This window comes from Streptomyces sp. NBC_00568 (assembly GCF_026341855.1).
Lineage (GTDB): Bacteria > Actinomycetota > Actinomycetes > Streptomycetales > Streptomycetaceae > Streptomyces.
On sequence record NZ_JAPENW010000001.1, the window covers coordinates 746,257 to 1,207,629 of the forward strand.

The 461,373-nt window shown below is 70.9% G+C and carries 350 protein-coding genes, 1 tRNA gene, 3 rRNA genes, 4 pseudogenes and 1 riboswitch; of the genes and pseudogenes, 132 read left to right on the top strand and 226 right to left on the bottom strand.

All coding sequences use genetic code 11. The features are described 5' to 3' along the window. Positions 1-34 precede the first annotated feature (34 nt). Entirely contained in the window at positions 35-1,351 is a 1,317-nt protein-coding gene (locus tag OOK38_RS03195) for a copper amine oxidase (protein ID WP_266763600.1), read from the bottom strand. Positions 1,352-1,407: 56 nt separating this feature from the next. Further along, positions 1,408-2,223, bottom strand: coding sequence for a Tat pathway signal sequence domain protein (locus OOK38_RS03200; RefSeq protein WP_266763599.1), 816 nt, complete (start codon positions 2,221-2,223; stop codon positions 1,408-1,410). Positions 2,224-2,402: 179 nt separating this feature from the next. Between OOK38_RS03200 and glgX the strand changes: the two genes are divergently transcribed. Continuing rightward, a complete protein-coding gene (glgX, locus tag OOK38_RS03205) occupies positions 2,403-4,511 on the top strand; it encodes a glycogen debranching protein GlgX (protein ID WP_266763598.1) in 2,109 nt (702 codons plus the stop codon). 289 nt (positions 4,512-4,800) lie between these two features. Next, positions 4,801-7,296, top strand: a complete 2,496-nt coding sequence (gene treY, locus OOK38_RS03210; protein WP_266763597.1) for a malto-oligosyltrehalose synthase — start codon at positions 4,801-4,803, stop codon at positions 7,294-7,296. Here treY and OOK38_RS03215 read toward each other — a convergent pair. Beyond that, complete coding sequence (locus OOK38_RS03215) at positions 7,256-8,392, bottom strand: cytochrome P450 (protein WP_266763596.1); 1,137 nt, start codon at positions 8,390-8,392, stop codon at positions 7,256-7,258. The genes treY and OOK38_RS03215 overlap by 41 nt on opposite strands. Positions 8,393-8,998: 606 nt before the next feature. On the opposite strand from OOK38_RS03215, the gene OOK38_RS03220 reads away from it, so the two are divergent. Further along, on the top strand, positions 8,999-10,249 hold the full coding sequence (locus OOK38_RS03220) for a M14 family zinc carboxypeptidase (protein WP_266763595.1): 1,251 nt from the start codon (positions 8,999-9,001) through the stop codon (positions 10,247-10,249). 1 nt (position 10,250) lies between these two features. Here OOK38_RS03220 and OOK38_RS03225 read toward each other — a convergent pair whose 3' ends face one another. The 3 genes from OOK38_RS03225 to OOK38_RS03235 form a co-directional block, all read right to left on the bottom strand. Beyond that, positions 10,251-10,685, bottom strand: a complete 435-nt coding sequence (locus OOK38_RS03225; RefSeq protein WP_266763594.1) for an SSI family serine proteinase inhibitor — start codon at positions 10,683-10,685, stop codon at positions 10,251-10,253. After that, positions 10,682-12,007: a M14 family zinc carboxypeptidase gene (locus OOK38_RS03230; protein WP_266763593.1), complete on the bottom strand. Its 1,326-nt coding sequence runs from the start codon at positions 12,005-12,007 to the stop codon at positions 10,682-10,684. The genes OOK38_RS03225 and OOK38_RS03230 overlap by 4 nt, the downstream gene beginning before the upstream one ends. 305 nt (positions 12,008-12,312) lie before the next feature. Next, the gene (locus OOK38_RS03235) at positions 12,313-12,879 is read right to left on the bottom strand and encodes an FHA domain-containing protein (RefSeq protein ID WP_266763592.1); all 567 of its coding nucleotides are present in this window, start codon (positions 12,877-12,879) and stop codon (positions 12,313-12,315) included. 194 nt (positions 12,880-13,073) lie between these two features. On the opposite strand from OOK38_RS03235, the gene treZ reads away from it, so the two are divergent. After that, positions 13,074-14,819 (top strand): malto-oligosyltrehalose trehalohydrolase, encoded by a 1,746-nt coding sequence (treZ, locus tag OOK38_RS03240; RefSeq protein WP_266763591.1) that lies wholly within the window; start codon positions 13,074-13,076, stop codon positions 14,817-14,819. Between the two features lie 194 nt (positions 14,820-15,013). Here the strand turns inward: treZ and OOK38_RS03245 are convergent, their stop codons facing one another. The 5 genes from OOK38_RS03245 to OOK38_RS03265 form a co-directional block, all read right to left on the bottom strand. Continuing rightward, entirely contained in the window at positions 15,014-15,952 is a 939-nt protein-coding gene (locus OOK38_RS03245; RefSeq protein ID WP_266763590.1) for an aminoglycoside phosphotransferase family protein, read from the bottom strand. Positions 15,953-16,015: 63 nt separating this feature from the next. Further along, positions 16,016-17,140 (bottom strand): aminopeptidase P family protein, encoded by a 1,125-nt coding sequence (locus OOK38_RS03250; protein WP_266763589.1) that lies wholly within the window; start codon positions 17,138-17,140, stop codon positions 16,016-16,018. 94 nt (positions 17,141-17,234) lie between these two features. Next, positions 17,235-17,855, bottom strand: a complete 621-nt coding sequence (locus tag OOK38_RS03255) for a LysE family translocator (RefSeq protein ID WP_266763588.1) — start codon at positions 17,853-17,855, stop codon at positions 17,235-17,237. Between the two features lie 265 nt (positions 17,856-18,120). After that, entirely contained in the window at positions 18,121-18,807 is a 687-nt protein-coding gene (locus tag OOK38_RS03260) for a PDZ domain-containing protein (RefSeq protein WP_266763587.1), read from the bottom strand. Between the two features lie 104 nt (positions 18,808-18,911). Then, positions 18,912-19,778: a LysR family transcriptional regulator gene (locus OOK38_RS03265; protein WP_266763586.1), complete on the bottom strand. Its 867-nt coding sequence runs from the start codon at positions 19,776-19,778 to the stop codon at positions 18,912-18,914. A 94-nt stretch (positions 19,779-19,872) separates the two neighbouring features. On the opposite strand from OOK38_RS03265, the gene OOK38_RS03270 reads away from it, so the two are divergent. Further along, complete coding sequence (locus OOK38_RS03270) at positions 19,873-20,610, top strand: hypothetical protein (protein WP_266763585.1); 738 nt, start codon at positions 19,873-19,875, stop codon at positions 20,608-20,610. A gap of 97 nt (positions 20,611-20,707) precedes the next feature. On the opposite strand, the gene cyc2 is transcribed toward OOK38_RS03270, so the two are convergent. Beyond that, complete coding sequence (cyc2, locus tag OOK38_RS03275; protein ID WP_266763584.1) at positions 20,708-22,885, bottom strand: germacradienol/geosmin synthase Cyc2; 2,178 nt, start codon at positions 22,883-22,885, stop codon at positions 20,708-20,710. 595 nt (positions 22,886-23,480) lie between these two features. Here cyc2 and OOK38_RS03280 point away from each other — a divergent pair. Next, positions 23,481-24,710, top strand: a complete 1,230-nt coding sequence (locus tag OOK38_RS03280; RefSeq protein WP_266848087.1) for a cytochrome P450 — start codon at positions 23,481-23,483, stop codon at positions 24,708-24,710. Positions 24,711-24,776: 66 nt separating this feature from the next. On the opposite strand, the gene OOK38_RS03285 is transcribed toward OOK38_RS03280, so the two are convergent. Both OOK38_RS03285 and OOK38_RS03290 read right to left on the bottom strand, forming a co-directional pair. Further along, the gene (locus OOK38_RS03285) at positions 24,777-25,673 is read right to left on the bottom strand and encodes a hypothetical protein (protein ID WP_266763583.1); all 897 of its coding nucleotides are present in this window, start codon (positions 25,671-25,673) and stop codon (positions 24,777-24,779) included. 482 nt (positions 25,674-26,155) lie between these two features. Further along, positions 26,156-27,352 carry a damage-control phosphatase ARMT1 family protein gene (locus OOK38_RS03290; RefSeq protein ID WP_266763582.1) on the bottom strand — a complete coding sequence of 399 codons (1,197 nt, stop codon included), beginning with the start codon at positions 27,350-27,352 and terminating at the stop codon, positions 26,156-26,158. Between the two features lie 408 nt (positions 27,353-27,760). On the opposite strand from OOK38_RS03290, the gene OOK38_RS03295 reads away from it, so the two are divergent. After that, complete coding sequence (locus tag OOK38_RS03295; protein ID WP_266763581.1) at positions 27,761-28,720, top strand: lytic polysaccharide monooxygenase; 960 nt, start codon at positions 27,761-27,763, stop codon at positions 28,718-28,720. 18 nt (positions 28,721-28,738) lie between these two features. Here OOK38_RS03295 and OOK38_RS03300 read toward each other — a convergent pair whose 3' ends face one another. Beyond that, positions 28,739-29,404 (bottom strand): Tat pathway signal sequence domain protein, encoded by a 666-nt coding sequence (locus OOK38_RS03300; RefSeq protein ID WP_266763580.1) that lies wholly within the window; start codon positions 29,402-29,404, stop codon positions 28,739-28,741. Positions 29,405-30,117: 713 nt separating this feature from the next. Between OOK38_RS03300 and OOK38_RS03305 the strand changes: the two genes are divergently transcribed. From OOK38_RS03305 to OOK38_RS03315, 3 genes are all read left to right on the top strand, one after another. Next, the gene (locus OOK38_RS03305; protein ID WP_266763579.1) at positions 30,118-30,792 is read left to right on the top strand and encodes a DUF6230 family protein; all 675 of its coding nucleotides are present in this window, start codon (positions 30,118-30,120) and stop codon (positions 30,790-30,792) included. Next, positions 30,792-31,205 (top strand): DUF6114 domain-containing protein, encoded by a 414-nt coding sequence (locus OOK38_RS03310; protein ID WP_266763578.1) that lies wholly within the window; start codon positions 30,792-30,794, stop codon positions 31,203-31,205. Before OOK38_RS03305 ends, OOK38_RS03310 begins: the two co-directional genes overlap by 1 nt. A gap of 166 nt (positions 31,206-31,371) precedes the next feature. Beyond that, positions 31,372-32,616 carry a cytochrome P450 gene (locus OOK38_RS03315; protein ID WP_266763577.1) on the top strand — a complete coding sequence of 415 codons (1,245 nt, stop codon included), beginning with the start codon at positions 31,372-31,374 and terminating at the stop codon, positions 32,614-32,616. Between the two features lie 13 nt (positions 32,617-32,629). On the opposite strand, the gene OOK38_RS03320 is transcribed toward OOK38_RS03315, so the two are convergent. From OOK38_RS03320 to OOK38_RS03340, 5 genes are read right to left on the bottom strand one after another with little or no spacing between them, the layout of a single operon-like run. After that, entirely contained in the window at positions 32,630-33,970 is a 1,341-nt protein-coding gene (locus tag OOK38_RS03320) for a cytochrome P450 (RefSeq protein ID WP_266763576.1), read from the bottom strand. Then, positions 33,967-34,569 carry an ATP/GTP-binding protein gene (locus OOK38_RS03325; RefSeq protein WP_266763575.1) on the bottom strand — a complete coding sequence of 201 codons (603 nt, stop codon included), beginning with the start codon at positions 34,567-34,569 and terminating at the stop codon, positions 33,967-33,969. Before OOK38_RS03325 ends, OOK38_RS03320 begins: the two co-directional genes overlap by 4 nt. Beyond that, positions 34,547-34,909, bottom strand: coding sequence for a DUF742 domain-containing protein (locus OOK38_RS03330; RefSeq protein WP_266763574.1), 363 nt, complete (start codon positions 34,907-34,909; stop codon positions 34,547-34,549). The genes OOK38_RS03325 and OOK38_RS03330 overlap by 23 nt, the downstream gene beginning before the upstream one ends. Next, positions 34,906-35,319, bottom strand: coding sequence for a roadblock/LC7 domain-containing protein (locus tag OOK38_RS03335; protein WP_266763573.1), 414 nt, complete (start codon positions 35,317-35,319; stop codon positions 34,906-34,908). The genes OOK38_RS03330 and OOK38_RS03335 overlap by 4 nt, the downstream gene beginning before the upstream one ends. Next, positions 35,316-36,815 (bottom strand): ATP-binding protein, encoded by a 1,500-nt coding sequence (locus tag OOK38_RS03340; protein WP_266763572.1) that lies wholly within the window; start codon positions 36,813-36,815, stop codon positions 35,316-35,318. Before OOK38_RS03340 ends, OOK38_RS03335 begins: the two co-directional genes overlap by 4 nt. A gap of 215 nt (positions 36,816-37,030) precedes the next feature. On the opposite strand from OOK38_RS03340, the gene OOK38_RS03345 reads away from it, so the two are divergent. Both OOK38_RS03345 and OOK38_RS03350 read left to right on the top strand, forming a co-directional pair. After that, the gene (locus OOK38_RS03345) at positions 37,031-37,987 is read left to right on the top strand and encodes a helix-turn-helix domain-containing protein (protein ID WP_266765902.1); all 957 of its coding nucleotides are present in this window, start codon (positions 37,031-37,033) and stop codon (positions 37,985-37,987) included. A gap of 173 nt (positions 37,988-38,160) precedes the next feature. After that, positions 38,161-39,030, top strand: coding sequence for a LysR family transcriptional regulator (locus tag OOK38_RS03350; protein WP_266763571.1), 870 nt, complete (start codon positions 38,161-38,163; stop codon positions 39,028-39,030). A 79-nt stretch (positions 39,031-39,109) separates the two neighbouring features. On the opposite strand, the gene OOK38_RS03355 is transcribed toward OOK38_RS03350, so the two are convergent. Beyond that, positions 39,110-40,516 (bottom strand): YhgE/Pip domain-containing protein, encoded by a 1,407-nt coding sequence (locus tag OOK38_RS03355; RefSeq protein WP_266763570.1) that lies wholly within the window; start codon positions 40,514-40,516, stop codon positions 39,110-39,112. Positions 40,517-40,822: 306 nt separating this feature from the next. On the opposite strand from OOK38_RS03355, the gene OOK38_RS03360 reads away from it, so the two are divergent. Both OOK38_RS03360 and OOK38_RS03365 read left to right on the top strand, forming a co-directional pair. Continuing rightward, positions 40,823-41,269 (top strand): DUF6153 family protein, encoded by a 447-nt coding sequence (locus tag OOK38_RS03360; protein WP_266763569.1) that lies wholly within the window; start codon positions 40,823-40,825, stop codon positions 41,267-41,269. A 96-nt stretch (positions 41,270-41,365) separates the two neighbouring features. Beyond that, positions 41,366-42,064, top strand: a complete 699-nt coding sequence (locus OOK38_RS03365) for a DUF305 domain-containing protein (protein ID WP_266763568.1) — start codon at positions 41,366-41,368, stop codon at positions 42,062-42,064. Positions 42,065-42,299: 235 nt separating this feature from the next. Here the strand turns inward: OOK38_RS03365 and msrB are convergent, their stop codons facing one another. The 4 genes from msrB to OOK38_RS03385 all read right to left on the bottom strand — a co-directional run bounded on the left by msrB (position 42,300) and on the right by OOK38_RS03385 (position 46,050). Then, entirely contained in the window at positions 42,300-42,707 is a 408-nt protein-coding gene (gene msrB, locus OOK38_RS03370; protein ID WP_266763567.1) for a peptide-methionine (R)-S-oxide reductase MsrB, read from the bottom strand. Positions 42,708-42,752: 45 nt separating this feature from the next. Then, positions 42,753-44,141 carry a UDP-N-acetylmuramate--L-alanine ligase gene (gene murC, locus OOK38_RS03375; protein WP_266763566.1) on the bottom strand — a complete coding sequence of 463 codons (1,389 nt, stop codon included), beginning with the start codon at positions 44,139-44,141 and terminating at the stop codon, positions 42,753-42,755. A 509-nt stretch (positions 44,142-44,650) separates the two neighbouring features. After that, positions 44,651-45,124, bottom strand: a complete 474-nt coding sequence (locus OOK38_RS03380; RefSeq protein ID WP_266763565.1) for an indole-3-glycerol phosphate synthase — start codon at positions 45,122-45,124, stop codon at positions 44,651-44,653. A gap of 116 nt (positions 45,125-45,240) precedes the next feature. After that, positions 45,241-46,050, bottom strand: coding sequence for a pyrimidine reductase family protein (locus OOK38_RS03385; protein ID WP_266763564.1), 810 nt, complete (start codon positions 46,048-46,050; stop codon positions 45,241-45,243). Positions 46,051-46,087: 37 nt separating this feature from the next. On the opposite strand from OOK38_RS03385, the gene zapE reads away from it, so the two are divergent. The 6 genes and pseudogenes from zapE to OOK38_RS03415 all read left to right on the top strand — a co-directional run bounded on the left by zapE (position 46,088) and on the right by OOK38_RS03415 (position 51,896). Beyond that, the gene (gene zapE, locus OOK38_RS03390; protein ID WP_266763563.1) at positions 46,088-47,194 is read left to right on the top strand and encodes a cell division protein ZapE; all 1,107 of its coding nucleotides are present in this window, start codon (positions 46,088-46,090) and stop codon (positions 47,192-47,194) included. Positions 47,195-47,335: 141 nt separating this feature from the next. Next, the gene (locus OOK38_RS03395; RefSeq protein ID WP_266763562.1) at positions 47,336-48,421 is read left to right on the top strand and encodes a slipin family protein; all 1,086 of its coding nucleotides are present in this window, start codon (positions 47,336-47,338) and stop codon (positions 48,419-48,421) included. A gap of 174 nt (positions 48,422-48,595) precedes the next feature. Further along, positions 48,596-49,825 (top strand): annotated as a pseudogene (thrS, locus tag OOK38_RS03400) (threonine--tRNA ligase); the annotation flags it as partial. 134 nt (positions 49,826-49,959) lie between these two features. Beyond that, positions 49,960-50,865 carry a polysaccharide deacetylase family protein gene (locus OOK38_RS03405; protein WP_266848089.1) on the top strand — a complete coding sequence of 302 codons (906 nt, stop codon included), beginning with the start codon at positions 49,960-49,962 and terminating at the stop codon, positions 50,863-50,865. Between the two features lie 9 nt (positions 50,866-50,874). Beyond that, positions 50,875-51,081 carry a hypothetical protein gene (locus OOK38_RS03410; protein ID WP_266763560.1) on the top strand — a complete coding sequence of 69 codons (207 nt, stop codon included), beginning with the start codon at positions 50,875-50,877 and terminating at the stop codon, positions 51,079-51,081. A gap of 65 nt (positions 51,082-51,146) precedes the next feature. Continuing rightward, complete coding sequence (locus OOK38_RS03415; RefSeq protein WP_266763559.1) at positions 51,147-51,896, top strand: peptidyl-tRNA hydrolase; 750 nt, start codon at positions 51,147-51,149, stop codon at positions 51,894-51,896. 132 nt (positions 51,897-52,028) lie between these two features. Here the strand turns inward: OOK38_RS03415 and OOK38_RS03420 are convergent, their stop codons facing one another. Then, positions 52,029-52,502, bottom strand: coding sequence for a hypothetical protein (locus tag OOK38_RS03420; protein ID WP_266763558.1), 474 nt, complete (start codon positions 52,500-52,502; stop codon positions 52,029-52,031). 282 nt (positions 52,503-52,784) lie between these two features. On the opposite strand from OOK38_RS03420, the gene OOK38_RS03425 reads away from it, so the two are divergent. After that, positions 52,785-53,015, top strand: coding sequence for a DUF397 domain-containing protein (locus OOK38_RS03425; RefSeq protein WP_266765901.1), 231 nt, complete (start codon positions 52,785-52,787; stop codon positions 53,013-53,015). 128 nt (positions 53,016-53,143) lie between these two features. Continuing rightward, positions 53,144-54,067 (top strand): helix-turn-helix transcriptional regulator, encoded by a 924-nt coding sequence (locus OOK38_RS03430; protein WP_266763557.1) that lies wholly within the window; start codon positions 53,144-53,146, stop codon positions 54,065-54,067. A 27-nt stretch (positions 54,068-54,094) separates the two neighbouring features. Here the strand turns inward: OOK38_RS03430 and OOK38_RS03435 are convergent, their stop codons facing one another. Next, entirely contained in the window at positions 54,095-54,913 is an 819-nt protein-coding gene (locus OOK38_RS03435) for an SAM-dependent methyltransferase (RefSeq protein WP_266763556.1), read from the bottom strand. Between the two features lie 301 nt (positions 54,914-55,214). Here OOK38_RS03435 and OOK38_RS03440 point away from each other — a divergent pair, with 301 nt between their 5' ends. The 7 genes from OOK38_RS03440 to OOK38_RS03470 all read left to right on the top strand — a co-directional run bounded on the left by OOK38_RS03440 (position 55,215) and on the right by OOK38_RS03470 (position 62,905). Then, complete coding sequence (locus OOK38_RS03440; RefSeq protein WP_266763555.1) at positions 55,215-55,859, top strand: TetR/AcrR family transcriptional regulator; 645 nt, start codon at positions 55,215-55,217, stop codon at positions 55,857-55,859. Between the two features lie 155 nt (positions 55,860-56,014). Next, positions 56,015-56,632 carry a TIGR03086 family metal-binding protein gene (locus OOK38_RS03445; RefSeq protein ID WP_266763554.1) on the top strand — a complete coding sequence of 206 codons (618 nt, stop codon included), beginning with the start codon at positions 56,015-56,017 and terminating at the stop codon, positions 56,630-56,632. A gap of 181 nt (positions 56,633-56,813) precedes the next feature. Next, positions 56,814-57,602, top strand: a complete 789-nt coding sequence (locus OOK38_RS03450; protein WP_266763553.1) for a DUF4142 domain-containing protein — start codon at positions 56,814-56,816, stop codon at positions 57,600-57,602. Positions 57,603-57,755: 153 nt separating this feature from the next. Continuing rightward, on the top strand, positions 57,756-59,084 hold the full coding sequence (locus OOK38_RS03455) for a DUF692 domain-containing protein (protein WP_266763552.1): 1,329 nt from the start codon (positions 57,756-57,758) through the stop codon (positions 59,082-59,084). A 302-nt stretch (positions 59,085-59,386) separates the two neighbouring features. Next, entirely contained in the window at positions 59,387-60,154 is a 768-nt protein-coding gene (locus tag OOK38_RS03460; RefSeq protein WP_266763551.1) for a DUF4142 domain-containing protein, read from the top strand. A 126-nt stretch (positions 60,155-60,280) separates the two neighbouring features. Further along, a complete protein-coding gene (locus tag OOK38_RS03465) occupies positions 60,281-61,090 on the top strand; it encodes a TIGR04222 domain-containing membrane protein (protein WP_266763550.1) in 810 nt (269 codons plus the stop codon). A gap of 120 nt (positions 61,091-61,210) precedes the next feature. Further along, positions 61,211-62,905, top strand: a complete 1,695-nt coding sequence (locus tag OOK38_RS03470) for an alpha/beta hydrolase (RefSeq protein ID WP_266763549.1) — start codon at positions 61,211-61,213, stop codon at positions 62,903-62,905. 64 nt (positions 62,906-62,969) lie between these two features. Here the strand turns inward: OOK38_RS03470 and hemQ are convergent, their stop codons facing one another. Beyond that, a complete protein-coding gene (gene hemQ / locus OOK38_RS03475) occupies positions 62,970-63,701 on the bottom strand; it encodes a hydrogen peroxide-dependent heme synthase (protein WP_266763548.1) in 732 nt (243 codons plus the stop codon). Positions 63,702-63,705: 4 nt separating this feature from the next. Further along, positions 63,706-65,196 carry a protoporphyrinogen oxidase gene (gene hemG, locus OOK38_RS03480; RefSeq protein ID WP_266763547.1) on the bottom strand — a complete coding sequence of 497 codons (1,491 nt, stop codon included), beginning with the start codon at positions 65,194-65,196 and terminating at the stop codon, positions 63,706-63,708. A gap of 263 nt (positions 65,197-65,459) precedes the next feature. Between hemG and OOK38_RS03485 the strand changes: the two genes are divergently transcribed. Both OOK38_RS03485 and OOK38_RS03490 read left to right on the top strand, forming a co-directional pair. Continuing rightward, positions 65,460-66,551, top strand: coding sequence for a DUF4349 domain-containing protein (locus OOK38_RS03485; protein ID WP_266765900.1), 1,092 nt, complete (start codon positions 65,460-65,462; stop codon positions 66,549-66,551). Between the two features lie 27 nt (positions 66,552-66,578). After that, complete coding sequence (locus tag OOK38_RS03490; protein WP_266763546.1) at positions 66,579-67,988, top strand: FAD-dependent oxidoreductase; 1,410 nt, start codon at positions 66,579-66,581, stop codon at positions 67,986-67,988. Between the two features lie 77 nt (positions 67,989-68,065). Here the strand turns inward: OOK38_RS03490 and OOK38_RS03495 are convergent, their stop codons facing one another. Further along, entirely contained in the window at positions 68,066-68,398 is a 333-nt protein-coding gene (locus OOK38_RS03495) for a hypothetical protein (RefSeq protein WP_266763545.1), read from the bottom strand. A gap of 200 nt (positions 68,399-68,598) precedes the next feature. Between OOK38_RS03495 and OOK38_RS03500 the strand changes: the two genes are divergently transcribed. Then, on the top strand, positions 68,599-69,417 hold the full coding sequence (locus OOK38_RS03500; RefSeq protein ID WP_266763544.1) for a rhomboid family intramembrane serine protease: 819 nt from the start codon (positions 68,599-68,601) through the stop codon (positions 69,415-69,417). 35 nt (positions 69,418-69,452) lie between these two features. Here the strand turns inward: OOK38_RS03500 and hemE are convergent, their stop codons facing one another. Beyond that, positions 69,453-70,520, bottom strand: coding sequence for a uroporphyrinogen decarboxylase (gene hemE / locus OOK38_RS03505; protein WP_266763543.1), 1,068 nt, complete (start codon positions 70,518-70,520; stop codon positions 69,453-69,455). 186 nt (positions 70,521-70,706) lie between these two features. Between hemE and OOK38_RS03510 the strand changes: the two genes are divergently transcribed. From OOK38_RS03510 to OOK38_RS03530, 5 genes are all read left to right on the top strand, one after another. Then, complete coding sequence (locus OOK38_RS03510) at positions 70,707-71,375, top strand: DUF3000 domain-containing protein (protein WP_266848092.1); 669 nt, start codon at positions 70,707-70,709, stop codon at positions 71,373-71,375. Between the two features lie 284 nt (positions 71,376-71,659). After that, on the top strand, positions 71,660-72,322 hold the full coding sequence (locus OOK38_RS03515) for a response regulator transcription factor (RefSeq protein WP_019073943.1): 663 nt from the start codon (positions 71,660-71,662) through the stop codon (positions 72,320-72,322). A 155-nt stretch (positions 72,323-72,477) separates the two neighbouring features. Then, positions 72,478-73,755, top strand: a complete 1,278-nt coding sequence (locus OOK38_RS03520; protein WP_266763542.1) for a ribonuclease D — start codon at positions 72,478-72,480, stop codon at positions 73,753-73,755. A 577-nt stretch (positions 73,756-74,332) separates the two neighbouring features. After that, positions 74,333-75,559 carry an acetyl-CoA C-acyltransferase gene (locus tag OOK38_RS03525; RefSeq protein ID WP_266763541.1) on the top strand — a complete coding sequence of 409 codons (1,227 nt, stop codon included), beginning with the start codon at positions 74,333-74,335 and terminating at the stop codon, positions 75,557-75,559. Further along, positions 75,556-77,682, top strand: coding sequence for a 3-hydroxyacyl-CoA dehydrogenase NAD-binding domain-containing protein (locus OOK38_RS03530; RefSeq protein WP_266763540.1), 2,127 nt, complete (start codon positions 75,556-75,558; stop codon positions 77,680-77,682). The genes OOK38_RS03525 and OOK38_RS03530 overlap by 4 nt, the downstream gene beginning before the upstream one ends. A 135-nt stretch (positions 77,683-77,817) precedes the next feature. Here the strand turns inward: OOK38_RS03530 and OOK38_RS03535 are convergent, their stop codons facing one another. From OOK38_RS03535 to OOK38_RS03560, 6 genes are all read right to left on the bottom strand, one after another. After that, entirely contained in the window at positions 77,818-78,834 is a 1,017-nt protein-coding gene (locus tag OOK38_RS03535) for a hypothetical protein (RefSeq protein WP_266763539.1), read from the bottom strand. Positions 78,835-78,895: 61 nt separating this feature from the next. After that, positions 78,896-79,954, bottom strand: coding sequence for an NlpC/P60 family protein (locus OOK38_RS03540; protein WP_266763538.1), 1,059 nt, complete (start codon positions 79,952-79,954; stop codon positions 78,896-78,898). Between the two features lie 37 nt (positions 79,955-79,991). Continuing rightward, positions 79,992-80,474: a poly-gamma-glutamate biosynthesis protein PgsC/CapC gene (locus OOK38_RS03545; protein WP_266763537.1), complete on the bottom strand. Its 483-nt coding sequence runs from the start codon at positions 80,472-80,474 to the stop codon at positions 79,992-79,994. Beyond that, the gene (gene pgsB, locus OOK38_RS03550; protein ID WP_266763536.1) at positions 80,471-82,456 is read right to left on the bottom strand and encodes a poly-gamma-glutamate synthase PgsB; all 1,986 of its coding nucleotides are present in this window, start codon (positions 82,454-82,456) and stop codon (positions 80,471-80,473) included. Before pgsB ends, OOK38_RS03545 begins: the two co-directional genes overlap by 4 nt. 6 nt (positions 82,457-82,462) lie before the next feature. Continuing rightward, the gene (locus tag OOK38_RS03555; RefSeq protein WP_266763535.1) at positions 82,463-84,724 is read right to left on the bottom strand and encodes a cache and HAMP domain-containing protein; all 2,262 of its coding nucleotides are present in this window, start codon (positions 84,722-84,724) and stop codon (positions 82,463-82,465) included. A 432-nt stretch (positions 84,725-85,156) separates the two neighbouring features. Then, positions 85,157-86,383, bottom strand: a complete 1,227-nt coding sequence (locus OOK38_RS03560; protein WP_266763534.1) for a CapA family protein — start codon at positions 86,381-86,383, stop codon at positions 85,157-85,159. 65 nt (positions 86,384-86,448) lie between these two features. Between OOK38_RS03560 and OOK38_RS03565 the strand changes: the two genes are divergently transcribed. Further along, positions 86,449-87,381 (top strand): hypothetical protein, encoded by a 933-nt coding sequence (locus OOK38_RS03565; protein ID WP_266763533.1) that lies wholly within the window; start codon positions 86,449-86,451, stop codon positions 87,379-87,381. 4 nt (positions 87,382-87,385) lie between these two features. Next, a complete protein-coding gene (locus OOK38_RS03570) occupies positions 87,386-87,760 on the top strand; it encodes an NTP pyrophosphohydrolase (protein WP_266763532.1) in 375 nt (124 codons plus the stop codon). Positions 87,761-88,166: 406 nt separating this feature from the next. Here the strand turns inward: OOK38_RS03570 and OOK38_RS03575 are convergent, their stop codons facing one another. The 9 genes from OOK38_RS03575 to ngcE form a co-directional block, all read right to left on the bottom strand. Beyond that, positions 88,167-89,690, bottom strand: coding sequence for an amino acid permease (locus OOK38_RS03575; protein WP_266763531.1), 1,524 nt, complete (start codon positions 89,688-89,690; stop codon positions 88,167-88,169). Positions 89,691-89,834: 144 nt separating this feature from the next. Beyond that, complete coding sequence (dxs, locus tag OOK38_RS03580; RefSeq protein WP_266763530.1) at positions 89,835-91,766, bottom strand: 1-deoxy-D-xylulose-5-phosphate synthase; 1,932 nt, start codon at positions 91,764-91,766, stop codon at positions 89,835-89,837. 192 nt (positions 91,767-91,958) lie between these two features. Continuing rightward, positions 91,959-93,248, bottom strand: a complete 1,290-nt coding sequence (locus OOK38_RS03585) for a sugar ABC transporter permease (protein WP_266763529.1) — start codon at positions 93,246-93,248, stop codon at positions 91,959-91,961. Next, positions 93,245-94,033 (bottom strand): ATP-binding cassette domain-containing protein, encoded by a 789-nt coding sequence (locus tag OOK38_RS03590; protein WP_266763528.1) that lies wholly within the window; start codon positions 94,031-94,033, stop codon positions 93,245-93,247. Before OOK38_RS03590 ends, OOK38_RS03585 begins: the two co-directional genes overlap by 4 nt. 182 nt (positions 94,034-94,215) lie before the next feature. Next, the gene (locus OOK38_RS03595) at positions 94,216-95,316 is read right to left on the bottom strand and encodes a substrate-binding domain-containing protein (RefSeq protein WP_266765899.1); all 1,101 of its coding nucleotides are present in this window, start codon (positions 95,314-95,316) and stop codon (positions 94,216-94,218) included. Between the two features lie 132 nt (positions 95,317-95,448). Further along, complete coding sequence (locus OOK38_RS03600) at positions 95,449-96,648, bottom strand: ROK family transcriptional regulator (RefSeq protein ID WP_266763527.1); 1,200 nt, start codon at positions 96,646-96,648, stop codon at positions 95,449-95,451. Positions 96,649-96,891: 243 nt separating this feature from the next. Then, positions 96,892-97,830, bottom strand: a complete 939-nt coding sequence (locus tag OOK38_RS03605) for a carbohydrate ABC transporter permease (protein ID WP_266763526.1) — start codon at positions 97,828-97,830, stop codon at positions 96,892-96,894. A 15-nt stretch (positions 97,831-97,845) separates the two neighbouring features. Continuing rightward, positions 97,846-98,778 carry a carbohydrate ABC transporter permease gene (locus tag OOK38_RS03610; protein WP_266763525.1) on the bottom strand — a complete coding sequence of 311 codons (933 nt, stop codon included), beginning with the start codon at positions 98,776-98,778 and terminating at the stop codon, positions 97,846-97,848. A 58-nt stretch (positions 98,779-98,836) separates the two neighbouring features. Next, positions 98,837-100,288, bottom strand: coding sequence for an N-acetylglucosamine/diacetylchitobiose ABC transporter substrate-binding protein (gene ngcE, locus OOK38_RS03615; RefSeq protein WP_266763524.1), 1,452 nt, complete (start codon positions 100,286-100,288; stop codon positions 98,837-98,839). Between the two features lie 574 nt (positions 100,289-100,862). Here ngcE and OOK38_RS03620 point away from each other — a divergent pair. Continuing rightward, positions 100,863-104,600: a GH92 family glycosyl hydrolase gene (locus OOK38_RS03620; protein WP_266765898.1), complete on the top strand. Its 3,738-nt coding sequence runs from the start codon at positions 100,863-100,865 to the stop codon at positions 104,598-104,600. Between the two features lie 80 nt (positions 104,601-104,680). Here OOK38_RS03620 and OOK38_RS03625 read toward each other — a convergent pair whose 3' ends face one another. The 5 genes from OOK38_RS03625 to acnA all read right to left on the bottom strand — a co-directional run bounded on the left by OOK38_RS03625 (position 104,681) and on the right by acnA (position 114,438). Continuing rightward, entirely contained in the window at positions 104,681-107,959 is a 3,279-nt protein-coding gene (locus OOK38_RS03625; protein ID WP_266763523.1) for a GH92 family glycosyl hydrolase, read from the bottom strand. A gap of 375 nt (positions 107,960-108,334) precedes the next feature. Then, on the bottom strand, positions 108,335-109,405 hold the full coding sequence (locus OOK38_RS03630) for a lytic polysaccharide monooxygenase (RefSeq protein WP_266763522.1): 1,071 nt from the start codon (positions 109,403-109,405) through the stop codon (positions 108,335-108,337). A 234-nt stretch (positions 109,406-109,639) separates the two neighbouring features. Beyond that, positions 109,640-111,106 (bottom strand): HAMP domain-containing sensor histidine kinase, encoded by a 1,467-nt coding sequence (locus tag OOK38_RS03635; protein ID WP_266763521.1) that lies wholly within the window; start codon positions 111,104-111,106, stop codon positions 109,640-109,642. Between the two features lie 185 nt (positions 111,107-111,291). After that, positions 111,292-111,534: a hypothetical protein gene (locus OOK38_RS03640; protein ID WP_266763520.1), complete on the bottom strand. Its 243-nt coding sequence runs from the start codon at positions 111,532-111,534 to the stop codon at positions 111,292-111,294. 189 nt (positions 111,535-111,723) lie between these two features. Continuing rightward, positions 111,724-114,438: an aconitate hydratase AcnA gene (acnA, locus tag OOK38_RS03645; protein WP_323178779.1), complete on the bottom strand. Its 2,715-nt coding sequence runs from the start codon at positions 114,436-114,438 to the stop codon at positions 111,724-111,726. An 861-nt stretch (positions 114,439-115,299) separates the two neighbouring features. On the opposite strand from acnA, the gene OOK38_RS03650 reads away from it, so the two are divergent. The 7 genes from OOK38_RS03650 to fxsT all read left to right on the top strand — a co-directional run bounded on the left by OOK38_RS03650 (position 115,300) and on the right by fxsT (position 126,065). After that, positions 115,300-115,494, top strand: a complete 195-nt coding sequence (locus OOK38_RS03650) for a DUF4236 domain-containing protein (protein WP_266763518.1) — start codon at positions 115,300-115,302, stop codon at positions 115,492-115,494. A 229-nt stretch (positions 115,495-115,723) separates the two neighbouring features. Further along, positions 115,724-117,253 (top strand): UDP-N-acetylglucosamine 1-carboxyvinyltransferase, encoded by a 1,530-nt coding sequence (locus tag OOK38_RS03655; protein ID WP_266763517.1) that lies wholly within the window; start codon positions 115,724-115,726, stop codon positions 117,251-117,253. A gap of 474 nt (positions 117,254-117,727) precedes the next feature. Next, complete coding sequence (locus OOK38_RS03660; RefSeq protein ID WP_266848094.1) at positions 117,728-118,090, top strand: CU044_2847 family protein; 363 nt, start codon at positions 117,728-117,730, stop codon at positions 118,088-118,090. Positions 118,091-118,188: 98 nt separating this feature from the next. Then, a complete protein-coding gene (locus OOK38_RS03665) occupies positions 118,189-119,163 on the top strand; it encodes a trypsin-like peptidase domain-containing protein (RefSeq protein ID WP_266763515.1) in 975 nt (324 codons plus the stop codon). After that, a complete protein-coding gene (locus tag OOK38_RS03670; RefSeq protein WP_266763514.1) occupies positions 119,160-120,665 on the top strand; it encodes a hypothetical protein in 1,506 nt (501 codons plus the stop codon). The genes OOK38_RS03665 and OOK38_RS03670 overlap by 4 nt, the downstream gene beginning before the upstream one ends. Next, complete coding sequence (locus tag OOK38_RS03675) at positions 120,652-121,764, top strand: AAA family ATPase (RefSeq protein ID WP_266763513.1); 1,113 nt, start codon at positions 120,652-120,654, stop codon at positions 121,762-121,764. The genes OOK38_RS03670 and OOK38_RS03675 overlap by 14 nt, the downstream gene beginning before the upstream one ends. Next, positions 121,761-126,065 (top strand): FxSxx-COOH system tetratricopeptide repeat protein, encoded by a 4,305-nt coding sequence (gene fxsT / locus OOK38_RS03680; protein ID WP_266763512.1) that lies wholly within the window; start codon positions 121,761-121,763, stop codon positions 126,063-126,065. Before OOK38_RS03675 ends, fxsT begins: the two co-directional genes overlap by 4 nt. Positions 126,066-126,068: 3 nt before the next feature. On the opposite strand, the gene OOK38_RS03685 is transcribed toward fxsT, so the two are convergent. Both OOK38_RS03685 and OOK38_RS03690 read right to left on the bottom strand, forming a co-directional pair. After that, positions 126,069-127,181: an HEXXH motif-containing putative peptide modification protein gene (locus OOK38_RS03685; RefSeq protein WP_266763511.1), complete on the bottom strand. Its 1,113-nt coding sequence runs from the start codon at positions 127,179-127,181 to the stop codon at positions 126,069-126,071. Positions 127,182-128,502: 1,321 nt separating this feature from the next. Then, positions 128,503-128,928, bottom strand: coding sequence for a DUF6299 family protein (locus OOK38_RS03690; RefSeq protein WP_266763510.1), 426 nt, complete (start codon positions 128,926-128,928; stop codon positions 128,503-128,505). 251 nt (positions 128,929-129,179) lie between these two features. On the opposite strand from OOK38_RS03690, the gene OOK38_RS03695 reads away from it, so the two are divergent. Continuing rightward, positions 129,180-129,374: a DUF5999 family protein gene (locus OOK38_RS03695; protein WP_266763509.1), complete on the top strand. Its 195-nt coding sequence runs from the start codon at positions 129,180-129,182 to the stop codon at positions 129,372-129,374. A gap of 18 nt (positions 129,375-129,392) precedes the next feature. Here OOK38_RS03695 and OOK38_RS03700 read toward each other — a convergent pair whose 3' ends face one another. Beyond that, complete coding sequence (locus OOK38_RS03700; RefSeq protein ID WP_266763508.1) at positions 129,393-129,791, bottom strand: RidA family protein; 399 nt, start codon at positions 129,789-129,791, stop codon at positions 129,393-129,395. Further along, the gene (locus OOK38_RS03705; RefSeq protein ID WP_266763507.1) at positions 129,788-130,936 is read right to left on the bottom strand and encodes an acyl-CoA dehydrogenase family protein; all 1,149 of its coding nucleotides are present in this window, start codon (positions 130,934-130,936) and stop codon (positions 129,788-129,790) included. Before OOK38_RS03705 ends, OOK38_RS03700 begins: the two co-directional genes overlap by 4 nt. Before the next feature lie 139 nt (positions 130,937-131,075). Here OOK38_RS03705 and OOK38_RS03710 point away from each other — a divergent pair, with 139 nt between their 5' ends. Beyond that, positions 131,076-132,770, top strand: coding sequence for an AMP-binding protein (locus OOK38_RS03710; protein WP_323178780.1), 1,695 nt, complete (start codon positions 131,076-131,078; stop codon positions 132,768-132,770). Between the two features lie 15 nt (positions 132,771-132,785). Beyond that, positions 132,786-133,640, top strand: coding sequence for a PaaX family transcriptional regulator C-terminal domain-containing protein (locus OOK38_RS03715; RefSeq protein WP_266763506.1), 855 nt, complete (start codon positions 132,786-132,788; stop codon positions 133,638-133,640). A 132-nt stretch (positions 133,641-133,772) separates the two neighbouring features. Here the strand turns inward: OOK38_RS03715 and OOK38_RS03720 are convergent, their stop codons facing one another. Together OOK38_RS03720 and OOK38_RS03725 are read right to left on the bottom strand one after the other, a co-directional pair. Then, positions 133,773-136,082: a bifunctional salicylyl-CoA 5-hydroxylase/oxidoreductase gene (locus tag OOK38_RS03720; RefSeq protein WP_266763505.1), complete on the bottom strand. Its 2,310-nt coding sequence runs from the start codon at positions 136,080-136,082 to the stop codon at positions 133,773-133,775. Positions 136,083-136,296: 214 nt separating this feature from the next. Further along, positions 136,297-137,124 carry an enoyl-CoA hydratase family protein gene (locus OOK38_RS03725; protein ID WP_266763504.1) on the bottom strand — a complete coding sequence of 276 codons (828 nt, stop codon included), beginning with the start codon at positions 137,122-137,124 and terminating at the stop codon, positions 136,297-136,299. A 426-nt stretch (positions 137,125-137,550) separates the two neighbouring features. Between OOK38_RS03725 and OOK38_RS03730 the strand changes: the two genes are divergently transcribed. Beyond that, entirely contained in the window at positions 137,551-138,006 is a 456-nt protein-coding gene (locus OOK38_RS03730; RefSeq protein WP_266763503.1) for an ATP-binding protein, read from the top strand. On the opposite strand, the gene OOK38_RS03735 is transcribed toward OOK38_RS03730, so the two are convergent. The 3 genes from OOK38_RS03735 to OOK38_RS03745 form a co-directional block, all read right to left on the bottom strand. Further along, positions 137,963-139,432 (bottom strand): amino acid permease, encoded by a 1,470-nt coding sequence (locus OOK38_RS03735; RefSeq protein WP_266763502.1) that lies wholly within the window; start codon positions 139,430-139,432, stop codon positions 137,963-137,965. The two genes, OOK38_RS03730 and OOK38_RS03735, sit on opposite strands and share 44 nt — an antisense overlap. 139 nt (positions 139,433-139,571) lie before the next feature. Further along, positions 139,572-140,579 carry an ornithine carbamoyltransferase gene (argF, locus tag OOK38_RS03740; RefSeq protein ID WP_266763501.1) on the bottom strand — a complete coding sequence of 336 codons (1,008 nt, stop codon included), beginning with the start codon at positions 140,577-140,579 and terminating at the stop codon, positions 139,572-139,574. Positions 140,580-140,805: 226 nt separating this feature from the next. Beyond that, on the bottom strand, positions 140,806-142,029 hold the full coding sequence (locus tag OOK38_RS03745) for an arginine deiminase (protein ID WP_266763500.1): 1,224 nt from the start codon (positions 142,027-142,029) through the stop codon (positions 140,806-140,808). Between the two features lie 159 nt (positions 142,030-142,188). On the opposite strand from OOK38_RS03745, the gene OOK38_RS03750 reads away from it, so the two are divergent. Together OOK38_RS03750 and OOK38_RS03755 are read left to right on the top strand one after the other, a co-directional pair. Then, entirely contained in the window at positions 142,189-143,268 is a 1,080-nt protein-coding gene (locus OOK38_RS03750; protein WP_266763499.1) for an SPFH domain-containing protein, read from the top strand. Further along, positions 143,265-144,158, top strand: coding sequence for a hypothetical protein (locus OOK38_RS03755; protein ID WP_266763498.1), 894 nt, complete (start codon positions 143,265-143,267; stop codon positions 144,156-144,158). The genes OOK38_RS03750 and OOK38_RS03755 overlap by 4 nt, the downstream gene beginning before the upstream one ends. 602 nt (positions 144,159-144,760) lie before the next feature. Here OOK38_RS03755 and OOK38_RS03760 read toward each other — a convergent pair. From OOK38_RS03760 to OOK38_RS03770, 3 genes are all read right to left on the bottom strand, one after another. Beyond that, positions 144,761-147,304 carry a polynucleotide kinase-phosphatase gene (locus OOK38_RS03760; protein WP_266848096.1) on the bottom strand — a complete coding sequence of 848 codons (2,544 nt, stop codon included), beginning with the start codon at positions 147,302-147,304 and terminating at the stop codon, positions 144,761-144,763. Beyond that, positions 147,301-148,779 (bottom strand): 3' terminal RNA ribose 2'-O-methyltransferase Hen1, encoded by a 1,479-nt coding sequence (locus OOK38_RS03765; protein ID WP_266763496.1) that lies wholly within the window; start codon positions 148,777-148,779, stop codon positions 147,301-147,303. The genes OOK38_RS03760 and OOK38_RS03765 overlap by 4 nt, the downstream gene beginning before the upstream one ends. 284 nt (positions 148,780-149,063) lie before the next feature. Further along, on the bottom strand, positions 149,064-149,687 hold the full coding sequence (locus OOK38_RS03770) for a TetR/AcrR family transcriptional regulator (RefSeq protein WP_266763495.1): 624 nt from the start codon (positions 149,685-149,687) through the stop codon (positions 149,064-149,066). An 88-nt stretch (positions 149,688-149,775) separates the two neighbouring features. On the opposite strand from OOK38_RS03770, the gene OOK38_RS03775 reads away from it, so the two are divergent. Both OOK38_RS03775 and OOK38_RS03780 read left to right on the top strand, forming a co-directional pair. Then, positions 149,776-150,489: an SDR family oxidoreductase gene (locus tag OOK38_RS03775; protein ID WP_266763494.1), complete on the top strand. Its 714-nt coding sequence runs from the start codon at positions 149,776-149,778 to the stop codon at positions 150,487-150,489. Positions 150,490-150,621: 132 nt separating this feature from the next. After that, on the top strand, positions 150,622-151,545 hold the full coding sequence (locus OOK38_RS03780; protein ID WP_266848098.1) for an LLM class F420-dependent oxidoreductase: 924 nt from the start codon (positions 150,622-150,624) through the stop codon (positions 151,543-151,545). Between the two features lie 437 nt (positions 151,546-151,982). Here the strand turns inward: OOK38_RS03780 and OOK38_RS03785 are convergent, their stop codons facing one another. The 4 genes from OOK38_RS03785 to OOK38_RS03800 form a co-directional block, all read right to left on the bottom strand. Beyond that, positions 151,983-152,462, bottom strand: coding sequence for a DUF6099 family protein (locus tag OOK38_RS03785; RefSeq protein ID WP_266763492.1), 480 nt, complete (start codon positions 152,460-152,462; stop codon positions 151,983-151,985). Positions 152,463-152,715: 253 nt separating this feature from the next. Then, on the bottom strand, positions 152,716-153,048 hold the full coding sequence (locus tag OOK38_RS03790; RefSeq protein ID WP_266763491.1) for a nucleotide pyrophosphohydrolase: 333 nt from the start codon (positions 153,046-153,048) through the stop codon (positions 152,716-152,718). After that, a complete protein-coding gene (locus OOK38_RS03795; RefSeq protein ID WP_266763490.1) occupies positions 153,045-154,202 on the bottom strand; it encodes an AAA family ATPase in 1,158 nt (385 codons plus the stop codon). The genes OOK38_RS03790 and OOK38_RS03795 overlap by 4 nt, the downstream gene beginning before the upstream one ends. A 297-nt stretch (positions 154,203-154,499) precedes the next feature. After that, the gene (locus tag OOK38_RS03800; RefSeq protein WP_266763489.1) at positions 154,500-154,889 is read right to left on the bottom strand and encodes a cell division protein SepF; all 390 of its coding nucleotides are present in this window, start codon (positions 154,887-154,889) and stop codon (positions 154,500-154,502) included. A 176-nt stretch (positions 154,890-155,065) separates the two neighbouring features. On the opposite strand from OOK38_RS03800, the gene OOK38_RS03805 reads away from it, so the two are divergent. From OOK38_RS03805 to OOK38_RS03815, 3 genes and pseudogenes are all read left to right on the top strand, one after another. Next, positions 155,066-155,485 carry a molybdopterin-binding protein gene (locus OOK38_RS03805; RefSeq protein WP_266763488.1) on the top strand — a complete coding sequence of 140 codons (420 nt, stop codon included), beginning with the start codon at positions 155,066-155,068 and terminating at the stop codon, positions 155,483-155,485. 19 nt (positions 155,486-155,504) lie between these two features. Next, positions 155,505-155,690, top strand: a pseudogene (locus OOK38_RS03810) (acyl-CoA dehydrogenase family protein); the annotation flags it as partial. Further along, a complete protein-coding gene (locus OOK38_RS03815; protein ID WP_266763487.1) occupies positions 155,690-156,499 on the top strand; it encodes an SDR family NAD(P)-dependent oxidoreductase in 810 nt (269 codons plus the stop codon). The pseudogene OOK38_RS03810 and the gene OOK38_RS03815, both read left to right, overlap by 1 nt. 461 nt (positions 156,500-156,960) lie before the next feature. Here OOK38_RS03815 and OOK38_RS03820 read toward each other — a convergent pair whose 3' ends face one another. From OOK38_RS03820 to OOK38_RS03830, 3 genes are all read right to left on the bottom strand, one after another. After that, a complete protein-coding gene (locus OOK38_RS03820; RefSeq protein ID WP_266763486.1) occupies positions 156,961-158,220 on the bottom strand; it encodes a VWA-like domain-containing protein in 1,260 nt (419 codons plus the stop codon). Then, positions 158,217-159,389, bottom strand: coding sequence for a MoxR family ATPase (locus OOK38_RS03825; RefSeq protein WP_266765896.1), 1,173 nt, complete (start codon positions 159,387-159,389; stop codon positions 158,217-158,219). The genes OOK38_RS03820 and OOK38_RS03825 overlap by 4 nt, the downstream gene beginning before the upstream one ends. 369 nt (positions 159,390-159,758) lie before the next feature. Next, on the bottom strand, positions 159,759-161,237 hold the full coding sequence (locus OOK38_RS03830) for a hypothetical protein (RefSeq protein WP_266763485.1): 1,479 nt from the start codon (positions 161,235-161,237) through the stop codon (positions 159,759-159,761). 514 nt (positions 161,238-161,751) lie between these two features. On the opposite strand from OOK38_RS03830, the gene OOK38_RS03835 reads away from it, so the two are divergent. The 3 genes from OOK38_RS03835 to OOK38_RS03845 all read left to right on the top strand — a co-directional run bounded on the left by OOK38_RS03835 (position 161,752) and on the right by OOK38_RS03845 (position 166,497). Continuing rightward, entirely contained in the window at positions 161,752-164,040 is a 2,289-nt protein-coding gene (locus OOK38_RS03835; protein ID WP_266763484.1) for an MMPL family transporter, read from the top strand. 306 nt (positions 164,041-164,346) lie between these two features. After that, positions 164,347-165,528 carry a sensor histidine kinase gene (locus tag OOK38_RS03840; protein WP_266763483.1) on the top strand — a complete coding sequence of 394 codons (1,182 nt, stop codon included), beginning with the start codon at positions 164,347-164,349 and terminating at the stop codon, positions 165,526-165,528. Between the two features lie 273 nt (positions 165,529-165,801). Further along, a complete protein-coding gene (locus OOK38_RS03845) occupies positions 165,802-166,497 on the top strand; it encodes a response regulator transcription factor (RefSeq protein WP_266763482.1) in 696 nt (231 codons plus the stop codon). Positions 166,498-166,529: 32 nt separating this feature from the next. On the opposite strand, the gene OOK38_RS03850 is transcribed toward OOK38_RS03845, so the two are convergent. The 6 genes from OOK38_RS03850 to OOK38_RS03875 form a co-directional block, all read right to left on the bottom strand. Further along, positions 166,530-167,867 carry a hypothetical protein gene (locus OOK38_RS03850; RefSeq protein ID WP_266763481.1) on the bottom strand — a complete coding sequence of 446 codons (1,338 nt, stop codon included), beginning with the start codon at positions 167,865-167,867 and terminating at the stop codon, positions 166,530-166,532. 316 nt (positions 167,868-168,183) lie between these two features. Continuing rightward, positions 168,184-168,717 carry a hypothetical protein gene (locus tag OOK38_RS03855; RefSeq protein WP_266763480.1) on the bottom strand — a complete coding sequence of 178 codons (534 nt, stop codon included), beginning with the start codon at positions 168,715-168,717 and terminating at the stop codon, positions 168,184-168,186. A 332-nt stretch (positions 168,718-169,049) separates the two neighbouring features. Further along, entirely contained in the window at positions 169,050-170,213 is a 1,164-nt protein-coding gene (locus OOK38_RS03860; protein WP_266765895.1) for an LLM class flavin-dependent oxidoreductase, read from the bottom strand. Beyond that, the gene (locus tag OOK38_RS03865) at positions 170,213-170,737 is read right to left on the bottom strand and encodes an SRPBCC family protein (RefSeq protein ID WP_266763479.1); all 525 of its coding nucleotides are present in this window, start codon (positions 170,735-170,737) and stop codon (positions 170,213-170,215) included. The genes OOK38_RS03860 and OOK38_RS03865 overlap by 1 nt, the downstream gene beginning before the upstream one ends. Positions 170,738-171,132: 395 nt before the next feature. Then, positions 171,133-171,630, bottom strand: a complete 498-nt coding sequence (locus OOK38_RS03870) for a helix-turn-helix domain-containing protein (protein ID WP_266763478.1) — start codon at positions 171,628-171,630, stop codon at positions 171,133-171,135. A gap of 171 nt (positions 171,631-171,801) precedes the next feature. After that, entirely contained in the window at positions 171,802-173,268 is a 1,467-nt protein-coding gene (locus OOK38_RS03875) for a WGR domain-containing protein (protein WP_266763477.1), read from the bottom strand. A 344-nt stretch (positions 173,269-173,612) separates the two neighbouring features. On the opposite strand from OOK38_RS03875, the gene OOK38_RS03880 reads away from it, so the two are divergent. Continuing rightward, the gene (locus OOK38_RS03880; RefSeq protein ID WP_266763476.1) at positions 173,613-174,032 is read left to right on the top strand and encodes a contact-dependent growth inhibition system immunity protein; all 420 of its coding nucleotides are present in this window, start codon (positions 173,613-173,615) and stop codon (positions 174,030-174,032) included. A gap of 103 nt (positions 174,033-174,135) precedes the next feature. Here OOK38_RS03880 and OOK38_RS03885 read toward each other — a convergent pair whose 3' ends face one another. Together OOK38_RS03885 and OOK38_RS03890 are read right to left on the bottom strand one after the other, a co-directional pair. Then, entirely contained in the window at positions 174,136-175,464 is a 1,329-nt protein-coding gene (locus tag OOK38_RS03885; protein ID WP_266763475.1) for a class I SAM-dependent RNA methyltransferase, read from the bottom strand. 354 nt (positions 175,465-175,818) lie between these two features. Next, positions 175,819-177,867, bottom strand: coding sequence for an APC family permease (locus OOK38_RS03890; RefSeq protein WP_266763474.1), 2,049 nt, complete (start codon positions 177,865-177,867; stop codon positions 175,819-175,821). Between the two features lie 423 nt (positions 177,868-178,290). Here OOK38_RS03890 and OOK38_RS03895 point away from each other — a divergent pair, with 423 nt between their 5' ends. Then, the gene (locus OOK38_RS03895) at positions 178,291-178,962 is read left to right on the top strand and encodes a TrkA family potassium uptake protein (protein ID WP_266763473.1); all 672 of its coding nucleotides are present in this window, start codon (positions 178,291-178,293) and stop codon (positions 178,960-178,962) included. After that, positions 178,962-179,639, top strand: a complete 678-nt coding sequence (locus tag OOK38_RS03900; protein ID WP_266763472.1) for a TrkA family potassium uptake protein — start codon at positions 178,962-178,964, stop codon at positions 179,637-179,639. The genes OOK38_RS03895 and OOK38_RS03900 overlap by 1 nt, the downstream gene beginning before the upstream one ends. Before the next feature lie 160 nt (positions 179,640-179,799). On the opposite strand, the gene OOK38_RS03905 is transcribed toward OOK38_RS03900, so the two are convergent. The 9 genes from OOK38_RS03905 to OOK38_RS03945 all read right to left on the bottom strand — a co-directional run bounded on the left by OOK38_RS03905 (position 179,800) and on the right by OOK38_RS03945 (position 188,775). Further along, entirely contained in the window at positions 179,800-180,558 is a 759-nt protein-coding gene (locus OOK38_RS03905; RefSeq protein ID WP_266763471.1) for a DUF3159 domain-containing protein, read from the bottom strand. A gap of 3 nt (positions 180,559-180,561) precedes the next feature. Further along, entirely contained in the window at positions 180,562-180,960 is a 399-nt protein-coding gene (locus OOK38_RS03910) for an OB-fold nucleic acid binding domain-containing protein (RefSeq protein ID WP_266763470.1), read from the bottom strand. A gap of 211 nt (positions 180,961-181,171) precedes the next feature. Continuing rightward, positions 181,172-181,855 (bottom strand): response regulator, encoded by a 684-nt coding sequence (locus tag OOK38_RS03915; protein ID WP_266763469.1) that lies wholly within the window; start codon positions 181,853-181,855, stop codon positions 181,172-181,174. Beyond that, positions 181,852-184,395, bottom strand: a complete 2,544-nt coding sequence (locus OOK38_RS03920; protein ID WP_266763468.1) for an ATP-binding protein — start codon at positions 184,393-184,395, stop codon at positions 181,852-181,854. The genes OOK38_RS03915 and OOK38_RS03920 overlap by 4 nt, the downstream gene beginning before the upstream one ends. Before the next feature lie 184 nt (positions 184,396-184,579). Further along, the gene (locus OOK38_RS03925) at positions 184,580-185,278 is read right to left on the bottom strand and encodes an ABC transporter ATP-binding protein (protein ID WP_266848099.1); all 699 of its coding nucleotides are present in this window, start codon (positions 185,276-185,278) and stop codon (positions 184,580-184,582) included. 100 nt (positions 185,279-185,378) lie between these two features. Continuing rightward, on the bottom strand, positions 185,379-186,599 hold the full coding sequence (locus OOK38_RS03930; RefSeq protein WP_266848101.1) for an alginate lyase family protein: 1,221 nt from the start codon (positions 186,597-186,599) through the stop codon (positions 185,379-185,381). Between the two features lie 295 nt (positions 186,600-186,894). Continuing rightward, entirely contained in the window at positions 186,895-187,653 is a 759-nt protein-coding gene (locus OOK38_RS03935) for a DUF3710 domain-containing protein (RefSeq protein WP_266763465.1), read from the bottom strand. Position 187,654: 1 nt separating this feature from the next. Beyond that, a complete protein-coding gene (gene dut / locus OOK38_RS03940; RefSeq protein WP_266763464.1) occupies positions 187,655-188,194 on the bottom strand; it encodes a dUTP diphosphatase in 540 nt (179 codons plus the stop codon). After that, positions 188,191-188,775: a PaaI family thioesterase gene (locus OOK38_RS03945; protein WP_266848103.1), complete on the bottom strand. Its 585-nt coding sequence runs from the start codon at positions 188,773-188,775 to the stop codon at positions 188,191-188,193. Before OOK38_RS03945 ends, dut begins: the two co-directional genes overlap by 4 nt. 58 nt (positions 188,776-188,833) lie before the next feature. On the opposite strand from OOK38_RS03945, the gene OOK38_RS03950 reads away from it, so the two are divergent. After that, positions 188,834-189,310: a DUF3093 domain-containing protein gene (locus OOK38_RS03950; RefSeq protein WP_266848104.1), complete on the top strand. Its 477-nt coding sequence runs from the start codon at positions 188,834-188,836 to the stop codon at positions 189,308-189,310. A gap of 385 nt (positions 189,311-189,695) precedes the next feature. On the opposite strand, the gene OOK38_RS03955 is transcribed toward OOK38_RS03950, so the two are convergent. The 4 genes from OOK38_RS03955 to OOK38_RS03970 all read right to left on the bottom strand — a co-directional run bounded on the left by OOK38_RS03955 (position 189,696) and on the right by OOK38_RS03970 (position 193,202). Then, entirely contained in the window at positions 189,696-190,607 is a 912-nt protein-coding gene (locus OOK38_RS03955) for a hypothetical protein (RefSeq protein WP_266848106.1), read from the bottom strand. 13 nt (positions 190,608-190,620) lie between these two features. Continuing rightward, positions 190,621-190,917: a DUF4193 domain-containing protein gene (locus OOK38_RS03960; RefSeq protein WP_003997302.1), complete on the bottom strand. Its 297-nt coding sequence runs from the start codon at positions 190,915-190,917 to the stop codon at positions 190,621-190,623. 394 nt (positions 190,918-191,311) lie between these two features. After that, positions 191,312-192,541 (bottom strand): HAMP domain-containing sensor histidine kinase, encoded by a 1,230-nt coding sequence (locus tag OOK38_RS03965; RefSeq protein ID WP_266763460.1) that lies wholly within the window; start codon positions 192,539-192,541, stop codon positions 191,312-191,314. Positions 192,542-192,548: 7 nt separating this feature from the next. Next, positions 192,549-193,202 carry a response regulator transcription factor gene (locus OOK38_RS03970; protein ID WP_266763459.1) on the bottom strand — a complete coding sequence of 218 codons (654 nt, stop codon included), beginning with the start codon at positions 193,200-193,202 and terminating at the stop codon, positions 192,549-192,551. Between the two features lie 413 nt (positions 193,203-193,615). On the opposite strand from OOK38_RS03970, the gene OOK38_RS03975 reads away from it, so the two are divergent. Then, positions 193,616-193,789 (top strand): hypothetical protein, encoded by a 174-nt coding sequence (locus OOK38_RS03975; protein ID WP_167459062.1) that lies wholly within the window; start codon positions 193,616-193,618, stop codon positions 193,787-193,789. Between the two features lie 133 nt (positions 193,790-193,922). Here OOK38_RS03975 and OOK38_RS03980 read toward each other — a convergent pair whose 3' ends face one another. Further along, a complete protein-coding gene (locus OOK38_RS03980; RefSeq protein ID WP_266848108.1) occupies positions 193,923-194,738 on the bottom strand; it encodes an inositol monophosphatase family protein in 816 nt (271 codons plus the stop codon). 8 nt (positions 194,739-194,746) lie between these two features. Beyond that, entirely contained in the window at positions 194,747-195,874 is a 1,128-nt protein-coding gene (locus OOK38_RS03985) for a ferrochelatase (RefSeq protein WP_266848110.1), read from the bottom strand. A 268-nt stretch (positions 195,875-196,142) separates the two neighbouring features. Between OOK38_RS03985 and OOK38_RS03990 the strand changes: the two genes are divergently transcribed. Next, on the top strand, positions 196,143-197,381 hold the full coding sequence (locus OOK38_RS03990) for an MFS transporter (RefSeq protein WP_266763456.1): 1,239 nt from the start codon (positions 196,143-196,145) through the stop codon (positions 197,379-197,381). Further along, positions 197,341-198,660 carry a D-arabinono-1,4-lactone oxidase gene (locus OOK38_RS03995; protein ID WP_266848112.1) on the top strand — a complete coding sequence of 440 codons (1,320 nt, stop codon included), beginning with the start codon at positions 197,341-197,343 and terminating at the stop codon, positions 198,658-198,660. The genes OOK38_RS03990 and OOK38_RS03995 overlap by 41 nt, the downstream gene beginning before the upstream one ends. Here OOK38_RS03995 and OOK38_RS04000 read toward each other — a convergent pair. Then, positions 198,584-199,372, bottom strand: coding sequence for a hypothetical protein (locus OOK38_RS04000; protein ID WP_266763454.1), 789 nt, complete (start codon positions 199,370-199,372; stop codon positions 198,584-198,586). The two genes, OOK38_RS03995 and OOK38_RS04000, sit on opposite strands and share 77 nt — an antisense overlap. Positions 199,373-199,811: 439 nt before the next feature. Between OOK38_RS04000 and sepH the strand changes: the two genes are divergently transcribed. Beyond that, positions 199,812-200,894, top strand: a complete 1,083-nt coding sequence (gene sepH, locus OOK38_RS04005) for a septation protein SepH (protein WP_266763453.1) — start codon at positions 199,812-199,814, stop codon at positions 200,892-200,894. Between the two features lie 112 nt (positions 200,895-201,006). Here sepH and OOK38_RS04010 read toward each other — a convergent pair whose 3' ends face one another. Then, a complete protein-coding gene (locus tag OOK38_RS04010; RefSeq protein WP_266848113.1) occupies positions 201,007-201,834 on the bottom strand; it encodes a sulfurtransferase in 828 nt (275 codons plus the stop codon). A 323-nt stretch (positions 201,835-202,157) separates the two neighbouring features. Here OOK38_RS04010 and OOK38_RS04015 point away from each other — a divergent pair, with 323 nt between their 5' ends. Then, entirely contained in the window at positions 202,158-202,961 is an 804-nt protein-coding gene (locus OOK38_RS04015) for a VOC family protein (protein WP_266763451.1), read from the top strand. A gap of 85 nt (positions 202,962-203,046) precedes the next feature. Here OOK38_RS04015 and OOK38_RS04020 read toward each other — a convergent pair whose 3' ends face one another. From OOK38_RS04020 to OOK38_RS04035, 4 genes are all read right to left on the bottom strand, one after another. Further along, positions 203,047-203,691, bottom strand: a complete 645-nt coding sequence (locus OOK38_RS04020) for a thymidine kinase (RefSeq protein WP_266763450.1) — start codon at positions 203,689-203,691, stop codon at positions 203,047-203,049. A 44-nt stretch (positions 203,692-203,735) separates the two neighbouring features. Then, complete coding sequence (locus OOK38_RS04025) at positions 203,736-204,923, bottom strand: alkaline phosphatase family protein (RefSeq protein WP_266848115.1); 1,188 nt, start codon at positions 204,921-204,923, stop codon at positions 203,736-203,738. Continuing rightward, positions 204,923-205,510: a DUF5998 family protein gene (locus OOK38_RS04030; protein ID WP_266763448.1), complete on the bottom strand. Its 588-nt coding sequence runs from the start codon at positions 205,508-205,510 to the stop codon at positions 204,923-204,925. Before OOK38_RS04030 ends, OOK38_RS04025 begins: the two co-directional genes overlap by 1 nt. Positions 205,511-205,888: 378 nt before the next feature. After that, complete coding sequence (locus OOK38_RS04035) at positions 205,889-208,717, bottom strand: bifunctional GNAT family N-acetyltransferase/acetate--CoA ligase family protein (RefSeq protein ID WP_266848116.1); 2,829 nt, start codon at positions 208,715-208,717, stop codon at positions 205,889-205,891. A 174-nt stretch (positions 208,718-208,891) separates the two neighbouring features. Here OOK38_RS04035 and OOK38_RS04040 point away from each other — a divergent pair, with 174 nt between their 5' ends. After that, a complete protein-coding gene (locus OOK38_RS04040; protein ID WP_266763446.1) occupies positions 208,892-209,173 on the top strand; it encodes an HPr family phosphocarrier protein in 282 nt (93 codons plus the stop codon). A 223-nt stretch (positions 209,174-209,396) separates the two neighbouring features. On the opposite strand, the gene OOK38_RS04045 is transcribed toward OOK38_RS04040, so the two are convergent. The 4 genes from OOK38_RS04045 to OOK38_RS04060 form a co-directional block, all read right to left on the bottom strand. Continuing rightward, positions 209,397-210,092: a GntR family transcriptional regulator gene (locus OOK38_RS04045; protein ID WP_266763445.1), complete on the bottom strand. Its 696-nt coding sequence runs from the start codon at positions 210,090-210,092 to the stop codon at positions 209,397-209,399. 197 nt (positions 210,093-210,289) lie between these two features. Further along, complete coding sequence (locus OOK38_RS04050; RefSeq protein WP_266763444.1) at positions 210,290-211,054, bottom strand: M23 family metallopeptidase; 765 nt, start codon at positions 211,052-211,054, stop codon at positions 210,290-210,292. Positions 211,055-211,066: 12 nt separating this feature from the next. Beyond that, positions 211,067-211,227: riboswitch (cyclic di-AMP (ydaO/yuaA leader) on the bottom strand. Positions 211,228-211,442: 215 nt separating this feature from the next. Beyond that, entirely contained in the window at positions 211,443-212,831 is a 1,389-nt protein-coding gene (locus OOK38_RS04055; protein ID WP_266763443.1) for a pitrilysin family protein, read from the bottom strand. Next, positions 212,828-214,174, bottom strand: coding sequence for a pitrilysin family protein (locus OOK38_RS04060; RefSeq protein WP_266765894.1), 1,347 nt, complete (start codon positions 214,172-214,174; stop codon positions 212,828-212,830). The genes OOK38_RS04055 and OOK38_RS04060 overlap by 4 nt, the downstream gene beginning before the upstream one ends. 354 nt (positions 214,175-214,528) lie before the next feature. On the opposite strand from OOK38_RS04060, the gene OOK38_RS04065 reads away from it, so the two are divergent. Next, entirely contained in the window at positions 214,529-216,988 is a 2,460-nt protein-coding gene (locus OOK38_RS04065; protein WP_266763442.1) for a DNA topoisomerase (ATP-hydrolyzing) subunit A, read from the top strand. Positions 216,989-216,995: 7 nt separating this feature from the next. Here OOK38_RS04065 and OOK38_RS04070 read toward each other — a convergent pair whose 3' ends face one another. Then, a complete protein-coding gene (locus OOK38_RS04070) occupies positions 216,996-218,069 on the bottom strand; it encodes a GTP-binding protein (protein WP_266848118.1) in 1,074 nt (357 codons plus the stop codon). A 319-nt stretch (positions 218,070-218,388) separates the two neighbouring features. Here OOK38_RS04070 and OOK38_RS04075 point away from each other — a divergent pair, with 319 nt between their 5' ends. After that, a complete protein-coding gene (locus OOK38_RS04075) occupies positions 218,389-218,889 on the top strand; it encodes a DUF6082 family protein (RefSeq protein WP_266848120.1) in 501 nt (166 codons plus the stop codon). Between the two features lie 361 nt (positions 218,890-219,250). After that, positions 219,251-219,487 (top strand): hypothetical protein, encoded by a 237-nt coding sequence (locus OOK38_RS04080; protein WP_266848122.1) that lies wholly within the window; start codon positions 219,251-219,253, stop codon positions 219,485-219,487. Between the two features lie 258 nt (positions 219,488-219,745). Here the strand turns inward: OOK38_RS04080 and OOK38_RS04085 are convergent, their stop codons facing one another. Beyond that, positions 219,746-220,912, bottom strand: coding sequence for a citrate synthase/methylcitrate synthase (locus tag OOK38_RS04085; protein WP_266849310.1), 1,167 nt, complete (start codon positions 220,910-220,912; stop codon positions 219,746-219,748). A gap of 97 nt (positions 220,913-221,009) precedes the next feature. Here OOK38_RS04085 and OOK38_RS04090 point away from each other — a divergent pair, with 97 nt between their 5' ends. The 4 genes from OOK38_RS04090 (at position 221,010) to OOK38_RS04105 (ending at position 226,107) form a co-directional block, all read left to right on the top strand. Continuing rightward, positions 221,010-222,269, top strand: coding sequence for a citrate synthase (locus OOK38_RS04090; protein ID WP_266848123.1), 1,260 nt, complete (start codon positions 221,010-221,012; stop codon positions 222,267-222,269). Positions 222,270-222,459: 190 nt separating this feature from the next. Then, positions 222,460-223,404, top strand: coding sequence for a sucrase ferredoxin (locus tag OOK38_RS04095; RefSeq protein ID WP_266763437.1), 945 nt, complete (start codon positions 222,460-222,462; stop codon positions 223,402-223,404). 193 nt (positions 223,405-223,597) lie between these two features. Beyond that, on the top strand, positions 223,598-225,430 hold the full coding sequence (locus OOK38_RS04100; protein ID WP_266763436.1) for a sensor histidine kinase: 1,833 nt from the start codon (positions 223,598-223,600) through the stop codon (positions 225,428-225,430). Continuing rightward, positions 225,427-226,107, top strand: coding sequence for a response regulator (locus OOK38_RS04105; RefSeq protein WP_266763435.1), 681 nt, complete (start codon positions 225,427-225,429; stop codon positions 226,105-226,107). The genes OOK38_RS04100 and OOK38_RS04105 overlap by 4 nt, the downstream gene beginning before the upstream one ends. Positions 226,108-226,236: 129 nt before the next feature. On the opposite strand, the gene OOK38_RS04110 is transcribed toward OOK38_RS04105, so the two are convergent. The 3 genes from OOK38_RS04110 to OOK38_RS04120 form a co-directional block, all read right to left on the bottom strand. Next, complete coding sequence (locus tag OOK38_RS04110) at positions 226,237-227,298, bottom strand: ABC transporter substrate-binding protein (RefSeq protein ID WP_266763434.1); 1,062 nt, start codon at positions 227,296-227,298, stop codon at positions 226,237-226,239. A 259-nt stretch (positions 227,299-227,557) separates the two neighbouring features. Then, complete coding sequence (locus OOK38_RS04115) at positions 227,558-228,421, bottom strand: ABC transporter permease (protein ID WP_266763433.1); 864 nt, start codon at positions 228,419-228,421, stop codon at positions 227,558-227,560. Beyond that, positions 228,411-229,226, bottom strand: coding sequence for an ABC transporter ATP-binding protein (locus OOK38_RS04120; RefSeq protein ID WP_266763432.1), 816 nt, complete (start codon positions 229,224-229,226; stop codon positions 228,411-228,413). The genes OOK38_RS04115 and OOK38_RS04120 overlap by 11 nt, the downstream gene beginning before the upstream one ends. Before the next feature lie 162 nt (positions 229,227-229,388). Here OOK38_RS04120 and OOK38_RS04125 point away from each other — a divergent pair, with 162 nt between their 5' ends. Next, positions 229,389-230,081: a response regulator gene (locus tag OOK38_RS04125; protein ID WP_266763431.1), complete on the top strand. Its 693-nt coding sequence runs from the start codon at positions 229,389-229,391 to the stop codon at positions 230,079-230,081. On the opposite strand, the gene OOK38_RS04130 is transcribed toward OOK38_RS04125, so the two are convergent. The 7 genes from OOK38_RS04130 to OOK38_RS04160 all read right to left on the bottom strand — a co-directional run bounded on the left by OOK38_RS04130 (position 230,060) and on the right by OOK38_RS04160 (position 237,440). Continuing rightward, positions 230,060-230,296, bottom strand: coding sequence for a hypothetical protein (locus OOK38_RS04130; RefSeq protein ID WP_266763430.1), 237 nt, complete (start codon positions 230,294-230,296; stop codon positions 230,060-230,062). The two genes, OOK38_RS04125 and OOK38_RS04130, sit on opposite strands and share 22 nt — an antisense overlap. Before the next feature lie 37 nt (positions 230,297-230,333). Then, positions 230,334-231,926, bottom strand: a complete 1,593-nt coding sequence (locus OOK38_RS04135; protein WP_266763429.1) for a cation acetate symporter — start codon at positions 231,924-231,926, stop codon at positions 230,334-230,336. Beyond that, positions 231,923-232,411: a DUF485 domain-containing protein gene (locus OOK38_RS04140; protein WP_266763428.1), complete on the bottom strand. Its 489-nt coding sequence runs from the start codon at positions 232,409-232,411 to the stop codon at positions 231,923-231,925. Before OOK38_RS04140 ends, OOK38_RS04135 begins: the two co-directional genes overlap by 4 nt. Before the next feature lie 105 nt (positions 232,412-232,516). After that, positions 232,517-233,203: a response regulator transcription factor gene (locus OOK38_RS04145; protein ID WP_266763427.1), complete on the bottom strand. Its 687-nt coding sequence runs from the start codon at positions 233,201-233,203 to the stop codon at positions 232,517-232,519. Beyond that, positions 233,200-234,351, bottom strand: a complete 1,152-nt coding sequence (locus OOK38_RS04150; RefSeq protein ID WP_266763426.1) for a sensor histidine kinase — start codon at positions 234,349-234,351, stop codon at positions 233,200-233,202. The genes OOK38_RS04145 and OOK38_RS04150 overlap by 4 nt, the downstream gene beginning before the upstream one ends. After that, positions 234,348-234,878: a DUF1453 domain-containing protein gene (locus tag OOK38_RS04155; protein WP_266763425.1), complete on the bottom strand. Its 531-nt coding sequence runs from the start codon at positions 234,876-234,878 to the stop codon at positions 234,348-234,350. The genes OOK38_RS04150 and OOK38_RS04155 overlap by 4 nt, the downstream gene beginning before the upstream one ends. 438 nt (positions 234,879-235,316) lie before the next feature. After that, positions 235,317-237,440 carry a type IIA DNA topoisomerase subunit B gene (locus OOK38_RS04160; RefSeq protein ID WP_266763424.1) on the bottom strand — a complete coding sequence of 708 codons (2,124 nt, stop codon included), beginning with the start codon at positions 237,438-237,440 and terminating at the stop codon, positions 235,317-235,319. 441 nt (positions 237,441-237,881) lie between these two features. Between OOK38_RS04160 and OOK38_RS04165 the strand changes: the two genes are divergently transcribed. After that, complete coding sequence (locus tag OOK38_RS04165) at positions 237,882-238,112, top strand: hypothetical protein (protein WP_266763423.1); 231 nt, start codon at positions 237,882-237,884, stop codon at positions 238,110-238,112. Positions 238,113-238,220: 108 nt separating this feature from the next. Here the strand turns inward: OOK38_RS04165 and OOK38_RS04170 are convergent, their stop codons facing one another. The 7 genes and pseudogenes from OOK38_RS04170 to OOK38_RS04200 form a co-directional block, all read right to left on the bottom strand. Next, positions 238,221-239,039 (bottom strand): serine protease, encoded by an 819-nt coding sequence (locus OOK38_RS04170; RefSeq protein WP_266763422.1) that lies wholly within the window; start codon positions 239,037-239,039, stop codon positions 238,221-238,223. Positions 239,040-239,171: 132 nt separating this feature from the next. Beyond that, positions 239,172-240,704, bottom strand: coding sequence for an RNA polymerase sigma factor (locus OOK38_RS04175; protein WP_266763421.1), 1,533 nt, complete (start codon positions 240,702-240,704; stop codon positions 239,172-239,174). A gap of 408 nt (positions 240,705-241,112) precedes the next feature. Beyond that, positions 241,113-242,000, bottom strand: a complete 888-nt coding sequence (locus OOK38_RS04180; protein ID WP_266763420.1) for a FadR/GntR family transcriptional regulator — start codon at positions 241,998-242,000, stop codon at positions 241,113-241,115. A 162-nt stretch (positions 242,001-242,162) separates the two neighbouring features. Next, the gene (locus OOK38_RS04185) at positions 242,163-243,920 is read right to left on the bottom strand and encodes an ATP-binding cassette domain-containing protein (protein ID WP_266763419.1); all 1,758 of its coding nucleotides are present in this window, start codon (positions 243,918-243,920) and stop codon (positions 242,163-242,165) included. A 124-nt stretch (positions 243,921-244,044) separates the two neighbouring features. Continuing rightward, a complete protein-coding gene (locus OOK38_RS04190; RefSeq protein WP_266763418.1) occupies positions 244,045-244,803 on the bottom strand; it encodes an NUDIX hydrolase in 759 nt (252 codons plus the stop codon). 128 nt (positions 244,804-244,931) lie between these two features. Continuing rightward, entirely contained in the window at positions 244,932-246,824 is a 1,893-nt protein-coding gene (locus OOK38_RS04195; protein ID WP_266763417.1) for a glycogen debranching N-terminal domain-containing protein, read from the bottom strand. Positions 246,825-247,617: 793 nt separating this feature from the next. Then, a pseudogene (locus tag OOK38_RS04200) lies at positions 247,618-248,970 on the bottom strand (DUF4192 family protein); the annotation flags it as partial. Positions 248,971-249,148: 178 nt separating this feature from the next. Here OOK38_RS04200 and OOK38_RS04205 point away from each other — a divergent pair. Beyond that, on the top strand, positions 249,149-251,347 hold the full coding sequence (locus OOK38_RS04205) for a RecQ family ATP-dependent DNA helicase (RefSeq protein ID WP_266763416.1): 2,199 nt from the start codon (positions 249,149-249,151) through the stop codon (positions 251,345-251,347). Between the two features lie 224 nt (positions 251,348-251,571). Then, positions 251,572-252,204, top strand: a complete 633-nt coding sequence (locus OOK38_RS04210; RefSeq protein WP_266763415.1) for a hypothetical protein — start codon at positions 251,572-251,574, stop codon at positions 252,202-252,204. 511 nt (positions 252,205-252,715) lie between these two features. Here the strand turns inward: OOK38_RS04210 and OOK38_RS04215 are convergent. The 3 genes from OOK38_RS04215 to OOK38_RS04225 all read right to left on the bottom strand — a co-directional run bounded on the left by OOK38_RS04215 (position 252,716) and on the right by OOK38_RS04225 (position 254,817). After that, positions 252,716-253,342: a hypothetical protein gene (locus OOK38_RS04215; protein ID WP_266763414.1), complete on the bottom strand. Its 627-nt coding sequence runs from the start codon at positions 253,340-253,342 to the stop codon at positions 252,716-252,718. 68 nt (positions 253,343-253,410) lie between these two features. Continuing rightward, entirely contained in the window at positions 253,411-254,112 is a 702-nt protein-coding gene (locus tag OOK38_RS04220; protein WP_266763413.1) for a ribonuclease HII, read from the bottom strand. A gap of 81 nt (positions 254,113-254,193) precedes the next feature. Continuing rightward, positions 254,194-254,817, bottom strand: coding sequence for a TetR/AcrR family transcriptional regulator (locus OOK38_RS04225; RefSeq protein WP_266763412.1), 624 nt, complete (start codon positions 254,815-254,817; stop codon positions 254,194-254,196). Between the two features lie 187 nt (positions 254,818-255,004). On the opposite strand from OOK38_RS04225, the gene OOK38_RS04230 reads away from it, so the two are divergent. Beyond that, positions 255,005-256,552 carry an MFS transporter gene (locus tag OOK38_RS04230; protein WP_266763411.1) on the top strand — a complete coding sequence of 516 codons (1,548 nt, stop codon included), beginning with the start codon at positions 255,005-255,007 and terminating at the stop codon, positions 256,550-256,552. A gap of 190 nt (positions 256,553-256,742) precedes the next feature. Here OOK38_RS04230 and OOK38_RS04235 read toward each other — a convergent pair whose 3' ends face one another. The 4 genes from OOK38_RS04235 to OOK38_RS04250 form a co-directional block, all read right to left on the bottom strand. Next, positions 256,743-258,239, bottom strand: a complete 1,497-nt coding sequence (locus tag OOK38_RS04235) for a DUF4153 domain-containing protein (protein ID WP_266765892.1) — start codon at positions 258,237-258,239, stop codon at positions 256,743-256,745. A gap of 804 nt (positions 258,240-259,043) precedes the next feature. Next, complete coding sequence (locus tag OOK38_RS04240; RefSeq protein ID WP_266763410.1) at positions 259,044-259,973, bottom strand: ADP-ribosylglycohydrolase family protein; 930 nt, start codon at positions 259,971-259,973, stop codon at positions 259,044-259,046. A gap of 12 nt (positions 259,974-259,985) precedes the next feature. Continuing rightward, entirely contained in the window at positions 259,986-260,645 is a 660-nt protein-coding gene (locus OOK38_RS04245; protein WP_266763409.1) for a histidine phosphatase family protein, read from the bottom strand. A gap of 108 nt (positions 260,646-260,753) precedes the next feature. Beyond that, a complete protein-coding gene (locus OOK38_RS04250) occupies positions 260,754-261,359 on the bottom strand; it encodes a YdbC family protein (protein ID WP_266763408.1) in 606 nt (201 codons plus the stop codon). Positions 261,360-261,513: 154 nt separating this feature from the next. Between OOK38_RS04250 and OOK38_RS04255 the strand changes: the two genes are divergently transcribed. After that, the gene (locus tag OOK38_RS04255; protein ID WP_266763407.1) at positions 261,514-262,047 is read left to right on the top strand and encodes a TerD family protein; all 534 of its coding nucleotides are present in this window, start codon (positions 261,514-261,516) and stop codon (positions 262,045-262,047) included. A gap of 273 nt (positions 262,048-262,320) precedes the next feature. On the opposite strand, the gene OOK38_RS04260 is transcribed toward OOK38_RS04255, so the two are convergent. The 3 genes from OOK38_RS04260 to nrdR all read right to left on the bottom strand — a co-directional run bounded on the left by OOK38_RS04260 (position 262,321) and on the right by nrdR (position 266,869). Then, positions 262,321-263,007 (bottom strand): DUF6215 domain-containing protein, encoded by a 687-nt coding sequence (locus OOK38_RS04260; protein ID WP_266763406.1) that lies wholly within the window; start codon positions 263,005-263,007, stop codon positions 262,321-262,323. A 250-nt stretch (positions 263,008-263,257) separates the two neighbouring features. After that, on the bottom strand, positions 263,258-266,155 hold the full coding sequence (locus OOK38_RS04265; RefSeq protein WP_266763405.1) for a vitamin B12-dependent ribonucleotide reductase: 2,898 nt from the start codon (positions 266,153-266,155) through the stop codon (positions 263,258-263,260). Positions 266,156-266,317: 162 nt separating this feature from the next. Beyond that, complete coding sequence (gene nrdR / locus OOK38_RS04270; RefSeq protein ID WP_266763404.1) at positions 266,318-266,869, bottom strand: transcriptional regulator NrdR; 552 nt, start codon at positions 266,867-266,869, stop codon at positions 266,318-266,320. 517 nt (positions 266,870-267,386) lie between these two features. On the opposite strand from nrdR, the gene lexA reads away from it, so the two are divergent. Further along, complete coding sequence (gene lexA / locus OOK38_RS04275; protein WP_266763403.1) at positions 267,387-268,163, top strand: transcriptional repressor LexA; 777 nt, start codon at positions 267,387-267,389, stop codon at positions 268,161-268,163. 321 nt (positions 268,164-268,484) lie between these two features. Here the strand turns inward: lexA and OOK38_RS04280 are convergent, their stop codons facing one another. The 5 genes from OOK38_RS04280 to OOK38_RS04300 form a co-directional block, all read right to left on the bottom strand. Next, positions 268,485-270,503: an ATP-dependent DNA helicase gene (locus OOK38_RS04280; protein ID WP_266763402.1), complete on the bottom strand. Its 2,019-nt coding sequence runs from the start codon at positions 270,501-270,503 to the stop codon at positions 268,485-268,487. Between the two features lie 88 nt (positions 270,504-270,591). After that, positions 270,592-272,826 carry an IucA/IucC family siderophore biosynthesis protein gene (locus tag OOK38_RS04285; RefSeq protein WP_266848125.1) on the bottom strand — a complete coding sequence of 745 codons (2,235 nt, stop codon included), beginning with the start codon at positions 272,824-272,826 and terminating at the stop codon, positions 270,592-270,594. Positions 272,827-272,883: 57 nt separating this feature from the next. After that, positions 272,884-273,699: a GNAT family N-acetyltransferase gene (locus OOK38_RS04290; RefSeq protein ID WP_266763400.1), complete on the bottom strand. Its 816-nt coding sequence runs from the start codon at positions 273,697-273,699 to the stop codon at positions 272,884-272,886. A 39-nt stretch (positions 273,700-273,738) separates the two neighbouring features. Next, complete coding sequence (locus OOK38_RS04295) at positions 273,739-275,586, bottom strand: IucA/IucC family siderophore biosynthesis protein (protein WP_266765891.1); 1,848 nt, start codon at positions 275,584-275,586, stop codon at positions 273,739-273,741. A gap of 423 nt (positions 275,587-276,009) precedes the next feature. Continuing rightward, on the bottom strand, positions 276,010-277,356 hold the full coding sequence (locus OOK38_RS04300; RefSeq protein WP_266765890.1) for a diaminobutyrate--2-oxoglutarate transaminase family protein: 1,347 nt from the start codon (positions 277,354-277,356) through the stop codon (positions 276,010-276,012). 595 nt (positions 277,357-277,951) lie between these two features. Between OOK38_RS04300 and OOK38_RS04305 the strand changes: the two genes are divergently transcribed. After that, positions 277,952-279,181, top strand: coding sequence for a serine protease (locus OOK38_RS04305; RefSeq protein ID WP_266763399.1), 1,230 nt, complete (start codon positions 277,952-277,954; stop codon positions 279,179-279,181). Positions 279,182-279,369: 188 nt separating this feature from the next. Next, on the top strand, positions 279,370-280,554 hold the full coding sequence (locus tag OOK38_RS04310; protein ID WP_266763398.1) for a serine protease: 1,185 nt from the start codon (positions 279,370-279,372) through the stop codon (positions 280,552-280,554). A gap of 187 nt (positions 280,555-280,741) precedes the next feature. Here OOK38_RS04310 and hflX read toward each other — a convergent pair whose 3' ends face one another. The 6 genes from hflX to miaA all read right to left on the bottom strand — a co-directional run bounded on the left by hflX (position 280,742) and on the right by miaA (position 289,202). After that, on the bottom strand, positions 280,742-282,238 hold the full coding sequence (hflX, locus tag OOK38_RS04315; RefSeq protein WP_266763397.1) for a GTPase HflX: 1,497 nt from the start codon (positions 282,236-282,238) through the stop codon (positions 280,742-280,744). Positions 282,239-282,506: 268 nt separating this feature from the next. Continuing rightward, on the bottom strand, positions 282,507-284,003 hold the full coding sequence (locus OOK38_RS04320) for a M1 family metallopeptidase (RefSeq protein ID WP_266763396.1): 1,497 nt from the start codon (positions 284,001-284,003) through the stop codon (positions 282,507-282,509). A 129-nt stretch (positions 284,004-284,132) separates the two neighbouring features. Continuing rightward, positions 284,133-286,328 carry a bifunctional (p)ppGpp synthetase/guanosine-3',5'-bis(diphosphate) 3'-pyrophosphohydrolase gene (locus OOK38_RS04325; protein WP_266848127.1) on the bottom strand — a complete coding sequence of 732 codons (2,196 nt, stop codon included), beginning with the start codon at positions 286,326-286,328 and terminating at the stop codon, positions 284,133-284,135. A 291-nt stretch (positions 286,329-286,619) separates the two neighbouring features. Next, complete coding sequence (gene dapF / locus OOK38_RS04330) at positions 286,620-287,489, bottom strand: diaminopimelate epimerase (protein WP_266763394.1); 870 nt, start codon at positions 287,487-287,489, stop codon at positions 286,620-286,622. A gap of 127 nt (positions 287,490-287,616) precedes the next feature. Continuing rightward, positions 287,617-288,156: a hypothetical protein gene (locus OOK38_RS04335; RefSeq protein ID WP_266765889.1), complete on the bottom strand. Its 540-nt coding sequence runs from the start codon at positions 288,154-288,156 to the stop codon at positions 287,617-287,619. A 107-nt stretch (positions 288,157-288,263) separates the two neighbouring features. Continuing rightward, positions 288,264-289,202, bottom strand: a complete 939-nt coding sequence (gene miaA, locus OOK38_RS04340; RefSeq protein ID WP_266763393.1) for a tRNA (adenosine(37)-N6)-dimethylallyltransferase MiaA — start codon at positions 289,200-289,202, stop codon at positions 288,264-288,266. A gap of 245 nt (positions 289,203-289,447) precedes the next feature. Here miaA and OOK38_RS04345 point away from each other — a divergent pair, with 245 nt between their 5' ends. Together OOK38_RS04345 and OOK38_RS04350 are read left to right on the top strand one after the other, a co-directional pair. Then, entirely contained in the window at positions 289,448-289,633 is a 186-nt protein-coding gene (locus OOK38_RS04345) for a gliding motility protein (protein ID WP_323178781.1), read from the top strand. Between the two features lie 24 nt (positions 289,634-289,657). Then, positions 289,658-289,921: an antitoxin gene (locus OOK38_RS04350; RefSeq protein WP_266763391.1), complete on the top strand. Its 264-nt coding sequence runs from the start codon at positions 289,658-289,660 to the stop codon at positions 289,919-289,921. 444 nt (positions 289,922-290,365) lie between these two features. Here the strand turns inward: OOK38_RS04350 and OOK38_RS04355 are convergent, their stop codons facing one another. The 4 genes from OOK38_RS04355 to OOK38_RS04370 all read right to left on the bottom strand — a co-directional run bounded on the left by OOK38_RS04355 (position 290,366) and on the right by OOK38_RS04370 (position 294,633). Beyond that, positions 290,366-291,103 (bottom strand): class III extradiol dioxygenase subunit B-like domain-containing protein, encoded by a 738-nt coding sequence (locus OOK38_RS04355; RefSeq protein WP_266763390.1) that lies wholly within the window; start codon positions 291,101-291,103, stop codon positions 290,366-290,368. 206 nt (positions 291,104-291,309) lie between these two features. Next, positions 291,310-292,836: a tRNA (N6-isopentenyl adenosine(37)-C2)-methylthiotransferase MiaB gene (gene miaB, locus OOK38_RS04360; protein WP_266763389.1), complete on the bottom strand. Its 1,527-nt coding sequence runs from the start codon at positions 292,834-292,836 to the stop codon at positions 291,310-291,312. A gap of 110 nt (positions 292,837-292,946) precedes the next feature. After that, complete coding sequence (locus OOK38_RS04365; RefSeq protein ID WP_266763388.1) at positions 292,947-293,825, bottom strand: alpha/beta hydrolase; 879 nt, start codon at positions 293,823-293,825, stop codon at positions 292,947-292,949. Between the two features lie 364 nt (positions 293,826-294,189). Continuing rightward, on the bottom strand, positions 294,190-294,633 hold the full coding sequence (locus OOK38_RS04370) for a MazG nucleotide pyrophosphohydrolase domain-containing protein (protein WP_266763387.1): 444 nt from the start codon (positions 294,631-294,633) through the stop codon (positions 294,190-294,192). Positions 294,634-294,762: 129 nt separating this feature from the next. Here OOK38_RS04370 and OOK38_RS04375 point away from each other — a divergent pair, with 129 nt between their 5' ends. Continuing rightward, complete coding sequence (locus tag OOK38_RS04375; RefSeq protein ID WP_266763386.1) at positions 294,763-295,761, top strand: TAXI family TRAP transporter solute-binding subunit; 999 nt, start codon at positions 294,763-294,765, stop codon at positions 295,759-295,761. Between the two features lie 99 nt (positions 295,762-295,860). On the opposite strand, the gene OOK38_RS04380 is transcribed toward OOK38_RS04375, so the two are convergent. Then, positions 295,861-297,267, bottom strand: coding sequence for a HAMP domain-containing sensor histidine kinase (locus OOK38_RS04380; RefSeq protein WP_266763385.1), 1,407 nt, complete (start codon positions 297,265-297,267; stop codon positions 295,861-295,863). A 9-nt stretch (positions 297,268-297,276) separates the two neighbouring features. Beyond that, positions 297,277-297,963, bottom strand: a complete 687-nt coding sequence (locus OOK38_RS04385) for a response regulator transcription factor (protein ID WP_266763384.1) — start codon at positions 297,961-297,963, stop codon at positions 297,277-297,279. 285 nt (positions 297,964-298,248) lie between these two features. Here OOK38_RS04385 and OOK38_RS04390 point away from each other — a divergent pair, with 285 nt between their 5' ends. The 8 genes from OOK38_RS04390 to OOK38_RS04420 all read left to right on the top strand — a co-directional run bounded on the left by OOK38_RS04390 (position 298,249) and on the right by OOK38_RS04420 (position 304,792). Next, on the top strand, positions 298,249-299,025 hold the full coding sequence (locus OOK38_RS04390; RefSeq protein WP_266763383.1) for an amino acid ABC transporter ATP-binding protein: 777 nt from the start codon (positions 298,249-298,251) through the stop codon (positions 299,023-299,025). 106 nt (positions 299,026-299,131) lie between these two features. Then, complete coding sequence (locus OOK38_RS04395; RefSeq protein ID WP_266763382.1) at positions 299,132-299,980, top strand: glutamate ABC transporter substrate-binding protein; 849 nt, start codon at positions 299,132-299,134, stop codon at positions 299,978-299,980. Positions 299,981-300,132: 152 nt separating this feature from the next. After that, positions 300,133-300,801: an amino acid ABC transporter permease gene (locus OOK38_RS04400; RefSeq protein ID WP_266763381.1), complete on the top strand. Its 669-nt coding sequence runs from the start codon at positions 300,133-300,135 to the stop codon at positions 300,799-300,801. Then, positions 300,798-301,691, top strand: a complete 894-nt coding sequence (locus tag OOK38_RS04405; protein ID WP_266763380.1) for an amino acid ABC transporter permease — start codon at positions 300,798-300,800, stop codon at positions 301,689-301,691. The genes OOK38_RS04400 and OOK38_RS04405 overlap by 4 nt, the downstream gene beginning before the upstream one ends. 185 nt (positions 301,692-301,876) lie before the next feature. Continuing rightward, complete coding sequence (locus tag OOK38_RS04410; protein ID WP_266763379.1) at positions 301,877-303,559, top strand: FAD-dependent monooxygenase; 1,683 nt, start codon at positions 301,877-301,879, stop codon at positions 303,557-303,559. A gap of 141 nt (positions 303,560-303,700) precedes the next feature. Next, complete coding sequence (locus tag OOK38_RS34490; RefSeq protein ID WP_318658241.1) at positions 303,701-303,772, top strand: putative leader peptide; 72 nt, start codon at positions 303,701-303,703, stop codon at positions 303,770-303,772. 73 nt (positions 303,773-303,845) lie between these two features. Next, positions 303,846-304,385, top strand: a complete 540-nt coding sequence (locus OOK38_RS04415; protein WP_266763378.1) for a cysteine dioxygenase — start codon at positions 303,846-303,848, stop codon at positions 304,383-304,385. After that, positions 304,382-304,792 carry a rhodanese-like domain-containing protein gene (locus tag OOK38_RS04420; protein ID WP_266763377.1) on the top strand — a complete coding sequence of 137 codons (411 nt, stop codon included), beginning with the start codon at positions 304,382-304,384 and terminating at the stop codon, positions 304,790-304,792. The genes OOK38_RS04415 and OOK38_RS04420 overlap by 4 nt, the downstream gene beginning before the upstream one ends. Positions 304,793-304,863: 71 nt before the next feature. Here the strand turns inward: OOK38_RS04420 and OOK38_RS04425 are convergent, their stop codons facing one another. From OOK38_RS04425 to recA, 4 genes are all read right to left on the bottom strand, one after another. Continuing rightward, complete coding sequence (locus OOK38_RS04425; protein ID WP_266763376.1) at positions 304,864-307,398, bottom strand: ABC transporter permease; 2,535 nt, start codon at positions 307,396-307,398, stop codon at positions 304,864-304,866. Further along, positions 307,395-308,087 (bottom strand): helix-turn-helix transcriptional regulator, encoded by a 693-nt coding sequence (locus OOK38_RS04430; protein ID WP_266763375.1) that lies wholly within the window; start codon positions 308,085-308,087, stop codon positions 307,395-307,397. Before OOK38_RS04430 ends, OOK38_RS04425 begins: the two co-directional genes overlap by 4 nt. Positions 308,088-308,371: 284 nt before the next feature. Then, the gene (recX, locus tag OOK38_RS04435; RefSeq protein ID WP_266763374.1) at positions 308,372-309,304 is read right to left on the bottom strand and encodes a recombination regulator RecX; all 933 of its coding nucleotides are present in this window, start codon (positions 309,302-309,304) and stop codon (positions 308,372-308,374) included. 3 nt (positions 309,305-309,307) lie between these two features. Continuing rightward, a complete protein-coding gene (gene recA / locus OOK38_RS04440; RefSeq protein ID WP_266763373.1) occupies positions 309,308-310,435 on the bottom strand; it encodes a recombinase RecA in 1,128 nt (375 codons plus the stop codon). Between the two features lie 427 nt (positions 310,436-310,862). Between recA and OOK38_RS04445 the strand changes: the two genes are divergently transcribed. Further along, a complete protein-coding gene (locus OOK38_RS04445) occupies positions 310,863-311,615 on the top strand; it encodes a hypothetical protein (protein ID WP_266765888.1) in 753 nt (250 codons plus the stop codon). Between the two features lie 3 nt (positions 311,616-311,618). Here OOK38_RS04445 and OOK38_RS04450 read toward each other — a convergent pair whose 3' ends face one another. Together OOK38_RS04450 and OOK38_RS04455 are read right to left on the bottom strand one after the other, a co-directional pair. Next, positions 311,619-312,830, bottom strand: a complete 1,212-nt coding sequence (locus OOK38_RS04450; protein WP_266763372.1) for an AI-2E family transporter — start codon at positions 312,828-312,830, stop codon at positions 311,619-311,621. 60 nt (positions 312,831-312,890) lie between these two features. Continuing rightward, a complete protein-coding gene (locus tag OOK38_RS04455; RefSeq protein ID WP_266763371.1) occupies positions 312,891-313,085 on the bottom strand; it encodes a DUF3046 domain-containing protein in 195 nt (64 codons plus the stop codon). Between the two features lie 81 nt (positions 313,086-313,166). On the opposite strand from OOK38_RS04455, the gene OOK38_RS04460 reads away from it, so the two are divergent. Further along, positions 313,167-314,111, top strand: coding sequence for a hypothetical protein (locus tag OOK38_RS04460; protein WP_266763370.1), 945 nt, complete (start codon positions 313,167-313,169; stop codon positions 314,109-314,111). Between the two features lie 119 nt (positions 314,112-314,230). Here OOK38_RS04460 and OOK38_RS04465 read toward each other — a convergent pair whose 3' ends face one another. The 3 genes from OOK38_RS04465 to OOK38_RS04475 are packed head-to-tail and all read right to left on the bottom strand — an operon-like array spanning position 314,231 to position 316,220. Further along, a complete protein-coding gene (locus OOK38_RS04465) occupies positions 314,231-314,539 on the bottom strand; it encodes an AzlD domain-containing protein (protein ID WP_266763369.1) in 309 nt (102 codons plus the stop codon). After that, on the bottom strand, positions 314,536-315,327 hold the full coding sequence (locus tag OOK38_RS04470; protein WP_266765887.1) for an AzlC family ABC transporter permease: 792 nt from the start codon (positions 315,325-315,327) through the stop codon (positions 314,536-314,538). The genes OOK38_RS04465 and OOK38_RS04470 overlap by 4 nt, the downstream gene beginning before the upstream one ends. Next, a complete protein-coding gene (locus tag OOK38_RS04475; RefSeq protein WP_266763368.1) occupies positions 315,228-316,220 on the bottom strand; it encodes an AraC family transcriptional regulator in 993 nt (330 codons plus the stop codon). Before OOK38_RS04475 ends, OOK38_RS04470 begins: the two co-directional genes overlap by 100 nt. A gap of 147 nt (positions 316,221-316,367) precedes the next feature. On the opposite strand from OOK38_RS04475, the gene OOK38_RS04480 reads away from it, so the two are divergent. The 3 genes from OOK38_RS04480 to OOK38_RS04490 all read left to right on the top strand — a co-directional run bounded on the left by OOK38_RS04480 (position 316,368) and on the right by OOK38_RS04490 (position 323,173). Further along, positions 316,368-321,392 (top strand): ATP-dependent helicase, encoded by a 5,025-nt coding sequence (locus OOK38_RS04480; protein WP_266763367.1) that lies wholly within the window; start codon positions 316,368-316,370, stop codon positions 321,390-321,392. 61 nt (positions 321,393-321,453) lie between these two features. Beyond that, on the top strand, positions 321,454-322,326 hold the full coding sequence (locus OOK38_RS04485) for an Fpg/Nei family DNA glycosylase (protein ID WP_266763366.1): 873 nt from the start codon (positions 321,454-321,456) through the stop codon (positions 322,324-322,326). 85 nt (positions 322,327-322,411) lie between these two features. Next, positions 322,412-323,173: an SDR family NAD(P)-dependent oxidoreductase gene (locus tag OOK38_RS04490; protein ID WP_266763365.1), complete on the top strand. Its 762-nt coding sequence runs from the start codon at positions 322,412-322,414 to the stop codon at positions 323,171-323,173. A gap of 180 nt (positions 323,174-323,353) precedes the next feature. Here OOK38_RS04490 and OOK38_RS04495 read toward each other — a convergent pair whose 3' ends face one another. The 10 genes from OOK38_RS04495 to OOK38_RS04540 form a co-directional block, all read right to left on the bottom strand. Then, complete coding sequence (locus OOK38_RS04495; RefSeq protein WP_266763364.1) at positions 323,354-323,623, bottom strand: hypothetical protein; 270 nt, start codon at positions 323,621-323,623, stop codon at positions 323,354-323,356. A 116-nt stretch (positions 323,624-323,739) separates the two neighbouring features. Further along, entirely contained in the window at positions 323,740-324,210 is a 471-nt protein-coding gene (locus OOK38_RS04500; RefSeq protein WP_266763363.1) for a Dps family protein, read from the bottom strand. Between the two features lie 236 nt (positions 324,211-324,446). Continuing rightward, positions 324,447-324,824, bottom strand: a complete 378-nt coding sequence (locus OOK38_RS04505) for a helix-turn-helix domain-containing protein (RefSeq protein WP_037620346.1) — start codon at positions 324,822-324,824, stop codon at positions 324,447-324,449. 109 nt (positions 324,825-324,933) lie between these two features. Further along, positions 324,934-325,479, bottom strand: coding sequence for a CinA family protein (locus OOK38_RS04510; protein ID WP_266763362.1), 546 nt, complete (start codon positions 325,477-325,479; stop codon positions 324,934-324,936). Continuing rightward, positions 325,476-326,207 carry a CDP-diacylglycerol--glycerol-3-phosphate 3-phosphatidyltransferase gene (pgsA, locus tag OOK38_RS04515; protein WP_266763361.1) on the bottom strand — a complete coding sequence of 244 codons (732 nt, stop codon included), beginning with the start codon at positions 326,205-326,207 and terminating at the stop codon, positions 325,476-325,478. Before pgsA ends, OOK38_RS04510 begins: the two co-directional genes overlap by 4 nt. Then, on the bottom strand, positions 326,204-327,682 hold the full coding sequence (rimO, locus tag OOK38_RS04520) for a 30S ribosomal protein S12 methylthiotransferase RimO (RefSeq protein WP_266763360.1): 1,479 nt from the start codon (positions 327,680-327,682) through the stop codon (positions 326,204-326,206). The genes pgsA and rimO overlap by 4 nt, the downstream gene beginning before the upstream one ends. A 91-nt stretch (positions 327,683-327,773) precedes the next feature. Next, positions 327,774-328,631 (bottom strand): helix-turn-helix domain-containing protein, encoded by an 858-nt coding sequence (locus OOK38_RS04525; protein ID WP_266763359.1) that lies wholly within the window; start codon positions 328,629-328,631, stop codon positions 327,774-327,776. Positions 328,632-328,966: 335 nt separating this feature from the next. Further along, complete coding sequence (locus OOK38_RS04530) at positions 328,967-331,705, bottom strand: DNA translocase FtsK (protein WP_266763358.1); 2,739 nt, start codon at positions 331,703-331,705, stop codon at positions 328,967-328,969. 135 nt (positions 331,706-331,840) lie between these two features. Then, on the bottom strand, positions 331,841-332,524 hold the full coding sequence (locus OOK38_RS04535; RefSeq protein WP_266763357.1) for a two-component system response regulator: 684 nt from the start codon (positions 332,522-332,524) through the stop codon (positions 331,841-331,843). A gap of 318 nt (positions 332,525-332,842) precedes the next feature. Next, entirely contained in the window at positions 332,843-338,338 is a 5,496-nt protein-coding gene (locus OOK38_RS04540; protein ID WP_266763356.1) for a HAMP domain-containing protein, read from the bottom strand. A gap of 388 nt (positions 338,339-338,726) precedes the next feature. On the opposite strand from OOK38_RS04540, the gene OOK38_RS04545 reads away from it, so the two are divergent. Beyond that, positions 338,727-341,474, top strand: a complete 2,748-nt coding sequence (locus OOK38_RS04545) for a SpoIIE family protein phosphatase (RefSeq protein ID WP_266763355.1) — start codon at positions 338,727-338,729, stop codon at positions 341,472-341,474. A 62-nt stretch (positions 341,475-341,536) separates the two neighbouring features. Here OOK38_RS04545 and OOK38_RS04550 read toward each other — a convergent pair. The 8 genes from OOK38_RS04550 to thyX all read right to left on the bottom strand — a co-directional run bounded on the left by OOK38_RS04550 (position 341,537) and on the right by thyX (position 351,924). Further along, positions 341,537-341,612 (bottom strand) — tRNA-Thr (locus OOK38_RS04550). Between the two features lie 98 nt (positions 341,613-341,710). Next, positions 341,711-342,373 carry a DegT/DnrJ/EryC1/StrS family aminotransferase gene (locus OOK38_RS04555; protein WP_266765886.1) on the bottom strand — a complete coding sequence of 221 codons (663 nt, stop codon included), beginning with the start codon at positions 342,371-342,373 and terminating at the stop codon, positions 341,711-341,713. Between the two features lie 113 nt (positions 342,374-342,486). Further along, positions 342,487-342,603 (bottom strand): 5S ribosomal RNA (rrf, locus tag OOK38_RS04560). 86 nt (positions 342,604-342,689) lie between these two features. Further along, positions 342,690-345,812, bottom strand: a 23S ribosomal RNA gene (locus tag OOK38_RS04565). Positions 345,813-346,123: 311 nt separating this feature from the next. Beyond that, positions 346,124-347,649 (bottom strand): 16S ribosomal RNA (locus OOK38_RS04570). The 16S, 23S and 5S rRNA genes sit together here, the layout of an rRNA operon. Before the next feature lie 601 nt (positions 347,650-348,250). Further along, a complete protein-coding gene (locus tag OOK38_RS04575; protein WP_266763354.1) occupies positions 348,251-349,936 on the bottom strand; it encodes a ribonuclease J in 1,686 nt (561 codons plus the stop codon). A gap of 136 nt (positions 349,937-350,072) precedes the next feature. Beyond that, complete coding sequence (gene dapA, locus OOK38_RS04580; RefSeq protein WP_266763353.1) at positions 350,073-350,972, bottom strand: 4-hydroxy-tetrahydrodipicolinate synthase; 900 nt, start codon at positions 350,970-350,972, stop codon at positions 350,073-350,075. A 211-nt stretch (positions 350,973-351,183) separates the two neighbouring features. Next, on the bottom strand, positions 351,184-351,924 hold the full coding sequence (thyX, locus tag OOK38_RS04585) for an FAD-dependent thymidylate synthase (protein ID WP_266763352.1): 741 nt from the start codon (positions 351,922-351,924) through the stop codon (positions 351,184-351,186). A gap of 236 nt (positions 351,925-352,160) precedes the next feature. On the opposite strand from thyX, the gene OOK38_RS04590 reads away from it, so the two are divergent. Beyond that, positions 352,161-352,400 carry a hypothetical protein gene (locus OOK38_RS04590; RefSeq protein WP_266763351.1) on the top strand — a complete coding sequence of 80 codons (240 nt, stop codon included), beginning with the start codon at positions 352,161-352,163 and terminating at the stop codon, positions 352,398-352,400. A 90-nt stretch (positions 352,401-352,490) separates the two neighbouring features. Continuing rightward, positions 352,491-353,048 carry a hypothetical protein gene (locus tag OOK38_RS04595; protein ID WP_266848129.1) on the top strand — a complete coding sequence of 186 codons (558 nt, stop codon included), beginning with the start codon at positions 352,491-352,493 and terminating at the stop codon, positions 353,046-353,048. A 93-nt stretch (positions 353,049-353,141) separates the two neighbouring features. Here the strand turns inward: OOK38_RS04595 and OOK38_RS04600 are convergent, their stop codons facing one another. The 5 genes from OOK38_RS04600 to rpsO all read right to left on the bottom strand — a co-directional run bounded on the left by OOK38_RS04600 (position 353,142) and on the right by rpsO (position 358,650). Then, positions 353,142-353,594, bottom strand: coding sequence for a hypothetical protein (locus OOK38_RS04600; RefSeq protein ID WP_266763349.1), 453 nt, complete (start codon positions 353,592-353,594; stop codon positions 353,142-353,144). 32 nt (positions 353,595-353,626) lie between these two features. Continuing rightward, a complete protein-coding gene (dapB, locus tag OOK38_RS04605; RefSeq protein WP_266763348.1) occupies positions 353,627-354,379 on the bottom strand; it encodes a 4-hydroxy-tetrahydrodipicolinate reductase in 753 nt (250 codons plus the stop codon). Positions 354,380-354,404: 25 nt separating this feature from the next. Beyond that, on the bottom strand, positions 354,405-355,784 hold the full coding sequence (locus OOK38_RS04610) for a pitrilysin family protein (RefSeq protein WP_266763347.1): 1,380 nt from the start codon (positions 355,782-355,784) through the stop codon (positions 354,405-354,407). Beyond that, positions 355,781-357,997, bottom strand: a complete 2,217-nt coding sequence (locus OOK38_RS04615; protein ID WP_266763346.1) for a polyribonucleotide nucleotidyltransferase — start codon at positions 357,995-357,997, stop codon at positions 355,781-355,783. Before OOK38_RS04615 ends, OOK38_RS04610 begins: the two co-directional genes overlap by 4 nt. Before the next feature lie 362 nt (positions 357,998-358,359). After that, positions 358,360-358,650 (bottom strand): 30S ribosomal protein S15, encoded by a 291-nt coding sequence (rpsO, locus tag OOK38_RS04620; protein ID WP_081219736.1) that lies wholly within the window; start codon positions 358,648-358,650, stop codon positions 358,360-358,362. Between the two features lie 264 nt (positions 358,651-358,914). Between rpsO and OOK38_RS04625 the strand changes: the two genes are divergently transcribed. The 7 genes from OOK38_RS04625 to OOK38_RS04655 all read left to right on the top strand — a co-directional run bounded on the left by OOK38_RS04625 (position 358,915) and on the right by OOK38_RS04655 (position 370,061). Further along, complete coding sequence (locus tag OOK38_RS04625) at positions 358,915-359,211, top strand: DUF397 domain-containing protein (protein WP_266763345.1); 297 nt, start codon at positions 358,915-358,917, stop codon at positions 359,209-359,211. A 734-nt stretch (positions 359,212-359,945) separates the two neighbouring features. Continuing rightward, the gene (locus OOK38_RS04630) at positions 359,946-363,755 is read left to right on the top strand and encodes an SCO5717 family growth-regulating ATPase (RefSeq protein ID WP_266848131.1); all 3,810 of its coding nucleotides are present in this window, start codon (positions 359,946-359,948) and stop codon (positions 363,753-363,755) included. Between the two features lie 337 nt (positions 363,756-364,092). Then, entirely contained in the window at positions 364,093-365,937 is a 1,845-nt protein-coding gene (locus tag OOK38_RS04635) for an ABC transporter substrate-binding protein (protein ID WP_266763343.1), read from the top strand. 77 nt (positions 365,938-366,014) lie between these two features. Next, the gene (locus OOK38_RS04640) at positions 366,015-367,082 is read left to right on the top strand and encodes an ABC transporter permease (RefSeq protein WP_266763342.1); all 1,068 of its coding nucleotides are present in this window, start codon (positions 366,015-366,017) and stop codon (positions 367,080-367,082) included. A gap of 23 nt (positions 367,083-367,105) precedes the next feature. Then, a complete protein-coding gene (locus tag OOK38_RS04645; protein WP_266765885.1) occupies positions 367,106-368,029 on the top strand; it encodes an ABC transporter permease in 924 nt (307 codons plus the stop codon). Continuing rightward, complete coding sequence (locus tag OOK38_RS04650; protein ID WP_266763341.1) at positions 368,026-369,060, top strand: ABC transporter ATP-binding protein; 1,035 nt, start codon at positions 368,026-368,028, stop codon at positions 369,058-369,060. Before OOK38_RS04645 ends, OOK38_RS04650 begins: the two co-directional genes overlap by 4 nt. Beyond that, on the top strand, positions 369,057-370,061 hold the full coding sequence (locus tag OOK38_RS04655; protein WP_266763340.1) for an ABC transporter ATP-binding protein: 1,005 nt from the start codon (positions 369,057-369,059) through the stop codon (positions 370,059-370,061). The genes OOK38_RS04650 and OOK38_RS04655 overlap by 4 nt, the downstream gene beginning before the upstream one ends. Positions 370,062-370,196: 135 nt before the next feature. Here OOK38_RS04655 and OOK38_RS04660 read toward each other — a convergent pair whose 3' ends face one another. The 9 genes from OOK38_RS04660 to rimP all read right to left on the bottom strand — a co-directional run bounded on the left by OOK38_RS04660 (position 370,197) and on the right by rimP (position 382,440). Next, positions 370,197-371,150: a bifunctional riboflavin kinase/FAD synthetase gene (locus OOK38_RS04660; protein WP_266763339.1), complete on the bottom strand. Its 954-nt coding sequence runs from the start codon at positions 371,148-371,150 to the stop codon at positions 370,197-370,199. A 141-nt stretch (positions 371,151-371,291) separates the two neighbouring features. Continuing rightward, a complete protein-coding gene (locus OOK38_RS04665) occupies positions 371,292-375,050 on the bottom strand; it encodes a trypsin-like peptidase domain-containing protein (protein ID WP_266763338.1) in 3,759 nt (1,252 codons plus the stop codon). Positions 375,051-375,329: 279 nt separating this feature from the next. Continuing rightward, the gene (truB, locus tag OOK38_RS04670; RefSeq protein ID WP_266763337.1) at positions 375,330-376,235 is read right to left on the bottom strand and encodes a tRNA pseudouridine(55) synthase TruB; all 906 of its coding nucleotides are present in this window, start codon (positions 376,233-376,235) and stop codon (positions 375,330-375,332) included. Beyond that, the gene (gene rbfA / locus OOK38_RS04675) at positions 376,232-376,681 is read right to left on the bottom strand and encodes a 30S ribosome-binding factor RbfA (RefSeq protein WP_266763336.1); all 450 of its coding nucleotides are present in this window, start codon (positions 376,679-376,681) and stop codon (positions 376,232-376,234) included. The genes truB and rbfA overlap by 4 nt, the downstream gene beginning before the upstream one ends. 33 nt (positions 376,682-376,714) lie before the next feature. Further along, entirely contained in the window at positions 376,715-377,008 is a 294-nt protein-coding gene (locus OOK38_RS04680; RefSeq protein ID WP_266763335.1) for a DUF503 domain-containing protein, read from the bottom strand. 257 nt (positions 377,009-377,265) lie between these two features. Continuing rightward, complete coding sequence (gene infB, locus OOK38_RS04685; RefSeq protein ID WP_266763334.1) at positions 377,266-380,412, bottom strand: translation initiation factor IF-2; 3,147 nt, start codon at positions 380,410-380,412, stop codon at positions 377,266-377,268. Between the two features lie 148 nt (positions 380,413-380,560). Continuing rightward, positions 380,561-380,839, bottom strand: a complete 279-nt coding sequence (locus OOK38_RS04690) for a YlxR family protein (RefSeq protein ID WP_266848133.1) — start codon at positions 380,837-380,839, stop codon at positions 380,561-380,563. A gap of 102 nt (positions 380,840-380,941) precedes the next feature. Next, entirely contained in the window at positions 380,942-381,940 is a 999-nt protein-coding gene (gene nusA, locus OOK38_RS04695) for a transcription termination factor NusA (RefSeq protein WP_266763332.1), read from the bottom strand. Positions 381,941-381,942: 2 nt separating this feature from the next. Continuing rightward, a complete protein-coding gene (rimP, locus tag OOK38_RS04700) occupies positions 381,943-382,440 on the bottom strand; it encodes a ribosome maturation factor RimP (protein ID WP_266763331.1) in 498 nt (165 codons plus the stop codon). A gap of 252 nt (positions 382,441-382,692) precedes the next feature. Between rimP and OOK38_RS04705 the strand changes: the two genes are divergently transcribed. From OOK38_RS04705 to OOK38_RS04715, 3 genes are read left to right on the top strand one after another with little or no spacing between them, the layout of a single operon-like run. Next, entirely contained in the window at positions 382,693-383,280 is a 588-nt protein-coding gene (locus OOK38_RS04705) for a hypothetical protein (RefSeq protein ID WP_266763330.1), read from the top strand. After that, positions 383,277-383,750 (top strand): ferritin-like domain-containing protein, encoded by a 474-nt coding sequence (locus OOK38_RS04710; protein ID WP_266763329.1) that lies wholly within the window; start codon positions 383,277-383,279, stop codon positions 383,748-383,750. Before OOK38_RS04705 ends, OOK38_RS04710 begins: the two co-directional genes overlap by 4 nt. A gap of 39 nt (positions 383,751-383,789) precedes the next feature. Then, positions 383,790-384,716 carry an aminoglycoside phosphotransferase family protein gene (locus OOK38_RS04715; protein ID WP_266849312.1) on the top strand — a complete coding sequence of 309 codons (927 nt, stop codon included), beginning with the start codon at positions 383,790-383,792 and terminating at the stop codon, positions 384,714-384,716. A gap of 809 nt (positions 384,717-385,525) precedes the next feature. Here the strand turns inward: OOK38_RS04715 and OOK38_RS04720 are convergent. The 8 genes from OOK38_RS04720 to OOK38_RS04755 all read right to left on the bottom strand — a co-directional run bounded on the left by OOK38_RS04720 (position 385,526) and on the right by OOK38_RS04755 (position 398,471). Next, complete coding sequence (locus OOK38_RS04720; protein ID WP_266763328.1) at positions 385,526-387,217, bottom strand: proline--tRNA ligase; 1,692 nt, start codon at positions 387,215-387,217, stop codon at positions 385,526-385,528. A gap of 71 nt (positions 387,218-387,288) precedes the next feature. Next, entirely contained in the window at positions 387,289-387,858 is a 570-nt protein-coding gene (locus OOK38_RS04725) for a GNAT family N-acetyltransferase (protein WP_266763327.1), read from the bottom strand. Positions 387,859-387,919: 61 nt separating this feature from the next. Then, entirely contained in the window at positions 387,920-388,768 is an 849-nt protein-coding gene (locus OOK38_RS04730) for a GNAT family N-acetyltransferase (RefSeq protein ID WP_266848135.1), read from the bottom strand. 683 nt (positions 388,769-389,451) lie between these two features. Continuing rightward, positions 389,452-390,609: a flavodoxin-dependent (E)-4-hydroxy-3-methylbut-2-enyl-diphosphate synthase gene (gene ispG / locus OOK38_RS04735; protein WP_266763325.1), complete on the bottom strand. Its 1,158-nt coding sequence runs from the start codon at positions 390,607-390,609 to the stop codon at positions 389,452-389,454. A gap of 168 nt (positions 390,610-390,777) precedes the next feature. Beyond that, positions 390,778-392,082 (bottom strand): RIP metalloprotease, encoded by a 1,305-nt coding sequence (locus OOK38_RS04740; RefSeq protein WP_266763324.1) that lies wholly within the window; start codon positions 392,080-392,082, stop codon positions 390,778-390,780. Further along, on the bottom strand, positions 392,079-393,335 hold the full coding sequence (dxr, locus tag OOK38_RS04745; protein ID WP_266848136.1) for a 1-deoxy-D-xylulose-5-phosphate reductoisomerase: 1,257 nt from the start codon (positions 393,333-393,335) through the stop codon (positions 392,079-392,081). Before dxr ends, OOK38_RS04740 begins: the two co-directional genes overlap by 4 nt. 192 nt (positions 393,336-393,527) lie before the next feature. Then, entirely contained in the window at positions 393,528-396,290 is a 2,763-nt protein-coding gene (gene secA, locus OOK38_RS04750) for a preprotein translocase subunit SecA (protein WP_266763322.1), read from the bottom strand. Between the two features lie 249 nt (positions 396,291-396,539). Then, positions 396,540-398,471 (bottom strand): acyl-CoA dehydrogenase family protein, encoded by a 1,932-nt coding sequence (locus OOK38_RS04755; RefSeq protein WP_266763321.1) that lies wholly within the window; start codon positions 398,469-398,471, stop codon positions 396,540-396,542. Between the two features lie 428 nt (positions 398,472-398,899). On the opposite strand from OOK38_RS04755, the gene OOK38_RS04760 reads away from it, so the two are divergent. Together OOK38_RS04760 and OOK38_RS04765 are read left to right on the top strand one after the other, a co-directional pair. Then, the gene (locus OOK38_RS04760) at positions 398,900-399,913 is read left to right on the top strand and encodes a LacI family DNA-binding transcriptional regulator (RefSeq protein ID WP_266763320.1); all 1,014 of its coding nucleotides are present in this window, start codon (positions 398,900-398,902) and stop codon (positions 399,911-399,913) included. Between the two features lie 193 nt (positions 399,914-400,106). Further along, a complete protein-coding gene (locus tag OOK38_RS04765; protein WP_266848137.1) occupies positions 400,107-402,149 on the top strand; it encodes a TIM-barrel domain-containing protein in 2,043 nt (680 codons plus the stop codon). Between the two features lie 49 nt (positions 402,150-402,198). Here the strand turns inward: OOK38_RS04765 and OOK38_RS04770 are convergent, their stop codons facing one another. The 6 genes from OOK38_RS04770 to OOK38_RS04795 all read right to left on the bottom strand — a co-directional run bounded on the left by OOK38_RS04770 (position 402,199) and on the right by OOK38_RS04795 (position 411,129). Further along, positions 402,199-402,915, bottom strand: a complete 717-nt coding sequence (locus OOK38_RS04770; RefSeq protein WP_266763318.1) for a hypothetical protein — start codon at positions 402,913-402,915, stop codon at positions 402,199-402,201. A gap of 36 nt (positions 402,916-402,951) precedes the next feature. Further along, positions 402,952-405,195: a glycoside hydrolase N-terminal domain-containing protein gene (locus OOK38_RS04775; protein WP_266848139.1), complete on the bottom strand. Its 2,244-nt coding sequence runs from the start codon at positions 405,193-405,195 to the stop codon at positions 402,952-402,954. 62 nt (positions 405,196-405,257) lie between these two features. Then, positions 405,258-407,264 (bottom strand): beta-galactosidase, encoded by a 2,007-nt coding sequence (locus tag OOK38_RS04780; RefSeq protein ID WP_266848140.1) that lies wholly within the window; start codon positions 407,262-407,264, stop codon positions 405,258-405,260. 162 nt (positions 407,265-407,426) lie between these two features. Next, positions 407,427-408,362: a carbohydrate ABC transporter permease gene (locus tag OOK38_RS04785; protein WP_266848141.1), complete on the bottom strand. Its 936-nt coding sequence runs from the start codon at positions 408,360-408,362 to the stop codon at positions 407,427-407,429. Beyond that, complete coding sequence (locus OOK38_RS04790) at positions 408,359-409,423, bottom strand: sugar ABC transporter permease (RefSeq protein ID WP_266763314.1); 1,065 nt, start codon at positions 409,421-409,423, stop codon at positions 408,359-408,361. The genes OOK38_RS04785 and OOK38_RS04790 overlap by 4 nt, the downstream gene beginning before the upstream one ends. A gap of 26 nt (positions 409,424-409,449) precedes the next feature. After that, a complete protein-coding gene (locus tag OOK38_RS04795; protein ID WP_266848143.1) occupies positions 409,450-411,129 on the bottom strand; it encodes an extracellular solute-binding protein in 1,680 nt (559 codons plus the stop codon). 363 nt (positions 411,130-411,492) lie between these two features. Here OOK38_RS04795 and OOK38_RS04800 point away from each other — a divergent pair, with 363 nt between their 5' ends. Further along, positions 411,493-414,345 carry a glycoside hydrolase family 3 C-terminal domain-containing protein gene (locus OOK38_RS04800; protein ID WP_266848144.1) on the top strand — a complete coding sequence of 951 codons (2,853 nt, stop codon included), beginning with the start codon at positions 411,493-411,495 and terminating at the stop codon, positions 414,343-414,345. 302 nt (positions 414,346-414,647) lie between these two features. Here the strand turns inward: OOK38_RS04800 and OOK38_RS04805 are convergent, their stop codons facing one another. From OOK38_RS04805 to OOK38_RS04815, 3 genes are all read right to left on the bottom strand, one after another. After that, positions 414,648-416,093, bottom strand: coding sequence for an aldehyde dehydrogenase family protein (locus OOK38_RS04805; protein ID WP_266763311.1), 1,446 nt, complete (start codon positions 416,091-416,093; stop codon positions 414,648-414,650). 252 nt (positions 416,094-416,345) lie between these two features. After that, positions 416,346-418,013: a PucR family transcriptional regulator gene (locus OOK38_RS04810; RefSeq protein ID WP_266848146.1), complete on the bottom strand. Its 1,668-nt coding sequence runs from the start codon at positions 418,011-418,013 to the stop codon at positions 416,346-416,348. A gap of 271 nt (positions 418,014-418,284) precedes the next feature. Beyond that, complete coding sequence (locus OOK38_RS04815; RefSeq protein ID WP_266763309.1) at positions 418,285-420,432, bottom strand: ATP-binding protein; 2,148 nt, start codon at positions 420,430-420,432, stop codon at positions 418,285-418,287. A gap of 301 nt (positions 420,433-420,733) precedes the next feature. Between OOK38_RS04815 and gabT the strand changes: the two genes are divergently transcribed. Further along, on the top strand, positions 420,734-422,068 hold the full coding sequence (gene gabT / locus OOK38_RS04820; protein WP_266763308.1) for a 4-aminobutyrate--2-oxoglutarate transaminase: 1,335 nt from the start codon (positions 420,734-420,736) through the stop codon (positions 422,066-422,068). 495 nt (positions 422,069-422,563) lie between these two features. Next, positions 422,564-423,214 carry a phosphatase PAP2 family protein gene (locus tag OOK38_RS04825; protein ID WP_266763307.1) on the top strand — a complete coding sequence of 217 codons (651 nt, stop codon included), beginning with the start codon at positions 422,564-422,566 and terminating at the stop codon, positions 423,212-423,214. Here the strand turns inward: OOK38_RS04825 and OOK38_RS04830 are convergent. From OOK38_RS04830 to OOK38_RS04865, 8 genes are all read right to left on the bottom strand, one after another. Then, complete coding sequence (locus OOK38_RS04830) at positions 423,153-424,982, bottom strand: chitinase (RefSeq protein ID WP_266763306.1); 1,830 nt, start codon at positions 424,980-424,982, stop codon at positions 423,153-423,155. The two genes, OOK38_RS04825 and OOK38_RS04830, sit on opposite strands and share 62 nt — an antisense overlap. Positions 424,983-425,101: 119 nt before the next feature. Next, positions 425,102-425,560 carry a hypothetical protein gene (locus tag OOK38_RS04835; RefSeq protein ID WP_266763305.1) on the bottom strand — a complete coding sequence of 153 codons (459 nt, stop codon included), beginning with the start codon at positions 425,558-425,560 and terminating at the stop codon, positions 425,102-425,104. 159 nt (positions 425,561-425,719) lie between these two features. Beyond that, positions 425,720-427,147 (bottom strand): FAD-binding oxidoreductase, encoded by a 1,428-nt coding sequence (locus tag OOK38_RS04840; protein WP_266763304.1) that lies wholly within the window; start codon positions 427,145-427,147, stop codon positions 425,720-425,722. A gap of 30 nt (positions 427,148-427,177) precedes the next feature. Beyond that, a complete protein-coding gene (locus OOK38_RS04845; RefSeq protein ID WP_266763303.1) occupies positions 427,178-427,978 on the bottom strand; it encodes an ABC transporter permease in 801 nt (266 codons plus the stop codon). Next, entirely contained in the window at positions 427,979-428,908 is a 930-nt protein-coding gene (locus OOK38_RS04850) for an ABC transporter permease (protein ID WP_266763302.1), read from the bottom strand. Beyond that, positions 428,908-430,068, bottom strand: coding sequence for an ABC transporter ATP-binding protein (locus OOK38_RS04855; protein WP_266763301.1), 1,161 nt, complete (start codon positions 430,066-430,068; stop codon positions 428,908-428,910). Before OOK38_RS04855 ends, OOK38_RS04850 begins: the two co-directional genes overlap by 1 nt. After that, complete coding sequence (locus OOK38_RS04860) at positions 430,065-431,312, bottom strand: spermidine/putrescine ABC transporter substrate-binding protein (RefSeq protein WP_266763300.1); 1,248 nt, start codon at positions 431,310-431,312, stop codon at positions 430,065-430,067. The genes OOK38_RS04855 and OOK38_RS04860 overlap by 4 nt, the downstream gene beginning before the upstream one ends. A 76-nt stretch (positions 431,313-431,388) precedes the next feature. Further along, positions 431,389-432,915, bottom strand: coding sequence for a gamma-aminobutyraldehyde dehydrogenase (locus OOK38_RS04865; protein WP_266763299.1), 1,527 nt, complete (start codon positions 432,913-432,915; stop codon positions 431,389-431,391). 208 nt (positions 432,916-433,123) lie between these two features. Between OOK38_RS04865 and OOK38_RS04870 the strand changes: the two genes are divergently transcribed. Both OOK38_RS04870 and OOK38_RS04875 read left to right on the top strand, forming a co-directional pair. After that, entirely contained in the window at positions 433,124-433,675 is a 552-nt protein-coding gene (locus OOK38_RS04870; RefSeq protein WP_266763298.1) for an NADAR family protein, read from the top strand. A 375-nt stretch (positions 433,676-434,050) separates the two neighbouring features. Beyond that, the gene (locus OOK38_RS04875) at positions 434,051-435,574 is read left to right on the top strand and encodes an MFS transporter (RefSeq protein ID WP_266765883.1); all 1,524 of its coding nucleotides are present in this window, start codon (positions 434,051-434,053) and stop codon (positions 435,572-435,574) included. A 28-nt stretch (positions 435,575-435,602) separates the two neighbouring features. On the opposite strand, the gene OOK38_RS04880 is transcribed toward OOK38_RS04875, so the two are convergent. After that, a complete protein-coding gene (locus OOK38_RS04880; protein WP_266763297.1) occupies positions 435,603-436,838 on the bottom strand; it encodes a DUF4190 domain-containing protein in 1,236 nt (411 codons plus the stop codon). A 107-nt stretch (positions 436,839-436,945) separates the two neighbouring features. Here OOK38_RS04880 and OOK38_RS04885 point away from each other — a divergent pair. Both OOK38_RS04885 and OOK38_RS04890 read left to right on the top strand, forming a co-directional pair. Next, positions 436,946-438,149: pseudogene (locus OOK38_RS04885) on the top strand (adenosine deaminase). Between the two features lie 31 nt (positions 438,150-438,180). Next, a complete protein-coding gene (locus OOK38_RS04890) occupies positions 438,181-438,864 on the top strand; it encodes a glycerophosphodiester phosphodiesterase (protein WP_266763295.1) in 684 nt (227 codons plus the stop codon). Positions 438,865-438,939: 75 nt separating this feature from the next. On the opposite strand, the gene OOK38_RS04895 is transcribed toward OOK38_RS04890, so the two are convergent. Next, the gene (locus OOK38_RS04895; RefSeq protein ID WP_266763294.1) at positions 438,940-439,467 is read right to left on the bottom strand and encodes a hypothetical protein; all 528 of its coding nucleotides are present in this window, start codon (positions 439,465-439,467) and stop codon (positions 438,940-438,942) included. Positions 439,468-439,530: 63 nt separating this feature from the next. Further along, positions 439,531-440,895, bottom strand: coding sequence for an FAD-dependent oxidoreductase (locus OOK38_RS04900; protein ID WP_266763293.1), 1,365 nt, complete (start codon positions 440,893-440,895; stop codon positions 439,531-439,533). A gap of 128 nt (positions 440,896-441,023) precedes the next feature. Here OOK38_RS04900 and OOK38_RS34495 point away from each other — a divergent pair, with 128 nt between their 5' ends. Further along, the gene (locus OOK38_RS34495) at positions 441,024-441,476 is read left to right on the top strand and encodes a hypothetical protein (RefSeq protein WP_323178782.1); all 453 of its coding nucleotides are present in this window, start codon (positions 441,024-441,026) and stop codon (positions 441,474-441,476) included. An 84-nt stretch (positions 441,477-441,560) separates the two neighbouring features. On the opposite strand, the gene OOK38_RS04910 is transcribed toward OOK38_RS34495, so the two are convergent. The 3 genes from OOK38_RS04910 to OOK38_RS04920 form a co-directional block, all read right to left on the bottom strand. Beyond that, the gene (locus OOK38_RS04910; protein WP_266763291.1) at positions 441,561-442,052 is read right to left on the bottom strand and encodes an RNA polymerase sigma factor; all 492 of its coding nucleotides are present in this window, start codon (positions 442,050-442,052) and stop codon (positions 441,561-441,563) included. A gap of 176 nt (positions 442,053-442,228) precedes the next feature. Further along, positions 442,229-442,840, bottom strand: coding sequence for a class F sortase (locus OOK38_RS04915; RefSeq protein WP_266763290.1), 612 nt, complete (start codon positions 442,838-442,840; stop codon positions 442,229-442,231). After that, on the bottom strand, positions 442,837-443,205 hold the full coding sequence (locus OOK38_RS04920; RefSeq protein WP_266763289.1) for a Tat pathway signal sequence domain protein: 369 nt from the start codon (positions 443,203-443,205) through the stop codon (positions 442,837-442,839). The genes OOK38_RS04915 and OOK38_RS04920 overlap by 4 nt, the downstream gene beginning before the upstream one ends. Positions 443,206-443,553: 348 nt before the next feature. On the opposite strand from OOK38_RS04920, the gene OOK38_RS04925 reads away from it, so the two are divergent. The 4 genes from OOK38_RS04925 (at position 443,554) to OOK38_RS34610 (ending at position 452,770) form a co-directional block, all read left to right on the top strand. Then, positions 443,554-446,112, top strand: coding sequence for a S8 family serine peptidase (locus tag OOK38_RS04925; protein WP_266763288.1), 2,559 nt, complete (start codon positions 443,554-443,556; stop codon positions 446,110-446,112). Beyond that, complete coding sequence (locus OOK38_RS04930; RefSeq protein WP_266848148.1) at positions 446,112-449,081, top strand: VCBS repeat-containing protein; 2,970 nt, start codon at positions 446,112-446,114, stop codon at positions 449,079-449,081. The genes OOK38_RS04925 and OOK38_RS04930 overlap by 1 nt, the downstream gene beginning before the upstream one ends. A 148-nt stretch (positions 449,082-449,229) precedes the next feature. Beyond that, a complete protein-coding gene (locus OOK38_RS04935; protein WP_266848150.1) occupies positions 449,230-452,568 on the top strand; it encodes an AAA family ATPase in 3,339 nt (1,112 codons plus the stop codon). A gap of 49 nt (positions 452,569-452,617) precedes the next feature. Then, positions 452,618-452,770 (top strand): AfsA-related hotdog domain-containing protein, encoded by a 153-nt coding sequence (locus OOK38_RS34610; RefSeq protein ID WP_353962504.1) that lies wholly within the window; start codon positions 452,618-452,620, stop codon positions 452,768-452,770. Positions 452,771-452,911: 141 nt separating this feature from the next. Here OOK38_RS34610 and OOK38_RS04940 read toward each other — a convergent pair whose 3' ends face one another. Continuing rightward, a complete protein-coding gene (locus tag OOK38_RS04940) occupies positions 452,912-453,832 on the bottom strand; it encodes a LysR family transcriptional regulator (RefSeq protein WP_266763285.1) in 921 nt (306 codons plus the stop codon). Between the two features lie 194 nt (positions 453,833-454,026). Here OOK38_RS04940 and OOK38_RS04945 point away from each other — a divergent pair, with 194 nt between their 5' ends. Next, on the top strand, positions 454,027-454,950 hold the full coding sequence (locus OOK38_RS04945) for a DMT family transporter (protein ID WP_266765882.1): 924 nt from the start codon (positions 454,027-454,029) through the stop codon (positions 454,948-454,950). Between the two features lie 18 nt (positions 454,951-454,968). On the opposite strand, the gene OOK38_RS04950 is transcribed toward OOK38_RS04945, so the two are convergent. The 3 genes from OOK38_RS04950 to OOK38_RS04960 all read right to left on the bottom strand — a co-directional run bounded on the left by OOK38_RS04950 (position 454,969) and on the right by OOK38_RS04960 (position 458,820). Further along, entirely contained in the window at positions 454,969-456,159 is a 1,191-nt protein-coding gene (locus OOK38_RS04950) for a PotD/PotF family extracellular solute-binding protein (RefSeq protein WP_266763221.1), read from the bottom strand. Between the two features lie 82 nt (positions 456,160-456,241). Then, complete coding sequence (locus OOK38_RS04955) at positions 456,242-457,930, bottom strand: ATP-binding protein (protein WP_266848152.1); 1,689 nt, start codon at positions 457,928-457,930, stop codon at positions 456,242-456,244. A 233-nt stretch (positions 457,931-458,163) separates the two neighbouring features. Continuing rightward, a complete protein-coding gene (locus OOK38_RS04960) occupies positions 458,164-458,820 on the bottom strand; it encodes a response regulator transcription factor (protein WP_266763219.1) in 657 nt (218 codons plus the stop codon). Between the two features lie 427 nt (positions 458,821-459,247). Here OOK38_RS04960 and OOK38_RS04965 point away from each other — a divergent pair, with 427 nt between their 5' ends. Continuing rightward, a complete protein-coding gene (locus OOK38_RS04965) occupies positions 459,248-459,793 on the top strand; it encodes a hypothetical protein (RefSeq protein WP_266763218.1) in 546 nt (181 codons plus the stop codon). A 104-nt stretch (positions 459,794-459,897) separates the two neighbouring features. Here the strand turns inward: OOK38_RS04965 and OOK38_RS04970 are convergent, their stop codons facing one another. Then, a complete protein-coding gene (locus OOK38_RS04970) occupies positions 459,898-461,337 on the bottom strand; it encodes a gamma-aminobutyraldehyde dehydrogenase (protein ID WP_266763217.1) in 1,440 nt (479 codons plus the stop codon). Positions 461,338-461,373 lie beyond the last annotated feature (36 nt).

Consider the following 461,373-nt stretch of genomic DNA (forward strand, 5'->3'; position numbering starts at 1 on the left):
AGCGGTGCAGCCCGATGCACAGGTCGTTTCCCAACTACCTTGGTTCGACATGCCCGTTCTGGTTCGCCAGCTCCGGCGGAGTGAGCGGATTCATAGCGGTGACATCACGCGGGGCGAGGGCGAAGCCCTGCCAGTGGACCGGCATGGGCTGCTGGTCCTCGTCGCGGGCGATGTGGTGGAAGCCCGAGTTGACCCAGACGACGGGGTGCGTGAGCGTCTGCCCGCCGACCCACTTGTCCACGGATTTGCCGTGTCCGGCACCGCAGTTGCGCAGGTTGTCGCTGGCGAACTGCTCGCACTTGTTGTACTCGGTGAAGTAGACGTCGTGCTTGGTGAAGGCACGGCCGAGGTACTTGGTGGTCGCGCCCGGGACGAGCTCGTAACTGCGGGCGTGGTTGTCCTTGTTCTTGCCGGAGTTGCTGACGAGACGCCACCAGCGCGAGTTCTTGGCGTCGCCCGCGAGTTCCTTGGTGATCTTCGTGACCGTGGTCTTCTTGCTCGGGGCCTCGGCGCCGCTGGCGGGCGGGCTGACCGTGGAGTCGTACTGCTCCACCTTGGCCTTGGAGGAGCCGTCCAGGCCGAAGTTGAGCCGCCAGAAGACGTTGTGGCTGTGGCTGGTGGCGTAGTCCTTGGCGCCCTTGCCGAGCGGCCAGCCGCGGCCGTCACCCGCGTCGTAGTCACCGGGCGAGAGGCTGCCGGTGGCGCCGACGTTCATGTTGAGGGTGCCGTCGTCCTGGAAGCGCCACTCGGTGATGTACTCGTACCAGCCGACCCTGTTGACGGTGTAGACGAGAAGGTCCTTGCCCTGCTTCTGGAAGACCTTGTTCCCGGTGTCGGCCTCCATCCGGTAGGCGTGACCGCGCGAACGGGTCGTGGTGCACAGGCCCTTGACGTTCGCGTGCTGCGGGTCCCAGGCGTCCGGGACCTTGACCGTCTTGATGGCGCCGCCGGGACATTCGGCGGGGACCATGTCGACCAGGCCCTGGCCGAAGCCGGCGCCCGTCAGGTCGCTGTACTCGACCGAGCCGTCGTCGTAGGGGACGTCGATCTGGGCGAGCTTGGCGCTGCTGAGGACCTTGATCGGGGCGGCCTCGCCGGGGGGCTGGTACGAGATGTCCTCAAGGACGAGCCCGGCCTCGCTCTCGTAGTGCCAGCACATCCGCCAGGTGGTGCCGGTGGCGAGCTTCTGCTCGATCCGGTAGGCCGCGCTGCAGTCGGCGGCCGGGGCGGGCGCGGCCTTCGGCTGGGCGACGGCCGGTCCTGCGGCCGTCGTCGCGCCGGCGGCCAGGGCGAGCACCGAGAGGCCCGCCGCCGCCCGGCTGCGGGCACGGCTGTTTCTGTTGACGCGCATGAAGAAGTGACTCCTTGCGGAAAGCAGTGAAGGTGGGAAGGAGAGAGGGGCGGCGCTCAGCCGAGCTTGCCGACCTTGCGGGTGCTCAGGTCGATCACCAGGTCACGGCTGTCGATCCAGGGCCCGTTCTTGACCTTCGGGAAGAGCCGTACGCAGCGGTGCTCGCCACAGGCGTCGAGGACGGCGGGCTGGGCGCCGGGCGTCGCGCGGTAGACCATGCTGTTGAGCATCAGCTGGTCGGGCGAGGCGAGTTCCTTGCCGGTGGCGTCCTTGAAGTCGGCCTTGAGGCCGGCGCCGAGCGGGTCGGCGATCAGCAGCTCGGCGGCCTCGGTCATCTCGTCGCGGCTGATCGGCGGCTGCACGTCGTGCTGGGTGCCCGTCCTCTCGACCTTCCCGGTGTCGAGGTTGACGGTCTTGGTGACGAGCGTGTCGTCCTTGTAGTCGTAGAACGTGACGTCGGCGCGGCGCGGCGCGTTCGGGTCGTCCAGTTCGGCCGTCTCCGGTTCGGCGAGGTCGACGCCGATCCGCTGCGGTCCCCGCTCCCCCTCGACGTTCTCGGTGGCGTTGAACAGCTGCCGGTTCACCGCGATCCGCTCGACGCGCTTCATCTCGTCGTCGGTCAGCGGGTCGCGGCCCTTGCCCTTCTCGCCCTGGGCCGGAGCCCGCTCGACGACGCCGGGCTGCACCGCTCCGCCCTGCTCCCGCAGCGCCGCCCGCTCCTGCGCGGTCGTGCCGGCTGCCAGGCCCCCGTCCTGCTCGTCGGCCCCCGCCGACCCCGGAAGGGTGATACCGACCATCACGGCCGTCCCGGCCACCGCGATGGCCGCACCCGCCACCACCTTGCCCAGATGGCGGTGCACTATCTTGCGCACATTTCCCCCTACTCCCCCCACGTGCCTCAGGAGTCGCTCGAGTCCCACTGGTTCGGCATACGAGGTATGCCTGGTCACGGGGTAAGAGGGATGTAAGCCATAGGAGGTTCCATCACTTTCGGGGAGACTCGGCCCGGACTCGCCCCCAGGGGCACGGCACTACTGGAAGAGTCATATCCATGCAGGTCTGGCCTGGAGAGGCATATCCACTCGGTGCCACGTACGACGGCGCCGGTACCAATTTCGCGGTCTTCTCGGAGGCCGCCGACCGTATTGAGCTGTGTCTGCTGCACGACGACGGCTCGGAGACGGCCGTGGAACTGCGCGAGACCGACGCGTTCGTCCGGCACGCCTACCTGCCCGGCATCATGCCCGGGCAGCGGTACGGCTTCCGGGTGCACGGGCGCTACGCACCGGAGCGCGGACGGCGTGCCAACTCCGCGAAGCTGCTCCTCGACCCGTACGCGCGTGCGATCGCCGGTTCCGTGACCTGGGGCGAGGAGGTGTACGGCTATCCGTTCGGGTCACCCGACAAGCGCAACGACCTCGACTCGGCGCCGCACACCATGTCGTCGGTCGTGGTCAACCCGTACTTCGACTGGGGCGACGACCGACGCCCCCGCACGGAGTACCACCACACCGTGCTCTACGAGGCCCACGTCAAGGGTCTGACGATGCTGCACCCGGCGCTCCCCGACGAGCTGCGCGGCACGTACGCGGCTCTCGCCCACCCGGCGATCATCGAACACCTGACGGAACTGGGCGTCACCGCGCTGGAACTGATGCCCGTACACCAGTTCGTGAACGACCACCGTCTGGTCGACATGGGTCTCAACAACTACTGGGGTTACAACACCATCGGCTTCTTCGCCCCGCACAACGCGTACGCCTCCTGGGGCGACCGGGGGCAGCAGGTCCTGGAGTTCAAGTCGGCCGTCCGGGCACTGCACGAGGCCGGCATCGAGGTCATCCTCGACGTGGTCTACAACCACACGGCCGAGGGCAACCACCTGGGTCCGACCCTCTCCTTCAGGGGCCTCGACAACGCCTCGTACTACCGCCTGGCGGACGACCCCCGCTACTACATGGACACCACGGGCACCGGCAACTCGCTCCTGATGCGCTCCCCGCACGTGCTCCAGCTCATCATGGACTCGCTGCGCTACTGGGTCACCGAGATGCACGTGGACGGGTTCCGCTTCGACCTCGCGGCCACCCTGGCGCGGCAGTTCCACGAAGTGGACCGGCTGTCGTCGTTCTTCGACCTCGTCCAGCAGGACCCGGTGGTCTCCCAGGTGAAGCTGATCGCCGAGCCCTGGGACGTCGGCGAGGGCGGCTACCAGGTGGGAAACTTCCCGCCCCTGTGGACCGAGTGGAACGGCAAGTACCGCGACACCGTGCGGGACATGTGGCGCGGGGAGCCGCGCACGCTGGCCGAGTTCGCTTCCCGGCTGACCGGCTCGTCCGACCTGTACCAGGACGACGGTCGCCGCCCGCTCGCCTCCATCAACTTCGTGACCTGTCACGACGGCTTCACCCTGAACGACCTCGTGTCGTACAACAACAAGCGCAACCAGGCCAACGGCGAGGACAACCGGGACGGCGAGAGCCACAACCGCTCCTGGAACTGCGGCGCCGAGGGCGAGACGGACGACCCGGACGTGCTGGCGCTGCGGGGCCGGCAGCGGCGCAACTTCATCGCCACCCTGATGCTCTCCCAGGGCGTGCCGATGCTCAGCCACGGCGACGAGTTCGCGCGCTCCCAGGGCGGCAACAACAACGCGTACTGCCAGGACAGCGAGCTGGCCTGGGTGCCGTGGCCCGAGGAGGACTGCGAGCTGCTCGCCTTCACGCGGGCGATGGTGTGGCTGCGCCGGGACCATCCCGTCTTCCGGCGGCGGCGCTTCTTCCACGGGCGGCCCGTCCAGGGCACCCACGACGAGCTCTCCGACATCGCGTGGTTCACTCCTGAGGGCCAGGAGATGACCCAGCGCGACTGGGGTTCCGCGCAGGCCCGGGCGCTGTCCGTCTTCCTGAACGGCAACGCGATCTCCGAACCGGGCCCCCGCGGGGAGCGCATCGCCGACGACTCCTTCCTGCTGATGTTCAACGCCTCGCCGAAGTCCCTGGACTTCGTCGTGCCGGTCGACCACGGCCGCCAGTGGCAGGTCGTCGTCGACACGTCCCGGCCGGAGGGAGTCGCCCCGGGTACGGGCGCGAAGGTCGAGGCGGGAGAGCGGCTGACCCTGGTCGACCGGAGCATGACGGTGCTGCAGCGGCCCGCCTAGAGCGGCCCCCGTCTCGCGTCACGCGCGCGTGGGCTCCGTCATGGGGCACACGCGCGCGTGGCCTTCCGTCCGCGTGTGGCCTTCCGTCGCAGGGCACGCGCGCGTGACGGGGGCGGAGCGTCCGTTCCCTTCCGCCGTACGTCGTGGGCCGCGCCGTCGGCCGGGCGGCGCGGGGCGGCGGGCCGGCGGGCCGGCAGAAGTCGGTCGTGCCACCGGTCCGGGCCGCCGTGCGTGTCCATATGCGTGCGCCGATGACAGGAAATCCAGCCGGGCGGGTACGTAGGTTCCCATGACACCTGAGCGTCCCGAACCGGCGATCACGGACCCGGTCGTCCCCGGCCCGGTTGTTCCCGTCGTACCGACCGCCACGTACCGGCTCCAGCTCCAGCCGGAGTTCCCCTTCCGGAGTGCCGAGGCGGCCGTGCCGTATCTGGCCTCGCTCGGCGTCTCCCACCTGCACCTGTCCCCCGTCCTGGAGGCCGTGCCCGGCTCCACGCACGGCTACGACGTGGTGGACCACACGCGCGTACGGGCGGAACTGGGCGGTGAGGAGGGGCTGCGCTCCCTGGCGCGCACCGCGCGGGAGCACGGGCTGGGCCTCGTCGTGGACATCGTGCCGAACCACATGGCGATGGCCCCGCGCCACAACCACGCCCTGTGGGAGGTACTGCGCGAGGGCCCCGGGTCGCCGTACGCGCACTGGTTCGACATCGACTGGGACGCCCAGGACGGCCGGATCCTGCTGCCGGTGCTCGGGGACCGTCTCGGCGCAGAGATCGGCCACCTGAAGGTCGACGGCGACATACTGCGCTACTACGACCACGTGTTCCCGCTGCGCGACGGCACCGCGAAGCTGCCGCTGCCCCAGCTCCTCGACGCCCAGTGGTACCGCCCGGCATGGTGGCGGATGGCCCGCACGGACCTCAACTACCGGCGCTTCTTCAGCATCTCGGAGCTCATCGGAGTGCGCGTCGAGGACCCGGAGGTGTTCGCGGCGACCCACGCGAAGATCCTGGAACTCCTCGACGACGGTGTCATCGAGGGACTGCGCGTCGACCACCCGGACGGTCTGGCGGACCCGGACACGTATCTGCGCCGGCTGCACGAGGCGACCGGAGGCCGCTGGACGGTCGTCGAGAAGATCCTCGCGGACGGTGAGCCGCTCCCGCCCGCGTGGCCCGTGGCGGGCACCACCGGCTACGACGCGCTACGGCACGTCGACGGCCTCTTCACCGACGAAGCGGGCGCGAGCGGGCTCCTCGGCCGCTACCGGCGGTTCGCGGTCCCGCAGGCCGACCGGGGCGGCCACTGGGAGAGCACGGTGCGCCGGGCGGCGTACAAGGTGGTCACCCATGAACTGGCCGCCGAGGTGGAGCGCCTCACGCGCGTGGCGAGCGCGCTGTGCGCCGCGTCCCCCGATCCGGCCCTGCGCGACCACGCCCCCTGGGCCCTGGGCGCCGCGCTGCGGGAGCTCCTGGTCCGGCTGGAGGTGTACCGGCCCTATCCGTCCACGGACGCGTCCCTGGTGGTGACCGAGCGGGCCGCCGAGGAGGCCAGGGCGGCGTTCAGGGTGCCCGAGGAGGCGCATGCCGTGGACGTCGTACGGGACCTGGTGCTCGGGCGGGGCGGTGACGGGCCCGAGGCGGCCGAGTTCCGGGCCCGGTTCGCGCAGACCTCGTCGGCGCTGCGGGCCAAGTCCGTGGAGGACACGGCGTTCTACCGCTATGTGCCGCTGCTGTCCGCGAACGAGGTGGGCGGCGCCCCGGGCAGTCCCGCGGTGTCCCCGGAGGACTTCCACGCCTACTGCGCGCGCGTGCAGCGCGACTGGCCCGCCACCGGAACCGTCCTGTCGACCCACGACACGAAGCGCAGCGCCGACGTGCGCGCCGCCGTCTCGGTCCTCACCCAGTGCCCGGAGCGCTGGTCCGACGTCCTCGCCGAGGTGGCCCTCGACGGGGCGGGGATGCCCGACCCGCAGGTGGCGTGGGCCGCCTGGCAGACGGTGTTCGGCCTCGGCCCTGCCGACGGCGGCGGTGGCGGGCACGAGCGGGAAGGCGGAGGTGAGGGCGGGGGCGAAGGCGGCGGTGCGGCGTACGAGGAGCGGGTCCGGGACGCTCTGTTGAAGCACATCAGGGAGGCCGGAACGCACACCTCCTGGACCGAGCGGGATCCCGCGTACGAGGACGCTGTGGCGGCGTTCGTCACCGAGGGGCCGTGCGGGGCCCCCGGCCGGCCCGTGGCCGCTCTCCGGGCCTCCCTGGCACCACACGTACGGGCGAACGTCCTCGGGGCCGCTCTGGTCCATCTGACGATGCCCGGGGTGCCGGACGTGTACCAGGGCACCGAGGACGAGTACCGGGCGCTGGTGGACCCGGACAACCGGGAGGCGTTCGCGCCGCGGGACCTGTCCGCGGAGAAGGTGGCGCTCACGGCCGCCGCACTGCGGCTGCGCGCCCGGCGGCCCGGCGTCTTCGGCGACGCGGCGACGTACGCGCCGCTTCCGGCCCGGGGCCCGGGAGCCGCGCACTGCGCGGCGTTCGTGCGGTCGGGAGAGGTGATCACGGCCGTCACCCGGCTGTCGCTGCGGCTGGCGGAGGCGGGCGGCTGGCGCGACACCCGCCTCGCGCTCCCCGAGGGACGGTGGGCCGACGTTCTCTCCCCCGGCTCGCCCGAGCGGGAGTTCACGGGGCACGCGCGCGTGGCGGACCTCTTCGGGAGGTCGCCCGTCGTGCTGCTGGAGCGCGTCAGCGCAGACGCACCGGCAGGGTCCGGGGAGACCGGCTGATCAGACCCTCGGCGGGAGGCCTGGGCCCCGGCGCCCTGCGGACGTCCGGCAGGACGGTCAGCAGGGCGCGCAGGCCGTGCTCCGCGGTCAGCCGGGCCAGCGGGGCACCCAGGCAGGAGTGCGGTCCCGAGCCGTACGCGAGCTCACCCGGGTCGGCGCGGAAGACGTCGTAGCGGTCCGGGTCCGCGAACCGTGCCGGGTCGCGGCCCGCGGCACCGAGCAGACACGCCACGGTGGCGCCCTCGGGGATCGGGCCGATCGGTTCGAGGGCCCGGCGCGACACGATCTGCAGCGGCGGATCGCGGCGCAGCGACTCGGCCCAGGCGCCGCCCGTCAGCTCGGGGCGGGTCCGGATCAGGTCCAGCTGGCCGGGATGGTCGAGGAGATTGGCGAGGAACGAGGCGAGCGCGCGTGCGGTCGTCTCGCCGGCCGCGCCCAGCACCGCGCCGGCCAGGCCCGTCACGTCCTCCTCCGGAAGGGGACGGCCGTCGGTCCGGGCCGCGCACAGCGCGGACAGCAGATCGTCTCCGGGGTGGGCGCGGCGGCGGGCGACGTGGGGGCGCAGGTAGGCGTCGAGTCCGGGGCGGTGCCCGCCGAGGTGGTCGAGTCCCGTACGGCACCAGGCGTGCACGCGCGCGGTGTCCTCGTAGGGCAGCCCGAGCGCGGCGACGGCGGCCGCGGCGGGCAGCCACTGGCAGAACTCGGCGACGAGATCGGCCTCCCGGCGGGACGCGAGGCGGCGGGCGAGGACGTACGCGGTGCGCTCGACGCCCGATTCCAGGGCCGCCAGCGCGCGGCCCCGGAGCGCCGGGGACAGGAGGGCCCGGTGCCCGCCGGGCGCGCCGTCCGCCCGGCGGGCCACTGCGGGTCCGGGCGAGGGCGCGACGAGCCGCGGGTCCGCGAGTGCGGCGCGCACATCGGCGTACCTGCTGATCAGCCAGGCGCCGAACGGCTCGTCGTACACGAGGGGGAAGTCTCCGCGCAGGGTGCGGTAGAGCGGGTGGGGGTCGCGCTCGGTGCCGGGATCGAGCAGGCTCGGCGGGACGGTCGCCCGCGCGGACGGGACGCGCGGGGGCAGGTACGGCGCCTCGGTCAAGGGGCACGGGGGCGCGAACGGGGGCGCCGGCGAGAGAGACAGGGCCGTGACCGGAGTCGGCGGCGGACCCGTGACGGGCGAGAGCGGCCCGCCCATGAAGCCCGGCGGCGGACCCGCGAGGGACGGGGGAGGCGGGCCCGGCACGGACGGGGGCGGGGGCGGGTTCTTGACCGGTGGGCCCGCGGGTATCGCCGCCGGGCCGCCTTCGCCGGGAAGGCCATGAGGACAGAGCACCGCGGGCCACCACCTCGGGTCTGCGCGCCGGACCCGCGCGCGGTTGTTCCGAGTCGACCACCACCTGCCCGGGACCGCAGTTCCCGTACACCCGTACGGGTGAATCGTGTACGTGACACCGGCTCGCCCGCGCGGGGCGCGCGCGTACGCCGGTCACCCCTCCCGGGAGCCCGCTCCCGGGCCCTTCCCCCGGTTCTCCGCAGGCCGGGGGGTGCGGTCCGCACCGGCCCCGGGCAGCTCGCGCATCCGCGGCGGACCGTTGCCAGGGGAAAATGCCACCCGGTGCCCCGCGGAGCCGCCCTGTCGCGTTCTTGACAGTTCCCCGAGACCGTGGAGTACTGCCAAAAGCGACGCAGGGCGGACAAGTCGGGGGTGAGTCACCTGCCGGAGCTGCGCTATCCCAGTGTGACCGAAATCGTCTCGTCCGCCTGGGCGTTGGCGGCCCACCGACCCGACCTGTGCGTCCTGCGGCAAGTGGGCACCTCCCGCGCAGGCAGGCCGCTCCACCTCCTGTCCGTCGGCCACGCCCGGCGCGCGGTCCTCGTCGTGGCCGGGGCCCACGCGAACGAGCCGACGGGCGGTTCGACGCTGCTGTCGCTGGCCGAACGCGTGCTGCGCCGAAGGGAGTTGCGAAGAGACACCTCCTGGCACTTTCTGCTCTGCGCGGACCCCGACGGGGCGAGCCTGCATGTGACGCCCGCGCCGCGCACCCTGCTCGACTACCACCTGGGCTTCTTCCGTCCCGCCGGACCCGAGCAGCCGGAGTGGTCGCCCTCCGTCCTGCCGCCCGACCGGCTGCCGCCGGAGACCCGTGCGCTGACCGGGGTCATCGACGAACTGCGGCCCTATCTCCAGGTGACGCTGCACGGGACCGATCTGGGCGGCAGCTGGGTGCAGTTGACCAAGGACATCCCGGGGCTCGCGGAGCCGTTCGCCAAGTCCGCGGCGGAGCTGCGCATCCCGGTCGAGACGGCCGCGTCGGACGCCGCGGGCTGGCCCGCCTCCGGGCCCGGTGTCCATGTGATGCCGGCGCCCGGTTCGGACGCGGCGTACCCGAGCATGCCGGACGACGCCCGGCACAGCACCTGGTACCACGCCCACCGGTACGGCGGTCTGACGGCCGTCGTGGAGGTGCCGATGTGGGCCAGCGACCTGGTGGACGATCCGGCGCCCCACCCCGCCCCCGCGGCGGCGCTGCGGCGCCTGGCACACCGGCTGCTGACCGACGCGTTCCAGGTGGAGGCGGTGCTCCGTCGGGCCCTGCCGCGGCTGCCGGGACCCGACGGGCCCCTTCTGCGGGCGGCGAAGTGGGCGCTGGAACTGGTGCCGGGCCTCGCCGCGGACTGGTCGCAGGCGCCCCCTCCGGACACGACGATGGCGTACGTGGGCAGTGTCGACGCGTTCGGCCGGCGGATTCCGCTGCGGGCCGCGTCCATGCTGCTGCGCGTCCTCCAGGAGTTCGACGACCGCGAGGCACCTCATCTCGAACAGCTGGTGGCCGGCTGGAGCGACGCGTTCGCCGAGCGCTTCCGGGCGCGCTGGGTGCCGCTGGAGAACCAGGTCGAGCACCAGGCCCGTACGGTGATGGCGGCCGCCCGTCACGCGCGCGACAGCGCCGCCTGACTCAGCTCGGCAGGTCGAACACCGCACCCGTCCCGGCTGCCATGACGCAGGAGTTCGAGAACGTGTGCGTGTAGTCGACCCGGCGGCCGTCCCACGCGCCGTACGCCGACACGGTCACCGGCGCGTAGATCATCGGGCACACGGCGCCGGACCGGGGCGGGATGCGCTCGATGTCGCCCCCGGCGGCGCGGAGTTGCTCACAGGCCTCGGCCGCGCGGCCGTGTCCCTGGGGCGGGTCGCAGAGCAGCAGGACGCCGCGGGTGTCGCCGGAGCGGGCGTCGCCCCGGGTGACGCCGAGGCGGAGCCAGTTGCCGGACCGTTCCTCGTGCGGTGCGGCCCGGGCTGCCGGGGGCGCGCCCGCAATAAGGAGCAGGAACGGGACGAGCAGGAACGGGACGAGCAGGGCGGCGCGGAGCGCCGGGAGGGTCTTCGTCATTCCTGGTGCATCGGCACCGTGGCCTGAGCACCCCGGCCCGGCTCACCCGAACGGGAACGCCCGCCCGCGCGGCGCCCCGCGAGGTCGAACGCGGCGAGCACCACACGCGCCTGGTATTCGACTTGGCGTGCGACCGGTATCCATCGGGCCCCGCACCCGTCGCGGTAGTCGGCGCACCACGCGTCGATCAGCCGGTCGAGTTCGGGCAGCGCGTCGCACGGGTCGTGCCCGGAGGCGGTGACCAGCTGGTGCAGCAGCCCGGCCGTGCGCAGGGCGACCCGGCGTCCGGCGAGGCGCAGGGCCGTGAGCCGGGCGGTGTCGAGCGGCGGCAGGGCACGCGCTCCGGCGTCCCGCACGTCGGGATCCCAGGAGTCGGCGAGTCCGGGGCCGACCAGTAAATAGTCGTCCACGGGCGCGAGGAGACAGGTCACGTCCGGCGAGGTGCCGAGGCCGGGCCGCACGCGGGCCAGGATGCCTTCCAGGAGCCGCGTGTCGTGCCGCAGCGTGCGGCTGACGGAGCGGAGCACCGCGTCGGGATCGGCGGGGCGTGCCGGGTCCTCGACGGCGCCGACACCCCACATGGGTGCCTCGACGATCGCCGTCACCGTGCCGTGCGGCTGCGGGTGGAACCAGGTGGAGTCGACCGCGGCCTCCGTGATGGCGGCGGCCAGGTCTCCCCTGCGCGGCGGCGGGACGCGGTAGACGGCGGGGCCGAGCGCCGGCCAGTACAGGGTGTCGTACGGGCCGAGTTCACGCGGGATGCCGAGGCGGGCCGCGCTGTGCGCGACGCGCTGGGCGAGACCGGGCAGGTCTCGGGTCAGCTCGACGAACGCGCCGCCGACGTCGACGCCGTGCAGGGAGCACTGGAGGAACGGCCGCAGCTCGTCCTGGAGGGCGAGCAGGGCGCGGGTCTCCGGCAGGACGGTGCCGTCCGCGCCCTCGGGCAGCCATTCGGGCTGTTCCAGGAAGCCGGGCCGGAAGAAGTGCCGGAAGTAGTGGCCGAGGGTGTACGGGCCGCGGAGCCAGGCCTCGTTGCGGCGCGAGCCGTCCGGGTCGAGGCAGAACAGCAGGTTCCAGGTGGCGTCCGCGCCCTCGGTGAGCCGGGGGTCGGCGAGCGCCCGTTCGGCCAGCCGCAGGACCGTGGCACCGCCCACGGGTTCGTTGGCGTGCGGTCCGGCGACGACGAGGGCCTGGCGGCTGCCGTGTCCGACGGACAGGAGCCACAGCGGCGTGCCGGCCCGGGAGGTGCCCACGCGGCGCAGCCGGGCGGCATCGGGGTGCCGGGCGACGAGCGCGGCGGCGCGGACGCCGAGTTCGTCCACGGTCGGGTAGCGCAGGAGTGGCGGCAGGGCACACCTCCACTCGTACGGTGCCGTCGGTTCACCTGATGTGCATGGTGTACACACAGTCAGTCACGGCTCCGGAGGTACGTCAACACCGCGGGAGGCGGGGGATGTTGCGGAGATCCGCGAGTGGTCGCAGGTCCGGAGGACGCGGAGCCGGAACGCGTGGACTCCCCGGCGAACACCGCGCCCGGGGACCGGCGCGCCGCCGGGCGGCGCGCCCGGCCGGACACCGTCGGCCGCGACACCACGACTCGGCGGGGCGCCCTCCGTGACCCCGCGGCTCAGTCCGAGGCGAGGCGGAACAGCATCCGGCCGAAGCCGATCTGGTCGCCGTCCTGCACGACGGACGCGCCGATGACGCGCCGGCCGTTGACGGTCGTGCCGTTGGTCGAGCCGAGGTCGCGCAGCACCCACACGCCGCTCTGCCTGCTCAGTTCGGCGTGCACCCGGGACACCGTCTCGTGGTTCAGCCTCAGCCCGCTGGCCGGGTCGCGGCCGATGCGCAGCGGGTAGGGGCTGCCGGGGTTGGGCAGCTGCAGCTTGGGCAGGCGCTCGGCCTGCCAGGCCCTGCGCAGCCGTACGGTGAAGCCGGAGACGGCCTCCACCGTGCCGAACACCAGTTTCGACCAGCGGCGCTCGGTGGCCACGTCGGCGTTGGGCAGGTCGGCGGTGAGCACGGCGAGTTCGTCGGACCGGCGGGCGGCCAGGGCCAGCTCCATGCGGCGGATGAACGTGTCGTGCGAGAGGCGGCCGAGGGCGGCGCCGTCACGGAGGGACTTGAGCGCCCGGTCGCGCTCCGCGTCGGACAGCCGCGCGGGGTACGTGTGGAACTCGAAGGACGACGTCACGATGGTGATTGTCGGGCAGTAACGACGGGGTGTCCAGAAGAGCCCGAAACGGCGCGAGGAGCCGCGAGGAGCCGTTCGCGCGACCAAAGGGCGACGAACACGCGGCAAAAGGGTGGATCCGAAAGCGAATTGATCTCCGGTGAAGCACCATGGACGGGCCAATGTCACAGCGAGCCGACAAGGGGGAACCGTCTGTGCGATTCGAAGTGTGGGCACCGCAGGCCGACCGGATGACGCTCCATTGCGCGGGTGTCACGAGCACGCTGGACCGCGATCCCGAGCGTGCCGGATGGTGGACGGGCGACGCGGACGCGGAGGAAGGGACCCGGTACGGGTTCGCGGTGGACGACGGCCCGGCGCTGCCCGATCCCCGTTCGCTCCGGCAGCCGGACGGCCCGGACGGACTGAGCGCGGTGGTCGACCAGGGGCGGTACGCGTGGCGCGCCGAGTGGACCGGGCGGGCGCTGCCGGGCGCGGTCCTCTACGAACTGCACGTGGGTACGTACACACCCGAGGGCACGCTGGACGCGGCGGCCGAGCGGCTCGGGCATCTGGCGGAACTGGGCGTCACACACGTCGAGTTGATGCCGCTGTGCCCGTTCCCCGGCCGGCACGGCTGGGGCTACGAGGGTGTCTCCCTGTGGGCCGTGCACGAGCCGTACGGCGGCCCCGAGGCGCTGAAGCGCTTTGTCGACCGGGCGCACGAACTCGGCCTGGGGGTAGTCCTCGACGTCGTGCACAACCACCTCGGCCCCTCCGGCAACCATCTCCCCGCGTTCGGGCCCTACTTCACGGACACCCATCAGACGCCCTGGGGCTCCGCCGTGAACCTGGACGCGCCCGGCTCGGACGAGGTGCGCGCGTACCTCGTCGGCAGCGCGCTGGCCTGGCTGCGCGACTACCGGATCGACGGACTGCGCCTGGACGCGGTGCACGCGCTGCGGGACACCCGTGCGCTGCACTTCCTGGAGGAGCTGTCGACGGCCGTGGACACGCTCGCCGGCGACCTGGGCCGGCCGCTCTTCCTGATCGCGGAATCGGATCTGAACGACCCGCGGCTCATCACCTCCCGCGAGGAGGGTGGTCTCGGGCTGCACGCCCAGTGGAACGACGACTTCCATCACGCGCTGCACACCACGCTCACCGGTGAGGCGCAGGGCTACTACGCGGACTTCGGCCGCGCCCCGCTCGCGGCACTGAGCAAGACGCTGACGTCGGGCTTCTTCCACAACGGCACGTACTCCAGCTTCCGCGGACGGCATCACGGCCGCCCGTTCGACCGTGCGCGCGTCTCGGCGCAGCGGCTGCTCGGCTACGCGCAGACCCACGACCAGATCGGCAACCGCGCCCAGGGGGACCGGCTCTCGGCCTCCCTCTCCCCCGGGCTGCTGGCCTGCGCGGCGGCGCTGACGCTGACCGCGCCGTTCACGCCGATGCTCTTCATGGGTGAGGAGTGGGCCGCGGGCACCCCCTGGCAGTTCTTCACCGACCACACCGACCCCGAGCTCGCGGAGGCCGTACGGCGGGGCAGGCGGCGGGAGTTCGCGGCGCACGGCTGGGCGGAGGAGGACGTCCCGGACCCGCAGGACCCGGCGACCCGGGACCGCTCCTGTCTCGACTGGTCGGAGCCCGAGGCGCCCGCGCACGCGCGCGTGCTGGCCTGGTACCGCGAACTGATCGCCCTGCGGCACGGTCAGGCCGACCTCTCGGACCCCGATCTCGCGGCGGTCAGGGTCGCCCACGATCTGGGCGCCCGCTGGCTCGCCGTCCGGCGCGGGGACGTCAGGATCGCCGTGAACCTGTCCAAGGACCCCGCGGCGATTCCCCTCGGCATCCACCGCGCGCGGATCCTGGCGGCCTGGGACCCGGTCGAAGCACCGGGCGCGGACGGGGTCCTGAACGTGCCGGGCGAGTCGTGCGTGGTGCTGACGCAGGCGTGAGGCGCTCGGTGCGGCGCCGCCGACGCGAACACCCCCGGGTGCAAGGACTCGTGCGGGGCGCACCCGACGCAGCGCCGCCGACGCGGACGCCCCCCGGTGCTAGGGCTCGTGCGGGGCACGCACGGCGGACACACCGACACCGCAACACGCGCACCCCACGGCCCCGCGCTGCGGGATGCCCGCCCGCACGTGCCCTACGGCACGTCGTCCGGTCCGTCCCGCAGATCCGTGACCCGCTCCAGCAGGATCGACTCCCAGGCGCGCCGCAACCGGGCCTCCAGGAGCGGGACGGGAGTGTCGTCGCGGCCGCGGTGGCGGTCGGCGAGCCGGATGACGGTGTCGCAGCGGGAGAGCCACAGGCCGCGCAGGCAGGGTCGGGCGCCGTATCCGGCGAGCGTGGCGGCGCGTACGGCCGCGGGGGCGCCGACGGCGGTGGCGAGCCCGGCGATGTCCTCGGCCGGATCGCCGAGGACCGTGTCGCTCCAGTCGAGGACGCCGCGCACCCGCCCGTCGGGGCTGACCACGAGGTGTTCGCCCACGAGGTGGTGGTGCACGAGGACCGCGGCGCCGGTCTGCGCGCCGAGCTGGACGGCGGCGGGCGCGGCGAGCTGGTCGAACCGCGCGGGGTCGAACTCCTCGGCGGGGAGCCGCTCGGCGGAGCGTAGCGCGGCGGCCCGAAGGGTCTCCAGGGAACGCGGCGGGGTGCGCGGCACACCGAGCGTCTCGGCCTGGCGTACGGGGACCTCGCGAAGCCCGGTCAGCAGCCCCGCCAGGTCGGCCTCGCCGAGGGCAGAGACGTCCTGTTCCTCACCGGAGACGCCGGGCAGCTTGGTGTCGAGGGTGTAGCTCAGTCCGCTCGCCCACTCGCCCTGCGCGACACTCACCGGGACGGCGACCCCGATGAGCGGGCGGATCAGGTCGCGCAGCCGCAGCTCACGGCGTTGACGCAGAGAGGCGTCGCGGTCCTGGGCGAGCCGCAGCACATGGCGTCGGCCCACCCACCAGGTGGAGTGCCCGCCCCCCTCGGCGACGGGCCGCACGTCCGGTCCCGGGCCCGCCGCGGTGTCGTCGGCGAGCAGGGAGAGGACCAGTCGGCGGACTGCTTCCGTGGTCGGTGTCGGTGTCTGGGTCATGGTCGCGCCCTTGTCGTCCGGGTGCGGGGGCGAAGCGGTTGCCGCGCGGTCGGCGGTCGCACGTCAGTCGACGATCACCATCTCGCGGGATGTGGTGTTGAGGCGGCGTCCGCCGTCGTCGGTCACCGTGACGATGTCCTCGATCCGGACCCCGAACCGGCCGGGCAGATAGATGCCCGGCTCCACGGAGAAGCACATGCCGGGGACCAGGGGCTGTTCCTCGCCCTCGACCATGTAGGGCGGTTCGTGGGTGGTGACGCCGATGCCGTGCCCGGTGCGGTGGATGAAGTATTCGCCGTACCCGGCGTCCTCGATGACGGCGCGCGCCGCGCGGTCGATGTCCTGGCAGGCGGCTCCGGGCCGCACGGCACGGAAGCCGGCCTCCTGGGCCTCGCGCACGATGTCGTGCACCTTGCGTTCCTCGTCGTCGGGTTCGCCGACGTGGACCGTGCGGGATGTGTCGGAGCCGTAGCCCTCCTTGAGGCCGCCGAAGTCCAGGACCACCATGTCGCCGTGCTCGATGACACGTTCGTCGGCCTCGTGGTGCGGGTTGGCTCCGTTGGGGCCCGAGGCGACGATGGTGAAGTCGACCTGGGAGTGCCCGAACCGGCGCAGCAGATCGGCGAGGTCGCGGGAGACCTCCGACTCCCTGCGGCCCGCGAAGGAGACCTTCCGGATCTCCTCGAACGCCGCGTCCGCGGCTGCTCCGGCGGCCGCGAGCCGGTCCAGTTCCGCCTGGTCCTTGACGGCCCTGAGCATCGGCAGGGCCTCGGTGAGCGCGGTGTAGCGGCTGTCGGGGAGCCGCTTCTGCAGGCCGAGCAGATGCAGGGCCCAGCCGTTGTCGCTGATCCCGAAGCGTCCGGCGCGCTCCAGGAGGGGCGCGGCCGCCTCGTAGGGGTCCGTGCCGTCGGTCCAGTCGTGGAGGGTCAGCGCGGACGCGCCGGCCGACTTGGCCGCGTCGGGCGCCTCCAGGGTGGGCACGACGAGGGCCGGGTCGTGGCCCGCCCGCAGCACCAGCAGGGTGAGCCGCTCGGTCTCCACCGGGCGGTACCCGGTCAGCCACACCAGGTCGGGCCCCGGCGCGACCAGGACGCCGTCGAGACCGGCGTCGGCCGCGGCGTCGGCGGCGCGCCGCATACGGCTCTCGTAGTCGCCGGCGGTGAACGGCGCGGGTGTGGCGGTGGTCATCCATGCCTCCGTGTGTGCGGAGTTCCCCAGGGGGCTACGGCAGCATCCTGCCCCTCCGGTGGGGTGTGCGCGAGCCGGTTGTGCCTGTCGCCGGTCAGCTCTCCAGGGCGAGGCGGGCTCCCAGGAGCAGCAGGACGCCTCCGGAGACCTGCTCCAGGCGCCGGCGTACGCCCGTCCGGGACAGGACGGCCTTCATCCGGCCGACGAACCACACGTACACGCTGTAGTAACCCACCTCGTACACCGCCCAGAGCGCGGCGAGGCCGAGCATGGCGGGCAGGTGCGGGGCGCCCTCGGGCACGAACTGCGGCAGGAAGGACATCGCGAAGACGGCCGCCTTCGGGTTGGCGAGGTTGAGCAGCAGCCCGCCCCGGTAGGACGCCCAGCCGCTCTTCTCCGGGCCCTCCCAGCCACCGTCGACGGCCCCCTTGGTACGGCGCGCCTGCCACAGCGTCTGGACGCCGAAGCCGACGAGCACGACGGCACCGACGATCCGCATGACGTCGTACGCCACCTCGGAGGCGGCGAGCAGCGCGGTGAGGCCGAGGGCGGCGACGGCGCCCCACACGAAGACACCCGTCTCGTTGCCGAGCACGGTCAGGAAGCCGGACCGCCGGCTGCGCAGCGACTGTTTGATGATCAGCACGGTGCTCGGGCCGGGCGAGGCGGCGATCAGGGTGCAGGCGCCGAGGAAGGCGAGGAGGGTGCTCAGCATGCGGCCATCCTGGCGGCCCGCGGCCCGCGTGGCCAGCCCCTTTTCCCCGAGCGCCGGCCAGGTCCGAGAGCCGCTCCCCGGGCATTCGCCGGCGCTCGGAACCGTTTCCCGGCGTCCTGCCGCGCCGTGGCCCGCCCTCTGCCTCCCGCCGGGGCCGAGAGCCCCGGAGCCCGCGAACGGCGGTCCGACCGGCCGCGGGGACATCCGACATCCGGCGGGCGGCGGGCAGCGGGACACCCGAGCCGTGGCCGTCGGGCCGCCCGTCTCAGGTCACGATGCCCGGGAGCGCGGACAGTTGCGTTCGGTTGCCGTTCGCGTGGCGCACGTCGAGGGTGACCGCCTTGCCCGGCTGGGCGTCCGCCACCGCGCGGGCGAGGTCGGCGGCCGAGGAGACCTCGGTCCCGCCGACGGCGACCAGGACATCGCCGCGCACCAGGCCCGCGGTGTAGCCGGGGCCGGGGATGTGTACCCCGACGACCAGCGCGCCCCCGCCCTCCGGGGCGTCGACGGCCTCGATCCCCAGGGCCGCCCGGCCGGTCTCCCGCTCGGACCGCCCCGACGGGATCGGGCTGCCGCTGCCGGACCGGGTGGTGGTGCCACCGGGCCGCGGCAGCCCGGAGACGCCCGGGGTCTGCCGTGTCTGCCCGGCCTCACCGGCCTGCTTCCGGAGGTCCGCCAGTCTGCTCATGCCGATCACCGTCGCGCCGACCGTGCCGAGCCCCACGCCGGACAGCACCAGCACCGACCCGACGAACAGGCTGAACAGCAGGGTCATCAGCCGCCCGCCGCGGCGCCGCGCCGCGTGCGGGCGCCGGGTCTCGCCGGGCGGACGGCCACCACAACCGCCCCCGCCGTCACTGCCACCACCACCACCACCGCCACCGCCACTGCCACTGCCACCGCCCGGGTCCTGACCGGGCATCGGCTTGGGACGCAACGCGGTCTGTTCCATGGGTCGCCTCCGGCAGATGTTCCGGCGGATGTTCTACGGACCGCCTCCGGCTCTTGCTCTACCCCGGCCTCCGGCGCGCGACGATTCCCGAACGAGTGAGACTGTCATCCCCGTTCGAGAAGTCTGTCCGCCATGGCCGCCGCCGCTCCGCGCGGCGATCCGCCGTGCACCAGCTCCGTACGGTGCACGACCCGGGGCGCGACGAGGGGCACGGCGACTCCTCCGGGCACGCCGGTGGCCACGGTGCGCGGCAGGAGCGCGAGGCCGTGGCCCGCGACGGCCAGGGCGGTGAGGGTACGGAGGTCGGTGCCGTCGTAGCGCAGCGCCGGGCGGAATCCGCCACCGCCGTTCGCGGCGCGCAGCTGGTCCAGTGGCAGGCCGGAGCCGGGGGCGTCCAGCCAGCGGGCGTCGGCCAGGTCGCCGAGACGCAGGCCCGCGCGCCGGGCGAGCGGATGGGACGCGGGCAGCAGCACGCAGACCGGTTCCTCGCTGACGCCGTGCGTGGTCAGCGGTGCCACGTCGGGCAGCCGGAGGGGGTCGCTCGGCGCGGCGAGTCCGTCGACGAGGCCCAGGTCGGCCGTGCCGGTGGCGACCGCCGCGGGAACCTCGTCGCGGGCGAGCACACGCAGGGTCACGCCCGCCGCGGGAAGCGCCGCGACCGTACGCGGTCCGAGGGCGGTCGGTGTCACGGCGAGCGTCAGCCCGTGCTCGGGCGCGGCCGCCATCCGCGCCACATCGGCGCGGGCCGCGTCCAGGCGCAGCAGCAGCGGTCCCGCGTGTTCGAGGAGCCGCTCGCCCGCCGTGGTGGGCGCGACGGGCCGCCGGGTCAGCAGGGGCGCGCCGAGGTCCTGCTCCAGGGCGGCGATCTGCTGGGAGACCGCGGACTGGGTGTAGCCGAGCTCGCGCGCGGCCTCCGAGAAGGACGCGAGCCGCGCCACGGTGACATACGTACGCAGGAGATGCGGGTCCATGCGCTCAGGATTCCGCATCCCATCAGCGATGCTTATCGAGGGTGCAGTAATCATCGTTGGACGTGAACCGGATGCCGCCCACAGGATGAACGGCATGACCACGAACACCGTGCCCACGGCCCGGGTCGCCCTGGTCGGCGACCGCTCCCCCAACGTCGTCTCGCACACCCGTGTCCCGCTCCTGTTCGACGCCCTCGCCCGGCGCGACCGGATCGTGCTGGACGCCTACTGGATTCCGTCCGAGGACGCGCGGGACCCGGAGGCGGTACGCGGCTTCGACGCGGTGTGGGTGCTCCCGGGCAGCCCCTACCGCAGCGAGGCCGGTGTGCTCACGGCGATCCGTACGGCGCGTGAGGGCGGCATCCCCTTCCTCGGCACCTGCGGCGGCTTCCAGCACGCCCTGCTGGAGTACGCCCGTGACGTCTGCGGTCTCACGCGCGCCGCGCACGCCGAGAACGACCCCGACGCCGACGACCTCCTGATCGAACCGCTCGCCTGCTCGCTCGTCGGCCACGAGGCCACCGTCACCGTCGAGCCGGGTTCGCTCGCCCAGGCGGTGATCGGCTCCGAGCGGACGGTCGAGCGCTACTTCTGCGCCTACGGGCCTTCGCGGCACCTCGACACCCTGCGCGCGCACGGACTGCGGTTCAGCGGGCACGACGAGGACGGGCACGTCCGGATCGCCGAACTCCCGGACCATCCCTTCTTCCTCGCCACCCTGTTCCAGCCGGAGCTGGCGGGGGACGGCTCGCGCCCGCACCCGGTCCTGCGCGCGCTGGCACGAGCCGCGGTGGCCCACGCCGGCCTCACACCCGCGGGCGGACCAGCCTGAGCGCCCGCACCATCAGGTCGCCGGGGGGGTGCGAGGGCGGACCCGACCTCGCGGAGGAGGTCCGCGAGGTCACCGAGGCCGCGACCGCCGGAACCCGTCAGAGCGAGGCGGGCTCCGCGCGCCAGGCGAACGGCAACGCGGGCGCCTGGTCCGGCACGAATCCGTGGGCGCGCCGCGCCAGGTCCGCCGCGCCGTAACGGCGGCAGTCCTGGTGCCACTTCAGGATTCCGGCCAGCCAGTTCTGCAGCTCCGCCACATAGCCCTGCATGATTCCGCGCACCTCCTCCGAGAGCTTGAAGTCCTCGTACAGGATGGGCAGTTCATGGGCGGCGACATGCTGGAACTGCTCCATGCGCTGGGTCGTCAGGTCATGGATGACGCCGAGCGCGGTCGGGTAGTCGCAGCCGAAGAAGTTCTGCACGACGAGGATGCCGTTGTGGACCTCCCCCTCGTACTCGATCTCCTTCTGGTACGAGAAGACGTCGTTCAGGAGCATCGCGTAGTCCATGGCCGCGTTCTCCAGCGACCGGACGGGGCCGCTGCGGTAGACCTCCGGCGGGACCTCGGGGCCGTGACCGAGGCGGCACAGGCCCATGGTGAGCTCGGAGCCGAAGGTGGCCCGCCGCATCTCCAGATAGTCGACCGGGTCCGGGATGCGGTTCTGGATCTGGTTGGACAGCTCCCACAGCCAGCTCTCCGTCATCACGTCCACCGCCGCGCGCAGGGTGGCCCGCGCGTCCGGGGTCATCTCCGCGGTGGTGCGGCGCCACAGGTCGATCAGGCCGCGTTCCATGCCGTTGACCGGGACGGGGAGCTCCTCGCCGTGGACGGGCATGCACGCCGAGAGGCGCGCGGTGGTCAGCCTGGCGGCGGCCAGATCGCGGCGGTTGCCGAAGAGCAGCGGGTAGTAGTCGTCGCCGTAGGTGCCCCAGGCCAGCCACTGCGAGCTGAGGTCGAGCGCCTCGGGGGTCGCGTCGGGGTGGATGCCCGCCGCGCAGAGCGGCAGGTCGTAGGCGATGAGTTTGTCCTCGTCCCAGACGCCCTCCTGGAGCATGCCCGTGGCGTGCATCCAGGTGACGAGGCGGTCCCGGGCACCCGCGAGATGCGGGCTGAGGGTGACCTCGAACGGCATGTGGAAGTCGGGGAGCAGGGAGGGTCCGACCTTCTGGAACGGGACGTGGGTGTACGCGCGCAGCCGCTCTGCGCCGGCCGCGGAGAGCAGCGCCCCGATGTCCGCGGCGGACGTCCCGAACCCGCCCATGCCGAGGGGGCGCGCCTCCTCGACGGCGCCCTCGTTCATGTAGCGGCTGGAGCGCAGGTGCCACTCGTGGCCGCCGGACTGCCAGTCCTGGAGTCCCTGCGTGTACGCGGCCACGGCGCCGATCTCCTGAGGGGTGAGCCCCTTCTCCACGGCCAGCGCGGGTACTTCGGTGAGCGCCGTGTGCTCGAACTGGTGGAGCCGTGAGGTGAGGATGTCGTTGACCGTCTCGGCGGCCTGCTGTGTGGTGCAGCCGAAGAACGTCTCCAGGACGAGGATGCCGTTGCTGAGTTCGCCCTCCTCCTCGACTTCCCGCTGGTAGGAGAAGAGGTCGTTGCGCAGGTGGACGCCGTCGGAGAACGTCTCCATCAGGACGCGCAGCGGCCTCGACTCGGCGACGGACGCGGGCACTTCGGCGGTCGCGTACTCGACGAGCCCGGCCGACCAGGGAGCGCCGCCCACCTTGCGGCGCATCTCGATGTACTCGACGGGGTTGGAGATCCGCCCCTCGTTGATGTTGGACAGCTCCCACATCGACTCGTTGAGCAGATGCTCGGTGGAGACGGCGAACCGCCTGCGCCACTCCGTCGACATCGAGGGCACGGTGCGCGCCCACAGGTCGGCGAGTCCGGCCTCGACGGGGTTCTCCGGCTCGGGTACGGGAGTCGACAGGTCGAGCGGCATGAAGAGGGGCAGCCGGTCCAGGTAGGCCTTGCCGCCGGCGCGGTCCTGGGTGCGTTTGAAGGTCTCCAGGAAGTGGTCGTCGAAGAAGAACACCCACACGTACCAGTCGGTGATGAGGGAGAGGGCCGGTCCGTCGCAGTCGGGGTGGGTGTACGCGCACAACAGGCCGTAGTCGTGTGCGTCGAGGTCGGACTGCTCCCAGATGCCCGAGCCTTCCAGCATGCCCATTCCGCGGGCCCACTCGACCGAGTGGGCCCGCGCCTCGTCCAGATGCGGGTTCAGCCGGGCGGTGTACGGCATGTAGAAGTGCGGGAGTTCGAACGGCTGCGTCATGGCCGGGCCCTACCCATGGCTCCGAGCGGACATCCGCAGGCCAGGACATGATCACACCATCGCGTGAACCGGTGCGAAAGCCGCGCATGGCGGCGTCTGCGTCCGGGCGGGATCCGGGGGCAGCACCTCGGCCCGCGCCCGCGGCAGCACCTCGGCCGGCGCCCGCGGCACCGCCACGGCTCCGGCCCCGGGCGGGCACAGGGACCGGCCCCCGCCCCCTTGCCGACGCGGTGTCCGCCCGCCACCGTGGCCGTATGACCTTCCTCGCGCTCCCCCGTGCCGTGCACGGTTCCGCTGTCCGTGCGGTGTCCGCGGGGCGCGGCCCGTCCGCCGCCGGACCGGTGTCCGCACAGGTGTCACCAGATCCGGGTCGCGTCTCCGTCCCGTCCGCGTCGGCAGGTCCACGCTGTCGCGCCGTGCCGGAGGGCCCGGGCGGGCGCTGCGGCGGGGTTCGGGAGAGCACCGGCGGGCGGCGCTCGGGCGAAGTCCCGGGCGGGTGCGGCGCCGAGAGGCGAGAAGGCCCCGGCAGGCGCGGCGGCGGGGACTCGTGGTCGTGAGCGCCGCGTCTCGGTCGCACGTGCCTCCGGTTCCGGACGTGTTCGACCCGCGCCGGTACGCCGACGGGGTGCCCCACGCCGCGTACCGCGTCCTGCGCGATCACCACCCGGTGGCCTGGCAGGAGGAACCCGAGGTGCTGGGCTGGCCGGCCGGTCCCGGGTTCTGGGCGGTGACCCGGCACGCGGACGTGGTCCGGGTGCTCAAGGACTCCTCGACGTACTCCTCGTACCTCGGCGCGACCCAGATCCGGGATCCCGACCCCGCGGATCTGCCGTTCATCCGGCGCATGATGCTCAATCAGGACCCTCCGGAACAGGGCCGGTTGAGACGCCTGGTGAGCCGGGCGTTCACCCCGCGCCGCATCGAGCACTTCGCGTCGGTGGTACGCGAGCGGGCCCGCACGCTGCTGGGGCGGGCGGTGCTGGAGGCCCGGTCGGGCGACGGCACCAGCGACCTCGTCGCCGCGGTCACCGACGACTACGCCCTGCTCAATCTCGCTGATCTGCTCGGCGTGCCCGAGCGCGACCGAAAGCTGCTGCTGCACTGGACGCGGCGGGTGATCGGCTACCAGGACCCCGACGAGGCGGGCCCCGCGGTCCTCGGCCCGACGGGGAAGCCGGTCGATCCGCGCTCCCCGGCGATGCTGCGGGACATGTTCGCCTACGCGCGGGAGCTGGCCGAATTCAAGCGGCGGCATCCCGGCGACGACGTGCTGACCACCCTCGCCACCGATGCCGAACTCGCCCCGGAAGAACTGGAGATGTTCTTCTTCCTGCTCACGATCGCGGGCAACGACACCGTGCGCGGCGCGGCCCCCGGGGGCCTGCTGGCACTGGCGGAGCGTCCGGAGGCGTACGAGGGTCTGCGCTCGGGCCGCCATCGACCCGCCACGGCCGTCGAGGAGCTGCTGCGTGTGCACCCTCCCGTGCTGACCTTCCGCCGGACGGCGGCCGTGGACACGGAACTGGCCGGCCGGCGTCTGCGCGCGGGCGACAAGGTGGTCGTCTTCCACGCCTCGGCCAACCACGACGAACGCGTCTTCGCCGACCCCCACCGGCTCGACCTGTCCCGGGCCCCGAACCCCCATGTCTCCTTCGGTGACGGCCCGCACGTCTGCCTGGGCTCCCACTTCGCACGGCTCCAACTGCGGGTGCTGTACGAGGAGACCGTGCGGGCCATGCCCTCGCTGCACACCGCGGGTCCGCCCGGACGTCTCGTCTCCAACTTCATCAACGGCATCAAGTCCCTCCCTCTCCGGGTGACTTGACCACCGGTGCGGTGCACGGGATCACCGGTCCGGGCACTCCCGTGCGCCGCCCACCTCGTCGTCCGCTCAGTCGGAGCGGAGGTTCTCCAGTGTCGAGCGGGTGTCGGTCTTCACCCAGCGTGAGACATCGCCGACCTCGGGCGGAGTGGTCGTCTCGTAGGACGACGTGTAGACGCTCCAGCTCATCTGGTACGTCATCCAGCCGTCGCGCACCGCGAGGATCACCGCCCGGCTGCCGCTGGTTCCCGAGCCGGAGGTGGTGTCCTCGGTGACGAGATAGGCCTCGTCACCGAAACCGGACACCTTCTCCACCTCGTAGTCGTCGTAACGCTGGTTGTACTCGGACCACACGGCGGTGAACTCGGCGGAGGGATCGGTCTCCTTGTGGAGATCCACCTGCACCGAGAGATACGCGTCGGAGTAGGAGGAACTGGACGATTTCTTCAGGGAGATGCTGCAGTAGCTCTCGTCGATGGCCTTGTGCTTCAGCGCGTTGTGCGTGGGTGCGCTGTCCTGCTCGGTGTACTCGGTCCGCAGGGCGGTGTAGTCGACCGCGGAGCAGAGATTGGCCTTGGCCCGGTATCCCGCCAGATCCGGGTCGTCGCCGAGCGGGCGGAGCAGGAAGACCCCGCCGGCCCACAGCGCGGAGGCGACCACCGCGCCGACCGCCGCCCACAGCACCGCACGTCCCGCGGTGCCCTTGCCGCCGGGCGGCGGGGGAAAGCCCGGCGGTTGCCCGTACGAGTACTGCTGGGCCGGAGGATAGACGGGAGGAAGGCCGTAGCTGTTCGCCGGGGCCGGGCCCGGGTACGGATTGCCCGGCGCGGGTTCGGGTCTTGGCAGCGCCGACGGCTGGTGGTGCGCCTGCGACTGGTTCGCGGGGGCGGGCGGAGCCGTGGAGCCGGGTGGGGGCGACGTCTGCGCCTGGGGCTGCGCCGGGACGTCCTCGGGCCGATCCTGCATCCTGTGCTCCTTCTCCGAAGTCGTCGGGCGTGCGATCAAGGTGGCGGAACGGACGCCGCGCTCGACGCCGACCGGATGGCGGTGTCGGCAGGTGACGCGGTCGCGGTGGAGCCATGGACCGGTGGGGACAGAGAACGATGGGGCGATCGGTCGCCGTGAGCAGACGTCCGGGCCGGACGGTGAAGCCGTGGTGCCACCACCCGTGCATGACTCAACACGTCGATTCTAAAGGGCAGTTCGACAGAAGTGACCTTGCTGCATCGACCGTTGCAGAGTTGTTGATCTCACCGGAAACCGCCCGGTCCGGGGATAGTTCCGGCAAGGAACGGGTGCCCGTGCCCGCCACGCCTCACGGACGGATACGCCTGCCCGTAGGAGATCAGGGTGGCTCGCGGGAAGGCCCCGGTCGTCCCGCGAAGTCTCCGGCCGCGAACCGGGCACGGCGGGACCCCGCGCGAGGTCCGGACCGGAGCCTGCCGCCGCTAGCGCCTCGCCTGGATCAGCGCGTGGGTGCCGCTGGTGCGCCAGCGGTGGCCCTCGGCGGCGTCGAGGGCCGCCTCGACGGAGGAGGTGAGTCCGACGACGACATCGGACTTGAGGGTGCGCAACGCCGCCACGGGGCCGGGGAAAGAGGCGGTGGCGACGGCGAAAGGCGTGGTCGCGGGATAGAGGCGGTCGCCGATGAGACGGCGGTAGTTCAGGTCACCCTTCAGCAGGGTCACATCGGCCGCGGTGAACTCCCGCCGGAGGTCTTCGGGCATGTCCGCGTACGGCAGCGGGGCACAGGCGAAGGGGTGGGCGCGGACGGTGAGACGGCCCTCGGACAGGGCGGCCCAGAGGCGGTTCCCTGCCTCGCCGGCCGCTCCCTTCGCTCCGGTGAGGCGGCGCAGGGCGTCGATCACGTCCGCGGTCGTGGCGTCGGAGACGTAGTACGGGTATGGCTTCACCTGCAGGACGGTCCGCTCGACCCGGCCGTGGTGGAGCAGGTGGTCGATGAGGAGCAGATCGGGGACGAGTTCCCGGCCCGCGTTGTCCGCGACCAGGCAGAGGGTGCCGCCCGCGAAGAGCGATCGCAGCACCTCTCCGTCGTTCGCCACGAGCTGGGAGCCGGCCGCCGTCCCGCCCTCCGCGCCGGCCAGCCGGAACCCGAGATCAGCGCGGTTCCCCCACAGTGAGCCGTGCAGCAGCGCCTCCTCCTGCTCCTCGGCCGGCCGCCGCGCGAGGTCGTCCAGCGCGGCGAGTTCCTCGTCGGCCTCCGGGGTGTCCAGTTCGGCGAGCTTGAACGGGCGGAAGGGGTCGATGCCCTGCCACGGCCCGGGTGTGAAGTAGCCGACGGCTTCGAGGAGTCGGCGGTAGAAGTAGCTCTCGGACCAGAGGAAGGGAAGGTCGAACCAGGACCGGCCGTAGTGCTCCCGGCCGCCCCAGGCATCCCACTGCCCGCGGTCCGCGGCGGACGCCGCGAGCGGTTCCACGACCCCCTCGGCGCAGTTCCTGAGCAGGGCGTCGAGTGCGTGGCGCTGCTCGGGGCCGTACGGGAAGGCGTCCGCCACCTTGCGGATGAGCGCCGGATGCCTCTCGGCCAGCACGCTCCAGGGGAAGGAGCCCCGCACCGCGCTGACGACCACCGGCGCGTCGTCGGGATCGGCGGCGGGGCGGGCGGACGCGGCGGGCTCAGGCATGCCGCTCACCGTACCGGCTGGGCAGAAGGGGCCGTCCGACGCGCGTGCGCGCCGGGCGGCCCCTCCCCCCGTAGAGCCCAGCGGTCGGCCTGGTCGGTCGGCTTCGAGCTGTCGACCGCGCGGTGTGCCGCGCGGCCGTGTCCTGGACACGGGGCTCGCGGCTGCCGTGGGCGGTCGCGCTGAACGATAGACAGGCGGCGGGTGGGAGGGATAGCGGGAAAACCCTCGATCGGGCCGCGAATCGGCTCCCGTCCGCCCCGGTTCGCCGAGATGGTCCCGTTTCGCACGGACCGCGGATCTGAACGCACGGCGCTGTGGCCCCGTATTGCACGGTGCCCCGTGCGAGGAGTGCGTCCCGGCCGCGCGCGGTGGCACGCCGCTTCGCCGACGCACCGAGGAGACCTCCGGATGTCCGCCTACCGCACCGCAACCGCGGCCGCTGTCGCCCTGGCGGCGCCGCTGCTCCTCGCGACGTGGGCCGCTGGGCCCGCATCGGCGCACGGCGCGCCGACGTCTCCGGTCAGCCGGGTGGCCGCGTGCTCGCCGGAGGGCGGCGGTCTGGTCCGGACGGCGGCCTGCCGGGCGGCGATCGCCGCGAACGGCGCGCCGTTCACCGCGTGGGACAACCTGCGGGTGGCCGGCGTCAACGGCCGGGACCGCTTGGTGATCCCGGACGGGAAGCTGTGCAGCGGCGGCCTGCCCGCCTACAAGGGCCTCGACCTGGCCCGTGCCGACTTTCCGTCGACGCGTCTGACGCCCGGCGCGGCCTTCACCCTCAAGTACAGTTCGACGATCCCGCACACGGGGACCTTCAAGCTCTTTCTGACCAAGCCGGGTTACAGCCCGACGCGGCCTCTGAAGTGGTCCGACCTGCCGGAGAAGCCGTTCGCCACGGCCACCGACCCGGCGCTGGTCGACGGCGCCTACCGCATCAACGCGAAGCTGCCGTCCGATCGCACCGGCCGCCAGATGCTGTTCACGATCTGGCAGAACTCCAGCACGTCGGACACCTACTACTCGTGCTCGGACGTGGTGTTCTCCGGCAAGAGCACGGCGTCGAAGCCGGCTCGGAGCACGGCGCCCTCGGGGAGCACCGGAAGCACGTCCGGGGGCAAGGGCGCCAAGGACACCTCCGGGTCGACCAAGCTGGCGACCTCGCCGCCCAGCGCCGCGCCGGCGTCCCCGGACGCCGACTCGCCTTCCCCTGCGGTCAGTTCGGCCGCCGGGGAGACGGACACCGATGATCTGACTCCCGCCGCCGACAGCACATCGGGCGGCGGGCCCGCCCTCCCCCTGGTCGCGGGGGGAGCGGCGACCGCGCTGCTGCTCACCGCCGGCATCGCCGTCACCCTGCGACGCCGACGGTGAACACGCGTCCGGTGGGCGTCAGTTGACGTAGACCACCGGGCTGTCCGGCTGGCTGGTGTCGGTGACGGGGGCGTACTTCGCGGTGAAGTAGCCGCTGCTGAAGCACAGGGAAGAGCCGGAGAACTTGGTGAACTGCTGGTTGGCGAAGGTGATGCTGTTGTCGGCGTTGCTCGCCGTGCCGGACAGGCTCGGCGCCCGGTAGACGCAGTTCAGGGTGCCCAGCAGGGTGCGCAGCTTGACCGTGGTCTGGATGGTGGACCCGGCGGCCGGGGTGACGGTGACGGATCCGTCGGAGCCCACCGCGGTGCTGTACGGCAGGTTGTCGACCGTGATGCCGGTGACGCCGAGAACGCCGACGACGTTGCTGCTGCACGAGCTGCTGTCGAAGGTGTGCCCGGTGAGCGACTCGGTGGCCGTGCCGGGGGCCGCCGGGTTGTCGGTGGCTGTCGCGGTGAACGTCGACGCGGAACAGGAGACACCGCTCGTGCCGGTGCTGCTGGAGTAGAGCGTGGCCGTGGTGCCGCTCGCGAGGGAGGCCTTGAGGACGTCTCCGACGGCGACGGGGGTTCCTCCGGCGCTGCCGGTGGTGAGCACGGGGACGTCGTCCGCGGAGGCGGGGACGATCGCGGAGGCCGACAGGGCAGCGGCGACGCCGACGAGGGCGAGCAGGGATCGAGTACGCATGGGGGGGGTGCCTCTTCTCCGATGGGGGTGTGGGTGCCTGACCGCGCCGGGGCGCGGGGGTGCGGGTCGAGAAGGTGGCGCGGGTGTGCGGGGGTGGAACGGCCGCGCGGGGCCTGCGGGTTCGATGCTCCGGCGCGGGGTGCGGGGGTGGTGCGAGGAAGGACCGCCGCCGGTCCATGACGCCTTCTCCGTGCGCCAGGGACCGGCGGCGACAGCCGGGCGACCGGTACGGCCCGGAGGGGAAGGCGACCGTGCCGGTGCCGCGGGGACGGGGAGTGGCCGGGGGTGCGCGCCGCTTCGGCGTACGCGCCCGGGCCGCTCCGGAACACGCCATGACCGCCCCGTGCAGAACGGGGTCCGGGAGGTGACGGGCGCGTCGGCCGACGGATCCGGCGCCACGGATCCGGGGAAACAAGGGAGAGTTGTAGACCTGATGGATGGTCAACGTCAATACGTGGCAAGGAAGTTGAAGGTCACGGCACCCCTGTCGTCGGCGCGCGTTCACAGGTGGGGCACAACTGGCACGGTTTTCCCACAGGTCCCTTGACCCTGCATGTAACCCCCGGTAACTTCCTCGGCGGCTACTGCTGCGTAACGAGAAAGCCCTTGCAACCGCCGGGAGGCGCGAGGAGGCGTGCGCCGCAGCCGCTGTCCGCGCCAGGACAACGCGCCACTGGAGCCCGACCCGCATCGAATGTGCCCAGGGAGCAGACATGGCCTCGTCCCCGGACGCCACGGCGTCCACCGGTTCCACGCCCGAGACCCCGGAAAGCGGTTCAGCCGCCGACGGGCAGAACAGACGCGGACGGGTCCGTCTGCGCCGCGCCGCCGTGATGGCGCTGCCCGCCACCGCGGTCGCCGCCGGGTTGATGATCCTCACCGCCCAGGGCGCCCTCGGCGTCCAGTTCGCCATCTCCGGCATGCCGTTCACGGTCACCGCCACCGAGCTGAACGGCACCGGCTTCGAGCAGTTCGGCGGCCTCGACAACATGGCGGAGGACAGTCCGAACGCCGGCGACACGGGCGGCCAGGTCCTGATCGTCACCTCGGCGATCAAGAACGCGACCCTCACCAAGCTGTGCCAGAGCGTCGACCTGGGCGGCACGAACCTGCTCATCACGGCGGGCAGCGGGGCGGACAAGGTGCAGGCGAGCCACCTCACCACCGACTCCACGGAACTGTCCGGCGACGCCTCCTTCGACAACATCGAGATCGGCAACGACGCCAGCACCCTCGACAAGGCCGGGGTCCAGGGCCCCAAGGGCGTCTTCAGCCAGCAGGCCGACACCGTCCGGATCGCGAACCTGCGCCAGACCAACTACGCGACCACGGCGGCGGTGTTCAAGCTTCCCGGCCTCAAGCTCCGCTTCAGCGAGCAGGGTTGCTGATGAGCTCCGACGTCCGGACGGACAGCTCCCGGAGCCTGAGGGCCGGTTTCCGGCAGTGGCGTGCGCACCGCCCCTTCTGGGGCGGGCTGCTGCTCGCCCTGGCGGGAGCGGAGATCCTCCTCACCGAGAAGGCGTCGCTGAAGGTCGTCATGCACATCGGGATGCAGGGCCTGGCGGGCTATCTGCTCCCCACCATGATGCTGCTGTGCGGCCTGCTGATCCTCTTCAACCCGGCCCAGCGCCTGTTCTACTCCCTGCTGGGCATCCTCCTGTCCCTGGGCACCTGGCTCACCTCCAACCTCGGAGGCTTCTTCATCGGTCTGCTCCTCGGAGCCGTCGGCAGCTGCCTCACCTTCGGCTGGCTGCCCGACCAGAAGCCGCGCAGGCGGCTGCTGCGTCGCGGACACGCCTGAGCCGGGCGGCCGGAACGGACCCTGACCCTGGGCAACTTGCCTGTACGCGCAGGGAAGTTGACACCGTACGCAGCCGACGCCGAGTGGGTCTCGATGGGACCCCGTGTGCTCGCGTAGCGTGACGCGGCGTATGCCGAATTGGGGTTCGACTGCCGGGAGGCTCCTGATGGGTAATCCAAGTCCCTTAGTGATCGACGCGACCGGACGCGACATCCACGAAGAGGCCGCCCGGATACGCGAGAGCGGACCGCTGGCCCGGGTGGAGCTTCCCGGCGGCGTGCAGGCCTGGGCGGTGAGCGGCCCCGAGCTGCTGAAACGGCTGCTCACCGATCCCCGGGTGTCCAAGGACGCACGGCAGCACTGGCCCCTGCTCGCGAGCGGCGAGATCACCCCGGAGTGGCCCCTGTTCACCTGGGTGGCCGTGCAGAACATGTTCACCGCGTACGGAGGCGAACACAAACGCCTGCGCACGCTGGTCTCCAAGGCGTTCACCGTCCGCCGGACGGCCGCGCTCCAGCCGCGTATCGAGGAGATCACCCGGCGGCTGCTGGACCGCGTGGAGGAGGCGGGGCGCGGCTTCCAGGTCGTCGACCTGCGCGAGGAACTCTGCTATCCGCTGCCGATCCAGGTGATCAGCGATCTGTTCGGGCTGCCAGAGGAGCGGGGCCCCGAGCTGCGTCGCCTGGTCGACCGCATCTTCGACACCTCCGCCGACCCGGGTGAGATGACGGCCGCCTACGAGCGGATGTACGTCGTCCTGGCCGAACTCGTCGCCGCCAAGCGGGAGTCGCCCGGCGACGATCTGACCTCGGGGCTCATCGCGGCCCGCGACGAGGAGGACGGCACCCGGCTCAGCGAGCAGGAACTGCTGGACACACTCGTCCTGATGGTCAGCGCCGGTCACGAGACGACGGTCAACCTCATCGACAACGCCGTGCACGCCCTGCTCACCCGGCCCGAGCAGCTCGAACTCGTCCGGGAGGGCCGCGCGACCTGGGACGACGTGGTCGAGGAGACCCTGCGCGTCGACGCGCCGGTCGCGAACCTGCCGCTGCGGTACGCCGTGGAGGACATCGTCCTCTCCGAGCTCGGCGGCCCCGACGGAACCGTGATCGCCAAGGGCGAGGCGATCCTCGCGGCGTACGCCGCCGCCGGTCGTGATCCGGAGCGCCACGGGAAGGACGCCGACCGGTTCGACGTCACCCGCGCCGACAAGGAGCACCTCGCCTTCGGCCACGGTGTGCACCACTGCCTGGGGGCGCCGCTGGGCCGGCTGGAGGCCCGGATCGCGCTCCCGGCTCTCTTCGACCGGTTCCCGGGCCTGCGACTCGCGGTTCCGGAGGAGGAGCTGCGGCCGGTGGACTCCTTCATCTCCAACGGCCACCGCTCCCTTCCCGTCCGTATTTCCTAGGAGCCGGGCCGGTTCATTCGCCGCGCCACCAGGCCGCCAGCCGCGCCCAGCCGCTCCTCGGGCGGTCGGGCGCGGGGGTCGAAGGCTCAGGGGCGGGCGCCGGGAAGGCCACGGCCGGCGTCCGGAGCTCGCCCTCGGGCCGTCCGGCCGCCGGGGCGGGCGGGAAGCTCACCGGCAGCGCGGCGAGCGCGCGGTGGAAGGGGCCGGGACGCCACTCCAGCTTCTCGGCGGGAACCGCCAGTTCGATGTCGGGGATCCGGTCGAGCAGCTTCTCCACCCCGACGGCGGCGATCAGCCGCGCCGGACCCTGCGCCGGGCAGTTGTGCGGGCCCGCGCTCCACGCCAAGTGGGCCCGGTTGCCCGTGCGCTGACCGCTCGTCAGGGACGGATCCGTGTTGGCCGCGGCGAGACTCACCACCAGCGGATCACCCGCGCGCAACGGTGTGCCCTCGTACACGACGTCGTGCCGCGGGTAGTGCACGGCGTAGTTGGCGATCGGCGGATCGGTCCACAGCACCTCGTCGAGGGCGTCCTCCACCGGCAGCGTGCCGCCGGACAGGTCGCCCGCGAAGCGGTCGTCGGACAGCAGCAGGCGCAGGCCGTTCGCGATCAGGTTCTGCTGCGGTTCGGTGCCCGCGCCCATCAGCACGACGAGGGTGTGGACCATCTCCTCGTCGGTGAGCGCGGCCGGGTGCTCCATCAGCCAGGACGTCATGTCCGCCCCGGGCCGCCGCCGCTTCAGCGCCACGAGGTCGAGCAGGGTGGTGGTGAGCAGTTCGTTCGCCTTCTCGGCGTCCACCCCGTCGAAGATCCCGGACATCCCCTCGACCAGCCGGACGCCGTGGCCCGTGGGACAGCCGAAGAGATGGTTGAAGACGAGCAGCGGCAGGACCTGGGCGTATTCGCCGAGCAGATCCGCCGTGCCGAGCGGCGCGAACCGGTCGATGAGAGTGTCGGCGCTGCGTTCGACATAGCCGCGCAGGGTGCTGGGCTCGACGCGGGCGAGGCTGTCGGTGATGGCACCACGCAGCCGTCGGTGCTCCTCACCGTCGGTGAACAGCGCGTTGGGCCGGTACATCATCATCGGGACGACCGGGCTGTCCATCGGCACGGTGCCGTCGGCCAGATCCCTCCAGCGGCGCGGGTCCTTGGAGAAGGTCTCCGGACTGCGCAGGACGTGCAGGGCGGCGTCGTACCCGATGACGAGGGTGGCCCGGACGCCGGGCGCGAGTTCGACGGGCCCGGTCGGTCCGGTCTCCCGCAGCCGCCGGTAGACCGCGGCGGGATCGGCCGCGAACTCCGGTCCGTACAGGGACTGGTGGGCCGGGCAGCCGGGGGGCGGTACGGCGGTCACGTGTGCTCCAGTTCGCCGGTGCGGTTCAGCAGGTGCTCGACGAGGGTGATCAGTGCCTCGGTGGAGGAGACGGGATCGCGGGCGTCGCAGCGTACGAGCGGGGTGGAGGGCAGCAGGTCGAGCGCCTCGCGCACCTCGTCGAGCCCGTGTGCCGGCCCGTCGCCGAAGTCGTTCAGGGCGACGGCGTACGGGAGCCCCAACTCCTCGAGTACGCCCATGACGTCGAAGGACTGGTCCAGGCGCCGGGTGTCGGCGAGGACGAGCGCGCCGAGCGCGCCGCGCGTCATGTCCTGCCAGAGTTCGGTGAAACGCTGCTGCCCCGGAGTGCCGAACAGATAGAGCACCAGGGTGTCGTTGAGAGTGAGGCGGCCGAAGTCGAGGGCGACCGTGGTGGTGGTCTTGTCCCGCGTTCCGGCCAAGTCGTCGACGAGCGCGCCGGCCTGGCTCATGACCTCCTCGGTGCGCAGGGGCCGTATCTCGGACAGCGCGCCGACGAAGGTGGTCTTGCCGACCGCGAAGTGGCCCACCACCAGCAGCTTGACGGCGGTCCGCACGCCCTCGGGCAGATAGATGGTCTCAGAGGCGGGAGCGGAGCCCATCGAGCACCTCCTGGAGGATGCGGGGGTCGGACGGCCCGGCGGAGGGGATCGGCGCGCGGGTGACGAGGTGACCGCTGTCCATCAGGTCGGCGATCAGCACCTTGCTGACGCTGACCGGCAGCTCCAGATGGCCTGCCACCTCGGCCACCGACAGCGCCCCGGGCCTGCACAGCTCCATCAGCCGCCGCTTCTCGGGGCTCAGCCCGGTGAGCGGCGGGCCTGCCGCGGCGATCAGGAGCGTGACGAGGTCGAGGGTGTTGCGCGACGGGTGCGAGCGGCCGTCGGTGACGACGTACGCCCGCACCAGCCGCTCCCCGGGACGATGCCTGGGGGGCGTCATGCCGGACTGCCGGTGTCCTGCCGGGCCGGGCTGGTCAGCTCCTTGCCGAGCCGGTCGACCAGCTTGTGCATGCGGTAGGTGACGGCCTCCATGTCGACCTCCTCGGTCGTGGACACCGCGAGATGGGCGCCCTCGCCCGCGGCGACGAGGAAGACGTAGCCGTGCGCGAACTCGATCAGGGTCTGCCGCCACGGTGTGTTCGCGCTGCCGCAGAACTCGGCCGTGCTGCGGCTGATCGACTGCACGCCGGACAGACCCGCGGCCAGCCGTTCGGCGTCGTCCCGGCCGATGTCGGCGGAGTGGGCGCGGAGCATGCCGTCGGCGGACAGCAGGATCGCGTGCCGCGCTTCCGGCACCTTCAGGACCTCGTCGAGCATCCACCCCAGCTCGTTGGTCTTGGGCGCGGTCATCCCTGTGTGTTCCCTTCGTTCTCGTGGGGGGTGTCGTACGACGTCACGGGGACGTCCGTCGGCTTCGCGGGGGCGTCCGTCGACACCCCGGGGGCATCCACCGGCGTCGCGGGCGCGTCCGTCGGCGCGAGGGCCTCCGGCTCTCCGGGGATGCCGGGCATCCCGGGAGCGTCGGGCGTTCCGGTGGTGTCCCGCGCCGCGCGGCCGAAGCGCGTGCCGCGCGCGAACGCGCCCATGCGCCGGGCGTTCTCCTCGGCCGACCGTGCGCTGACGTCCTCGGCGGGCACGGCGGCGGGCTGTTCGGCGGGGGCCGCCTGCTGCGGGCCGCGGCGCCGCCGCTTCGGCAGGCCGCCGGCCGTCGTCGTCTCGACGGGCTCGGCCACCCGGGGCGTGGGACGCGCGGGCGCCCCGGGACCCGCGGACCGCCCGGCCGCCGTGGCGGGCTCGGCCTGCGAGGGCCCGGCCCGCGGAGCCTCGGGGGCCGCGGCAACGTGCGTGAGCAGCGCCGACGGAAGGAACACCACGGCGCGGACACCGCCGTACGGGGACCGCGTGTCCACCGAGACGCTGAACCCGTACCGTGCGGCGAGTACGCCGATGACGGCGAATCCGAACTGCGGCGGATCGTCGAGCCGGGTCACGTCCACCGCGTCGCGGCCGGTCAGCAGCGCGGCGGCCTGCTCGGTCGCCCGGCCGTCCATGCCGACGCCGGCGTCGTCGATGACCACGCACGCCCCGTTGTGCACGGACTGGACGGTGACCTCGACCGTGGTGTTGGGCTGCGAGTGGCGTGCCGCGTTGTCCAGGAGCTCGGCGACGGCGAGGACCACCGGTTCGACCGCGCGGCTCTCGACGGCGATGTCGACCTGTCCGTTCACGCGGACCCGGCGGTAGTCGCGGACCCGGGAGGTCGCCCCGCGCACCACCTCGATCAGCGCGGAGGTGCTGCGCTGCCGTCCGGGCCAGGAGCCGCACAGGACGGCGATCGCCTGGGCGCGGCGGCCGAACTGGGCGTTGGTGTGGTCGATCTCGAGCAGGTCGCGCAGGACGTCGGGGTGGTCGTGCCGGTCCTGCATCTCCGCGATGGACACCTGTTGCTCGTTGGCGAGGGCCTGGATCGAGCGCATCGACGCCTTGAGCGCGGCCTTCGCGGACTGGTCGGCCCGCGCCTGCGCGTGGTCCACCGCCTCCGAGAAGCGTTCGAGGACGCTGTCGAGATGCTTCGCGAAGTCCGTGTCCGCCAGCCGGGCGTCGAGCAGGCCCCCGGCGGGGGCACCGGTGGGGGCGTGCTGGTGCGGGGCGGCCTCCAGCGCGGGGAGGCGGACCGCGACCATGCGGCGCAGCTCCTCGTCACGGGCCCGCAGGTCGTCCGCCAGCGCGGCGGTCCGCCGGCGCTGCCGCGTGGTGATCCCGCGCTGGCGCAGCAGCAGCACGGTGACGGCGAGCAGGCCGGCGGCCAGGCACCAGGACGCGGCCTCCGGTATCCGTTCGGTCATGGTCCTCAAGTCCTCGTATGCAGATACGCGTTGCTGGGGCGGAAGCGGGAAAAGTGAGGGGTGGGGCGCGAGTGGGCGCGGCGCACGACGCTAGCCGCGCGACGCCGCCGGCGCTTGCCCCGGCGCGCAAGGAAGTTGCCGTCATGCGCACCGGCTGTGTGCACTAGGCTGACACCGTGTAACTGCCTTCAGTCGCACGGGAGTTGATGGTGTCGTTGCCCGCGGGAAGCTACCTGGTGGAGACCCGGTCGACGGGTGCGGTGGAGCCCCGGGAGCGGGCCGACTTCTGGAGTGAGCACATCGGGTCGTACCAGTCCCGGATGGGCTACCGGTTCGGCCGCCCCGACAACTTCCGCGGCGAGACGGTCCGTCAGCGCACCGAGACCTATCAGCTGGTCAGGTTCCGGTCGGACGAGATCGAGTACAGCAGGACCGCCCGTCAGGTCCGCGAGGACCCCGACGGGGACTACCGGTTACTGCTTCCGCTGACCGGGGAGATCGTCCTGCGCCAGGACGGCCAGGAGGCACGGCTGACGCCGGGGACGGGCACGCTCGTCTCCTTCGGATCGCCCTTCGAGTGCCTCCAGGACGCCTCCACCCAGGCGTTCGTCCTCACGATCCCGGCCCGGGAGGTGGACGGCCCGCTGAACCGCAAGTCGCCGCTGGCCACCGGCCTCGACCTCACGAGGGGTCTCGGCCGCGTCGTCGGGTCGATGCTCGACGGTCTGTACGCCGAGCGCGACGATCTCTCCGACTCCCAGTTCGACGCCGTGTCCGACCGCGTGGTCGAGCTGCTGTGCATGCTCGCCACCGGCGACGACCGCCCCGACGGAGCCCGCCATCTGACCGGTGTGGAGACGGTGGTCCGCCGCCACGTCCGCGAGCACGCCGCCGACCCCGGCCTCACCGGTACCTCCATGGCCCGCGCCCTCGGCTGGTCGCTGCGCCAGGTCCAGCTGGCACTCCAGCACGCGGGCACCACCCCGCGCGACCTGATCCGCGAGGAGCGCCTGCGCCTGGTCCGCGAACGCCTCCGGTGCGGCGACTGCGAACACCTGACCATCACCGATCTGGCCTACGCCTCGGGGTTCTCCTCGGCGAGCGCCCTGAGCACCGCGTTCCGGCAGCGCTTCGGGGTGAGCCCCCGGGAGATGCGCAACAGCACCCGTTGAGTCCCGGTCTCCGGTCCCGGCCCTCCACCGGTCCACGCGCCGGCACCCCGTCGGGACCTCGTCGGGATCTCATCGGGGACCTCGTCGGGACCCGCGCGGACGATCACGGCCTGGGACAATCGGTGAAGGGGCGGGATCTCGGTCGGAGACGGGCTGCGGCCTCGGGAGTGGAGATGGATCTGCGGCAGATGGAGGTCGTGGTCGCGGTGGCCGAGGAGGGCGGTTTCACCGCGGCGGCCCAGCGGCTGCACGTGGTGCAGTCCGCCGTGTCGAGCACGGTCCTCGCACTGGAGAGGGAGCTGGGCACCCCCCTGTTCGACCGCACCACGCACCGGGTGTTCCTGACCCCGGCGGGCGAGGTCTTCGTCCCGGCGGCGCGCGCCGCGCTGCGGGCGGCGGAACGGGCACGGGCGAGCGTAGACCTGGTCCGGGGGCAGCTGCGGGGCACGATCACGATCGGCACGACGCAGGGTGTCTGGGCCGGCCTTCACCGGCCGCTGGCCGCTCTGCGCGCCGAGCACCCGGATGTGATGGTGCGATTGCGGCAGGCGGTCGTGACCGAGATCCGCCAGGCGCTGCGCGAAGGCACCGTCGACCTGGCCGTGGTCGCGCTCGACCGTCTGCCGCAGCGCGGTCTGGTGACCCGGCTGCTGTCCCACGAGCAGATGGTGCTGGTGTCCGCGCCCGGCCGGACGCTCACCGGAACCGGCCCGGACGGCACGATCACGCTCGCAGAGACCGCCCGGCTGCCGCTGGTGGACTTCACACCGGGCTGGGCGATCCGCCTCTGCGTGGACCGGGCGTTCGATGCCGCCTCCGTGGAACGGGAGACGGCCTTCGAGGTCGACGACATCGTCGCCGCGGCCGAACTCGTCCGCGGCGACCTGGGCGTGTGCGTCATGCCCGCCTCGATCGCCGCACAGTTCCCCGACCTCGACACCCACACCTTCGCCCGGCACGCACCCCACTGGAAGATCATGCTGGTCCACCCCCGCGGCGACACCCCGCCGGCGGTGGCCGCCCTGCTGCGGCACATGCCCTGAGGGCCGCCGCGCCGGGCGTTCCCGAGGGCCGGCCGGCCGGCGGTCGGTCCGGTGGCGGTGGATGCCTGCGGGGTGCCGGTCAGGCGGATCGGACGGGATGCGGGGCGGGCTGCGGGGTCAGACGGTGCAGGCCCTTGCGGTCGTAGTAGCGGGTCATCGCGAAGCCGAAGACGAGGGCGAGCACGGTACCGATGCCGATCATGAGCCAGGCGCGGCCCAGGCCGGCGTCGGCCCGCGCGTCGAAGAAGAGGATGGCGCGCACGCCGTCGCTGAGCTGACGCATGGGCTCGAAGACGGACAGGAAGCGGTAGAACCCGGGGACCGCCTGGAGCGGGACGGTGGCGCCCGAGGACGGCAGGCCCAGCACGATGAACACGAACATGGACACGAGCTGTCCGATCCCGCCGAACGCCGCGTTGATCGCCTGGACGCCCAGTCCGACGGCGAGGCTCGCGCAGTAGGAATAGATCCACAGCAGCGGCAGATGGGTGGCGTCCATGCCGAGGATCGCGACGGTGGCCAGCATGACCAGGGAGACCGTGAGCACGGTGATCCCCGCGGTCATGGCCATCTTCAGGAGCAGGGTCTGGGTGCGGTTGATCGGCACGGTGGGACGGCGGGTGTGCCAGGGACCGATCTCGCTGTCGGCATAGCCGAGGGCCGTGTCGACTCCGGTGTTGATGAGGTTGGCGCCGAGGAACCCGGCCAGCACCAGAAGCAGGGTGTAGTAGAACGCGCTCAGTCCGAGACCGCTGTGCAGGCCGATGGGGTGCCCGACCCGGGTGACGACCTGGACGGGGTCGGCGAGGAGCAGCCGGGTGGTGGAGTCCGCCTTCGCGGTCGCGGAGGACGCCGTCAGTTCCTTGCCGATGGTCGTGGAGGCCCGCTGGGCCGCCGCCGTGGTGATCCGGCTCGCGAGGGACGAACCGAGGCTGCCCGTACCGGGGTTGGTCAGCACCGTCATGGTGGGCCGGGCCGTGGCGTTCGCGGTGGTCAGCGCGGCGAGGGAGTCGGTGAAGTCCCGGGAGACGACCAGGGCGCCGTAGATCTTGCCCGAGGAGAGTTCGTCCTGGGCCTGCGCGGGAGTGAGCCTGCGCCAGTCGGCCGTGCCGGAGGTGTCGTCGGCGACGACGGCCGCGGTGACCTGACTGCCCACGTTCTGGCGCTGGCCGGGAAGCGGCTTGCCCGTGTCCGCGTTGACCAGGCCGATCGGCAGGTCGTGCAGATGCTGGTTCGGGTTGACGATGCCGCCCATGTAGAGCAGCGACAGCAGCAGCGCGAGCAGCCCTGTCAGCACGGTGGGCACCAGCCACAGCTTCGGCCGGCGCAGGAGCGCGGCGGCACGCGCCTGGGCGGGGGCACCGGCCTGGTCGCCCCGGCCGGCGTCCGTGTCACCACGGCCGGCGTCGCCCGGACCGGCACCGCCGCCGGCGCCCGTGGCGTGCTCGTCGCCGTCGTCCGCGGGGTGATTGCTGTCGGCGTCCATGGTTCTCCGTAGGTTCCGGGGCGGCACGGGAGCGGCGTGGGCGCGCGGCCTCCGGCCGGGGAGTCCGGGGCCGCGCATCAGGTCAGGATCGGTGGTGCGCGGGTGTCACGGACGGCGACTCGCCGGACCGCCGGCGGCGGCGCACGGCTTCACACCGAGGTTCGGGCCCATGGGCGTACGGCCCTTTCGTGAAGGGCCGTCGACTCCGGTCGCCACGGCCGCACCCCTCCCGCACGCCGGTCGCCGCGTTCGGTACCGTCGGACGGGAACGGGCCGGAGCGATCACGGACGGACGGAGCGGACCTGGTGCGGGTGAGCCGATACGAACGGGCGGCGGGGGCCTTCGGGCACGTGCTGCTGGTCGTGGTGCTCGCGCTGGGCGTGTTCGTGATGCACACCCTGGGGCACCCCGACGGATCGTCGGGGCACGGCACGGGCACGGCGTCGCACGCGGCCCCGGTGACGTCCTCCGTCCACGACCCGATGGGAGCTCCCGCGTCGCGGGAGCTCGGCCACGCCGAGGACTGCGGGCACCCGACGTGCCCCCACGAGCCCGCCATGGCGATGGACATGATGTCGCTCTGCATGGCGGTGCTGCTCGGCGTGTGGGTGCTCGCCGCACTCCTGAGGACGGCACTCTCGCGCCGCCCCGGCCGGTCGGTGGACCTCCTCGCCGACGCCCCGGTCTCCCCGCGGCCCAGCCCCCCGCCACGCGGCCCCGATCCGATCCGGTTGTCGGTCCTGCGGCAGTAGGCCGGACGCCTTCGCGGGCGCGCTCGACGCGCGGTCCCGCGACGACGCGTACGCCGAAACAGCCGTAGAACGACCGACACACGAGGTGAATCGACCATGACCGCTTTCCGGCGGACCGCCCTCACGCATGCCCCGCACCACACTCCCGCCCGCCCGGCACCCACCCGCCGTACGTCCGCCCGCCACCGTGGGACGGCGCTCGGACTCGTGGCCGTGGGCGCCCTGTTGCTCGCCGCCTGCGGCAGCGACGGCGACGACGCGGGCATGAACGGCATGAACCACGCCAGCGGCACGAGCTCGGCGGCGGCCCCCTCCGGGGCAGCCGGGTCCGGTGGCTTCAACGACGCGGACGTCACGTTCGCGCAGACGATGATCCCGCACCACCGGCAGGCCCTGGAGATGGCCGAACTGGCCGACGGCCGCGCTTCCGACGCCGGGATCAAGGACCTGGCCGGCGCGATCGAGAAGGCCCAGGACCCCGAGATCAGCATCATGACGGGCTGGCTGAAGTCCTGGGGCAGGCCCACCACCGCCGACTCCATGGCCGGGATGGACATGGCCGGCGACGGCATGATGTCCGGCAAGGACATGACGGAGCTCAAGGCCATGAAGGGCCGGGAGTTCGACACGATGTTCGCCCGGATGATGATCGACCATCACCACGGCGCGATCGCCATGGCGAGGACCGAGCGGAGCGACGGGGAGAACACCGACACGAAGAAGCTGGCCGGCGACATCGTCACCGGCCAGTCCGCCGAGGTGAAGCGACTGCGGAGCATCCTCGACCGTCTGTGACCCCAGCCCCACCACCCGTACGGGCTCCCCGGCTGCCTCGGGCAGCCATCGCCCCACGCCCGACGGCGGCCGCACCTGACCGGTGGCCGCCGTTGGGCGGCGGCCGTCGCGGCCACGGTGGGCGGGTCCCGGCCCTCCCGGGTCCCGACCCGCACACCAGGCACAGGCCCCGGCCCGCACCCAGGCGCAGGCCCCGGCCCGCACCCAGGTACAGGCCCAGGCCCGGCCCCGGCTCTCAGCCCTCGTCGGGCGTCAGCCGCAGCGAGATGCTGTTGATGCAGTACCGCTGGTCCGTCGGCGTCGCATACCCCTCGCCCTCGAAGACGTGACCGAGGTGCGATCCGCAGCGGGCGCAGCGCACCTCCGTCCGCACCATGCCGTGCGAGCGGTCCTGGATCAGCTCGACGGCGTCGGTGTCCTTCGGGTCGTAGAAGGACGGCCAGCCGCAGTGCGACTCGAACTTCTCCGTGGAGGTGAAGAGTTCGGCGCCGCAGGCGCGACAGGAGTACACGCCCGTCGTCTTGGTGTCGGTGTACTCACCGGTGAAGGCGGGCTCGGTGCCCGCCTTGCGCAGCACCGTGTACTCGGCCGGGGTCAGCTCCGCGCGCCACTGCTCGTCCGGCTTTTCGATGTCGTACGACATGAAGCTCAACCCCTCACGTTCAAGAAGGCTCACAAGGAGCCACGGTTACTCGGACAGCCGGGCGAGGATCTCCGGTCCGAGATCCGTCACGTCGCCCGCGCCCATGGTGAGAACGAGATCACCGGGCTTCGTCATTCCCGCGACGACGGACGGCACCTCGGCCTTGTCGTGGACCGGCGTCACCTCCGCGCCCGCCGCCCGTGCGGCCTTCAGGATCAGCTCGCTGGTGACGCCCGGGATCGGGTCCTCGCGGGCCGGGTAGATGTCCAGGACGACCGAGGCGTCCGCCAGCGACAGCGCCTCGCCCATCTCCTTGCCCAGCTCCTGGGTGCGGGAGAACAGGTGCGGCTGGAAGACCACGAGGATGCGGCCCGAGGCCCCGGCCCGCATGGCCTCCAGGTCGGCCGTCATCTCGGTCGGGTGGTGCGCGTAGGAGTCGATGACCTGGACGCCGGCCGCCTCGCCCTTGAGCTGGAGGCGGCGCTTCACGCCGGTGTAGGAGGCGAGCGCGGGGGCCAGCTCGGCGGCAGGGATGCCAAGGGCCACACCCGCCGCCAGCGCCGCCACCGCGTTGTGCGCGTAGTGGCGGCCGGGCACGGAGACGGCGAAGGTCAGCTCGGCGCCGTCCAGCAGGACCGTCACCTCGCTCTTCAGGCCGTGCGGGACCACGGAGAGGACCCGGACGTCCGCGTCGGCGGCGTCGCCGTACGTCACCACACGCACGTCACGGCCCGTGACCCGGCGCGTCAGCTCGCGGGCGCCCTCGTGGTCCGCCGAGATCACCAGCGTGCCGCCCTCGGTGACGCGGTCCACGAACGTCTCGAAGGACTCGTAGATCTCTTCCATGGACGCGTAGTTGGCGTGATGGTCGAGCTCGACGTTGAGGATGATCGCGACCTCGGGCGCGTACTTGTGGAAGCTGCGGTCCGACTCGTCGGCCTCGGCGACGAAGATCTCGCCCTCGCCGTGCAGGGCGTTCGAACCGGGGGCGTCGAGGTCGCCGCCGATGGCGTACGACGGGGAGAGGCCGAGCGACGACAGGGACACGGCCAGCATCGACGTGGTGGTGGTCTTGCCGTGGGTGCCGGCGACCGCGATCGGGCGCAGGCCGTCCATCAGGCGGGCGAGGGCGTCCGAGCGGTGGACCACCGGGATGCCGAGCTCGGCCGCGCGGGCGAGCTCCGGGTTGTCCGAGCGGATCGCGGAGGAGACCACGACGCAGGTGGCGTCGGTCGCGAGATGGTCGGCCGCGTGCCCGATGTGCACCGTGGCACCCAGGGAGCGCAGGGCCTCGGCGGTGGCGGACTCCTTCGCGTCACTGCCCGCGACCTGGGCTCCGCGCTGCGCGAGGATCTTCGCGATGCCCGACATCCCGGCGCCGCCGATGCCGATGAAGTGCGGTCGGTCCATCGCGGTAGGAAGGCCGGGTGCCATGCGTGTATCTCCCCAAGATCCGGTACGAAGGTGGGCGCGCTCTCCCGAAGAGAACGCGCACCCAGCCTATGGGGTGCGGCGGACGGCACCTCACTAGGGACACCGGCGAACGCGTCCCGCCGCCGGGGACGGGCGCGAAGCCGGGAGCCGTACCCCCGATGGGAAGCGGACCCATCGTTCACGCACTCCCGGGCATCAGGGCCGATCCCAGGCGACCCGCCCCCGCCCCAGGCCTCCCGCCTCCCGCCTCCCGCCTGCGCCACGCGCCCGAAGGCGGAGCTCCCGCAGAGGCGTGCCCCAGGGAATCAGAGCTGCGCGGACTCGCGCGCCCCCGGGACGCGGCCACGCCCTGTGCGCCCGGGACGCGAAGCCCTCCCGGGTGCGGCACCCAGCCCGTCCGGCTGCGCACGCCCGTCCCCGGGCCGGGCGAGCCGCCTCAAGCGTCGCTGTCTCAGGCGTCGCCGCCTCAAGCGTTGCCTCCCAGGCGTCGCCGCCTCAAGCGTTGCCTCTCAGGCGTCGCTGTGCGAGAACAGCTTCAGCACGGGCACGCCGACCTTGTGGCGGGCCCGGGAGGCCCAGTCACGGTGGAAGAACTCCTCCACGTAGTGGGGGTCGGTCAGCACGATGACCTCGTCGGCCTCGACCTCGTCGACCAGGCCCTTCAGCGCGTCGAGCGGGTGCTCCTCGATGAGCCGGCCCTCGGCCGCGCTGCCGGACGCGCGCAGGGCCACCAGCGACACCTGCAGTGCCCGCTCGCCCTGGCTGGCGGCCTCCTCGCCCTCCGGCGTCCCGCCCTCACGGGTCGCCTCGTCGATCTCGCCGAGCGCAACGTCGTCGATGGCCCGCAGCAGCCGGTCCGCCTGGTCGCCCCGGGGCTGGAGCAGCACGTGGAAGGCGACCGCCTCGTCACCGTGCAAGGTGGTGACGAACTCCACGTCGGCGGACGTCAGGGCCTTCTCGATCATCAATACGCTTGTGAACACGACAGGCGCCCTTCTCGTCCGTGGGCCGTCCCGGCCCCCTGCGGAAACCATCCTGCCCCGTGACAGCACGGGTACTGCGCGATTTAGTGTGCCCGGCGAAAGAGAAACGGAACCGACTATTCCGCCGACCGGTCAGGCCGACGGTATCGGCTGTAGAGGAACCCGGCCTCTTCCAGCAAAGAGGCCAGTTCGAACCGGTGCGGGACCGGGATCGGGGGCCCTCCGGCGATCCGCTGGGCGTCTCCCGCGGCGAGCATCGGGGCCAGCGTCAGACACAGCTCGTCCAGCACACCGGCCGCGATCCACTGGCCCAGCAGGCGGGGCCCGCCCTCGGTCAGCAGCCTGGTGTGCCCGAGGTCGCCCAGGGCCCGTACGGCACGGGCGGGATCGACGCCCATGCCGTCTCCGGCGATCACCACCTGGGCGCCCGCGCGCTCGGCCTCCGCGATCCGGTCCGGGGTGGCGGCGGCACCCGTCAGTACCAGCGTGGGCACCAGGGGCGAGGTGAAGAGCGGCAGCGAGAAGTCCAGGTCGAGGCTCGCCGTGACCACCGCGATCGCGGGTGCGGGGCCCTGCCCGGCGGCCTTGCGGAGCGCCGCGAAGGCCTCACGCGCGCGTGCCGGCCGGTACCCCTCCTGCCGTACCGTTTCCGCTCCGACGACGACGACGTCCGCGAGAGCCCTGAGGACACCGAAGATCCGCATGTCGGTGGCGCTGGAGATGGGCTGCGAGCGCCCGTCGTGCTGGGCGGCGCCGTCCAGCGTGGACACCATGTTGGCGCGCAGCCAGGGCTCGCGGACCTCGGGGTAGGCGTACGCCTCCGCCAGTTCCCCGAGCTCCCACTCGCGCTCCGTCGCATCCGTCCCGGAGGCCTCGACGGAGGCCTGGGCTGCTGTTTCGTACGTCACAGGGAACAGGCGTCGCATGACGTGCAGTGTGGCACGGCGCATAGAGTGGGGAACCGTGTCGTCCACCACCACCGCCTCCGGGATCGACCCGATAGCCGAAGCGGCCCCCTCGTCCCTGTGCGCTCGCGAGCCGCACGTCCCCGCCGACCGGCTCGTCGCCGAGATGGTGCCGCCGCCGCGCTTCGACTCGGTCCGCTTCGCCACGTACATCCCGGACCCGAACCAGCCCAGCCAGATCGAGGCCGTGGGCATCCTCGAACGCTTCGCCGGCGGGCTCGGCGGGGCCCACGCCATCGGCGCCCCCAAGCGGAGGCTCTTCGGCTTCGGCAAGGCCCCGAAGGCTCCGGCCGGCCCCCGGGGCGTCTATCTGGACGGCGGCTACGGCGTCGGCAAGACGCACCTCCTCGCCTCCCTGTGGCACGCGACCCCGGCGGAGCCCGCGCTCAAGGCGTTCGGCACCTTCGTGGAGCTGACGAACCTGGTCGGCGCGCTCGGCTTCCAGAAGACCGTGCAGACCCTGTCCGGGCACCGCCTCCTGTGCATCGACGAGTTCGAACTGGACGACCCGGGCGACACCGTCCTCGTCTCCACGCTGCTCGGCAAGCTGGTCGACGCGGGCGTCGCGCTCGCGGCCACCTCGAACACGCTTCCGGGCAAGCTCGGCGAGGGCCGGTTCGCGTCCGCCGACTTCCTGCGGGAGATCCAGGGCCTCTCCGCGCACTTCCGCCCGCTGCGCATCGACGGCGAGGACTACCGCCACCGCGGGCTGCCCGAAGCCCCCTCCCCGTTCTCCGACGAACAGGTCACCAAGGCGGCGTACGCCACGGAGGGCGCGTCCCTGGACGACTTCCCGCACCTGCTCGACCATCTCGCCCGCGTCCACCCCAGCCGGTACGGCGCCCTGACCGACGGGATCAGGGCAGTCTGCCTCACCGACGTCCAGCCCGTCCCGGACCAGTCGACGGCACTGCGACTGGTCGTGCTCGCGGACCGGCTGTACGACCGCGAGGTGCCGGTCCTCGCCTCCGGAATGCCCTTCGACCGGCTGTTCAGCGAGGAAATGCTGAACGGCGGCTACCGCAAGAAGTACTTCCGCGCGATCTCCCGGCTGACCGCCCTCGCCCGCGACGCGAAGGGGCTCGTGGAAGGCCCGGGAGCCTAGAGGCCCGCCTCCCCGCGAGGAGCGGGCCGCGCCAACGGCCCGCCCCCTTCGGGACGCTGTTCCGGGCGCCCCTTTTCGGACGCTTCCCGCGACGTAAAGTGGAGATGTCGCGCAAATCGGGCGGCTCGGAAGGGGGTCGTCATGGTCCAGGAACTCATCGTGGCGATCACGGCGGCCTGTTCCGCCTCGGCGATCTACGTCGCGGCCGGTGCCCGGATCGTCAAGCAGTACGAACGCGGGGTCGTCTTCCGCCTCGGGAGGGTCGCGGGGGAGGTCCGCACCCCCGGCTTCACCATGATCGTTCCCTTCGTGGACCGGCTGCGCAAGGTCAACATGCAGATCGTCACGCTGCCCATCCCGGCCCAGGAGGGCATCACCCGGGACAACGTCACGGTCCGCGTCGACGCGGTCGTCTACTTCCGGGTCGTGGACGCGCCGAACGCGATCATCCAGGTCGAGGACTACCGCTTCGCGGTCTCCCAGATGGCACAGACCTCCCTCCGGTCGATCATCGGCAAGAGCGACCTGGACGACCTGCTGTCCAACCGCGAAAAGCTCAACCAGGGACTGGAGTTGATGATCGACAGCCCGGCGATCGGCTGGGGTGTGCAGATCGACCGGGTCGAGATCAAGGACGTGTCGCTGCCGGAGACGATGAAACGGTCCATGGCCCGGCAGGCCGAGGCCGACCGTGAACGGCGCGCCCGCATCATCAACGCGGACGCGGAGCTGCAGGCGTCCAAGAAGCTGGCCCAGGCCGCCGAGGTGATGTCGGAACAGCCGGCCGCGCTCCAACTGCGGCTGCTCCAGACGGTGGTGGCCGTCGCGGCCGAGAAGAACTCGACACTCGTCCTGCCCTTCCCGGTGGAACTGCTGCGCTTCCTGGAACGGGCTCAGTCGGGACAGCCGCCGGTGGTGGCGGAGTCGCGGCGGGAGCGGCAGCCGAAGGCGCCGCCCGTGGTGGAGCGGCAGCCTGCGGTCGAGCCCGTCGAGCCTCCCGCCGCGCCGGACCGGATCAACGGAGTGCCGGAGGCTCTCGGTCTTCCGGAGGCGTTCGCGGACACGGACGGGTTCAGGATCCCGGATGCGTTCGGAATCCTGCGTGAGCCCGGACTGCCGGGGGATCCCGGGGAACCGGACGAGTCCGGGGGTCCGGAGGATTCCAGGAAACCGGACGGATCCGGGAAAGCGGCGCAGGGCGCGGAGCCGGAGGAGCCCACGGGATAAATCCCGTGCCCGGCCCGGGTGCCGCTGCTAGCGTGAGGGCCATGAAGCGTGCCGCACTGAACACGACGACGCCGGAGAGTGTCCCGGCGCGCTGACCGCTGACGTGAGTCGAAGCCCCGGGGCGAGTGCCCCGGGGCTTCGCCGTGTGGTCACTCGCCCTCCGCACGCGAGGAGACCACCATGAACGACCACCGCCGACTCGGCCGTGAGCTCGACCTGTTCGACACCGACCCCCTGATGGGCGCCGGGCTGCCGTACTGGCTGCCGGACGGCGCCGCCGTGCGGTACGCCCTGGAGGAGTACGTCCGCGACGCCGAGCGGCGGGCGGGCTATCGGCACGTGTACTCGCCGGTGTTGGGCAAGCGGGAGCTGTACGAGATCTCGGGGCACTGGTCGCACTACGCCGACGACATGTTCCCGCCGATGGAACTCGGCGGCGAGCAGATGCTGTTGCGGCCGAGCCTGTGCCCCCACCACGCGCTCATCTACCGCTCCCGCCCGCACAGTTACCGTGAGCTTCCCTTCCGCATGGCCGAGTTGGGCGGCATGCACCGTTCCGAGCTGTCCGGCGTGCTGGGCGGCCTGACCCGCGTCCGCGCCATCCAGCTCAACGACGCGCACATCTTCTGCACCCCGGACCAGGTCGCCGAAGAGGCTTCCGCCGCCCTCGGGTTGATCCGCGGGGCGTACGACGCGATGGGCATCGGCGCGGCCCGCTACCGGCTGTCGCTGCCGGGCCCCGGCGGGAAGTACGTCGCCGATCCCGGCCTGTGGCGCAGATCCGCCGCGCTGCTGCGCGAGGTCCTCGACGGTTCCGGTGTGGCGTACGAGGCCGTCGAGGGTGAGGCCGCGTTCTACGGGCCCAAGATCGACGTCCAGATCACCGACCCGGCGGGCCGCGAGTCCACCCTGTCGACCGTCCAGGTCGACTTCCACCAGCCGGAGCGCTTCGATCTGCACTACATCGGTGCCGACGGCGGGAAGCACCGGCCGGTCATGGTGCACCGCAGCGTGATCGGCAGCCTGGAACGGGCCGTCGCCCATCTCATCGAGGTGCACGGCGGCGCCTTCCCCGCCTGGCTCGCCCCCACCCAGCTGGTGGTCCTGCCCGTCTCCGACGCCGAGACCGACCGGGCCCTCGGGCTGGTACGCCGCTGCCGCGACCGGGGTCTGCGGGCCGAGCTCGCCGCCCCGGACCAGGGCAGTCTGGGCGCCCGGGTGCGCGCCGCCCGTCTGGTCCCGTACCAGGCCGTGATCGGTCCCCGGGAAGCGGCGGCGGACCTGATCGCCCTGCGCCTGCGCGACGGGCGGCGCCTCGACCCCCGGCCGGCCGACGAGGTCCTGCACCTCATCGGGCAGCTGATCGAATCCCGCAGCGCCGACCTGCTCGACCGGGCCGCCTGAGCGCGCATCGGGCACTTGCTCGCGCGGGAGCGCGGCCCCGGACAGAGCCCCAGGTGGGTGACTTCGGGGCCGCGCACGGGCGGCACGCCCCCTCGATGGCCGAATAGTCACATTTATCCGCATATCTTCACGCGATGATCCTCTCTGTACGGAGCATCGCCGTGACCTGTGCCCTCGGGGCACTCGGTGCCGCCCTCACCGCTTGCGGCGGCCCGGCGGCCCAGCCCCCCGCCCGCCGGGCACACCAGGCTCCCGCCGCCTCGGCCGCGCCCACGCGGCCGCCCACGCTCGCGCCCGCCGGACTGACACCCGTCTTCGAGAACGGACCGCGTTCGCGGGACAAGACCGTCGCGCTCACGTTCGACGCGGACATGACCGCGGATCAGGGGGCTCGGGCCGCGGCCGGTGAGCACTTCGACAATCCCCGGCTGATCGCGACGCTCCGGGAGTTCAAGGTGCCCGCGACCGTCTTCATGACGGGCCGGTGGGCCGACGAGTATCCGCGGGAGGCCAGGGACATCGGACAGGACCCGCTGTTCGAGATCGCCAACCACTCGTACAGCCACTACGCCTTCACGAAGGACTGCTACGGGCTGCCGACCGTGCCCGAGGACAGGATGCGCGCGGACGTGGAGCGGGCGTACGCCGCCTTCAGGAAGGCGGGAGTGCGGGACGCGATGCCGTACTTCCGCTTCCCCGGCGGGTGTTACGACCAGCGGTCGCTGCGGACGCTCAGCGCGGCCGGGGTCACCGCCGTGCAGTGGGACGTGGTGAGCGGGGACGCGTTCGCGACGGACGCGGACGCCGTGGCGCGACAGGTCCTCGACGGGGTGCGGTCCGGGTCCGTCGTCGTCATGCACTGCACGCGCAGCGCGGCTCCGGCGACCGAGCGGGCGCTCCGGACGATCGTTCCCGAGCTGCGCCACAGAGGCTTCCGGTTCGTGAAGGTGTCCGAGCTGATCGGCGCCGCGGGCGGACGGCACCGAGCGTCCGTGCCGCTCACGTCCACCTCGCACTCCCCGGCCGGCCGCCGCTCGTAAGCTGGGGCCATGAGCGACGACTACTGCGCGAGCGGCGCGGACCGGCCGGCCGGTGCGTCCCCGCACGCCCTCGACGCGACGGGGGAAGCCGGGCCGCCGTACGCCGAGTGTGTGCTGTGCCGTGAGCCCACCGAGTACCCGGAGTCGCGCAAGGGGATCACGCTGTGCCCCGTCTGCGAGTGGCAGGAGGCCCAGCGCACCGCGTGTTCCGGCTGACCGGGGAGGGCGCCCGCGAGAACCGGCCGTGCTGAACGGATCTTCCGCCTGGCAGACTGGTGGACGTGACCAGCGACCCGACCTCCTCCGACGACAGCCCGTTCCGTTCCGAACCCACCGTGCGCGACAAGGCGGTGCAGTTCGTGCTGCCGCTGGTCGTGCACATCGAGAAGGCCGCTCCCCCGGCGCGCACCGACGCGCTGGAGACCTCGGCCCGGGCCGTGCTGACGATCCTGAGCGACGAGCGGTCGCTCGGGGACGGCGAGTGGGCGCAGGCGATGCGGGACTGGCAGGACGCCCGGATCCGCAAGGTCGTGCGGCGGGCGCGCGGAGCGGAGTGGCGGCGGGCCGAGGCGCTGCCCGGCATCACGGTGACCGGGAGGTCCGCCGAGGTGCGCGTCTTCCCGCCGGTGCCGCTGGACGGCTGGCCCAAGGACCTGGCGCGGCTCCAGGTGTCCGGTACGGATCTCGACGATCCGGAGCCCCCGGCACCGGCCGATCCGACGGCGCCCGTGCTGTGGCTCAACCCGGAGCTGGACATGTCGGCCGGCAAGACGATGGCGCAGACGGGCCATGGCGCCCAACTGGCCTGGTGGGAGCTGTCGGAGAAGGAGCGGACCGCCTGGCGTGAGGCGGGTTTCGCTCTGTCGGTGCGGACCGCCGATCCGGCCCGCTGGCGTGAACTCACCACCTCCGGGCTTCCGTTGGTCCGCGACGCGGGGTTCACGGAGATCGCGCCCGGACTGACGGTCGCCGTCGAGGGACACGACCGCGTCGGCGCCCTGCCCGAACGGGCCCGGCACTCGGCCGGCTGACACCGAGGCGCTGCCCTCGCCCCAGGCATGCGCGGGGTGCGGCGGTGCGGGTGAGGCGATACGGCCGAAACGGTGCGGTGAGGCGGAAGCGGTGCGGGTGCGCACGGCCGCCCGGCCCTCGGGTCCGGAGCGTCAGTCGGCCAGCGTGGAGGCGAGTTCCGTGGTGGCGCGGACGAGTTCGGTGTCGGGCTCGGCGAGCAGGTGCTGGAGCGTGCCGCGGTGGGCGCGTACGGCTTGCCGGGCTTCGCGCTCCCAGCCCACCCAGTTCTCGCGGCGGTTGAGGAGTTTGGGGTAGGCGGCGGCCGTCCGCTCCCACTGCCGGGCGTCCGCGATGTCCTTCAGCAGCTGGATGATCTGCACGCGGCAGGTGACCTGGGGCAGTTCGGCGAGCTCCCACAGGAAGGGGACCGTGGCGGCTGTCGCCTGTTCCACGACGAATCCGAACTGGCAGATTCGTTCCCTCAGATCCTGGAGCGCGGCCCTGGCCGTTGCCGCGTCACCCCGCGCAACGCTGTTGAGCAGGAACGGGATGTCGTGCGCCGATCCCTTGGAGTCCTTGATCTCGTCCCACGACACGTGTTCCAGATTCCTGAGTGGTGTTGCCATTTCCGCTCCCTCCGAAGGCATCGGACAGTGTCAGGTGTGCGGGCGGGCCCGACAGCCCCCGCCCGGACGATCACGCCCCCGAGGGAGCTCCCTGATCTGACGTCAGCACGAGCCGCTGGCAACGATGTTGACGCCGCCGCTAGTATCCACCCCGACAGCGCCTTCGTGCAATTGCACGAGAAATTGCACGAAGACAGGGAGGCATGGACCACGTGATCCGGCCACGGCCCGCAACGGGCGGCCGGAGCTCATGTGGTGGAACGTCAGCAAGGAGATTGCGTGGTGCCATCAGTGCCGAACGGAGTGCGGGCGAGCTCGCTGGGTGCCTGCTGGATCAAGAGCAGGCACAGCAACGCCGAGGGCAACTGCGTCGAAGTGGCCGATCTGGGCGACGCGGGTATCGCGGTCCGCAACTCCCGCGACCCCGACGGTCCGGCCCTCGTCTACACCCCGGCGGAGGTGGCCGCCTTCCTGGCCGGCGCGAAGGAAGGAGAGTTCGACCATCTACTGTGAGACGGTCCTCGGTTCTCCGAACTCCGTTGAAACGGAAGGATAGTTGTCCACTTCTGTCTCCCCATGCGGCAGAGTCCGGCGCAGTGCGATAATTTTGGCTGTCTTCTGCCGGTCGACTGGGAGTCAGGATGTCCGTCGAGTCACCCCGCGTCTCCCGCCTCGAACCGTATCTGAGGCGGGCGGAGCCCGCCCCCACTCTGCTGAAGATGCTGGTAGGCGTTCAGCTGGCCGGTGCCCGCGAGGACGCGGGTCTCTCCCAGGAACAGGCGGCGCGGTCCCTCGGGTTCAGCGCGGCGAAGCTGTCGCGCATCGAGGCGGGCAAGGGGCGTCGGCCACCCACCGAGGGCGATGTCCGCGCACTGCTCGAGCTGTACGGGACCGATGACTACGAGGTGTCGGTCCTGCTGAGACTCCTGAAGCGCGCCGGTGAGCCGGGGTGGTGGCAGCGCTACGACAAGCGGTTGATGCCCGAGTGGTTCGACCGGCTGGTCGGACTCCAGGAGGCCGCCACCACCATCCGTACGTTCGAGATCCAGTACGTTCCGGGTCTGCTCCAGACTCCCGAGTACACCCGGGCGGTCGTGGAGCGCGGGCTGCCGACGGCGCCCGCCGCCGAGGTGCAGCGCCGGGTGGAACTGCGGATGCGCCGACGGGAGCTGCTGAACCGGGCGGACGCCCCTCAGCTGTGGGCCGTCGTCGACGAGTCCGTACTGCTGCGCGTCCTGGGCAGCCGCGAGGTGATGCGCGCGCAGCTGGAGCACCTCATCGAGATGGCTCAGCGTCCCCATGTCGTCGTGCAGTTCGTACCGCTGGACGTCACGAACGCCTCGGCGCCGGCCATCCCCGTCACCTATCTGCGTTTCGGCGGCGTCGAACTGCCCGACATCGTCTACCTGGAGCACATCAGGAGCGCCAACTTCCTGGAGGACCACGACGAGACGGAGGAGTACCGGGTGGTACTGGACCGGCTCGCCGACGAGGCCCTCAGTCCCCGCGCGTCCCTGGCGCTGCTGCGCGACACGGTGGAACAGCGCTACAGCCCGTCGCACTGACGGGCCGCGCCGGCGGATTCCGGCGTACTAGCGGATACGGCCGACGCCGCCGAACTCGATCCATTCCTGGGTGAGTTGACGCGCCACCACTTCGGAGTCCGGCCGCCAGGTGGACACCTCCACGAGTCCGGGCTCGAGGATGTCCATCCCGTCGAAGTACTCCGCCACGTCCTTCTCCTGGCGCACCCGGCCCCAGTGGCCCTGCGTCGCGGTGTCCATGAAGTCGGTGACGAACTTCCGGACCTCGGGGTCCTCGCTGACCAGCTGGCACATCACCATGAAGCTACCGGGAGCCAGCCGTTCGCTGACGCGGCTGATCACGGAGAGCGGCCCGTCGGTCTCGCTGTCCGGGATGCAGTGGAACACCGAGTTGAACAGCACGGCCACCGGCTGCGAGAGGTCGATCAGCCGCTGGGTGTCGGGGTGGGAGAAGATCTCCTCGGTGGCCCGCAGGTCGGCGTGGATGACGGCCGTACGCTCGTTCTGCTCCAGCAGGGCCCGGCCGTGCACCAGCACCATCGGGTCGCTGTCGACGTAGACCACCCGGGACGTCTCGTCGACGCCCTGGGCGACCTGGTGCACGTTGTTCTGGGTGGGCAGACCGGATCCGTGGTCGAGGAACTGCCTGATTCCGTATCCGTCCGCCAGCGTCCTGACCACCCGCTGGAGGAACCGCCGGTTGTTCAACGCCAGCGCACGGGTGCTCGGCACGACCTTGTCCAGCTCTTCGCAGGCCGCCCGGTCGGCGGCGTAGTTGTCCTTGCCGCCCAGGTAGTGGTCGTACATGCGTGCGGCCGTGGGCACGGTGGCATCGATCGACGTGGACACTTGCTGGTCAGGCTGCATCGTTCCCCCAGATCCGTGCCGCGCCAACTGGACTGGCCCGACCGACAATACATATTAGAGAAACGGAAGTTGGGGTTACCAGCCCCCGAACGAAGGACACGGGAAAGACCGTCCCGCCGGCCGCCGTCCAGCGGGCCGGCCTGATGCGGCCGCGGTCGGCCGCCACCGGCTACGGCACCCCGGCCGAGCCGGACGGCGACGCCGCCACGCCGGCCTGCTCTTCGCCGTCCGACGCGGCCCGGCGGGCCCCTCCGCCCGTCGGGCTACGCTTGGCCCACGGACGCGAAGGCGGGAGGTCAGGATGGCCGGGTCCCGGCTGGACGGCAGGGTCGAACGCGGCAACCGCACGCGGCAGTCGGTCCTCCGCCGCACGGTCGACATCGCCTCGGTCGAAGGACTCGAGGCACTGTCCACCGGACGCCTCGCCACCGAGCTCGGACTCAGCAAGAGCGGTGTCTTCGCCCTCTTCGGCTCCAAGCAGGAACTGCAACTGGCCACCGTGCGCGAGGCCTCACGCATCCACATCGAGCGGGTGAACCGGCCCGCCGCCGAGACCCCGGCCGGCATCGCCCGCGTCCGGCGGCTGTGCGAACTCTGGCTGGAGTACTCGCGGGGCCGGGTCTTCCCCGGCGGCTGCTTCTTCTACCAGGTCGTCGCCGAGTTCGACGCCCGGCCCGGCCCCGTCCACGACGCGGTGGCCCGGGCTCAGCGGGCCTGGGTGGACCACATCGAGCACACCGTCACCGAGGCCCGCGACCTCGGCGAACTCCGGTCCGGCACGGATGCCGCCCAACTCGCCTTCGAACTGCTCGCGTTGATGGAGACGGCCAACGCGGTCTCCGTCCTGCACGACGAGACCACCGCGTATCGCAGGGCCCGCGTCGCGATCACCTCACGACTCCGCGCGGCGGCGACCGACACGTCCCAGGTACCCGAACTCCCCTGACTCTCAAGGGAACTGACGTAACGGCACCCTGGCAAAACAAGTAGCACGATCGTTCGCTCAGTTTTATGCTCGGGACGACCGGGACCCGGCCGACGCCCCGCGGCGGGCGCGGCAGCGCGGTACCTCGACAGCGGACAGCCAGGAGGGCGTCACCCATGACCACCACCGAAGCGGACATCGTCGAGCTCGACCGGATCGCCGTACAGGAGTCGCTCAGGCTCGTCGCCTCGGCCCGGCCGCAGGACTGGGACCGGGACACACCCTGTGCCGGGTGGACGCTGCGCCGGCTGGTGGCGCACATGACCGCGCAGCACCAGGGGTTCGCGGCGGCGGCGCGCGGCGCGGGCGCCGAGGCCGCGCACTGGCGGGAACCGGCGGCGCGTCCGAGCGACCCGGGGCGGACGTACCGGGCGGCGGTGACGACGGTGCTGGCGGCGTTCGCCGAACCGGGCGTCACGGAAAGGGAGTTCGATTTGCCGGAACTCGCGGGCTCCTTCCCCGGCCGGATCGCCGTCGGTTTCCACTTCATCGACTACGTGGCGCACGCGTGGGACGTGGCCGCGTCGCTCGGCATCGGCCTCGAACTGCCCGGCCCCGTCCTGGAAGCGGCGTCGGCCGTCGCCCGCCGCGTCCCGGCCGACCCCGCGCTCAGGGGACCGGGCTTCGCCTTCGCGCCCGCGCTGGACGTGCCCTCCGGGTCGGATCCCCTGGTCGAGGCGCTGCGGCTGCTGGGCCGTGACCCGGACGCGTGGCCGTCCGCACACCGGCGATAGCGGCCCGGAGCCCCCGGTCAGGGGCACCAACCGCACGTCCGCACCGCGTTCCGTGGCCGCCGGCAGGTGGCGCGGATTCCTCCGTCGCGAGGTTTGAACAGCACAGCCATCCCGTACGTACCACCAAGCACTGGCCAAATATTGGTTCCAACGACCGGTTGGTTTGCCCCGGGAGGCACCTTTGCGGCGTATCAACGGCAGCGCCCTCGTCATCGCGGCGCTCGTCGCCACCCTCGGAGCGCTCGCGTTCCCCGTGTGGTCGTACGCCGACCGCTCGGGCACGGGCCAGGCCAATCTCGCCGCGGGGACGGTGAACACCCGATGGGGGCCGCTGTCCGCCTCGGACCGCGATCTGATCGTCCGGGTGCGGCTGGCCGGCCTGTGGGAACTGCCCGCCGGACAGCAGGCCATGGAGCGGGCGCCCACCAAGGCGATCAAGGAGGCGGGCGACCACCTGATCGTCGGGCACACGGACCTCGACAAGAGGGTGCGGATCGTCGCGGCCCAGCTCAACGTCGAGCTGCCGAACCAGCCGAACGAACAGCAGCAGGGCTGGCTGCAGGAGCTGAGCGCGGCGACGGGCAAGGAGTACGAGAGAAAGTTCGCGAACCTGCTGCGCGCCGCGCACGGCAAGATCTTCCCGGCCATCGGCGCCGTCCGCAACGCCACGCGCAACTCGCTGGTGCGGCAGCTGGCCAGCGACACCAGCGTGACCGTGCTCGACCACATCACCGTGCTGGAGAAGACGGGAGAGGTCGACTTCGACGCCATCGCCAACGACACGGCCGCGGCGTCGACCGCCAGCCCCACCGGCCCCCCGCCGCCGACCATCGGCTCGCCGGTGGCCTCCGCCCCGCCGGTCCAGCCGGGCAAGGGTGTCGATGTCTCGTCGAGCCCCTCGGCACAGCCGCCCGGCACGGTGAACACCGCCCGGCCGGAGCCGTCGGACCCGGACAAGGTGCTCCAGTAGCCGGCACGGAACCTCAAATGTTGCTCTGAAGGTCCGCTCCGGTGGGTTCGGCGCCGGCTCCCGGGGCCATGACTCCGTCACGCCGGAACTCGGGCCGTCGTGAGGGGACGACACGCAAGCAGGCCCGGTCGAGGTCGTGACGGAGGAGGGGACATGCGGCAGCCGACGCGGCTGGGTACGGGAATCGGGTGGCGGCCGGAGATCGCCGAGGCCGTGGAGCGCATGCCCGGCATCGACTGGGTCGAGGCCGTGGCGGAGAACGTGTGCCTCGGCCATGTCCCCGAGTCGCTGCTGCGGCTGCGCGAGCGGGGCGTCACGGTGGTGCCGCACGGGGTCTCCCTGGGACTCGGCGGCGCCGACCGTCCCGACGAGTCCCGGCTCACGGCGCTCGCCGAACGCGCCGAGGCGCTGGGCTCACCGCTCGTCACGGAGCACATCGCGTTCGTAAGGGCGGGCGGCCCGCTCACCGCCTCACCGCTTCTGGAGGCCGGGCACCTGCTGCCGGTCCCGCGCACCCGGGACGCGCTGGACGTCCTGTGCGAGAACATCCGCGTCGCTCAGGCCGCGCTGCCCGTGCCCCTCGCGGTGGAGAACATCGCCGCGCTGATCTCCTGGCCCGGCGAGGAGATGACCGAGGGACAGTTCCTCTACGACCTGGCGGACCGCACCGGTGTCCGTCTGCTCATCGACGTGGCCAACCTGCACACGAACCATGTCAACCGCGGCGAGGACCCCGCCAAGGCCCTCGACGAACTCCCGGTCGAGGCCATCGCCTACGTCCACGTCGCCGGCGGCTTCGAACGCGACGGCGTCTGGCACGACAGCCACGCCCATCCCGTTCCCCGGCCGGTTCTCGACATCCTCGCCGACCTCGCGTCCCGGGTGACTCCGCCCGGTGTCCTCCTGGAACGGGACGAGAACTTCCCCGAACCGGCCGAACTGGAACGCGAGCTGGCGGCGATCCGGGAGACGCTGGAGAAGGCGGGACCCCCGCCCGGAGGGGCCGGGCGGGCCGCGTCCGTACGGGTGAGCGGTTCGGTCGGCACGGATGCACGCCCCGACGTCGAGGACGCCACCCGTCAGCGGCTGGCGCTGTCGCAGGCCGCGCTGCTGTCCTCGCTCGTGGCGGGAACCCCCGTGCCCGAGGGGTTCGACCGCGTCCGGCTCGGGGTGCAGGCGCGCGCACTCGCCGCCAAGCGGGCGGACGTCGTGGCGAAGGTGGCCCCGGAGCTGCCGGAGATCCTCGCGGACGGCTACCGGCCGGCGTTCCTCGCGTACGCGCAGGGACATCCGATGACCGACGGGTACCGGCGCGACGCCCTGGACTTCGCCGAGCATCTGCTGCTGACGGGGGTCCCGGAGGGCGCGGAGACGCGGCGGCTGCGTGACTGGTGGCTGGAGCGATCGGGTCCGGCCCCGCTGTCGCGGCGGCCCGGGGCCCGGCTGGCCCGCGCCACCCGAAGGGCGCTGCTGCGCCGCTGACCAAGCGTGCCGGCCGGGCCCCGCGCTCGCGCCGGTCACGGCGCGCCGCCTTGACTACACCACCGCGGCGCGCCGCATCCGCCGAGTGTGCCCGGAGTAACACCGCTCTCTGTGAAGGTGCTGTGCGCGTCCGTTTCCTGTGATTTCAGGGCGTTCTGACGTACTCCCGAACTACCGCAACCGGCGCCTTCCGCCCTCCGCTCGATCCAAACCTCCTGTACGGCAGTTGGCGTAGCGACCGCAGTAATATGCCAACCCGCACCCAGGGCGCACTAGCGTGCGGTGCCGCAACAGGAGGCACCATGCGATCCATCAACCGCACCGGATTGGTCAGTGGAACAGGGCTCATCATCACCGCCCTCCTGGCGACCCTGGTCGCGCTGGCCTTTCCGATCTGGTCGTACGCGGACCGCGCCGGCACCGGCCTGGACACCCTGAACGCAGAGACCGTACCGACCCGGTTCGGTCCGCTGTCGGCCCTGGACCGGGAGTTCGTCACCAAGGTCCGGCTGGCCGGGCTCTGGGAGCTGCCCGCGGGCCAGCAGGCCCAGGAGCGCGGCACCACCCAGGCCGTACGGACGGCCGGTGAACACCTCATCGAGGGGCACACGTTCCTGGACTCCCGTGTCCGCAATGTCGCCGCCCGGCTCGGCCTGGAGCTGCCCAACCAGCCCAATCCGCAGCAACGCGAGTGGCTGGCCACGCTGAGCGCGGCGCACGGCACGGAGTACGACCGGGACTTCGCGAACATCCTGCGCAAGGCGCACGGCAAGGTCTTCTCCGTGGTCGCCCAGGTCCGCGCGAACACCCGCAACTCGCTCGTACGCGATCTCGCCGACGACGCGAACACCACCGTGCTCGACCACATCAAGGTCCTGGAAGCGACCGGATACGTGGACTTCGACGCGCTGGCGGAGGACGCGGCGACCGCGAGCCCGCCGCCGCTCACCGCCTCCCCCGCGCCGCCCGGCCCGACGCGGTCCCCGCAATCGCCGGTCCCGGTGACCCCGTCCCCGGGCTATCCGCTCCCACCGGCCGCCGCACGCCCGAACCCGACCTCGACGTCCTGAGGCGTGTCCGCAAGGTCCCGGCCATCCCGTATCGCCCGGAAAACGGAACGTCACATACCCACAACGCTCCGTCCACATGGTGAATAAGGCATGGCGCCCGCCCAGCCCTTCGCATAGAAAAACGCCATGTTCTGGGTCCTTCTCCTGCTCCTGGCCTGGGCCGCGGCCGGCATCTCCTGCACCCGGCTGTGCCTGGCCGCCGTCCGCGCCGCGTCGGTCGACGCCGACGCGGCGCGCGGGCACGACCTCACGCTGTACGAGGCGGCGTTCCTGTCCGGCGGCCCGGCCCGGGTGGCCGATCTGACCCTGGTGTCGATGGCCCGGCAGCGCCGGCTGCTGCTCGCGCACACCGGCTGGGTGACGGTGGTGGACCCGCGCGGGCGCGACGACATGGAGCGCTCGGTCCTCCGAGCCATCGGCCCGGAGGGCCAGTCCCGGATAGCGCCGGTGCGGGCGACCGCGGCCGGCGCGGACTCGGTACGCCGTCTCGCGGACCGCCTGGTCGCGGCGGGCCTGGCCGTGCCCGACGGCGCCCGCACCACCGTCGCGGAGGCGGTCCGTCAGGTCCAGGCCGCCGCGGCCGCGGTCCTCGCGCTGGCCGTCGCAGCCCTGCTGCTGCCGGCCCAGACCACCGGGAACGAGGTCCCGGTGGCGGTCTGGTTCACGCTCCCGCTCCTCCTGACGGTGAGCTGTCTCGCCATCGCCCGGATCGAGGTGCACCCCTACACGCGCTGGGCCTCCCCGGCCGGCCAGCGACTGCTCGGCACACTCGCCCGGCACTCCGACGAATCCGGCGACGACCGTACGTACCTCACGTCCGTCGCCGTACGCGGCGTTCGCGCCATCGGTGAACCGGAGGTGCGGGCGGCACTGACGCACCGGGACCGCGACGCCGGACTCGGCGGCTGGCTCCAGGGGGCTCGCGAAGGGGGCTGACGGGCGCTCAGGGGGGCGCATCGGGGTCATTGGCGCCGACACCGGCGGCCGGTGCTTTACTTCGCCAACCGCCGAACGAAACATCCTTTTTGTCGCTGCCGTGCGCTGAAGGGATTCGCGATGAGAGCTGCCGTCCTCCACGGAACCGCAGGGTCCTTGCTCCTGACCGGTCTCGTCGCCGCTCCGGCGGGTGGCGCGCCGGCCTGGCCCGCCCCGGCCGGCTCCGCCGAGGCGCGCGGTACCGCCGTCGCCGCCCAGCGCGCCGCGGCCGCAGGCGTCCGCTTCGGCAAGTGCGCCAAGGAAGAGCGTCTGCCGGGCAATCTCCAGTGCGGCACGGTGACGGTGCCCCTCGACTACGCCCTCCCCGACGGCAAGCGGATCAAACTGACCGTCAGCCGCGTCAAGGCCACCGGCAAGGACCCGCACAACTCGAAGCACAAGGTGCCGCGCCAGGGCGCCCTCGTGTACAACCCCGGCGGTCCCGGGGCCTCCGGCATGTACTTCCCGCTGATCGGCTTCCTCCCCGAATGGAAGCCGATCGGGGCGGCGTACGACCTCGTCGGCTACGCCCCGCGCGGCGTGGACCGCTCCGCGCCGCTGTCCTGCCGGGACCCGAGGCGCCTGCTGAAGGCACCCCTGCACTCCCCGACGTTCCCCTCGGAGTCGTACAAGAAGGAACGGATCGCGGAGGCGAAGGCGTACGCCCGCGGCTGTGCCCTCCGTTCGGGCCCCGGCCTGCGCCACTACACCTCGCTCAACAACGCGCGCGACCTGGACGTGCTGCGCGCCGCGCTCGGTGAGCGGAAGCTGACCTTCATGGGTGCCTCGTACGGGACGTACTTCGGCTCCCTGTACGCGACGCTCTTCCCCTCGCATGTACGCCGGATGGTCTTCGACTCGGCGGTGAACCCCGACCCCGAGAAGATCTGGTACCGGAACAACCTCGACCAGTCGTCCGCGTTCGAGGTCCGCTGGGCGGACTTCCGCGCGTGGATGGCCCGGCACGACAAGGTGTACGGGCTCGGCCGGACGCCCGAGGAAGTGCTGCGTTCCTACGAGAAGGCGCGGGCGCAGCTCGCCGCCAAGCCCGCGGGCGGCAAGGTGGGGCCGGCGCAGCTGCAGGGCGCGTTCCTGCAGGCCGGGTACTACGACGACTACTGGCCGCAGCGCGCGCTGGCGCTGTCCGCCTATCTGAAGGGTGACCCGAAGCCGCTGGTCCAGGTGGCGGGACCGCATCCGGAGGCGGCGGCCGAGCAGGAGAACGGCAGCGCGGTCTACACCGCGGTGGAGTGCAACGACGCGTCCTGGCCGACCGACTGGCGCATCTGGGACCGCGACAACACGCGTCTCGCGGAGGTCGCGCCGTTCGAGACCTGGGACAACGTATGGCTGAACCTGCCGTGCGCGTACTGGTCCGGGCCGCGGCAGAGGCCGCTCGACGTGCGGACGCTGCCCGGGGAGCTGCCGCCGACGCTGATCCTGGCCGCCGAGCGGGACGCGGCGACACCGTACGAGGGCGCCAAGGAGTTGCAGCGGCGGCTGTGGGGCTCGGTGCTGGTGACCGAGAACGGCGCCGGTACGCACGGCATCGGCGGCGGCCCCAACAAGTGCGTCAACGGCTATCTGAACGCCTACTTGCTGGAGGGCAGGCTGCCCGAGCGGAGCGCGGCGTGCGCGCCGCACGCGGAGCCGAAGCCGCAGGCACCGGACCGTCGTGCGCGGGGCACCGAGGGCGCGAAGGAATCGAAGGGTGCGGCGGCGTCGAAGGCCTCCGCGCGCGTCGCGACGGCGAAGACCGTCCGGCAGGCGCCCTGACAGCGGTCACGAACACCGGAAGGCGGGCGTCCCCCTTGGGGCGCCCGCCTTCTCGTGGTGCGGATCAGGCGAGGCCCGCGACCAGCTCGGCGACGTCCTTGCGGCGGCCGGTGTAGAACGGGACCTCTTCGCGGACGTGCATCCGGGCCTCGGAGGCGCGCAGGTGGCGCATGAGGTCGACGATGCGGTAGAGCTCGTCGGCCTCGAAGGCGAGGATCCACTCGTAGTCGCCGAGCGAGAACGAGGCGACCGTGTTCGCGCGCACGTCGGGGTAGCCGCGGGCCATCTTGCCGTGGTCGGCGAGCATACGGCGGCGGTCCTCGTCGGCCAGCAGGTACCAGTCGTAGGAGCGCACGAACGGGTAGACGCTGACGTAGTCGCGCGGCGTCTCGTCGGCGAGGAACGCCGGGATGTGCGAGCGGTTGAACTCGGCGGGCCGGTGCAGCGCCATGTTCGACCAGACCGGCTCCAGAGCGCGGCCCAGCCGGGTGCGCCGGAAGAGGTTGTACGCCTCCTGGAGCTGGTCGCTGGTCTCGGCGTGCCACCAGATCATGACGTCGGCGTCGGCGCGCAGCCCCGACACGTCGTACGTGCCGCGGACGGTGACATCCTTCGCGGCGAGCTGGTCGAACAGCTCCTGGACCTCGTCGGCGTATCCGGCGCGGTCCTCGGGCAGCACGTCCTTCAGCCGGAAGACGGACCACAGGGTGTAGCGAATGGTCTCGTTGAGGTCCTTGGCCAGCTTGCCCTTGTTCGGGACCCTGCCGGACTCGGTGGTGGGGGCGTCGTCACTCATGCGGCTATTCTCCCGCGCCGCCGTGCAGGCTCTGCACCGGGTCGGTCCGCAGCGCGTCCAGGGCGCCGTCGTCGCCGCCGAGCCGGTCGACGGCCGCGTACGCGGACGCGATGCAGGCGGGGATGCCGACCCCGTCGTACGCCGCGCCGCACACGGCGAGGCCCGGGAGTCTGCCGACGTGCTCGCGGACGCGGGCCACGCGCGCGTGGTGACCGACGGGGTACTGGGGCAGTCCGTCGTCCCAGCGCGTCACCCGGGTCGCCACCGGGTCGGCGTCGATCCCGATCGCCTCCCGCAGGTCGTGCCGGGACACCTGGACGAGGTCGGCGTCCGCCCGGCCGAGCACCTCCGTCTCGCCGTACCGTCCGACGGAGGTGCGCAGCACCAGCAGACCGGGGTCCTGGTCGGCGATCCAGCCCCACTTGCGGGAGGCGAAGGTGGACGCCTTGATGGTGTGCCCGTCGACCGGCGGCACCAGAAAACCGCTTCCCTCGGGGAGGGTGATGTCGCCGCTGCGGTAGGCGAGGGTCACCAGGGCCATCGACGCGTACTCCACGGTGGCCAGCTCGGCCGCGGCGGCGGGGGCCTCGGCCCGCAGCAGCCCGGCGGCGGCCGGGGCGGGCAGCGCCAGGACGACCGCGTCGGCGTGCAGGACACGGCCTCCGGCGACGACGCGCCAGACGGCGCGCGGCCTCTCACCGGTGGCGGACTCGGCCGACACTGTCCTGCGCAGCTCGGTCACCGGCGTCCCGGTGAGGATCTCGCCCCCGCGTGCCGTCACGGACTCGGCGACGGCGAGGGGCAGTTGACCCACTCCGCCGTCGATGCCCATGAACACCGGGCCGGTCTGCCCGGCGGCGGCCGCCTTGGCCTGGATCTCGCGGACGGCCTCGGTGAGGGAGGTGTGCGTACGGGCGGCGGCGTAGAGCTGGGGGACGGCGAGACGCAGGGAGAGGCGGTAGGCGTCGCCCGCGTACACGCCGCCGAGGAGCGGTTCGACGAGACGGTCGACGACCTCGCGGCCGAGGCGTGCCGCCACGTACTCGCCCACGGCGATGTCGTCGCCCACCTCCGTGCGGGGCAGGTCGGCGTCCCGCTCGATGCGGCGCAGGCCCTCTTCGGAGAGGACGCCGGCGACGGCGGAGGCGCTGCCGGGAACGCCCATGACGTGGCCCTTGGGCATGGGGCGCAGGACGCCGCGGTTCCACAGGGAGGCCGTCGCGGTGGCGGGCGGCTGGAGGCGGTCGCCGAGTCCGGCCTCGCGGGCGAGGTCCACGGCCTCCGGGCGGCGCGCCAGCATCGACTCGGCGCCGAGGTCCACGCGGGCGCCCGCGATCTCGCCGGGGAGCAGCTTGCCGCCGACGCGGTCCGACGCCTCCAGGACGGTGACGCGCGCGCCCCGCCCCAGCAGGCGGTGGGCGGCGGCCAGTCCCGCGATCCCCCCGCCGACGACCACGACGTGTCCCGAACCCGTAGAAGTGTCCTCTTCGCGCATGACTCCACCTTCTCAAACCCCGCCGGCACCTCCGGCGGGGAGCCCGGTGTCCCGAGCGAGTCCGGACCGTGACCGCATCGGGACCGGATCCCGCCAACGTCCGGTGCCGGTCCGGCGTCGAAGGACCGTCACTCGTCACCACCCTGGGGGTAGCCCGCATGCTCACACGCAGCTCCGGACGTCCGGCACGGCCCGTGCCACCCGTCTCGTCCGTCTCACCAGCATCAGGACGCACCGCCCGCCCGGCCCGGGTCCTGGCGGGGATGTTCCTCGTCACCGCGCTCGCGCTGACGGGATGCGGCGCAGCCGACGATTCGGCCGGCAGCAGCAGCGACAAGGGGTACGCCCAGGACGCCGGAGACGCGAAGGCCGGCCCCGCGGAGAGGGCGGACTCGGGCGCGGCCGGGAGCGACAGCTCGACCGGACGCAAGGCCGCCCCGCCCAAGGTGACGGTTAACCGCATCATCCGCACCGCCTCCCTGACCGTCGAGGTCAAGGAGGTGGCGAAGGCCCTGGACGACGCCCGGGCGACGGCCGAGAACGCGGGCGGCTATGTCGGCAACGAGACCACCACCCGTGACGGCAGGGGGCACGAGCGCACGCGCGTCGTCCTGCGGGTGCCCACCGAGCGGTATGACCAGGTGCTCGCCGATCTGGAGGGCGCCGGCAAGGTCGTCGAGCGGACGGCCAAGGCGCAGGACGTCACCGATCAGGTCGTGGACGTGGAGAGCCGCGTCAAGTCGCAGCGCGCCAGCGTGGCCCGGGTCCGCGAACTGATGGACCAGGCGACCAAACTGAGTGATGTCGTCGCCCTGGAAGGGGAGTTGAGCAGCCGGCAGGCCGACCTGGAATCGCTGCTCGCCCAGCAGGCGTCGCTGAAGGACCGCACGAGCCTGGCCACGATCACCCTCTCGCTGTCCGAGACCCCGGTGAAGAAGGCCGAGAAGAAGGACGAGGACCCGGGCTTCCTGGACGCGCTCCAGGGCGGCTGGGACGTACTGGTCACCGTGGTGCGCTGGCTGGCCCTGGCGATCGGGGCGCTGCTCCCCTTCGCCGCGGTGCTGGCGCTGATCGTCCTGGTGTGGATGCGTGTCGTGCGTCCCCGGCTGCCCCGCCGCCCGGCCCGGGCAGTGGCTTCGGGTCCGGCCCCGAGTGCCGCCGGGTGGGCGTCGGCGGCCCCGGTTCCGGCTTCCCGCCCGGCTCCCGACCCGACTCAGGCTCCGGCTGCGGCTCCGGCTCCGGCTCCGGCTCCGGCTCCGGCTCCGGCTCCGGCTCCGGCTCCGGCCGGCGAGGCCGCGCCGGAGGCCGCCCCGCCCGCGCGCCGCGGAGCCGCGGAAGGCGGCGAGGAGGACTGAAATGCCGGGCCCCCGTAGCGTGTTCGTATGAGCGTGAACGGTACGAGCGGCAGTGGCGGGGCCCGGGAACGACTGGTCGTGATCGGCGGTGACGCGGCGGGCATGTCCGCCGCGTCACAGGCGCGCCGGCTGCGCGGCCCCGACGAGCTGGAGATCGTGGCGTTCGAGCGGGGCCACTTCACGTCCTACTCGGCGTGCGGCATCCCGTACTGGGTGGGCGGCGACGTCTCCGATCGCGACCGGCTGATCGCGCGGACGCCCGAGGAGCACCGCAGGCGCGCCATCGATCTGCGGATGCGCACGGAGGTCACGGAGATCGACGTCGCGGGCGCCCGGGTGCGCTCCCGGGACCTCGGCAGCGGGGCCGAGGAGTGGACGTCGTACGACAGACTCGTGATCGCGACGGGCGCGCGTCCGGTCCGCCCCGACCTGCCGGGAGCCGACGCGCCGGGCGTGCACGGCGTGCAGACCCTGGACGACGGACAGGCCCTGCTCGACTCGCTGGCGGCGGCCGGGGGCCGCCGCGCCGTGGTCGTCGGCGCGGGATACATCGGCGTGGAGATGGCCGAGGCGCTCATCAATCGCGGGTACGAGGTGACGGTCGTCAACCGCGGCAAGGAGCCCATGTCCACGCTCGACCCGGACATGGGCCGCCTGGTGCACACCGCCATGGAGGGCCTCGGGATCACCATGGTCGACGACGCCGAGGTCACCGCGTTCCGCACCGGCGACGAAGGACGGGTCAGCGCGGTCGTCACGAAGGACGCCACGTACCCGGCGGACGTGGTGGTGCTCGGCATCGGCGTGCGCCCCGAGACGACGCTCGCCCGGGCGGCGGGGCTGCCCCTCGGCGAGCACGGCGGGCTGCTCACCGACCTGGCGATGCGGGTGCGCGGGCACGAGGACATCTGGGCGGGCGGCGACTGCGTCGAGGTGCTCGACCTGGTCTCGGGCCGCGAGCGGCACATCGCGCTGGGCACCCACGCGAACAAGCACGGGCAGGTGATCGGCTCCAACGTGGCCGGCGGATACGCCACCTTCCCCGGGGTGGTCGGCACGGCCGTGAGCAAGGTCTGCGATCTGGAGATCGCCCGCACCGGGCTGCGCGAGAAGGACGCGCACCGCGCGGGCCTGCGGTTCGAGACCGTCACCATCGAGTCGACGAGCCGCGCGGGCTACTACCCGGACGCCGCCCTCATGACGGTGAAGATGCTCGCGGAGCGCCGCACGGGGCGGCTGCTCGGCGTGCAGATCGTCGGCCGGGAGGGCGCGGCGAAGCGCGTGGACATCGCGGCCGTGGCGCTGACCGCGGGCATGACGGTGGAACAGATGACGATGCTGGATCTCGGCTACGCGCCGCCCTTCTCGCCGGTCTGGGACCCCGTCCTGGTGGCGGCCCGCAAAGCAGTGGCGAAGGTGCGGCACGGCGACCGGTGACGGGCGCGCGAAGAAACGCCGGCTTGCCGGGCGGGGACGGCGCCCGGTCTACGGCCCGCGACGGCCCACGCGCCCGGTCACGCGGACTCGTGCCCTGCCGTCCCGTTGATCCGGTCTATCGCCTGCCGGGCCTGCTCCGCGGGCGGCCGGGCCGGCAGCGAGGAGACCGAGGCCGGCGGGGCGACCGCGGGGGGTGTCTGGGCCGGCTTCGCGTGCGCCGCCGACCGGGAGGACCGCAGCCGATGACTGACGGCCTCGTCCAGGGTCACGGGCCGCTGCATCCGCGCCGCGAGGCGTCCCGCCTCCTGGCCGAGCGCGGCGACGTCCTCCCAGGGGAGGTGCAGCACCAGGGCGATTTCCGCCTCACCGTCGGGCAGGGCATGCATCGGAGGAGTAACTCGGTCGCTCATCGCCTGTGTCCTCACGTCTTCACGTCGTCGCGTCGAACCCGCGTCGCGTCTTCGTCGCGGCGCGGGCGGTTGAGGAGACATACGGCTGCGGGGGCACATGTGTTCAGTGGGAGACCGCACCGGCCGCCGGGCCGGCCGGGCACCGCTCCGGGCCCGGTGGAGCACGGATTCGCCCGGCACATCGGGGGCAGTACTTCCTCGTGGTCATACCCGTCCATGACGTGAACCCGGTGCGGCGCACGCCCTATGTGACGTACGCGCTGATCGCCGCCAATGTCCTCGTGTTCCTCTACACCCCCGGTCTCGCCGGATCGGTGGCGGGGGACAGCGCGCTCTCGCAGCTGTGTCATCTGCACGCGTTCCTGGACCACTACGCCGCCGTGCCGCAGGAACTGATCCACCATCACATGCCCCGCCTGGTGCCGACCGGTGACGTCGGTGCCGGTCCGCACGGGTCGGGCTGTGTAGTGGGCCCGCCGGACTACGACAAGTCGCCGCCGCTGTCGGTGGTCACGGCGATGTTCCTGCACGGAAGCTGGCTGCACCTGCTGGGCAACATGCTCTTCCTGCTGATCTTCGGCAACAACATCGAGGACCGGCTCGGACATGTGCGGTTCACGCTGTTCTACGTCGCGTGCGGTTTCGCGGCGGCGTACGGCTTCGCGCTGGTGAACGCCGACTCGGGCGACCCGCTGATCGGCGCCTCGGGGGCGATCGCCGGGGTCCTCGGCGCCTATCTGGTGCTGTATCCCAAGGCCAGGGTCTGGGTTCTCGTCCCGTTCCTGGTGTTCCTGCCGCTCCGGCTGCCCGCGTGGCTCGTGCTGGGCTTCTGGTTCGCGCTCCAGGCGGCGTACTCGTCCGGCGCCGCGGTGCCCGCCGCGGGCACGGTGGCCTACGAGGCGCATGTCGTCGGCTTCCTCGCCGGCATGCTCCTGGCCTGGCCGCTGCGCCCCGGCACCCCGCCACCGCCCGAGCCGCGCCGCCTGCTGTGGGGCAGACGGGCACGGCACGGCTGGTGAACCGGTCCGCTCCGGGGACGGTCCGGGAACGGGCTCTAGCGAGCCGTCTGCGTGTGCACGTACTCCACGAGGTGGGTCAGCGCGTCCGGGTTCATGCTGGGCAGGACGCCGTGGCCGAGGTTGAAGACATGGCCCTCCAGACCGGCGGCGGCGTCGAGCACCTCGCGGGTCTTGGCCTCGACGGCTTCGGTGGGGGCGAACAGGACCGCGGGGTCGAGGTTGCCCTGCAGCGCCTTGTCGGGACCGACGCGGCGGGCGGCCTCGTCGAGCGGGACGCGCCAGTCGACGCCGACCACGTCCGCGCCCGCCTCGCCCATGAGGCCGAGCAGCTCACCGGTGCCGACGCCGAAGTGGATGCGCGGGACGCCGTACGCGGCGACGGCGTCGAAGACCTTGGCGGACGCGGGCATCACCGAGCGGCGGTAGTCGGCGGGAGCCAGGGCGCCGACCCAGGAGTCGAAGAGCTGGACGGCGCTCGCTCCCGCCTCGATCTGCACCTTGAGGAAGGCGGAGGTGATCTCGGCGAGACGGTCGAGCAGGTCGGCCCACAGCTGCGGGTCGCCGTACATGAGCGCCTTGGTGTGCTCGTGGTTCTTGGACGGACCGCCCTCCACGAGGTAACTCGCGAGGGTGAAAGGCGCGCCCGCGAAACCGATGAGGGGGGTCTCGCCGAGCTCGGCCGTCAGGAGCTGGATCGCCTCGGTGACGTACCAGACGTCCTCGGGGGTCAGATCGCGCAGCTGGGCCAGGTCGGCGCGGGTGCGGATCGGGTTCTGGACGACGGGGCCGACGCCCGGCTTGATGTCCAGGTCGACGCCGATGGCCTTCAGCGGGACGACGATGTCGCTGAAGTAGATCGCCGCGTCCACGCCGTGCCGGCGGACCGGCTGGAGCGTGATCTCGGCGACCAGGTCGGGCCGCATGCAGGACTCCAGCATGGGGATGCCCTCGCGCACCTTGAGGTACTCGGGCAGTGAGCGACCGGCCTGCCGCATGAACCACACGGGCGTGTGCGGCACGGGCTCGCGCCTGCACGCCTTGAGGAAGGCGGACTCGTACGTGGCTGTCGGCTGCTGCCCGGCGGGGCTGTGGTTGGCGCTCACGACGGAAAGTCTCCCACGGCTCACGGACGTCACCGTCCCGGGCTCCGGGCCGCCCGGCCGCCACCGCTCCGGCACCCGGGAGCACCCGCCCGGGCGACCGCGTTCACGTGGCGTGATCCGGACAGGGGTCCCACGCACGGGTGTCTCTCCCTGCGCGCGGGCTCCGTTCCCCTTAATCTTCCCCGCATGGCTGCGGCTCAGGGACGACTGTCGGACGGCGCTGGCGGAATGGACGACGCGAAGGAGGAAGACAGGAATGCGGCGGACACGGCCCCGTTGCCCTTCCGGGCGGCCGTCGACGGCCTGAGGGCCGCGCGGCTGCGGCCGGACATCGAGATCGACCCGACGCGGCCACCGCAGCGCCTGGCTCCGTACTCGTACGCGCTGGAGGCCGCGGTCGTCGCCGACGACGAGGATCTGGCCGACGGCCGCCTCGTCCTGCTCCACGACCCGGCGGGGCACGACGCCTGGCAGGGCTCCTTCCGTCTGGTGACGCTCGTCCGCGCGGAACTGGAGCCGGAGATGGCCGCCGACCCGCTGCTCCCCGAGGTCTGCTGGTCGTGGCTGACCGGCGCGCTCCAGGCCCGCGGCCTGTCGTACGGGGAGGCGAGCGGCACCGTCACGCGCGCGAGCTCGCACTATTTCGGCGGGCTAGCGGAGCGTCCGGCCGCCTCGCAGATCGAGATCCGCGCGTCGTGGACACCCCGGGAGGGCCTCGGCGGCGTTCCGGACACGGCCGCGCACCTCGCGGGCTGGTGCGACCTGCTGTGCCAGCTCGCCGGGCTGCCGCCGGTGCCTCCGGGTGACGCCTCGGTGGTCACCCTTCCGCAGCGCCGGGGACCACAGTCCCGCTGACCGCCGAGAGGGCGCGCGCCGACGCGCGCGCCCTTTCCGTTTTCTTACCGGGCCGTTTGTCGATACGACCACTTTCGGCCGCGTATCGACGTGGAACGACATCGTTCGATCTTCGGATGATCGATCGCGTGTCCGAATTGCGCGGATTGTTACTCACCACATCGTGATCATTCTCTAAAGGTCGATGGGTTTGATGCCGAAGACGTCTGTGACCTTGAAAGCACGGTTCGTCCTGGCTCGCCCCCCCCCAGAGCCGGTCCCCGTCCCGCACCCCAGGAGGCCTGGTGTCCGTTCTCCTCGAGCAGCCCGCAAGCCTGGTCGCCTACCGCCCGAACAAGCCGACCGCCATGGTGGTCGTGGCCGACCCCCGGGTCCGCTCCACCGTCACCCGCCATCTGTGGGCGCTCGGAGTGCGCGACGTCATCGAGGCGTCGTCCGTCGCGGAGGCCCGCCCCCGAATCGGCAACCCGCGCGACATCTGTGTCGCCGATGTCCACCTGCCGGATGGTTCCGGCCTCACCCTCCTTTCCGAAACCCGAGCCGCCGGCTGGCCCAACGGCCTCGCCCTCTCCGCCGCCGACGACATCGGCGCCGTACGCAACGCCCTCGCGGGCGGCGTCAAGGGCTACGTCGTCACCGGCACCCGTACGAACGTCGGGCTCCCCACCCGGCCCGGCGCCGCGCCCATCGGCTCGGCCGCCGCCCGTATGCACCGCCGCCCCCCGGGTGCCCCGAGCCACCCGGGCGGCTACCGCGAACTGTCCGGACGTGAGGTCGAGGTCCTGCGCCTGGTCGCGGAGGGCCAGTCGAACAAGGCCATCGGCGTCTCCATGGGCCTGTCCGCGCTGACCGTCAAGAGCCACCTGGCCCGCATCGCCCGCAAGCTCGGCACGGGCGACCGTGCCGGAATGGTCGCGGTGGCCCTGCGGACCGGAATCATCCACTGACCCCTCCCCGACACCGCCCCCTCCTCCCCTGCCCCGGCATCCCCCTCGCGCGTGAACCGGATCTTTCACCTGCCTGACTGGTTTGCGACCCTCAGACGCCCGTCGACGGAACGTTCCGTCGACGGGCGTTGTCCATACACAGATACCCTTGACAGGTGACCGACGCCCAAGAGACCGCAGCAGACAGCTCACTGCGAACCACCGGAGGCGGCCCTCCGGACGACGTCGAATCGGCGCCGATCCCTTTGCTTGAGCCCCGAGAAGGCATTCCGCCGGTGATCACCGACGACGCCTCGCTAGCCGAGATGATCGCCGCCTTCGCCGCCGGATCCGGCCCGGTGGCCGTCGACGCCGAACGCGCGTCCGGGTACCGATACGGCCAGCGCGCCTATCTCGTGCAGCTGCGCCGCGAGGGCGCCGGCAGCGCGCTGATCGACCCCGTCGCCTGTCCCGACCTGTCGGGGCTGGGCGAGGCGATCTCCGGGGCCGAGTGGGTGCTGCACGCCGCCACCCAGGACCTGCCCTGTCTCCGCGAGATAGGCATGATCCCCACCAGCCTCTTCGACACCGAGCTGGCCGGACGCCTGGCCGGGTTCCCCCGGGTGGGCCTCGGCGCGATGGTCGAGAGCGTCCTCGGCTTCGTCCTGGAGAAGGGGCACTCCGCCGTCGACTGGTCGACCCGCCCGCTGCCCGAGCCCTGGCTGCGCTACGCCGCGCTCGACGTGGAACTCCTCGTCGACCTGCGCGACGCCCTGGAGAAGGAACTCGACCGGCAGGGCAAGCTGGAATGGGCCCGGCAGGAGTTCGACGCGATCGCGCAGGCCGAGCCCGCACCGCCGCGCAAGGACCCCTGGCGCCGGACGTCCGGGATGCACAAGGTGCGCCGCCGCCGTCAGATGGCCGTCGTCCGGGAGCTGTGGGAGACCCGGGACCGGGTCGCTCAGCGCCGGGACATCTCACCGGGCAAGGTGCTCGGGGACGCGGCGATCGTCGAGGCTGCCCTGGCCGTGCCCGCCAACCTGCACGCCCTGGCCGCCCTGAACGGCTTCGGGCACCGCATGGGCCGCCGCCAGCTGGAGCAGTGGCAGGCCGCGGTCGAACGGGCCAAGGAGTTGCCGGACGCCGAGCTGCCGCAGCCCGGGCAGCCGGTGACCGGACCTCCCCCGCCGCGGGCCTGGGCCGACAAGGACCCGGCCGCCGCGGCCCGGCTCTCCGCCGCGCGGGCCGCCGTATCGGCGCTGGCCGAGCGGCTGAACATGCCGCAGGAGAACCTGATCACCCCGGACACCGTGCGGCGCGTGTGCTGGGAGCCGCCCGCGGCACCGGACACCGAGTCCGTGGGCGCCGCGCTCACCGGCTACGGGGCCCGGCCCTGGCAGGTCGAGCTGGTCACGCCGGTGCTGGTGACCGCGCTGTCCCTGAAGGCCGCCTAGGAACCGAGGCGGTAGGACGCCCTGGCGCGGGCGCCGGACGGCCCGGCAGGAACAGGGCGACGACGACCGCGCCGATGACCGCGACACCCGCGCCGCGAGGGGCGGGCCGGAACATGCGGACCATCGGTCCGGGGCGCCTCCCGCGGCGCCCGCGCGCCCGCGCACTCCGCGCTTTCCGCCCTCTCCGCGCGCCGCGTGTGCTCCGAACGGGCCCTGGAAGCGGAATCGGGACCTCGACCGGACGTCGAGTTCACGCCAAGATCCTGGGCCGCCCGACCGCGCCACCCGGTTTCCTGGCCTCCCCGCCCTCCGGAACGCCGTCGCGGCAGGTGGAGCCGCTGTAGGCGGACCGTCCGCCGCCCCCGCCCGCAGAGCCGGCCCGGAGCGGCGCGCCGGTGCCGGGCGCCCGCGCATGATGGGCTTGGCCGGGAACACGCAGCCCTTCCGGATGTGACCTTCGCCGCTCCCGGCCTCGGGACTGGGCAGGTTGGTTACTCGTAAGTAGCATGGGTGCTGAGCGCGCGCTCAGGCGTGTGTCCGCGCAGCAGTGCCATCCCGCATCTGGAGGAGAGCCATCGTGCCTCGTACCGTCAGGGACGTCGTCTTCGTAGACGGCGTCCGCACCCCGTTCGGCAAGGCGGGCCCGAAGGGCATCTACCACGAGACCCGTGCCGACGACCTCGTCGTGAAGGCCATCCGGGAGCTGCTGCGCCGCAACCCCGGTCTTGACCCCAAGAAGATCGACGAGGTCGCCATCGCGGCGACCACGCAGATCGGTGACCAGGGTCTGACCCTGGGCCGCACGGCCGGCATCCTCGCCGGGCTCCCCCAGTCGGTCCCCGGCTACTCCATCGACCGCATGTGCGCGGGCGCGCTGACCGCCGTCACCGCCACCGCGGGCTCCATCGCCTTCGGCGCGTACGACGCCGTCATCGCCGGCGGTGTCGAGCACATGGGGCGCCACCCCATGGGCGAGGGCGTGGACCCGAACCCGCGGTTCGTCAGCGAGAAGCTGGTCGACGAGTCCGCCCTGTTCATGGGCATGACCGCCGAGAACCTGCACGACCGCTACCCCACGATCACCAAGCGGCGCGCCGACGAGTACGCCGTGCGCTCGCAGGAGAAGGCCGCCAAGGCGTACGCCAACGGCAAGATCCAGCAGGACCTGGTGCCGATCTCGGTGCGCAACACCAACGCGGAGGTCGGTGAGACGGGCTGGGGCCTGGTCACCGCCGACGAGCCGATGCGTCCGGGCACCACGCTGGAGAACCTGTCCGGCCTGAAGACCCCGTTCCGCGTCCACGGCCGCGTCACCGCCGGTAACGCCGCCGGTCTGAACGACGGTGCGACCGCGTCGATCCTCGCCTCCGAGGACTTCGCCCGCGAGAACGACCTGCCGGTCAAGATGCGCCTGGTCTCGTACGCCTTCGCGGGCGTCGAGCCGGAGGTCATGGGCTACGGCCCGATCCCGGCCACCGAGAAGGCCCTCGCCAAGGCCGGCCTCTCGATCGAGGACATCAACCTCTTCGAGATCAACGAGGCCTTCGCCGTCCAGGTGCTCGCCTTCCTCGAGCACTACGGCATCGCCGACGACGACGCGCGCGTCAACCAGTACGGCGGCGCGATCGCCTACGGCCACCCCCTCGCCTCCTCCGGCGTCCGTCTGATGACGCAGCTGGCCCGCCAGTTCGAGGAGCAGCCGGAGGTCCGTTACGGCCTCACCACCATGTGCGTCGGCTTCGGCATGGGCGCCACGGTGATCTGGGAGAACCCGCACCACAAGGACGCCGGAGGCGACAAGTGACCACCGCTGAACTCCTGAAGGGCGCAGCCGAGCTGTTCCCCGACGAGGTCGTGACGTCCGCGAACGTACGCCACCTCGACCTGCCGTTCGGTGCCGGGCGCTTCGCGCTCATCACCCTGGACAACGGCTTCGACCACACCAAGCCGACCACCTTCGGTCCTCAGTCGCTGGCGAACCTGAACACCGCCATCGACCAGGTCGAGAAGGAGGCCGCGGCCGGCGAGATCGTCGGTATCGGTGTCACCGGCAAGCCGTTCATCTTCGCGGTCGGCGCCGACCTCAAGGGTGTCGAGCTGCTGAAGAAGCACGAGGACGCCCTCGCCATCGGCAAGGGCGGCCACGAGGTCTTCAAGCGTCTGTCGGGCCTCGCGGTCCCGACCTTCGCCTACTACAACGGCGCGGCGATGGGCGGTGGCGTCGAGGTCGGTCTGCACTGCTCGTACCGGACCGTCTCCGCGGCCCTGCCGGCCTTCTCGCTGCCCGAGGTCTTCCTCGGTCTGGTCCCCGGCTGGGGCGGCTGCACGATCCTGCCGAACCTGATCGGTGCGGACAAGGCCGTCTCGGTGATCATCGAGAACTCGCTCAACCAGAACAAGCAGCTCAAGGGCGGCCAGGTCTACGACCTCGGCATCGCCGACGCGCTGTTCGAGGGCGCGGACTTCCTGGAGCAGTCGCTGCTCTGGACGGCCGCCGTCCTCAAGGGCGAGATCGCCGTCGAGCGCCCGGAGATCGACCGCGGCGAGGCCTGGGACCAGGCCGTCGCGCGCGGCCGGTTCATCGCCGACAGCAAGGTGCACGGGGCCGCCCCGGCCGCCTACCGCGCGCTGGACATCATCGCCGCGGCCAAGGACGGCGACCTGCAGAAGGGGTACGACGCCGAGGACGTGGCGCTCGCCGACCTGATCATGGGTGGCGAACTGCGCTCCGGCATCTACGCCTTCAACCTGGTGCAGAAGCGCGGCAAGCGTCCGGCGGGTGCGCCGGACAAGTCGCTGGCGCGTCCGGTCACCAAGGTGGGCGTCGTCGGCGCCGGCCTGATGGCCTCGCAGCTCGCCCTGCTCTTCCTGCGCCGCCTCGAGGTGCCGGTCGTACTGACCGACATCGACCAGGAGCGCGTCGACAAGGGTGTGGGCTACGTCCACGCCGAGATCGACAAGCTGCTGCTCAAGGGCCGCGTCAACCAGGACAAGGCCAACCGCCTGAAGGCCCTGGTCTCCGGTGTGCTGGACAAGGCGGAGGGCTTCTCCGACGCCGACTTCATCATCGAAGCCGTCTTCGAGGAGATCGGCGTCAAGCAGCAGGTGTTCGCGGAGGTCGAGGCGGTCGCCCCGGCGCACGCGATCCTCGCCACCAACACCTCCTCGCTGTCGGTGAGCGAGATGGCGTCGAAGCTGAAGAACCCCGAGCGGGTCGTCGGCTTCCACTTCTTCAACCCGGTCGCGATCCTCCCGCTCCTGGAGATCGTGCGCGGCGAGCAGACGGACGACGCCTCGCTGGCCACGGCGTTCGCCGTCGCCAAGAAGCTGAAGAAGACCGCGGTCCTCACCAAGGACGCCCCGGCGTTCGTCGTGAACCGCATCCTGACCCGCTTCATGGGCGAGATCCAGAACGTCATCGACGAGGGCACGTCCGTCGAGGTCGCCGAGAAGGCCATCGAGCCGCTCGGCCTGCCGATGTCCCCGCTGGTCCTCCTCGAACTGGTCGGTCCCGCGATCGGTCTGCACGTCTCGGAGACCCTCAACCGGGCCTTCCCGGACCGCTTCACGGTCTCCCCGAACCTCGCGGCCGTCGTCAAGGCGGGCAAGCGCGGCTTCTACGTCTACGACTCCGGCAAGCCGGAGCTGGACCCCGAGGTCGCCGCGCTCCTCAAGCAGGGCGACGTCGTCCTGACGGAGGAGCAGGTGCGCGCCCGGGTCCTCGACGCGGTCGCCCAGGAGATCGGGCTCATGCTCGACGAGGGTGTCGTCGCCGAGGCTCAGGACATCGACCTCTGCCTGATCACCGGTGCCGGCTGGCCCTTCCACCTGGGCGGCATCACGCCGTACCTGGACCGTGAGGGTGTCTCCGAGCGTGTGACCGGGAAGCGGTTCCTGGAGCCCGGCGTGGCTTCGGTTCCCGCGTAACGGCCGTACGGCATACGTGAAGAGGGCCTCCGCTTCGGCGGGGGCCCTCTTTCGTCGTTGTCGGGACGGGTGGACGGCGTGGGAGTGCCGAGCGTGCCGTGCCCCGGGCAGGATGACCTGGCCGGGCCTACGGCGTCACACCGCCCGCCATGCCTCCAGGGCGATCCCCGGCTCGTCCTTGCGGCGGGTGACCCGGAGTTCGCCGGTGCCCGGGGAGAGCGTCGCGGCGACCACGCGGCCCTCCTCGTCCTCCGTCAGCGACACCAGGGCGTCGGCGGGGAGTTCCGGCCCCGACTCCGTCCACCACGCGCCCGCCGACTCGTCCTCGGTCGGGTAGGCGGCGAAGGCCACCCGTCCGCTCGACGAGCGTTGGGCGAGCAACGTGCAGTCGTGGCCGTCCAGTTCGCAGCGGACGACGCAGACGGGACCCGGGCCGGCCGAGGCCAGGAGGGCCACGGGCTTGGTGCCGGGGCGCCAGGCGCACACATCGCCCGAGTCGTCGGTGAAGAAGAGCGTCGTCGAGTCAGCGGAGGTCGCGAGCGCGCGCAGGGTGTCCGGGCGGACCGGTGCCTCCAGCGCCTCGTCCAGGGCGGGGACCGAGCCCGCCTCCTCCTGGCGCCAGTGCAGAACGCCGCCCGGAACGGCCGCGTACAGCTCGGCTCGGCCGGACATCCCCGTCACGGCCGCCAGGTCCCCTTGGACGTCATGCCCCTTGAGGTCGCGCCAGGGACCCCAGCCGCCCTTCAGCTTCTGGCCGACCATGCTCACTCCGCCGCTCTTGTTGCGCACGAAGACATGGGCACGCCCCTCCGCGTCGACCGCGACGGCGGGGTTGCCGGTCCGGCCCCCGGTGCGGTCGGGGTGACCGATCGGATTCCAGTCGAGGGCGGAGAGGTCCGGCCGGAAATGGGTCGAGTGGACGAGGCCCGACTCGTCGCGGACGGTCGGACGCCAGGAGACCAGATGGGCGTAGCGGTCGGGTCCCTGGCCCAAGGCCATGACGGGGTGCAGGCGTTGGGCGCCGCCCACGGTGCGCGGAGGGTCCCATGGGCCACCGGGTCCGCGCTCCGCCCGGCAGCGGACGGTGGCCTCCGACAGCAGGTACGCACTGAGCCTGCCGTCGCGGCCACGTATGAGCCAGTCGACGTTCACCGGTTCACCTTAATCGGGGACGGGCCGCTCGCCGAGGCCCGCCCCCGCACCGGTCAGCCGCTCACAGGCGCTTGGCGCTGCGCAGCAGCCCGGCGTAGAAGCCGTTGCCGTCGATCCGGGAGGCACCGCCCTTGTCGCCCATGGTCGGTCCGTTGACCTCCTTGCGGCTGGAGATGAAGACACGGTGGCCGTCGGTGTCCACGCCCAGGTACAGGGCGACGTGGTCCAGGTGGTTGCCGGTGCGGTGGTCCATCTTGAAGAAGAGGAGGTCACCGGGCTGGACCACGTCGATGTTCTTGGGGCGGGTGTACCAGGGGGACGGCCCGGAGAGCTTCAGGATGTCGACGCCGATCTTCGATCGGGCCATGCCGTCGGCGCTGCGCGGCAGTCCGTCGCCGGAGAGATTCGTCGCCATCAGCGGATAGCGGGCCCGGTAGCCCCAGATCATGCGCATGAACCCGGAGCAGTCCAGGGCGCGGTAACGCTCCTTGCGCGCCACCATCGAGGTGCCGTCGCGGAAGGTGTAGTTGATGCCCAGGTAGTCGTAGAAGTCGTTCTGTTCGAGGCGGTCGACGCCGTCCTCCTTGAAGGGGCCGAAGATCGCGTCGCCCTCGTACGGAACGCCCTCGTCGTCCTTCTTCACCGGCGCCCCCTCGACGTACTGGAAGGCGATCGCGAAGATGTCGTCGGCCTCGCTGCCGTAGAACTCCTTGAACCAGTCCTTGAACCACTTCTCCTTCTCGGCACCCTTGCGCCAGGCCTCCGGCATCAGGCGCACCCAGTCCTGTGTCACCACACGGGACTGGGTGTTGGCCGGCTCGGTGAGGGTGCGGGAGGGGCCCCGGAGGGTCGCGGTGCGGGCGCCGTCCGTGAAGGTGGCGAGGATGTCGCCGTTCTCGCCGCGCAGCACGGAGCGGGTCGGGTTGTTCAGGCGCTCCCAGGTCTGCTTGCCGGTGGCCTTGCCCGAGTTCTCCAGGGCCGGCTTGTCGGTGACGGCCTGCACGGCCGGGACCTTCGCCTCCTCGTCCTTGCGGAGTTCGAAGGTGAAGTAGGCGCTGCCCGCGAGCAGCGCGAGGACCGTGGCCGCGTGGAGGACGGGACGGCCTTTGCGCTTCGGCATGGTGACGGCTCCAGAGGTTCCGAAGAAAGAGGCGGGCTCAGGCGGACGGCATGGCGCCGAGAAGGATTCCGGCGGTCAGCACGACGTAGGTGGCGAGCGTGACCGAACCGGTCGACAGCAGCGTGGCCCCCTTGGGCTGGCGCACCAGCTGGTAGCCGACGAGACCGGGGACGATGAAGCCCAGGGTCTGGTTGGCGTACAGCAGCGGGAACTCCATCTGGAGCACGATGATCACGGACGCCTGGATCAGTACGCCGGTCAGCACGACGGCCGCGAACAGCCGCTTGCCGTAGAGGATCACGAAGCGCTGGAGCAGCAGGGTGGTGACGTACGTCAGAACGGTCACGCCGAGGACGAGCGCCGCGCGCTGCAGGTCCTCGATGAGGGTGAGCGCCAGCCAGCCAGGGGTGATCATGCCGCCGGGCGAGAGGTTGGTGGTGAGGTAGCAGATCAGCGAGAACATCAGGCCCAGGCCGATGCCGATCGCGGCGATCTCGGGGGTGAGGACGGAGGGGATCAACGGGGCTCTCCTGGGCTGCGCCACTGCTGGGGGTCGTCGTCGGGGTGTGTGGGAGGTACGCGGGGTTCGAACAGGCCGCGGGACCCGGGCTGTTCACCGGAACCGGGCGGCTGGGGCCGTGTGTCCGCGGCTCCCTGCGACTCGTCCGGCCAGGGCTCACGGGCCTGCTCGGGCCGGTACACCTGCTCCGGCTGGTGGCTCCGGCGCGGGTGCTCCGGCTGCTGGTGCGGGTGCTCCGACCGGTGCGGCTGGTGCGGCTGCTCCAGCTGGTTCTGCTGTGTCTGCTGCGGGTAGTCGGGACGCGCCCGCCGCGAACGGCTCTCCGGCGCGGACGCACCCAGCGGGTCCGTCCGCGGGTGCGCCGCCTGCGGTCGGCCCTGCTGCGGCTGGCCCTGCTGCGGCTGACCCCGCTGGTCGAGCGTCGCCTGCGGGTGACCCTGCTGGTGATGCCCGGCCTGCGGGTGGCCCTGCTGAGGCTGCGGCTGGCCCTGCTGGGGACGGCCCCGGCGCGGACGGCCCTGCTGCTCGGGCGTCGGCTGCGGGTGACCCTGCTGGGGGTACGGCTGGGCCGCGGTGCGCTGTGCGGGGACGTGGGTCTGGGGCGCGTACCGCGTCTCGTACGCCTCCGAGTACCGCTGGTAGGGGTCGATCCGCGGCGCGTACAGCTGCACGGTCTCGACGTGCTCGCGCACCGGCGTCGGCACACGCGGCTCGTCGGCCGTGCCGCCGGGACGGTCGGCACGGCCGGCGTCACCGGCGGCGTTCCCGTCCGCGCCGTCGTCCGCGCCGTCGTCCGCGCTGTCGTCCGCGGGGAGTTCGGCGAGGTGCTCCAGCAGGTGCTCGCCCTGGCCGTGGATGTTGCCGATGGCCACCAGGGAGCTGTCCGCGCCGAGCTCACCGAGCAGCCGGCGCATGAACTCCTCGGGGTCGCGGCGGTCGCCGCCGAGGTCGACCGCGCGGGAGCGGTACTCCGCGGGCATCGCGTCGATGGCGCTCTTGGCCGGGTGGCCGATCACGAAGACCTTCTCGGGGTCCAGCTCGGGGATGATCTCGCCCATCTGACCGTTGCGCTCGACGCGGTCGGGGCGGCAGTTGATCACCACGTTGAGCGGGCGGTGGATGGCGCCGAGATCGAGCAGCTGGTTGATGTTCATCAGCGTCGACTCGGGGTCGTTGGCCGCGAAGACGTTCGCGAAGCGGAGCTTCTTGCCGTCCTCGGTGACGTACCGCTCGACGGAGAGGACACCGGGGTCCGGCGGCGCGTCGTACATGCCCTGGAGGGCCGTCTCCCGCTCCACGCCGAGGAGTTCGGCGACGGTGAGCGCGATCGCCACGTTCTCCTTGAAGGTGAACCAGCTGAACCCGCGCAGCTCCTCGTCCGAGACCGTTTCCGGGTCGGCGTAGATCAGCTTGCAGTCGCGGGAGTCGGCCTCCTCCTGGAGGATCGCGAAGCGCTCCTGCTCGGCGGTGACACAGATGCCGCCCTCCGGCATGGACCGGGAGAGCGAGCGGGCCACGTCGTCGAGGGTGGGGCCCATCTCCGCGAGGTGGTCCTCGCGGACGTTGCACAGGACGCCGATCGTGGAGCGGATCAGCTTGGACTGGTTGATCTCCTGGAGGGCCGGCATGACGGCCATGCACTCGATGACCAGGGCGTCCGGGTTGTACGCCGCCGCGCGCCGGACGATGCCGATCTGCTCGACGACGTTGGCGATGCCGAACTTGCGGTAGACCGGCTCCTCGGTGGCGTCGGGGTGGATGAACCGGGCCGCCGTACCGGTGGTCTTGGCGACCGTGGTCAGCCCGCCGCCGCGCAGCGCGCCCGCGCAGAGCCGGGTGATGGACGACTTGCCGCGGATGCCGTTGACCAGCACCCGGGTGGGAATGTTGTCCAGGTTGGTGAAGTGCCGCCGCTGTTCGACGATGCCCGCCACCAGCAGGATCGCGCAGCACACCACCAGGACGGTGAAGAGGAAGAGCACGGCTGATCAGTTCCTTACGTGCTGCTGGGGCGCGGTGCCGGGTGCGCTCCGGCGCGGGGACGGCTGCTGTCTGCGCTGTTCCTGGAGCTGCTGGCGGACGAGTTCCAGGGAGCGGGTGACCGCGCCGACCTCGTCGTGGTTGCGCGGGAACAGGACGGTCTTGCGGTCGCCGCCGGCCAGCGCCTCGGCCTGGCCGGCCAGGGCGCGCAGCGGCCGGGCCACCACGATGTGCATCCAGCCGAGACAGGCGGCCGCGGCGGCGGCACCCAGCAGTCCGGCGAGCACCGTGCGGTGCTGCACGTCGTACTCGGGGATGGCGAGCCGGTCCGCGGGCTGCCAGCTGACGACGGTCCAGCCGAGCTGCTTGGCCGGGCCGCCTCCCACGAAGGGAGCCGCGGCGGCGATCTGCACGCCGTCCTCGCGGTAGAGCACACCGGCGGCGTGCGCGGACTTGCCGACCTTCTGCCCGGCCGCGAAGACCAGGTCCTTCAGGCGCTGGTTGGGCAGCGACTGGAAGGCGAGGTAGCCGGTGTTGCCCGCGATGACCTTGCCCTGGTCGTCGACGAGGCGTACGACGCCGAGGCCCGGCCTCTTGAGCACCGAGTTGAGGAAGTCGATCCGGAACTCGCCGACCAGCGCGGACCCGTCGCGGCCGGGGATCTCGGCGGTGCCGACCACGAGCGGCTTCTTGCCTCCCTGGCCGAGCAGCTGGATGGGGTCGGCGGTGGCGGGCTTGGGCCGCGCCTCGCGGGGCTTGTCGCCGACCTGGGCGACCACGTCGCCGGAGGCGTCGACGACGTAGAGCGACTGGTAGCGCAGGTGCTGGTTGAGCGTGCGGTCCAGCACCTTGGTCATGTCGTCCGGGGTGGTGCGGTCGCCGATCAGCGTGGCCACGGACTGGAGGTCGGCCTCGCCCTCGTTGAGCGCGCGGCGCACCCGGTCGGTGAGCGTGTCGGTGCGCTCGCGCTGGTCGTTCACGAGCTGCTGCGGTACGACGACGGTGCCGTCGGCCCGGTTCAGGATGAGCAGCAGCGGGGCCGACCAGGCGAGCAGCAGGACGGCGCAGACGGCGAGCAGGCCGCGGGTTCCGATGCGGCGCGGGCCGCGCGGGCGGGGCGCGGCCTCGGTCCGCTCGGCGCCTTCGCCGAGCAGCTGGCCGCGCAGCCCTTCCAGGGCCGTGCCGATCCGGCGGGCCTCGCCGTAGCCGGGGACGCTCACCGGGCGTGCCAGGTCTCCGCGGGTGAGGCGGCGCGACTCCAGGAAGAGCCGGATGAGCGGCCGCTGCACCGTACCGAGCAGCACGGCGACGGCGATGCCGCCGATGATCAGGAGGGCGCCGCCGGCGAGCAGTCCGAAGACGGGGGAGGTGGAGCGGGTGGGGTCCTCGGCGACCTTCACCATGGCGACCACGGTGAGGCCGAGGGCGGTCGCGGTGGTGGTCTCGCCGGGCTGCGGCGCGGAGAGCGTGGCGTAGCCGGCGACGGACCGGTCGCTGAGGAACGTGCCGCCGAGCAGGCTGCCGCTCACGCCCAGGTAGCCGCCGGAGCCGGGCTCCTTGGTGCTGAGCGGGTGCTCCCCGGCCTTGCTCGCCGCCGTCTTGGCGAAGGACTTGAGCTGCTTGTTGGACGCGGCGACCTCTTCGCGCTGGAGGTCGGTGAGGACCTGCTCGGGCTCGGGGATGCCGTCGCTGCTGAGGATCGCCCCGGAGCGGTCCACGACCGCGATGGAGCGGAACTGGCCGAGGCTGATGCCCGGGAACTTGAGGCTGTTGGAGGCGACGAGAAGCAGCTGCGGCTTGCCCGGCCAGGACAGCAGCGCGAAGGACAGCAGCCGGACCTCGCCGTTCTCCAGGCGCACCATGCGGGGCGCGAGCCCGCCCTCGTCGCCGAGCGTGGACCGGTCGAGGGAGGTCAGCGGGACGGTCTCGCCGCGGGTCGCGACGAGCTTGCCCGACCGGATCTCGATGACCGCCGTACCCATCCACTTCTGGTACGTGTTGCCCAGTTTGTCGAGCACGGTGTCGCCGGAGACCGGCGCGCCCGCGCTGAACAGGGCGGCGGAGCGGTCGAGGTCGGTCACCGACTCGTCGATGGAGGCACGCAGGGCGATCGCGCCGTCCTCCGCGAAGTGCTGCTGGGACGTCTGGACGGCCTTGGGCAGGCTGGTGTCACCGGCCGGACCGAGCACGAGCGCCGTGACGGCCGCGAGCGAGAGGAGGAGCGCCGACAGGACCGCTATGGGCGGTCGTATGCCGCCAAGCAGCGACATATCAGCTCTGCGGCGAGCACGGTGCTGCCGCGCCGGGGGCGATGGCGCCAACGGACAGGTCCTCTCAAGCGGTTGTACGGGCAGGCGTGCGCGAAAGCGGCCTGCTTGCGGGTGCGGGTGCGGGCGTGACACAGGGGCACAGTTGGGAAAATTGAGTCCCTGCGCGTGTCAGACCGGCGAAGGAGTCAGGAAGTTGCACGGATTAAAAGTGATCTGGGCAACATCAATGTTTCGAACGGGCATGTTCGGGCAGGACCGATCGATTCCGGTTCGAATGGGGTCCGTCACCGCTCCGGCGGCCCGGGCCGCGAACCCGCGCCCGGCCGGCCGTCGGCGCCGGCACGGGCGGGCCCGAACGCCGGCTCGCGGCCCGCGACAAGGCAAGTGCCCGGCCCGAGGCGGGCCGGGCACGGATCCTCGCGCCGGTCGGCCTCAGCCCGGCAGTTCCGTGAGCGGCTTGAGGCCGTCCTTCGCCGCGCCGCGGTTGAGCATGGTGCCCTCGGTCCGCTCGAAGGCCAGCCGGAGACGGGCCCGCTCCTGGTCGCTCAGGTCGTCGCGCTCGAGCTCCGCCGCGACGTCCACCAGCCGGTAGTTCTTGACGTCACCCTTCGCCGGCTCGGCCGGGGTGCCGTCCTCGGTCGCCTCGGGGTCCGGCGGAATCTCCACGAGGGTCGGCTCGTAGCGGGCCTCGACGTCCCACTTGCCGCCGTGCTCGGTGAAGGTGAACCAGCCGATCACGCCCTCCTCGGTGAGCCCCGTCGGCACGTCGTGGCGCGCGACCTGGTTGCCGAGGCCGTACACGATCCAGGTGCCGTCGACCTTCTCCATCGGCTGCACGACATGCGCGTGGTGCCCGATGACCAGGTCGATGCCGGTCTTCCGGGCCAGCTGCCGGGCGAACTTGAGCTGCGGGGTCGACGGGTTGGGGTGGTGCTCACGGCCCCAGTGGATGGAGAGGATCACGACCTCGGCGCCGGCCGAGCGGGCCCGCTTCTCGGCCGTCCTGATCCGGCCCAGGTCGTTCTGGTTGACCAGCCACGGCTTGTCCTTGGGCAGCTCGTGGGCGTTGAAGCCGAAGGCGAAGGAGATCTGCGCGACCTTCACGCCCTTGACGTCCATGATCAGCGGGGTGAGCGCGTCCTTCTCGGTACGGAAGGAGCCCGTGTGCTTGAGGCCCGCGGAGTCCAGGGTGTCGAGGGTGCGCTTCACACCGGCGTAGCCGTGGTCGATCGAGTGGTTGGAGGCGGTCGAGCAGGTGTCGTAGCCGATGTCCTTGATGGTCCCGGCTATCTGCGGCGGTATGAGGAAGTTGGGGTAGCTCTCGAAGGGGCCCTTCGGCTTGCCCATCACCGGCTCCATGTGGCAGATGCCCAGGTCCGCCTTGCTGATCACCGGCTTGATCCCGGCCATGAGCGGACCGAAGTCCAGACCGTCGACCCCCCGGCCGGTCTCCTTGGCGTCCGCCGTCGCCTGCTCGATGAGCTGAGGATGGATCAGAATGTCGCCGGCCGCGGCTACGGTGAACGAGCGTCCGCCCCCCTTCGACGTGGAGTCGGAGTCCCCGCCTCCTCCGACGAGGCCGCACCCCGACAGTGCGGCGACGAGGGTGAGCGGGGCCAGGAGGGTGGGCAAGGTGCGGCGGTTACGGCGTCTGGTCACCGAGATATCTTGATACAACCATGAGGGCAAACCGCTCCAGAACGATAACGATCGCAACACTTCTCTTGCTCATCACCGCTCTCGCCTGTTGGGGAACGGTGGTCCTGCGCGACACCCGCGACACCCGCGGGGAGTCGCCCTCCGGCCGGCCCGGGGACGGTCCGCCGTCCGTCGACCTGGCCCGCTCCGTCGCGGCGTACACCGACCGGTTCGCACCCGACGGTGCCTTCCGGCCACCCTCCCGCACCGAGCGGCAGACGGTCGCCGACGGGGTGGGACTCCTCCTCGACCACCACCGGGAACAGGCCGAACAGCGGCTCGCCGAGGTCGACTTCGCCGTGCGCACCCTGGTCGACAGCGCCACCGGCCGACAATTCGCAGAGGTGTACGACCGCGTCGACCAGGGGCCCGCGCCGCGCGGCTGGGGCCGCGTCTTCATCGGCCTCGGCCACCCCGTCCGATGGTCGGTACAGGTGCCCCATCCGGTCGCGGACCAGCACACGGAACTGCTGGGCGTACGCATCCTGAGAGGCTCGCCCGGCGGTCTCCTGGTCGTTGCCGGAGCACATCGCAAATCCGGCGAGGGGGATGCCGCGGACGTGGCGCACCGCCGCGACACCGTCTTCCACGCGGTCTGCTCCGAACTCGTCCGGCGAGGTGTCGCCGGCATCCAGCTGCACGGCTTCGCCCAGGAGTCCGCCCCGCGCTACGACGTGATCGCCTCGGCGGGTGCCGGAACGGCCGGCCGCCCCGCGGGCCGCCGGCTCGCCGACGCGCTCGGCGCCAAGGACTTCGCCGTGTGCCGGGCCTGGGCCCGCTCCTGCCCGCTCGCCGGGCGGGACAACGTGCAGGGGCGCTGGGCCGCCGAGAAGGGGATTCCGTTCCTCCATGTGGAGTTCGCCCCGGGGCCGCGCTCGGACGTCCGGAAGGCCGCCCGGGTGGCCGAGGCCGTATCCGTCGTCACGCGCCGCTGGGCCGGGGGCGTTCTGGCAGGGTGAGGGCATGACGACTCTGCTCATCGTGGACGGCGCCAACGTGGTGGGGTCCGTGCCGGACGGCTGGTGGCGCGACCGCCGCGGCGCCGCCGAGCGGCTCAGGGACCGGCTGGCGGACTTCGCCGAGCGGGGCCTGCCCGGCCACCCGGGCCCCCTGGAGATCGTCCTGGTGGTGGAGGGCGCGGCGCGCGGGGTGGCTTCCGTCCCCGGAGTCCGTGTCGACGAGGCGCCGGGCAGCGGCGACGACCGCATGGTGGAGCTGGTGGCCGAGGCCGGGGGCCGCGCCCGCCTGGTCGTCACGGCCGACCGCGAACTGCGCCGCCGGGTCGGCGAACTGGGCGCGGAGGTCACCGGGCCGCGCACGGTACGCCCCCACCCCTGACCGCCGGCCGGCGCGCACCGCACCACTCCGTCCCGCCGCCCCCGGCCGCCGCCCCGCCCTCCGCGTACCCCGCGGCCCGCGCCCGCCACTGACGGGGCGAGTCCCGCACGCACTCCCCCGCCCCGCCGACGGAAGCGGGTGCCGCACGCACTCCCCCACCCCGCCGACAGAAGCGGGTGCCGCACGCACTCCCCCACCCCGCCCACGGGAGCCGGTGCCGCACGCACTCCCCCGCCCCGTCCCTCGCGACGCCGGACCGCGCGCCGCGTCGCCGCCGCTGTCGACGACGGCCGTACGAGGACTTCGTCCGGGCCTGTGCGGACCTCGGCCGGGCCCGGGGACGCCGAAGGGCCCCGCGGTCACCGCCGGAGGGTGACGTACGGGGCCCGAGGGCGGAGCGGGCCGGCTACCGGCCGGGGCCTCCGGGCGGGCCCTGGACCTCGCCCAGAGTCGTCTCCTCGTGCCGGCCGAGGCGGCTGTGGGAGCGCCCGTACAGGAAGTACACGACGACGCCGATCACCATCCAGATCGCGAACCGCAGCCAGGTCTCCGCGGGCAGGTTCAGCATCAGCCACAGCGTCGCGAGGACCGACAGGATCGGCACCCACGGCACCCACGGGGTGCGGAAGGCGCGGGGCAGGTCGGGGCGGGTGTGGCGGAGCACGACGACGCCGACGGCGACCACGATGAAGGCGAAGAGCGTGCCGATGTTGACCAGTTCGGCCAGCTCGCTGAGGCTGGTGAAGCCGGCGAGGATCGCGATGATCACACCGAGCAGGATGGTCGGGCGGTGCGGGGTGCGGAACTTCGGGTGCACGCGGGAGAAGAAGCGCGGCAGCAGTCCGTCGCGGCTCATCGCGAAGAAGACACGGGTCTGGCCGAGCAGCAGGATCATGCAGACCGTGGTCAGTCCGACCGCGGCGCCGAAGCTGATGAAGCCCGCGTACCAGGGGTGCCCCGTGGCCTTGAACGCGTCGGCGAGCGGGGCGTCGATGGACAGCTGGCTGTAGTGCTGCATGCCCGTGACCACGATCGACACGAGGACGTAGAGCGTGGTGCAGATGATCAGCGAGCCGAGGATGCCGCGCGGCATGTCGCGCTGCGGGTTCTTCGTCTCCTCGGCGGCCGTGGCGACCACGTCGAAGCCGATGAAGGCGAAGAACACGACGGAGGCCGCCGTGAAGATGCCCATCACGCCGAAGTTGGTCGGCGCCCAGCCGAACATGAGCTGGATCAGCGGTGACTTGATGCCGCTGCCCGCCTCCACGGCCTGCGCCTTGGGGATGAACGGCTTGTAGTTGTCGCCGTCGATGAAGAAGGCGCCCGCGATGATCACGACCAGGACGACGGTGACCTTGATCGCGACGACCAGTGTGGTGATCCGGGCGGAGAGCTTCACGCCGATGACGAGAATGGCGGTGAGCACCAGCACCAGCGCGGCGGCGAGGATGTCGAAACCGAACCCGTCCGCCCCCTCCCGCCCGCTGAGTGCCTCGGGCATGTGCCAGCCCGCGTTGTCCATCAGCGAGCGCACATAGCCCGACCAGCCGACGGCCACCACCGCCGTGCCGAGCGCGAACTCCAGGACCAGGTCCCAGCCGATGATCCAGGCGGGCAGCTCGCCGAGTGAGGCGTAGGAGAAGGTGTACGCGGACCCGGCGACCGGGACCGTGGAGGCGAACTCCGCGTAGCACAGAGCCGCCAGCGCGCAGGCGACGCCCGCGGCGACGAAGGCCAGCGAGACCCCCGGCCCCGCGTTCTCCTTGGCCACTTTGCCGGTGAGGACGAAGATGCCGGTGCCGATGATGACGCCGACACCGAACACGGTGAGATCCAGAGCGGACAGCGTCTTTTTGAGCGCGTGCTCCGGCTCCTCAGTGTCCAAGATCGATTGTTCGACCTTCTTCGTCCTGAAGAGGGTGTTGCTCACGGACGTACCTCCCACGCTTGTCGTCCTCGACATGATCGAGAGGGCAGGTAGCAGCTATCCCCCGACGCGGCCCGGTTCACGCAAATGGGCCGGTTTCACCACCCGTACAGGGTGCTGAAACCGGCCCTTCGGCCCTGCGGTACGTCAGTCGCGCGCGGGCTCCACCGCGTCCACGGCATGCGCGGTGGTGCGCTCGTAGCGGCCGTCGAGCTTGGCCACGAGTCCGGTGACCTGCCGGGCGATGTCCGGCGCGGTCAGGCCGATCTCCGCCATGACCTCGGCACGGGAGGCGTGGTCGAGGAAACGCGGCGGGATGCCGAAGTCACGCAGCGGGACGTCGACGCCCGCGTCGCGCAGGGCCTGCGCGACCGCGGATCCGACACCGCCGACCCGGGAGTTGTCCTCGACGGTGACGACCACGCGGTGCTGCTCGGCGAGCGGCGCCATGGCCTCGTCGACCGGCTTGACCCAGCGCGGGTCGACGACGGTCGTGGTGATGCCCTGCTGGTCGAGGAGAGCGGCGATCTCCAGGCACATCGGGGCGAGCGCGCCGACGGAGACCAGCAGCACGTCGGGCGCGTCGGTGCCGGGCGCCCGCAGGACGTCCATGCCGCCGATCCGGCCCACGGCGGGGACGGCCGGGCCGACCGCGCCCTTGGAGAAGCGCACCACGGTGGGCGCGTCCTTCACGTCGACGGCCTCGCGCAGCTGGGCGCGGACCTGGTCGGCGTCGCGCGGCGCCGCGAGCCTGAGGCCCGGGACGACCTGGAGGATGGACATGTCCCACATGCCGTTGTGCGAGGCGCCGTCGGTGCCGGTGACGCCCGCGCGGTCCAGGACGAAGGTGACGCCGCACTTGTGCAGGGCCACGTCCATCAGGACCTGGTCGAAGGCGCGGTTGAGGAAGGTCGCGTAGACGGCGAAGACGGGGTGCAGTCCGCCGGTGGCGAGGCCGGCCGCGGAGACAGCGGCGTGCTGCTCGGCGATTCCGACGTCGTACACCCGTTTGGGGAAGGCCTTGGCGAACCGGTCGAGGCCGACCGGCTGGAGCATCGCGGCGGTGATCGCGACGATGTCCTCGCGCTCCTTGCCGAGCTCGACCATCTCCTCGCCGAAGACAGAGGTCCAGTCGGCACCGGACGAGGCGATCGGCAGGCCCGTGTCCGGGTGGATCTTGCCGACGGCGTGGAAACGGTCCGCCTCGTCCTGGAGGGCGGGCTGGTAGCCGCGGCCCTTCTCGGTGAGGCAGTGCACGATGACCGGGCCGCCGAAGCGCTTGGCGCGGGCGAGGGCCGACTCGAGGGCCTCGATGTCGTGGCCGTCGATCGGGCCGACGTACTTCAGGCCGAGGTCCTCGAACATGCCCTGCGGGGCGATGAAGTCCTTCAGGCCCTTCTTCGCGCCGTGCAGGGTCTCGTAGAGAGGCTTGCCCACGACCGGGGTGCGCTCCAGGAGGTCCTTGCCGCGGGCCAGGAAGCGCTCGTAGCCGTCGGTGGTGCGCAGGGTCGCCAGATGGTTCGCGAGGCCGCCGATGGTCGGCGCGTACGAACGCTCGTTGTCGTTGACGACGATGATCAGCGGGCGGTCCTTGGCGTCGGCGATGTTGTTCAGCGCCTCCCAGGCCATGCCGCCGGTGAGCGCGCCGTCACCGATGACGGCGACCACGTGGTCGTTCCTGCCGAGGACCTCGTTCGCCTTGGACAGTCCGTCGGCCCAGCCGAGGACCGTGGAGGCGTGCGAGTTCTCGATGATGTCGTGCTCGGACTCGGCCTGCGAGGGGTAGCCGGACAGGCCGCCCTTCATCTTCAGCCGGGAGAAGTCCTGGCGGCCGGTGAGCAGCTTGTGGACATAGGACTGGTGGCCCGTGTCCCACAGCACCCTGTCCTTGGGCGACTCGAAGACGCGGTGCAGGGCGATGGTCAGTTCCACGACACCGAGGTTGGGGCCGAGGTGGCCGCCGGTCTTGGAGACCGCGTCGACGAGGAAGGTCCTGATCTCGCCGGCCAGCTGGTCCAGCTGCTCCAGGCTGAGCCGGTCCAGATCGCGCGGTCCCCTGATGCGGGTCAGCAGCGGCACCCGTGCCTCCTTGCAGTAGAGCTGTTGCCGGGCTTGGTCGAGTCTAATGTTCCGCCTTTTCGGGCGCGGGCCGGGCCCGGCGATGTACGCCACACGATCGGCCCAACCGGCGGGAACACACGTTCCCGTCCGGACATGACTGTGCCCGGCGCCGCCATTGGCGCCGGGCACAGTGCCTGTGAGGGTGGGACCCTACGCGCGACCCGCGGACTTCTGGGTCTTGCGGGTGACGGCGTCGATGACGACCGTGGCGAGAAGCACACCACCGGTGATCATGTACTGGACCGGCGAGGCGATGCCCTGCAGGGCCAGGCCGTACTGGATCGAGACGATCACCAGAACACCCAGCAGGGCGTTCCAGGTGCGGCCACGGCCACCGAAGAGGCTGGTGCCACCGATGACGGCCGCCGCGATGGCGTTCATCAGGAGGTCACCGGCGCCCGCGCCCTGGTTGGCGGAGGCGATCTTCGAGGCGATGAACAGACCGCCGATGGCGGCGAAGGTGCCGGAGATCGAGAAGACCGAGATGCGGATCAGCTCGACGTTGATACCGGCACGACGGGAGGCCTCGACGCTGCCGCCGAGCGCGAAGATCTTCCGGCCGAACGTGGTACGGCGCAGCACGAAGTCCGTGATCAGCAGGACCGCGAGGAAGATCACCACGGCGAGCGGCAGACCCTTGTACTGGTTGTACATGATCGCCACGCCGAAGCTGAGGATACCCAGCAGCACCGTGCGGGCGATGGTCTCGCTCACCGGGCGGGACGGCACACCGGCCGCCTCGCGGCGCTTGTTGCCGAGGAACGAGCTGAGGAAGAACCCTGCGGTGACGACGACCGCGAGCACGTAGGCGGCGGCGACATCAGTGAAGTAGTAGCTGGTCAGCTTGGCGACGACGCCCTCGCTGTCCAGGTTGATGGTGCCGTTGCTGCCGAGGATCTGGAGCATCAAGCCGTTCCAGAACAGCAGACCCGCCAGGGTGACGGCGAAGGCCGGCACACCGATGCGCGCGAAGACGAAGCCCTGGATCGCGCCGGCGACCGTGCCGGTGAGGATGGCCAGGACGAACGCCAGCCACTCGTTCATGCCGTGCGTGACGCTGAGCACGGCGAACGTGGCGCCGGCCAGACCGGAGAGCGAACCGACCGACAGGTCGATCTCACCGAGCAGCAGCACGAAGACGATGCCGACCGCGATCATGCCCGTGCCGACCATGGCGACGGAGATGTCGGAGAGGTTGCCCGCGGTGAGGAAGTTCTCGTTCAGGCTCGCGAAGATCGCCCAGATGACGATCAGGCCGATGACGACCGGGATGGAACCCAGGTCGCCGGACTTCATCTTGCGCTTGAACTCGCCGACGTAACCGGCGAAGCCCTGCTCACGGACGAGCAGGCGCGGGTCGACGGCGGTGACCGCCTTGGCGGCCGCCTCGGGGTTCGCCACGTCGTGGGAACCGGTCTCAGAAGTCTTGTCGATGCTCACTTCTGAGCCTCCCCGCTGCGCGCCGCACGACGGGTCACGGCGTTCTCCGTGGCGCCCGTGATGGCGGAAATGATCTCTTCCTGGGAGGTCGACTTGACCTCGAAGATGCCGTTGTTGCGACCGAGACGCAGAACGGCGACCTTGTCGGCCACGGCCTTCACGTCAGCCATGTTGTGGCTGATGAGGATCACGGCGTGACCCCGCTCGCGCAGACGCTCGACGAGGTCGAGGACCTGGGCGGTCTGCTCGACGCCGAGGGCCGCGGTGGGCTCGTCGAGGATGACGAGCTTGGGCTCACCGAGCATCGAACGGGCGATCGCCACGGTCTGGCGCTGACCGCCGGAGAGCGAGGCGATCGGGATGCGGACGCTGGGGATGCGGATCGACAGCGTGTCCAGCAGCTCGCGGGAGCGGCGCTCCATCTCGACCTCGTCCAGGACACCGCGCTTCTTCAGCTCGCGGCCCAGGTAGAGGTTCCCGACGACATCGATGTTGTCGCAGAGCGCGAGGTCCTGGTAGACCGTCGCGATGCCCAGGTTCTGGGCGTCGTGCGGACGGCTGATCTGGACGGACTTGCCGTCCCACTCGATGACGCCCTCATCGATGGGGTGCACGCCGGCAATCGTCTTGACCAGCGTGGACTTTCCGGCTCCGTTGTCGCCCACCAGGGCGACCACTTCACCGGCGTGGACCTCAAGCTCTACATCGGTGAGCGCCTGGACGGCACCGAATCGCTTGGAGACCCCGCGCAACGCCAGAACAGGCGTAGCGGACACGTTAACCATCTCCTTCGCCGCCTGACCCGGCGGGAGGTTGTGCAGAAGTATGCGGTGGGGTGTTCCGTCCGGCGCCCCGCTTAGCTTGCGGGGCTATTGGATGCGGGGCGCCGGAGGAGCTTTGGATCACACGAGCCACGTACGGGAATTCAGTATCGAATTCCCGTACGCGTTTGGCTACTCGCGGTTGTTTACTGCAGGCCGGCCTTCTTGCAGGCCGCGGCGTACGCCGGGGTGCAGATGTCGTCGACCGTGTACAGGCCGTCCTTGACGACGGTGTCCTTGATGTTGTCCTTGGTCAGCGAGGTGACGGGGACCAGCAGGGACGGGATCTGCTTGTCGGTCGGGCTGTCGACCTTGTCCTTGGCGACGGTGTCGAGCGACTTGCCCTGGGCGAGCGCGACGGCCAGCTCCGCGGCGGCGTCGGCCTCCGGGGCGTACGGCTTGTAGACGCTCATGAACTGCTCACCCGCGAGGATGCGCTGCACACCGGCGAGCTCGGCGTCCTGGCCCGTGACGGGGACCTTGATGCCGGCGGCCTTCAGCGCGGTGATGATACCGCCGGCCATGCCGTCGTTCGCGGAGTAGACACCGATGATGTTCTTCTTGCCGAGAGCCGAGATCGCCGCCTCCATGTTGGCGTTGGCGTTCTCCGGCTTCCACTCCTTGGTGTCGTACTCCTTGCCGACGTTCACCTTGCCGTCGAGCACCTCGTGGGCGCCGGCCTTGAACTGAGCGGCGTTCGGGTCGGTGACCGAACCGTTCATCATGACGATCTTGCCGTCCTTGGCCTTGGAGCCAAGGGCGGTGAGGAGCGCCTCACCCTGCGTCTTGCCGACAGTCTTGTTGTCGAACGAGGTGTAGGCCGAGATCGGGCCCTGCGCGAGGCGGTCGTAGGCCACGACCGGGATGCCGGCGTCCTTGGCCTTCTGGACCGAGCTCTTGATGGCGGCCGCGTCCACAGCGTCAACGATCAGCACGTCCACCTTGTTGGTGATCATCGTGTCGACCTGCTGGTTCTGCGTGCTCGCGTCCTGCTTGGCGTTGGCGTAGATGACCTCGCCCTTGCCGTTCGTGAGCTCCTTGACCTTCTTCTCGATCAGCGGCTTGTCGAACTTCTCGTAGCGAGCCGTCTGGTTCTCCGGAAGGAGCAGACCGACCTTGATCGCGTCGCCCTTCTTGGAGGCGCTGGCGGAGCTGTCACTGTCGCCACTGGACTCCTTGGCGCTGCCACAAGCGGCGAGAGAAACGGCCATTGCACCAGCGGCAACGGCAACGGCGGCACGACGCATCTGCGTGTTCACTTTGAAACCTCCCTGACGAGGCCGCGTCGTTGCGGCCGAGGTGGTTTGGAGTCAACTCGGCCACCCGTGCGACGTCAAGAAGTAAATACTTAACGAGATGGCAACGGTGCCATGCGTTCTCTAAGTGAAGGCAGGGGTAGCGGCCGAGAGTGAACCGTCCAAAAGGGTCGAATCACCCATCTCGCTGAGCGCGAGAGCGAGCGCTCCGAGCACCTCTGCACGGCCGCCAAGTGCCCCTGGCAACACCGAGAGTTGACGTGCGGCGCTGGGGATCGCATAGCGGCCGACAGACTCCCTGATGGGCCCGAGAACGAGCTCCCCGGCCTCGGCGAGATCGCCGCCGAGGACCACCCGGCTCGGGTTCAGCAAATTGCAGAGATTGGCGACTCCACTGCCGATATGTCGGCCTACGTCGGCGATCACCCGACGGCAGCCCGGATCTCCGTCCCGCGCCAGCCTGACCACGCCTTCCATGGTCAGATCGGTACCGTGACTGGACTGGAGGAGCGGCAGCACATAGCGCGCCGCCGCGAAGGTCTCCAGGCAGCCACGATTGCCGCAACGGCAGACGGGGCCGGATTCATCAAGTGTAATATGCCCGATTTCTCCCGCTGTGCCACCCGGACCGCGGTAGATCTTGCCCTCTATCACCAGGCCCGCGCCGACACCGCTGGCGACCTTGATGTACGCCAGGTCCCTGACCCCGCGCCCACTGCCCCAGACCATCTCGCCGAGCGCGCCGAGATTCGCGTCGTTGTCCACGTAGACAGGCACGCCGAGCCGCCCCCGCAGCTCCTCGGCGGGCCTGGCGCCGGTCCAGCCCGGCAGGATCGAGGTGGACCCCAGAGTCCCCGATTCCACGTCGATGGGCCCCGGCACGCCGAGGCCCACACCCGCGATCTTGGAACGGTCCACACCGGTTGCTGCGATCAGGCGACCGACCAGCTCCTCGGCCCGGTCGAAGCCCTGCGCGGCGGAGGCGTCCACGTCCAGCGGCTCGGACTCCTCCGCCAGCACCTGATGGGCCAGATTTCCGACCGCGACGCGCAAATGCGTGTGCCCGAAGTCGACACCGATGACGATGCCGGCGTCCCCGCTCAAGGACACGCTGCGCGCCCTGCGGCCGCCGGCCGAGGTGGGTGTGACCTCGACCGTCCCGCCGTCCTTGAGTTCACGGACGATATTGGAAACGGTCGCGGCCGACAGGCCCGTCGTCCTCGCGATCTCCGCCTGCGTGAGCGAGCCGGCTAGGCGCACCGCTCGCACGACGCGCTCCAGATTGGCTCGGTGCAGCGAAGACTGCGACCCCGGAGTCTCCATCGACTCATCCACTCCTGCCCTCAGCCGGGCGGCCCCGATGCCGCCCGTGTGATCTGGGTCACGTCAACGGGACCCCGGTCACTTACAAGTTGTGAACTCCAAGCTCCGCTGAACGGGTTACCGCCGTCAAGTCCTTGACGAAAATCGGGTCCGTCCATTCATGTTCGATTTTCGCCATGACCCGGACACACGTACGCCACCCCCGGGGACGGGGGTGGCGTAGGCGACGGAAGGGGCGGAGCGCTACTTGAGGGTCGCCGAGGTGAGACCCGCCTGGACCTGGCGCTGGAAGGACAGATAGACGATCAGCATGGGGATCATCGCGATCGTCACGCCGGCGAACAGGACGGGAAGATCGGTGGCGTACCCCTGCTGCTGCTGGAGCTGGATGAGGCCCTGGGTCAGAACGTAGCGTTCCGGATCCGAACTGTTCTGCGGCTGCATCAGCACCGAGGGCAGGATGTACTGGTTCCACTGGCCCAGCACGTTGAAGATGCCGACGCTGAGCAGTCCGGGCTTGGCCATCGGCAGCATGACCTGGAAGAACGCCCGGGTGTGCGAGGCCCCATCGAGCACCGCCGCCTCGAAGACCGCCGTGGGCAGCGTCCGGAAGAACGCGTGCATGAAGAACACGGTGAACGGCAACGAGTAGGCGACGTACACCAGGATCAGGCCTTGGTACGTGTTCAGCATGTCGAGGCGCTTGACCATGAAGAACAGCGGCACCAGGGCGAGGAAGACGGGGAACATGGCCCCGCCGACGAAGAAGTAGTAGACGACCCGGTTGCCCGGGAACTCGTAGCGGGCCAGTACGTACGCCGCCATGGAGCCGAGGAGCATGGTCAGCGGGACGGAGAACACCAGCACGATCAGGGTGTTGGCGAAGTAGTCGCCGATGCCCTTGTTCCAGGCCCGGCTGAACACGTCGAGCTGCCAGTTCGAGGGCCAGCCGAGGGCCGAACCGCCGATCTGCGCGTCGGTCTTGAAGGAACTCAGGACCAGCCACAGCAGCGGCAGGATGATCAGGACGGCCCACAGGGCCAGGAACCCGTGCGAGAAGACGTTGAGGGCCATGCCCTCGGTGCGCTTGTCGCCCGGCCGCGGCGGGGCCTTCCTGACGGTTCGCTGCGGGGGTACTCCGGCGCCGTCGACCTTCGTCGGCTCCGTGATGGGTGCGCTCATAGTCGTGTCTCCCGCTCAGAACTCGATGCGCTCGCGGCGGGTGGCGCGCAGCGTGACCACGGACAGGATCAGGGTGAGAAGGAGCATGACGACGCCCATGGCACAGGCGTAGCCGCTCTTTCCGAAGTAGAGGAAGTTGCGCATCATGACGTTCGCCATGACCTCGCTGTGGTGGTCGGGCCCGCCGCCGTAGCCGGTGCCCTGGGTCGTGGTCGAGACGAGCACGAACATGTCCATCGCGATGATGCCGAGATAGACCCAGGCGGTCTGCACCGTGTCCCACAGCAGGGGCAGGGTGACCCGGAAGAAGGTGTGGGTGCGGCTCGCGCCGTCCAGCAGCGCGGCCTCGTAGATGTCCCGCGGGATGGACTGCATGGCGGCGGAGAACAGCACCAGATAGAAGCCGACGCCGTGCCAGACGACGACCGCCATCAGGCACCAGAGCACCAGGTTGGGCTCGTTCATCCACTCGACGGGACTGCTCGCGTCGACCAGGCCCAGCTTGATCAGCAGGCCGTTGAGCAGACCGCCGCTGTCGCTGCGGTAGAGGGCCCCGAAGAGCACCGCGACGATCGCGAGCGACAGCACCTGCGGGAAGAAGTACACGATCTTGTAGAAGCGCGAGCCGGCGACGCCCTGTACGCCACCGGCGCCGCCCCGCCCGCCCGCGTTCACCATGAAGGCGAAGAAGAGGGCGAGCAGGATGGTGATCACCGGGATGAACACCAGGAACAGGATGTTGTGCCAGATCGCTTGGAGGAAAACGTCGTCCTGGAACAACGCCTTGTAATTGTCCAGGCCGACGAAACCGAACGTCTGCGACTGGCCGCTCCAGTCGGTGAAGGAGTAGCCGATGGTCTGTATGTAAGGCCAGATCACGAAGATCAGATACAGCGCCAAAGGTGCGAGGAGAAACCCCGCGACGAACCGGTACTGCCCTTTTCGCATGGCATCCTGCCCCTGGTGTTCCGGGTGTGCGTGACCCTGGTGTTCCGGGTTTACGTGATCAGTCGCGGTGGTTCTTCTTGGACTCCGGGTCCTTCGCCGCCTTGTCGACCGCGGCCTGGGCCCGCTTCAGCCATTCCTTCGGCTGAATACGCTTGGACATCAGCTCGTTGGACGCGGTCTCGATGGCCGTACCCATCTCGCTGTACCAGTTGGGGTACAGGTAGTTGAAGGTATTGTCGCCCGCCGCCTTCGACGCGTCGACGGTCGACTGCGTACCGGGACGCAGCTCGACGCCGTCGGACACACCGTCCTTGAGGATGGTGAGCGAGTTGGCCTTCTGCGCGAAGAGCGTCGACCACTCCTTGGAGAGCATGGAGCGCATGAACTCCTTGGCCTCGGGCAGGTTCGCGGCCTTCGCCGGGATGATGAACGGCTCGCCGGAGCCGGCCCGGATCGCCTCGAACGGCAGCTTGCTGTCGGGCAGCAGGGGCATCGGCATGAACTTCATGTCGAAGTCGGCCGGGGTCTGCTTGAGCTGCTCGTTCTCCAGCCAGGAACCACAGGTGATGAAGGCGGCCTTGTACTGGTTCCACCGGGTCTGCGACTCGGTGTGGGTGAGGCCGTTGGTGCCGGGCAGCAAGTAGCCCTTCTCCACGATCTCGTAGATCGCCTCGACGGCCGCCTGGGCGGCGTCGGACCCGACGAACGCCTTGGGGTCGAGGTTGTCGATCGCCTTCATGGCGTCCAGACCGCCCTTCTTGGCGATCAGGTCCATGATGGCGACGTTGATGTAGTACGGGTACTTGCCCTGGTGGGCGAGGCCGCCGATGCCCTGCGACTTGGCGTCCTTACAGATGGCGAGGAAGTCGTCCCAGGTCTTCGGGACCTCCCAACCCTTCTCCTTGAAGAGCTTGCCGGAGTACCACAGGCCCCACACCGTGTAGATGTAGTTGAGGGCCACGACCTTGCCGCCCTGCAGGCCCGGGTCGAGCGTGCCCGGGATCAGGGTGTCACGGACCTTCTTGCTCGGGTCGTCGATGGACGGCGCGTCCAGGACGGCGGCCAGGTCGAGGAGTTGGCCGCTCTTGTAGAGCACGTCCAGCTTGATCTGCTGGGCGCCCGAGTCGTCGACGATGTCCGGCGGGTTGCCGCCGTTGAAGCGCGGCTGGAGCTTGCCGGTGATCTCCTGCGTGCCGGTGTGGGCGCTCTTGGTGCCCCACTTCTTGTCGAAGGAGGCTTCCCACGCCTTGGCGTACTCGTCGCCGTAGCCGCCCTTGAAGACGACGACGTCGAGCTTTCCGCCGCCCTTCTTCACGCCGAAGGGGTTGTCCTTGCTGGTCTTGCCGGTGCCCTTGTCGCCCGACTTGTCATCGTCGCCCCCGCCGCTCGCACACGCGGACAGGAAGCTCATCGTCGGGACGGTGATCAGACCGAGTGCGGCCGACCTCTTGATGAGGTCACGGCGGCCGACACCCTCGGGGCTGCTGTTCTCGGCGGAAGTGGATCCCATGCTCAAGTCCTCGCCTTCTCCAGGACTCAGGCGGTGAACCGGATCCTCCCCGGCACCGCGGTTAGGTCAAGCTGGGGTCGTGCGTGGGGGATTCAGTGGGACGAATCGGCGGTAGGTGTATCGACCACGGTCCGCCGGCCCTCGAAATTCCCCCCTGGGTCCTGCCTGTCCGGAGCCAGTCGATCGACTGGCCGGACGCGACAGGTATAGTCCACTTCCCGCCAAGGGAGCAAGATCGAATGCAGGTTTGCCCGTCGGTCTTTTCCGAGTTGAGACCTCCCGGAAATATGGGGCAGCTCCGGACCACCCCGGCGAAGATCCTTAGAGGGCCAACCTCCCGCAATGAACGCAATGCACGGTTCGTCACACGGTATTCACCCCGGATGCCACACCCAACACCCTTGACATCACTGACAACTTGACGCCCAAATGGTCCTTGCGCATCGAATTTGACAACGTTGTCCAGGTGCAGGGAGGGTGCTCGCGCATGCAGCACAGAGCTCGGTACAGACAGAGTTCCACGAGTCGGACCGGATGGCTTTCCCCGACGGCACTGGGGGTGGCAGCGCTTTCCCTGGTGGTGGCATCGCAGGGCGCGGCGGTCGCCCTGCCCGCCCAAGCGGCGGTCGCCGACCGGGATTTCAGCTCCTCGTTCGAATCGGGCGATCCGGCTCCGGACTGGCTCAACACGGTGGATACGGCTCCTGACGGGACGAAAAGGTCCTCGGGTGTCGACGGCGGCTACAGCACCGGCATCCCCGGCAATGTGACCGACCATGTCACCGACGTGCGGGCCAGCGGCGAGAACACGGGCGCGGGCGAGGTCAAGGAGAACCTCGTCGACGGCGAGTCGAGCAGCAAGTGGCTGACCTTCGAGCCCACCGGCTGGGCGGAGTTCGACCTGGACGCGCCGGTCAAGGTGGTCACGTACGCGCTCACATCCGCAAACGACCACGACGAGCGCGACCCCGCGGACTGGACCCTCCAGGGCTCCACCGACGGCAAGGACTGGAAGACCCTCGACACCCGCTCCGGCCAGTCCTTCGACGAGCGGTTCCAGACGAAGTCGTACGACATCGAGAGCCCCGTCGAGTACCAGCATTTCCGTCTTGAAGTCACCAAGAACAACGGCGGCGACATCCTGCAGCTCGCCGATGTCCAGTTCTCGACGGGTAAGAGCGACGACCCGACGCCCAAGGACATGCTCTCGCTCGTGGACCGGGGGCCGAGCGGCTCGCCGACCGCGAAGGCGGGCGCGGGCTTCACGGGCAAGCGGGCGCTGCGCTACGCCGGCACCCACAAGGGCGACGGCCGGGCGTACTCGTACAACAAGGTCTTCGACGTGAACGTCGCCGTCGGGCGCGACACCGAGCTGTCGTACCGGATCTTCCCCTCGATGGCGGACGGCGACCGGGACTACGACGCGACGAACGTGTCCGTGGACCTGGTCTTCACCGACGGCAGCTCGCTCAGCGGCCTGAACGCCACGGACCAGCACGGATTCGCGCTGACACCCCAGGGCCAGGGCGCCTCCAAGGTGCTGTACGTCAACCAGTGGAACAACGTGTCGTCGCGGATCGGGTCCGTCGCGGCCGGGAAGACCGTCGACCGGATCGTCGTCGCCTACGACTCGCCGAAGGGCCCCGCGAAGTTCCGCGGCTGGCTGGACGACGTCTCGCTGAGGACCGCCGCCCCGCAGAAGCCCAAGGCGCACCTGTCCGACTACGCGCTGACCACCCGGGGCACCAACTCCAGCGGCGGCTTCTCGCGCGGCAACAACTTCCCGGCGACCGCCGTCCCGCACGGCTTCAACTTCTGGACGCCGGTGACCAACGCGGGCTCGCTGAGCTGGCTGTACGACTACGCCCGCGCCAACAACGCGGACAACCTGCCCACCATCGAGGCGTTCAGCGCGAGCCATGAGCCGAGCCCCTGGATGGGTGACCGGCAGACCTTCCAGGTGATGCCCTCGGCGGCCTCCGGCACCCCGGAGACCGGCCGGGCGGCCCGCGAGCTGGCCTTCCGGCACGAGAACGAGACCGCGCGCCCGTACTACTACGGCGTGACCTTCGAGAACGGTCTCAAGGCGGAGATGGCGCCGACCGATCACGCCGCCGCCCTGCGCTTCACCTACCCCGGCGACGACGCGAACGTGATCTTCGACAACGTCACCGAGCAGGCGGGGCTGACGCTGGACACCTCGGCGGGCGTGGTGACCGGCTACTCGGACGTGAAGTCCGGCCTGTCGACCGGCGCCACGCGGCTCTTCGTGTACGGGGTCTTCGACGCCCCGGTGACCGAGGGCGGCTCCAGCGGCGTCAAGGGCTATCTGAAGCTCAAGCCCGGCTCCGACCACTCCGTCACCCTGCGTCTGGCCACCTCGCTCATCAGCCTCGACCAGGCCAAGGACAACCTGCGCCAGGAGATCCCGGACGGCACGTCGTTCGGGGCGGTCAAGGCCGGGGCCCAGAAGCAGTGGGACCGGCTGCTCGGCAAGGTCGAGGTGCAGGGCGCGACGCCGGACCAGCTCACGACGCTGTACTCCAGCATGTACCGGCTGTACCTGTACCCCAACTCCGGCTTCGAGAAGGTGGGTTCGAAGGACCAGTACGCCTCGCCGTTCGTCCCGATGCCGGGTCCGGACACCCCGACCCACACCGGCGCGAAGATCGTCGACGGCAAGGTGTACGTCAACAACGGCTTCTGGGACACCTACCGGACGACCTGGCCGGCGTACTCCTTCCTGACGCCTGGTCAGGCGGGTGAGATGGTCGACGGGTTCGTTCAGCAGTACAAGGACGGCGGCTGGACCTCGCGCTGGTCCTCGCCCGGGTACGCGGACCTGATGACCGGCACCTCGTCGGACGTGGCGTTCGCGGACGCGTACGTCAAGGGCGTCGGCTTCGACGCGGAGTCGGCGTACGACGCGGCGCTGAAGAACGCCACGGTCGTCCCGCCGACCTCCGGTGTCGGCCGCAAGGGCATGGCCACCTCCCCCTTCCTTGGCTACACGAGCACCGCCACCGGCGAGGGCCTGTCGTGGGCCATGGAGGGCTACGTCAACGACTACGGCATCGCCGAGATGGGCCGTGCGCTCTACAAGAAGACGGGCAAGAAGCACTACAAGGAGGAATCGGACTATTTCCTCAACCGCGCCCAGGACTACGTGAACCTGTTCGACTCCAAGGCCGGCTTCTTCCAGGGCCGGGACGCGAAGGGCGACTGGCGGGTCGACTCCGCGAAGTACGACCCGCGCGTGTGGGGCTACGACTACACGGAGACCAACGGCTGGGGGTACGCGTTCACCGCGCCGCAGGACTCGCGGGGTCTGGCGAACCTGTACGGCGGCCGGAGCGGGCTCGCGGAGAAGCTCGACACGTACTTCGCCACGCCCGAGACCGCCTCGCCGGACTTCGTGGGCTCGTACGGCGGGGTCATCCACGAGATGACGGAGGCCCGGGACGTACGGATGGGCATGTACGGGCACTCCAACCAGGTGGCCCACCACGTGAACTACATGTACGACGCGGCCGGACAGCCCTGGAAGACCCAGAAGAACGTCCGCGAGGTCCTCTCCCGGCTCTACACCGGCAGCGAGATCGGGCAGGGCTACCACGGTGACGAGGACAACGGCGAGCAGTCGGCCTGGTACCTCTTCTCCTCGCTCGGCTTCTACCCGCTGGTGATGGGAAGCGGCGAATACGCCATCGGCTCACCGCTGTTCACCAAGGCGACGGTCCACCTGGAGAACGGCCGGGACCTGGTGATCAAGGCCCCGCGGAACAGCGCGAAGAACGTGTACGTGCAGGGTGTGCGGTTCAACGGCAAGCAGTGGAAGTCGACTTCGCTGCCGCACTCGCTGATCTCCCGCGGCGGGGTGCTGGAGTTCGACATGGGCGCCAAGCCGTCCTCGTGGGGCACCGGCAGGAACGCGGCGCCGGTGTCGGTCACCGAGGACGACAAGGTGCCGTCGCCGCGCTCGGACACCCTGAAGGGGGACGGCGCGCTGTTCGACAACACCTCGGCGACGGACACCGCGGTCACCTCGGTGGACCTGCCGGTCGGCGCCGCCACCGAGGGAGTCCAGTACACGCTGACGTCCTCGGACCACGCGAAGGCTCCGGCCGGCTGGACCCTCCAGGGCTCCTCGGACGGAACGACGTGGAAGGACCTCGACAAACGCTCCGGCGAATCCTTCCGCTGGGACAAACAGACCCGGGCGTTCACGGTCGCGGACCCCGGCTCGTACGCCCACTACCGCCTGGTGCTCGACGGCGAGTCGACCCTCGCGGAGGTGGAACTGCTGGCCTGACGCACGGGCGAAGGGAAAGGGGCGGGCCCGGAGGAGACTCCGGGCCCGCCCCGCGTTCATGGACGGATCAGCTCACCGGCTCACCGGCTCACCGCGAGGGTGAAGACGTGCAGGTCCGCGTTGTCCGGGAGTTTGACGCTCTTGACGGTCTTCCCCGCCGGTGCCTGGAAGGGCTGGGTGGCGAAGACGTAGGTGGCCACCGGGTCCTTGTCGGCACCGGCGACATTGCGGTAGGCCGCCTTGGCGATGGTCTTGTTGCCGTACTGGACGGTGCCGCCCCCGCCGCCGACGGTCCAGTCGGTGAAGGACAGATCGACGGAGTCGGTGCCGCCGTCGGTGTACGTGACGGTCGCCCTGGTCTGCTGGTTGCCGTTCACGGCGCTGCCGATGAAGGACAACCGGCTCACGGGGTCGGCCAGTTCGATGGTCTGCGCGGTCGCCGAGGCGTTGTCGGGGCGGCCGGACGGCGAGTTCGGCCAGGTGTAGGTGAGACCGTCCACCGTGCCCTGGGTGCCCGGGGTCAGGCCCACGGCGGCGAGGGCCTGACGGGAGTAGCTCCAGCCGCCGCCGTCGTAGTCGGCCTCGTCGTGGTCACCGCTGTCGTCGGAGACACCGGTGTTGTTGTAGGCCGCCAGGAGGGACCCCGGGGCCGCGACCGTCAGGGCCACCGGCTGGGCGTACGACGTGTCGGCCGAGGTCACCCTGACCTTGACGTCGTAGAACCCCTGCTCGGCGTCGTCGGCGGCGGTCAGGGTGATCCGCTGGGCGCCGTCGGTCACCGTGCCCTCGGCGGGCGTCGCCGTCACGCCGTCGGGCACGTCCACGTGGAAGCGGACCTCGGGCCCGGCGCCACCCCCGAGAGCGAGGGCGCGGATGTCGAGCGCGGTGCTCCCGCCGGGCGCGAGCGTCGCCGCGGTCGGGCCCACACCGATCTGGTACGGCTGCTCACCCTTGCGGAAGGACGGCGGCGCGGCCGTCTCGGCGCTGCCCCAGCTCTTGTCGGGCGTGCCGGACAGCGTGTAGTCGAGCGTGCCGCCGTCGCGGACGAAGGAGGCCGGGAGCCACGGCCGTTCGCTCGTACGGCCGTCGACGCGCAGCGACTGGACGTACGGGGCGTCCGCGGCCGCGCCCCGGGCCCGGATCTCGATGTCGTCGCCGCCCGGACGCTCGATCTCGATTCTCGGGAACAGCGGCGAGGACAGGGTGAGTTCGCCACGGGAGGGCACCTGGGGGTACATGCCGAGCGCGGAGAAGACGTACCAGGACGACATCTCGCCGAGGTCGTCGTTGCCGGGGATGCCGCCCGGCTCCGTCGACCACAGCTTGCCCATCGCCGCACGGACGGTCTCCTGCGCCTTGTAGGGCGCGCCCGCGTAGTCGTACAGGTAGGGCACGTTGACCGACGGCTCGTTGTCCAGCTCGGACTTGTCGCCGCCGCTGCCGGTGAACGCCCAGCTGCCGTCGGCGTTGTGGAAGAAGGTGTCGAGGCGGTCGAGGGCCTTGGCGCGCCCGCCCATGGCGGCGAACAGGCCCGCCGGGTCGTGCTGCACCATCCAGGTGTACTGGGCCGCCGTGCCCTCCACGAAGCCGTTGCCGGTCGCCGGGGTGAAGCCGGTGACCCAGCTCCCGTCGGCCTTGCGGTTGGCGATGTAGCCGCCGCCGGGGTCGGCCGCGATGTTGAAGGTGTTCTGCCACCACTGGGAGCGTTCGGCGAAGTCGGCGGCCGTCTTCTTCTCCCCTGCGGCCGAGGCCAGTTGGGAGATCGCGAAGTCCGCGCCGGACATCTCCAGGGTCTCGGCGGCGCCGCCCCAGGCGTTGGACACGGACGGCATGTAATGGTGTTCGAGGTACTTGTCGAGCGAGGGCCGCTGGCCGACCGAGAGGACGGGCTTGCCCGCCGAGGAGAGGTCCCCCTCGGTCGGCACGGTGGCCGCCTTCACCAGGGAGGCGAGCGCGCCGCGCAGGTCGAAGTCCGTGCCGCCGAAGGCGCGGATGCCGGCGAGGGCGGCCGGTGACGGGTCGCCGTTCATGACGTGGGTGCCGCTCGCGCCGTGCAGCCAGCGGTCCCAGACTCCCCCGTTCTGCCGGGCGAGTTCGAGCAGCGACTGCGCGATGTCGGAGCCGGTGTCCGGGTTGAGCAGGGTCAGCAGCTGGACCTGGGAGCGGTAGACGTCCCACCCGGAGAAGGTGCCGTACTGCGCCTCGTGGCCGCGGCTCACGGTGTGCACCTGGTCGTCGGGGCCCCGGTATCTGCGGTCGGCGTCGCTGATGACGTTCGGGTGCAGGAGGGCGTGGTAGAGCGCGGTGTAGAAGGTGGTGCGCTCGGTGTCGGTGCCGCCGCCGACGCCGATCGCGCCGAGCCTCTCGCGCCAGGCCCGGTGGGCGGCGCGCCGCACCGAGGCGAAGGAGCGGGACGGCGGGTTCTCGGCCGCGAGGTTGGCGGTGGCGCCGGCCTGACTGACGTACGAGATACCGACCTTGACGTTCACCGGGTCGGTGCCGGGCTCGAACTCCACATAGCCGCCCGCCCCCTTGCCCGCGACGGGTCGGCCGCCCTGTTCGAAGCCTCCGGTGCCGCCGCTCGCCTCGGTGGCCCCCGGGCTCAGCCGGTCGTCCTGCCAGGTGCCGGTGGTCTTGAAGTCACGGTCGAAGCGGGCGGTGAAGTAGAGGGTGTAGTAGGAGCGTCGGCCCTCGGGGTCGAGGTAGCCGCAGAAGTTCCCGGAGGTGACCGAGCCGGAGACCGTGCGTGTCCCGGGGTCGATCCGCACCGTGGAGTCGGTCGAGCCGACCTCGGAGTTGGCCGTGCGGATCAGCAGCGAGGCGGGCTTGTCGGCCGGGAAGGTGAAGCGGCCCGAGCCGGTGCGCGCGGTCGCGGTGAGGTCGGCGGTCACTCCGGAGGCGAGTCCGACCTTGTAGTGGCCGGGCTCGGCCTGCTCGTCGGCGTGCGCGAAGCCGGCCGCGTAGACGGCGTCCTTGGTGTCGCTCGCCGGGGAGGAGGTGACCTCGCCCGCGTACGGGAAGAACGGGATGTCGCCGCTGCCGCCCGCGCATCCCGTTCCGGACATGTGGGTGAGGCTGAAGCCCCGGATGCGCGTGGCGTCGTACTGGTAGCCGCCGGGCGCGGCCGTGCGGGTGGCGTCCCCGCGGGTGTTCTCCGGGCTCCAGGAGAGCATGCCGAAGGGCGTGACGGCGCCCGGGAAGACATTGCCGCCGTTCTTGGTGCCGATGAGCGGGTCGACGTACGCGGTGGGGTCCTGGACGAGTTCCGGTGGACCTGACGGGGGTGCGGCGAGCACCGGAGTGGCGCCGGCGACCGTCAGGGCGACGGCCAGCAGGACGGATGACGGACGGAAACGCATGACGCGGCCCCTCCTCCTTCGGACGGGTCGCGCACCACAGGTCGCACAAGCCGCAGGGACAGTAACGTGCGCCACGGGTACCACGGAAGACCGCCTGCGCCGCCGGGACGCGCCCGGTGCACACCCCAATGGCGCCACCGAAGGCGCGCCCGGCACGCACCTCATGGCGCGGCCCGCGCCGGGTCGGCCGTCAACTGGCTTGACATCGTTGTCCGTTGAGGCGATAGAGTCGTGTGCAGACCGTTCGACAACGTTGTCGCACACCACGGTCGCCACAAGCCGCACCATCCCGGGCAGGGCCTCCCCCGACCCGTCCGGGCTCGCGGACCGGGCGGGTCCGAACCCACCCACCCGGTCCGCCCCGAGCGTCGCTGTTCAACCGACCCGACAGGGCAGTGCTGTTGACGGATCGTCGCCCGAGCCCGAGACGACGTATCCGAACGTCGTACTGCCGCCCGGACTCAGCGAGCCGTTCCAGTCGGCGTTGTGCACCATCACGTCCTGGCCGCCGTAGGTCGCGTTGCCGTTCCACAGGCTGGCGACCGACTGACCGCCCGGCAGCGTCCAGTCGACCATCCAGCCGAGCATCGGGACGTCGCCGGTGTTGGTGACGGTCACCTCGGCCTGGTAGCCGCCGGACCAGCTGTTGGTGGTGCGCCGGGTCGCGGAGCACGCGCCGGGCGGGGGTTCGGTCGGGTTGCCGGGGTCGTGGATTCCGGTGACCTCGCCGTTGCCGCCGTCGAAGACGACGTCGGAGCAGGAGTAGAAGGTCTCCGCGCTGTCCGAGCGCTGCCAGACCACGTAGACGATGTGGCGGCCGGTCTTGCCCGCCGGCAGCCTGCCGCTCCAGGAGTAGTTGGCCTCGACCGTGCCCGGGGTTCCGTTGAGCGCCGGGTGGTCGACGGTGAGGAACGGCTGGTCCTCCATGGCGTCCCAGGTGAGCGCGCGGGTCGGGTCGAAGCCGTCCTTGGTGATATAGACGTAGAACCAACCGGGGTGCGCGGCCCAGGCGTTGTACGCGAAGTCGACGGTCGCGCCCGAGGCGAGATGGGTCAACGGCCAGTCGGAGCGCGGCAGATCGAAGCCCGTGAAGTTGGGGTTGCCGCCGCTGCACAGCTGACCGTCCGGGACGAAGCCGCGGGTGCGCCCCGCGCCGTCCGAGCGCAGCACCGAGAACCAGTTGTAGAACGGTGTGGTCCCGCTGACCTGTTGCGCCGCCTTGCAGGCGGGGTTCACGGGTTTGATCTCGCCGGTGTCGGTCAGCCCGTCCTGCCAGCACAGGAACGTGCGGCTGCCGGGCTTCATGGGCGTGCCGTGCGCCTCCGCCCGCCCGCCGGCCATGACGATCAGGGCGAGAGCCGGAAGCGCGGCCAGCAGGGCGAGGAGGACGAGGAAGGTGGACGGGTGGCGGCCGGGAAGCCGTAATCGGGAGAACGGTCGTCGCATTCTTGCTAGGTACATGACAATCTGCTCCTTCGTGGACCCGTGCGGGATCGGGGTGAGGTGGGAGCGACCCCCGGGGCAGGTTCCGGTCCGCCGATGGGAGCGCTCCCACCTCACTCGGAAATTAGCGCGCGCGGGAACCCCTGTAAACGCCTGGCGCATCCCGCACACCCGTGGGTCGCGCCCCGGTTCCCCGGACAGGCCCTGATTCCCCGGACGGCCTTGACCGGCTCGCGCTCACCTCCGGGGGAAGACGGCCGCTTCCCCTCCGGCCCGGGGCGCCGGTGTGCGCTCCCCTGCGGCCGGACCGGCCGGGGGCGCGGGCTCCGCGGCCGGGAGCTCGACGGTGAACTCCGTACGGCCCGGGACGCTCTCGGCGTGGATCCGGCCGTGGTGGGCCGTCGTGATCGCCGCGGCGATGGCCAGACCGAGACCCGAACCGCCGTGTCCGGGAGAGACGCGGGAGCGGGAGGGGTCGGCCCGGGTGAAGCGTTCGAAGACCCTGGGCAGCAGGGAGGGCGGGATGCCGGGGCCGTCGTCGCGGACCCGGATCGTGCGGGACGCGCCGGTGACCTCCACCGTGGTGACGACCGTCGTGCCGGCCGGTGTGTGCGCACGGGCGTTGGCCAGCAGGCCGGCCACCACCTGACGGAGCCGGGCCTCGTCGCCGACGACCAGGGCCGGGGAGTCCACGAGCAGGGCGAGCCGCCAGGTGTGGTCCTCCCCCGCGGCCCGCGCGTCCCACACCGCCTCGGCGACCAGCGCCGCCAGGTCCACCTCCGCCGACGGCAACGGCCGTCCCTCGTCCAGCCGGGCGAGCAGCAGCAGCCCCTCGACAAGGCTCGTCATCCGTGCCGACTCGGCGGACACCCGCCGCCAGGCCAGGGCCGGTTCGACCGGCCCGGTGCCCCGGTTCATCAGCTCCGCGTATCCGGCGATGGACGCCAGCGGCGTACGGAGTTCATGGCTCGCGTCGGCGAGGAAGCGCCGCATGCGTTCCTCGCCGCGGCGCGTCTCCTCCTCGCCGCGGCGCCGTTCCGCGAGGGAGCTCTCGACGTGGTCGATCATGCGGTTGAGCGCGGCGCCGACCTGGCCGGCCTCGCTGCCGGGGTCGGCGTCCCGTTCGGGTACCCGGGTCAGGCCGGTGACGCCGCCGTGCCCCAGGGGCGAGCGGGAGACCTCGGCGGCGGTGGCGGCGACCCGTCCGAGCGGGCGCAGCTGACGCCGGATGACGACCGCGCAGAGGCATCCCGCCACGGTGAGTCCGGCGGCCGCGACCACGCCCTCGACCACGATCAGACCACGGATCATGTCCTGTACGTCGTCCATCGGGAGCCCGGTGAGCACGGGCCGTCCGCCGCCGTCGAGCGCGGTGACGCGGTAGGTGCCGAGCCCGGGAACCGTCCGGGTGTGCAGTGAGCCGTCCGCCTCGATGCCGGCGAGGGCCGAGCGCTGGGCGGCGCCGAGGTCGCGCAGCCCGCCGGACCCGCTCACCACCTTGGCGGCGATGACGGCCCCGTCGTCGTCGAGGCGGGCGGCGATCGTGCCGATGGGCTGCCCCTGCTCGTCGAGGAAGGCGAGGTCCGCCCCTACGCCCCGCCCGATGGAGACGCCGCCCTGGCCACGCTCGGCGGCGTCGGCGACCCGCTGGTCCAGGTCGCCGAGCAGACAGGCGCGTTGCGCGAGGACCGTGGTGAACGCCATGGTCACGCACACCGCGCCGAGTGCCAGGCAGACGAGGGCGAGGAGGCGGACTCCCAGGGACCGCGTTCGCCGGATCGGCGAGGGCGGGATCGGTGTACGCGGAGAGCGCGTCCGCGGGGACCGGGTGAAGCGGGATCGCCCGCACGGTCGCGTCCACGGTGGGCGGCGCGCGCCGGGCAGGGTGCTCATCTCCCGCCCTCCGGCGGCCTGGTGGCGTCCCCGAAGCCCCTCGCTGTGGGCGCCATCGGTGCCCGCCCCTTGCCGGGCCGCGTCGCGGGCAGGGCGCTCCGCCCGTCGGCCACCGGGCAGGGCAGGCCGCCCGCCTCCGTCACGGCGGTGGACAACGGTTCCATGAGCACCGGCCCGTCGTCCACCGTCAGCACACGGACCCGGACACGGCCGACAAGGACCCCAGAAGCGCCAGTCATGGGGCAATCGTGTCCCGGCCCGCTGGGGGAATCCTGTGTTCCACCTGAGCACCGCCGATGTCCTGAAACCGACTTCGGGGGCGGACGGCGAAGGGCCGCACCCCCGTCACCGGGGATGCGGCCCTCAACTGCCTTGGAGCTGCCCCAACAACCTCTTGGAGCTGCCCTACAACTGCGTTACCGGACCGCTTAGTTGCGGATCAGGTTGCGCAGCACGTACTGCATGATGCCGCCGTTGCGGTAGTAGTCCGCCTCGCCGGGGGTGTCGATGCGGACGACCGCGTCGAACTCGACGCCGGTGTCGGTGGTGACCTTCACCGTGCGCGGGGTGGTGCCGTTGTTGAGCTCCTCGACGCCGGTGAAGGAGAAGGTCTCCTCGCCGGTCAGGCCGAGGGACTCGGCCGTGGCGCCCTCCGGGAACTGGAGCGGCAGGACGCCCATGCCGATGAGGTTCGAGCGGTGGATGCGCTCGTACGACTCGGCGATGACGGCCTTGACGCCGAGGAGCGCGGTGCCCTTGGCGGCCCAGTCGCGGGACGAGCCGGAGCCGTACTCCTTGCCCGCCAGGATGACGAGCGGGATGCCCTGCTCGATGTAGTTGCGCGAGGCGTCGTAGATGAAGGAGACGGGGGCGCCTTCCTTCGTGAAGTCGCGGGTGTAGCCGCCCTCGGTGCCCGGCGCGATCTGGTTGCGCAGACGGATGTTGGCGAACGTACCGCGGATCATGACCTCGTGGTTGCCGCGGCGCGAGCCGTAGCTGTTGAAGTCACGACGCTCGACACCGTGCTCCGTGAGGTACTTGCCTCCGGGGGTGTCGGCCTTGATCGCACCGGCCGGGGAGATGTGGTCGGTGGTGACCGAGTCGCCGAGCTTGGCGAGGACGCGCGCGCCGGCGATGTCCGAGACCGGGGTGGTCTCCATCGTCATGCCCTCGAAGTAAGGGGGCTTCCGGACGTACGTCGACTGCGGGTCCCACTCGAAGGTGTTGCCCTCGGGGATCGGCAGCGCCTGCCACTGGGCGTCGCCCGCGAAGACGTCCTGGTAGGACTTGTTGAACATGTCCTCGCCGATGGCGTTCGCCACGACGTCGTTGACCTCGGCCTCGGAGGGCCAGATGTCCGTCAGGTAGACCGGCTTGCCCTCGGTGTCGGTGCCGAGCGCGTCGCGGGTGATGTCCACCTTCATGGAGCCCGCGAGGGCGTAGGCGACCACCAGCGGCGGGGAGGCCAGGTAGTTCATCTTGACGTCGGGGTTGATACGGCCCTCGAAGTTCCGGTTGCCGGAGAGCACCGAGGTGACGGCGAGGTCGTGGTCGTTGACGGCCTTGGAGACCTCGTCCGGCAGCGGGCCGGAGTTGCCGATGCAGGTGGTGCAGCCGTAACCGACCAGGTTGAAGCCGACCTTGTCGAGGTAGGGGGTGAGCCCCGCCTTGTCGAAGTAGTCGGTGACGACCTTGGAGCCCGGGGCGAGGGTGGTCTTGACCCACGGCTTGCGGGTCAGGCCCTTCTCCACGGCCTTCTTCGCGACGAGCGCGGCGGCGACCATGACGTACGGGTTCGACGTGTTGGTGCAGGAGGTGATGGCCGCGACCGTCACCGCACCGTGGTCGATCTCGTAGGTCGAGCCGTCGGGGGCCGTGACCGTGACCGGGTTGGTCGGCACGCCGTTGGCGGAGGCCGGGGAGTCGGAGGCCGGGAAGGACTCCTTGCCCGCCTCGTCGTCGTCGGCGACGTAGTTGCGCACGTCGCTCTTGAACTGCTCGGAGGCGTTCGCGAGGACGATGCGGTCCTGCGGGCGCTTCGGGCCGGCGATCGAGGGGACGACCGTCGAGAGGTCGAGCTCCAGCTTCTCGGAGAAGTCGGGCTCGGCGGCCGGGTCGAGCCAGAGGCCCTGCTCCTTGGCGTACGCCTCGACGAGCGCGAGCTGCTGCTCGGAGCGGCCGGTCAGCTTGAGGTACTTGATGGTCTCGCCGTCGATCGGGAAGATCGCGGCGGTGGAGCCGAACTCCGGCGACATGTTGCCGATGGTGGCGCGGTTGGCCAGCGACGTGGCGGCCACACCCTGGCCGTAGAACTCGACGAACTTGCCGACGACACCGTGCTTGCGCAGCATCTCGGTGATGGTCAGCACGAGGTCGGTGGCGGTCGTGCCCGGGGTGAGCTCACCGGTCAGCTTGAAGCCGACGACACGCGGGATGAGCATGGAGACCGGCTGGCCGAGCATCGCGGCCTCGGCCTCGATGCCGCCGACGCCCCAGCCGAGGACGCCCAGGCCGTTGACCATCGTGGTGTGCGAGTCCGTACCGACGAGGGTGTCGGGGTAGGCCTGGCCCTTGCGGACCATGACCGTGCGGGCCAGGTGCTCGATGTTGACCTGGTGGACGATGCCGGTGCCCGGCGGGACGACCTTGAAGTCGTCGAACGCGGTCTGGCCCCAGCGCAGGAACTGGTAGCGCTCCTTGTTGCGGCCGTACTCCAGCTCGACGTTCTGGCCGAAGGCTTCCTTCGTGCCGAACTTGTCGGCGATGACGGAGTGGTCGATGACCAGCTCGGCCGGGGAGAGCGGGTTGACCTTCGCCGGGTCGCCGCCGAGCTCCTTGACGGCCTCGCGCATGGTGGCGAGGTCGACGACGCAGGGCACGCCGGTGAAGTCCTGCATGATCACGCGGGCGGGCGTGAACTGGATCTCCTGGCTGGGCTGGGCCTGGGAGTCCCAGTTACCGATGGACCGGATGTGGTCGGCGGTGATGTTCGCGCCGTCCTCGGTCCGGAGCAGGTTCTCCAGCAGCACCTTCAGGCTGTACGGAAGGCGAGCCGAGCCTTCCACCTTGTCCAGCCGGAAGATCTCGTACGACTCGTCGCCCACCTGCAGCGTGCTGCGGGCGTCGAAGCTGTTCGCCGACACGACAGTCTCCTTCATTGATGTGCGCGTTCCCACCGCATCCTGCCGCCACGACGTCATGGCCGATCCGCTAAGGTAAGGCTAAGTTAGGTAGCCCTTACCGCCGGACGGCCGACGCAGTGCGACTGCGGTACGCCTCGGCAGATATCTCGATGTCGAGATAACTCTAATGCATGGGGGCGGGCAGGTCATGTCCGGGCGCCCTCATGTCCGGCCGGAGTCACTTGTCCGCTCACGAGGAGAAGGGCCCGCATCGCCCGGCATCACCCGGCATCACCCGGTCGGGCCATCCGGGGCGAGCGCCCCTTCCGGCACAGACGCCACGCGCCGAGAAGCAGCGCCACCCGACCACGGCGGTCGGCCCGGGCGGGCCCCCGCCCCGACGACGCCACACCTGGCCCACCTGGCCCACCTGGACGAGTCTCCCGCTCCAACGACGGCCGACCCGGGCGAGCCCCCTCTCCCTTACGACGGCCGACCGGGCGAGTCCGCCACTACCCACGACGGACGACAGGGCGCCCCCGCTCCCCACGACGGACGGCCGGGCACCACCGCGCCCCACGACGGCCGAGCGAGCGAGACCCCTCCCGAAGGCGGGACCCCCGAGCGAGCCCCCCTCCATCCCTCCGCTCCTCCCCCTCCCTCTCCTCCCTCCTGAAAATGCGCGCCGCGCAGCGAGGCCCTCCAGCAGCCCGGACTCCGGGCGCACCAAGGACGGAATCCGGCACGCCGGAGTGGGGGCCAACCAGGCTCCCCCGGGAGGAAATTGACGCCCCGAAGGCGAAGACAGGCACATCGGGGCCCTTTCGGGGTACCCGGTGTCCGCCGGGAACGCCTCGGCGGACACGACACGAGGGGGCACTCATGCCGCTCACCTTCCGCAAGAGCTTCCGCATCCTTCCGGGACTGCGACTCAACATCAACCGCAAGTCATGGTCCATCACCTCGGGCGGAAAGAACGGGCCGAAGCGCACGCACAGCAGCACCGGACGCAGGACGACCTCGATGGACCTGCCGGGGCCGTTCGGCTGGCGCAAGACGACCCGTAAGGCAAAGTGACCCAATAGCGACAAATAGCCCCAGCGCCGACGAACCGTCACGGAAGCGCCGCTTCACGGCACTCATCGGCGGCGACGTCGACCGCGGCACCCCCGGAACCGCCGCGACCGTCGCCGCCGCGCCGGGGCGCGAGGCCCGAACTCCCCGTCGGCCGGGCCCTGCTGGACCCGACCACCCGGAAGGCCGCGCTCCATTTCTTTTTATCTCACATCCGATATACGGTCGCGCCATGGCAGACGACTACCTCGTACGTATCGGCAAGCTCATCCGTGACGCCCGGCAACACCGGGGCTGGACACAGTCGCAGCTTGCCGAGGCGCTCGGCACCAGTCAGAGCGCCGTCAATCGCATCGAGCGCGGCAACCAAAACATCAGCCTTGAGATGATCGCCCGAATCGGTGAGGCGCTGGACAGTGAGATCGTCTCGCTCGGCTATGCGGGTCCGATGCATCTGCGCGTCGTCGGCGGACGTCGTCTGTCCGGCTCGATCGACGTCAAGACCAGTAAGAACGCCTGTGTCGCGCTGCTGTGCGCCACGCTCCTGAACAAGGGGCGGACGGTGCTGCGCCGGGTGGCCCGCATCGAAGAGGTGTACCGCCTGCTGGAGGTACTCGGGTCGATCGGTGTCCGCACCCGGTGGATCAACGACGGGGTCGACCTCGAGATCGTGCCGCCGAGCGAGCTGGACATGGAGGCCATCGACGCCGAGGCCGCCATTCGCACGCGGTCCATCATCATGTTCCTCGGCCCGCTGCTGCACCGCCTGGACGCCTTCAAGCTGCCCTACGCGGGCGGTTGCGACCTGGGCACCCGGACCATCGAGCCGCACATGATCGCGCTGCGCCGGTTCGGCCTCGACATCGCCGCGACCGAGGGGCTCTACCACGCCCAGGTCGACCGGTCCGTCACGCCCGGACGGCCGATCGTGCTGACCGAGCGCGGGGACACGGTCACCGAGAACGCGCTGCTCGCCGCCGCCCGCCACGACGGCGTCACGGTCATCCGCAACGCGTCCTCCAACTACATGGTCCAGGACCTGTGCTTCTTCCTGGAGGCCCTGGGCGTACGAGTGGAGGGCATCGGTACCACGACGCTCACCGTGCACGGCGTGCCGAACATCGACGTCGACGTGGACTACTCGCCCTCCGAGGACCCGGTCGAGGCGATGAGCCTGCTCGCCGCCGCCGTGGTCACCGAGTCCGAGCTGACGGTGTGCCGGGTGCCGATCGAGTTCCTGGAGATCGAGCTCGCGGTCCTGGAGGAGATGGGCCTCGACCACGACCGTACGCCGGAGTACTTCGCGGACAACGGCCGCACGCGCCTGATCGACCTGACCGTACGGCCCTCCAAGCTGGAGGCGCCCATCGACAAGATCCACCCGATGCCGTTCCCCGGCCTGAACATCGACAACGTCCCGTTCTTCGCGGCCATCGCGGCCTCCGCGCAGGGCAAGACGCTGATCCACGACTGGGTCTACGACAACCGGGCGATCTACCTGACGGACCTCAACCGCCTCGGCGGCCGGCTCCAGCTCCTCGACCCGCACCGCGTCCTCGTCGAGGGCCCGACCCGCTGGCGCGCCGCCGAGATGATGTGCCCGCCCGCGCTGCGCCCCGCCGTGGTCGTCCTGCTCGCGATGATGGCGGCCGACGGCACCTCGGTGCTGCGGAACGTCTACGTCATCAACCGCGGCTACGAGGACCTCGCCGAGCGACTGAACTCGATCGGCGCACAGATCGAGATCTTCCGGGACATCTGAGCGACCTTCACACGAACGTCGCCGCATTCGCCTCCCGACCCGGGTGAGTACGGGTCGGGAGGTGGTGCGGCGGCACACGTCCGGGACGGGAGATTCGACGGTGTCGGGCCCTCGTGTCCACTCGAACCCCCGGATCAGGTCGAATCCGTAAGCCTCTCCGGACACGGCCGAGCAGAAAGCGCGCCTACGTGCGCACTGTGAATGCGGAAACGAGTGGCCGGGCCACGAAGTCAGGCAGGCATTCGGCCCGGATGCCCGACCCTGATGACGAGCGCGAACGTCAGCGGGCCTCTAGGGCTTCGATTACGTCGCGGACCGTGCGCCCCTCGGGCAGCTCGAAGCCTCCCCGACATCCTCTTGATCTGGCGTCGAACACCGACGACCCTGCCATCTGTAATGCAACAGCCTGGCCGTAGCAGGCGAATCTTCGCGAACACGATCCCCAAAAGCACATATCGGTAATACTGATTTGTCATGTCCTTCGGTATCGAGGACCACCTCACGGGGGGGCCAGTCATGCAGTTGATCAGTTTTCGCACAGCAGACGGCGGCGAGGCAGTGGTCGAAATCGCCGAGGACGAGCCAGGAATCGTCTCGGTCTCACGAGCCGGGGACGCCATCGCACAGGCAACCGGCTCACTGGAAGCAGGGTTCGACCGGATCCGCTCGGTGGCCCAGACCGCACTCGACAGGCTGATCACGCTGCCTCGGCCGCCAGAAGAAATCACCCTTGAGTTCGGCGTTCGCTTCAACGCCAAGGCAGGCGCTGTCATCGCCCATACGGAAGGGGAAGGACACCTGAAGGTCGCCGTGGTGTGGCGTAGCGCAGCAACGTGAGCTCAATTCCCCCTTCCACTCGTACACTTGGCACAGCTGGTGAACTCAGTTGCGGTGGCTCGGGGGAGACGAACACTGTGGGGCCGGAGCGAGGTCAGATGCGGGTGCTGTCCAAGGACGGCGCCCTGTGGGGAGCCGGCGTTCTGGTGACACTCGGCGAAATGGGAGCTCACGTCCTCACGTGTGCACACGTCGTCATGGACGCGATGGGCAACCCTTCGAGCGGGTCACTCGTGGTGGATCTGCCGGGACGTGACTGGTTCGCTCATGCATCCCCGGTGCCCGACGCCTGGTCACCTGTTCCGCCGCTCGCCCATACGGAGGCGGGCACCGCCACCGCAGACCATGCCGACTTCGCCGTGCTCGCCCTGGACGCGGGTCACCCTCGCCTCCCCGGTGGGTGCGGACCCCTGCCGCTCGCGGCGTGCGGTCCCCCGGATGACCGGCGGGTCGCGGTCATCGGCTACCCACAGGGCGCACCAGCCGGCCTGATCGCCACAGCTCGCCTGGCCGGGACCGGCGGCCCCTGCCCCGACTGGGTACAACTCGACGGCCTTCGCGCCACCGGTGGCACGGTGACCCACGGTTTCAGTGGCGCGGCCGTCTGGGATCCGGTCAGCGCCCGTGTCATCGGACTTGTCACCGCCGCCTACACCGACCGCGCCGCCAGGGTCGCCTGGATGCTTCCTACCGAATCCGCTGTACGGATCTGGCCGCCTCTCACGGCCGCCGTCCGTCGCCCGCGGCCCCGACCTCACACCCCTCCCTCCGTCGACGAGTTGTACGAACTCGCAGACGCCCTCCTGGACGTGCCCCAGATAGCCCACGACTCAGGCCGCCTGCTCCGGGAGTCCCTCCCCCCGGCCATCCGCCACAACATCCGCGACAATCCCTGGCCGCGCCAACAGCTCCTCGCCGTCGTCCAGGCGTGCACGGACCACCGGGACGGCTGCTGCGCACTGCGCGGCGCGACACTGCAGCTCGGGGGTGAATCGGTGTCAGTTGCCCTGGCGGTGGGAATTCTTGACCGCATCTGCTGTGTCGGCGAAGTCGGTTCAAGGGGCGGTGCATGATCGATCCGAGGTCTCTAGCAGACAGTGCCCGCCGGGAACTGCCTAGGTATCTCGTCGACGCAGTACAACAACTGACCTGCCTGGATGATCCAGCGGCCTTGCGTCGGCTGGTGAGCAAGTTCGACCCGGCGCCGGCAGCCCCCAGCAGCGCGAGCGGCAGCACGCAGCGCGCCCAGTTGGTCCGGCTCATGGAAGGGTTGTGCGGTGCACCCGGCGGACTCACACCGATGGTGCAGACACTGGAAGTGTGGGAGGGAAGCACCGTCGCCGTCCTGAATCTCAAGATCGCCCTCGCGGCCTGGGAAGTCGACCTGTTCGCCTACGAGGAGTGGGAGGAGCTCTTCCGGCTGCTGGACGGGTTACGCGTGCCCGACCTCAGTCGGCAGTACGCCGACTTCCTTCGAGAGCACGGAAGGTTCACCTCACCCGCGCATTGCACCGAGCCCTGGGCGGTCTTTCTTCACGCCGCGACGCTCAACGCCCGCAGCGGTGAGCCCCTGCCGTGCTTCCAGCTCCTCCGTCGCCTGGCCCTCGCGGCCGAAGGGGACCGCCAATTCGCCATCACCGACTGGGTCGATGACCACGACCCGCATTCCTCGCTGCCCGATGACGTCGAGCCCAAAGCCGACGAGCAGGAAGCCGCGGCCAGGGCGGACGTATGGAGCCCGTCGGACTACCTCATCATTCGTCTGAGGCCGTTACTCGACGGCGATGGCGAAGGAACGACGATCCTCTCCCACTGGCGACGGGTGCACCCCGGCGGGCAGGTCCGCGGCGAGGACCGGCGCATCGCACCAACAGACCTGGAGCAGGAAGTGCGAGCGCTGATTCACAAGGCGGAAAGCGACTGGGCCTACTTCCTCAAGGGCGAGCTCGCCATCGAGTTCGTGCTTCCCTGGGACCTTCTTCATCTGCCCGTGGAGAACTGGGAGAAGTCGTCGTTCCACGGAGTCGGCGCGGTGCTGGGCGAGGACCATCCGGTCGTCATCCGCAGCTTGGAGCGGCTTGACCGGCGCGACCTGCACGGTCGTTGGGGAAGAAGGTGGGACGCCTTCGCACAGAGGCGGGCGGGAAGCGCTCATTGGTTCGCCTACGACAGTCTGGCCCATCTGCTCTCGGATCCCCCTCCGGCGGTGGCGGTGCTCAGTTCCGCTCCGGGCGACACGTCTCCGTCGGGGGATTCGCCCCCTCACTCCCCCGACGAGCTGGGCGAGGCGTTGAGAGCGGGCGTCCCCGTCGTGTTGTGGGACAGACGAGGAGGCGGAGACCCCGACTTCCGAGCCGCGTTACGTGCCGTCCTGGAGAGCAGCGATCCCCGGCGACTGCCAACTCTGGTGAAATCCTTGCGCATCACGTCCAGGGACCGCGATTCTGAAGACCCCATGGTCGGCCGCCATGTAGCCCTGCTCTGGGACGACCCGTATCGACTACCCGTCGCAATGACGGACTCTTCCGCATCGATCAGGGACGGTTGGGAGGAGAAGAGTCATGACGCATCCTGACGACGGTTCGGCCTTACCGGGAGACAATCAGCACCCTCGTTGGTGGATCTACCGAGGGACACGGCTGCCGCGGGCCGACTTCTCCCTGACCGAATTGCTTCCCCCGCCTCCTCCCTGGCGGACGTTCAGCGGTGGCCCGGTACTTCCGTCCCCGCCCCACGACGACGTGGAGACGTTACGCAGGCTGGGCTCACATCTGCCGACCAGGACCGTTTCCGAGTTCGCCCGCCGCGAAGCGGAGATGGTGAACGCCGCTCTGCTGCTGCGCCGACCGCTGCTGGTCAGTGGGCGGCCAGGCACAGGAAAATCAAGTCTCGCCTACCGCGTCAGCCGCGAGTTGTGTCTCGGGCGCGTCCTGCGCTGGCACATCACCAGCCGCACCACGCTGCAACGGGGCCTGTACGACTACGATGCGATCGGCCGGGTGCAGGACACCGCGGCGGCCAGGGCAGCCCTCGGGCAGGGGCCATCCGAGGGTGAGGACCCGACGGCTCTCGGGATCGGCGAGTACCTTCAACTCGGGCCGCTGGGCACGGCACTGTTGCCCTACGCAGAACCGCGAGTTCTCCTCATCGACGAACTCGACAAGAGCGACCTCGACCTCGCCAACGATCTGCTCAGCATCTTCGAAGAGGGTTCTTTCACGATTCCTGAGTTGTTGCGCGCCCGGCGAAGGCACCCGGTGGTGCGTGTCCTGACGAACGATCCGGAGGGCGAGGCCGAGATCCGTGGAGGGACGGTCACCTGCAATGCCTTCCCATTGGTCGTGATGACCTCGAACAGCGAACGGGAATTCCCGCCGGCCTTCCTGCGACGTTGCCTGCTTCTCGAGATGCCCGACCCCAGCCAGGACGACCTCGCCGACATGCTGGCGGCGCACTTCGGCGAGGAGACTGCCAGGCAGTGGGGCGGTGACCTCATCGCCAGGTTCCTCGAACGCAGCCGGGAACGCGGCGGCCTGTCCCGAGACCAACTGCTCAACTCTCTCTATCTGGCCACATCGGGCGGGGTCGGCGGCCAGGACGGCTCGCTGTACGAACTCGTCGAAGCGGTGTGGCATCGTCTCGACAGATCAAGGTCGGGGACGAAGCCGGGATGACCAGCGCCGCGGATGAACGGCGTTCTTTCCCGTCCGGGCCGGAAATCCTGGACGCCCTGTACCTCACGGCGTATGTGGACTCCGTCTCGCCGGCCCCGAGCACGAGCGACCCCCGCAGTACGTCAGACCCTCAGCGCAGCCCTGACACCGGAGTCAGTGACGACCGGGTCGCGCCCGAGCAGCCCGCCGAGCCCCACCCGGACAACACCGGTCGCTCTGACTTCACCGTCCGAACACGGGAGTCACGCACCCCCCACGACTCGAGGACAGGGAGTGGCAGTTGGCCTGCCTCGCCGCAACTGCCGGGCGCTCTCGGTCTGGCACGGGCGCTCAAGCCGCTGAGGTTACGTCGCCCATCTCCCCATGAATGGGAACTGGACGAGGAATCCACTGCGGAGCGTGCCGCCTCTGACGGGCTGTGGCTGCCGGTCCGCCGTCCTGTTGAGGAGCGCCGCCTCGACTTGTGGCTGATCGTGGACGCCAATCCGTCCATGGCCCTGTGGCAGGACATCGTGCCCGTGTTCCAGGAGCTGTTGGAGAACACTGCCGTCTTTCGCGCGATCCGGACCACCCGGGTCGACATGGCGGATGCCGGGCGTGATGCCCGTCTCCATGGAGACTCCGTCAATCGCCCGGAGCATCTTCAGTCCGGATCGGACAGTCTGGTACTGATCGTCACCGACGGAGTGGCCAGTGCGTGGCGCGACGGCGAGGCCGCCGCATTCCTCCACGGGAAGGCGAGAGTCTCCCCCACCGCCGTTCTCAGCCTGCTGCCACAGGAGCTCTGGGAGTTCACCCTTCCCAGCGCGTTCCGTGTCCAGCTGGCAGTCCCTCAGGCCGCCGCCGCCAACAGGACCTGCAGAATGGTGCGTTCGGCCGCTTCCTCATCCAGACCGGGCGGGCTTGCGCCCTCACGGTCCGGGCAGGCGGTACCGGTACCCCTGCTGGAATTGACGCCGGCATCGTTGGGTCGATGGGCACGCCTGGTCGGATCCCCCGGTGGTCGACACAACTCGGCAGTCCTGCTGACCAGCAGGCGGGGCGATCTGGGGAGCCACACCTCACTCCACTCTGTCGAATCCGACTCAGAGACGGACCTTGACGGCTCCCGCGCGACGTGGAGCTCGGGCACTCGACAGAGTGCGGCTCGGGAAGCAGTGCTGAGCTTCATGGCAAAGGCATCGCCCACAGCCTTTCAACTTGCCTGCCGCCTGGCAGCCGCGCCCCTGAATCTTCCGGTCATGCGACTGCTTCAGCATTCCATGCCGGAGGCAGAGAACTGGAATCTCGCTGAAATCATGTTGTTCGGTCTGCTGCACCGTATCAAGCCGGATACGGACGTGCAGGACATCGAGCAGGTAACCTTCGACTTCGCAGAAGGAGTCAGAGAAGAGCTGCTCGCTCTCGCCACCCGCTTCGAGACGCTGGGCGTTCTGCGTCAAGTCTCGGATGTTCTGGGCTCTCGACTGGATACATCCACGGCTCAAGGGGACACCCTCTTGTCCTGTCGGGCGGACTATATCGATCCGCCGGTAACCCACCTGACCCGGCCATTCGTTCGACCATTGCAAGCAGCGCTGAGCGCCCTGTCAGGTCCCTACCTTGAGCGGGCACTCCGACTTGACAGTCTCTTAAGTCGCCGCGAGAGTTCCGGACAGCCGGAAGCGCAGTCGGATAGCAATGAGGCAGAAGTGTCCACTGGACCACCTGTATCGGGACCCGACAGCGAATCCGCAGATCCGGAATCACGTTCTCTACCTGTTCGGGGAGAATTCATGCCCAGTGCCGAGAAGGAAAGTTCGCGGCAGATACTGTCAACTCAGCCTCAGTTCGGCGGCAATCTACCGCTGCGGAACCGGAACTTCACGGGCCGCGAAGAGCTCCTCGCCAAACTACGCCGGCGACTGGAGAGAGGCGTTACCACAGCCGTCCTCCCCGAGGCCTTGCACGGCATGGGCGGCGTGGGCAAGTCACAGATCGCCATCGAGTACGTCTACCGCTACGGCAAGGAATACGACCTGGTCTGGTGGATTCCTGCTGAACAGACCAACCTTGTCGTACAGTCCCTCATTGAGCTCGGAGAGTATCTGCACCTGCAGGCGGGCGCGAACCGAAGCGCCGTGCCGACGGTTCTGGAGGCGCTGCGCCGCGGCCGTCCATACTCGAACTGGCTCCTGGTCTTCGACAACGCCGAGAACCCGCACGAGGTTCGGCAGTTCTTTCCCCGCAATGGCCCGGGCCGGGTATTGGTGACATCCCGAAACTCTCAATGGTCGACACTTGCAAGTTCGCTAGAGGTAGATGTGTTCACCCGTACGGAAAGCGTCGAGCTGATCAAGCGGCGAAGCCCGCAAATTCTCGACGAGGCTGCGGATCGACTGGCCGACGCTCTCGGGGACCTTCCCCTGGCCGTGGAACAGGCTGCCGTATGGCTGGCCGAGACGGGAATGCCTGCCCAGCAGTACCTTGAGCTCTTCGAAACGAAGTGCGCAGAACTTCTGGAGGTTGCCCCTCCTGCCGACTACGACCTTCCCGTGGCGGCGGCATGGAATGTGTCCCTGGATCGCCTGCGCGAGGACCATCCGGCCGCTCTTCAACTGCTGCAGATCTGCGCCTTCTTCGCACCCGAGCCCATTGCCAGAGGATTCTTCGAGGCGGTGCGCGGCGTGAGCGCACCCCCCGACCTCCGTGCGGCTCTGGACGACCCGATCAAACTGTCACAGGCCATCCGGGAGATCGGACGCTACGCCTTGGCCCGGATCGACCACCGGAACTCGACCATTCAGGTCCACCGCTTGGTACAGCGGGTCCTCATCGAGCAGATGAACACGGTGGAACGGGCCGAAATGCGCCACTGTGCCCATGAAATTCTCGCCAACGCCGACCCCAGGAATCCTGGCCTGCCGGACGAGTGGCCGCGCTATTCGGCTCTCCTGCCTCATGTCCGGGCCACCAGGATGGTCGAGTGCGAGGATGGCTGGGCCCGCCAACTGGTTTTGAACGAGGCTGACTTCCTGCTTGAACGCAGTGACTACGGCGAAGCGCTGGAGGTGGCCGAGGAGGCGGGCGCCATCTGGCGGCGCGTGTTGGGGGACGACCACGAGCACGTGATCGCCGCCGACCAGGTCCGCGCCCTGGCTCTGCGCTGGCACAATCAGTACGACGCCGCCTATGAGCTGCAGTCGGAGTTGGTGGACCGATGCCGGCGCGTGCTCGGTGAGCGCCACGAGAACACCCAACGCGCCCTGAGCGTGATGGCCATCCTCCTGCGCCTGCGCGGTGACTTCTACGGTGCACGGGAGTTGGACCAACAGGCGTACCAGACGACTCTGCTGGAGTGCGGCGCTTACGATCCCGGAACCTTGCAGGCTGCCCACAACTACACAGTCAGCCTGCGGCTGGCGGGAGATTTCGAAGAAGCGCTCCGGATCGACGCGGACACCTATGAACGCCGCGTCGAGGTCCTCGGGGACTACCACACCCGCACTCTGAGCAGCCGATACCAGATGGGGCTGGACCTCCAGGAACTCGGTCGTGGTGAGGAAGCGAGGCAACTGCTCTCCACGCTCAGGGACCTGGCACTGTCGACGCTCGGCCCCGAACACGACCTCACCATCCGGGCGACCCGAGAACTATCCGTCACCCTCCGAAAGTTGGGTGATCATGAGCACGCGCGAGAGCTGTCGTCCGCCGTGTTGTCCGTTCTTCGCGGGCAGTACGGAGAGAACTCTCTGGAAACGGTCCGCGCTTCGCAGAACCACGCGACCGACCTGCGTCAGACGGGCGACCTCGACCAGGCGGCGGAACTGGGCCGGGCAACCAAGGAGAGGTGTTCGATCCTGCTCGGCCCAGAGCACCCGCACACCTACGCCACGGCCAACAATCTGGCGGTCACTCTCCGCCTGCTGGGCGGTGTCGCCGAGGCCCGGGAGTTGGACCAGGCGGCGGTGAACGGCCTGAGCAGCGTCCTCAGCACGGACCACCCTCGAACGCTCGTGTCACGCACGGGGCTCGCCAGTGACCTGTGGGCCCAGGGTCACTTCGAGCACGCTCACGACATGGACGCCACGTTGCTCGAGGTCAGCTCCAGGGTGCGGGGCGAGCGGCATCCGGCCACTCTGGCGATCATGCTCAACTTGTCCCACGACCTGAAAGGGCTGGGCCGAGGCGCGGAGGCGCAAGAACTGCACGAGCGCGCGCTTGCAGCCATCCGTGCGGTGCACGGCCCGGAACACCCGGCCGCCGTCGATGCCGAGCACTTCCGACGGGCCAATGTGGACATCGACTTGCTGGGAGTCTGACCGCTAGGTAGTAGAGGTGGGGCCGGAGCCGAGCCATTCGGCGAGCGCCTCCGGCCCCGGTGACTGCGCACCTCGTCTGCCCAGGGCAGTATGCAGGGCCAGGACAAGTTCTGGGCGCTCCACCAGGAGCGCCACCCGGGTCCCTCCGGCCAGGCCCATGCCGATCCAGGCGGTCAGGGCGGGGGCCCCTTCACGGTAGGAGACCAAGGCACCCCTGGTATCCCCCGCGATCAGTGCTGCGTCCGCGGCAGTGGCTCCCACGATGCCCAGGGGATGGACGCCGCCGGCGTCGAGTTCAGCCCACACCTGCTTGAAGGCGTGCTGATCGGTGATCCACAGCCTGGCCAGCCAGGTCCTGGCATCTGCGCGGGGAGCGGTCCGTGGGGCGGCCATCCGCGAGGGAGGAAGGTTGCTCGGTGCAGGGCGGCCGGCGAGCCAGCGCTGCGCGAGGTCGTCGGCCCGACCGCCGTCCACCACCAGGTGTGCTGCTCGCCAGGAGGCCGACTGATCCCGGCAGCACAGCTCCGCAAGCTCCCCCGCCTGTCCATCCACCGGTTCCGCCGACCAGCCGCGCGCCAGCTCGGCCAGCGATTGAACGACGATGCCTCCGGCTTCGGTCAGGCCACTCGCGTTGCACAATGCGGCCAGCGCCGTACGCACCTGCCATCGGTGCACGGCGAACTCGAAGTCCGCCCGTTCCCCTTTGCTCCGGCGGCAGCCGCGCCAGAAGGACGCGACTGCTGCGAAGGCATGGGCACCGAAAAGAAGGCCGCGCAACGGTCGGGCATCGGAACGCCACGGGGCGAAGTATCTCGGTTCAGGGCTTTGCTCCGTCGGTGCCAGCAGCGGCACAAGATCGCCGACCGCCGTCAGCAACTGATGCTGGACCTCATGAACAAGGGTGGCAGCCAGAGACAGGGCGTCATCGGGCAGCGACATCGTGACGGCGCCGAAGGCATTGGGAACAGATGCGCTGACGACCCGTAGGGCGCCCACTCCCTCGACGGGAACGACCGAACGTACCGACCTCGCGACCACGCGGTGAGCCACCGGGTCCGTCTGCCGCAGTAGTTCGTCCGCTTCCGCCAGCAGGAAGCGCCAGCGCGGCACGACCATAGGCGGCAGATCAGAGGGGTCACGCAGAGCCCGGAAATCCCGGTACGGGGACAGATGGTCCAGTACCGCGGCTCGCCGCCCTCCCAGACCGGCGAGACCCAGCTCCGGCAGTGGCGACCAGCCCTCGGTAGCAGCGGACAGATCCGCAGGCATCCGCACCGACCCTCTGTCGCCGAAGACCAGGGTTCCGTTCGGGCCGGACTCCACACCGACGACCGCCCACGGCCCGTGCCCCACGCTCCCGGTGATTCCCAGCGAGGGAAGCCACAATCGCCCGCCCCGGGCCGGGACACGAAGGGAGCAGGGCACGCCTGCACGGATCGCCGCGGCTGCGGCAAGAGACCCAAGGAGTGTGGCCCGCGCCCAGTGTGGCGGGTCCACGGGCGAAGCCACGGCCTCAGGGGTCGATCCGCGCAACAACTGGAACGCCCAGGATCCGACAGCCGGATCCCGAAGCACGGCCTCGACGGCCTCAGGATCGACGCGTTGGGCGGAACTCAACAACGCCCACACCACGTCGGGGCGCGTCGGAAGGACCCCCCGCTTCGGCAGCACCCCCTCAGGGGGCTTGGCCATCCGAACAATCGCGGAGAGCGCCAAGAGCAGCCGACTACGCTGAGCCGATTCCAGCAACGCCAGATCGGCCTCACCGACGTCTCCGACCGCGACACCGACGAGTGTCCGTGTGTCGACCCGGTAGGGCTCAGATGTGATCAATGTTTGCGGTCGCACTCGTCGAGACCCGCGACGCACCATCGCACGCGGGCGCGATGCTCCCCTCGCACAGAGGGGCCGCGGTGTACGCCAGTCGGCTCTGCAACGCTCCGATTGCGTCCGCCAAACCTCTCACCTGGCCGAGTTCGTCCAAGCGGACGTCTGACAGGTCGATAAGTTCCGACCGCAAGCTCCCCGCGATTCCTGACACGTGCGCCACACCCTCCGTGGTGACCAAAGCGCCGATTTCTTTGAAGGGCGACACACTCCGGCTGAGTGGCTGCAGCCCCGCACGACGAACTCACACCGCCTGATCTTCTCAGGCTTCCAGCCCGCGATACCTCGATTCTCAGGCACCAAGTCAAATCCAGGACTACCGGTACGGCCTATCCGCGACCAGGCTGCCTCGGCAGGGGTCCAGCGACAAGTTGTCCTGGAAGCTCGAGTTGCCGTTCAACCCTCACCGGAGTGCCGTCGCACCCCTCCCGGCCTGCTGGACCGCGACTCGGGCATGGGTGCGGCGGCATTCGTGTGTCAGGGGCGGCCCCGGTGTCGTACGGGCTCCACCCCTGCGTCGTACGTGCTCGGCAGTGGGAGACGTACCCGCTCAGCCCTGCGCGATGATGATCCCCCGCTCCGTGCTCGCGTGGAACGTGGGGAGCGGGAGGCCGCTGCCGCTCAGTTCCATGACCGTGGCCTCGACCTGGGCCGCGCCCGGGGTGAGGGTGCCCGGCGCGCGCTTCTCCGCGTTGGTCCAGCGGTGCTCCGCGCCGTCGCAGACCGCCGAGGAGCCGCCGATGGCATGGCGGACCCGGGGGTCCCCCTGGGACACCGAGGAGGCCACGAACACGGGTCCCGCGGCACCCGTGCAGCGGTAGGTGCCGGAGAGGGTGATGGTGCCGTCGGCGGCGACCGTGCCGGTGGGGTCGACGGTCACCTCGTCGAGGGAGGCGGTACGGGCGACGGCGGACGGGGCGAGAAGCAGGAGCAACGCGGCACCTGCGGCCGCGCCGATGGCCTGGCGGACGAGCATGGGATACCTCCTGGAGCGGGGCCTGGAAAGGGCGCTCAACAGGTACCGGTCCGAGGCCCCGAGGTCGGTGATCATCACCCCTTTGGTGGCGAGTTGGCACCGTCCGTCTTGGGGACGTCCGAGAGTTGTCCTCGTGTTGTCACGCTTCACGACCGGCTGTTCCGATGAGTTCGCCGCGAGCGCATGGTCTATTCATGCGAGGGCGACGACAACGCCGCCGACACTCTTCGCATCCGACGTGGAGGTGCGCCATGTGTTCACACCAGTCTTCGAACCCGTCCGCGGACACCGCAGCCCCGCACATCGTCTCGGCCCACCCCGAGCAGGGCTGGAACCTCCTGTGCAACGGGGCGATCGTCTTCGACGACAGCGGCGAACTGCTCCCCGACGGCAGCGTGATCGCTCCGCACCGGGTGTTCGCCGAGCAGCTGGCCGTCGCGGCCTGATCCCCGCTTCCCGCGCGCCTACGCCAGCACGGCGAAGCCGTCGAGTTCGACCAGCGCCCGCTCGTCCCACAGGCGGGCGGCGCCGATGACGGCCATCGCGGGGTAGTCGCGGCCCGCCAACCGGCGCCAGATGCGCCCGAGTTCGGGAGCGTGGACCCGGTAGTCGGCGACGTCCGTGGCGTAGACCGTGACCCGGGCGAGGTCGGCGGGAGCGCCACCCGCCGCGCGCAGCGCGGTCAGCAGATTGACCAGCGCCCGCTCGAACTGCAGGGGCAGGGTCTCCCCCACCACCTTCCCGTCCACGTCGAGCGCGGTCTGTCCGGCCAGGAAGACGACACGGGAGCCGGTGGCGACGACCGCGTGGGAGAAGCCGGTCGGCGGGGAGAGCTCGGGCGGGTTGACGCGTTCGGCGGTCATACGGACCCCGCTCCCTGTGTCCGCTGCTCGGCCATCCGGTACAACTCCTTCGCGATGACCGCCCGTTGGACCTCGCTGGCCCCCTCGTAGATGCGCGGCGCGCGCACCTCGCGGTAGAGGTGTTCGAGGAGATGGCCGCGGCGCAATGCGCGGGCGCCGTGCAGCTGGACGGCCGCGTCGACGACGTACTGGGCCGTCTCGGTCGCGAGCAGCTTCGCCATCGCCGCCCGCCGCGGCACGTCCGCGGCCCCCTCGTCGTACGCCGCCGCGGCCGCGTACACCATCAGGCGGGCCGCCTCGGTGCGCAGCGCCATCTCGGCGACCTGGTGGGCCACGGTCTGCAGGTCCTTCAGCGGACCGCCGAACGCGACGCGTCGCGTCGTGTGGGCGAGGGTCGCGTCCAGCGCGGCCTGCGCCATGCCGACGGCGAAGGCGCCCACGCTCGGCCGGAAGAGGTTGAGGGTGTGCATGGCGACCCGGAACCCGTGGTCGGGTTCGCCGAGGACGTCGTCCGCGGTGACGGGTACGGCGTCGAAGGCGAGGGCGCCGATGGGGTGCGGGGAGAGCATGTCGAGCGGGGTGCCGGTGAGGCCGGGGCGGTCGGCGGGGACGAGGAAGGCGGTGACGCCGCGGGCTCCGGCGTCGGGCGCGGTGCGCGCGAAGACGGTGTAGAGGTCGGCCTCGGGGGCGTTGGAGATCCAGCACTTCTCGCCGGTGAGCCGCCACCCGCCGGTGCCGTCCTCGTCCGCCCGGAGCGCCAGCGCGGCCGCGTCCGAGCCGGCGCCGGGCTCGCTCAGCGCGAAGGCCGCCACGGCGGTGCCGTCGGCGACCCGGGGCAGCCAGTGCTCGCGCTGGACCGCGCTGCCGTACGCGTGGACCGGATGGGCGCCGAGCCCCTGGAGGGCCAGTGCCGTCTCGGCCTCGGTGCAGACCTGGGCCAGGGACTCGCGCATCAGGCAGAGATCCAGGGCGCCGGAGGTGAACAGGCGGGAGAGCAGGCCGAGTCGGCCGAGTTCGGCGACCAGCGGGCGGTTGACGTGCCCCGCCTCGCCCTTGTCCGCCAGTGGGCGCAGCTGGTCCGCGGCCAGGGTGCGCAGCTCGGCACACCAGGCGGTCTGCCCCGGATCGAGCGAGAATGCGGTCATTGCCCGTCCCCTCTCCCCATCGGACGCCACCCACGTTATCGCGAACCGTTGACTGTCGTCACCAACACGATACGCTCCTTGTGCGAGCCCACCACGACGCCCACCGAGGCAGCCCGTCAAGGCAAGGGGGCGAGACGCCATGGACCTTGTGGATCCCCTGGATCCCGCAGACACTCCGGGGCCGGCACGTTCGGCCCACGTCGACACCTTCGCGCGCGACCACCTCCCGCCCCCCGAGCAGTGGCCCGAACTCCACTTCGACCTGCCCGGGCTGCGCTACCCCGTTCGGCTGAACTGCGCCGCCGAACTCCTCGCGGACACCGATCCCGGACGCCCGGTGTTCCGTACGCCGTCCGGCGACCCGTGGACGTACGGACAGCTGCGTGCCCGTGTCGACCGCATCGCCCATGTGCTGACCGGCGAGCTGGGCGTCGTCCCGGGCAACCGGGTGCTGCTGCGCGGCCCCACCACTCCATGGCTGGCCGCCTGCTGGCTGGCGGTGCTGAAGGCCGGCGCGGTCGCCGTCACGGTGCTGGCCCAGCAGCGGTCGCACGAGCTGAGCACGATGTGCTCGATCGCGCGGGTGACGCACGCCCTGTGCGACATCCGCTCGGTCGACGACCTGGTCAAGGCGGAGATCCCCGGACTGCGGGTCACGACGTACGGCGGTGACGCCTCCGACGATCTGCTGCTGCGGATCACCGGCGCGCCGGACGAGCCCTTCGACGCGGTGGACACGGCCGCCGACGACGTGGCGCTGATCGCGTTCACCTCGGGCACCACCGGACGGCCCAAGGGCTGTATGCACTTCCACCGCGATGTGCTGGCGATAGCGGACACCTTCTCGAAGTATGTGCTGCGGCCACAGGAGGACGATGTCTTCGCCGGCAGTCCTCCCCTGGGCTTCACCTTCGGGCTGGGCGGTCTCGTCGTCTTCCCCCTGCGCGCCGGCGCCTGCTCCCTGCTGCTCGAACAGGCGGGACCCAAGCAACTGCTGCCCGCGATCACCCAGCACCGCGTCTCCGTGCTGTTCACGGCGCCGACCGCCTACCGGGCGATGCTGGCGGAGCTCGACGACCACGACACCGGGTCACTGCGGCGCTGTGTGTCCGCGGGCGAGAACCTGCCCGCGGCGACCTGGCGGGACTGGCACGGGCGCACCGGGCTGCGCATCATCAACGGCATCGGCGCCACCGAGCTGCTGCACATCTTCATCTCCGCCGCCGACGGGCAGATCCGCCCCGGCACGACGGGTCTGCCGGTTCCGGGGTGGCACGCGCGCGTGGTCGACGCCGAGGGGACGCCGGTGCCGGACGGTGAACCCGGGCTGCTCGCCGTGCGGGGCCCGGTCGGCTGCCGGTATCTCGCCGACCCGCGGCAGCGCGAGTACGTGCGCGACGGCTGGAACATCACCGGCGACACCTATGTACGCGACCCCGACGGCTACTTCCGTTATGTGGCCCGGGCCGACGACATGATCATCTCGGCGGGGTACAACGTCGCGGGCCCCGAGGTCGAGGAGGCGCTGCTGCGGCACCCGGACGTGGTCGAGACGGCGGTCGTCGGGCGGGCCGACGAGGCACGCGGGCAGGTCGTGGTGGCCTACGCGGTGCTCAAGGAGGGCGCCCGCCGGGACGCCGAGGCGCTGCGCGCCTTCCTCAAGTCCGAGCTGGCGCCGTACAAATGCCCCCGCGAGATCGTCTTCCTGGACGCGCTGCCGCGCACCGCCACGGGGAAGCTCCAGCGGTTCCGGCTGCGCGAGGAGACGGGTGCTGACGCACTGTCACCTCCCGCGTCCGAGGGTGACTTGTCCACCGGCGGCGGTCCCAAGTGATCTTCGCGCACTAGAGTGATCAACGTGTCAGAGCAGCACGCCCCCCGGTCCCTCATCGTCACCTTCTACGGCGCGTACGGCCGTTTCATGCCCGGCCCGGTGCCGGTCGCCGAGTTGATCCGGCTCCTCGCCGCGGTCGGCGTGGACGCGCCCTCGGTGCGGTCGTCGGTGTCCCGGCTCAAGCGCCGCGGGCTCCTGGAGCCGGCGCGCACCGCGGCGCGCGCGGCCGGATACGCGCTGTCGCCGGACGCACGGCAATTGCTCGACGACGGCGACCGCAGGGTGTACGCGTCGGCGCCTCCCGGGGACGACGGCTGGGTGCTCGCCGTCTTCTCCGTACCGGAGTCGGAGCGGCAGAAGCGGCACATCCTGCGCTCGCGGCTCGCCGGTCTCGGCTTCGGCACGGCCGCCCCCGGGGTGTGGCTCGCCCCGGCGCGGCTGTACGAGGAGACCCGGCACACCCTGGAGCGGCTGCGGCTCGATCGGTACGTGGAGCTGTTCCGCGGCGAGCACCTGGGGTTCGCCGCGACGGCCGACGCGGTGGCGCGCTGGTGGGACCTGGCCGCCATCGCCAAGGAGCACGAGGCGTTCCTCGGCCGGCACGCGCGCGTGCTGCACACCTGGGAGGGCCGCGCGGACACCCCGCCCGAGGAGGCCTACCGCGACTATCTGCTCGCCCTCGACTCCTGGCGCCATCTCCCGTACGTCGACCCGGGGCTGCCCGCCGCGCTGCTCCCCGAGGACTGGCCGGGGGCCCGCTCGGCCACCGTCTTCCGGGCCCTGCACGAGCGGCTGCGGGACGCGGGAGCGGAGTTCGCCGGGGTGGCCCGGTGGTCCGGGAACCGGCCGACGGGTGACCCGGCCGTGTGACCTCGACCCCGCCGACCGCCGCCGAGCGAACTCTCAGGCTTCTCCGTCCCTCCTCTCCGCCGTACGCCCGTCAGGCGGCGGGCCGGCTCAGAGGGCTGACCGGGGTGGGCGATTCCTGGCGCCGGTCCGCACTCACGTCCCCAGGGTGAGGCGGGGCCTGGGGGCGTCGGTGCGTCCGGTCTGGGGGCGTCGGCTGCCCGCGCGGTAGGGCATAGGCCAGCCGGCGCCCGGCCCCTCGTAGCCCTGTTCGGCCGCCGCGTGCAGCGTCCAGTGCGGGTCGTAGAGGTGCGGACGGGCGAGCGCGCACAGGTCCGTCCGCCCCGCCAGGATCAGGGAGTTGACGTCGTCCCAGGAGGAGATCGCGCCGACGGCGATCACCGGGAGCCCGGTCTCGTGGCGGATCCGGTCGGCGTACGGCGTCTGGTACGAGCGGCCGTAATCGGGGTGCTCGTCCGCCACCACCTGGCCGGTCGACACGTCCACCGCGTCGGCGCCGTGCGCCGCGAAGGCCCGTGCGATCATCACCGCGTCGTCCCCGGTGGTGCCGCCCTCGGCCCAGTCGGTGGCGGAGATGCGCACGGTCATCGGGCGCTCCGGCGGCCACACGGCCCGCACCGCGTCGAACACTTCGAGCGGGAAGCGCAGCCGCTTCTCCAGTGATCCGCCGTACGCGTCGGTGCGCTGGTTGGTCAGCGGCGAGAGGAAGCCGGAGAGCAAGTAGCCGTGAGCGCAGTGCAGTTCGAGGAGGTCGAAGCCGCAGCGGGCGGCGCGGCAGGCCGCCGCGGTGAACTGCTCGCGCAGGTCGGTGAGCTGGGCGCGCGACAGCTCCCGGGGTGTCTGGCTGTCCGGCTTGTACGGGAGGGGGGAGGCGGCCACGAGCGGCCAGTTGCCGTCCGCCAGGGGCTCGTCGATGCCCTCCCACATGAGCCGGGTCGAGCCCTTGCGGCCGGCGTGGCCGAGCTGGAGACCGATCGCGGTGCCCGGTGCCTGTTGATGCGTGAAATCGACGATCCGCCGCCAGGAGTCGGTCTGTCGGCCGGTGTAGATGCCCGCGCAGCCCGGTGTGATGCGGCCCTCCGCGCTGACGCACACCATCTCGGTCATCACCAGTCCGGCGCCGCCGAGAGCCCGCGCGCCCAGGTGGACGAGATGGAAGTCTCCGGGGACGCCGTCCACGGCCGAGTACATGTCCATCGGCGAGACGACGACACGGTTGCGCAGGGTCAGGCCGCGCAGCCGGAACGGGGTGAACATCGGCGGGGTGCCGGGCGGGCAGCGGAACTCCCGCTCGACCGCCGACACGAAGTGCGGATCGCGCAGCCGCAGGTTGTCATGGGTGACGCGGCGGCTGCGGGTGAGGAGGTTGAAGGCGAACTGCCGGGTGGGCTGGCCGAGATAGCGGTCGAGGTTCTCGAACCACTCCAGGCTGGCGCGGGCCGCCCGCTGGGTGGAGGCGACGACGGGGCGGCGCTCCTCCTCGTAGGCCGCCAGTGCCTCCGCCGTCGACGGCCGCTCCTCCAGACAGGCGGCCAGCGCGAGGGCGTCCTCGACGGCGAGCTTGGTGCCGGAGCCGATGGAGAAGTGGGCGGTGTGGGCGGCGTCGCCGAGCAGGACCAGATTGCCGTGCGACCAGCGGTCGTTGACGATCGTCCTGAAGCGCGTCCACGCCGACTTGTTGGCGCGCAGCGGGCGTCCGCCGAGCGCGTCCGTGAAGATCTTGCCGCACCGCTCGACGGACTCCCGCTCGTCGAGGTCCGCGAACCCCGCGGCCCGCCAGACCTCTTCGCGCATCTCGATGATGACGGTGGAGGCGCCGCATTGGTTCTGCGGCCCGGAGGGCCTCGTTGAGGGGTGGTGGTCGGGCGACGGGCGGGAGAAGGGGTAGCCGTGCAGCTGCATCACGCCGTGCTCGGTCTCGGCGATCTCGAAGCGGAAGGCGTCGAAGGCGAAGTCGGCGGCGAGCCAGATGTAGCGGCAGCGGTGTTCCTCCACGGAGGGCCGGAAGACCTCCGCGTACGCGGCGCGGGTGAGGCTGTGCACACCGTCGGCGGCGACGACGAGGTCGTACTCCGCCATCAGGCCGTCCACGGGCGGGGCCTCGGCCGCGAAGCGCAGGTCGACGCCCAAGGAGCGGCAGCGTTCGTGGAGGATCTCCAGGAGCCGGCGCCGCCCGAGCGCGGCGAAGCCATGGCCGCCGGAGGTGTGGCGCGTCCCTCGGTGCACGATGTCGATGTCGTCCCAGCGGACGAACTCGGCCTGGAGCGCCGCGTACACGACCGGGTCGGCGTGTTCGATGCCGCCGAGGGTCTCGTCGGACAGGACGACGCCGAAGCCGAAGGTGTCGTCGGGGGCGTTGCGTTCCCAGACGGTGATCTCGCGGGCCGGGTCGAGGCGTTTGAGCAGGGCCGCGGCATAGAGTCCGCCGGGCCCGCCGCCGATCACGGCGACGCGCGTCGCACCGCCATCCCCACGCCCGGCTCTCGTACGCCCATCGGACCCTGCCCCCGCACGCCCGGCCGTCGTACGCCCGCCACTCCCCGCACCCGCACGCCCGGCCCTCGTACGCCCGTCAGACCCTGCCCCCGAACGGCCGTCGCTCCCGGCCCCGGGACGGTCTTCGCGGCCCTCGCCCTCGGTGTCCACGCGCATCCCGGGCTCACCTCCCCCGCCACTTCGGGGCCCGCTTCTCCGTGAAGGCCGCGTGGAACTCCGCGTAGTCCTCGCCGTTCATCAGCAGGGCCTGCGTCGCGGCGTCCAGCTCGACGGAGGCGGCGAGCGGCATGTCCAGTTCGGCGGTGAGCAGCGCCTTGGTCTGGGCGTACGCCAGGGCCGGACCCTCGGCGAGGCGGCGGGCCAGCGCCCGCGCGCCCTCGTCGGCGTGCCCCTCGTCGGTGAGTTCGCTGATCAGGCCGATGCGCTCGGCCTCGGGCGCCCGCACCGGTTCGCCGAGCATCAGCAGCCGCGTCGCGTGGCCGAGCCCGACCACCCGGGGCAGCAGATAGGCCGCGCCCATGTCGCCGCCGGACAGCCCGACGCGGGTGAAGAGGAAGGCGAAGCGTGCGCTCGGGTCGGCCACCCGGAAGTCCGCGGCCAGCGCCAGCACGGCTCCGGCGCCCGCCGCCACCCCGTGCACCGCCGCGATCACCGGGAACGGGCATTCGCGTACGGCCCGGACGACCTGCCCGGTCATCCGGTTGAAGTCGAGGAGCTGGGCGGTGTCCATGGCGAGGGTCGCGCCGATGATCTCGTCGACGTCGCCGCCGGAACAGAATCCGCGGCCCTCGCCGGCGAGCACCAGGGCGCGGACGGACCGCTCGCGGGACAGCTCGGCCAGCAGGTCGCGCAGGTCGGCGTAGGCACCGAAGGTCAGCGCGTTGAGCTTCTCGGGGCGGGCCAGGGTGACCGTGGCGACGCCGTCGGTGAGCTCGTACCTCAGATGCTGCCAGTCGGAGGTGCGGGTGGCGGAGCCGGTGAAGGGACTCATGACGTGCGGCCTCCTCGGGCGGGGGCGACGCTCTGTGGCTGTTCAACGAAGTTATCACTCATCCGTGACTGTCGTCACGGCTACGCGATACGACGACTTCGCGAAGTGACGTACCGGCCGGGATCGGTCGCGTCACGTGACGGTCGCAGGGTGCGAACGGGGGTCCCGAGGCGTGAGACGGCCGTCGCGCGGCGACCGTGATCCGTCACCGCGTCACGGATCTTCGATAGGCGTGTAACGGCGGGAGCACACGGGGGAGGCCGGCCGTTCGCCTGGGTACACAGCCCCGTATCGGACCGAACGTCCCGAAAGGAGACGGCGGAACCCGGGGGACACACCGTCCGATGTCCCCAAGAAAGCCCACCGAGCGCGTTTGCCCGGTGTCGCCGTACCATTCCTAAGGTTGAAAGCAGGATCGCCTGCTCCATGAACGGACCCGCCTTGCACGACACCCCAGCACCCGCCTCCTGGCGCATCGCGCTGCCGCACACTGTGGCGGCCGTGCCCGTCGCCCGCGCCCTGGTCCGCACGGCACTCGCCGAGCGGGAACACGCGGCCGACAGCGACACCGCCGAGCTGCTCACCGCGGAGCTGGTCGCCAACGCCGTCGAGCACACCGCGGGCGACGGACCCATAGAGCTGGTCGTGGAGCTGATGCCGACCGGCTGCCGGGTCGAGGTGCATGACCCCGACCCCGCTCCACCTCTCGATCTCACGCTCCCGCACCCGCCCGGCGAACCCGACCCCTGGCAGGAGCACGGGCGCGGCCTGCTGCTGCTCCGCGCCCTCAGCTCGTCCTGCGGACACCGCCCCACCGACTCCGGCAAGGCGGTCTGGTTCAGACTGCCTGTGGTTCCCGCTCAGCGGCGTCCGATGCTGTAGCGGCCTCCGCGTCGGCTCCGGCACGGGCGGTGGTCCGGGCCAGCCGGGAATTGCGGCGCCCGTAGAGGACGTACACGAGGAATCCGGCCGCGAGGAAGGCGGCGAACTGGACCCAGGTCGTCCAGCCGGTCTCGTACATCAGATAGAGGCAGAAGCCCACGCCGAGCAGCGGCACCACGGGGTAGAGCGGCACCCGGAAGGTGCGGGCGAGACCCGGCTCGCGGCGGCGCAGCGCGATCACCGCGACGTTGACGGCGGCCATCACGGCGAGTGTGCCGATGGTGCACAGGTTGACCACGGAGTCCAGGGACGCGAAGGCCGCGGGGAGCGCGAAGACGATCGCGACGATCAGCGTGCCGGCGACCGGCGTGGACGTCCTCGGCGAGACCTTCTCGAAGACGCGCGGGACCAGGCCGTCGCGGGACATCGACATCAGGATGCGGGTCTGGCCGTACATCACCGCGAGCACGACCGAGGCGATGGCGACGACCGCGCCGAAGGCGATCACTCCGCCGCCGACGGTCGATCCGGTGACCTCGTTGACGACATAGGACAGCGCGGCCGGCCGGCCTCCCACCTTGTCTCCGCCGATGGCGCCGATCGCGGCCAGGGCGACGGCGCAGTACAGCACCGTGACCAGGCCGATGCAGACCAGGATGGCGACGGGGATGTCCCGGCGGGGGTTCTTGGCCTCCTCGCCGGCCGTGGTGATCGCGTCGAAGCCGATGTAGGAGAAGAACGCGGCCGTGGTGCCGGCGCCGATGCCGCCGAGTCCGGCCGGGGAGAACGGCGTGAGGTTGCCGTCCTTGAAGGCGCTGAACCCGATCGCGCAGAACAGCACGAGGACGACGAGCTTGAGCACGGCCATCGCGGCGGTCGCCCGGGCGCTCTCGCGCACGCCGCGCACCAGCAGGACCGAGGCCAGCGCGATCACGATCACCGCGGGGAGGTTGACGATTCCGCCGTCGGAGGGGCCGGCGGAGAGCGCGGCGGGCAGCTGCGTACCGGTGAGGCTCGTGAGCAGTTCGTTGACGTACTGGCTCCAGCCGACGGCCACGGCCGACACCGAGACGCCGTACTCCAGGAGCAGGCACCAGCCGACCAGGAAGGCCGTGCTCTCGCCGAGTCCGGCGTAGGCGAAGGAGTACGAGGATCCCGAGACCGGGATGGCGCCGCCGAGCTCCGCGAACGCGAAGGCCGTGAAGACACAGGTGATCGCGGCGAGGATGAAGGAGACGACCACGGCGGGTCCGGCCTGGGCGACCGAGTCGGAGAGTCCGACGAAGATTCCGGTGCCGACGATGGCGCCGACGCCGAAGCAGATGAGCTGGAAGAGCCCCATCGTGCGCTTGAGTCCGTTGCCTTCGAGGTCGGCACCGGATTCGGCGATCAGTTGAGCGGGGGACTTGAAGCGAGGAGCGGGCATGCGGGGTGGTGCTCGTTTCTGGTGGTGCGGGTGCGACCGTAGGGGTGCCCCCCGCTCGAGCGAGGTCGAGTTCGGGGGAGAGTCGCGCGGCGGCCCCGGAAGGGATGGTTCCGGGCCGCCGGACATCGTACGGAGAAAATCAGGCCAGCGTGGCGACCAGGATCGCCTTGATCGTGTGCAGCCGGTTCTCGGCCTGGTCGAAGACGACGGAGTGCGCCGACTCGAAGACCTCGTCGGTGACCTCCAGCGAGTCGAGACCGTAGGTCGCGTGGATCTCACGGCCGACCTTGGTCCCGAGGTCGTGGAAGGCCGGGAGGCAGTGCAGGAACTTGACGTCCGGGTTGCCGGTGGCGCGCAGCACGTCCATGGTCACGGCGTACGGGGAGAGGGCGCCGATGCGCTCGGCCCACACCTCCTTGGGCTCCCCCATGGAGACCCAGACGTCGGTGGCCACGAAGTCGGCGCCGCGCACCCCGTCGGCGATGTGCTCGGTGAGGGTGATGCGGCCGCCGTTCTTCTCGGCGAGTTCACGGGCCTGCGCGACGACCTCGTCGGCGGGCCAGTAGGCCTGCGGGGCGACTATCCGGACGTCCATGCCGAGCAGCGCGCCGGTGACCAGGTACGAGTTGCCCATGTTGAAACGGGCGTCGCCCAGGTAGGCGAAGGCGATCTCGCCGATCGGCCTGTCGCAGTGCTCGGTCATCGTGAGGACGTCGGCCAGCATCTGGGTGGGGTGCCAGTCGTCGGTGAGGCCGTTGTAGACCGGCACTCCGGCATAGGCGGCCAGTTCCTCCACCGAGGCCTGGCTGTCGCCGCGGTACTCGATGGCGTCGAACATGCGGCCGAGCACGCGCGCGGTGTCCTTCACGGACTCCTTGTGGCCGATCTGCGAGCCGGACGGGTCCAGATACGTCGTCGAGGCACCCTGGTCCGCGGCCGCGACCTCGAAGGCGCAGCGCGTGCGCGTCGAGGTCTTCTCGAAGATCAGCGCGATGTTCCTGCCCGCCAGGTGCCGGGTCTCCGTCCCGGCCCTCTTGGCCGCCTTGAGCCCTGCGGCCAGCTCGACCAGACCGAGGAACTCCTCTTCCGTGAAGTCCAGCTCCTTGAGGAAGTGGCGGCCGGCGAGGGCGGTCGGGACTGTCGCCATGGGGGCGCTCCAGGGATGACGGGGACGAGGACGGGGACGGACGTGTGGAATTCTATACGACGCTCGGCATTTATATGCGGTCTCCCGTTCGACTCTACGCGGGACCCCTCCGCGCGGCCCTATACGAAGCCCATACGACCCGGGCGCTCGCACCGGACCCCGGCGCCCCCGGCGGACTCCGGCAACCCCACGGGGAGTCCGGCGCGGTGGCCCCACACCCGGAGCCCTACACGGGATCCCGTTCGACAGGGCAGCTCATACAGCGCGGGCCGCCCCTCCCCCGCCCCAGCTCGCTGCCCGGGATCTCGATCACCTCGATGCCCTGCTTGCGCAGATGGGTATTGGTGGTGGCGTTCCGCTCGTAGGCGACGACGACGCCCGGCTCGACGGCGAGGACGTTGCACCCGTCGTCCCACTGCTCCCGCTCGGCCGCGTGCACGTCCTGCGTGGCGGTCAGGACACGGATCTCGTTGAGGCCGAGCGCCGCGGCGATGGCGCGGTGCATGTGCTCCGGGGGGTGGTCGGTGACCTTCAGTTCCTTCTCCCCCACGCCCGGTTCGATGGTGTACGAGCGGAGCATGCCGAGCCCGGCGTACTGCGTGAAGATGTCGCCGTCGACCATCGTCATCACGGTGTCGAGGTGCATGAGCGCCCGCCGCTTGGGCATGTCGAGCGCCACGATGGTGGTCGCCGAGCCCGCCGCGAACAGCTTGTGCGCGAGCATCTCGACCGCCTGGGGCGTCGTGCGCTCGCTCATGCCGATGAGCACCGCGCCGTTGCCGATGACGAGGACGTCGCCGCCCTCGATGGTGGACGGATAGTCCGCCTGGCCCTCCGACCAGAGGTTGAAGTCCTCCTCACGGAAGAGGGGGTGGTGCCGGTAGATCGCCTCGAAGTGCACGGTCTCGCGCTGCCGGGCCGGCCAGCGCATGGCGTTGATGGAGACCCCGTCGTAGATCCAGGCGGAGGTGTCCCGGGTGAAGAGGTGATTGGGCAGCGGCCGCAGGAGGAAGTCGTCGAGGTCCATGACATGGAAGCGCACGGAGGTCGGCTCCGCGTGCGCGTCCAGGAACTCGCGCTTGGTCATGCCGCCGACGAGCGCGGACGCCAGCTCCGGAGCGGGCAGGGTCTCGAAGGCGGCCCGGAGATGGTCGGTGGCGAGCGGCCCGTACTCCTTCTCGCGGAAGACCCGGTCCAGGACGAGCGACCTGGCCGCCGGGATCGCCAGCGTCTCGGCGAGCAGGTCACCGAAGAGATGGACGGTGACCCCCCGGTCGCGCAGCACGTCGGCGAACCCGTCGTGTTCCGCGCGCGCCCGGCGCACCCAGAGCACGTCGTCGAAGAGCAGGGCGTCCTTATTGCTGGGGGTGAGCCTTTTGAGCTCGAGATCGGGCCGGTGCAGGATGACGCGGCGCAGCCGGCCGGCCTCGGAGTCGACATGGAATCCCATGTCTCCATCCTGACCATCCGGACGCGTGTTCACCCGTGGATCGCCCGAGCCGCACCGCATTAATTTCGTCCTCTTGACGATAAGTGGACCCAGCCGTTATCGTCTCACTGACGACAAAGACGAGGAGCCGCCGGGCCCGCCCGGCGCGAGGGGGACTTCATGGCCGACATCACGCGACGCCTCGGCTGGCGCCATCTGCGCGGGGCGCCCACCGCCCACGTCAGGCACCACCGGTCGGGACGCCTCGTCCACGACGGCCCCGGGCTCAGCTTCTGGTACCGCTCACTGACCGCCGCGCTCTCCGAGGTCCCGGTCGACGACCGCGAGCTGGCGATGACCTTCCACGCCCGTACGTCCGACTTCCAGGACGTCGCGGTGCAGGCGACCGTCACCTACCGCGTCAGCGACCCGGCGGTCGCGGCCACCCGCCTCGACTTCTCCATCGACCCCGACACGGGCGCCTGGCGCGGCACCCCGCTCGAACAGCTGGGGTCGCTGCTGACCGAGACGGCGCAGCAGCACGCGCTCGACGTTCTGGCCCGTACGTCACTGGCGTCGGCCCTGGTCGACGGCGTCGCGGCGGTACGGGAGCGGATCGCGGGCGGCCTCGCCGCCGAACCGCGGCTGCCCGCGACCGGTATCGAGGTGGTCGCCGTGCGGGTCGTCGCCCTGCGCCCGGAGCCCGAGGTGGAACGGGCGCTGCGCACCCCCGCCCGCGAGCAGATCCAGCAGGACGCGGACAAGGCGACGTACGAACGCCGGGCGGTCGCCGTCGAGCGGGAGCGGGCCATCGCCGAGAACGAGCTCGCCAGTCAGATCGAACTCGCCCGGCGCGAGGAGCAGTTGGTCGACCAGCGCGGTACGAACGCGCGCCGCGAGGCCGAGGAGCTCGCGGCGGCGGACGGGGTGCGCGCCGAGGCGGAGGCGGCCCGCACGGTCCGGCTGGCCGAGGCGGAGGCCACCCGGTCGCTGCGGCTCGCCGAGGCGGAGGCCACCCGGAAGGTGCGGCTCGCCGGGGCCGAGGCGCAAGCGGAGCGCGAGGTCGGCGCTGCACGGGCCGAGGCGCAGGCGGCCTGGCTGCGGGTCCACGGCGACGCGGACATCGCCACGCTGCACGCCCTGACCGGCACCCGGCTCGCGGAGAACCTGCCGCGGATCGAAAGCGTCACGGTGTCGCCGGACGTCCTCACCGGGCTGCTCGCCAAGCTGGGCAACGGGGCCGCCGGGGACCCGGCGTGAGCCTCGCGCCCCGGGTCGTCCTCGTCCATCGGACCACCGAGTACGAGGAGTTGGTGGCCCGGCACGGCACGCACGGGCAGGCGGCGTTCTTCCTGTCCTCCCGCGGCCGGGACATCAAGGAGGTGGCCGAACGGCACCGGCGGACCCGCGAGGCGCTCGCCGAGGTGGTGTCGGCCATTCCGCTGACCTGGCGTCAGGCACGGCTGGAGCGGGCCGACTTGGACCGCTTCCTGTTCGCGCCGGAGGACGTGGTGGTCGTGGTCGGGCAGGACGGGCTGGTCGCGAACGTCGCCAAGTACCTGGTGGGCCAGCCGGTGGTGGGGATCGACGCGGACCCCGGGCGCAATCCGGGTGTGCTGGTGCGGCACCGGCCCGGGGACGCCGGCGCACTGCTCGCCTCGGCGCACGGGGGCGCCGCCGACGAGCTGACCATGGTCGAGGCCGTCGCGGACGACACCCAGCGGCTGGTCGCTCTCAACGAGATCTACCTGGGGGCCGCGGGCCATCAGACGGCCCGCTATCGGCTGGGGCTCGACGAGTACGGGGGTGCCGTCGAGCCCCAGGCGTCCTCCGGGGTGCTGGTGGGGACCGGGACCGGGGCCAGCGGCTGGCTCCGGTCGGTGTGGCAGGAGCGGGGCGGGGGGCTGCCGCTGCCGGGGCCCACGGACGAACGCCTGCTGTGGTTCGTCCGCGAGGCCTGGCCTTCGCCGGCCACCGGCACCTCGCTGGTGGCCGGTGAGCTCACCGCGTCCGGGCGGCTGTCCCTCACCGTGGAGTCGGACCGGCTCATCGCGTTCGGGGACGGGATGGAGGGGGACGCCGTGGAGTTGATGTGGGGGCAGACCGTACGGGTGGGGGTGGCCGGGGTGCGGCTCCGGCTGGTGGGCTGACGGGCCTGGCGGCCCCTAGCCCCAGCCGTCGCCGGACCCCGCCGGGCCCCGGCGCCCCGGACCGGGCGTCGCCGTCCCCGGCCGGGGTCTCGCCAACCGGCGGGACCGTCGCCGTACCCCTGCCGGGTGCCGGTCGGCTGCGGGCCCGGTGGGGGCTGATCGCGCAGTTCCCCGCGCCCCTCACCGGCATCCCGGCCGACCCGGGCCTGACAGTGGCCCCGGGCCCGGCGCAGCCTAGAGGTCTCCCCTTACACCGCGGACCGGTGGGGGCTGATCGCGCAGTTCCCCGCGCCCCTGACCGGCATCCCGGCCGACCCGGGCCTGGCGGTGCCCCGGGCCGGGCGCAGCCCAGAGGTCTCCCCTTCACCGCGGGCCGGTGGGGGCCGGGCGCGCAGTTCCCCGCGGGCCGGTGGGGGCCGGGCGCGCCGTTCCTCGCGGGCCGGTGGGGGCCGGGCGCGCCGTTCCCCGCGGGCCGGTGGGGGCCGGGCGCGCCGTTCCCCGCGGGCCGGTGGGGGCCGGGCGCGCCGTTCCCCGCGCCCCTGGCGGGGCGCCCCGGGCCGGGCACTGCCGGGAGAGCCCTTTGCCCCGTACGGGGCGTCCCGCTAGAGGCGGGGGTCGACCGGTTCGGATTCCAGGGAGAGGATGCCGAACACCGCCTCGTGGACGCGCCACAGGGGCTCGCCCTCGGCCAGGCGGTCCAGGGCCTCGAGGCCCAGGGCGTACTCCCGGACGGCCAGGGACCGCTTGTGGTTGAGGAAGCGGCCGCGCAGGCGGGCGAGATTCTCCGGGCGGGTGTACTCCGGGCCGTAGATGATCCGCAGGTACTCGCGGCCCCGGCACTTGATGCCGGGCTGCACCAGGCGCCCCTGACCGGTGCGCACCACCGCTCCGACCGGCTTCACGACCATGCCTTCGCCGCCGCGGCCGGTCATCTCCAGCCACCAGTCGACACCGGCCCGCACCGACTCCGGGTCACCCGTGTCGACGAAGAGCCGCCGGGTGGTGTGCAGCAGCCCGGCCCCGTCGTGCTCCACGAGCCGGTCGATCAGGGCGAGTTGCTCGTCGTGCGGCAGCGCGGCGAGGCTCCGGCCCTGGACGGCCAGGATCTGGAACGGCGCGAGGCGGACGCCTTCGAGGCCGTCCGTGGTCCAGCAGTAACGGCGGTACGCGTCCGTGAACGCCTGGGCGTCCGCGGCCCGTTCGCGCTGGCGCGCGAGGAGGTCCGTGACGTCGACGCCTCGCGCCGCCACCCCTTCGAGCGCGGTCAGCACTCCCGGGAACACCGCCCCGGACGCGGCGCCGACAGCGGCGTACTGACTGCGCAGCAGCCCGGACGCCTTCAGCGACCACGGCATCAACTCGGCGTCGAGCAGCACCCAGTCGGTGCCGAGCTCCTCCCACAGCCCCGCGGCGGTCATGGCCTCCCGCAGCCGCCCGAGGATCTCCTCGGTGACGGCGCCGTCGTCGAAGAAGGGGCGGCCGGTACGCGTGTACAGCGACCCGGTGGGGCCGTCGACACCGAACCGCTCGCGCGCCGCGCCCGCGTCGCGGCAGACCAGGGCCACCGCCCGCGACCCCATGTGCTTCTCCTCGCACACGACCCGGGCGACCCCGTCGTCCCGGTACTGGGCGAAGGCCTCGGCGGGGTGCTCCAGATAGCCCTCGACGTGCGAGGTAGCGGTCGGCGCCATGGTCGGCGGCAGGTACGGGAGCAGCCGGGGGTCCACCGCGAAGCGGCTCATGACCTCCAGAGCGGCCGCCGCGTTCTCCTCGCGGACGGCCACCCGGCCGGCGTACCGGGTCTCGACGGCCCTGCGGCCGTGCACGTCCGCGAGGTCCAGCGGACGGCCCTCGTGCCCGCCCGGCGCCTCGGTGGCCAGCGGCTTGGCCGGCTCGTACCAGACCCGCTCGGCCGGTACGTCGACGAGCTCGCGCTCCGGCCAGCGCAGCGCGGTGAGCTTGCCGCCGAAGACGGCACCGGTGTCCAGGCAGATGGTGTTGTTGAGCCAGGTGGCCGTGGGAACCGGGGTGTGCCCGTACACGACCGCCGCGCGGCCCCGGTAGTCCTCCGCCCACGGGTAGCGCACGGGCAGCCCGAACTCGTCGGTCTCCCCCGTCGTGTCCCCGTACAGCGCGTGCGAGCGCACCCGGCCCGAGGTGCGGCCGTGGTACTTCTCGGGCAGGCCGGCGTGACAGACGACGAGCCGCCCGCCGTCGAGGACGTAGTGGCTGACCAGCCCGTCGACGAACTCCCGGACCGTGGCGCGGAACTCGTCGCTCTCCCGGTCCAACTGCTCGATGGTCTCGACGAGTCCGTGGCTGTGCTGGACCTTGCGGCCCTTGAGGTAGCGGCCGAGCTTGTTCTCGTGGTTTCCGGGAACGCACAGGGCGTTGCCCGAGCCGACCATGGACATCACCCGGCGCAGCACGCCGGGCGAGTCCGGGCCGCGGTCGACGAGGTCGCCGACGAAGACGGCCGTACGACCCTCGGGGTGCGCACCGTCGACATAGCCGAGCTTGCCGAGCAGGGCCTCCAACTCCGAGGCGCAGCCGTGGATGTCGCCGACGATGTCGAACGGTCCGGTGAGGTGGGTCAGGTCGTTGAACCGCTTCTCGGTCACCACCGACGCGTTCTCGATGTCCTCCACGCCACGCAGGACGTGCACCTTGCGGAATCCCTCGCGCTCCAACTGGCGCAGCGAGCGGCGCAGTTCGCGGATGTGGCGCTGGATGACGCGGCGCGGCATGTCGGCGCGGTCGGTGCGCGCCGCGTTGCGCTGGGCGCAGATCTCCTCCGGCACGTCGAGGACGACGGCGATGGGCAGCACGTCGTACTTCTTGGCGAGTTCGATCAGCCGGCGGCGGCTGTCCTGCTGGACGCTGGTCGCGTCGACGACGGTCCGGCGGCCGGCCGCGAGCCGCTTGCCCGCGATGTAGTACAGCACGTCGAAGGCGTCGCCGCTGACGCTCTGGTCGTTCTCGTCGTCGGCGACCAGGCCGCGGCAGAAGTCGCTGGAGATGATCTCCGTCGGCTTGAAGTGCCGTCGGGCGAAGGTCGACTTGCCGGAACCCGACGCGCCGATCAGCACCACGAGGGAGAGGTCGGTGACGGGCAGTACGCGCCCCTGGTAGGTCTCGTCGCTCATGCGGCCTTCTCCTCCTTCTTCGCGGTCGTGTCGGCTGTGGCCAGGGTGAAGACGGCCATCTGGGTCGGCGGGCCGACCTCGGGGTCGTCGAGGCCGACGGGGGTGAACTCCACGTCGTAGCCGTGCCGTCCGGCCACCTCGCGGGCCCACGAACGGAACTCCTCGCGGGTCCATTCGAAGCGGTGGTCGCCGTGCCGGGAGTGTCCGGCCGGCAGGGTCTCCCAGCGGACGTTGTACTCGACGTTCGGGGTCGTCACGAGGACGGTCCGCGGGCGCGCGGAGCCGAACACCGCGTACTCCAGGGCGGGCAGCCGGGGCAGGTCGAGGTGCTCGATGACCTCGCTGAGCACGGCGGCGTCGTATCCCTTGAGCCGGCGGTCGGTGTAGGCGAGGGAGCCCTGGAAGAGCTGGACGCGCGCGGCCTGCCGCTCGCCCATGCGGTCCAGCTTGAGCCGGCGCGAGGCGATGGTGAGCGCGCGTATCGACACGTCGACACCGACGATCTCGGTGAACCGGGTGTCCTTGAGCAGCGCCTGCACCAACTGGCCCTGTCCGCAGCCGAGATCGAGCACCCGGCTCGCGCCGGACGCGTGCAGCGCGGTGAGGATCGCGTCCCGGCGCAGCACGGCGAGCGGCACCGGCTTCTCCTCGGTGTCGTTCTCCTCGTCCACCGCGTTGTCGATCTCCTCGACCTCGGTGTCGTCGGTCTCGGCAAGCCGGACGAGTTCGAGCCGCTCCATGGCCTCCCGCGTCAGCGACCAGCGCCGGGAGAGATAGCGGCTGGTGATCAGCTTGTGTTCGGGGTGGTCGGGCAGCCAGCCCTCGCCGGCCCGCAGCAGCTTGTCGACCTCGTCGGAGGACACCCAGTAGTGCTTGGCGTCGTCGAGGACCGGGAGCAGCACATAGAGGTGGCGCAGGGCCTCGGCGAGCGTCAGCCCCTCCGCCGCCAGTTCCAGGCGGACGTAACGGGAGTCGCCCCACTCCGGGAACTGCTCGTCCAGCGGCACGGCCTCGACCGTCACCGTCCAGCCCAGCGGTTCGAAGAGCCCGCGGACGAGGTCGGCACCGCCGCGTGCGGGCAGCGCGGGCACCTCGACGCGCAGGGGTCTGGCCTCGGCCGGCAGCTCGGGCCTCGCAGTGCACTGGCCCTTCATCGCGCTGGAGAAGACGCCGCTCAGCGCCACGGCGAGCAGCGAGGACGCGGCGTACGGGCGGTCGTTGACGTACTGCGCGAGCGCCGCGTCGGGGGCGCCGCCGCGCCCCTTGCCCTTGCCTCGCCGGACCAGCGCCACCGCGTCGACCTCGAGCAGCAGCGCGGCCGTGCATCGCTCGACGGTCGCCTCGGGGTACAGCACATGCGCCGTGCCGTACGAGGTCGAGAACGTCTGCGCCTTGTCGGGATGCTTGTGCAGCAGGAAGCCGAGATCGGTCGCGGGGCGCTCTGGGGTACCGGTGGTACTGATCGTCAGGAACACAGTGGGTCTGCCTCGAAACGTCTGCTGAGCTGCGGGAACCGACTGGGCGGCCGACGTGTGCACCGGGGTGCACCGCGTCGGTGCCGATGGGCCACAGCGGTGGGCGAGCGCGCCTCGGCCGTCGCCGCTTCCGGCGCTCCCTCCCGGCACGCGCGGCCGTGGCCACGCCGCGCCGCGGTCGACCGCGGGGGCGACGCCTGTCCTCGGCGCGCCCCCACAACGTACAGCGAACACCCCAGGTGGACCCGGGGTTTTTCGGCTCCTCGGAGGGCGGGCGGCCGGGGTCAGCCGGAAGTCCGGGGCCCTTGGTGCGGGGCATCGCCGTGCCCGTTCAGGCCCGCGCTGTCGAGCAGGGTGGCGGCGGTCGCGACGGCGAGGCCGTCCAGGCCCACGCCCTGCATGACGGCACGGACGCTCGATCCGTCGAAGGCGACGGTCAGTTGGCGGGCGAGCAGCGCGGGATCCGCGGCTCCCCCGCGCTCCGCCTCCGCCCGGAAGAACGCGGTCAGCGCGTCCTTGCAGCGGCGTGCCACCAGGCTCGCGGGGTGATCCGGCGCCTTCAGCTCCGCGGTCACGGCCACGAAGGGGCAGCCGCGGAAGTCCGGGCGGGCGGCGAGCTCCTCGAGCCGCTCGAAGACGTGCAGGACGCGTGCACGCGGCGGCCGGTCGTCCTCGGCGGGCAGCAGGAACGCCTGGTAGGCGGGCGCGCTGCGTTCCAGGCTCGCCGCGAGGACCCCGTCCTTGCTGTCGAACAGCTGGTACATCGAGCGCTTGGACACCCCGGCCACCCGGCACAGCGCCTCGACGCCGACGCCGACGCCCTCGCGGTAGAAGAGCTCGGCCGCGGCGTCGAGCAGCCGGTCGCGGGTCGAGGCGCCGGCGGTCGCGGTCGGTGTCGCCTGTGTCATGGGCCCAGCTTACGTTCTCCGATTGCGCTATGGAAACCGATCGGTTTACAGTTGTTGGAAACCGATCGGTTTCCAAGAGGAGAAGCTCATGACCAGCATCGAAGGTTCGGTGGCGCTCGTGACGGGCGGCAGCCGCGGCATCGGCAAGGCGCTCGTGGAGGCCCTCTACGAACGCGGCGCCCGGAAGGTCTACGCGACGGCCCGCGACCCTCGGACCGTCTCCCACCCCGACGCGGTGCCGCTTGCGCTGGAGGTCACCGACCCGGCATCGGTCGCGGCCGCCGCCGCGCAGGCCCAGGACGTCACACTCCTGATCAACAACGCGGGCGCCACGGCCTCCACGTCCTTCCTCGAGTCCCCCGTCGAGGACGTACGGCGTGAGTTCGACATCAACTTCTTCGGGCCGCTGCTCACCACCCGGGCCTTCGTCCCGGCCCTGGAGCGCAACGGCGACGGGCACATCCTGACCGTCCACTCGGTGCTGTCGTGGGTGACGGTGCCCGGGACCGACGGCTACAGCGCCGCGAAGGCCGCCCTGTGGTCCCAGAGCAACGCCCTGCGCCTGGAGCTCCAGCCGCGCGGCATCAAGGTCACGGGGCTGCACGTCGGCTACGTCGACACCGATCTGACCGCGGGCCTCGACGTGTCCAAGATCTCCGCACACAGCGTCGCCGAGCAGGCCCTCGACGGCATCGAGACGGACGCCCACGAGGTCCTCGCGGACGCGATCACCCGCCAGGTCAAGGCCGGCCTCTCCGGTGAACTGAGCGCGCTGTATCCCCAGCTCGCCGGACAGCGGTAGCCCGCCGCGAGCCTCGCCGACGGAGCCGCCCCACCCCCTGCGGGCCCCGTCGGCCATGGCGCTTCCCGATCGGGAAAGGCGTGACAGCGGTTCGGCACGGGGCGGCTGTTGTGACCGGTGCATGATGGATACATGGATCTTCGAGTCTTCACAGAACCGCAGCAAGGCGCGACCTACGAGACGCTGCTCCGCGTCGCCAAGGCCGCCGAAGACCTCCACTACGGAGCCTTCTTCCGTTCTGATCACTATGTGCACATGGGATCCGTCGACGGACTCCCCGGTCCCACCGACGCCTGGATCACCCTGGCCGGCATCGCCCGCGAGACGAAACGTATCCGCCTGGGCACCCTGATGACTGCCGGAACCTTTCGCCTCCCCGGGGTTCTCGCCATTCAGGTCGCACAGGTCGACCAGATGTCGGGCGGCCGGGTGGAACTCGGTCTGGGTGCCGGCTGGTACGAGGCCGAGCACACGGCGTACGGCATTCCGTTCCCCAAGGGGAAGTTCGGCCGGCTGGAGGAGCAACTGGCCGTCGTCACCGGGCTGTGGGCGACGCCGGTCGGCGAGCGGTTCACTTTCGACGGGACGTACTACCAGCTCAAGGACTCACCCGCGCTGCCGAAGCCCGCGCAGTCGAAGGTGCCGGTCCTGATCGGCGGCCACGGGGCCAGGCGGACCCCGGCGCTCGCGGCGCGCTACGCCGACGAGTTCAATATCCCGTTCGCCTCCGTCGCGGACACGGAGCAGCAGTTCGGCCGGGTGCGCGCGGCCTTGCGGCAGACCGGGCGCAAGACCGACGAACTCGTCTACTCCAACGCCCTGGTGGCCTGCGTCGGCCGGACCGACAGCGAGGTGAGGCGTCGGGCGGACGCCATCGGGCGCAATGTCGACGAGCTGAAGGCGAACGGGCTCGCGGGGTCTCCCGCGGAGGTCGTCGAACGGATCGCCCAGTACCAGGCGGTGGGTTCCCAGCGGATGTATCTCCAGATGCTCGACCTCGACGACCTGGACCAACTGGACCTGATCGCCTCCCAGGTGACACCCCAGCTCGACTGAGCGGTCGGGCCTCGCGGGCGTTTTGTCGGTCGGTCATTTGCCGCGACGGAGGCGGTCGGTTCGCCTGCGGAGGCGATCGGGTCGCTCACTGCGGCGGAGACGGGCGGTTCGCCTGCCGAGCCGGGCCTCGCAGGCGGCTCGATCGGTCGGCTGTTGCGGCCGAGGCGGGCGGTCCGCCTGCGGAGGCGGGCTTCGCAGGCGGCTCGATCGGTCGGCTGCTGCGGCTGAGGCGGGCGGTTCGGCTGCCGAGGCGATCAGGTCGCTCACTGCGGCGGAGGCCGGGCGGTTTCCGTGGCACGGCGGAGGCGGCCGGTTCGCGTGGCGCGGTGGAGGCCGGTCGAATCGCGTGGCGCGGCGGAGGCGGGCGGTTCGCGTGGCGCGGCGGAGGACGGTCGGACGGTGGTGACGGCGCGGGTCCGGCAGCAGGGCCCGCATTCCTACCCCGCGGCCGAATCCCTCTCCACCACTCGCTTCTCGTCCCGCACCGCGAGACGCCTCAGCATCTCCAGGACGCGGTCACGGGACTCGTCCGCCGCGTCGATCGCCTCCATGCACTGCCAGTAGGTCCCCTCGTCGGCGGCGGCGCAGGCCACGCCGACCAGGGCTATGCCGACCTCGCCCAGCAGGCCGCCGAGGCAGAGCAGCGACTCGCGCGCGTCGCCCAACTCGGTGAGCTGGGCCGCGCGTAACGCGTCGAGCCCCAGGGCGGGGCTGCCGAGCACTCCGCAGCCGCGGCCCGCCAGCTCGGTCAGACCGAGGGCCTCGCCGCGGAGTTCGGGAGGCCCGGACACGGCCAGGCGGCTGCCGATCGCCTGGGCCAGGGAATGCGCCTGCCACGCTTCCGCCATCACCTCCGGGGCGTCACCGCTCTCCGCCAGGGCACGTCTGCTGGCCACGATGAGCCGCACCGCTTCCATGCGCTGCCCCCGTCTGTCCGACGCGCTCTCGCACGTCCGCCCGAACTCCCTTGTTCACTACCCAGAGTGAAGTCCCTTGAGACGAAAAGCCAGAGGAAGCCCGAAATCTGTGGACACGGAATTGCATCGGGACAACTCGATGACTCCGGAGAGTGATGGATTCCTCTTTTCGGGCTCCGTGACGGCCGCGACGTCAGGGGCTCTCCGGTGCCGGGAAGCGACGTCAGGGGCTCTCCGGTGCCGGGAAGCGACGTCAGGGGCTCTCCGGTGCCGGGAACCTCCGCTCGTTCCTGTCGATCTTCGCGTCGAGAGCGGCGAGCGGGTCGATGCCCAGCACCTCACAGAACTGGAGCAGATACGCGAGGACGTCCGCGACCTCGTCGGTGACGCGGTGCGCGGTGTCCCCGTCGTCCATGACGCGGGCCGACTCCTCCGGCGTCAACCACTGGAAGATCTCGACGAGTTCGGAGGCCTCCACGCTCAGCGCGGCGACCAGGTTCTTGGGGGTGTGGTACGGCTGCCAGTTCCGCGCGGCCGCGAACTCGGCCAGTCTGCGCTGCAGCGTCGCTACGTCAAGTTCACTCACGGCGTCAGGTCTACCACCGTGGCCCCGGCCGCCCCGTACGCCTGAGCCCCGTCGCTCACCGTGCCCACCAGCCGGATGTGTCCCCGCTCGCACATCCGCGTCGCCAGTCGCACCAGTTCCCCGGTCTGCCGGGCGTCCAGCCCGCGGTCGAGACCGTCGGCCAGGACCGTCAGCGACTGGTACGCGGCCGGAACCTCGCCCGCCGGGTCGACCTCCAGGACCCCGGGCCCGGTGAGCAGCACCAGGGCCAGCGCGAGATACCGCAGCTCGCCGTCCCCGAGCAGCCCCAGCGGCGTACGGACGCCGTCGCCGCGGTCGAGGAGCGCCCGGACCGTGCCGTCACCGAGCAACTCGGCCGGCAGGTCGGTGACCGTACCCGCGCAGCCGGCGCGCACCGCCGCGACCAGGTGGGCGTAGCGACGGCCGCATTCCGAACGGGTGCGCCAGAGCACGTCGGCGAGGTTGCCGCAGCCCCGCAGGAGCCGCCCGGAGCCGAGGCTTACGGGCGGCCGCATGGTGTCCGGGCTCGGATCGCAGGCGTAGACGGAGCGCAGTGCGAGCACCATCTGCTCGGCGGCGGCGAGGACTTGGCACTCGCCGGGGGTGCGGCCCGCGATCCGCAGGGGCAGCAGCGCGGTGCCGAGGCGGTCGTCGGGCAGCGGGACCCTGGTCACCACGGCGGAACCGCCGGTGTGCCAGGCCGCCTGGACGGACGGGCGGCCCGGGTCGCGCAGCGCCGTCTCCAGCAGGGTCAGCCCGCCCGCCGACAACCGCTCGCCCACGACGCGCAGTTCGGGTTCGGCCTGCACGGCGACATCGAGCCGGACCGGGCCTTCGGGTCCGTCCACCGTGCAGCCGATGCGGAAGCCCCGGCGGCGCTGGGCGTCGGGCCGCGACCGCTCGGGCACACAGCCGACCGGGTCCGGGAACACCTCCCGGAGCTCGGCACCGGCACCGAGCCGCGCCAGCGCCTCGTAGGCCCGCAGGACGGCCGTCTTGCCGCTGCCGCTGGGGCCGGTGACGAGGGTGAGCGGTCCGAGCGGGAACCGGACGCGGCGATGGGTGGCGAAGGCGGCGAGCCGCAGCTCGGTGACGCCCGGACGGCCGGGGCGCGCCTCCGCCGCCGTGGGGGCTTCCGGCGAGGACAGGGTCATATGCGGACGGTAGGCCTCCACCGGGAGACGAACCGTTACACCCGGGGGACCTTCCTACGATCGGGGGACGGGACCACCCGATCCCGCGGCCGGGAACTCCGCCGGGCTGCCGACGAGGGCCCCTCTTCGCGGGTGCGTGTCCCGGCCCCTCGGGCGCGAGTGCCCTCGGGCGCGAGTGCCCTCGGGCGCGAGTGCCCAATGGCCGGCCCCGCCTCGCGGACCCTCCCCCGTTGCCGCGGGATCTCCTCGTCGGCCCCCGCCGCAGGGAGAACTTTCGCCCTCCCCCGCGCCGCGGAGTCAGAGTCCGGGGACTCCCACCCCCTCCATCAGCCCCCGTACCTCGGTCCCCGGTGGCGTCAGCAGGAACACGTTCCGGTCGACCCGGTGCATGCCGCTGGCGAGGCCGAAGACCACCCCGGTACTGAAGTCCAGGACCCGCTTCGCGACGTCGGTCTCCGCGCCGGTCAGGTCGAGGAGGACCGGGATGCCGGACATCAGCGTCTCGGCGACATCGCGGGCGTCCGCGAACACATTGACCCGCAGGACCACGAAGCGGCGCCGCGTCTCGGTCTCGGCCTCGGGCATCGACCGGTGGCGGACCGCCGAGGGCCAGGCGTCCCGGCCGCGCAACGGAACGACCTGGGCGAGCCCTTCCCACTGTTCATCGGTGACGTCGTGGCTGTTCATCGGTCCACCCCGTCCTGGCTCGCACTCGTTGTCTGCACCGGGCAATTCTTACGCATGGTCACCCGTTCGGCCCAACAGCGACACGGTCCGCGACCCGGACGGAGGGACGGCGCGTGCGGCAAGCTACGCGTAACCGTCCATATCCATCACGCCCCACAGCAATCGAGGCCTCCCCCATGAGCCTGAGCATCCGCAATCAACTCCCCGGCACCGTCACGTCCGTCACCCCGGGTGAGGTGATGGCGACGGTGAAGGTCCGGCTCGACGCCGGGCAGGAGATCACCGCGGCCGTCACCCTGGAGGCCGTGAGCGAGCTCGGCCTGACGTCCGGCTCCACCGTGCGGGCCCTCGTCAAGGCGACCGAGGTGTCCCTGGCGACCGCCCCGGTCACCGGCGTGAGCATCCGCAACCAGCTGCCGGGCACGGTCACCGACGTCGCCTCCGGGGGCGCCATGGCCCGCGTCAAGCTCCAGATCGCGGGCGGCGAGCTGACGTCCGCGATCACCAAGGACGCCGTCACGGAACTGGGCCTCTCGGCGGGTTCCGAGGTCGTCGCGCTCATCAAGTCCACCGAGGTGTCGCTGTCCAACGCCTGACGGGCCGAACGGGCGGCGGGCGGTGAGCGTGCTCTGCCGTGAGGAACGACGGGCGGTGGATCGGTGCCCGCAACTGTTCGGCGGGTACGGGAACATGCTGGAATATCCCATCGCCCGGCTGTCCACGGACGCGCGCATCATCCGGATCTACGCCGGGACCAGCGAGGTCATGAAGGTCATGATCGCCAAATCCCTGGGACTGTGATGTCGGAGACGTCGGACTTCTCGCAACGAGCGGATTTCTCGCATCGGAAGGGTGTCGCGTTCGTCGCGGGCGGCACCGGCGGTATCGGCGCCGCGATCGTACGGATGCTGGCCGAGCGGGGCAGCGACGTGGCGTTCACGTATCGCTCCAGCCGGGCGGCCGCCGACTCGCTCGCCCGGGAGATCGCGGAGGAGTTCGCGGAGCAGGACCGTCATGTCATGGCTCTGCGGCTCGACTTGGGAGAGGAGCAGGCCGTCGCCGCCGCCGTGTCCGAGGCTGCCGCGGCGTTCGGCGGCCTGCACACCCTCGTCTACGCGGCCGGTCCGCATGTGCCGATGGTGCATCTGAGCAAGGTCACGCCGAGCCGGTACCGCGCCCAACTCGACGCGGACGCGGGGGGTTTCTTCAATCTGGTGCATCCCGCGCTGCCCTTGCTGCGGGAGAGCCGGGGCAGCGTCGTCGCCGTCACCACCGTGGCCACCCGCCGGTTCCCCGTCCGCGACGGACTCTCCTCGGGCACCAAAGGGGCGGTCGAGGCCGTCGCCCGTGCCCTGGCCGCGGAAGAAGGGCGCTACGGCGTCCGGGTGAACTGCGTCGGGCCCGGCATGCTCACCGACGGCATCGCCGCCCGCCTGATCAGCTCCGGCGAACTCGACGACGCGGCCCTGGAGATCACCCGCCGCAACATTCCCCTGCGCCGCTTCGGCACCGCGGGGGACATCGCCGAGGCCGTCGCGTTCCTGGCCTCGGACCGCGCGGGCTTCATCACGGGACAGGCGCTGGGGGTGGACGGGGGGTACAGCGTGTAGCTCTCCCCGGCCGGCCTGCCGTATCGGGCGTCAGACACAGATCGTCCAGCACACCGGCCGCGTCCAGGCCCGTCGGTCCAGGCCATCGGTCCAGCCCCCCAACACGCCGTACCAGCAGACCTGTTCAGCCGTCGTACGAACCGGGCTCGCCCCACTCCCGTACCGACCGGACCTCCACCCCCGTACCGACCGGACCTGCACCCCTGTACCGACCGATCCCGACACGCCGTACCGACCGGACCTCCACCCCTGTACCGACCGATCCCGACACGCCGTACCGACCGGACCTGCACTCCCGTACCGACCGACCCCGACCCGCCGTACCGACCGGGCTTGTCCGGCCGTCGTACGACCAGGGTGGCCGAGCGCCCGTCACCAGGGCCGTCCGGCCCGCCGTCCGGTCCGCCCTTCGGCCGGATTCGCCCCGCACAGCGGCCTGCGTGCGTGCCCGCCCGAGGGCTTCACCGACCCGCCGGAACCGACCCGATCTCGACCACGCGGGCCCACTCGGGCGGCCGGTCCGGCACGTAGTCGGGGTCGTCCTCGTCCCATGAGTCGTCCGACTCCTGGCGGGAGAAGAGACCCACGACCGTCCGGCACGGGGGTCGCGATTCCGGCCAGGGGGTCTGCCCGTCCGTGAGGACCACGACGACATCGGGGCGCGGCTGTGCCCGCAGCGCGGCGGCGAATCCCGAGCGCAGATCCGTACCGCCGCCGCCCATCAGCGGAATGCCCTCGGCGCGGCACAGCGGATGGGCGATCCCGGCCGCCGCGTCGCACGACACCACGGTGATCAGGTCCCGACGGCCGCCCACGGCACGGGAGATGGCGGAGACTTCGAGGAGCGCGCTGCCCAGTTCCGCGTCGCTGACCGACCCGGAGGTGTCGATCACCACCGAGACCCGGGGCGGTCTGCGGCGCAGGCTCGGCAGGACGACGCCGGGCACGCCCGCCGCGCGCCGCGACGGCCGGCCGTAGGTGTAGTCCTCGCCCACGCCGGACCCCGAAGCCGCGGAGCGGACCGCGGCCCCCAGCAACTCCCGCCACGGCTGCGGCGGATGGAAGGCCTCCTCCGCCCACCGCTGCCATCCCTGCGGGCTCTTCCCCGGGCGGGCCTTGATGCCCTGCGCGACCCGGAACCGGACCGCGTCGCGTTCCTGCGCGCTGAGGCCGTGCGCGCCGTCCGGCCCGAGGTCCCACTCCCGTTCGCGTCCGTCGGCGCCACTGCCGCAGTCCAGCCAGGCCAGGTCCTGCGTGAGCGGCCCGAGCCGGAACCGGCGGAGATAGTCCTCCATGAGTTCGCCCGGGGGCAGTCGCAGGAGCTGCGGCGTGACGGCGCCCTCGGGCCGGACGAGCCCTTCGCCGAACGCGTCGTCGTTGATCTCGCAGTCCGCGGCGATGTTCATCCGCAACCGCTCCCCGGGACCCGTGAGTCCGCGCTCGCGGGCGACCCGTTCGCTGCGGCCGTGGTGGTCGCGCAGCAGGTGCGACACCTCGTGCACCCAGACTCCGGCCAGGTCCTCGACGGGCGTCCGGTCCACGAACCCGGGCGAGACGTAGCACCGCCAGTGCCGGTCCACGGCCATCGTCGGCACCCACCGCGACTCGACGGTGTGCAGGGCGAACAGGGCGGTCGCCAGATAGGGCCGGACCCGCGCGGCATGCAGGCGGGCGGCGAAGAGCTTTTCGAGGTCCAGAGCCCCCGGTGCGCCCGCCGTCATCGTCCCGCCTTCGTGGCGACCGCGGAGCGGGCCGCCGCGTCGTCCGCGCGCCGGGACAGGGTCACCGCTCCGGTCAGCCGCTCGATCGACGCCGGGACGTCCCAGTCCTCCTGCCGCAGGGTCGCGAGGGTGGTCGCGGGAACGACCACCAGGTCCGGGGCGCCGGTGTCCAGCGCCCGGACCAGCAGGGCCCAGGCGGCGTCCCAGCGCGCCTTCTCGGGGCGTTTGCGGACCGCGGCCACCACGCCGTCGAGGACGGCCTGACGCAGATCCCCCCGCTCGGGCAGGACGGCGCCCGCCGGGTCGGCGAGCAGTGTCTCGGGGTCGGGCAGGTCCATCCGGTCCAGGCTCGCCAGCAGCTCCAGTCCCGGACCGTCCCCCACCGCGCCTCTGACCAGCAGGGAGAGCACTTCCCGGGAGGAGCCGGCGGCGGTCGCGAAGGCGATCAGGCTCAGGGTCATGTCCCAGCTCCGGGGTGAGGGCCAGGCACCGCCGCGGCGGGTCTCGCTGCTGGGCAGCCGGTGGACGAGTGCGGGGCGGGCGTCGAGCAGCCCGCACACCGCGCGGCGGGCGAAGTCCACGGCCTCCGGCAGTTTCCGCGGGTCGAGCCGTGGCAGTGTCGCGCGCGGCCAGGTGCCGCCGAGCCCACGGACGACGACCTCGTGGTCATGGACCCACTGGAGATGGACGAACCGGTTGGCCAGCGGAGGGCTCAGTTCCCAGCCGTCGGCCGCGGAGGAGCGGGGGTTCGCGGCGGCCACGATCCTTACGCCGGGCGGCAGTTGCAGGGTTCCGATTCGGCGTTCGAGGACGAGACGGAGCAGCGCCGCCTGAACGGCCGGAGGCGCGGTGGACAGTTCGTCCAGGAACAGCAGTCCCCGGCCGGCGCGTACGAGTCGTACAGCCCAGTCCGGCGGGGCCATGGGAACGCCCTGTTCGGCGGGATCGTCGCCGAGGATGGGCAGCCCGGAGAAGTCGGACGGCTCGTGGACGCTGGCGATCACCGTGGTGAGCGGCAGGTCCAGGGTCTCGGCGAGCTGGGTCAGGGCCGCGGTCTTGCCGATCCCCGGCTCACCCCACAGGAGTACGGGCAGGTCGGCGGCGACGGCGAGGGTCAGGGCCTCCAGCTGGCTGTCGGGACGCGGTTCGGTGCCGGTGTCGCGAAGCATGGTCAACAGGGCGTCTGCGACGTCGAGTTGGGCGACTCCTGCCGGGTCGGCGAAGGCTTCGGCTTCTGCTTCGACTCCTGTCACTGCTCCTGCTCCTGCTCCTGTTTCTGTTCCTGTTTCTGTTCCTGTCTCTGTCTCTGTCTCTGTCTCTGTCTCTGCTCCTGCTCCTGTTTCTGTTCCTGTTTCTGTTCCTGTTTCTGTTCCTGTCTCTGTCTCTGTCTCTGTCTCTGTCTCTGCTCCTGTTTCTGTTTCTGTTTCGGCAAACGGGGTGCATGTGGGCATGGTTGATCACCTTTGGGGTTCGTGGTGGGCCGCGTGGGCGCAGGGGTACGGGACCGCCGGGGCGGTCAACTGTCTTTCAGCGGGCGGTCAGCGGCCGGTCGTATGACGTGGACGGGAGCGGTGGCTCCGGGGACGGTCGGGCCCCGGGAGGACGCGGCCCTGTGCGGGACCGGCCAGGCCCGCCCTGAACAGTCCGTAGGTGAGGCGACGCAGCGCGGCCGCCCGGAGTTCGTCCTGCAGGGCGCCGCTGCGCAGCACCGCGTCGGGGCCCAGCAGCCCTTCGACGACGGCCAGCGCACCGGTGGTGTCTCCGTGGTGCAGTCGTTCACGGACTCCGGAGAGGCAGTGCGGCTGCCGGTGCGCCTCGTCGATGGCCCGGAGGCAGGGCAGCGGCGTACCGGTCAGTGCGACCAGCAGCTCCTCCCGGCGGATTTCGGCCGGGTCGTGGTCCAGTGGCGCCAGTACGCCGTCGACCAGTCCGATCCGGTGCCGGGCTCCCCGGCATTCGACCAGGCGGGACTGTCCCGCCGGGTCCGCGCTCCCGGTGGACACGGCCGGGGTGTGTTCCGGTACCAGCGCCGAGGCGACCAGCGGATGCAGTCGCCCGGCCTCGATCGCGCCGGCCCGGATCAGCGCCAGGTCGGGCAGCACCCAGGTCGCGGCGTCGGGCAGGACCGGCAGGGCGGAGAGGTCGCCGCCGTCGGGTGCCCGGGCGATCCGCGGGGTGGGCGGCTCGGCTCCCGCCGGGTCGGCCACCAGGTCCAGGAGCAGCCGCTGCCGGGACCCGATCCGCACGGTGACGATGCCGGTGTCGGCGCCGGTGTCGGCGCCGGTGTCGGTATCGGTATCGGTGTCGGTCGTCCGCCCCTCGGCGCGGAGCACGATCAGCGCCTCGGCCGCCCACCGGTCGACGGCGCAGCCCAGGCCCTGGGGCACCGGCACGGGGAGGTCCGGGTTCTCCGAACGGGCGTCGCCCGGCGGCCGGTCGGCGCCGGAGCGGACCCGCAGTTCACCGGTCCTTCGGGCGTCCCACAGGTGGCGGTGCAGGTCGAGGCGGAACCGCCGGCTGGGACGGGGGTGCGGATGACGGCGGGCGTGTGCGTCCAGGGCGGATCCGCGTCCGTCGCCGTCCGGGCCGTGGGATCCGTCCCACAGGGCGAGGCTGATCCGTTGGCCGCCGTCCGCCCAGGCGGGCGGAGTACGGACCACGAGGTGCACCGGGTGCACGCCGTCGCGCCCGGCACGGTCGTACCGGGCCAGCGTGATGGTGAGGCCGGGGCGCAACAGCCCGTCGGGAGCGACTCTCGGCATGTGCCAGCGCAGCAGGTCGGGAGTCAAATGGCGTAGATCGGCACGGACTTCGGCCGCGAGATCGCGACCGTGGGTGCGGGCCAGAGAACGCAGATCCAGGTCGATGTCGATGCCTGCGGCGGTGCACGCCCCCGCCCAGTCGCCGCGATGGCGGCGGGCGGTCGCAGTCTCGATCATGGTGGGCGGCACGGCGAAGTCACGCACGCGCGGCCAGAAGGAGAGGAGGGAATCCTCGTACGCGGTCGAAGTGAGCATCAGCACTCACCTTGCGCGGACGGGTCCCCCGATCTGTTCACGAAGGGAGTCATCATCGCGGGGAGCATAACCCGCCGTTCGCGATCTGTCAGGTGCCCCGGTCGCGTCGCGATCCGATGTCCGCCGACGAGGGTGACACGCACGACCTCGACGGACAGCGCGCCGAGCGCCTCCCGCAGGGGTACGTGCGGCAGGCGCGGGTCGACGACCGAACGGGCCGTCAACTCCGGTGCACGGCTGGGGCGTCGGGGCGGGGAAGTGCGGTCGCGCCGAGCCGCTTCGGCCAGGGGACGGTCTCGGCGGGGAGGACGGACCCGGCCATCGCCTGTGTTCGCTGCTCCACGTACTACCCGCTGCTCCGCGTGATACGTTCCCCTCTCCACGTACTGCGTTCTCAGCTCCACGTACTGCGTTCTCAGTAGTCCGGATTGTCGGCAGGCGCACGACGACATGGCACCCGTACGCCCGCGAGCCTTGGGGAAGTATCCGAGATCAGATCTGGAGACCCCTGCTCGTGGCTGCTTTCCTCTATCGACTGGGCCGGCTGGCCTTTCGGCGACGTCTGCTCGTCGCCCTGCTGTGGGCGGCGGTGCTCGCCGGTGTCGGCTTCGGCGCGGCCACGGCGCCCGCCGCTCCCGACCAGAGCAACTCGATGCCTGGCATCGAGTCGCAGAAGGCGTTCGACCTGATGGAGCAGCGCTTCCCCGGCTCGAAGGCCGACGGAGCGAGCGCCCGGGTCGTGTTCGTCGCGCCGGACGGGGAGAAGGTCACCACGTCCGGGAACCGTGCCGTCATCGAGAAGTTCGTGTCCGAGGCGTCCGACGGATCACAGGTCGCGAGCGTGGTGAGCCCGTTCCGGGCGCAGGCGGTCAGCGAGGACGCCTCCACGGCGTACGCCACCGTGACCTTCAAGGAGAAGGCCGACGACCTCACCGACGCCGACAAGAACGCCTTGAAGGCATCGATCGAGGAGGCCCAGGACTCGGGCCTGACCGTCGAGGTGGGTGGCACCGCGCTGGCCACCCAGCCCGAGGCGGGCGGCGCGGCCGAGGGCATCGGCATCGCCATCGCGACGCTCGTGCTGCTGATCACCTTCGGCTCGCTGGCCGCGGCCGGACTGCCGCTGCTGACCGCGATCATCGGCGTCGGCGTCAGCATGGCCGCGATCATGGCGCTGGCCAGTGCGTTCGGCCTGTCCTCGACCACCGGCACGCTCGCCACGATGCTCGGCCTCGCCTGCGGCATCGACTACGCCGTGTTCATCGTCTCCCGCTACCGGGAGGAGCGTGCCAGGGGCCACGCGCCGCAGGAGGCGGCGGGGCTCGCCGTCGGCACCGCCGGGTCGGCGGTCGTCTTCGCCGGACTCACCGTCGTCATCGCGCTGGCCGGTCTCTCGGTCGTCGGCGTGCCCCTGCTCACCAAGATGGGCCTGGCCGCCGCCGGAGCGGTCGCGGTCGGCGTCGTCATCGCGCTGACCCTGGTCCCGGCACTGCTCGGCTTCTGGCCGAACGCCGTGCTGGCGCGGCACGCCCGCAAGCACGGCCGCAAGCGCGGTCGGACCGGCGGGATCAAGGCCACCGGGATCGGAGCTGCCGAGAACGGGATCGCCGGGGACGGCACCGCGGAGAACAAGGTCGCCGAGAACAACGGCGGCACCCGCTGGGCCCGGTTCGTGCTGCGACGCCCGCTGCCGGTGCTGCTCGCCTCGGTCGCCGGGCTCGGCGCCCTCGCCATCCCCGTGACAGGCCTGCAACTGGGCACGACGGGCGACGAGGCCAAGCCGACCTCCACCACCGAACGCCGCGCCTACGACGACCTGGCCCAGGGCTTCGGTCCCGGATTCAACGGCCCACTGACCATCGTGGTGGACGCCAGGGGCGCCGACGACGCGAAGGCGGCGGTGGCGACGATCGAGAAGAAGATCAGCGACACCGAGGGAGTCGTCTCCGTGTCGGGGGCGCGCTTCAACCCGTCGGGCGACACGGCCGTCTTCTCCGCCGTTCCGGCCGAGGCGCCGACGAGCGAGAAGACGCAGGACCTGGTCCACAGCATCCGCGACGACCGACCGGCGACCGAGGCGTCGACCGGGGCGGAGTTCGAGGTCACCGGCTCCACCGCCATGAACATCGACATCGCGCAGAAGATGCAGGACGCGCTGATCCCGTACCTCGTCGTCGTGGTGGGTCTGGCGATCGTGCTCCTGATGATCGTCTTCCGGTCCGTCCTCGTCCCGGTCAAGGCGGCTGTCGGCTTCCTCCTGTCGGTGCTGGCCGCGCTCGGCTCGGTCGTCGCGGTCTTCCAGTGGGGCTGGGGCGCGGACCTGCTCGGCGTCGAGACCACCGGTCCGATCATGAGCATGATGCCGATCTTCCTGGTGGGCATCGTGTTCGGCCTCGCGATGGACTACGAGGTGTTCCTCGTCGCCCGGATGCGGGAGGCGTACGTCCATGGGGACCGGCCGGAGCAGGCAATCGTCTCCGGGTTCCGCCACAGCGCCCGGGTCGTGGTGGCCGCCGCGCTGATCATGATGGCCGTGTTCTCGGGCTTCATCGGGGCCGGCGAGTCCATGATCAAGATGATCGGGTTCGGCCTGGCGATCGCTGTCCTGTTCGACGCCTTCGTCATCCGCATGGCGTTCGTCCCGGCCGTCCTCGCCCTGCTCGGCAAGGCGGCCTGGTGGATGCCACGCCGACTGGACAGGATCCTGCCCAAGGTCGACGTGGAGGGCGAGGCGCTGAGCCGGCTGTCCGCCAGTGTCCCCGCACAGCAGGACCCGGCCGGCCGGGAGTCGGCCCGCGTCTGACGACCCGCGCACGTGCCGGCTGCCGCGTCGGACAACCCTCGCGCGTCGATCGGCTCCTGTTCCGGGGGCCGCCCGTGACTCCTCGGGCGGCCCCGCGGATCCCGACGGTTCTCGACCGGGCTCGACCGGGCTCTGCTGATCTCAACTGGTCTCTCGACGGGTTCAGCCGCGCTTCGGCGCATCTCGCTGACCGTCTCCGCCCTTCTCGGGGCGGCGGCCCGCGTTCGCGGTTCCCGCACCGGCACGCGCACGATGGACCCACCACGGACCCACCATGGACCCCAGCCCACCTCGACCGGAGACCCGATGATCACCAGCGTGAAGCGGTACGTGGACGACCATCCCCGCATCATCGAAGTGATCATCATCGGGCAGGTCTTCGGCCTCACCCTCCTCGGCAGTGCAACGAGCCTCAGGGGCCCCTCCGGGGAGGCGGTCTCCTGGTGGCCCGGCCTGCTCTTGGGGTTCGTAGGTTCCGTGGCTCTGTGGTGGCGTCGCAGCCATCCCCGCACAGTGGTCGCGGTGACCGCGGTCTGCGCCAACACCGCCGGCGCGGTGGGCTACCTGCTCACCCCGCTGCTGCTCGCACCGCTCATGGTCGCGCTGTACACGCTCGCCCTGTACACGGATCGCAGGACGGGACGCATCGCCCTGCTCGCCGTCGTCGCCCTGCTGGTGACCACGGCCATGACCGGCGACCACTACGGCCACCCCTGGCCCCTCAAGACGATCGGCCCCGCATTCTGGGCCGTCACCCCGCTGGCTCTCGGCAGCGCGACCCGGCTGCGCCACGCCTATCTGGAGGCCGCCCAGGCCCGCGCCGACCACGCCGAACGCACCCGCGAGGAGGAGGCTCGGTACCGGGTTGCCGAGGAGCGCATGCGCATCGCACGCGAACTGCACGACGTCGTCGCCCACCACATGGCACTGGCCAACGCCATGGCGGGCACCGCGGCCCATCTCGCGCGCACCCACCCCGACCAGGTGCCGCCGATTCTCGACGACCTCGCCGGTACGACGTCGTCGGCGCTGCGCGAACTCAAGGCAACCGTCGGCCTGTTGCGCCAGGCCGACGACCCCGACGCGCCCCTCGAACCGGCCCCCGGACTCGGTCGGCTCGGCGACCTGACCGACGCGTTCGCCGCTGCCGGACTCACAGTCACCGTCAGCGCACAGGGCGAGGAACGGCCCCTGTCACCGGGCGTGGACCTGACGGCGTACCGGATCGTCCAGGAAGCGCTCACCAACGTCGCCAAGCACGCCGCCGCGAAGACGGCGCGCGTCCTGCTCGCCTACACCCACGACCACGTGAACATCACCATCAGCGACGACGGTGACGCCACCGCCCCTGCCGCCCCGGCACCGGGCGGTGGCTTCGGCCTCATGGGGATGCGCGAGCGTGCCCAGTCGGCGGGCGGCCGACTCCAGGCGGGGTACCGCCCGGAGGGCGGCTTCACGGTCACCGCCGAACTGCCGATCCGTACGTGACACCCGCTCCCACTGGAAGGCCCCCGCTCATCGCCCCCGATGCCGGAACCCTCCACTGATCGCCCAAGGATGCTGGAAGCCCCCCAACTCATCCCCAGGAGGCCTCACCGCTCAACATCCTGGAAGTTGGAAGCCTCCCCCGTTCATCGCCCGGAAGGAAGGACCCCGCCTCTCGGAAGAGGTGCCCTGATCCCCATCCGCTGTCAAGAGACCCCTCCGTCCTCCCCGACGAAACCCCACCCGTCCGTCCTCCTCGATGAAAGACCCCGCCCGATGACCATCCGCGTCCTGCTCGCCGACGACCAGGCCCTCCTGCGGGCCACCTTCCGGATCCTGATCGACTCCTGCGACGACCTCGAAGTGGTGGCCGAGGCCGTCGACGGCAGAGAAGCAGTCGACCTCGCCCGCGTCCACCACCCCGACGTGGTGCTCATGGACATCCGTATGCCCGGCACCGACGGCCTCAGCGCCACGGCCGCCATCTGCGCCGACCCGGACCTGTCGGCCACGCGCGTGCTGATCCTCACCACGTTCGAGATCGACGAGTACGTCGCGCAGGCCCTGCGCGCCGGAGCCAGCGGCTTCCTCGGCAAGGACGTCGCCGCCGACGCGCTCCTCGACGGCATCCGTACCATCGCCTCCGGAGAAGCCCTGCTCTCCCCGGCCGCCACCCGTGCCCTCATCGGCCGGTTCCTCAGCACGCCGGCTCCGGGCGACCCAGTGGCACCGCCCGAGGCGCTCGACACGCTCACCGCCCGCGAACGCGAAGTGATGGCCCTGGCCGCCGAAGGCCGGTCCAACGCCGAGATCGCCGAACAGCTGGTCGTCAGCCCCCTGACCGTACGCACTCATGTGCACCGCGCGATGACCAAGCTCGCCGCCCGCGACCGAGCCCAACTCGTCGTCATCGCCTACCAGTCGGGCCTGGTACGCCCGATCCCCCCGCCGTCGGACCGATCGGGCTCATGACCGCCGGTCAGGCCTGACACCCGCCGGGTCGGTCAGGCCGGGCTCTTGGCCGTCGGTCCCGCTGCCGGTCCGTCGAGCGTGCCGGTCAGGTGCGGGGTGCCGTCGTCGTCGAGGAACTCGACCACGGCCAGGGCCAGCAGGGCCAGCACGGCGATCCAGATGGTGACGGCGGCCGTGGGGTAGTTCCAGACCAGCAGGACGGCGGCGGCGACCGCGACCACGGTCCAGTTCAGCCACATCTTGACCCGGTGCACCCACGCTCCTACCGCTCCCAGCTCGACCCCCGTCGCACCGCGCACGGCGCCGATGCCGCCGGTCCACGCGGCCAGGACCCGCGAGGCCGCCCGGCCACTGCCGGTCAGCCAGGCCGCCAGCGCCACGACGACACCGAGGGTGATCACCACGCGTACCGACGTCCGCAGATAGCGCACCAGCGTGTCGAAGACCGCCCCCGCGGCGGGCTGGGAGACCTCGGACGGCAGGCCGTCGAGATAGAGCGCCCGGAAGACCCAGAGCGCGATGCCGAGGAGGGCGGCCCCGGCTGCCACGGCTAGCGCCGCCGTGACGAGGGCACGGCGCCTGCGTACGGCGAGCAGCACACCGCCCGCCGCCAGCACGAGGGTCAGCACCGGCAGCCAGAAGCCGACGATCTGGAGCAGCCGGTAGAACTTCTTGGCCTTGCCGATGGATTCGGAGGACATCACCGTGAAGTCGGTGTGCACCTGGGGGATCTTCGCGGCGATGCCGAGGCCTCGGTCGACGAGCGACTGCTTGACCTGGTCGATGACAGGCGCGAGGTCGATGACGACGGCGTCGTTGGTGAGCTTCACCGCTCCGCCGCCGCTTCCGGTCAGCGCCTTGTCGACGGCGGAGTGGGCTCTCCTGTTCAGCTCGGTCCACAGCGTGGCGAACGCGTCGCTGCTGACGAACCGGTCCACCACGCTGTGCACGAAGTCGGTGAGGCCACTGGTGATCGGACCGCTCAACGGGCCGATGGCCTTGGTCAGCTCGGGCCGGTCGGCGGGGGCGACCGATTCGAGCAGCGACTGGACGTCCACGTGCTGCATCACCGCTTTGGTCACCCGGTCGGCGACGGCGTTCTGGACGTCCGGGTCGGAGGCGAGCGGCTCCATGGTGGCCACATAGCGGTCGGTGTCCCCGACCAGATCGCTCGTCCAGGCCGCCACGGCGCTCAGCGGGGTGAGCAGAGCCGCGAGAAGGATCAGCACGACCGCGAAGAACGACCGCACGCGGTGGTGCTCGACGATCGGTCGCCGTCGCTCCAGTTCGGCGACGCGGGCCCGCAGGTCGGCGATCTCCCCCGCGTCACCGCCGCTCACGCCACCGCCGCTCACCTCACCGGAGCTCACGACGCCTCCAGAGCACTGATCGTGCCCACGGCGCCGCGGGCCGGAGGGATCACCGGGCTGCGGTCCTGTTGCGCGGACCGCTGATCGGCCCGCGTCCGGTCGATCACGTCATCCATGGCGCGTCTCGTTCCGATCGGTCCAGTACGTGGGGTGCGACGGCATACGGCGGTGCTCTTCTCGGCGCCCGCGCCTCGGCGACGCTCGCTCGTCGCGCTCGTTCGGCGCCCTCTTCCCGGCGCCCTGTTCCCGGCGGCGCTCGCTCGGCGACGGGACGGGAAGGGAAGGGTGCGCGGAGAGGGCTGCGTGGAGGGGTGCGTCAGCGCGGCTGCCTGGCGTCGGGCCGGTACGAGGCCAGTGCCCAGATCACGAAGACGTCGATGGCGATCATGATGACCGACCAGATCGGCGCGTACGGCAGGAACATGAACTGGAAGAGCATGCTCAGCGAGGCCAGCAGAATGCCGGTGACACGGGCCCACCCGGCGTCCTTGAGGATTCCCCAGCCGACGACGGCCGAGATCACGCCGACGATCAGCAGGATCCAGCCCCAGCCGGTGAGGTTGATGCGGTAGACGTAGTCGTTCACGCGCGCGTAGACATCGTCCTTGGCCAGCGCGGATATGCCCTGGAGGATGCTGAGGGCGCCGTTCACCAGCAGGAGGACACCCGCGAAGGTGACACCACCGGACGCCCAGCCGCTGTTGCCGGTGGGCGGCGGCCCGAGCCCTCCCGCGGCGGGCGCGGCTCCGGACCACTGGTCTCCCCACAGCGGCATGTCGCCGCCGCTCGGCTGGGCTCCCGTGCCACCGCCGGGCGGGGGGCTCGGAGGCTGCGAAGAGTCCTGGCTCATGCTCGACCACCTCGATGCGCTGTCGGCCGCTGGCCGTCCCCGTGCGGGAAGCACCGGGGAGTTCGAGCCTCCGCCCGCCGCCCTCTCCCCCGCCACGGGGGCTCCGCCGATCGGGTGATGGTCGACTGCCGCCCGATCGGCGGAACGATTGCCGCAAGGAACCGAACGGACAACCTGTCCGGGTCCAGGTCCAGGTCCCGGTCCCGGTCCAGGTCCGAGTCCAGGTCCCGGCCTCGACCGCGCGACGCTGCGCCGCATCGCCGCCTTCGCCTGCCCGCACCGCAGCCGGCCTCGCGCCGACGGACCCGTTAGCCCCGCCGACACCACAGTCCTCAGGAACGCCCGGTCGGCTCCCCCGCAACACCGGTCGTCGAAGCCGACTCCGCGTCGGTGACGGGCTCCTCAGCGATGACGGGCTCCTTAGGGACGACGGGCTCCTCAGGGATGACGGGCTTCAGATCGTTCACGAGATCCAGGGCGCGCCCCAGCGTCGTGAGCCGTTCGTCGAGGGTCTCGCCCGCCGGGTAGAACCGGACCGTGTCGACACCGGCGGCACGCCAGACGCGGAGCCGTTCGCGGACCATGTCCTCGGTGCCGATCAGGGTGGTGCCGAGGACCATCTCGTCGGTCACGAGCCCCGCGGCTCCGTCCCGGTCGCCGGCCTGCCAGCGCTCATGAACCGCGGCGGCGATCTCCGCCCAACCCTGCCTGCTGTAGGCGGCGTTGTAGAAGTTGGTGGTGGCGGAGCCCATTCCGCCGAGGCTGAAGGCGAGTTCCTTCTTGCGGCCCGCGACCATGGCGCGCAGCGCGTCCTCGTCCTCGGCGAAGGCCACTTCGGCGCCCTGGCAGATGTCGAGGTCGGCGCGGGTTCGGCCCGCCGCCGCGAGGCCCGCTTCCAGGTGGTCGAAGTACGCCTCCTTGGCCCCCTCGGGCACGAAGCTGGTGCCCAGCCAGCCGTCCGCGACCTCTCCCGTCAGCCGGAGCATCTTCGGCGAGAGCGTGGCGAGGTAGACGGGCAGGTCGTGCTCGGCGCGCATGGACATCCGCATGGGCCGTGCCTCACCACCCGGCAGCGGAATCGTGAACTCCTTGCCCTCGTACGAGAGTTTCTCCCCGGCGACCGCCTGCCGGACGATCTCCACGGTCTCCCGCATCCGGGACAGCGGGCGCGCGAACGGCACTCCGTGCAGTCCCTCGATCACTTGGGGACCGGACGGGCCGAGGCCGAGAAGGAAGCGCCCGCCGGAGATGTTGGACAGCGTGATCGCGGCCCGTGCGATGGCCGCCGGAGTACGGGTCCCGAGCTGGATGATCCCGGAGCCGAGCAGCATCCGTTCGGTCCGCGCCGCCAAGTAGCCGAGCGGAGAAGGGGCTTCGGAACCCCAGGCCTCCGCCACCCAGCAGATGTCCATCCCGAGCTTCTCGGCCTCGACCACGAAGTCGACGGTCTCCCGCCAGTCGCCCGCCGACGCCTCGATCGTCGTAGAGGTACGCATCACGCACCCGCCCCTTCCACGCTCTCGGCCAGCTTCCTGATCGCCGCGACGGTGTCCGTCATGCTCCGCTCGAACTCCCGCAGCCGTACGAACACGATCTTCTGCTCCTTATCCGGCATCCGGTCGATCGCGAAGGAGAGCCCGGAACGGCCGGGCCCCATCCGCATCCACTGGGTCAGCTCGGTGCCGCCGTCCGTCTCCTCCAGGCCGAACCGCCAGACGGCACTGGGCTGTTCGGGGTCCGCCACCGCCCAGGCGAACGCCCGGCACGGCTCGCACTCCAGCACATACGAGGTGGTCTCCCACTCCCCCAGCGACTCGTGCCTGCTGCGGCCCACGAATCGGGCACCGACGGCCGGTCCCGTTGCCCCGTCGAGCCACTCGACCGACTGGAGTTCCGCGCTCAGTTCCGGCATCAGATGAATGTCGGACACCAGCTCCCACACCCGCCCCGGCGGAGCGTCGATCCGCGTCCGCACATCGACGGTCGGCTGGTCCGCGTAGCGCGCACCCGTCCACTCCATGAGTCTCCGGCCTTCCTCTGGTCTCCCGGGAAATGTGCCCGAATGGGGCTCTGACCTTGAGAGTTGCGTAGATAGACTCACCTGTCAAGGAAAACCGCCGCCGACGCACGGGCCGACAGCGGAAGGTGCACCCGACCTGGGGCCAGGGACCGCGGCCCGGTCTGAGGCCGAGACCTGGACCGGACCTGAGGCTGCGGACCGGGGCCTGAGGCTGCGGACCCGGATCGGGCCTGAGGCTGCGGACCCGGACCCGGACCGGGTCTGGGACTGGGACTGGGCTGCCTGAGGTACTGGGGCTGGGCTGCCTGAGGTTGGGAACCCGGCCACGGTCTGGGAGCTGGGGCAAGGAGTCGATCACCATGGCGGCGGCAAGCAGCCGCTGCCGGCTGGATCGCTCAAGTGGTGAAACGGCTCCGGATGTCCGGGCGCTCGGCGAGATGCGGCGGGTAACCGGGGCCGAGCCGCGGACGGGTGTCCTCGGACGTCATCGGCTCGCCGCAGTCGGCGCACACCACCGCGGCGTCGCTCTCGTGCCCGCAGCGGTCGTGGTGGAAGACGACCGGCGGCCCCTGCTCACCACTGAGCCAGCGGTTGCCCCAGCTGTTCATCGCGGCCAGGACCCCGAAGAAGTCGCGGCCCATCTCCGTGAGCACGTAGTCGTACCGCACCGGGTCCGCCTGATAGGCCCGCTTCTCCATGAGCCCCTCGTCGACCAGCCGGCGGAGCCGGTCGGTCAGCGTGTTGCGCGCGATGCCCAGCTCCTGCTGGAACGCGTCGAACCGCTTGATCCCGTAGAACGCCTCCCTCAGAACCAGCGGCGTCCACCAGTCGCCGAGCAGATCCATCGTGCGCGCGATGGAACAGGGCCAGTTCGCAAACGAAGTCCGCCTCACCAGCCCAGCATACGAGGGTCTAAGAAAAAGACCCAGCAGCTAGCGGCACGGTGGGTCGGCACGAGAAGCACGGTGACACCACCGCACCACCGCACCACCGCACCACCGCACCGCACGACACCACCGCGCCACCGCACCGCACGACGCACACCGCTCCCGCCACTCCACCCGTCACACCAGACGCTTGATCTCCCCGCGCACTCGGTAGAAGCCGCCCTGCGAGGAGTGCAGCGCGTCCACCACATAGCGGGCTCCGGGCTGGCGTATCGCACGCGGGAACTGGACGTTCCAGCTCGGCTCATAGCCGTCGGAGACCACATGGACCCGCACGCGCCCTCCTTCCTGGATGCACTCGACCACCACCCCGTCCCCCGCCGCGGGAACGGTGCTCACCGTGGCGACCGAGGCAGCCGCGGTCAGCGGGGCGTACGTCGGCAGGGCAGCCGCCAGCTTCACGTCCGCGGCGACGGGGACGCTGCCCGACTGCGCGGCGTTGATCGCGGCCTCGGTCGCGTCGATGCAGGCGAGCGAGCCGTCCGTGGAGACGATGTACAGCCGCTCGTCGTGGTACTGCATCGACAGCGCCGAGCCGCCACCGGTGCCGAGCTTCCACAGCCGGGTGCCGTCGGCCGTGAAGCAGTAGACGGAGGAAGAGGAGTCACCCGCGAAGACATACCGGCCGCCGGGGGACGTGGCACACGAGTACACGGCGGCGTCGCACTGGTAGGTGGCTTCGATCCGCCCGGTGGACTTGTCGAGCCGCTGGACCACCCGCCGCCCCGTCCCCGCGTAGACCGCGTCCTCCTCCTGCCATCCGAAGAGCACATTGCCGCTGGTGGCGGTGTGCCAGAGCTGGCTCGCGCCGTCCGCCGCGTAGGCCGTCACACCGCGGCTGTGCCCGTGGTAGACGGCATGGTCGTCGGCGCGCACCATCCACGCGTTGCCGCCGGACGAGTTGCGCGACCACTGGAGTTCGTCCTCATGGTCGATGACCGTCAGTCCGCCGTTGCGATCGGCCACGTTCAGCACGCCCGCACGGATGTCCAGCCAGAAGATGTCCACGTCGGCCGCTATCTCGTAGGCCGCGAACGGCACCTTCGAGGAGAGGTCGTACACGCGGCCGTCGTCGCAGCCGGCGTAGATCCAGAAGTCGTCCGCCACCAGGCACTTCACACCGTCGGGCAGCGAGTAGTGGGCCAACACCTCGCCGGAGTGGCTCAGGTTGTAGACGTTGCCGTGCTGGTTGCCGACCCAGCAGCGGTCCTCGTCCACATGGATGCCGAACGCCGAGGCTCCGGTACGGAACCGCCACAGCACCGGGGCCGTCGCCCGCGCCGTGGACGGGGCCGATGTCACCTGACGGCGCGTCACAGGACGTGCCGCGCGCTGCCCTTGGACGGCGGGCGCGTACCCCTTGCGCACCTTCTCGGCTATCTTCTTCGCCGCCGCGGCCTTCGCCTTCTCGACGGTCGCGAAGGTGGAGAGCTGCCGCTGCCCGTCCACACCGATCCGCCCGTACCGCACGACGACGGTCAGCTCCTCGACGGTCACCTCGTAGAACTTGTGCGCACCGCCGCTCTCCTGAGACAGCTCCAGATACGTCGTGATCCCCGCCTGTCGTGCCTGCGCAGCGGACACAGCACACCCCTCCCCAAAAGCCCCGGTCAGCCGACACGGCCGATCTCCAGTGATTCCAAAGTAACGGTCACCACTGACAACGAGCCGGGGCCGGAGGACTGCCCCCTGAGGCCCCGCGAGGCCCCGCGAGGACACCGGCACCATCCCCGAGCCGGCACAGGGCTCAGCGACCGATGCGGAGGAACCACAGTTGCGGGCCTTACGCGCGGCTCACGGCTCACGGCTCACGGCTCACGGCTCGCGACAGATGGACGGACCCCCTGGAGCTCGCCCCCGAGGAATGCCGTGAACTGGGGCTGCGCGACGACGCACAGAAAGCCATCACAAAGCAGAGGACCCGACGAATGCCCGAAGACTTCGACCGCGGTCGCTCCCTTGAGGAGCTGGAGGGCCTGCGCTGGCCGGTACCTCCTGCGGACACGACCCCTATGGTCCGGAACGTGTACGAGCTGCGGCGTCGACCGGTCGCAACCCTGGAGCCGCACGAGCTGGCCCGGCTGATCGGGCAGGACGTGGGGCTGCCCTGGCTGCTGCCCCTGGCCGTGGATATTCTGCGGGACACCGCGCCGAAGCAAGCCGACGGCGGCTGGTTCGACGATGACCTGCTGTACGCGGTCATCACCAGAAAGCCAGAGGTCTGGGCCACCGCGCCGGGGCCGGCTCACGAACTCAAGGAAACCGTCGCCGTCCTGACCGACGTCTCGCGCTACGTCCGCCAGGACATCGACGCGTTCCTCTCGGTGCTACCCGGCGACGATGCCTGACAGCGAGGCATTCCCAGGCTGGTTGAGCAGCGGGCAGCGGACCTTCGTGCCCCGCCGTGCGTCATCGAAAGGGATGTCCTACGTGCAGGAGACGGAAAACAGGTCAGCCGTCCTTCTTCACCGGCTCCAGAATCGCCACGCACTCCACGTGATGCGTCATCGGGAAAAGGTCGAACGCCCGCAGCGTCCGCACCTTGTATCCGCCGTCGCGGAAGTACGCGATGTCCCGGGCCAGCGCCGCCGGGTCGCAGGCAACGTAGGCGATCTTTCGCGCGCCCAGCGACGACAGGTGCTCGACCGTCTTCTTGCCGGCGCCCGCCCGGGGCGGGTCCAGGACGATGAGGTCGACCTCGGAGATGCCGGTGCGCGGGAGGATCGCCTCGACCTTGCCCTGTTCGATGCGGACACGGTCGAACGCGGCGAGGTTGTGCCGGGCGTCCTCCACCGCGCGCTTGCCGGACTCGATGCCGAGGACCGCGCCCTGGTCGCCGATCCGGTCCGCGAGGGCGCCCGCGAAGAGGCCGACACCGCAGTACAGGTCGAGCGCCATGTCGCCCTTGCGCGGCAGCAGGCCCTGCATGACCGCCTTCACGAGGGTGTCGGCGGCCTTCGGGTGGACCTGCCAGAAGCCGCCGCTGCCGACCCGGTAGGTGCGGCCGTCGGCGCGCTCACGCACGAACGCGCGGCCGTGGACGCGGTGGATGCCGCCGTCCTGTTCGGCGACCCGCATCACGGAGACCGGCTTGTCGAGCTCGACGAGGGGGAGGCGCGCGCCGGGGCGGGGTTCGAGGATCACCATGCGGTCCTGCGAGCCGGTCGCGGCGATCGCCTCGACGGCCGCCATGCCGGACCAGTCGCGCTCCTCGATGCCGAGTTCGGTGATGCCCTCGGCGGCGATCATGCAGCGCTCGATGGGCTCGACCTCGTGCGAGCGGTGGCGGCGCAGTCCGGCGTTGCCGTCCGGGTCGACGGCGTACTGCACGCGTGTGCGCCAGGCCGGGACCTCGCCCGCGGGCAGCTTGTCGCCCTCGGCCGGCATCACCGTGCCGTCCCAGCCGGCCTCCTCGGGCGTGAGGCCCGCGAGACGCTGCAACTGCTCGGCGATGACCTCGCCCTTGAGACGGCGCTGCGCGCCGGGCTTGGCGTGCTGCCAGTCGCAGCCGCCGCAGCGGCCGGGTCCCGCGTACGGGCAGGGCGCCTCGACACGGTCCTTGGACGCGTCGATGATCCGCACGGCGTCGGCGCGCAGGAACCGCGCCCCTTCCTCGCCCTCGGTCACCCGGGCGACGACGCGCTCACCGGGCAGCGCGTGGCGGACGAAGAGGACCTGGCCCTCGTCCGTCCGGGCGATGCAGTGCCCGCCGTGCGCCACGGGGCCGATCTCGACCTCGTACTCGTCCCCCACCAGCGACTTCTTCGGTTCTGCCTGCATGGTGGGGTGACTCCAGATGAGAAGGGGGAAACGGCCGGACAACAGCCCACCAGTCTACGTGCTTCCGGCGGGCTTCCCGCGCCCGTCGGTTCTCCGGGCCGTGCCCCATCGGCGCGCAGCCCTTCGGGCCGTTCTCCTTCAGCCGCCGGCGCTTCGAGCCGGGCTCCCCGACCGCCGGCGCTTCAGGCCGTTCCCCTTCGGCTGCCGGCGCTTCGAGCCGGGCTCCCTCGACCGTCGGCGCTTCAGGCCGTTCCCCTCGGGCCGCCGGCGCTTCGGACCGGGCTCCCTCGACCGCCGACGCTTCAGGTCAGGCTCCCTCGCCCGCCGGCGCTTCGAGCCAGGCTCCCTCGGCCGCTACTTCTTCGGAGTGGGCTCCTTCGGCCGCTCGTGGGCCGGTCCGCGGCGCACCGCACCCGGCGCGTTCCAGTCCTGCCGCTTGCGGGCACGCAGCTTCGCGGCCTCGGAGGACTCCAGCTGGTAGGGCACGGACGTCACCATGACGCCGGGCGTGAACAGCAGCCGGCCCTTGAGGCGCAGGGCGCTCTGGTTGTGCAGCAGGTGCTCGTACCAGTGGCCGACCACGTACTCGGGGATGATCACGGACACCGCGTCGCGCGGCGACTCCTTGCGCAGGCCCTTCACGTACTCGATGACCGGCCGGGTGATCTCGCGGTAGGGCGAGTCGAGGACCTTCAGCGGTACGTCGATGCCGCGCCGTTCCCATTCGTCGCGCAGGGTCTTGGTCTCGGCCGGGTCGACGTTGACGCTGAGCGCTTCGAGGGTGTCGGAGCGCAGCAGCTTGGCGTAGGCGAGGGCGCGCAGCGCCGGGCGGTGGATCTTGGAGACCAGCACGACGGAGTGGACGCGGGAGGGGCGGACACTGTCGTCGGACGGTCCCTCGGGGGCGGCCAGCTCCTCGGAGACCCGGTCGTAGTGCTTACGGATCGCGGTCATCGTCGCGTAGAAGATCACCATGCCGAGCAGGGCGACCCAGGCGCCGTGCGTGAACTTGGTGACGAGGACGACGACCAGGACCAGCCCGGTGAAGAAGGCGCCGAAGGCGTTGATCGCCCGGGAGCGGACCATGTGGCGCCGCTTGGCCTGGTCGGTCTCGGTGGCCAGGTGGCGGTTCCAGTGGCGGACCATGCCGATCTGGCTGAGCGTGAAGGAGACGAAGACGCCGACGATGTAGAGCTGGATCAGGCGCGTCGAGTCGGCCCCGTAGATGATGACGAGCATGCTCGCGGCGCCGGCCAGGAGCACGATGCCGTTCGAGAAGGCCAGGCGGTCGCCGCGGGTGTGCAGCTGGCGCGGCAGGTAGCGGTCCTGGGCGAGGATCGAACCGAGCAGCGGGAAGCCGTTGTACGCGGTGTTCGCGGCCAGGAACAGGACGAGCGCGGTGGCGGCGGCCAGCACGATGAACAGGAAGCTGTCCTTGCCGAACACGGCCTCGGCGACCTGGGAGATCACCGGGTTCTGGACGTAGTCGGAACCGACGGCCACGCCGTTGTGGATCAGGTCCGTGGCGGGGTTCTCCGCCATGCGCACCTTGGTGGTCATGGCCAGGGCGATGATGCCGCAGAACATGGTGACGGCGAGCAGGCCCATCGCCGCGAGCGTGGTCGCGGCGTTCTTCGACTTCGGCTTGCGGAAGGCGGGGACTCCGTTGGAGATCGCCTCGACGCCGGTGAGCGCCGCACAGCCGGACGAGAAGGCGCGCAGCAGCAGGAAGACGAGGGCGAAGCCCGCGAGCCCCTGGTGCTCGGCCTTGATGTGGTAGTCGGCGGTGGGCGCCAGCATGGTGTCGCCGAGCACGAGTCCGCGGAAGGCACCCCAGGCGATCATGAGGAAGACGCCCGTGACGAAGACGTACGTCGGGATCGCGAAGAGCTTTCCGGACTCCTTGACCCCGCGCAGGTTCATCAGCGTGAGCAGCACGATGACCGCGACGGCGCAGGCGACCTTGTGCTCCACCACGAAGGGAACCGCCGAGCCGAGGTTCTCGATGCCGGAGGCGATGGAGACGGCGACGGTGAGGACGTAGTCGACGAGCAGCGCGCTGGCGACGGTGAGGCCGGCCCGCGGACCGAGATTGGTGTTGGCCACTTCGTAGTCGCCGCCACCACTCGGGTACGCGTGCACGTTCTGGCGGTAGGAAGCGACCACCGTGAACATCAGCACGACGACCGCGAGCGCGATCCAGGGGCTGAAGTGGTAGGCCGACACACCCGCGATGGAAAGGACCAGCAGAACTTCTCCGGGCGCGTACGCCACGGAGGAGAGCGGGTCGGATGCGAAGACGGGGAGGGCGATGCGCTTCGGCAGGAGCGTTTCGCCCAGCCGGTCACTGCGCAGTGCGCGCCCGATCAGAATCCGCTTGGGCACGTCGGTCAGTTTGGACACAACAGGGAATCGTAAGGGTTCGAACTGGCAATCGCCCACCCGCCGTCCCGCTTAGGGCCGTCATCTGCTCTCCGGGTGAAAACGGGGTGGGCTCCGGCTGCGGATTCCGTTGTCCGTGAGGTCCACGTGTCTATATGACAAAACCCCCGCCCCCGACCGCCCTGGAGGACCCATGCACCTGTCCGCGGAGCTCATCGGCGCCACCGTCGGACTCGTCGGCCTCGGAATCCTGACGCTCGCGAGTGTTCGCAGCATCACACGGCGTTGAAACCCTCCGTTCATCGGTTCCCCGGACGTTCCACGAAAAACCGCAGGCGAACGTGCACAGGGGTGCCCCTGGGTGACCGCGCGTGTGTAGCTTGGGCGGCGGTCTGAGACCCTGTTTAGCCTGAGCCGTAACCATTCATATGCGGAAGGACGGTCGTGCACATCGTCATCATGGGCTGCGGAAGAGTGGGTTCCGCTCTAGCCCAGAACTTGGAGCAACAGGGGCACACGGTCGCTGTGATCGACCAGGACCCCACCGCCTTCCGTCGGCTGGGCTCCGGGTTCGGCGGCCGTCGTGTCACCGGAGTCGGCTTCGACCAGGACACCCTGCGCGAGGCGGGCATCGAAGAGGCCGGCGCGTTCGCGGCGGTCTCCAGCGGTGACAACTCGAACATCATCGCCGCCCGGGTGGCCCGCGAGATGTTCGGCGTCGAGAACGTCGCGGCGCGCATCTACGACCCGCGCCGCGCCGAGGTCTACCAGCGCCTGGGTATTCCGACCGTCGCCACCGTCCGCTGGACGGCCGACCAGATGCTCCGCCGGCTGCTGCCCTCGGGCTCCGAGCCGCTGTGGCGCGACCCCACGGGCGGTGTGCAGCTCGCCGAGGTGCACGCCTCCGCCACGTGGGTGGGCCACAAGATCAGCCGCCTCCAGGAGGAGACGGGCGTGCGGGTCGCCTTCCTCACCCGGCTGGGTGAGGCGGTTCTGCCCACCTCGCAGACGGTGCTGCAGGAGGGCGACCTGGTGCACGTGATGATGCGCACCGACGAGGTGGACAAGGTCGAGGCGTCGTTCGCCAAGGGACCTGAAGAGGAGGCCGGTCACTGATGAGGGTCGCCATTGCCGGTGCCGGTGCCGTGGGCCGCTCGATCGCGGGCGAACTGCTGGAGAACGGCCACGAGATCCTGCTGATCGACAAGGCGCCGACCGCCATCTCGGTCGAGCGCGTCCCGCAGGCGGAGTGGCTGCTCGCCGACGCCTGCGAGATCACCTCCCTGGACGAGGCCGCGCTGCAGCGCTGCAACGTGGTCATCGCGGCCACGGGAGACGACAAGGTCAACCTCGTCGTCTCCCTGCTCGCGAAGACCGAGTACGGGGTCCCGCGGGTCGTCGCCCGCGTCAACAACCCCAAGAACGAGTGGCTGTTCAACGAGTCCTGGGGCGTGGACGTCGCCGTCTCCACCCCGCGCCTGATGTCGGCGCTCGTCGAGGAGGCCGTCAGCGTCGGCGACCTGGTGCGGCTGCTCCGCTTCAGCCACGGCGACGCCAACCTCGTCGAGCTGACCCTGCCGCCGGAGTCCGCCCTGGCCGGCACGACGGTCGGCGACGTCGAGTGGCCGGAGGACACCTCGCTGGTGACGATCATCCGCGGCACCCGCGTGCTTACGCCCTCCCGGGAGGATTCCCTGGAGGCCGGCGACGAACTCCTCTTCGTGGCCGCCCAGGCCCGTGAGGAGCAGCTGGAGGACCTGCTGTCGGTGCGCCGCGAGGACGCGACGAGCTAGCCGGTCCCTTCGTCGTACACGGTTCACGGCGACGTACGCCGGTCACCGCGCCCTGCGTGGGCCATGCCGTCCTTCGCCGGAAGCGGCCTGGTCCGCGGGCCGGAGCACGTCGAGCGCGGGAGCGGAGCCTGCGCCCCTCCGTGCCGTCCGGCCGAGGGCCCTACGCCTCGCGGCGGTGCCGGGCCGGGGCCGGGGTCTCGCCGCGCTCCTTCGCGAGGGCGGCCTTGCGCTCCTTCTCCGCCTGCTCCTCGGCCTCCATCTCCGCGAACACGTCGATGGGCGGCGGCGCCTTGGCCAGGAAGACCCAGGTGAGCCAGACGGCGAGCAGGAACGGCGGGATCTTGAGGGCGATCAGGACCCAGCCGAACTGGGTGGTGTCGGCCCACCAGTACAACGGGAAGAGCACCGCGCACTTGGCGAGCAGGATCAGGCCCCAGGCCCAACTGGCCTTGGCGTACGCCTTCTTCCGGCCGGGGTTGCGGGTGCGCCAGGAGAGGTTCTCCTTGAAGACCGGGCCGAGGATCAGGCCGATCAGCGGGACACCCACGAGGGTCGTGACGATGTAGGCGACGGCGAGGCCGAGCGTGTAGAGCATGCCCGGCAGGTAGAAGTCCTTCGCGTTGCCCGTCATCATCGCGAAGACCACGCCGAAGGCGACGCCGAAGACACCGCTGAAGGCGTGCTTCACGGTGTCGCGCCGCACCAGGCGGACCACGACGAGCAGCAGGGAGACGGCGAGGGCGGCGATCGCCGCCCAGTGCAGGTCCTTGTTGATCGTGAAGATGGTGACGAAGAGCAGGCCGGGCATCACGGTCTCGACCATGCCGCGCACGCCGCCGAAGGCCTCGAATAGTGCGGCCTCGGTCACCGCCCTGGAATCCTGCTGGGCGTCTTCGGTCGGCTTGTCGAGCGACGTCACCGGCTACTCCCGTCCGAGCGGTCTGAGTTCGTATTTCGGATTGAACAACACCCTACGGCCCCGGCTCATCGAGATGCGGCCCGATGCGATCAGCTTGCGCCCGGGCTCGATGCCGATGATGGAGCGGCGGCCGAGCCAGACCACGTCCAGGGCGGCCGAGCCGTCGAACAGTTCGGCCTCCAGAGCCGGCACACCGGCCCGCGGCCGCAGAGTGACCGTGCGCAAGGTACCAGTAACCGTGACGATCTGCCGGTCGTGGCAGTCACCGATGCGGGTACAGCCCGCGGTGTCGGTGTCCTCCCGCAGCTCCTCGGATTCCAGGTCCTCCTGGGACGAGGAGAGCCGGTCCATCATGCGCCGGAACCGGCCCGCCGGCTTTTCGGAACGAGGAACAGCACTCATACCGAAAGCGTACCGGGGGGCTCTGACACCTACGTACCCGCGGCACCACTACCCGAACCGGGGCCGGCTCCCCCGCGATCCGGCGGTCGCGCCGCCCCTCGAACGCGGGGCACGCGCCGTCACTCGGGCCCCTCCGCACGCATCACCCGGACCACTCCCCCGTGCGTCGCTCGGACCGCGCGGGCGCCGCGCCCCGGACGGATGACGCACGTCACCGTTCGAACCGGTAGCCCATCCCCGGCTCGGTGATGAAGTGCTTGGGGTGCGAGGGGTCCGCCTCCAGCTTGCGGCGCAGCTGGGCCATGTAGACCCGCAGGTAGTTCGTCTCCGTCCCGTACGACGGCCCCCACACCTCCTGGAGCAGCTGCTTCTGGCTGACCAGGCGGCCCGTGTTGCGGACCAGGACCTCCAGCAGATGCCACTCCGTGGGGGTGAGGCGGACGTCCCGCCCGTCCCGGTGCACCTTCTTCGCCGCCAGGTCGACGGTGAACCCCGCGGTCTCCACGATCACGTCGTCCTCGCCGCCCCCGGTGGGCTCCGCGCGGCGGACGGCGGCGCGCAGCCGTGCGAGCAGTTCGTCCATGCCGAAGGGCTTGGTGACGTAGTCGTCGGCGCCCGCGTCGAGCGCCTCGACCTTCTCGTCGGAGGAGTGCCGGGCGGACAGCACCAGGATCGGCACCCGGGTCCAGCCGCGCAGCCCCTTGATCACCTCGACGCCGTCCATGTCGGGCAGGCCGAGGTCGAGCACGACGACGTCGGGGTGGCGGGCGGCGGCGAGCTGGAGCGCGGTGGCCCCGTCGGGGGCCGCGTCCACCTCGTACTTGCGTGCCTTCAGGTTGATCACGAGGGCTCGGGTGATCTGCGGCTCGTCGTCGACCACGAGGACCCGGGTCATGAGGCCTGCCTTTCTGCGACTGCTGGTCGGGCGGCCGGGTCGGACCGGCGGTCCACCGCCCGCACCGTGAGCACCATGGTGAGTCCGCCGCCGGGGGTGTCCTCGGCGTTGAGGGTGCCGCCCATCGCCTCGGCGAAGCCGCGGGCGACCGCGAGGCCGAGGCCCACGCCGGTGCCGCGCGGGGCGTCCCCGTAGCGCTGGAAGGGCGCGAATATACGGTCCTTGGCGTCGTCCGGGACGCCGGGACCGCGGTCCACGACGCGTACCTCCACGCGGTCGGCGATGGCGCTCGCCGCGACCAGGACCCGTTCGTCGAGGGGGCTGTACTTGACGGCGTTCTCGACGAGGTTGGCGACGGCGCGCTCCAGGAGCCCGGCGTCGACGGCGACCATCGGCAGGATTTCCGGGATCTCCAGGTCCACGCTGTCCTCGGGGACGCCCCCGAGCGCCATCGGGACGACCTCGTCGAGGTCGATCTCGCGGATCAGCGGGGCGACGGTGCCGGTCTGGAGCCGGGACATGTCCAGCAGGTTGCCCACCAGGTGGTCGAGGCGGTCGGCGCCGTCCTCGATGCCTTCGAGGAGTTCGGCCCGGTCCTCCTCGGACCAGGCCACGTCGTCGGAGCGCAGGGACGACACCGACGCCTTGATACCGGCGAGCGGGGTGCGCAGGTCGTGGCTGACGGCTGCCAGCAGCGCGGTGCGGATGCGGTTGCCCTCGGCCAGTTCCTTGGCCTGGTCGGCCTCGTGCTGGAGGCGCTGCCGGTCCAGGACCACCGCGGCCTGCGCGGCGAACGCGGCCAGCACCCTGCGGTCGGAGGCGGGCAGCACCCGTCCGGACAGGGCGAGCGCCATGTGGTCGCCGACCGGCATGTCGACGTCGGCGGCGTCCGGGCGGAGTGAAGGGGCCGGTCCGACGCTGCCCGCGCACGTCCACGGGTCGACGTCGCTCACGCGCTCCAGGAGCGCGACCGACTCCATCCCGAAGGTCTCCCGGACGCGCTCCAGCAAGGCCTCCAGGCTGGTCTCGCCGCGCAGCACGCTGCCCGCCAGGAAGGAGAGGATCTCCGATTCGGCCCGCAGCCGCGCCGCCTGGTGGGTGCGGCGGGCCGCGAGGTCCACCACCGACGCCACGGAGACGGCGACGCCCACGAAGATCACGATGGCGACGATGTTCTTCGGATCGGCGATCGTCAGCCGGTGCAGGGGCGGTGTGTAGAAGTAGTTCAGCAGCAGGGAGCCGAAGGCCGCCGAGGCGAGGGCCGGCAGGAGACCGCCGAGCAGGGCCGCCGCGACGGTCACCGCCAGGAACAGCAGCATGTCGTTGGCGAGGCCGAGATCGATGGTGTTCAGCAGCAGCGCCAGCACCACCGGACCGCCCACCCCGACGAGCCAGCCCCAGATGATCCGGGAACGCCCGAGCCGCGCCCCGCGAGCCACCGGCAGGCCGCGCCCCTTGGCGACTTCTTCGTGGGTGACGATGTGGACGTCCAGGTCGGGGCCGGATTCCCGGGCGACCGTGGCGCCGACACCCGGACCGAAGATGTACTGCCAGGTCTTGCGGCGGGAGGAGCCGAGCACGATCTGGGTGGCGTTGACGCCGCGTGCGAAGTCCAGGAGGGAGGCGGGTATGTCGTCCCCGACCACATGGTGGAAGGTGCCGCCGAGGTCCTCGGCCAGGGTGCGCTGGACGGCCAGTTCCTTCGGGGAGGCGGAGGTGAGCCCGTCGCTGCGGGCGATGTAGACGGCCATGACCTCGCCGCCCGCGCCCTTCTCGGCGAGCCGCGCGGCCCGCCGGATCAGCGTCCGCCCCTCCGGGCCGCCGGTCAGCCCGACGACGATCCGCTCCCGGGAGCCCCAGATCTTGGAGACCCGGTGCTCGCTGCGGTACTCGGTCAGGTATTCGTCGACCCGGTCGGCGACCCACAGCAGGGCGAGCTCGCGCAGGGCCGTGAGATTGCCCGGCCGGAAGTAGTTGGACAGGGCCGCGTCGACCTTGTCGGACTTGTAGATGTTGCCGTGGGCCATCCGGCGGCGCAGCGCGGGCGGCGACATGTCGACCAGCTCGATCTGGTCCGCCCGTCGCACCACCTCGTCCGGCACGGTCTCGCGCTGCCGTACGCCCGTTATCGACTCGACGACATCGCCGAGTGACTCCAGGTGCTGGATGTTGACGGTGGAGACGACGTCTATGCCGGCGGCGAGCAGCTCCTCCACGTCCTGCCAGCGCTTGTCGTTGCGGGAGCCGGGCACGTTGGTGTGCGCCAGTTCGTCCACCAGGGCGACGGCGGGGGCGCGCTGCAGTACGGCGTCGACGTCCATCTCGGTGAAGAGGCCGCCCCGGTACTCCAGCTCCCTGCGGGGCACCTGCTCCAGACCGTGGAGCATCACCTCGGTGCGCGGCCGGTGATGGTGCTCGACGAACGCCACCACGCAGTCCGTCCCGCGTTCGACGCGACGGTGCGCCTCGGAGAGCATCGCGTACGTCTTGCCGACGCCCGGTGCCGCACCGAGGTAGATCCGAAGCTTGCCGCGTCCCATGAGCCCTATTGTCTTCCTGTCACCGCTGTGTACGCAGCGTCGACCTTACGGCCAGGAATCCCGGCGAAAGGGGCGAGGAGCCGCTCGGGGGACGTCTTTGACGCAACCCTGATGCCGCCACGACCTCGCGCGACTTCGCTCGGCCCAGCGCCACCTCACACGGGCCCCGCGCCGCCCCGCGGCCTCAGTGTTCGACGATCTCCCCGTCGCTCAGCTCCAGCACGCGGTCGGCCAGGTCGAGCAGGGTCGCGTCGTGGGTGGCGACCAGCGCCGTCACCCGCTCGCTGCGGACGACGGCGCGCAGCAGCTCCATCACGGCGTGGCCGGTCTCCGCGTCCAGCTGGCCGGTGGGCTCGTCGGCTATGAGCAGTGCGGGGTTGTTGGCGAGGGCGCGGGCTATGGCCACACGCTGCTGCTGACCGCCGGAGAGCTCCCCGGGCCGCTGGGCAGCGTGGTCGGCGAGGCCGACAAGGGAGAGCAGCAGCTCGACGCGCTCCTCGCGCTCGCGTGCTTCGGCCCGGCGCAGCCGCAGCGGGACCCCGACGTTCTCCGCGGCGGTGAGGATGGGGATGAGCCCGAAGGACTGGAAGACGAAGCCGATGCGGTCGCGGCGCAGGCCCAGCAGACCGTTCTCGTCGAGGGCCGAGAGGTCGAGGCCGTCGATGAGGACGCGTCCCCCGTCCGGTTCGTCGAGCCCGCCGACGAGATTGAGCAGCGTGGTCTTGCCCGATCCGGAGCGCCCCTTGAGGGCGACGAGTTCTCCCCGCGGAACGTCGAAGGAGACACCGCGCAGCGCGTGGACGGCGGCGGCTCCGGTGCCGTACGAACGATGGACGTTCTCGACGCGCACCATGGTGTCGGTACCGGTGACGACCTGGCTCATGTTCTGTTCCCTCCCCGTGATCCCCCGTGGACCGGGCGTCAGTATCGCGACCGGACGCCCGGTCCCTCAATGGCTCATCGGACGGGACCCCTGTTTCGGTTCACGCGGGATTGTCGCCGTGCGTCAGCGTCTCCCACGCCACGAACAGGTTGTTGCTGCCCGCCGGGCGGTTCTGCAGGGTGAGCGTCTGGGTGTTGGTCATCGCGATGCCCAGGCGATTGTGCAGGGCGTTGTGGCCGACCTCGGTGACCGGTCCGAGCCCGAGGCTCAGCGAGCCGCCGCACAGCCAGCTCGGCGCCGCCGTGCCCAGCTGGTACTTCGACTGGAAGCCGAGCGCCTGGCGCAGCCGTTCGCCGACATCGGTGCCGTACAGGTCCTGCCCCTGGATACGGCTGGTCTCGGCGATGTGCGAGATGGCCGAAATGCCGTATCCGGTGTGGGTGAAGTCGCGGCAGGTCTCCTGGGTGAGCCCGGTGACGAAGGTGGACTGCCCCTGCCAGTAGCTGACGATCTTCGCGGTGGTGTCGAGGTTCTGGCTCGGTACGGTCTTCGGCACGGAGCCGTCGGTGGAGAGGTAGACGTACGCCGCCGTACGCGTCCGGAACTTCGCCATGGCCTTGTCGTACGACGTCTTGTCCTCCAGGAAGACGGAGATGCCGACCGCGGCCTCCATCATCGACAGCTCCCAGTTCCCGTTGGAATTGGAGCCGTTGATGATCTCGGGGAGGTACACGTCGCGCAGCATGGTCGCGAAGCGGCCGGAGTTCGTCCAGGTGCCGGTGTACGTGTACTTGATGATCTCGGCGGCCTTGGGCCAGGAGGAGCCCGCCCAGCCGGTCTGCAGGGGCGCGTTGCTGTTGGTGTGGTCCTTGATCACCGCCGACCAGGCGTCCATCAGCTCGATCGACTTCTTCGCGTACCGCTCGTCGCGCGTGATGTACCAGGCGAGGGCGTCGGTGTACGCGGCTATCGCGTCCTCGCGCTCGTCCGTGCAGCCGTAGTTGGGGTTGGAGTACGAGCCGCACTCGACGGTCGCGCGGGGTGTGGGGGTGCGCGTGAGCGAGGCGTACTTGCTCGCCAACATCTGGTCGTAGGCACCCTTCCAGGGCTGGGCGCCGGCCAGGACCTTGGTGCGGGCGAAGTCCAACTGGCCCTTGGAGACTGTGACTCCGGGATGGACGAAGGCGGCGGGCGCCGCGTCGGCCGGGTGCGCGCCGGGCCAGGACAGGAGAGTGCCCACGAGCGCGGCGGTCGCGGCGGCGACGGTGACGAGGAGGGCAGGGCGCCGTCTGCGGCGATGCCGAGTGGGGGTGTCGGACATGCAGAGCCATCCGTTCTTGTATGTGAACTACACATGGGATGCTGAACACGTGCGCTGGCCGGTGACCATAGGTATGGACCAGGCTTCCGTCAAGGCCTGAAGAAAGACCCGCTGCTCAACTGCTGTTCACGTACAAGAACCCGGCCGGGACGGGCCGCCCTCGCGAACCAGTCCGCCGGAGAGCGCGGACCGGCGCGCCGGAAAGGAAGCCGGCGGACACAGGAAAGGGCCGCACCCCTGGGGGTGCGGCCCACCTGATGTCCGACCAGCTGATGTCCGACCAGTCGATGTCCGACTAGCGGACTTCGGTGATCTCCGGTCCGCGCTGCAGCTGTCCCATGCCGCCGGAGAAGCGGGAGCCACCCTGCTCTTCCTGCTGAACACCCTCGGGGACCATCTGCGCGTCGTTCGGCAGCTTCAGGACGATCGGATCGCGGGGGGCCATCGGGCCCTCACCACGGACGACGACCGTGTCCCGGAAGATCTGCTCCAGCAGACCCGCGGCCTGCGGCTGCACCGCACCCTGCCCGGAGATCACTCCGCGCAGGAACCAGCGGGGGCCGTCCACGCCGACGAACCGCACGACCTGGAAACCGCCCGTGCCGTCCGGCAGCTGTACCGGTACCTGCGCCCGCAGCTCCCAGCCCAGAGGGCCCTCGACCTCGTCGATGACACCGCCCTGCTGGGTGATCCCGGAGGCGATCTCCTCGCGTACCTCGCCCCAGATGCCCTCGCGCTTGGGAGCGGCGAAGGCCTGGAGCTGCACGGCACTGTCGTTGAGGACGACGGTCGCCGCGACGATCGCGTCGCCCGCGACCTCGACCCGCAGCTCCATGCCGTCGACTCCGGGCACGAAAAGACCGCCCAGGTCCACGCGGCCCTCGGCGGGGTCACGGACCTCAGTGCTGTCCCAGGGCCCATCGGGGCGCGGCTCGGGTTCGAGCCTCACGCGCTCGCGCTCCTCGTCCGCCTCAGTGTCGACGCCGTCGACGACCTGCTCGGCCTCGCCCGCCGCGTCCTCGGCGGCACTGCCCTTCTTGCGACGTCCGAACACGTCACTGTCCTTCCCGGTCGGATACGACCGAAGCGTATCGATTCCCACCCGTTGTGCTGTCCACGGCGGCATGACCGCCGGTGGACCCGAAGCCCCCTGCGGCCCGCGCCGAGTCGGGAAGCTCCGCGACCTCATGGAAGCGAACCTTCTCGACTTGCTGGACGACCAGTTGAGCAATCCGGTCGAAGCGCTCGAACCGCACCGACTCGTGCGGGTCGAGATTCACCACGATCACCTTGATCTCCCCACGGTACCCGGCATCAACCGTCCCCGGGGCATTCACCAGAGCGACGCCGCAGCGGGCGGCGAGGCCGGAACGCGGGTGCACGAAGGCCGCGTACCCCTCGGGCAGCGCGATGGACACTCCCGTCGGCAGCACGGCCCGTTCACCGGGCTTCAGCTCGCGGCTCTCGGTGGTGCGCAGATCGGCTCCCGCGTCACCGGGGTGCGCGTACTCGGGAAGGGGGACGTCCGGGTCGACGCGCCTGATCAGCACGTCGACGTCTTGACGGGGCTCACGGGCCCCGGGATTGCGGGTCACGGGTTCACCTCGAAGGCACGGGCTCGCCGGATCTGGTCCGGGTCGTTCATGGCGGCCCGGATCTCCTCCGGGCGGCCGTTGTCGATGAAGTGGTCGACCTTCACCTCGACGAAGAGGGCGTCGGCGTGGACGGCGACGGGCCCGTCGGGGCCGCCGATCCGCCCGGTGGCGGTGCAGAAGATCTTCCGGCCGGCCACCGCGGTGACCTCGGCCTCCAGATACAGCACGGTGCCGACGGGCACGGGGCGGCGGAAGTCGGTCTCCAGGCGTCCCGTCACGGCGATCGTCCGCAGCAGCCAGTTCAGGGAGCCGAGGGTCTCGTCGAGCGCGGTGGCGAGGACGCCGCCGTGCGCGAGACCGGGGGCGCCCTGATGGACCGGCCGTACGGTGAACTCCGCCGTGATCCGAACGCCGTCGCCCGCGCGGGCCTCCAGATGGAGTCCGTGGGGCTGCCCCCCACCGCACCCGAAACACTGTTCGTAGTGTGCTCCGAGGAGCTCTCCGGGGGCGGGCGCGTCGGGGTGCCGCACCGGCGCGACGGCGTCGGCGGGAGGCGTCAGAGCTGCGGAAGTACCACTCACAGCCGCTGACCTTACCCGCGAGTCCACCAAGTCTTCGCACCGTGCCAAGCTTGGCTTCATGCAGCTCTCCGCCTCCCCGTACGAAGAACGCCTCACCGCACCCCGGTCGTGGTGGGCGATCAGCTTCCTGGTCGGGCTCGCGATGGCCCTGGTCTTCCTCCCGTTCGGCACCCTGCCGACGCTGGGTGCGCTGGTCGGAGGCACCGCGGTCGCGGCGGTCGCGGCGAGCGCGTACGGGTCGATCCGCATCCGCGTGGTCGGTGACTCGCTGATCGCGGGCGACGCCCGGATCCCGGTCACGGCCCTCGGTGACACGGAGATCCTGGACCAGGAGGAGGCACGCGCCTGGCGCACGCACAAGGCCGACACCCGCGCGTTCATGCTGCTGCGCTCGTACATCCCCACGGCGCTGCGCGTCCAGGTCACGGATCCGGCGGACCCGACGCCCTACCTGTATCTGTCGACGCGGGAGCCGGAGCGCCTGGTGGCCGCCCTGGAGGCGGCACGGGCTGCGGCCCAGCCCGCGGACAGCTAGGGACTGCCGCTCGGATCAGGTCGCAGGGCGCAGAGCGCGCCCTGCCGGGATGCGTGGGCACGGCACCTCACCGCGTCGTCGCATCACCTGAGCGCGATCCTCCGCCCACCGAGCGCGACCTCCCGGCCGGGCGTCGCGACTGCGGGGCGACGTGACCGCGGGGCGTCACACCGTCACCGGCTGCACTTCTCCCACGGAACCACGCGACAGCCGGGCGCACCGGAGAGGTGGCGCGCAGCGACCGTCCGGAGCCGGGCCGGGCTCCGGCCCTTTCGCCGTCCTGCGGTGCCGGTCGCCGTCCTGCGGTGCCGGACCCGGGCACGACGAAGGCGACGGTCCGCCGAGTGCGGACAGCCGACAGCGGGTGCCGGCGGCGCGAGCGGCCTCAGCTCCCCAGGTCTCGGGGGATCTCCCCGATCCGCAGCGGATCCGTCGGCTTCTCCAGGGGCGGCAGCTCCGGGAGCGCTTCCCACGGCACCTGCATCTTGCGCAGGTCCTTGCGGATGTGCCCCGCCACGCGCTTGGTGTCGCGGCGGTTCATCACCGCCCCGACCGCCGCGCCGACCATGAACGGGATCAGGTTGGGCAGGTCCCGAATCGTTCTCTTCATGATCTGCTGGCGCAGCTCGCGCTTCATCTGGCCGCCCAGCGCGGCGTTGATCGTCACGGGCTTGGCCACGTCGATGCCGCGCTCGCCCGACCAGGAGTGCAGATACGCGGTACTGCGCTGCTTGAGGTTGCCCGGCGGTCGCAGGCCGTAGACCTCGTGGAGTTCGGCGACCAGCTTGAGCTCGATCGCGGCGACGGCGGTGATCTCGGCCGCCAGCTCCGTGGGCATGGCGGGCGGCACCGGCAGCATCGCGGCGGCGCCGATCCCGGCGCCGACGGTGGACGTCGCGGCGGCGGCGCCCGCGACGAGTTTGTCCGCGAGCTGTTCGGGGCCGAGGCCCGGGAACTGCTTGCGGAGAGTGGCGAGGTCCCGGACGGGAACCCGCGGGGCGATGTCGATGACGCGGTCGACGACGTACGCCAGGCCCGACCTGACCCGCACGCCGCTCGTGTGGACGCCTTTCGTGACCCCCGCCCGGACAACCGCCGCGCGACGCCTGGGGGCGGGCGCGGGAGTGTCCGTGGAGGCCGTCAGGCCGTCTGTGGCGCCCGCTCGGTCGAGCGAGGCTGATCCCTGTTCGGAAGAGCCCCGCTCGTCGTCACGCACGCCTTCAGGGCCCTCGTAGGGCCCTTCGTCCGCCGCCCCGGAGGGCAGGCGGCGCTTCCAAGGAAAGGCCGAGCCAGTCACGGCCGACCCTGCCTCAGTCGCAGTCGCGGCAGATCGGCTGACCGTTCTTCTCGCGGGCCAGCTGGCTGCGGTGGTGCACCAGGAAGCAGCTCATGCAAGTGAACTCGTCCTGCTGCTTGGGCAGCACCCGGACGGCCAGCTCCTCGTTCGAGAGGTCCGCGCCGGGCAGCTCCAGGCCTTCTGCGGCCTCGAACTCATCTACATCGACGGACGAAGTCGATTTGTCGTTCCGGCGAGCCTTCAGTTCTTCAAGGCTGTCCGAGTCGACGTCGTCGTCGGTCTTGCGTGGGGTGTCGTAATCCGTTGCCATTGTCGCTCTCCCCCTCTGGGTGTCTTCGGTGTCTCCAGCGCACGTAACGCGTGAGAGGCCGGACTTGTGCCCGACCCGAGGCGGAGATTTTGCCTCACATCAAGGTCTGTTACTCAATCGACACCCAACCGGACTCATCAAGAGTGATCGGCTTGGATGGCGATGCGGACCGTACACGGTCCTGGGGCCGCACTTCAAAGGCGTCCCACCGTGTACTTCCCGTGATCAAGACCCCCGAAAACCCGGATTTTCCCGGCTTTCCGACAGCTTGCATGATCACGGAGAGTGGATGGGCCCAATATCGCCCTTGTGATCGATCACACACGGGTCACTCGAGAGGGTGACCAGAAAATTCCGCGCAAAGCGAACATCCTCGCGTGTCCGCGACATGGTCTCAGATGGGAAGGGTGACGCGCATCACGAGCCCACCCCCATCTCGGGGCTGAGCGACGATGTGACCTCCGTGCGCGCGGGCCACCGACCGGGCGATCGACAGGCCGAGGCCCACGCCCTTGTCGCTGCCCGTGCGCTCCGTACGCAGCCGCCGGAAGGGCTCGAAAAGATTGTCGACCTCGTACGCGGGAACCATCGGTCCCGTGTTCGACACCTCCAGGACCGCCCGGCCGTGCTGCACCTCGGTCGTGACCTCGACCCAGCCGTCCTTCGGCAGGTTGTACCGGACGGCGTTCTGGACGAGGTTCAGCGCGATCCGCTCCAGGAGGACGCCGTTGCCCTGGACGACCACCGGAGCCCGCTGCCCGCGGATCTTCACGCCCTTGGCCTCCGCCTCGGCGTGCACCTGGTCGATGGCCTGCGAGGCGACCTCGGCGAGGTCCACGGGTTTGCGCTCGACGATCTGGTTGTCGCTGCGGGCGAGCAGCAGCAGCCCCTCGACGAGCTGCTCACTGCGCTCGTTCGTGGCGAGCAGCGTCTTGCCCAGCTGTTGCATCTCCGTCGGCACCCCCGGTCCCGAGAGGTGCACCTCCAGGAGGGTGCGATTGATCGCGAGCGGCGTCCGCAGTTCGTGCGAGGCGTTCCCGACGAACCGCTGCTGGGCGGTGAAGGCCCGCTGCAACCGCTCCAGCATGTCGTCGAAGGTGTCCGCGAGCTCCTTCAATTCGTCGTCCGGGCCGTCCAGCTTGATCCGCCGGGACAGGTCGGAGCCGGCCACCGCACGCGCGGTGCGGGTGATGTGGCCGAGCGGCGAGAGGACGCGTCCGGCCATCGCGAAGCCGAACGCGAAGGCGATGATCGCGAGACCGAGCAGGGCCAGCAGCGAGCGGCTGAGCAGGTCGTCCAAGGCGTGCTGGCGCTGCTGGTTCACGCAGTCGTAGAGCGCCTTGTTGATCTCGTCCGACGAGGAACGCGACGGGAGGTTGCAGGTGCTGCTGCCGACCTGCCCCGAAACGATCTTGAAGGGGAGCTCGCTGCCCACGTTCAGCGCCTGTGCCGCGAGCAGGTAGATGATCGACAACAGCAGGATGCCGGCGATCAGGAACATGCCGCCGTAGAGCAGCGTGAGGCGTATGCGGATGGTCGGACGCAGCCACGGGAACGGGGGCTCCGGCTGCGGGTCCCAGGTGGGCTTCGGAGGCGCCGTGGGCGGCGCGGGGGTGGTGGCCACGACGGGATCAGATCCTGTAGCCGGAGCCGGGCACGGTGACGATCACGGCCGGCTCGCCGAGCTTGCGGCGCAGCGTCATGACGGTCACGCGCACGACGTTGGTGAACGGGTCCGTGTTCTCGTCCCAGGCCTTCTCCAGGAGCTGCTCCGCGGAGACGACGGCGCCCTCGCTGCGCAGCAGCACCTCCAGGACGGCGAACTCCTTGGGGGCGAGCTGGACCTCCTTGCCGTCGCGGAAGACCTCGCGGCGGTTGGGGTCGAGCTTGATCCCCGCGCGCTCCAGGACCGGCGGCAGCGGCACGCTCGTACGACGTCCGAGGGCACGCACGCGTGCGGTCAGCTCGCTGAACGCGAACGGCTTGGGGAGGTAGTCGTCGGCGCCGATCTCCAGGCCCTCGACACGGTCGCTGACGTCGCCGGACGCGGTCAGCATCAGCACGCGCGTGGGCAGGCCGAGCTCGACGATCTTGCGGCAGACGTCGTCGCCGTGCACGAGCGGGAGGTCCCGGTCGAGGACGACCACGTCATAGTCGTTGACCCCGATGCGCTCCAGCGCGGCGGCGCCGTCGTACACGACGTCGACGGCCATGGCCTCCCGGCGCAGTCCGGTGGCCACCGCATCGGCGAGCAGTTGCTCGTCCTCGACGACGAGTACGCGCACGTCGCTAGTCCTTCCTCTGTCCACCGGCGGGGCACGCTTCAGGGCACCACGCGGGCAGGTCTGTCACGGATGAGAGCTCCATCCTGCCCTTTTCGGCCGTAAACCGGCTGTAAGACGGTGCAGGCGCCAGGTAAGCCCGTCCAGGGGGCCGGGAATGCCAGATTTTCTCGCCGGGTTGAGGTTTCCACGGAAGAGAGCGGGGGGAGGACGGCTTTACACCCCGCGATCACGCTCTGCATGTGGCAAGCCACCTTGTGGTACGTCCAACCGCTTCCGCAGAGCGGGCGTGGGTGTCCGGCACCGTCGCCGCCCAGCCTGGGCAGCGCTGGGCACCCGACAGAGACGTGATCGCCCCTTCCGATCGGCACACCCCCGTGCCACCCGACCCACGACCCAGGACGAGGGGGCGCAGCATGGACGCATTCACCGCAGGACTTCTGCAGCGCATAAGGGCGACCGAGTCCGACCTGACGCGGGCTCGCGAAACAGGTGACGACTTCCTCGCGGAGGTCGAGCAGGCCGAGCTGGACGACCTGCACCGCCTCGCCGCCGAGCACGGTGTGGAGGTCGGCGCGACGCGCGTCTGATCAGCACGTACGAGAGCGGGGCCTCGGTATCGATCCAGTACCGGGGCCCCGCTCCGTTTCTGTCGTCTTCCGTCTTCCGCCGGCCGCTCTCGCCTTCTTCCGCCGACCGCTGTACGCCTTCCGCCGGCCGCCGTCAGTCGTGCCAGGCCCCGAGGTCCTCCAGTAGCCCCTGGAGGGGCTGGAAGACGCCAGGAGAGGCCGCCACCGCGAGTTCGCCTGTGGGGCGCTCTCCGGGGCGTCCACCGGTCACCGCGCCCGCTTCACGGGCGATCAGGTCCCCCGCCGCGAGGTCCCAGGGGTGCAGGCCCCGCTCGTAGTAGCCGTCGAGGCGGCCGGCCGCGACGTCGCACAGGTCGATCGCGGCCGAGCCGGAGCGCCGGATGTCGCGCACCAGCGGGATCAGCCGCTGGGCCACGTCCGCCTGATGGGTCTTGACCTCGGTCACGTAGTTGAAACCGGTCGAGACGAGGGCCTGGTCGAGGGGCGGCGACGGGCGGCAGGCCAGCCGGCGTTCGCCGACCCAGGCGCCGGTGGCCCGGGCGCCCCGGCCGCGCACCGCGTGGTACGTCTCACCGCGCATCGGTGCCGCCACGACGCCCACGACGGTCTCGCCGTCCTGCTCGGCCGCGATGGACACCGCCCAGGTCGGCAGCCCGTACAGGTAGTTGACCGTGCCGTCGAGCGGGTCGACGATCCAGCGGATGCCGCTGGTGCCCTCGCTGGTGGAGCCCTCCTCGCCGAGGAAACCGTCGCGGGGGCGGTGCTCGGCGATCAGCGTGGTGATCAGCTTCTCGGCGGCGATGTCCATCTCGGTGACGACGTCGATCGGGCTGGACTTGGTCGCGGCGACCGCGAGGTCCGCCGGTCGGCCGTCGCGCAGCAGCGCGCCCGCGCGGCGGGCGGCCTCGTGTGCGAGCTGGAGCAGTTCGGTGTGCAGAGGCTCGGTCACGGGGCTCCTCATGCGTAGGGGCTGTCGGCGCCCGCGGCGGCGGGCTTGGGCGTACGGGCCGGACAGCAGCCCACCGGGCACAGGTCATGACTCGCGCCCAGCGCGCCCAGGGCACACGGTGTCACCCGTCGGGCGCTCCCGGCCGCGGCGCGCTCCAGCACCAGGTCACGGACTGCCGCGGCGAAGCGGGGATCGGAGCCCACCGTGGCCGAACGGCGCACCGGCAGACCCAGCTCCGCCGCCTTCGCGGTCGCCTCGGTGTCGAGGTCGTACAGGACCTCCATGTGGTCCGAGACGAATCCGATCGGCACCATCACCGCCGCCGCCACCCCGGATCCGTGCAGCTCCTCCAGGTGGTCGCAGATGTCCGGCTCCAGCCACGGAATGTGCGGGGCCCCGGAGCGCGACTGGTAGACGAGCTTCCACGGGTGGGCGGTCCCGGTCCGCTCCCGCACCGCCTCCGCGACCAGCCGGGCCACGTCCAGATGCTGCCGGACGTACGCGCCGCCGTCACCGTGCCCCTCGACCGGGCCGGAGGTGTCCGCCGCGGCGACCGGGATCGAGTGCGTGGTGAAGGTCAGATGCGCGTCGGCACGGACCTCCTCGGGCAGCTCCGCCAGCGACCGCAGAACACCCTCGACCATCGGCTCGACGAACCCCGGATGGTTGAAGTAGTGCCGCAGCTTGTCGATCCTCGGCGGCTCCAGCCCCTCCCCCTCCAGCATGGCCAGCGCCCCGGCCAGGTCCTCGCGGTACTGCCGGCAGCCCGAGTACGAGGCGTACGCGCTGGTGGCCAGCACGAGGATCCGGCGCCGCCCGTCGGCGACCATCTCGCGCAGCGTGTCGGTCAGGTACGGCGCCCAGTTCCGGTTGCCCCAGTAGACCGGCAGATCCAGTCCGTGCTCCGCGAAGTCCTTGCGCAGCGCGTCGAGCAGGGCGCGGTTCTGGTCGTTGATGGGGCTGATCCCGTCGAACAGGAAGTAGTGCTGCCCCACCTCCTTGAGCCGTTCCTTGGGGATACCCCTGCCCCGCGTCACGTTCTCCAGGAACGGGACCACTTCGTCCCGGCCTTCGGGACCGCCGAACGAGAGCAGGAGCAAGGCGTCGTAGGGGGTGGCATCGAGCGCTTCTGGCATGCGTCCGATCCTGCCACCCGCCGGTGACATGCGAGAAACGGCGGGTCGGTGAGGGAGGCGGCGACGGCGGGGACGCACGGATCGGCGGGTGTCGGGTCATGCGCTCGGGCGGGTGTGAGGGCGTGCGCGGGGCGGGCTGAGAGAGGCACGGAGGCGTGCGTTTAGGGTCACCTAACCCGTAAGCTGTATCGGCCAGCTTCACGCCTTACAGAAGTTCGGGCCGCCCGTGGTGACCGGGTGGGGCCGAGCCGAGCCGACGGAGACCCCCGTGCCCAGCCCGTACCGCGCCCTGTTCGCCGCCCCAGGCTCCAAGGGCTTCTCCGCCGCGGGCCTGCTCGGCAGGATGCCGCTGTCCATGATGGGCATCGGCGTGGTCACGATGATCTCCCAGCTGACCGGGCGGTACGGCCTCGCGGGCGCCTTGTCGGCGACCATCGCGCTGGCGGCCGCGGCGATGGGTCCGCAGGTCTCGCGGATGGTGGACCGGCACGGACAGCGGCGGGTCCTGCGCCCGGTGACGCTCTTCGCGCTCACGGCGGCCGCGGGACTGCTGGTCGCCGCGCACTTCGAGTGGCCGGACTGGGTGCTGTTCGTGTGCGCGGCCGGCATCGGCTGCGTCCCGAGCGTCGGCGCGATGATCCGGGCCCGCTGGGCGGCTCTCTACGGGGGCACCCCGCAACTGCACACCGCGTACTCCCTGGAGTCCGTGGTGGACGAGATCTGCTTCATCTTCGGGCCGATCATCTCCATCGGCCTGTCCACGGTGTGGTTCCCGGAGGCCGGACCGCTGCTCGCCGCCTGCTTCCTGGCGGCCGGGGTCTTCTGGCTGACCTCCCAGCGCGCCACCGAGCCCGAGCCGCATCCGCGCGGGCAGCACGCCGGGGGTTCGGCGCTCCGCTCGGCCGGACTCCAGGTCCTGGTGGCCACGTTCGTGGCGACCGGGACGATCTTCGGAGCCGTCGACGTGGTCACCGTGGCCTTCGCCGAGGAGCAGGGCCACAAGGGTGCCGCGAGCATCGTCCTGGCCCTCTACGCGGCGGGCTCCTGCCTCGCGGGAGCCGTCTTCGGGCTGCTGCACTTCAAGGGGGCGCCCGAACGCAGGTGGCTGCTGGGCATATGCGCGATGGCCGTGAGTATGATCCCCCTCCTACTGGTCGGAAACTTGCCGTTCCTGGCCGTGGCGCTGTTCGTTGCGGGCCTCTCCATCGCTCCCACGATGATCACGACGATGTCCCTCATCGAACAGCACGTACCTCGCGCGAAACTGACCGAAGGCATGACCTGGGTGAGCACCGGACTCGCGGTCGGGGTCGCGCTCGGCTCCTCCGTGGCCGGCTGGGTGATCGACTCCGCCGGCGCCGAGGCCGGGTACGGGGTTCCGGCGGTGTCCGGGGCCGTCGCGGTCGCGGTCGGTTTCCTCGGGTATCGCCGGCTCAGCAGGCCGGTTCCGCAGCGGGGAGGGTCTCATGAGCACCACAGTGAGCGGGAAGAGCGGCACGTGGCGTAACTGGGCGGGGAACGTCACCGCCCGTCCCGTACGGGAGGTCACCCCTGCCTCGGTCGACGAACTCTCCGCCGCCGTGCGGAAGGCGGCCGAGGACGGCCTGACGGTGAAGGCCGTCGGCACCGGGCACTCCTTCACAGCGGCCGCCGCGACCGACGGCGTATTGATCCGCCCTCAACTGTTGACCGGCATCCGCAAGATCGACCGTGCGGCCATGACGGTCACGGTCGAGGCGGGCACCCCGCTCAAGAGACTCAACATGGCGCTCGCGCGTGAGGGGCTGTCGCTCACGAACATGGGCGACATCATGGAGCAGACCGTTTCGGGGGCGACCAGCACCGGAACGCACGGCACCGGACGCGACTCGGCCTCGATCGCCGCGCAGATCAAGGGCCTCGAACTGGTGACGGCGGACGGCTCGGTGCTGTCCTGTTCCGAGCACGAGAACCCGGAGGTCTTCGCGGCGGCCCGAATAGGGATCGGCGCCCTGGGGATCGTCACCGCGATCACCTTCTCCGTGGAGCCCGTCTTCCTGCTCACGGCCCGCGAGGAGCCGATGACCTTCGACAGGGTCACCGCCGACTTCGAGGAACTCTTCACCGAGAACGAGCACTTCGAGTTCTACTGGTTCCCGCACACGGGCAACTGCAACACCAAGCGCAACAACCGCAGCGCGGGCCCCGAGAAGCCGGTGGGGCCGATCCGCGGCTGGATCGAGGACGAGTTCCTCTCCAACGGCGTCTTCCAGGTGGCCAATCTGCTCGGCCGGGCCGTGCCCGCCGCCATCCCGTCGATCGCCAGACTCTCCAGCCGCGCGCTGTCCGCGCGCACCTACACCGACATTCCGTACGAGGTCTTCACCTCTCCGCGCCGCGTGCGTTTCGTGGAGATGGAGTACGCCGTGCCGCGCGAGGCCCTCGTCGAGACGCTCCGCGAACTGAAGTCGATGGTCGACCGCTCGTCCCTGCGGGTCAGCTTCCCCGTGGAGGTGCGGACCGCGCCCGCCGACGACATCACCCTGTCCACGGCGTCCGGACGGGAGAGCGCGTACATCGCCGTCCACATGTTCAGGGGGACCCCCTATCAGGCGTACTTCACCGCGGCCGAGCGGATCTTCACCGCGCACGAGGGGCGTCCGCACTGGGGCAAGGTGCACACGCGCGACGCCGAGTACTTCACCAAGGTCTACCCGCGCTTCGGCGAGTTCACGGCGCTGAGGGATCGGCTCGATCCGGACCGGCGCTTTGCGAATGACTACTTGCGGAGGGTTCTGGGGTCGTAGCGGTCGCGCTGGGTGCGGGAGTCGGGGCGCCTCCCCCGGCATCCGGTCCCGGGGACGCGCCGTCGCCGGGCGTCGGGTCCGCCGTCGCGTCCCCGCCGCTTCCGCCGCCCAGGTCCCCCGAGCCGCCACTGCCGGTGGACGGGGAGGACTCCTCCGGAGCGGCCGGGGCCGTGGAAGGCGACGACCCGGTCGAGGGTGCCGTGCCGGGCTCCGGACTTCCCGAGCCGGCGCTGTGCCCCTTGAAGGCGTCGCCGACCGTCGTGCTCGTGCCGTCGCCGCTGAAACTGCGCCCCGAGACCATTTCGAACGTGGTGATTCCGGCCATCGTGACGCCGAAGACGAGGGCGGTCGCGACCAGCGGCCGCTTCCAGCTCCTGACCCGTGCGCGGTAGACGGTCCCCTCGGTGAACTCGCCGGGGGTACCGGGCATCTGCCGGGGCTTCGGTTTCGGCTGCACCTTCACGTCACGTATCTGTTCGCCGGTACGCCTGAAGAAGTGCTGGAAGAGCGTTCCCCCGCAGGTGGCGATGGCGCTGACCAGTCCCGCGCCCAGGATCGTCCCGTAGACGCCGAAGTACGAGGCGAGTTTCGCGGCGACCACCGCTGCCACCGCGCTGCCCGCGACTTGAGGGACGCTCAGGTCCACCCGCTTCTTCCTCGGCTCCACGTCGGCACCCGGCTCCTCGCCGCCGACTTCAGGCTTCTCACGCATTCCCGGACCTTGCCTGCCTTTCCCGTACTTGATCGACCGATCGCACGAGAAAGGGACGTACGGGCGAAACGATTAGTTCCGTTTCTGCCGATTACGTGAAGTGCGCCACGTTCGATGACCCCCGAAAGGGCGCCAGGAACGGCCAACTACCACCCCCCGCTCGAAGTTGGGCGGCGTGCCGATCCACGCAAGTGGCCCGAATGGAGTACTGTTGCGAGCCCTGGGTCCGGACTCCCGCCAGGGTGTCCGGGGCCTTGCAGGACCGCCGGGAGGGGGCTCGTTGCACAGGGTGATGGAGTTCGTCACTTAGCGTTGCGAATAGGTAACCGTGCCATAACGGCGACCCCGGGCCCGTGCCCGACACGCCGGGCAACTCGGCAAGGTTGTGGCAGGCTGCACCCGGGCAGGCCACACTCGACTAGCGGAAGCAGCGACGCACGTGACGTCGGCAGGCACCACCCGGGAGGTCCCCATGCCCGAACTGCGTGTCGTGGCCGTCTCTAACGACGGCACACGGCTGGTGCTGAAGGCTGCGGACAGTACGGAGTACACGCTTCCGATTGACGAGCGTCTGCGCGCCGCCGTACGCGGCGACCGTCCCCGCCTCGGCCAGATCGAGATCGAGGTGGAGAGCCATCTCCGCCCCCGAGACATCCAGGCGCGTATACGCGCCGGCGCCTCCGCGGAGGAAGTCGCCCAGCTCGCCGGAATCCCCGTCGATCGCGTACGTCGCTTCGAGGGACCCGTGCTGGCCGAGCGCGCCTTCATGGCCGAGCGCGCCAGGAAGACTCCCGTCCGCCGCCCCGGAGAGAACGCCGGACCCCAGCTCGGCGAGGCCGTCCAGGAGCGGCTGCTGATCCGGGGCGCCGAGAAGGACACCGTCCAGTGGGACTCGTGGCGCCGCGACGACGGCACCTGGGAAGTCCTGCTGGTCTACCGGGTCGCGGGTGAACCGCACGCCGCGAGCTGGACCTACGACCCGCCCCGGCGGCTCGTCCAGGCCGTCGACGACGAGGCGCGCTCGCTGATCGGCGAGTCCGAGGACCTCGCGGCACCCGAGCCGAGCTTCCCGTTCGTGCCGCGGATCGCCAGGCTGCCCCGCGACCGTCCGCTGGACCGCGCCCTGGACCGGCAGATGGAGCGGCCGAGCCTGCCCCCGCCGCCCCCGGAACCGGCCGAGGAGGCCGAGGACCGGGACTCGCTGACCAGCCTCCTGGAGGCCGTGCCCAGCTTCCGGGGCGACATGGTGGTCCCCGAGCGGCCCGCCACCACCGAGCGGCCCGCCGAGGAGCCCGCCGACGAACCCGAGGCGGAGGAGCCCCCGGCTCCCGCCGCCTCGGCAGGTGCCGGTTCCGCGTACGCGGACGTATTGATGCCCCGCTCGGTCGGCAGCCATCGCGACCGGCTGGTCGGCGCGACCGACCGCCAGGCCGAGGCCGACGGCGTCCGCCCGGGCCGCAGAGCGGCGGTCCCGAGCTGGGACGAGATCGTCTTCGGCACACGGCGGAAGAAGCAGGACTAGTCAGGTGTACGACGACGGGGCCCGCGCCGATCCGGTGCGGGCCCCGTCCTGGTGCAACCGGCGGCGGGGCAGGCCGGCGCGCCCGGTACGGCGGCTCCGGCGCCCCGGGCTGTCACTGCGGGTCGGGGCCCACCGCGACGGGACGGTCGCCGTCCTGGGACCACTCCGACCACGAACCCGCGTACAGAGCCGCGGGAATGCCCGCCACGGCGAGGGCCAGCACCTCATGGGCCCCCGAGACACCGGAGCCGCAGTAGACGCCGACCTCGGACGTGGGCGTCACACCGAGGGACTTGAAGCGGTCGGCGAGTTCGGCCGACGGCAGGAACCGTCCGTCCTCCGTGACGTTCTCGGCGGTCGGCGCGGAGACGGCGCCCGGGATGTGCCCGCCGACCGGATCGATCGGCTCGACCTCGCCCCGGTACCGCTCACCAGCGCGGGCATCGAGCAGCAGTCCGGTGCGGGCGAGTGCGGCGGCCCCGTCCGCGTCGAGCAACGGCCGGGCGCCGGGCGCCGGTACGAACGTTCCGGGCGCCGGCGAGGGGACCTCCGAGGACACCGGACCGCTCCAGGCGGCGAACCCGCCGTCAAGCACGCGTACCGACGGATGACCCGAATAGCCGAGCAGCCACCAGGCACGCGCGGCGGCCCAGCCCTGCCCTCCGTCGTACACGACCACGTCACGGTCCTCGGACACTCCCGCGGCCCGCATCGCAGCGCCGAAGACCTCGGCGCCGGGGAGCGGATGGCGGCCCGCCGCACCGGCCGGACCAGCGAGTTCGGAATCCAGATCGACGAAGACGGCACCCGGGATGTGCGCGTTCTCGTACTCGGAGCGCAGGTTGGGGCCGCCCAACTGCCAGCGGATGTCGAGGAGCACCGGCGGGTTCGGACCCGCCAGGTCGCTCGCGAGCTCGGGTGCGGTGATGATGGCGTTCATGGCCACCATCCTTGCGCACGGGGTGGCCGCGTCGTCCATGTCCGGCTACTCTGCTCCGCCGGACAGGTCCGATCACCAGGCGTATGGGATCGGGCACATGCTGTACAACCGATGGACACCACGCGGCAATCACTCCGAAACGGATGAGAAACGGCATATCGGGCTTCCTTCCGTCGCGGGCCGCCGAACGGCGGCGCGGCCGGGACGCGCGGCACGACCGGTGGTGCGAACATCGGCACGGGGCGTGCACGCACGCGACTGAGTACGCGTGTTCGCAGGCGGAAGGTGACCGGCCACCGCGAGGGGCCGAGAAGAGAGTGACGATGACCGAGGCACGGGAATCGGCCGGCCCGAACGGCACCACGCACGCTCGGCACATGCCCGGCACACCCTGCTGGGTGAGCCTGATGGTGCATGAGATGGCCGCGACCCAGGACTTCTACGGAGCGCTGTTCGGCTGGGAGTTCCAGCCTGGCCCACCGCAGCTCGGCCCCTACGCGCGAGCGCTGCTCGACGGCCACGAGGTGGCCGGGATCGGCCAGTTGCCGCCCGACCGGCACCTGCCCATCGCCTGGACGCCGTACTTCGCGTCGGCGGACGTGGACCAGACCGCCGAGACGGTACGACTCAGCGGCGGAACCGTGGGCGTGGGACCGCTCGACGCGGCCGAGGCCGGCCGTCTGGCGATCGCCTCCGACACGTCGGGCGCCGTCTTCGGCATCTGGCAGGTGGTGGCCCACCCCGGCACGGAGATCACCGGCGTGCCGGGCACCCCGGTGTGGAACGAGCTCGTGACGCGCGACACCCAGAGTGTCGTCAAGTTCTACCAGGGGGTCTTCGGCTACGAACTGGAGCCGGCCGTCTCACCCGACTTCGACTACGTGACCCTGCACATCGACGGCCGCCCGGTGGCGGGCGTGCACGGGGTCGGGAACACCCTGCCCCGCGACCGCGGGCCGCACTGGCTGACGTACTTCGAGGCCGCCGAAGTGGACGAGACCGTCCACCGCGTCACGGAACTCGGCGGGCACCTCGTCGGACCGGCCCACGACTCCCCGTACGGCCGTGTGGCGACCGTGGCGGATCCGGAGGGCGCGACGTTCTCCCTGATCCATGCCGTCACGTGACGCGGTGAGCCGGCGTACCCGATGGGCCGGCGCCGGGACGGGCGCCAGGGCGTCGGGGCCGGGGTGTCGGACCGGGAAACAGGTCTCAGGCCGAGGCGATCGGCAGGACGTCCGGTGACAGGGCGCTCGCGTGGGCCGTGGCGGCCGTCATACGGCGACGGTGGTGCCTGCGGCACAGGACCTCGTAGCCGACGTCGGGCTGGTTGACGTCGCCGACGACGACCTGGGCGCCCTCGAGGACCATCTCGCCGCCAACGGTGCGGGCGTTGTGCGTGGCGCGGGCGCCGCACCAGCACAGGGCCTCCACCTGGAGGACCTCGACCCGGTCGGCCAGTTCGACGAGGCGCTGGGAGCCCGGGAAGAGCTTGGAGCGGAAGTCCGTGGTGATCCCGAAGGCGAAGACGTCGACGCCCAGGTCGTCCACCACGCGGGCCAGCTGGTCGATCTGCCGGGGGGCCAGGAACTGGGCCTCGTCCGCGATCACATAGTCCGCCCGGCCGCCCTGGGAGAGGTGGTCGACCAGGTAGGCGTACAGGTCCTGGTCGTCCGCCACCTCGACCGCATCGGTGACCAGGCCGAGACGCGAGGAGAGCTTGCCCTCGCCCGCGCGGTCGTCGCGCGTGAAGATCATGCCCTGCAGACCCCGCGCCGAGCGGTTGTGCTCGATCTGGAGAGCCAGCGTGGACTTCCCGCAGTCCATGGTTCCGGAGAAGAACACCAGCTCGGGCATGGGGAGTTGAGCACCTTTCGGCAACGGAGGCAGGGAGAAGGGCGTCAGGAGCGTACTTCGAGGAGCGGCACCAGTTGCTCGACGGGGGTCATCGAACCGTGGTTGCCGACCATCGCCGACTCCTTCGGCTCCCGCTCGGACGCGATGATCAGGACGTCGTCCCGGGCGGCCGCGATGACGTCGCCCAGCCGGCCGTACACCCGCTCGTCGACCTGCGGGCCGAACCAGCCCGCCTCGATCGCCTCGTCCCGGGAGGCGATCCAGAACTGCTCGCCGAGGACCTCGCGCCAGCAGGTCAGCACGTCCGCCTCGGCACCCGGGACCGCGTACACATGGCGGGCACGGCCCTCGCCGCCCAGCAGGGCGACCCCGGCGCGCAGCTCCCAGTCCTCGTCGAAGTCGATGCGGTGCTGCTCGTCGAACGGGATGTCGATCATGCCGTGGTCGGCGGTGACGTACAGCGCGGAGCGCGGTGGCAGCTGCTCCGCGAGGCGCTGGACCAGGCGGTCGACGTACATCAGCTGGCCGCGCCACGGGTCCGAGTCGACACCGAAGCGGTGACCCTTGCCGTCCACCTCCGCGTAGTACGTGTAGACCAAGGAGCGGTCCCCGGCGGCCAGTTGCTCGGCCGCGAAGTCCATGCGCTCCTCACCGGTCAACCGGCCGTGGAAGGTCCCGCCGCTCAGCGCGATCTTCGTCAGCGGTGTGTTCTGGAAGGTGGGCGAGGAGACCTGGGCGGTGTGCACACCCGCCGCGTCCGCCAGCTGGAAGATCGTGGGGTAGGGCTGCCAGGCGCGCGGATCGGTCCACGGGTTCCAGCGGAGCTGGTTCATCAGGTCGCCGGTGGCGGGGTTGCGCGCGGTGTAGCCGGGCAGGCCGTGCGCGCCAGGGGGCAGGCCGGTGCCGACGGAGGCGAGGGAGGTCGCGGTGGTGGCGGGGTAGCCCGCGGTGATCGGACGCCCTGTGCCGCCCCGCGAGGACGCCAGGAGCGACGTCATGAAGGGTGCCTCGTCCGGGTGGGCCTTGAGCTGCTCCCAGCCGAGTCCGTCGATCAGGAACACGCAGTTCCGGTCGGCTGCGGCCAGCTCCGGTATGGCGGCCCTCGCTCCGGGCACGGACATGCCCGCGGCGAGCGTGGGCAGCAGATCGGCCAGCGAGCCGGCGCCGTACTCGGGGACGGGCGCGGAGCCGATGGCGAGCGGTTCCGGGTGGTCCCAGGTGGGCAGGGCCATCAGCGGGTGGTGTCCGCGGTCGCCTCGGAGAGGGACTGCGCGAAGGCCAGGGCCTGACGGACGGTCTCCGGGCCGTCCCCCGCCTCGCTGACGCGCAGGCTCAGGTCGTCGGCTGTCGAGTTGCCCGTGTAGCCGTGATCGGCCTCGCAGTTGGGGTCACCGCAGGCGGCCGGCTCCAGGTCGATGCGGGAGACGGCGCCCCAGCCGATGGTCAGGACCACCTCGCGGGGCAACGTGCCGGGCGTGTACGACTCGGGGTTCGCGACGACGCGGCTGACGACCACCGACGAGATCCGGCCGAGCTTGACCGACTCCGTCGAGGTCGTGGCGTACGGCGTCGGGGACGTGGTGTCCGCGTTCTGCTCGTCGGTGTGGCTGACGATGAAGCGGTTGCCGGTGAGGACGAGCACGGTGACGTGCCGGCGCACCTCGTTCGCGTCGAACGTCGTCTCCTGGTGGACCAGGTACGACCGGATGGTCTCGCCGCCGATCGCGGCCTCCACCGCCTCGGCCACGAGGGCCGGGTAGTAGCCGCTGCGCTCGATCGCCGCTCGCAGCCCCTGGGTCGTCGTACTGGTCTTGGCCATGTCGTCCATCCTACGGGGGCCCACTGACTGCGAGGCACCGCTCGCGGCGGTCTGTCGTGGACGGAACAGATCGAATCGGGGACGGCGGCCCGGAGGAGGTGCGTACGGCGCCGCCGGCGGCCGCGGCCGCGGCCGCCGGGACGGGGAAGCGCCGCGGCACACCGGACGGGCGGCGGACGCCCCGGGGCGGCACCTGGGACACGGGCAGATGTCCGGGCGAGGACGTCTCTGGCGGCACCGCTCGGGCGACGGCTGACGCGCGGGGCCGCGGTACGTACCGCCCTGGAGGCAGCGCCCCTCGGACGGCACGGACGCCCGGACAGCTCAGACGGCTCAGACGACTCAGACGACTCAGACGACTCAGACGACTCAGACGACTCAGACGACGGGCAGTGTCCGGGGGCCGAGGTCGTCCCGGAGCGGGGCGCGGGCCAGTCGTACCGTGGCGCCCAGCACGCTCAGACCGGTCGGGGCGACCACGACCGGCTCCAGCGAGACCGCGACGACCTCGGGGTGGTCGTCGACCAGCCGGGACACCCGCAGCATGAGCTCTTCGAGGGCCGCCGTGTCGACCGGCGCGGAGCCCCGCCAGCCGAACAGGAGCGGTGCCGTCCGGATCGACCGGACCAGTGAGGCCGCGTCCCGGTCGATGACCGGAATCAGCCGGTGCGCCGTGTCCCCGAGCAGTTCGGAGGCGGCTCCGGCGAGCCCGAAGGAGAGCACCGCCCCGGCCGCCGGGTCGATCACCGCACGGACGACCGTGTCGACGCCGCGCGGCGCCATCCCCTGCACGACCGGGCGCAGCACCGTCGGTGTCCCGAACAGCTCGGTCAACTCCGTGTACGCCCGGCGCAGTTGTTCCTCGTCCGCCAGGTCCAGCCGTACGCCGCCCAGGTCGGCACGGTGCCGCAGGTGCGGGGCGGTGGTCTTGAGGGCCACGGGGTAACCGATGGAGTGCGCGGCCGCCACGGCGTCGTCCGGTGTGGGGGCGGGCAGGGAGCGGTGTACGTCGATGCCGTACCGCCCGAGCAGCGCCCCCGTCTCCTCGCCACCGAGCGTCAGCCCCTCCCCGCGCGCGAGGAGGTCGTCGATCAGCCGCGCCGCTCCCTTTTCGTCGATGTCCTCGTACTCGGGCACCTTGCCGGGCTCGCCGGCATCCAGGCGCCACTGGGCGTACTTGACGGCTTCGGCGAGGGCGCGGACGGCACGCTCGGCGGCGGGGTAGGCGGGGATGAGCCGGGAGTCCGACGCGGCATCGGCGCTCACCGCGGCGGGCGAGCGGTCGGCGGGGTGGAACCGGGCGCCGGGCGCCGCACCGGGTGCCGTCTCGGCGGCCTGGGGAGCGGTGCTCGCGGCGGCGGACAGGGCCTCGGCGAGGCCGCCCAGCTCGACGTGCACCACGAGCACGGGTTTCGCCGGAGCCGCCGCCGCGGAGGACCGGAGTGCCTCGGCGAGCGCCTCGTCGGCGGCCGAGGTCTCCCCCACCGCCGGTATGGCCGTCACGACCACGGCGTCGCAGCCGTCGTCGGCGAGGGCCTCCGCCAGCGCCCGGTGGAAGTCGTCCGCCGAGGCCGCCGTGGTCAGGTCCCGGGGCGGCAGGGGCCTGAGCCCTTCGGCGAGACACGCGTCGTACGTCAGAAGCCCCAGCGACTCGGAGTTCCCGAGGATCGCCACCCGGGGCCCCCTGGGGAGCGGCTGGCGCGCCAGCAGGAGGCCCGCGTCGACGAGTTCGGTGATCGTGTCCACCCGGATCACCCCGGCCTGGCGCAGCAGCGCGGACACAGTGGCGTGCGGCAACCGGGTGGCCCGTACGGCGTGCCCCTGGGGAGCGGCCCCGCCGTGCCGCGCCCCCTGGACCACGACCAGCGGCTTCGCGGCCGCCGTCCGCCGCGCGAGGCGGGTGAACTTGCGCGGGTTGCCGATGGATTCGAGGTACATGAGGGCGACGTCGGTGTCCGGGTCGTCGTACCAGTACTGAAGGACGTCGTTGCCGGACACGTCCGCCCGGTTCCCGGAGGAGATGAAGGTCGACACGCCGGTCACGCCCGTGACGCCGCCGCCGCGCCGGTGCAGCCGGGACAGCAGGGCGATACCGATGGCACCGGACTGTGCGAACAGGCCGATCCGGCCCGGGCGGGGCATCTGGGGGGCGAGCGAGGCGTTCAGTCGCACCTCGGGGGAGGTGTTGATGACTCCGAAGGCGTTGGGTCCGATGATGCGCATCCCGTACGTGCGCGCCTGCCGCACGAGTTCGCGCTGGCGCTCGCGTCCTTCGGGGCCGCTCTCGGCGTACCCGGCGGAGACCACCACGAGTCCCTGCACCCCGTGTTCGCCGCATTCCGTGACGACCTCGGGGACGTACTCGGCGGGCACGGCCACGACGGCGAGGTCGACGGGCTCGGCGATGTCCCGGATGGAGCGGTGGGCCGGGACTCCGTCGAGTTCCTTCTCCTGGAGTGCCGTGTTCACGGCGTACAGGCGCCCGGTGAACCCGGCTTCGCACAGGTTGTCGAGGACGCTGCGGCCGACACCGCCGGGTGTGCGCCCGGCTCCGATGACGGCGACCGAGCCGGGGGCGAGCAGCCGCTGCACGGACCGGGCCTCGGCGCGCTGCTCCCGCGCGCGCTGCACGGCGAGCGACCGGTCGGTGGGTTCGAGGTCGAACTCCAGGTGTACGACGCCGTCCTCGAAGCTGCGCTTCTGGGTGTACCCGGCGTCCGTGAACACCTTGATCATCTTGTTGTTGGCGGGCAGCACCTCGGCGGCGAAGCGGCGGATGTCGCGCTCGCGGGCCACGGCCGCGATGTGTTCGAGCAGGGCCGAGGCGACGCCGCGGCCCTGATGGGCGTCCTGCACGAGGAAGGCGACCTCGGCCTCGTCGGCGGGCGAGGACGCGGGCCGGCCGTCGGCGTCGATCCGGTCGAAGCGCACGGTGGCGATGAACTCCCCGCCCACCGTGACCGCGAGACCCACCCGGTCCACGAAGTCGTGGTGGGTGAACCGGTGGACGTCCTTGGCGGACAGACGCGGATACGGCGCGAAGAAGCGGTAGTACTTCGACTCGTCGGACACCTGCTCGTAGAAGCTGACCAGGCGCTCGGCGTCGTCCACGGTGATGGGCCTGATGCGCGCGGTGCCGCCGTCACGCAGCACCACGTCGGCCTCCCAGTGAGCGGGGTACTCGTGCCGGTCCGACGAGGTCTGCATGGGCCCCAGAGTACGGCTCGCGTACGACAACGGCGCGAGGCAGTCTGTGGAGACGGACGCCGGAGCGAGCCGTTGGTCCGCCGTCGCCGCGGACGGACCGAGGACCGTCCGGGCACGCTTCACGATATGGGACACTGGTCTAGACAACCCGGAACACCCGAAGGGCAGCATCACATGGCTGAGCGCCGCGTCAACGTCGGCTGGAACGAGGGCCTCCACGCCCGCCCCGCCTCCATCTTCGTCCGGGCCGCCACGGCGTCCGGCATCCCGGTGACGATCGCCAAGGCCGACGGCAACCCCGTCAACGCGGCCTCCATGCTCGCGGTCCTCGGCCTGGGAGCCCAGGGCGGCGAGGAGATCGTCCTCGCGTCGGACGCCGAGGGCGCGGACGCCGCTCTCGACCGCCTGGCGAGGCTCGTCGCCGAGGGGCTCGACGAGCTCCCCGAGACCGTCTGAGCCCACAAGGCACCCAGGACACGTACGGCTGAGCCGCGCCACCCCTTCTCCGGGCGGCGCGGCTCAGCCGTTTCCGTACTCCGTTCAGGAATTCCCCGGCGGCACGCGCGACCGGCGCTGAGCGGCCACGAGAATAGCGCGCGCCTGAATTCCTGGCACGCGAACAAAAGGGCATCAGAAATAGGCCCCTGCCGAATATCCCTCTTTGTATACGGCGCCCGTGTTAATGACGCGGGCCCGTCATGTTTACGGGATGTTGCGAAGTTCTCACACGTTCCGGCCGATCTCCGCCGCCGGGAAAGCGGAGCCGGTGTGCGGCCGTCGCGCGCTCGGCGTGCAGGGCCGTGATCGCGCGGGCCCGCTCACTGTCGCCGCGAGCGACCGCGTCCACGATGCCGCCGTGCTCCGCCCAGGACTCCGCGGGGTTGGCCGGCGCCTCCACCGAGTACATCCAGGCGATCTTGTGGCGCAGCTGGGCGAGCGTGGAGGTCAGCGCCGGGCTGCCGGACGCCTGTGCGAGCGTCTCGTGGAACCAGCCGCCCAGGGAGCGCAGATCCTCGCTGTGGCCCCTCCTGGAACGCTCCTGCCCCAGCCTGACCAGGCCCCGGAGCACCTTGAGGTGGGCCTCCGTGCGCCGCTGGGCGGCCCGCGCGGCACCCAGCGGCTCCAGCAGCATGCGCATCTCCAGGAGGTCCGCCGCCTCCTGCTCGGTGGGTTCCGCGACGCACGCGCCCGCGTGCCGGCGGGTGACCACGAAGCCCTCGGCCTCCAGCGTGCGCAGAGCCTCGCGCACGGGAACGCGCGAGACGCCGTAGCGCCGCGCGAGCAGTTCCTCGGTCAGCCGGCCGCCACGCTCGTAGACACCCGCGACGATGTCGTCACGGATGGCCGTGCATACCGAGTGCGCCGGAATACGCATGACCGGACCTCCGCTTTAATCCCCGCGAAACGCCATCGATTGACGCTTGTTCAGTGACTCTATTGCAGGAAGCCGGAATTTCCGATGGCAGGCCTGAATCCATGGATATTTTTTGGACAGACGGCCTCCGGAAACGATGATGCCCCGGCTCGGTGAGCCGGGGCATCGAAAGCGGTGGGGAAGCGGCGAAGCGGTCGTCAGACGTTGACGCCGTGCGAACGCAGGTACGCGACCGGGTTCAGGTCCGAGCCGTACTCGGCGGTCGTACGGGCCTCGAAGTGAAGGTGCGGTCCGGTGGTGTTGCCGGTGTCCCCGGAGAGAGCGATCTGCTGCCCCGGAGTGACCGTCTGGCCGACCGACACGCCGATGGACGAGAGGTGGCCGTACATGGTGTACGTGCCGTCGTGCATCTTGATCACGACTTGATTGCCGTAGGCGCCGCCCCAGCCGGCCGTGACGACCGTGCCGGAGCCGACGGCGTGGACCGAGGTGCCGGACGCGGCGTGGAAGTCGACGCCGGTGTGGCTGCCGGAGGACCAGAGGCTGCTGCTGGCCTGGTAGCCGGTGGAGACGTACGAACCGGTGATCGGCATGACGAAGGTGTTCAGGCGCTTGCGCTCGGCCTCGCGGGCGGCGCGCTCCTTGTCCTCGCGGGCCTTCGCGGCCTGCTCCGCGGCGTACTTGCGGGCGGTCTGCTCGGCCAGCTTCCGCGCGGCGGCCTCGTCGGCGGCGCGCTGCTGAGCGAAGGCCTGGGCGTCGATCTGGTCGGCGACCGAGTCGCCGATGGTGATGGCCTGGGTCAGCCCGGTCTGCTCGACGGAGGATTCCGCGGCGAAGGCGGGGGCGGCCAGGGTTCCGATGACACCGGTGGTGGTCAGTGCCGCGACGCCGACGGCGCTCGTGGTCGTGCTGTGCACCCGGTTCGGACGACGATGCTTCCCGGTGCCACAGGTGAACGCCATGTAGGGGCTGGTCCTTTCCTTCCCTCTCGCCTACCGGGTTAGCTGACGGGTTCGGAGCAGGAAGGTCTCCTACGGGCCCCCTCCGGGGAGGGCGTCCGATTCACCCCAGGGACTACGTGTGGGTCCCCGGCTCCCCTGGCTCGCGCCATGCGGGGACTCGGCGATGACTGTCCGGTGCCGCGGGCGCGGCGCACTGCCTGACGAACAGTCGGACAGACGCTAGACGGGGTGTCATTCGAACAACAAACAGATCACGGTTTTTGTAGCGCATCCCACAGGGCAGAAGGGCAACCTCCATACCAATACGGACATCTTGGGGACGGTGTCCGGGTAAAAGAGAGCCCTGGTGACTCTTCAGTCACCAGGGCCCCCCTCGGTCGCGCGGGCTCTATTCGGCGGCCACCACGGTGACTTCACCGATTCCGAGAGCCTTGACGGGCTCCTCGATCTGCGCGGCGTCGCCCACCAGGACGGTCACCAGACGGTCCGTCGGGAAGGCGCTCACGGCGGCCGCGGTGGCCTCCACGGTGCCGGTGGCGGCCAGTTGCCGGTAGAGCGTCGACTGGTAGTCGTCCGGCAGGTACTGCTCGACCTGGTCGGCGAGCGTGCTCGCGACAGCCCCCGCCGTCTCGAACTTGAGGGGCGCCACGCCCACCAGGTTCTGCACGGCGATGTCCCGCTCGGCGTCGGTCAGTCCCTCGGCCGCGAGGGTGCGCAGCACCTTCCACAGGTCGCCGAGCGCCGGACCGGTGTTCGGGGTGTCCACGGAGCCGCTGATGGCGAGCATCGCGACGCCCGTGCCGTCCGGCGCGGCGCGCAGGACCTGACCGAACGCCCGCACGCCGTAGGTGTAGCCCTTCTCCTCGCGCAGGACGCGGTCGAGGCGGGAGGTGAGGGTGCCGCCCAGGCAGTACGTGCCGAGCACCTGGGCGGGCCACACGCGGTCGTGCCGGTCGGCGCCGACACGGCCGATGAGCAGCTGCGTCTGGACGGCGCCGGGGCGGTCCACGATGATCACGCGGCCGGTGTCGTCGGCGTTCACCGGCGGCACGGGACGCGGCTCGGCGGACGAACCGGTCCAGGAGCCCAGTGTGTCGCCGAGCAACTCGTCGAGGTCGACGCCGGTCAGGTCACCGACGACGACGGCGGTGGCCGTCGCGGGGCGCACGTACTTCTCGTAGAAGGCGCGTACGGCCGCGGAGTCGATCTTCTGGACGGTCTCCTCGGTGCCCTGGCGCGGGCGCGACATGCGCGCGCTCGCCGGGAACAGCTCCTTGGAGAGCTCCTTGGCGGCACGACGGGCCGGGTTCGCCGTCTCGTGGGGGATCTCGTCCAGCCGGTTGCGCACCAGCCGCTCGACCTCGCTGTCCGCGAACGCCGGTGCCCGCAGGGCGTCACTGAGCAGGCCGAGCGCCTTGGCCAGGCGCGAGACGGGCACTTCGAGGGACAGACGTACGCCGGGGTGGTCGGCGTGCGCGTCGAGCGTGGCGCCGCAGCGCTCCAGCTCGGCGGCGAAGTCCTCGGCCGAGTGCTTGTCGGTGCCCTCGGAGAAGGCGCGCGCCATGATCGTGGCGATGCCGTCCAGGCCCGTGGGCTCGGCCTCCAGCGGCGCGGCGAGGATCACCTCGACGGCGACGACCTGCTGGCCGGGGCGATGGCAGCGCAGCACGGTCAGGCCGTTGTCCAGGGTGCCGCGCTCAGGGGCGGGAAAGGCCCACGGCTTGGGGCTGCCGGCCTGGGGCTGCGGATGGAAGTCCATGGTGGCGAGCTCGGTCACTTCGCCGCCTCCTCGTCGGTCTCGTCAGCGGCGTCGGTCGTTTCGGGTGCGGTCGGCTCGTAGACGAGCACCGCGCGGTTGTCGGGGCGCAGGCGGGCCTTGGCGATCTCCTGGACCTCCTCCGCGGTGACGTCGAGAACGCGCTGCACGGCGGTCAGGGCGAGCTGCGGGTCGCCGAACAGGACGGCGTACCGGCACAGTTCGTCGGCGCGGCCCGCGACGGTGCCGAGCCGGTCCAGCCACTCGCGCTCCAACTGGGCCTGCGCGCGCTCCATCTCCTCGGCCGTGGGGCCCTCCGCGGCGAACCGGGCGAGCTCCTCGTCGACGGCGGCCTCGATGACCGGGACCTCGACGTCGCCGGACGTCTTCACGTCCAGCCAGCCCAGGGAGGGCGCGCCGGCGAGGCGCAGCAGGCCGAACCCGGCCGCGACGGCGGTGCGGTCACGGCGTACGAGCCGGTTGTAGAGCCGGGAGGACTCGCCCCCGCCGAGAACGGTGAGCGCGAGGTCGGCCGCGTCGCACGCGCGCGTGCCGTCCTCCGGGAGCCGGTAGGCGGCCATCAGGGCGCGCGCCGGGACCTCTTCCTCGACGACCTCGCGCAGCTGCTCGCCGATGGTGTCGGGCAGCGAGCCGTCACGCGGGGCGGCCTTGCCGTCGTGTCCGGGGATGGAACCGAAGTACTTCTCGACCCAGGCGAGCGTCTGCTCCGGGTCGATGTCCCCGACGACCGACAGCACCGCGTTGTTGGGCGCGTAGTACGTGCGGAAGAACGCGCGGGCGTCCTCCAGGGTGGCCGCGTCCAGGTCCGCCATCGACCCGATCGGGGTGTGGTGGTACGGGTGGCCCTCGGGGTACGAGAGCGCGGTGAGCTTCTCGAACGCGGTGCCGTACGGGACATTGTCGTAACGCTGCCGGCGTTCGTTCTTCACGACGTCGCGCTGGTTCTCCATGGACTCGTCGTCCAGCGCCGCGAGCAGTGAACCCATGCGGTCGGCCTCCAGCCAGAGGGCGAGCTCCAGCTGGTGGGTGGGCATGGTCTCGAAGTAGTTGGTGCGTTCGAAGCTCGTCGTGCCGTTGAGCGAGCCGCCGGCGCCCTGCACGAGTTCGAAGTGACCGTTGCCGTGGACCTGCTTGGAGCCCTGGAACATCAGGTGCTCGAAGAGGTGGGCGAGTCCGGTCCGGCCCTTGACCTCGTGGCGCGATCCGACGTCGTACCAGAGGCACACCGCCGCGACCGGGGTCAGATGGTCCTCGGAGAGCACCACGCGCAGGCCGTTGGCCAGGCGGTGCTCGGTCGCTGTCAGGCCGCCGGAGCCTGCCTCAGCTGTGGCCGTGTGACCCATGGGCATGTACGTCCCTTCGATCGCGGAACTGCGTCATTCCTGTCGGTCCTGCCACTGTATGCAAGCGCGCGGACGGCTGGCGAAGTTCCCGCACCTCGTACGCCGAGAGCGAGACTTACGCGTGTCCCTGACACATCCCGGAGAACCCTCCGAGAACCACCGCGAAGGGGCCCGGAGGCCGCCGGGTACCGGGTCCGGGGGCCGCTCGGAAGCGGTCTCGGCGGCGCCCGGGGAGCGCGCCGCGGGGGCGCTACGGACGGGTCGCGGTCCGGGTTGTCAGTGGGGCGGTCCACAATGGTGCGCGTCAGAACCCGCTCATGCCCCGGCAGAGACTGTGAAGGAGCCGCAGCAGCGATGGCCCGCCGCAGCACGAAGACCCCGCCGCCCGACGACTCGTACGAGGAGAAGATCCTCGACATCGACGTCGTGGACGAGATGCAGGGCTCCTTCCTCGAATACGCGTACTCGGTCATCTACTCGCGAGCCCTGCCGGACGCCCGAGACGGCCTCAAGCCGGTGCACCGCCGCATCGTGTACCAGATGAACGAGATGGGCCTGCGCCCCGACCGCGGCTATGTGAAGTGTGCCCGCGTCGTCGGCGAGGTCATGGGTAAGCTCCACCCGCACGGCGACGCGTCGATCTACGACGCTCTGGTGCGTCTGGCGCAGCCCTTCTCCATGCGTCTGCCCCTGGTCGACGGCCACGGCAACTTCGGATCGCTCGGCAACGACGACCCGCCGGCCGCGATGCGTTACACCGAGGCCCGGATGGCCGACGCGACGTCGTTGATGACCGAGTCCATCGACGAGGACACGGTCGACTTCACGCCCAACTACGACGGCCAGGAGCGGGAGCCGGTGGCCCTGCCCGCCGCCTTCCCGAACCTCCTGGTCAACGGCTCTTCGGGCATCGCGGTCGGCATGGCGACGAACATGCCGCCGCACAACCTCGGCGAGGTCATCGCCGCCGCCCGTCACCTCATCCGGTACCCGGGCGCCGACCTCGAGACGCTGATGAAGCACGTCCCGGGCCCCGACCTGCCCACCGGCGGCCGGATCGTCGGCCTCTCCGGGATCAGGGACGCGTACGAGACGGGCCGCGGCACCTTCAAGATCCGCGCCACGGTGTCGGTGGAGGACGTCACGGCGCGCCGCAAGGGCCTCGTCGTCACCGAACTGCCCTTCACCGTCGGCCCGGAGAAGGTGATCGCCAAGATCAAGGACCTGGTCGGCGCGAAGAAGCTCCAGGGCATCGCCGACGTCAAGGACCTCACCGACCGCGCGCACGGACTGCGCCTGGTCATCGAGATCAAGAACGGCTTCGTGCCGGAGGCGGTCCTCGAACAGCTCTACAAGCTGACGCCGATGGAGGAGTCCTTCGGCATCAACAACGTGGCCCTGGTGGACGGTCAGCCACTCACCCTGGGCCTCAAGGAGCTGCTGGAGGTCTACCTCGACCACCGCTTCGAGGTCGTACGCCGCCGCAGCGAGTTCCGCCGCACCAAGAAGCGCGACCGGCTGCACCTGGTCGAGGGTCTCCTCGTCGCCCTCCTGGACATCGACGAGGTCATCCGCCTCATCCGCTCCAGCGACAACTCGGCGCAGGCCAAGGAGCGCCTGATCGAGCACTTCTCGCTCTCCGAGATCCAGACGCAGTACATCCTGGACACGCCGCTGCGCCGCCTCACCCGGTTCGACCGCATCGAGCTGGAGTCGGAGCGCGACCGGCTCAACGGCGAGATCGACGAGCTGACCGGCATCCTGGACTCGGACGCGGAGCTGCGCAAGCTGGTCTCCGGCGAACTGGCCGCGGTGGCCAAGAAGTTCGGCACCGACCGGCGCACGGTGCTCCTGGAGTCCGCCGGCAGCCCCGCCGCGACGGTCTCGCTCCAGGTCGCCGACGACCCGTGCCGGGTGCTGCTGTCCTCGACGGGCCTGCTGGCGCGTACGGCGACCGGTGATCCCTTCGGGGAGGACCCGGACGGCAAGCGCACCAAGCACGATGTGATCGTCTCCGCGGTGCCCGCGACGGCACGCGGCGAGATCGGTGCCGTCACCTCCCTGGGCCGCCTCCTCCGCATGAACGTGATCGACCTCCCGCGGCTGCCCGAGACGGCGTCGGCGCCCAATCTCTCCGGCGGCGCTCCGGTCTCGGAGTTCCTGTCCTCGCTGGAGCCGGACGAGACGGTGATCTGTCTGGCGACGCTCGACGAGACGTCGCCGGGTCTGGCCATCGGCACGGAGCAGGGTGTCGTCAAGCGTGTGGTGCCCGACTATCCCTCGAACAAGGAGGAGCTGGAGGTCATCACCCTCAAGGACGGCGACCGGATCGTCGGCGCGGTCGAGCTGCGCACCGGCGAGGAGGACCTGGTCTTCATCACGGACGACGCCCAGTTGCTGCGCTACCAGGCCTCGCAGGTCCGCCCGCAGGGCCGTGCCGCGGGCGGCATGGCCGGCATCAAGCTGACCGACGGCGCGAAGGTGATCTCCTTCACGGCCGTCGACCCGGCGGTCGACGCGGTCGTGTTCACCGTGGCGGGCTCACGGGGGACACTGGACGACTCCGTCCAGACCACGGCCAAGCTCACCCCCTTCGACCAGTACCCGCGCAAGGGCCGCGCCACGGGCGGTGTGCGCTGCCAACGGTTCCTGAAGGGCGAGGACTGCCTGTCGCTGGCCTGGGCCGGCCCGACGCCGGGACGCGCGGCGCAGAAGACCGGCATGCCCGTCGACCTGCCGGAGATCGACCCGCGCCGGGACGGCTCGGGCATCTCGCTGGGCAAGCCGGTGTCGGTGGTGGCGGGCCCGGTGTAGTCCGCGCTCAGCCCTCCGGGCTCGGCTCCTGTACGTAGCGGAGGACGCCCCACATGCTGTGTTCATCGGCGTGCGGGGCGTCCTCTTTGCACGCCTCGAGTTCCTTGGTCAGCGCCACCGTGTCGATTCCGGAGCCGATGAGGACGAGCTGGGTGAGCCGCCCGTTCGCACCGGTCCAGGGCTCAGGGTAGAAGCGCAGGAACCGCCCGACGGCGTGCACTGCGTACCGGTTGCGGACGTCCTGGACACCGAAGTCCACGTACCCCTTGATCCGGTAGAGCCCTTCGGGCCTGCTGTCGAGGAAGGCCATCAACCGCCGCGGCCCCAGGGGCACTTCGGAGGTGAAGGAGAGGGATTCGTAGGCCGCGTGCAGATGACCGGAGTGGCCGCGCTCCCCGTTGCCGCTCGCCCCCGGGCCGCCCTCCTCGTGATCGTGGAGATCGTCGAAGGACAGCTGTCCGACGCGTTCCTCGCTCGGCCTGCAGTCGAAGAGGAACTCCGGATGGACGCGGCCGTAGGTGGCGGGGACGACCGCGGCGCGGTCGGCGAGCTCCCGGACGACACGCAGCACGCCTTCGCCGTCGCCGGCCCGGTCGATCTTGTTGACGACGACGAGGTCGGCCAGGGCGAGGTGCCGGTCGATCTCGGGATGCTTCTCGCGTGTGCCGGCGAACTCGGCGGCGTCGACGACCTCGACGAGCCCTCCGTACACGATGCCCGGATGCTCGCTGGCGAGGACCATGCGCACGAGTTCCTGGGGCTCGGCGAGCCCGCTCGCCTCGATGACGATGACGTCGATACGGGCAGAGGGTTGAGCGAGCCGATCCAGATATTGATCAAGCTCGCCGACATCGACCGCACAGCACAGACACCCGTTGCCGAGCGACACGGTGGAGTCACCGAGCGCTCCGGCCACCGCCATCGCGTCGATCTCGATCGCCCCGAAGTCGTTGACGACGGCTCCGATACGGCTGCCGCCGCTGCGGTGCAGGAGATGATTGAGCAGCGTGGTCTTGCCGGAGCCCAGGAAGCCGGCGAGAACGATGACCGGGATCTGCCGGGGACTCGACTGACTCACCATGCGCCCTCTCTGAACCTGTGCGCGCACCGGCTCACGGGACCGGCGCTCACGCGGGGAATGAATGCCGACCAAGCATACGAGTGGGAGGAAACGCCCCGAAGTGAACGATTGTTAGCGGCGCTCGCGGGGCACACGTTGGACATGGCGCCGGTGAACGCGACCCGCACATCCCTCCGTGCGCCTCCTCTCCGCCTCCCTGCCGATCAGAGCCGCTCGGCAACACTGGGGGGCGGCAAGCGCGCCGCCCACCGCTCGCCGGTCCGCTCCCTGTCGCCCACAACCGACGACCGGCGGACGGTCGCCTGATTCGGGGGTTGACATGGCCACACAGAATTCCGCGATACGGAGGCTCGGCTCGGTCGCCCGGGCCGGGCTCGGCGTCGCGGCACATGCCGTGACGGACCGACGCTCGCGGCAGCGCCGACGCGCCGTGCTCACCGAGCAGCACCGCCTCCATTTCGACCTGCTGTGCAAGGCCATGGACGATCCCACCCTTGCTGCCGTCCTCAACACGTACGAGACCGAGATCGACCCCGAGAAGCAGCGCCAGTACCTCTTCGCGAACGCCCTTTACGTCAATGCCCTGTACTTCCATCGGATCGGGGCGCTGACGCGCGCGGAACTCCACGGCCACTTGCGCATCATTTGCCAGAACCGGATTTTCCGGGAGTACTGGGTGGCGACCGAACATCACCGCCAGAGCCTGCCCGATTCTTCCGATGAGGCCCAACTGGGCCGGATGATGGACACCCTGATCCAGGATCAGACGGATGCCGACGCCGATGAGTGGTGGGTGGTGGGGGAGCCGGACGAAGGATGACCGTGACGCCTCACGCCGGCTGCTGCACCCGCACGCGGAGGCCCGACCCCCACGCGCCCGCACACGCCCCCGTGCGCCATCAGCGCCTTCGATGAGCGCTTACCACCGCAATACCACCTTTGGTCAAGCAAAGCTGGCGAGATTCACTCGACTGCTGATTGTGGCTTTGCGCACCACTGGCAACAGAACCCGCTAAATTGGCGCTGCTCAGACCTCTGAGCACTCCGACCGAAACACCCCTGCGCTCGGAGACCTGTGCCTCCGACGATCATCTCGGCTCGGAGTCCGTCACTCCGAGGGAACCGCCGCTCGGGACGACACCCTTTACCGCGATCCCGAGCCAAAAGGTTGGTACCACTCCGTGAAGATCGTGCGACGTGTCGGGGCTACTCCACGCGAACGCGGCAGCGTTTCCGGACAGTCCTGCCCCGACATCTTCGAGCTCAGTGACGGCAGCTTCGCCGTCATCGGGCGCGAGGCCACTCAGGAGCTCGATCCCGAGCTCCCGCCCGACGCCGCACGGGCCGACTACGAGCGGATCGTGGTCATCACGCGCGAGACGCTCTTGCGCGCCAAGAAAGACATCCCGGACGTCTGACAACGAACAGGGCTTGCCTGCGGAGTGGCGAAGGCCTGATCGCACGACTGAAGACGGGCAATTTCCTCCCCTTATCAACCTGAGAATCCCTTGAATCTCTCCTGGAGATTCCTATCGACTCACGACACAGAGGCCCGGCATCACCACGACGCCGGGCCTTTCAGATGTGGCTGCACACCCAGGATTCACTCGTGGCGGCACGCAGGCTTTCCCGCACGGCGACAACCGAGGCACGGGTACGTCCACCATCGAATGGCGTCAGCTCACCGTCGGCACCGCAACCGGCGGAACAGGTCCCACATACCGGGCCGCCGGGCGGATGATTTTCGAGTCCTCCGCCTGTTCCAGGATGTTGGCGCTCCAGCCGACCACCCGGGCGGCGGCGAAGGTGGGCGTGAACATCTCGCGGGGCAGCCCGCAGAGTTCCATGACCACACCGGCGTAGAACTCCACATTGGTGTGCAACTCGCGGCCCGGCTTGAGTTCGGCCAGGACCGCCTCCACCTGTCGTTCCACTTCGACGGCGAAGTCGACGAGCGGGCCGCCGAACCCCTGGGCTATGCCGCGCAGCATGCGCGAACGCGGATCCTCCGTGCGGTAGACGGGGTGTCCGAAGCCCATGATGCGTTCGCCGGCGCGGACGCGTTCGCGGATCCAGGGATCGATACGGTCGGGGGTCCCGATCGCGTCGAGCGTGTCCAGGGCACGACTGGGAGCACCGCCGTGGAGAGGGCCGGAGAGGGCCCCGACCGCGCCCACGAGGCAGGCCGCCACATCCGCGCCGGTCGACGCGATCACCCGCGCAGTGAACGTTGATGCATTGAATCCATGGTCAATGGTTGAGATGAGATATTGCTCAACCGCACGAGCACGGGCAGCGTCCGGCTCCGAACCCGTCAACATGTACAGGTAGTTGGCGGCGTACCCCAGGTCCTCGCGCGGCTCCACCGGCTCCAGCCCCTGCCCGAGCCGGTACAGCGCGGTGAGCAGCGTCGGTACGGCCGCCGTCGCCGCGAGGCCGTCGTCGCGACGCCGCTCGGCGTCGATGTCGTACACCGGTCGGAACCTCAGCGAGGCTCCGAGCAGCGACAACGCGGTGCGCAGCCCGGCGAGCGGTCCCGACAGCCGGGTCGCCGCCGCGATCGCGGGCAGAGCGGCGCGCACCTCGTCCGGCAGCCCGCGCAGCCCCGCCGTCCGCGCGACGAAGGCGGCACGGCGAGTCTTGTCGGGCAGCTCACCGTGGGCCAGCAGATACCAGACGTCCTCGAAGCCGCGGGTCTGCGCGAGGTCGACGGCCGAGTACTGGCGGTAGTGGTAAAAGCCCTCCAGCCCTCTGACGTCACCCAGTTCGGTGTCGGTGACGACGACGCCCGCGAGTCCTCGCGGTACGTCGACAGAGGTGGACGCGGCCCGGTTGATCGGCATGTTTCCTCCCTGGACTTGATTCGACTGTCCATGCTTGACTATGTAGCTGTCAATATTGATCCAATCAATATAATGATCCACAGATACGGTGGCGCTCATGAGGGATCGAGAGGCGGCAACGCCAGCGCACGAGGGCCGACGGCTCAGCACCAAGGAGACCGCCGAACTGCTCGGCGTGAAGCCGGAGACCGTGTACGCGTATGTGAGCCGCGGTCAGCTCAGCAGCCGGCGGGAAACGGGAGGGCGCGGGAGCACGTTCGACACCAAGGAGGTGGAGGCGCTCGCGCGGCGCAACAGGCGTGAGGGCGGCGGCAGTTCGAGCGGCAGCGGCGAGCTGTCCGTCCGTACCCGCATCACCCTGATCGACAAGGACCGGTACTACTTCCGGGGCATCGACGCGACGGAACTGGCCGCTCGGTACTCCTACGAGGAGATCGCCGAATGGCTGTGGACCGGCGAGCTGCGCCCCGGTGTCACGTTCACGGCCCCGGAGGCGTCCGTGGCCGTCGCCCGGCGCAGTGTCGACGCGCTGCCCGAGCACAGCGGCCCGACCGACAGGCTGCGCGTCGCGGCGATCGCCGCCGCGGCGGCCGACCCCCTGCGCTTCGACCTCTCCGAGAGCGCCGTGCTCGGCACCGGGCGCACCCTGATCCCCACCCTCGTCGCCGCGCTTCCCCCCGTACGCCACGACCACCGCGACGAGGGCCCGCTGGCTCATCGCCTGTGGGCACGGCTCACCGGGCGCCCGGCCGACGACGCGTCACTGCGCGTGCTGGACACGGCACTCGGGCTGCTCGTGGACCATGATCTGGCCGCCTCGACGCTGGCGGTGCGGGTCGCCGCGTCGGCCCGCGCCCACGCGTACGCGGCCGTGTCGGCGGGCCTCGGCGTCCTCGAAGGACCCCTCCACGGGGCGGCCAGCGGGCTCGCGCACCGCCTGCTGCTCGACGTGCTGGACCAGGGCACCGCCGCTCCTGTGGTCGCCGACGAGCTGCGCGCCGGACGCCGTGTTCCCGGACTCGGCCATCGGCTCTACCCCGGCGAAGATCCACGCGCGCGTGCCCTGTTCGCTCTCCTGGAGGAGGTGCCCGGTGCCGCGCCCGCTCTGGCGGCGGCCCAGGACGTGGTGACGACCACGGCCCGTCACGCGCCCCTGCACGCCAACGTCGACCTCGCCCTGGCCGCCTTCACCGTCTCCTCGGGCATGCCGGCCTCCGCGGGAGAGACGATCTTCGCTGTCGCGCGGACCGCGGGCTGGATCGCCCACACCCTGGAGGAGTACGGGGAGCGCCCCTTGCGGATGCGACCGAGCGGGCACTACGTGGGCGAGCGTCCGCCGCAGCCGCTTCCCCGCTAGACGCCGTACTCGGACAGCGCGCGGGGCGGGCCGGGACAGGGCGCCCGGCGCGCTCCCCCCGCGCGCACTCCCCTAAGCCCTGCCATACCCCACTTCCCCACGCTTTGCCGCGCGCCCGGACCACCCCTGAGGCGCCCCCGGATACACGGCGGGAAGTCGCCCTGGACGAAGTCAGGTTAGGCTCACCTCTGTGAGTATGTGCACGACCGCGTCGCGGCACCTCGACGAGCCCCTGGCGGGGACCGCGGCCACCGCGAGGACATGGCTGCTGATCGAGCAGCCCGGACCCTGGGGTGCCCAGGCGCTCACTTCGAGCCACCTGGATCCCACGGTCGGCCGTGCCCTCGAAGCGGCCGCCCAGGGCACCGGCGTACGGATCGCGCTCATCCGCCGACCCGGGCGCCACGCCGACTGCGGTGCGCCCGCCGAGAGGCATGTGTACGCGGCCCACACCACTCCGGGAAACGTATGGCTGCACTCCGCCATGACACGTGATCCCGAGCAGGCGCTCGATCTCGACTTCACCGCGCTCGGCACGGGTGATCCACGCTCCTTCGACGAGGTTCTCCAGGGGCGGCCCCACATGGACGATCCGCTCGCCCTCGTCTGCACCAACGGCAAGCGCGACCGCTGCTGCGCCCTGCTCGGACGCCCCCTGGCGGCGGAACTGGCCGCCTCCGGCGTGAGGGGCGCTTGGGAGGTCACCCATCTGGGCGGTCATCGCTTCTCGCCCACGGTGCTCGTCCTGCCGTACGGGTACGCGTACGGCCGCGCCGAGGCCCACGCCGTCAAGGAGATCCTCCAGGGCGTCCGGGAGGGCCTTGTCGTCACCGAGGGCTGCCGAGGGAACTCCGCCTGGGAACGCCCCGGCCAGGCGGCCGAGCTGGCCGTACGGACGGCTTCGGGGGAGCACGCCGCCGACGTCCTGACGGTGGTCCGCACGGACGGCACCGCGCCTCGCTGGGAGGTGACCGTCGCCCATGCCGACGGCCGTCTGTGGCGTGTCATCGTCGCGCGGGGCGCCTCGCTGCCGCCCCGCCCGGAGAGCTGCGGCTCGGCACTGGGTTCACCCGCTCGGATGGACGTGGTGGCCGTACGGCAGCTGGAGAAGACGGCTGTCCCTGTGGCCTGCTGAGGACCCCCGGTCCCCCGCCCCTCCCGAACCGGACCCCCGCCGGCTCCCTCCGCCCGATCGGCGACGCCCTGGCTGCCCCACGGCCCGGTCCGGCACTCGTCCGGCCATTCGTCCGACCGCCTCGCCCCTTGATCAGGAGATCCACGCCACACTCCCTTCGGGGGAGCGCGCACGCCCCCGTACCGTCTTGGGCATGAGCCCCACTCCGCCCGCACGACGACTGCGCCTCGGTCTGCCGCGGCGGGTGTTCTCGCAGGTGCTGCTGATGCAGATCGCGATCGCGGCGGGAGTCGCCGTGCTCGCCACCGGGCTGTTCCTGGCCCCGCTGAGCGCGCAGCTGGACGACCAGGCCATGCGGCGTGCCCTCGCGATCGCGCAGACCACGGCCGCGCAGCCGCAGATCGCCGTGGACCTCCGGAGGACCTCCCCCTCCACGACCGGCCCCGTGCAGGTCGAGGCCGAGCGGATACGGAAGGCGAGCGGGGCCGATTACGTCGTCGTGATGGACATGCGCGGCATCCGCTGGTCGCACCCGGACCCCGCGGCGATCGGCGGTCCGGTCTCGACGAGTCCTCGCCTGGCCCTGGCAGGCAGGGACGTCATGGAGATCGACACCGGAACGCTGGGCCGCTCCGCACGGGGCAAGGTGCCGCTGCGCGACGCCGACCACAGGATCATCGGCGCGGTCTCGGTGGGCATCGAGTACGACAGCGTCCGGGCCCGGTTGATCGGCGCGATCCCGGGGCTGTTCGCGTACGCGGGCGGGGCCATGGCCGTAGGCGCGCTGGCCGCCTACCTGATCTCCCGCAGGGTCCAGCGGCAGACCCGTGACCTGGCCTTCTCCGATATCTCGGCGTTGCTGGAGGAGCGGGAGGCGATGCTGCACGGCATCCGGGAGGGCGTGGTCGCACTGGACCGCGGCGGTCGCGTACGCCTTCTGAACGACGAGGCGCAGCGGCTGCTGGGGGTCGGCGCCGAGGCCATCGGGCGGCCCCTCGACGACGCGCTGGGCCCCGGCCGGACGACCGATGTGCTGGCCGGGCGCGTCACCGGCACGGACCTGCTCACCGTCCGCGGCCAGCGCGTCCTGGTCGCCAACCGGATGCCCACCGAGGACGGTGGCGCCGTCGCCACACTGCGCGACCGGACCGAACTGGAGCAGCTCGGCCGGGAGCTCGACTCCACGCGGGGCCTGATCGACGCCTTGCGCGCGCAGGACCATGAGCACGCCAATCGCATGCACACGCTCCTGGGGCTTCTCGAACTGGAGATGTACGACGACGCCGTGGAGTTCGTCGGAGAGGTGGTCGGCGACCACAGGGTCACCGCGGAGCAGGTCACCGAGAAGATCCACGATCCGCTGCTCGCCGCCCTGCTGGTCGGCAAGGCGACCGTGGCGGCCGAGCGTGGCGTGGCGCTGTGGATCTCGGACGGGACGCTGCTGCCGGATCGGTTGATCGACCCGCGCGGGCTCGTCACGGTCGTCGGGAACCTCGTCGACAACGCCCTGGACGCCGTCGCGGGGACGCCCCACGCGCGCGTGGAGGTCGAATTGCGTTCCGAGGGCCGCACCGCCGTCCTGCGGGTACGGGACACCGGGCCCGGCATCCCGCAGGAGCGGCGGGAGCTGATCTTCACGGACGGCTGGAGCACCAAGAAGCCCCCGGCACACGGCAAGCGCGGAATCGGCCTCTCCTTGGTACGGCGACTCGCCGAGCGGCAGGGCGGGAGCGCCGAGGTGGCCGACGCGGACGGCGGAGGCGCGGAGTTCACGGTCGTCCTGCCGGAGGCGCTGACGGACCCTGCGCTCGCACCGGAGGACGGGGGCGCGGCGCGGAACGGGCTCGTGTCGGTCGACGGGCTCGCCCCCGTCCCTGCTCAGGGACCAGGAGTCGTACGACGGCTCCCGTCTCCGGAGGCCCCCGACGCCGGCCTCGTCGCCACCGGAGACACCAGGAACGGCGAGGACGCCAGGAACAGCGAGCACGCCAAGAACGCCAGCAACGCCGAGGAGGAGTCGCGATGATCGAGGTCCTGGTCGTGGACGACGACGCACGGGTCGCTCGCGTCAACGCCGCCTACGTCGAGAAGGTGCCGGGCTTCCACGCCGTGGGCGAGGCGCACAGCGCCGCCGAGGCGCTGCGCCTGATGGAGGCCCTGCCGAAACTGGACCTGGTCCTCATGGACCACTACCTGCCGGACGAGACGGGTCTCGCGGTCGTCCAGGAGATGCGCCGCCGAGGCCACCAGACCGACGTGATCATGGTGACCGCGGCCCGTGACGTCTCGACCGTCCAGGCGGCGCTGCGGCAGGGCGCGCTCCAGTACCTGGTCAAGCCGTTCGCGTTCGCCGGGCTGCGCGCCAAGCTGGAGGCGTACGCGGATCTTCGACGCACCCTCGACGGCGGCGGGGAGGCCGAACAGTCCGAGGTGGACCGGATCTTCGGGGCCCTCTCGGCGAGCGCCGAGCCCAATCTGCCCAAGGGCCACTCCCCGCCGACCGCCGATCTCGTCAGGCGCGCCCTGCTCGGTGCTGAAGGCCCGCTGTCGGCCCAGGAGATCGCGGAGGAGACCGGACTGAGCCGGCAGACCGCGCAGCGCTATCTGAAGCTCCTGGAGCGCACCGGGAGGGCCAGACTGACCCTCAAATACGGCGACGCGGGCCGCCCGGAGCATCGCTACGTCTGGGCGACCCGCGCCTGAGGACAGGCCGACCGGGCGGGGCGGCGGTCGCACAGGTCGCGCGTACGACTGCCGGGGGAGGACAGTCGTACGCGCGACGGAACAGTCGTACACACGCCGGGGCGCTCAGCGCGTGGTCGCTGGGCAGGGTCAGCCGGCGGCCTTCTTGACGAACTCCGTGGTGTACGTCCTGCTCAGGTCGACCTCGGCGTTCTTGATGTTGGGGTTGAACGCCTTGAGGACCTTCTCGACGGTCTCGGGACCGTTCTCAGGCATCACGCCGTCGTCGGTGAACATCGGCAGCGTGCTCTTGATCGCCCCGGCGTACAGCGTCTTGTCGCCCTGGGAGTAGTCGGCGGGCATCTTGGCGGCGATGTCGGCGGCGCTGTGGGTGGACATCCACACAAGGGTCTTCACGAAGGCGTTCGCCAGCTTCTGGACCGTCTCCTTGTGACCGTTGACCCAGTCCGTCTGCATGTAGAGGCTGGACGAGGGGTAAGGCCCGCCGAGCGCCTCCTGCGAGCCCTTGGGCGTCCGCATGTCGATGAGCACCTTGCCGAGCTTCTTCTCAAGGACCGTGGCGACGGTGGGGTCCGTCGTCATGCCGCCGTCGATGGCGCCTTGCTGGAGGGCCGAGATGAAGGTCGGTCCGGCACCGACGGCGACCGGCGTGAACTCGCTGACCCGCACACCGTTCTTGACCGCGAGGTACTTCGTGAGGAAGTCGGTCGACGAGCCGAGGCCGGTGACGCCGAGCTTCCTGCCCTTGAAGTCCTTGGGTGAAGTGATGTCGCCCGCCCGCTTGTTCGAGACGATCTCGACCTCACCCGGGGCGTGCGAGAACTGCACGACGGACTCGACGGCCTTGCCCTTGGTCTGCAGGTCGAGCGTGTGGTCGTAGAAGCCGACGGCGCCCTGCACCTGCCCCGACACAAGAGCCGTCTCGGCCTGGACACCCGCGGGCTCGCTGAGGAGTTCGACATCCAGGCCCTCGTCCTGGAAGTAGCCGAGCCGCTGCGTGAGCATCGCCGGCAGGTAGATGACCTTGTCCAGGCCACCGACCATGATCTTGACGTGCTCCCCCTTGCCACCGCCCCCGCCGCTGCCGGAGTCGGCCGTCGTGCTCGCCGCGTCATTGGCGCAGGCGGTGAGCGAGGTGAGAGCGAGCAGACCGGCGGCTGCCAGCGCGGAGTATCTGGCGGTCTTGCGCATGGTGGTTCACGTCCTTGTGAGTGGAGGAAGGAGCAAGTGCGTTCGTACGGCGGGGCCGTGAGCGCGCGGGAGCGGGTTCGTCCGCGGGTACGACCGCGTCATGGCTGCGTGGGGGCGGGTTCGTGCGTGCGTGCTCGCGGCGTCACGCCTGCGTGTGCTTGCGGCTCCACGCCTGCGTGCTTGCGGCTGCTTCACGCCTGCGTGCTCGCGGTTTCATTGCCTGCGTAGGGAGGGATTTCGCGCATGCGCACGGGAGGGATCAGCGGTCGGAATCCGACGGCTTCCAGCGGAAGATCCGGCGTTCGGCGAAGGTCAGCAGTCCTTCGGCGAGCAGGGCGACGACGGCGAGGATGACCATCGCGGCGTACACACCGGCCGCGTTGAAGGTGCCCTGCGACTGTGCGACGAGCAGGCCGATGCCCTTGGTGGCGCCGATGTACTCGCCGACGATCGCGCCGATGAGCGCGAAGCCGAAGCTGACATGCAGGCTCGTGAAGATCCACGAGGTGGCGGACGGGATGACGACCTGAAGGGTCACCCTGCGATCGCTCGCGCCGAGGATCCGGGCGTTGGCCACCAGGTTGCGGTCGACCTCCCGGGCGCCCTGGAAGGCGTTGAAGAACACCGGGAAGAAGACGAGCACCACGGCCGAGGCGACCTTGGAGGCAGGTCCGAGCCCGAACCAGATCACGAAGATGGGTGCAAGGACGATCCTTGGTATGGAGTTGAGCACCTTGATGTATGGACCAAGGACGTCGGCGAGCAAGGCGATCCGCCCCAGCGCGATGCCGAAGATGACGCCGGCGACCACACCGATGACCCAGCCGAGCAGCGCCTCGTGAAGCGTGTACCAGATCTGCTCACCCAAGGAACCGAGTGCGGTCCCGTGCATCACCCAGGTGTGGATCTGTTCCCAGATCTTCGAGGGCATGGAGAAGTTGAACGGGTCGATGGCCTTGGCCCGCGAGAGCACCTCCCACAGACCGAGCACGGCGACCAGGAGCAGCACCCGGGCCGCGCCCACCACGATCTTGCGCTTGCGGGCGGCACGGGCGCGGGTGTGCGCCCGGCCAGGAATCTTGGCCGTGTCGACGACCGGGGTGTCGAGAACCTCAGGCGACATGAGCGGCACCCCTCTCGCGGGTGATGCGGACCTCTTCGCCGAGGGATTCCCAGATCTCGCGGTAGATCTCGATGAACCGCGGCTCCAGGCGTACCGATTCGACCTTGCGTGGGCGCGGCAGATCGATGTCGAAGACCTGCTTCACGGTGGCGGGGCCCGCGGTCATCACGACGACCTTGTCGGCGAGCGCGATGGACTCCTCCAGGTCGTGGGTGACGAAGACGACCGAGGCGCCCGTGCCCTCCCACAGTTCGAGCAGTTCGTCGGACATCAGGGCCCGCGTCTGCACGTCGAGCGCCGAGAAGGGCTCGTCCATCAGCAGGATCTCGGGGTCGTTGACGAAGGTCGCGGCGAGGGCGACGCGCTTGCGCTGACCGCCGGAGAGCTGGTGCGGATAGCGGTCCTCGAAGGCCGTGAGCCCGACCCGGGCGAGCCATTCCCGGGCCCGGATCCTCGCCTCCGCCTTGGGCACGCCGCGGAAGCGGGGCCCGGCCATCACGTTGGACAGGACCGTACGCCAGGGGAAAGTGGCGTCCTGCTGGAAGACGAAGCCGACCTTGTCGCCGACGCCGGCGACCGGCTCCCCGGCGACGAGGACCTCGCCCTCGGTGGGCTCCTCGAGACCGCTGACCAGGGTCAGCGTGGTGGACTTCCCGCAACCGGTGGGTCCGACGACGGCCACGAACTCACCCCGGCCGATGGTCAGGTCAAGCTCCCTGACGGCTGTGTGCAAACCCCCCGACGGGGTCTTGAAGATCTTGCTCGCGCCCCGCAGCTCGATGGCGGGGCTGGTGTCTGTGCTCATGGCCCGGGACCGTAGATGTGGCGCGGGCCACAGCATCAGTCTTCTGGGCGCAAGGCATTCTTCTGCTCGCAAGAGTCTGTTGTGCTCGTTTTGCTCGCGCTACAACAGCGGAGCCGAAACACGGGCGCAACGTTCGCCCAGGCCTTGAGGGAAAGAGGCCCGATGATTGACGTCCTGGTCGTGGACGACGATTTCCGCGTCGCCGAGATCAACGCGAGGTACGTGGGGAAGGTTCCCGGTTTCCGGGTGGCCGCCCGCGCGCACAGTGCCGCCCAGGCGCTGGCCGCCGTCGAACGAGCGCCCGTCGACCTGGTGCTGCTCGACCACTATCTGCCGGACCGGACCGGCCTCGAACTCGTCCACCGGATGCGCGAACACGGTCACGGCACCGACGTCATCATGATCACCGCGGCCAGCGATGTGGCCACCGTGCAGGCCGCGATGCGTCTGGGCGCGCTGCACTACCTGGTCAAGCCGTTCACCTTCACGGCCCTTCGCACCCGCCTCGACTCCTACGCCGCCCTGCGCCGCACCGTCGACCGGGTCGGCGGCCGCGGCGCGGCGGGCCAGGAGCAGGTCGACCGGATCTTCGGCGCCCTGCGCACCGGGCCCGCGCCCTCCTCCCCCGGCCTGCCCAGCGGCCACTCGGAGCCGACGACGGACCTGATCTGCGATGTGTTGCACCACGCGAGTCACCCGCTGTCGGCCCACGAGGTGGCCGCCGAGACCGGCCTCAGCCGATCCACCGCCCAGCGCTATCTGCGGCACCTGGAACAGGCGGGACGATTGCGCCTGTCGCTCAAGTACGGCGACACGGGGCGCCCGGAACACCGCTACGCATGGGTGGCCCCTTGAACCCGCACCCCCATGACGCGCCCGTGCCGTGCTCGTACGTCCATGGCTCGTACGTCCATGGCTCGTACGTCCATGGCTCGTACGCCGATTGCTCGCGCGACCATTTCCCGTACGTCCGTGGCGTGCGCGTCCGCTGCGTCGCGCGCCGACACGGGCGCCCGTGCGGGGCCCGTGTCCTGGACGGCGGCACACAGCGCCGGGGCCCACCCCTGCAACGGTCCAGGGTGGCCGCCTACGCCCCTCAGGACGCCCTCAGACGGCCCCGGCGCCCGTGAGCGCGCGGACCTCGATCTCGGCGTGCTTGGCCTCGTCCGGCGGCTCCGCCGAAGTCACGGTGCCGAGCCAGCCCGCGAGAAAGCCCAGGGGAATCGAGACGAGGCCCGGGTTCTGGAGCGGGAAGAACTGGAAGTCCACTCCCGGGAACAGCGATTCGGGGCTCCCCGACACCACCGGTGACAGCAGCACGAGCAACAGCGCCGGACCCAGGCCGCCGTATACGGCCCATACGGCACCCCGCGTCGTGAAGGACCTCCAGAACAGGGAGTACAGCAGCACCGGCAGATTCGCGGACGCGGCGACCGCGAAGGCGAGGCCCACCAGGAAGGCCACGTTGAGATCGCGGGCGAGGAGGCCCAGGGCGATGGCGATCACGCCGATGCCGACCGACGCGGTACGCGCCACGGCGACCTCACTGTGCGGCTTCGCGTGGCGGCGACGCATCGAGGCGTACAGGTCATGGGCCACGGCGGCCGAGGACGCGAGGGTGATTCCGGCGACGACCGCGAGAATGGTGGCGAAGGCGATGGCGGCGACGATCGCGAACAGGACTGTTCCCCCGGTCGAGTTGACGCCGCCGCCCAGGTCGAGGGCGAGCAACGGAACCGCGGTGTTCCCCGCGGCGTTCGATCCGCGCACCGCCTCCGGACCGACGATGGCGGCCGCGCCGAAGCCCAGCACGATCGTCATCAGGTAGAAGCCGCCGATCAGCCCGATCGACCACACCACCGAGCGCCGCGCGGCGCGCGCCGTCGGCACGGTGTAGAAGCGCGACAGGATGTGCGGCAGTCCGGCGGTACCGAGCACCAGAGCGAGCCCGAGGCTCATGAAGTCGAAGCGCGAGGTCCAGTCACCGCCGTACCTCAACCCCGGTGCGAGGAAGGCCTTGCCGTGGCCGCTGCGCCCCGCAGCCGAACGCAGCAGTTCGTTGACGTCCCCGTGGAACCGCATCAGGACCATCACGGTGAGCACGGCGGCCCCGCTCAGCAGCAGAACGGCCTTGACGATCTGGATCCAGGTGGTCGCCCGCATCCCTCCCATCGACACGTAGATCACCATGAGCGCGCCGACACCGATCACCGTCCAGTTGCGCGCCGCCTCGCTCGTGCCTCCCAGCAGCAGCGAGACCAGGCTGCCCGCACCCACCATCTGTGCCACCAGATAGAGAACGGACACCATCACCGAAGAAGTTCCGGCCGCGATCCGCACCGGACGCTCGTCCATTCGAGCCGCGACGACATCGGCGAGCGTGAACCGCCCGCAGTTGCGCACCAGTTCGGCGACCAGGAACAGAACGACCAGCCAGGCCACCAGAAATCCCACGACGTACAGCAACCCGTCGTAGCCGTACAGCGCGATGAGTCCCGTCACACCGAGGAAGGAAGCGGCCGACATATAGTCCCCTGAAATGGCAAAACCATTCTCCATCGGCGAGAACAACCGCCCGCCGACATAGAACTCCTCAGCCGAACCATGCCGGTTGCGACTCACCCACGTCGTGATCGCCAGCGTCACCGCGACAAACGCGCTGAACAGCAGCAGCGCCAGCGTCTGATGGTTGCCGCTCACCGCTCACCACCTCTGGCGTTCCGCGTCAGCTCCTGGGTGTCCCAGCGCAGATCCAGTGCGGCCCGGTCTCTGCGCAGCCGCGCGTGCCGTGCGTACGCCCACGTGAGCAGGAACGTCGTCAGGAACTGCCCGAGCCCCGCGAGCAGGGCCACGTTCACCACACCGACGACGGGCCGCGCCATGAACCCCGGCGCCGTCGTCGCGGTCACCACATATCCCACGTACCAGGTGAAGAAGACGGCGCCGGCCGGAATCACGAACCTGCGGTACCGGCCGCGCACTTCCTGGAAGGCGGCACTGCGCTGCACCTCCAGATAGACGTCGGCCGCCCCGCCCGTCCGTCCGTCGTGCTCCGAGCGGGCGGCCGGCACGGCGGGAGCGAGCGCGCCCGTGCCGTCCAACTCACCCCAGCCGGAAGCGAGCGCGTCGTACCAGGGGTCGTCGAACCGGACCTCCCCATTGCCGCCGCCGTCGTGCTTGTCCACCGAACTCTCCTTGTCCGCGACCCGTTTCGGCCGCGTGCCCAAGGATGGGCAGATCGGGAAGATCCCGGACTCTTCTCTCCGCGCTCTTCACCCCATCAGGTGACGTCATCCCGCCGGCGGCCGTACGAGACCCTTCCCATAGGCGTAACGGACTGCCTGAGCACGGTCCTTGAGACCGGTCTTGGCGAAGAGATTGTTGATGTGGGTCTTCACGGTGGCCGTGGACACATGCAGCCTGCGGGCGATCTCCTGGTTGCTGAGGCCCTCGGCGATCAGCAGGAGCACCTCGGTCTCGCGCGAGGTGAGGCCGTCCGGCGCCTCCGCCGGCGGGCCAGGCTCGGGTTCGGGTTCCGACAGCCGCTCCAGCAGCCGTCGCTGGATGCTCGGCGAGAGCCCCGCGTCCCCGGAGAGCACGCTTTCCACGGCCCGCACGATCTCGTCGCCTCCCGCGTCCTTGGTCAGGTAGCCGCGGGCTCCGGCTCGGAGCGCGGGAAAGAGCGACTCGTCGTCCGCGAACGTCGTGAGCACGACGACCTGTGTCCCGGGGTACTCGGCACGGATGCGCCGGGTCGCCTCGACCCCGTCGCAGCGGGGCATGCGCAGGTCCATCAGCACGACGTCCGGAGCAAGTTCGGCCACCCGCTCCACCGCCTCGTCCCCGTCACCGGCCGCTCCGACGACCTCGATCCCCGGCAGCAGTCCCAGCAACATCACGATGCCCTCGCGCACGACGGTCTGATCGTCCGCGACCACAACGCGCGCCGGCTTCCTGCCTCCCTGCCGTTCGGTCATACCGGCACCTTCAACGTCACCACGAACCCCTCCTCGCCCGGCCCGGCATCCAGTGAGCCGCCCAGCAGCTCGGCACGCTCCCGCATGCCCAGCAGACCGTACCCGCCGCCCGACCCGCTGAGTTCGCCCGGCATTCCACCCGAGTCCCGTACGTCCAGCGTCACTTCGTGCGGGCCGTAGTCCAGCCGTATGTGGATCATGGCGCCCGGAGCGTGCTTGCGCGCGTTCGTCAGCGCTTCCTGCGCCACTCTGCGCACCGCCTGGGAGGCCTCCGCCGGAAGCGGCTGACGCTCACCCGTCACGGTGACATCGGCGCCGTCGGTGGCCGTGACGAGTTCGCCGAGGAAGTCCTCCAGCGGAGACATCTCGCCCCGGAGCGCGGAGAGTGCCTGCCGGGTCTCGGCGAGCCCTTCACGGGCCATTCCCCGTGCCGCCACGACCCGTTCGAGGATCGTCTCCCGGTCCGCCCCCCTCTCGATGAGCAGCCGCGCCGCCTCCAGATGCACGAGCTGCGCCGAGAGACTGTGCGCCAGCACGTCGTGGATCTCCCGCGCGATCCTCGCGCGCTCCGCGAGCGCCGCCGACTCCGTCTCGGCCGCCCGGGCCGCGCGCTCCTGCGCCAGCAGCCGCTGCGCGCTTCCCCGCGCCTCCGCGTCGAGACGCAGCACATACCCCGCGAGAGCCAGCCCCACGGTGGTGGCCGCGGTGGTCAACCAGACGTCGTCGTTGACCGCCGCGTACGCGCTCAGTGCCACCGCGGTGGCGGGCAGCGCCGCCGCGAGCGGCAGCCGTTCGATGGCGCTGACGGCGCACCCGCACCACAGGACGAGCGCCGGAATCCGGAAGCCCACACCCTGCCCCACCGCCGCGGTCGTCAGCAGCAGAGCGAGCAGCCCCAGAGACGGCAGCAGGCGATGCTCCAGCGTGGTCCGCCAGAACCCCCAGGCGAGGAACCCGCACACCACGATTCCCGCGATTCCGCCGGCGAGGGCCCAACCGTGCAGCTCCGTGTTCGTGAGCGTCGTCGCGACGATCACGGCGAGGGCGATGGCGCGCGACACCCGGGTGAGCAGGCGGCGGGCCTTGTGCACGCCCACTCGGGAGAGGGCCTCGCGGGAGGGCCAGCGCGTCCACGCGGTGTCCGTCACACGCGCTCCTTCCGCCAGGCCGGGGCCGCCACGCCGTCACCGTACGCCGGACCCCGCTCGTACGCCGACGGGTGCAGGGACCGCGCCCGCCAGGCCAGCAGCCCGGAACGGACCAGCAGGGTGGCCGCCAGGCCGAGCAACAGGGCGGAGGAGTCCTGGCGCACGCCGAGCAGAACTCCGATGCCGAACAGACCGAGGCGCAGACAGATGCCCGCGACCCAGATGACGCCGGCGGCTTTGGTGCTCCTGCTCCACACGGCGCCGTCCGGCGCCGTCCATATCCGGGTCGTCCACCCCCAGCCGGCTCCGATGGCGAGACCTGTCAGCAGCTCGGTGCCCAGCAGGAGGGACGCCTCGACCTCGTGGTGCGGGTCGATCACCCCGGGGCCGCGCAGTGCCATGAAGGCGAGAACGGCGGGCACGATCCACCAGCGCCTGTCCGTGTCGATCCGGCGCGCACTGAACTGGCGGGCGATCACCAGAGCGGCAACGGCGCAGATCACCACGGTATTGATGAGCCCGGACATGCGCGGCCTCCGTCAGCGGGGAGCGGGTGTCCGCAGCGAGCGCTGCCGACACCGACGACGCTACGGAAATCGCGCCCTCAGCAGATCGGAGCCGGGGTGGATCGTAGGTGGATCTCCCACGCCCCACCTCTCCACCCAGAGGTGGAGCCCCCGCCGACGCACAAACCCCGGCCCCGGGCGGCCATCCCCGAGCGACTGTCGCCCCCTCCGCGCCAGCCCTTCCCACACATGGGAGCGATCACGCCCCAGCCCCCACGCACCCGCAGCGGCCAGCGCACGGAAAAGAGCCGTGCAGGTACATCCCCCATGTCCGTCGCTCACGCCCGGATCGAGCAGCGGCTCCCCAGGAAGCCCACGTCTGATCCAGCGGCGACGGACTGGGATGTACCGGCACGGCCCCGACCCACACCGAACCGGCACCGCGAGAACCCCGAAGGGCTACGCGTCGATCCGCGACCGATCCAGCGTCGCGGCCGAGCTCGAAATGAACTCCTTGCGCGGAGCCACATCGTTCCCCATCAGCAGATCGAACACCTGCTCGGATGCGTCCAGGTCGGAGATGTTGATCCGGCGCAGCGTCCGGAACCGCGGATCCATCGTCGTCTCGGCCAGCTGATCGGCATCCATCTCGCCGAGGCCCTTGTACCGCTGGATCGAGTCCTTGTAGCGCACACCCTTGCGCTGCAGCTCGAGCACCGTCTCCCGCAGCTCACGGTCCGAGTACGTGTACACGTACTTGTCCTGCCCCTTCTTGGGCTGGCTGAGCTCGATCCGGTGCAGCGGCGGAACCGCCGCGAACACCCGCCCGGCCTCGACCATGGGCCGCATATAGCGCTGGAACAGCGTCAGCAGCAGAATCCGGATGTGCGCGCCGTCCACATCGGCGTCGACGAGAAGAATGATCTTCCCGTAACGCGCCGTGTCGATGTCGAAGGTCCGCCCGGAACCCGCTCCTATGACCTGGATGATCGCACCGCACTCGGCGTTCTTCAGCATGTCCGTCACGGACGCCTTCTGAACGTTGAGGATCTTGCCCCGAATCGGCAGGAGCGCCTGGAACTCGGAGTTCCTGGCCAGCTTCGCCGTACCCAGCGCGGAGTCCCCCTCGACGATGAACAGCTCGCTGCGCTCCACGTCGTCGCTGCGGCAGTCGGCGAGCTTGGCGGGCAGCGAGGAGGACTCCAGAGCCGTCTTCCGGCGCTGCGCGTCCTTGTGCTGACGGGCGGCGATCCTCGTACGAGCGGCGGCGACGGCCTTCTCCATGACGACGCGCGCCTGCGCGGCGGCGTCCCGCTTCGCGGAGGTCAGGAACGCCTTGAGCTCCTTGGTCACCACGTTCGTCACGATGCGGCGGGCGGCCGAGGTACCGAGGACCTCCTTGGTCTGCCCCTCGAACTGCGGCTCGGCGAGACGGACCGTGACGACGGCCGTGAGGCCCTCCAGCGCGTCATCCTTGACGATGTCGTCCTCGGCGACCCGCAGCAGCTTCTTGGCGCGCAGGACCTCGTTCATCGTCTTGGCGACGGCCTGCTCGAAGCCGGCGACATGGGTACCGCCCTTGGGCGTGGCGATGATGTTCACGAACGACTTCAGGTTCGTGTCGTAGCCGGTGCCCCATCGCAGCGCTACATCGACGCCGAGCTCACGGGTGACCTCGGTCGGAGTCATCTGCCCGTGCTCGTCGAGCACCGGGACGGTCTCCTTGAAGGTGCCCTGTCCGGAGAACCGGAGGACGTCGCAGACCGGCTTGTCGGCGGCCAGGTACTCGCAGAACTCGCTGATTCCGCCATCGAAGCGGAACGACTCCTCACCCTTGCTGCCGCCGTCACCCAGCCCGAATTCGTCACGGACGACGATGGTCAGGCCCGGCACCAGGAAGGCCGTCTGGCGGGCGCGCTGGTGGAGGTGCTCCAGGGAGAGCTTGGCGTCCTTGAGGAAGATCTGGCGGTCGGCCCAGTAGCGCACGCGCGTGCCGGTACGGGTCTTCGGGATCCGCTTGAGCTTGCGCAGCCCGCTCGTCGCTTCGAAGGCGGCATCGGGGCCGTCGGCCTTGAAGGCTCCCGGGGTGCCCCGGCGGAAGCTCACGGCGTGGGTGTTCCCACTGCGGTCCACCTCGACGTCCAGACGGGCGGAGAGCGCGTTCACCACGGAGGCGCCCACGCCGTGCAGACCACCGGAAGCCGCGTAAGAGCCGCCGCCGAACTTTCCGCCGGCGTGCAGCTTGGTCATGACGACCTCGATGCCGGAGAGGCCGGTCTTGGGCTCCACGTCGACGGGGATGCCACGGCCGTTGTCCCGCACCTCGACGGAGCCGTCGTCGTGCAGGGTCACGTCGATGTGGTCGCAGTAGCCCCCGAGGGCCTCGTCCACGGAGTTGTCGATGATCTCCCAGAGGCAGTGCATCAGGCCGCGGCTGTCGGTCGACCCGATGTACATGCCCGGGCGCTTCCGCACTGCCTCGAGCCCCTCAAGGACGAGCAGGTGCCGCGCGGTGTAGTTGGAACCGTCCCGGTCTGCTCCGGTCAGCAGCGCTGTGGACGGCACGGACGTCTCGGCGGTCACGCGGTTCGCTCCTCGCTGAATTTCAGGGGGGACCCTTTTGGGTAAGGGCCCGGCTTCGGTCGCCGCTCAGAGGGTACCGAGGCCTGGTAGAGCCGTTGTAACGCCACCCTCGCACTAAACCCACACTAGTCCAGGATCGCATGGGTGTTCGATCCCTCGATGGAGTGAAGTACATATCACGTTCCCTTCCAGGCATGAACCATTTAGGCTCCGGGCACGTCCTCATCAACAACCGGCAATCCAGCCGGGAGGACCGACACCCGACAGACAGCGCGAACCCGTACAGACACGAAGACACGCAATACGGCTCATTCGCCGCCAACCGGCAGCAGCAACCGGCTCGAAAGAAAATTTCGAGGAAAAGCCGCGAGCGGGAACGTTTTCGGCCTGGTTGGATGTTGACCCTGGTACGACAGCTCGTCGAGCTAGAGAAGAGGCGACGTGACTACTGTTCTGACCCCCGCGAGCCCGCTGACGGCCGCTGACCGCTGCGACCGTTGCGGCGCCCAGGCATATCTGCGCGTCGTCCTCCTGAGCGGCGGAGAACTGCTCTTCTGCGCCCACCACGGTCGCAAGTTCGAGCCGGAACTCAAGAAGATCGCCGCTGAGATACAGGACGAGACGGAGCGGCTGACGTCCGTTCCGGAAAGCGTCAACGACGAAGAACACTGACCTTCGCATCAACGACGAGCGGGTGCCGGCGACAGGCCGGTGAGTGGGCGGTCACCCCCTGGGTACAGGGAGTGACCGCCCACACTCGTACCGCATCGACGGAAGCGGTCAGCGGCGCTCACCGAGCGCCTGGACGGCCTCCGAGACCCGCGTGTAGACACCCGGGCTGTCGGCGCGTCCACAGCCGATCCCCCACGACACCAGGCCGATGAGGCGCCCCTGGGCGACCAGCGGCCCGCCGCTGTCCCCCTGACAGGCGTCACGGCCGCCCGTCGGCTCCCCGGCGCACACCATGGACACCGCGTCGTAGGTCCCGCTCGCACTGCCGGGATAGGCCTGCTCGCACGAGGCGTCGGGGAGCACGTGGACATCCGCGGCCCGCAGGCTGCGCGCGTAGTCGCCGCCGCCCGTCATGTCGCCCCAGCCGTAGACCACGGCGGCGGTCCCCGGCTCGTACGCCGGGTCCCCGGAGGGCGCCATGCGGATCACGGACGCGGCGGGCAGCGGCTCGGCGAGCGTCAGCACACCGAAATCCCCGGCGTTCGTATCACTGTCGTACTGCGGATTGACCCAGATGTCGCGGACAGGGATCTCCTTGCCGTCACTGGACAGGAGGTCCCCGCGCCCGGAGATGACCTTCAGGTCGCGTGCCTGGCGCGGCGGCGCTCCCAGCACGTCGTCACCCAGGCAGTGGGCCGCGGTCAGGACCGTGGTCGGACCGACGACCACTCCTCCGCAGAACTGGCCCCCTCGCGTACCCCCGAACCGGTCACGGCTGGCCACCGCCACCGTCCACGGACTCTCGGAGATCTCGACCGGGTGACTTCCGATGACAACGCTGTCGGCGGCCGCCGGTACGGCGGTCGTCAGCGGTATCACCGCTGCGGCGGCCGCAAGGGCCAGCACCGGGACGTAGGGACGGCGCATGCGCGCTCCTCACTCTGGGACGGTCGTGGAAACCCAGAGTGATCCAGTGAGTGCGGACACGCATTCCGCGCATACGTCGAGGGCCCGACCCCCCAGCGGGAGTCGGGCCCTCGAATGACGTGCGGCCGAGGCCTAGTCGAGGTAGTCGCGCAGCACCTGGGAGCGCGACGGGTGACGCAGCTTCGACATGGTCTTGGACTCGATCTGGCGGATCCGCTCACGGGTCACGCCGTACACCTTGCCGATCTCGTCGAGGGTCTTCGGCTGACCGTCGGTGAGACCGAAGCGCATCGAGACGACGCCCGCCTCGCGCTCGGACAGGGTGTCGAGCACGGAGTGCAGCTGCTCCTGGAGGAGCGTGAAGCTGACCGCGTCGGCCGGGACGACGGCCTCGGAGTCCTCGATGAGGTCACCGAACTCGCTGTCACCGTCCTCGCCCAGCGGGGTGTGCAGCGAAATGGGCTCACGGCCGTACTTCTGGACCTCGATGACCTTCTCAGGGGTCATGTCGAGCTCCTTGGCCAGCTCCTCCGGGGTGGGCTCACGGCCCAGGTCCTGGAGCATCTGACGCTGCACGCGCGCGAGCTTGTTGATGACCTCGACCATGTGCACCGGGATACGGATGGTGCGGGCCTGGTCGGCCATGGCGCGGGTGATCGCCTGACGAATCCACCAGGTGGCGTACGTCGAGAACTTGTAGCCCTTGGTGTAGTCGAACTTCTCGACCGCGCGGATCAGACCGAGGTTGCCCTCCTGGATGAGGTCCAGGAAGAGCATGCCGCGACCGGTGTAGCGCTTGGCCAGGGAGACCACCAGACGGAGGTTGGCCTCCAGGAGGTGGTTCTTGGCGCGGCGGCCGTCCTCGGCGATGATTTCCAGCTCACGCTTGAGCTTGGGAGCGAGCTTGTCGGCGTTGGCCAGCTTGTCCTCGGCGAACAGACCGGCCTCGATGCGCTTGGCGAGCTCGACCTCCTGCTCGGCGTTGAGCAGCGGGACCTTGCCGATCTGCTTGAGGTAGTCCTTGACCGGGTCGGCGGTGGCACCGGCGGCGGCGACCTGCTGCGCGGGCGCGTCGTCCTCGTCCTCGTCGGACAGGACGAAGCCCTGGGCGCCGTCCTCGGTGGGCTCCTCGGCACCGGCCTTGGCCGGGGTCTCCTCGGTCGCCTCGTCGTCGACGAGCTCGGCGTCGTCCTTCTTGGCGCTCGTCTTCTTGGCGGCGGTCTTCTTGGCGACCGTCTTCTTGGCGGCGGTCTTCTTGGCGACCGTCTTCTTGGCGGCGGCCTTGCCGGCGGACGCGTCCTCGGCCGGATCGTCGGCGAGGGCAGCCGGAGCCGCGGTGGCGGTGGCCTTCTTGGCGGTCACCGTCTTGGCCGCCACGGTCTTGGTGGCGGTGCGCTTGGCCGGACTCTTCGCTGCGACGCTCTTTCGGGTGCGCTTGGGCTCCGCGGCACTGACCATCAGCGTCACACCCTCTTCCTCGAGGATCTGGTTGAGGCTGCGCAGTACGTTCTTCCACTGAGTGGCCGGAATCTGGTCAGCTTCGAAGGCCCGACGTACGTCATCGCCGGCGATCTGCCCCTCAGCCTTTCCCCGCTCGATGAGCGCCATGACAGAGACGGACTCGGCGATCTCGGGCGGGAGCGTACGGGATGTGCTGGCCGACACGAACAACCTCTCGGAACGTAGGAAAACGGCTTCCGGCCCCGTCCGTTACGGACAGGAACCGACGACCGCCGACTGGGGATGGGCCGACGGCGCGGGCGGGGGCCGGGAAGATGCACAGCGCCGGACACGGCGTCTGTATTCCCTCCTCGGCTATCACCTCTTAGGTCATCGCGCTGCCCGGAAGAGCGTTACGCCCAATCTGCGTGGCCCGAGTCACACCCCGTAAGCGTTCAAAAGGCGACAGATCCTGTCAGACCAGGTCAGGTCATGATCCGTCACCCAGTCGCACCGTCGGGACCCCGCCGAATCCACGAAGGATTCGGTGGGGTCCCGACGGGCGACGGTTCGCCGGCCTGGCGATGCCACGGACGCGCACACACTCCGGACCGCGTCACCCTCGGTGCGCGATCAGTGCTCGCGCGGCGCGGGCACGACACGCTCCACCTCGGGGTGGACGGTGAGCAGCTGCCGCATGGCCGTCTCGGCCGCGGCACCGTCGGCAGCCGCGAGGGCGTCGACGATGCGGGCGTGGTGTCCCAGCGAGGCGTCGTTCGGCCGGTCACAGCCGGTGACCGGGTTGCCGGAAACCTGGAGGGCCGCGGAGACGATCCCTGAGAGGTGCTCCAGCATCCGGTTGCCCGCGAGCTGGATCAGCAGGGAGTGGAACTCGGCGTCGGCCCGCGAGAACGTGAGGGCGTCACCCTGAGCCATGGAGTGGCCCATGATCTCGACCATGTCGCCGAGCCGCTGCTGGATCTCCTCGCGCCCGTGTCCGGCCGCGAGGCGCGCGGCGAGCGGCTCGATGGTCCAGCGGAGCTCGCTCAGCTCACGCCGCTGGTCGTCCCGCTGCGGCCCGAAGGCCCGCCACTCGATGATGTCCGGGTCGAGAAGGTTCCAGTCGCTGACGGGACGCACGCGCGTGCCGACGTTCGGGCGGGCGCTGACCAGCCCCTTGGCCTCCAGGACGCGGAGCGACTCACGGACGACGGTCCGGGAGACCTCGAACCGCTGGCCGATCTCCTCGGGGACGAGCGGACGGTCCGCGCCGAGGTCTCCGGAGACGATCATCTGGCCGAGCTGCTGGACGAGTTGGCCGTGCAGTCCGCGTCCGCGGCTGCCCGCGGCGCGCCGGCCTACGCGGCCGAGCTCCGGCTCGGCGCTCTCCCACACAGGGGCGCCCACGCGGTCGACACCGGGGGCGTCGGCATAGGGGTAACGGTCGAGTTCGCCCGGTCCGGCCAGGCCGGAGTCTGAGGAACGGGCGGCGGTCATCATGGTCTGCGCAAGGGTACTCACGGGTCTTTTGTCGGCGCAGACCCCAACTCCCTTGAGGTCTTTGGTGAAAAGCACACGAAAGGGTGATCGCTCACCCCGTCGCAATTGACGCCTTATCGGAAAGAAATGGGCGTTCTTCGGGGAGTTGTGCGCACAGGGGGAACGGAAGGGCGCGGACAGTCGTCATCGGACCCGGCTCCGCAGGGTCGTGAGCAGATATGCGCAGAGCAGAGCGGCCAGCGACAACATCAGTGCTCCGCCCACAGGTTGGGCGAGCACCCGCACACCGGCCGCCAGGTAACGCTCCCCACCGAACGGCCACTGCATGAGGACGAGCTCCCGAAGCCGCTCCGGGAACCCGGCCGCCGTCCGCACAGACGGCCCCTGCGAGACCTTTTGTACGAGGGGTACGACGACGATCGGCACGGCGAGCACCGCCGCGAGCCCGGCGGCGGTGGACCGGAAGATGCCCGCCGCCAGCACGCCCGCCCACGCACAGCCCACCACGAGGCCGAGCCAACTCGCGCTCAGCGAAAGCCAGTCCGACGGAACTCCGGTGAGCTCCCGTCCGTAGACGAGGTAGAGCACTTCGAGGTCGCATCCCACCGTGAGGAACGCCAGCATCAGCGCGGTGCCCGAGGCGACGAGGAGCTTGGCGGTCAGCAGTCCCAGGCGGCGCGGGACGGTGCCGCGGTCCGTGGCCAGGGCGGGATGGCGGAACTCCTCGCCGAAGGCGACGGCACCCAGCAGCCCGGCGCCGAGCGCGGCGGGCGGTAGCGGGAGTTCCCGCGGCCACGCCGCCAGCAGACGCGGCTGAGGCGTGTGACCGATTCTGGCCAGGAGGACGGACAGGAGGGCCGAGGTGACGAGAACGGCGGCCGCCGCGAGGTAGCCGGTGCCGACACCGGCCGCTCTGCGCAGTTCGTAGCGCAGAGGACGCAGCGGGCTCGGGGCCTGGCGTACGGAGATGGGCGGCGGGAGGGGGGAGAGGCCGTTCGCGTCCGCCGTCTCGGACGGCGGCTCCTCGGTCCGGTGCTCGCCCTCTTCGGCGGATTCGGTCGGCGCGGGCCCCATGTCACCTGTCTCGTCGGCGAGTTGGTGTACGAGGATGCCGTGCCGGAAGGCGATCTCCCCGACGTCGGCGCAGGTGCTGCCGTACACCGAGAGCCGGTTGCCCTCCTCGCGCACGACTTCGACGGAGCGCTGCGCCGTGCGGGCCTCCTTGGTCAGCAGGGAGCCGAGCCGGGCGGCGTGCGGGCTGCGGACGGCGACCCTGGGCCGGAGCCGCGTGCGGGCGAAGTCCGCGGCCTCCTGGTCGGCGACGAGGCGGCCCTGCTCCAGCGTGACGACCCGGTCGGCGGTCCGCGCGGCCTCCTTGGGGTCGTCCGTGGTGAACAGCACCGTGCCGCCCTGTGTCGCGTGTGCGCGCAGAATCCCGTGCAGCCAACGGCGTTCCCTGGCGCACAGGCCGTCCGCCGGATCGTCGAGCACGAGGGTGTGCGGGTCGGACAGGAGCGCGCAGGCCAGTCCGAGTCGTCGGTCCATGCCGCGGGAGAGCGCGCCCAGGCGCTCGTCGCGGAGGCTGACGAGCCCGACCACCTCGAGCACTTCGTCGGCGCGACGCACGGGCACGCCGGCGGCGGCGCACAGCATGCGGAGTTGACCGCGGACCGTACGCGCGGGATGGCCCGGTACCTCGCCCATGAGCACGCCGACCTCGCGTGAGGGATGAGCGATCCGATGCAGCGGCCGACCGCGGAAGTAGGTGACCCCGCGGCCCTGTTGGAGTTCGAGCATGAGCTTCAGCGCCGTCGTCTTGCCCGCGCCCGGGGCCCCGAGGAGCCCTGTGACGTGGCCCGCGCGCGCCTCGAAGGACACGTCGTCGACGGCGGGCGGACGCGCCTTGCGGGTGTTGCTGGTCAGTCCGATGGCCTGGATCACTCGAAGCAAGATAGCGCGACATTTCCGAATTTCCGGGCACCTTGCGGCTCGCCTCGGGCAGGCCTCACGGCTCTCGCGACCATGCGGAGGCTCCCGGGGCCCAGAAGCCGGTTCGCCGCCCTCGTCAGACCTCGGGGCGCAGCATCGGCGGGTTGAGCAGTGTGGCACCGCCCGCGCGGAACAACTGGGCGGGGCGGCCGCCCTGGCGCGTGGTCGTGCCCCCTGTGGGCACCAGGAAGCCCGGCGTGCCCGTCACCTTGCGGTGGAAGTTGCGCGGGTCGAGCGCCACGCCCCAGACCGCTTCGTAGACACGGCGCAGCTCGCCCACCGTGAACTCGGTCGGGCAGAAGGCGGTCGCCAGGGACGAGTACTCGATCTTGGATCGGGCGCGCTCCACGCCGTCCGAGAGGATCTGGGCGTGGTCGAAGGCGAGGGGCGCCGCCTGCTCCCCGTCTCGGCCGTACCCGCCCTGTTGCAGCAGTTCCTCGACCGGTGCCCAGCGCGCGCTGTTCGCGTCGCCGCCCGCCCTGGGCGCGGGCAGGTCGGGAGCCAGCGCGAGATGCGCGACGCTGACCACCCGCATCCGGGGGTCACGCTTGGGGTCGCCGTAGGTCGCGAGCTGCTCGAGGTGCGCGCCGTTGTCCTGCGCGGGCACGGAGGGGTCGTGGGCCCGCAGGCCCGTCTCCTCGGCCAGCTCACGTGCCGCGGCCTGGGCGAGATCCTCGTCGGTCCGTACGAAGCCGCCGGGCAGCGCCCATCGCCCCTGGAACGGCTGCTCGCCCCGCCGGACCGCCAACGCGCAGAGGGCATGGCGGCGTACGGTCAGCACGACCAGGTCCACGGTCACGGCGAAGGGCGGAAAGGCTGACGGGTCGTAGGGCATGCCGCGATCATAGTCGTCTGCCTGACGATAAACACCTCCTTCGGCAGCTCCGTCCATGGTTGATCGACTCGCGTCCGGCACGGCACTCCACGACCGGGGACACTCGCTCCGCGACGCGTCCCGCGACGTCACAAACCCAGCTGCAGTCCGTCGCTCGCCTCCTCGACCATGGCGACACCGAGTCTGCTGACGCGTACGGAGAAGGGCGCGCCCGAGATCCGCAGGCCCGTGAGAGCGATCTCTCCCAGTGGCGCATCGCGGAACGGGCGCAGGGTCACGGTCCGTGCGGGCGCATCGGGGCGGATCCCGGCCAGTGAGCTGAGCAGGAGAACGCCGGCCGCCGCGGAGATGGCCGCGGGCCGCGAGGCCGCCGGATGGGGAAGCGGGGCGCTCCCCTGCGTGCGCTGCTCCCCCGCGTACATCTCGGGCAGCCGGTTGCCGAAGGACTCGGCCGCCGCCATTACGCCCCGCAGCAGCGAGGCGGCCTCCTTCTCATAGCCCGCGGCGGCGAGCCCCGTGACGGCGACGGCCGTCTCATGAACGCGCACGGCCCCGCTGCGATGGCCGAACGGGTTGTACGCCGCCTCCTTCGCTCCCAGGCTGCGCAACCCCCAGCCCGAGTCCACGGCCGGGTCGCCGAGCAGCCGCGCGAGTTGTTCGGTCCGCACCTTGTCGAGCAGACCGGGGGCCAGCTGTCCGGCGCCCAGCAGTCCGGTGTCGAGGAGATGGGAGGTGCTTGAGCCGAGCTGAGGCACGAGGCGCCCGTCCGCGGTGCGGGCGGCGGCCGGTCTGCCACCGGCCCGGTCCTCGATCCAGAAGTCGTCGCGGAACGCCGTCCGCAACGCCTGGGCCCACTCGCGCAGCGCCGTGCCACCGGTCCGGCCGTGCGCGTCGAGCAGATCGGCGCCGAGCAGCGCCGCACGGTGTGCGTGTGCCTGCGTCTCGCAGCGAAACGGTCCGCCCGGCTGCGGGTCGGGCAGATACGTGCCGTCGCCCGCCGTGGTCCGCAGCCAGTCCAGACACCGCTCGGCCGCGGGCAGCAGTTCCTCGACCTCCTGCTCGGCCAGCCCCCAGCGCCGGGCCTCCGCGAGGAGTACGGGGAAGAGCAGCGTCGCCTCGGTGGCCGTGCAGCCCGGCGGCAGGTGCGGCCCACCGTCCCGGAGCGGTCCCGGGATCAGTCCGGAGCGCGGTCCCGGACCGGCGAATTGGGTGCGGGCGAGGGTCCGCAGAGTGCCCGCGGCGAGCCGTGTCCCGAGCGGCAGCGTCATCCGGGCCGCGGCCAGGGCCTCGGCCGGCGCCAGCCCGCAGCGCCATGGGGCTCCGGCCGCCAGGTGGGTGTCGGCCGGATGCCGGGAGTCGCGCAGCAGCAGGGCCCCGAGGTCCTCGACGCAGGTGCGCAGGAGCGCTTCGACCCCCGGCACGTCGCTCACTGCCCGGGCCTGGGCGAACGGACTCGCGGCGCCGCGACCCACCGCCCTGATCGGCCCTTGGCCGTCCGGCCGGACGCGCAGTTCCACGCTGAGGGTGCCGCCCGGCGGCAGCTCGAGTTCCCAGCGCAGCAGTCCGGCCGAGGCCAGGGCGTCGGCGGGCGGCGGGTCGGCGGTGACGGTCGCGTGCCCTGTGGCGCAGGACCAGCGCAGGCCGGAGGCGTGGACGCTGGCCGGCAGCTCGGGCCCGGCTCGGCCCGAGGCGACCGCGCCCAGTTCCGCGAGATCCGTCCCGAGGGCGACCTCGACGGGCAGACGCAGTGTGCGAGGGGCCGAGCTCCGCAGGGTGATCCGCTCGACGCCGTCCGCATGGCGTGTTCTTTCGACGACCACGTCCGGATCCGGGCCGACATCGCGGGACGCGCGCACCGTGCCCACGAAGCGGGCTCGGTCGGCCGCGAGCATGCGGGCCTGCATCGCGAGCGGTTCCCGGCCTGCGACCCGCACCTGGCAGCGGGACAGCACGCGCCGACCCGCGCGGTAGAAACCCTCCAGCCCGCGGCCGTTCAGTTGTCCCTCCTCCGTGGAGATCACCAGTCCTGGAAGAGCGACACAGATCAGGGAGGTGTGGGCGGGCGGCAGTTCCGCCGTTGGTCCCGGGACGGGAAGGGGCGTCTGGGCAACGCCGGGGCCGCGCCCTGCCGGGACGAAGGGCGTACCGGTGTCCCACCCCGCTCGCGGGGCCTCCGGGGCGCCCCTCTGTCTGACGGGCTGGGCGGACTCGCGCCCGGGCGGACGGCCACCGTCGGGGGCCGAGGACGGATGGGGCATGGGCATGGGTGGCTTCCTCCGCGCTCGGTGCGCCTGGAGCGCGTTCGGCTTCGGGTGGGGACTCCGCAGGGCAGGGTCCGGGATGTTGCGGCGGCGCGAGCCCGGCCACGGAATCCGCCACTCAGGTGAACGGGGCAGCCCTGTCCCGGGTCACGCCTTGCCCCGGGAAGCCGACCGAATGGCGGTGGGGCGCCCGACTGCCCTGACAGCCACTCGTCGAGCGGACGCCGGCCACTCACTCGCCGTCCCCCGCACACGCCGCCCTCTCTCGCGCCGCTCCCGCACCCGACCGTCCGCCCTCCCCCGCTCACCCCTGTCCGTCGCCGACCTGCGAGGCGTCGTGGGCCGGGTGACGTCCTCGGGCGCTCACGGTCCCGGGGCCGCGTCGGCCCGGGCGGCTTCCGCCGTTCGCGTTCGGCCGGGTCCGGCGGCGACGCCGAGCTGCCGGCGTCGAGGGTCGGGTGTCCGGCGCGAGGGAAGCGCACGTCGGGTCTCCCGCTGGGAGCGGGGCGCCGGAATCGGTCGACCGCTCCGCTTGCGTCGAACCATGGTCCGTGCGCTCCGCGCGCAGGCAACGTCGGACGGATTCCGGATCCAGGCCCTCATTGCACGCCTGGTGGAGAAGGCGGGCGAACAGATAGTCGGGGTCGGCACCGAGCGCCATGGCGAGCGCTTCTCGTGCCTCCAGCTCGTCACCCATGGACCAGGCGACCCATCCCGCGAGGGTGAGGGGCGCCGCGGCGTGCTCGCGGTAGGGACCGACACAGCGGCGGGCCAGTGCTCGCCACAACCGCAGCGCCGGGCCTGCCTCGTCACCCTCCATCCACTGCGCGGCACGGTCGCGGGTCGTGCGGTCCTGGAGGCCGAGGATCAAGGTGGCGGCCTCGTCGTTCTCCAGGAGTCCGTCGTCGCGGAGGTCCGCCGGACGTGTGCCGGACACCGGGGGAGCGTCCGCCAGCCGGTCCCTGATCCGCCGGGCCAGCGCGAGGGCCTCCTCGGCCACCTCCGCGCGGCTGTCGTCCTCCAGGATCCTCGGCACGAGGGCCATGCTGGCCGTGTCGAGCGCCACCTCCTGGCCCAGCGCGTCGCCGGTCTCCCAGGGAACGAGCCTGGCTGTCAGGTCCTTCAGGGATCCGCGCACCTGCAGGCCCGCGTACGTCGCGGCGGCGGCGAGGACGGACGTACCGGGCAGCCCCATCGGCGTGCCTTCGGCCGGGCAGCATCCCTGACCCGGGCAGGTGTACGACCAGAAGCGGCCGTCCGAGATGCAGAGTGCCTCGATCACCGGAACCTCGAGGCGTCCGCAGGCCGTCCGCAGCAGCTGCGCGAGCGGGCGCAGGCGTTCCATGACGTCCCGCCCCGATTCACCGCTCCCGGGTTCCTGACAGAGGTACGCGACCATGCTCTCGGGGCGGGCGCCTCGCCGCTCGCTGCCCTTCACCAGACCCTGCGCGAGCTGGTCCGAGACGGACGGCCAGTCCTCCGCGTGGGCGGGGATGCCGAGGCGCGCCCGGCCCCCGAACCGCCCCCGGCGCTCCCGGTCGTGCAAGGCGACCAGCACGATGCTGTCCTCAGGCCGGTACCCGAGGAGATAGGGCAGTGCGTCGGCCAGCTCTGCCGGGGTACGCAGAGTCACCTGATGTTCCGTGCCGGGGGCGCCCCCGTGCCGGGCATCTCCGGACAGGCTCGCCCCACCCCGGTGGTGCCGGCCGCCATGGACCGTACCGCCGGGGACCGGTGGCTCGGCCTGCCGGCCCGGCCGGTCCCTGCCCTCGGGTCCGGATCGGCCGCCCGTGCCGTTCCGCCCGTCGCCGGTGTGGCCGCCGGCCCCGCTCCGGCCGCCGTGATCGCCCTCGCCACCGGATCGATCGCGCCCGCGGTTCCCGTCGCGTCCGCCGACCGCGCCGATGTTCTCTTCGCCGGACCTGCCGGCCGCTTCGTCGTGATTCGTCATGCGGTGACCATCTCGCGGATCACGAAATTCCGGTTCGCCCTGTGGATAACCATCACCATGATCACGCCAGAAGTTGTCCACAGCTCGACGGGCTCGTTCGCGCTTTGTCCGACCCATCGGGTTGCATGGAGCCATGACCAACGAAGACCCGCGACCCGCAGCCACCGACAACGCACACGACGCAGCCCGCGAAGACCTGCGGGCGGCGGCCGATGCCGTCCTGGCCCGTCTCGTCGGGGTGGGTGAGGCCCGGCTGCGCGAGGACCAGTGGCGCGCCATCGAGGCGCTGGTGGCCGACAAGCGCCGGGCGCTGGTCGTCCAGCGCACCGGCTGGGGCAAGTCCGCGGTGTACTTCGTCGCGACGGCGCTGCTGCGCGAGCGGGGCGCCGGGCCCACGGTGATCGTCTCCCCGCTTCTCGCGCTGATGCGCAACCAGGTGGAGGCGGCGGCCCGCGCCGGAATCCGCGCGCGGACGATCAACTCCTCCAATACGGAGGAGTGGGAGACGATCCAGGCCGAAGTGGCGGCGAGCGAGGTCGATGTCCTCCTGGTGAGCCCGGAGCGGCTGAACAATCCCGACTTCCGCGACCAGGTGCTGCCCAAGCTGGCCGCGGCCACCGGCCTGCTGGTCGTCGACGAGGCGCACTGCATCTCCGACTGGGGACACGACTTCCGGCCGGACTACCGACGCCTGCGCACCATGCTCGCCGACCTTCCACCCGACACCCCGGTGCTGGCCACCACCGCGACGGCCAACGCGCGCGTGACGGCCGATGTCGCCGAGCAGCTGGGAACCGGAGTGAGCACCGACGCGCTGGTCCTGCGCGGCCCCCTGGACCGGGAGAGCCTGAGTCTCGGCGTGCTGCGGCTGCCGGACGCCGCGCACCGCATGGCCTGGCTCGCCGAGCATCTGAACGACCTGCCGGGCTCCGGCATCATCTACACGCTCACCGTGGCCGCGGCCGAGGAGGTCACCGCGTTCCTGCGCCAGAGCGGATACACCGTGGCGTCGTACACCGGGAAAACGGAGAACGCGGACCGCCAGCAGGCCGAGGAGGACCTGCTCGCCAATCGCGTCAAGGCTCTGATCGCCACGTCGGCCCTGGGCATGGGCTTCGACAAGCCCGACCTGGGCTTCGTGGTGCACCTGGGCTCCCCCTCCTCCCCGATCGCCTACTACCAGCAGGTGGGACGAGCGGGCCGCGGTGTGGAACACGCGGAGGTGCTGCTCCTGCCGGGCAAGGAGGACCAGGCGATCTGGGAGTACTTCGCCTCGATCGCCTTCCCTCCGGAGGAGCAGGTGCGGCGCACCCTGGACGTGCTGGCTCGGGCCGAGCGCCCGCTCTCGCTGCCCGCGCTGGAACCGCTGGTGGAGCTGCGCAGGTCCCGCCTGGAGACCATGCTCAAGGTGCTCGACGTGGACGGAGCCGTGCACCGGGTCAAGGGCGGCTGGATCTCGACGGGCTTGCCCTGGACGTACGACACCGAGCGCTACGCCTGGGTGGCCAAGCAGCGGGCGACGGAGCAGCAGGCGATGCGGGACTACGTATCGACGACCGGCTGCCGTATGGAGTTCCTGCGGCGGCAGCTGGACGACGAGGGAGCCGTACCGTGCGGGCGCTGCGACAACTGCGCGGGCGGCCGTTTCCAGGCGGCGGTCTCCTCCGCCGCGCTGGACGCGGCGAACGGCGAGCTGGACCGGGCGGGCGTCGATGTCGAGCCCCGGAAGATGTGGCCGACCGGGCTGCCGGCGGTCGGCGTCGAGCTGAAGGGACGTATCCCGGTCGGCGAACAGGCTGCTCCGGGGCGTGCCCTGGGACGGCTCTCGGACATCGGATGGGGCAACCGGCTGCGGCCGATGCTCGCCCCGCAGGCACCGGACGGACCCGTTCCGGACGATGTCGCCAAGGCCGTGGTCGGCGTCCTCGCCGACTGGGCGAAGGGCCCGGGCGGCTGGGCCTCCGGACAGCCCGACGCGCAGCCGCGCCCGGTCGGCGTGGTGACCGTCGCCTCGCGCTCGCGGCCTCAGCTGATCCAGTCGCTCGGTGCACGGATCGCGGAAGTCGGCCGACTGCCGCTGCTGGGATCCGTGGAGTACGTCGGCGAGGTCGCGCAGATCTCCCGGAGCAACAGCGCTCAGCGGCTGAAGGCGCTGGACGGGGCGTTGTCCGTGCCGCCCCGGCTGGCGGACGCGCTGGCAGAGGCAGATGGTCCGATTCTGCTGGTGGACGACGCCACGGAGACGGGCTGGACGCTGGCGGTGGCGTCGCGGATGCTTCGCAGAGCGGGCGCTCAGGCGGTGTTGCCGCTGGTCCTCGCCGTACAAGCGTGAATCGCGTGTCGCGATTCGGAACACTGGGCAGGTATATAGGACGCTAATCGCCCGAAAACGGTCCGTGGCCCCAATTGCTCGTTGCCGCAACCCAGTTCGACAGGAAGAATTGAGCTCCGCCCCCCGCTCGGTTCGCCCGTGGTCCGGTAGGGCTCTGCTGCGGCGTGCCATTCCCCCAAGTCCGACCCCGCCCGCTGTATGGGCACGTAGCCGAAGGGAGGACCGTGACCTTCGGATTCGCTCCGTCCTCGGCGGCATCCATGTCGACGTCTCCCGACCTGTCCGCCGCTTCCGCCAACCCACTGGCCCGCATGCTGGAACCCGCCGAATGGGCCTCGGCCGGAATTCCGCTTCTGCGCGATCCCCGTGAGGTCGTCAGTGGACTGCACGCACGGCACCGGCCCAGACCGTCGACCGCGATCGTGGCGGTGCTCGATCCGGAGGAACGGCTCATGGCGAGCGCGTCCTTCACCCGGCGTTCGGCACCGGCCGACGGCTGGATGTTCCGCAACTCGCTGCTCGCGCAGCTGCGCCGGGTCATCCCGCACGACCTGCGGCGCCGTTCGCCCGTGCGTACGGCCGTGCTGCTGTACTGCCGGGACGGCGACGCGCGTTGGACGGAAGAGGACGGGGCGTGGATGTGGGGGCTGCGGGATGCCTGCACGCTCCACGGACTGCGGTGCGGGGCGTACATCACCCTGACACGTGACGGCTGGCAGGTTCTCGGCGAGGGCCGCGGCGGACGCCGTCCCAACTCCGACTCGACACCGGAGTTCTTCGCGGGCGAGGTGCTGCCACCCCTGCCCCGCACCGGAGGCGCCGCGTCGGAGATCATGCGCCGGGCGGCCGCCCGCTGAGACGCGGGCGAGCCTCAGGGACACCGGCCCGCCCCCGGGGGGAAGGCGGGCCGCACACGTCCGACGAGCCCGATCCGGGGTCGTAGCGCTCGCTCGCGCGCACGCCACGGACGCGCGGCGTGGATGTCGGGCGCACACAGGCCCTCGATCACGCGACGGAACCCTGCCCGCCGGCCCCTACCCGCGCTCGCGGGACAACTCGCGGGGCGGGCGACGGGAGCACACGCCGACCGGCATACACATGCCATACGCCGCGGAGAACATGGAACGAGATCGAACGCCGTCCCGGTGACACCCACCGGGAGTGGTGACACCCACCGGGGGTAGGGAAGCCCCGCAGCCAGGCGCCGGAATCCGCACCGGGCGCCTCGTGCCACACGAACAGCGCGGGACAGGACGTCCCGCACGCGGACGTGTTGTGGGTACGCGAAAGCGATCGCCGTGCAGGTGCCGCCGCGGCGGCACCCTCAGCGTCCCGCCGAGCGCGTTCCGGACCAGGTCCGGAACGCGCTCAGACGCCCGCGCCCAGAACCGAGTTGATCTGCTGCGGGTCGCCGCAGACGATCAGCAGGGCACCGGCCCGGCCTTGGGCCAGGGGCAGCGCGGTGGCGAGGACCTCGCCGGAGCCGCCGTTGACCGCGACCACGACCACGGGGCGGGACACGGCCCGGCCCGCTGCGGAGGCGTCGGCGTAGAAGACGTCGTCGCCGGCGTCGTGCTGCGCCCAGTACGCGGCCTCGCCGAAGGAGAGTTCGTGCGCGGCCCACGGGTGCGGATCGCCGGTGGTGATCACCAGCACCTCACCGGGGGCTCGGCCCGACTCCAGCAGCAGGTCGACGGCTTCTTCAGCGGCATCCAACGCACCCTCGGCCGAGGCCGGGATGAGCTGGATCTGCGGGGTGACGGCAGCGGGTGCGGCCGCCTTGGCGGACGGTCCCGGCGTGGCCACGACCGGCTCACGCGGGGTGCGTTGGGCCGGCATCGGCCGGACAGGACCCGGACGGCCGGGACGCGGCGGAGCCGCGGGACGGGGACCGGGTACGGGACGGGGGGTCGGCGCGGTGCGGCCACTGGCCGGAGTGACGCGGGGACCCTGGGCACTCTCGTGAATCTGAGGCTCCTCGGGAATGAGAGGCATGAGCTGATATCTATCAAACGCCGGTGCGACTCGCGTCGGCGGGTGGCACATGAGTGCGAACGGAATCGTCAGAAATCGAAGCCGAGCTGGCCCTCGATCTCCGGAACGTTTCCGTCCGCCCAACTGCGGACCTTCTTGAGGTGCCGCCACTGGGGCAGCGCATCAAGATACGCCCACGACAACCGGTGGTACGGGGTGGGGCCCCGCTCCTCCAGCGCGGCTTTGTGGACCGGCGACGGGTACCCGGCGTTGGCCGCAAAACCGAAGTCTGCATGGTCGACACCCAGTTCGGCCATCATTTTGTCGCGCTGAACCTTGGCGATCACCGAGGCCGCGGCGACGGCGATGCAGGACTGGTCGCCCTTGATCACCGTGCGGACCCGCCAGGGAGCTCCGAGATAGTCGTGCTTCCCGTCGAGGATGACCGCGTCGGGGCGGACCGGCAAGGCCTCCAGGGCGCGTCCGGCCGCGAGGCGCAGGGCGGCCGTCATCCCCAGCTGGTCGATCTCCTCCGGGGAGGCGTGCCCGAGGGCGTACGACGTCACCCATTTCTCCAACACCACGGCGAGCGCGGTCCGGCGCTTGACGGTCAGGAGCTTGGAGTCGGTGAGGCCTTCGGGCGGTCGGCGCAGCCCGGTGACGGCGGCGCAGACGGTGACGGGACCGGCCCAGGCACCGCGCCCCACCTCGTCGACACCGGCAATGACCTTCGCTCCGGTCGTGGCGCGGAGGGAGCGCTCGACGGTGTGGGTGGGTGGTTCGTACGGCATGGCGTCCTCAGACTACGCCGCCCGGAGCCCCGCGCGACACCCAGGTTCCCCGAGCGGCCGGGGAGCCGGCGCCGGAGCCTGTCAGGCGCCCCTCCCGCGCAGCAGCGGAACCATCAGCTGGTCGATCATCTCCTGGAGGTCCCGATCGCTCCATTCACTCGCGCACACCTTGGAGCGGTACATCATCATCGCCGGGATGGCGTCGAAGACGTACGAGTTCGCGGCGTCGGGACGCACCTCACCACGGTCGATACCTCGGTGGATGACCTCACGGAGCAGCCCCATGGTGGGTTCGACGACCCCGCCGAGGATCACCCGGTTGAAACGTTCGGCCTGGTTCACATCGCATTCGTGAAGCACCGAGCGAAGCGCGAGCCCCGTCTGCGAAAACATCGCCGCGCGGACGCGGCGGCACAGTTCCAGCAGGTCCTCCCGGACGCCGCCGAGGTCGGGAGCCTCCGCCTGGTTCGGCAACCCGGCCTGGAGCGCGTCCGCGACCAGATCCTCCTTGGACGGCCAGCGGCGATAGACCGCGGCCTTGCCTGTCTGGGCGCGCGCGGCCACACCTTCCATGGTGAGGCCGTTCCAGCCGACCGTGCCGAGCTGTTCCAGCGCGGCTTCCAGGATCGCGCGCTCGAGCACGGCACCGCGCCGGCGCGAGGAGGCCGCCTGAGCGGGGGCGGCCGTCCAACGCGAAGTAACCATCAGAGTGTCTCCGTCGCACAGGGGAGCGGAAATTCGGGGAGGTTCGGGCTTTTGCGGGGAGGGGCGAGCGAGTTGACGTCCGCGGGCAGCAACTTCAGTGAACGCTTGCGTTCACTGTCGGGGACTCACTACCGTTGACGCGACAGTGAACGCGAGCGTTCACTAACGCACTTGTGGGGGAAGCATAGTGACAACCTCTCAGTTGATTCAGGACACCAAGCCGGGTGCGGCCCGCCGGGAGGGGCATCCCGGCATCGCGCTCACCGTCATCGCGGCCTGCCAACTCATGGTGGTACTCGACGCGACGATTGTGAATATCGCACTCCCGCACATTCAAGACGCCCTCGCCTTCAGTACGACCGACCTGACATGGGTGATCAGCTCATACACCCTCACCTTCGGTGGCCTGCTGCTCCTCGGCGCGCGGGCCGGTGACATCCTGGGTCGGCGCCGGGTCTTCATGGCCGGCATCCTGCTGTTCACCTTCGCCTCGCTGCTCGGCGGACTCGCCCAGGAACCCTGGCAGTTGCTGGCGGCGCGTGCCCTGCAGGGGGTCGGTGGCGCCATCGCGTCACCGACGTCACTGGCCCTGATCACCACCACGTTCCCCGAGGGCCCGGAGAGGAACCGCGCGTTCGCGGTCTTCGCGACGGTCTCCGCGGGTGGTGGCGCCATCGGTCTGCTCGCCGGAGGCATGCTCACGGAGTGGCTCGACTGGCGGTGGGTCCTCTTCGTCAACGTACCCATCGGCATCCTGATCGCCGTCCTCGCGCCGCTGTACATCAACGAGTCCGAACGCCACCCAGGACGTTTCGACATCGCGGGCGCGCTCACCTCGACGGCCGGCATGGCGTCGCTGGTGTACGGCTTCATCCGCGCCGCCGAGGCGGGCTGGCGGGACAACCTCACGATCGGGTCGTTCGTCGCGGCCGTCGCCCTCTTGCTGGCCTTCACCGCCATCGAGACGCGGGCCAAGGAGCCCATCACCCCGCTGAGGATGTTCGCCGACCGCAACCGCTCGGGCACGTATCTGATCATGCTGAGCCTCGCGGCCGCGATGTTCGGCATGTTCTTCTACATCGTGCTCTTCGTGCAGAACGTGCTGGGGTACAGCCCGATCTCGGCCGGCGTGGCCTTCCTCCCGGTGACGGTCGCGATCGCGGTCGGCGCGGGTCTTTCGCAGCGGTTCCTGCCGGTGCTGGGTCCCAAGCCGTTCATGATCACCGGATCCGCGCTCGTCGCCCTCGGGCTCGGCTGGCTGACCTTCATCAGCCCCGACAGCTCGTACGCCGGCGGAGTCCTCGGTCCGATGCTGCTGTTCGGCTTCGGCATGGGCCTGAACTTCGTGACGCTGACGGTGACCGCGGTCTCCGGTGTCGCCCAGCACGAGGCGGGCGCGGCCTCCGGCCTGCTCAACGTCACACAGCAGGTCGGCGGTTCCCTCGGCCTCGCCATCCTCACCACGGTCTTCGGTTCCGCCGGCCGCGACGAGGCGGAGAAGCAGACGTCGAAGTTCCTGGCGGACGGCTCGGCCGAGCAGAAGGCGGAGTTCGCCAAGACCCACCAGCTGCCTGCCCCTTGGGGCCACGAAGTGCTCGCTCAAGGCATCTCGACCGCTTTCGTACCGGCGGTGGCGATGGCCCTGCTCGCCCTGATCACCGCGGCACTGGTGATCAGGGTCCGCAAGAGCGACCTGGACGCACTGGCCGGCACGGCGGGACCCGCCGCGGGCTGAGGCCGGAGCCGCGGACGGCCGCGCCGTGGTCGGGGAGACCGGCGGCGAACACGGTCCGGCCGTCCCGCGGCAGAAAGCCGAGGGCGGGCACCCCTGCCGAAGCAGAGGCACCCGCGTCGGACGAGTACACGGCGAGGCACGCACACGAACCCGACCCGTCACTCAAGGGCCCGGCCCGACGGGAGGCGTCTCAGCGGTACATGAGGTCCCTCGCCAGGTCGCTGCACACACTCCAGTCGGCGGACGCGGCCGGCGGGCGGTCGCGGAGGATGTCCCGGGCTCGGGCCGCGCCCCAACTGGTCGCGTACCAGGGCGTGTCGTCCCCGCCCAGGTCATCGGCGATCGAGCTCAGCGCGCAGGAGCGCATCGGCTCCTCGAGCTTGTCGAGGGCGGGTACGGCGTCGGCCGACAGGTCTCGCGCGTACTCGAGGTCGAATTTGCCCGAGTCCTCGTACCGCTGGACATTGCGCTCGGCGATCAGACCGTCCGGCGACATCAGTCCGAACGCGAGCACGCCGGCCGCCGCACTGGCGGCGACGACGCGGGGCAGCCAGCGGGCGCCCCACACCCCGGCCGCCATGATCAGCGCGATGACCAGACCCAGCCACAGCTCCCCCGCCACCACCGACAGCCGCAGCCGCGTGAGCCCGTAAGCCTCCACATACATGTCCATACGTCGCACAGCGGATGCCACGACAACGAGCGCCAGGCCGCAGAGAGTTCCCAGCACACCCCGCACCAGCCTGTTGTCGCTCGCGTCCTCCCGCGGTGCCCAGCGCAGCGCGAACACCACGACGAGCAGGGTCAGCAGCGTGACGAGCAGCAGCTGCCAGAAGCCCTGACGCGCGTACTCGGCGTACGTCTGACCGGTCTTGTCCAGTACGGCGTCGTAACCGCCGAAGAGGACGGCGAGCTGGACGGCGTTGAAGGCCGCGAAGAGCACGACGAGCACGATCAGCGGCAGGGCCCACTCGACGCGGTTGCGTGGACGCCCGGCGGGCACCACGACCCGGTCCCACTGCGTCGGCGCGGCTGCCGTGTGGGCCGCGGCCAGCGCTCCGACCAGGCCGAACACCAGGAGCACCAAGCGCCAGGGGCCGCCGGAGACAGAGGTGTCCGGCACCAGGTCGCCGAGCAGATTCGCGAAGGCCGCGTCGGCCCCGGCGAACAGTGCCCCGAAGACCAGCAGCAGGACGGCGGTCACCACGAGCGCGCGCAGTCCGACGCCCACGCTGCGACGGGCCCCGCCGAATCGTTCCCGCAGCCCGCGCCAGCCCCAGGCGGGGCCGGTGACCACGGAGTTGAAGACGCCGATGGGGCCCAGCAGGACCGCGGGCCAGGTGCGCCCGCCGTGCAGCGCGAGCGACCCGAGCGCGATCGCCGTGACGACGGCGAGGAACGACGGCCAGTCCGCGTCGCGCAGGGCGGGCACGCTCAGCAGACCGATGCCGCCGATGCCCCAGACAAGGGTCCACGCGCGCGTGCGGCGTCCCGCGGCCCGGCCCGCGAAGTACGCGGCGAGCGAGGCGGGTATCGCGACCAGCAGGAGGTTGATCGCCAGACCGTCGTCCAGGAGCAGCATGCTCAGCACTCCGGTCGCGAGCACGGCCCACAGCGTGGGCGTACGCACCGGGGCGGGCGGCGTGACCTGAAGATCGGCCGACCAGGAGCCGTGGGCGGGCGCCAGGGGCGCCCAGTCGGTGCTTGCGTCGCCCTTTCGAGTGGCCCCCGCCCTGGGCGTCACGTCCCCGTCGGCCTTTCGGACGGCGCGCGCCCGGGGCGTCACGTCCGCGTCGGCCGATCGGGGCTCCCGCTCCTCGGGCTCTTCGTCCCCGCCGGCCTCTCGGGCGACCCGACCCGCGGGCTCGGGCTCCTCGGCGACGTCCTCGCCGGTCTCCTCGTCGGCACGGCCCTCGAGCTCTTCCTCGTCCCCGGACCCTGCCGTGTCCCCGGGCTCCTCCCCGGCGCCCGGTTCGGCCGTCTTCCCCGTGGGGCCGGATTCGGGGCCGGGCCGCCCCGTCGATCCCGGTCCGGCGGGATCCGTGGATTCCTCCGGCTCCGCTGTCTCCGGAAGCCTTTTCCCGGCCTCCGGAACCTCCCTGCTCGCCTTCGGGCTCTTCGGCTTCGCCGGCGCCCCGTCTCTCGGCTCGGGCGTGGACGGTATGTCGGACAAGGGATCCCCTCCCAGCCGGTCTCCGGGCAGCCCGCGGCGCGCCATCGCGGCGGGGAGGCTGTCGACCGGTGTCTCGTCGGCACCCGCCCGACATGATCAACGGGCGGCGTGGCGCACAGGGTATCCACGGGCAACGGGGCTCACGGTGGGGCTGCCGGGCTGTTGCAAGCCTGTGACACAGCCCGGCGGCCGGCCCTCCCGAGGCGGTCGGCGTGACGGCTTTCCGAGGCCTCGCCGAGGACGTCGGCGCTACCGCCCGTGCGCGGCAGCCCGCCGGGCCACGGCTGAATGGCCCGGGAGCCCTCCCAGCCGTACGCCCTACGCGCCGCCGCCCGTACGCCCGTACGCGGGCCCCGGCACCCATTCCGGCAGCGTCTCCGTGGCGTCCAGCCACGCCGCGGGTGGCGCTCCGGCCTTCCCGGAGGCGACCACGCCGCCCACGATGGAGCACGTCGTGTCCACGTCGCCGCCGACCTGGGCGGTGACCCAGAAGCCTTCTTCGTAGTCGCCCAGGGCGCGGGCGGCCGACCAGAGGGCGAAGGGAACGGTGTCGTGAGCCGACGTACGCCGACCACAGCCCAGTACGGCTGCGACGGTCCCGGCGTCCCCGTAGTCGAGCATGTCCCGGGCGCGCCGCAACCCCGCGCCCACGGCGCTGCGCGGTACGAGCGCGATCACGCCGTCGAGCAGAGCCTCGGCGCTCGGCGGGCCCGCCGGGTCGGCGGCCAGCGCGGCGGCCGCGGCGACGGCCATGGCCCCGACCACGGCCTCACGGTGCTGGTGCGTGGGGTAGGCGGAGATCTCCGCCTGGTGGGTCGCCTGCTCCGGGTCGTCGGCGTACCAGGCCCCCAGGGGGGCGATCCGCATCGCCGCGCCGTTGCCCCAGGAGCCCTGTCCCTTGAAGAGGGCGGATGCCAGCTCGCGCCAGTCGCCGCCCTCCCGGATCTGCCGCAGCAGCCGATTGACCGCGGGGCCGTAGCCCCGGTCGAAGTCGTGGTGGCCGGCGAAGGAGCGGGCCAGTTCGTCCTGGTCGATGCGGTGGTGTGCGGCCAGGACCGCGACCACCGAGCAGGCCATCTCGGTGTCGTCGGTCCATTGCCAGGGGCGGGGCGGCAGCTCTCGGCGCTTCAGCAGCGGGTAGTTCGCGGGCACGAAGAACTGCGAGCCCAGCGCGTCCCCCACCGCGAGTCCGCGCAGGCTGGCCAGGGCGCGGTCGAGGCGCCCGTCGGGAGAGGAGTCAGCGATCATCGCCCTGCCACTCTATCCGGTGACTCCGTACGATTCCGGATCACGCCATTGCTCGAAGGGACGATCAAGGGTGTATCTGCCGTCCTCCCCCAGAACGAGCATCCGCACCTCGCCGTTCCCCGGGTTCGAGAGCGATTCGAACTCGGCGACCGTCCAGTGGAACCAGCGCATGCAGAACAGCCGCATGGCCAGGCCGTGGGTCACCAGGAGCACGTTCGGCGGGTGGTCGGGGGCCTCGAAGCTCCGGTACAGGCTCTCCAGGAAGCCACCGACCCGGTCGTACACGTCGGCACCGGACTCGCCCTGCGCGAACCGGTAGAAGAAGTGCCCGTACGCATCGCGATAGGCCTTCTGGAGACGTACGTCGTCACGGTCCTGCCAGTTGCCCCAGTCCTGCTCCCGCAGTCGCGGCTCCTCGCGCACCCGGACCTGCCCGGGGTCGAGGTGGAACGCACGCAATGTCTGGTGGGTGCGGCGGTACGGGGAGACGTAAACGCTTACGCGCTCCTGGCCGAAGACTTCGCGCAGCCGCTTGCCGGTGTCCTCCGCCTGTTGCCACCCCGTCTCGGTGAGCGCCAGAGCGTGGTCGGGCTCGCGTTCGTACACGGTGTCATCGGCATTGCCCACCGACTCGCCGTGCCGGACAAGGACGATGCGCCGTGGTCGTGCCATGCCAAGACCCTAGATCGTATCGGCGCGGATCGAGCAGTCGTACCGGCCCTATACGGCGCATGTCACACCGTTCCTGCACATCAGGGCCGACTCGGCGCGCGTGTGCCGTCAGACGATCCAGCCGGGTTCCAGCTGCACGATGTCCCCCGCCAGGGCGGCTATGTCGGCCTCGATCTGGGCGCGCAGCGCCAGCCGCTCCACCCGCTCGGCGCGGTACTTGCCGTGCTCGGCGGCCGATTTCCACATGGACAGGACCAGGAACTCGCTGCCGGGCGCCTCGCCGAACAGGCCTCGCACCATGCCGGGCGAACCCGCCATCGCGGGGTTCCAGACCTTCTCCTGCATCAGGGCGAAATGCTCGGCGCGGTCCTCGTGGACACGGCAGTGCGCGACCCGCACCACGTCGGCGTCCGTGAAGCGCGGTTCGAAGCCGGTCTTCACGTCGAATCGGTAGTCGAACAGTTTGACCTGGGAGTCCTTGAAGGTGCCCGACTGCGCGGCGGCGAGCCGGTCATGGGACCGGGCCATGAAGGAGTCGTAGAAGGCACGGCTCTCCCAGAAGGCGAAGATGTGCGCGACGCCGGACCGCCCCACACTCCATCCTCCGCCCTGTCCCCGGAATCCCGGCTCCCCCAGAAGCCCCGCCCACTTTCGCTGCCCCCGTTCGAAACCGCGGCGATCGACCACGGTGCAGCGAATCCACTTGACCAGCACCGCGCCATCGTAAGGCCACGGAACGTGGCGCCGGTCACTCTCCGGCACAGTGGATCCGCACGAGCCCCCCGGCGCGCGTGGCACGATGGACAACCGGCCATGCTCGCAGGGCAGTTGGGCCGGTGATTGGTGAAGAACGGGGAGGGAAAATCCGGTGAACGGTCTCAACAAGGGCATCCGCAAGGCCGAGTTGGCGGTGAAGTGGGATCCGAGTCCCGTAGGTGGGCCCGCGACCGACCTCGACATCATCGCGGCGACCTATCTGGCGTCCGCACCCCAGGGGAACCCGGACTACGTCGTGTATTTCGGCAGCCGCTCGCCGGACGGCACCATCTACCTGAACCGCGACAGCAAGGACGGCAAGGGCTTCGGCTGGGACGAGGTCATGACCCTCGAGCTCGACCGCCTGGACAGCCGTTACGGGCGCGTGGTGGTCGGCGTGCTCATCCAGCAGCGCACCGGACCGAAGACGTTCGTCGGCGTCCTCAATCCCGGCTTCCGCCTGCGTGAGGGCTACACGGTCCTGACCGAGGGCGACTTCGGCGATGTCCTGGGCGCGACGGCCGCGACCATCGGGGAGTTCGTACGCGACCACTCCGGGGAGTGGACGTTCCATCCCGGCATCCAGGGCTACGACACGGACCCGGCGACCTTCGCCAGGGTCATGGGCAGCCCGCAGGAGGCGTGAAGCGCACTCCCCCGGGAGCCCGTGTCGCGCACCACGCCCGACCGCCCTTTCACAGGGCCCCGCATGACCGCCTCCGCGAAACAGGCCTCCCGTAGAACCGCCTTTTCGAAACGGCGCTCTCCGTAGGACCGCGAAGAGGCGGAAGGGCGGCACGGCCATCGGCTGTGCCGCCCCTCCCGGCCCGATGCAGCGGCAGGGCACGACGGAGCGCGTTCGTCCCCGGCGGGTGCCGGCCTTCGGCCTCGCTTCGCCGGACCCGCCGTCAGCGGCTTATCAGCCGTTGGTCCAGCCCGGGACCGTCGGCAGCACCGCCTCGGCGACCCGGAGGAGGGCCGCGTCGTCCGGCGTCACATCGTCCTGACGCCAGATGGCGACCTCGAACGCGCCACCGCCGTCCTTCGCGTCCTGGGCGACCACCAGGCGGCGGGCTATCCCGCCGGGACCGGCGTCCGACTGGTCGGAACCGAAGGTGATCGCGATGGTCCGGTCCGAGTAGAGGACCGCCGGATGGCCCAGGATCGTCCTCGGCTCAGCGGACGTGCCCAGCAGATCGGTCCAGTCGGCTACCGAGAGCCGGTCGTAGGTGGCCGAGAGCTTCACGGAGTAGGACGTGAGCGTGACGTTCGCTTCGGGACTGGCGACCCTGGTCTCACCGGCCACCGTGAAGTAGCCCCCGCTTCCGGAGGCGGTCTCCGCGTGTTCGTCCGGCGTCCCGAGCATGGCCGGAAGGTCCTCGCGGTTCAGCGCTTCACAGAGCTGCGTTCCGGAGACGTATTTCGCGGGCCGCCTGTTGTCCTCCTTCGAGCAGGTGGCCGGTTCCCCGGCGGCACCGCCGCTCTGGGGGAGGACCTGCGCCAGGAGCCAGATGCCCGCCGCCACCAACGCGACCATCAACACCGCGGAGACGGCCTGGGCCCCGGCGCCGGCACCCTTCTTCGAACCGGCCGCGCCGTCGGTCATGTCCCCCACTCTCCCCGGCGCGCCCCATGCGCGCGGAGGGAGACTAGCCGGTGATCGTTTCGCGGGGAACCCGAATCCCGCGGCTGCCCGGAGCACCGCGCCGCGGCGCGCACGGCTCCCGGCCCCGCTCCGCGTGACGGGTGCGCCTCCCGGCGTGGACGCCTCCGTTCGGCCAACGCCGAGGGCGGTGCGGTCGAAGATCGACCGCACCGCCCTGACCAGCTATGTCACGCCCGAAAGGCGCTCGGCGTCAGCTGCAACCGCTCGTCGAACCGCAACCCTCGCAGATGTAGCAGGAACCGGCCCGCTGCATCTTCGTGCCGCAGGAGAAGCACAGCGGGGCGTCGGCCTGGATGCCCAGCTGCATCTCCACCAGCTCGGCGCTGGTGTGGACCTGCCTCGGGGCGGGCTCGGCCGGCACGGCCTCGACCTTGGGGGCGGCGACGGCCTTCAGCTCCTGCGCGCGGGGCGCGGACTGGGCCAGACCCTCGACGTCGACCTCGTCGTCGGAGGGCTCGTAGGAGCCCGTCTCCAGGTGACGCTGGCGCTCCTCGGCGGAGTGGATGCCGAGGGCGGAGCGCGTCTCGAAGGGCAGGAAGTCCAGCGCCAGGCGGCGGAAGATGTAGTCGACGATCGACTGCGCCATCCGCACGTCCGGGTCGTCCGTCATGCCGGCCGGCTCGAAGCGCATGTTGGTGAACTTGGAGACGTAGGTCTCCAGGGGAACGCCGTACTGCAGACCGACCGAGACGGCGATCGAGAAGGCGTCCATCATGCCCGCGAGGGTGGAGCCCTGCTTCGACATCTTCAGGAAGACCTCGCCGAGACCGTCGTCCGGGTAGGAGTTGGCGGTCATGTAGCCCTCGGCGCCGCCCACCGTGAAGGAGGTGGTGATGCCGGGACGGCCCTTGGGGAGGCGCTTGCGGACCGGACGGTACTCGACGACCTTCTCGACCGCGGTACGGATGGTGTCCTCGGCCTTCGCCGTGACCTCGGTCTTCTCCTTCTCCTTGGTCTTCGCGGAGAGGGGCTGGCCGACCTTGCAGTTGTCGCGGTAGATCGCGAGCGCCTTGACGCCCATCTTCCACGCCTCGAAGTAGACCTCTTCGACGTCCTCGACGGTCGCCGTCTCCGGCAGGTTGACCGTCTTGGAGAGCGCGCCGGAGATCCACGGCTGGATCGCGGCCATCATGCGGACGTGGCCCATCGCGGAGATGGAGCGCTCGCCCATGGCGCAGTCGAAGACCTCGTAGTGCTCGTGCTTGAGGCCCGGGGCGTCGACGACATTGCCGTTCTCGGCGATGTGGGCGACGACCGCCTCGATCTGCTCCTCCTGGTAACCCAGGCGGCGCAGGGCCTGCGGCACGGTGCCGTTGACGATCTGCATCGAGCCGCCGCCGACCAGCTTCTTGAACTTGACCAGCGCGAGGTCGGGCTCGAGACCGGTGGTGTCGCAGGACATCGCGAGACCGATGGTGCCGGTCGGGGCGATGACGGAGGCCTGCGCGTTGCGGAAGCCGTTCTTCTCGCCGAGGCGGACCACGTCCTGCCAGGCCTCCGTGGCGGCGGCCCAGATGGGGGTGTCCAGGTCGTCCACGCGGACGGCCGTGGTGTTGGCGTCGGCGTGCTGCTTCATGACGCGCTGGTGGGGCTGCGCGTTACGGGCGTAGCCGTCGTACGGGCCGACGACCGCGGCGAGCTCGGCGGAACGCTTGTACGACGTACCCGTCATCAGGGAGGTGATGGCGCCGGCGAGCGCGCGGCCGCCGTCGGAGTCGTACGCGTGGCCGGTCGCCATCAGCAGGGCGCCGAGGTTGGCGTAACCGATGCCCAGCTGGCGGAAGGCGCGGGTGTTCTCGCCGATCTTCTCCGTCGGGAAGTCGGCGAAGCAGATGGAGATGTCCATCGCGGTGATGACCAGCTCGACGACCTTGGCGAAGCGCTCGATCTCGAAGGACTGGCGGCCCTTGCCGTCGTCCTTGAGGAACTTCATCAGGTTCAGCGAGGCGAGGTTGCAGGACGTGTTGTCCAGGTGCATGTACTCGCTGCACGGGTTCGAGCCGTTGATACGGCCGGACTCCGGGCACGTGTGCCAGCGGTTGATCGTGTCGTCGTACTGGATGCCCGGGTCGGCGCAGGCCCAGGCGGCCTCGGCCATCTTGCGGAAGAGGGACTTGGCGTCGACCTCCTCGATGACCTCGCCGGTCATGCGCGAGGTGAGGCCGAACTTGCCGCCCTCCTCGACCGCCTTCATGAACGTGTCGTTCACACGGACCGAGTTGTTGGCGTTCTGGTACTGGACGGACGTGATGTCGTCGCCGCCCAGGTCCATGTCGAAGCCCGCGTCACGGAGGGCGCGGATCTTCTCCTCCTCCTTGACCTTGGTCTCGATGAAGTCCTCGATGTCGGGGTGGTCGACGTCGAGGATGACCATCTTGGCCGCGCGGCGGGTGGCGCCGCCCGACTTGATCGTTCCTGCGGAGGCGTCGGCACCGCGCATGAAGGAGACGGGACCCGAGGCGTTGCCGCCCGAGGAGAGGAGCTCCTTGGAGGAGCGGATGCGGGAGAGGTTCAGGCCGGCGCCGGAGCCGCCCTTGAAGATCATGCCCTCTTCCTTGTACCAGTCGAGGATCGACTCCATGGAGTCGTCGACGGCCAGGATGAAGCAGGCGGAGACCTGCTGGGGCTGCGGCGTCCCGACGTTGAACCAGACGGGGCTGTTGAAGCTGAAGATCTGGTGCAGGAGGGCGTACGCCAGCTCGTGCTCGAAGATCTCGGCGTCGGCGGGCGAGGAGAAGTACTTGAAGTCCTCGCCGGCCTTCCGGTACGTCTTCACGATGCGGTCGATGAGCTGCTTGAGGCTCACCTCGCGCTGCGGGGTGCCCACAGCACCGCGGAAGTACTTGCTGGTGACGATGTTGACCGCGTTCACCGACCAGAAGCCGGGGAACTCGACGCCACGCTGCTCGAAGTTGACCGAGCCGTCGCGCCAGTTGGTCATGACGACGTCACGGCGCGCCCACTCCACCTCGTCGTACGGGTGCACGCCGGGGGTGGTGTGAATGCGCTCGATGCGCAGTCCCTTGCTGGCCTTGGCTCCGCTCTTTGCGCGGGAACCTCGTGCCGGACCGCTCGCCGTCTCTGTCATTGCCGCCTCCCTGTAACAGGCTAAAACGCGCTGAAGTGCCGCGAACTTCCCGTGGCACGGTCTGTGTCTGATGCTGCGCGTGGCGCTGATACGGCCTTTCGCAGCAAGTCTGTGGTCGCCGCCGTGGGCGGGGCCGGACGCCCCGGAGGGGCCGGCCCGCGGTCAGTCGGCGGCGGTGGCGGGCACGGGAACCTCCACGGTTCCGCCTGGCCCGCGATCGGTCTCCTGGCGCTCCACGTCCGGGTCGTCGTCGTCCGCGGCGGGGCGCTGATTCACCTGCCTGAGTTCCGCGATGGCGGCTTCGAAGTCGTCGAGCGAGTCGAAGGCCCGGTACACGGACGCGAACCTCATGTAGGCCACGAGGTCGAGTTCCTGCAAGGGTCCGAGTATGGCCAGCCCCACGTCATGGGTGGTCAGTTCGGCGCTTCCGGTGGCTCGCACGGCCTCTTCGACCCGCTGGCCGAGCTGGGCGAGCGCGTCCTCGGTGACCGGCCGCCCCTGGCAGGCCTTGCGCACGCCGTTGATGACCTTGATCCGGCTGAAGGGCTCGGTCACACCGGAGCGCTTCACCACCATCAGCGAGCACGTCTCCACCGTCGTGAAACGACGGGAGCAGTCGGGGCACTGGCGGCGCCTGCGGATCGACGTGCCGTCATCGGTCGTACGGCTGTCGACGACGCGGCTGTCGGGGTGCCTGCAGAAGGGGCAGTGCATGGCTCCAACCCTCCTTCACAGCACGACTCAGAGACCTCTCGGGACCTCCCGGGCCCCTCGAAGCAGCCTCAAGCATAGGCGATACCCGAGGGCCCGGAGACCGGGGGACCACAACTTCTGGGATGCCGCCGCAATCCAACCACTAGATGTGGGGCTTGACCCGCGAATTCGCCCACGACCCGCGTGTCGTACACGTAAGGGCACGTGCCGCACAGGCATACCCATCCCGGACACGCGGGGATAGCGTGGGCGACGCACGGAAGGGGGCCGGTTCCCGGCCGGTCGGCCATCGAATGGCAGACTGGACCGCGGCCCAGGTCGGTCGGCACGGCTGCCGCCTCCGGCGGTGAAGGGTACAGCAATAAGCCCTTTTGTCCGCGAGGCACGTTGCCAGCCATACACCCAGACACATGATCGCGACAGGCAATCCACGTTTTTTCACTCGAACGTGTGTTTGGCGCAACCTTTCGAAAGCAACTACCGTTGTCCAGCAGGGAGACCATCGAGAGGGGCCGACGTGACCACCACCGCAGACAGCGCCACCATCACTGCCCAGGAGCGCTCCCAGGGCCGACTCGAGCCGGTGCATGCGATGAACGAAGCCGCGAATCATGAGGGGCCCAAGCGCTCCCTGCCTGGCCGACCTCCAGGCATCCGGGCCGACAGCTCGGGACTCACGGACCGGCAGCGCCGGGTGATCGAGGTGATCCGGGACTCCGTGCAGCGGCGCGGCTACCCGCCGTCGATGCGGGAGATCGGTCAGGCCGTCGGCCTTTCCAGCACCTCCTCGGTCGCGCATCAGCTCATGGCACTGGAGCGCAAGGGCTTCCTGCGCCGAGACCCGCACCGCCCGCGCGCGTACGAGGTGCGAGGCTCCGACCAGTCGTCGGTGCAGCCCACGGACACGGCGGGCAAGCCGGCCGCGTCCTATGTGCCGCTCGTCGGCCGGATCGCCGCCGGTGGCCCGATCCTCGCCGAGGAATCGGTCGAGGACGTTTTCCCTCTCCCCCGCCAGCTGGTCGGCGACGGAGAGCTGTTCGTCCTGAAGGTGGTCGGTGACTCGATGATCGAGGCCGCCATCTGTGACGGGGACTGGGTGACGGTCCGCCGCCAGCCGGTCGCCGAGAACGGCGACATCGTCGCCGCGATGCTCGACGGCGAAGCCACGGTGAAGCGCTTCAAGCGCGAGGACGGACACGTGTGGCTGCTGCCGCACAACTCCGCGTACCAGCCGATCCCCGGTGACGAGGCGACCATCCTCGGCAAGGTAGTGGCTGTGCTGCGTCGGGTGTGACACCGCGACGGGCGGACCCCCGCCCCCGCCCCTGACCGGGCCCCGGAACCAACTGCGCCGGTTCCGGGGTCCTGTGCGTTCTCTGGCCGGGGGCCTTGACCGGACTCCACTGGTCCTTCGGCCGTGGGCCTTGACCGGACTCCACTGGTCCTTCGGCCGGGGGGTCCCGGGGTTCCATAGGCCTCATAGGCAGGCCGGGCCAGGGGTTCCACGCGGCTGCTGGACACGCGGTCCAAGGCTCCCCGTGGCTCCTGGACACGGGGAGCGGGCTCCCTGCGACTTCGTGTACCAGGTCCAGGGGCCATGGGCTGGGCCGGGGCGCTACGCGTCCTCCGCCTCACTCGCGGGCTCGTCGGCCTGCCCTGCCGTCTCCTCGACCGCCCTCGCCTTCTCGTCGATCGCGGCGAGGGATCGACGGACCTGATTGCGGTCCGTGGTGTACCAGAAGTCGGGCAGCGAGGCCTTCAGATAGCTGCCGTAGCGAGCCGTGGCCAGACGCTGGTCCAGTACGGCGACCACGCCCCGGTCCCCGGAAGCCCTTACGAGGCGGCCGGCGCCCTGGGCCATGAGGAGCGCGGCGTGGGTGGCGGCGACGGCCATGAAGCCATTGCCCCCGTTGTCCTCGACCGCCTTCTGGCGGGCGCTCATGAGCGGGTCGTCGGGGCGGGGGAAGGGGATCTTGTCCATGACGACCAGCTGACAGCTGGTGCCCGGCACATCCACGCCCTGCCAGAGCGAGAGCGTGCCGAAGAGGCAGGTCTTCGGGTCGGCCGCGAAGTTCTTGATCAGCTCGCCGAGCGTCTCCTCACCCTGGAGCAGGATCGGGTACTCGGGGATGCGGGTCCGCAGCTCCTCGGCCGCGAGCTGAGCCCCACGCATCGAGGAGAACAGGCCGAGCGTACGACCGCCGGCGGCCTGGATCAGCTCGGTGAGCTCGTCGAGCATGTCGCCGCGGTCGGCGTCCCGGGCGGGGCGCGACAGATGCTTGGCGACGTACAGGATTCCCTGCTTGGGGTAGTCGAAGGGCGAGCCGACGTCGACGCCCTTCCACTGGGGAAGGTCCTCTCCTTCCGTGCCCTCCGGGGCGAGCCCCATCGACGCTCCCACGCCGTTGAAGTCGCCGCCCAGCTTGAGGGTCGCGGACGTCAGGACGACCGAGCGGTCGGCGAACAGCTTCTCCCTGAGGAGCCCGGACACGTTCATCGGAGCGACCCGGAGCGAGGCTCCGAAGCGGTCGTGCCGCTCGTACCAGACGACGTCCCATTCGGAGCCGTTGGCGATGCGCTCCGCCACGGCGTGCACGGCTTCGACGGACGCCAGTGCCTGCTTGCGCACCGCGTCCTCGTCCTGGACGGACTTGTCGCGGGTGGAGCCGATGGCCGTGATCACCGTGCGGGCGGCGTCGCGCAGGGCCATCAGCGCGTACCCCAGGTCCTCGGGGATCTCCTCCAGGCGTCCGGGCAGGGCCAGCTCCATCAGGCGCTCGAAGCCCTCGGCGGCGGTCTGGAGCTGGTCGGCGGCCTTCTCGTTGGCGAGCTTCGCGGCGCGGCGCACGGCGCGGTTGACCTGTCCGGGCGTGAGCTCGCCGGTGGCGACACCGGTGACCCTGGAGACCAGCTCGTGGGCCTCGTCGACGATCAGCACCTCGTGCTGCGGGAGGACCGGCGCGCCCTCGATGGCGTCGATCGCGAGCAGCGCGTGATTGGTGACGACGACCTCCGCGAGCTTGGCCCGCTCGCGGGCCATCTCGGCGAAGCACTCCGCCCCGTAGGCGCACTTCGTCGCGCCGAGGCACTCCCGGGACGACACCGACACCTGGCCCCAGGCCCGGTCGGAGACACCCGGTGTGAGGTCGTCCCGGTCACCGGTCTCGGTCTCGTCCGACCAGTCACGCAGCCGCACCAGGTCCTGGCCCAGCTTGCTGGTGGGCGCGGCCGCCTCGAACTGGTCGAAGAGGCCCTCCTCCTCGTCCTGCGGCACGCCCTCGTGCAGGCGGTGCAGGCACAGGTAGTTCGACCGGCCCTTCAGCATCGCGAACTCGGGGCGGCGGCGCAGCAGGGGGTGCAGCGCGTCGACGGTGCGCGGCAGGTCCCGCTCCACAAGCTGCCGCTGGAGCGCCAGGGTGGCGGTCGCGACGACCACCCGCTCCCCGTGCGCGAGCGCGGGCACCAGGTAGCCGAGCGACTTTCCGGTACCGGTGCCCGCCTGGACCAGCAGGTGGGAACTGTCGTCGATGGCACCGGCGACCGCTTCGGCCATGGTCACCTGGCCAGGGCGCTCCGTACCGCCGACGGCAGTGACGGCAGCATGCAGGAGTTCGGGGAGTGAGGGCTTCGTCATAGCGCTGCCAGCCTACGGGGCGCCACTGACAACCGAGCGATCACGGCCGGAACCCGAGGCGTGATCAAGCCGCGTGCGGGCCGGGTCGTCACGGCTGGTGAAGAGGGTTCGGGACGGTGCCGTGGACGGCGGCGTGCGGGCGCGCCGGGCGATCGCGGTAACCGTCCAGGTGCAGCCGGTTGCGGTTCAGGCACAGCCGCTCGATACGCGGGGTGAGCAGGTCGAACATCTCGTGACGGTCCTTGAGCTCGGGGAAACGTGTCTGGTGGCGGATGATCTCCCCTCGTACGAGGGACCAGAATTCATCCTCGGGAACACCCAGGTGCTCCTCGCAGAGCGGTGCGAGGTAGCGGAACACTCCGACGAAGAGCGCGGAGTGGATGAACTGGATCAGGAAGGCCGGCGGCTCGGTGAGCAGCACCCGCCGCACCTCGTCCGGCATGGAGGCGTGCTCGGGCAGGGGTTCCGCGCTCACATTGATGTCGTCGACGAAGTCCTTCACCGCGAGCCGCACGGGGACGTCATGGTCGTCGAAGACAACGATCGCGTTCTCGCCATGGGGGCTGAAGACGGTGCCGTACCGATAGAGGAAGTGCAGCAGCGGCGGCAGGAGCACGGCGAAGAGACGGCGCAGCCAGGCCCTCGGGGCGAGTCCGGAACGGGCCACCAGCTGGGCGGTGAAGGAGCGGCCCGCCAGGTCGGTGTGCAGCAGGGCTGCCAGGGTGCGGGCGCGTTCGCCGGGTGCCAGGTGGCGGGAGACCGGCTCGCGCCAGATCGCCCCGAGCAGTTCCCTGTACTGATAGGGCACCTCGGGGAGCGCGTCGTACACCGGATGTCCCACGGTCACGGAGGCGACCTCGCCGAGCAGGATCACCCCGCAGGTGTCCCGCAGGAAGGGGTCGGCATCGCGGAGGGAATGCATCCAGGTGGTGACGGCGGGCGCGGCGAGCGTTCGCTGGGTCGGAAGGCCGCGCCACACCAGGGTGTTGAGGACGGACAGCGGCAGTTTCACGGTGTGCCGTTCCGGACGCGACACATTGACGAACGTACGGACGGACTGCTGGGCCAGTCGTAGATCGCCGTCCGAGTGCAGCGGCACGATCGCGCCCGTGGCGATGTGAGGAGCGAAGAGAGGCAGGACGACGTCGTCCCACTGCCAGGGGTGCACGGGCAGATAGAGGTACGACTCCGGGGCGAGCCCGCGCTCGCGGAGCACCGCGTCGAAGGACTCCCGGGTGGCGGGGGCCAGTTCGCGCGCGTACAGGCGGTCCGCCGTGTCGAGGCCGCCGACACCGCGGTAGGTGGCGAGCCCGGTGTGCACCGCGATCCACGGAAGGGGTGTCGCTCTGCGGGCCTCCGGTGCCCAGTGCCCGGCGTCCCGCGCGGAGAAGCCGAGGCGGCCCTTGTTGAGGACGATCCACGGGTGGCCTGTCTGGTGGCCCTCCAGTTCCGCGTAACCGAGGTCGGCCAGCTCGGCGGCCGTGAGGGCTTCATGGTCGAGGCGTGCATCCGCGGCCAGTGTCGTACTCAGCTCACGGATGCCGTGCCCGAGCGTCGCCCCGTCGAGCCCCAGCGTGCCGCGGGCGCGCGTGAGGAAGCCGACGGGGTCGCTGAACGGCCGGCGTTCCGCGTCCACGTCCCTGAGGGCGAGGGAGTCGGGGTCCACCCGCCAACTGCCGTACGCGGTACGGCGGGCACGGAAGGACAGAGTGCCGCCCGCGTCGAGTCGGAGTGCGTACGGGGCGCTGCGGGTGCCGCTGGGAGCCGCGCGCGGGACGGAGGGCGAGGCGGAGCAGGCGGCGGAGGACGGGTGCGGTGGCGAGGCTTGGGGTGCAGCCGAGGCCGAGGCCGAGGCCGGAGCTGGGTCCGAGATCGGGGCCGGGGCGAAGCTCGGGGCTGGGGCCGAGGGCGGGACCGGGACCGAGAGCGACGGGGAGGGCTGGTCCGAAGCCGACGGGGAGGGCTGGTCCGAGGCCGAGATCGAAGCCGACGGGGAGGGCTGGTCCGAGGCCGAGATCGAAGCCGACGGGGAGGGCTGGTCCGAGGCCGAGATCGAAGCCGACAGGGAGGGCTGGTCCGAGGCCGAGATCGAAGCCGGAGTGGAGGCCAGGTCCGGCTCCGGCTCCGGCTCCGGCTCCGGCTCCGGCTCCGGCTCCGGCTCCGGCTCCGGCTCCGGCTCGATGATCCCCTCGTACGCGAACTCGCCGATCATCTTCGCGAGCAGGCGGCGGCCGGCCTGCTCCCAGCGGTCCGCGCGCAGCTCGGGTGGGTCGTAGAGGGCGGGCGTCTCTCCGGCGGCCGGGGTGGCGGATGGATTCGACACGGGAACTCCTCGACAGGGAACCGAATCGGGACGAGCGGTGTACCAAGAGTGACGGCTCTACGACAGATCGCGCAGGGCCCGGTCTCGGATCATGAGGGCTGCGCGCTTGTCGGGCAGATCGACCTCGGCCGAGAACCGGAAGCCGGCGCTGAGGAACGCGGACACGGAGGGGGTGTTGCGAAGATCGGGTTCCGCGACGACACGAGCGCACGAGGGGCGCTTTTCCAGTACGTGGTCGGCGACGGCTCTGAGCAAGGTGGAGCCCAGTCCGTGCCCGCGGTCGGCGACACCACCGATGAGGAGGTGGATTCCGGTGTCGTGCGGTCGGGCGGGGTAGTGGCGTGCCAGGGGATCGAGATCCGCGCGGTAGATCTCCCAGTAGCTCATCGGGGTGCCGTCCAGTGTCCCGAGGCAGGGAACGCTGCGTCCGTCACCGTCGATCTGCCGGCGCAGATGCTCCTCGACGACGGACTCGGATCCCGCCAGTTCCCAGAACGCCGCGACGGCGGGGTCGTTCATCCAGCGTGTGATGAGCGGGAGATCGCGCTCGGTGCGCGCGGGGACGAGATGAAAGACGCCCGCGGGTGTCGCGGTCGGCCCCCAGCCGCCGACACGGTCGAGAAGGTCGTCCCCGCCGGCGGTCCCGTCCCGGGCCTCGTTGTCCCCGCCGTCCCCGGAGTCCCCGGCGAACAGAGCGATCAGCTCGTCGGGGAGACGCAGGTCGAGCGTGTCCTCGCTGTCCGTGCCTGCGCCGGGGTCCGAACCGGGGTCCGCGAGGGATACGGGACCGGGGGCGGCTCCGGGGTCGGGTCGGGTGGCGCGGGCGGTGCCGGCGTCGGTGCTCGCGTCGGTGCTCGCGTCGGTGGGAGGCACGACGACGCTCCTCTCAGAAGGCGGGGTGGGTCATGTTCCTCAGGAATGAAGGGGGTTGGAGATGGTGACGTAGACGGACTGGGTGTCGACGGGACCGACGAGTTCGTCGAGGCCGTGCAGCCGGGTCAGCAGGTTGGCCTTGCAGCGCAGGACGGGTGAGTCGAGCAGCAGAGCGGGCAGAGGCGACCGCAGTCGGGACGGGCCGGTGACGACGTCGGCGAGGAAGCGCCGGAACGCGGCGAGCAACAGCCTCTCGTCAGCGAGCTGTTGGGAGCCGAACGCACCGATGAGGCCGAGCACGTTGTTGATGCCGAGGTAGTAGGCGAAGCGTTCATCGGTGACCTCGTCGGAGACGAAGGTGTCGCTGTGCGTCCCGATGCCGGGGAGCCGGGTGTCGAGTTCCGCGCGCCGCGACTCCCGGAAGTAGTAGCCCTGGTTGTCCCGGTAGCGGCCGCCCGTGGGCCAGCCTTCCGCGTCCAGCAGGAGCAGGGTGTTCTGCTGGTGCGCCTCCAGCGCGATGCCCGCCTCGCTGTCCAGCCAGAGCACGGGGCGCACGACGTGTTCGAGGTAGCGCAGGAACCACTCGGTGGAGACGGCGCCGCGCGGGCGGCCGGTGCGGCCGGCGAGGCGTGTGACGACCTCGCTGAGCCGGGACCTCATGTGGGGACCGCGCTCCGCCGGGTCGAGCGTGCCGGGTCGGACGTGCGGGCGTGGTGAGACCAGTCCCGCGACGCAGCCGACGTCGTCCGTCGGGCCGAACGGGTTGTGGCGGATCATCACGTCGAGCCCGGGAAGCGGGTTGCCGTCCGGGCCGTCGACGGCGAGCCAGGCGGGGTCGCGGACGATGTCGAAGCCGAGGTGGACGGCCTGCCACTGCTTGAACAGGCCGCCGCGCAGCAGGCGGTGGACCTCCACGCCCCGGTGGAGTTCCTTGCGGAGGTTCTCACGACGGGAGTTGGTGATGCGCAGGCCCAACGACAGCTTCAGCATCGCCGGGGCGCCGGTGCGGTAGACGGTGCGGACGGAGGAGGTGGGGTGCCACGCCGTACCCCGCGGACCGAGGTCCCGGAGCAGCCCGGCGTCCAGCAGGGCCGCGGTGTCACGGCGGTGCTGGATCTCGCGCATCTGCCAGGGGTGCAGCGGCAGTGCGGCGGCGTAGCCGTCGGGGAGCGTCAGGTCGGTACCGGCCAGCCGCGTCGTCAGCTGCTCCGCCGAAACGGGGCGTCCGCGCTCCGTCCACGCCGAGTCGGCCGCGAGCACCGAGGGGGCGACCGCCATCCAGTGCAGGGGGAAGGAGCCGCGCAACTCGGGTGAGTAGAGGCGGCCTTCGCTCTCGGAGAGGCCCTCGCGTCCCTTCGGTGTCGGGTGCAGCGGGTGGCCGAGGAGGAGGGCCTGCTCCGCGGCGAGGAACAGGTCGGAGGTGTCGTCGGGGTGTTCCCTGCGGTCCCTGATGAACACGGCCGTGCGGCGGACCGAGTCGGCGACGCGGCCCACGAGGTCGGCGCCCGCGCCGGCCGGGTCGTCCGAGTGGGCTTCGCGGTGGCTCGGCGCGGCTCCCGCCCGCTCGGCGGTGGGCGCCGGGAGGGGCGTGCCCGCGGTCGGCGCTCCGGCAGCCGTCTGCCGTGCGAAGAGGGCCGCGACCGTCACCGCGTCGGTGGCTGGTGCCTCCTCGGGAGCGTCGGCTAGGCGGGGGAGGCCGAAGCGGTGCCAGCCGGAGGCGGACCAGTGCCGGACGGGAACGAGCAGGGCGGCGCCGCTGGCCGGCAGCGCGATGCGAAGGGTGCCGTCGTCGGGGGCGGAGAGGTTGTTCTCCCGTACCCAGCAGCGCAGCAGGTTCTCGACCGCCGCGGCCTGCGCCGCCGTCCGGGTGTCGGGGTGATCCAGCAGGTCGACGCCGGGTTCGCGCGGCCGCTCGGGCGCCCGGTCCCCCTCCTTCTGCCGGGGAACCGACTCCGCTCCGGACAGGTGCGGGGTCGAGGTGCCGCGGGCCGCGCGTTCGTACGCGGGGGGAGGGCTGTCGGGGGCGGGGGTGGCGTTCACGAGAGTTCCTTGAAGGTCGTTCGGGCTCGTGCGGCGACGAACCTGGGCGGTACGGGGTCGCGTTGGGCTCTTGGAGTTCCTGGTCGGTTGTCGTGGGGGGAAGGGCAGGGTGCCGATGGGGACTGCGGGTGGCGTACCGGTGGGGACGGCAGTCGGCTGGGGCTGTGATCCATCGCCGGCGAGCGTTCGCCGAGGTCGTGCCCTCTGCCGACCGGGGATCCAGCACGCTCCGCCCGAGGTCGTACGGCCGATGCCGTGCCGTTCAGACCGTCACCGCGAACCGTCGGTGGCCCGTTTCCCGTCCCTGCCGAGTCGTGGGTCTCCCTGTGCCACCGCCTTCACCGCGTCCGCGAGCCGGTCGAGCACGGCGGACGTCTGTTCGTCGCTGATCGTCAGGGGAGGAAGGAGACGCACGACGCTCGAACGACGGCCTCCGAGTTCGACGATGAGGCCTCGGCGCAGGCACTCTCGCTGTACGGCCGCGGCGAGTTCGGGGGCGGCGGGGCGAGGGCCGTCGGGGGTGGGACTCGGTGGCCCTTCGGGGTCCACGAGTTCGAGGCCGATCATGAGGCCGCGGCCGCGTACGTCACCGATGCAGGGGAATTCCGACGCGAGGCCGAGGAGTTCGGTCAGCATGCGGGCCCCGACGGTGGCGGCGCGTTCGGCGAGGCCGTTCTCGCGGACGTGGGCGAGGGTGGCCGTGCCGGCGGCCATCGCCAGTTGGTTGCCACGGAACGTGCCGGCGTGGGCGCCGGGTTGCCAGACGTCGAGGTCGTCGCGGTAGACGACGACGGCCAGCGGCAGGCTGCCGCCGATGGCCTTGGACAGGACCATCACGTCCGGGGTGATCCCGCTGTGTTCCACCGCCCAGAAGGCGCCGGTCCGGCCCACTCCCGTCTGGACCTCGTCCACGATCAGCGGGACGGACCGGGCCTCCGTGATCTCCCGCATCCGCCGCATCCAGGCGTCCGGCGCCGGAATGACGCCGCCCTCGCCCTGGACGGGTTCGAGGATCATCCCCGCGGGGAGCGGTACACCCGACTTGGGGTCGTCGAGGAGGGATTCCGTCCAGCGCGTGGAGAGTTCGGCACCGCGGTCGCCGCCGATACCGAACGGGCAGCGGTAGTCCTGCGGATAGGGCAGGCGCGCGACGCGTCCGTCGGTCGCGCCGCCGGAGGCCTCGAGCGCACCCGCGGTCATCCCGTGGTAGGCGCCGGTGAACGCGAGCATGCCGGTGCGGCCGGTGGCCGCGCGCACCAGCTTGAACGCGGCCTCCACGGCGTCCGTCCCGGCCGGTCCGCAGAACTGGACCCGGGCGCGCTCGGCGAAGCGCGGGGGGAGCGTGCGGAAGAGTTCGGTGGTGAAGGCGTCCTTGACCGGAGTCGCGAGGTCCAGGACCTGCAGGGGCGCCCCCGAGTCGAGGACCTTTCTGATCGCCTCCAGGACCACGGGATGGTTGTGTCCGAGGGCCAGGGTCCCGGCGCCGGAGAGGCAGTCGAGGTAGCGGCGGCCGTCGGCGCCCTCGATCGTCAGCCCGCGTGCCCGCACGGGGACGATCGGCAGGGCACGCGCGTAGGTCCGTGCCGCCGATTCGCGCGCCGACTGGCGCCGCAGGATCCCCTCGTGCGCCGCGCGCGCCCCCTCGGCCGCTGCGGCACCACCGTCCCGCGCCCCCTGGGATTCCCCGGGCGCCCCCACCGGCACCACCGCTGAATCGGTCACGGCCACGACTTCCGGTCCTCCCGCTGTCCAGAGGCGAGTTGGCAGGGGGTTCCGAACGCAGACGTCAGGCCCCCCGTACGTACCAACGACGCTGCTCGCGTTGGGAAGCGGGTGAATTCGAAGTTCCTTGCCGTGCCGGAACCTCGCCGCTCGGGCCCGGTCCCGGTCCTTGTCCTCACATCTGGCACGGGGGGGGGGCAGGTTGGGCTACGGGGCAAGGGCCGGGCCGACATGGGCCGCCGGGCCGCCGGTGCCGGGCACCGCGACATGCGGCGTCCGGGCACCGGGGGCGTGCCGGGTCCTCCGGCGCCGGAGAGTCGTTCCCGGCGGGTTGCCCGACCGGACCCCCCGTAGCTGAACCGTTGCCGTTCCGTCGGACGTCCCCCACAGCGACCGCATAGTCTTTGGTGCCGTTCGGTTCTACCGAACGAACCGCTCGGCACCCGCCTACGCACCACCTAGTTCCCATACGCTCAGGGGGAGTTACACCATGCGATCCATACGCCCGCCCTTCGCCGCTCGTCGAGGCAGGAGCGCGCGCCGCAGAACGTCCCCCGTCCTGGCCGCCGTCGGCCTCACCGTGGCCCTGACGCTGACCGCCACCGCCTGCGGCTCGGGCGACGACACGGCGAGCGGTCAGTCGAGCGCCTCCGCGTCCCAGGGGAGCGACGGAAAGATCCAGATCCCGGACGACATCAAGAACAAGCTCAAAGAGCACGGCATCGACGTCGACAAGTGGAAGAACGGCGCCTGGAAGAACTGGGACAAGGACGACTGGCTGCGCGAGGCCGACGACTTCATCAACCCGATCATCAAGGACCTCTGGGACCCGGACCGGATGCGCGGTGCCGACGACCCGGACAAGAACAAGGGTGTCGACGACGCCGACCTCACCGGTGACCAGGGCGTCACCGACCCGGAGCCGGCCCCGGTGACGGCGCAGGCCGTGAAGACGGCGTACCACGGCAACGTGCCCGAGGCGGGCAAGGTGTTCTTCGACTCCCCCGAGGGCACCATGGTCTGCTCGGCGACGGTGGTCGAGGACCCGGCGCACCCGGGCAAGTCCAACCTGGTGTGGACCGCGGGCCACTGCGTGCACGCCGGCAAGAAGGGCGGCTGGTTCCGCAACATCGCCTTCGTGCCCTCGTACAACGACTCCGGCAAGACGGCGGCGGAGATGGAGAGCGCCCCGCGGCAGGAGGTCGCTCCGTACGGCGTCTGGTGGAGCGACTGGGCGCAGACCTCGGACCAGTGGATCGAGCAGGGCGGCACCACGGGCGGACAGGGCGCCTCGTACGACTTCGCCGTGCTGCACGTGACGCCGGAGAAGGGCAGCGACGGCAAGTCGCTCGAGGAGACGGTGGGTTCGGCGCTGCCGGTGAACTTCAACGCGCCGGCCGTGCCCAAGGTCTCGAGCATCACGGCGACCGGCTACCCGGCCGCGGCGCCGTTCGACGGCCAGAAGCTGTACCAGTGCACCGACAGGCCGGGCCGGCTGTCGATCGCGCAGGCCGACCCGACGATGTACCGCATCGGCTGCACCATGACCGGCGGTTCCTCGGGCGGCGGCTGGGTGGCCGCGGGCTCGGACGGCAAGCCGGCGCTGGTGTCCAACACCTCCATCGGCCCGGTCAAGTTCGGCTGGCTGGCGGGTCCGCGGCTGGGTGATGTGGCCAAGGGCGTGTACGACTCGGTGAGCGGGAAGTTCGCCGGACAGTGACGCCGACGACGTAACAGGGTTCGGACGGACGGCGGTGGGACGGTTCGCGCAAATGCGTCACCGGTCCACCGCCGTTCGTCCTCGGCCGGGCGCAGTGGGGTGGGTGCCGCGTCGGGGCGGATTCCCCGCAGGGCCCGCCCCACGCCCGGCAAGCACGGACACTGAGCTTCAACGGGGGTCACACCACCATGCGTTCCTCAAAACGGCGTCCCGCGGTCCTCGCCGCCACCGGCCTCGTGGCCGTCCTGGCGCTCACCGCGACCGCCTGCGACTCCGGTGACGACAAGGCGAGCGGCGGGTCCACGGCCTCCGCGGCGCGGGGATCCGAGAGCGGCGACGACAAGATCGAGATCCCGGACGGCATCAAGGACAAGCTCGAAGAACACGGCATCGACGTCGACCAGTGGAAGAACGGCGCCTGGAAGAACTGGGACAAGGACAAGTGGCTCAGCGAGGCCAAGGACTTCGTCAACCCGGTGATCGACGGGCTGTGGAAGCCCGAGCGGATGAAGTCCGCCCAGGACCCGGACAAGACGATCTCCGCGAAGGACGCGGCGGCCGACCAGGGCGTCAGTGATCCGGAGCCGGAACCCGTCGACGCCAAGGCCGAGAAGACCCCGTACCACGACCACGCCGCACCGGTCGGCAAGGTCTTCTTCGACTCCCCCGAGGGCTCGATGGTCTGCTCGGGCACGGTCGTCAAGGACGTGAACCACCCCGGCAGGTCCAACCTCGTGTGGACCGCGGGCCACTGTGTGCACGCCGGTGGTGGCGGCGGCTGGTACCGCAACATCGCCTTCGTGCCGTCCTACAACGACCGGGGCAGGTCCGAGGCGCAGCTCGGCAGCGCCACGGCGTCGGAGATCGCGCCGTACGGCCAGTGGTGGGCGGACTGGGCCTCGGCCTCCGACGAGTGGATCTCGGGCGGCGACGAGACGGGCGGCGCGGGCGCCCCGTACGACTACGCCGTGCTGCACGTGAAGCCTGAGCGGGGCGCCAAGTCCCTCGAGGAGACCGTCGGCAACGCGCTGGACGTGGACTTCTCCGCGCCGTCCGCCCAGGACGTCACCGCGATGGGCGCCTGGGGCTACCCGGCCGCGCCGCCGTACAACGGCCTCGCCATGTTCAAGTGTGTCGACGAGCCCGGCCGCCTCTCGCTGGACCCGGCCCTGCCCACGATGTACCGCATCGGCTGCACCATGACCGGCGGTTCGTCCGGCGGTGGCTGGTTCCGGGTCGTCGACGGCAGGACCGAGCTCGTCTCGAACACCTCGATCGGTCCGGCCGGCAACACCTGGCTGGCGGGACCACAGCTGGGCAAGGGCGCCCAGGCGCTCTACGAGCGGATGAGCGAGGAGTACGGCGGCCGGTAGGCACCCGCACCCTCACGGACGGCGCGCTCAGGTCACGGCCCGCAGTCCATGGACACGCGCCGACGGTCACGGGCGCTCGCCCACGACGAAGGCCCGCCCCCTCGACAGGGGGCGGGCCTTCGGACATCCGGAACGGATGAAGTGCCGAGCGGCTGCCCTTGCCGGAGCAGTCGCCGAGCGGGTGCTCTCAGCGGAGCGCGGGCGCCGCGACGTACGGTGCGAGGTCCGCCGCCAGCTCCTCGTGGACCCGCAGCTTGAGCAGCGTGCCCTCCGGGGTGTGCTCCTCGGAGATCACCTCGCCCTCGGTGTGGGCGCGGGCGACCAGCTGGCCGTGCGTGTACGGAACGAGCGCCTCGATCTCGACCTTGGGACGCGGCAGCTCGTTGTCGATCAGTGCGAGCAGCTCGTCCATGCCCTGGCCGGTACGGGCCGAGACCGCGATGGAACGCTTCTCGTTCCGCATCAGCCGCTGAAGCACCAGCGGGTCCGCCGCGTCCGCCTTGTTGATCACGACGATCTCGGGCACCTTGGTCGCGCCGACGTCACGGATGACCTCGCGCACCGCGGCCAGCTGCTCCTCCGGAGCCGGGTGCGAACCGTCCACCACGTGCAGGATCAGGTCGGAGTCGCCGACCTCCTCCATCGTGGAGCGGAACGCCTCGACCAGGTGGTGCGGCAGGTGGCGTACAAAACCGACCGTGTCGACCAGCGTGTACAGCCGCCCACTCGGGGTCTCGGCCCGGCGCACGGTCGGGTCGAGGGTCGCGAACAGGGCGTTCTCGACGAGGACGCCCGCTCCCGTGAGGCGGTTGAGTAGGGACGACTTGCCGGCGTTGGTGTAACCGGCGATGGCGACCGATGGCACCTTGTTGCGGCGGCGCTCCTGGCGCTTGATCTCGCGGCCCGTCTTCATGTCCGCGATCTCCCGGCGCATCTTCGCCATCTTCTCGCGGATACGGCGCCGGTCCGTCTCGATCTTGGTCTCACCGGGACCACGGGTGGCGAGACCGCCGCCCTTGCCGCCGCCCATCTGACGGGACAGCGACTGACCCCAGCCGCGCAGCCTCGGCAGCATGTACTGCATCTGCGCGAGCGCGACCTGCGCCTTGCCCTCTCGGGACTTGGCGTGCTGGGCGAAGATGTCGAGGATCAGGGCCGTACGGTCGATGACCTTGACCTTGACGACGTCTTCGAGGTGGATCAGCTGGCCTGGGCTCAGCTCACCGTCACAGATCACGGTGTCGGCGCCGGTCTCGATCACGATGTCCCGGAGCTCATTGGCCTTGCCGGAACCGATGTACGTGGCCGCGTCGGGCTTGTCCCGGCGCTGGACGACGCCGTCGAGCACGAGCGCCCCCGCGGTCTCCGCGAGAGCGGCCAGCTCGGCCAGCGAGTTGTCCGCGTCCTGAATGGTCCCCGAGGTCCAGACACCGACGAGGACGACGCGCTCCAGGCGGAGCTGTCGGTACTCGACCTCGGTGACGTCCTCGAGTTCGGTGGAGAGGCCCGCCACACGGCGCAGGGCCGCGCGCTCGGAGCGATCGAGCTGCTCGCCGTCCCGGTCTCCGTCGATCTCGTGGCTCCAGGCGACGTCCTCTTCCATCAGGGCATCGGCCCGAAGACCTTCGGGGTAGTTCTGCGCGGAACTCTGCGCGTCCTGGGAAGGGGAAGAAGAGGAGGTCATTGGATCCTTACGTAGCTGGGGAGAGCCGCGGGCCGACGAACGCGGTCCGTCACACAGAACAACGCCCGAGGCCACCGGGAGATTCCCGGTTCCGGCCGTGCCGAACCTCCGAAAGGGGCCGCGGCGCCGGCTCGAAGATGGTCGCACGGTACGGCCCGTCTCGTCACGTGACTTATCGGGCCCCGCCGCGCACCCGCGGGCATCGCGCTCGCGGGGTGCCGGTGTGCTCCCGGTCCCCTCGATGCACGCGCCCGCGGGCCCCGCCGCCTCACGCGTGCTTGCGCGCCTTGGGGGCGTCGCTCTTCCAGTCCGGGTGCCCCGGCATCGGCGGTGTCTTCCCGGCGTAGAGCCACGCCTTGAAGAACCCGCTCAGATCGCGTGCGGCGACGGCGGAGGCGAGGTCCACGAAGTCGGCCGTCGAGGCCACGCCGTCCCGGTTGACGCTCACCCAGGTCCGCTCCAGGCGTTCGAAGGCCGGGCGCCCGATCTCCTGCCGCAGCGCGTACAGGGCCAGGGCCGCGCCGTCGTAGACGTTCGGCCGGAAGATGCTGATCTTGTTGCCGGGCTTGGGTGCCTTCGGCGCCGCGGGCGGCCCGCCGGCGGCGCGCCAGGAGTCGGACAGGCGGTAGGCGGCCTTCATCCGGGCCGCCATCGGCTTGTTCGCCTTCTCCTCGGCGTACAGGGCCTCGTACCAGGTGGCGTGCCCTTCGTTGAGCCACAGGTCGGACCAGGTGCGGGGGCTGACGCTGTCACCGAACCACTGGTGGGACAGCTCGTGCACCATGATCGACTCGACGTACCACTTCGGGTACGCGGGCTCGGTGAAGAGGTCCTTCTCGAAGAGCGAGAGCGTCTGCGTCTCCAGCTCGAAGCCGGTCTGCGCCTGCGCCATCAGCAGCCCGTACGTCTCGAAGGGGTAGCGCCCGACCTTGCCCTCCATCCAGGCGATCTGGCCGGGGGTCTTCCGGAGCCACGGTTCGAGCGTCGCGCGGTCGGCGGCGGGGACGACATCGCGTACGGGCAGGCCGTGCGGCCCCGCGCGGTGGAGCACGCGGGAGCGGCCGATGGACACCTGCGTCAGCTCGGTGGCCATGGGGTGCTCGGTGCGATACGTCCAGGTCGTGGCCCCGCGGGCCCGGTCGGTGCCCTCGGGCAGACCGTTGGCCACGGCGGTGTACCCCTCGGGCGCGGTGACGTGGATGGTGAACATCGCCTTGTCGGAGGGGTGGTCGTTGCACGGGAAGACCAGGTGCGCGGCGTCGGCCTGGTTGGCCATCGCGAGCCCGTCCTTGGTCCGCACCCAGCCGCCGTCCTGGTCCTTCGCGCTGACCGGATCGCTGGTGTGCCGCACGGTGATGCGCAGCGGGCTCCCGGCGGACAGCGGTTCGGCGGGCGTCACGACCAGGTCGTCGCCGGCGCTCGCGAAGTCGGCGGACGCCCCGTTGACCTCGACCGATCGCACCGTTCCGTGCGCGAAGTCGAGATTGACGCGGTCGAGTGAAGCCGTGGTCAGTGCGTCGATCGTGGTGACGGCCGTGAGCGGCTTGTCGTTGGTGCCGGGGTAGGTGAAGTCGAGGTCGTACGACTCGACGTCGTAGCCGGGGTTGCCGAGGGTGGGGAAGAGCCGGTCACCCACTCCCAGGGGCGAGGCCGGGTCCGGGGCGCTCGCGGCGATCAGACAGACGGAGACGGCCGAGGCGAGCAGGGCCGACGTGACACGGCGGCTCCTCGGGCGTACGGGCGTGGGGGTGGGGTTGAGCGGCATGGACCACCGCTACCAGCGCGCACGGGTCCCGCGGTGGCGACTCGCGCCCGTCCCACCCGAACGGGTCCGCAAGGAGGCTCATCGGGGCCGGTGTCCGGTGGCCGGCGTGGGGCGCGCGGCGCCCGGTGTCTACTGGGCCGCCGTCGCCGGATGCTGGGCCCGGCTCACGTCGTACACGCCGGGCACATTGCGCATCGCGCGCATCAGGGCCTGGAGGCGCGCCGCGTCCGGGAGTTGGAGCGTGTAGGTGTGGCGGACCCGCTGCTGGCTGGGCGGTTCGACGGTCGCCGAGACGACGGCGACCCCCTCCGCCGCGATGGCTTCGGTGAGGTCGGCGAGCAGATGCGGGCGCCCGAAGGACTCGGCGACCAGGGTGACGCGGCACTCGGTGGTGTCCCCCCAGCGCACACCGACCTCCGCGCGCCCCGCGTTCTTCATGCGCGCCGCTCCGGCGCACTCCACGCGGTGCACGGTGACCACTCCCCCGCGGACGGCGAAGCCGGTCACCTCGTCGGGCGGTACGGGCGTACAGCAGCCGGCCATACGTACGGACGCGCCGGGCGGGTCGGCGACGGCGCTCGCGGGACGGGCGACCTGCGCCTCGGTGGGGCGGGCCGGGGCCTCGACGGGCGGCCTGGGGCTCGTGGCGGAGGTCCCGGACGTCTCCTCGTCGCCGGGTGCGGGATGCGTGGCCATCCAGCGCTGGATGGCGATCCGCGCCGCGGCCGTGTGCGCGTGCTCCAGCCACTCCCTGGACGGCTCGGAGGCGGGGTCCTGGCCCATGAGGAGCTGAACGGTGTCGCCGTCCTTCAGGACCGTACTGAGCGTCGCCAGGCGGCCGTTGACGCGGGCTCCGATGCAGGCGTGCGCGTCCTCGCCGTACTGCGCGTAGGCCGCGTCGACGCAACTGGCGCCTTCCGGAAGGCCCAGCGAGCCTCCGTCGGCGCGGAACACGGTGATCTCGCGGTCCTGGGCCAGGTCTTCGCGGAGTGTCGACCAGAAGGTGTCCGGGTCCGGGGCGCCCTGCTGCCAGTCGAGCAGCCGGGAGAGCCAGCCGGGACGGGTGGGGTCGGCGCGCTCGCCGTCGAAGGGGCGGTCCCCGCCGCCGTCCGGCTGCTCCTCCGACGGCGGAGCGTAGGGATTGCCGAGCGCGATGACTCCGGCCTCGGCCACCTTGTGCATCTGGTGCGTGCGGATGAGGACTTCGGCGACCTGGCCGTCGCCACGGGTCACGGCCGTGTGCAGCGACTGATACAGGTTGAACTTGGGGACGGCGATGAAGTCCTTGAACTCCGAGACCACCGGGGTGAGACAGGTGTGCAGTTCGCCGAGGACGCCGTAGCAGTCGGCGTCCTCGCTCACGAGCACCAGGAGGCGTCCGAAGTCGGCGCCGCGCATCGGGCCGCGTTTGCGCGACACGCGGTGCACGGAGACGAAGTGCCGTGGCCTTATGAGGACTTCGGCCTGGATGCCGGCGTCGCGCAGGACCACGCGCACCTCCTCCGCGATCTCCGCGAGAGGGTCGTCGTCGCGGCCGGCGTTCTCGGCGATGAGCTCCCGCGTGTGCTCGTACTCCTCGCGGTGCAGGATCGCGAAGACGAGGTCTTCCAGCTCGGTCTTGAGCGCCTGGACACCGAGCCGCTCGGCGAGCGGGATCAGCACGTCCCGGGTCACTTTGGCGATCCGTGCCTGTTTCTCGGGGCGCATGACGCCGAGGGTCCGCATGTTGTGCAGCCGGTCCGCGAGTTTGATCGACATCACCCGCACGTCGTTGCCCGTCGCGACCAGCATCTTCCGGAACGTCTCCGGTTCGGCGGCGGCTCCGTAGTCGACCTTCTCCAACTTGGTGACGCCGTCGACGAGATAGCAGACCTCGTCGCCGAACCCCTCCCGCACCTGATCCAACGTCACTTCCGTGTCCTCGACGGTGTCGTGGAGCAGGGAGGCGGTCAACGTCGTCGTCTCGGCGCCCAGTTCGGCGAGGATCAGGGTCACGGCGAGCGGGTGGGTGATGTACGGCTCGCCGCTCTTGCGCATCTGGCCGCGGTGCGAGGACTCCGCGAGGACGTACGCCCGGCGCAGAGGCTCCAGTTTGGCGTCGGGGTGGTGGGCGCGGTGCGCCTCGGCCACATGCCCGATGGCGTCCGGCAGCCGGTCACGGGTCGCGGGCCCGAGCAGTGCGGCCCGCCCCAGGCGGCGCAGGTCGATCCGGGGACGCCCTTTCCTGCGGTGCGCCGGGGCCACCCCCGGCTCCAGCGAGGGCGAGCGCTCGGGGGCGGGCATTGCAGGGCCTGGCGTCGCGGGATTCGTCGCCTCCGCACTCATGGGCACCTCCGGCTGCGTAAGACCGGCGGACGGGTGCCCCATGGCGTACTCGGCTCAGGGGATCGTGTCGGTCCCCCGTCCGGGCCGGTGCTTGATGCTACCGAGCCCACCACGCCCGGTTGACCGCCTCTCGCCGAGCGTGAAACGGATCACCCATTCGAGCGAAGGTTTTTGGGTTTACGGTTTCGAACTTTCGGAAGGGACGGCACGGACGTACGGCGTCGCAGCAAGACGGACGTACGGCCTCGCGCCAAGAGGGGACAGGTCGCGCCTGTCCCCCGGCCGCGCGACTCAGCGTCGCGCGTCGTCCAGCCACTCCGCGTCGATCTCGCCCTCGGCGACGATCACCGCGGGGCCCGTCATCTCGATCTCGCCGTCCGCGCGCTCGGTGATCACCAGGCGTCCGCCGGGCACGTCGACGGTGTACGTCGCCGGGGTGCCGGTCACGGCGGGGTCGGCGTTGTCGCGGCGGGCCGCGGCGACGGCCACGGCGCACGCGCCGGTGCCGCAGGAGCGGGTCTCTCCGGAGCCTCGCTCGTGGACCCGCAGGGCGACATGACCGGGTCCCCGGTCGACCACGAACTCGACGTTGACCCCGTCCGGGTACGCCGACGCCGGGGTGAACGGCGGCGGCGTGAACAGATCGCCGGCGTGCGCGAGGTCGTCCACGAAGGCGACGGCGTGCGGGTTGCCCATGTTCACGTTGCGCGCGGGCCAGCTGCGCTCGCCGACGCTCACCGTCACTTCTCCCCCGGGAAGGAGTGCCTTGCCCATGCCGACGGTGACGTCTCCGTTCTTGGCGACGTGCACGGTCTTCACACCCCCGCGCGTGGCGACGGCCGTATCTCCTTCGGCCACATACCCGGCGCGCTGGAGGTAGCGGGCGAACACACGCACTCCGTTGCCGCACATCTCGGCGACCGAGCCGTCGCCGTTGCGGTAGTCCATGAACCACTCCGCTTCGGCCGCCATGTGCCGGGCCTCGGGGTGCGCGGCGGACCGTACGACGTGCAGCAGACCGTCGCCGCCGATGCCCGCGCGGCGGTCGCACAGCGCGGCGACAGCGGCCGGGGGCAGGTCGATGACGTTCTCAGGGTCCGGGACGATCACGAAGTCGTTCTCGGTCCCGTGGCCCTTGAGGAAGGCGATCCGCGTGCTCATCCCTCGATCGTACGGGGTCGGCACGACGGTCCGGGCAGCGCGGGGCGGGGCAGCTACGGCACCCACGTCCGCGTCGGGCCGGGTGACCGGGATCGGGTCCGTGACCCGGCGGACCGGGCCGGGGGAGTCAGCGCAGCCGGGCCACGCGCCACACGGCGAGCACCGCCACCGCGGCGACGACCACGACGTACGCGATCACCACACGCCAGTCCGGGCGGCGGCCGGAGCCGCGCGGCGGGAAGCCGGGCAGGGCGTAGCCGACCCGGCGGGCGGCCATCAAGCCCCAGCCGGCGGCGCACGAGCAGATCAGCAGGCCGAGCATGGCGACCACGGCACCGCCGTCACCGAACTCGAAGGCCAGCGGGAAGGCGAACATCAGCGAACCGGTCGCGGCCAGCGCCACGATGGGCGCGAGCTGCCAGATGCGCAGTCGGCGCTGCGGGCGCAGCTCGACCTCGACCTCCGGTTCCGGGGACATCTCGCCGGGGCCGGGACCGTCGGCGATCACCCCGTCGGGGGTCTCCTCGGGGCCGTCGGAGCTCAGGCGCTCTCCGCCCAGCTCCGGCTCGACGCCGGGATCGGCGTCCGGATCGATGCTCAGTCGGACTCCGTCCGGATCAGCACCGTACTCAGTGCCTCGTGCAGTGTCGCGAGGGCCGGCCTCCATCGCCACGCGCCCTCCCAACTCGGACTTCACTGGTCGATCGAAGCTCGATGATGGCACGGCGCCGGAGGCCCGGATGACGGCCGGAGCGTCCCGATGCCATGACGTGATCAGGCTGTGACCGGTCGTTCGACCAACGCCAGTGCGAGTTCCGGCAGTTCTGTGAGATCCGCCGCAGCCCCACTGAGCCAATGCACCCGCGGGTCGCGCCGGAACCACGAATCCTGACGGCGCGCGAAGCGCTTGGTGGCGCGTACGGTCTCGGCGCGGGCCTCGGCATCGGTGCACTCCCCGGCGAGCGCCGCGAGGACCTGCTGGTATCCGAGCGCGCGTGACGCCGTGCGCCCCGCGCGCAGGCCGTGCGCCTCCAGGGTGCGCACTTCGTCCACGAGCCCGGCCTCCCACATCCGGTCCACCCGGCGCGCGATGCGCTCGTCGAGCTCGGGGCGTGCCACATCGACACCGATCTGGAGGGTGTCGTACACGGAGTCGTGGCCGGGCAGATTGGCGGTGAAGGGTTTGCCGGTGATCTCGATGACCTCGAGGGCCCGGACGATACGGCGGCCGTTGCTGGGCAGGATCGCGTGCGCGGCCTCGGGGTCGGCCATGGCGAGCCGCGCGTGCAGCGCTCCGGAGCCGCGCAGGGTGAGCTCCTCCTCCAGACGGGCGCGCACCTCGGGGTCGGTGCCGGGGAACTCCAGGTTGTCGACGGCCCCTCGGACGTACAGCCCGGAGCCGCCCACCAGGATCGGCCAGCGCCCCTCGGCGAGCAGCGCGTCGATGCGGGCGCGGGCGAGCCGCTGGTACTCGGCGACGCTGGCGGTGACCGTCACGTCCCAGATGTCCAGGAGGTGGTGCGGGACGCCGCCGCGCTCATCGGGCGTCAGCTTGGCGGTACCGATGTCCATCCCTCGGTACAACTGCATCGAGTCGGCGTTGACGACCTCGCCTCCGAGACGCCTGGCGAGGAAAACGCCCAGATCGGACTTTCCTGCGGCGGTCGGTCCGACGACGGCGATGACCCGGGGGGCGGGGGGTGCGCTACTCACGGTCCCAGTCTCGCAAACCCCCGGCCCTCTCCTCCAACGAGCTACGTGACGCCGCGGGTCCGGGTTCGTTGCCTGATGCGAGGTTCCCGCCGCCGGTTCCGAGAACCGGTGACCCGGGCGACGCAATGGGACGCACCGGGCGACGCGGAATTTCGCCCTCACGAGTAACGTATGGAGTGGATATGGGCGTTTTTGCACGACTTCTCCGGAGGTCAAAGAGTACGGAGGAGGCGTCACCCGCCGAGGTGGAGACTGCCGTACAGCCGGACGGCACCGAGGCGGAAGTGGCGGCGGAGGGTTCGTCCGACAACGAGGGCGAGGCGACGGCGGGGACCGCCGGGACCGACACCGCGGAGGACGTCGACATCCCCAAGCAGCAGACCGCCGAACAGGCCGCCGACAACGAGGCGGGCGAGGGCGCCCGCACATAACTGTCCCGCGAGGGAAGGCGAACCATGGGTCTGATGGACAATCTGAAAGCCAAGCTGGAGCCCGCCAAGGACAAGGTCTCCGGGCTCGCGCAGCAGCACGGGCACAAGGTCACGCACGGCCTCGACAAGGCCGCGAAGGTGGTCGACGAGAAGACCAAGCACAAGTACAGCGGCAAGATCCAGACGGGCACGGGCAAGGCCAAGGACGCCATGGACCGCCTCGCGCACAAGGACGGCGGCGGGGTCACGCCCCCACCGGACATGCCGGCGCCGCCTCAGACATCCTGAACGACCCACACATCGGCGGACGGCCGCGAAGCCCTCGGGCTTCCGGCCGTCCGCCGTGTCCGGCCCGGTGCGGGCACGGCGGCCGGCACACGGCGGTCGGCGGTCGGCGGTCGGCGGTCGGCGGTCGGCGGTCGGCGGCTGACGGTCGGCGTGAGCGACGCGGGCACGGCGCGACGGCGGTCGGCGCGAGCAACGCGGGCACGGCGGGTCGGCATGAGCAACGCGGGCACGGCAGTGGGCGTGAGCGACGGCAGCCACGGGACGGCGCCCGGCACGGCAGAGGGCGAGCGTGACGCGGGCACGGCGGGACGGCGTGAGCGACGCGGGCACGGCGCGAGGGCCTGAGGGACTGCGGCCGCGGGGCGCTGCCGGGCGGCGAGTTCGTGCCCCGGCCGTCCTCTCGCTCGTACGGCTCAACGCGCCACGGATTTCCCGTGGCGGCCTCTAGGACCAGGCCGCCACCAGATATCCCACTCCGAACGGGGCGTCGTCGTAGAGCAGGGCGCCGCCGAGCCCCGCACCCTCGGCCGCGCCGGCGAGGACCTGCCAGGGGGCGCGCCCCGCGGCCTTCAGCTCGTGGGCCAGGGCAGTGTCCAGTGCCTTGAGGGCCGCCACGTCCGCGGTTCCCAGCGCACGCGCGACCTCCGCGTCGAAGCCCGCCGCGCGCTCGTCGAGATAGCCCGGCGCCTTGAGCGTTCTGCACGCGCTGGCGTCACCCATCACCAGCAGCGCCACCCGCCCGGCCCGCCCGGCCCGCCCGCCGATGTTCTCCCCCGCCTGGATACACCGCTCGGCCTCCAGAGGTTCCCCCACTCCGAGCCCCTCCACCGGGGCGTCGGACCAGCCGGTGCGCTCCAGCAGCCAGGCGGCGACGGCGAGGGAGGGCGGCAGTCCGCGTTCCGAGGCGTCAGGGCTCGCGGCGGCCGCGTCCGGGCGACCGAGGCACACGTCGAGATCGACCCCGAAGCCGCTGAAGGAGCCGCGGGTGCCCTCCGGGTGCGGTCCGCGACCGCTCTGTTCGGCGGGGCCGACGACCACCAGCAGGTCGGGACGGGATGCGGCGAGCACGCCCAGCGCGTCCGTGCAGGCCGCGCGGGCGGCGTCCAACTCGGGTGCCGCGCCGGCGGCGACGCCGGGGACGAGCAGCGGAGGGCAGGGGCAGACTGCGGCGGCTACAAGCATGATCCGCAGCGTAACGGTGCCGACCGACGATCCGCCCCGGCCCCACTCCGGTTCCGTCGGCCCACATCGGCCCGCCGTCCCGGCCCGCGTCGGCCCGCCGTCCCGGCCCGCGTCGGCCCGCCGTCCCGGCCCGCGTCGGCCCGCCGTCCCGGCCGGCGTCGCTCCGTCGTCCCGGCCGCCGTCGCCCCGTCAGTCGGTCAGTCCGGTCAGTCGCAGCCGCAGCCGCTGCCCGCGGCCACGGGGAGCGGCTCGGGGGCGCCGATCCTCGGCAGGCCGAGCATGACGCCCGCCGGCTTGACGGCCTCGGCGGCGTTGCGCTTCTCCCAGGCGTCCCCCGCGCGCGTGCGGCGCACGTCCAGGACAGTGCCCTCGGCGAGCAGGTGGTGCGGGGCGGCGTAGGTGATCTCGACGGTGACCACGTCGCCGGGGCGGACCTCTTCGTCGGGCTTGGTGAAGTGGACCAGCCGGTTGTCGGGAGCGCGGCCGGACAGCCGGTGGGTGGCGCCGTCCTTGCGGCCCTCGCCCTCGGCGACCATCAGCTCCAGGGTGCGGCCGACCTGCTTCTTGTTCTCGTTCCAGGAGATCTCCTCCTGGAGGGCGACGAGACGCTCGTAGCGCGCCTGGACGACCTCCTTGGGGATCTGCCCCTCCATGGTGGCCGCCGGAGTGCCGGGGCGCTTGGAGTACTGGAAGGTGAAGGCCGCCGAGAAGCGGGCCTCGCGGACCGCGTACAGGGTCTGCTCGAAGTCCTCCTCCGTCTCACCGGGGAAGCCCACGATGATGTCGGTGGTGATCGCCGCGTCCGGGATGGCGGCCCGGACCTTCTCGATGATCCCCAGGAAGCGGTCCTGGCGGTACGAGCGGCGCATCGCCTTCAGCACGGGGTCCGATCCGGACTGCATCGGCATGTGCAGCTGCGGCATCACGTTCGGGGTCTCGGCCATGGCGGCGATCACGTCGTCGGTGAAGTCGCGCGGGTGCGGCGAGGTGAAGCGGACACGCTCCAGGCCCTCGATCTGCCCGCAGGCGCGCAGCAGCTTGCTGAAGGCCTCACGGTCGCCGATGTCGCTGCCGTACGCGTTGACGTTCTGGCCGAGCAGGGTGATCTCGGAGACGCCCTCGCCGACCAGGGCCTCGATCTCGGCCAGGATGTCGCCGGTTCTGCGGTCCTTCTCCTTGCCGCGCAGCGCCGGGACGATGCAGAAGGTGCAGGTGTTGTTGCAGCCGACGGAGATCGACACCCAGGCCGCGTACGCGCTCTCGCGGCGGGTCGGCAGGGTGGAGGGGAAGGCCTCCAGGGACTCGGCGATCTCGATCTGCGCCTCTTCCTGGACGCGGGCGCGCTCCAGGAGGACCGGCAGCTTGCCGATGTTGTGCGTGCCGAAGACGACGTCCACCCAGGGCGCCCGCTTCACGATGGTGTCGCGGTCCTTCTGGGCGAGGCAGCCGCCGACGGCGATCTGCATGCCGGGGCGCTTCGTCTTCATGGGGGCGAGGCGGCCGAGGTTGCCGTAGAGCTTGTTGTCGGCGTTCTCGCGTACGGCGCAGGTGTTGAAGACGACGACGTCCGCGTCGCCGTCCGAGCCCTCGGGCGCCTTCACATAACCGGCGTCCTCGAGGAGCCCGGAGAGCCGTTCGGAGTCATGGACGTTCATCTGACACCCGTAGGTGCGCACTTCGTACGTCTTGGATTCCTGAACGTCCACTGCCTGACTCCGGTCGCCGCTGCTCATGTGACAAGGGTAGGCGGTAGCTGGAGTGCGTCCGGACGCCGGAGCCGCCGACCGGTGCGCGGCAAGGGGATCCACGGACCGTCCGGCCCGCTCCGGGCCCGGAGCCGTGCTCACTCGCCGGGGGCGACCAGCCGCTCCGCGACCGTCTTCGCGGCGGCTCCCAGCAGGATCGTGTAGTGGTTGGTGCCCGCGATCAGCTCGGCGGGCAGGCCCGGGGACCTCCCGGTCCAGTGCTCGACGACGGCCGCCTGGAGCATCGGCGGCTCCTGGCCGAGCAGCCCGAGCGGCGCGTGCAGCAGCCGGGCCGGGACGGACAGCCGCGTGAGGTCGGCGGCGAACAGGTCGGCGGAGGCCAGCAGATCCCGCCCGTCGTGCCGTACGGCCTCCTCGCGCGCCTTGGAACGCCGAGCGCCCCGGGGCCCCGTGAGGTCGTAGCGCACGTACGTCTCGATGTCCGCGTTCCAGTCGGGGCCGAGCGCCGGATGCGCGCGGAAGAAGTCGACGTAGGCCTGGTCGGTCTCGAAGGTCCGGCCGAGGCGGGCCAGCGCGGGGCCGAGGGTGACGTCCAGGATCGCGTCGAGGTCGGCGCCGGGCGGCACGGGCAGGGGCAGGCCGCCGTCGACGAGCAGCAGCCGGTCGAACAGCTCGGGCCGTCGCGCCGCCGCGCGCAGCGCGATGTACGCGCCCATCGAGTGCCCGGTCAGGGCGACGGGCCGGCCGTCGCCCAGATCCTCGGCCAGGCGGCACAGGTCCGTGGCGTGCCGGTCGAGGCCGTACGGGCCGGGGGTGCCGGCGCTGCCGCCGCGCCCCCGCAGGTCGGGCGCGAACAGGGTCCACTCGTCGGGGAGCCGACGGGCCATGGCGCCGAAGGCCATCCCGGACGCGGTGATGCCGTGCGCCGCGAGGGCGATCCGCGGCCCCCGGCCGAACCGCAGGACACGGAGGGTTCCGCCCTCGACGGGCAGATCGAGTTCGGCCGGCTCGTTCATGCGCTCTCCTGGTCGTCGCTGGTGGGCACCCCGAGGTGCGCCGACGGCCCCGCGGTTCCTGGTGACCGGGCCCCGAAGGGGCGAAGGGGCGAAGGGGCGCAAGCTAGCAAGCCGGTCGGCGGTGCCGGAAGGGTGCGCGTCGGCCAAGCGGCAGAGACGGCTGGCCGACAGTGCCGGAAGGGTGCACGTCGGCCAAGCGGCAGAGACGGCTGGCCGACAGTGCCGGAAGGGTGCACGTCGGCCAAGCCGCAGAGACGGCAGACCGACGGTACGGGAAGGGCGCGGGTCGACCGAGCGGCAGAGACGGCCGGACGACGGGCGGGAGGGCGGCAGCCGCCGCGCCCCCGGGTGCCGCGGACACGCGCTAGGCGTCCGGCGCGCTCCATCCCTGCCGCCTCAGGACCTCCGACACATCCGGGGCCCGGTAGTGCTCGCCCTTGAGGACCTTGCCGTCGGCCCTGCGGGCGACATGGCCGTCGGGGCCCAGCTTCGTCATGTTGGACCGGTGGATCTCGGCGATCACCGCGTCGAGGTCGATCCCGTGGACCAGAGCCGTGCCGTACGCCACGTACACGACGTCGGCGAGCTCGTGCGCCAGTCGGTCGAGCGGGCCGCCGACCGAGACCTCGGCGACCTCGGCCGCCTCCTCTGCCAGCAGTTCGCCGCGGTGCGCGGCGAGCTTCGGGGAGACCTCGGCCGGGGTGTCGCGGACCTCGAGGCCGAAGGCGAGATGGAACGCGCGGACCAGGGAGGCGGGCGAAGGGGCGGCGCCGGGCTCGACGGCGGCCGGGGAAGCCGGGGAAGGCATCGGAGTGGCGGAAGGCGCGACCTGCGACGGGGAAGACGGCTGCATCCGGCGAGCCTATCGATCCGCCGGATCCCCCCTCGTGAGTCCCGCCCTGGTCAGGACCGCCCCCGGACTGGCAGGATCGCGCGCATGTTCCAGGCACTCCCCCGTATCGGCCGGCGCCGCGCGCTGTTCGGCTCGGCGACCGCTCTCACGGTCGTCGGGCTGCTGCTGTGGTGGCTGCTGCCGCTGGGCGAGGAGTCCCCGAGCGGGGCGATCACCTTCAGCACGGGCACCTCGACCGGGGTCTACGAGAAGTACGGCAAGCTCCTCCAGGGCGCCATCGCCAAGGACCTGCCGGACCTGGACGTCCAGCTGAAGAAGAGTGACGGATCACAGCAGAACGTCCGGCGCGTGGCCACGGGCGAGGCGGACTTCACCATCGCGGCGGCCGACGCCGTGGAGACGTACATACTCGAGAACAAGCCGGGATCGGGCCGGCTGCGCGGCTGCTCGCGGCTCTACGACGACTACGTGCACCTGGTGGTCCCGCGCTCGTCGTCCGTACGGTCGGTGGCGGACCTGAAGGGCCGGAGGGTCGCCCTCGGACCGAGCGGGTCCGGGGTGCGGCTGATCGCGAACCATGTGCTCCAGGCGGCGGGGCTGGACCCCGACACGGACATCGAGCCCCTCGCCGACGGCATCAAGACCATGCCCGGCCTGCTCAAAGAGCACAAGATCGACGCCTTCTTCTGGTCGGGCGGCCTGCCGACGAGCGCCGTGGTGGACCTCTCCAAGGCCGACGACATCAGGCTGGTGCCGATCGGCGGCGGCCTCGTCAAGAAACTGCACGAGCAGGGCGGCGCCTCCCGCTACTACCGGTCCGCCCAGATGCCCGCCGACGCCTACCCCGAGGCGCAGCGCGGCTCCCCCGTGCAGACCCTGGCCGTGGCCAACTACCTGATCACCCGTGAGGACGCGGACGCGAAGCTCACCGAGGAGCTCACCCGCACGGTGATCGCCAGCCGCGACCGGATCGGCGGCGTGGTGCACGCGGCCCAGCTGGTGGACCTGCGCACGGCGATCTACACGGACCCGCTGCCCCTGCACGACGGCGCGAGCCGTTACTACCGGTCGATCAAGCCCTGACCCGCGGCGCCGGAGCCCCGGCGCCGCCCCCTGCCGCATCCGCGGAGCCGCCCGGTTCCGGCACGGACCGTCCCGCGGAGCGGCGCCCCGCGAGGTCCCTCAGGCCGTCGGCCCCGACCTCGGCACCGTCACCGTCACCCGCAGACCGTGCGGCTCGTGGTGGTCGTACGCGATGGAGCCGCCGCCCGCGGCGAGCAGGGCCCGCGAGATGGAGAGGCCGAGGCCCGAGCCCTTGACGTTCTGGTGGACCGCGCTGCGCCAGAAGCGGTCGCCGATGCGGGCCAGGTCCTCGTCGCCGAGGCCGGGGCCGCCGTCGGTGACCACGATGGTCGAGGACGCGCCGTTCGACGCGACGGTCACCTCGACGCTCTCCCCCTCGGGTGTGAACTTGACCGCGTTGTCGATCACCGCGTCCAGGGCGCTGGACAGCGTGACCGGGTCGGCCCACGCGGTGGTGGGCGGGCAGGTCCCCGCCAGTCGTACGCCCCTGCTCTCGGCGACCGGCTGCCAGGACGCCACGCGCTCGGCGGTGAGCTCGCCGATGTCGGTGAGGCGCACATCGGCTTCGGCGTGCTCGGCGAGCGCGAGGTCGAGCAGGTCGTCGAGCACCTGGGTGAGGCGCTTGCCCTCGGTGCGGACCGAGGCGATCTCCTCGTTGCCCTCGGGGAGTTCGAGGGCGAGCAGTTCGATGCGCAGGAGCAGCGCCGAGAGCGGGTTGCGCAGCTGGTGCGAGGCGTCGGCGACGAAGGCGCGCTGCTGCTCCAGCACATCCTCGACGTTGTCCGCCATCTCGTTGAACGACCGGGCCAGGCGCCGGAGTTCCGGTGGGCCGCCGGCGACCGCGACCCGGGACTTCAGGCGCCCGGTCGCGATGTCGTGGGTGGTGGCGTCGAGGACGCGCACGGGCCTGAGCACCCAGCCGGTGAGGCGCAGCGCGGCCCCGAGCGCGAGGAGCATCGCGGCGATCTCGCCCGCGCCGATGATCAGCCAGCCGTGCAGGGTCTTGGAACGCATCTGCCCGGTGGGCGAGTCGGTGACGACGACGGCGACGACGTCGCCGTCCCTGATGACCGGGGAGGCGACGACGAGTCGGTGGCGCTGCCAGGGCCAGACCTGCTCCGGGTCGTGGCTGCGGCGGCTGACGAGCGCCTCGTTGAAGGCGTCGCGGGCCACTCCCGTCCCGGGCACCCGCCAGTTCTCCGGGGCGTTGGCCATGGGCGTGCGGTTGCGGTAGAAGACGCCGGCCCGGATGCCGTACACATCGAAGTAGCGGATGAGTTCGGTCCGCAGGGTCTCGCCGCGTTCGTCCGGGAAGCCCTCCTGGGAACCGCCGGAGGCCTCGGTGACGTACTGGGCGAGGGCCGCGAAGCGCGCGGTGTCGTCGATGCGGTCGACGATCACGCGCTGCTGCTCGGCCGCCGCGACACTCACCGCGAGCGGGATGCCGAGCGCGAGCAGGACGGCTGCCATCAGGACGATGAGCAGCGGAAGGAGACGTGTGCGCACCCGTGCCCGCTACGAAGCCGGGGCGACGAGCCGGTACCCGACGCCGCGTACGGTCTCGATCAGCGCCGGCATACGCAGTTTGGAGCGCAGCGACGCGACGTGCACCTCCAGGGTGCGCCCGGTTCCTTCCCAGCTGGTGCGCCACACCTCGCTGATGATCTGCTCCCGGCGGAACACCACTCCTGGGCGCTGGGCGAGCAGCGCGAGCAGGTCGAACTCCTTGCGGGTCAGCTGGACCGTCGAACCGTCGACAGTGACCTGGCGGTTCGGGAGTTCGATGTGTACGGAGCCGAGGCGCAGCAGGGTCTCGCCGGGGGCCGCCGCGTCGTCGTGGACGCTGCGCCGGCTGACGGCGTGGATCCGGGCGAGCAGTTCCCCGGTGTCGTAGGGCTTCACCACGTAGTCGTCGGCGCCGAGGTTGAGGCCGTGGATGCGGGACCGTACGTCCGCGCGCGCGGTGACCATGATCACCGGGGTGGCGGTCCGCTTGCGGATCTTGCCGCAGACCTCGTAGCCGTCCTGGTCGGGCAGCCCCAGGTCGAGCAGGACGACACCGAACCCGTCGCTCTCCGGGACCAGCGCCTGCAGGGCCTCCTCGCCGCTGCGGGCGTGCGTGACGTCGAAACCGTGCCGTGCCAGCACCGCGGACAGGGCAGCGGCGACGTGATTGTCGTCCTCGACGAGGAGCAGTCTCATTCCGGCCCCCTCCGGTTCCTAGGTCGTACGATGTCTGCGTGTAGAACGCGGTGCACGCTCGCGTGCACCAAGGAAGTCACGCCGATGGACAAGGACGGCGTCAAGAGGCTTCGGGTTGCGCGGAGCTTCCGTTACCCAGCCGGTACGCGCATTTGTACGGGCTGCTACGACACGTGTCCGATTGCTACCGGATCGTGATGCTCAAGTTCCCCTCAGATGTAATGACGCTGGTCGTACGGCGTTACTACTGTCCTCCGAAACCGAGGAGGACGGAGCCCAAAAGCGATGACCGAAGTATCGGTGGCCAAGGACGCCATGGCCGCGACCGACGAACTGGTCGTCCTGAAGAGCGTCAACAAGCACTTCGGCGCGTTGCACGTGCTCCAGGACATCGACATGACGATCACCCGTGGCGAGGTCGTCGTGGTCATCGGACCCTCCGGGTCCGGGAAGTCCACCCTGTGCCGCACCATCAACCGCCTGGAGACGATCGATTCGGGTGACATCTCGATCGACGGCAAGCCGCTGCCCCAGGAGGGCAAGGGGCTGGCCCGGCTCCGGGCCGATGTGGGCATGGTCTTCCAGTCCTTCAACCTCTTCGCGCACAAGACCGTGCTCGAGAACGTGATGCTGGGGCAGATCAAGGTCCGCAAGACCGACAAGAAGGCGGCCGAGGAGAAGGCCCGCGCGCTGCTCGACCGCGTCGGTGTCGGCACGCAGGCCGACAAGTACCCCGCACAGCTGTCGGGCGGCCAGCAGCAGCGCGTCGCGATCGCGCGGGCGCTGGCGATGGACCCCAAGGTCATGCTCTTCGACGAGCCGACCTCCGCGCTGGACCCCGAGATGATCAACGAGGTCCTCGAAGTCATGCAGCAACTGGCCCGGGACGGCATGACCATGATCGTCGTCACCCACGAGATGGGCTTCGCTCGTTCGGCTGCCAACCGCGTCGTCTTCATGGCCGACGGCCGCATCGTCGAAGAGGCTGTGCCGGACCAGTTCTTCAGCAACCCGCGCAGCGACCGTGCCAAGGATTTCCTCTCGAAGATCCTGCACCACTGACGGTCCCCGCGCGTGGGGATCACTGACGGTTCCCGCGCGTGGAGGACCCCTCACGTCACCCGCCCGTCGACGGCCCATAGTCCTCATCACTCAAAGGATGTTCACCATGAAGCTCCGCAAGGCAGCCGCTGCCTCGGTAGCCGTACTCGCTCTCGCCGCGACCGCCACCGCGTGCGGTTCGGACGACAAGGACGACAGCGGGTCCTCCTCCGCCTCTCCGGGCGGCGGCAAGATCAAGGTCGGCATCAAGTACGACCAGCCCGGTCTGGGCCTGAAGCAGCCCGACGGTTCCTTCGCCGGTTTCGACGTCGACGTCGCGACCTACGTGGCCAAGCAGCTCGGCTACAAGCCCGACCAGATCGAGTTCGTCGAGACCAAGAGCGCCGACCGTGAGAACGCGCTCGCCCGCGGCGACGTGAAGTTCATCGCGGCGACCTACTCGATCACCGACGAGCGCAAGCAGAAGGTCGACTTCGCCGGCCCGTACCTGCTGGCCCACCAGGACCTGCTCGTCAAGGCCGACTCGGACATCAACAAGGGCACGGACCTCAACGGCAAGAAGCTGTGTTCCGTGACCGGCTCCACCTCGGCGCAGAACGTCAAGGACACCATCGCCCCCAAGGCCAACCTGCGTAAGTACAGCGGCTACTCGGAGTGCATCGCGGGGCTGCAGAGCGGCGCCGTGGACGCGGTGACCACCGACGACTCGATCCTCGCGGGCTTCGCCGCGCAGGACAAGTACAAGGGTCAGTTCAAGCTCGCCGGGCTCAAGCTGAGCAACGAGAACTACGGCATCGGTGTCAAGAAGGGCGACGCCGAGCTGGAGAAGAAGATCAACGCCGCGCTGACGAAGATGGTGGCCGACGGCGACTGGAAGACGGCGGTCGACAAGAACTTCGGCCCGGCGGAGTACAAGTACGAGCCGGCCCCGAAGATCGGCGTGATCGTCCAGTAGTCACGGGGATCACCAGGTAACGCAGGGACCCTCAGGTAACGCAGGAATCCGCGGTTCACGCGGGCTTCCGCAGGTGTGCCGCCGCCCGACGCGATCACGGCGGCGGCACACCGCGTCCGCCAGTACGCCACCACCCGGAAGCGCGGGAGATCGTGTTCGACTTTCTTCAAGGTTATGACGTCCTAGAGGCGTTCTGGATGACGGTGAAGCTCACCGTCTTCTCCGCCCTCGGCTCCCTGGTCCTGGGCACCCTGCTGGCCGCGATGCGGGTCAGCCCGGTCCCGCTCATGCGCGGCTTCGGCACCGCCTACGTGAACATCGTCCGGAACATCCCCCTGACCGTCATCATCGTCTTCAGCTCGCTCGGTCTCGCGGACATCTTCGGTGTCACGCTGGGCGCGCCCGACAACTTCGATCTCCAGGGTTTCCGGCTCGCGGTCCTCAGTCTCATCGGCTATCACGCGGCCTTCGTCTGCGAGGCGCTGCGCTCCGGCATCAACACCGTGCCGGTCGGGCAGGCCGAGGCGGCCCGCGCGATCGGGCTGAGCTTCAGCCAGACCCTCCGGCTCGTCGTGCTGCCGCAGGCGTTCCGTTCCGTCATCGTCCCGCTGGCGAACGTGCTGATCGCGCTGACCAAGAACACGACCGTGGCCGCCGCCATCGGCGTGGCCGAGGCCGCCAGCCTGATGAAGACGATGATCGAGAACGAGGCCCAGACGGTCCTCATCGCCGCGTTCTTCGCCTTCGGGTTCGTGGTCCTGACCCTCCCCACCGGCCTCATTCTCGGCTGGCTGGGCAAGCGACTGGCGGTGAAGCGATGACCTCCGTCCTCTACGACGCTCCCGGTCCCCGGGCCAAGCGCCGCAATCTGCTCCTCTCGGTGGTCTTCTTCGTCCTGCTCGCCCTGTTCCTGTGGTGGATCTGGACGGCGATGGACGACAAGGGCCAGCTGAAGTGGGACCTGTGGGAGCCGTTCACCACGGCTGACGCCTGGAGCACGTATCTGTGGCCGGGTCTTCTCGGCACGTTGAAGGCGGCCGCGCTCAGCGTGGTGATCGCCCTGCCGCTGGGCGCCTTCTTCGGCATCGCGCGCATGTCCGACCACCGCTGGGTGCGTGTTCCGGCGGGTGCCGTGGTCGAGTTCTTCCGGTCGATCCCGGTCCTGCTGCTCATGCTGTTCGCGAACGAGCTCTACGCCAAGTCCGGGAACATCCCCAGCGAGGACCGTCCGTTCTACGCGGTCGTCACCGGTCTGGTGCTCTACAACGCCGCGGTCCTCGCCGAGGTCGTACGGGCCGGCATCCTCGCGCTGCCCAAGGGGCAGACGGAGGCCGCGTACGCGATCGGTCTGCGCAAGGGCCAGACGATGACCAGCATCCTGCTGCCGCAGTCGGTCACCGTGATGCTCCCGGCGATCGTCGGCCAGCTCGTCGTCATCGTGAAGGACACCGCGCTGGGCGGCGTGATGATCGGGTACTCGGAACTCCTCACCGCGCGGAGCACGCTCGCGGCCAACTACGCCAACGTCATCCCGAGCTTCATCGTGGTCGCCGTCATCTTCATCGTGCTGAACTTCGCGATCACCAGCTTCGCCTCCTGGCTGGAGGGCAGGCTGCGGCGCGGCAAGAAGACGACCGGCGCGGTGCTTTCCGCGAACGACGCGGCGATCGCCGGTACCGCGGCGACGGGCGCGGGCGGGGGCGCCATCTGACGAATCGTCCGAAGAGCGGTCGATCGGTTTGACCGACGGGGGCAGTGGCATGATCGCCACTGCCCCCGTCACTTGACGCAAGCAGCGGCAATGGGTTGCATACGTTCTGTGATCGTGCACCCCGCTCCACCTGCCTGTTCCCGTACGTCCCTCAGGACACAGCTCCGGGCAGGGGGCACCGCGTCGTGGACCCGGTGATCATCGTCGGAGCAGGGCCCGTGGGGCTCACGCTCGCCCTTGCGCTGGCCCGCCAGGAGGTCCCCTCCGTGGTCCTCGACGAGGGGCCCGGCAAGGACGAACAGCGGCTCGCGCGGACCGTGGTGCTGCGCGAGGACACGACGGCGCTCGTCGAACGGCTGACGGGTCTGCCCCTCGACGACGCCGGCTTCCGTTGGGCCGGATGGCGGTCGATGCGGCGCAAGCAGGTGATGCGCGAGATCGATTTCGGCGCGGAGAGTTCCGGGAGCGCGGAGCTCTCGAGGAGCGCCGCCGACTCCCGGAGCGCGGGAATCCCGGCGGACGGCGAGGAGTTCACCGCCCCGCTGCACATCGCCCAGCACGCGCTGACCGGCGCCCTGCGCGAGGCCATCATCCACGAGCGGCTCATCAAGGTCGCCGTGCACAGCCGCCTCGACTCCGTCGAGCAGGAGACCTCGGGGGTCACGGCGCACACTCGGGGCCCCAAGGGCACTTGGTGGCGCGGCAGTTACCTGGTCGGCTGCGACGGACCGCGCTCGACGGTGCGCAAGCTCCAGGACATCCGCTTCCCCGGGCGTACCGCCGTCGAGCGCCACGCCGTGGCAGCCCTGCGTACGGAACTCCCCTGGCCCGGTGAGGCGTTGCTGCACCGGACGCCGCCGTGGCGGACGTCCGGCCCCTCGGTGAGCGAGGTGACCGCGCGTCCCCTCGCCGAGGACGTGTGGCGCCTGGACTGGCTGCTGCCCCCGGGCAAGGACCTGGTCACGCCCGACCTGCTGGTGGCCCGGGTCCGGGAGACCCTCGGCGGCTGGAGCGGGGGCACCACACCCGCGTACGAACTGCTCGACACCGGAGTCCACACCGTCCATCACCGTCTCGCCCGCCGTTGGCGCGCCGGCCGGGTCTTCCTCGCCGGGGACGCGGCCCATCTGCTCGGCGCGCTCGGCACCCAGGGCCTGGACGAAGGGCTGCGGGACGCCGACAACCTCGCCTGGAAGCTGGCGCTCGCCTGGCACCACGGCCCGCACAAGGCGCTCCTCGACAGCTATCAGGCGGAGCGGCGCGCCGTGGTCGCCGCCCGGCTGCGCGCCGCCGACCAGGCACTGCCTCTGCTGCGGGGCGGTGGCGGCCTGCGCGCCTACGTCCCCGGGTCGGCCCGTGGTCACGACGCTTTGCTCACGGACGGCCACCTGGGCCGCGGACCACTGGGCGCGCCGGGGGCGTACGCCGACTCACCCCTCGCGCCCCCGCACGCCGAGTCGCACGCCCTCGTCGACACCGAGCCCGGCGCACCGGTCGTCGATGTACGGGTGACCGCGGAGGACGGCTCGTTCGTACCGCTGCGGGAGCGGCTCGGGCGCGGTGTCCTGCTCGTCGTGCTGATCGCTCCGGGCACGGGTGTCTGGGAGCGCAAGCACTGGGTGACGGCCGGCATCATGCCCCGGCTCGCCGCCGCCGTGACCGCGTTGCCGCACCCCGCCGAACTGCTCGTCGCGGAGAGCTACCCGGGCGCGGCCGCGCACACCGTGCTCCTGGTCCGCCCCGACGGGCACCTGGTGACCGCGCTCAGCGGAGTCCGCCCGGCCGACCTGTACGAGGCGGCCGAGGCGACCCTCGGCGGACCGGCGGAAGCGGAGGCGGAGGCTGCGGCGACAGCGGGCCGCAGTTGAACACTCGGTAACCGGTTGAACGGTCCGTAGCCTTCTGAGCTGGGGTTTCCCAGATCCTTGAGCATTCCTGGTCCAGATGGTGACGGTGAGTTGACCGGTCTGCGCCACCATGGTGTACTCCGGATCGTGACCGACACCTGTGTGCGCCTGTGGCGGAGGGTCCATATGGACCTCGTCCGCTATGCGGGCTGCGTGTGTCGTCCGTCCTTCTGACTTCGCATCCTTCTCCCCGCGCGCCGCTCTCGTGCCACCGCGCGCTCCTCTCGCGAACCTCAGGACGGTCCGAGTGTCTGTGTCACCCTCTGTCTCCTCGTCTTCCGCTGTCGCCCCTCGTACTCCCACGCAGGCCGACCTGCTCGCCTTCGTACGCCGTACGGCGGCCGATGCGGAACTGATCGCCTCGCTCCCCCTCGACCCCGAGGGCCGCACCTGGGTGCGGCTCGAAGGCCCCGGCGGCAGTGAGGCCTGGCTCATCGGCTGGCCGCCCGGCACCGGAACCGGCTGGCACGACCACGCCGAATCGGTGGGCGCCTTCCTCACGGCGTCGGGCGAGCTCAAGGAGAACTCACTCGCCGCCCGGCTGCCCGCCGACGGCTGGAAGACCCTTGAACTCACCGAAGAGATCGACCGGCAGCGGAAGCTGCCCGCGGGTACCGGCCGCGCCTTCGGCCGCCACCACGTGCACGAGGTGCTCAACGAGTCCACCGAGGAGCACGCGATCTCGATCCACGCCTATTACCCGCCGCTCCCGCAGATCCGCCGCTACAGCCGTACGGGACACGTGCTGCGTCTGGAGCACGTCGAGCGTCCGGAGGACTGGCAGTGAGCACCCGGCCGCCCGTGGGCATCGACGCGTTGCTGGAGCAGGTCCGCGCGGGCCTGGACCGGGTGGAGGCCGAGGAGGCGTTCGAGGCGGTGCGGGCCGGCGAAGCGCTCCTGGTCGACACCCGGTACGCCGCCCTGCGCGAGCGCGACGGCCTGATCCCCGGCGCCCTCGTCGTCGAGCGCAACGAACTGGAGTGGCGGCTCGACCCCACGGGCAGCCACCGCGCCCCGGAGGCCACGAGCCACGACCTGCGGGTCGTGGTGTTCTGCAACGAGGGGTACGCGTCGAGCCTCGCCGCCGAGTCCCTGCGCCGGCTGGGGCTGCACCGGGCCACCGATCTGGTCGGCGGCTTCCAGGCGTGGAAGGGTGCCGGCCTTCCGGTGACGACTGCCGACGCGGAGGACTGACCGCCGGCCGAGCACGGCTGGGCGCCCCTTGAGGTAAGGGGCGCCCACTCTCGCGTGCTGCCCCTTACCTGTCACTCCTGGGCGGTGGCCACCGTGACGGGGCGTGTCCTCAGGGCCGCACGTCCGGGCAGGGCTGTCGCGACCAGGGCGAGCAGTCCGGCGAACCCGACGACGGTCAAGTGGACGAGCGGGGTGACCGCCGGGGCGGCGCTGCCCGTCATGCCGACACTGAACGCGGTCAGGACGGCGAGGGCGATACCGCTGCCGAGCGCCGTCGCGAGCAGCAGCACCGTCAGCGCCTCGGTCCGCAGCATGCGCAGCACCTGACGGCGGGTCGCTCCGGCGAGGCGGAGCATCGCGAACTCGCGGACCCGTTCGGAGACGGACATGGCGAGCGTGTTGACGACGGCGATGGCGGTGAAGGCGAGGACCAGGCCCATGGCGAGGTGGTTCACCTCGGCGTTCGCCTGCCGACGCTCGGCCTGGATCGATTCCGCCCGGGCCGGAGCGAGAACACGCACGGCCGGGAACTCACGGAGCGTAGTCGCGAGTTCTGTCTGTGTGCGGGTCGTGCGGACCAGGACGGAGGTGGCGAGTGGGTTGTCGACATGGCGGGCGACCAGGTCGTGGGCGAGGGTGAGGTCACCGAAGCCCAGGCCCCTGGCGTAGACGGCGACGACCGTGAGGCGGACGGGCACGCCGTCACCCAGGGTGAGACTCAGTGCGCCTCCGGGCTTCAAGTGGAGCTGTTCCGCGGCGAGTTCACTGACAGCGACGGTGCTGTTTCCGAGGTTCTTCAGGGAGCCCGCGGTGACGTCCGGGTCCCAGGTGCGGGACAGCCCGGCCGGAGTGACGCCCTGGGCCGCGTACTTGTCCAGGCCCACACGGACGGTCGTCCGGACCACTTCGGTGACCACGTCGTGCCGCGTACGCAGCAGACGGGCGGCTTCGGCCGGGACTCCGGGTCCCTGGGCGGCGAGCACCCAGTCGGCGCGGACGCCCTCGCGCGCCTGGGCACGGGCCGCGTTCCCGAGGGTCGGCTGGACGAAGAGAACCGTGCAGGTCATGCCGATGAGGAGGGTGAGGGGAGTGACGACGGAGGCCATGCGGGCCGCGTTGCCGCGGAGGTTGGCGCGGGCGAGCCGTCCCCCGGGTCCGGTCAGCCGCAGCGGGCCCGCGAGCAGGGCCGCGGTGGCCCGGACCAGCAGCGGTCCGAGCAGCGCGACGGCACCGGCGAGGACCACGACGGCCAGGAAGGTCACGGGAGTCGAGGCGGGTTCGGTGCGCAGCACGCTGAGCACGGCGACGAGGACGGCTCCCCCGGCGAGCAGCGCGAGACCGGCGAGGACTCGTCCCCAGGCCGGGCGGGCGCGCTCGACCCGGGCTTCGGCCAGCGCCTCGGCCGGGCGGATGCGAGCGACGCGACGGGACGAGATACGCGCGGCGGCCCAGGCGCCGAGCAGGGTGGCGGCGACAGCGGCGAACAGAGGGAAGACGCTGACCGTGTGCTGAAGCGTGGACGGGACGGCACCGATGGCGACGAACCGGCTGTGCAGCCAACTCCCCAGCGGCAGACCCGCGAGTGCGCCGATGACGCCGGCCGCGGCCCCGACGATCAGGGCCTCCCGGCCCAGGAGCGTGCGGATCTGCCCGGAGGTGGCGGCGATGGCGCGCAGCAGGGCGAGTTCGCGATGGCGTTGCCGGACCGAGAGCGAGAAGGTGCCGACGACCACCAGGACGGCCACGAGCAGCGAGGTGCCGCCCATCGCTCCGCCCATGCTGACCAGTTCGATCCGGGCGGCGGCCGCGTCCAGGAACTCGACCGGTCCGCGGTCGTCGCCCGTACTGACCTGCGCGGTGGTTCCGTTCAGCGCCTCGGCCACGGCCTGCCCGACATCGGTGATGTCCGTGCCGCTGTCGGGCAGCACCCCGAAAGCGGTGACCTGCCCGGGGTGCGCGGCCAGCCGCGTGGCCTCGGCGGTGGAGAAGAAGAGGGAGGTCTGGTGGCGCACATCGGTGGCGGGCGCGGCGATCCCGCTGATCCGGTAGGTGCGCGGTGCCTGTGTCGACTGGACGGTGAGCCGGTCGCCGGGCCGCAGACGGGCGCGCTCGGCGAAGCGACGGTCGACGACGAGGTCGGTGTCGGCCTCGGGCGCGGTACCGGTGACGATCCTGTACGGGGTCAGCGCGGCGGACGCCCACCCGTGACCGTAGGCGGGCCGGTCCTTCTCGACGGCCGCGGCGGAGGTCAACGGCTGCGCCAGGAAGGTCAGTTCGGGGACGACCCGCTCCACCCCGGGCACTCGGCGCAGCCGGGCGGCGAGGTCGTCCGCGAGCCAGGCCCGTTCGGCGATCGGTTTCGCCTTGTGCTTGACCTTGATCTTGCCCTTCTTGTGCTTGACGGTCGTCCGGTGGACGTTCTGGTCGGCGGAGACCACGACCGGCGCCGCGGCATAGCGCTCGGTGCGGATCGTGCCGCGCAGGCCGGTCTCCAGGAGGGTGCCGCAGGCGGTGATGAGGGCGGCCGCGCACGTCAGGGCGAGGAAGGCGCCGAGGAAGCCGCCCTTGCGGGCCCGGACGGTCTTCAGGGCGTAGCGCAGCATCATGTCGGGTCGCTTTCTTTTCTGTTGTGGGGTTCTCTGTCGTGGGGGTCGCTGTCGTGGGGCGCCGACTCGTTCACGGGTGCGGCGTCGGGGGCCGGGAGGGCCAGGAACCGGGTGAGTACGGTGCGCGCTCCGGGCGGGGTGTCGGAGTCCGGGCGCTTGTAGCGGTTGAGGAGCGCGATGTACTCCTCGAAGAACGCGCGGAGTTCGGGGAGCGTGAGCCGGACGCTGCCGCGCGAGTAGGGGAAGGCGTCGGCCCAGGGGTCCTCGCCCGCGCCGGCCCGTAGTTGCGCCTGCTCGAATACTTCGAGGTCGGCGGCGTACGCGTGATGGTTCAGCTCGTCCATGACGAGACGCATCTCGGGGCTCTGCCGGCTGCGCGGCGGGAAGCGGCGGTCACCGGGAACCGCCCGCCACCAGCGCTCCCGGCCGTGTCCCTCCGCCCCGGCCTGTTCCTCGACGAATCCATGGCGTGCGAGTTCGCGCAGGTGGTAGCTGGTGGCTCCGGTGTTGAGTCCCAGTTCTCGGGCGAGGGTCGCCGAGGTGGCCGGGCCGTGCAGGGTGAGGTGCTGCAGGATGCGCTGCCGACGGGGCTGAGCGAGGACCTTGAGCGCGGCGAGGTCGGAGAGTTCGGTGGGGGCGTGCGGCCCCTTCGGGGGTGCTGTCTCCAGCGCGCCGGGTTCCTGTGCCATGCGTACACAGTCGTCTGTGCACAGATGTCTGTGCACTGCGGTGACCAGGCCTCTTCGACCGGGGGTTAACCCCACCTCGGTCAAGGGGAGTTGAGGTCAGGGCATGCGTCCGGGCATGCGTCCGGGCATGCGTCCGGGCATGCGTCCGGGCATGCGTCCGGGCCCTGAACGCGATCGGCGCCCCCGCGCGTCCACCGTGTTCAGGGCCCGTGATCGGACACCACTGCCCCGGCATCCCGGGTCACCCCGGTGCCTCGAACCGCCTCATGCGGAAGCCCGTGGGATCAGAACCCCTCGTCCCCGAGCCCTTCCGTGTCCTCGCCCTCTTCCTCCAGCGCCTGGCGGACCACGCGCAGGGCCATGCCCTGGGAGTAGCCCTTGCGGGCGAGCATGCCCGCGAGACGCCTCAGTCGTTTGTCGCGGTCGAGTCCGCGTGTGGAGCGCAGCTTGCGGGCGACCAGCTCACGGGCGGTCGCCTCCTCCTGATCGGAGTCCAGCTGTCCGACGGCCTCGTCGATCAGCGTCGGCTCCACGCCTTTGGTCCGCAGCTCCTGGGCGAGCGCCCGCCTGGCCAGCCCCCGGCCGTGGTGCCGGGACTCCACCCAGGCGTCCGCGAAGGCGCCGTCGTTGATCAGCCCGACCTCCTCGAACCGTGACAGCACCGCGTCCGCCACCTCGTCCGGGATCTCGCGCTTGCGCAACGCGTCCGCGAGTTGCTTCCGTGTGCGCGGGGTCCCGGTGAGCAGGCGCAGACAGATCGCTCGCGCCCGCTCAGCCGGGTCCCCCGGGGACTCCCCCTTCTCGGCCCTCGACGAGGAGGAGGGGCCTCCGTCCTGCGGGTCGCCGGACGGCTCACCGAAACCGCCTCGCCTACGACGCCCTCGTCCACCACGCGGTCCGCCTTCACCGCGTCCACCACGCCGGGAGGCCGCGCCCGGCGAACCGTGACCGCCCGGCAGGCCGTCACCCCGCCGCGCGTCACCGCCCGTCGAACCGCCGCCGTCCGGATCACCGTCGTCCGGACCGACGGCGTAGAAGCCGTCGGCGCCATGGAGCCCGTCACCGGCGCCGTACGACGAGCCGCCGTACCCCCCGCCGCCGTCGTACGAGCTGTCACCGTCTCCGGCCGAGCCGCTGTCTCCCCCGCCGTACCCCTGCCCCGGCCCCTCGGAGGCGGGGGGGTAGGCGTACTCGGCCCAGTCGGTTCGTCGTGTCATGGACTAGCTCTTGGCCGCCGCGGCCCTGGACTTGGTGGCCTTGGCAGCCGGAGCGGGCACCGTCTTCACGGCGTCGTCCGGGGCAGCCGAGACCGCCGCGTCCGCGCCCGGCGTGGCGGTGGGCTCCTCGGTCTTCTTCACACCGACGCCCAGCTTCTCCAGGATCTTCTTCTCGATCTCGTTGGCGAGGTCGGGGTTGTCCTTCAGGAAGTTGCGCGCGTTCTCCTTGCCCTGGCCGAGCTGGTCGCCCTCGTACGTGTACCAGGCACCGGCCTTGCGGACGAAGCCGTGTTCCACGCCCATGTCGATCAGGCCGCCCTCGCGGCTGATGCCGTGCCCGTACAGGATGTCGAACTCGGCCTGCTTGAACGGCGGCGCGACCTTGTTCTTGACGACCTTGACGCGCGTACGGTTGCCGACCGCGTCGGTGCCGTCCTTCAGCGTCTCGATGCGGCGGATGTCGAGTCGCACCGAGGCGTAGAACTTCAGCGCCCGGCCACCGGTCGTGGTCTCCGGGGAGCCGAACATCACGCCGATCTTCTCGCGGAGCTGGTTGATGAAGATCGCGGTGGTCTTCGACTGGTTGAGCGCGCTGGTGATCTTCCGCAGGGCCTGGCTCATCAGACGGGCCTGCAGACCCACGTGCGAGTCGCCCATCTCGCCCTCGATCTCCGCGCGCGGCACCAGGGCGGCGACGGAGTCGATGACGATGAGGTCGAGCGCGCCGGAGCGGACCAGCATGTCCACGATTTCCAGGGCCTGCTCGCCGTTGTCCGGCTGCGACAGGATCAGGTTGTCGATGTCGACGCCGAGCTTCTTCGCGTACTCGGGGTCGAGGGCGTGCTCGGCGTCCACGAAGGCCACCTGGCCGCCGGCCCTCTGGGCGTTCGCCACCGCGTGCAGGGTCAGGGTCGTCTTACCGGAGGACTCCGGGCCGTAGACCTCGACCACGCGGCCGCGCGGGAGCCCGCCGACGCCGAGGGCGACGTCGAGCGCGGTCGACCCGGTGGGGATGACCTCGATGGGCTCATTCGGCCGCTCGCCCAGGCGCATCACAGCGCCCTTGCCGAACTGCCGTTCAATCTGCGCGAGCGCGGCGTCGAGCGCCTTCTCGCGGTCGGTTCCTGCCATGGGTTCCACCCGGTTTGCTTGAGTCGATCGCTTCACGTCAAAGACGCTAACGCCTGCCACTGACAATGCGCCCCGACGCCCGTCCGGCCTGTGGATAACTCGGGCACATCTCCGTCGAAACCATGCCGAAACCCCCATCAAGAGCTCCGCCGGAACTTCCATAAGAATGGATGTTCGATTTTCGTGTCAAGCGCACCACGCGGCACCTCCGAGACTACGTTCACACTCCGACAACGCCCCGAATGTCCCGCCGGCCGGGCCGCGCACCTGTCCTGGCGGCCGTCCCGGCGCCTGTCCCGGCCGCGGGCTACTCTCGCGGGCGTACCGCCGGAGCCTTCGGCCGTACGACGACGGCGCCCGGCCCGCCCGGCAGGCTGTGGTCATGCGAACGACGAGGACCAGCCCTCCGACGACGGCCCGCCCCCTGATGCGGCCCAAGCCCTCGCTCCGGCCGGCCGAGTGGCTCTGCTGCGCAACGGGCGCCCTGCTCGTCCTCTCGGGATGCCTGCATCTGCTCGTCTTCGCCGTCGACGGCGGCCCGTGGGACGGTCCCGTCTCCTGGCGCAAGCCCGTCACCTTCGGGCTTTCCTTCGGGCTGACACTGATCGCGATCACGTGGGTCACGTCGTACGTGCGGGTCGGGGCGAGGCTGCGCACCGCTCTGCTCGTCGTGTTCGCCGCGGACTGTGTGGTGGAGGTCGGCGGCATCACCCTCCAGGCGTGGCGCCGGGTGCCCTCGCACCTCGACATGGAGACCGGCTTCGACACGGCGGTGTCCATGATGCTCGCGGTGGGCGGCGGGGTTCTGGTCGTGCTGCTGACCGTGTTCGCGGTGGCCTCGTTCCGGAGCCGGCCCGCGGGCCCTGCGGGCATGCCGCTCGCCGTGCGCTTCGGGTTCGCGATCCTGCTCGTCGCGCTCGCCTCGGGCGCCGCGATGATCGCGCGCGGGGTCGTCCTCACCCGGACCGGCCACCAGGAGGCCGCGTACCAATCGACGGCTCCGCTCAAGCCGCTGCACGGAGTGAGCCTGCACGCCGTGCTGGTGCTGCCCGCGCTGGCCTGGCTGCTGTCGCGCACCGGCTGGAGCGACAAGGCCGTACAGCGGGTGATGTACGGGGCCGTCGGCTGCTACGCGACGGCCGTCGTGACCACCGGTGTCCTGGCGGTCCTCACCTGGTGAACGTCACCGGCCGAACAGCCGCCGCACGCGCGCGGCGAAACCGGCCGAGCCGCGCGTGCGGTGCCCGTGCACCCGCGGGTCGTCCGTGACGTCGTACCGCTTCACATACGCCCCCAGGAACGCCTGCAGGGTGGCGACGGCGGGGATGGCGATCAGCGCGCCGACGGCGCCGAGGAGCGCGGTGCCCGCGATGACGGACCCGAAGGCGACCGCGGGGTGGATGTCCACCGTCTTGGAGGTCAGCTTGGGCTGCAGCACATAGTTCTCGAACTGCTGGTAGACCACGACGAAGATGAGCACCCACAGCGCGTACCAGGGGTCGATCGTGAACGCGATCAGCATCGGCAGGGCGCCCGCCAGGTAGGTGCCGATGGTCGGGATGAACTGGGAGACCACGCCCACCCACACGCCGAGCACGGGCGCGTAGGGCACGCCCAGCGCCTCCAGCAGGATGTAGTGCGCGATGCCCGAGATCAGCGCCATCAGACCGCGTGAGTACAGATAGCCGCCGGTCTTGTCGACGGCGATCTCCCAGGCGCGCAGCACCTCGGCCTGCCGGGCCGGCGGCAGCACCGAGCACAGCGCGCGCCGCAGCCGCGGTCCGTCGGCGGCGAAGTAGAACGAGAACAGCGAGATCGTCAGCAGCTGGAAGAGGCCGCCCAGGACCTGCCCGGACACGTCCAGGACGCCGGTGGCGCTGTTCTGGACGTACTTCCGCAGCCAGTCGGAGTGGAGCAGGCTGTCCTGGATGTCGACCCGTCTCAGGTCGGTGTGGAAGTGCGTGTTGATCCAGTTGATGACCGAGTCGAGGTAGTCCGGGAAACCCTCGACCATTTTGATGATCTGGCCCGCGAGCATCGAGCCGAGCAGGGTGATGAACCCGGCGATCACGATCAGCGAGCCGAGGAAGACGAGGAAGGCGGCCAGTCCCCTGCGCACGCCCCGTGAGGCCATCCAGCTGACCGCGGGTTCTATCGCGAGCGCCAGGAAGAACGAGATCAGGATGTTGATCAGCAGGCCGGTGAGCTGGTGGAACGCCCAACTGCCCAGCTGGAACACGGCGATGAGCGCGAGGGCGAGCACCATGGCACGCGGCAGCCAGCGCGGCATGCGCGCGGCCTGCCCGGCGGCGCCCCCGCCCGGCGGGTCGGGAGGCGTCGTGCCGAACGGTGATGCCTGCTGGTCTACCTGCGTGTTCTCGTCAGTCGGGGCCACGGAGCAAGTCTGGCCCACGCCACCGACAATGGATCCACGTGCCCCGGGTCTTCGGTCCCGTCAGCGGTTCTCGTACGGAACGTTCATGGTCGCGCACACCACACGCCACACGTCCTTGGCCTCCCAGCCCGCGTTCAGCGCCTCGTGGACGGTACGCCCGCCGAGTTCCGTCATCACATGATCGCGCGCGAAGGTCTCGGCGTACCCCGCGCCGAAGTGATCCGCCATTCGCTGCCAGAAGACCGTCAACCGCATGACACCAGTATCCCGCCCCTGAGAGTGGGCCCGAGCCGGGGACCGCCTGCCGAGACCGCTTTCCGCCCTACGGTCTGACGCATGGCCGAAACCGGAGCATCCCCACTCCCCCAGACGCCCCCATCGCCCTCCCCGATCGCGCGCGCCGAGGACTTCGTCTGGCTCACCGCGCGCGTGCTGGAGCAACGCCGCTTCGCGTACCACTTCCTCGGCGGCGACGCCGACGCGGTGGAGACCGCGCTGGCCGCCTACCGCAACGACGACGAAGGGTACGGACACGCGCTCGAACCCGATCTGCGCGGCCCCGTCAGCCAGCCGCTGCACACCGGGCACGCGCTGCGCGTACTCGACTCGATCGGACGCTGCGGCGGCCAGCGCGTGGAGCGTGTGTGCCGCTATCTGACCTCCGTGTCGACGGCGGACGGCGCGCTGCCCGCGATCCATCCCAGCCAGCGCGGCTATCCGACGGCCCCCTTCGTGCCGGTCGTCGACGATCCGCCGAGCGAACTCCTCGCCACCGGCCCGGTGGTGGGCCTGCTCCACCGCAACGAGGTATGGCACGCCTGGCTCTTCCGGGCCACCGACTTCTGCTGGCAGGCGGTCGAGTCCCTGGAGAAGTCCCATCCGTACGAGATCGAGGCGGCGGTCGCCTTCCTGGACTCCGCGGCGGACCGCCCGCGCGCGGAGGCGAGCGCCGACCGGCTGGGCCGTCTCGTCCGTGAGCAGCGGCTCGCCGCGCTGGACCCCGGACGACTGGAGGCTTACCCGGTCGCTCCCGGTTACGCGCCCGGCGAGCACCACTTCCCGCACGACTACGCGCGGACTCCGGGATCGCTCGCGCGCGCGTGGTTCACCGACGACGAGATGGCGCGCTCGCTCGACCACCTCGCGGACGAGCAGCAGGAGGACGGCGGGTGGCCGATCCGATGGCGTCAGTGGGCACCGGGCACCGCCCTGGAGTGCCGCCCCATGGTGACGATCGAGGCACTGCGCACGCTGCGGGCGTACGGCCGGCCCATCGACTGAGGCCACGGCCGGCCCGGGCGCCGAGCCGGGGCGCCCGGGTGCCGTGCCCCGGAGTTCGGGTGCCGGGCCACCGCCGGCCCGGGTGTCGGGCCAGGGTGTCCGGGTGTCCGGCCCGGATCTCAGCCTGTCATCGCGCGGACGCCTGCCGTCACCACCACGGCCGCGGCGACCACCAGCAGGAACGGGGCACGCAGGATCAGCGCGACAGCGGCCGCCGCGAGCCCCGCGGCCTTGGCGTCGACGACGAGGACGCGCCCGTCGGCGAAGGTCTGCTGGGCCGTGAGGGCGGCCAGGAGAGCGACGGGCAGCAGAGCGGCGAGGCGCTGCACGAGCGGCCGCTCCAGTACGCCGGCGGGGATCAGCAGACCGATGAGTTTGACGGCGTAGCAGCCGACGGCGGTGACGCCGATGGCGATCCAGATGTTCAACGGTCCTCCCTCGATACGTCGTTCGGTGCGCCGGCCGGTGCCTTCCCGGGTGCGCCGGGCGGTGCCTCGTGCGACGCGCCGGTGGGCGCGTCGGCGGCGGTGGCCGCACCGCGGCGGCCCGACACGTAGAGAACGGCGGGGGCTGCCAGGGCGGCCACCAGCACGGGGACTCCGGCGGGCAGCACGGGCAGCAGCCCGAGCCCCAGAAGGACGGCGATCCCCGCGACGGCACGTTCTGTGGTGCTCTTCAGCATCGGCGCGAGCAGCGCCAGGAACACGGCGGGCCCGGCGGCGTCCAGGCCCCACGCGTCCGTGTCGCCGATGGCCTCGGCCCCCACCGCGCCGAGCAGCGTGGTGAGGTTCCACAGCAGGTACAGGGACAGGCCGGTGACGGTGAAGCCGAGGCGGACGCTGCGGCGGGTCGGCTGGGCGAGCGCGACGGCCGTGGTCTCGTCGATCACCCACTGCGCGGCGAACGGACGCACCGCGCGCGGGAGGGCGAGCAGCTGCGACAGACGCAGACCGTAGAAGGCGTTGCGTACCCCGAGGAAGAACGCGCCCGCGGCGGCGGTGAGCGGGTTGCCCCCGGCCGCGAGCGCCCCCACGAGCGCGAACTGCGACGCCCCGGTGAACACCAGGAGGCTGAGCGCGCAGGTCTGCAGCAGGGTGAGCCCACTGCCGGCCGAGGTCACCCCGAAGGCGAAACCGGACAGTCCGACGGCGACCCCGACTCCAAGGGCGTCGCGGATGACGGCGGCGTCGGGTTTTCCGCCTTCTTCACTGCGTATGTCTGCGAGAGCTGTCTGTTCTGCCACGCACCGGACGGTACGAGGAGACCGCCCGCGACGTCTTGTACGTTCTTGCGCTCGCGCTGGTAGGCGCCCGGGGGGACGCCCACGATCCGGGTGAAGTGGCGGTTGAGGTGCGGCTGATCGGTGAAGCCGACGGCGACGGCCGCCTCGGCGGGAGCGGAACCGGCGTCCAGGAGGTGCCGGGCCCGGCGCACGCGCGCGTCGGTCAGCCAGGTGTGGGGCGGCATCCCGTAGGCGTCCCGGAACGCTCGCAGCAACGCGAACGAGCTGGTGCCGAGGTCGGCGGCCAGCCGCTCCAGGGTCGGCGGCTCGGCCATCCGCTCCTCCAGCACGCCACGCGCGCGTGCGGCGAGCCGGCCGCCCGCGGTGCGCACGGCCCGCTGCGGCAGCGGACCTCCGTTCAGGCGCAGCAGCCGGGTCACCGCGACACGCAGCAGGGTGTCGGCGGCCAGTGCGTTGCCTTCCTCGGCGGCCCGGAGCACCTGGTGGACCAGGCCCGCGGCGTAGGGATCGTCGAGTACCGGACGGGTGAATCCGGGGGTACCGCGAAGGGTGGTGGTCTCGGCGGCGATCCCGGCCACCATGTCCGGCGAGGGGTACACCGCTCCGTACCTCCAGCCTTCGGGAACGCCCGCGCGCCCGGTGTGCGGGGTGTCGGGGTTGACGAGTGCCAGGGAACCCGGCCCGGCGTACTGATCGGCGCCGCCGTGGTGGAAGACCTCGACGCCCTCGGTGATGGCGGCGATCACGAAGTTCTCGTGGGTGTGCCGCACGAAGATCTTCTCGACGTAGCGGGCGCGCAGCAGATCGACACCGGGCAGCTCCGCGTACTGCCAGTGCCGTGCCCGCTCCTTCCGCGAACCTGCCACATTCCCATTCTCCGCCACCACGCCAGGACCCACCGCCGAAGCCCGCGCCCGGCCCCTCCTCCCCCGGCCCACCTCGCCTCGCCGCACCTCGTCGAGGCGTTCTCGCAGGTCAGAGCGATTGTCAGTGACCGGGTGCAGGATGGACGCATGGTCAGCTCCGCACACCGAGCTCTCGACGGCTTCTCCCCCGCGACCCGCGGCTGGTTCACGGGGGCCTTTTCCGCGCCCACCGCGGCCCAGGCCGGGGCATGGGCGGCCATCGGTGCGGGCTCGGACGTGCTGGTCGTCGCCCCCACCGGTTCCGGCAAGACCCTGGCCGCGTTCCTCGCCGCGCTCGACCAGCTGGCCTCGACCCCGCCGCCGGCGGACCCGAGGAAGCGCTGCCGGGTTCTGTACGTGTCACCGCTCAAGGCGCTCGCGGTCGACGTGGAGCGGAATCTGCGCAGCCCGCTGACCGGCATCCGGCAGGAGTCCGTGCGGCTCGGCCTCCCGGAGCCGGAGGTGAAGGTGGGTATCCGCTCCGGCGACACCCCGCCCGCCGAGCGCCGGGCGCTGGCCACCCGCCCGCCGGACATCCTGATCACGACCCCCGAGTCGCTGTTCCTGATGCTGACATCGGCCGCACGCGACGCGCTGACGGGCATCGAGACGGTGATCCTGGACGAGGTGCACGCGGTCGCCGGCACCAAGCGCGGGGCCCACCTCGCGCTCACGCTGGAGCGCCTCGACGAGCTGTTGCCGAAGCCCGCCCGGCGTATCGGCCTCTCGGCGACGGTGCGTCCCGTGGACGAGGTGGCGCGCTATCTCTCGCCCCAGCGCAAGGTGGAGATCGTCCAGCCGCCGTCCGGCAAGGAGTTCGACCTCTCCGTGGTCGTCCCGGTGGAGGACCTGGGCGAGCTGGGCGGGTCCCCGGCCGCCGACGGCAAGGAGGGCGCGGAGAAGCCCTCCATCTGGCCGCACGTCGAGGAGCGGATCACCGACCTCGTCCAGTCCCACCGCTCGACGATCGTGTTCGCCAACTCGCGTCGCCTGGCGGAGCGTCTGTGCAACCGGCTCAACGAGATCGCGTACGAGAGGGCGACCGGCGAGCCTCTCGACGAGGCGCATGCCCCGGCCCAGCTGATGGGGGGCTCGGGCGCGGCCCAGGGGGCGCCGCCCGTCATCGCCCGCGCCCACCACGGCTCGGTCTCCAAGGAGCAGCGGGCCCAGGTCGAGGAGGACCTGAAGGCCGGCCGTCTTCCCGCCGTGGTCGCCACCTCCAGCCTCGAGCTGGGCATCGACATGGGCGCGGTCGACCTCGTCATCCAGGTCGAGTCCCCGCCGTCCGTGGCGTCCGGGCTCCAGCGCGTGGGGCGCGCGGGCCACCAGGTCGGCGCGGTCTCCACCGGCGTCGTCTTCCCGAAGTACCGGGGCGACCTGGTGCAGGCGGCCGTGGTCACCGAGCGGATGCGCACGGGCTCCATCGAGTCCCTCCGGGTCCCCGCCAATCCTCTGGACGTGCTGGCCCAGCAGCTCGTCGCCATGACCGCGCTCGACACCTGGCAGGTCGACGACCTGCTCACCACGGTCCGCCGGGCGGCTCCCTTCGCCTCCCTCCCGGAGTCGGCGTTCACGGCCGTGCTCGACATGCTCGCGGGCCGCTATCCGTCCGACGCCTTCGCGGAACTCAGGCCCCGCGTGGTGTGGGACCGCGTCGCGGGTACGGTGACCGGCCGCCCCGGCGCACAGCGTCTCGCCGTCACCTCCGGGGGCACCATCCCCGACCGCGGGCTCTTCGGGGTCTTCCTCGCGGGGGCCGACCCCAAGAAGGGCGGCGGCCGGGTCGGCGAACTCGACGAGGAGATGGTCTACGAGTCCCGGGTGGGCGATGTCTTCACGCTCGGCACGAGTTCCTGGCGCATCGAGGACATCACCCGGGACCGGGTCCTCGTCTCCCCGGCGCCCGGTGTCCCCGGCAGGCTGCCCTTCTGGAAGGGCGACCAGCTCGGACGTCCGCTCGAACTGGGCCGCGCGGTGGGCGCGTTCCTCCGCGAGGTCGGCTCGCTCCCCGAGGACGACGCCCGCCTGCGCCTGCTCGCCGCGGGCCTGGACGCCTGGGCCGCCGACAACGTCCTCGCGTATCTGAAAGAACAGCGCGAGGCGTGCGGTCACATCCCGGACGACCGCACGATCGTGGTCGAGCGCTTCCGCGACGAGCTGGGCGACTGGCGGGTCGTCGTGCACTCCCCCTTCGGCGCCCAGGTCCACGCCCCTTGGGCCCTCGCCCTGGGTGCCAAGCTCTCCGAGCGGTACGGCATGGACGCCCAGGTCATGCACGCCGACGACGGCATCGTGCTGCGGCTGCCCGACGCCGACCTGATGAGCCTGGACCTGCTCGACCAGGCACCCACGAAGGCGGGCACGGAGTGGGACGCGGAGCAGGCGCCGGTCGGCGCGGCGGACGTCGCCTTCGACAAGGGCGAGGTCAACCAGATCGTCACGGACCAGGTGGGCAGTTCGGCCCTCTTCGCCGCCCGTTTCCGCGAATGCGCCGCCCGCGCCCTGCTCCTCCCGCGCCGCAACCCCGGCAAGCGCACCCCCCTGTGGCAGCAGCGGCAGCGCGCCGCCCAACTGCTCCAGGTGGCCAGCGAATTCGGTTCGTTCCCGATCGTGCTGGAGGCGGTGCGCGAATGCCTCCAGGACGTCTTCGACGTCCCCGGCCTCACGGAACTCATGGGCGACATCGAATCCCGCAAGGTGCGGCTCGTCGAGGTCACCACACCCGAGCCCTCCCCCTTCGCCCGCTCCCTGCTCTTCGGGTACGTCGCCCAGTTCCTGTACGAGGGCGACTCGCCCCTCGCCGAGCGGCGGGCCGCCGCGCTGTCGCTGGACTCCCGGCTGCTGGCCGAGCTCCTGGGCCAGGCCGAACTGCGCGAGCTCCTCGACGCCGACGTCCTGACCGAGCTGGAGCGCGAACTCCAGTGGCTCACCGAAGACCGCCGTATCAAGGACGTGGAGGGTGTCGCCGACCTCCTGCGTCTGCTGGGACCTCTCACGGACGCCGAGTTGGCCGAGCGGGGCGCGGAGCCGCAGTGGGCCCAGGAGCTGGCCGGCGCCCGCCGCGCCATCAAGGTGCGGATCGCCGGGGCCGACCACTGGGCCGCCATCGAGGACGCCGGCCGGCTGCGGGACGCGCTCGGCACGGCGCTGCCCGTCGGTGTCCCGGAGGCCTTCACCGAACCGGTCAAGGATCCGCTCGGCGATCTCCTCGCCCGGTTCGCGCGCACCCACGGACCGTTCACCTCGACCACGGCCGCCGCCCGTTTCGGTCTCGGTACGGCCGTCACCGACGGCGCGCTGCACCGGCTCGCCGCGAACGGCCGCGTCGTCCAAGGGGAGTTCCATCCGGCGGGCATCGGCCAGGAGTGGTGCGACGCGACCGTGCTGCGCAGGCTGCGCCGCCGTTCGCTCGCGGCGCTGCGTCATGAACTCGAGCCGGTGCCCCCCGCCGCGCTCGCGCAGTTCCTGCCGCAGTGGCAACACGTGGGCAGCGGTCACGGGCTGCGCGGCGTCGACGGGCTGGTGCGCGCCGTCGAGCAGTTGCAGGGCGCGTCCGTGCCGGCGTCGGCGTTGGAGAAGCTCGTCCTGCCGTCCCGGGTCGCCGGTTACACGCCCGCGCTGCTCGACGAGCTGACGGCCGCCGGGGAGGTGATCTGGGCCGGAGCGGGTTCGCTGCCGGGCAAGGACGGCTGGGTCTCGTTGTATCTGGCGGACGCCGCCCCTCTGCTCCTCCCCGCCGCACACCCTCTGGAACCGACCGCGCTGCACCAGTCGGTCCTCGACACGCTCTCCGGGGGCTACGGCCTCTTCTTCCGCCAGATCGCCGACCAGGTCCGCGCCACGACTCATCCCGACGCCACCGATCCGCAACTGGCCGACGCGATCTGGGACCTGGCCTGGTCCGGGCGCCTCACGAACGACACGCTCGCACCGATGCGCTCGCTCCTGGGTTCGGGCCGCACCGCGGGGTCCACGGCGCACCGTGCCAAGCGCGCGGTCCCCCGCGGGCGCTACGGCTCGCTGACAGGAGGCGCGCGCCCCCAGTCTCGTACGGGCCCTCCCACGGTGGCGGGCCGCTGGTCCCTGCTGCCCGAGCGCGAGCCCGACCCCACCGTGCGGGCGCACGCCCTGGCCCGCACCCTGCTCGACCGGCACGGCGTGGTGACCCGGGGTGCCGTGGCCGCGGAGGGCGTCGAGGGCGGCTTCTCGGCGGTGTACCGCATCCTGTCGGCCTTCGAGGACAGCGGCCAGGCGCGGCGCGGGTATGTGGTCGAAGGTCTCGGTGCCGCCCAGTTCGCGATGGACGGCGCGGTGGACCGCCTCCGCGCCGCGGCGAACGCGCGGGACCGGGGCGACAGCCTGCCCGAGCCGGCCTTCACGGACAACTCCCCCGGCGCCCACGGTTTCCCTGACGACCGCGGCTCGACGAACGGACGGGGATTCGCCCTCGGCCCCGCGGACCTCCCCGGGTTCCCCGACCTCTCGGCGTTCCCGGGCGCCGAGGATTTCCGGGGCGCCTCCGGTACGCCAGATCCCGACGGACACGACACGGGCATCGGCGACCCCGACTTCGGCGACGGCCACTCCTTCTCCGCCGACTCCGCCTTCTCGGCCGGCTCCCACTACCCCGACGCCCCCCACCGCCCGAACACCCCGCCCCACCGCACCGGCTCGCCGTACCCGACGAACGGCTCCGGCCGTCCCAACGCCCCGGGCTTCCATGGCGCCCGTTCCCGTACGGCCTCCCCGGCCGTCGTACTGGCCGCCGCCGACCCCGCGAACGCCTACGGCGCGGCCCTCTCCTGGCCCGAGCCCCCGACCGAGGCGGGCCACAAGCCGGGCCGCAAGGCAGGTTCCCTGGTCGTCCTCGTGGACGGTGAGCTGGCTCTCTACATGGAACGCGGCGGCAAGACCCTGCTCGCCTGGCCCGCGGACCCCGACAGGCCGGTCTCGGACGACCCGCGCCTGCGTGCCGCGGCGGAGGCCCTGGCCGCTGCCGCCCGCGCGGGTTCGCTCGGCACGGTCACCGTCGAGCGCGTCAACGGCACCTCGGCCCTCACCTCCCCCCTCGGCACCCTCCTGGAAGGAGCGGGCTTCATCGCCACACCCCGCGGACTCCGCCTGCGCGCCTGAGAAGCGGCCCCCAGCCGAAGCCTCCACCCCGAGCTCCACCCACCCGTGCCACCCTGGAGTCATGCCCGAAGGAGACACCGTCTGGCAGGCCGCGAGGCGGCTGCACGTCGCCCTCGCGGGCCAGGTGCTGACCCGTTCCGACCTGCGGGTGCCCCAGCACGCCACGGCGGACCTCACCGGTCGCGCCGTCCTGGACGTCACCCCGCGCGGCAAGCACCTCCTCACCCGGATCGAGGGCGGTCTGACCCTGCACTCTCATCTGCGGATGGACGGTTCGTGGAAGGTGTACGAGAGCGGCCGGCGCTGGAGCGGCGGTCCCGCGCACCAGATCAGGGTCATCCTCGGTACGACGGACCGCACGGCGGTCGGCTACCGGCTGCCCGTACTGGACCTGCTCCGCACGACCGACGAGGCCCGGGCGGTCGGTCACCTCGGCCCCGACCTCCTGGGTCCGGACTGGGACGCGGGCAAGGCCCTGGCGAACCTCCTGCGCGATCCTGACCGCCCCCTGGGCGAGGCCCTCCTCGATCAGCGGAATCTCGCCGGCATCGGCAACGTCTACAAGAGCGAGCTGTGCTTCCTGCTCGGCGTCACCCCGTGGCTTCCCATCGGCGCCCTGCCCACCGATCTCGCCGTCCAGCTGCCGGTTCTCGCCAAGAAGTTGCTGGAGTTCAACCGAGACCGTCCGGCCCGCGTCACCACGGGGCGCCGCGAGCAGAACCTCTTCGTGTACGGCCGCGTCTCGCGCCCCTGTCTGCGCTGCGGAACGCGGATCCGCTCGGCGAACCAGGGCGACGGTTCCCGCGAGCGCCCCACGTACTGGTGCCCTCGATGCCAGACGGGCCCGACCCCTCGACCCGGCGGCCACCACAGCACCCCGGAGTACCGCCCCACCGGCTACGCGTCCCCGACACCGGACCAACGGCACCACTAGAGACATGCGTCGGGCTCACGCGACCGCGCCATCAAGTCCGTACAGATAATTGACGACCCGTCAGAAACCCTCGTACCGTCGCTTCATGGCCCTCCCCGCGTACGACCTGACCGGGCGCACGGCATTCGTCACCGGCGCGGCTGGCGGCATCGGCCGCGCGTCCGCGCTCCTGCTCGCGGAGGCGGGCGCCACCCTTCACTGCGTGGACGTCGACGAGCAGGGCCTGCACGAGACGGCGACGCTGATCAAGGACCAGGGCGGCACCGCCCGTACCCACCCGCTCGATGTCACCGACCGCGCCCAGATCCAGCAGGCCGTGGCGTCGTGCGGCCGTGTCGACGTCATGGCGGCGATCGCCGGGATCATGCACAGCAGCCCGGTCCTGGAGACCCTGGACGAGGATCTCGACCGGGTTCTGAACGTCAACTTCAAGGGCGTGCTGTACGCCTGCCAGGAGGCAGCGCGCTCCATGATCGCGAACAGCGCCCGGGGCAGCATCATCACGATGGCCTCGGGCGCGATCGACACCGGCGGCCCGGGCCTGCTCTGCTACAGCGCGGCCAAGGCGGCCGTCGTACAGCTGACGAAGACGCTGGCGACCGAGGTCGGCCCGTACGGCATTCGCGTCAACGCCGTGGCGCCCGGCTGGATCCGTACTCCCATGACCGATCGTCACGGCGAGAAGCAGGCACAGACCGAGGCGTTCATGGCACGCCTCTCACCGCTGGGCCGTGTCGGCGAACCCGAGGACATCGCGCACGCCGTGCTGCACCTCGCCTCGGATGCCTCGGCGTTCACCACGGGCCAGATCCTGCGCCCCAACGGCGGCGTCGCCATGCCCTGGTAGCCGGCCACCCGCCGTCCCGCACACCCGGTCTCACCCACGAGAACCCCGCCGACACCCGAGAACCCCGCCGACACCCGAGCATCCCCCGACCGCCGGCTCACCCCAGCGCTCACACCGATGCGCGCCCGACCACATCCCCTCCCCCACGGATCCCACGCACACCACGCGCCCTACCGGTCCCTAGCCCACCCCCGAAGCACGCCCCCCACCGCTCCCGCGTCGGCGCCAGGCCTCCCGCCAGTAGGCCCGCCACCGGTCCGACCCCACGGCGCCTACCGCCCGGGACTTCGGGACGCAGTGGACGGGCAGCAGGCTGAGCCCCCAGCCGCCCGCCGCGACCGCCCCTTCGAGCACCCCGGCGTCGGGCGCCAGCGCGAGCCGGAGCACGCTGCACCACCACAGCGCGCCGAGCACCAGGGCAGCCCCCCGGCGCACTATTCGCCCTGGCATGGCACCCTCCTCCGGCCCGACACCGGGCCGCCGATCTCAAGCGCGAGCAGGGCACACCGACGGCGCACGAGAGGGGCCGGGGTGGAAAGGGCCGGGGTGGAAAGGCTCCCTGGCCGTCACCCGTTCTCCGCCTGGAACATCCAGTGATGCTTCTCGAGGTCGGCCGTGATCCCGATGAAGATGTCCTGGCTCACCGGATCAGGGTCCCCGGTGGCGGCCACCCGCTCCCGCATCCGTGTGATCACCGCGGCCAGCGCCTCCACGAGCGCCCGCACGGCGTCGGTGTCCTTGATCCAGCCCTCGGGCGTCGCTCCGATACCGCTGCTCGACGCCACCGTCGCGGCCCGCCCGTCGGGCGGAACGCCCAGGGTCGAGGCTCGCTCCGCCACGGTGTCGGAGTGCAGTCGCGCCGTGTCCACGACCTCGTCGAGCTGGAGGTGGACGGAACGGAAGCGGGGCCCCACCACGTTCCAGTGGACCTGCTTCGCCACGAGCGAGAGGTCCACCAGGTCGACCAGGGCGCCCTGCAGCGCCTCGGCGACGGTCTTCAGGTCCGCGTCGGACAGGGAACTCTTCACGACGTACATCCATATCCTCCGATTCACCGCGGCAGCGCCCGACCGGCCTCGCCGCACCTCCACCATGGAGGCCGCGCCGGATACCGGCAAATGGACTCATGAGGGATGCAAAGGAGTCGGTCGGCCACCACTAGGGCCCCGGGCAACGCGAAAGCCCCGGCCGCACCCCTCCAGGTTTCCCTGGAGAAGCCCCGGCCGGGGCTTTCGATACGCGTGCTCAGCCCATGGAAGCGAGCTGGTGGGCGTCAGGCGGCGACGACGTCGACCGCCTCGGCAGGCGCCTTGATCGTGACCCGTTCCGGTGGCACACCGGTCACCGATACGGAATTGAGCATCGGGCGACGCACCGGTGCGGGCACCGGTTCGGTGGCCGCAGCCGACTGTGCCAGCTCGGCGAGGGCGAGCTCGTCACTCACTTCCCGCATGAGCTCGGACATCCGTACGTCCAGCGCGTCGCAGATCGCGGAGAGCAGCTCGGAGGATGCCTCCTTCTGCCCCCGCTCCACCTCGGAGAGATAGCCGAGTGAAACTCGGGCGGACGAGGAGACTTCGCGCAGAGTACGGCCCTGGCGCTGGCGCTGCCGACGCAGCACGTCACCCAGCAGGCGACGGAGCAGAATCATCGGTGGCTCCCTCCTCGGACCGCGTAGCCGCATCCTTCACGCCCCACCGTACCGCCTTGCGCCGCGGCCGTGCGGGGAGCGATGTCGTGTTCACTCAGGGCTGCAAACATCAAAACCCCCCGTTCTGTTCCGTATCCTGTGCCCGCTCATTCCCGGTCTGTTCGCCCGCGAGCTCCTGGAGGAGCAGCGCGAGTACGCTGCGTACACTCTCCATACGGATTTCCGCCCGGTCGCCGTTCAACCGCAGCGGCGCCACTTTCCCGCCACGAGGGGTCGGGAAAGTTGATCCGGGGGGCCCGTCGACGGCCACGTAGACCGTGCCGACCGGCTGCCCGTCCTGGGGGTCGGGACCGGCGACGCCGGTGGTCGCGATCCCCCAGTCCGCGCCGAGTGCCTTGCGCACTCCGGCCGCCATCTCCGCCGCGACCTGCGGATCCACCGCGCCACGCTCGGCCAGGAGAGTGACGTCGACCCCCAGCAGTTCGTTCTTCAGTTCGGTGGCGTACGCGGTCACGGACCCCCGGAAGACCTTCGAGGCACCCGGCACCGCGGTGATCTCCGCCGCCACCAGACCACCGGTGAGCGACTCGGCGACGGCGAGCGTCTCGCCCCTCACCGTGAGTAGTCGCACCACTTCAGTGGCCGCGGAACTCACCGCTCGGCCTCCGCGGCGGCCGCCCGCCGCTCGGCGATTCCGCTCCTGCGCAGCACAATGGCCTGTCTCACATAGTCGAGTCCGGTGACCACGGTCAGGATGACCGCGACGGCCATCACCCAGAACCTCAGGGTGGCCAGGGCCCCCGTCAGCGCCAGGATGTACATGCCGACGGCCGTGCCCTGGGCCAGCGTCTTGAGCTTGCCGCCGCGGCTCGCCGGGATGACCCCGTAGCGGATCACGATGAAGCGGAGCAGGGTGACGCCGAGCTCCCGTCCGAGGATCACGAAGGTGACCCACCAGGGCAGATCACCGAGGGCGGACAGACAGATCAGCGCCGCGCCCATGATCGCCTTGTCGGCGATGGGGTCGGCGATCTTCCCGAAGTCGGTGACGAGGTTGTACGTGCGTGCCAGGTGACCGTCGAAAATGTCGGTGATCATGGCGACGGCGAAGGCCGCCCATGCCCAGGCGCGCATGGCGGGGTCGTATCCCCCGTCGGCCAGCATCAGCGCCACGAAGCCCGGCACGAGGACGAGCCGGATCATGGTCAGGATGTTGGCGATGTTCCAGAGGCTGGCCTGATTGACGGCCGCAGCGCCCAGCTTCCCGCCCCGGGCCGGCTTCGCGTCCCCCGGAGCACCGGATGCGCCGGATGCGCCGGGAGCGCCCGTCGCACCTTTGGCGCCGGGGGAGCCGCCTGCCGCGGATGCCGGGACTCCGGTCATCTGGCCGCCTCCTCAGTACACGCGAGCGAGCCGAGGAGCAGCGGCTCGGCCACCAGGTCGACACCTTCCGTGCCGACCACCTTGGCCTCGACGATACGGCCGACGGTCAGACCCTCGCCGCTCGTGAACAGCACCTGGCCGTCCGTCTCCGGTGCCTGGTGCGCGGCGCGGCCGTACGCGCCGTCCTCGTCGTCCAGGGACTCCACCAGCACGTGCACGGTCTCGCCCACGCGCTCCTCGGCGCGCTGGGCGACCAGTTCCTCGGCGAGCCGGGAGACGCGCGCGAGGCGCTCGGCGACGACGTCCTCGTCCAGCTTGTTCTCGTACGTCGCCGCTTCGGTGCCGTCCTCGTCGGAGTACCCGAAGACACCGATCGCGTCGAGGCGGGCACCGGTGAGGAAGCGCTCCAGCTCCGCGAGGTCGGCCTCGCTCTCACCGGGGAAGCCCACGATGAAGTTGGAGCGCACACCGGCCTGCGGGGCCTTGGAGCGGATGGTGTCGAGCAGTTCCAGGAACCGGTCGGTGTCGCCGAAGCGGCGCATCGAGCGGAGCACGTCGGGCGCGGAGTGCTGGAAGGACAGGTCGAAGTAGGGCGCGATGTTCGGTGTCGACGTCAGGACGTCGATGAGTCCGGGGCGCATCTCGGCGGGCTGCAGGTAGCTGACGCGTACGCGCTCGATGCCGTCGATCTCGGCCAGCTCGGGCAGCATCGTCTCGAGGAGACGGATGTCACCCAGGTCCTTGCCGTACGAGGTGTTGTTCTCCGAGACGAGCATCACTTCCTTGACGCCCTGCTCGGCGAGCCAGCGCGCCTCGTTCAGGACGTCGCTGGGGCGGCGCGAGATGAACGAGCCGCGGAAGGAGGGGATGGCGCAGAAGGAGCAGCGGCGGTCGCAGCCGGAGGCCAGCTTCACGGAGGCGACCGGGGATCCGTCCAGCCGGCGGCGCAGGGGCGCGCGGGGGCCGGAGACCGGGGCGACGCCTTCGGGGAGGTCCGAGGGGGCGCCGTGGCCGGGAAGGGCCACTTCCTCGCCGGCGCTCTGCCGCTCGGCCGGGCTGATCGGCAGCAGCTTGCGCCGGTCGCGCGGGGTGTGGGAGGCGTGGATGCCGCCGTTCAGGATGGTCTGGAGGCGGTCGGAGATGTCGGCGTAGTCGTCGAAGCCGAGCACGCCGTCGGCCTCGGGAAGCGCTTCGGCGAGTTCCTTGCCGTACCGCTCGGCCATGCAGCCCACCGCCACGACGGCCTGGGTTCTGCCGTGTCCCTTGAGATCATTGGCTTCGAGGAGGGCGTCGACGGAGTCCTTCTTGGCGGCTTCGACGAAGCCGCAGGTGTTGACGACGGCGACGTCCGCTTCCTCGGCGTCCTCCACGAGTTGCCAGCCGTCCGCCTCCAAGCGGCCTGCGAGCTCCTCCGAGTCCACCTCGTTACGGGCGCAGCCAAGAGTGACAAGTGCGACGGTACGGCGTTCAGGCATGGGCTCAAGACTACTTTGTCTCACCGACAGCCCACGTCGACGGGGTTGGCCGATCTTGGCCAACCCCGTACCTGCTTGTTCCTTCGGACCCCTAGCCGACCTGCGGGTCGCCCTTCGTGTACGTCAGACGCTCCACGGCGCCCGGCTGGAAGTCGTCGTCGATCTTCTTGCCGTTGACGTACAGCTGGATGGCGCCGGCGTCCCCCAGGATGAGGTTGATCTTGGAGCTGTCCTGGAAGGTCTTGGACTCGCCCTGCTTCAGCAGTCCGTCGAAGAGCATCCGCCCGTTGTGGTCCTTGGCGGAGATCCAGCTGCGTCCGTCCGCCGCGCTGACCTGGACGGTCACCTTGTCCTGCGGGGCGGCAGCGATGGCGCTGTCGGAAGGCTCGGGCTTCGGGTCGGCGGGCTTGCTGGCGGCCGTGCTGGGCGAGGCGGACTTCTTGGTGGTCGGCGTGGACCCCTCGGCGACCTGAGTCTTCGAGCCGTCGTCGCCGTCGCCGCCCTTGACCGCGGTGAACCCGACGAAGCCGATCACCGCGACGATCGCGGCGACCATGGCGGCCGTCCAGTTCGGTCCGCGCCGCTCGGGACGGATGCGTTCCGCCTCGAAGAGCGGGGCGGCGGGCGTCGGCGCGGGACGTCCGCCGTGGTCGGCGTCGTACTGCGTGAGCAGCGGGGCCGGATCGAGCTGGACGGCGCGGGCCAGGGTCCGGATGTGTCCGCGGGCGTAGACGTCGCCGCCACAGGGGGCGAAGTCGTCCTGTTCGATGGCATGGATGATGGTGATACGGACGCGGGTGGCGTTGCTGACGTCGTCGACGGTCAGACCGGCCTCGATGCGTGCCTGCTGGAGGGCACGGCCGATCGAGAGCCGCTCGGCCGTACGGTCGTCTTCGAACGGACGCTCGTCTTCGGGTGAGTTGCCGTCAGGGGAGTTGACGATGGACACGGGGGCGCCTTTCGAGCGTGTAGCCACCTGTGCTGGAAGTTCAGTCTAGGGGGGGTACGAAAGGGTGGGGCAACCGGGCGGTACGACTTTGTACGCCATCAGAATGGCCGGTCATCCTGATGCCGGGACATGTTGGCGTCCCTTCGCTCAACTTGACGTGCGGCGAAGAGAAACGGTTGCCCGCCGACTCCTTACGGGTGAGTCACGTTCGCATATCAGCCTGGGGCGGAACATGACGTTCCGCCATCCGCCGGCGAGCCGCCCACTCCCTGAGTGACCCGCCACGTGTTCACCGCGCCCTGAACGGCCTGTCCCGTCGCCCTCCGCCGAAGGCTCTACGCCTCTGCTTCCCCGCGAATCACGGCCAACACTCCATCCAGCTCATCGGCCTTCACCAGCACGTCACGAGCCTTCGAACCCTCGCTGGGCCCGACGATCCCGCGCGACTCCATGAGGTCCATCAGCCGGCCGGCCTTGGCGAAGCCGACGCGCAGCTTGCGCTGGAGCATCGAGGTGGACCCGAACTGCGAGGTGACGACGAGTTCGGCGGCCGCGCACAGCAGATCGAGGTCGTCGCCGATGTCCTCGTCGATCTCCTTCTTCTGCTTGGTGCCCACGGTGACGTCGTCCCGGAAGACGGGCGCCATCTGATCCTTGCAGTGCTGCACGATGACCGCGACCTCGTCCTCGGTGACGAAGGCGCCCTGCATGCGCGTGGGCTTGTTGGCGCCCATCGGCAGGAAGAGTCCGTCGCCCTTGCCGATCAGCTTCTCGGCGCCGGGCTGGTCGAGGATGACGCGCGAGTCCGCGAGGGACGAGGTGGCGAAGGCGAGCCGGGAGGGCACGTTGGCCTTGATCAGACCGGTGACGACGTCCACGGACGGCCGCTGCGTGGCGAGCACCAGGTGGATGCCGGCCGCGCGCGCGAGCTGGGTGATGCGCACGATCGCGTCCTCGACGTCGCGCGGCGCGACCATCATCAGGTCGGCGAGCTCGTCGACGATCACCAGGAGGTACGGGTACGGGCTCAGCTCACGCTCACTGCCCTCGGGCAGCTTGACCTTGCCGTTCCTGATGGCCTCGTTGAAGTCGTCGATGTGCCGGAACCCGAACGCCGCGAGGTCGTCGTAGCGCAGATCCATCTCCCGTACGACCCACTGCAGCGCCTCGGCGGCCCGCTTCGGGTTGGTGATGATCGGCGTGATCAGGTGCGGGATGCCCTCGTACGCGGTCAGCTCGACGCGCTTGGGGTCGACGAGGACCATCCGCACGTCCTCGGGGGTCGCCCGGACCATGACCGAGGTGATCAGGCAGTTGATGCACGACGACTTGCCCGAACCGGTGGCTCCGGCGACGAGGACGTGCGGCATCTTCGCGAGGTTGGCCATCACATAGCCGCCCTCGACGTCCTTGCCGAGCGCGACCAGCATCGGGTGGTCGTCCTCCGCCGCGTCCGCGAGCCGCAGCACGTCACCGAGGTTGACCATCTCGCGGTCGGTGTTGGGGATCTCGATGCCGACCGCGGACTTGCCGGGGATCGGGCTGATGATCCGCACGTCGGGGCTGGCGACCGCGTACGCGATGTTCTTGGTGAGCGCCGTGATCCGCTCGACCTTCACGGCGGGGCCGAGCTCGACCTCGTAGCGTGTGACCGTCGGTCCGCGTGTGAAGCCGGTGACGGCGGCGTCGACCTTGAACTCCCTGAAGACGTTCTGGAGGGAGGCGACCACCGCGTCGTTGGCGGCGCTGCGCGTCTTGCCGGGGCCGCCCCGCTCCAGGAGATCGAGCGAGGGCAGCGAGTAGGTGATGTCCCCGGAGAGCTGGAGCTGCTCCGCGCGCGGGGGCAGCTCGCGCGGGGCGTCGGGCGCGGACTTGGTCAGGTCGGGCACGACGGACTCGACCGCCAGAGCCTCCTGCTTGGGCCGCTTGGCACCCGGTACGGGCTTGACGCGGGCCCCCGGCACCGGCGTCGTCTCCTCGTACCCGTCCCGCTCGACGCTGACGCCCTGCGTCAGATCGGCGACCAGGGGCGAGGGCGGCATGCCGTGCAGCACGGCACCGTCCAGGGCCGCGGCGGCGGCCGCGGCGACGTCCACGGCGTCCATCGGCCGGTTCATGTCGGGCTGCTGCGCGCCGGGGCGCCGGGGGCGGCTCCGGCGCCTGGTGAGCGCCTCCTGCTCCGCGCTGTCGGGGTCGTACGCCTCGGGGGCGCGCGAGCGCCTGCGGGGGCGCGCCGGGGTCCCGTCGCGCCACTGCTCGTCGTAGCGCTCGTCGTCCTCGCCGAACGCGTCCTCGTCGAAGTCGGCCTGGACGATGCCGAGCTTCTGGCCGAGCAGCCGCAGCCGCTGCGGAATCGCGTTGACCGGGGTCGCCGTGACGACGAGCAGCCCGAAGATCGTGAGCAGCACGAGGAGGGGGACGGCGAGAACGTCGCCCATCGTGTAGGTCAGCGGGGTGGACGCTCCCCAGCCGATGAGCCCGCCGGCATCCCTTATCGCCTGCATGCCGTCGCTGCGCGCGGGCGCACCGCACGCGATGTGCACCTGACCGAGCACGCCGATCACCAGCGCGGACAGGCCGATCACGATGCGGCCGTTCGCCTCGGGCTGCTCGGGGTGCCGGATGAGCCGGGCCGCGATGACGCCGAGGAGTATCGGGACGAGGAGGTCGAGGCGGCCGAAGGCACCGGTGACCAGCATCTCGACGAGGTCGCCGACGGGGCCGCGCAGATTGGACCAGGTACCCGCCGCGACGATCAGCCCGAGGCCGAGCAGCAGGAGCGCGAGTCCGTCCTTGCGGTGCGCCGGGTCGAGCCCCTTGGCGCCCCGCCCTATGCCACGGAAGGTGGCTCCGACGGCATGAGCGAGCCCCAGCCACACGGCGCGTACGAGTCTGTACACGCCCGCGGTCGGGTTGGGCGCCGGCGCGGGAGCGGGCTTCTTCGCCGCGGCCCTCTTGGCAGGCGCCTTCTTGGCGGCTGCCTTTTTCGCGGGGGCCTTCTTCGCCGGAGCCTTCGTCGGAGCGGCCGCCTTCTTCGCGGGCGGCTTCTTGGCTGCGGACTGACGTGAGGCCATGTGTGTGAGGTTACCGGTGGAGACGACAGCGGACACGTGTGCCCACTGCTTCACCCGTTCGTGTCGCCCCTGCCGGGGACCGGAACTGACGCGTCCTCATGCCCGTTCCACGGCACGGACGCGTCCGCGGGGGCGTCAGCTCTGCGACGGCACCGAGGGTGCCCCGCTCCCCGTGCCCGGCTCCAGTGCGTCAAGCGCCCTGCGCAGTCCGGTGAGTTTGCGTTCGAGATGGGCCGCGGTCGCCACCGCCGCCGCGTCGGCGGAGTCGTCGTCGAGCTGCTTGGACAGCGCCTCGGCCTGCTCCTCGACGGCCGCGAGCCGCGCCGAGAGTTCGGCGAGGAGTCCGGCGGGCTCCTTGGCGTCGCCGAGCGCCGCCTTGCCGCCACCCTCCAGCTGGAGCCTCAGCAGGGCCGCCTGCTCCCGGAGTTGGCAGTTCTTCATGTAGAGCTCGACGAAGACGGAGACCTTCGCGCGCAGCACCCACGGGTCGAACGGCTTGGAGATGTAGTCCACCGCGCCGGCCGCGTAACCCCGGAAGGTGTGATGCGGGCCGTGGTTGATCGCGGTGAGGAAGATGATCGGGATGTCCCGGGTCCGCTCCCGCCGCTTGATGTGCGCGGCCGTTTCGAAACCGTCCATGCCCGGCATCTGGACATCCAGCAGAATGACCGCGAAGTCGTCCGTGAGCAGCGCCTTGAGCGCTTCCTCCCCGGACGATGCCCGCACCAGTGTCTGATCGAGCGCCGAGAGAATCGCCTCCAGCGCCAGCAGATTCTCCGGCCGGTCATCGACCAGGAGGATCTTGGCCTTCTGCACCATGGCCCGCCCTCCTCGCCCCGGCATGGGGCCTCCCCTGTCCGCAGGACTTGGGGAAGCACCGGGCGCCGCCCCAGGGGACGACTCCCTTGCGCCGCCCGTCCTTGTGCCGGTCATGGTAGCTGCACCCCGCCTGTCGCCACACCCTGTCACCGCGATGTCACTGTGCACGTAGCAGAAACGCGGCGGGAGACCAGAAGGTTCCCCGTATCCCGCGCTTCTACACGGCTTCGGGCACAGTCGGTTATCCGACGCCGGGCCGCCGTGCCGCACGGTGTCCCCGGGTCCGCGCGACGGCCCGCGTCACCACTTCCGAGTGTGTCACCCCTCACGCATCCACTGCGCCATCACGGAGAGCAGGTGATCGGGATCGACCGGCTTGGTCACATAGTCGGAGGCACCCGACTCGATCGCCTTCTCCCGGTCGCCCTTCATGGCCTTCGCCGTGAGCGCGATGATCGGCAGCCCGGCGAACTGCGGCATCCGCCGGATCGCCGTGGTCGTGGCGTAGCCGTCCATCTCGGGCATCATGATGTCCATCAGAACGACCGTCACATCGTCGTGCTGCTCCAGGACCTCGATGCCCTCACGGCCGTTCTCGGCGTACAGCACCGACAGACCGTGCTGCTCGAGGACGCTGGTCAGCGCGAAGACATTGCGGATGTCGTCATCGACGATCAGTACCTTCTCGCCCTCGAACCGGATTCCCTGGCGCTGTTGAGGTCCCTGGTCCTGCTGGCCCGCGGCCGCCCACGGCTCCTGAGCCGCGCCCGCGGCATCGTCCGGCTGCCCGGGGACGGCGCCGCGCTGCTCGGCCGTGGGCAGCGCCCTGCGACGCCTCCTGAAGAGCGCGGCGGGACCGTTCTGCGTCTCCTGGTACGACTTCACCTCGGCCGGCATCCCCATGTCCTGCAGTTCCGCCTCGGAGGCCAGCAACTCCCCCGCCTCCAGCGCCGGCGCGAGCTGCCCGTAGCCCTGCGGCGGCAGTTCGCTGGGGTGCAGCGGCAGATACAGCGTGAAGGTGGAGCCGCGGCCCGGCTCGCTCTGCGCGTGGATCTCGCCGCCCAGCAGCCGGGCGATCTCCCGCGAGATGGAGAGGCCCAGACCCGTACCGCCGTACTTGCGACTCGTCGTACCGTCCGCCTGCTTGAAGGCCTCGAAGATCACCCGCATCTTGCTGGCGGCGATCCCGATACCGGTGTCGGTCACGGAGAACGCGATCAGATCGGCGTCCGCGTCCCGCAGCGACCCCGACTCCAGAAGCTGCTCACGGATGGCCACCGGCACATCCGCCCCGGCGGGCCGGATCACCAGCTCGACCGCTCCGGAGTCGGTGAACTTCACCGCGTTGGAGAGCAGGTTGCGCAGCACCTGGAGCAGGCGCTGTTCGTCGGTGTGCAGCGTGGCGGGCAGTTCCGGCGAGACCCGTACGGAGAAGTCGAGCCCCTTCTCCGCGGTCAGCGGGCGGAACGTCGCCTCCACGTAGTCGACGAGCTGGACGAGCGCGATACGGGTCGGCGACACGTCCATCTTGCCCGCCTCGACCTTCGACAGGTCGAGGATGTCGTTGATCAGCTGGAGCAGGTCGGAACCCGCGCCGTGGATCGTCTCGGCGAACTCGACCTGCTTCGGCGTGAGATTCGTGTCCGCGTTGTCGGCGAGCAGTTTGGCCAGGATCAGCAGGGAGTTGAGCGGCGTACGCAGCTCGTGCGACATGTTCGCCAGGAACTCGCTCTTGTAGCGCATGGAGACCGCGAGCTGTTCGGCGCGCTCCTCCAGGACCTGCCGCGCCTCCTCGATCTCGGTGTTCTTGACCTCGATGTCGCGGTTCTGCTGGGCCAGCAGCTCGGCCTTCTCCTCCAGTTCCGCGTTCGAGTCCTGGAGCGCCTTCTGCCGGTTCTCCAACTCCGCCGAACGCTCCCGCAGTTGCTCGGTGAGCTCCTGCGACTGCCGGAGCAGCACCTCCGTCTTGGTGTTGACGGAGATGGTGTTGACGCTCGTCGCGATCATCTCGGCGATCTGGTTCAGGAAGTCCCTCTGGATCTGCGTGAACGGCGTGAAGGACGCCAGCTCGATGACGCCGAGCACGGTCCCCTCGAAGAGCACCGGAAGCACGATGACCTGTGCCGGAGGCGCCTCGCCGAGACCGGAGGAGATCTTCAGGTAACCGCTCGGCGCGTTCTCCACGAGGATCGTGCGCTTCTCCTGGGCCGCCGTCCCGATCAGCGCCTCACCGGGGCGGAACGACGTCGGCATGGAACCCATCGAGTAGCCGTACGACCCGAGCATGCGCAGCTCGTACGCCTCCTCGTCCTCGGTGCCCGCGTCCTTGCCGTCGACCAGCGGCATCGAGAGGAAGAACGCGCCGTGCTGGGCCGAGACGACCGGCGTCAGCTCGCTCATGATCAGCGAGGCCACGTCGTCGAGATCGCGGCGGCCCTGCATCAGGGCGGAGATCCGGGCCAGGTTGCCCTTCAGCCAGTCCTGCTCCTTGTTGGCGATGGTGGTGTCGCGCAGGTTGGCGATCATCTTGTTGATGTAGTCCTGAAGTTCCTGGATCTCGCCGGAGGCGTCCACGTCGATCTTCAGGTTCAGGTCGCCGCGGGTCACCGCGGTCGCCACGCGCGCGATGGCACGCACCTGCCGGGTCAGGTTCCCGGCCATCTCGTTCACCGACTCGGTGAGGTCGCGCCAGGTGCCGTCGACGTCGCGTACGCGCGCCTGACCGCCCAGCTGCCCCTCCGTGCCCACCTCGCGGGCCACTCGGGTGACCTCCTCGGCGAACGACGAGAGCTGGTCGACCATCGTGTTGATGGTCGTCTTGAGTTCCAGGATCTCGCCGCGCGCGTCGATGTCGATCTTCTTGGTCAGGTCGCCCTTGGCGATGGCCGTGGTGACCATCGCGATGTTGCGCACCTGACCGGTCAGGTTGGACGCCATCCCGTTCACCGACTCGGTGAGGTCCTTCCACGTGCCGGCGACTCCCGGGACGTGCGCCTGACCGCCGAGGATGCCGTCCGTACCCACCTCGCGGGCCACCTTGGTGACCTGCTCGGCGAACGAACTCAGCGTCTTCACCATGGTGTTGAAGGTGTCGGCGAGCTGCGCGACCTCGCCGCGCGCCTCGATCGTCACCGTCCGGGTCAGGTCACCGTTGGCGACGGCCGCCGCCACCTGCGAGATGTTCCGCACCTGCATGGTCAGGTTGTAGGCCATCAGGTTGACGTTGTCGCTCAGGTCCTTCCAGATGCCCGTGACCCCGGGCACCCGCGCCTGACCGCCCAACTGGCCCTCGGTGCCCACCTCGCGGGCCACCCGGGTCACCTGCTCGGCGAACGACGACAGCTGGTCGACCATCGTGTTGACGGTGGTGACCAGTTCGAGGATCTCGCCCTTGGCGTCGACGGTGATCTTCTTGGACAGGTCCCCCATGGCGACCGCGGTCGTGACCTCGGCGATGTTGCGCACCTGAATGGTCAGGTTGTTGGCCATGAAGTTCACGGACTGCGTGAGGTCCTTCCAGGTGCCGGAGACACCCTGCACCTCGGCCTGACCGCCGAGGCGGCCCTCCGTACCCACCTCACGGGCCACCCGCGTCACCTGCTCGGCGAAGTTCGAGAGCTGGTCCACCATCGTGTTGAGGGTGTTCTTCAGCTCCAGGATCTCGCCGCGCGCGTCCACGTCGATCTTCTGCGACAGGTCACCACGGGCGACCGCGGTCGCGACCTGCGCGATGTTGCGCACCTGCGCGGTGAGGTTGCCGGCCATGCCGTTCACCGAGTCCGTCAGGTCGCGCCACACGCCGGCGACGCCGGGCACCTGTGCCTGACCGCCGAGCCGGCCCTCCGTACCCACCTCGCGCGCCACCCGCGTCACCTGGTCGGCGAACGCGGAGAGCTGGTCGACCATCGTGTTGATGGTGTTCTTCAGCTCCAGGATCTCGCCGCGAGCGTCCACGTCGATCTTCTGCGACAGATCACCCCGAGCCACTGCCGTGGTGACCTGGGCGATCTGCCGTACCTGCGAAGTCAGGTTCCCCGCCATGAAGTTGACGGAGTCGGTGAGTTCCTTCCAGGTGCCGGACACACCGTCCACGCGGGCCTGACCGCCGAGGCGGCCCTCCGTGCCCACGTCACGGGCCATCCGCGTCACCTGGTCGGCGAAGCTCGACAGCTGGTCCACCATCGTGTTCACGGTGTTCTTCAGCTGGAGCATCTCGCCGGACACATCGACGGTGACCTTCTGCGACAGATCACCGTTGGCGACCGCCGTGGTCACCTGGGCGATGTTGCGCACCTGGCCCGTCAGGTTCTGGAACGCCGTGTTGACGGAGTCCGTGAGGTCCTTCCAGGTACCGGCCACCCCCGGAACCTGTGCCTGGCCGCCCAGTTCACCCTCGACGCCGACCTCGCGCGCGACCCGCGTGACCTCGACACCGAACGACGACAGCTGGTCGACCATCGTGTTGACGGTGTTCTTCAGCTCCAGCATCTCGCCCGCGACCTCGACGCTGACCTTCTGCGACAGATCACCGTTGGCCACCGCCGTCGTCACCGCGGCGATGTCACGCACCTGGGTCGTGAGGTTCCGGAAGACCGTGTTCACCGAGTCCGTGAGGTCCTTCCACGTTCCCGCCGCTCCCGGCACGTTCGCCTGACCGCCGAGCCGGCCCTCGCCACCGACCTCGTTGGCGACCCGGGTGACCTCGTCGGCGAACGTCCGCAGCGTCTCGGTCATCTGGTTGATCGTCTCGGCGAGCTGCGCGACCTCGCCGCGCGCCGACACGGTCACCTTCTGCGACAGGTCACCGCTCGCCACCGCCGTGGTCACCTGCGCGATCCCGCGCACCTGGGCGGTGAGGTTGCCGGCCATGAGGTTCACCGAATCGGTGAGGTCCTTCCACACACCGGCCACACCGGGCACCTGCGCCTGGCCGCCCAGCTCACCCTCGGTCCCCACCTCACGCGCGACTCGCGTCACCTCGGAGGAGAAGGAGGACAGCTGGTCCACCATCGTGTTGACGGTGTTCTTCAGCTCCAGCATCTCGCCGGCCACGTGAACCGTGACCTTCCGCGACAGGTCACCCTTGGCGACGGCCGTCGTCACGAGAGCGATGTCACGCACCTGGGCGGTGAGCCGGTACGCCATCGTGTTGACCGAGTCCGTGAGGTCCTTCCACGAACCGGACATACCGCGCACCCGGGCCTGTCCGCCCAGCTTGCCCTCGGTACCCACCTCGCTGGCCACCCGCGTGACCTCGTCGGTGAACGTCGACAGCTGGTCGACCAGATTGTTGACGGTCCGTCCGACCTTCAGGAACTCACCGCGCAGCGGATGACCGTTGCCGTCCGCGGCCTGCGCGCGCAGGTCCATCCGCGGCGACAGATCGCCCTCCGCGACAGCGGACAGTACCCGTCCGACCTCGGAGACGGGTCGTACGAGATCGTCGACCAGCGCGTTCGAAGCGTCGATCGCGGCCGCCCAGGACCCCTCGCAGGTACCCGTCTCCAGCCGCTCCGTGAGCTTTCCCTCACGGCCCACCACGCGCCGCACCCGCGACAGTTCACCCGTCAGATGCAGATTCCGGTCGGCGACCTCGTTGAAGACCGCCGAGATCTCGGACATCACACCGTCACCGGAAACGGTGAGCCGCTTGCGGAAGTTGCCGTCCCGCATCGACACCAGGGCCGCCAGCAACCGGTTCAGGGCCGCCGTGTCCACCTCGGTGGTGCCATTGCGCGGTGTGCGCCCGCTCTTCAGGGACTGTCCGCCTTTCGCGCGCGTCCTACTGCCCCGCGTCGCTGCGCCAGACTCCACTGTGTCCCTCCCGCAAGGGTCGACCAATACTGCTCGGCGTACTCGGGTACTTCTGCTCGGTCTGCAGAGGAGGCACTCGACCTGCCCGGACCTTCTCCTGGAGCCTGCCCAGTGTTTCACCCCGGCTGAACCAGGCCATAACAGTTCGGCAGCTTCGCACATCGTCCGCACACCATCGGGACGGCCGCCCGGCCCTGGCCGGACGCGACCACATACACCTGTCCGAACAAAAACACCGGACTCTTCAGGACGGAAACACTGGTGACCGGCATCCGCAGGGGCGGCGAAGGTAAGTAACCTTGCATGCGGCTGTCCAGCCGTGCCGGTCCCGTCCGGCCTGGGCGGTGGCACGAGTACGAGCGGGCAGGCATCGGAGGGGCACCGCACCATGACCACCGGACTGCATCCTGGGGGATCGCCTCAGGATCCCCGGCCGACAGGGAACCACGCTCTGCCCACGCAGGAGCGGGTCGGCCACGGAACCCCGCATGCCGACAGCCGGACGAGGAGTTCTGTGATCACCGCGCGCGCGGCCGCCAGTTTCGAGCCCGTGGGGCGGTCCGTCGCGACCGCCCGCTCGTTCGTCCGGGACACTCTCCAGGGCTGGGGCTTCGCCGACATCGTCGACGACGCCGTCGTTCTGACGAGCGAACTGGTCACCAATGCCGTCGTGCACGCGGGCACCTCCGCCGACGTTCTGTGTCTGCGCAGCGACGACGGCGTACGCATCGAGGTGGCGGATCACTACCCGGAACGCGAGATCCCACTCCAGGGGACGGCCGTCAATATGGGCAGTCCCGACCGCGAGGGCGGCCGCGGTCTCCAGCTCTGCGCGGCCCTGGCCGGCCGCTGGGGTGTCGAGTACACACCCACCCACAAGCAGGTCTGGTTCCAGCTCGAACTCCCCGAGCGCGCCGTCGGCACCCGCGCCGCCGGTCCCGCGCTCCCCGCCCACCTCCTCCCCCTGGCCGACGGCCGTGTGCGCGTGGCGGTCGTCCAGATCGACCGCACCGGCTCCATCAACGCCTGGAACGAAGACGCCGAGGAGCTCTTCGGCTACGCGGCCGAGCAGGTAACCGGCAAGCCGCTCACCGACTTCGCGGCCTGGCCGCACACCCCCGGCACCAGCACCGGCATCGTCGAGGCCCTCCAACTCTCCCGCTGGGAAGGCAGCTACGGCATCCGCTGCGCCGACGGCCGCGTCACGCCCGTGTACGCCTCGCACCTGCGGGTCCGCGACACCGGCGGCGAGCCCTCCACGGTCTGCCTCCTGGTCCGCGACCACGAACGCGCCGTCCTGCAGACCCCGTTGCGCCTGCCCGCCTCCGACTCGGGCGGCAACGCCGAGGGCCAGGCCACGGACCCGTTCGAGGTCTTCATCGGTTCACCGGCCCCGGACGACCTCGACGGCCTGCTCCAGCGCACGGTGGAGCGCGCCCGCGACATGCTCGACGGCGACTCCGCCTTCCTGCTCCTGGCGACCGACGACGAAACGGAGTTGGAGGTGCGCGCCTCCACGGGCCTTCCCTCCGCGCGCCAGCGCTTCGCCCGCGTCCCCGTCGAAGCGGGCCCCGGCCGCTACGGCTCGGCCAGGATGCCCGCCGTCCACGAGGACCTGACGGTCGTCCCCGGCGCCGTACCGCTCCTCGGCGGTACCGGCATGCGCTCGGTCGTCACGGTCCCGCTGAAGGTCGAGGGACGCCTCACCGGCTCCCTCGGCGTCGCGGCCGAATCGCCCGGCCGCTACTCGAACGAGGAGGCCCTGCGCCTCCAGTTCGCCGCCGACCGCATCGCCCTGGCGGTGGAATCCGCCCGCCTCGGCGAGCTCGAACGCCTGCGCCGCGGCTCGCTGTCCTTCCTCGTCGAGGCCTCCGACCTGCTCGCCGGCACCCTGGACCGCGACCAGACGCTCGCCCTCATGGCCCAGATGACGGTTCCGACCCTGGCCACCTGGTGCGCCGTCTACACGATCGCCGACCAGGCCTCCGAGCCGTACCTCTCGTACGTCCTGCACGAGGACGAGGAACGCATCGACGGGCTCAAGGCGTTGCTCTCGAAGATCGCTCCGCCGGACCCGGTGCCCACACCCGGCGCCCGCGTCTGGTCGGCCCCGGCCGCGGCGGCCCACGAGGCGGCCCTGCGGACCTCCATGCGCAGCCTGGGCCTCGGCCAGCAGGCCTCGATGACCTCCGGCATCGGTACGACACTGGCGACGGCCGCGGCGGTCGGCGGCGAGACCGTCGTCCTCCCCCTGGTGGCCCGCAACCGCGTCATCGGCATGCTGACCCTCGGCAAGCCGTCGGACGAACACTTCCGCCAGGAGATCCTGGAGCTGGCCGAGGACCTCTCCCGCCGAGCGGCCCTCGCCCTGGACAACGCCCGCCTGTACTCGGAGCGCACGGCCATCAGCCAGTCCCTCCAGCGCAGCCTCCTGCCCCCGGAACTCCCCCAGATCGAGGGCGTCGAGGTCGAGGTCATCTACCGAGCGGCAGGCGAGGGCAACGAGGTCGGCGGCGACTTCTACGACCTCTTCCCGATCCGCGACGGCGCCTACGGCTTCGCCATCGGCGACGTCTGCGGTACGGGCCCGGAGGCGGCGGCGGTCACCGGCCTGGCCCGGCACGCACTCCGCCTGCTGGCCCGCGAGGGCTACGGCGGCCCCGCGGTCCTGGAGCGGCTGAACTCCGCGATCCTCGACGAGGGCGCCCGCAGCCGCTTCCTGACCCTCCTCTACGGCGAGTTGTGGCCCCAGGAGGACGGCAGCGCGGTCCTGAAGGTCGTCTGCGCCGGCCACCCGCTGCCGCTGCGCCTGCGCCAGGACGGCACGGTCGAGCCGGCGGCCGAACCGCAGCCGCTCCTCGGTGTCATGGAGGACCTGGAGCTGTACGAGCAGACGGTCACGCTGGATCCGGGCGATGTCCTGCTCTGCGTCACGGACGGTGTCACGGAGCGCCGCGAGGGCACCCGCATGCTCGGTGACGACGGCCTCGCGGACGTCCTCACCACGTGTACGGGTCTGACGGCCGGCGCCGTCGCCGCGCGCATCATGCGCGCGGTGGAACGCTTCGCCTCCGACGCCCCCTCGGACGACATGGCGATCCTGGCGATGCGTGTTCCGGGCCTCCAGACGGACTGAGGTCCCGTCCGGCCCCGGACACGCGAAAGGCCCCCGCCCACAAGGGCGGAGGCCTTTTCTACTGGAGCCCCCCAACGGAATCGAACCGTTGACCTTCTCCTTACCATGGAGACGCTCTGCCGACTGAGCTAGGGGGGCCTGTCACCTTGTCGAGGTTTCCCTCGCGGCAACGAAATAGATCATACCCCGAACCGAACCGTGCTCCCAACCAGTCCGCACCGGGCCATTCGGCCGGATCAGAAGGCCGGCTGCAGCAATCCGCCGAGCGCGTTGCAGGCGGAGACGATCCGCTGCATCTCCCGCTTCGTCAACGTCCCGTCCACAGGCAGCGCGAGAGTCTCGTCCGCGGCCCGCTCGGTCTCGGGAAGGTGTACGTCCCGTCGGAACCCGGGCATGCGGTGGACCGGCGTCTTCACCGGCACCCGGCATTCAACTCCCCTGGCCCGCACGGCGCGTGCGAACGCGTCCCGGTCCGGCCGCCCATTGCCCGGCACCCGCACGACGTACTGCTGGTAGGTGTGCCCGTCACCGCTGTCCGGTGTCCGTACGCCGCTCAGCCGTCCGTCGAGGTAAGCGGCCCGCTGCCTGCGCTGCGCGACCTCGTCGTACGGCGCTTCGGACTCGCCCTGTTCCAGCACCAGCAGCCCGTGCCGCTGTCCGATTTCCCGCAGCCGCACCATGTCGGCCGTCCGCCCGAAGCGGTGCACGACAACGACCGCCGCCGACCGGGGCGTTACGGCGGCCTCCATCGCACGAGGGTCGAGGCAGTACGTCAACGGGTCTATGTCGGCGAAGACGACCGTGGCGCCGACCCGGGTCACGGCTTCGGCGACCTCCACGTTCCCGAAGGCCGGCACGATGACCTCGTCACCGGCTCCGACGCCCGCGGCACTGAGCATTGCAGCAGTACTCATGCTGTGGATATTTGTCGCGCAACGTGAACTGCAAGTGACGCAAAACAAAAAAGAGCTGGTCCCTGAACCGAAGTTCAGGGACCAGCTCTCTAATTTTAGTTCGGCGGCGTCCTACTCTCCCACAGGGTCCCCCCTGCAGTACCATCGGCGCTGTGAGGCTTAGCTTCCGGGTTCGGAATGTAACCGGGCGTTTCCCTCACGCTATGACCACCGAAACACTATGAAACTGTCAACCGGAGCCGTGGCATAGCTACGACGGTTGTTCGTGGTTTCAGAACCAACACAGTGGACGCGAGCAACTGAGGACAAGCCCTCGGCCTATTAGTACCAGTCACCTCCAGCGGTTGCCCGCCTTCCAGATCTGGCCTATCAACCCAGTCGTCTACTGGGAGCCTTAACCCCTCAAGGGGGTGGGAATACTCATCTCGAAGCAGGCTTCCCGCTTAGATGCTTTCAGCGGTTATCCCTCCCGAACGTAGCCAACCAGCCATGCCCTTGGCAGGACAACTGGCACACCAGAGGTTCGTCCGTCCCGGTCCTCTCGTACTAGGGACAGCCCTTCTCAATATTCCTACGCGCACAGCGGATAGGGACCGAACTGTCTCACGACGTTCTAAACCCAGCTCGCGTACCGCTTTAATGGGCGAACAGCCCAACCCTTGGGACCGACTCCAGCCCCAGGATGCGACGAGCCGACATCGAGGTGCCAAACCATCCCGTCGATATGGACTCTTGGGGAAGATCAGCCTGTTATCCCCGGGGTACCTTTTATCCGTTGAGCGACGGCGCTTCCACAAGCCACCGCCGGATCACTAGTCCCGACTTTCGTCCCTGCTCGACCCGTCGGTCTCACAGTCAAGCTCCCTTGTGCACTTACACTCAACACCTGATTACCAACCAGGCTGAGGGAACCTTTGGGCGCCTCCGTTACTCTTTAGGAGGCAACCGCCCCAGTTAAACTACCCATCAGACACTGTCCCTGATCCGGATCACGGACCCAGGTTAGACATCCAGCACGACCAGAGTGGTATTTCAACGGCGACTCCACCATGGCTGGCGCCATGACTTCAAAGTCTCCCACCTATCCTACACAAGCCGAACCGAACACCAATATCAAACTGTAGTAAAGGTCCCGGGGTCTTTCCGTCCTGCTGCGCGAAACGAGCATCTTTACTCGTAGTGCAATTTCACCGGGCCTATGGTTGAGACAGTCGAGAAGTCGTTACGCCATTCGTGCAGGTCGGAACTTACCCGACAAGGAATTTCGCTACCTTAGGATGGTTATAGTTACCACCGCCGTTTACTGGCGCTTAAGTTCTCAGCTTCGCCACCCCGAAGAGTGACTAACCGGTCCCCTTAACGTTCCAGCACCGGGCAGGCGTCAGTCCGTATACATCGCCTTACGGCTTCGCACGGACCTGTGTTTTTAGTAAACAGTCGCTTCTCGCTGGTCTCTGCGGCCACCCCCAGCTCACCGAGTAAATCGGATCACCAGTGATGGCCCCCCTTCTCCCGAAGTTACGGGGGCATTTTGCCGAGTTCCTTAACCATAGTTCACCCGAACGCCTCGGTATTCTCTACCTGACCACCTGAGTCGGTTTAGGGTACGGGCCGCCATGAAACTCGCTAGAGGCTTTTCTCGACAGCATAGGATCATCCACTTCACCACAATCGGCTCGGCATCAGGTCTCAGCCTTGATGTGTGACGGATTTGCCTATCACACGGCCTACACCCTTACCCCGGGACAACCACCGCCCGGGATGGACTACCTTCCTGCGTCACCCCATCACTCACCTACTGCAGGTCTGGTCCGTCGGCTCCACCACTCCCCTTTGCCCGAAGGCTCCGGGGCGGCTTCACGGACTTAGCATCGCCTGGTTCAATGTTTGACGCTTCACAGCGGGTACCGGAATATCAACCGGTTATCCATCGACTACGCCTGTCGGCCTCGCCTTAGGTCCCGACTTACCCTGGGCAGATCAGCTTGACCCAGGAACCCTTAGTCAATCGGCGCACACGTTTCTCACGTGTGTATCGCTACTCATGCCTGCATTCTCACTCGTGAACCGTCCACCACTGCCTTCCGGCGCGGCTTCACCCGGCACACGACGCTCCCCTACCCATCACAGCGGGCGTTGGCCCTATTGCTGCAATGACACGACTTCGGCGGTACGCTTGAGCCCCGCTACATTGTCGGCGCGGAATCACTAGACCAGTGAGCTATTACGCACTCTTTCAAGGGTGGCTGCTTCTAAGCCAACCTCCTGGTTGTCTGTGCGACTCCACATCCTTTCCCACTTAGCGTACGCTTAGGGGCCTTAGTCGATGCTCTGGGCTGTTTCCCTCTCGACCATGGAGCTTATCCCCCACAGTCTCACTGCCGCGCTCTCACTTACCGGCATTCGGAGTTTGGCTAAGGTCAGTAACCCGGTAGGGCCCATCGCCTATCCAGTGCTCTACCTCCGGCAAGAAACACACGACGCTGCACCTAAATGCATTTCGGGGAGAACCAGCTATCACGGAGTTTGATTGGCCTTTCACCCCTAACCACAGGTCATCCCCCAGGTTTTCAACCCTGGTGGGTTCGGTCCTCCACGACCTCTTACAGCCGCTTCAACCTGCCCATGGCTAGATCACTCCGCTTCGGGTCTTGAGCGCGCTACTGAATCGCCCTATTCGGACTCGCTTTCGCTACGGCTTCCCCACACGGGTTAACCTCGCAACGCACCGCAAACTCGCAGGCTCATTCTTCAAAAGGCACGCAGTCACGACGCACTGAGTAAACTCAATGCGCGACGCTCCCACGGCTTGTAGGCACACGGTTTCAGGTACTATTTCACTCCGCTCCCGCGGTACTTTTCACCATTCCCTCACGGTACTATCCGCTATCGGTCACCAGGGAATATTTAGGCTTAGCGGGTGGTCCCGCCAGATTCACACGGGATTTCTCGGGCCCCGTGCTACTTGGGTGTCTCTCAAACGAGCCGTTGATGTTTCGACTACGGGGGTCTTACCCTCTACGCCGGACCTTTCGCATGTCCTTCGCCTACATCAACGGTTTCTGACTCGCCTCACAGCCGGCAGACTGTGAAAGAGAGATCCCACAACCCCTTGCATGCAACCCCTGCCGGGTCTCACACATACAAGGTTTGGCCTCATCCGGTTTCGCTCGCCACTACTCCCGGAATCACGGTTGTTTTCTCTTCCTGCGGGTACTGAGATGTTTCACTTCCCCGCGTTCCCTCCACTTGCCCTATGTGTTCAGGCAAGGGTGACAGCCCATGACGACTGCCGGGTTTCCCCATTCGGAAACCCCCGGATCAAAGCCTGGTTGACGGCTCCCCGGGGACTATCGTGGCCTCCCACGTCCTTCATCGGTTCCTGGTGCCAAGGCATCCACCGTGCGCCCTTAAAAACTTGGCCACAGATGCTCGCGTCCACTGTGCAGTTCTCAAACAACGACCAACCACCCATCACCCTGCCCTGAGGCAAGTTCACTGGGGCCGGCACTGAAGGCAGCCTCTCGGCCGTACCTTCAGACACCCAACAGCGTGCCCGACACCCTTACCGCTTCCCTCATTCTTTCCACGCCCCGAAGAGCAGTACTGGAAGGAGAAGACAGTCAAGAGTGCCGAATAATCAACGTTCCACCCATGAGCAACCACCGTCGAACGTGTGCCGACGTAATGGCCCTGGACCACCAGGCAATGCCTGGCGGCCTAGATGCTCCTTAGAAAGGAGGTGATCCAGCCGCACCTTCCGGTACGGCTACCTTGTTACGACTTCGTCCCAATCGCCAGTCCCACCTTCGACAGCTCCCTCCCACAAGGGGTTGGGCCACCGGCTTCGGGTGTTACCGACTTTCGTGACGTGACGGGCGGTGTGTACAAGGCCCGGGAACGTATTCACCGCAGCAATGCTGATCTGCGATTACTAGCAACTCCGACTTCATGGGGTCGAGTTGCAGACCCCAATCCGAACTGAGACAGGCTTTTTGAGATTCGCTCCGCCTCACGGCTTCGCAGCTCTTTGTACCTGCCATTGTAGCACGTGTGCAGCCCAAGACATAAGGGGCATGATGACTTGACGTCGTCCCCACCTTCCTCCGAGTTGACCCCGGCAGTCTCCTGTGAGTCCCCATCACCCCGAAGGGCATGCTGGCAACACAGAACAAGGGTTGCGCTCGTTGCGGGACTTAACCCAACATCTCACGACACGAGCTGACGACAGCCATGCACCACCTGTACACCGACCACAAGGGGGGCACTATCTCTAATGCTTTCCGGTGTATGTCAAGCCTTGGTAAGGTTCTTCGCGTTGCGTCGAATTAAGCCACATGCTCCGCTGCTTGTGCGGGCCCCCGTCAATTCCTTTGAGTTTTAGCCTTGCGGCCGTACTCCCCAGGCGGGGAACTTAATGCGTTAGCTGCGGCACCGACGACGTGGAATGTCGCCAACACCTAGTTCCCACCGTTTACGGCGTGGACTACCAGGGTATCTAATCCTGTTCGCTCCCCACGCTTTCGCTCCTCAGCGTCAGTAATGGCCCAGAGATCCGCCTTCGCCACCGGTGTTCCTCCTGATATCTGCGCATTTCACCGCTACACCAGGAATTCCGATCTCCCCTACCACACTCTAGCCTGCCCGTATCGACTGCAGACCCGGGGTTAAGCCCCGGGCTTTCACAACCGACGTGACAAGCCGCCTACGAGCTCTTTACGCCCAATAATTCCGGACAACGCTTGCGCCCTACGTATTACCGCGGCTGCTGGCACGTAGTTAGCCGGCGCTTCTTCTGCAGGTACCGTCACTTTCGCTTCTTCCCTGCTGAAAGAGGTTTACAACCCGAAGGCCGTCATCCCTCACGCGGCGTCGCTGCATCAGGCTTTCGCCCATTGTGCAATATTCCCCACTGCTGCCTCCCGTAGGAGTCTGGGCCGTGTCTCAGTCCCAGTGTGGCCGGTCGCCCTCTCAGGCCGGCTACCCGTCGTCGCCTTGGTGAGCCACTACCTCACCAACAAGCTGATAGGCCGCGGGCTCATCCTTCACCGCCGGAGCTTTTAACCCCCACCCATGCAGGCAGGAGTATTATCCGGTATTAGACCCCGTTTCCAGGGCTTGTCCCAGAGTGAAGGGCAGATTGCCCACGTGTTACTCACCCGTTCGCCACTAATCCACCCCGAAGGGCTTCATCGTTCGACTTGCATGTGTTAAGCACGCCGCCAGCGTTCGTCCTGAGCCAGGATCAAACTCTCCGTGAATGTTTTCCCGTAATCGGGACGACACCACGAGAGCGGAACAACCGGTCGGAATAGGACCGGTCGTTCACAGCGTCCTCGCTGATGCGCCTACCAGGCAGTGCCCGGCAGGACTTTTTCAAAGGAACCTCGTCCCGACCGATCGGCCGGAGACGGGGTATCAACATATCTGGCGTTGATTTTTGGCACGCTGTTGAGTTCTCAAGGAACGGACGCTTCCTTTGTACTCACCCTCTCGGGCTTTCCTCCGGGCGCTTCCCTTCGGTCTTGCGTTTCCGACTCTATCAGACCGTTTCCGTATCCGATTTCCTCGGTGCTTTCCAGGTTCCCGCTTCCGCGTTCCCCTTTCCGGCGAGTCCGACTCTATCAGATCCTTTCGGGCCCGATTTCCTCGGCGCTTTCCAGGTAATCCGCTTTCGCGTTTCCCTTTCCAGCGGCTCCGACTTTATCAGAATGTCTGAGTCGGAATTCCCATCCCGGTCGGGGACTGGTTCCGGCGCACGAAGGTGCCGGGTTCCCGTTCAGGCGGAGACGTAAACGTACTGGAGCGGGGCTCCCCGACGCAAATCGAGGCGCCCCGCTCCTGGTTGGCGCTTGTCGGGGGTCAGACCTCGACGACGACCGGGAGGATCATCGGGCGCCGGCGGTAGTTGTCGGAGACCCACTTGCCCAGCGTGCGGCGGATGAGTTGCTGCAGCTGGTGGGGCTCGACCACGCCGTCCTGAGCGGACCGCTCGAGGACTTCCGTGACCTTCGGGATGACATCAGCGAAGGCGGAATCATCGATGCCGGAGCCGCGTGCCTGGACGTGCGGGCCACCCGTCAGCTTGCCCGTGCTGGAGTCCATCACCACGAAGACCGAGATGATGCCCTCGTCGCCGAGGATCTTGCGGTCCTTGAGCGCGGGCTCACCGACGTCACCGACCGAGAGACCGTCGACGTACACATACCCCGCCTGGACCTTGCCGGAGATCTTCGCCTTGCCCTCGATCAGGTCGACGACGACGCCGTCCTCGGCGATCACGATGCGGTCGTGCGGGACGCCGGTCAGGGCTCCGAGCTCGGCGTTGGCCCTCAGGTGGCGCCATTCGCCGTGGACCGGCATCAGGTTGCGCGGCTTGCAGATGTTGTAGAAGTACAGCAGCTCGCCCGCGGAGGCGTGGCCGGAGACGTGCACCTTGGCGTTGCCCTTGTGGACGACGTTCGCGCCCCAGCGGGTCAGGCCGTTGATGACGCGGTAGACCGCGTTCTCGTTGCCCGGGATCAGGGACGACGCCAGGATCACCGTGTCGCCCTGGACGATCCGGATCTGGTGGTCGCGGTTCGCCATCCGGGAGAGGGCGGCCATCGGCTCGCCCTGGGAGCCCGTACAGACGAGGACGATCTCGTGATCCGGGAGGTCGTCGAGCGTCTTGACGTCGACCACCAGGCCCGGCGGGACCTTCAGATAGCCGAGGTCTCGCGCGATGCCCATGTTGCGGACCATCGAGCGCCCGACGAAGGCGACCCTGCGGCCGTACTCGTGGGCGGTGTCGAGGATCTGCTGGATGCGGTGGACGTGGCTGGCGAAGCTCGCCACGATGATCCGCTTGCTGGCGTTGGCGAAGACCTGGCGCAGGACGTTCTGGATGTCGCGCTCGGGCGGGACGAAGCCCGGGACCTCGGCGTTCGTGGAGTCCGAGAGGAGAAGGTCGATGCCTTCCTCGCTCAGGCGCGCGAACGCGTGCAGGTCCGTGAGGCGGCCGTCCAGCGGGAGCTGGTCCATCTTGAAGTCGCCGGTGTGGACGACCATGCCCGCGGGGGTGCGGATGGCGACCGCGAGGGCGTCCGGGATGGAGTGGTTGACCGCGACGAACTCGCAGTCGAAGGGGCCGATGCGCTCACGGTGGCCTTCGGCCACCTCGAGCGTGTAGGGCCGGATGCGGTGCTCCTGGAGCTTCGCCTCGATGAGGGCGAGGGTCAGCTTGGAGCCGATCAGCGGGATGTCCGGCTTCTCGCGCAGGAGGAACGGGACGCCGCCGATGTGGTCCTCGTGGCCGTGCGTGAGCACGATGCCCTCGATGTCGTCGAGGCGGTCCCTGATGGACGTGAAGTCCGGCAGGATCAGGTCGATTCCGGGCTGCTCCTCCTCGGGGAAGAGCACTCCGCAGTCGACGATCAGCAGGCGGCCTCCGTACTCGAAGACCGTCATGTTCCGGCCGATCTCGCCGAGGCCGCCGAGCGGGGTGACCCGGAGGCCGCCCTTCGGGAGGACCGGCGGTGCGCCGAGTTCAGGATGCGGATGACTCAAAAGACTCTCCTCACCACGCGCGCCACGTACCTGGCAAGGCACGTGGCGCGCGTGACGTTCGTGCAGTAGCAGTTGTCTGTGTGGGGTGCAGGCCGATGGCCTACGGGTCTTGCGTATTCAGTTGTGAAGTCTGTGGTTAGAGCTCTACCCCGCCGGCGCCAAGATCGATCTTGAGCTGAGTGGTCTCCTCGGGGGACAGTTCGACCATCGGGGCGCGCAGCGGACCGGCGGGCAGGCCCTGGAGGGCGAGCGCGGCCTTGGTCGTCATGACGCCCTGGGTGCGGAACATGCCGGTGAAGACGGGCAGCAGCTTCTGGTGGATCTCGGTGGCCTTCTGGACGTCGCCCGAGATGTACGCGTCGAGCATCGCGCGCAGTTCCGGGGTGACGACGTGGCCCACGACGGAGACGAAGCCCACCGCGCCGACGGAGAGCAGCGGCAGGTTCAGCATGTCGTCGCCGGAGTACCAGGCGAGGCCGGAGCGGGCGATGGCCCAGCTGGCGCGGCCGAGGTCCCCCTTGGCGTCCTTGTTGGCGACGATACGCGGGTGCTCGGCGAGCCGCACCAGGGTTTCGGTGTTGATCGGGACGCCGCTGCGGCCGGGGATGTCGTAGAGCATGACCGGCAGTTCGGTCGCGTCGGCGATGGCCGAGAAGTGCCGGTACAGGCCCTCCTGCGGGGGCTTGTTGTAGTACGGCGTCACGGTGAGCAGGCCGTGCGCGCCGGTCTTCTCGGCGTCGCGGGCCAGCTCGATGCTGTGGCGGGTGTCGTTCGTGCCGACGCCGGCGACGATGTGGGCGCGGTCGCCCACCGCCTCCAGTACGGCGCGTACGAGCTCCGATTTCTCCGCGTTGCTGGTGGTCGGGGACTCACCGGTGGTGCCGTTGATGATCAGGCCGTCGTTGCCTGCGTCCACCAGGTGGGTGGCGAGCCGCTGAGCGCCGTCGAGGTCGAGTGCGCCGTCCGCCGTGAAGGGCGTGACCATGGCGGTGAGGACCCGCCCGAAGGGGGTCTGCGGAGTGGAGGTCGGAGCCATGGGTAATACGCTACTCGCTGCTCAACGCGGGGTCTGCCCTCGGGAGACACGACAAAGCATGACAAAGGTGGAACCCGGCACTGCCTGCTCGGGGGTTCAAGCAGTGCCGGGTCCGTTTGATCAGGCTAGATGAACTTCGCGAAATGCCGCAATACGGACACTTCGCTCGGCCGATCCGTACATCTGTGCCGGACCGGTGCGCTGGGGCGCGTTATGGCGCCACGCGCCCGTTGGCGTTGTAGGCCGCGTACGTGAGCGGCATGAGCCTGGCCCACTCCGCCTCCATCTTCTCGCCGACCATCTCGATCTCCCGCTGCGGGAAGGACGGGACCTTGGCGAGTTCGTGCTGGGTACGCAGGCCGAGGAAGTGCATCAGGGAGCGCGCGTTGCACGTGGCGTACATCGAGGAGAAGAGGCCGACCGGGAGCACGGCGCGGGCCACCTCGCGGGCCACACCGGCGGCGAGCATCTCCTGGTAGGACGCGTACGCCTGGCGGTAGGAGTCCTCCATCACACGGCCCGTGAGCTCCTGCTGCGCCTGCGTGCCCTCGACGAAGACGTACTTGCCGGGGCGGCCCTCCTGGACCAGCTTCCGGGAGGCGTCCGGGACGTAGAAGACCGGCTCCAGCTCCCTGTAGCGGCCCGATTCCTCGTTGTACGACCAGCCCACGCGGTGCCTCATGAACTCGCGGAAGACGAAGATCGGGGCGCTGATGAAGAAGGTCATCGAGTTGTGCTCGAAGGGGCTGCCGTGCCGGTCCCGCATCAGGTAGTTGATCAGGCCCTTGGAGCGCTCCGGGTCCTTCTGCAGCTCTTCCAGCGACTGCTCCCCGGCAGTCGAGACACGGGCGGCGAACAGCACGTCGGCGTCGGAGGCCGTGTGCTTGATCAGCTCGACGGTGACATCGCTGCGGAAGCTGGGCTTGAGGTCGTCGGCTGAGGTGTCGGTCACGGTGCGGAGGGTCCTTCCCATCGCTGGCTCGGGCGGCGACCACTCTACGGCCCGGCACTGACAACGGGGCGTTCGGTGCCGTGCCGCGACATTCGCCTGCGAACTTCTGCGAATTCGGAGAATCTGGGCACCTCTTGGACCATTCGACCGTCTGTATGAGTGAGAATGATGAGTTCGAGTCACTTTGTCGCCGGACCGTCGTGTCCCCGCGAGCCCTCAGAGGAGAAGCACCGCCCATGTTCCGTCGGCGCGAGCCCGTCCCGTTCGCCTTCATCGCCGAAGCCGACCAGTTCCGCAGCAATGTCGCTCCCCCGCCGCGCGAGCGGCCCTCCGCCGGGCAGATAACCGGCCGGTGGCTCATCGGCCTGACCGTGATCGCCGGGATCGCCGGGTCCCTGATCCTCGGGATGCCCGCCCTGTCACAGGATCAGTCACCTGCGCAGACGCAGGGTTCCCAGGCGTCGGACGGCCGCTGACTCTTCCGGACCCCCAAGGGTGGTGAGCCGGCATCCGGCTCGATAACCTCACCGGGCACAGCCCATGAGTGGATTGAGTGAGGATCAGTCGTGCCCCTGCCCTTCCTGACGGCGGACCGCGTCTTCGACGAGGCGGCGGAGGATGTCGCGCTGCCCTTCGACGACCTCGACCGCTGGCGGCGCCCCTACCGGCCCGGCCCGTGGCGGGTGGGCGCGGCCGCGCTCGTCCTGCTGCTCGCCTCGTTCGTGCTCGTCGCGGCCGTGATCATCGCCGTGGCCGGGACGCTGCCGGCCGCCGGGGCCTGTATGGCCGGGGCGGCGGCCGCCATCCTGAGCGCGCTGCGGCTGCTGCGCGTGGGAGTGTGGGTCAGCGCCCGAGGGCTGCGCAGGGTGGGCTTCTTCGTCACGCACACCACTCCGTGGGAGCAGGTCGTGGCGGTGCGCACGGTGCAGCAGCCGGTGCGCTGGCTGGGACTGCCCCGCACGGTTCAGGGCCAGGCCCTGACGCTCGTACGCGGCGATCGTGCGCCCGGGGACGTGCCGCCGCTGATGACCACGCACAACGCCGACTTCCTGGCGCGTACGGAGGCCTTCGACCGGGCGGCGGACGCCGTCGAGGTGTGGGCCGACGAGTACCGCCGGGTCTGAGACCCCCGCCTCGGCGGATCTCCGCACACGGCTTCGACGGCGAAGGGGCCGGTCCGCTCAGCGCGGGCCGGCCCCTTCGTCGTACGAACCTGGTCAGGCTTCCAGCGTCCGGCCCTCGTGGAGGGCGATGGCCCGCTGCATGGCCTTGCGTGCGCGCGGGGTGTCGCGGGCGTCGTGGTAGGCGATCGCGAGGCGGAACCAGCTGCGCCAGTCGTTGGGCGCGTCCTCGGTCTCGGCCTTGCGGCGGGCGAAGACCTCGTCGGCCGAGTCGCGGTCGATGCGGCCGCCCTCGGTGCGCCTCAGCTCGTCCGGGGGCAGACCGCCCTCGGCGTCGAGCACGGCGGCGAGCCGGTTGGCCTTCCGGACGAACTGGGTGTTCATCCAGAGGAACCAGACACCGATGACCGGCAGGATGAGCACCGCGACACCGAAGGTGACGGTGATCAGGGTGCCGTGCTGGATGAGGAGCACGCCCCGGCTGCCGACCAGGACGAAATACACGACCAGGACGGCGGCCGTGATGGCATAGGTGATCTTCGCGCGCATGTCTGCCGGCTAACTCTTGTACGTCCCCCGGCTCAGCCGAGGTCCAGGAAGTGTTCCAGGCCGAAGGTGAGGCCCGGGGTGGTCACCACGCGGCGGGCGCCGAGCAGGATGCCCGGCATGAAGCTGCTGTGGTGGAGGGAGTCGTGGCGGATCGTCAGGGTCTCGCCCTCGCCGCCGAGCAGGACCTCCTGGTGGGCGAGGAGGCCGCGCAGGCGGACCGCGTGCACGGGCACGCCGTCCACGTCGGCGCCGCGGGCGCCGTCCAGGGCGGTCACCGTGGCGTCGGGCTGCGGAGCGCTGCCCGCGCGCTCCCGGGCCGCCGCGATGAGCTGAGCGGTGCGCGTGGCGGTGCCGCTGGGTGCGTCCACCTTGTTCGGGTGGTGCAGCTCGACGACCTCGACGGACTCGAAGTACGGCGCGGCGACCTCGGCGAACTTCATCGTCAGCACGGCCCCGATGGAGAAGTTGGGCGCGATGAGCACGCCCGTCTCCGGGGAGGCTGCCAGCGAGGTGCCGAGCTGCGCGAGGCGCTCCTCGGTCCAGCCGGTCGTACCGACCACGGCGTGGATGCCGTGCCGGACGCAGAAGTCGAGGTTGCCCATCACCGAGGCGGGCGTGGTCAGCTCGACGACGACCTGCGCCCCCGCGTCGACCAGCGTCTCCAGCTTGTCGCCGCGGCCCAGCGCGGCCACCAGCTCCATGTCCTCGGCGGCCTCGACGGCTCGTACCGCCTCGGCTCCGATCCGGCCCTTGGCACCGAGGACCGCCACGCGCAGCTTGCTCATTGCTTCGTTCCTTACCGAGGGGGATTTACGCGACCGCGTCGTGCAGTCGGGACGCCTGCTTGTCCTTGACCGGGCCGATGACCGCCAGCGAGGGCCGCTGTCCGAGGACGTCCCGGGCGACCGAACGGACCTCGTCCGGGGTGACCGACGCTATCCGGGCCAGCATGTCGTCGACCGACATCTGCTCGCCCCAGCACAGCTCACTCTTGCCGATCCGGTTCATCAGCGCGCCGGTGTCCTCCAGGCCGAGGACCGTGGAGCCCTGGAGCTGGCCGATGGCGCGGCCGATCTCGTCGTCCGAGAGGCCGTGCTCGGCGACCTGGTCCAGTTCGTCGCGGCAGAGCTTGAGGACGTCGTGGACCTGGCTCGGGCGGCAGCCCGCGTAGACGCCGAAGAGGCCGCAGTCGGCGAAGCCCGAGGTGTACGAGTACACGCTGTAGGCCAGACCGCGCTTCTCGCGGACCTCCTGGAACAGGCGCGAGGACATGCCTCCGCCGAGGGCGGTGTTCAGGACGCCGAGGGCCCAGCGGCGGTCGTCGGTGCGGGCCAGGCCCGGCATGCCGAGGACGACATGGGCCTGCTCGGTCTTGCGGCCGAGCAGTTCGACGCGGCCCGCGGTACGGATGCTGCGCCGGCCGTCGCGCGGGGCGATGGGGGCCGCCTCGGCGTTCTTGAAGGCGCCGGCCTTCTCGAAGGCGGCGCGGACCTGGCGTACGACCTTGTTGTGGTCGACGTTGCCCGCGCAGGCCACGACGAGGTGCGTCGGGTCGTAGTGCTTCTTGTAGAAGCGGCGGATGCGGTCCGCGGTGAGGGCGTTGACCGTGTTGACCGTGCCGAGGACCGGGCGGCCGAGGGGGGTGTCGCCGAGCATGGTGTGCGCGAACAGGTCGTGCACGCAGTCGCCCGGGTCGTCCTCGGTCATCGCGATCTCTTCGAGGATCGCGCCGCGCTCGACGTTGACGTCGTCCTCGAGGATGAGCGAGCCGGTCAGCATGTCGCAGACGACGTCGATGGCCAGCGGCAGGTCGGTGTCGAGCACGCGCGCGTAGTAGCACGTGTACTCCTTGGCCGTGAACGCGTTCATCTCGCCGCCGACCGCGTCGATCGCCGAGGAGATGTCCAGGGCGGACCTGCGGTTCGTGCCCTTGAAGAGCAGGTGCTCCAGGTAGTGCGTGGCGCCGTTCAGGGTCGGCGTCTCGTCGCGGGAGCCCACGTGCGCCCAGATGCCGAACGTGGCGGAGCGCACGGAGGGGAGCGTCTCGGTGACGATGCGCAGGCCGCCGGGCAGGGTGGTCTTGCGGACCGTACCGATGCCGTTCGCACCCTTGATGAGGGTTTGGGTACGGGCGACGGCCCGCGCCTCCGAAGAGGTGCGGGCCGTCGTCGTGGAGCTACTCGACGTCACTGGTCGGTGTCGTCCTTCTTCTCATCGTCGCCTTCGCCCTCGATCACGGGGATCAGGGAGAGCTTGCCGCGGGAGTCGATCTCGGCGATCTCGACCTGGACCTTGGAGCCCACGCCGACGACGTCCTCGACGTTCTCCACGCGCTTGCCACCGGCGAGCTTACGGATCTGCGAGATGTGCAGCAGACCGTCCTTGCCCGGGAGCAGCGACACGAACGCACCGAAGGTCGTCGTCTTCACGACGGTGCCCAGGTAGCGCTCGCCGACCTCCGGCATGGTCGGGTTGGCGATCGCGTTGATCGTGGCGCGCGCGGCCTCGGCCTGCGAGCCCTGCTGGGCACCGATGTAGATGGTGCCGTCGTCCTCGATCGTGATGTCGGCGCCGGTGTCCTCCTGGATCTGGTTGATCATCTTGCCCTTGGGGCCGATGACCTCACCGATCTTGTCCACGGGGATCTTGACGGTGATGATCCGCGGGGCGTTCGGGGACATCTCGTCCGGCGTGTCGATCGCTTCCATCATCACGTCGAGGATGTGGAGGCGGGCGTCGCGGGCCTGCTTGAGGGCCGCGGCCAGGACGGAGGCGGGGATGCCGTCCAGCTTGGTGTCGAGCTGGAGGGCGGTCACGAACTCCTTGGTGCCGGCGACCTTGAAGTCCATGTCACCGAAGGCGTCCTCCGCACCGAGGATGTCGGTGAGGGCGACGTAGTGCGTCTGGCCGTCGATCTCCTGGGAGATCAGGCCCATGGCGATACCCGCGACGGCGGCCTTCAGCGGCACACCGGCGTTGAGCAGCGACATGGTCGAGGCGCAGACCGAGCCCATGGACGTCGAGCCGTTGGAGCCGAGGGCCTCGGACACCTGACGGATCGCGTAGGGGAACTCCTCGCGGGTCGGCAGGACCGGCACGATCGCGCGCTCGGCGAGCGCGCCGTGGCCGATCTCGCGGCGCTTCGGGGAGCCGACGCGGCCCGTCTCGCCGACGGAGTACGGCGGGAAGTTGTAGTTGTGCATGTAGCGCTTGCGGGTCACCGGGGAGAGGGTGTCCAGCTGCTGCTCCATACGGAGCATGTTCAGGGTGGTGACGCCCAGGATCTGGGTCTCGCCACGCTCGAACAGCGCCGAGCCGTGCACGCGCGGGATGGCCTCGACCTCGGCGGCCAGCGTACGGATGTCCGTGACGCCGCGGCCGTCGATGCGGACCTTGTCCTTGATGACGCGCTCGCGGACCAGCTTCTTGGTCAGCGAGCGGTACGCGGCGGAGATCTCCTTCTCGCGACCCTCGAACTGCGGGAGCAGCTTCTCGGCGGCGATCTCCTTGACGCGGTCCAGCTCGGCCTCGCGGTCCTGCTTGCCGGCGATGGTGAGCGCCTGGGCGAGCTCGCTCTTGACCGCGGCGGTGAGGGCCTCGAAGACGTCGTCCTGGTAGTCCAGGAAGATCGGGAACTCGCCGGTCGGCTTGGCGGCCTTGGCGGCGAGGTCCGACTGCGCCTTGCACAGGACCTTGATGAAGGGCTTCGCGGCGTCGAGGCCGGCGGCCACGACCTCCTCGGTCGGCGCCTCGGCGCCACCCTGGACCAGCGTGATCGTCTTCTCGGTGGCCTCGGCCTCGACCATCATGATCGCGACGTCGCCGTCCTCCAGGACGCGACCGGCCACGACCATGTCGAAGACGGCGTCCTCGAGCTCGGTGTGCGTCGGGAACGCGACCCACTGGCCGTTGATCAGCGCGACGCGGACGCCGCCGACCGGGCCGGAGAAGGGCAGACCGGCCAGCTGCGTGGACGCGGACGCGGCGTTGATCGCCACGACGTCGTACAGGTGGTCGGGGTTGAGGGCCATGATCGTCGCGACGACCTGGATCTCGTTGCGAAGGCCCTTCTTGAAGGACGGACGCAGCGGGCGGTCGATCAGGCGACAGGTGAGGATCGCGTCCTCGGAGGGACGGCCCTCACGGCGGAAGAAGCTGCCGGGGATCTTGCCGGCGGCGTACATCCGCTCCTCGACGTCCACCGTCAGGGGGAAGAAGTCGAGCTGGTCCTTGGGCTTCTTGGAAGCGGTGGTGGCCGACAGCACCATGGTGTCGTCGTCCAGGTACGCGACGGCGGAGCCGGCGGCCTGCCTGGCCAGCCTGCCCGTCTCGAAGCGGATGGTGCGGGTGCCGAAGGAACCGTTGTCGATAACGGCCTCGGCGTAGTGGGTCTCGTTCTCCACTAGCGTTTTCTCCTCGTCTTCGTCCCGTCCTGCCCGTGTGGCAGGGGGACGGTGGCGGAGAAGCGCTCCTTCTGGTGCGGGCCGGTCTTCGATCGAAGCACCCGGGGCTCTTTCGCCCGGGGGCCACTACCGAGGACCGGCGGCGGCGAGGCGCGCTTCTCCTCGTTCGTTGTCGTGAGATGCCCTACCCGGCGGGTACGGCACCATCACGCTGTGTTCCTACGTGCTGTTTCCTGCGTATTGCGTTGTGCTACCACACTACAAAGCGTCGGTGACACTCCGCACGTAGAGAGCACGTGCGGCAGCACATACAGCAAAAGGAGCGGCTCCCAAGAAGTGGGAACCGCTCCCTTCACGGCGTCTTACTTGGCGCCGCCGGCCGCACCACGGCGGATGCCCAGGCGGTCGACCAGCGCACGGAAGCGCTGGATGTCCTTCTTGGCCAGGTACTGAAGCAGGCGGCGACGCTGGCCGACCAGGATCAGAAGACCACGGCGGGAGTGGTGGTCGTGCTTGTGGGTCTTGAGGTGCTCGGTCAGGTCCGAGATCCGGCGCGAGAGCATGGCGACCTGGACCTCGGGGGAGCCGGTGTCGCCCTCCTTCTGACCGAACTCGCTGATGAGCTGCTTCTTCGTAGCGGCGTCGAGCGGCACGCTTACTCCTTGTAGTCTCGTGTCTGCCACCGAGTGCCCCTGGTCGAATTCTCAGGGGAGCTTCCGTTACTCGGGAGGCGGGGATCCGCTGGGCGCGGCCTCCAGAGCGGCGCTCCGGGGGTGCGTACACAAACGGCCGTTACACAGGGTACCAGCCTGGCCGGACGCGTCTGTCCGGGTCTCCGAACCTTCCCGGACGGCGCGGACCAGGCCACTAGGGTGACGGCAGAGGTCATTCGTACGTGGGGAAGGGGCCGGCGGAACATGGCCGAGGAAGCGGAGAAGGACGTCAAGGCGCGCAAGGAGCGGGAGAAGGACGAGCTCTACGCCCTCGACATCTCGGACGTCGCATGGCAGAGCGCACCGGGCACGGAGGAGCACGAGGAGCGGGTCGAGATCGCCTATCTGCCCGAGGGTGCGGTGGCCATGCGGTCGTCGCTCGACCCCGGGACGGTCCTCCGGTACACGGAGGCGGAATGGCGGGCCTTCGTGCTGGGTGCCCGGGACGGGGAGTTCGACCTGGAGCCCGCGCCCCCGGTGGGCGGTCTGCCGACGGAGTAGCGAGGCGTCGGGGCGGCCGGGGGTCACCGGCCGACCGGGCACGTGGGTGTACGGACGCGACCGGGCGTCGCCGGTGGGCAGGCGCCGACCGGGCCTCGCGGCCGCACGGACGCCGACCGGGCATCGTGAGTGGGCTGACATCGCGGGCCGACGGGCCGACCGGACGTCGCGGGTCGGCAGGCGTCGCGGGCGGCCGGGCCGACGGACGTCGTGAGCCGGGCGGAACGCGGGAACTGTGGGGCCGGCGCGGAGATGTTCTCCGCGCCGGCCCCTTTGTCTCCTTGTCTCTGTCCGCCTTCTTGTTCCACCTTCTCGTTCCGCCTTCTCGTTCCGCTTTCCCTGTCCGCACCTGCCGGCCCCTGTCCGCCTCACGGCCTCTGCCCCGTGAGTCGCTCGGTCACGGGAGACAAGTGGCTCTCCAGTTGCCGTTGTTTGTCCGCTTTGAGGGTCAATGATGAGCGTGCGTACGCCACTTCTGGGCAGGGTGTGACGTAGCGGGCGGTCGCGGGTGGGTGGACAGGCCTGCCCCACGGACAGTCATGGTGATTAGGCTGGGACCGGGCGCGACGCCAGAACCCGTGGACGGGTGGCTCGTGTTCCAGGGGGAGCCGGGTCAATTCGGACAACCTCGCACGGACTTCGGGCGGCCTCGGTCGTCCAAGGACGTCCATGGACGACAAGCAGACGGTCGCCCCGGCACGGCTTGAGGGTGCTCGACCACACCAGGAGGAATTGTGAACAGCGATCGGGACGGGAACCGCGGGGGCTGGGCCACGCCCGGCGATGACCAGTCCGACGCCGAGTCCGCCGTCGAGACGACGGGCGAGTTCACCATCGACTACGCGCCGCCCGCCTGGTACACGCAGAACGCCTCGGGTGGTTCCGGGGATTCGGGGGACACGGGCGGCTCGCGGACATCGAGCGATTCGGGGAACCCGGAAGGCTCGGCGGACTCGGCGGCTTCGGGTGCCTCGACGACTTCGGACAACCCGGCGACTTCGGACAACCCGGCGGCTTCGGACGGTTCGTCGGCCTCGGACGCTCCGGCGGCTACCGCGGTCGGCGCGGAGCCCGTCGGCGGCCCCGAGGCTGTCCGGCCGCCCGTCGCCCAGTCCCCCGTCGCGCAGCCGCAGGCTCCGGCCGTGGCGCCTGTCGCGGACTTCGGTGGCCCGACCGCTCTGCCCGGCCTTCCCGCGGGCGGATTCCAGACGCAGTGGACGCCACCCGCTCCCCCGGCGCCGGTCACCGAGTCCGCTGTGCCGGACGCCGCCTCGCTCACCCCGTCCAACACCCCTTCCGACGAACCGGATTCCTGGAACGGGGACCTGGAGAGCGGCGCGACCATGCGGTTCTCCGCTGTCGCCCTGAAGCGTGAGATCGCGGAACGGTCGGCCTCCGAGGACACCGGGCCCGCGTCTGCGGATGCGCTCTCGGACGAGCCCTCGGATGTGCCGACGGATGCGCCTGCGGCCGACACAGCCACCGGCTCGGACAACGAGGGCCCGGCGGCCCAGGCTGTCTCGGAGACCGAGGGCGCGGCGGAGGCCGTGTCCGAGGCCGAGGGCGGCGCCGAGTCTGGTGGCGAGGGCGGGGACAGTGGCGCCGACGGCGCGACGGACGTCCAGGACGAGACAGAGGCCGAGGCCGAGGCCGAGGCCCCGAGCGCGCCTGAAGCCGTGGGCGAGCTCGATCCCGAGGTTCAGCCCGGTGCCGAGGTCCAGCATCAGCCCGTCGCCGCGCCCGTGACCGTCCCGGAGCCGGTGGCCGCGCCCGAGCCCGTCATTGATCCCGTGCTCGCCTACCAGTCGCTGGAGGCCGCCTCCTCCCAGCGGGCGGGCGTGCCCGACGCACAGGTGGCGGACCGCGCCGCGGTGGCCGACGCCGTGGTCGCGTCCCCGGGTGCCGAGTCCGCCGGAGAACCGATCGGCGCCTCCGCCGAGGCCGAGGTCGCCGATGCCGTGGGGCCGCGTTCCACGGACGACGAGGCCGGCACGGACCCTGCGACCCACGAGGCCGGAGAGCTCGGATCGCAGGACGCCGTCCAGGACGCGGTGCCGGTGCGGGGAGAATCCCTCGTCGGGGAACCGCAGGACGCCGTCCCCGAGGACGGCGAGCCCCAGGACGCGGTGCCCGCGGTCCGGTCCGATGAGCCTGGGGGCGTGCAGGACACACCCCCCGCCTGGGCTCCGCCGCCGCTGCCGCAGGGTGGGCTGCCGCCCTTGCCGCCCGCCTACCAGCCCGCGGCGCCCGCACCGGCCCCGCAGTGGCCCGCCTCCACGGAGCCCGCACCGGCCGCGCAGAGCCAGGTGCCGCACCAGGCACCGGTGCCGCAGCAGGCCCCCACCGCGCCGGCGCCGGGTCAGCCTTTCCAGCCCCCCGCCGCACCGGCACCGGGTCAGCCCTTCCAGCCGACCGCCGCACCGGCACCGGGTCAGCCCTTCCAGCCGACCGCCGCACAGACACCCGCGCCCGGCCAGCCCTTCCAGCCGCCCGCGCCGCAGCCCGTGCCGTCGGCCTGGCCCTCCCCGGGCGCGCCCGTCCCCGCGGGTTCGCCGCAGGGGCCCGTACCCGTGCAGCTCGTCGCGGCCGAGAGCCCCGTACCGAATCCGCCGCAGGCTCAGCCCTCGGTACCGCCTGCCCCGGTCGCCGAGGCGCCCGTACCGAATCCGCCGCAGCAGGGGCACTACGGGTTCCCCCAGCCCGGCACTCCGGACCCGGCCTCCGCCCCGCAGGGCAGCTACGGCTTCCCGCGGCCCGGCGCGCCCTCCCCCGCCCAGGAGGCCCCGCCCGCCCAGGCCTCGGGGTACGGGTTCCCGCAGCAGAATGCCCCCGCCCCGGATCAGCAGCCGCCTGCTGCGCCCGCCCCCGCCCCGGGCTACGGATTCCCGCAGCAGGACGCCGCGCCCCAGGACCAGCGACCGCCCTACCCGGGCGCCTCACAGGCTCCCGGTTACGGGTTCCCGCAGCCCCCCGCGCCCGCGCCGAACGCCGTGCCGCCGCACGCACCGGCTCCCGCTCCCGTCCCGCAGCAGGGCTACGGATTCCCGCAGCCGGCGGCCGACTCGCCTGCCCCGCAGCCCGGTTACGACCTCGCGCAGCCGCAGCCGCAGCCGCAGCCCCCGGCGCCGGCCCAGCCGCAGCCTCCGCACCAGCCGGGCCCGGAGTCCGTACAGCAGCAGCCCACGGCGCCCGTCGACCCGCGGACCGGCACCGCCTGGCCGCAGCCCGTGCGGCACGATCAGCGGCAGCCCGTGAATCCCGGTGCGGCCCCGCTCGGGTACACCGCGGCGGTGGAGCTCTCTTCCGACCGGCTGCTCAACAACAAGAAGCAGAAGGTCAAGAGCGGTCGTCCGGCCGCCGCGTCGTCGCGTTTCAAGCTGGGCGGGAAGAAGGAAGAGGCCGAGCGGCAGCGGAAGTTGGAGCTGATCCGGACTCCGGTGCTCTCCTGCTACCGGATCGCCGTCATCAGCCTCAAGGGCGGTGTCGGCAAGACGACCACGACCACCGCGCTCGGCTCCACGCTCGCCACCGAACGGCAGGACAAGATCCTCGCCATCGACGCCAACCCGGACGCGGGCACGCTCGGCCGCCGGGTGCGTCGCGAGACCGGCGCCACCATTCGTGACCTCGTGCAGGCGATCCCGTACATCAACTCGTACATGGACATCCGGCGGTTCACCTCCCAGGCGCCCTCCGGGCTGGAGATCATCGCCAACGACGTCGACCCGGCCGTGTCCACGGCCTTCAACGACGAGGACTACCGGCGCGCGATCGACGTCCTGGGCAAGCAGTACCCGATCATCCTGACCGACTCCGGTACGGGTCTGCTGTACAGCGCGATGCGCGGGGTGCTCGACCTCGCCGACCAGCTCATCATCATCTCGACGCCGTCGGTGGACGGGGCGAGCAGCGCCAGTACGACACTGGACTGGCTGTCGGCGCACGGCTACGCGGACCTCGTCTCGCGGTCGATCACCGTCATCTCCGGCGTGCGCGAGACCGGCAAGATGATCAAGGTGGACGACATCGTCAGCCACTTCGAGACGCGCTGCCGGGGTGTCGTGGTCGTGCCGTTCGACGAGCACCTCTCCGCGGGTGCCGAGGTCGACCTCGACATGATGCGGCCCAAGGTGCGGGAGGCGTACTTCAACCTCTCCGCGATGGTCGCCGAGGACATCGCGCGGCACCAGCAGTCGCTCGGGCTGTGGACGAACGACGGCAACCCGCCGCCGGTGGCCGCGCCGCCGATGCCGGGCCAGTACGTGCCCGGACAGTACGTTCCCGGACAGCAGGTGCCTGGACAGCAGGTTCCGGGGCAGCCAGCACCGGGGCACCCCGCGCCGGGGCAGGCTCCGCAGCAGCCGCAGCCCGGACAGCCGTACGCCCAGCCGGGGCAGCCCTATCCGCAGCAGCCCGGGCAGCCCTATCCGCAGGGGCCGGGGCAGGGCTATCCGGCGCCCGGGCAGGCGTACCCGCAGCCGGGTCAGCCCTACCAGCCGGACCAGGGGCAGACCCCGCCGCCTCCGGCACCCCCTCGGCAGTAGCCGGTAACCCGATCGGCCCCATCGAGGGGACCGATTCCCGCGAAGGCCCGCACCGTTCACCGACGGTGCGGGCCTTCGCGTTTCCGGGGACGGCACCAGCGCGTGTCCAGGGACGTCAGAAGCCGTCAGGCCGTCACCTGGGGTGCTTCACCGGTCTGAACCAATGAGCGAAAAATTCGCGTCAACTCGTTATTTCCGCAGGCCACATGGGGTTCATGCGCCGTTGACTCGCGCAGACGAGCGCTGGTAGACACACACATCAACCCGTCGGCGCCAGCCCGATCACGTCGTTCAACCAGCCATCTCTGTGCAAGCGATGACGCGAGGTCACCGACCCATGAACACACAAGATCAGCACCACAGAGGCCTGCTGCGCCCCCGGCTCATCGCCGCCGCAGGGGTCGCCGCCCTCACCCTCTCCGCCGGTCTCGCGACCCCCCTCAATCCGGCGCCGCAGCAGGCCCAGGCCAAGGAGAGCAAGAAGGTCCTCACGGTCGCGGTCGCGCAGAGCGTCGACTCGCTGAGCCCCTTCCTGGCGTCGCGGCTCGTCAGTACGAGCATCCACCGGCTCATGTACGAGTACCTGACCAACTACGACCCGGCGGACAACCACGCGATCCCGGGCCTCGCCACCAAGTGGGAGCCGTCCGCGGACAAGCTGACCTGGACGTACACGATCCGCTCCAACTCCGCGTGGTCGGACGGACAGCGGGCCACCGCCGAGGACGCGGCGTGGACGTTCAACAAGATGATGACCGACGACGGCGCGGCCACCGCCAACGGCAGCTTCGTCGCCAACTTCAGGAAGGTCACCGCTCCCAGCGCCACCCGGCTGGTGATCGAGCTGAAGAAGCCGCAGGCCACGATGGCCGCGCTCGATGTGCCGATCGTGCCGAAGCACGTCTGGGAGAAGGTCGGTGACTTCTCCAAGTTCAACAACGACAAGAGCTTCCCGATCGTCGGCAACGGACCGTTCGTCCTGACGGACTACAAGGCCGACAGCTACGTACGCCTGAAGCCCAACAAGAGCTTCTGGCGCGGGGCGCCCAAGTTCGACGAGCTGGTGTTCAAGTACTACAAGGACGGGGACGCGGCCGTCGCGGCGCTGCAGAAGGGCGAGGTGTCCTTCGTCTCCGGTCTGACTCCGGCGCAGTCGGCCGCGCTCGAGTCCGAGCGGAACATCAAGGTCAACGACGCCCCGGGGCGCCGCTTCTACGCCCTGGCCACCAACCCCGGCGCCCAGGCCAAGGACGGCAAGCGCTTCGGTGACGGCGCCGAGTCCCTGCTCAACCAGAAGGTCCGCCAGGCGCTGTTCCTCTCGATCGACCGGCAGACGCTGATCGACAAGGTCTTCCAGGGTCACGCCGTCGCGGGCGAGGGCTACATCCCGCCGCGCTTCTCGACGTACTTCTGGAAGCCGTCGGCGAGCCAGGCGATGGCCTACGACCCGGCGAAGGCGGCGAAACTCCTCGACCAGGCGGGCTACAAGAAGAACGGCGACGGCAAGCGCGTCGAGAAGAACGGCAAGCCCATCAACTACCGGATCCTTTGCCACGCGACCGACCCGAACGACAAGGCGGTCGGGCAGTACGTGAAGGAGTGGTTCGGGAAGCTGGGCATCGGGGTCACGCTCAACTGCCTGGACAACGTGACCGACCCCTGGCTGGCCGGCAAGTACGACCTCGCCTTCGACGGCTGGTCCGTCAACCCGGACCCCGACTTCGTCCTGTCGATCCACACCTGCGGCGCGCTGCCCGCCACTGCCAAGGACACGGGCGCGACGGACAACTTCATCTGCGACAAGAAGTACGACGCGCTGTACGACCAGCAGCTCGCCGAGTACGACACCACCAAGCGGACCGACCTCGTCAAGCAGATGGAGTCGCGGCTGTACGACACCGGGTACATGAACGTCATGGCGTACCCGAACGCGGTCGAGGCCTATCGCACCGATCAGATCAAGTCGATCGAGACGATGCCCAAGGCCGCGGGCAACATCTACGGCCAGGACGGTTACTGGAGCTGGTGGTCGGCGGTTCCGGCGGGCTCCTCCGGTGCGTCCTCCGACGGTTCGGACTCGACGGGCGTCATCATCGGCATCGTCGCGGGCGTCGTCGTCCTCGTGGGGGCCGGTGCGTTCTTCGCGCTGCGCCGCCGCTCGACGGCCGAGGACCGTGAGTAGCGCGCGCACCGCACCCGAGGGCACCCCGCACGAAGACCCGCGGGGTCCCGATGAACGTACGAGCGAATGAGTAGTTCATGACCGCTGAGGCAACACCCTCGCTGGTCGAGGCGACCGGCGGTCCGGCAGCGGCCGGGCCGTCGGTCCGCGGGACGAAGGCGCGCACCCGGACCGCCTACCCGCGGTACGTGGCGGGCAAGTTGGGCGGCGCGGCCGTCTCCCTGCTCGCCGTCCTCGTCACCAGCTTCTTCCTCTTCCGGCTCATCCCCGGCGACCCGGTCAAGTACATGACCGGCGGCCGCCAGGTGTCCGCCGAACAACTGGCCAACTACCGCAAGGAGTTCGGTCTCGATCTGCCCATGTGGGAGCAGTTCACCGACTACTGCGGCAAGGCGCTCACCGGCGATCTCGGCACCTCCTACCAGTTCCGCGCCCCCGTCATCGACAAGATCACCGAGGCGCTGCCGAACACCCTCCTGCTCACCGGGACGGCGTTCGTCCTCTACACCGCGCTCGGCATCTTCATCGGCACCCGCTCCGCGTGGCGCAACGGCGGGAAGAGCGACCGCATCAACACCGGTCTGGCGCTGACCCTCTACTCGATCCCGTCCTTCTGGCTGGGGCTGCTGCTCATCATCGTCTTCTCGGTGGGCATGGGCCCGATCCCCGGTCTCTTCCCGACCGGCGGCATGGAATCGGGGGGCGAGGAGGGCTTCGCGTACGTCCTCGATGTCGCCCACCATCTGGTCCTGCCGGTGGTGACGCTGGTCGCCGTCGAGTACGGGCAGACCCTGCTGGTGACGCGCTCGGCGCTGCTCGACGAGATGGGCAGCGACTATCTGACCACGGCCCGGGCGAAGGGGCTGCGGGACGACCTCGTACGCCGTCGGCACGCCGTGCCCAACGCGCTGCTGCCCACCGTCACCCTGATCTTCATCAACCTCGGCCGGACGGTCGCGGGCGTGATCCTCGTGGAGACCGTCTTCTCCTGGCCCGGCCTCGGCGGGCTCTTCTACCAGGCGCTGAGCGTGCCCGATCTGCCGCTGGTGCAGGGGCTGTTCTTCGTCTTCGCGGCAGCGGTGATCGTGATGAACACGCTGGCCGACCTGATCTATCCGCTGCTGGACCCACGGGTGGGCCGATGACCACGACCGAGCCGGACGGGCCGATGACGGCCGAAGCACCCCCGCGGGTGGCCCAGCCGAGTCCGCGCACCCTCGCGTGGCAGCGCCGCCGTCGCTCCGCCGCCCGTTTCTGGAAGCAGTACCGCACCCACCGGGCGGGCGTCCTCGGGCTCGCCGCCCTCGGCCTCTTCGCGCTGATCGCGGTGACCGCGCCGCTGACGGTGGGATCCGACGTGCAGAGCGTGACCAGCGCGCCGGGCGACCCGCTGGAGAGCCCGAGCGCCGAATTCCCGCTCGGCACTGACCAGTTCGGCCGCAATCTGCTCGGACTCGTGGTGTGGGGCGCCCGTGTCTCACTGCTGGTCGGACTGCTCGCCGCCGTGCTGTCGGTGGCGATCGGGGCGCTGATCGGGATCACCGCCGGGCACTTCCGCGGCTGGTACGCGACGGTCCTGATGCGGATCACGGACTGGTTCCTGGTGATGCCGACGCTGGTCCTCGCCATCGCGCTGGCGACCGTGATGACCCGCTCCCTGGGCACGATCATCCTGGCGATCGGCGTCACCACCTGGCCCACGACGGCCCGGCTGGTGCGCGCGCAGACCCTCGCGGTGGAGTCGCGGCCGTACATCGAGCGGGCCAAGGCGCTCGGCGGCGGCCACTGGCACATCATGTCCCGCCACGTGCTGCCCAATGTGATGCCGCTGGTCCTGGCCCAGACCACGCTCATCATCTCCTCGGCGATCCTCGCGGAGGCGACACTCGCGTTCCTCGGCCTCGGCGATCCGACCGTCGTGTCGTGGGGCGGGCTGCTCCAGGACGCGCGCGAGGCGGGCGCGGTCAGCGCGGGCAAGTGGTGGTACCTGGTGCCGCCGGGTGCCGCGATCGCGGTGGTCGCGCTGGCGTTCACGCTGTGCGGTCGCGCGGTCGAGTCGGTCCTCAACCCGAAGCTGGGGGTGGCGCGTTGAGCACGGCGACCGAGGGAAATCCGAGTGCTCCGAGCACGACGAGCGGGCGACGGCTGCTGGAGGTCAGGAACCTCGAAGTGACGTACCCCGGCGGCGCCGCCGCGGTGCGCGGGGTGGATCTCTCGCTCGACGCGGGCCAGAAGCTCGGCATCGCGGGCGAGTCCGGCTGCGGCAAGTCCACCCTGGCGCTGGCGCTGCTGCGACTGCTGCCCGCGGGCACCCGCACCAGCGGGGAGATCCTCCTCGCCGGAGAGGACGTGCTGACGATGAAGTGGGGGCGGGTGCGGGCGGTGCGCTGGGCGGGCGCGTCCATCGTCTTCCAGGGCGGGATGCACTCGCTGAACGCCGTGCACCGCGTCGGCGACCAGATCGCCGAGCCGATCCTGCTCCACAGGAAGGCGACCCCGGCGGGCGCGCGGAGGAAGACCGGCGAACTGCTCGAACAGGTGGGACTGCCGGCCGCACGCGCGGAGGCCTATCCGCACGAGCTCTCCGGCGGCCAGCGCCAGCGCGTCATGATCGCCATGGCGTTGGCCTGCGACCCCCAGCTGGTCATCGCCGACGAACCGACGACCGCGCTCGACGTGATGATCCAGGCGCAGATCCTCCGTCTGATCCAGCAGCTCGTCAGCGAGCAGGAGGTGGGGCTCGTCATGATCAGCCACGACCTCGCCGTGCTGGCCGACACCTGTGACCGCCTCGCGGTGATGTACGCGGGCCGCGTGGTCGAGGAGGGGCCCGCCCGGCAGGTCTACGACAACGCCCGGCACCCCTACGGCAGAGCCCTCTCGGCGGCCTTCCCGCGCATCGGCGACGCGGCGTCACGGTTCGCCCCGCGCGGGCTGCCCGGCGATCCGCCGGACCCGTCGGCGCTGCCGTCCGGCTGCACCTTCCACCCGCGCTGCCCGGTGGCACTGGACGGGTGCGCGACGGAGGACCAGGTGCTGCGGGACGCGGGAGCGGGACGATGGGCGGCCTGTGTCCACGCGGGCACGGCCGCGGACACGGAACCGGTCAGGAGCACGCCATGACGACAACCCCCGTGACGACCGGGCCGCTGCTGCGCGCCGAGGGCCTGCACGTCTCGTTCCCCGGCCGGCAGGGCGCCTACCGTGCCCGTGCCGTCGACGGCGTCGACCTCGACATCCGGCCCGGCGAGATCGTCGCCCTGGTCGGCGAGTCGGGCTGCGGCAAGACGACGCTGGCCCGCTCGCTCCTCGGCCTGGTCCCGCCGACCGGCGGCGGTGTCACCTTCGACGGCAGGGCGCTGGACTACTCCTCACGCGCCCTGAAGGCGTACCGAAAGCGCGTCCAGCTGGTCCTCCAGGACCCCAGCGGCTCGCTGAACCCCCGGCACACGGTCTACGACGCGGTGGCCGAGGGCCTGCGCATCCACCGGTACGGCGGCGACGAGCGGGCGGCGGTCGCCGAGGCCCTGTCCCGGGCGGGCCTGCGCCCTCCGGAGCGCTTCTTCCTGCGCTACCCGCACGAGCTCTCCGGCGGCCAGCGCCAGCGCGTCGTCATCGCCGGCGCGCTCGTTCTGGAGCCCGAACTCATCGTCGCCGACGAGCCGGTGGCCTCCCTGGACGCCTCGGTCCGGGGCGAGATCCTCGCGCTGCTCCTGCGGCTGCGGGACGAACTCGGCCTGTCCGCGCTGGTGGTGACTCATGATCTGGGCCTGGCGTGGAACATCGCCGACCGGGTCGCCGTGATGTACCTGGGCCGGATCGTGGAGACCGGAGCCGTCGAGCAGGTGCTGACGGCACCTCAGCATCCGTACACCCAGGCCCTGTTGTCCGTCCTTCCGGAGGCCCCGGGCGATCCCGTCGTGCTGAGCGGTGAGCCCCCGGACCCCTCCCGCATCCCCGGAGGCTGCCGGTTCCACGCCCGCTGTCAGATCCTGGCGAGCGGCGAGGCCGAACGGGCGGGCGTGGCGGACGCCTGCCGGAGCCAGGACCTGGAGGTACTGGACGGCGGCGGCGGAACGCAGGTGGCGTGCCACTGGGCGCGGGCGGTACCCCGCGACGCCTGAGCGCGAGAGGGGGCGGCCGGTGCCGGCGAAGGCACCGGCCGCCCCCTTCGTCGTACACCTGAGCCGACCACACACGAACGACCCCTCCGGGACGGGTCGTTCAGGGCCGGGCAGTACGGGACGGGACGAGGAGGGCTACTCCCCGTCGTACGCCTCGATCAGTTCACGCGAGCGCTTCACATCGTCGCCGATGGCTTCCAGCAGAGCCTCGATGGACTCGAACCTGGCCTGGCCGCGGACGAAGGCGAGGAAGTCGACGGCGACGTGCAGACCGTAGAGGTCGAGGCCGACGCGGTCGATGGCGTACGCCTCCACCGTGCGCTCGGTGCCGTCGAACTGCGGGTTCGTGCCGACGGAGATCGCGGCGGGCATGGCCTCGCCCTGGACGTGCAGCCATCCCGCGTACACGCCGTCGGCGGGAATCGCGGTGTGCGGGAGGGTCTCGACGTTCGCCGTGGGGAAGCCGAGCTCGCGGCCGCGCTGGGCGCCGCGGACGACGATGCCCTCGACGCGGTGCGGCCGCCCGAGGATCTCGCGCGCGCCCTCGACATCGCCCTCGGCGACGAGCCGCCGGGTGAGCGTGGAGGAGAACGGCTCGCCGCCGCCCGCCTCGCCGGACACGTACAGGTCCACGACCTCGACCTCGAAGTCGTACGTCTCCCCCTGCTCGCGCAGGAAGCCGACGTTGCCCGCGGCCTTGTGGCCGAAGCGGAAGTTGGGGCCCTCGACGACGGCCTTGGCGTGCAGCTTGTCGACCAGCACCTTCGCCACGAAGTCGGCGGGCGACAGCTTCGAGAACTCGGTGGTGAAGGGCAGGATGAGCAGGGCGTCCACGCCCAGGTCGGCCATCAGTTCGGCGCGCCGGTGGTGCGGGGCGAGCAGCGGGGGGTGGCTGCCGGGGCGGACCACCTCGCTGGGGTGCGGGTCGAAGGTCACCACGACGGAGGGAACGCCCAGCTCGCGGGCGCGGTCCACGGCATGCCGGATGATCAGCTGGTGTCCGCGGTGCACCCCGTCGTAGGAACCGATGGTGACGACGCTGCGCCCCCAGTCCTCGGGGATGTCCTCCAAGCCACGCCAGCGCTGCACTGTGACCGCTCCTTGTCGAACCCGTGTCCGTGATTGCCTCATTCGCAGCTCTAAGGGTGCCATGCCGTGTGCGCTCGGCTTGCATCGGCATCGGGCTGTGACGCATTGCTCAGCGCCACGGAGTGCCGTGGCGGGCGTGGTTCAGGCGGGAACCCCTGCCCCGGCCAGGTTCTCGATCATGCGGCGGGTGCTGGGGCCGACCACGCAGGACCACTCCTCGGGGGTGTCTGTCAGCCAGCGGGCGACCAGGGCGGCGAAGCCCGGGACGCGCCGGGCCAGGTCGACGAGGCCGCGGTCGAAGCCGGTGGCCCCGGCCGGTGTGCGGACGAGGAGGAGGCCGACCCGGTGCACCAGCTCGCGGGTGGGCTCCTCGCCCCGCCGGTCGGCACCGTCGGCGGCCGCTCTCAGGACGGTGTCGAGCACGACCGGATCCCGTTCGTGCGCCAGCAGCAGATCGAGCAGCTCGCGCCGCGGCGGGGCGGACGCCTTGCCGCCGGGTGCCGCGAGGACCTGGGCGAGCGCTGCCCGCAGCGCCGTGGAACAGCCTTCCAGCAGGCCGCTGACCAGAAGAAACAGCACGGCGTCGGTGGCACTCCCGTGGTCGAGACGCCGGTCCACGTAGGCGGCCAGGTCTGCGGCGGCTCCGGGGCACAGCTCCACGGCCTCCCGCATCGCCGCGGCGACCCGGCGGGCCAGCGCCGGTGTGGTGGCGTCGGCGAGGGTGCGCAGCAGCTCGGCCGTGTCGGGGCCGGGCCGACGCAGCCGGTCGCGGAAGGCCGCGAGCACGGGCTCCGTATGGGTGGTGAGCGCGGCGGCCGGCGCGCTCGGGGGCAGCCGCGGGTCGCCGTCCGCGAAGCGCTCCAGGGCCTGCGGCAGATAGCGGGCGCGCGTGAGCGGATCCCGTACGAGGATGCCGAGCGCCCCGCCGTGCAGCGTGCAGTCGGCCGGACGGGCGAGCAGGGCGAAGGCGGCGTAGCGCAGCAGCTCGCGGTCGGCCCGGGTCCCCACGAACGGCGCCGCCCGCAGGCCGTAGGCGACCGCGGCCACCCGCCGCGCCGGCTGTTCGTCGTGCGCCCACCGGTCCACCGCCCGGCACACGGCCGACGGCTCCTCCTCGGCCAGGACGGCCAGCAGCTCGTCGCCCCGCCGGTGCGCGCAGGCCACCAGGGCCTCGGCCAGATCGTCCAGGGCCCGCCGCCGGTGCGCGTACAGCAGTGCCTGCGCGGCCGTCGCCACGGTCGCGTGCGGGGTCGCGGGCAGGGGTCGCTCGTCGTCGAACCAGCGGGTGAGGTGGCGGTGCACGGCGACGGGGTCGGCGGCGAGGAGCCGCGCGACGGTGTCGAGGTAGCGCGGTGCGGTGGAGGCCTCGCCGGGGCGCGGGGGCTCGGCCCCGGGGACTCGGCGGGGGTCGGCGGTCACCAGGCGCCTGAGCAGGTCGAAGCGTTCCGTGTCCGGTACGGGCAGTGCCGCCCAGAAGGCCGGCCCGAACTCCGCGGGCACGGCCCTCCCCTGCTCCCGCCAGGCCACGATCCGCTCGGTGAGCAGCCGCAGCACACCGATGTACGGGGTCGCGTCGGGCACCCGGAGCAGGACGGTGGAGCAGAGGTGACCGGCCCACCAGAGCGGGTCACCGAGGCGGTCACCGAGCGGGTCCTGCGCCGGTGGCAGCAGTTCGTCGACCGCGTGGACGAGATCCTCCAGACGGAGGGTCAGTTCCGTGGTGCCCTGTTGACGGGCCAGCAGGAGCAGGGTCTCCACGACGGGTCCGATGCGATGACGCGGGACGGGAAGGATGTCCGCCGCGGAGTCCGGCGCCGTGGACCGGGAGCGGCGGGCCTGCCGGCGGCTCGACGCCGCGGTCCCCGTGCCATCGGAGTCGGGGTCGGGTGCGGCGCGCCTGCGGTGGACCAGGCTGTGCAGTGCCGCGTCCAGGTCGAGGTGGGTGCCCTGGATCCAGTCGGCGAGCTCCTCGTGGGCGAAGCGGTAGCCGTCGCCCGCGGGAACGAGGAGCCCTTCGGCGAGCACCGCGGACGCCCAGCCGGTGATGCCCGCGAGACGGCGCCCCGGGGCGGGGCCCCAGGGAAAGACGGCTTCGAAGGACGCCCGGTCCAGTTCGCCCTGCCCGGGGCCGAGGCAGCGTCGCGCGGCCTCGTGCACCTGGCCGGAGACCCGGGCGGCGAGCCGGCGGACGGCCGTGCCGCGCAGTCCGTTCGCCGCGGCCAGCCGGACGGCGACGCGCAGACACATCAGGTCGAGATGGGCGGCGAACACGTCGTCGCGGCCGAGCGGCTCGGCGGGTGCGTCCGGCAGCGTGGCCCGTACTTCGGAGAGCAGTCGCAGCATCAGCGGATGGCGGGCGTCGGCCGGCGCGAGAACGCCCTCGGGGATCCCGGCCCACGACCGTGCCCGCAGGGCCTCCTCCTCGGTCAGGTCGCCGAGCCGCACACAGGCGGGCAGGGCCCCTTCCGCGTCCGGCGACAGCTGCTCTCCCGGGTACGCCGACGACGGGCCGGCCGGCCGGTGCAGCAGCTCCGCGGGAAATCCAGCCCCGGCCCGCTCCCAGTGCTCCGCCCGGCACCCGACCACGAGGCGTGCCCCGGTCTCGCCCAGCCAGGCGGCCGTTCCCCCGGTCCAGGCGGGGAGCCGGTGGGCGAGCTCGGGCGGCATCTCCTCGGGACCGTCGAGAAGGAGCAGCAGCGGCCGGCCGAGGGCGCGCGCCAGCCGGGCCAGCCGGTCGGGCCCGATGTCGCCGAGTTCCCCGCCGTATCCCCGGGGAGGCAGCACATCCGCGTCCGCCGGCCGCCGCGCGGCCTCGCCTCCCCGCTCCCCGGGGCTCTGCCGCGACGCCGCCACGATGCGCCCGGCGCGCTCCAGGGCACGTGCCGCCGCGTCCGCCACCGAGCCGTCGTCGGCGAGGAGGTCGGCGCCGCGCAGCCACAGGGTGGGGGCCGGTTCCGGGCCCCGGAGGCGGCGGGCGGCGAGGGCGGCCAGTTCTGTCGTACGGCCGCTGCCGGGCGGTCCGACGAGTCCGAGGACCGCGGCCGGTCCCCTCTCGAAGGCGGTGAACTCCCTGATGAACTCGGCTCGTTCGACGGGTCCGGGGGCCGTGCCCGCGCTCCCGGCCGGGGCCGGTGGACGGGGTCCGTCCGATCCGACCGAGGTCGCGGTGAGCTCCAGCGCGCCCGCGAGATTCAGATCGGCGCCGTAGGCGGGCACGGTCGCCGCGTTGCGGGCCAGCAGGTCGGCGAGCGGCCCCGCGACGCCCCGCAGGGGGACGGCGAAGCCGGGCGCCCGATGGCCGGCCGGGGTCTCCCCCGGCGCGGTGCCGTCCAGGGCCCGGGGCAGCAGGGCGGTGCCGACGACCGCCACCACGGCGCCGGTGCCGGCGTCGAGGACCGGTCCCCCGGCCGCTCCGCCGCCCAGCCGGAGCGCGTCCGCGCCCGCGGTACCGATCGCCAACTCCATTGCGTCGCCCAGGACATGGAAGCGGTCGGTGGCCGTGTACGTCACGGTGGAGGAGCCCAGCACCCGCGCCTCGCGCCAGCCGCCCGCCGCGATCCGGACGTACGTACCGGTCTCGACCCTGTCCCGCACGGTGACGGGGAGCGGGCCGAGGCCGAGACCTTCGGTGCGTACGAGGGCCAGACCGGCGTCGGGCAGGGGCGTGACGGCGTCGTCGGTGACGACGCAGGTGCGGTCGTCCGAGGTGTGCAGGACGAGTCGGGCCAGGCCGTCGACGGCCTCGTGGCTGGTGATCACGGTGCCGTGGTGGTCGGCCGCGAAACCCGTGCCGCGTGGGCGCCCCGCCAGGTCGCAGACGCGTACCAGGGCTTCGTCCCATGGCTGTCCGGCGTCGTCCGCCGCCTCTTCGTTCCCGGTCCGCGGGCCTCGTCCCGCCATGCTCGAACCTCCCCGCCGCGCTCCTGCTTCCGACGGTAGGGGCGAGGTGATCAGCGGGACAGATCGTGTGGCGAACGCGCCCCCTTCTGCTCCCTCGGTTCACTCCGAGCGCCCGCCCGATGGGGTGAATACGGGAGGTCGGATGGATACACCCTTGGGGGGGGGAGCCGAGGGGGGACCGTGGAGCGGCGGGCACGAGACCCCGTGATCGCCGCTCCACGGGCGGAGCGTCCGCACGGCCGCCGCACGGCCTGCGCAGCCGGCGTCCGCGCGGGAACCTCAGCCGAAGACGGCGAGGCTCTTCGCCTTGCCCTTCTGCTCCTCGACCAGTGCGAGGAACTGACCCTCGGGGTCGAAGACCGCCACGGTGCCCTTGCCCGCGTACTCCTCGGGCATCTCGAGCCGGACGCCGTTCAGCAGCAGCCGGGCCCGCTTGGTGTCCACGTCCCAGCGCGGGAACGCGGCCGCGGCGGCCTCCGCGATCGGCATCACCGTCAGCTCCTCCTGGAGCTGGTCGAGGGTGCGCGCGGAGTCCAGCTTGTAGGGGCCGACGCGGGTGCGGCGCAGGGCGGTGAGGTGACCGCCGACGCCCAAGTCCGCGCCGAGGTCGCGGGCGATCGCCCGGATGTACGTCCCGGACGAGCAGACGACGGAGACGACCAGGTCGAGCACCGGGGTGCCGTCCTCGGCGACCGCGTCACGGATGTCGTACACCGCGAAGGACGAGATGGTCACCGGGCGGGCCGGGATCTCGAACTCCTCGCCCTCGCGCGCCCTCTTGTAGGAGCGCACGCCGTTGATCTTGATGGCGCTGACCTTGGACGGCACCTGCATGATGGCGCCGGTCAGCTTGGCGACCCCGGCGTCGATCGCGTCGCGTTTCACACCGGAGGCGTCAGCCGAGGAGGTGATGTCGCCCTCGGCGTCGTCGGTCAGCGTGTTCTGGCCGAGCCGGATCGTGCCGAGGTACTCCTTCTCGGTGAGCGCGAGGTGCCCGAGGAGTTTGGTGGCCTTCTCGACGCCGAGGACGAGCACACCCGTCGCCATGGGGTCGAGGGTGCCTGCGTGGCCCACCCGGCGCGTCCTGGCGATCCCGCGCATCTTGGCGACCACGTCGTGCGAAGTGAAGCCCGACGGCTTGTCGACAATGACAAGTCCGTCGGGCGTGCTGGGCTTCTGCGTCATTCCGCCGCGTCGTCCTCGTCGTCCTCGCCCGGCTTCTTGTACGGGTCCGCGTCGCCCGCGAAGGACGCGCCGGCCGAGACCTCGCGCACCTTCTCGTCCGAGGCCCGTGCCTTGTCGAGGAGGTCCTCGATGGTCTTGGCGGTGTCCGGCAGGGCGTCCGCGACGAACGTCAGCGTCGGCGTGAACTTCACGCCCGCCGCCGCGCCGACGGCCGAGCGGAGCACGCCCTTGGCGCTCTCCAGGCCCGCGGCCGCCTCGGCACGCTGCTCGTCGTCCCCGTACACCGTGTAGAAGACGGTGGCCTCCCGGAGGTCCCCGGTGACCCGGGTGTCCGTGATGGTGACGTGAGTGCCGAGCCGCGGGTCCTTGATCCCGCGCTGCAGCTTCTGGGCCACCACCTCTCGGATGAGGTCCGCCAGCCTCTTCGCCCGCGCGTTGTCGGCCACTGGTCCGTCTCCTTCTTCGCCTTGCTTGTTTCGTCAGTCTTCGTCTGTGTGGAGTCTGCGTCGTACCGACAGCAGTTCCACCTCCGGCCGCGCCGCGACCAGCCGTTCGCACCGGTCCAGCACGTCGGTCAGGTGCGCCGTGTCCCCGGAGACCACCGCCAGGCCTATCTCTGCCCTGCGGTGAAGGTCCTGATTGCCCGTCTCGGCGGCACTCACCGCGTACTTCCGCTGGAGTTCGGCGACGATCGGCCGGACGAGAGAGCGTTTCTCCTTCAGCGAGTGGACATCGCCGAGGAGCAGATCGAAGGACAGCGTCCCCACATACATGTGTAACCGGATGTCCCGCCGGTACGGGATAGATGGCCTGCCAATGCACTTGGCAGGGACATCAGAACCGTACAACGAACCGTCGGCTCGCTCGACGGGGTTTCCGGGCCCCCGAGCCGTTCGCCGTACGGGTGAGCGGCCGGGGCCGGTCACACAGTTCCCCGCGCCCCGAAGAGGGACGCGGGGAATTGCGTGATCCGGTAAAAGCCAGGCTGGCCGGCGGTGACTGCTCACCGCCGGCCAGCCTGGGAACCGCTTTACGAGCGCGGCTTCTCGCGCATCTCGTACGTCGCGATGACGTCGTCGACCTTGATGTCGTTGAAGTTGCCGAGGTTGATACCGCCCTCGAACCCTTCGCGGATCTCGGTGACGTCGTCCTTGAAGCGACGCAGCCCGGAGATGTTGAGGCTCTCCGCGATGACCTTGCCGTCGCGGATGAGGCGCGCCTTGGTGTTGCGCTTGACCTCGCCCGAGCGGACCAGGACACCGGCGATGTTGCCCAGCTTGGACGACTTGAAGACCTCGCGGATCTCCGCCGTGCCGAGCTCGACCTCCTCGTACTCCGGCTTGAGCATGCCCTTGAGGGCCGCCTCGATCTCCTCGATGGCCTGGTAGATCACCGAGTAGTACCGGACGTCGACGCCCTCGCGCTCCGCCATCTGCGCCGCGCGGCCCGCAGCGCGGACGTTGAAGCCGATGACGATGGCGTCGGAGCCGGTCGCCAGGTTGATGTCGGACTCGGTGACCGCACCCACACCGCGGTGCAGGACACGGATGTCGACCTCTTCGCCGACGTCGAGCTGGAGCAGCGAGGACTCGAGAGCCTCCACCGAACCGGACGCGTCGCCCTTGATGATGAGGTTGAGTTCCTGCACCAGACCGGCCTTGAGGGCCTCGTCCAGGTTCTCCAGGGAGAACCGGACACCCCGGCGGGCGAAGTTGGCGTTGCGCTCGCGCGCCGCCCGCTTCTCGGCGATCTGACGCGCCGTGCGGTCCTCGTCGACAACCAGGAAGTTGTCGCCGGCGCCCGGGACGTTGGTGAGACCCAGGACCAGGACGGGGGTCGACGGACCCGCTTCCTCGACGTTGTTGCCGTTGTCGTCGAGCATCGCCCGGACACGGCCGTACGCGTCGCCGACCACCATGGTGTCGCCGATGCGCAGCGTGCCGCGCTGGACCAGGACCGTCGAAACGGCACCGCGGCCGCGGTCGAGGTGGGACTCGATCGCAATACCCTGCGCGTCCTGCTCCGGGTTGGCCCGCAGGTCGAGCGAGGCGTCCGCGGTCAGGACCACGGCCTCCAGCAGGCTCTCGATGTTGAGGCCCTGCTTGGCGGAGATGTCGACGAACATCGTGTCGCCGCCGTACTCCTCGGCCACCAGACCGAACTCGGTGAGCTGACCGCGCACCTTGGTCGGGTCCGCGCCCTCGACGTCGATCTTGTTGACCGCGACCACGATCGGCACGTCGGCCGCCTTGGCGTGGTTCAGCGCCTCGATCGTCTGGGGCATCACGCCGTCGTTGGCCGCCACCACGAGGATCGCGATGTCGGTCGACTTGGCACCACGGGCACGCATGGCGGTGAACGCCTCGTGACCGGGGGTGTCGATGAAGGTGATCCTGCGCTCTTCACCGTTGACCTCGGTCGCGACCTGGTACGCACCGATGTGCTGCGTGATACCGCCGGCCTCGCCCGCGACGACGTTCGTCTTGCGGATGGTGTCGAGAAGGCGGGTCTTACCGTGGTCGACGTGACCCATGACGGTCACGACCGGCGGACGGACCACGAGGTCGTCCTCGTCGCCCTCGTCCTCGCCGAACTCGATGTCGAAGGACTCGAGCAGCTCGCGGTCCTCCTCCTCGGGGCTGACGATCTCGAGGACGAAGTTCATCTCGTCCGCGAGGAGCTTCAGCGTCTCGTCGGAGACGGACTGCGTGGCAGTGACCATCTCGCCGAGGTTCATCATCACGCCGACGAGCGACGCCGGGTTGGCGCCGATCTTCTCCGCGAAGTCGGTGAGGGACGCACCGCGCGACAGGCGGACGGACTGTCCGTTGCCGCGAGGCAGCATCACGCCGCCGACCGACGGGGCCTGCATGGCCTCGTACTCCTGGCGCCTCTGCCGCTTCGACTTGCGACCACGACGCGCCGGACCGCCGGGACGGCCGAACGCACCCTGTGTGCCACCACGGCCACCGGGACCACCCGGACGACCGCCGAAGCCGGGACGGCCACCGCCGCCACCACCGGGACCACCGGGACGACCGGCGAAGCCGCCGCCGCCACCGCCGGGACCGGCCGGACGACCGGCGAAACCGCCACCGCCGCCACCGGGACGACCGGCGAAGCCGCCGCCACCCGGACGACCGCCGCCGCCACCGGGACCACCGGGACGACCGCCGCCGCCACCGGGACCACGGCCACCGGGGCCGCCACCGGGACGCGGGCTGCCCGCGGCAGGACGCTGAGGCATCATGCCGGGGTTCGGACGGTTACCGCCCGGAGCGCCACCGGGACGCGGAGCCTGCGGACGGGGCATGCCGCCCGGAGTGGGACGGGCACCGCCCGGACCGCCCTGCGGACGCGGAGCGCCGCCGGGACCGCCCTGGGGACGGGGAGCACGGTCCTGGCCGCCTGCGCCCTGCGGACGCGGGCCGCCGGGGGCACCGGCGCCACCGGGACGCGGGGCACCGCCCGGACGAGGCGTCTGCGGACGCGCCATGCCGGTGGAGCCACCAGAGGTGAACGGGTTGTTGCCCGGACGGGGACCGGCCGGACGGGCACCGGGACGCGGAGCCTGGCCGCCGGGACGCGGGGCGCCCTGACGGTCGCCGCGCTCGGGACGGTCACCGCGCTCGGGACGGTCGCCACGACCCTGACCACCCTGACCGGGACCACCGGCCGGACGGGCACCGGGACGCGGAGCCTGACCGGCGGGACGCGGGGCGCCCGGACGGGGACCCGCGGCGGGAGCCGAGGGGGCCGACGGCGCCGACGGAGGCGCGGTGAACTCGGCCGCGACCGGAGCCGGAGCCGCCGGAGCGGGCTTCGGAGCCGGCTTGGGACCCGGAGTCGGGCGCGGACCCGCAGCGGCCGGGGTGACCGGAGCAGCCGCGGGCTTCTCGGCCGCGGCCGGCTTCGGGGCCGGCGGGCGCGGGGCGGCCGGACGGGCAGCCTGCGCCGGAGAGGGGGCGCCCGGCTTGGCCGGGGCAGCCTTGCGGGGGGCGGGCTTGCCGCCACCGTTGCCCTGCTGGAGGGCATCTGTCAGTTTGCGTACGACGGGGGCCTCGATCGTCGAGGACGCCGAACGGACGAATTCACCGAGTTCTTGGAGCTTGGCCATGACGACCTTGCTCTCTACGCCGAACTCCTTGGCGAGTTCGTATACCCGGACCTTAGCCACTTCGCTCCTTTTAGGTCCGGGTCTGCGTCCGGACCGTCGCTACTTCATGGGCGTACTCATCGCGTGCTCATCGAGTGCTCATCGCAATCTCGACCTACTTCCAACTCGCGGAATACCAGGGCCGCACGGGGGTTCCGCACGACGCTTCTTACGGGTTTGCCTGCTCGACGTAGAGGCGCAGCGCCTCGGTGTCGAGCGGTCCCGGGGCGCGCAGCGCCCGTGGGATCGCCCGGCGGCGGACCGCCAGATCGAGACAGACCAGGGCGGGGTGCACGTACGCACCCCGGCCGGGCAGCGTACCGCGAGGATCGGGGGCGCATTCGCCCTCGACCGCCACGATGCGCAGCAAGTCTCTCTTGGCCGCTCGCTCCCGGCACCCCACACAGGTGCGTTCAGGGCATGCGCGGGCTCGCGTCCGGCCAGACACTCTTAAGTCTACCTCCCCGTACCGACCTCACCCCTTTGGGGCAAAAATCGAACGGTTGTTGTCGTGATGTAAGCGATCTACGGCTCGGATCTATTCCCCGGACTACTCGCCGCGCTGCTCGGCGGGCTGCTCGGTGTCCGGACGGATGTCGATCCGCCAGCCCGTGAGGCGGGCGGCGAGGCGGGCGTTCTGGCCCTCCTTGCCGATCGCCAGCGACAGCTGGTAGTCGGGAACCGTCACGCGCGCGGACCGGGCCGCGAGGTCGACGACCTCGACCTTGGAGACACGGGCCGGGGAGAGCGCGTTCGCCACCATGTCGGCCGGATCGTCCGACCAGTCGACGATGTCGATCTTCTCGCCGTTCAGTTCGGCCATCACGTTGCGGACCCGGCCGCCCATGGGGCCGATGCAGGCGCCCTTGGCGTTCAGACCGCTGCGGGTGGACCGGACGGCGATCTTCGTACGGTGGCCGGCCTCGCGGGCGATGGCCGCGATCTCGACGGAACCGTCGGCGATCTCAGGCACCTCGAGCGCGAAGAGCTTCTTCACGAGGTTGGGGTGCGTACGGGACAGGGTCACGGACGGACCGCGGACACCCTTCGCCACCCGTACGACGTACGAGCGCAGGCGCAGGCCGTGCTCGTAGTTCTCGCCGGGGACCTGCTCCTGCACCGGCAGGATGGCCTCCAGCTTGCCGATGTCGACAAGCACGTTCTTCGGGTCGCGGCCCTGCTGGACCACGCCGGTCACGATGTCGCCCTCACGGCCCGCGTACTCGCCGAGGGTCGCGTCGTCCTCGGCGTCACGCAGGCGCTGCAGGATGACCTGCTTGGCGGTGGTCGCGGCGATCCGGCCGAACCCCGACGGGGTGTCGTCGAACTCGCGCGCCTCCTGCCCCTCCTCCAGATCCTCGGGATCCTCCTTCGCCCACACGGTCACATGACCGGTCTCCCGGTCGAGTTTCACGCGCGCACGCCTGCGGCTTCCCTCGGTGCGGTGGTAGGCGATGAGGAGGGCCGACTCGATCGCCTCGACCAGCAGGTCGAAGGAGATCTCCTTCTCCCGTACCAAACCCCGCAGGGCACTCATGTCGATGTCCACGGCTACGCCTCCTCTTCCTTCTTGTCCTTGCGGTTGAACTCGACCTGGACGCGGGCCTTGACGATGTCCTCGAAGGCGAGCCGCTTGGCGGTGGGCTTGCGCCCCTTCACGCCCGGCACTTCGACATCGAGACCGTCGTCCTCGACCAGCAGGATCCGGGCGAGCAGTTCGCCGCCTTCCGCGAGCTGGAACTTCACCAGGCGGTCGGTGGCGCGTACGTAATGGCGGTGTTCCTTGAGCTCGCGCTCGGCACCGGGGGTTCCGACCTCGAGGGTGTATTCACCCGCACCCATCGCGTCCGTCTCGTCGAGCTTCGCCGAGAGCGCGCGGCTCACATCGGCGATCGCGTCCAGGTCGGCACCCTCGTCCGAGTCCACGACGACGCGCAGAACACGCTTGCGGCCTACGGACTCCACTTCGATCTCTTCCAGATCGAGGCCCTGGGAGCTCACGAGCGGATCCAGGAGTTCTCGCAGCCTCTCGCTCTGGGTCGTGCTCATCCGGGTGACTCCTCGGCCGCGTGTGCTGTTGTGGGTTGGTCGCGTGTCAGGTCAAAGGGTATCCGGTCGCGGAGGGTGTTGCCGTCCACCGGGACGGGTGCGCTTGCCCCGACTCGTCCCGGAGGACGTCCGTGAAATCGCGCCGGAGACAGATGGGAGAGAGCCGCTGGGCGGTGATCGGCCGATGCGCGGGTACCGTGATCACGGGCAGCTCGCCCATACATTCGTACGAGCCCTCCGAGGACGTCTGCCGTGTCGTTCCCCCTGCCGTCGCGCACCCCGTCGGGTCCGCGCCGAAGGACCCTGCTCGCGGCCGCCGCGGGCACCTTCGCGCTCGCGGGCTGTTCCACTCCCGAGCCGTCCAGCGACACGACGGGCGGCAGCCCCTCGGCCGCGGACCGGGCACGCGCGCGTGCGGCCCGCGACAGCACGACGCTGGCCGGCCGGTACACCGCGGTGATCGCCGCCCATCCCGACCTGGAGGAACGGCTGGCCCCGCTGCGGGCCGAGGCCGTCCGGCACGCGAAGGCGTTCGGGGCCGGCAGCGGCGGAGCGTCGGCGTCCTCGTCGCCCTCGGCGCCGAACTCGGCATCCGCCTCCGCCTCGGCATCCGCTTCGGCGTCGGCCTCCGGATCGGCTTCCGCGTCGGCGAGCGCCTCCCCCGGCGTCGCGGACCGGCCCAAGGACGCGCTCGCCGACCTCGCCTCCGCCGAGCTCGCGCTCGCCGACGAGCGGACACAGGCCCTGGTGGAGGTTCCCGGCGAGCTGGCCAGGCTGCTCGCCTCGGTGGCGGCGGCCGGGGCGGCCCACGCGTTTCTGCTGACGAAGGCGGCGAAGTGAGCGAGCGGAACAGGACCGAGGAAGCCGAGCTCAAGGCTCTGCAGGCCGCGTTGGGCGCCGAACACGCGGCCGTCTACGGCTACGGCGTCGTCGGCGGCCGGATCGGTGAGGCCCGGCGGTCGGACGCCCGGTCGGCGTACGACGCCCATCGGGCCCGCCGGGACGAGCTGGCGCGGGCGGTGCGGGACCTGGGCGGGACGCCCGAGGCCGCGTCGGCCGCGTACGTGCTGCCGTTCCCGGTGAAGGACTCCGCCACGGCCGTACGGTTCGCGGCCGAGCTGGAGGAGCGGGTGGCCGCCGTGTACTCCGACCTCGTACGCGCCGCCACGGGCGACCGGCGGCGCTCGGCGGCCGGGGCGCTGCGGGAAGCGGCGGTCCGCGCGGTGCGCTGGAGCGGCGAGAGCGTAGCCTTCCCTGGGCTCGCCGAGCGGGCGGGCACCCCGTCCGCCACGGCGCCCTCGCCGACGTAACGCGACCTGAGAGGAAACATCTCGCGCATGGACTCGCGCATGGCCTTCGAACCGCCGCAGCGCCTTCTTCGGGCGCTCGGCGAGACCCGGCGAACCGGGTCGGAGGGGGCCGACGAGGCCGACGAGTGGCTGGAGAAGCTGCCCGAGCTGGCCCGACAGGCCGTCGATCTGCGCGAGTTGACCGTGGAGCGGGTACAGGCACCGGGTGGCCGCAGCAGTCTGGTCCTCCTGGTGCGGCAGCACGACGGGACGCCCGCCGTGCTGAAGCTGGCGCCCGAGCGGGCGCGTCCGGAGAGCGAGCGGGCCGCGCTCGCCCACTGGGACGGCCGGGGCGCGGTCCGTCTTCTCGACCCCGGCGACTCCCACGGTGTCCTGCTGCTGGAGCGGCTGCAACCGGACCTGTCGGTGCGGTCCCTGCCCGAGGCGAAGGCGCTGCTGGAGGCGGCGGGGACGTTGCGTCGGCTGTGGGTCGAGCCGCCCGCCGGCCATGTCTTCGAGACCGTCGCGGAGCGGACCGGGCGGCAGGCCGAGGCGATGCGGGCCGCGGCCGGTGACGAAGCCGGGGCCGAGGTCGGCGCCCTGGTCGACGCGGCGCTCGCGGCCCGGGACGAGCTGCTGGCCGGGCCGCCCGAGGCACGGCTGCTGCACGGCACCTTCCGGCAGAGCAAGGTGCTCGCCGGGGAACGCGCGCCCTGGCTGGCCGTGGGACCGGACCCGGTGGTCGGCGAGTGCGCGTTCGACCTCGCCCGGCTGGTCCGCGACCGGGTGGAGGACCTCATCGCGTCGCCCTCGGGGCCCTCGATCACCCGGCGCCGGGTCAAGCGGCTCGCCGAGTCCCTGGAGGTGGACCAGGAGCGGCTGCGCGGCTGGACGCTGTTCCGCGCGGTCGAGTCGGGCGTCCGGGCGGGCCGGGTCGGCCGGCTCCGGGACGCCGAACTGCTCCTCGAGTTCGCCGGCTGGCTCTAGCCCCGACCACCGCCCGGCGGTGCCGAGTGCGAGGTACGCGACCGTCATGGCGAGCGCCTTCGGCCTCGACTGCCGCCCTGCGGCGGCGAGTTCGACGACCTCGACCGTCGCGACGAGCACCCCCGGCCACGACCACCGCCCCGCCGCGGCGAGTCCGAGGTACACGACCGTCGTGACAAGCACCCTCGGCCACGACTACGGCCCTGCGGCAGCGAGTTCGACGACCTCGACCGTCGTGACAAGCACCCCCGGCCACGACCACCGCCCCGCCGCGGCGAGTCCGAGGTACACGACCGTCGTGACGAGCACCCTCGGCCACGACTATGGCCCTGCGGCAGCGAGTTCGACGAACTCGACCGTCGTGACGAACTCCGGGCCGGACAGTGGTCCCGCCCGGCGGTGCCGAGGTGGACGCGGCGAAGCTGCCGAAGGCGCCGGGCCCGCGGATGGACGGCCGGAGGCGGACGGGCCGACGCGGCGACGCGGCGACGCGGCGACGGGCATACGGGCCGACGGCTGAAGTCCCAGGGGGCGATCGCGGACGAGTGGTCCGGCGAGGTGTCGACACCGGGACCCTGGCGGACCGCCGCAGGGGCACGCCCGCCGCCCGCCGGGGCCGCCCCCTCCCCACGACGCACGGCTCACGGCTCACGGCTCACGGCTCACGGCTCACGGCTCACGGCTCACGGCTCATGGCGAGCGGGACGTTCTCTCACATCGCTCGCGGGCGGGAACCCGCGTGAGCGGAAATGCCGGGCGGCGCCCACCTGCCTCGGAAGAGGCTCTGTGGGCGCCGCCGGGCGAAACGGCTACGCCGTCAGGCGGGCGATCGCCTCGTCGACGGTCAGCTCCTCGCGCTCGCCGGTGCGGCGGTCCTTCAGCTCCACGACGCCCTCGGCCGAGCGGCGGCCGGCGACCAGGATCGTCGGTACGCCGATGAGCTCCGCGTCGGTGAACTTCACGCCCGGGGAGACGCCGGCGCGGTCGTCGACCAGGACGCGGACGCCCGCGGCCCCCAGCTTCTCGGACACGTCGAGCGCCAGCTCGGTCTGCAGGGCCTTGCCCGCGGCGACCACGTGCACGTCGGCGGGAGCGATCTCCTTGGGCCAGCACAGGCCCTGGTCGTCCGCCGACTGCTCGGCCAGCGCGGCGACCGCGCGGGAGACACCGATGCCGTAGGAGCCCATGGTCACGCGGACCGGCTTGCCCTGCTGGCCGAGAACGTCGAGGCCGAAGGTGTCGGCGTACTTGCGGCCGAGCTGGAAGATGTGGCCGATCTCGATGGCGCGGTCCATCTTGAGGCCGGTGCCGCACGCCGGGCAGGGGTCGCCCTCCTCCACCACGACGACGTCGAGGTAGTCGTCGACCTCGAAGTCTCGGCCGGCCACGACGTTCTTCGCATGCGTGTTGATCTTGTTGGCGCCGGTGATCCAGGCCGTGCCGGGGGCGACGCGCGGGTCGGCGATGTAGCGGACCTTCTCCAGGCCCTGCGGGCCGACGTAGCCGCGTACGAGATCCTCCCGGCCCTCGAAGTCCTCGGCCGTGACGAGCTCGACGACGGCCGGGGCGAGGTGCTCGCCCAGCTTGCCGAGGTCGACCTCGCGGTCGCCGGGGACCCCCACGGCCACGATCTCGCCGTCGACCTTGACCAGCAGGTTCTTCAGGGTCGCCGAGGCGGGCACGCCGAGGTGCTCGGCGAGCGTCTCGATGGTCGGGGTGTCGGGGGTGTCCAGCTCCTCGACGGCGCCGTGCTCCTCGGAGACGGGCGTGAGCTTGAAGGTCACGGCCTCCGTGTTGGCGGCGTAGTCGCAGGCCGGGCAGTCCACGAAGGTGTCCTCACCGGCGGCGGCGGGCGCGAGGAACTCCTCGGAGGCCGAGCCGCCCATGGCGCCGGAGACGGCGGACACGATGCGGTAGTCGAGGCCGATGCGCGCGAAGATCTTCTGGTAGGCCTCGCGGTGCAGGCCGTAGGACTCGGCGAGGCCCTCGTCCGTGATGTCGAAGGAGTACGAGTCCTTCATCTGGAACTCGCGGCCGCGCAGCACGCCGGAGCGCGGACGGGCCTCGTCGCGGTACTTCGTCTGGATCTGGTACAGCATGACCGGCAGGTCCTTGTACGACGCCACCTGGTCCTTCACCACCAGGGTGAAGATCTCCTCGTGCGTCGGGCCGAGCAGGTACTCCGCGCCCTTGCGGTCCTTGAGACGGAAAAGGAGGTCGCCGTACTCCTCCCAGCGGGCCGAGGCCTCGTAGGGCTCCTTGGGCAGCAGGGCCGGCAGGAGGACCTCCTGGGCGCCGATCGCGTCCATCTCCTCGCGGACCACCCGGGAGATGTTGTCGAGGACCTTCTTGCCGAGCGGCAACCAGGTCCAGATGCCCGCGGCGTTGCGCCGCACGTACCCGGCGCGGACGAGCAGCTTGTGGCTGAGCGTCTCGGCATCCGCGGGGTCGTCACGCAATGTCTTGACCATCAAACGGGACATGCGCTGGACCTGGGCCATGATTCTCGACTCCTGCTGCGTAAGGGTGATGCCAGGAGGTTAGCCGGGCAGCACCCGTCCCCGGAAATCCATTAGCGGTGGCGCAGCGGGAGCGGCGCGCCCATCACGGCGTACGGCTTGGGCGCGCTGGGGAACAGGACCTGCCGTGCGAGGTCCTCGTAGCCGAGGGAGCGGTAGAGGCCGCGGGCCGGGCTGTCGAAGTCGATCGCGGAGAGGATCGAGCGGGGTTCGGCCGCGGTGTCGGTGATGGCGGTGATCAGGGCGCGGCCGACACCCCGGTTCTGGAAGCGGGGGTGGACGTGCAGTTCGGTGATCACGAAGGAGTTGTCGAGCCAGCCGTCGTGGCCCTGGCCGCGCAGATACGGTTCGACGACGGTGGACCACCAGTGCGCGCGGTCGTTGGGCATGCCGTAGACGAAGCCGACGAGCCGTCCGTCGACGGTGGTCGCGCCGAGCGCGTGGGCTCCCGGGTAGGTGAGGTGGCGCAGCACGATCTGGCGTCGTACGGCGATCTCGTCGGCGCCGAGCCCGAAGGCGAGCGCCTGCACGGCGAGCGCCTCGTCGACGCGCGCGGCGAGATCCAGCGGGCCGATGACCACGTCGTCGGAGTCGCGGTGGCCGTGACCGGGGAAGCGCAGCATGCCGGGAGACTACCTGGCGGACAGCGGGACATGTGAGGTCCCGCGGGGCCTGCGCCGGGCGTCAGAACAGGACACTCATGAACGCGCCGACCTCCTTGAACCCGACCCGGCGGTACGTCGCGCGCGCCGCCGTGTTGAAGTCGTTGACGTAGAGGCTGACGACCGGGGCGACATCGGCGAGGGCGTAGCGCAGGACCGCCGCCATGCCGGGGGCCGCGACTCCCCGGCCGCGGTATTCGGGGGCCACCCACACCCCCTGGATCTGGCAGGCGTGGGCCGTCGCGGCGCCGATCTCGGCCTTGAAGACGACCTTGCCGTCCTGGTCGAGGCGGGCGAAGGACCGGCCCGAACCGACGAGTTCGGCCACCCGGGCCTGGTAGATCAGACCGCCGTCACCGGCCATCGGCGAGATGCCGACCTCCTCGGTGAACATCGCCACGCACGCCGGCATGATCGTGTCCATCTCGTCCTTGCGGATGCGGCGGACGAACGGATCCGGGGTGATGTCGGCGGGCAGCCGGTCGGTGACCATCAGAGGCTGGTGGGCGCGGACCTCGCGGGCGGGGCCCCAGCTCGGTTCGAGCAGCCGCCACAGCTGGGCGGTGGGTTCGGCGGGGCCGACGATCGAGGAGCAGCGGCGGCCACCCCGGCGGGCCCGGTCGGCGAAGCCGCGCACGGCGCGCGGGGTGGCGCAGATCGGGACGAGATTGGCGCCCGCGTAGCAGAGGGACTGCAGCATGCCGTCCTCGTACCAGCCCCACATCTCGCCGCCGAGCCGCCATGGGTCGAGCCCCGCTACGTGTACGCGGGAGGCGACGAAAGCGTTCGCCACCGGCTCGCGGCCGAGGACGGCGAGCGCGGCGTCCAGGTCACTCGGTTCGAGGACCCTGGTGGTGGTCTGGGTCAACACGTGCGGGGGCCTCACCCTGGGGTCTGCTGATCTCCGCACTGTACCTGGAGAGGTTGTGCCCCGCCGCCCCTTGCACGGCGGCCCGGTGGACGGCCGGGGCCGTGCGCAGTCGCCCGGCTGCGGGTGCGTGGGGGTTGCTCGCGCCGTTCCCCGCGCCCCCGGTAGCTCGGGCCGGCCGCAGTGCTGACAGGCGGCCGCATTGCCGTCCCGCCCGGGCCACCGGGCCCGTGCGCAGTCGACCGGCCGCGGGCGGGCGGGGGTTGCTCGCGCCGTTCCCCGCGCCCCCGGTAGCTCGGGCCGGCCGGAGTGCTGACAGGCGGCCGCATTGCCGTCCCGCCCGGGCCACCGGGCCGGAGGCGTCCGCAGTCGCCCGACCGCAGGCGGGCGGGGGTTGCTCGCGCCGTTCCCCGCGCCCCCGGTAGCTCGGGCCGGCCGCAGTGCTGACAGGCGGCCGCATTGCCGTCCCGCCCGGGCCGGGAGCGTGCGCAGTCGACCGACCGCAGGCGGGCGGGGGTTGCTCGCGCCGTTCCCCGCGCCCCCGGTAGCTCGGGCCGGGTTCCAACACAGGGCAGCTTCACCGCCCCCGGCGCCGGGCCACCTGGCCGGGGGCGGGGTTGCTCGCGCGGTTCCCCGCGCTCCTCGGCTCCAGCTGGGTGGAGTCGAGGGGCGGGGTTCCGGTGGGGTCAGCCCGCTACCGAGATCGTGGGTTCGCCGGAGGCGATGCCCTCGGCCTCCATCTGCTCGGCGAGCTTCATCGCCTCTTCGATCAGGGTCTCCACGATCTTCGACTCGGGGACGGTCTTGATGACCTCGCCCTTGACGAAGATCTGGCCCTTGCCGTTGCCGGAGGCGACACCGAGGTCGGCCTCGCGGGCCTCGCCCGGGCCGTTCACGACGCAGCCCATGACGGCGACGCGCAGCGGGACCTCCATGCCGGTAAGACCGGCGGTGACTTCCTCGGCCAGCTTGTAGACGTCGACCTGGGCGCGTCCGCAGGACGGGCAGGAGACGATCTCCAGGCCGCGCTGCTTGAGGTTCAGCGACTCCAGGATCTGCAGGCCGACCTTGACCTCCTCGACCGGCGGGGCCGAAAGGGAGACGCGGATGGTGTCGCCGATGCCCTCGGAGAGCAGGGCGCCGAAGGCGACGGCCGACTTGATGGTGCCCTGGAAGGCGGGGCCGGCCTCGGTCACGCCCAGGTGCAGCGGGTAGTCGCAGGCGGCGGCCAGCTGGCGGTAGGCGTTGACCATGACGACGGGGTCGTTGTGCTTGACCGAGATCTTGATGTCCCGGAAGTCGTGCTCCTCGAAGAGGGAGGCCTCCCAGAGCGCGGACTCGACGAGCGCCTCGGGCGTCGCCTTGCCGTACTTCTGGAGCAGGCGCTTGTCGAGCGAGCCCGCGTTGACGCCGATCCGGATCGGGGTGCCGGTGTCGTTCGCGGCCCGCGCGATCTCCTTGACCTGGTCGTCGAACTGCTTGATGTTGCCGGGGTTGACGCGGACGGCCGCACAGCCGGCGTTGATCGCGGCGAAGACGTACTTCGGCTGGAAGTGAATGTCCGCGATGACCGGGATCTGGGACTTCTTGGCGATCGTGGCGAGTGCGTCGGCGTCGTCCTGGGTGGGACAGGCGACGCGCACGATCTGGCAGCCGGACGCGGTCAGCTCGGCGATCTGCTGAAGCGTGGCGCCGATGTCCGACGTACGCGTGGTCGTCATCGACTGCACCGAGACGGGTGCGTCTCCACCCACGGCCACGGTCCCGACCTGGATCTGCCGGGTCTTGCGGCGCTCGGCCAGCTTGGTCGGAACGGACGGCATGCCGAGAGAAATCGCAGTCATCTGCTGTGCAACCCCAAGTTGTGGATCAAGGTCCCGGAATCGTGGGCTCCAGGCTTCGAGATTACGGTACGGGCGCACAGGGGAGCACATCACGCCCCCGCCCCTAAACCCACTCGATGGAAGGCGGCCGGACACCCAGGGTGCCCGGCCGCCGCCAACGCCGTCCCGCTAGGAGAGTTTCACCGGATTGACGACGTCTGCCACGAGGACCAGCAAGGTGAAGCAGACGAAGATTCCGGCCACCACGTAGGCCACCGGCATCAGCTTCGCCACGTCGAAGGGGCCCGGGTCGGGTCGCTTCAGGACCTTCGCCGTGTTCCGCCGCAGCGACTCCCACAGCGCGCCCGCGATGTGCCCGCCGTCGAGCGGGAGCAGCGGGAGCATGTTGAACAGGAACAGGGAGAGGTTGAACCCGGCGACCAGCAGCAGCATCATCGCGACCTGCTGCGATGCCGGGATGTCCAGCGTGAAGACATCGCCGCCGATGCGGGCCGCGCCGACCACGCCCATCGGGGAGTCGGCCTTGCGCGGGCCGTCACCGAAGGCCGCGTCCCACAGGTCGGGGACCTTGGCGGGCAGCGCCACCAGGGACTCGACGCCGTTCTGCATCATGTCGCCCATGCGTTCCACGGACTGTCCGAAGGACTGCTGGACGATGCCGGTGGCGGGCGTGAAGCCGAGGAAGCCGGCGTACACGTACTTGCCCTCGACGTAGCCGCCGTTGCCGTCGGTCTTGCTCACCTGGTTCTTGATCAGGTGGGCCTTCAGGTCGACCTGCTGCCCCTTGCGCTCGACGGTGATCGTGACGTCCTTGCCGGGGTTGGCCCGGATGTCGTCCTGGAGGACCGCCCAGTCCGCGACCGCCTTGCCGTCGAACGCGACGATCTTGTCGCCGCCCTTGAGGCCCGCGGCCTTGGCGGGCGCGGCCTCGTCGCCCTTCGCGCACTTCGACCGGTTCTCGCTCTGCTCGATGACACAGTCCGAGACCTTGCCGACCGTGGTGGTCTGGGCCTGGACGCCGAACGTCATCATCACGCCGAGGAAGATCGCGACAGCCAGGATGAGATTCATGAAGGGACCGGCGAACATCACGATCACGCGCTTCCACGGCTTGCGCGTGTAGAAGAGGCGCGTCTCGTCGCCGGGCTTCAGCTCTTCGAAGGCGGCCGACCGGGCGTCCTCGACCATGCCCCGGAAGGGGGACGTCGAGCGGGCCTCGATGCGGCCGTCCGGGCCGGGCGGGAACATGCCGATCATGCGGATGTAGCCGCCCAGCGGGACGGCCTTGATGCCGTACTCGGTTTCGCCCTTCTTGCGTGACCAGATGGTCGGGCCGAAGCCGACCATGTACTGCGGCACCCGGATACCGAAGAGCTTGGCCGTCGACAGATGTCCCAGCTCGTGCCACGCGATCGAGATGAGCAGGCCGACCACGAAGACGACTATGCCGAGGATCATCATCAAGGTCGTCATGCACGAGCCTCCGCGGTTGTCGTCTGTGCTGTGAGTTCACGGGCCCGGGCGCGCGCCCAGGTCTCCGCTTCGAGGACGTCCGTGACGGTCAGAGAAGTTCCCGTACGCGGTGTGCCGTGTTCCTCGACGACCCGGGTGACGGTCTCCATGATCCCGTTGAACGGCAGGGTGCCGTTCAGGAACGCGTCCACGCACTCCTCGTTGGCGGCATTGAACACCGCCGGGGCCGTACCCGCGAGCTGCCCCACGTGCCGGGCGAGCCCCACCGACGGGAACGCGTCGGTGTCGAGCGGGAAGAACTCCCAGTTCGACGCCTTCGTCCAGTCGAAGGCGGGCGCCGCGTCCGGGACGCGCTCGGGCCAGCCGAGCCCGATGGCGATCGGCCCCCGCATGTCCGGGGGCGTCGCCTGGGCGATCGTCGAGCCGTCCGTGAATTCCACCATCGAGTGGACATACGACTGCGGGTGCACGACCACCTCAATCCGTTCGAAGGGAATGTCGTAGAGGAGGTGCGCCTCGATGACTTCCAGTCCCTTGTTGACCAGGGTCGCGGAGTTGATCGTGATGACCGGGCCCATGGCCCAGGTGGGGTGGGCGAGGGCGTCGGCGGGTGCCACGTCCGCCAGTTCGGCCTTCGTACGGCCGCGGAACGGGCCCCCGGAGGCGGTCACGACGAGTTTGCGCACGTCCGCGCGGGTGCCGGAGGCCAGCGCCTGGAACAGGGCGGCGTGCTCGGAGTCGACGGGGATGATCTGGCCCGGCTTGGCCAGTGCCTTCACCAGCGGCCCGCCGACGATGAGCGACTCCTTGTTGGCGAGCGCGAGGGTGCGGCCCGCCTCCAGGGCGGCGAGGGTGGGCGCGAGGCCGATGGAACCGGTGATGCCGTTCAGGACGGTGTGGCAGTCGGAGGCGGCGACCTGGGTGGCCGCCTCGGCTCCGGCGAGGATGTCGGGAAGGGGCTCGCCGGGACCGTACTGGTCCGCGAGGGCCTCCCTCAGCGCCGGGACGGCGTCCTCGCGCGCGACGGCGACCGTCCGCACCCGCAGCCGGTGGGCCTGCTCGGCGAGCAGGGCGACCCTGCCGCCGGCGGCGGAGAGCGCGGTGACCCGGAACCGGTCGGGGTTGCGCAGCACGAGGTCGATGGCCTGGGTGCCGATCGAGCCGGTGGATCCGAGAATCACCACATCCCGGACTCCGTCCACGGGATCGAAGACAAGATGCGGATCAGCGAGGGGGGCTGGACTGTCGCTCATCCCCCCATTGTGGCCGCATCGGGTACGCGGAAGGACAGGGCGTCCCTCATTCCCGCCGCCGCGCCCCCGATTCCTGGAGCCCGGCCGTGCCGAGGGGCTCGCACGAGGGGTCCACGCTCCGCGCGGGCGGCGGCGGGCGGGTGCGCATCGGCGGGGGTCGCGGCGTGGCCGGGCGCCGTACTGATCCGCAGGTCAGCGCTTGCGGCGGCGCCTGGCTCTGGACCGCTGCGGCCGGGCACGGTTCCGGGCGGGCGGGCCGGCGGCGGGTCCGGGGGCGGTCGGCGGGGTCGCGGATTCCTCTGTTCGGGCGAACGCGCCCTCGACCACGCCGTTCGCCGTGTCGAGCGTCGGCGCGGTGAAGGTGAGGCCGTCGGCGCGGTCGCGGCGTTCGAGGGCCCCGGTGGCCGGGGCCGCGGCGTCGAGGTTGAAGACGTAGCCGACGGACTCCTCCTTGATGGCGTCGGTCATGGCCCCGTACATGTCGAAGCCCTCGCGCTCGTACTCGACGATCGGCTCGCGGCCGAGTGTCCAGCGCAGGCCGATGCCGTCGCGCAGGTAGTCCATCTCGTAGAGGTGCTCGCGCCACTTGCGGTCGAGGACGGAGAGGACGACGAGGCGCTCCAGGTTGCGCAGGGTCTCGGAGCCGAGTTCCGCCTCGCGCTCCTCGTAGCGGGTGCGGATGTCGTCGGTGACCGTCTCGACGATCAGCTCGGTGGTCAGGTTGTCGCGGCCGCCCTCGCGGTCCTCCAGCTCCTGGACGGTGATCCCGACGGGGTACAGCTGCTTGAGCGCGCTCCACAGCCGCTGCAGATCCCACTCCTCCGCGAAGCCCTCGCCGGTCTCCTGCTCGATGTACTCCCGGACGGTGCCCTCCATGAAGTGGACGATCTTCTCGCGCAGGTCCTCGCCGTCGAGGACGCGGCGGCGTTCGGCGTAGATGAGCGTGCGCTGCCGGTTGAGGACCTCGTCGAACTTGAGGACGTCCTTGCGGGACTCGAAGTGCTGCTGCTCCAGCTGTGCCTGGGCGGAGGCGATGGCGCGGGTGACCATCTTGTTCTCGATGGGTACGTCGTCGGGGACGTTCGCCATGGCCATGACGCGGTCGACGACGTTGGCCCGGAAGAGCCGCATCAGGTCGTCCTCCAGCGAGAGGTAGAAGCGGGAGGCACCGGGGTCGCCCTGCCGGCCCGAGCGGCCGCGGAGCTGGTTGTCGATGCGCCGTGACTCATGGCGTTCGGTGCCCAGCACGTAGAGCCCGCCGAGTTCCTTGACCGCCTCGTGCTCGGCCTCGACCGCGGTGGTGATCCGGGCGAGCACGTCGCGGCTCACCTGCGGGTCCGCGTCCTCCCCGGCCTCGGCCAGGGCCATGGCCTCCGGGTTGCCGCCGAGCATGATGTCCGTGCCGCGGCCGGCCATGTTGGTGGCGACGGTGACGGCGCCCCGGCGTCCCGCCTGGGCGACGATCTGGGCCTCGCGCCGGTGGTTCTTGGCGTTGAGGACCTCGTGCCGTATCCCCTGCCTCCGGAGCCGCGCGGAGAGCACCTCCGACTTCTCGACCGAGGTGGTGCCGACCAGGACCGGCTGGCCGAGCTCGTGCTTCTCGGCGATGTCGGCGAGGATCGCGGCGTACTTCGCCTCCTCGGTGCGGTAGATCTGGTCGGGGTCGTCGCGCCGGACCATTGGCCGGTTGGTGGGGATCGGCACGACGTGCAGCTGGTAGATCTGGTGGAACTCGGCCGCCTCGGTCATGGCGGTGCCGGTCATGCCGGCGAGTTTGCCGTAGAGGCGGAAGAAGTTCTGGAGGGTGATCGTGGCGAGGGTCTGGTTCTCGTCCTTGATCGTGACGCCTTCCTTGGCCTCGATGGCCTGGTGCAGGCCTTCGTTGTAGCGGCGGCCGGCGAGGATGCGGCCGGTGTGCTCGTCGACGATCAGCACCTCGCCGTCCACGACGACGTAGTCCTTGTCCTTCTTGAAGTGCTCCTTGGCCTTGAGGGCGTTGTTGAGGTGCCCGATCAGCGGGGTGTGGTCGGACTCGTAGAGGCTGTCGATGCCGAGCTGGTCCTGGAGGTAGTCGACACCGGGGTCCAGGATCGCCACCGTGCGCTTCTTCGGGTCGTACTCGTAGTCGTGGCGCATCCGCAGTCCGGCGAGGCGGTCCTTGTCGGACGGCGTGGTGAACTGCTCCTCCTGCACCCGTACGCCCTTCATGTGCCGCGCGAACGCGGCGAAGGCCTCGTACCAGTGCGTCGGCTGGTCGGCCGGGCCGGAGATGATCAGCGGGGTGCGCGCCTCGTCGATGAGGATCGAGTCGGCCTCGTCGACGATCGCGAAGTGGTGGCCACGCTGGACGATTTCGTCCTTGGACCAGGCCATGTTGTCGCGGAGGTAGTCGAAGCCGAACTCGGTGTTGGTGCCGTAGGTGATGTCGCAGGCGTACTGGGCGCGCCGTTCGGCGGGGGTCGATTCCGTCCTGACGACGCCGACGGTCAGTCCCAGGAAGCGGTACGCGCGCCCCATCCACTCGGCGTCGCGCCGGGCCAGGTAGTCGTTGACCGTGACGAGGTGGACGCCTTTGCCGGTGAGGGCGTTCAGATAGACCGGGAGGGTGCCGACGAGGGTCTTTCCCTCGCCGGTCTGCATCTCGGCGATGTTGCCGAGGTGGAGCGCGGCTCCGCCCATGATCTGTACGTCGAAGTGGCGCATGCCGAGGGTGCGGCGGGACGCCTCGCGCATCGCGGCGAAGGCCTCCGGCAGCAGGTCGTCGAGGCTCTCACCGGAGGCGTGGCGCTCCTTGAACTCCGGTGTGAGCGCCTGGAGTTCCTCGTCGGTCAGCGCCGTGAACTCCTCTTCCAGGGAGCCGACCTGCGCGGCGAGACGTTCGAGGCGGTGCAGCATCCGGCCCTCGCCCGCCCGCATGATCCTGCCGGTGATGGCGTCGAGACCTTTTCCTGGCATGGGAATCACCTCGCGTTCGGCGCGGCCGAACGGCGTCCACGAGCATCCCGGCCGGGGATCGGCCCGCTGGAGAATACGGTCGCTCTGCTGACGCGCGAGCTGTACGGACGTGCCGTGGCGGTGTTCTTCCCCGCCGCCTCGGCGCATCCGCCGTCCCCGTTCGCCGTTCCTTTCATTGTTGACGCACGGCTCCGGTGCGGCAAGCAGCGGAAGGGCGAACGGGACCGTTGTGCGCTCCTGGGGAAAAGGTCAGCGGATGGGCCGGTGGACGTTCTCCAGTTTGCTCGGGCCGGGGGTCGCGTCGGCGATCCAGGGGCCCTCACCGGACGGGTCGATGACGCCTTCCTCCAGCCAGGTGTAGGTGCCCGAGAGAACGCCCTTGACCACCTTGGCGTCGACGTCGTCGGTGTTGGTCCACAGGCGTCCGAAGAGTTCCTCGACGCGGATGCGGGACTGGCGGCAGAAGGCGTCGGCGAGCTGGTAGGCCTCGCGGCCGTGTTCCCCTGTGGTGCGCAGGAGTTCGGCCCGTACGCAGGCCGCGCTCATCGCGAAGAGCTCGGCGCCGATGTCGACGACCCGGCCGAGGAATCCCTGCTTGGTCTCCATCCGGCCCTGCCAGCGCGACATCGCGTAGAAGGTGGACCTGGCGAGCTTGCGTGCGCTGCGTTCGACGTACCGCAGGTGCGGGGAGAGGTCCACTTCGTGGTGGAACTCGTTGAACGAGCGCGGGAGTTGACCGGCTCCGGCGACCAGTTTCGGCAGCCACTTGGCGTAGAAGACACCGGCGTTCGCGCCCGCCTTCGCCTTGTCCGAGAGCGTCTTGTCGGGGTCGATGAGGTCACCGGCCACCTTGAGGTGGGCGTCGACGGCCTCCCGGGCGATCAGCAGATGCATGATCTCCGTGGAGCCCTCGAAGATGCGGTTGATGCGCAGGTCGCGCAGGACCTGTTCGGCGGGGACGGCGCGCTCACCGCGGGCCGCCAGCGACGCGGCCGTCTCGAATCCGCGGCCGCCGCGGATCTGGACCAGTTCGTCGGCCATCAGGCAGGCCATCTCGGAGCCGTACAGCTTGGCGAGGGCGGCCTCGATGCGGATGTCGTTGCGGTTCTCGTCGGCCATCTGCGACGACAGGTCGAGGACGGCTTCGAGGGCGAAGGTGGTGGCCGCGATGAAGGAGATCTTGGTGCCGACGGCTTCGTGGAAGGCGACCGGCTTGCCCCACTGCTCGCGCGCCGCCGACCACTCGCGGGCGATCTTCAGGCACCACTTGCCCGCGCCCACGCACATGGCGGGCAGCGAGAGGCGGCCGGTGTTGAGGGTGGTGAGGGCGATCTTCAGGCCCGCCCCCTCGGGTCCGATGCGGTTCGCGGCCGGCACCCGCACCTGGTGGAAGCGCGTGACGCCGTTCTCCAGGCCGCGCAGGCCCATGAACGCGTTGCGGTGCTCGACCGTCACACCCTCCGAGGCGGCCTCCACCACGAAGGCCGTGATGCCGCCCTTGTGGCCCTCGGACTTCGGGACGCGCGCCATGACGACGAGGAGGTCCGCGACGACGCCGTTGGTCGTCCACAGCTTCACCCCGTCGAGGATGTAGTCGTCGCCCTCGGGCACGGCGGTCGTGGCGAGCCGCGCCGGGTCGGAGCCGACGTCCGGCTCGGTGAGCAGGAAGGCGGAGATGTCGGTGCGGGCGCAGCGCGGCAGGAAGGTGTCCCGCTGCTCCTGGGTGCCGAAGAGTTTCAGCGGCTGCGGTACGCCGATCGACTGATGGGCGGAGAGCAGCGCGCCGATCGCCGGGTTCACGGAGCCGACCAGGGCGAGGGCCTTGTTGTAGTACACCTGGGTGAGGCCGAGCCCCCCGTATTTGGTGTCGATCTTCATGCCGAGGGCGCCGAGTTCCTTGAGCCCGTTGACGGTCTCGTCAGGAATGCGTGCCTCGCGCTCGATCCGGGCCGAGTCGATCTTCGTCTCGCAGAAGTCGCGCAGTTTGGCCAGGAACTCCTCGCCGCGCTGGGTGTCCTCGTCGGGCGGGAGCGGGTGCGGGTGGATCAGGTCGAGCCGGAAGCGGCCGAGGAACAGCTCTTTGGCGAAGCTGGGCTTCTGCCAGTCCTGTTCGCGCGCGGCCTCGGCGACCTGCCGGGCCTCGCGTTCGGTGACTGTGGGCTGGTGGGGTGTTGCGGACATGAGGCTCACCTCGCCGCGAATAGGGATCATGGGGCTGTTCGTTACCGACCGGTTCTACTCGATCGTATTTACCTGATTCCGGGTGACCCCACCAGTCCTCGCGCAGCGTTCGGCCCAATGGGCGCCCGCCGGAGCGCGGGCCGGGCACCACCCCCCTCGCCCGGGTCCTCACCAGCCCCGCCTTCCCGGACGGGCACGTCGGCGGTATTGCGCCAAAGGTCGTTTCCAGGGGACGGTCTGTGTACGCCGGTCAGGGGGCCGCCGCACGCTCACGAGGGTGCCGAACCGGGTTCAGGAGTTTCGCTGTCGAAGCGCTTCGACAACCTATGGACACGCCTCCTCCACCGGGCTAATGTCGAGCCACCCCCACTCGCCCCTATCCGCACCACGCGCACTGTCGAAGCGCTTCACAAAGCTTGGAGAGCTGGATGGTCACCCTCGCCGAGGTCGCCCAGCACGCCGGAGTCTCGGCGAGCACGGTGAGCTATGTCCTCAGCGGCAAGCGGTCCATCTCCGCGGGCACCCGGCAGCGGGTCGAGCGGAGCATCCAGGAGCTCGGCTACCACCCGAACGCGGGCGCCCGGGCCCTGGCGAGCAGCCGGTCCAACATCATCGCGCTGATGGTTCCGCTCCGCACCGACATGTACGTACCCGTGATGATGGAGATCGCCATCGCGGTGGCCACGAACGCCCGGACCCACGGGTACGACGTCCTGCTGCTCACCGGCGAGGAGGGGCCCGACGCGGTACGCCGGGTCACGGGCAGCGGGCTCGCCGACGCGATGATCCTGATGGACGTCGAACTCGACGACGAGCGGCTGCCGTTGCTGCGCGAGACGGACCAGCCGTCCGTACTCATCGGTCTCCCCGCCGTCACCACGGGCCTGACCTGTGTCGACCTCGACTTCGGAGCGACGGGCGCGCTGTGCGCCGAGCACCTGGCGCTGCTCGGTCACCGTGACATCGCTGTCATCGGCGAGGCGCCCGCCGTCTACGAGCGGCACACCGGCTTCGCCGAACGCACGCTCGACGGACTCCGTTCCCGTTCGCGGGAGCTGGGCCTGCGCGTGCTGCACCGCCCCTGCGACGGCGGCTACGACGCGATGGCCCTCACCCTCGCCCGCATCCTCGACGAGCGCCCGGGCACCACGGGCTTCGTCGTCCAGAACGAGTCGGCGGTCGAACCGCTGCTGGCGCTGCTGCGCCAGAAGGGCCGTGCCGTGCCCGAGGACGTGTCGGTGATCGCGATCTGCCCGGACCAGGTCGCCACCCAGGCCTCGGTGCGGCTGACCTCGGTCGCCATCCCCGCGCAGGAGATGGGCCGGCACGCCGTCGAGCATCTGATCGCCAAGCTCGAAGGGCACGGCAAGGACGAAGTCGTGCTGATCGCGCCGGAGTTGACCGTTCGGGCGAGCACGGGGCCGGCCCCGGCCGCTCCCTGAGCAGTCCCCCCGCTCCCTGACCAGTCCCCTCTTCCCGGCCCAGGACCTCTCCTGGGCGCCCTGACCGCGGCTCCCTCTTCCTCCTTCGCGTCCCCTGCCCGGGGACTTTCCTCGCCCCTTCGCGCCGCGCCCCTTCCAGGGCACCTCCCTGTCCGCACTCCTTCATGTCTGCACTCCTTCAGGAGCACACCACGTGAATCAGCCTGCCGAAAACCAGCCCCAGGTCAGCCTCGCGCAGTCCTCCCCGATCGTCGGCACGTTCCGTGAGCGGGACGGCGCGCTGGAGTGGAGCGGCCGCACCGAGACCCTCCGGATCGAGCCCTGGGGCCCCGACGCGGTCCGCGTCCGCGCCCGTCTCGGCGGTCCCGTGCTCGAAGGCCTGCCCGGAGCCCTGCTCGACGAACGGCAGGCCACCGAGAGCACGGTCGGACTCCGCGGCGGCGCGGGCCGGTTGACGGTCGGCGCGCTGACCGTCGAGGTGAGCGCCGAGGGGCTCGTCCGCTTCACCCGCACCGACGACGGCGGTGAGCTCCTCGCCGAGGAGCGCGCCCACTTCTGGTGGCCCGGCCCGCGGCTGTACACCCCGACCGGCAACGGCCACCACCGTCTGGAGCAGCGCTTCGCCGCCTACGACGGCGAGAAGCTGTACGGCCTCGGGCAGCACCAGCACGGTCTGTTCGACCAGAAGGGCGCGGTCCTGGACCTGATCCAGCGCAACGCCGAGGTCACCATTCCAGTCCTCACCTCCAGCCGTGGCTACACCCTCCTGTGGAACAGCCCGGCCATCGGGCGGGTGGAGCTCGCGGGCAACGGCACCCGCTGGGTCGCCGACTCGGCCCGCCAGATCGACTACTGGATCACCGCGGGCACTCCGGCCGACGCCCAGCGCCGCTACAGCGCGGCGACCGGCCGAACGCCGATGCTGCCCGCGTGGGCGGCCGGATTCTGGCAGTGCAAGCTGCGCTACCGCACCCAGGACGAACTCCTCGACGTGGCACGGGAGTACAAGCGCCGGGGCCTGCCGCTGTCCGTCATCGTCTGCGACTTCTTCCACTGGACCCACCTCGGCGACTGGAAGTTCGACCCGGCCGAGTGGCCCGACCCGGCCGCCCTGCAGGCCGAACTCGCCGCACTCGGCGTCAAGCTGGTCGTGTCCGTCTGGCCGTCGGTCTCCCCGCTCTCCGAGAACCACCAGCTCATGGAGCAGCGGGGCTACTTCATCGGCACCGAGTACGGCCCGATGGCGCACGCCGACTGGCCGGACAAGCAGGTCGCCTCCACCGTCCAGGTGGCCTTCTACGACGCCACGAACCCCGAGGCACGCGACTTCCTGTGGTCGCGGGTCAAGGACAACTACCTTGATCCGTACGGCATCTCGGCCTTCTGGCTGGACGCCTGCGAGCCGGAGCTGAAGCCGGGCTTCTCCGAGAACCTGCGCTACCACGCGGGCCCGGGTCTCGAAGTCGGCAACCTCTACCCGCGCGAGAACGCCCGCACCTTCTACGAGGGCCTGCTCGCGGCCGGGGAGACCGAGATCGTCTCCCTCAACCGTTCGGCCTGGGCGGGCAGTCAGCGGTACGGGGCCGCCCTGTGGTCCGGCGACATCGGGACCGACTTCGCGACGCTGCGCCGCCAGATCGCCGCGGGCCTCAACACCGCGCTGTCCGGCATCCCCTGGTGGAACACCGACATCGGCGGCTTCCACGGAGGCGACCCGGACGATCCGGCGTACCGCGAAGTCATGGTCCGCTGGTTCCAGTTCGGCGCGCTGTCCCCGCTGATGCGGCTGCACGGCTTCCGTGACCCGGGCCTGCCGCTCGGTCCCGACATGACCGGGGGCCCGAACGAGGTCTGGTCGTACGGCGAGGAGGCCGGCGCGATCATGGAGAAGTACCTGCGGCTGCGCGAGCGCCTGAAGCCGTACGTGCTGGACGTCATGAGGGAGGCCCACGAGGAGGGGCTGCCGGTGATGCGCCCGCTGCTCCTGGAGTTCCCGGGCGATCAGGCGGCCTGGTCGGTGGACGACGCCTATCTCTTCGGACCCGATCTGCTCGTCGCGCCGGTCCTGACCGCGGGCGCGACGGCCCGTACGGCGTACCTCCCGGCGGGCGCCCGCTGGACGGACGCGTGGACCGGGAAGACGTACGAGGGAGGCGCGGCCGTGACGGTCGACGCGCCGCTGGACCGCATCCCGCTCTTCCTGCGGGACGGGGCGAGCCTGCCGGTGGCCGAGTAGCCGGGTGCGGCCGGTCCCGGGAGGGGCCGGCCGCACTGTCACTCGGCGATCAACCGCTGCTGACCGTCAGGTTGTTGGCGGCGAAGTCGAGGCCGCCCGCGGACGAGGTGATCTCGAAGCCGAACTGCACGTCGCCGATGGTCTCAGCGCTCGACATCCAGCCCTTGGTGTTCGCGATCCACTTCAGGATCGGGAGGATGTTGATGGTGCCGGACGTGGAGTCCGAGGTGCGCAGGAACGAGAAGACGTCGTTCGCGCCGTTGTTGCCCTTGTAGACGGTCCAGGTGTTGCCGTTCAGGGTGAGCGTGCCCTGTGAGGTGCCGAGCGCGCCGACGGCGCCGTTGTAGTTGACCCACAGCATGATCTCGTAGTCGTAGTCGGTGTCCCAGATGTCGTACGAGGTGTTGTACGCGCCGGAGGACGGGACGGTGACGTTGTAGGTGCTGGTGAGGGAGGACAGCCCCGAGATCGTCTTGCCGACGTACTTCTTGGAGTTGGGGTAGGACTTGATACCGCCGGTGTTCGGGTGGTTGGCCCAGACTCCCCAGTTGGTGCCGGAGTTGGCCCAGACGCACTGGCTGCCCGCGCCGGAGCCCCAGATGTTGTTGTAGAGCGTGTACCCGTTGAGGGTGGTGTTGCCCCACTGGTCGCAGGAGGACCAGACGGCGGCCTGGGCGGGGGCCGAGGCGAGGCCGATCGTCGCGCCGAGCGCGAGCGCGGGGGCGACGAGGGCCTTGGTGATCCTGTGCAGTGTCCGAAGTGCCATGGGTGTCCCTTCCATGGGTGGGGGGAAGTACGGGGTCTACCGCGGCCCCAGGGCGAGGACGCGGTCTTCTCCGGCGCTCAGTGAGAGCGGTCGCGCGCCGGCGGAAGTCTGCAGATCGATGCGGCAGGCGCGGCCCGGCCGCAGCACGGCCGTGGCACCGTCGGGGGTCCAGGTGAGGTCGACCTCCGCGCCGAACCTCGTCCGGATACCGCGGAGTTCGCCGCTCGGGAGGGCGGCCGGCAGCGCGGGGAGCAGGACGAGCCGCTCCGGCGTGGAGTGGATCAGCGCTTCGATGAGCACGGCGGGCAGGGTGTGGGCGGCGTCGGCGTTGTAGACGTGCCGGTTCGGGTAGTGGCCGCTGATCAGGGAGACGTGGAAGAAGTCACCGGCCAGGACGTTGTCGAGGGCGCCCGCCACGCGTTCCGCGTCCCCGAGCCGGGCGGCCACCAGGGCGTGGTGGAGGTGGCCGTGCGCCGAGTCGTTCTCGGCGCCCCGCAGTTCGAGGGCGCGACGGGCCGCCGCGGCGAGCTCGGGGGTGTCGTACGGGTTGATCTCGTCGAGCGGCCAGACCCCGTAGAGGTGGCTGAGGTGCCGGTGGTCGTAGCTGTCGTCGAGGCCGGGCCTGGCCCACTCGGCCAGCGCGCCCTCGGCGTTGATCCGGTGCGGCGGCAGCCGGTCGGCGAGCGCGCGCCAGCGCTCCGCGTCGGGTCCCGGGTGGTACGCCCCCGCCGTGCGCAGGGCGTGCCGGGCCGCCGAGAGGTCCATGGCGGCGTTGACGGTGATCCATCCGGCGTTCGCCGGACGGTTCTCCGGGGAGTACGACGGCACGATCACCAGGTGTCCGTCGTCGTCGGTCCGGGTGAGGAAGTCCTCGTAGAAGCGGGCCACTTCGGCGAGTGCGGCGGCGAGGCGCGGATCGCGTTCGCCCCGGGTCTCGTCGTGGTCCACGAGGGGCTTGAGCAGCCAGTCGGCGCCCGCGGTCCACACGTGCAGCGGGTACGCGCGGCTGAGGTGGTAGATGTGGCCGGACTCTCCGTCGGTGTGGGCGGGCGCCACGACACCGCGTGCGCCGAAGACCGCCCGGGCGTTGTCCCGCCAGTGCGGCAACTGGGCCTGGATCAGGGCGGCATGAGCCTCGGTGACCTCGGGGAGCGCGGCCGCGGCGGCCGAGGCGGTCTGCAGATTGAGGTTGGCGTCCGTGGTGAACGCCCCGGACCAGGCGGTGTCCCAGTCGCCGGTCCAGAGCCCGGTCAGCCGGGGCGGCAGCGTCCCGGCCGCGGACAGCAGGTGGTGGCGGCCGGCCGCGAAGAGCCGTTCCAGGAGGGCGGGGCTCTTCGGGCGCCGGACCAGTTCCGAGCCGGGAAGGGCCCGTTCGGAGGGGTCCGCGTGCAGGTCGAGGGTGACCCGGAGGTAGGCGGCGCGGTGCAGAGCGGTGTGGCGGGAGAGCAGGCGGGCGTACGCGCGCTCGATGTCCTCCTCGCCGTGGCCGGCGTCGGGCAGCAGGTCCCGCAGTGCGCGGACCTCGACGAGCGCGTCCGCTTCGCCCGGGTGCCGGCGCACCCGGGTGAGCAGCAGCATCGAGCGGGCGCCCTCCACCCGTACGCCGGGAAGGGCGGGACGGGTCCGGCCGTCGGTGACGAGGAGCGTGACCCCGGTGTACGCCAGGTCGCTGCCCGGATAGCGGGCGCGCAGCGTGAGGACGGCACCCTCGGGGGTGAGGACGGCTCCGTGCCCCACCGCGAGGTCGGCGGGCGCGCCCGGCAGCCGGTGGTCCAGCGTCACGTCGAGGGTGAGGCCGGGGGCGGTCACGTACTGCGCGATCACGTCGTCGGCGCGCGAGACGAAGACCTCGCCGCGCCGGTCGTCGCACTGGGCGCGGACGACGCCGGTGGTGAAGTCGGCCTCCCGCCGGTAGGCGCGCCACCGCGCGGCCGGGCGGCGCAGCCGCACCTGGAAGGCGGGGTGGAAGGGCTGCACCCACAGCAGCGGCCGTCCGTCGGTGAAGTCCTCCCCGGCGGTCACGTCTCCGGCCAGCAGCCGGTCCTGTACGTCGGTGAGGCGGTCGGCGAGCTGGGGCGGGCGGGCGTCAGCGCTGCCGTTCGGACGGATCAGGCGGTGATGGTTGACGATCACCCGATCGTCGTTCGGATCGCCGAACACCATGGCGCCGTGTGTGCCGTTCCCGCTCAGGAAGGCGTCCTCCCAGCGGGCGGCGGGCCGTGGTTCCCAGGTCCCGTGGACGGGGGCGGCGGTACGGGCGCCGTCCGTTCGGGTGCCCACGGTGGGAGCGTCCTCGCTTCGGGCGCCGGCGCGGGGGGCACCGTCGGCGTGCGCGTGGTCCGTCATGGTGCGAGCACCACCGCTCCGTGGCGCTCCAGTCGTACGGAGTCGGTGAAGGACGTTCCGCCGAGCAGGTCGCGGTGGCTGCCCGGGACCTCGACGGTCACCGCGTCGCGCCCATGGTTGAGCAGGAAGAGCAGATCGCCGCGCCGCACGGCCTCGACACGTTCGGGCAGTCCGTCGAGCACCGGCCGGACGCCCGCGTCGTGCGCCGCCCCGGCCAGCAGTTCGCGCAGGGCCGCCGGTTCGGGAAGGGTGGAGAGGTACCGGGCGGTGCCCTTGCGGAGCACGGCGGGCAGTCCGTCCAGTTCGCCGCCCCGGTAGCGGGTCTCGACGACCGCTGTCCCGTCCGGCTCGATCTCCTCGGACCAGAGCGTGCCCGGGAAGCCGTCGCACGTCACGGTCTCCCCCGCGTCCAGCGGCCACCACTCGTGCAGCGTGCGGATGCCGAACAGCTCGCGCAGCCGCTCGTCCATGCCGCCCGGCCGTACCCGGTCGTCCTCGTCGGCGACGCCGGTGAGGAAGCCGCAGACGAGCGTCCCGCCCGATCGCACATAGGCGAGGAGGTTGTCGATCGCCGCGTCCGTGAGCAGATACAGCTGGGGCACGACGACCATCCGGTAGGCGGCGAGGTCGTGCTCGGGATGCGCGAACGCGGTGGTGAGGTGGGCCTCCCACAGGGCGCGGTGCCAGGCCCGGACGATCTCGGCGCAGTCGGCCTCCGAGGACGGCCGGCCGTCCTGCGCTCCCGCCCACCAGGAGTTCCAGTCGTGCAGGATCGCGATGTCCGAGAGGACATGACCACCCGTCACCTCAGGGCTGATCCGGGCGAGTTCGGCGCCGATCTCCTTGATCTCCTGGAAGGTACGGCCGCGCTCCCCCGCATGGCCGATCATCCCCGAGTGGAACTTCTCCGCGCCCTGCCGGGACTGCCGCCACTGGAAGTAGCAGACGGCGTCGGCGCCGCGCGCCACGGCCTGGAGCGACCACAGACGGTTCAGGCCGCGCGGCTTGGGGTGGTTCACACCGCGCCAGTTGACCGCTCCGGCCGCCTGTTCCATGAGCATCCAGGGTCCGCCCCCGGCCTGGGAACGCGTCATGTCCTGGACGAGCGCGCCGTTCTGCGCGCCGAGGGGGTCGCGCGGGTCCGGATAGAGGTCGACCGAGACGACGTCCTCCTCGGCGGCCCACCGCCAGGCGTCCTGGCCGACCCACATCGGCATGAAGTTGCTGGTCACCGGGGTGTTCGGGCTGTGGCGGCGGACGATGTCCCGCTCGGCGACGTAACACTCCAGGAGCATGTCGGAGGTGAACCGCTTGAAGTCGAGCACATGGGTCGGGTTCTTCATGTAGTGCGCGTGACGCGGCGGCAGCACCTCGTGCCAGCTGTCGTAGCCCTGGCTCCAGAAGGCCGTTCCCCAGGCCGTGTTGAGGGCTTCGAGGGTGCCGTACCGGTCCTGGAGCCAGCGACGGAAGGCGGCGGCCGCCTCGTCGCCGTAGTCGAAGGTGCAGTACTCGTTGTTGATGTGCCACATCGTGAGAGCGGGGTGGTTCGCGTAGCGGGCGGCCAGGTCCTCGGTGATGGCGGCGGCGCAGCGGCGGTAGACGGCGCTGGAGTGCGAGAAGTGCTGCCGGGAGCCCCACCATTCGGTGCGGCCGTCCTCGTCCCGGGGCAGCGTCTCGGGGTGCAGCCGGCCCATCCAGGGGGGCGGCGAGGAGGTGGGGGTGGCGAGCACGACACCGATGCCGTGCTCGTGCATCAGGTCCATCAGCCGGTCCAGCCAGCCGAACTCCCGGGCTCCCGGGCGTGGTTCCACCTTGGCCCACGAGAAGACACCGAGGGTGACGGAGTTGACGCCGGCCTCCTTCATGAGGCGGACGTCCTCGTGCCAGGTCTCCTCGGGCCACTGCTCGGGGTTGTAGTCGCCTCCGAAGAGGATGCGGCCCCGGGTGGCGTCGCTCAGACTCGGCCGCCCGGACTCAGGACCGGTTCCGCGGGGCGTGCGCATGACCTACCTCGATCGGGGAGAGTGGACCGCCGCGGCCGACCGCTGGTCAGGAGCAGGTCGGCCGCGGCGAGCAGGGGGCGGCGGAGCAGAGGCCGTGGGGCGGACGCGGGGGTACGCGGGTGCGGGGTGGGGGGTGGGGGGTGCGGAGGCCGCCGACCGGGGTCAGCCCTTGACGGCCCCGGTGAGCATGCCCTTCTTGAAGTGCCGCTGGACGAAGGGCGAGAGGACCGCCACCGGCAGCAGCGCCATCACCATGACGGCCATCTGGATGGCGAGCGGCGACAGCTGGCCGGTGTTGATCTGCGTGGCGAGCCCGACGGGACGCTCCTGCTTCTGCACCAGCTGGATCATGACGTTCTGCAGCGGCATCATGTCCTGGTCGGTCAGGTAGATGGAGGCGTTGAACCAGGCGCTCCAGTAGCCGACCGCGTAGAACAGCGAGATCACCGCGAGGACCGCGCGGGAGAGCGGCATCACGATCTGCCACAGGATGCGCCAGTCGCCGGCGCCGTCGATGCGGGCGCTGTCGACGAGTTCGGGCGAGATGCCCATGAAGAACGCGCGCAGCACCAGGATGTTGAAGACGCTGACCGCGCTGGGGAGGATCAGCGCGAGGTAGCTGTCGGTGAGGCCGAGGGCCTGCACCAGCAGATAGGTGGGGATGAGTCCGGCGCCGAAGAACATCGTGGCGAGCAGCAGCATCAGGAACGAGCGGTGGCCGAGCGACCCGATGCGCGAGAGTCCGTAGGCGCAGAGGACCGAGACCACCATGCTGAACAGGGTGCCGACCAGGGTCACGCCGACGCTGACGAGCGCGGCCCGCTGCACCTGCCCGCCGGTGAGCAGCTCCTGGTAGGCGACGAAGGTGACGCCCTTGGGGATGACCACCAGGCCGCCCGCCGCGTCGATGGTCTTCTTCGACTGGAGGCTGGTGACGATGACGATCCAGAGCGGGAAGAGGATCGCCAGGGCGGCCAGGGTGAGGATGAGCCCCTTGCCCGCGAGGCCGGCCTTCGACGGCTCCTCCTCCCAGGGCGGCCGGGGCGGCGCCGCCCAGCGGCCGGGCTTGTCGCGCGGTTCGTACGTCACGGCGGTCATTTCTTGTACACCCCCTGCTCACCCATGAGATGGGCGACCTTGTTGGCGGTCAGGACGAGTCCCAGCCCGACGACACCCTTGACGAGCCCGGCGGCGGCCGCGTATCCGAAGTCCTGGTTGCGGATGCCGTTCCACCACACGTAGGTGTCGAGGACTTCGGAGGCGCCGGGGCCCACCGAGTCGCGCTGGAGCAGGAGTTGCTCGAAGCCGACGGTGAGCGCGTCGCCGACGCGCAGCACCAGGAGCAGGGCGATCACCGGACGCAGGGCGGGCAGCGTGACGTGCCACATCCGGCGCCAGCGGCCGGCTCCGTCCATGGCGGCGGCCTCGTACAGGTCGGGCGAGACGGCCGACAGGGCCGCGAGGAACACGATGATGCCCCAGCCCGCGTCCTTCCAGACGCCCTCGGCCGTCACCAGGAACTTGAAGATCCCCGGGTCGGTCATCAGGTCGATGCCCTGGTGTCCGTGTCGGCGCAGGGTCTGCGCGATGATGCCCGCCCCGCCGAAGATCTGCTGGAAGACGGTGACGACGAGGACCCAGGAGAAGAAGTGCGGGAGGTACATGACCGCCTGGGCGACCGCCCGGACCCGGGGCCTGACCACGCTGTTGATGAGCAGCGCGAGCAGGACCGGGATCGGGAAGTACAGCACCAGCTGGAGGAAGAACAGCACGAAGGTGTTCTGGACGGCGTGCCAGAAGGCCGAGTCCGCGAAGATCCGCTGGAAGTTCTCCAGGCCGGTCCAGGGGCTCTCGAACATCGCGACGAAGCCGTTGTCGCTCAGATACGGGTCGTAGTCCTGGAAGGCGACGACATTGCCCAGGACCGGTATGTAGGTGAAGACGAGGACCAACGCGACAGCCGGCAGGGCCATCAGGATCAGGGTGCGGTCGCGCCGGAACCGCAGCCGGAAGCTCAGCTTTCCGGCACCCTGCCCGGCCCTCCGGCCGGCCCGTCGCCCGGCGGCGCGCCCGGCGTCGCCGCCCGGCGGACTCCCGTCCGGTTTCCTCTTGCCCGTCTTCGCCCCGGCCCTGCTCCGAGGCACCGTGCTGTTCGACACGGCCTTCTCCTTGCCTCAGCCCTGGGTCACTTGGCCGCGGAGCCGTTGTCGTCGAGCAGCTTCTTGTACCAGGCGCGCAGGTCGTCGCCGCCCTTCTGCTTCCAGTCGGCGACGGCCTGCTGCATGTCGCCGATCTTCTTGCGGCCCCGGACGATGTCGTCCTCCAGCTGCTCGAAGTCGTTGGCGAGGTTGGTCCACCGGTTGGGCTCGGTGATCGTCAGTCCGTAGAAGGAGGACTTCTTGGTGAAGGCGCCCATGCGCTGCTGCCACTCGACCTGGAGCTTGGCGATCTCCGGCAGATCGGGGTGGGCGAGGTAGGCGGCCGGGTCACCGGTGTAGTCGTAGGCGCCGTTGACCTCGTTGGTGCCCTTGGTGGTCTTGGTGGGCAGGCCGTCCTTGAGCGTGTAGTCGGTGCCTTCGACGCCGTACACCGTGAGCATGTACTCCTTGGTGCCGTACGGCGCCGCGCAGAAGTCGGCGAGCGCGAGGAAGTCCTTGATCTGCTGCTTGGACGCCTTCCTGCTGACGAAGGTGAAGATGCCCGCGGGCTGGGTCGCCCAGAGCGTGGGGTCGCCGCCGTCGGGGCCGAAGATGTCGAACGCGCCCATCTCGAAGTCCGTCTTCTGGGTGCGCTGTTCGGCCGTCGAGCCGTACCAGTAGGACAGGTCGCCGTTGAAGACGAGGGACTGGCCCGCGGTGAAGCGGTTGGACGCGTCACCCTTGACGGCCTTGGCGTCGGGGTGGACGACGCCCGCCGCGTACAGCTTGCGCGTCCACTCCAGGGCTTCGAGGTACTCGTCGGTCTCGATGCGGTTGACCAGCTTGCCGTCCCTCAGGTCCCACCACAGCGCCTTGTCACTGCCGTTGAGGACGCCGTAGATGTTGAAGGCCGTCCATTTGAGGTCGTCGCAGGCCCACACCTTGGCCTTGGCGTCGGTGGCCTCCTTCGCCCAGGACAGGAACTCGTCGGGCGACTTGGGCAGGGTGTAGCCCTCCTTGGCGAAGATGTCCTTGCGGTAGAAGGGCGCGATGTTCGTGACGTACGAGGCCGGCATCGGGATCGCGCGCAACTGCCCGCCGAAGATGGAGCGCTGCCAGGCGTCGGTCGGTACGGCCGCGAGGTTCGGGTAGTCCTTGACCTTGTCGCCGGACAGGTACGGCCCGAGGTCGGCGAACTTGGCGTTGATGGCGCTGGGTATCTTGCCGTTCAGGTTCCAGCCCGGGACGACCACCACGTCCGGGATGTCGCTGGAGGCGAGGATCGCGCCCAGCTTCTCGTCGTAGGTGTTGCCGTCCTGGTTCTGCCAGGTCACCTTGACGCCGATGGCCTCGTTCATGGCGGTGTAGTACGCGTTGCCGTCGGCCGGCGGGCTGCCCCAGAACGGCGACATGATCTTCAGGTCGCCGCCCGCGCCCAGCTTCTTCGGGACGGACGTCTTCAGCGCGTTCAGGTCGATCGCCCGGGTGAACCCCGCCGCCGATCCGTTCTTCGACGGAAGGTCGGGCGTGACGACGCTCGACGCCACGAACGTCGGAAGGATCTTCTGGGCGTCCTTCCCCGAGGTGGTGCCGTCCTTCTTGCCGTCCTGTCCGCCGCCGCAGGCGGCGAGCAGCGGCATTCCGCCGGCCACGGCGGCCGCTGCGACCGCCGTGGAGGCGAGGAAGCTTCTCCGGCTGGGGGCGGAGGTGGCGGAGTTCGGCGTCATTGCGTCAACCCTTCATGGCGCACAGCAGGACACCCGGCGGTGGAGCCGTCGGCTGCGGTGTCTTGAGTGGATCTGGCTGAGCTGAAGCGGTCATCGGAGGACTGTGCCCTCCGGGGAGGGAAGCCCGACAGTCGAAGCGCTTCGATGTTGCTGCGAGGTTAAGTGAACGCCTGGGGGTGCACAAGGGTCGATCCCAAGATTCCTCGGAGGTGTCGCGCAACAGAGCGGCTCCGCCTGGCACTTGACATCATCGCCCGGAAACGGAGTTGTTGCGCCCGGGCGTCTTGACACCCACCCCTCGTTCGATCGAGCATCGAAGCGCTTCGAAAGCGCCTCGCCGCTCCATCGCAAAGGGATCGCCACGTGACCGCACAGACGCCACCCATGCCGCCCTTCCGTGACGCGAGCCTGCCGTTCGCGAAGCGCATCGACGACCTGCTGGCGCGGCTCACCCTCGACGAACGGATCGCGTTCCTGCACCAGTTCGCGCCCGCCGTCGAGCGACTCGGTGTGCGGGCCTTCCGCACCGGCCAGGAGGCGCTGCACGGGGTCGCCTGGATGGGGCCGGCGACGGTGTTCCCGCAGGCCGTCGGGCTCGGCGCGACCTGGAACGAGGATCTCGTGCGCCGGATCGGGGAGGCCGTCTCCGCGGAGGTCCGCGCGATGCGCGCCCACGACGACCGGGTGGGCCTCAACGTCTGGTCCCCCACGGTCAATCTGCTGCGCCACCCGCTGTGGGGCCGCAACGAGGAGGGCTACTCGGAGGACCCGGGGCTCACCTCCGCCATCGCCACCGCGTACACCCGTGGGCTGCGCGGCGACCATCCGGCCTATTGGCGCACGGCGCCGGTCCTCAAGCACTGGCTCGCGCACAACAACGAGACGAGCAGGGACACTTCGTCCTCGTCCGTCCGCCCGCGCGTGCTGCACGAGTACGATCTGCGCGCCTTCCGCGAGACCGTCGAGGCCGGCGCGGTCGCCGGCGTGATGCCCGCGTACAACCTGGTCAACGGCCGCCCCAACCACGTCTCGCCGTATCTGCGCGAGCACCTGCGCACCTGGACCGACCAGGAGATGCTGGTCTGCTCGGACGCGGGCGCGCCCTCCAACCTGGTCGACTCCGAGCACTATTTCGACACCCACGAGGAAGCCACCGCCGCGGCGCTCCTCGCCGGCGTCGACAGCTTCACCGACCACGGCACGGACGGCTCGCGGATCGCCGAGCGCGTCCGGGGCGCCCTGGCCCGGGGCCTGCTGAGCGAGTCGGACATCGACGCGGCGGTCCGCCGCCAGCTCTCCGTGCGCTTCCGGCTGGGCGAGTTCGACCCGCGCCTCGACCCGTACGCCGACACCAAGGACTTCGACACGCCCGCCCACCGCGCACTCGCCCGGGAGGCCGCGGAGCAGGCGGTCGTCCTCCTCAAGAACGACGGCCTGCTGCCGCTCGGCCCCGGCATCCGCGTCGCGGTCGTCGGCCTGCTCGCCGACGAGTGCAAGCTCGACTGGTACAGCGGCACACTGATCCACCGCTCGACCCCGCTGGAGGGCCTGTACGAGCGCTTCGGCGCCGAGCGCGTGGACTTCGCCGAGGGCGTGGACCGCGTACGCCTGCGGACGTCGTCCGGCCGGTATCTCGCGGTGCCCGCCGGCGACGGCGGGTCCGACGAGACGCGCGGAGCCGAAGGGGCCCTCGACCCGGCGCTGCTCGCGGGCCGGACGGACCTGCCCCCGCTGACGGCCGACGCCGTGGGCACCGAACTGGCGCTGATCGACTGGGGCGAGGGCATCCTCACCCTGCGGGCTCCCGACGGCCGGTTCCTCTCGGTCGCCGACGACGGCTTCGTCCGTGCCTCCGCCGACCAGCCGGGCGGCTGGGTCGTCCAGGAGACCTTCCGCCTGGAACCCTCCGCATCCCATGAGAACGGCCACCTCCTGAAGCATCTGGGGACGGGCAGGTACGTCTCTGTCGCCGCCGACGGCGTGAAGGTTGCCGGGGAGGAGCCCGGGAACGCCGAGATCTTCGCGCTGGAGTTCGGCGAGCGCGGCGAGGACGCGGTGGCCCGCGCCGCCGCCTCGGCCGACGTGGTCGTCGTCGTCGCGGGCAACGACCCGCACATCAACGGCCGTGAGACCGAGGACCGTACGACGCTGCGGCTGCCCGCCCATCAGGAGCGGTTGCTGCGCGCCGCCCGCGCGGCGAACCCGGACACGGCGCTGGCCCTGGTCTCCGCCTACCCGTACGCGGTCGACCACGCCGAGCTGCCCGCCGTGCTGTGGACCGCGCACGGCGGCCAGGCGGCCGGCACCGCGCTGGCCCGCGTCCTCTCCGGTGACTTCTCCCCCGCGGGCCGCCTCCCGCAGACCTGGTACGCCGGGGACGACGACCTGCCCGGCCTGCTCGACTACGACGTGATCGGCGGCCGGCAGACCTATCTCTACTTCGAGGGCACTCCCCTGTTCCCCTTCGGACACGGCCTGTCCTACGCCTCGTTCGCCTACGCGGATCTCCAGGTCGGGCGGAACGCCGACGCGTTGGTGGTCTCCTGCACCGTCACCAACACCTCGGCGGTGACCGCCGACGAGGTGGCCCAGCTCTACACCCGCGCGGTCGCCCCGTCCGTGCCCCGCCCGCGCCGCGAGCTGGCGGGCCACCGCAGGTTCCGGCTCGCTCCGGGCGTCTCGACGACGATCTCGTTCGAACTCCCTCTCCCGGCGCTCGCGTTCTGGGACGTGGCGCACGGCCGCCGCCGTCTGGAGCCCGGCGCGTACGAGCTGCTGGTCGGCGCGTCCAGCGAGGACATCCGGCTCAGCGCGACCGTCGAGCTGGAGGGCGAGCCGGCTGGGCCCCGCCCGGTCCTCGAACGCGGCCTGGACGCAGCCGACTTCGACGAACAGCGGGACACCGCCATCGTCGACCGTACGAGGGCGGCGGGCGACGCGGTGACCCCGGTGGACGGCGGCACGGGCGAACTCGTCTACCGGCGCTGCGACTTCGGAGAGGGCGCCACGCGGATCACCGTCGAAGCGGCGGGCGAGGGTGTCGTCGAACTCTCCCTGGACGGCGGCCCGCAGGCCGCCGAACTCCCTCGGGTCGCGACGCGGGGGGCCTACGACTACCGCACCGTCGCCACGGCGTTCACCGCCGACGGTGTGCACGACGTCCGCCTCAGACTGCGCGGCCCCGTACGGCTCGCGCACGTCGGCTTCTCCGGCTGAGGGTCCGGAGGGGCCGGCGCAGGGGTCCGGCACCGGAAGGCATCGGTGCCGGGCCCCTTCATCGGTGACGGTATCTGAAAACGATTGTCACTAGACATGCCGTTTTCGGTCACGTCCCGGCATGCCGACGGCCGAAGCCTTGCCGTGGCCACACAGCCGGGGCCTTGCCGTGGCCAGACGGCCGGGGCCTTGCCGTGGCCACACGGCCGGGGCCCTCCCGCGACGGGTTCAGGTCCCGATACGCCGACGGCCCGAGCCCCCGCACAGCGGGCTCGGGCCGTCGGCTTCGGGAAGGTCTGCCGTCAGAGGGCGAGACCCGTCAGCACCAGCACACGCTCGTAGGTGTAGTCGTCCATCGCGAACTTGACGCCCTCGCGGCCGACACCGGACTGCTTAGCCCCGCCGTACGGCATCTGGTCGGCACGGTAGGACGGCACGTCGCCGATCACGACGCCGCCCACCTCCAGCGCGCGGTGGGCGCGGAACGCGGTCTGCAGGTCGTGCGTGAACACACCGGTCTGCAGGCCGTACTTGGAGTTGTTGGCGGCGGCGAACGCGGCGGCCTCGCCCTCCACCTTCTGCACGGTGAGGACCGGTCCGAAGACCTCCTCGCAGGAGATGGTGACGTCGGACGGCACGTCGGCGAGCACGGTCGGCGCGTAGGAGGCACCGTCCCGCTTGCCGCCGGTGAGCAGCGTGGCGCCGGCCGCGACGGCCTCGTCCACCCACGACTCGACGCGCTGGGCGGCGGCCTCGCTGACCAGCGGGCCGACATCCGTGGTGTCGTCGGACGGGTCGCCGGTGACCTGCGCCTCGACGGCGGCGACGATGCGCGGCAGCAGCCGCTCGTACACCGACGCGTCCGCGATCACGCGCTGCACCGAGATGCAGGACTGGCCGCCCTGGTAGTTGGAGAAGGTCGCGATGCGGGTCGCGGCCCAGTCCAGGTCCGCGTCGCTCGCGAAGTCGGCGAGGACGACGGCCGCGCCGTTGCCGCCCAGCTCCAGGGTGCAGTGCTTGCGCGGCACCGAGTCCATGATCGCGTAACCGACCGTCTCGGACCCGGTGAAGGAGATGACCGGAAGTCGCTCGTCCTGGACCAGGGCGGGCATCCGCTCGTTGGCGACGGGCAGGATGCTCCACGAACCGGCCGGAAGGCCGGTCTCCGCCAGCAGGTCACCGATGATCAGGCCGGAGAGCGGGGTCGCGGGCGCCGGCTTCAGGATGATCGGGGCACCCGCGGCGATGGCCGGGGCGACCTTGTGGGCGCACAGGTTCAGCGGGAAGTTGAACGGCGCGATACCGAGGACGACACCCTTGGGGAAGCGGCGGGTGAGGGCGAGCCGGCCCTGACCGCCCGCGTCGGTGTCGAGGCGCTGGGCGTCGCCGCCGTTGAAGCGGCGGGCCTCCTCCGCGGCGAACCGGAACACGGACACCGCGCGGCCGACCTCGCCGCGGGCCCACTTGATCGGCTTGCCGTTCTCGGCGGAGATGAGCTGCGCGATCTCCTCGGTGCGCTCGGCGAGGCGGCGCGAGACGTGGTCGAGGGCGGCGGCGCGCACGTGGGCCGGCGTGGCGGCGAACTCGTCCCGCACGGCGTGGGCCGCGGCCACGGCCTCCTCGACCTGCGCCTCGGTGGGCACACTGACCTGACCGACGACCCGGCCGTCCCACGGCGAGGTGACGTCGAACGTGGTCTCACCGGTGGCCTGGCGGCCGGCGAGCCAGAAGGCGTGGGGGGAAGTCATGTGCGAGTCCCGGCCCTTCCATGTCGAGGGGTGTTTCTGGTGGTCTTGCGCTTTCCCGTCCACGGTAGGGCCGGGACCATCGCCGGTCGTTTGTCCGGCGCGTAGCAGTCGGGGTGCGGGGTGCGCCGGTTTGGCCTGATCGCCCGGCGACCCGTACCCGCGGGCCGCCGAGGTCACCGATCGCCGCGTCGAGCGCCTCGGCCGTCACACCGCCGGCCGGGGTTCAAGAATGCGTCCGCGGCGGGAGCCGGCTCACTCCCCCGGTGCGGTCGTGGCCTTCAGGGCCAGCCAGAGTTCCATGCGGACGTCCGCGTCGTCGAGTGAGCGTCCGAGGATCTCCTCGACCCTGCGCATCCGGTAGCGCAGGGTGTGCCGGTGCACCCCCAGGTCGGCGGCCGCCGCGTCCCACTGGCCGTGACGCGACAGCCAGGCCCGCAGCGAGGCGACCAGGTCTCCGCGCCCGGTGGCGTCGTGTTCGTGGAGCGCCCGCAGGAGCCCGTCCGCGAAGGCCCGCACCGCGTCGTCCGCGAGCAGCGGCAGCACGGACCCGGCGGCCAGCTCCTCGTGCTCGACGAGGAACCGGCCCCGGCGCCGGGCGACGGACAGGGCCTGTTCGGCCTGCTTGTAGGCGGCACGGGTGGCGATCGGACCGGCGGGTGCCGAGAGCCCGACGACGAGTTCGTCCTCGTCCCCGGTGGCCCCGGCGGGCTGCTCACGCGGGGCGGTCCGCGCCGCCTCCAGCACCACGGCGTAGTCCCCGCAGGCGGCGACCGCGGCGCCCCCGTCCACGGCGAGGACGACCAGCCGCTCCCCGTCGGGCACGACGAGCACGGACTCCCCGGCACGCGCGGCGGCGGATTCGACGACCTCGGCGAGGCCGCCCAGCGGATCGCCGCTGACGTCGGGCACGGCGACCGGGGTCTTCGCGGGCGCGGCGGCTCCCACGCGCGCGTGCCCGTCGGCGTGCGCCCGCCCGGCCGAGGCGGACACCGACTCGGCGATGATCAGCCGGAAGGGCGCGTCGAGCAGTTCGCCGTAGAGGTCACCGGCGACGGCCCGGGCGTGGTCGGATTCCCCGGCGAGCAGCATCCCGAGCACGGCCGCCCCGATCCGCTGCTCGGCGGCGTGCAGGGATCGCGACCGCTCGGTGGTGAGCGTCAGCAGGGCGATCGCCGAGTGCACGGCGTAGCGCTCGGCGGTGCCGAGGGCTCCGGCGGTCCCGACGGCGAGCGCGGCGCGCGGCCTGCGTCCCGTTCCGAGGGAGTGCAGTTCGACGCGGTCCTCCCCGCCCACCACCGAGCTCGCGGGCGCCGGCCGCTCCCGCAGCCGTTCCACGTCCGGGGTGAGCCGCGCGGCGCGGCGGCCCGCCCAGTCCGGCGCGGTGGCGACGACGGCGCCGGACGCGTCGTAGAGCGCCGCCCATCCGTCGACCTGTCCGGCGAGCGCGGTGAGCAGTCCCTCCGGCCCGCCGCTCAGCGCCTGCTTGGTGAGTTCGCGCTGTGCCGCGAATCCGGCGGTGACGGCCCGGTACTGATCCGCCGCGATGGCGGCGGACACGGCCTTGCTGATGGCGAGGAAGGGGGTGCGCCGGGGCACTTCGAGGAGCGGCAGCCCCTCCTCCCCGGCCGCGTCGACGAGCGCCTTCGGGATCTCCTCGTAGTTGACCCCGACGGCGAAGCCGAGCCCGACGACTCCGGCACCGGCCAGCCGCTTCACGTAGCGCCGCATGACGTCGGGATCGTCCGCGTCCAGCTTGAGCGCGGTGATCAGCAGCAGTTCCCCGCCCTCCATGTACGGCACGGGGTCGGCGAGCTCGCTGACGTGTGCCCAGCGGACGGGCACGTCCAGGCGGTCCTCGCCCGCGCGCACCGTGAGCTTGAGCGCGGAGTGGTGGACGAGCGAGGCGAGCGTGGGGGGCATGAGGCCTTCAGGTCTGTGTGATCTCTGTGATCTTTTGTCCGCCGCGTATGAACGGCCTGTGTCGATTCTGCCTCACCGTACGGTCGCCGCGTGTGGTCCTGTCCATACGCCCTGGTCAGCGGGTCCCGGCGTCCAGGCGTCCCGCCGCCGAGCCCCGGGCCTTCCGATGGGGCGCCAAGCGATCTTCCTCGCCGTCGCCGTCTCGCTCCGGTCGCTGGTCCCTCTGCGCCGCAGGGCCGACCGCCCGGCGGCGCGTTTCGACCGGCTCCGTTCAGCCCCGCAGGTCCACCAGCAGCGGAGGCGCATGCTCGCCCTTCACGCTGGTCAGCGACAGCACCGCGTGCCCCGGCGGCACCCCGTGGGCCAGTTCGGACGCGGACCAGCGCTCCCGCTCGACCTGACGCACGGTGACGGCCCGCGCGGTCGGGGCGTTGCCGGTGATCACCCGGCGCAGCATGTGCACGGCCTTGCCGGCGGGCGTCTCGGCGATGATCTGCCGGTCGGTGACGTCACGCGCCTCGATCCACTCCTTGCCCCAGACCTCGGCGAAGTCCTGCCCGTCCCAGGGGGTGAGGCCGGACAGGGCCATCCGGCAGCCGATGGCCCCGAGCAGCGGGCTGCGCAGCGGCCGGGGGGCGTCGTCGAGGGTGCGCAGCGTCAGGACCGCTCCCGCGTTGCCGGACCGCAGCCGCTGGATGCCGCGTACGGCCTCGGGGGTGACGACGCCGCTCGCGTCGTCGAGGACGAGGCAGGCGAACAGCGACCGGTCCTCGCGTACCGCGACGCTGGCCGTGAACTGCGCGAGCACCAGCCGCGCGAGAATCCGGGAGGCGTCGGCGTGGCCGCGGGCCGGCAGATCGATCCGGACCCGCACCGGATGGTCCAGGGCACGCAGCGAGAAGGGCCGCGACTGCCCCGAGGTGTCGAAGAAGCCGGCGAACGCGGGCCGGTCGAGCAGCGCGACCCGGTCGGCGAGCACCCCTCCGACGTCCCCCGGATGCCCCAACTGCCGCTCGCGGGCGTCTAGTTCCCGCAGCAGCGCCTCCTGTCCGGTGTCCTCGAGACCGTTGCGGAGCGCGCCGAGGGGTCCGGGGGCCCCGTCGAGCAGCTGCCGCAGCTCGGGCACGGACGGGAACCTGCCGTGGACGGCCTGGAAGGGCCCGAGCAGCTGGGCGAGCACGGTGGTGGACCGCCGGCTGTCGCCTCCGGGGTGGGGGTCGGCGAGATCACCGACGAGCGCCTCGGCGAGCACCGCCGCGGCCTCGTCGGGGTCGGTGGTACCGCCGTACAGGTCGAGGTCGTACACGGACTCGGGATTCCCGATCCGTACGACGACGTCGTACGCGTCGACGGGCCCGAGCCCGGCGCCCGCCGCACCGACCACGACCACGGCGGCCCGCCCGGCGAGGGCGTGCAGGCACAGCGACTCGGCGAGCGGCCAGACGACGCTGCCGGTCTTGCCGGATCCGGGGGGCCCGACGGCGAGCAGCGAGGTGCCCAGCAGTTCGGGTCCGAGGGCGAGTCCGGTGCCGCGGTAGGCGTAGGGATTGCGCGCGTCGTCGGCGGTCGTGCCGAGCCGCACCTGCCCGGTGACGAGGTCGTGGCGGGCGAGCCGCCCGGGCAGGTCGCGCTCCCCGGAAGGGTGCAGACAGGCGGCGGAGCCGTCCTTCAGCACCGCCCCGGTGAAGGTGGCGAGGCTGTGCCGGCCGCTGCGTACGCCCTGCCAGGCCCGCGCGATCCGGGCGTGGTCGACGTCGCGCATCAGCCCGGAGCGGGCCTCGGCGGCGAGCCGGTCGGCGGCGTCGACGCCACCGGCCGCGCGGAGCTGGTTCCACTGGACGGGATCGTCCTCGGGGGCGGGCGGGCGCTCGCTCACCGGCGCGGCCCGCCGCCACGCGGGAAACCCGTAGCGGCGCCAGACCTCACTCCATCGGCCCAGCCGCCCGACGCCGATCATGATGATCAGGGCGATCAGCGTGTAGTAGCCGTACCAGAGGAAGAACGCGCTTCCGACACGGTCGTCGCTGTGCCGCCAGGAGTCCGGGGTGAACAGTTCGAGGGGCAGGACCCACCAGCCCCCCAGGTAGCCGTTCCAGAGCAGCGACCAGATCAGCCATCCCACGAGGAAGGCGACCACGGCACCGCTCAGCAGCTGCCGGGCCGGAATCCGCTCGGGCTCCTCCTCCGGCCGCGGCCGGTGCCCGAACCGCCATACGCCGAGTGCCGCGTCCGGCCGGGGCGCGCGCACCCAGTCCACGAACGCCGACCCGTCGGGCAGCGGAGGCACCCCGGGCGCCCGTGCGGGCCGGGGCGGAGCGGACGGCATTCCCGGCGCCGCCGCCCCGTCCGGCGGCCCCGCCGGACGCGGCACAGGATTGGCATGTGTGCCCCGCGCGTCCTGGGTCCCGTCGCTGTCCATCGCCCTTGCCCCCTGACCAGCCGATCCGTGCGTCGTCCGCGAGCCAATCTAGTGCCCCTGCGGGGCGAGTTCACCGTTTACACGGCCGGGCCCGCTCCGGGGCCGGAGCGGGCTGCCTCCGCCCCTCTATGTCCATCGCGGACAACCGATTCCCCCGACAACGCCCACATGGAGCATGCCGACCCCCCGTCCTCGGCCCTAGCCTGCGAAGAAAGAAGGCAAGCGTCCGAAAACACCCCCGCCCGGACCACCCCGCGTCGCCGGGGACCGTCCGGTTCGCAAGATCATCAGGGAGCCCCTCATGACCGCACTTCCGCAGGAGCGCCGCGTCGTCACCGCCATCCCCGGCCCGAAGTCGCAGGAGCTGCAGGCCCGACGCACCGCCGTGGTCGCGGCCGGTGTGGGGTCGGTGCTCCCTGTCTTCACCACGCGCGCCGGCGGCGGCATCATCGAGGACGTCGACGGCAACCGGCTCATCGACTTCGGCTCCGGGATCGCCGTGACGTCGGTCGGCGCGAGCGCCGAGGCCGTCGTGCGCCGCGCCTCCGCGCAGCTCCAGGACTTCACCCACACCTGTTTCATGGTCACGCCGTACGAGGGCTACGTCGCCGTCGCCGAGGCGCTCGCCGAGCTGACCCCGGGCGACCACGCCAAGAAGTCCGCGCTGTTCAACTCGGGCGCCGAGGCCGTCGAGAACGCCGTCAAGATCGCCCGTGCGTACACCAAGCGCCAGGCCGTCGTCGTCTTCGACCACGGCTACCACGGCCGGACGAACCTCACGATGGCGCTGACCGCCAAGAACATGCCGTACAAGAACGGCTTCGGCCCGTTCGCGCCCGAGGTCTACCGCGTGCCGGTCGCCTACGGCTACCGCTGGCTGACGGGCCCGGAGAACGCCGGTGCCGAGGCGTCCGCCCAGGCCATCGACATGATCAACAAGCAGATCGGCGCCGACAACGTCGCCGCGATCATCATCGAGCCGCTGCTCGGCGAGGGCGGCTTCATCGAGCCCGCGAAGGGCTTCCTGCCGGCCATCAGCCAGTTCGCCAAGGACAACGGCATCGTCTTCGTCGCGGACGAGATCCAGTCCGGCTTCTGCCGCACCGGCCAGTGGTTCGCCTGCGAGGACGAGGGCATCGTCCCGGACCTGATCACCACCGCCAAGGGCATCGCGGGCGGTCTGCCGCTCGCCGCCGTGACGGGCCGCGCCGAGATCATGGACGCCGCGCACGCGGGCGGCCTGGGCGGCACCTACGGCGGCAACCCGGTGGCCTGCGCCGGCGCGCTCGGCGCGATCGAGACGATGAAGGAGCTCGACCTCAACGCCAAGGCGAAGCACATCGAGTCGGTCATGAAGACCCGCCTCGGCGCCATGGCCGAGAAGTTCGACATCATCGGCGAGGTCCGCGGACGTGGCGCCATGATCGCGATCGAGCTGGTCAAGGACGCCGCCACCAAGGAGCCGAACCCGGAGGCGGCCGGCGCGCTCGCCAAGGCCTGCCACCAGGAGGGCCTGCTGGTCCTGACCTGTGGCACCTACGGCAACGTCCTCCGCTTCCTGCCGCCGCTGGTCATCGGCGAGGACCTCCTCAACGAGGGCCTCGACATCATCGAGCAGGCCTTCTCCCGCATCTGACATCCGCGTCGCCGCAGCACCGGAACCCGGGACACCGCCCACGGCGGATTCCGCTTGGTTCCGGTGCTGCGGCGTTCCGGGTCGGAGCGTGTGAAGAAGGTGTGCGAGGTGCATGACGGGACGCGATTCCGCCTGTCGGAGCCGCACCCCCTGCCGTAGGTTCTAACCAGATCAGAGATACACCTCGCCCACAGGGGACTGTGGGTGGCACCGGGTCGAGGCTTCCCCAGCTTCGCCCTGGTCGTGCCCTCGCGCACACACCCGGAGCTTCCGGCTTCGGTTCTCCTCACCGATCGGACAGTCGCCCGCCCCAAACCCCCCGGGGCGCGCGGCATTCCGGTCCGGACGGCCGCCTCGGAACCACCCCCCCCTGTTCCGGGGCGGCCGACCCTCCTTCTTCCTTCTTCTTCTCCTTGTTCCGCTGCGGACCCGCCGCACCTCAGAGGCGCGCAGCCCGTATCCGGTGGCCGGACCCGGTCTGACAGGCTGTCCCCCATGCCACCCGTGCCCCTCCTGTTCGGCCTGCTCGCCCTCTGCTTCGTGCTCATCACCTGGCAGGTCGTGGCGGACGGCCCGCTCCTGGGCCTGGACGAACGACTGAGCGGCGCACTCGTCCACCCGGACCGGTTCTCCGAGTTGCTCGCCGACCTGGGCAACATCCAAGTGGCGGTTCCGGTACTCGCCCTGACGCTCGGTCACGTCGCTTGGCGGCGGCGCACCGCCGGTCTGGACCGGTGGTGGCTGCCGCCGGCCGCCGCCGCGGTGCTGATGGCCCTCGTCCCGGCGCTGATCGTGCCGCTGAAGGAACTCGTCGCCCGGCCGGGCCCCCCGGTCATGGGGCCCGGCACCGGCTTCTATCCCTCGGGGCACACCGCCACCGCCGCCATCGCGTACGGCGCCGCGGCGTTGCTCCTCCTCCCTCTGCTCGGCACCGCGGGCGTCCGCCGCGCGGTGCTGGCCGTCTGCGTGACCCTGAACGCGTGCGTGGCCTTCGGGCTGGTCCGGCGCGGCTACCACTGGCCGCTGGACGTGGTGGCCAGTTGGTGCCTCTGCGCGGTGCTGCTGTACTCCCTGTGGCTCTTCCTCAGCCGAAGTACCCGTCGAAGGTCCGCGAGAACTCCCAGCCGCCGAACCGGTCCCAGTTGACCGACCAGGTCATGAGGCCGCGCAGGCCCGGCCAGGTGCCGTGGGTGGCGTACGAACCGCAGTTGGTCTTCTTCGTGAGGCAGTCGAGCGTCTTGGTGACCTCGGCCGGGGACACATGGCCGTTGCCGGCGTTGGTGGTGGCGGGCATGCCGATGGCTATCTGGTCGGGGCGCAGGGGCGGGAAGATGTTGCCCGCGTCGCCCGCGACCGGGAAGCCCGTCAGGAGCATGTCGGTCATCGCGATGTGGAAGTCGGCGCCGCCCATGGAGTGGTACTGGTTGTCGAGGCCCATGATCGAGCCGGAGTTGTAGTCCTGGACGTGCAGCAGGGTCAGGTCGTCGCGCAGGGCGTGGATCACGGGGAGGTAGGCGCCGGCGCGCGGGTCCTGGCCGCCCCACTTGCCCGTGCCGTAGTACTGGTACCCGAGCTGGACGAAGAACGTCTCCGGGGCCATGCTCAGGACGAACTTCGAACCGTACTTGGCCTTCAGGGTCTTCAGGGCCGAGATGAGGTTGACGATCACGGGGGTGGTCGGGCTCTTGAAGTTCGTGTCGCTCGCGTCGAGGGAGAGCGAGTGGCCCTCGAAGTCGATGTCCAGGCCGTCCAGGCCATAGGTGTCGATGATCTTCGAGACCGAGGAGACGAAGGTGTCGCGGGCGGCCGCGGTGGCGAGCTGGACCTGTCCGTTCTGGCCGCCGATCGAGATCAGCACCTTCTTGCCGGCGGCCTGCTTGGCCTTGATCGCGGCCTTGAAGTCGGCATCGCTCTCCACCGTGGGGCACTCGGTGACCGGGCAGCGGTTGAAGCGGATGTCGCCCGAGGTGACCGAGGTCGGCTCGCCGAAGGCCAGGTCGATGACGTCCCAGCTGTCCGGCACGTCTGCCATGCGTGTGTAGCCCGCGCCGTTGGCGAAACTCGCGTGGAGGTAGCCGACGAGGGCGTGGGTGGGGAGGTCCGGGGAACCGCCGCCGCCCGAACCCGCCGATGTCGTCGCGGTGACCGTGGCCGACTTGGCCGACTCGCCCGCGTCGTTCGTCGCCGTGACCTGGAAGGAGTACGCCGTGGAGGCCGACAGACCGCTCACGGTCGTCGAGGTGCCGGTGGCCGTCTGGACCTTCGCTCCGTCGCGGTAGACGGCGTAGCCGGTGGCACCGGGGACGGCCGTCCAGGACAGGGCGACAGAGGAGGAGGTGACCGTGCCGGCCTTCAGTCCGGTGGGCGCGGCCGGCGGCTGCCCCGCGTCGACGCCGGGGCCGGTCAGCGAGAGGTCGTCGGCGTAGTAGGTGCCGGTGCCGTACCAGCCGTGCGTGTAGATCGTGACCTTCGTGGTGGCGGCGCCGGTGCGGAAGGTGGTGCTCAGCTGCTGCCAGTCGGCCGCGGACTGGGTCCAGGTGCTGACGTCGGTCGTACCGGTGCCGGTCGCGCCGAGGTAGACGTAGCTGCCGCGGACGTGTCCGGAGAGGGTGTACTGCGCGTCGGGTCTCACGGTCACGGTCTGGGAGCACTGCGCGAAGTCGTTGCCGGCCGGGGTCGCCTTGAGTGCCGAACCGCCACTGTGCACCGGGGAGTTGACGGTGCTGCCCGCCGTGCAGGTCCAGCCGTCCAGGCCCGACTCGAACCCGCCGTTCCTGGCGAGGTCCGCGTCGGCCGCACGGGCGGCCGACGAGAGCGTGACGAGGCCGGGCAGGGCCAGGGCGGTGGCCGTGCCCACGGCGAGAAGCCTTCGATGACGGCGGGCGAACGGTCTGTTGAGTCCGGTCCGGTCCACAACTGCCTCCGGGCATGGGGGGATGGGAGGGTGGAGCGCGCCCAACTTGGTCCAGACCAATTCGCTTGTCAAGACCTCTGGCAGGCAACCGGCTCCGGACGGCCGCCGGACCCGGCCCCTCACCGCTGTCGGCCCTCGTTCCCGGCGATGCCCGCCGCGGCCTCGTGCATGGCCAGTTCGAGCAGGGCCGGGTCCGTGAGCGTGCCCGAGCCGTCCGGCGGAACCAGCCACCGGACCCCGCCGGTCGACCGTCCCGGGTAGGGCACCACGATCCAGGTGCCGTGGCCCGCGGTGCGCACCCCCGTCCCGAGCCACCGGGCCGCGGTGCCCGCGGGCACGAAGAACCCCATCCGGGCGTCGCCGAAGTCGACGAGTACCGGCCCGGGTTGGTCGATCACCCGGGTCAGCACGTCGAGCGTCGGATAGCCGAGCTCGCCCGGCAGGATGAGTACGTCCCAGGCCCTCCCCGCCGGCAGCAGCGCGATCCCGCTGGGATTGCGCTCCCACTCCCAGCGGCAGGCTTCCGGATCCGGAGCCACGGATGTCAGCCACTCGACCGCCGCCTTGGGCCCTGTCATGACGGAACCTCCCTCTCGTGTCGACGCTGGTCGCGTCACAGAGGAGAGGGAGGTTCGGGCCGGGCATTACGCGGGTTCGGGCCACCAGTTGGCAGTGGACCGGGTCACACCGGCGGAGGTGGGCGTACGCCCGTGGATCAGGTCCGGGATCACACGCCCTCAGCTGTCGAAGCCGAGGCCCAGCCGGTCCATCGTCTTCAGCCACAGATTGCGCCGGCCGCCGTGCGTGTCCGCCCGTGCCAGCGACCACTTGGTGAGCGCGATGCCGGTCCAGGCGAAGGGCTCGGGCGGGAACGGCAGCGGCTTGCGGCGGACCATCTCCAGTTCGGTGCGTTCGGTGCGCTCCCCCGCCAGCAGGTCGAGCATCACATCGGCGCCGAACCGGGTGGCACCCACGCCGAGGCCCGTATAGCCCGCCGCGTAAGCGACTTTGCCCCCGTGCGCGCTGCCGAAGAACGCCGAGAACCGCGAGCAGGTGTCGATCGCGCCGCCCCAGGCGTGGGAGAAACGGACGCCCTCCAGCTGCGGGAAGCAGGTGAAGAAATGTCCGGCGAGCTTGGCGTAGGTCTCGGGGCGGTCGTCGTACTCGGCGCGCATCCGGCCGCCGTAGGGGTAGATCGCGTCGTAACCGCCCCACAGGATGCGGTTGTCGGCCGACAGCCGGAAGTAGTGGAACTGGTTGGCCGAGTCGCCGAGACCCTGGCGGTTCTTCCAGCCGACGGACGCCAGCTGGTCCGCGGTGAGCGGCTCGGTCATCAGCGCGTAGTCGTAGACCGGGACGGTGTACGGGCGGACGCGCTTGACCAGGTTCGGGAAGATGTTGGTGCCAAGGGCCACCCGGCGGGCACGGACCGATCCGTACGGCGTGCGGACGGCCATGCCGGCGCCGGACGGCTTCAGCGCGAGGGCGGGCGTGTGCTCGTACACCCGTACCCCGAGCTCCACGCACGCCCGCTTCAGGCCCCAGGCCAGCTTGGCCGGATGGAGCATGGCGACACCGCGGCGGTCGTGCAGCCCGGCCAGGAAGGTCGGCGAGTCGACCTGTTCCCGTACGGCCTCGGTGTCGAGGAACTCGATGCCCTCGGCGAGGCCCTCGCGCTCCAGCTCCTGGTGCCAGTCGCGCAGTTCGGCCGCCTGGTGCGGCTCGGTGGCGACGTCGATCTCACCGCTGCGCTCGAAGTCGCAGTCGAGGGAGTAGCGGGCGACGGCCGCCTCGATCTCGTCGAGGTTGCGGGCGCCCAGCTCCTCCAGCTTCCTGATCTCGTCCGGCCAGCGGGTGAGCCCGTTGGACAGACCGTGGGTGAGGGAGGCGGCGCAGAAGCCGCCGTTGCGGCCGGAGGCGGCCCAGCCCACCTCACGGCCCTCCACCAGGACGACATCCCGCCCGGGATCGCGCTCCTTGGCGATCAGCGCGGTCCACAGTCCGCTGTATCCGCCGCCGACGACGAGCAGGTCGCAGGTCTCGGCGCCGGTGAGCGCGGGCTCGGGGCGGGGTTTGCCGGGGTCGTCCAGCCAGTACGAGACCGGCTGGGCGTCGGAGAGAGAATTCATCCACTGATTACCACGGGTCATGGCGCTTGGGGCCATGATTTCAACTCCCTACAAGGGTGACGAGCGTTATGCCTTTTGCCTGTTCCGGCGATTTCCGACGACCATTCCGGCCAGGACGAACAGTACGGCGACGAGGAACATGGCCGTACCGATGACGTTGATCTGAACGGGTGTTCCGCGCTGCGCCGAACCCCAGACGAACATGGGGAACGTGACGGTCGAACCCGCGTTGAAATTGGTGATGATGAAATCGTCGAAGGAGAGCGCGAAGGCGAGCAGCGCGCCCGCGGCGATTCCGGGGGCCGCGATGGGCAGGGTCACACGCAGGAAGGTCTGCGCGGGACCGGCGTACAGGTCCTGGGCCGCCTGTTCCAGCCGCGGGTCCATCGACATGACGCGCGCCTTGACGGCCGTCACGACGAAGCTGAGGCAGAACATGATGTGGGCGATCAGGATCGTCCAGAAGCCGAGCTGAGCACCCATGTTGAGGAACAGGGTGAGCAGCGAGGCGGCCATGACGACCTCGGGCATCGCCATCGGCAGGAAGATCAGCGAGTTCACGGTGCCGCGCGCGCGGAAGCGGTAGCGGACCAGCGCGAAGGCGATCATCGTGCCGAGGACGGTGGCCCCGACGGTCGCCCAGAGGGCGATCTGGAGGCTGAGCGAGAGCGAGCCGCACATGTCGGCGACCCCGCACGGATCGCGCCAGGCGTCCGTCGAGAACTGCTGCCACTCGTAATTGAAGCGCCCCTTCGGTTTGTTGAAGGAGAACACCGTGACGACGATGTTGGGCAGCAGCAGATATCCGAGCGTCACCAGACCGGCGATGACGACGAGATGGCGCTTGAGCCAGTTCACGAAGGCCATTTAAACCAGATCCTCCGTCCCGGACTTGCGGATGTAGAGCGTGACCATGATGAGGATCGCGGCCATGAGAATGAACGAGAGCGCCGCGGCCGTCGGATAGTCGAGAATCCGCAGGAACTGGGTCTGGATGACGTTGCCGACCATCCGGGTGTCCGTGGAGCCGAGCAGGTCGGCGTTCACGTAGTCACCGCTGGCGGGGATGAAGGTCAGCAGCGTTCCCGAGACCACACCGGGCATCGACAGCGGGAACGTCACCTTGCGGAAGGTGGTGATCGGCCGCGCGTACAGGTCTCCCGCCGCCTCGTGCAGCCGTCCGTCGATCCGCTCCAGCGAGGTGTAGAGCGGCAGGACCATGAACGGCAGGAAGTTGTACGTGAGTCCGCAGACCACCGCGAGCGGGGTGGCGAGGACGCGGTCCCCGGAGGTGAAGCCGAGCCAGCTGGTGACGTCCAGGACGTGCAGCGAGTTCAGCGCGCCGACGACCGGGCCGCCGTCCGCGAGGATCGTCTTCCAGGCGAGCGTGCGGATCAGGAAGCTGGTGAAGAACGGCGCGATCACCAGGATCATGATCAGGTTCCGCCAGCGGCCCGCGCGGAACGCGATCAGATACGCGAGCGGGTACCCGAGCACCAGACACAGGACCGTCGCGGCGCCGGCGTAGAGCACGGAGCGCAGGAACTGCGGCCAGTAGTCGGTGAGCGCGTCCCAGTACGTCTGGAAGTGCCAGGTGACCTTGAAGCCCTCCTCCAGCGAGCCCGTCTGCACGGACGTGGAGGCCTGGTAGACCATCGGCAGCGCGAAGAAGACGACCAGCCACAGGAGGCCGGGCAGCAGCAGCCAGTACGGGACGAGACGGCCGCGCTTTCTGGGCGGCTTCTCGGCGGGCCGGGGCGCGATCGGTGGCGCCTCCACCTCGGTGACGGTGGCCATCAGGCGGCCTCCTCCTCGGCCGTTTCGACGCCCGCGTCGATGTCCTGGGCGGCGTCGAGGCCGAAGGTGTGCTCCGGGCTCCAGTGCAGGACGACGTCCGCACCGGGGACGAGCCGGGAGTCCCGGTCGATGTTCTGGGCGTAGACCTCGAACTCGGGACAGACGGCGCTGTCGATGACGTACTGCGTGGAGACGCCGATGAAGCTGGAGTCGGCGATCTTGCCGGTGATCCGGTTGCGGCCGGCGGGTATCTCGCCCGCGTCGTCGGCGTGCGTGAGGGAGATCTTCTCCGGGCGGACACCGACCAGGACCTTGCCGCCGGTCGTGGCGGGCGCGGAGCAGCGCGCCCCGGGGAGCACCAGCTTGCCGCCGCCCGCCTTGAGCACGATGTCGTCGCCGCTCCTGGAGTCGACCTCGGCCTCGATGAGGTTCGAGGTGCCGAGGAAGTTGGCGACGAAGGTGGTGTTCGGGTTCTCGTAGAGGTCGGCGGGCGCGCCGAGCTGCTCGACGCGGCCCGCGTTCATCACGGCGACCGTGTCGGCCATGGTCATGGCCTCCTCCTGGTCGTGCGTGACATGGACGAAGGTGATGCCGACCTCGGTCTGGATGCGCTTGAGCTCCAGCTGCATCTGGCGGCGCAGCTTGAGGTCGAGGGCGCCGAGCGGCTCGTCGAGGAGCAGCACCTTGGGGTGGTTGATCAGCGCGCGGGCCACGGCGACACGCTGCTGCTGGCCGCCGGAGAGCTGGTGCGGTTTCTTCCGCGCCTGCTCACCGAGCTGTACGAGGTCGAGCATGTCCCCGACCTGCTTCTTCACCGACTTGATGCCGCGCCGGCGCAGGCCGAAGGCGACGTTCTCGAAGATGTCGAGGTGCGGGAAGAGGGCGTACGACTGGAAGACCGTGTTCACCGGCCGCTTGTAGGGCGGCAGGTTCGTCACGTCCTGCTCGCCGAGCGAGACGGTGCCCGAGGTGGGCTCCTCCAGGCCGGCGATCATCCGCAGGGTGGTGGTCTTGCCGCAGCCCGACGCCCCGAGGAGGGCGAAGAACGAGCCCTGCGGCACGGTCAGGTCGAGAGGGTGCACGGCCGTGAAGGCGCCGTACGTCTTGCTGATCCCGGAGAGGCGGACGTCGCCGCTGTTTTCGTTCGTCATGGTGGTCACGCCCCTGTGAGCTTCGCGAACTTCTCTTCGTAGGCCGTCTCTTCCTTCTGGCTCAACGAGCGGAAGGCGTGGGACTTCGCGGCCATGGCCTTGTCAGGAATGATCAGCGGATTGGTCGCCGCGTCGTTGTCGATCTTCGCGAGGTAGGGCTTCACCCCGTCGACCGGGCAGACGTAGTTGATGTAGGCGGCGAGTTCCGCGGCGGGCTCGGGCTCGTAGTAGTAGTCCATGAGCCGCTCGGCGTTCGTCTTGTGACGGGCCTTGTTGGGGACCAGCATGTTGTCCGTGGACGTCAGGTAGCCGCTGTCCGGGATGAGGAAGTCGACGTCCGGGCTGTCCGCCTTGAGCTGGACGACGTCGCCGGCCCAGGCGAGACAGGCCGCGAGGTCGCCCTTGGTGAGGTCGGACGTGTAGTCGTTGCCGGTGAAGCGGCGTATCTGGCCCTTGTCGACGGCCTTCTGGAGGCGGGCTATCGCCGCGTCGAAGTCGTCGTCGGTGAACTTCGCCGGGTCCTTGCCCATGTCGAGCAGCGTCATGCCGATGCTGTCGCGCATCTCCGAGAGGAAGCCGACGCGCCCCTTGAGCTTGGGGTTGTCGAGCAGATCGGAGACCGACCTGACCTCGACCCCGTCGAGCGCCTTCTTGTTGTAGGCGATGACGGTCGAGATGCCCTGCCAGGGATAGGAGTAGGCACGGCCGGGGTCCCAGTCGGGGTTGCGGAACTGGGCGGACAGGTTGGTGTACGCGTGCGGGAGGTTCGCCGGGTCGAGCTTCTGCACCCAGCCGAAGCGGATCAGCCGCGCGGCCAGCCAGTCGGTCACGACGATCATGTCGCGCCCGGTGTCCTGGCCCGCCGCGAGCTGCGGCTTGATCTTGCCGAAGAACTCGACGTTGTCGTTGATGTCCTCGGTGTACTTGATCTTGATGCCGGTCCGCTCGGTGAACGTGTCCAGCGTGGGGTGGTGCTTCTCGCTGTCGTCGACGTCCATGTACTCGGTCCAGTTGGAGAAGTTGATCGTCTTCTCCTTGGCCGAGTGGTCCTCGGACGAGACGCTGCCCTGGGGCTTGCCGGCCGCGGGGATACCGCAGGCGCTCAGCGTCCCGAGGCCGCCGACGGCGAGCGCGCCGCCCGCCGAGGCGCGCAGCAGCGACCGACGGGTGAGGGAGGCCCTGCCGTTCCGGAAGCTGCGCCGCAAAGCGGCCAGTTGAACCGGGGACAGGCGTTCGGGCTCGTACTGCTCCATGCTCTGGTGCCCTTTCGGAAGGGTCGCGGCCGTGGTCGCGGCCTGGTCTGCCACAGGGCCGTAGCCGGTCGATCGGCTACGGCCGGTCCCCGAAGACCGTGCGGTGCCAGTCCTTCCTGGCGACCGCGGTGTTGTCGAACATGACGTGCTTGATCTGCGTGTACTCCTCGAAGGAGTAGGCGGACATGTCCTTGCCGAAGCCGGACGCCTTGTAGCCGCCGTGCGGCATCTCGCTGATGATCGGAATGTGATCGTTGACCCAGACGCAGCCCGCCTTGATCTCGCGGGTCGCGCGGTTGGCGCGGTAGACGTCGCGGCTCCAGGCAGAGGCCGCGAGTCCGTACGGGGTGTCGTTGGCCAGCGCGATGCCCTCGTCGTCGGTGTCGAAGGGGAGCACGACGAGCACCGGGCCGAAGATCTCGGCCTGCACGATCTCGCTGTCCTGCCCGGCGTCGGCGACGAGCGTGGGCGCATAGTACGCGCCGCTCTTGAGCTCCCCCTGTGGGGCTTCTCCGCCGGTGACCACGCGCGCGTAGCCACGGGCCCGGTCGACGAATCCGGCGACGCGGTCGCGCTGGGCGTGCGAGATCAGCGGGCCGAGGTCGGTGTCCGGCGCGAACGGGTCGCCCACGCGGACACTCGCCATCAGGGCGCCAGTGCGCTCCACGAACGCCTCGTAGAGCGGCCGCTGCACGTACGCGCGCGTGGCGGCCGTGCAGTCCTGGCCGGTGTTGATGAGCGAACCGGCGACCGCGCCGTGCACGGCGGCCTCCAGATCCGCGTCGTCGAAGACGAGGAAGGGTGCCTTGCCGCCGAGCTCCAGGTGGAGGCGCTTGACGGTCGAGGTGGCGATCTCCGCGACGCGCTTGCCGACGGCGGTCGATCCGGTGAAGGAGGTCATGGCGACGTCGGGGTGCCCGACGAGATGCTCACCGGCCTCCTTGCCCAGACCCGTGACGATGTTGATGACCCCGTCCGGGATTCCCGCGTGCGTGGCCGCCTCGGCGAACAGCAGGGAGGTGAGCGGGGTCAGCTCCGCGGGCTTCAGCACGATCGTGTTGCCGGCCGCGATCGCCGGGAGGATCTTCCAGGCGGCCATCTGGAGCGGGTAGTTCCAGGGCGCGATGGACCCGACGACACCGATGGGTTCCCGGCGTACGTACGAGGTGTGGTCGCCGGAGTACTCACCGGCCGACTGGCCCTGCAGATGCCGGGCGGCGCCCGCGAAGAAGGCGGTGTTGTCGATGGTCCCCGGCACGTCGAACTCGCGGGTCAGCTTGAGGGGCTTTCCGCACTGCAGCGACTCCGCCTGGGCGAACTCCTCGGCGCGCTCCGCGAGCACGGCGGCGAAGCGGTGCAGGGCGTCGGAGCGCTCGCCGGGGGTGGTGCCCGCCCAGCCGGGGAACGCCTCGCGGGCGGCCGCGACGGCCGCGTCCACGTCGGCGGTGCTCGCCAGCTCGTACGTGTACACCTCTTCGCCGGTGGCGGGGTTCACGACCGCGTGCGTGCGGCCGGAGGTCCCCTTGGTCAGGCGGCCTCCGATGTACTGCGCGCCGTCCGCGAGGCGGTCCTGCGCCTGGAAGCGATGGCCCGGATTGTGCATGTCGCTCTCCTCCGCCGTCCTCCCCGTCGGGACGGGGGTGGGCGTAGCTCCAGCTCGATTTGAGTGCCGATCCTGACAGAGCAAAGGGACTCCAACAAGTGATTCCGTTGTTGCCTTTTGGTTACGCGACGGAATCCTTCGACCAGGTGTCGAGTCGTTCAGAAAAAGGCGGGACGGAATGTCAGTGGTGCGTGCCACAGTGGCGTGCATGGGGAAGATCGATACGCGGGAAGCACTGGTCAGTGCGGTTCAGTCGGGGACGCCGGTGAAGTACCTGCACTTCTGGGGTCACCGCCCGCGGCCGGACGGCCGGCTGGGGTCGAGCTGTCTCAGCCAGTGGTGGCCGTCACCCTTCGTGGTCGAAGGTGTCACCTACGCGACGGCGGAGCACTGGATGATGGCGTCCAAGGCACGCCTCTTCGGCGACGCCGAGGCCGAGCGGCAGGCGATCGAGGCTCCGAACCCCGCGCTCGCCAAGAAGGCCGGGCGTCTGGTGCGCGACTTCGACAACGCCGTGTGGGAGCGCGAGCGGTTCGAGATCGTCGTCGAGGGCAGCGTCCACAAGTTCGGCGCCCACCCCGGACTGCGGGCGTTCCTGCTGGGCACGGGCGGACGCGTACTGGTGGAGGCGAGCCCCATGGACCGGATATGGGGCATCGGCCTCGCCGCGACCGACGACGGGGCTTCGGACCCCCGCCGCTGGCAGGGACCCAATCTCCTGGGCTTCGCCCTGATGGAGGCCCGCGACCGACTGCGGTAGCCGCGGTGACGGCCGGAGCCGGGGGCCTGGGGGCGGGGATGACGCTCGCGCGCGCCCCGGACGGCCGTGCACGCTACCGCCGCCGGCGGCGGAGCACGGTCGGCGGTAGTCCGGCGACAGCGGCCCTGCCGCGAGTCCGCGGACGGGGGGACCGGACAGCGACTCCCACCGACAGCCGGTCGGCCGGCGGCAGGAGGGCTGTCCCGGGGGCCGGTCCCCGGCTCCCGGCGGGGCAGTCGCCGGGTGCGCCGCTCTGCGGATGCGTCGGCGCCTTGACCAACTGAAACTGTCCGTGTGAGTCGCACCTTCGCAGCACGGAACGAAGCCGCGCCCCCGGCGCCCCGCGCCCCGCGCCAGTCGCTGGCCCTCGCGGCCATGCTCTTCGCGGTGGCGATGACGTTCATCGACCAGACGATCGTGTCCATCGCGGCGCCGGACATCGTCCGCGAGCTGGGACTGTCGGCCTCCGGAATGCAATGGGTGGTCAACGCCTACCTGCTGTCGCTGGCCGCGTTCTTCGCCCTCGGCGGGCGTCTGGCGGACCTGCTGGGACCACGCCGTGTCGTCGTGGCCGGGACCCTGGTGTTCGTCATCTCGTCGGTGCTCTGCGGATGCGTGCCCGAGGGGGACTTCGCACAGACCTGGCTGATCATTTTCCGGGCGACACAGGGCTTGGGGGCCGCTCTCCTCTTCCCCGCGGCACTCGCCGTGGTCGTGGCCGTGTTCCCGGTGGACCGGCGTGGCCGGGCGCTGGCCTTGTTCTTCGGGCTGTCCGGGGCGCTGACGGCCATCGGCCCGCTGCTGGGCGGCTGGCTCACGGCATGGACCTGGAGAGCGATCTTCTGGGTCAACGTGCCCGTCGCCGTCGTGGCCCTGATCCTGACCGTGATGGCGCGTATCCCCGACCGGCGGCGCGACGAGTCGCTGGACCGCGTCGGGGCCCTGCTGATCGCGGTGGGCATGGGTCTGAGCGTGCTCGGTTTCCAGCAGGCCGCGGCCTGGGGCTGGGACAGCCCGGCGACCTGGGGCTGCATCGCGGGCGGCCTGGCGGTACTGGTCCTCTTCTGGCGCTACGAGGGAGGCAGGCGCCACCCGCTGGTCAACCTGGCGGTCTTCCGGGACAAGGCGTTCACCGTGGACTCCCTGGTGCTCTTCTTCGCCATGCTCGCCTTCGTGCCGGTCTTCTTCTTCGCCTCGGTGTACGCACAGGTCTCCCTCAGCGCCTCGCCCAACCAGGCGGCCCTCTACCTGCTGTACTTCTTCGCGGGCTTCGCGATCGCCTCCCAGTGGGGCGGCCGGATGCTGGACAAGCGGGGCGCACGGCCGGCCATGAAGATCGGCACCGCCCTGGGCGCCGTCGGATTCGCCCTCTGGGCCGGCAAGCTGACCGACCTGTCCATGCACGACCAGTGGCCCTACGTGGCCCTCGCGGGCGCGGGCATCGGTTTCATCCTGGCTCCCGCGTCCACGGATGCCGTCAACCGGTCCATCGGAGCCTCGTACGGCGAGGTCACCGGGATCACGCAGACCGTGCGCAACTACGCGGCGAGTGTGGGCCTGGCCGTCTTCGGGACCATCCTCGCCCACAACATGACGGACAACGTCGTGTCGACGCTCCGGTCCCGCGGCCTGACGTCGGCCGAGGCCCACGGAGTGGCCAACGGCATCGCCGAGGCGGTCACGGGCAACGCCGACGCGCAGCAGCCCACCGGCGGCGGCCGCACCGCCGAGGTCATGCGCGAGGCGATGCCGAGCGTGCGGATGGACTTCGCCGAGGCCAACCAATGGGTCTTCTACGCCATGTCCGTCGCGCTGGCCGTCGGGTTCCTCTGCGCCCTGCGCCACCCCGGAGACCGGGGAAAGGCGGCCGCGGGCGACGAACCCCCGGCAGCCGCCTGACACGCCCTCCCGGCACAGCCGCGGCGGCTCATCGCCGGTGCGTCACCAGCGAGGTGGAGAAGCCGTAGTCGCCGCCCGGGTCCTCGCTGCCGTTGTCGTCCGGCGCGACGATGATGATGACGAGCAGGGCGACGGCGAGGACGATGCCGACGGCTCCGCAGATGACCCCGGCCAGCGCCTGCCCCGGATTCGTCGCCTCACCCCGGCGTGCCTTCCCCCGGCCGATCAGACCGAAGATCACGGCGAGGATGCCCAGCACGATCGCCAGCGGCCACGCGCAGAACAGCACCGCCGCGATGATGCCCAGCACCAGACCGGCGGTCCCCATCCCATTGCTCGGCATGGGCTGCATCATGGGCCAGCCGTAGCCCGGTGCGCCCGGGTGGGCGAAACCCGGACGGGCCGCGCCGTACTGGGGATAGCCGTAGCCGTACGGGAGCCGACCCGGGCCGTCGGGGGCGATCGGCGGCGGGGGGACGTGCTCGCCGGGAGCGGGCTGCGGGTACGGGGTGTGGGCCCCCGGCGGTGCGAAGGGGCTGTCCATGGAGGGGCCGCCGAGGCTTCCCGGGCCGGGCGGCACCGGTGCGCCGGGGAACGAGGTGATCGTCGGCAGGCCGTACACCGGAGGAGGCGTGGCACTCCCCAGCGCACTCCCCGTGGACGAAGCGATCACTTCGGGCGGCGCCCAGGGACGGGGCTCCTCCGCGGGCGGCGCCCAGGGGTTGGGCTCCTCCTCGGGCGGCGCCCAGGGGTTGGGCTCGGAGTCCCGGCCGACGGCGGGCTTCCCGAGGGAGACCCGGGCTTCGGGGGCGACGGCAGAAGCCGCAGGGGCCGAACGGGGCGGGGTGCCCTGCCCGGGCACGGAACCCTTCGGCACGTCACCACCCTTCGGCCCGTCACCGAACGCGCTGTCCACCCACCGCGCGCTCTCCTCCGGCGCGGAATCCGGACCACCGGCCACCGGAGGCGCCGCGGGGTCCGGGGCGTCGGCCGGTGCACTGTCCGCTCCGGGTATCGCGTCCGTGGGCTCGGGTATCGCGTCGGTGGGTTCGGGTGTCGCGTCCGTGGGCTCAGGTATCGCGTCGGTGGATTCGGGTATCGCGTCCCTGGGCTCCGCACCCGGCGCGGCGTCCGCCACGGAGGGCCCGTTCCGTGCGGGCGTCGGGTTCCCGTCGCCCGGCGCGGTCGACGCGTCCCCCTCGCCCGGCGGAGCCCACGCGCCCGCGTCGCGTGGCGCATTCGGCCTCTGGGCGTCGTCGGACATGCGCGAGGTCCCCTCTGTCGTACGTTCGGTCATGCTACGACCCGGGTGCGGCCGGCGGATCTCCGTACTCTTCCTCGGCTTCGGCGTGTACGGACTCTTCCGTGCCGGTGCCCGGCACGACGGCCCACGCCGGACACACCGGGCCCGCACGGCGGTGGGCCGCCTACGATGATCCCCGAGTCATCGATCAGCCGATCACCCGCGTCCCGCCGAGTACGGCCCGGCGACGCCGTTCCGGGGAGGAACCCCTTGACCGAGCACATCACCGCACGCGACGAAGCCCGCGACCTGCACTCCTTCATCGCCGGGCTGCCCAAGGCCGAACTGCACGTCCACCACGTCGGTTCCGCCTCCCCGCGCATCGTGTCCGCTCTCGCCGCCCGCCACCCCGACTCCCGGGTGCCGACCGACCCCGAGGCGCTCGCGGACTACTTCACGTTCACGGACTTCGCCCACTTCATCCAGGTGTACCTGTCCGTCGTCGACCTCATCCGCACCCCCGAGGACGTACGGCTGCTGACGTACGAGGTCGCGCGGGACATGGCGCGCCAGCAGGTGCGCTACGCCGAACTGACGATCACTCCGTGGTCCTCCACGCGGCGCGGGATCGACGAGCTCGCCTTCATGGACGCGATCGAGGACGCCCGCAAGGCCGCCGAGACGGAACTAGGTGTCGTCCTGCGCTGGTGCTTCGACATTCCGGGCGAGGCCGGACTCGAGGCGGCCGAGGAGACCGTGCGGCTCGCGACCGACGACCGGCTGCGGCCGGAGGGACTCGTCTCCTTCGGACTCGGCGGACCCGAAGTCGGCGTGCCGAGGCCGCAGTTCAAGCCGTACTTCGACCGTGCCCGCGCCGCCGGACTGCGATCGGTGCCGCACGCCGGTGAGACGACGGGCCCGGAGACGGTCTGGGACGCGCTGAACTTCCTGGGCGCCGAGCGCATCGGCCACGGCACCAGCTCCGCCGGGGACCCGAAACTGCTCGCCCATCTCGCCGAGCGCGGCATCGCCCTGGAGGTCTGCCCGACCTCGAACATCGCCACCCGCGCGGTGCGCACCCTCGAAGAGCACCCTCTCAAGGACTTCGTGGCGGCCGGGGTGACGGTCACCGTCAACTCCGACGACCCGCCGATGTTCGGCACCAACCTCAACTCCGAGTACGCGGTCACCGCCCGCCTCCTCGGCCTCGACGAGCAGGGTCTCGCGGCGCTCGCCGGGAACGCGGTGCGGGCCTCGTTCCTCGACGAGGCCGGCAAGGCGAAACTCGCCGCGGAGATCGACACCTACACCGCGACCTGGCTCGCGCTCTGACCCGGCACATCCCACCCAGCACAATGGGCACATGCGCACCGTGACCGCAGTCGCCCACCGCGGCGACCCCTACCGCGCCCGCGAGAACACCATCGACTCGTTGCGTTCCGCGCTCCACCAGGGCGCGGACGCCGTCGAGATCGACGTACGGCTGACCCGCGACCGCGTACCCGTACTGCTGCACGACGAGACGCTCAAGCGCCTGTGGGACCACGACCGGCCGCTGGGCTCGCTCTCCTGGGACGAGGTGCGCGGGCTCACGGCGGGCGGGGTGCCGACGCTGGCGGAGGCCCTGGGGGCGACCGGCGACACACGGGTCATGGTCGATCTGCCGGGACCGGTGGACGCGGGGGCCGTACGCGAGGTCGTGGACGTGGTGCGGGCGTGCGGGGCGGAGGAGCGTGTGTACTACTGCGCCGCGGCACCCGCCATGCTCGCGGTGCGGGCCGTCGACCCGTCCGCGGAGATCGCGCTGACCTGGACGACCCTGGCACCGCCGCGCCCGGCGCTGCTCGACGCCGTACGGCCGCGCTGGCTCAACTACCGCTTCAGTCTGGTGAACCGGGATCTCGCGGCCCGCGTCCACCGCGACGGCCACCTGCTCTCCGCGTGGACCCCGGACACCCGTCGCTCGATGCGCCGGCTGCTCGACATGGGGGTCGACTCGATCACGACCAACCGCATCGACGCGCTGACCGCCCTGCGCAGGGACTGAGCCGGAGGACGGACAGGCCCGCGCAGGCGACGGCGATGGCGATGGCGAAAGGACCGGAGTTCGCGCCGACCGCGCTCAGACAGCGGGCGCCGGAGCGCCCGCCCGGTCCGGGGTGAGCGCCTCCAGACGCTTGATCCTCTTCCGTACGACGTACAGGGGGATCACCCCGAAGATCCCGAAGGACATGTCGACGACCGTCCACCAGAAGGGAATTCCGCGGATCGGTCCGCAGATCAGGGCCAGCGGGACGATGCCGGCACAGGCGATCATCCCGAACTCGACGACCCAGATGTTGCGGACCGGATCGCGGTACGGACCGTAGAAGGCGACCGCGATCACCAGGTGGGCGAACGCCAGCCAGTCCGTTCCGTAGAGCAGGAACGGGTACTGGGAGTCGGCGTCGTCGAGGCCGTGCCGCACCCGCACGATCCAGTCCATCAGGGCGGGCAGGTGCTCCGGCACGGACAGGGACCGCAACAGGTCCTCGGTCCAGTGGAGTTCGTGCACCAGCGGGAAGGCCGTGGCGCCACTGAGCACCAGGCTGACGACGAAAAAGACAAGCCACGCACGGATGCCCTTGAGCAGGGCGGCTCTGTCGCTCATGCCTGGAGCGTACGCCCCGACTTGAACGTGTTCAAAACCGCCCCCGCCCGGGGCTCCGACGACTCAGGCGCCGCTCTCGCGCAGCATGTCCTCGCGCTCGACGATCTTCACGCGCTCGCGGCCCTGCGGTTCGCCCAGCGCCTTCTCCGCGGCGTCCAGCCGGTACCAGCCGTCCCACGTGGTGAAGCGCACGTCCCGCTCGCCGAGGAAGGCGTCCACGGCGGCCGGCTCGGGCGAAGAGGGGGCGAGCAGACGGCCGTTGGCGTGGTCGTCGAGCAGGCTGGCGACCGTCTCGTTGGCGTCGCCCTTGGTGTGACCGATCAGACCGATGGGACCACGCCGGATCCAGCCGGTGACATACGTGGACCGCAGGTGCTCGCCGGAGTCCTCCAGCACACGGCCGGCCGCGTCCGGCACCGTGCCCGAGTCGACGTCCCAGGGCAGCTTGGGCAGGCTGTCGGAGAGGTAGCCCACGGCGCGGTAGACCGCGGTGACGTCCCAGTCCTTGAACTCGCCGGTGCCCTTGACGTTCCCGGTGCCGTCGAGGGCGGTGCGCTCGGTGCGCAGGCCGACGACCTCGCCGTTCTCGCCGAGGATCTCGGTCGGCGACTCGAAGAAGTGCAGGAACAGCTTGTGCGGGCGGTCGCCCGCGTCGCGGATGGCCCAGTTCTCCAGGGTCTTGGCGACCATGTCGGCCTGCTTGTTGCCGCGCCGGGTGGCGATCGAACCCTCGTCGTAGTCGATGTCCTCGGGGTCGACGATGACCTCGATGTTCGGCGAGTGGTCCAGCTCGCGCAGCTCCATCGGGCTGAACTTCGCCTGCGCCGGACCGCGGCGGCCGAAGACATGGACCTCGAGCGCCTTGTTGGCCTTGAGGCCCTCGTGGACGTTCGGCGGGATCTCGGTGGGCAGCAGCTCGTCCGCGGTCTTGGCGAGGATGCGGGCCACGTCCAGCGCCACATTGCCGACACCGAGGACGGCGACCTTCTCCGCCTCCAGCGGCCAGGTGCGCGGGACGTCCGGGTGACCGTCGTACCAGGAGACGAAGTCCGCCGCGCCGTACGAGCCGTCGAGTTCGATGCCGGGAATGTCGAGGGCCCGGTCGGCCGTGGCGCCCGTGGAGAAGATCACCGCGTCGTAGAAGGCGCGCAGATCGTCGAGGTTGATGTCCCTCGGGTAGTCGACGTTGCCGAAGAGGCGGATCTGCGGCTTGTCGAGCACCTGGTGCAGGGCGGTGATGATGCCCTTGATCCGGGGATGATCGGGGGCGACGCCGTACCGGATGAGACCGAACGGGGCCGGCATCCGCTCGAACAGGTCGATGGAGACACCGGGCTCGACGGCCACTGCGGATTTCAGCAGCGCGTCGGCGGCGTAGATTCCGGCGGGGCCGGCTCCGACAATGGCTACCCGCAGAGGGCGAGGCATGATCAGATTCCCTTCGAGCAGGGGCAGAGGACTCGACGGGAAGCCTAAACTGAGGCAAACCTAAGTCAGTAGGCGGGTCGGGGCTATGACCTCATAAGGCTGACTTATGGGTGATCAAGGTCCGCTTTATGGGTGGCCGGAAAAACCGGCCGGAGGCCTTGCCGCCCGCTCCACCCGCCTACCGCTGGACCGCCCTCGAAGGGGTGGGGTTCGCCCCGGTCCGGACGGCGGACGGCTCGACGGACGCGGAGGTGGGCGTCGCCGACGGCGGCCCGGTGCGCGTGGGCGAGCGGGTCGACCCGGCGGAGCCGGGCGCGGTGCTCGGGGCCGAGGTCCGGTCGGAGCCGCGGGGCGCGCTGGGGCGGGGGCTGACGCGCCCGGGCGACACCGACGGCGTGGGCTCGGCCGACGGACTGCTCGCGGACGGCGGGGCCAGCGGAACCACCGGGGACACGGGCGACTCCGGTGCCGCCGACCGGAGCGGCAGCGCGACCAGGGCACCGACGGCACAGGCCAGGCCGGCTCCGGCCGCGGCACGCAGCAGCCGGCGGCGGGCGGCACCCCGGCGGATCGCCTCGTAGCGGCCGGGCGGTGGACCCAGGTAGTCGGAGGGGGGCCGCATGATGACGGCGAGCGGGTCCTCCGCGTCGAAGTCCGGACCATCGTCAGAGTGTGTGATCAAGACTTCTCCTCAGGTGGGCGCGGAGCAGTTCGCGGGCCGCGTGGAGATCGGCCTTGACGGTGCCTTCCTTGCGCCCGGTCAGCACGGACACCTCCCGGATCGGCATGTCAGCGTAGTAGTGCAGCAGGATCGGGACGCGCAGCCGTTCGGGCAGCGACTGCACGAGCAGACGTACCGACGGATCGGCCTGTTCGTTCCGCGGGCGGACGGCGGCCTCGGCGGTCGCCCGGTGCACGGCCCGTCGCTCCCGCTCCAGCTTGCGCCAGTGGTCCCGGACGAGGTTGGCCGCGGTGACGTAGAGGAACCCCCGCGGCTCGGCCACGGAGGTCCAGCGGGCCCAGAGCCGGGTGAACGCCTCCGAGGCGATCTCGTGGGCCGTCTCGTCGTCGTCGACGAGACGGCGGCACCAGCCGGCGAGGCGCGGATAGAGGGCGGCGAACAGCTCGGACGCCGCCTTCTCACGGGACCCTTTCAACACTCTCCATGGTCGTGACAGGACTCGAAGGGAAGGATCCCGGGCCGCGGGCGTACGGTCCATCGGCCCAGGATCCCGCCTCCGCGTCCGCGGGGGACCCGGAGGCTGCGACGGGGAACGCGGCGGTCGCGCGGGCGGACCGGCCGCCCGGCGCCCGGCGCCCCGCCGGCCGCGCGTCAGGGGCTCGCGGAGCTCAGCGCCGCGAACACGATCACGTTGTCGAGGTAGCCGCCTCCGGAACGGGCACCGCCGCAGGTGATGAGCCGCAGCTCCGGGCGGTCCACGTCGCCGTAGACCGCGTCGGCCGGGAAGTCGGCCTTGGCGACCGTGCGTACGGCGCCGACGGCGAACTCCGCCGACCCGCCGTTCTCCAGGCGCACCACGATCCGGTCCCCGAGGCGCAGGCGCGCGAGGTGACGGAAGACGCCGTCCCCGTACGCGCCGACCGTGACATGACCGAGGATCACCGACGGACCGGTCTGCCCCGGGGTCGGCGAGTGCCGGTACCAGCCGGCCCGGTCGTGGGCCGCGATCGGGGGCACCTGCACGCTGCCGTCCGGGGCCAGCCCGAGCCGCATGACCGGGGTGTCGACCCCGATGGCCGGTATCCGGAGCCGGACCGGGACCGAACGCCCCCGTGGATGCGCCGGCTTCGCGACGGAAGGCGAAGCCGGCGGCGTGCTCCCGGACCGCGCGGTCGCGCCCCGGCCGGCCGGGTGGCCGCCGCACCCGACGAGCAGCCCGGCCGCCGCCGCGGTGACGAACGCGCGCCTGGAGAAGGGCGTCATGCCCCGGTCGCCCGCCGGCGGCGTACGACGAGAACCGCCGCGCCTCCGACGGCGAACACCGCCGCGGCACTCCCGCCGATCAGCCCGCCCTGCCCGGCGGAGTTCGCCGCCGTCGGCGCCACACCGGTGTCGGGCGCTCCGCTCGGCCGCACGGAGACCTGCCCCGGGGACGGCACCCGCGTCGGTACGGCGCTCGGGGCGGCGGTGGGCGTGCGGGTCGCGGCGGAGCTCGCCGGGGCCGGCGCGGCCGTGACACTCGGACGGCTCGTGGGGCTCGGGGACGTCCCGTCGGCGAACGCGGGCACCGTGCCCACCAGCACGGCGGTGCACGCGAGTGCCGTGGCACTGAAGACGGTTCGGCGCATGAGTCGCTCTCTTTCGTCGGTCCGCCCGCCCGTTGGCACGGCGGGCTGCGTTACGGATCGAGCGGAGAGACGAGGCGGCGACGGACGGGGTTGTAAAGAGACGGCAAAGCCGCGGTGCGGAAGCCGCGCCGTGCGGGAACTCGGCCGCACCGGCGGCCGTCCGCGTCCGTCCTGGTGCCAATCTCCCCCGTTCGCCTGCGGTGTTGACGCGACCGTATGGGAGCACGTGACCTATTTCGCCCTGGAAAGCGGGCCGTTGTACGGCCGGGCCGAACCCTGTAATGCCCGAGTAACGGCGTCTGCCTAGCGTCCGAGCTCCCCCGTACCGTTCCTGGAGGAGCACCCCAGATGCACCTGCCCCAACCGCCCCGGCGCAGACGCGCCGTCTGGGCGGCGGCCGCCTTCACCGCGACCGCCCTGCTGACCGCGTCGACACCCGCGCTCGCCGCCGGCACCGCCCCGTCGGCCGAGGTCGACTCCACGCTCACCGCCGCCGTGGCCAAGGGCGGTGACGCGACGTTCTTCGTCGTCCTGAAGGACCAGGCGGACCTGTCCGGCGCCAAGAAGCAGAAGACGCACGCCGCGAGGGCCAGGGCCGCCTTCAAGGTGCTGCGCGCGAACGCCGCGGACAGCCAGGCCTCCCTCACGTCCTTCCTGGACAAGAAGAGGATCGGCCACCAGGACTACTGGATCGCGAACGCGATCCAGGTCACCGGTGACCAGGACCTCGTGAACGAGCTGGCGAAGCGTTCGGACGTCGCGTCCATCGTCAAGGAGCACCACTACAAGCTCGATGACATCGAGACGGCCGACAGCAAGATCACCACGTCGCGCACGGACTCCTCGGCCGGCGGAGACGACACCCCCGAATGGGGTGTCACCGACATCGGCGCCGACGACGTGTGGAAGCAGTACGACGACCGCGGCGAGGGCATCGTCATCGCCAACGTCGACTCGGGCGTGCAGTACAACCACCCCGACCTGGTCGCCCAGTACCGCGGCAACAACGGCGACGGCTCCTTCACGCACGACTACAACTGGTACGACCCGACCGGCCAGTGCGGCGCCGGCGGCGTCCCCTGCGACAACAACGGCCACGGCACCCACACGATGGGCACGATGGTCGGCAAGAACGGCATCGGTGTCGCGCCGAACGCCAAGTGGATAGCCGCCAAGGGCTGCGAGTCCTCCTCCTGCTCGGACGCGTCGCTGCTCGCGGCCGGACAGTGGATCCTCGCGCCGACCGACCACAACGGCCAGAACCCGCGCCCGGACCTCGCGCCGAACATCGTCAACAACTCCTGGGGCGGCGGCGACACGACGTTCTACCAGGACATCGTCGAGGCCTGGAACGCCGCCGGGATCTTCGAGGCGTTCGCGGCCGGCAACGATGGTGACGGCAAGACCTGCTCCACCGCGCACGCCCCCGGCTCGCAGGCCCCGTCCTACGGAGTCGGCGCCTACGACTCCGCCGGCACGATCGCCTCGTTCTCCGGCTTCGGCCCGTCTCTGGTCGACGGCTCGATGAAGCCGAACATCTCGGCGCCGGGCGTCAACGTCCGGTCCACGTGGCCCGGTTCGTCGTACAACTCCATATCCGGTACGTCGATGGCGACACCGCACGTCGCGGGCGCCGTCGCGCTGCTGTGGTCGGCGGCCCCCTCGCTGATCGGCAGGATCGACGAGACCCGTGCGCTGCTCGACCAGGGCGCACGCGACGTCGACGACACCCACTGCGGCGGCACCGCCGGCATGAACAACGTGTGGGGCGAGGGCAAGCTCGACATCCTCGCCTCCGTGGACCTGGCCCCGCACACCGCGGCCACCGTCACCGGCAAGGCCACCGACAAGGCGACCGGCGCGGCCCTCGCCAACATCACCGTCTCGGCCACCGGTACCGGCGGCGACGTCCGCACGGTCACCACCGCCGCCGACGGCACGTACCGCATCGCCCTGCCGGCCGGCACGTACGCCTTCGCGTACAGCGGTTACGGCTACGCGACCGGCTCGGCCACCGGCGTCACGGTCACCGAGAACCAGGCCCTCACCCAGGACATCGCGCTGACCGCGGTGGCCTCGCACAAGGTCGGCGGCACCGTGCTCGACGTCTCCGGAAAGGCGCTCGCGGGCGCCACGGTCGAGTTGACCGGCTCCCCGGTCGCCGCCGTCACCACCGACGCCAAGGGCACGTACAGCTTCGCGAAGGTCGCCGAGGGCACCTACGGCCTGACGGTGAAGCCCGCGGCGCCCGTCCTGTGCAACGGCGTCTACACCGGCACCGCCACCGTCGCCTCCGCCGACCTGGCCAAGGACGTCCGGGTCCCGGCCCGCACCGACAGCTCCGGCAACAGCTGCGCCCCGGCCGCGTACTCCTGGATCGCCGGCTCCAAGAAGGTCGCGCTGACCGGTGACGAGGACTCCGCGAGCGTCGCGCTGCCCTTCCCGGTGAGCCTGTACGGGGTCTCGTACTCCTCCGCCTCCGTCACCACCGACGGCCTGGTCAACTTCCTGTCCTCGCGCGTCGGCGACTACGGCAACACCGCGCTGCCGACGACCGGCGCGAACGGCGTGAAGGGTGTCATCGCCCCGCTGTGGGACGACCTGACCCTCGACAAGAAGTCGTCGGTGCAGACCGCCACGACCGGCACCAAGGGCAGCCGCACGTTCGCCGTCGTCTGGAACAACGCCGCCTACGCCAACGGCACTTCGGGACGCTCCTCCTTCGAGGTCGTCTTCGACGAGGCGACCGGCGCCGTGACCGTCCAGTACCAGTCGGTCGCCGACAAGGGCGCGGGCGCCACCGTCGGCATCGCGAACCAGTCCGGCACCGACGCCCTCCAGTACTCCTACAACCAGTCCGTGATCGCCGACGGCACCGCCGTCCGCTTCGCGCAGGGAGCCAAGTGATGAGAGCCCCCCAGTCCCGGCGGGCCCTGCGGCTCGCCTCCGCCCTGGTCGCGGCGGGCCTGTGCCTGAGCGCGAGCCCGCAGGCCCTGGCCGCCGACGACAGCGGCTCGGCCATGAAGCTGACCAGCGCCGAGGCCGAGACGCTGGCCGCCCACGTCGGCCTCGACCCGTACGCCGACGCCACCGGCACGAGCACGGTCAGCCCGAAGTCCGCCGACGCCCCGAAGCCCGCCGACGACGGCACGGACACCGGCTCCGGCTCCGGCACGGACACCGGCAGCAGCTCCCAGCTCGACGGCGCCTCCGCCGACGTCGACCCGACCACCAAGGTCACGCTCACCGGTGCCTCCACGCTGGAAGGCGTGCGCGGTATGGGCGCCACCGTGCCCGTCGGCAAGAACGGCGACTACTTCACCTTCAACAGCATGGGCTATGTGCAGCGGCACACGGCCGAGGGCAGTGAGGTGTGGGCGCGCACCAGCAGCTCCTTCTACACGGACTGGCAGGTCAAGCCGACCCAGGTCTGGCGGGCCGAGCCGTACCCGGCGCAGATCCTGATGGGCTACAACGCGGTCTCGCCGTTCTCCGCCAACTCGGACAACGGCTACTCCACCGGGGACCTGACCGGCGACGGCGTCCCGGACGTGGTCTTCTCGGCGCAGGTCGGCACGACGCCGTACCCGCGTCCGTTCACCTCGCCGGGCTCGTCGCTGACCACGGGCACGTTCGTCACCGTCCTCGACGGCAAGACCGGCAGGACGGTGTGGTCGAAGCTGTACAACCGCGCCTCCATGGTGAAAATCGTCGACGGCACCCTGCTGGTCGCCGACGCGCCGCGCATGAGCGGCGACTCCAAGGTCCCGGCCGCCGCCACGATGACCCTGACCGGCATCCGCTTCTCCTCCGCGGACGGCGTGCTGACCCCGGCGCAGACCTGGACGTACGACACCGGGGAGGCCCGCAAGGGCAACTGGGGCGACATCCAGGACCTGGGCAAGGGCAAGGTCGCCATCAACTGGAACCTGGCCAAGGCCACCGGTGTCGACGCGCGCGGCCGCACCCTCGTGCTCGACACGGCGGACGGCTCGGTGGACTGGCAGACCGACAGCGTGCTCTACGGCCGTCAGCTGCGCCTGGACGCGGGCCGCGAGCGGATCGTCGCGCTGGAGCAGCAGGACGCGACGGACGCCGTGCGCTACGAGGTCGCCTCCTACGATCTGAAAACCGGTCACCGCGCCACGCTGGAGACCCGGGACAACGTCCTGCCCACCGCGCTGACGGTCGGTGACCTGACCGCGAAGGACGGCGCCGAGTACGCGGTCGCGGAGTCCTCGCTCGACGAGGGCTACTGGGTCAACGCCAGCACCGTGCGCGTGCTCGACGGCACCGACCCGGACACCCTTCTGTGGTCGAGCACGGTCAAGCGTGACGCCGACAACGGCAAGGACGCGGCGAGCGTCTGGCGGCTGCAGGTGGCCGACGGCAAGCTGGTCACCTCCGCCCAGGACGACCGCGAGATCAACGGGGCGAACAACCCCGGCGGCGGACGGTACGCGTCTCTGACGGTCTACTCCGCCAAGGGCGACATCAAGTGGCAGCAGAAGGGCGTCGCCGCCGCCCCGATGTACCAGGACGTCTTCAGCGACGACCGGGGCACACACGTGCGGGTCGTCGACCAGGCGGAGAACATCCGCACGTTCAAGCTCGGCAGCGGCAAGGCCGAGGACGTGACGCCGCTGATGGGCGACATCGCGTACGCCCGGGCCGCCGACCTGGACAAGGACGGCAGGAACGACGTCGTCATGGCCGGCTCGTCCGACGGCGTGTGGGCCTACTCGGGTCCGTCGCTGGTGGGCGGCAAGCCCGAGAAGCTGTGGCAGGCCACCGTGCCCGGCTCGGTGCACGACATCGAGACCGGTGACGTCGACGGCGACGGCAGGCCGGAGATCGTCGTCGCGGCCGACACCGCCGTGGTCGTCCTCGACGGCAGGACGGGCAGGACCCTCGCCACCATCGAGGGCGGCGCGGGCCAGTACGTGCGCTCCGCGAAGCTGGCCGACCTGAACGGGGACGGCGAGCTGGACATCCTCGTCCCGACCGACGCCCTGCGCGCCTACTACGGCGACGGCCACGCGCTGTGGACGTACAGCGCGCCCAAGAGCGCCGGCGACGTGCGCTTCACCGACCCGTCCGTGAACGACGGCAAGGTCTACGCGGCCTACGCCAGTCTCGACGCGTACCAGCGGACCGACGCCGTGACCGACGCCGTCGCGCTCGGCGCCAGGAACGGCAAGGTCCGCTGGGACGTCGCGCCGAAGGCACCGGCGGAGGCGGTCGGCGGCGTCCGCACCGCCACCCCGAACGACGGCGTCCTCGCGTCCGAGGACATCCCGTACGCGGACGGACACGCGGTCGTCTACCAGTGGAACGTCACCGCCCCGCTCGAGATCAACGGCGCCGAATCCCTCAGCCCGCGGAACTACTTCGAGATCCGCGACGGCCGCACCGGTGAGGTGCTGCACTCCGGCTACGCGGGCGGCCTGTGGACGCACTTCAGCTACTTCGCCGACAAGGGTGTGCTGTACGAGGGAGGCACGGCGTCGTTCCGGCGGTACGAGGCCGACGGCGTGGACTCCAAGGCCGGGGTGCTGCCGCAGTCCTACGGCGGCGGCTTCCTGACCGGTCCCGGCGGCCGCAAGCTGCTGGTCGCCGGTGTCGAGGGCGGCCTCTACCTGTGGGACCCGAGCATCTTCGAGTCCGCCGACACCTGGGCGAACGGCGTCGGCAGCGCGACCCTCATGGGCGCGCGCGACTACCTGGCCGCCGACCTGGACGGCGACGGGGTCGACGAGGCGCTCTCGCTCACGGGCGACTACAACGGCGTCGACCGGATGGCCGAGGAGTTCGGCGGCCGCTACTACCTGCCGAACAACGCCATCCACCAGGTCACCACGTACAAGCTCTCCTGAGGTCGTACGGAACCTGCTTGACCTGACCTGAGCCTGACCGGACCTGAACCTGCCGGATCGGTTCGGTTCGGCTCGGTTCGGCTCGACCGAGGACCCCCCGGGACACGCCCGGGGGGGCCTCGGCACGCTCGGCTACAGTGGCGCCCTGATGAGTCCGCAGCAGCCGCCCCACCGCACGACCCCGTCCGCCCCCCTGCTCCGGCTGCACCTTTTCAACGGTTTTCGGGCCACCCGGGACGGCGGCCCCGCACTCGCCGAACGGTGGCCCCGGCCCAGCGCCCGGGCCCTGGTCAAACTCCTCGCCGTGTCGCCCGCGCACCGTCTGCACCGCGAACAGGCGATGAGCGTCTGCTGGCCCGACGCCGATCCGCAGGCCGCCGCGGGCAGTCTGCGGGTCGCCCTGCACGCCGCGCGCCACGCCCTCGAACCCGAACTCGCCCCGCGTGCCTCCTCCTCGTACCTCATCTCCGACGGAGGGCTCCTCCGCTTCGACCCCGCGACCGTGTGGATCGACGCCGACGAGGCCGAGACGTCGGCCCGCGCGGCCCTCGCCGACGGCGGGATCGACGAACTGACCGGAGCCCTCGAACGGTTCACCGGTGAGATGCTCCCGGAGGACCGCTACGCGCGCTGGGCCGACGACCGGCGCGCCCGGCTCACGCTGCTGCGCGAACAACTGCTGCTCCGGCTCGCCGGCGAGCACCTGGAACGGGGTGCCCCGGCCGACGCGGCCGCCTTCGCCGAGCAGGTCCTCGCGGCCAGCCCAGCCGAGGAGATGGCCCACCGCTTCCTCATCGACGCCTGGCTGCGCCAGGGGCTGCGCCGGCGAGCCGTGCACCAGTACCACGTGTGCCGCGACACGCTCGACACCGAACTCGGCGTGCGGCCGGGGCCGGAGACGGAGCGGCTGCACCGGCTCGCGCTGGCCGCGGCCCCCGCCCCCGTCCCCGCCACGCCCCTGCTCCCGGCCCCGCTGCGGACCGGCCGCGGCGCGCCCGTGCTGCGGGGCCGCGACGCCGTGCTCGAACGGCTCCTCTCGGCGGACGGCCCGCCGGTCACGCTCCTCACCGGCGAGGCGGGCGTGGGCAAGACCCGGCTGGTCGGCGAGGTGGCACGGCGGGCCACCTCGGCCGGTACCGCCGTGCTGTGGGGCGGCGGCCGGGACGCGGAGGGACACACACCGTACGGGGCCTTCGCGGAGGCGCTGGAGGGATGGCTCGCCGAGCACAGTGCGGCCGAGCGCGCCCGGGTCGGCGCCGAATATCCCGAACTGGCCTCGTTCCTGCCGTCGCTGGGGCAGGTGGGAGCGACCGGCGAGCGCAGTCCCGAGGAGGAGCGGGACCGGCTGTTCCGGGCGAGCGCGGCGCTGCTCGGCGACCTGGCCGCGGTGCGCCCGGTGCTGGTGGTCCTCGACGATCTGCACGCCGCCGACGCGGGCTCCTACCAACTGCTCAGCCATCTGGCCCGACGGGCCGCGGAGCGGGGGACGGCGCTGCGATTCCTGGCGACGTACCGGGAGGAAGAACTCCCCGACGGCGATACGCGCCGGTCGGTCATGGCATCACTGCTGCGCCAACACCTTGCCGTACGGCAGGAGTTGGGTCGGCTCGACAAAGAGGCGTGCCTGGCGGTGGTGCGCGACGCGGCCGCGGACGCGCCGGGCGACCACCGGATCCATCGCGTGTGGGAACTCTCCCTCGGCAACCCGCTGTTCGCCCTCGAACTCGCTCGCGGCCCGGCCGACGGCGCCGCGGGCGACCACGCCCCCGAGGGCGTACGGGAACTCGTGGCCGATCGGCTCGTACGGCTCGCCCCGGACGCACGCCGCATCGTCGAGGCGCTCTCCGTGGCCGGGGGCGACGCCGCGCTGTCCGAGCTGCTCGACGTCGCCGAACACGGCCTGCACCCACCGGTGTCCGGCGCCGCGGCGGCCGATGCCCTGGAGCAGGCCATCGCGGCCTCGCTCGTCGAGGAACGGCACGTCGTGGTGGCCGGGCGGCCCGAGGAAGGGGTGGCCTTCCGGCATCCGCTGGTCCGGCTGACCTGCTACGAACAGCTGGCCGTGGTCCGCCGCAGACAGCTGCACGCCGCGTTCGCCCAGGCGGTGCGGCGGCGCCGGCCCGATGCCGTCGACGCGCTCGCCTCCCATTTCGCGCGCGCCGATGACCCGCGCGCGGCCGAGTACCTGCGCCGGGCGGCCGAACGGGCCGCGGCCCTGTACGCCAACGACACCGCCGACCGCTACTACCGGGACCTGGTGGCCCGGCTGGACGTCGACGCGGCCCGCGCCCGGCTCGCGCACGCCCATGTCCTGCGGAGAATGGGCCACTTCGAGCAGGCGGCCGACGCTCTGCGGCTCGCCCTGGCCGAGTTCGAGCGGCGCGGCGACCACGACGACGCGGTCCTCGCCGCGGCGCTGCTCGCCGAGACCCTCGTCAAGACAAGCGTCCCGGGATCCGGCCGCCGAGCGCTGCGGGAACACCCGGTGACCGCGGAGACCTCACCGGAACCGGCCGCCGTCCACTTCCTCGCCCTGTCCCTCATCCGCTGCGTCCAAGGACGCTACGCGGCCGGCGCCGAGGCCGCCCGGCACGCCCTGACCGCCGCACGGAACGTGCCGGGCCTGCGGGGGCAGGGGCTCGCGGCGCGCGCCTTCGCCCTCCGGGCCACCAACCTCGGACTCGCCGGCCGCTTCGACCAGGCACGCGAAGCCGGCGACCAGGCTCTGGCACCGGCCGAGGCGTACGGGGATCCGACGCTGCTCGGCTCGGTCCTGTCGACGCTGCGCGAGAACGCGCGGCGGGCCGGCCGGTTGGGCGAGGCCGTCGAGATCGGGACCCGCGCGCTCGGCCTCGCCGAACGGTCCGGTGATCCGACGGCCGCCGCGTTCGAGCGGGGGAACCTCGCCGAACTGCGGCTGCTGCTCGAAGAGCCCGAGCCTGCCCGCGCCCTCGCCGAACAAGCCGTGTCGGGCGCGGAGGCGTACGACGCCTGGTGCCTTCCGTACGCCCTCACGACCCTGGCGCGCGTGCGGGTGTTCCTGGACGAGACGGCGGAGGCCGTGGCCCTCCTGGACCGCGCCGAAGCGGTCGCCACCGCGCTCGGGGACCGGCAGGCCGAGCACGAGGTACGCACGGCCCGTGCCGAACTCGCGCTGCACGCCCGCCGTCCGGACGAGGCGCTGAACGCCCTGGACGGACATACCGACGACGCGCCCGTGCTGGTGGCCTGGGCGGAACTCCTGTCGGGGCGGGCCGAGGCCGCGCTGCGGATCGCCGGCACCGAGGTGGCCCGGACCCAGCGCACCGGGGAACGGCTCGCCGAGGTGGAGGCGCGGATCGCCCTCGGGACGTCCCTGTCCCGGCTCGCGCGAACCCGGGAGGGCGTGGAGGAACTGAAGCGGGCCGAGTCACTGGCCGGGGTGCTGCCGTATCCGGCCGGGGCCCGCCGGGCGGCACGGGCACGGGCTCTGCTGCGCGAGGCGTAGCAGTCCGCTCCGAGGCACGGACGCGGTGGCAGCCGTCGAGTGAGAGCCCCTGAGCCGACGCGACACGCGAACCGGGCCCGACACCTTCACAGCCACGGCCGCATGGCCCGCCGCCGACCCGTTCCACGTCAGCCGTCTGGGCCCGCACGACCCGCTCCCGCTCAGCGAGACTGCGCGCCAGGCAGCCCTGGCCGGGTCCTGATCAGCGCCCGGCAGCGACCGGCAGCGACCGGGAGATCTTCTCCGGCCTCGTGACTCCGGACGCCGTTTCCGCCGCCATGCCGACCGCGCCTGACATCTGCCCCGCCGCTCCTGCCGCGGGCCCGCGCCACCCCGGACGGGGTCAGGCCGCCCCGGGTCCATCGGGCGGGTCGGCGGTGGTGGCCGCGTCCCGCAGCGCGTCCAGCAGACCGCGCAGGGCGGGCTGTTGGAAGGCGATCTCCCGTGCGGCCGCCCAGATCACCCGGACCGGCTCGGGGTTGCGGACCGGGCGCACGACGACGCCGGGGTGCCGGTTGCGCAGCCCCAGCCGCGGCATCAGGCCGACACCGAGGCCGGCCGCGACAAAGCCCTGAGCGGTGGCGTAGTCCTCGCTCTGGATGACGAAGTCGGGGCTGAAGCCGGCCGCCGCACAGGAGTCGATCACCGGTTCCAGGCAGGGCCCGGGCGGCTCGCTGCCGACCCACTGCTCGCCGGACAGCGCGCTCAGGTCGATGGTCTCCTCGCCGGCGAGCGGATGACCGAGAGGCAGCACGGCGGCATAGGGGTCGTCGAGGAGGTGGACGAGCCGGAAGCCGTCGCCGACGCGGTCGCTCGCCTGGACGACCACGGCCAGGTCGGCCCGGCCCCGTGCCACTTCCTGGAACGGGTCCTCCGGGTCGGTGAGTTGAAGGTCGACGCGGACGCCGGGGTGCTCGGCGCGCAGCCGGGCCAGGGCGGGGGCCACCAACGTGGACCCCGCTGTGGCGAAGTAGCGGACCGCCAAGCGTCCGGTGCGTCCGGCGCGGAGGTCGGCGAGGGCGGTCTCCGCCTGGGCGACCGCCGAGCCGATCAGGGCCGCGTGCTCGGTGAGCAGCAGGCCGGCGGCGGTGGGCCGCACCCCGCGGCCCACCCGTTCGAGCAGCGCCGTGCCGGCCTGCTTCTCCAGCGCCGCCACCTGCTGACTGACGGCGGACGGCGTGTAGCCGAGGTGGGCCGCGGCAGCGGTGACCGTGCCGCTGGTGACCACCGCGCGCAGGACCTGCAGTCGCCTCACATCAAGCATGTAGCGCAGCTTAACAGAATGGGTAGAACCATTCGCTTGTCCTCAAAGCTTGATTGGGGCACCTTCGAAGGACCGGGACCGAGGGAGCCCGCTGGACCGACCGCGGACCGACCACGGACCGACCACCGAGCGAAACATCGACCGAATCGAGGAAAGCCATCGTGAGCAGCGGTACACGGAGTCTGCGGGGCGGCATGCGGGTGGCCGTGCTCGCTCTGCTGTGGGGCTCGACCTTCCTCTGGATCGAACTGGCGCTGCGCGGGCTCTCCCCGCTCCAGGTCACGTTCATCCGCTGTGTCCTCGGCGCGCTCGTCCTCACCGTCGCCTGCTACGCGACGGGCCGGAGCATGCCCCGGGGCGTCACCGTCTGGCGCCACATCGTCGTCGCGGCCTTCTTCTGCAACGCGCTCCCGTTCGCGCTGTTCAGCCTGGGCCAGCAGACCGTCGACTCGGGTCTCGCCGGAGTCCTGAACTCCACGACCCCGATCTGGTCGATCGCCCTCGGTCTCGCCCTCGGCTCGGAACGCGGACTCCGCCCCGTCCGTCTGACGGGCCTGCTGCTCGGTTTCGCCGGCACGATCGTCATCTTCGCCCCCTGGCAGACGACCGGGGCCATCGGCTGGGGCGCCCTCGCCATCCTCGGCGCGGCGGCCAGCTACGCCGTCGCGTTCACGTACATGGGTCGCACCCTGGTCCGTAAGGGCACCCCCACCATCTCCCTCTCCGCGGCCCAGCTCGTCGCCGCGAGCGGACTGACCGCCGTCACGATGCCGGTCGGCGGCCTGCAGTCGATCGACCCCAGTGCGACCGTCGTGGTCGCGGCCGTCGTTCTCAGCGTCTTCTGCACCGCGATCACGTTCCACCTCACCTACCGGATCATCAACGACGAGGGCGCCACCAGCGCGGCGGTGGTCGGCTACCTGCTGCCGGTGGTCTCCGTCCTCCTCGGCGTGATCGTCCTGGGCGAACACCTCAGCGTCCGGGTGGTGCTGGGCATGGCCGTGGTCCTCCTGGGCGTGGCGATGACACGGCGGAACGCGGCACCGACCGCACCTGCGGCTCCGGCCGCCGGGAAGTCGGCCGTGGGCCTGCCCTCCCCTGCGAGTCCCCGCCGCTGAGGTCAGCGACAGCGCCGATCACAGCCCCGCGATCGCGTTCCAGCGCTTGGCGAACTCCGTGCGTTCGGTGGAGGTGATGTCGCGGGCGATCGCGAGGCGCTTGCGCATGGTCGCGTCGGGGAAGATCAGGGGGTCCTCGGCCAGGGCGGCGGTGTCCTTGTCCTTCGAGGAGGCGAGGACGTCCTGCGCGGCGGGCACCGGACAGACGTAGTTGACCCAGGCGGCCAGCTCGGCGGCGACCTCGGGCTCGTAGTAGTAGTCGACGAGCTTCTCCGCGTTGGCCTTGTGCCGGGCCAGGTTGGGGATCATCAGCGACTCGGCCCACAACTCGGCGCCCTCCTCCGGGACGACGAAACGGATGTCGGGATCGTCGGCCTGGAGCTGGATCACGTCGCCCGAGTACGCCTGGCAGGCCAGGACGTCCCCACTGGAGAGGTCCTTGATGTAGTCGTTGCCGGTGAAGCGGCGGATCTGACCGCTGCGCACATGCTTCTCGACCTGATCGCACACCTGGTGGAAGTCGTCCGCCCGCCACTTCGTGATGTCGACCCCGTTGCCCTGCATGAGCAGCGCGAACGCCTCGTCCAGGCCGGAGAGCAGCGTGACCCGGCCCTTGAGGTCGTCGGCCCACAGGTCGGACACGTGCTTGATCTCGCGGCCGACCTTGCGGCGGTTGTACGCGATGCCGGTGATCCCCGACTGCCAGGGCACCGACGACTTGCGGCCGGGGTCGAAGGCGGGCGAACTCAGCAGTGGGTCCAGGTACTTCGTGACGTTCGGCTGCTTGGCCCGGTCCATCTCCTGGACCCAGCCGAGCCGGACGAAACGGGCGCACATCCAGTCGCTGATGACGATGAGGTCCCGGCCCGTCCGCTGATGGTTCATCAGGGACGGGCTGATCTTGCCGAAGAACTCGTCGTTGTCGTTGATCTCCTCGATGTAGTCGACGGAGATCCCGGTGCGCTTCTCGAAGGCCTCCAGCGTCGGCCGGCTGGTCGTGTCGTCGTCATCGGTGTCGATGTACAGCGGCCAGTTCGCCCAGGTCAGCCGCTTGTCCGTGGCGGAGACGTCGGCTCCGGCCCGGTCGCCGGGTCCCACGTACGCCGCCGGCACCCCGCACCCCGCCAGGGCTCCGAGCGCCGCACCGCCGCCCAGCGCGCGCAGCAGGGACCGGCGGGACAGGGGCGAGGTCTTCCGATTCACTGGCACGCGCGAAGCATGCCTACCGGCGCCGGGTCCGGACAATGGACGCTGCGTCGAGCGCTCGCCCGCCGACCCGACACCCTGTCGATCAGTTCCCGGGCGTTCCGAGGGCCCCGGGCGTGTGCGCGCCGTCCGGGCTCGCGGAGGAAGCGGGTCCGTCGGCCGACCGCGTACGGGGAGCACTCCTGTCGGCCGGCCGCACACGGGACGCCGGACCGTCGACCGGCCCCGGCCGGGACGCGGGTCCGTCGGCCGGCCCCGGCCGAGGCGCGTGCCCGTCGGCCGGCCCCGGCCGAGGCGCGTGCCCGTCGGCCGGCCCCGGCCGGGAGACGGGCGGTGCGCACGGCGGGAACGTGACCCTCACCGTCAGGCCGCCCTGCGGGCGGGGCCACGCCTCGACCGTGCCGCCGTGAGCGGTGGCGACGGCCGTGACGATGGACAGGCCGAGGCCCAGGCCGTCCCGCTGGTGGCCTTTCCCTCGCGAGCGGGGCCGCGGGTGCGCGTGGGTCCGTTCCGCGCCCAGTCGCCGGAACGGCTGGAAGAGTCCGGCCACCTGGTCACGCGGGATCACCGGGCCGGTGTTGTCGATCCGCAGCACGGGCCGCCCCGCCTCCGTCCCGGTCCACAGACGAACCCAGCTCTCCCCGTTTTCCGGGCTGTTGTGCCGTACGGCGTTGTCCGTGAGGTTGACGACCAGCCGCTCGATCAGCTGCGGATCGCCCAGGACGGGCGCGGAGCCGAGGTCGGCCCGCACCCGCGGCCCACGGTCCTCGACCCCACCGGACGAAACCCCGCCGTCCTCGACCCCACGCGACCGCACCTCACCGTCCTCGGTCCCACACGACGCCACTTCACCGTTCCCGGTCCCACCGCACGACACCCCACCGTTCCCGGTCCCACCGAACGACACCTCACCACCCTCGACCCCACCGCACGGCATTTCACCGTTCCCGGTCCCACCGGACGACACCTCACCACCCTCGACCCCGCCGGACGACACCTCGCCGTCGGCGGAGCCGCCGGCCACCACCGCACCGTCCGGCAACCGCCCCCGCACCACCTCCGCGAGGTCGACGAACTCGCTCCGCTGAAGCCCCCGTTGACTGCGCGCGAGTGTCAGCAGGGCGTCGATGAGCCGCGCCTGCTCCTGTCCGGCCGCGCGCACCCGAAGGCACGCGGCCCGCAGACTCTCCACGGACGCCCCGGGGTCGGCGAGCGCGACGTCCACGATCGCCTGCTGGAGCGTGAGCGGAGTGCGCAGTTCGTGGGAGGCGTTGGCCACGAACTGCTTCTGCGCCTCGAACGCGCCCTCCAGTCGCCCCAGTACGTCGTCGAAGGTGTCCGCCATCGCCTTGAGCTCGTCCTCGGGGCCCGGCACCGCCAGCCGCTGCCGGAGGTTGTCGGCGGAGATACGCCGGGCGGCGGCGGTCATCGTGCGCAGCGGCGCGAGGACCCGTCCGGCCATCAGCCGACCGAGGGCCACGGAGGCGACCGTCATCACGGCGAGCGCGATGCCCGCCTCGACCAGCAACTGGTGCAGTTGATCGGCGCGCAGGGCCTCGGCGTACATCGTCAGCGTCGGCGGATCGGGGCTGGGGAAGCCGCTGCCCGCCGGCAGCCCCGGCCCCACGCTCGAGCCGACGGCCGTCGACGGCTTGGACCGTGACGCGAGCAGGTAGGTGAAGCCGAGCAGGGCCGCCCCCGCCAGCATGAACAGCGCGCTGTAGAGCAGGGTCAGCCGCCAGCGAATACTGCGCGGGGCCAGCTGCCATCGCACGCCGTTCGGGGCCGGCGGCCGACGCGGACCGCCTGGGGCCGCTCGCCGACGGCCGTCCCGTGGCCCCGGCCACCGGCGGTGCCCGAGGAGCACCCGCCACCGGCGTCGGCCGTGGGACGGCGGCTGCCACCAGCGGTGACCGTCCGGCGCCGGTCGCGGGTGAATACCCCGCGCGGCCGGTCGCGGGGGCACGCCGTACGGGGCCGGCCGGTTCGGGCCGCCGGACCGGTCCGTCATGCGATCCGATACCCCGCCCGGTCCACCGTCGCGATCAGCGGCGGCTCCCCCAGTTTGCGGCGCAGGCGGCTGACGGTGACCTTCACGGTCTGGCTGAAGGGGTCGGCCGCCTCGTCCCAGGCCCGCTCGAGGAGTTCCTCGGTGGAGACCACGGCGCCCTGCGCGGCCAGCAGGAGTTCGAGCACGGCGAACTCCTTCGGACTGAGGGCGAGCCCCGAACCGCCCCGGGTCGCCTGGCGTCGCGCCGGGTCGAGCCGTAGCTCTCCGCGGACCAGGACAGGAGGCAGCGCGGGCTGCGCCCGCCGCGCCAATGCCCGTACACGCGCGACGAGTTCGGCGAAGGCGAACGGCTTGGGCAGATAGTCGTCGGCTCCGAGGCCGAGCCCCATGACGCGGTCGGCCACCGTGCCGGACGCGGTGAGCATCAGCACCCTCGCCCGGCTGCCGCCCGCCGCCAGCGTCCGGCACACCTGGTCGCCGTGGACGCCGGGCAGATCGCGGTCGAGCACGACGACGTCGTAACCGTTGACATCGGCGCGTTCCAGCGCCGTGGGCCCGTCCAGCGCGAGATCGACCGCCATGCCCTCGCGGCGCAGCCCGGCGGCCACGGTCTCGGCGAGCTCTTCATGGTCCTCGACCACCAGCACACGCATGGCGGTCAGTGTGGCGGTCCGACGGTTACACGGGGATAAGCGTCCCCTGTGCGAACCCCGCGCATCCGGCCGGGCCCGCGCGCCCCGGCCGGGCCCGGCCGTCCCGGCGTGCGCCTCCGGCTCGCCGTCGGTTCGCGATAAGGACGGCCGTTCCCGTGCCGTAACCGCCCCCGGGCTTGGCTGGAGCACAACACGGAACCGACGCACCCCGCCCTGACGGTCGAGCCACGACATGTGACGGCGCGGCGGTGCGCCACCGTGCGCCAACGCATCCGACCCGGCGGCACCGCCGCCCGCCCCATGGAGGAAACCCATGCGTGCACTGGCCACTCGGCCACAACGACTCGCCCTGGCCTGCGCCTTGATCTCGGCCGCCACGCTCGGGACCGTCAGCGCGTCGGCGGCTTCGGCCTCTGACAGTTCCACCGTGACCACGGCGACGGCGTGGACCGCCGCGTCCGCCCGGCTCACGCAGCACGCGACCGGCGAGCCGCCGAAGGGCAGTCTGCCGCCCGGAGGAGCCATGCCGGCCATCGGTTACCGGCCGACCTCGCACGCGCCCGGCGACGTGAACACCGCCAACGACGCGTTCGCGGCGTGTATGCGCGGCCACGGCCAGAAGGTCTTCCCGGCGTTCCACGCCTCGAAGGACAAGCAGGGCCACATCCGGTTCGACGTGAGGATGAAGGCGAGCAACGGGTTCGACCCGACGTCGAAGAGCTACCGCGCCGCCGTGAAGGCGTGCGCGCCGATCCTGAAGAAGGCCGGCATCACCTTCTCGTCGGGCGCCGGTCTGCCTCCGCTGCCTGTTCCGGGCAAGCCCGGCAAGCCCGGCACCGGATCCGGCGGAGGCTCTGTCGGCGGCTCCATCGGAGGCTCCGGCGAGCTGCCCGGCTTCCACACGGAGAAGGGGAACGGGAAGGCGGGCGTACCCGACGGACCCACGCTCTCCAGCGTGACCGAGAGCGCCTGAGCCCGCACAGGGGGGAACACCGTGGCCCCGGCCGGGATCAACTCCCGTCCGGGGCCACGTGGTGCGTACGAGCGGAGCGCGAACGCCGCTCGATCGGCCGGCGGTCAGCCGTCCAGCGACGTCATCACGTGCTTGATGCGTGTGTAGTCGTCGAAGCCGTACGCCGACAGATCCTTGCCGTAGCCGGACTTCTTGAAGCCGCCGTGCGGCATCTCCGCGACCAGCGGGATGTGGGTGTTGATCCACACGCAGCCGAAGTCGAGGGACTTGGACAGACGCATCGCGCGGCCGTGGTCCTTGGTCCACACCGAGGAGGCGAGGGCGAAGTCGACGCCGTTGGCCCACTCGATGGCCTGGGCCTCGTCCGAGAAGGACTGGACGGTGATGACCGGGCCGAAGACCTCGTTCTGGATGATCTCGTCGTCCTGCTTGAGGCCGGAGACGACGGTCGCGGCGTAGAAGTAGCCCTTGTCGCCGACCTGCTTGCCGCCCGCCTCGACCTTGGCGTGCGCGGGCAGGCGCTCGATGAACCCGGCGACCTGCTTGAGCTGGTTCGGGTTGTTCAGCGGGCCGTAGAGCACGTCCTCGTCGTCCGGCTGCCCGGTCTTCGTCTCGGCGGCGGCCTTGGCGAGCGCGGTGACGAACTCGTCGTGGATGGACTCCTGGACGAGGACGCGGGTGGCGGCCGTACAGTCCTGGCCGGCGTTGAAGAAGCCCGCGACCGAGATGTCCTCGACGGCCTTCGCGATGTCGGTGTCCTCGAAGACGACGACCGGGGCCTTGCCGCCCAGCTCCAGGTGGACGCGCTTGACGTCCTTGGACGCGGACTCGGCGACCGAGATGCCCGCGCGGACCGAGCCGGTGATGGACGCCATCGCCGGGGTCGGGTGCTCGACCATCGCGCGGCCGGTGTCGCGGTCGCCGCAGAGGACGTTGAAGACGCCCTTGGGCAGGATGCCGCCGATGATGTCGGCGATCAGGACGGTGGAGGCGGGGGTGGTGTCCGACGGCTTCAGGACGACCGTGTTGCCCGCGGCGAGGGCCGGGGCGAACTTCCACACCGCCATCATCATCGGGTAGTTCCACGGCGCGACCTGGGCGCAGACGCCGATCGGCTCGCGGCGGATGATCGAGGTCATGCCCTCCATGTACTCGCCGGCCGAGCGGCCCTCGAGCATACGGGCGGCACCCGCGAAGAAGCGGATCTGGTCGACCATCGGCGGGATCTCCTCGGACCGGGTCAGTCCGATCGGCTTGCCGGTGTTCTCCACCTCGGCCGCGATGAGCTCCTCGGCCCGCTCCTCGAACGCGTCCGCGATCTTCAGGAGGGCCTTCTGGCGCTCGGAGGGGGTCTGGTCGCGCCAGGCCGGGAAGGCCGCGGCGGCGGCCGCCATCGCGGCGTCGACGTCCGCCTGGCCGGAGAGCGGCGCGGTCGCGTACGCCTCGCCGTTCGCGGGGTTGACCACCTCTGTGGTCCGTCCATCGGCGGCATCGCGGAACTCTCCGTCGATGTAATTGCGCAGACGACGCAGCTCGGTGCTCACTGCCCGGCCCTCCTGTCGGATGTCCAACGTCCCAGG

What these genes read in the sequence shown, in the direction of transcription:
- OOK38_RS03725 (WP_266763504.1), bottom strand. Translation starts at nt 137,124, where the DNA reads ATGAGTCCCTTCACCGGCTCCGCCACCCGCACCTCCGACTGGCAGCAT.
- OOK38_RS03300 (WP_266763580.1), bottom strand. Translation starts at nt 29,404, where the DNA reads ATGCGTACTCGATCCCTGCTCGCCCTCGTCGGCGTCGCCGCTGCCCTG.
- OOK38_RS03605 (WP_266763526.1), bottom strand. Translation starts at nt 97,830, where the DNA reads ATGAGCGCACCCATCACGGAGCCGACGAAGGTCGACGGCGCCGGAGTA.
- OOK38_RS03685 (WP_266763511.1), bottom strand. Translation starts at nt 127,181, where the DNA reads ATGGTCGTGCCGCGCTGGCGCTTCCTGCTGGCGGAAGCGGACGAACTA.
- OOK38_RS03705 (WP_266763507.1), bottom strand. Translation starts at nt 130,936, where the DNA reads ATGACCGCATTCTCGCTCGATCCGGGGCAGACCGCCTGGTGTGCCGAG.
- OOK38_RS04875 (WP_266765883.1), top strand. Translation starts at nt 434,051, where the DNA reads ATGCTCTTCGCGGTGGCGATGACGTTCATCGACCAGACGATCGTGTCC.
- OOK38_RS04355 (WP_266763390.1), bottom strand. Translation starts at nt 291,103, where the DNA reads ATGCTTGTAGCCGCCGCAGTCTGCCCCTGCCCTCCGCTGCTCGTCCCC.
- OOK38_RS03750 (WP_266763499.1), top strand. Translation starts at nt 142,189, where the DNA reads ATGGCCGACATCACGCGACGCCTCGGCTGGCGCCATCTGCGCGGGGCG.
- OOK38_RS03350 (WP_266763571.1), top strand. Translation starts at nt 38,161, where the DNA reads ATGGATCTGCGGCAGATGGAGGTCGTGGTCGCGGTGGCCGAGGAGGGC.
- OOK38_RS04280 (WP_266763402.1), bottom strand. Translation starts at nt 270,503, where the DNA reads ATGACGAAGCCCTCACTCCCCGAACTCCTGCATGCTGCCGTCACTGCC.
- recX (WP_266763374.1), bottom strand. Translation starts at nt 309,304, where the DNA reads ATGACACGACGAACCGACTGGGCCGAGTACGCCTACCCCCCCGCCTCC.
- OOK38_RS03510 (WP_266848092.1), top strand. Translation starts at nt 70,707, where the DNA reads ATGGCTGCGGCTCAGGGACGACTGTCGGACGGCGCTGGCGGAATGGAC.
- OOK38_RS04535 (WP_266763357.1), bottom strand. Translation starts at nt 332,524, where the DNA reads ATGGTGCAGAAGGCCAAGATCCTCCTGGTCGATGACCGGCCGGAGAAT.
- OOK38_RS04590 (WP_266763351.1), top strand. Translation starts at nt 352,161, where the DNA reads ATGTTCCGTCGGCGCGAGCCCGTCCCGTTCGCCTTCATCGCCGAAGCC.
- OOK38_RS04960 (WP_266763219.1), bottom strand. Translation starts at nt 458,820, where the DNA reads ATGCGTGTGCTGGTGGTCGAGGACCATGAAGAGCTCGCCGAGACCGTG.
- OOK38_RS04100 (WP_266763436.1), top strand. Translation starts at nt 223,598, where the DNA reads ATGAGCCCCACTCCGCCCGCACGACGACTGCGCCTCGGTCTGCCGCGG.
- OOK38_RS04225 (WP_266763412.1), bottom strand. Translation starts at nt 254,817, where the DNA reads ATGGTTACTTCGCGTTGGACGGCCGCCCCCGCTCAGGCGGCCTCCTCG.
- OOK38_RS03670 (WP_266763514.1), top strand. Translation starts at nt 119,160, where the DNA reads ATGATCGATCCGAGGTCTCTAGCAGACAGTGCCCGCCGGGAACTGCCT.
- OOK38_RS03440 (WP_266763555.1), top strand. Translation starts at nt 55,215, where the DNA reads ATGGCCGGGTCCCGGCTGGACGGCAGGGTCGAACGCGGCAACCGCACG.
- OOK38_RS03265 (WP_266763586.1), bottom strand. Translation starts at nt 19,778, where the DNA reads ATGGACCCGCATCTCCTGCGTACGTATGTCACCGTGGCGCGGCTCGCG.
- OOK38_RS04530 (WP_266763358.1), bottom strand. Translation starts at nt 331,705, where the DNA reads ATGGCCTCACGTCAGTCCGCAGCCAAGAAGCCGCCCGCGAAGAAGGCG.
- OOK38_RS03595 (WP_266765899.1), bottom strand. Translation starts at nt 95,316, where the DNA reads ATGCGTCGTGCCGCCGTTGCCGTTGCCGCTGGTGCAATGGCCGTTTCT.
- OOK38_RS03695 (WP_266763509.1), top strand. Translation starts at nt 129,180, where the DNA reads ATGTGTTCACACCAGTCTTCGAACCCGTCCGCGGACACCGCAGCCCCG.
- OOK38_RS04945 (WP_266765882.1), top strand. Translation starts at nt 454,027, where the DNA reads ATGCGGGTGGCCGTGCTCGCTCTGCTGTGGGGCTCGACCTTCCTCTGG.
- OOK38_RS03640 (WP_266763520.1), bottom strand. Translation starts at nt 111,534, where the DNA reads ATGACTGGCGCTTCTGGGGTCCTTGTCGGCCGTGTCCGGGTCCGTGTG.
- OOK38_RS04840 (WP_266763304.1), bottom strand. Translation starts at nt 427,147, where the DNA reads ATGGCCCCAAGCGCCATGACCCGTGGTAATCAGTGGATGAATTCTCTC.
- OOK38_RS04215 (WP_266763414.1), bottom strand. Translation starts at nt 253,342, where the DNA reads ATGCCTCTCATTCCCGAGGAGCCTCAGATTCACGAGAGTGCCCAGGGT.
- OOK38_RS04430 (WP_266763375.1), bottom strand. Translation starts at nt 308,087, where the DNA reads ATGGCACAGGAACCCGGCGCGCTGGAGACAGCACCCCCGAAGGGGCCG.
- OOK38_RS34495 (WP_323178782.1), top strand. Translation starts at nt 441,024, where the DNA reads ATGGGTGGCCGGAAAAACCGGCCGGAGGCCTTGCCGCCCGCTCCACCC.
- OOK38_RS03880 (WP_266763476.1), top strand. Translation starts at nt 173,613, where the DNA reads ATGCCCGAAGACTTCGACCGCGGTCGCTCCCTTGAGGAGCTGGAGGGC.
- OOK38_RS04425 (WP_266763376.1), bottom strand. Translation starts at nt 307,398, where the DNA reads ATGATGCTGCGCTACGCCCTGAAGACCGTCCGGGCCCGCAAGGGCGGC.
- OOK38_RS03930 (WP_266848101.1), bottom strand. Translation starts at nt 186,599, where the DNA reads ATGTCCGACACCCCCACTCGGCATCGCCGCAGACGGCGCCCTGCCCTC.
- OOK38_RS04115 (WP_266763433.1), bottom strand. Translation starts at nt 228,421, where the DNA reads ATGTCGCCTGAGGTTCTCGACACCCCGGTCGTCGACACGGCCAAGATT.
- OOK38_RS04000 (WP_266763454.1), bottom strand. Translation starts at nt 199,372, where the DNA reads ATGCGTGAGAAGCCTGAAGTCGGCGGCGAGGAGCCGGGTGCCGACGTG.
- OOK38_RS04170 (WP_266763422.1), bottom strand. Translation starts at nt 239,039, where the DNA reads ATGCGCCGTCCCTACGTCCCGGTGCTGGCCCTTGCGGCCGCCGCAGCG.
- OOK38_RS04930 (WP_266848148.1), top strand. Translation starts at nt 446,112, where the DNA reads ATGAGAGCCCCCCAGTCCCGGCGGGCCCTGCGGCTCGCCTCCGCCCTG.
- OOK38_RS03310 (WP_266763578.1), top strand. Translation starts at nt 30,792, where the DNA reads ATGAGCTCCGACGTCCGGACGGACAGCTCCCGGAGCCTGAGGGCCGGT.
- OOK38_RS04350 (WP_266763391.1), top strand. Translation starts at nt 289,658, where the DNA reads ATGGGTCTGATGGACAATCTGAAAGCCAAGCTGGAGCCCGCCAAGGAC.
- OOK38_RS03675 (WP_266763513.1), top strand. Translation starts at nt 120,652, where the DNA reads ATGACGCATCCTGACGACGGTTCGGCCTTACCGGGAGACAATCAGCAC.
- OOK38_RS04050 (WP_266763444.1), bottom strand. Translation starts at nt 211,054, where the DNA reads ATGGCGTTCACCTGTGGCACCGGGAAGCATCGTCGTCCGAACCGGGTG.
- OOK38_RS04445 (WP_266765888.1), top strand. Translation starts at nt 310,863, where the DNA reads ATGCGGCCCAAGCCCTCGCTCCGGCCGGCCGAGTGGCTCTGCTGCGCA.
- OOK38_RS04845 (WP_266763303.1), bottom strand. Translation starts at nt 427,978, where the DNA reads ATGGCCTTCGTGAACTGGCTCAAGCGCCATCTCGTCGTCATCGCCGGT.
- OOK38_RS04090 (WP_266848123.1), top strand. Translation starts at nt 221,010, where the DNA reads ATGAGGGATCGAGAGGCGGCAACGCCAGCGCACGAGGGCCGACGGCTC.
- OOK38_RS04190 (WP_266763418.1), bottom strand. Translation starts at nt 244,803, where the DNA reads ATGCCCTACGACCCGTCAGCCTTTCCGCCCTTCGCCGTGACCGTGGAC.
- OOK38_RS03455 (WP_266763552.1), top strand. Translation starts at nt 57,756, where the DNA reads ATGCGGCAGCCGACGCGGCTGGGTACGGGAATCGGGTGGCGGCCGGAG.
- OOK38_RS03255 (WP_266763588.1), bottom strand. Translation starts at nt 17,855, where the DNA reads ATGCTGAGCACCCTCCTCGCCTTCCTCGGCGCCTGCACCCTGATCGCC.
- OOK38_RS03465 (WP_266763550.1), top strand. Translation starts at nt 60,281, where the DNA reads ATGTTCTGGGTCCTTCTCCTGCTCCTGGCCTGGGCCGCGGCCGGCATC.
- miaB (WP_266763389.1), bottom strand. Translation starts at nt 292,836, where the DNA reads ATGAGCAGCGGCGACCGGAGTCAGGCAGTGGACGTTCAGGAATCCAAG.
- OOK38_RS03655 (WP_266763517.1), top strand. Translation starts at nt 115,724, where the DNA reads ATGGCAGACGACTACCTCGTACGTATCGGCAAGCTCATCCGTGACGCC.
- OOK38_RS03460 (WP_266763551.1), top strand. Translation starts at nt 59,387, where the DNA reads ATGCGATCCATCAACCGCACCGGATTGGTCAGTGGAACAGGGCTCATC.
- OOK38_RS04805 (WP_266763311.1), bottom strand. Translation starts at nt 416,093, where the DNA reads ATGACTTCCCCCCACGCCTTCTGGCTCGCCGGCCGCCAGGCCACCGGT.
- OOK38_RS03665 (WP_266763515.1), top strand. Translation starts at nt 118,189, where the DNA reads ATGCGGGTGCTGTCCAAGGACGGCGCCCTGTGGGGAGCCGGCGTTCTG.
- gabT (WP_266763308.1), top strand. Translation starts at nt 420,734, where the DNA reads ATGACCGCACTTCCGCAGGAGCGCCGCGTCGTCACCGCCATCCCCGGC.
- OOK38_RS03660 (WP_266848094.1), top strand. Translation starts at nt 117,728, where the DNA reads ATGTCCTTCGGTATCGAGGACCACCTCACGGGGGGGCCAGTCATGCAG.
- dapB (WP_266763348.1), bottom strand. Translation starts at nt 354,379, where the DNA reads ATGAGCAAGCTGCGCGTGGCGGTCCTCGGTGCCAAGGGCCGGATCGGA.
- OOK38_RS03270 (WP_266763585.1), top strand. Translation starts at nt 19,873, where the DNA reads ATGACCACGAACACCGTGCCCACGGCCCGGGTCGCCCTGGTCGGCGAC.
- OOK38_RS03775 (WP_266763494.1), top strand. Translation starts at nt 149,776, where the DNA reads ATGACCAGCATCGAAGGTTCGGTGGCGCTCGTGACGGGCGGCAGCCGC.
- OOK38_RS04375 (WP_266763386.1), top strand. Translation starts at nt 294,763, where the DNA reads ATGTTCCAGGCACTCCCCCGTATCGGCCGGCGCCGCGCGCTGTTCGGC.
- OOK38_RS03485 (WP_266765900.1), top strand. Translation starts at nt 65,460, where the DNA reads ATGTTCCTCGTCACCGCGCTCGCGCTGACGGGATGCGGCGCAGCCGAC.
- OOK38_RS03650 (WP_266763518.1), top strand. Translation starts at nt 115,300, where the DNA reads ATGCCGCTCACCTTCCGCAAGAGCTTCCGCATCCTTCCGGGACTGCGA.
- nrdR (WP_266763404.1), bottom strand. Translation starts at nt 266,869, where the DNA reads ATGCACTGCCCCTTCTGCAGGCACCCCGACAGCCGCGTCGTCGACAGC.
- msrB (WP_266763567.1), bottom strand. Translation starts at nt 42,707, where the DNA reads ATGTCGTACGACATCGAAAAGCCGGACGAGCAGTGGCGCGCGGAGCTG.
- OOK38_RS04625 (WP_266763345.1), top strand. Translation starts at nt 358,915, where the DNA reads ATGGCCGAGGAAGCGGAGAAGGACGTCAAGGCGCGCAAGGAGCGGGAG.
- OOK38_RS04680 (WP_266763335.1), bottom strand. Translation starts at nt 377,008, where the DNA reads ATGTATGTGGGGACGCTGTCCTTCGATCTGCTCCTCGGCGATGTCCAC.
- OOK38_RS03470 (WP_266763549.1), top strand. Translation starts at nt 61,211, where the DNA reads ATGAGAGCTGCCGTCCTCCACGGAACCGCAGGGTCCTTGCTCCTGACC.
- pgsA (WP_266763361.1), bottom strand. Translation starts at nt 326,207, where the DNA reads ATGACCGGAGTCCCGGCATCCGCGGCAGGCGGCTCCCCCGGCGCCAAA.
- OOK38_RS04895 (WP_266763294.1), bottom strand. Translation starts at nt 439,467, where the DNA reads ATGAGCGACAGAGCCGCCCTGCTCAAGGGCATCCGTGCGTGGCTTGTC.
- OOK38_RS04860 (WP_266763300.1), bottom strand. Translation starts at nt 431,312, where the DNA reads ATGGAGCAGTACGAGCCCGAACGCCTGTCCCCGGTTCAACTGGCCGCT.
- OOK38_RS04040 (WP_266763446.1), top strand. Translation starts at nt 208,892, where the DNA reads ATGGCTGAGCGCCGCGTCAACGTCGGCTGGAACGAGGGCCTCCACGCC.
- OOK38_RS03865 (WP_266763479.1), bottom strand. Translation starts at nt 170,737, where the DNA reads ATGGAGTGGACGGGTGCGCGCTACGCGGACCAGCCGACCGTCGATGTG.
- OOK38_RS04865 (WP_266763299.1), bottom strand. Translation starts at nt 432,915, where the DNA reads ATGCACAATCCGGGCCATCGCTTCCAGGCGCAGGACCGCCTCGCGGAC.
- OOK38_RS03610 (WP_266763525.1), bottom strand. Translation starts at nt 98,778, where the DNA reads ATGCGAAAAGGGCAGTACCGGTTCGTCGCGGGGTTTCTCCTCGCACCT.
- hemG (WP_266763547.1), bottom strand. Translation starts at nt 65,196, where the DNA reads ATGCGCGAAGAGGACACTTCTACGGGTTCGGGACACGTCGTGGTCGTC.
- OOK38_RS04365 (WP_266763388.1), bottom strand. Translation starts at nt 293,825, where the DNA reads ATGAACGAGCCGGCCGAACTCGATCTGCCCGTCGAGGGCGGAACCCTC.
- OOK38_RS04385 (WP_266763384.1), bottom strand. Translation starts at nt 297,963, where the DNA reads ATGAGACTGCTCCTCGTCGAGGACGACAATCACGTCGCCGCTGCCCTG.
- OOK38_RS03795 (WP_266763490.1), bottom strand. Translation starts at nt 154,202, where the DNA reads ATGACCCTGTCCTCGCCGGAAGCCCCCACGGCGGCGGAGGCGCGCCCC.
- OOK38_RS03830 (WP_266763485.1), bottom strand. Translation starts at nt 161,237, where the DNA reads ATGCTCACTTCGACCGCGTACGAGGATTCCCTCCTCTCCTTCTGGCCG.
- treY (WP_266763597.1), top strand. Translation starts at nt 4,801, where the DNA reads ATGACACCTGAGCGTCCCGAACCGGCGATCACGGACCCGGTCGTCCCC.
- OOK38_RS04925 (WP_266763288.1), top strand. Translation starts at nt 443,554, where the DNA reads ATGCACCTGCCCCAACCGCCCCGGCGCAGACGCGCCGTCTGGGCGGCG.
- hflX (WP_266763397.1), bottom strand. Translation starts at nt 282,238, where the DNA reads ATGACCTCCTCTTCTTCCCCTTCCCAGGACGCGCAGAGTTCCGCGCAG.
- OOK38_RS04655 (WP_266763340.1), top strand. Translation starts at nt 369,057, where the DNA reads ATGACGACAACCCCCGTGACGACCGGGCCGCTGCTGCGCGCCGAGGGC.
- hemQ (WP_266763548.1), bottom strand. Translation starts at nt 63,701, where the DNA reads ATGAGTGACGACGCCCCCACCACCGAGTCCGGCAGGGTCCCGAACAAG.
- OOK38_RS03885 (WP_266763475.1), bottom strand. Translation starts at nt 175,464, where the DNA reads ATGCAGGCAGAACCGAAGAAGTCGCTGGTGGGGGACGAGTACGAGGTC.
- OOK38_RS03315 (WP_266763577.1), top strand. Translation starts at nt 31,372, where the DNA reads ATGGGTAATCCAAGTCCCTTAGTGATCGACGCGACCGGACGCGACATC.
- OOK38_RS03600 (WP_266763527.1), bottom strand. Translation starts at nt 96,648, where the DNA reads ATGGAGACTCCGGGGTCGCAGTCTTCGCTGCACCGAGCCAATCTGGAG.
- OOK38_RS03860 (WP_266765895.1), bottom strand. Translation starts at nt 170,213, where the DNA reads ATGCGTACCTCTACGACGATCGAGGCGTCGGCGGGCGACTGGCGGGAG.
- OOK38_RS04900 (WP_266763293.1), bottom strand. Translation starts at nt 440,895, where the DNA reads ATGCCTCGCCCTCTGCGGGTAGCCATTGTCGGAGCCGGCCCCGCCGGA.
- OOK38_RS04310 (WP_266763398.1), top strand. Translation starts at nt 279,370, where the DNA reads ATGCGTTCCTCAAAACGGCGTCCCGCGGTCCTCGCCGCCACCGGCCTC.
- OOK38_RS04020 (WP_266763450.1), bottom strand. Translation starts at nt 203,691, where the DNA reads ATGCCCGAGCTGGTGTTCTTCTCCGGAACCATGGACTGCGGGAAGTCC.
- OOK38_RS04305 (WP_266763399.1), top strand. Translation starts at nt 277,952, where the DNA reads ATGCGATCCATACGCCCGCCCTTCGCCGCTCGTCGAGGCAGGAGCGCG.
- OOK38_RS03335 (WP_266763573.1), bottom strand. Translation starts at nt 35,319, where the DNA reads ATGACCGCGCCCAAGACCAACGAGCTGGGGTGGATGCTCGACGAGGTC.
- OOK38_RS04155 (WP_266763425.1), bottom strand. Translation starts at nt 234,878, where the DNA reads ATGTCCGGGCTCATCAATACCGTGGTGATCTGCGCCGTTGCCGCTCTG.
- OOK38_RS04145 (WP_266763427.1), bottom strand. Translation starts at nt 233,203, where the DNA reads ATGACCGAACGGCAGGGAGGCAGGAAGCCGGCGCGCGTTGTGGTCGCG.
- OOK38_RS04070 (WP_266848118.1), bottom strand. Translation starts at nt 218,069, where the DNA reads ATGGTGAGTCAGTCGAGTCCCCGGCAGATCCCGGTCATCGTTCTCGCC.
- OOK38_RS03700 (WP_266763508.1), bottom strand. Translation starts at nt 129,791, where the DNA reads ATGACCGCCGAACGCGTCAACCCGCCCGAGCTCTCCCCGCCGACCGGC.
- cyc2 (WP_266763584.1), bottom strand. Translation starts at nt 22,885, where the DNA reads ATGACGCAGCCGTTCGAACTCCCGCACTTCTACATGCCGTACACCGCC.
- ngcE (WP_266763524.1), bottom strand. Translation starts at nt 100,288, where the DNA reads ATGGGATCCACTTCCGCCGAGAACAGCAGCCCCGAGGGTGTCGGCCGC.
- OOK38_RS03950 (WP_266848104.1), top strand. Translation starts at nt 188,834, where the DNA reads ATGCAGCTCTCCGCCTCCCCGTACGAAGAACGCCTCACCGCACCCCGG.
- OOK38_RS03435 (WP_266763556.1), bottom strand. Translation starts at nt 54,913, where the DNA reads ATGCAGCCTGACCAGCAAGTGTCCACGTCGATCGATGCCACCGTGCCC.
- OOK38_RS04940 (WP_266763285.1), bottom strand. Translation starts at nt 453,832, where the DNA reads ATGCTTGATGTGAGGCGACTGCAGGTCCTGCGCGCGGTGGTCACCAGC.
- OOK38_RS03925 (WP_266848099.1), bottom strand. Translation starts at nt 185,278, where the DNA reads ATGAGCCAGGTCGTCACCGGTACCGACACCATGGTGCGCGTCGAGAAC.
- secA (WP_266763322.1), bottom strand. Translation starts at nt 396,290, where the DNA reads ATGCCAGGAAAAGGTCTCGACGCCATCACCGGCAGGATCATGCGGGCG.
- OOK38_RS03540 (WP_266763538.1), bottom strand. Translation starts at nt 79,954, where the DNA reads ATGCCGAAGCGCAAAGGCCGTCCCGTCCTCCACGCGGCCACGGTCCTC.
- OOK38_RS03690 (WP_266763510.1), bottom strand. Translation starts at nt 128,928, where the DNA reads ATGCTCGTCCGCCAGGCCATCGGCGCGGCCGCAGGTGCCGCGTTGCTC.
- OOK38_RS03820 (WP_266763486.1), bottom strand. Translation starts at nt 158,220, where the DNA reads ATGACGGCGGGCGCACCGGGGGCTCTGGACCTCGAAAAGCTCTTCGCC.
- OOK38_RS03490 (WP_266763546.1), top strand. Translation starts at nt 66,579, where the DNA reads ATGAGCGTGAACGGTACGAGCGGCAGTGGCGGGGCCCGGGAACGACTG.
- OOK38_RS04795 (WP_266848143.1), bottom strand. Translation starts at nt 411,129, where the DNA reads ATGACGCCGAACTCCGCCACCTCCGCCCCCAGCCGGAGAAGCTTCCTC.
- dapF (WP_266763394.1), bottom strand. Translation starts at nt 287,489, where the DNA reads ATGAGCACGCGGATCGCCTTCCTCAAGGGCCACGGGACCGAGAACGAC.
- OOK38_RS03900 (WP_266763472.1), top strand. Translation starts at nt 178,962, where the DNA reads ATGAGGGTCGCCATTGCCGGTGCCGGTGCCGTGGGCCGCTCGATCGCG.
- OOK38_RS03745 (WP_266763500.1), bottom strand. Translation starts at nt 142,029, where the DNA reads ATGGGATTCCATGTCGACTCCGAGGCCGGCCGGCTGCGCCGCGTCATC.
- OOK38_RS03995 (WP_266848112.1), top strand. Translation starts at nt 197,341, where the DNA reads ATGAGCACCACAGTGAGCGGGAAGAGCGGCACGTGGCGTAACTGGGCG.
- OOK38_RS04640 (WP_266763342.1), top strand. Translation starts at nt 366,015, where the DNA reads ATGACCGCTGAGGCAACACCCTCGCTGGTCGAGGCGACCGGCGGTCCG.
- OOK38_RS04770 (WP_266763318.1), bottom strand. Translation starts at nt 402,915, where the DNA reads ATGGCACTTCGGACACTGCACAGGATCACCAAGGCCCTCGTCGCCCCC.
- OOK38_RS03365 (WP_266763568.1), top strand. Translation starts at nt 41,366, where the DNA reads ATGACCGCTTTCCGGCGGACCGCCCTCACGCATGCCCCGCACCACACT.
- OOK38_RS03555 (WP_266763535.1), bottom strand. Translation starts at nt 84,724, where the DNA reads ATGTCGCTGCTTGGCGGCATACGACCGCCCATAGCGGTCCTGTCGGCG.
- OOK38_RS04720 (WP_266763328.1), bottom strand. Translation starts at nt 387,217, where the DNA reads ATGGCCCAGGTCCAGCGCATGTCCCGTTTGATGGTCAAGACATTGCGT.
- recA (WP_266763373.1), bottom strand. Translation starts at nt 310,435, where the DNA reads ATGGCAGGAACCGACCGCGAGAAGGCGCTCGACGCCGCGCTCGCGCAG.
- OOK38_RS04755 (WP_266763321.1), bottom strand. Translation starts at nt 398,471, where the DNA reads ATGTCCGCAACACCCCACCAGCCCACAGTCACCGAACGCGAGGCCCGG.
- OOK38_RS03570 (WP_266763532.1), top strand. Translation starts at nt 87,386, where the DNA reads ATGACGACTCTGCTCATCGTGGACGGCGCCAACGTGGTGGGGTCCGTG.
- OOK38_RS03305 (WP_266763579.1), top strand. Translation starts at nt 30,118, where the DNA reads ATGGCCTCGTCCCCGGACGCCACGGCGTCCACCGGTTCCACGCCCGAG.
- dxr (WP_266848136.1), bottom strand. Translation starts at nt 393,335, where the DNA reads ATGAGCGACAGTCCAGCCCCCCTCGCTGATCCGCATCTTGTCTTCGAT.
- OOK38_RS04815 (WP_266763309.1), bottom strand. Translation starts at nt 420,432, where the DNA reads ATGGACAGCGACGGGACCCAGGACGCGCGGGGCACACATGCCAATCCT.
- OOK38_RS04260 (WP_266763406.1), bottom strand. Translation starts at nt 263,007, where the DNA reads ATGACCGACGGCGCGGCCGGTTCGAAGAAGGGTGCCGGCGCCGGGGCC.
- OOK38_RS04825 (WP_266763307.1), top strand. Translation starts at nt 422,564, where the DNA reads ATGCCACCCGTGCCCCTCCTGTTCGGCCTGCTCGCCCTCTGCTTCGTG.
- OOK38_RS03395 (WP_266763562.1), top strand. Translation starts at nt 47,336, where the DNA reads ATGGTCCAGGAACTCATCGTGGCGATCACGGCGGCCTGTTCCGCCTCG.
- glgX (WP_266763598.1), top strand. Translation starts at nt 2,403, where the DNA reads ATGCAGGTCTGGCCTGGAGAGGCATATCCACTCGGTGCCACGTACGAC.
- OOK38_RS04125 (WP_266763431.1), top strand. Translation starts at nt 229,389, where the DNA reads ATGATTGACGTCCTGGTCGTGGACGACGATTTCCGCGTCGCCGAGATC.
- OOK38_RS03290 (WP_266763582.1), bottom strand. Translation starts at nt 27,352, where the DNA reads ATGCCTGAGCCCGCCGCGTCCGCCCGCCCCGCCGCCGATCCCGACGAC.
- OOK38_RS03405 (WP_266848089.1), top strand. Translation starts at nt 49,960, where the DNA reads ATGATCCTCTCTGTACGGAGCATCGCCGTGACCTGTGCCCTCGGGGCA.
- OOK38_RS03445 (WP_266763554.1), top strand. Translation starts at nt 56,015, where the DNA reads ATGACCACCACCGAAGCGGACATCGTCGAGCTCGACCGGATCGCCGTA.
- OOK38_RS04785 (WP_266848141.1), bottom strand. Translation starts at nt 408,362, where the DNA reads ATGACCGCCGTGACGTACGAACCGCGCGACAAGCCCGGCCGCTGGGCG.
- OOK38_RS03625 (WP_266763523.1), bottom strand. Translation starts at nt 107,959, where the DNA reads ATGCGTTTCCGTCCGTCATCCGTCCTGCTGGCCGTCGCCCTGACGGTC.
- argF (WP_266763501.1), bottom strand. Translation starts at nt 140,579, where the DNA reads ATGGCGACAGTCCCGACCGCCCTCGCCGGCCGCCACTTCCTCAAGGAG.
- OOK38_RS03985 (WP_266848110.1), bottom strand. Translation starts at nt 195,874, where the DNA reads ATGCCAGAAGCGCTCGATGCCACCCCCTACGACGCCTTGCTCCTGCTC.
- OOK38_RS03845 (WP_266763482.1), top strand. Translation starts at nt 165,802, where the DNA reads ATGACCATCCGCGTCCTGCTCGCCGACGACCAGGCCCTCCTGCGGGCC.
- OOK38_RS03430 (WP_266763557.1), top strand. Translation starts at nt 53,144, where the DNA reads ATGTCCGTCGAGTCACCCCGCGTCTCCCGCCTCGAACCGTATCTGAGG.
- OOK38_RS04490 (WP_266763365.1), top strand. Translation starts at nt 322,412, where the DNA reads ATGGCCCTCCCCGCGTACGACCTGACCGGGCGCACGGCATTCGTCACC.
- OOK38_RS03195 (WP_266763600.1), bottom strand. Translation starts at nt 1,351, where the DNA reads ATGCGCGTCAACAGAAACAGCCGTGCCCGCAGCCGGGCGGCGGCGGGC.
- OOK38_RS04120 (WP_266763432.1), bottom strand. Translation starts at nt 229,226, where the DNA reads ATGAGCACAGACACCAGCCCCGCCATCGAGCTGCGGGGCGCGAGCAAG.
- OOK38_RS03330 (WP_266763574.1), bottom strand. Translation starts at nt 34,909, where the DNA reads ATGACGCCCCCCAGGCATCGTCCCGGGGAGCGGCTGGTGCGGGCGTAC.
- OOK38_RS04850 (WP_266763302.1), bottom strand. Translation starts at nt 428,908, where the DNA reads ATGGCCACCGTCACCGAGGTGGAGGCGCCACCGATCGCGCCCCGGCCC.
- OOK38_RS04325 (WP_266848127.1), bottom strand. Translation starts at nt 286,328, where the DNA reads ATGAGTGCGGAGGCGACGAATCCCGCGACGCCAGGCCCTGCAATGCCC.
- OOK38_RS04030 (WP_266763448.1), bottom strand. Translation starts at nt 205,510, where the DNA reads ATGGCCAAGACCAGTACGACGACCCAGGGGCTGCGAGCGGCGATCGAG.
- OOK38_RS03355 (WP_266763570.1), bottom strand. Translation starts at nt 40,516, where the DNA reads ATGGACGCCGACAGCAATCACCCCGCGGACGACGGCGACGAGCACGCC.
- OOK38_RS04645 (WP_266765885.1), top strand. Translation starts at nt 367,106, where the DNA reads ATGACGGCCGAAGCACCCCCGCGGGTGGCCCAGCCGAGTCCGCGCACC.
- OOK38_RS04015 (WP_266763451.1), top strand. Translation starts at nt 202,158, where the DNA reads ATGACCGAGGCACGGGAATCGGCCGGCCCGAACGGCACCACGCACGCT.
- OOK38_RS04110 (WP_266763434.1), bottom strand. Translation starts at nt 227,298, where the DNA reads ATGCGCAAGACCGCCAGATACTCCGCGCTGGCAGCCGCCGGTCTGCTC.
- OOK38_RS04205 (WP_266763416.1), top strand. Translation starts at nt 249,149, where the DNA reads ATGACCAACGAAGACCCGCGACCCGCAGCCACCGACAACGCACACGAC.
- OOK38_RS04220 (WP_266763413.1), bottom strand. Translation starts at nt 254,112, where the DNA reads ATGCCGTACGAACCACCCACCCACACCGTCGAGCGCTCCCTCCGCGCC.
- OOK38_RS03805 (WP_266763488.1), top strand. Translation starts at nt 155,066, where the DNA reads ATGAGCCTGAGCATCCGCAATCAACTCCCCGGCACCGTCACGTCCGTC.
- OOK38_RS04405 (WP_266763380.1), top strand. Translation starts at nt 300,798, where the DNA reads ATGACCTCCGTCCTCTACGACGCTCCCGGTCCCCGGGCCAAGCGCCGC.
- OOK38_RS04060 (WP_266765894.1), bottom strand. Translation starts at nt 214,174, where the DNA reads ATGGGTCACACGGCCACAGCTGAGGCAGGCTCCGGCGGCCTGACAGCG.
- OOK38_RS04725 (WP_266763327.1), bottom strand. Translation starts at nt 387,858, where the DNA reads ATGCTGCGCTTCCCCGGTCACGGCCACCGCGACTCCGACGACGTGGTC.
- OOK38_RS04555 (WP_266765886.1), bottom strand. Translation starts at nt 342,373, where the DNA reads ATGCTCAGTGCCGCGGGCGTCGGAGCCGGTGACGAGGTCATCGTGCCG.
- OOK38_RS03710 (WP_323178780.1), top strand. Translation starts at nt 131,076, where the DNA reads ATGGACCTTGTGGATCCCCTGGATCCCGCAGACACTCCGGGGCCGGCA.
- OOK38_RS04320 (WP_266763396.1), bottom strand. Translation starts at nt 284,003, where the DNA reads ATGCCGCTCAACCCCACCCCCACGCCCGTACGCCCGAGGAGCCGCCGT.
- OOK38_RS03250 (WP_266763589.1), bottom strand. Translation starts at nt 17,140, where the DNA reads ATGACCACCGCCACACCCGCGCCGTTCACCGCCGGCGACTACGAGAGC.
- OOK38_RS04480 (WP_266763367.1), top strand. Translation starts at nt 316,368, where the DNA reads ATGGTCAGCTCCGCACACCGAGCTCTCGACGGCTTCTCCCCCGCGACC.
- truB (WP_266763337.1), bottom strand. Translation starts at nt 376,235, where the DNA reads ATGACGCAGAAGCCCAGCACGCCCGACGGACTTGTCATTGTCGACAAG.
- OOK38_RS04485 (WP_266763366.1), top strand. Translation starts at nt 321,454, where the DNA reads ATGCCCGAAGGAGACACCGTCTGGCAGGCCGCGAGGCGGCTGCACGTC.
- OOK38_RS04740 (WP_266763324.1), bottom strand. Translation starts at nt 392,082, where the DNA reads ATGACGACCTTGATGATGATCCTCGGCATAGTCGTCTTCGTGGTCGGC.
- OOK38_RS04600 (WP_266763349.1), bottom strand. Translation starts at nt 353,594, where the DNA reads ATGCGCGCGAAGATCACCTATGCCATCACGGCCGCCGTCCTGGTCGTG.
- OOK38_RS04460 (WP_266763370.1), top strand. Translation starts at nt 313,167, where the DNA reads ATGGCCGAAACCGGAGCATCCCCACTCCCCCAGACGCCCCCATCGCCC.
- OOK38_RS04495 (WP_266763364.1), bottom strand. Translation starts at nt 323,623, where the DNA reads ATGCCAGGGCGAATAGTGCGCCGGGGGGCTGCCCTGGTGCTCGGCGCG.
- OOK38_RS03815 (WP_266763487.1), top strand. Translation starts at nt 155,690, where the DNA reads ATGTCGGAGACGTCGGACTTCTCGCAACGAGCGGATTTCTCGCATCGG.
- fxsT (WP_266763512.1), top strand. Translation starts at nt 121,761, where the DNA reads ATGACCAGCGCCGCGGATGAACGGCGTTCTTTCCCGTCCGGGCCGGAA.
- OOK38_RS04370 (WP_266763387.1), bottom strand. Translation starts at nt 294,633, where the DNA reads ATGCCTTCCCCGGCTTCCCCGGCCGCCGTCGAGCCCGGCGCCGCCCCT.
- OOK38_RS03420 (WP_266763558.1), bottom strand. Translation starts at nt 52,502, where the DNA reads ATGGCAACACCACTCAGGAATCTGGAACACGTGTCGTGGGACGAGATC.
- OOK38_RS03630 (WP_266763522.1), bottom strand. Translation starts at nt 109,405, where the DNA reads ATGCGACGACCGTTCTCCCGATTACGGCTTCCCGGCCGCCACCCGTCC.
- ispG (WP_266763325.1), bottom strand. Translation starts at nt 390,609, where the DNA reads ATGACTGCGATTTCTCTCGGCATGCCGTCCGTTCCGACCAAGCTGGCC.
- OOK38_RS04665 (WP_266763338.1), bottom strand. Translation starts at nt 375,050, where the DNA reads ATGGCGGGACGAGGCCCGCGGACCGGGAACGAAGAGGCGGCGGACGAC.
- OOK38_RS03920 (WP_266763468.1), bottom strand. Translation starts at nt 184,395, where the DNA reads ATGGGACGCGGCAAGCTTCGGATCTACCTCGGTGCGGCACCGGGCGTC.
- OOK38_RS03770 (WP_266763495.1), bottom strand. Translation starts at nt 149,687, where the DNA reads ATGACACAGGCGACACCGACCGCGACCGCCGGCGCCTCGACCCGCGAC.
- OOK38_RS04545 (WP_266763355.1), top strand. Translation starts at nt 338,727, where the DNA reads ATGACCACCGGACTGCATCCTGGGGGATCGCCTCAGGATCCCCGGCCG.
- OOK38_RS03735 (WP_266763502.1), bottom strand. Translation starts at nt 139,432, where the DNA reads ATGCCCGCTCCTCGCTTCAAGTCCCCCGCTCAACTGATCGCCGAATCC.
- OOK38_RS04335 (WP_266765889.1), bottom strand. Translation starts at nt 288,156, where the DNA reads ATGGAGGCCGGCCCTCGCGACACTGCACGAGGCACTGAGTACGGTGCT.
- OOK38_RS04075 (WP_266848120.1), top strand. Translation starts at nt 218,389, where the DNA reads ATGGCCACACAGAATTCCGCGATACGGAGGCTCGGCTCGGTCGCCCGG.
- OOK38_RS04835 (WP_266763305.1), bottom strand. Translation starts at nt 425,560, where the DNA reads ATGACAGGGCCCAAGGCGGCGGTCGAGTGGCTGACATCCGTGGCTCCG.
- OOK38_RS04010 (WP_266848113.1), bottom strand. Translation starts at nt 201,834, where the DNA reads ATGAACGCCATCATCACCGCACCCGAGCTCGCGAGCGACCTGGCGGGT.
- OOK38_RS03295 (WP_266763581.1), top strand. Translation starts at nt 27,761, where the DNA reads ATGTCCGCCTACCGCACCGCAACCGCGGCCGCTGTCGCCCTGGCGGCG.
- OOK38_RS04045 (WP_266763445.1), bottom strand. Translation starts at nt 210,092, where the DNA reads ATGCGTATTCCGGCGCACTCGGTATGCACGGCCATCCGTGACGACATC.
- OOK38_RS03225 (WP_266763594.1), bottom strand. Translation starts at nt 10,685, where the DNA reads ATGACGAAGACCCTCCCGGCGCTCCGCGCCGCCCTGCTCGTCCCGTTC.
- OOK38_RS03785 (WP_266763492.1), bottom strand. Translation starts at nt 152,462, where the DNA reads ATGGAAGCGGTGCGGCTCATCGTGGCCAGCAGACGTGCCCTGGCGGAG.
- OOK38_RS04880 (WP_266763297.1), bottom strand. Translation starts at nt 436,838, where the DNA reads ATGTCCGACGACGCCCAGAGGCCGAATGCGCCACGCGACGCGGGCGCG.
- OOK38_RS03635 (WP_266763521.1), bottom strand. Translation starts at nt 111,106, where the DNA reads ATGGCGTTCACCACGGTCCTCGCGCAACGCGCCTGTCTGCTCGGCGAC.
- OOK38_RS04915 (WP_266763290.1), bottom strand. Translation starts at nt 442,840, where the DNA reads ATGACGCCCTTCTCCAGGCGCGCGTTCGTCACCGCGGCGGCGGCCGGG.
- OOK38_RS03285 (WP_266763583.1), bottom strand. Translation starts at nt 25,673, where the DNA reads ATGCAGGATCGGCCCGAGGACGTCCCGGCGCAGCCCCAGGCGCAGACG.
- murC (WP_266763566.1), bottom strand. Translation starts at nt 44,141, where the DNA reads ATGGCACCCGGCCTTCCTACCGCGATGGACCGACCGCACTTCATCGGC.
- OOK38_RS03780 (WP_266848098.1), top strand. Translation starts at nt 150,622, where the DNA reads ATGGATCTTCGAGTCTTCACAGAACCGCAGCAAGGCGCGACCTACGAG.
- dapA (WP_266763353.1), bottom strand. Translation starts at nt 350,972, where the DNA reads ATGGCTCCGACCTCCACTCCGCAGACCCCCTTCGGGCGGGTCCTCACC.
- OOK38_RS03800 (WP_266763489.1), bottom strand. Translation starts at nt 154,889, where the DNA reads ATGAACAGCCACGACGTCACCGATGAACAGTGGGAAGGGCTCGCCCAG.
- OOK38_RS03340 (WP_266763572.1), bottom strand. Translation starts at nt 36,815, where the DNA reads ATGACCGAACGGATACCGGAGGCCGCGTCCTGGTGCCTGGCCGCCGGC.
- OOK38_RS03915 (WP_266763469.1), bottom strand. Translation starts at nt 181,855, where the DNA reads ATGACCCGGGTCCTCGTGGTCGACGACGAGCCGCAGATCACCCGAGCC.
- OOK38_RS03590 (WP_266763528.1), bottom strand. Translation starts at nt 94,033, where the DNA reads ATGGTTAACGTGTCCGCTACGCCTGTTCTGGCGTTGCGCGGGGTCTCC.
- OOK38_RS04500 (WP_266763363.1), bottom strand. Translation starts at nt 324,210, where the DNA reads ATGTACGTCGTGAAGAGTTCCCTGTCCGACGCGGACCTGAAGACCGTC.
- OOK38_RS04240 (WP_266763410.1), bottom strand. Translation starts at nt 259,973, where the DNA reads ATGATCGCTGACTCCTCTCCCGACGGGCGCCTCGACCGCGCCCTGGCC.
- OOK38_RS04065 (WP_266763442.1), top strand. Translation starts at nt 214,529, where the DNA reads ATGGCCCGCCGCAGCACGAAGACCCCGCCGCCCGACGACTCGTACGAG.
- OOK38_RS04390 (WP_266763383.1), top strand. Translation starts at nt 298,249, where the DNA reads ATGACCGAAGTATCGGTGGCCAAGGACGCCATGGCCGCGACCGACGAA.
- rimO (WP_266763360.1), bottom strand. Translation starts at nt 327,682, where the DNA reads ATGCCTGAACGCCGTACCGTCGCACTTGTCACTCTTGGCTGCGCCCGT.
- OOK38_RS04810 (WP_266848146.1), bottom strand. Translation starts at nt 418,013, where the DNA reads ATGCCCCCCACGCTCGCCTCGCTCGTCCACCACTCCGCGCTCAAGCTC.
- OOK38_RS03495 (WP_266763545.1), bottom strand. Translation starts at nt 68,398, where the DNA reads ATGAGCGACCGAGTTACTCCTCCGATGCATGCCCTGCCCGACGGTGAG.
- OOK38_RS03840 (WP_266763483.1), top strand. Translation starts at nt 164,347, where the DNA reads ATGATCACCAGCGTGAAGCGGTACGTGGACGACCATCCCCGCATCATC.
- OOK38_RS04035 (WP_266848116.1), bottom strand. Translation starts at nt 208,717, where the DNA reads ATGCAGACCTCGTCGGACCGGCACGAGTACCCCGCTCACTGGGAGGCC.
- OOK38_RS03385 (WP_266763564.1), bottom strand. Translation starts at nt 46,050, where the DNA reads ATGCGACGCCTGTTCCCTGTGACGTACGAAACAGCAGCCCAGGCCTCC.
- OOK38_RS03325 (WP_266763575.1), bottom strand. Translation starts at nt 34,569, where the DNA reads ATGGGCTCCGCTCCCGCCTCTGAGACCATCTATCTGCCCGAGGGCGTG.
- OOK38_RS04920 (WP_266763289.1), bottom strand. Translation starts at nt 443,205, where the DNA reads ATGCGCCGAACCGTCTTCAGTGCCACGGCACTCGCGTGCACCGCCGTG.
- OOK38_RS03910 (WP_266763470.1), bottom strand. Translation starts at nt 180,960, where the DNA reads ATGAGTGCTGTTCCTCGTTCCGAAAAGCCGGCGGGCCGGTTCCGGCGC.
- OOK38_RS04455 (WP_266763371.1), bottom strand. Translation starts at nt 313,085, where the DNA reads ATGCGGTTGACGGTCTTCTGGCAGCGAATGGCGGATCACTTCGGCGCG.
- OOK38_RS03730 (WP_266763503.1), top strand. Translation starts at nt 137,551, where the DNA reads ATGAACGGACCCGCCTTGCACGACACCCCAGCACCCGCCTCCTGGCGC.
- OOK38_RS04025 (WP_266848115.1), bottom strand. Translation starts at nt 204,923, where the DNA reads ATGGCCCTGCCCACCTGGGACCACCCGGAACCGCTCGCCATCGGCTCC.
- OOK38_RS04245 (WP_266763409.1), bottom strand. Translation starts at nt 260,645, where the DNA reads ATGGCACGACCACGGCGCATCGTCCTTGTCCGGCACGGCGAGTCGGTG.
- OOK38_RS03260 (WP_266763587.1), bottom strand. Translation starts at nt 18,807, where the DNA reads ATGGAACAGACCGCGTTGCGTCCCAAGCCGATGCCCGGTCAGGACCCG.
- OOK38_RS04935 (WP_266848150.1), top strand. Translation starts at nt 449,230, where the DNA reads ATGAGTCCGCAGCAGCCGCCCCACCGCACGACCCCGTCCGCCCCCCTG.
- OOK38_RS03975 (WP_167459062.1), top strand. Translation starts at nt 193,616, where the DNA reads ATGGACGCATTCACCGCAGGACTTCTGCAGCGCATAAGGGCGACCGAG.
- OOK38_RS04085 (WP_266849310.1), bottom strand. Translation starts at nt 220,912, where the DNA reads ATGCCGATCAACCGGGCCGCGTCCACCTCTGTCGACGTACCGCGAGGA.
- OOK38_RS04505 (WP_037620346.1), bottom strand. Translation starts at nt 324,824, where the DNA reads ATGATTCTGCTCCGTCGCCTGCTGGGTGACGTGCTGCGTCGGCAGCGC.
- OOK38_RS03960 (WP_003997302.1), bottom strand. Translation starts at nt 190,917, where the DNA reads ATGGCAACGGATTACGACACCCCACGCAAGACCGACGACGACGTCGAC.
- OOK38_RS04780 (WP_266848140.1), bottom strand. Translation starts at nt 407,264, where the DNA reads ATGCGCACGCCCCGCGGAACCGGTCCTGAGTCCGGGCGGCCGAGTCTG.
- OOK38_RS03855 (WP_266763480.1), bottom strand. Translation starts at nt 168,717, where the DNA reads ATGAGCCAGGACTCTTCGCAGCCTCCGAGCCCCCCGCCCGGCGGTGGC.
- OOK38_RS03410 (WP_266763560.1), top strand. Translation starts at nt 50,875, where the DNA reads ATGAGCGACGACTACTGCGCGAGCGGCGCGGACCGGCCGGCCGGTGCG.
- OOK38_RS04760 (WP_266763320.1), top strand. Translation starts at nt 398,900, where the DNA reads ATGGTCACCCTCGCCGAGGTCGCCCAGCACGCCGGAGTCTCGGCGAGC.
- OOK38_RS03245 (WP_266763590.1), bottom strand. Translation starts at nt 15,952, where the DNA reads ATGACCCAGACACCGACACCGACCACGGAAGCAGTCCGCCGACTGGTC.
- rimP (WP_266763331.1), bottom strand. Translation starts at nt 382,440, where the DNA reads ATGAGCACGACCCAGAGCGAGAGGCTGCGAGAACTCCTGGATCCGCTC.
- OOK38_RS04870 (WP_266763298.1), top strand. Translation starts at nt 433,124, where the DNA reads ATGGGGAAGATCGATACGCGGGAAGCACTGGTCAGTGCGGTTCAGTCG.
- OOK38_RS04890 (WP_266763295.1), top strand. Translation starts at nt 438,181, where the DNA reads ATGCGCACCGTGACCGCAGTCGCCCACCGCGGCGACCCCTACCGCGCC.
- OOK38_RS04105 (WP_266763435.1), top strand. Translation starts at nt 225,427, where the DNA reads ATGATCGAGGTCCTGGTCGTGGACGACGACGCACGGGTCGCTCGCGTC.
- OOK38_RS04635 (WP_266763343.1), top strand. Translation starts at nt 364,093, where the DNA reads ATGAACACACAAGATCAGCACCACAGAGGCCTGCTGCGCCCCCGGCTC.
- OOK38_RS03825 (WP_266765896.1), bottom strand. Translation starts at nt 159,389, where the DNA reads ATGCTTCGCGACACCGGCACCGAACCGCGTCCCGACAGCCAGCTGGAG.
- OOK38_RS03760 (WP_266848096.1), bottom strand. Translation starts at nt 147,304, where the DNA reads ATGAGCGACGAGACCTACCAGGGGCGCGTACTGCCCGTCACCGACCTC.
- OOK38_RS04395 (WP_266763382.1), top strand. Translation starts at nt 299,132, where the DNA reads ATGAAGCTCCGCAAGGCAGCCGCTGCCTCGGTAGCCGTACTCGCTCTC.
- OOK38_RS04715 (WP_266849312.1), top strand. Translation starts at nt 383,790, where the DNA reads ATGGCCTTCGAACCGCCGCAGCGCCTTCTTCGGGCGCTCGGCGAGACC.
- OOK38_RS04265 (WP_266763405.1), bottom strand. Translation starts at nt 266,155, where the DNA reads ATGACAGAGACGGCGAGCGGTCCGGCACGAGGTTCCCGCGCAAAGAGC.